Origin of the sequence: Parabacteroides massiliensis (assembly GCF_900155425.1) — a bacterium.
Classification (GTDB): Bacteria; Bacteroidota; Bacteroidia; order Bacteroidales; family Tannerellaceae; genus Parabacteroides; species Parabacteroides massiliensis.
This window is the reverse complement of sequence record NZ_LT700189.1, coordinates 403,699-865,071: the sequence shown is the minus strand read 5'-3', so window position 1 is coordinate 865,071 and position 461,373 is coordinate 403,699. Positions and strand designations below refer to the sequence as shown.

At 47.1% G+C, this 461,373-nt stretch carries 386 protein-coding genes, 5 tRNA genes, 12 pseudogenes, 1 CRISPR repeat array and 2 riboswitches (2 of these 406 cut by a window edge); of the genes and pseudogenes, 167 read left to right on the top strand and 236 right to left on the bottom strand.

Going from position 1 to position 461,373, the window contains the following annotated elements; translation table 11 throughout:
- The 4 genes and pseudogenes from BQ9893_RS03720 to BQ9893_RS03705 form a co-directional block, all read left to right on the top strand.
- Window positions 1-260: pseudogene (locus tag BQ9893_RS03720) on the top strand (DUF418 domain-containing protein); it begins 918 nt to the left of the window's first position.
- Window positions 261-350: 90 nt separating this feature from the next.
- A complete protein-coding gene (locus tag BQ9893_RS03715; RefSeq protein WP_075964792.1) occupies window positions 351-1,721 on the top strand; it encodes a sigma-54-dependent transcriptional regulator in 1,371 nt (456 codons plus the stop codon).
- Window positions 1,722-1,758: 37 nt separating this feature from the next.
- Window positions 1,759-4,197 carry a trans-4-hydroxy-L-proline dehydratase gene (gene hypD / locus BQ9893_RS03710; protein WP_075964791.1) on the top strand — a complete coding sequence of 813 codons (2,439 nt, stop codon included), beginning with the start codon at window positions 1,759-1,761 and terminating at the stop codon, window positions 4,195-4,197.
- 35 nt (window positions 4,198-4,232) lie between these two features.
- Window positions 4,233-5,138: a glycyl-radical enzyme activating protein gene (locus BQ9893_RS03705; protein ID WP_075964790.1), complete on the top strand. Its 906-nt coding sequence runs from the start codon at window positions 4,233-4,235 to the stop codon at window positions 5,136-5,138.
- Between the two features lie 2 nt (window positions 5,139-5,140).
- On the opposite strand, the gene BQ9893_RS21990 is transcribed toward BQ9893_RS03705, so the two are convergent.
- From BQ9893_RS21990 to BQ9893_RS03685, 4 genes are read right to left on the bottom strand one after another with little or no spacing between them, the layout of a single operon-like run.
- Entirely contained in the window at window positions 5,141-6,031 is an 891-nt protein-coding gene (locus BQ9893_RS21990) for a TonB-dependent receptor domain-containing protein (RefSeq protein WP_075964789.1), read from the bottom strand.
- On the bottom strand, window positions 6,032-6,775 hold the full coding sequence (locus BQ9893_RS21985; protein WP_244155048.1) for a TonB-dependent receptor plug domain-containing protein: 744 nt from the start codon (window positions 6,773-6,775) through the stop codon (window positions 6,032-6,034). It abuts the gene before it with no gap.
- 3 nt (window positions 6,776-6,778) lie between these two features.
- The gene (locus BQ9893_RS03690) at window positions 6,779-8,254 is read right to left on the bottom strand and encodes a PepSY-associated TM helix domain-containing protein (protein ID WP_075964787.1); all 1,476 of its coding nucleotides are present in this window, start codon (window positions 8,252-8,254) and stop codon (window positions 6,779-6,781) included.
- Between the two features lie 3 nt (window positions 8,255-8,257).
- Window positions 8,258-9,139: a sirohydrochlorin cobaltochelatase gene (locus tag BQ9893_RS03685; protein ID WP_244155081.1), complete on the bottom strand. Its 882-nt coding sequence runs from the start codon at window positions 9,137-9,139 to the stop codon at window positions 8,258-8,260.
- A gap of 204 nt (window positions 9,140-9,343) precedes the next feature.
- Window positions 9,344-9,543: riboswitch (cobalamin riboswitch) on the bottom strand.
- Between the two features lie 117 nt (window positions 9,544-9,660).
- Between BQ9893_RS03685 and aspT the strand changes: the two genes are divergently transcribed.
- The 5 genes from aspT (at window position 9,661) to BQ9893_RS03660 (ending at window position 17,991) form a co-directional block, all read left to right on the top strand.
- A complete protein-coding gene (gene aspT / locus BQ9893_RS03680; RefSeq protein ID WP_075964785.1) occupies window positions 9,661-11,361 on the top strand; it encodes an aspartate-alanine antiporter in 1,701 nt (566 codons plus the stop codon).
- A 61-nt stretch (window positions 11,362-11,422) separates the two neighbouring features.
- Complete coding sequence (locus BQ9893_RS03675; RefSeq protein ID WP_075964784.1) at window positions 11,423-13,072, top strand: bifunctional aspartate transaminase/aspartate 4-decarboxylase; 1,650 nt, start codon at window positions 11,423-11,425, stop codon at window positions 13,070-13,072.
- A gap of 12 nt (window positions 13,073-13,084) precedes the next feature.
- Window positions 13,085-15,325: an aconitate hydratase gene (locus BQ9893_RS03670; RefSeq protein ID WP_075964783.1), complete on the top strand. Its 2,241-nt coding sequence runs from the start codon at window positions 13,085-13,087 to the stop codon at window positions 15,323-15,325.
- A 5-nt stretch (window positions 15,326-15,330) separates the two neighbouring features.
- Window positions 15,331-16,590, top strand: coding sequence for an NADP-dependent isocitrate dehydrogenase (icd, locus tag BQ9893_RS03665; RefSeq protein ID WP_075965392.1), 1,260 nt, complete (start codon window positions 15,331-15,333; stop codon window positions 16,588-16,590).
- A gap of 57 nt (window positions 16,591-16,647) precedes the next feature.
- Window positions 16,648-17,991 (top strand): citrate/2-methylcitrate synthase, encoded by a 1,344-nt coding sequence (locus BQ9893_RS03660; protein WP_075964782.1) that lies wholly within the window; start codon window positions 16,648-16,650, stop codon window positions 17,989-17,991.
- On the opposite strand, the gene BQ9893_RS03655 is transcribed toward BQ9893_RS03660, so the two are convergent.
- The 7 genes from BQ9893_RS03655 to BQ9893_RS03625 all read right to left on the bottom strand — a co-directional run bounded on the left by BQ9893_RS03655 (window position 17,967) and on the right by BQ9893_RS03625 (window position 20,895).
- Entirely contained in the window at window positions 17,967-18,500 is a 534-nt protein-coding gene (locus BQ9893_RS03655) for a hypothetical protein (protein ID WP_244155047.1), read from the bottom strand. The genes BQ9893_RS03660 and BQ9893_RS03655 overlap by 25 nt on opposite strands.
- Window positions 18,436-18,669, bottom strand: coding sequence for a hypothetical protein (locus tag BQ9893_RS03650; protein ID WP_244155046.1), 234 nt, complete (start codon window positions 18,667-18,669; stop codon window positions 18,436-18,438). Before BQ9893_RS03650 ends, BQ9893_RS03655 begins: the two co-directional genes overlap by 65 nt.
- On the bottom strand, window positions 18,656-19,066 hold the full coding sequence (locus tag BQ9893_RS03645) for an N-acetylmuramoyl-L-alanine amidase (RefSeq protein ID WP_075964780.1): 411 nt from the start codon (window positions 19,064-19,066) through the stop codon (window positions 18,656-18,658). Before BQ9893_RS03645 ends, BQ9893_RS03650 begins: the two co-directional genes overlap by 14 nt.
- Before the next feature lie 181 nt (window positions 19,067-19,247).
- On the bottom strand, window positions 19,248-19,478 hold the full coding sequence (locus tag BQ9893_RS03640) for a DUF4248 domain-containing protein (RefSeq protein ID WP_075964779.1): 231 nt from the start codon (window positions 19,476-19,478) through the stop codon (window positions 19,248-19,250).
- On the bottom strand, window positions 19,471-20,088 hold the full coding sequence (locus tag BQ9893_RS03635) for a DUF6633 family protein (RefSeq protein WP_244155045.1): 618 nt from the start codon (window positions 20,086-20,088) through the stop codon (window positions 19,471-19,473). Before BQ9893_RS03635 ends, BQ9893_RS03640 begins: the two co-directional genes overlap by 8 nt.
- Entirely contained in the window at window positions 20,000-20,683 is a 684-nt protein-coding gene (locus tag BQ9893_RS03630) for a DUF4373 domain-containing protein (protein WP_075964777.1), read from the bottom strand. Before BQ9893_RS03630 ends, BQ9893_RS03635 begins: the two co-directional genes overlap by 89 nt.
- A 26-nt stretch (window positions 20,684-20,709) precedes the next feature.
- The gene (locus BQ9893_RS03625) at window positions 20,710-20,895 is read right to left on the bottom strand and encodes a hypothetical protein (RefSeq protein ID WP_075964776.1); all 186 of its coding nucleotides are present in this window, start codon (window positions 20,893-20,895) and stop codon (window positions 20,710-20,712) included.
- 114 nt (window positions 20,896-21,009) lie between these two features.
- On the opposite strand from BQ9893_RS03625, the pseudogene BQ9893_RS22410 reads away from it, so the two are divergent.
- From BQ9893_RS22410 to BQ9893_RS03585, 7 genes and pseudogenes are all read left to right on the top strand, one after another.
- Window positions 21,010-21,292, top strand: a pseudogene (locus BQ9893_RS22410) (ATP-binding protein); the annotation flags it as partial.
- A 149-nt stretch (window positions 21,293-21,441) separates the two neighbouring features.
- Window positions 21,442-22,014, top strand: coding sequence for a hypothetical protein (locus tag BQ9893_RS03615; RefSeq protein ID WP_167369839.1), 573 nt, complete (start codon window positions 21,442-21,444; stop codon window positions 22,012-22,014).
- A gap of 338 nt (window positions 22,015-22,352) precedes the next feature.
- Complete coding sequence (locus BQ9893_RS03605) at window positions 22,353-22,553, top strand: hypothetical protein (protein WP_244155044.1); 201 nt, start codon at window positions 22,353-22,355, stop codon at window positions 22,551-22,553.
- A gap of 677 nt (window positions 22,554-23,230) precedes the next feature.
- Window positions 23,231-23,878 (top strand): hypothetical protein, encoded by a 648-nt coding sequence (locus BQ9893_RS03600; protein WP_075964773.1) that lies wholly within the window; start codon window positions 23,231-23,233, stop codon window positions 23,876-23,878.
- Window positions 23,875-24,381 carry a hypothetical protein gene (locus BQ9893_RS03595; protein ID WP_075964772.1) on the top strand — a complete coding sequence of 169 codons (507 nt, stop codon included), beginning with the start codon at window positions 23,875-23,877 and terminating at the stop codon, window positions 24,379-24,381. The genes BQ9893_RS03600 and BQ9893_RS03595 overlap by 4 nt, the downstream gene beginning before the upstream one ends.
- 12 nt (window positions 24,382-24,393) lie before the next feature.
- Complete coding sequence (locus BQ9893_RS03590; protein ID WP_075964771.1) at window positions 24,394-25,290, top strand: hypothetical protein; 897 nt, start codon at window positions 24,394-24,396, stop codon at window positions 25,288-25,290.
- 277 nt (window positions 25,291-25,567) lie between these two features.
- Window positions 25,568-26,020, top strand: a complete 453-nt coding sequence (locus tag BQ9893_RS03585) for an HU family DNA-binding protein (RefSeq protein WP_075964770.1) — start codon at window positions 25,568-25,570, stop codon at window positions 26,018-26,020.
- Window positions 26,021-26,314: 294 nt separating this feature from the next.
- Here the strand turns inward: BQ9893_RS03585 and BQ9893_RS03580 are convergent, their stop codons facing one another.
- The 3 genes and pseudogenes from BQ9893_RS03580 to BQ9893_RS03575 form a co-directional block, all read right to left on the bottom strand.
- Complete coding sequence (locus tag BQ9893_RS03580) at window positions 26,315-26,740, bottom strand: DUF5053 domain-containing protein (RefSeq protein WP_075964769.1); 426 nt, start codon at window positions 26,738-26,740, stop codon at window positions 26,315-26,317.
- 41 nt (window positions 26,741-26,781) lie between these two features.
- On the bottom strand, window positions 26,782-26,949 hold the full coding sequence (locus BQ9893_RS21590; protein WP_167369838.1) for a hypothetical protein: 168 nt from the start codon (window positions 26,947-26,949) through the stop codon (window positions 26,782-26,784).
- 506 nt (window positions 26,950-27,455) lie between these two features.
- A pseudogene (locus BQ9893_RS03575) lies at window positions 27,456-27,866 on the bottom strand (TlpA family protein disulfide reductase); the annotation flags it as partial.
- Between the two features lie 144 nt (window positions 27,867-28,010).
- Between BQ9893_RS03575 and BQ9893_RS03570 the strand changes: the two are divergent.
- Window positions 28,011-28,388, top strand: coding sequence for a GtrA family protein (locus BQ9893_RS03570; RefSeq protein ID WP_075964768.1), 378 nt, complete (start codon window positions 28,011-28,013; stop codon window positions 28,386-28,388).
- Window positions 28,389-28,418: 30 nt separating this feature from the next.
- Here BQ9893_RS03570 and BQ9893_RS03565 read toward each other — a convergent pair whose 3' ends face one another.
- On the bottom strand, window positions 28,419-29,321 hold the full coding sequence (locus tag BQ9893_RS03565) for an AraC family transcriptional regulator (protein ID WP_075965390.1): 903 nt from the start codon (window positions 29,319-29,321) through the stop codon (window positions 28,419-28,421).
- Between the two features lie 101 nt (window positions 29,322-29,422).
- Between BQ9893_RS03565 and BQ9893_RS03560 the strand changes: the two genes are divergently transcribed.
- The 13 genes and pseudogenes from BQ9893_RS03560 (at window position 29,423) to BQ9893_RS03500 (ending at window position 48,441) form a co-directional block, all read left to right on the top strand.
- On the top strand, window positions 29,423-30,901 hold the full coding sequence (locus tag BQ9893_RS03560) for a rhamnulokinase (protein ID WP_075964767.1): 1,479 nt from the start codon (window positions 29,423-29,425) through the stop codon (window positions 30,899-30,901).
- 4 nt (window positions 30,902-30,905) lie between these two features.
- Window positions 30,906-32,162, top strand: coding sequence for an L-rhamnose isomerase (locus BQ9893_RS03555; protein WP_075964766.1), 1,257 nt, complete (start codon window positions 30,906-30,908; stop codon window positions 32,160-32,162).
- Window positions 32,162-33,187 (top strand): L-rhamnose/proton symporter RhaT, encoded by a 1,026-nt coding sequence (gene rhaT, locus BQ9893_RS03550; protein ID WP_075964765.1) that lies wholly within the window; start codon window positions 32,162-32,164, stop codon window positions 33,185-33,187. The genes BQ9893_RS03555 and rhaT overlap by 1 nt, the downstream gene beginning before the upstream one ends.
- A gap of 80 nt (window positions 33,188-33,267) precedes the next feature.
- On the top strand, window positions 33,268-34,068 hold the full coding sequence (gene rhaD, locus BQ9893_RS03545) for a rhamnulose-1-phosphate aldolase (RefSeq protein ID WP_075964764.1): 801 nt from the start codon (window positions 33,268-33,270) through the stop codon (window positions 34,066-34,068).
- A gap of 157 nt (window positions 34,069-34,225) precedes the next feature.
- Window positions 34,226-35,977, top strand: a complete 1,752-nt coding sequence (locus tag BQ9893_RS03540) for an alpha-L-rhamnosidase-related protein (RefSeq protein ID WP_075964763.1) — start codon at window positions 34,226-34,228, stop codon at window positions 35,975-35,977.
- Between the two features lie 11 nt (window positions 35,978-35,988).
- The gene (locus tag BQ9893_RS03535; protein ID WP_075964762.1) at window positions 35,989-38,568 is read left to right on the top strand and encodes a family 78 glycoside hydrolase catalytic domain; all 2,580 of its coding nucleotides are present in this window, start codon (window positions 35,989-35,991) and stop codon (window positions 38,566-38,568) included.
- Window positions 38,569-38,579: 11 nt separating this feature from the next.
- A complete protein-coding gene (locus tag BQ9893_RS03530; RefSeq protein WP_075964761.1) occupies window positions 38,580-40,784 on the top strand; it encodes an alpha-L-rhamnosidase-related protein in 2,205 nt (734 codons plus the stop codon).
- A 192-nt stretch (window positions 40,785-40,976) separates the two neighbouring features.
- Window positions 40,977-41,336, top strand: a pseudogene (locus BQ9893_RS21980) (pyridoxamine 5'-phosphate oxidase family protein); the annotation flags it as partial.
- A gap of 42 nt (window positions 41,337-41,378) precedes the next feature.
- Window positions 41,379-41,648, top strand: coding sequence for a zinc ribbon domain-containing protein (locus BQ9893_RS21975; protein ID WP_262497375.1), 270 nt, complete (start codon window positions 41,379-41,381; stop codon window positions 41,646-41,648).
- Window positions 41,649-41,909: 261 nt separating this feature from the next.
- Window positions 41,910-42,902, top strand: coding sequence for a DNA/RNA non-specific endonuclease (locus tag BQ9893_RS03515; protein ID WP_075964760.1), 993 nt, complete (start codon window positions 41,910-41,912; stop codon window positions 42,900-42,902).
- A 135-nt stretch (window positions 42,903-43,037) separates the two neighbouring features.
- Window positions 43,038-44,087 carry an efflux RND transporter periplasmic adaptor subunit gene (locus BQ9893_RS03510; RefSeq protein WP_075965388.1) on the top strand — a complete coding sequence of 350 codons (1,050 nt, stop codon included), beginning with the start codon at window positions 43,038-43,040 and terminating at the stop codon, window positions 44,085-44,087.
- An 11-nt stretch (window positions 44,088-44,098) separates the two neighbouring features.
- Window positions 44,099-47,140: an efflux RND transporter permease subunit gene (locus tag BQ9893_RS03505; protein WP_075964759.1), complete on the top strand. Its 3,042-nt coding sequence runs from the start codon at window positions 44,099-44,101 to the stop codon at window positions 47,138-47,140.
- Between the two features lie 8 nt (window positions 47,141-47,148).
- On the top strand, window positions 47,149-48,441 hold the full coding sequence (locus BQ9893_RS03500) for a TolC family protein (RefSeq protein ID WP_075964758.1): 1,293 nt from the start codon (window positions 47,149-47,151) through the stop codon (window positions 48,439-48,441).
- 124 nt (window positions 48,442-48,565) lie between these two features.
- Here the strand turns inward: BQ9893_RS03500 and BQ9893_RS03495 are convergent, their stop codons facing one another.
- Complete coding sequence (locus BQ9893_RS03495; RefSeq protein WP_075964757.1) at window positions 48,566-49,465, bottom strand: DMT family transporter; 900 nt, start codon at window positions 49,463-49,465, stop codon at window positions 48,566-48,568.
- 176 nt (window positions 49,466-49,641) lie between these two features.
- Here BQ9893_RS03495 and BQ9893_RS03490 point away from each other — a divergent pair, with 176 nt between their 5' ends.
- From BQ9893_RS03490 to BQ9893_RS03425, 14 genes are all read left to right on the top strand, one after another.
- Complete coding sequence (locus tag BQ9893_RS03490; RefSeq protein ID WP_075964756.1) at window positions 49,642-50,115, top strand: Lrp/AsnC family transcriptional regulator; 474 nt, start codon at window positions 49,642-49,644, stop codon at window positions 50,113-50,115.
- 104 nt (window positions 50,116-50,219) lie between these two features.
- Window positions 50,220-51,494, top strand: coding sequence for a hypothetical protein (locus tag BQ9893_RS03485; protein ID WP_075964755.1), 1,275 nt, complete (start codon window positions 50,220-50,222; stop codon window positions 51,492-51,494).
- A gap of 159 nt (window positions 51,495-51,653) precedes the next feature.
- A complete protein-coding gene (gene rpmB / locus BQ9893_RS03480) occupies window positions 51,654-51,893 on the top strand; it encodes a 50S ribosomal protein L28 (RefSeq protein WP_005638129.1) in 240 nt (79 codons plus the stop codon).
- Window positions 51,894-51,912: 19 nt separating this feature from the next.
- Window positions 51,913-52,101 carry a 50S ribosomal protein L33 gene (gene rpmG / locus BQ9893_RS03475; protein WP_005642977.1) on the top strand — a complete coding sequence of 63 codons (189 nt, stop codon included), beginning with the start codon at window positions 51,913-51,915 and terminating at the stop codon, window positions 52,099-52,101.
- 14 nt (window positions 52,102-52,115) lie between these two features.
- Entirely contained in the window at window positions 52,116-52,268 is a 153-nt protein-coding gene (locus BQ9893_RS03470) for a DUF4295 domain-containing protein (protein ID WP_005638125.1), read from the top strand.
- 206 nt (window positions 52,269-52,474) lie between these two features.
- Window positions 52,475-53,599, top strand: a complete 1,125-nt coding sequence (dnaN, locus tag BQ9893_RS03465) for a DNA polymerase III subunit beta (RefSeq protein ID WP_075964754.1) — start codon at window positions 52,475-52,477, stop codon at window positions 53,597-53,599.
- Between the two features lie 10 nt (window positions 53,600-53,609).
- Window positions 53,610-54,380 carry a 3'-5' exonuclease gene (locus BQ9893_RS03460; RefSeq protein ID WP_075964753.1) on the top strand — a complete coding sequence of 257 codons (771 nt, stop codon included), beginning with the start codon at window positions 53,610-53,612 and terminating at the stop codon, window positions 54,378-54,380.
- A 10-nt stretch (window positions 54,381-54,390) separates the two neighbouring features.
- The gene (locus tag BQ9893_RS03455; RefSeq protein ID WP_075964752.1) at window positions 54,391-55,542 is read left to right on the top strand and encodes an iron-containing alcohol dehydrogenase; all 1,152 of its coding nucleotides are present in this window, start codon (window positions 54,391-54,393) and stop codon (window positions 55,540-55,542) included.
- 117 nt (window positions 55,543-55,659) lie between these two features.
- Window positions 55,660-56,862: a bifunctional phosphopantothenoylcysteine decarboxylase/phosphopantothenate--cysteine ligase CoaBC gene (gene coaBC, locus BQ9893_RS03450; protein ID WP_075965387.1), complete on the top strand. Its 1,203-nt coding sequence runs from the start codon at window positions 55,660-55,662 to the stop codon at window positions 56,860-56,862.
- Entirely contained in the window at window positions 56,859-57,764 is a 906-nt protein-coding gene (porD, locus tag BQ9893_RS03445) for a type IX secretion system protein PorD (RefSeq protein WP_075964751.1), read from the top strand. The genes coaBC and porD overlap by 4 nt, the downstream gene beginning before the upstream one ends.
- Before the next feature lie 13 nt (window positions 57,765-57,777).
- Entirely contained in the window at window positions 57,778-59,445 is a 1,668-nt protein-coding gene (recN, locus tag BQ9893_RS03440) for a DNA repair protein RecN (protein WP_075964750.1), read from the top strand.
- Window positions 59,446-59,510: 65 nt separating this feature from the next.
- Entirely contained in the window at window positions 59,511-60,365 is an 855-nt protein-coding gene (locus tag BQ9893_RS03435; protein ID WP_075964749.1) for a hypothetical protein, read from the top strand.
- A gap of 87 nt (window positions 60,366-60,452) precedes the next feature.
- Window positions 60,453-61,202 (top strand): 23S rRNA (guanosine(2251)-2'-O)-methyltransferase RlmB, encoded by a 750-nt coding sequence (rlmB, locus tag BQ9893_RS03430; protein ID WP_075964748.1) that lies wholly within the window; start codon window positions 60,453-60,455, stop codon window positions 61,200-61,202.
- A gap of 21 nt (window positions 61,203-61,223) precedes the next feature.
- Window positions 61,224-61,604, top strand: a complete 381-nt coding sequence (locus BQ9893_RS03425; RefSeq protein WP_075964747.1) for a RidA family protein — start codon at window positions 61,224-61,226, stop codon at window positions 61,602-61,604.
- Between the two features lie 95 nt (window positions 61,605-61,699).
- On the opposite strand, the gene BQ9893_RS03420 is transcribed toward BQ9893_RS03425, so the two are convergent.
- From BQ9893_RS03420 to BQ9893_RS03395, 6 genes are all read right to left on the bottom strand, one after another.
- A complete protein-coding gene (locus tag BQ9893_RS03420) occupies window positions 61,700-63,514 on the bottom strand; it encodes a YgiQ family radical SAM protein (RefSeq protein ID WP_075964746.1) in 1,815 nt (604 codons plus the stop codon).
- A 27-nt stretch (window positions 63,515-63,541) separates the two neighbouring features.
- Window positions 63,542-66,034: a S9 family peptidase gene (locus BQ9893_RS03415; protein WP_075965386.1), complete on the bottom strand. Its 2,493-nt coding sequence runs from the start codon at window positions 66,032-66,034 to the stop codon at window positions 63,542-63,544.
- A 23-nt stretch (window positions 66,035-66,057) separates the two neighbouring features.
- Window positions 66,058-66,867 carry a 4-(cytidine 5'-diphospho)-2-C-methyl-D-erythritol kinase gene (ispE, locus tag BQ9893_RS03410; protein ID WP_075964745.1) on the bottom strand — a complete coding sequence of 270 codons (810 nt, stop codon included), beginning with the start codon at window positions 66,865-66,867 and terminating at the stop codon, window positions 66,058-66,060.
- 131 nt (window positions 66,868-66,998) lie between these two features.
- Window positions 66,999-68,441: an MFS transporter gene (locus tag BQ9893_RS03405; protein WP_075964744.1), complete on the bottom strand. Its 1,443-nt coding sequence runs from the start codon at window positions 68,439-68,441 to the stop codon at window positions 66,999-67,001.
- 21 nt (window positions 68,442-68,462) lie between these two features.
- On the bottom strand, window positions 68,463-69,770 hold the full coding sequence (locus BQ9893_RS03400; RefSeq protein WP_075965385.1) for a bifunctional folylpolyglutamate synthase/dihydrofolate synthase: 1,308 nt from the start codon (window positions 69,768-69,770) through the stop codon (window positions 68,463-68,465).
- A gap of 143 nt (window positions 69,771-69,913) precedes the next feature.
- The gene (locus BQ9893_RS03395) at window positions 69,914-70,159 is read right to left on the bottom strand and encodes an RNA recognition motif domain-containing protein (protein WP_075964743.1); all 246 of its coding nucleotides are present in this window, start codon (window positions 70,157-70,159) and stop codon (window positions 69,914-69,916) included.
- Between the two features lie 299 nt (window positions 70,160-70,458).
- Between BQ9893_RS03395 and BQ9893_RS03390 the strand changes: the two genes are divergently transcribed.
- Window positions 70,459-70,713, top strand: a complete 255-nt coding sequence (locus BQ9893_RS03390; protein WP_075964742.1) for a TIGR03905 family TSCPD domain-containing protein — start codon at window positions 70,459-70,461, stop codon at window positions 70,711-70,713.
- Between the two features lie 123 nt (window positions 70,714-70,836).
- Here the strand turns inward: BQ9893_RS03390 and BQ9893_RS03385 are convergent.
- The 12 genes from BQ9893_RS03385 to BQ9893_RS03335 form a co-directional block, all read right to left on the bottom strand.
- A tRNA-Arg gene (locus BQ9893_RS03385) sits at window positions 70,837-70,910 on the bottom strand.
- 33 nt (window positions 70,911-70,943) lie between these two features.
- Window positions 70,944-71,020 (bottom strand) — tRNA-Arg (locus BQ9893_RS03380).
- A gap of 33 nt (window positions 71,021-71,053) precedes the next feature.
- Window positions 71,054-71,130, bottom strand: a tRNA-Arg gene (locus tag BQ9893_RS03375).
- A 75-nt stretch (window positions 71,131-71,205) separates the two neighbouring features.
- Entirely contained in the window at window positions 71,206-73,521 is a 2,316-nt protein-coding gene (locus tag BQ9893_RS03370) for a patatin-like phospholipase family protein (RefSeq protein ID WP_075965384.1), read from the bottom strand.
- A gap of 293 nt (window positions 73,522-73,814) precedes the next feature.
- Window positions 73,815-75,866: a molecular chaperone HtpG gene (gene htpG, locus BQ9893_RS03365; RefSeq protein WP_075964741.1), complete on the bottom strand. Its 2,052-nt coding sequence runs from the start codon at window positions 75,864-75,866 to the stop codon at window positions 73,815-73,817.
- A 121-nt stretch (window positions 75,867-75,987) separates the two neighbouring features.
- The gene (locus tag BQ9893_RS03360; protein WP_075964740.1) at window positions 75,988-77,553 is read right to left on the bottom strand and encodes a sodium:solute symporter family protein; all 1,566 of its coding nucleotides are present in this window, start codon (window positions 77,551-77,553) and stop codon (window positions 75,988-75,990) included.
- A complete protein-coding gene (locus BQ9893_RS21585) occupies window positions 77,550-77,690 on the bottom strand; it encodes a symporter small accessory protein (RefSeq protein ID WP_167369837.1) in 141 nt (46 codons plus the stop codon). Before BQ9893_RS21585 ends, BQ9893_RS03360 begins: the two co-directional genes overlap by 4 nt.
- A gap of 14 nt (window positions 77,691-77,704) precedes the next feature.
- The gene (locus BQ9893_RS03355) at window positions 77,705-78,130 is read right to left on the bottom strand and encodes an acetolactate synthase (protein WP_075964739.1); all 426 of its coding nucleotides are present in this window, start codon (window positions 78,128-78,130) and stop codon (window positions 77,705-77,707) included.
- Window positions 78,131-78,164: 34 nt separating this feature from the next.
- Window positions 78,165-79,466, bottom strand: coding sequence for a phenylacetate--CoA ligase family protein (locus BQ9893_RS03350; RefSeq protein WP_075964738.1), 1,302 nt, complete (start codon window positions 79,464-79,466; stop codon window positions 78,165-78,167).
- A 99-nt stretch (window positions 79,467-79,565) separates the two neighbouring features.
- Window positions 79,566-80,561, bottom strand: coding sequence for a Fic family protein (locus BQ9893_RS03345; RefSeq protein WP_075964737.1), 996 nt, complete (start codon window positions 80,559-80,561; stop codon window positions 79,566-79,568).
- Window positions 80,562-80,884: 323 nt separating this feature from the next.
- Window positions 80,885-82,201, bottom strand: coding sequence for a Na+/H+ antiporter NhaC family protein (locus tag BQ9893_RS03340; RefSeq protein WP_075964736.1), 1,317 nt, complete (start codon window positions 82,199-82,201; stop codon window positions 80,885-80,887).
- Window positions 82,202-82,221: 20 nt separating this feature from the next.
- Entirely contained in the window at window positions 82,222-84,807 is a 2,586-nt protein-coding gene (locus BQ9893_RS03335) for a DUF5686 and carboxypeptidase-like regulatory domain-containing protein (protein WP_075964735.1), read from the bottom strand.
- Window positions 84,808-84,993: 186 nt separating this feature from the next.
- Between BQ9893_RS03335 and BQ9893_RS03330 the strand changes: the two genes are divergently transcribed.
- Complete coding sequence (locus BQ9893_RS03330; RefSeq protein WP_075964734.1) at window positions 84,994-85,905, top strand: cation diffusion facilitator family transporter; 912 nt, start codon at window positions 84,994-84,996, stop codon at window positions 85,903-85,905.
- Entirely contained in the window at window positions 85,898-87,199 is a 1,302-nt protein-coding gene (guaD, locus tag BQ9893_RS03325) for a guanine deaminase (RefSeq protein WP_075964733.1), read from the top strand. The genes BQ9893_RS03330 and guaD overlap by 8 nt, the downstream gene beginning before the upstream one ends.
- Window positions 87,200-87,204: 5 nt before the next feature.
- On the opposite strand, the gene BQ9893_RS03320 is transcribed toward guaD, so the two are convergent.
- Window positions 87,205-88,479: a type IX secretion system plug protein gene (locus BQ9893_RS03320; protein WP_075964732.1), complete on the bottom strand. Its 1,275-nt coding sequence runs from the start codon at window positions 88,477-88,479 to the stop codon at window positions 87,205-87,207.
- 126 nt (window positions 88,480-88,605) lie between these two features.
- Between BQ9893_RS03320 and BQ9893_RS03315 the strand changes: the two genes are divergently transcribed.
- The 7 genes from BQ9893_RS03315 to BQ9893_RS03285 all read left to right on the top strand — a co-directional run bounded on the left by BQ9893_RS03315 (window position 88,606) and on the right by BQ9893_RS03285 (window position 95,026).
- Entirely contained in the window at window positions 88,606-89,955 is a 1,350-nt protein-coding gene (locus BQ9893_RS03315) for a Na(+)-translocating NADH-quinone reductase subunit A (protein WP_075964731.1), read from the top strand.
- Between the two features lie 22 nt (window positions 89,956-89,977).
- On the top strand, window positions 89,978-91,180 hold the full coding sequence (locus BQ9893_RS03310) for an NADH:ubiquinone reductase (Na(+)-transporting) subunit B (protein ID WP_075964730.1): 1,203 nt from the start codon (window positions 89,978-89,980) through the stop codon (window positions 91,178-91,180).
- 13 nt (window positions 91,181-91,193) lie between these two features.
- Entirely contained in the window at window positions 91,194-92,012 is an 819-nt protein-coding gene (gene nqrC, locus BQ9893_RS03305; protein ID WP_075964729.1) for an NADH:ubiquinone reductase (Na(+)-transporting) subunit C, read from the top strand.
- A 7-nt stretch (window positions 92,013-92,019) separates the two neighbouring features.
- Entirely contained in the window at window positions 92,020-92,649 is a 630-nt protein-coding gene (locus tag BQ9893_RS03300; RefSeq protein ID WP_008149670.1) for an NADH:ubiquinone reductase (Na(+)-transporting) subunit D, read from the top strand.
- 25 nt (window positions 92,650-92,674) lie between these two features.
- Window positions 92,675-93,292, top strand: a complete 618-nt coding sequence (nqrE, locus tag BQ9893_RS03295; protein WP_075964728.1) for an NADH:ubiquinone reductase (Na(+)-transporting) subunit E — start codon at window positions 92,675-92,677, stop codon at window positions 93,290-93,292.
- Between the two features lie 27 nt (window positions 93,293-93,319).
- Complete coding sequence (gene nqrF / locus BQ9893_RS03290) at window positions 93,320-94,609, top strand: NADH:ubiquinone reductase (Na(+)-transporting) subunit F (protein ID WP_075964727.1); 1,290 nt, start codon at window positions 93,320-93,322, stop codon at window positions 94,607-94,609.
- A gap of 231 nt (window positions 94,610-94,840) precedes the next feature.
- On the top strand, window positions 94,841-95,026 hold the full coding sequence (locus tag BQ9893_RS03285) for a hypothetical protein (RefSeq protein ID WP_075964726.1): 186 nt from the start codon (window positions 94,841-94,843) through the stop codon (window positions 95,024-95,026).
- A 166-nt stretch (window positions 95,027-95,192) separates the two neighbouring features.
- Here BQ9893_RS03285 and BQ9893_RS03280 read toward each other — a convergent pair whose 3' ends face one another.
- On the bottom strand, window positions 95,193-95,642 hold the full coding sequence (locus BQ9893_RS03280; protein WP_075964725.1) for a type I restriction enzyme HsdR N-terminal domain-containing protein: 450 nt from the start codon (window positions 95,640-95,642) through the stop codon (window positions 95,193-95,195).
- 55 nt (window positions 95,643-95,697) lie between these two features.
- Between BQ9893_RS03280 and BQ9893_RS03275 the strand changes: the two genes are divergently transcribed.
- The 7 genes from BQ9893_RS03275 to BQ9893_RS03245 all read left to right on the top strand — a co-directional run bounded on the left by BQ9893_RS03275 (window position 95,698) and on the right by BQ9893_RS03245 (window position 103,676).
- Complete coding sequence (locus tag BQ9893_RS03275) at window positions 95,698-96,474, top strand: AMP nucleosidase (protein WP_075964724.1); 777 nt, start codon at window positions 95,698-95,700, stop codon at window positions 96,472-96,474.
- A 24-nt stretch (window positions 96,475-96,498) separates the two neighbouring features.
- Window positions 96,499-97,521 carry a DNA polymerase III subunit delta gene (holA, locus tag BQ9893_RS03270; RefSeq protein ID WP_075964723.1) on the top strand — a complete coding sequence of 341 codons (1,023 nt, stop codon included), beginning with the start codon at window positions 96,499-96,501 and terminating at the stop codon, window positions 97,519-97,521.
- 846 nt (window positions 97,522-98,367) lie between these two features.
- The gene (locus BQ9893_RS03265) at window positions 98,368-98,817 is read left to right on the top strand and encodes a helix-turn-helix domain-containing protein (RefSeq protein WP_075964722.1); all 450 of its coding nucleotides are present in this window, start codon (window positions 98,368-98,370) and stop codon (window positions 98,815-98,817) included.
- A 63-nt stretch (window positions 98,818-98,880) separates the two neighbouring features.
- Window positions 98,881-99,663: a dihydroorotate dehydrogenase electron transfer subunit gene (locus BQ9893_RS03260; RefSeq protein WP_075964721.1), complete on the top strand. Its 783-nt coding sequence runs from the start codon at window positions 98,881-98,883 to the stop codon at window positions 99,661-99,663.
- Window positions 99,651-100,562, top strand: coding sequence for a dihydroorotate dehydrogenase (locus tag BQ9893_RS03255; protein ID WP_075964720.1), 912 nt, complete (start codon window positions 99,651-99,653; stop codon window positions 100,560-100,562). The genes BQ9893_RS03260 and BQ9893_RS03255 overlap by 13 nt, the downstream gene beginning before the upstream one ends.
- Window positions 100,563-100,767: 205 nt before the next feature.
- The gene (locus tag BQ9893_RS03250) at window positions 100,768-102,927 is read left to right on the top strand and encodes an alpha-galactosidase (RefSeq protein ID WP_075964719.1); all 2,160 of its coding nucleotides are present in this window, start codon (window positions 100,768-100,770) and stop codon (window positions 102,925-102,927) included.
- A 44-nt stretch (window positions 102,928-102,971) separates the two neighbouring features.
- Complete coding sequence (locus BQ9893_RS03245) at window positions 102,972-103,676, top strand: MgtC/SapB family protein (protein WP_075964718.1); 705 nt, start codon at window positions 102,972-102,974, stop codon at window positions 103,674-103,676.
- A 4-nt stretch (window positions 103,677-103,680) separates the two neighbouring features.
- On the opposite strand, the gene BQ9893_RS03240 is transcribed toward BQ9893_RS03245, so the two are convergent.
- The 10 genes from BQ9893_RS03240 to BQ9893_RS03195 form a co-directional block, all read right to left on the bottom strand.
- Window positions 103,681-104,154, bottom strand: a complete 474-nt coding sequence (locus BQ9893_RS03240; RefSeq protein ID WP_075964717.1) for a C-GCAxxG-C-C family protein — start codon at window positions 104,152-104,154, stop codon at window positions 103,681-103,683.
- 16 nt (window positions 104,155-104,170) lie between these two features.
- A complete protein-coding gene (locus tag BQ9893_RS03235) occupies window positions 104,171-104,473 on the bottom strand; it encodes a Dabb family protein (protein ID WP_075964716.1) in 303 nt (100 codons plus the stop codon).
- 59 nt (window positions 104,474-104,532) lie between these two features.
- The gene (serB, locus tag BQ9893_RS03230) at window positions 104,533-105,759 is read right to left on the bottom strand and encodes a phosphoserine phosphatase SerB (protein WP_075964715.1); all 1,227 of its coding nucleotides are present in this window, start codon (window positions 105,757-105,759) and stop codon (window positions 104,533-104,535) included.
- 77 nt (window positions 105,760-105,836) lie between these two features.
- The gene (locus BQ9893_RS03225) at window positions 105,837-107,051 is read right to left on the bottom strand and encodes a sodium ion-translocating decarboxylase subunit beta (RefSeq protein WP_075964714.1); all 1,215 of its coding nucleotides are present in this window, start codon (window positions 107,049-107,051) and stop codon (window positions 105,837-105,839) included.
- Between the two features lie 18 nt (window positions 107,052-107,069).
- Entirely contained in the window at window positions 107,070-107,510 is a 441-nt protein-coding gene (locus BQ9893_RS03220; protein WP_075964713.1) for a hypothetical protein, read from the bottom strand.
- An 88-nt stretch (window positions 107,511-107,598) separates the two neighbouring features.
- Window positions 107,599-107,991: a hypothetical protein gene (locus BQ9893_RS03215; protein WP_081415357.1), complete on the bottom strand. Its 393-nt coding sequence runs from the start codon at window positions 107,989-107,991 to the stop codon at window positions 107,599-107,601.
- 152 nt (window positions 107,992-108,143) lie between these two features.
- Window positions 108,144-109,520, bottom strand: coding sequence for an aminopeptidase P family protein (locus tag BQ9893_RS03210; RefSeq protein ID WP_075964712.1), 1,377 nt, complete (start codon window positions 109,518-109,520; stop codon window positions 108,144-108,146).
- Window positions 109,521-109,702: 182 nt separating this feature from the next.
- Complete coding sequence (locus BQ9893_RS03205) at window positions 109,703-111,100, bottom strand: MltF family protein (protein ID WP_075964711.1); 1,398 nt, start codon at window positions 111,098-111,100, stop codon at window positions 109,703-109,705.
- Between the two features lie 10 nt (window positions 111,101-111,110).
- Complete coding sequence (gene rlmD / locus BQ9893_RS03200; RefSeq protein WP_075964710.1) at window positions 111,111-112,529, bottom strand: 23S rRNA (uracil(1939)-C(5))-methyltransferase RlmD; 1,419 nt, start codon at window positions 112,527-112,529, stop codon at window positions 111,111-111,113.
- 90 nt (window positions 112,530-112,619) lie between these two features.
- On the bottom strand, window positions 112,620-112,970 hold the full coding sequence (locus BQ9893_RS03195) for a winged helix-turn-helix transcriptional regulator (protein ID WP_075964709.1): 351 nt from the start codon (window positions 112,968-112,970) through the stop codon (window positions 112,620-112,622).
- A 167-nt stretch (window positions 112,971-113,137) separates the two neighbouring features.
- Between BQ9893_RS03195 and BQ9893_RS03190 the strand changes: the two genes are divergently transcribed.
- Window positions 113,138-113,665, top strand: a complete 528-nt coding sequence (locus tag BQ9893_RS03190) for a DJ-1/PfpI family protein (RefSeq protein ID WP_075964708.1) — start codon at window positions 113,138-113,140, stop codon at window positions 113,663-113,665.
- A gap of 121 nt (window positions 113,666-113,786) precedes the next feature.
- On the opposite strand, the gene BQ9893_RS03185 is transcribed toward BQ9893_RS03190, so the two are convergent.
- A complete protein-coding gene (locus BQ9893_RS03185) occupies window positions 113,787-114,419 on the bottom strand; it encodes a recombinase family protein (protein WP_075964707.1) in 633 nt (210 codons plus the stop codon).
- 222 nt (window positions 114,420-114,641) lie between these two features.
- Here BQ9893_RS03185 and BQ9893_RS03180 point away from each other — a divergent pair.
- Window positions 114,642-114,716, top strand: a tRNA-Pro gene (locus BQ9893_RS03180).
- Between the two features lie 114 nt (window positions 114,717-114,830).
- Here BQ9893_RS03180 and BQ9893_RS03175 read toward each other — a convergent pair.
- On the bottom strand, window positions 114,831-116,324 hold the full coding sequence (locus BQ9893_RS03175; protein ID WP_075964706.1) for a Fic family protein: 1,494 nt from the start codon (window positions 116,322-116,324) through the stop codon (window positions 114,831-114,833).
- 230 nt (window positions 116,325-116,554) lie between these two features.
- Here BQ9893_RS03175 and BQ9893_RS03170 point away from each other — a divergent pair, with 230 nt between their 5' ends.
- The 3 genes from BQ9893_RS03170 to BQ9893_RS03160 all read left to right on the top strand — a co-directional run bounded on the left by BQ9893_RS03170 (window position 116,555) and on the right by BQ9893_RS03160 (window position 118,916).
- Entirely contained in the window at window positions 116,555-116,977 is a 423-nt protein-coding gene (locus BQ9893_RS03170; RefSeq protein WP_075964705.1) for a GNAT family N-acetyltransferase, read from the top strand.
- A gap of 257 nt (window positions 116,978-117,234) precedes the next feature.
- Entirely contained in the window at window positions 117,235-118,011 is a 777-nt protein-coding gene (locus BQ9893_RS03165) for a class I SAM-dependent methyltransferase (RefSeq protein WP_075964704.1), read from the top strand.
- Between the two features lie 290 nt (window positions 118,012-118,301).
- Window positions 118,302-118,916 carry an HU family DNA-binding protein gene (locus tag BQ9893_RS03160; RefSeq protein ID WP_075964703.1) on the top strand — a complete coding sequence of 205 codons (615 nt, stop codon included), beginning with the start codon at window positions 118,302-118,304 and terminating at the stop codon, window positions 118,914-118,916.
- A 9-nt stretch (window positions 118,917-118,925) separates the two neighbouring features.
- Here BQ9893_RS03160 and thiC read toward each other — a convergent pair whose 3' ends face one another.
- The 4 genes from thiC to thiD are packed head-to-tail and all read right to left on the bottom strand — an operon-like array spanning window position 118,926 to window position 122,813.
- Window positions 118,926-120,626 (bottom strand): phosphomethylpyrimidine synthase ThiC, encoded by a 1,701-nt coding sequence (thiC, locus tag BQ9893_RS03155; RefSeq protein WP_075964702.1) that lies wholly within the window; start codon window positions 120,624-120,626, stop codon window positions 118,926-118,928.
- A 17-nt stretch (window positions 120,627-120,643) separates the two neighbouring features.
- A complete protein-coding gene (locus BQ9893_RS03150; RefSeq protein ID WP_075964701.1) occupies window positions 120,644-121,384 on the bottom strand; it encodes a thiamine phosphate synthase in 741 nt (246 codons plus the stop codon).
- Window positions 121,375-121,974 (bottom strand): thiamine phosphate synthase, encoded by a 600-nt coding sequence (locus BQ9893_RS03145; protein ID WP_075964700.1) that lies wholly within the window; start codon window positions 121,972-121,974, stop codon window positions 121,375-121,377. Before BQ9893_RS03145 ends, BQ9893_RS03150 begins: the two co-directional genes overlap by 10 nt.
- A complete protein-coding gene (thiD, locus tag BQ9893_RS03140; RefSeq protein WP_075964699.1) occupies window positions 121,971-122,813 on the bottom strand; it encodes a bifunctional hydroxymethylpyrimidine kinase/phosphomethylpyrimidine kinase in 843 nt (280 codons plus the stop codon). The genes BQ9893_RS03145 and thiD overlap by 4 nt, the downstream gene beginning before the upstream one ends.
- 255 nt (window positions 122,814-123,068) lie before the next feature.
- Here thiD and BQ9893_RS03135 point away from each other — a divergent pair, with 255 nt between their 5' ends.
- Window positions 123,069-125,624 carry a DUF5686 and carboxypeptidase-like regulatory domain-containing protein gene (locus tag BQ9893_RS03135; RefSeq protein ID WP_075964698.1) on the top strand — a complete coding sequence of 852 codons (2,556 nt, stop codon included), beginning with the start codon at window positions 123,069-123,071 and terminating at the stop codon, window positions 125,622-125,624.
- Between the two features lie 46 nt (window positions 125,625-125,670).
- Here BQ9893_RS03135 and BQ9893_RS03130 read toward each other — a convergent pair whose 3' ends face one another.
- Window positions 125,671-126,963 (bottom strand): BamA/TamA family outer membrane protein, encoded by a 1,293-nt coding sequence (locus BQ9893_RS03130; RefSeq protein ID WP_075964697.1) that lies wholly within the window; start codon window positions 126,961-126,963, stop codon window positions 125,671-125,673.
- Window positions 126,964-127,017: 54 nt separating this feature from the next.
- Window positions 127,018-128,133, bottom strand: a complete 1,116-nt coding sequence (locus tag BQ9893_RS03125; RefSeq protein WP_244155043.1) for a PAS domain-containing sensor histidine kinase — start codon at window positions 128,131-128,133, stop codon at window positions 127,018-127,020.
- Between the two features lie 306 nt (window positions 128,134-128,439).
- On the opposite strand from BQ9893_RS03125, the gene BQ9893_RS03120 reads away from it, so the two are divergent.
- The 15 genes from BQ9893_RS03120 (at window position 128,440) to BQ9893_RS03045 (ending at window position 145,208) form a co-directional block, all read left to right on the top strand.
- Complete coding sequence (locus BQ9893_RS03120; RefSeq protein ID WP_075964696.1) at window positions 128,440-128,973, top strand: hypothetical protein; 534 nt, start codon at window positions 128,440-128,442, stop codon at window positions 128,971-128,973.
- A 271-nt stretch (window positions 128,974-129,244) separates the two neighbouring features.
- Complete coding sequence (locus BQ9893_RS03115) at window positions 129,245-129,745, top strand: thioredoxin family protein (RefSeq protein WP_075964695.1); 501 nt, start codon at window positions 129,245-129,247, stop codon at window positions 129,743-129,745.
- A gap of 227 nt (window positions 129,746-129,972) precedes the next feature.
- Window positions 129,973-132,033, top strand: coding sequence for an acetate--CoA ligase family protein (locus BQ9893_RS03110; protein WP_075964694.1), 2,061 nt, complete (start codon window positions 129,973-129,975; stop codon window positions 132,031-132,033).
- A 280-nt stretch (window positions 132,034-132,313) separates the two neighbouring features.
- Window positions 132,314-135,034, top strand: coding sequence for a pyruvate, phosphate dikinase (gene ppdK, locus BQ9893_RS03105; RefSeq protein ID WP_075964693.1), 2,721 nt, complete (start codon window positions 132,314-132,316; stop codon window positions 135,032-135,034).
- A 404-nt stretch (window positions 135,035-135,438) separates the two neighbouring features.
- Complete coding sequence (locus tag BQ9893_RS03095) at window positions 135,439-135,831, top strand: LytTR family DNA-binding domain-containing protein (protein WP_075965382.1); 393 nt, start codon at window positions 135,439-135,441, stop codon at window positions 135,829-135,831.
- A complete protein-coding gene (locus BQ9893_RS03090; protein WP_075964691.1) occupies window positions 135,828-136,481 on the top strand; it encodes an FHA domain-containing protein in 654 nt (217 codons plus the stop codon). Before BQ9893_RS03095 ends, BQ9893_RS03090 begins: the two co-directional genes overlap by 4 nt.
- A 135-nt stretch (window positions 136,482-136,616) precedes the next feature.
- The gene (locus tag BQ9893_RS03085) at window positions 136,617-136,856 is read left to right on the top strand and encodes a hypothetical protein (protein WP_075964690.1); all 240 of its coding nucleotides are present in this window, start codon (window positions 136,617-136,619) and stop codon (window positions 136,854-136,856) included.
- Window positions 136,853-137,368: an FHA domain-containing protein gene (locus BQ9893_RS03080; protein ID WP_075964689.1), complete on the top strand. Its 516-nt coding sequence runs from the start codon at window positions 136,853-136,855 to the stop codon at window positions 137,366-137,368. Before BQ9893_RS03085 ends, BQ9893_RS03080 begins: the two co-directional genes overlap by 4 nt.
- A gap of 16 nt (window positions 137,369-137,384) precedes the next feature.
- A complete protein-coding gene (locus BQ9893_RS03075) occupies window positions 137,385-138,188 on the top strand; it encodes a PP2C family protein-serine/threonine phosphatase (RefSeq protein WP_075964688.1) in 804 nt (267 codons plus the stop codon).
- A gap of 43 nt (window positions 138,189-138,231) precedes the next feature.
- Window positions 138,232-140,064: a serine/threonine protein kinase gene (locus BQ9893_RS03070; protein ID WP_075965381.1), complete on the top strand. Its 1,833-nt coding sequence runs from the start codon at window positions 138,232-138,234 to the stop codon at window positions 140,062-140,064.
- Between the two features lie 8 nt (window positions 140,065-140,072).
- Complete coding sequence (locus tag BQ9893_RS03065; RefSeq protein WP_075964687.1) at window positions 140,073-141,023, top strand: hypothetical protein; 951 nt, start codon at window positions 140,073-140,075, stop codon at window positions 141,021-141,023.
- Window positions 141,024-141,035: 12 nt separating this feature from the next.
- Complete coding sequence (locus BQ9893_RS03060) at window positions 141,036-143,237, top strand: Kelch repeat-containing protein (protein WP_075964686.1); 2,202 nt, start codon at window positions 141,036-141,038, stop codon at window positions 143,235-143,237.
- A gap of 2 nt (window positions 143,238-143,239) precedes the next feature.
- Entirely contained in the window at window positions 143,240-144,127 is an 888-nt protein-coding gene (locus BQ9893_RS03055) for a serine O-acetyltransferase (protein WP_075964685.1), read from the top strand.
- A gap of 409 nt (window positions 144,128-144,536) precedes the next feature.
- On the top strand, window positions 144,537-144,698 hold the full coding sequence (locus tag BQ9893_RS03050; protein ID WP_244155041.1) for a DUF4160 domain-containing protein: 162 nt from the start codon (window positions 144,537-144,539) through the stop codon (window positions 144,696-144,698).
- 93 nt (window positions 144,699-144,791) lie between these two features.
- Window positions 144,792-145,208 (top strand): DUF2442 domain-containing protein, encoded by a 417-nt coding sequence (locus BQ9893_RS03045; RefSeq protein ID WP_075964684.1) that lies wholly within the window; start codon window positions 144,792-144,794, stop codon window positions 145,206-145,208.
- A 338-nt stretch (window positions 145,209-145,546) separates the two neighbouring features.
- Here the strand turns inward: BQ9893_RS03045 and BQ9893_RS03040 are convergent, their stop codons facing one another.
- Both BQ9893_RS03040 and gyrA read right to left on the bottom strand, forming a co-directional pair.
- On the bottom strand, window positions 145,547-146,773 hold the full coding sequence (locus BQ9893_RS03040) for a tetratricopeptide repeat protein (RefSeq protein ID WP_075964683.1): 1,227 nt from the start codon (window positions 146,771-146,773) through the stop codon (window positions 145,547-145,549).
- Between the two features lie 41 nt (window positions 146,774-146,814).
- The gene (gene gyrA / locus BQ9893_RS03035) at window positions 146,815-149,424 is read right to left on the bottom strand and encodes a DNA gyrase subunit A (protein WP_075964682.1); all 2,610 of its coding nucleotides are present in this window, start codon (window positions 149,422-149,424) and stop codon (window positions 146,815-146,817) included.
- 371 nt (window positions 149,425-149,795) lie between these two features.
- Here gyrA and BQ9893_RS03030 point away from each other — a divergent pair, with 371 nt between their 5' ends.
- From BQ9893_RS03030 to ybaK, 3 genes are read left to right on the top strand one after another with little or no spacing between them, the layout of a single operon-like run.
- A complete protein-coding gene (locus BQ9893_RS03030) occupies window positions 149,796-152,384 on the top strand; it encodes an ATP-dependent Clp protease ATP-binding subunit (protein ID WP_075964681.1) in 2,589 nt (862 codons plus the stop codon).
- 12 nt (window positions 152,385-152,396) lie between these two features.
- Entirely contained in the window at window positions 152,397-154,523 is a 2,127-nt protein-coding gene (locus tag BQ9893_RS03025; RefSeq protein WP_075964680.1) for a Tex family protein, read from the top strand.
- Window positions 154,524-154,545: 22 nt separating this feature from the next.
- Complete coding sequence (gene ybaK, locus BQ9893_RS03020) at window positions 154,546-155,031, top strand: Cys-tRNA(Pro) deacylase (protein WP_075964679.1); 486 nt, start codon at window positions 154,546-154,548, stop codon at window positions 155,029-155,031.
- Window positions 155,032-155,173: 142 nt separating this feature from the next.
- On the opposite strand, the gene BQ9893_RS03015 is transcribed toward ybaK, so the two are convergent.
- Complete coding sequence (locus tag BQ9893_RS03015; protein WP_075964678.1) at window positions 155,174-155,575, bottom strand: lipocalin-like domain-containing protein; 402 nt, start codon at window positions 155,573-155,575, stop codon at window positions 155,174-155,176.
- 108 nt (window positions 155,576-155,683) lie between these two features.
- Between BQ9893_RS03015 and BQ9893_RS03010 the strand changes: the two genes are divergently transcribed.
- Window positions 155,684-156,799, top strand: coding sequence for a glycoside hydrolase family 43 protein (locus BQ9893_RS03010; protein ID WP_075964677.1), 1,116 nt, complete (start codon window positions 155,684-155,686; stop codon window positions 156,797-156,799).
- Between the two features lie 68 nt (window positions 156,800-156,867).
- Here the strand turns inward: BQ9893_RS03010 and hisB are convergent, their stop codons facing one another.
- The 7 genes from hisB to BQ9893_RS02975 all read right to left on the bottom strand — a co-directional run bounded on the left by hisB (window position 156,868) and on the right by BQ9893_RS02975 (window position 167,445).
- Entirely contained in the window at window positions 156,868-157,995 is a 1,128-nt protein-coding gene (gene hisB / locus BQ9893_RS03005; RefSeq protein ID WP_075964676.1) for a bifunctional histidinol-phosphatase/imidazoleglycerol-phosphate dehydratase HisB, read from the bottom strand.
- An 88-nt stretch (window positions 157,996-158,083) separates the two neighbouring features.
- The gene (hisC, locus tag BQ9893_RS03000) at window positions 158,084-159,115 is read right to left on the bottom strand and encodes a histidinol-phosphate transaminase (protein WP_075964675.1); all 1,032 of its coding nucleotides are present in this window, start codon (window positions 159,113-159,115) and stop codon (window positions 158,084-158,086) included.
- Window positions 159,112-160,401: a histidinol dehydrogenase gene (gene hisD / locus BQ9893_RS02995; RefSeq protein ID WP_075964674.1), complete on the bottom strand. Its 1,290-nt coding sequence runs from the start codon at window positions 160,399-160,401 to the stop codon at window positions 159,112-159,114. Before hisD ends, hisC begins: the two co-directional genes overlap by 4 nt.
- 3 nt (window positions 160,402-160,404) lie before the next feature.
- On the bottom strand, window positions 160,405-161,256 hold the full coding sequence (gene hisG, locus BQ9893_RS02990) for an ATP phosphoribosyltransferase (RefSeq protein WP_075964673.1): 852 nt from the start codon (window positions 161,254-161,256) through the stop codon (window positions 160,405-160,407).
- 284 nt (window positions 161,257-161,540) lie between these two features.
- Complete coding sequence (locus BQ9893_RS02985) at window positions 161,541-164,087, bottom strand: M1 family aminopeptidase (RefSeq protein WP_075965380.1); 2,547 nt, start codon at window positions 164,085-164,087, stop codon at window positions 161,541-161,543.
- A 22-nt stretch (window positions 164,088-164,109) separates the two neighbouring features.
- A complete protein-coding gene (locus BQ9893_RS02980) occupies window positions 164,110-164,565 on the bottom strand; it encodes a DUF4268 domain-containing protein (protein WP_075964672.1) in 456 nt (151 codons plus the stop codon).
- A 15-nt stretch (window positions 164,566-164,580) separates the two neighbouring features.
- Window positions 164,581-167,445, bottom strand: a complete 2,865-nt coding sequence (locus BQ9893_RS02975) for a M16 family metallopeptidase (RefSeq protein ID WP_208610801.1) — start codon at window positions 167,443-167,445, stop codon at window positions 164,581-164,583.
- A 143-nt stretch (window positions 167,446-167,588) separates the two neighbouring features.
- Here BQ9893_RS02975 and BQ9893_RS02970 point away from each other — a divergent pair, with 143 nt between their 5' ends.
- From BQ9893_RS02970 to BQ9893_RS02930, 8 genes are all read left to right on the top strand, one after another.
- Window positions 167,589-168,755, top strand: coding sequence for a mechanosensitive ion channel family protein (locus tag BQ9893_RS02970; RefSeq protein WP_075964670.1), 1,167 nt, complete (start codon window positions 167,589-167,591; stop codon window positions 168,753-168,755).
- Window positions 168,756-169,037: 282 nt separating this feature from the next.
- A complete protein-coding gene (locus BQ9893_RS02965) occupies window positions 169,038-170,303 on the top strand; it encodes a mechanosensitive ion channel family protein (RefSeq protein WP_075964669.1) in 1,266 nt (421 codons plus the stop codon).
- Between the two features lie 83 nt (window positions 170,304-170,386).
- Window positions 170,387-172,648, top strand: coding sequence for an alpha-N-acetylglucosaminidase (locus tag BQ9893_RS02960; RefSeq protein ID WP_075964668.1), 2,262 nt, complete (start codon window positions 170,387-170,389; stop codon window positions 172,646-172,648).
- A 36-nt stretch (window positions 172,649-172,684) separates the two neighbouring features.
- Entirely contained in the window at window positions 172,685-175,369 is a 2,685-nt protein-coding gene (locus tag BQ9893_RS02955; protein WP_075964667.1) for a glycoside hydrolase domain-containing protein, read from the top strand.
- An 81-nt stretch (window positions 175,370-175,450) separates the two neighbouring features.
- Window positions 175,451-176,512: a Gfo/Idh/MocA family oxidoreductase gene (locus tag BQ9893_RS02950; RefSeq protein WP_075965379.1), complete on the top strand. Its 1,062-nt coding sequence runs from the start codon at window positions 175,451-175,453 to the stop codon at window positions 176,510-176,512.
- A 96-nt stretch (window positions 176,513-176,608) separates the two neighbouring features.
- Window positions 176,609-176,863, top strand: coding sequence for a hypothetical protein (locus tag BQ9893_RS02945; RefSeq protein WP_139322558.1), 255 nt, complete (start codon window positions 176,609-176,611; stop codon window positions 176,861-176,863).
- A 442-nt stretch (window positions 176,864-177,305) separates the two neighbouring features.
- A complete protein-coding gene (gene glyA, locus BQ9893_RS02935) occupies window positions 177,306-178,586 on the top strand; it encodes a serine hydroxymethyltransferase (RefSeq protein WP_075964664.1) in 1,281 nt (426 codons plus the stop codon).
- A gap of 117 nt (window positions 178,587-178,703) precedes the next feature.
- Window positions 178,704-181,052 (top strand): family 20 glycosylhydrolase, encoded by a 2,349-nt coding sequence (locus tag BQ9893_RS02930; RefSeq protein ID WP_075964663.1) that lies wholly within the window; start codon window positions 178,704-178,706, stop codon window positions 181,050-181,052.
- 50 nt (window positions 181,053-181,102) lie between these two features.
- On the opposite strand, the gene BQ9893_RS02925 is transcribed toward BQ9893_RS02930, so the two are convergent.
- Window positions 181,103-183,550 carry an alpha-L-arabinofuranosidase C-terminal domain-containing protein gene (locus BQ9893_RS02925; protein ID WP_075964662.1) on the bottom strand — a complete coding sequence of 816 codons (2,448 nt, stop codon included), beginning with the start codon at window positions 183,548-183,550 and terminating at the stop codon, window positions 181,103-181,105.
- Between the two features lie 200 nt (window positions 183,551-183,750).
- Here BQ9893_RS02925 and BQ9893_RS02920 point away from each other — a divergent pair, with 200 nt between their 5' ends.
- Window positions 183,751-184,863, top strand: a complete 1,113-nt coding sequence (locus tag BQ9893_RS02920) for a hybrid sensor histidine kinase/response regulator (protein WP_075964661.1) — start codon at window positions 183,751-183,753, stop codon at window positions 184,861-184,863.
- A gap of 86 nt (window positions 184,864-184,949) precedes the next feature.
- Here the strand turns inward: BQ9893_RS02920 and BQ9893_RS02915 are convergent, their stop codons facing one another.
- Window positions 184,950-185,708 carry a polyprenol monophosphomannose synthase gene (locus BQ9893_RS02915; RefSeq protein WP_075964660.1) on the bottom strand — a complete coding sequence of 253 codons (759 nt, stop codon included), beginning with the start codon at window positions 185,706-185,708 and terminating at the stop codon, window positions 184,950-184,952.
- Between the two features lie 186 nt (window positions 185,709-185,894).
- Here BQ9893_RS02915 and mfd point away from each other — a divergent pair, with 186 nt between their 5' ends.
- The gene (gene mfd / locus BQ9893_RS02910) at window positions 185,895-189,254 is read left to right on the top strand and encodes a transcription-repair coupling factor (RefSeq protein ID WP_075964659.1); all 3,360 of its coding nucleotides are present in this window, start codon (window positions 185,895-185,897) and stop codon (window positions 189,252-189,254) included.
- A 21-nt stretch (window positions 189,255-189,275) separates the two neighbouring features.
- Here the strand turns inward: mfd and BQ9893_RS21315 are convergent, their stop codons facing one another.
- From BQ9893_RS21315 to BQ9893_RS02890, 4 genes are all read right to left on the bottom strand, one after another.
- Window positions 189,276-189,716: a hypothetical protein gene (locus BQ9893_RS21315; RefSeq protein WP_139322557.1), complete on the bottom strand. Its 441-nt coding sequence runs from the start codon at window positions 189,714-189,716 to the stop codon at window positions 189,276-189,278.
- Window positions 189,717-189,795: 79 nt separating this feature from the next.
- Window positions 189,796-191,262, bottom strand: coding sequence for an MBOAT family O-acyltransferase (locus tag BQ9893_RS02900; RefSeq protein WP_394333231.1), 1,467 nt, complete (start codon window positions 191,260-191,262; stop codon window positions 189,796-189,798).
- A 113-nt stretch (window positions 191,263-191,375) separates the two neighbouring features.
- Window positions 191,376-192,716, bottom strand: a complete 1,341-nt coding sequence (locus BQ9893_RS02895) for a GDSL-type esterase/lipase family protein (protein ID WP_208610791.1) — start codon at window positions 192,714-192,716, stop codon at window positions 191,376-191,378.
- Entirely contained in the window at window positions 192,688-194,136 is a 1,449-nt protein-coding gene (locus tag BQ9893_RS02890; RefSeq protein WP_075965378.1) for an SGNH/GDSL hydrolase family protein, read from the bottom strand. The genes BQ9893_RS02895 and BQ9893_RS02890 overlap by 29 nt, the downstream gene beginning before the upstream one ends.
- A gap of 283 nt (window positions 194,137-194,419) precedes the next feature.
- Between BQ9893_RS02890 and BQ9893_RS02885 the strand changes: the two genes are divergently transcribed.
- The 5 genes from BQ9893_RS02885 (at window position 194,420) to BQ9893_RS02860 (ending at window position 200,744) form a co-directional block, all read left to right on the top strand.
- Entirely contained in the window at window positions 194,420-194,980 is a 561-nt protein-coding gene (locus BQ9893_RS02885; protein WP_075964656.1) for an NUDIX hydrolase, read from the top strand.
- Window positions 194,981-195,395: 415 nt separating this feature from the next.
- Complete coding sequence (locus tag BQ9893_RS02875; RefSeq protein ID WP_075964655.1) at window positions 195,396-196,412, top strand: N-acetylmuramoyl-L-alanine amidase family protein; 1,017 nt, start codon at window positions 195,396-195,398, stop codon at window positions 196,410-196,412.
- Window positions 196,413-196,517: 105 nt separating this feature from the next.
- On the top strand, window positions 196,518-197,747 hold the full coding sequence (locus tag BQ9893_RS02870; RefSeq protein ID WP_075964654.1) for an anaerobic sulfatase-maturation protein: 1,230 nt from the start codon (window positions 196,518-196,520) through the stop codon (window positions 197,745-197,747).
- A 47-nt stretch (window positions 197,748-197,794) separates the two neighbouring features.
- Window positions 197,795-199,327, top strand: a complete 1,533-nt coding sequence (locus tag BQ9893_RS02865; protein ID WP_081415356.1) for a TldD/PmbA family protein — start codon at window positions 197,795-197,797, stop codon at window positions 199,325-199,327.
- Between the two features lie 97 nt (window positions 199,328-199,424).
- Entirely contained in the window at window positions 199,425-200,744 is a 1,320-nt protein-coding gene (locus BQ9893_RS02860) for a TldD/PmbA family protein (protein WP_075964653.1), read from the top strand.
- 68 nt (window positions 200,745-200,812) lie between these two features.
- On the opposite strand, the gene trhA is transcribed toward BQ9893_RS02860, so the two are convergent.
- From trhA to BQ9893_RS02845, 3 genes are all read right to left on the bottom strand, one after another.
- Window positions 200,813-201,466, bottom strand: coding sequence for a PAQR family membrane homeostasis protein TrhA (trhA, locus tag BQ9893_RS02855; protein ID WP_075964652.1), 654 nt, complete (start codon window positions 201,464-201,466; stop codon window positions 200,813-200,815).
- Between the two features lie 4 nt (window positions 201,467-201,470).
- On the bottom strand, window positions 201,471-201,677 hold the full coding sequence (locus BQ9893_RS02850) for a heavy-metal-associated domain-containing protein (protein ID WP_075964651.1): 207 nt from the start codon (window positions 201,675-201,677) through the stop codon (window positions 201,471-201,473).
- Between the two features lie 131 nt (window positions 201,678-201,808).
- Window positions 201,809-204,019, bottom strand: coding sequence for a heavy metal translocating P-type ATPase (locus tag BQ9893_RS02845; RefSeq protein ID WP_075964650.1), 2,211 nt, complete (start codon window positions 204,017-204,019; stop codon window positions 201,809-201,811).
- 189 nt (window positions 204,020-204,208) lie between these two features.
- On the opposite strand from BQ9893_RS02845, the gene BQ9893_RS02840 reads away from it, so the two are divergent.
- The 11 genes from BQ9893_RS02840 (at window position 204,209) to BQ9893_RS02790 (ending at window position 216,954) form a co-directional block, all read left to right on the top strand.
- Window positions 204,209-204,661 (top strand): NanQ anomerase/TabA/YiaL family protein, encoded by a 453-nt coding sequence (locus BQ9893_RS02840; RefSeq protein ID WP_075964649.1) that lies wholly within the window; start codon window positions 204,209-204,211, stop codon window positions 204,659-204,661.
- Window positions 204,662-205,017: 356 nt separating this feature from the next.
- A complete protein-coding gene (locus tag BQ9893_RS02835; RefSeq protein WP_075964648.1) occupies window positions 205,018-205,380 on the top strand; it encodes a response regulator in 363 nt (120 codons plus the stop codon).
- Between the two features lie 5 nt (window positions 205,381-205,385).
- Entirely contained in the window at window positions 205,386-206,552 is a 1,167-nt protein-coding gene (locus BQ9893_RS02830; protein WP_075964647.1) for a sugar transferase, read from the top strand.
- 18 nt (window positions 206,553-206,570) lie between these two features.
- Entirely contained in the window at window positions 206,571-207,365 is a 795-nt protein-coding gene (locus BQ9893_RS02825) for a TolC family protein (RefSeq protein WP_075964646.1), read from the top strand.
- Window positions 207,365-209,527, top strand: a complete 2,163-nt coding sequence (locus tag BQ9893_RS02820; protein ID WP_075964645.1) for a GumC family protein — start codon at window positions 207,365-207,367, stop codon at window positions 209,525-209,527. The genes BQ9893_RS02825 and BQ9893_RS02820 overlap by 1 nt, the downstream gene beginning before the upstream one ends.
- Window positions 209,528-209,529: 2 nt before the next feature.
- A complete protein-coding gene (locus BQ9893_RS02815; RefSeq protein WP_075964644.1) occupies window positions 209,530-210,993 on the top strand; it encodes an O-antigen ligase family protein in 1,464 nt (487 codons plus the stop codon).
- 1 nt (window position 210,994) lies between these two features.
- Window positions 210,995-212,179 carry a glycosyltransferase family 2 protein gene (locus tag BQ9893_RS02810; protein WP_075964643.1) on the top strand — a complete coding sequence of 395 codons (1,185 nt, stop codon included), beginning with the start codon at window positions 210,995-210,997 and terminating at the stop codon, window positions 212,177-212,179.
- Window positions 212,180-212,196: 17 nt separating this feature from the next.
- Window positions 212,197-213,321 (top strand): glycosyltransferase family 4 protein, encoded by a 1,125-nt coding sequence (locus tag BQ9893_RS02805; RefSeq protein WP_075964642.1) that lies wholly within the window; start codon window positions 212,197-212,199, stop codon window positions 213,319-213,321.
- 7 nt (window positions 213,322-213,328) lie between these two features.
- Window positions 213,329-214,528, top strand: a complete 1,200-nt coding sequence (locus BQ9893_RS02800) for a glycosyltransferase (protein ID WP_075964641.1) — start codon at window positions 213,329-213,331, stop codon at window positions 214,526-214,528.
- Between the two features lies 1 nt (window position 214,529).
- On the top strand, window positions 214,530-215,417 hold the full coding sequence (locus tag BQ9893_RS02795) for a glycosyltransferase family 2 protein (protein ID WP_075964640.1): 888 nt from the start codon (window positions 214,530-214,532) through the stop codon (window positions 215,415-215,417).
- On the top strand, window positions 215,410-216,954 hold the full coding sequence (locus BQ9893_RS02790; protein ID WP_075964639.1) for a lipopolysaccharide biosynthesis protein: 1,545 nt from the start codon (window positions 215,410-215,412) through the stop codon (window positions 216,952-216,954). The genes BQ9893_RS02795 and BQ9893_RS02790 overlap by 8 nt, the downstream gene beginning before the upstream one ends.
- Window positions 216,955-217,369: 415 nt before the next feature.
- Here BQ9893_RS02790 and BQ9893_RS02780 read toward each other — a convergent pair whose 3' ends face one another.
- Both BQ9893_RS02780 and BQ9893_RS02775 read right to left on the bottom strand, forming a co-directional pair.
- Window positions 217,370-218,248, bottom strand: coding sequence for a glycosyltransferase family A protein (locus BQ9893_RS02780; RefSeq protein WP_075964637.1), 879 nt, complete (start codon window positions 218,246-218,248; stop codon window positions 217,370-217,372).
- A 26-nt stretch (window positions 218,249-218,274) separates the two neighbouring features.
- Window positions 218,275-219,333, bottom strand: coding sequence for a glycosyltransferase family 2 protein (locus BQ9893_RS02775; protein ID WP_139322556.1), 1,059 nt, complete (start codon window positions 219,331-219,333; stop codon window positions 218,275-218,277).
- Between BQ9893_RS02775 and BQ9893_RS02770 the strand changes: the two genes are divergently transcribed.
- A complete protein-coding gene (locus tag BQ9893_RS02770; protein ID WP_081415355.1) occupies window positions 219,262-220,731 on the top strand; it encodes a CDP-glycerol glycerophosphotransferase family protein in 1,470 nt (489 codons plus the stop codon). The genes BQ9893_RS02775 and BQ9893_RS02770 overlap by 72 nt on opposite strands.
- Here the strand turns inward: BQ9893_RS02770 and BQ9893_RS02765 are convergent.
- Together BQ9893_RS02765 and BQ9893_RS02760 are read right to left on the bottom strand one after the other, a co-directional pair.
- Window positions 220,697-221,866 (bottom strand): glycosyltransferase family 2 protein, encoded by a 1,170-nt coding sequence (locus BQ9893_RS02765; RefSeq protein WP_075964634.1) that lies wholly within the window; start codon window positions 221,864-221,866, stop codon window positions 220,697-220,699. The genes BQ9893_RS02770 and BQ9893_RS02765 overlap by 35 nt on opposite strands.
- A gap of 10 nt (window positions 221,867-221,876) precedes the next feature.
- Window positions 221,877-222,815, bottom strand: coding sequence for a UDP-glucuronic acid decarboxylase family protein (locus tag BQ9893_RS02760; RefSeq protein WP_075964633.1), 939 nt, complete (start codon window positions 222,813-222,815; stop codon window positions 221,877-221,879).
- A 190-nt stretch (window positions 222,816-223,005) separates the two neighbouring features.
- Between BQ9893_RS02760 and BQ9893_RS02755 the strand changes: the two genes are divergently transcribed.
- The gene (locus tag BQ9893_RS02755; RefSeq protein WP_075965376.1) at window positions 223,006-224,196 is read left to right on the top strand and encodes a glycosyltransferase family 2 protein; all 1,191 of its coding nucleotides are present in this window, start codon (window positions 223,006-223,008) and stop codon (window positions 224,194-224,196) included.
- Between the two features lie 17 nt (window positions 224,197-224,213).
- Here the strand turns inward: BQ9893_RS02755 and BQ9893_RS02750 are convergent, their stop codons facing one another.
- The 18 genes from BQ9893_RS02750 to BQ9893_RS02665 form a co-directional block, all read right to left on the bottom strand.
- Window positions 224,214-225,329 carry a universal stress protein gene (locus tag BQ9893_RS02750; protein WP_075964632.1) on the bottom strand — a complete coding sequence of 372 codons (1,116 nt, stop codon included), beginning with the start codon at window positions 225,327-225,329 and terminating at the stop codon, window positions 224,214-224,216.
- A gap of 112 nt (window positions 225,330-225,441) precedes the next feature.
- Window positions 225,442-225,717 carry a DNA-binding protein gene (locus BQ9893_RS02745; protein ID WP_075964631.1) on the bottom strand — a complete coding sequence of 92 codons (276 nt, stop codon included), beginning with the start codon at window positions 225,715-225,717 and terminating at the stop codon, window positions 225,442-225,444.
- A gap of 114 nt (window positions 225,718-225,831) precedes the next feature.
- Window positions 225,832-226,524 carry a phosphatase PAP2 family protein gene (locus tag BQ9893_RS02740; protein ID WP_075964630.1) on the bottom strand — a complete coding sequence of 231 codons (693 nt, stop codon included), beginning with the start codon at window positions 226,522-226,524 and terminating at the stop codon, window positions 225,832-225,834.
- An 81-nt stretch (window positions 226,525-226,605) separates the two neighbouring features.
- A complete protein-coding gene (locus tag BQ9893_RS02735; protein WP_075964629.1) occupies window positions 226,606-227,373 on the bottom strand; it encodes a tetratricopeptide repeat protein in 768 nt (255 codons plus the stop codon).
- Window positions 227,374-227,377: 4 nt separating this feature from the next.
- On the bottom strand, window positions 227,378-229,192 hold the full coding sequence (locus tag BQ9893_RS02730) for a BatD family protein (protein ID WP_075964628.1): 1,815 nt from the start codon (window positions 229,190-229,192) through the stop codon (window positions 227,378-227,380).
- A gap of 49 nt (window positions 229,193-229,241) precedes the next feature.
- Window positions 229,242-229,994 (bottom strand): tetratricopeptide repeat protein, encoded by a 753-nt coding sequence (locus BQ9893_RS02725; protein WP_208610800.1) that lies wholly within the window; start codon window positions 229,992-229,994, stop codon window positions 229,242-229,244.
- Window positions 229,995-230,007: 13 nt separating this feature from the next.
- Complete coding sequence (locus tag BQ9893_RS02720; protein ID WP_075964626.1) at window positions 230,008-231,027, bottom strand: VWA domain-containing protein; 1,020 nt, start codon at window positions 231,025-231,027, stop codon at window positions 230,008-230,010.
- A gap of 13 nt (window positions 231,028-231,040) precedes the next feature.
- Window positions 231,041-232,027 carry a vWA domain-containing protein gene (locus tag BQ9893_RS02715; RefSeq protein WP_075964625.1) on the bottom strand — a complete coding sequence of 329 codons (987 nt, stop codon included), beginning with the start codon at window positions 232,025-232,027 and terminating at the stop codon, window positions 231,041-231,043.
- 1 nt (window position 232,028) lies between these two features.
- A complete protein-coding gene (locus BQ9893_RS02710; protein WP_075964624.1) occupies window positions 232,029-233,045 on the bottom strand; it encodes a hypothetical protein in 1,017 nt (338 codons plus the stop codon).
- Window positions 233,046-233,054: 9 nt separating this feature from the next.
- The gene (locus BQ9893_RS02705) at window positions 233,055-233,924 is read right to left on the bottom strand and encodes a DUF58 domain-containing protein (protein WP_075964623.1); all 870 of its coding nucleotides are present in this window, start codon (window positions 233,922-233,924) and stop codon (window positions 233,055-233,057) included.
- A gap of 1 nt (window position 233,925) precedes the next feature.
- Window positions 233,926-234,921, bottom strand: coding sequence for an AAA family ATPase (locus tag BQ9893_RS02700; RefSeq protein ID WP_075964622.1), 996 nt, complete (start codon window positions 234,919-234,921; stop codon window positions 233,926-233,928).
- Between the two features lie 156 nt (window positions 234,922-235,077).
- Entirely contained in the window at window positions 235,078-236,166 is a 1,089-nt protein-coding gene (locus tag BQ9893_RS02695) for an HU family DNA-binding protein (RefSeq protein WP_075964621.1), read from the bottom strand.
- Window positions 236,159-236,449 carry an HU family DNA-binding protein gene (locus BQ9893_RS02690; protein WP_075965375.1) on the bottom strand — a complete coding sequence of 97 codons (291 nt, stop codon included), beginning with the start codon at window positions 236,447-236,449 and terminating at the stop codon, window positions 236,159-236,161. The genes BQ9893_RS02695 and BQ9893_RS02690 overlap by 8 nt, the downstream gene beginning before the upstream one ends.
- Before the next feature lie 83 nt (window positions 236,450-236,532).
- Window positions 236,533-237,828, bottom strand: a complete 1,296-nt coding sequence (rimO, locus tag BQ9893_RS02685; RefSeq protein ID WP_075964620.1) for a 30S ribosomal protein S12 methylthiotransferase RimO — start codon at window positions 237,826-237,828, stop codon at window positions 236,533-236,535.
- A 21-nt stretch (window positions 237,829-237,849) separates the two neighbouring features.
- Window positions 237,850-238,803, bottom strand: a complete 954-nt coding sequence (gene ftsY, locus BQ9893_RS02680) for a signal recognition particle-docking protein FtsY (protein WP_075964619.1) — start codon at window positions 238,801-238,803, stop codon at window positions 237,850-237,852.
- Between the two features lie 86 nt (window positions 238,804-238,889).
- Window positions 238,890-240,029 (bottom strand): carboxynorspermidine decarboxylase, encoded by a 1,140-nt coding sequence (gene nspC, locus BQ9893_RS02675; RefSeq protein ID WP_075964618.1) that lies wholly within the window; start codon window positions 240,027-240,029, stop codon window positions 238,890-238,892.
- Window positions 240,030-240,073: 44 nt separating this feature from the next.
- Window positions 240,074-242,398, bottom strand: a complete 2,325-nt coding sequence (locus BQ9893_RS02670) for an ATP-dependent helicase (RefSeq protein WP_075964617.1) — start codon at window positions 242,396-242,398, stop codon at window positions 240,074-240,076.
- A 45-nt stretch (window positions 242,399-242,443) separates the two neighbouring features.
- Complete coding sequence (locus BQ9893_RS02665; protein ID WP_075965374.1) at window positions 242,444-244,321, bottom strand: glycoside hydrolase family 127 protein; 1,878 nt, start codon at window positions 244,319-244,321, stop codon at window positions 242,444-242,446.
- 195 nt (window positions 244,322-244,516) lie between these two features.
- Here BQ9893_RS02665 and BQ9893_RS22325 point away from each other — a divergent pair, with 195 nt between their 5' ends.
- Complete coding sequence (locus BQ9893_RS22325; protein WP_262497368.1) at window positions 244,517-244,651, top strand: hypothetical protein; 135 nt, start codon at window positions 244,517-244,519, stop codon at window positions 244,649-244,651.
- 112 nt (window positions 244,652-244,763) lie between these two features.
- On the opposite strand, the gene dnaB is transcribed toward BQ9893_RS22325, so the two are convergent.
- From dnaB to BQ9893_RS02640, 4 genes and pseudogenes are all read right to left on the bottom strand, one after another.
- Window positions 244,764-246,287, bottom strand: a complete 1,524-nt coding sequence (dnaB, locus tag BQ9893_RS02660) for a replicative DNA helicase (protein WP_075964616.1) — start codon at window positions 246,285-246,287, stop codon at window positions 244,764-244,766.
- Window positions 246,288-246,407: 120 nt separating this feature from the next.
- Window positions 246,408-248,396, bottom strand: a complete 1,989-nt coding sequence (locus tag BQ9893_RS02655) for a T9SS type A sorting domain-containing protein (RefSeq protein WP_075964615.1) — start codon at window positions 248,394-248,396, stop codon at window positions 246,408-246,410.
- Window positions 248,397-248,407: 11 nt separating this feature from the next.
- Window positions 248,408-249,091, bottom strand: coding sequence for an outer membrane beta-barrel protein (locus tag BQ9893_RS02650; protein WP_167369835.1), 684 nt, complete (start codon window positions 249,089-249,091; stop codon window positions 248,408-248,410).
- Between the two features lie 614 nt (window positions 249,092-249,705).
- Window positions 249,706-250,479: pseudogene (locus BQ9893_RS02640) on the bottom strand (PDDEXK nuclease domain-containing protein); the annotation flags it as partial.
- A 187-nt stretch (window positions 250,480-250,666) separates the two neighbouring features.
- Between BQ9893_RS02640 and BQ9893_RS02635 the strand changes: the two are divergent.
- On the top strand, window positions 250,667-251,578 hold the full coding sequence (locus BQ9893_RS02635) for a M48 family metalloprotease (RefSeq protein WP_075964612.1): 912 nt from the start codon (window positions 250,667-250,669) through the stop codon (window positions 251,576-251,578).
- 665 nt (window positions 251,579-252,243) lie between these two features.
- On the opposite strand, the pseudogene BQ9893_RS22600 reads toward BQ9893_RS02635, so the two are convergent.
- The 5 genes and pseudogenes from BQ9893_RS22600 to BQ9893_RS02620 form a co-directional block, all read right to left on the bottom strand.
- Window positions 252,244-252,352 (bottom strand): annotated as a pseudogene (locus BQ9893_RS22600) (UvrD-helicase domain-containing protein); the annotation flags it as partial.
- An 81-nt stretch (window positions 252,353-252,433) separates the two neighbouring features.
- A pseudogene (locus BQ9893_RS21310) lies at window positions 252,434-252,538 on the bottom strand (glutamine amidotransferase); the annotation flags it as partial.
- 108 nt (window positions 252,539-252,646) lie between these two features.
- Window positions 252,647-253,585 (bottom strand): BsuBI/PstI family type II restriction endonuclease, encoded by a 939-nt coding sequence (locus BQ9893_RS02630; RefSeq protein WP_075964611.1) that lies wholly within the window; start codon window positions 253,583-253,585, stop codon window positions 252,647-252,649.
- Window position 253,586: 1 nt separating this feature from the next.
- Window positions 253,587-254,990, bottom strand: a complete 1,404-nt coding sequence (locus BQ9893_RS02625; RefSeq protein ID WP_244155038.1) for an Eco57I restriction-modification methylase domain-containing protein — start codon at window positions 254,988-254,990, stop codon at window positions 253,587-253,589.
- Between the two features lie 608 nt (window positions 254,991-255,598).
- Window positions 255,599-257,650, bottom strand: coding sequence for a HelD family protein (locus BQ9893_RS02620; protein ID WP_075964610.1), 2,052 nt, complete (start codon window positions 257,648-257,650; stop codon window positions 255,599-255,601).
- A gap of 140 nt (window positions 257,651-257,790) precedes the next feature.
- On the opposite strand from BQ9893_RS02620, the gene BQ9893_RS02615 reads away from it, so the two are divergent.
- Entirely contained in the window at window positions 257,791-258,375 is a 585-nt protein-coding gene (locus tag BQ9893_RS02615; protein ID WP_075964609.1) for a nucleotidyltransferase domain-containing protein, read from the top strand.
- Here the strand turns inward: BQ9893_RS02615 and BQ9893_RS02610 are convergent, their stop codons facing one another.
- Complete coding sequence (locus BQ9893_RS02610; protein WP_075964608.1) at window positions 258,376-259,140, bottom strand: LuxR C-terminal-related transcriptional regulator; 765 nt, start codon at window positions 259,138-259,140, stop codon at window positions 258,376-258,378. It abuts the gene before it with no gap.
- 113 nt (window positions 259,141-259,253) lie between these two features.
- Between BQ9893_RS02610 and BQ9893_RS21580 the strand changes: the two genes are divergently transcribed.
- Window positions 259,254-259,400: a hypothetical protein gene (locus tag BQ9893_RS21580; protein WP_167369834.1), complete on the top strand. Its 147-nt coding sequence runs from the start codon at window positions 259,254-259,256 to the stop codon at window positions 259,398-259,400.
- 454 nt (window positions 259,401-259,854) lie between these two features.
- Here BQ9893_RS21580 and istB read toward each other — a convergent pair.
- The 3 genes and pseudogenes from istB to BQ9893_RS22495 all read right to left on the bottom strand — a co-directional run.
- A pseudogene (gene istB, locus BQ9893_RS02605) lies at window positions 259,855-260,529 on the bottom strand (IS21-like element helper ATPase IstB).
- 11 nt (window positions 260,530-260,540) lie between these two features.
- A complete protein-coding gene (gene istA / locus BQ9893_RS02600) occupies window positions 260,541-261,779 on the bottom strand; it encodes an IS21 family transposase (protein WP_244155037.1) in 1,239 nt (412 codons plus the stop codon).
- A gap of 23 nt (window positions 261,780-261,802) precedes the next feature.
- Window positions 261,803-261,904, bottom strand: a pseudogene (locus BQ9893_RS22495) (LuxR C-terminal-related transcriptional regulator); the annotation flags it as partial.
- A 371-nt stretch (window positions 261,905-262,275) separates the two neighbouring features.
- Here BQ9893_RS22495 and BQ9893_RS22320 point away from each other — a divergent pair.
- Both BQ9893_RS22320 and BQ9893_RS02590 read left to right on the top strand, forming a co-directional pair.
- Window positions 262,276-262,407, top strand: a complete 132-nt coding sequence (locus tag BQ9893_RS22320) for a hypothetical protein (protein WP_262497367.1) — start codon at window positions 262,276-262,278, stop codon at window positions 262,405-262,407.
- Window positions 262,408-262,412: 5 nt separating this feature from the next.
- On the top strand, window positions 262,413-263,213 hold the full coding sequence (locus BQ9893_RS02590) for an ISAs1 family transposase (RefSeq protein ID WP_244155036.1): 801 nt from the start codon (window positions 262,413-262,415) through the stop codon (window positions 263,211-263,213).
- Between the two features lie 570 nt (window positions 263,214-263,783).
- Here the strand turns inward: BQ9893_RS02590 and BQ9893_RS02580 are convergent.
- The 6 genes from BQ9893_RS02580 to BQ9893_RS22490 all read right to left on the bottom strand — a co-directional run bounded on the left by BQ9893_RS02580 (window position 263,784) and on the right by BQ9893_RS22490 (window position 270,668).
- The gene (locus tag BQ9893_RS02580) at window positions 263,784-265,436 is read right to left on the bottom strand and encodes a fimbrillin family protein (RefSeq protein ID WP_081415353.1); all 1,653 of its coding nucleotides are present in this window, start codon (window positions 265,434-265,436) and stop codon (window positions 263,784-263,786) included.
- 24 nt (window positions 265,437-265,460) lie between these two features.
- Complete coding sequence (locus tag BQ9893_RS02575) at window positions 265,461-266,441, bottom strand: fimbrillin family protein (protein ID WP_167369831.1); 981 nt, start codon at window positions 266,439-266,441, stop codon at window positions 265,461-265,463.
- 20 nt (window positions 266,442-266,461) lie between these two features.
- Window positions 266,462-266,602, bottom strand: coding sequence for a hypothetical protein (locus tag BQ9893_RS21570; RefSeq protein WP_167369830.1), 141 nt, complete (start codon window positions 266,600-266,602; stop codon window positions 266,462-266,464).
- Window positions 266,575-269,112 (bottom strand): fimbrillin family protein, encoded by a 2,538-nt coding sequence (locus BQ9893_RS02570; protein WP_075964602.1) that lies wholly within the window; start codon window positions 269,110-269,112, stop codon window positions 266,575-266,577. Before BQ9893_RS02570 ends, BQ9893_RS21570 begins: the two co-directional genes overlap by 28 nt.
- A 22-nt stretch (window positions 269,113-269,134) precedes the next feature.
- Window positions 269,135-270,034 carry a fimbrillin family protein gene (locus BQ9893_RS02565; RefSeq protein ID WP_075964601.1) on the bottom strand — a complete coding sequence of 300 codons (900 nt, stop codon included), beginning with the start codon at window positions 270,032-270,034 and terminating at the stop codon, window positions 269,135-269,137.
- 256 nt (window positions 270,035-270,290) lie between these two features.
- Entirely contained in the window at window positions 270,291-270,668 is a 378-nt protein-coding gene (locus tag BQ9893_RS22490; protein ID WP_394333223.1) for a helix-turn-helix domain-containing protein, read from the bottom strand.
- A gap of 718 nt (window positions 270,669-271,386) precedes the next feature.
- Between BQ9893_RS22490 and BQ9893_RS22485 the strand changes: the two genes are divergently transcribed.
- Complete coding sequence (locus BQ9893_RS22485) at window positions 271,387-271,536, top strand: hypothetical protein (protein WP_374046554.1); 150 nt, start codon at window positions 271,387-271,389, stop codon at window positions 271,534-271,536.
- 87 nt (window positions 271,537-271,623) lie between these two features.
- Here the strand turns inward: BQ9893_RS22485 and BQ9893_RS02555 are convergent.
- Window positions 271,624-272,180, bottom strand: a pseudogene (locus tag BQ9893_RS02555) (hypothetical protein).
- 37 nt (window positions 272,181-272,217) lie between these two features.
- On the opposite strand from BQ9893_RS02555, the pseudogene BQ9893_RS02550 reads away from it, so the two are divergent.
- Window positions 272,218-272,491 (top strand): annotated as a pseudogene (locus BQ9893_RS02550) (DUF234 domain-containing protein); the annotation flags it as partial.
- A 95-nt stretch (window positions 272,492-272,586) separates the two neighbouring features.
- On the opposite strand, the gene BQ9893_RS02545 reads toward BQ9893_RS02550, so the two are convergent.
- A tRNA-Lys gene (locus tag BQ9893_RS02545) sits at window positions 272,587-272,659 on the bottom strand.
- 296 nt (window positions 272,660-272,955) lie between these two features.
- On the opposite strand from BQ9893_RS02545, the gene ettA reads away from it, so the two are divergent.
- The 7 genes from ettA (at window position 272,956) to cbiD (ending at window position 283,671) form a co-directional block, all read left to right on the top strand.
- Window positions 272,956-274,644 carry an energy-dependent translational throttle protein EttA gene (ettA, locus tag BQ9893_RS02535; RefSeq protein ID WP_075964598.1) on the top strand — a complete coding sequence of 563 codons (1,689 nt, stop codon included), beginning with the start codon at window positions 272,956-272,958 and terminating at the stop codon, window positions 274,642-274,644.
- A gap of 26 nt (window positions 274,645-274,670) precedes the next feature.
- On the top strand, window positions 274,671-275,324 hold the full coding sequence (locus BQ9893_RS02530) for a 3-keto-disaccharide hydrolase (protein WP_075964597.1): 654 nt from the start codon (window positions 274,671-274,673) through the stop codon (window positions 275,322-275,324).
- A gap of 178 nt (window positions 275,325-275,502) precedes the next feature.
- Window positions 275,503-277,167, top strand: coding sequence for an AMP-binding protein (locus BQ9893_RS02525; protein ID WP_075964596.1), 1,665 nt, complete (start codon window positions 275,503-275,505; stop codon window positions 277,165-277,167).
- Window positions 277,168-277,214: 47 nt separating this feature from the next.
- Window positions 277,215-278,627: a precorrin-3B C(17)-methyltransferase gene (gene cobJ, locus BQ9893_RS02520; protein WP_075964595.1), complete on the top strand. Its 1,413-nt coding sequence runs from the start codon at window positions 277,215-277,217 to the stop codon at window positions 278,625-278,627.
- Complete coding sequence (gene cbiE, locus BQ9893_RS02515; RefSeq protein ID WP_075964594.1) at window positions 278,624-279,883, top strand: precorrin-6y C5,15-methyltransferase (decarboxylating) subunit CbiE; 1,260 nt, start codon at window positions 278,624-278,626, stop codon at window positions 279,881-279,883. Before cobJ ends, cbiE begins: the two co-directional genes overlap by 4 nt.
- 4 nt (window positions 279,884-279,887) lie before the next feature.
- A complete protein-coding gene (gene cobM / locus BQ9893_RS02510) occupies window positions 279,888-281,813 on the top strand; it encodes a precorrin-4 C(11)-methyltransferase (protein ID WP_075965371.1) in 1,926 nt (641 codons plus the stop codon).
- A 13-nt stretch (window positions 281,814-281,826) separates the two neighbouring features.
- Window positions 281,827-283,671, top strand: coding sequence for a cobalt-precorrin-5B (C(1))-methyltransferase CbiD (cbiD, locus tag BQ9893_RS02505; RefSeq protein ID WP_075964593.1), 1,845 nt, complete (start codon window positions 281,827-281,829; stop codon window positions 283,669-283,671).
- Here cbiD and BQ9893_RS02500 read toward each other — a convergent pair whose 3' ends face one another.
- From BQ9893_RS02500 to BQ9893_RS02485, 4 genes are all read right to left on the bottom strand, one after another.
- Window positions 283,672-284,346 carry a hypothetical protein gene (locus BQ9893_RS02500; protein ID WP_075964592.1) on the bottom strand — a complete coding sequence of 225 codons (675 nt, stop codon included), beginning with the start codon at window positions 284,344-284,346 and terminating at the stop codon, window positions 283,672-283,674.
- 65 nt (window positions 284,347-284,411) lie between these two features.
- The gene (locus BQ9893_RS02495; protein WP_075965370.1) at window positions 284,412-285,419 is read right to left on the bottom strand and encodes an ABC transporter ATP-binding protein; all 1,008 of its coding nucleotides are present in this window, start codon (window positions 285,417-285,419) and stop codon (window positions 284,412-284,414) included.
- Window positions 285,419-286,456 (bottom strand): FecCD family ABC transporter permease, encoded by a 1,038-nt coding sequence (locus BQ9893_RS02490; protein WP_075964591.1) that lies wholly within the window; start codon window positions 286,454-286,456, stop codon window positions 285,419-285,421. Before BQ9893_RS02490 ends, BQ9893_RS02495 begins: the two co-directional genes overlap by 1 nt.
- Window positions 286,457-286,465: 9 nt before the next feature.
- Window positions 286,466-287,626 carry an ABC transporter substrate-binding protein gene (locus tag BQ9893_RS02485; RefSeq protein WP_075964590.1) on the bottom strand — a complete coding sequence of 387 codons (1,161 nt, stop codon included), beginning with the start codon at window positions 287,624-287,626 and terminating at the stop codon, window positions 286,466-286,468.
- A gap of 56 nt (window positions 287,627-287,682) precedes the next feature.
- Window positions 287,683-287,887, bottom strand: a riboswitch (cobalamin riboswitch).
- 85 nt (window positions 287,888-287,972) lie between these two features.
- Between BQ9893_RS02485 and BQ9893_RS02480 the strand changes: the two genes are divergently transcribed.
- Complete coding sequence (locus BQ9893_RS02480) at window positions 287,973-288,671, top strand: precorrin-2 C(20)-methyltransferase (RefSeq protein WP_075964589.1); 699 nt, start codon at window positions 287,973-287,975, stop codon at window positions 288,669-288,671.
- An 83-nt stretch (window positions 288,672-288,754) separates the two neighbouring features.
- Entirely contained in the window at window positions 288,755-290,422 is a 1,668-nt protein-coding gene (locus BQ9893_RS02475) for a formate--tetrahydrofolate ligase (RefSeq protein ID WP_075964588.1), read from the top strand.
- A gap of 111 nt (window positions 290,423-290,533) precedes the next feature.
- Here the strand turns inward: BQ9893_RS02475 and BQ9893_RS02470 are convergent, their stop codons facing one another.
- The 4 genes from BQ9893_RS02470 to BQ9893_RS02455 form a co-directional block, all read right to left on the bottom strand.
- Window positions 290,534-291,352: an alpha/beta hydrolase gene (locus BQ9893_RS02470; RefSeq protein ID WP_075964587.1), complete on the bottom strand. Its 819-nt coding sequence runs from the start codon at window positions 291,350-291,352 to the stop codon at window positions 290,534-290,536.
- Between the two features lie 21 nt (window positions 291,353-291,373).
- Window positions 291,374-291,724 (bottom strand): DUF6565 domain-containing protein, encoded by a 351-nt coding sequence (locus tag BQ9893_RS02465; protein WP_075964586.1) that lies wholly within the window; start codon window positions 291,722-291,724, stop codon window positions 291,374-291,376.
- Between the two features lie 118 nt (window positions 291,725-291,842).
- Window positions 291,843-292,019 carry a DUF4250 domain-containing protein gene (locus BQ9893_RS02460; protein WP_075964585.1) on the bottom strand — a complete coding sequence of 59 codons (177 nt, stop codon included), beginning with the start codon at window positions 292,017-292,019 and terminating at the stop codon, window positions 291,843-291,845.
- Window positions 292,020-292,109: 90 nt separating this feature from the next.
- Window positions 292,110-292,712: a flavodoxin gene (locus BQ9893_RS02455; protein ID WP_167369829.1), complete on the bottom strand. Its 603-nt coding sequence runs from the start codon at window positions 292,710-292,712 to the stop codon at window positions 292,110-292,112.
- 153 nt (window positions 292,713-292,865) lie between these two features.
- Here BQ9893_RS02455 and BQ9893_RS02450 point away from each other — a divergent pair, with 153 nt between their 5' ends.
- Window positions 292,866-293,765, top strand: coding sequence for a helix-turn-helix domain-containing protein (locus BQ9893_RS02450; RefSeq protein WP_075964584.1), 900 nt, complete (start codon window positions 292,866-292,868; stop codon window positions 293,763-293,765).
- A gap of 166 nt (window positions 293,766-293,931) precedes the next feature.
- On the opposite strand, the gene dapA is transcribed toward BQ9893_RS02450, so the two are convergent.
- The 22 genes from dapA to BQ9893_RS02330 form a co-directional block, all read right to left on the bottom strand.
- A complete protein-coding gene (gene dapA, locus BQ9893_RS02445; protein ID WP_075964583.1) occupies window positions 293,932-294,825 on the bottom strand; it encodes a 4-hydroxy-tetrahydrodipicolinate synthase in 894 nt (297 codons plus the stop codon).
- Window positions 294,826-294,951: 126 nt separating this feature from the next.
- Window positions 294,952-295,476 carry a DUF6913 domain-containing protein gene (locus BQ9893_RS02440; protein ID WP_075964582.1) on the bottom strand — a complete coding sequence of 175 codons (525 nt, stop codon included), beginning with the start codon at window positions 295,474-295,476 and terminating at the stop codon, window positions 294,952-294,954.
- Window positions 295,473-297,473 (bottom strand): NAD-dependent DNA ligase LigA, encoded by a 2,001-nt coding sequence (ligA, locus tag BQ9893_RS02435; protein ID WP_075964581.1) that lies wholly within the window; start codon window positions 297,471-297,473, stop codon window positions 295,473-295,475. Before ligA ends, BQ9893_RS02440 begins: the two co-directional genes overlap by 4 nt.
- Window positions 297,474-297,544: 71 nt before the next feature.
- The gene (locus tag BQ9893_RS02430) at window positions 297,545-298,507 is read right to left on the bottom strand and encodes a PCMD domain-containing protein (RefSeq protein ID WP_075964580.1); all 963 of its coding nucleotides are present in this window, start codon (window positions 298,505-298,507) and stop codon (window positions 297,545-297,547) included.
- A 61-nt stretch (window positions 298,508-298,568) separates the two neighbouring features.
- A complete protein-coding gene (locus BQ9893_RS02425; RefSeq protein WP_075964579.1) occupies window positions 298,569-299,672 on the bottom strand; it encodes a sulfotransferase family protein in 1,104 nt (367 codons plus the stop codon).
- Between the two features lie 74 nt (window positions 299,673-299,746).
- Window positions 299,747-301,219: a sulfate adenylyltransferase subunit CysN gene (gene cysN, locus BQ9893_RS02420; RefSeq protein WP_075964578.1), complete on the bottom strand. Its 1,473-nt coding sequence runs from the start codon at window positions 301,217-301,219 to the stop codon at window positions 299,747-299,749.
- A gap of 92 nt (window positions 301,220-301,311) precedes the next feature.
- Window positions 301,312-302,223: a sulfate adenylyltransferase subunit CysD gene (gene cysD, locus BQ9893_RS02415; protein ID WP_208610799.1), complete on the bottom strand. Its 912-nt coding sequence runs from the start codon at window positions 302,221-302,223 to the stop codon at window positions 301,312-301,314.
- Window positions 302,224-302,288: 65 nt separating this feature from the next.
- Window positions 302,289-302,921, bottom strand: a complete 633-nt coding sequence (locus BQ9893_RS02410) for a transposase (RefSeq protein ID WP_244155011.1) — start codon at window positions 302,919-302,921, stop codon at window positions 302,289-302,291.
- Window positions 302,922-303,332: 411 nt separating this feature from the next.
- On the bottom strand, window positions 303,333-303,950 hold the full coding sequence (gene cysC / locus BQ9893_RS02405) for an adenylyl-sulfate kinase (RefSeq protein ID WP_075964576.1): 618 nt from the start codon (window positions 303,948-303,950) through the stop codon (window positions 303,333-303,335).
- 50 nt (window positions 303,951-304,000) lie between these two features.
- Window positions 304,001-305,554: an SLC13 family permease gene (locus tag BQ9893_RS02400; protein ID WP_075964575.1), complete on the bottom strand. Its 1,554-nt coding sequence runs from the start codon at window positions 305,552-305,554 to the stop codon at window positions 304,001-304,003.
- 190 nt (window positions 305,555-305,744) lie between these two features.
- Window positions 305,745-306,560: a 3'(2'),5'-bisphosphate nucleotidase CysQ gene (gene cysQ, locus BQ9893_RS02395; RefSeq protein ID WP_075965368.1), complete on the bottom strand. Its 816-nt coding sequence runs from the start codon at window positions 306,558-306,560 to the stop codon at window positions 305,745-305,747.
- A 91-nt stretch (window positions 306,561-306,651) separates the two neighbouring features.
- Window positions 306,652-307,056, bottom strand: a complete 405-nt coding sequence (locus BQ9893_RS02390; protein ID WP_075964574.1) for a PIN domain-containing protein — start codon at window positions 307,054-307,056, stop codon at window positions 306,652-306,654.
- Between the two features lie 2 nt (window positions 307,057-307,058).
- Window positions 307,059-307,325, bottom strand: coding sequence for a hypothetical protein (locus BQ9893_RS02385; protein ID WP_075965367.1), 267 nt, complete (start codon window positions 307,323-307,325; stop codon window positions 307,059-307,061).
- 127 nt (window positions 307,326-307,452) lie between these two features.
- Window positions 307,453-308,319, bottom strand: coding sequence for a patatin-like phospholipase family protein (locus tag BQ9893_RS02380; protein ID WP_075964573.1), 867 nt, complete (start codon window positions 308,317-308,319; stop codon window positions 307,453-307,455).
- Window positions 308,320-308,413: 94 nt separating this feature from the next.
- Window positions 308,414-309,412: a 2-hydroxyacid dehydrogenase gene (locus BQ9893_RS02375; protein WP_075964572.1), complete on the bottom strand. Its 999-nt coding sequence runs from the start codon at window positions 309,410-309,412 to the stop codon at window positions 308,414-308,416.
- Between the two features lie 246 nt (window positions 309,413-309,658).
- A complete protein-coding gene (locus tag BQ9893_RS02370) occupies window positions 309,659-309,850 on the bottom strand; it encodes a DUF6722 family protein (protein WP_075964571.1) in 192 nt (63 codons plus the stop codon).
- A 75-nt stretch (window positions 309,851-309,925) separates the two neighbouring features.
- Window positions 309,926-311,104, bottom strand: a complete 1,179-nt coding sequence (locus tag BQ9893_RS02365) for a sensor histidine kinase (protein WP_075964570.1) — start codon at window positions 311,102-311,104, stop codon at window positions 309,926-309,928.
- Window positions 311,101-311,778, bottom strand: coding sequence for a response regulator transcription factor (locus BQ9893_RS02360; protein ID WP_075964569.1), 678 nt, complete (start codon window positions 311,776-311,778; stop codon window positions 311,101-311,103). Before BQ9893_RS02360 ends, BQ9893_RS02365 begins: the two co-directional genes overlap by 4 nt.
- A gap of 64 nt (window positions 311,779-311,842) precedes the next feature.
- On the bottom strand, window positions 311,843-314,968 hold the full coding sequence (locus tag BQ9893_RS02355; RefSeq protein WP_075964568.1) for an efflux RND transporter permease subunit: 3,126 nt from the start codon (window positions 314,966-314,968) through the stop codon (window positions 311,843-311,845).
- A gap of 8 nt (window positions 314,969-314,976) precedes the next feature.
- On the bottom strand, window positions 314,977-316,065 hold the full coding sequence (locus tag BQ9893_RS02350; RefSeq protein WP_075964567.1) for an efflux RND transporter periplasmic adaptor subunit: 1,089 nt from the start codon (window positions 316,063-316,065) through the stop codon (window positions 314,977-314,979).
- Window positions 316,066-317,451: 1,386 nt separating this feature from the next.
- Complete coding sequence (locus BQ9893_RS02335) at window positions 317,452-318,720, bottom strand: TolC family protein (RefSeq protein ID WP_075964565.1); 1,269 nt, start codon at window positions 318,718-318,720, stop codon at window positions 317,452-317,454.
- Between the two features lie 100 nt (window positions 318,721-318,820).
- Window positions 318,821-319,282 carry a septal ring lytic transglycosylase RlpA family protein gene (locus tag BQ9893_RS02330; RefSeq protein ID WP_075964564.1) on the bottom strand — a complete coding sequence of 154 codons (462 nt, stop codon included), beginning with the start codon at window positions 319,280-319,282 and terminating at the stop codon, window positions 318,821-318,823.
- Window positions 319,283-319,489: 207 nt separating this feature from the next.
- Between BQ9893_RS02330 and BQ9893_RS02325 the strand changes: the two genes are divergently transcribed.
- On the top strand, window positions 319,490-320,086 hold the full coding sequence (locus BQ9893_RS02325; RefSeq protein ID WP_075964563.1) for a LemA family protein: 597 nt from the start codon (window positions 319,490-319,492) through the stop codon (window positions 320,084-320,086).
- Between the two features lie 13 nt (window positions 320,087-320,099).
- Complete coding sequence (locus BQ9893_RS02320) at window positions 320,100-321,050, top strand: TPM domain-containing protein (RefSeq protein WP_075964562.1); 951 nt, start codon at window positions 320,100-320,102, stop codon at window positions 321,048-321,050.
- A 31-nt stretch (window positions 321,051-321,081) separates the two neighbouring features.
- On the opposite strand, the gene BQ9893_RS02315 is transcribed toward BQ9893_RS02320, so the two are convergent.
- Window positions 321,082-321,993 (bottom strand): Abi family protein, encoded by a 912-nt coding sequence (locus tag BQ9893_RS02315; protein ID WP_075965366.1) that lies wholly within the window; start codon window positions 321,991-321,993, stop codon window positions 321,082-321,084.
- Window positions 321,994-322,269: 276 nt separating this feature from the next.
- Window positions 322,270-323,436: an ATP-binding protein gene (locus tag BQ9893_RS02310; RefSeq protein WP_075965365.1), complete on the bottom strand. Its 1,167-nt coding sequence runs from the start codon at window positions 323,434-323,436 to the stop codon at window positions 322,270-322,272.
- A gap of 435 nt (window positions 323,437-323,871) precedes the next feature.
- On the opposite strand from BQ9893_RS02310, the gene BQ9893_RS02300 reads away from it, so the two are divergent.
- On the top strand, window positions 323,872-324,069 hold the full coding sequence (locus BQ9893_RS02300) for a hypothetical protein (protein ID WP_317042838.1): 198 nt from the start codon (window positions 323,872-323,874) through the stop codon (window positions 324,067-324,069).
- A gap of 386 nt (window positions 324,070-324,455) precedes the next feature.
- Here BQ9893_RS02300 and BQ9893_RS02295 read toward each other — a convergent pair whose 3' ends face one another.
- The 8 genes from BQ9893_RS02295 to BQ9893_RS02260 all read right to left on the bottom strand — a co-directional run bounded on the left by BQ9893_RS02295 (window position 324,456) and on the right by BQ9893_RS02260 (window position 334,278).
- Window positions 324,456-325,178 carry a tyrosine-protein phosphatase gene (locus BQ9893_RS02295; protein ID WP_075964561.1) on the bottom strand — a complete coding sequence of 241 codons (723 nt, stop codon included), beginning with the start codon at window positions 325,176-325,178 and terminating at the stop codon, window positions 324,456-324,458.
- A 4-nt stretch (window positions 325,179-325,182) separates the two neighbouring features.
- Window positions 325,183-327,558: a GumC family protein gene (locus BQ9893_RS02290; protein WP_075964560.1), complete on the bottom strand. Its 2,376-nt coding sequence runs from the start codon at window positions 327,556-327,558 to the stop codon at window positions 325,183-325,185.
- 19 nt (window positions 327,559-327,577) lie between these two features.
- A complete protein-coding gene (locus tag BQ9893_RS02285) occupies window positions 327,578-328,339 on the bottom strand; it encodes a polysaccharide biosynthesis/export family protein (protein ID WP_394333230.1) in 762 nt (253 codons plus the stop codon).
- Window positions 328,340-330,150: 1,811 nt separating this feature from the next.
- The gene (locus BQ9893_RS02280; protein ID WP_075964559.1) at window positions 330,151-330,396 is read right to left on the bottom strand and encodes a DUF4248 domain-containing protein; all 246 of its coding nucleotides are present in this window, start codon (window positions 330,394-330,396) and stop codon (window positions 330,151-330,153) included.
- On the bottom strand, window positions 330,393-331,610 hold the full coding sequence (locus BQ9893_RS02275; protein ID WP_075964558.1) for a DNA primase: 1,218 nt from the start codon (window positions 331,608-331,610) through the stop codon (window positions 330,393-330,395). The genes BQ9893_RS02280 and BQ9893_RS02275 overlap by 4 nt, the downstream gene beginning before the upstream one ends.
- On the bottom strand, window positions 331,607-333,001 hold the full coding sequence (locus BQ9893_RS02270; RefSeq protein ID WP_075964557.1) for a replicative DNA helicase: 1,395 nt from the start codon (window positions 332,999-333,001) through the stop codon (window positions 331,607-331,609). Before BQ9893_RS02270 ends, BQ9893_RS02275 begins: the two co-directional genes overlap by 4 nt.
- Window positions 332,998-333,510 carry a helix-turn-helix domain-containing protein gene (locus tag BQ9893_RS02265; protein ID WP_075964556.1) on the bottom strand — a complete coding sequence of 171 codons (513 nt, stop codon included), beginning with the start codon at window positions 333,508-333,510 and terminating at the stop codon, window positions 332,998-333,000. Before BQ9893_RS02265 ends, BQ9893_RS02270 begins: the two co-directional genes overlap by 4 nt.
- Window positions 333,511-333,849: 339 nt before the next feature.
- Window positions 333,850-334,278: a hypothetical protein gene (locus tag BQ9893_RS02260; RefSeq protein WP_075964555.1), complete on the bottom strand. Its 429-nt coding sequence runs from the start codon at window positions 334,276-334,278 to the stop codon at window positions 333,850-333,852.
- Window positions 334,279-334,704: 426 nt separating this feature from the next.
- On the opposite strand from BQ9893_RS02260, the gene BQ9893_RS02255 reads away from it, so the two are divergent.
- Together BQ9893_RS02255 and BQ9893_RS02250 are read left to right on the top strand one after the other, a co-directional pair.
- Window positions 334,705-335,193, top strand: a complete 489-nt coding sequence (locus tag BQ9893_RS02255) for an HU family DNA-binding protein (RefSeq protein ID WP_075964554.1) — start codon at window positions 334,705-334,707, stop codon at window positions 335,191-335,193.
- A 72-nt stretch (window positions 335,194-335,265) separates the two neighbouring features.
- The gene (locus tag BQ9893_RS02250; RefSeq protein ID WP_075964553.1) at window positions 335,266-335,715 is read left to right on the top strand and encodes a glycoside hydrolase family 73 protein; all 450 of its coding nucleotides are present in this window, start codon (window positions 335,266-335,268) and stop codon (window positions 335,713-335,715) included.
- On the opposite strand, the gene BQ9893_RS02245 is transcribed toward BQ9893_RS02250, so the two are convergent.
- Window positions 335,681-335,893: a hypothetical protein gene (locus tag BQ9893_RS02245; protein ID WP_075964552.1), complete on the bottom strand. Its 213-nt coding sequence runs from the start codon at window positions 335,891-335,893 to the stop codon at window positions 335,681-335,683. The two genes, BQ9893_RS02250 and BQ9893_RS02245, sit on opposite strands and share 35 nt — an antisense overlap.
- A 67-nt stretch (window positions 335,894-335,960) precedes the next feature.
- Here BQ9893_RS02245 and BQ9893_RS02240 point away from each other — a divergent pair, with 67 nt between their 5' ends.
- Window positions 335,961-336,251: a hypothetical protein gene (locus BQ9893_RS02240; protein WP_075964551.1), complete on the top strand. Its 291-nt coding sequence runs from the start codon at window positions 335,961-335,963 to the stop codon at window positions 336,249-336,251.
- A gap of 35 nt (window positions 336,252-336,286) precedes the next feature.
- Here BQ9893_RS02240 and BQ9893_RS02235 read toward each other — a convergent pair whose 3' ends face one another.
- The 52 genes from BQ9893_RS02235 to BQ9893_RS01975 all read right to left on the bottom strand — a co-directional run bounded on the left by BQ9893_RS02235 (window position 336,287) and on the right by BQ9893_RS01975 (window position 394,975).
- Window positions 336,287-336,931, bottom strand: a complete 645-nt coding sequence (locus tag BQ9893_RS02235; protein ID WP_075964550.1) for a DUF3226 domain-containing protein — start codon at window positions 336,929-336,931, stop codon at window positions 336,287-336,289.
- Window position 336,932: 1 nt separating this feature from the next.
- Window positions 336,933-338,054 carry an AAA family ATPase gene (locus tag BQ9893_RS02230; protein ID WP_075964549.1) on the bottom strand — a complete coding sequence of 374 codons (1,122 nt, stop codon included), beginning with the start codon at window positions 338,052-338,054 and terminating at the stop codon, window positions 336,933-336,935.
- A gap of 118 nt (window positions 338,055-338,172) precedes the next feature.
- Entirely contained in the window at window positions 338,173-339,021 is an 849-nt protein-coding gene (locus tag BQ9893_RS02225; protein WP_244155034.1) for an AAA family ATPase, read from the bottom strand.
- Between the two features lie 237 nt (window positions 339,022-339,258).
- Window positions 339,259-339,684, bottom strand: coding sequence for a WbuC family cupin fold metalloprotein (locus BQ9893_RS02220; protein ID WP_075964548.1), 426 nt, complete (start codon window positions 339,682-339,684; stop codon window positions 339,259-339,261).
- Window positions 339,685-339,755: 71 nt separating this feature from the next.
- Window positions 339,756-340,184, bottom strand: coding sequence for a hypothetical protein (locus BQ9893_RS02215; protein WP_075964547.1), 429 nt, complete (start codon window positions 340,182-340,184; stop codon window positions 339,756-339,758).
- Between the two features lie 174 nt (window positions 340,185-340,358).
- Window positions 340,359-340,514: a hypothetical protein gene (locus BQ9893_RS21565; RefSeq protein WP_167369812.1), complete on the bottom strand. Its 156-nt coding sequence runs from the start codon at window positions 340,512-340,514 to the stop codon at window positions 340,359-340,361.
- A gap of 68 nt (window positions 340,515-340,582) precedes the next feature.
- On the bottom strand, window positions 340,583-341,572 hold the full coding sequence (locus BQ9893_RS02210; RefSeq protein ID WP_075964546.1) for an MraY family glycosyltransferase: 990 nt from the start codon (window positions 341,570-341,572) through the stop codon (window positions 340,583-340,585).
- Between the two features lie 156 nt (window positions 341,573-341,728).
- On the bottom strand, window positions 341,729-342,721 hold the full coding sequence (locus BQ9893_RS02205) for an NAD-dependent epimerase/dehydratase family protein (RefSeq protein WP_075964545.1): 993 nt from the start codon (window positions 342,719-342,721) through the stop codon (window positions 341,729-341,731).
- Between the two features lie 3 nt (window positions 342,722-342,724).
- The gene (locus BQ9893_RS02200; protein ID WP_075964544.1) at window positions 342,725-343,822 is read right to left on the bottom strand and encodes a glycosyltransferase family 4 protein; all 1,098 of its coding nucleotides are present in this window, start codon (window positions 343,820-343,822) and stop codon (window positions 342,725-342,727) included.
- 7 nt (window positions 343,823-343,829) lie between these two features.
- The gene (locus BQ9893_RS02195) at window positions 343,830-344,882 is read right to left on the bottom strand and encodes a glycosyltransferase (RefSeq protein ID WP_075964543.1); all 1,053 of its coding nucleotides are present in this window, start codon (window positions 344,880-344,882) and stop codon (window positions 343,830-343,832) included.
- A gap of 9 nt (window positions 344,883-344,891) precedes the next feature.
- Window positions 344,892-345,206 carry an acyltransferase gene (locus tag BQ9893_RS02190; RefSeq protein ID WP_244155033.1) on the bottom strand — a complete coding sequence of 105 codons (315 nt, stop codon included), beginning with the start codon at window positions 345,204-345,206 and terminating at the stop codon, window positions 344,892-344,894.
- Window positions 345,207-345,359: 153 nt separating this feature from the next.
- Window positions 345,360-346,484 (bottom strand): UDP-galactopyranose mutase, encoded by a 1,125-nt coding sequence (glf, locus tag BQ9893_RS02185; protein WP_087880653.1) that lies wholly within the window; start codon window positions 346,482-346,484, stop codon window positions 345,360-345,362.
- Entirely contained in the window at window positions 346,484-346,981 is a 498-nt protein-coding gene (locus tag BQ9893_RS02180) for a serine O-acetyltransferase (protein ID WP_240142607.1), read from the bottom strand. The genes glf and BQ9893_RS02180 overlap by 1 nt, the downstream gene beginning before the upstream one ends.
- 42 nt (window positions 346,982-347,023) lie before the next feature.
- Window positions 347,024-348,097: a hypothetical protein gene (locus tag BQ9893_RS02175; RefSeq protein ID WP_139322554.1), complete on the bottom strand. Its 1,074-nt coding sequence runs from the start codon at window positions 348,095-348,097 to the stop codon at window positions 347,024-347,026.
- Window positions 348,098-348,175: 78 nt separating this feature from the next.
- Window positions 348,176-349,303 carry a glycosyltransferase gene (locus BQ9893_RS02170; RefSeq protein WP_075964539.1) on the bottom strand — a complete coding sequence of 376 codons (1,128 nt, stop codon included), beginning with the start codon at window positions 349,301-349,303 and terminating at the stop codon, window positions 348,176-348,178.
- On the bottom strand, window positions 349,304-349,705 hold the full coding sequence (locus BQ9893_RS02165; protein WP_139322553.1) for a serine acetyltransferase: 402 nt from the start codon (window positions 349,703-349,705) through the stop codon (window positions 349,304-349,306).
- A 236-nt stretch (window positions 349,706-349,941) separates the two neighbouring features.
- On the bottom strand, window positions 349,942-351,207 hold the full coding sequence (locus tag BQ9893_RS02155; RefSeq protein ID WP_075964536.1) for an O-antigen ligase family protein: 1,266 nt from the start codon (window positions 351,205-351,207) through the stop codon (window positions 349,942-349,944).
- A gap of 6 nt (window positions 351,208-351,213) precedes the next feature.
- Complete coding sequence (locus BQ9893_RS02150; RefSeq protein ID WP_075964535.1) at window positions 351,214-352,356, bottom strand: glycosyltransferase; 1,143 nt, start codon at window positions 352,354-352,356, stop codon at window positions 351,214-351,216.
- The gene (locus BQ9893_RS02145; protein ID WP_075964534.1) at window positions 352,353-353,372 is read right to left on the bottom strand and encodes a polysaccharide pyruvyl transferase family protein; all 1,020 of its coding nucleotides are present in this window, start codon (window positions 353,370-353,372) and stop codon (window positions 352,353-352,355) included. The genes BQ9893_RS02150 and BQ9893_RS02145 overlap by 4 nt, the downstream gene beginning before the upstream one ends.
- Before the next feature lies 1 nt (window position 353,373).
- Window positions 353,374-354,348: an FAD-binding protein gene (locus tag BQ9893_RS02140; protein ID WP_075964533.1), complete on the bottom strand. Its 975-nt coding sequence runs from the start codon at window positions 354,346-354,348 to the stop codon at window positions 353,374-353,376.
- Entirely contained in the window at window positions 354,326-355,750 is a 1,425-nt protein-coding gene (locus tag BQ9893_RS02135; protein WP_240142606.1) for an MATE family efflux transporter, read from the bottom strand. The genes BQ9893_RS02140 and BQ9893_RS02135 overlap by 23 nt, the downstream gene beginning before the upstream one ends.
- A 1,008-nt stretch (window positions 355,751-356,758) precedes the next feature.
- Window positions 356,759-357,949: a non-hydrolyzing UDP-N-acetylglucosamine 2-epimerase gene (gene wecB, locus BQ9893_RS02130; RefSeq protein WP_075964531.1), complete on the bottom strand. Its 1,191-nt coding sequence runs from the start codon at window positions 357,947-357,949 to the stop codon at window positions 356,759-356,761.
- Between the two features lie 12 nt (window positions 357,950-357,961).
- Window positions 357,962-359,170 (bottom strand): capsular polysaccharide biosynthesis protein CapF, encoded by a 1,209-nt coding sequence (locus tag BQ9893_RS02125; protein ID WP_075964530.1) that lies wholly within the window; start codon window positions 359,168-359,170, stop codon window positions 357,962-357,964.
- A gap of 10 nt (window positions 359,171-359,180) precedes the next feature.
- Window positions 359,181-360,230, bottom strand: a complete 1,050-nt coding sequence (locus BQ9893_RS02120) for a polysaccharide biosynthesis protein (RefSeq protein WP_075964529.1) — start codon at window positions 360,228-360,230, stop codon at window positions 359,181-359,183.
- Window positions 360,231-360,255: 25 nt separating this feature from the next.
- On the bottom strand, window positions 360,256-361,314 hold the full coding sequence (locus BQ9893_RS02115) for an NAD-dependent epimerase/dehydratase family protein (protein ID WP_075964528.1): 1,059 nt from the start codon (window positions 361,312-361,314) through the stop codon (window positions 360,256-360,258).
- A 3-nt stretch (window positions 361,315-361,317) separates the two neighbouring features.
- Window positions 361,318-362,619, bottom strand: a complete 1,302-nt coding sequence (locus BQ9893_RS02110; protein ID WP_075964527.1) for a nucleotide sugar dehydrogenase — start codon at window positions 362,617-362,619, stop codon at window positions 361,318-361,320.
- Window positions 362,620-362,634: 15 nt separating this feature from the next.
- Window positions 362,635-363,558, bottom strand: a complete 924-nt coding sequence (locus BQ9893_RS02105) for an endonuclease/exonuclease/phosphatase family protein (RefSeq protein ID WP_244155032.1) — start codon at window positions 363,556-363,558, stop codon at window positions 362,635-362,637.
- Window positions 363,559-363,594: 36 nt separating this feature from the next.
- Window positions 363,595-363,885 (bottom strand): nucleotidyltransferase domain-containing protein, encoded by a 291-nt coding sequence (locus tag BQ9893_RS02100; protein ID WP_075964525.1) that lies wholly within the window; start codon window positions 363,883-363,885, stop codon window positions 363,595-363,597.
- A gap of 31 nt (window positions 363,886-363,916) precedes the next feature.
- Entirely contained in the window at window positions 363,917-365,839 is a 1,923-nt protein-coding gene (locus tag BQ9893_RS02095) for a polysaccharide biosynthesis protein (RefSeq protein ID WP_075964524.1), read from the bottom strand.
- Window positions 365,840-366,884: 1,045 nt separating this feature from the next.
- Window positions 366,885-367,772, bottom strand: coding sequence for a beta-propeller domain-containing protein (locus tag BQ9893_RS02085; protein WP_075964522.1), 888 nt, complete (start codon window positions 367,770-367,772; stop codon window positions 366,885-366,887).
- Between the two features lie 33 nt (window positions 367,773-367,805).
- Window positions 367,806-368,678, bottom strand: a complete 873-nt coding sequence (gene lsrF, locus BQ9893_RS02080) for a 3-hydroxy-5-phosphonooxypentane-2,4-dione thiolase (protein ID WP_075964521.1) — start codon at window positions 368,676-368,678, stop codon at window positions 367,806-367,808.
- A 111-nt stretch (window positions 368,679-368,789) separates the two neighbouring features.
- Window positions 368,790-369,404 (bottom strand): DAK2 domain-containing protein, encoded by a 615-nt coding sequence (locus BQ9893_RS02075; protein ID WP_075964520.1) that lies wholly within the window; start codon window positions 369,402-369,404, stop codon window positions 368,790-368,792.
- A gap of 7 nt (window positions 369,405-369,411) precedes the next feature.
- On the bottom strand, window positions 369,412-370,428 hold the full coding sequence (locus BQ9893_RS02070; RefSeq protein WP_075964519.1) for a dihydroxyacetone kinase subunit DhaK: 1,017 nt from the start codon (window positions 370,426-370,428) through the stop codon (window positions 369,412-369,414).
- A gap of 41 nt (window positions 370,429-370,469) precedes the next feature.
- Entirely contained in the window at window positions 370,470-370,784 is a 315-nt protein-coding gene (locus BQ9893_RS02065; RefSeq protein WP_075964518.1) for a hypothetical protein, read from the bottom strand.
- Window positions 370,785-370,856: 72 nt separating this feature from the next.
- A complete protein-coding gene (gene ccsA / locus BQ9893_RS02060; protein ID WP_075964517.1) occupies window positions 370,857-373,292 on the bottom strand; it encodes a cytochrome c biogenesis protein CcsA in 2,436 nt (811 codons plus the stop codon).
- A gap of 132 nt (window positions 373,293-373,424) precedes the next feature.
- Entirely contained in the window at window positions 373,425-377,420 is a 3,996-nt protein-coding gene (locus BQ9893_RS02055) for an SUMF1/EgtB/PvdO family nonheme iron enzyme (RefSeq protein WP_075964516.1), read from the bottom strand.
- Between the two features lie 29 nt (window positions 377,421-377,449).
- Window positions 377,450-378,208 carry a cupin domain-containing protein gene (locus BQ9893_RS02050; RefSeq protein ID WP_075964515.1) on the bottom strand — a complete coding sequence of 253 codons (759 nt, stop codon included), beginning with the start codon at window positions 378,206-378,208 and terminating at the stop codon, window positions 377,450-377,452.
- Window positions 378,209-378,245: 37 nt separating this feature from the next.
- Window positions 378,246-379,340 carry a chorismate transformation FkbO/Hyg5 family protein gene (locus BQ9893_RS02045; protein WP_075964514.1) on the bottom strand — a complete coding sequence of 365 codons (1,095 nt, stop codon included), beginning with the start codon at window positions 379,338-379,340 and terminating at the stop codon, window positions 378,246-378,248.
- A complete protein-coding gene (locus tag BQ9893_RS02040) occupies window positions 379,337-381,112 on the bottom strand; it encodes a YncE family protein (RefSeq protein ID WP_075964513.1) in 1,776 nt (591 codons plus the stop codon). Before BQ9893_RS02040 ends, BQ9893_RS02045 begins: the two co-directional genes overlap by 4 nt.
- On the bottom strand, window positions 381,109-381,927 hold the full coding sequence (locus BQ9893_RS02035) for an IclR family transcriptional regulator (protein ID WP_075964512.1): 819 nt from the start codon (window positions 381,925-381,927) through the stop codon (window positions 381,109-381,111). The genes BQ9893_RS02040 and BQ9893_RS02035 overlap by 4 nt, the downstream gene beginning before the upstream one ends.
- A 164-nt stretch (window positions 381,928-382,091) precedes the next feature.
- A complete protein-coding gene (locus BQ9893_RS02030; protein ID WP_075965361.1) occupies window positions 382,092-383,186 on the bottom strand; it encodes an ABC transporter permease in 1,095 nt (364 codons plus the stop codon).
- 5 nt (window positions 383,187-383,191) lie between these two features.
- Window positions 383,192-384,283, bottom strand: coding sequence for an ABC transporter permease (locus BQ9893_RS02025; protein WP_075964511.1), 1,092 nt, complete (start codon window positions 384,281-384,283; stop codon window positions 383,192-383,194).
- A gap of 30 nt (window positions 384,284-384,313) precedes the next feature.
- Window positions 384,314-385,051, bottom strand: coding sequence for an ABC transporter ATP-binding protein (locus tag BQ9893_RS02020; protein ID WP_075964510.1), 738 nt, complete (start codon window positions 385,049-385,051; stop codon window positions 384,314-384,316).
- A gap of 2 nt (window positions 385,052-385,053) precedes the next feature.
- Window positions 385,054-385,977: an ABC transporter ATP-binding protein gene (locus tag BQ9893_RS02015; protein WP_167369828.1), complete on the bottom strand. Its 924-nt coding sequence runs from the start codon at window positions 385,975-385,977 to the stop codon at window positions 385,054-385,056.
- 16 nt (window positions 385,978-385,993) lie between these two features.
- Window positions 385,994-386,884: an HlyD family secretion protein gene (locus tag BQ9893_RS02010; protein ID WP_075964509.1), complete on the bottom strand. Its 891-nt coding sequence runs from the start codon at window positions 386,882-386,884 to the stop codon at window positions 385,994-385,996.
- A gap of 669 nt (window positions 386,885-387,553) precedes the next feature.
- Window positions 387,554-388,876 (bottom strand): TolC family protein, encoded by a 1,323-nt coding sequence (locus BQ9893_RS02005; protein WP_075965359.1) that lies wholly within the window; start codon window positions 388,874-388,876, stop codon window positions 387,554-387,556.
- Window positions 388,877-388,893: 17 nt separating this feature from the next.
- A complete protein-coding gene (locus BQ9893_RS02000) occupies window positions 388,894-389,538 on the bottom strand; it encodes a TetR/AcrR family transcriptional regulator (protein ID WP_075964508.1) in 645 nt (214 codons plus the stop codon).
- Between the two features lie 122 nt (window positions 389,539-389,660).
- Window positions 389,661-390,659, bottom strand: a complete 999-nt coding sequence (locus BQ9893_RS01995; RefSeq protein ID WP_075964507.1) for a glycoside hydrolase family 43 protein — start codon at window positions 390,657-390,659, stop codon at window positions 389,661-389,663.
- Window positions 390,660-390,765: 106 nt separating this feature from the next.
- The gene (locus tag BQ9893_RS01990) at window positions 390,766-391,971 is read right to left on the bottom strand and encodes an L-serine ammonia-lyase (protein ID WP_075964506.1); all 1,206 of its coding nucleotides are present in this window, start codon (window positions 391,969-391,971) and stop codon (window positions 390,766-390,768) included.
- 59 nt (window positions 391,972-392,030) lie between these two features.
- Window positions 392,031-393,161 (bottom strand): acyltransferase family protein, encoded by a 1,131-nt coding sequence (locus BQ9893_RS01985; protein WP_075964505.1) that lies wholly within the window; start codon window positions 393,159-393,161, stop codon window positions 392,031-392,033.
- A 33-nt stretch (window positions 393,162-393,194) separates the two neighbouring features.
- Window positions 393,195-394,307: an acyltransferase family protein gene (locus tag BQ9893_RS01980; RefSeq protein WP_075964504.1), complete on the bottom strand. Its 1,113-nt coding sequence runs from the start codon at window positions 394,305-394,307 to the stop codon at window positions 393,195-393,197.
- Window positions 394,308-394,519: 212 nt separating this feature from the next.
- Window positions 394,520-394,975: a DUF6078 family protein gene (locus BQ9893_RS01975; protein WP_075964503.1), complete on the bottom strand. Its 456-nt coding sequence runs from the start codon at window positions 394,973-394,975 to the stop codon at window positions 394,520-394,522.
- A gap of 211 nt (window positions 394,976-395,186) precedes the next feature.
- On the opposite strand from BQ9893_RS01975, the gene BQ9893_RS01970 reads away from it, so the two are divergent.
- Both BQ9893_RS01970 and BQ9893_RS01965 read left to right on the top strand, forming a co-directional pair.
- A complete protein-coding gene (locus BQ9893_RS01970; protein WP_075964502.1) occupies window positions 395,187-395,513 on the top strand; it encodes a helix-turn-helix domain-containing protein in 327 nt (108 codons plus the stop codon).
- Window positions 395,497-396,783, top strand: a complete 1,287-nt coding sequence (locus BQ9893_RS01965; RefSeq protein ID WP_075964501.1) for a type II toxin-antitoxin system HipA family toxin — start codon at window positions 395,497-395,499, stop codon at window positions 396,781-396,783. Before BQ9893_RS01970 ends, BQ9893_RS01965 begins: the two co-directional genes overlap by 17 nt.
- A gap of 94 nt (window positions 396,784-396,877) precedes the next feature.
- On the opposite strand, the gene BQ9893_RS01960 is transcribed toward BQ9893_RS01965, so the two are convergent.
- The 13 genes from BQ9893_RS01960 to cas1 form a co-directional block, all read right to left on the bottom strand.
- On the bottom strand, window positions 396,878-398,329 hold the full coding sequence (locus BQ9893_RS01960) for an ATP-dependent DNA helicase (protein WP_075965358.1): 1,452 nt from the start codon (window positions 398,327-398,329) through the stop codon (window positions 396,878-396,880).
- Window positions 398,319-398,684, bottom strand: a complete 366-nt coding sequence (locus BQ9893_RS21055) for a hypothetical protein (protein ID WP_081415348.1) — start codon at window positions 398,682-398,684, stop codon at window positions 398,319-398,321. The genes BQ9893_RS01960 and BQ9893_RS21055 overlap by 11 nt, the downstream gene beginning before the upstream one ends.
- Window positions 398,675-399,991 carry a TIGR02221 family CRISPR-associated protein gene (csx2, locus tag BQ9893_RS01955; RefSeq protein WP_081415347.1) on the bottom strand — a complete coding sequence of 439 codons (1,317 nt, stop codon included), beginning with the start codon at window positions 399,989-399,991 and terminating at the stop codon, window positions 398,675-398,677. The genes BQ9893_RS21055 and csx2 overlap by 10 nt, the downstream gene beginning before the upstream one ends.
- Window positions 399,992-399,993: 2 nt before the next feature.
- Entirely contained in the window at window positions 399,994-401,139 is a 1,146-nt protein-coding gene (locus BQ9893_RS01950) for a Card1-like endonuclease domain-containing protein (RefSeq protein ID WP_075964500.1), read from the bottom strand.
- A gap of 2 nt (window positions 401,140-401,141) precedes the next feature.
- Entirely contained in the window at window positions 401,142-402,899 is a 1,758-nt protein-coding gene (locus BQ9893_RS01945; RefSeq protein ID WP_075964499.1) for an RAMP superfamily CRISPR-associated protein, read from the bottom strand.
- A 3-nt stretch (window positions 402,900-402,902) separates the two neighbouring features.
- Window positions 402,903-403,895, bottom strand: a complete 993-nt coding sequence (gene csm4, locus BQ9893_RS01940; protein WP_075964498.1) for a type III-A CRISPR-associated RAMP protein Csm4 — start codon at window positions 403,893-403,895, stop codon at window positions 402,903-402,905.
- Window positions 403,896-403,906: 11 nt separating this feature from the next.
- A complete protein-coding gene (csm3, locus tag BQ9893_RS01935) occupies window positions 403,907-404,539 on the bottom strand; it encodes a type III-A CRISPR-associated RAMP protein Csm3 (protein ID WP_075964497.1) in 633 nt (210 codons plus the stop codon).
- A gap of 3 nt (window positions 404,540-404,542) precedes the next feature.
- The gene (gene csm2, locus BQ9893_RS01930; RefSeq protein WP_075964496.1) at window positions 404,543-404,944 is read right to left on the bottom strand and encodes a type III-A CRISPR-associated protein Csm2; all 402 of its coding nucleotides are present in this window, start codon (window positions 404,942-404,944) and stop codon (window positions 404,543-404,545) included.
- A gap of 19 nt (window positions 404,945-404,963) precedes the next feature.
- The gene (gene cas10, locus BQ9893_RS01925; protein ID WP_075964495.1) at window positions 404,964-407,480 is read right to left on the bottom strand and encodes a type III-A CRISPR-associated protein Cas10/Csm1; all 2,517 of its coding nucleotides are present in this window, start codon (window positions 407,478-407,480) and stop codon (window positions 404,964-404,966) included.
- Window positions 407,481-407,538: 58 nt separating this feature from the next.
- Window positions 407,539-408,219: a CRISPR-associated endonuclease Cas6 gene (locus BQ9893_RS01920; protein WP_075964494.1), complete on the bottom strand. Its 681-nt coding sequence runs from the start codon at window positions 408,217-408,219 to the stop codon at window positions 407,539-407,541.
- A 400-nt stretch (window positions 408,220-408,619) separates the two neighbouring features.
- Window positions 408,620-410,444: a CRISPR direct-repeat array (repeat unit 37 nt; unit sequence GTCTTAATCCTTATTATACTGGAATACTATATACGAG).
- A gap of 181 nt (window positions 410,445-410,625) precedes the next feature.
- On the bottom strand, window positions 410,626-411,108 hold the full coding sequence (gene cas2 / locus BQ9893_RS01915) for a CRISPR-associated endonuclease Cas2 (RefSeq protein WP_075964493.1): 483 nt from the start codon (window positions 411,106-411,108) through the stop codon (window positions 410,626-410,628).
- A gap of 12 nt (window positions 411,109-411,120) precedes the next feature.
- Complete coding sequence (locus tag BQ9893_RS01910; RefSeq protein WP_244155031.1) at window positions 411,121-412,155, bottom strand: CRISPR-associated primase-polymerase type B; 1,035 nt, start codon at window positions 412,153-412,155, stop codon at window positions 411,121-411,123.
- Window positions 412,137-413,117 carry a CRISPR-associated endonuclease Cas1 gene (gene cas1 / locus BQ9893_RS01905; protein WP_075964491.1) on the bottom strand — a complete coding sequence of 327 codons (981 nt, stop codon included), beginning with the start codon at window positions 413,115-413,117 and terminating at the stop codon, window positions 412,137-412,139. Before cas1 ends, BQ9893_RS01910 begins: the two co-directional genes overlap by 19 nt.
- 533 nt (window positions 413,118-413,650) lie before the next feature.
- Between cas1 and BQ9893_RS01895 the strand changes: the two genes are divergently transcribed.
- The gene (locus BQ9893_RS01895) at window positions 413,651-413,944 is read left to right on the top strand and encodes a hypothetical protein (RefSeq protein WP_075964489.1); all 294 of its coding nucleotides are present in this window, start codon (window positions 413,651-413,653) and stop codon (window positions 413,942-413,944) included.
- Between the two features lie 104 nt (window positions 413,945-414,048).
- Here BQ9893_RS01895 and BQ9893_RS01890 read toward each other — a convergent pair whose 3' ends face one another.
- A complete protein-coding gene (locus BQ9893_RS01890; RefSeq protein ID WP_075964488.1) occupies window positions 414,049-414,948 on the bottom strand; it encodes a helix-turn-helix domain-containing protein in 900 nt (299 codons plus the stop codon).
- A gap of 172 nt (window positions 414,949-415,120) precedes the next feature.
- On the opposite strand from BQ9893_RS01890, the gene BQ9893_RS01885 reads away from it, so the two are divergent.
- The 9 genes from BQ9893_RS01885 (at window position 415,121) to BQ9893_RS01845 (ending at window position 428,216) form a co-directional block, all read left to right on the top strand.
- Window positions 415,121-416,506: an MFS transporter gene (locus BQ9893_RS01885; protein ID WP_075964487.1), complete on the top strand. Its 1,386-nt coding sequence runs from the start codon at window positions 415,121-415,123 to the stop codon at window positions 416,504-416,506.
- Window positions 416,507-416,579: 73 nt separating this feature from the next.
- Complete coding sequence (locus BQ9893_RS01880) at window positions 416,580-417,557, top strand: metallophosphoesterase family protein (RefSeq protein ID WP_075964486.1); 978 nt, start codon at window positions 416,580-416,582, stop codon at window positions 417,555-417,557.
- Window positions 417,558-417,654: 97 nt separating this feature from the next.
- The gene (locus BQ9893_RS01875; protein ID WP_075964485.1) at window positions 417,655-418,212 is read left to right on the top strand and encodes a LemA family protein; all 558 of its coding nucleotides are present in this window, start codon (window positions 417,655-417,657) and stop codon (window positions 418,210-418,212) included.
- A 146-nt stretch (window positions 418,213-418,358) separates the two neighbouring features.
- Window positions 418,359-419,183, top strand: coding sequence for a M48 family metallopeptidase (locus tag BQ9893_RS01870; RefSeq protein ID WP_374046603.1), 825 nt, complete (start codon window positions 418,359-418,361; stop codon window positions 419,181-419,183).
- Window positions 419,184-419,268: 85 nt separating this feature from the next.
- Window positions 419,269-420,447, top strand: coding sequence for a M24 family metallopeptidase (locus BQ9893_RS01865; protein WP_075964483.1), 1,179 nt, complete (start codon window positions 419,269-419,271; stop codon window positions 420,445-420,447).
- Window positions 420,448-420,530: 83 nt separating this feature from the next.
- Window positions 420,531-422,225, top strand: a complete 1,695-nt coding sequence (locus BQ9893_RS01860; protein WP_075964482.1) for an alkaline phosphatase — start codon at window positions 420,531-420,533, stop codon at window positions 422,223-422,225.
- A 313-nt stretch (window positions 422,226-422,538) separates the two neighbouring features.
- Window positions 422,539-423,645 carry an efflux RND transporter periplasmic adaptor subunit gene (locus BQ9893_RS01855; protein ID WP_075964481.1) on the top strand — a complete coding sequence of 369 codons (1,107 nt, stop codon included), beginning with the start codon at window positions 422,539-422,541 and terminating at the stop codon, window positions 423,643-423,645.
- Between the two features lie 11 nt (window positions 423,646-423,656).
- Window positions 423,657-426,851, top strand: a complete 3,195-nt coding sequence (locus tag BQ9893_RS01850; RefSeq protein ID WP_075964480.1) for an efflux RND transporter permease subunit — start codon at window positions 423,657-423,659, stop codon at window positions 426,849-426,851.
- A 3-nt stretch (window positions 426,852-426,854) separates the two neighbouring features.
- Window positions 426,855-428,216 (top strand): efflux transporter outer membrane subunit, encoded by a 1,362-nt coding sequence (locus tag BQ9893_RS01845; RefSeq protein ID WP_075964479.1) that lies wholly within the window; start codon window positions 426,855-426,857, stop codon window positions 428,214-428,216.
- 732 nt (window positions 428,217-428,948) lie between these two features.
- Here the strand turns inward: BQ9893_RS01845 and BQ9893_RS01840 are convergent.
- Window positions 428,949-429,341, bottom strand: a complete 393-nt coding sequence (locus BQ9893_RS01840) for a type II toxin-antitoxin system HicB family antitoxin (RefSeq protein WP_075964478.1) — start codon at window positions 429,339-429,341, stop codon at window positions 428,949-428,951.
- A 36-nt stretch (window positions 429,342-429,377) separates the two neighbouring features.
- A complete protein-coding gene (locus BQ9893_RS01835; protein WP_075964477.1) occupies window positions 429,378-429,566 on the bottom strand; it encodes a type II toxin-antitoxin system HicA family toxin in 189 nt (62 codons plus the stop codon).
- A 334-nt stretch (window positions 429,567-429,900) separates the two neighbouring features.
- Here BQ9893_RS01835 and BQ9893_RS22405 point away from each other — a divergent pair.
- The 6 genes and pseudogenes from BQ9893_RS22405 to BQ9893_RS01805 all read left to right on the top strand — a co-directional run.
- Window positions 429,901-430,053: pseudogene (locus BQ9893_RS22405) on the top strand (transcriptional regulator); the annotation flags it as partial.
- A 173-nt stretch (window positions 430,054-430,226) separates the two neighbouring features.
- Window positions 430,227-431,147, top strand: a complete 921-nt coding sequence (gene pyrB / locus BQ9893_RS01825) for an aspartate carbamoyltransferase (RefSeq protein WP_075964476.1) — start codon at window positions 430,227-430,229, stop codon at window positions 431,145-431,147.
- A 23-nt stretch (window positions 431,148-431,170) separates the two neighbouring features.
- Window positions 431,171-431,635: an aspartate carbamoyltransferase regulatory subunit gene (pyrI, locus tag BQ9893_RS01820; RefSeq protein ID WP_075964475.1), complete on the top strand. Its 465-nt coding sequence runs from the start codon at window positions 431,171-431,173 to the stop codon at window positions 431,633-431,635.
- A gap of 75 nt (window positions 431,636-431,710) precedes the next feature.
- A complete protein-coding gene (locus BQ9893_RS01815; protein ID WP_075964474.1) occupies window positions 431,711-432,277 on the top strand; it encodes a flavin reductase family protein in 567 nt (188 codons plus the stop codon).
- Between the two features lie 2 nt (window positions 432,278-432,279).
- Window positions 432,280-433,008: a porin family protein gene (locus tag BQ9893_RS01810; protein ID WP_075964473.1), complete on the top strand. Its 729-nt coding sequence runs from the start codon at window positions 432,280-432,282 to the stop codon at window positions 433,006-433,008.
- Between the two features lie 185 nt (window positions 433,009-433,193).
- Window positions 433,194-433,733 carry a flavodoxin family protein gene (locus tag BQ9893_RS01805; RefSeq protein WP_075964472.1) on the top strand — a complete coding sequence of 180 codons (540 nt, stop codon included), beginning with the start codon at window positions 433,194-433,196 and terminating at the stop codon, window positions 433,731-433,733.
- A gap of 152 nt (window positions 433,734-433,885) precedes the next feature.
- On the opposite strand, the gene BQ9893_RS01800 is transcribed toward BQ9893_RS01805, so the two are convergent.
- The 6 genes from BQ9893_RS01800 to BQ9893_RS01775 all read right to left on the bottom strand — a co-directional run bounded on the left by BQ9893_RS01800 (window position 433,886) and on the right by BQ9893_RS01775 (window position 442,545).
- Window positions 433,886-435,565: a DUF6850 family outer membrane beta-barrel protein gene (locus BQ9893_RS01800; RefSeq protein WP_075964471.1), complete on the bottom strand. Its 1,680-nt coding sequence runs from the start codon at window positions 435,563-435,565 to the stop codon at window positions 433,886-433,888.
- A 12-nt stretch (window positions 435,566-435,577) separates the two neighbouring features.
- Entirely contained in the window at window positions 435,578-438,379 is a 2,802-nt protein-coding gene (locus BQ9893_RS01795) for a TonB-dependent receptor (protein ID WP_075964470.1), read from the bottom strand.
- Between the two features lie 85 nt (window positions 438,380-438,464).
- Window positions 438,465-439,805: a DUF4876 domain-containing protein gene (locus BQ9893_RS01790; RefSeq protein WP_075964469.1), complete on the bottom strand. Its 1,341-nt coding sequence runs from the start codon at window positions 439,803-439,805 to the stop codon at window positions 438,465-438,467.
- 84 nt (window positions 439,806-439,889) lie between these two features.
- Window positions 439,890-440,453 (bottom strand): hypothetical protein, encoded by a 564-nt coding sequence (locus tag BQ9893_RS01785; RefSeq protein WP_075964468.1) that lies wholly within the window; start codon window positions 440,451-440,453, stop codon window positions 439,890-439,892.
- A gap of 293 nt (window positions 440,454-440,746) precedes the next feature.
- Window positions 440,747-441,901, bottom strand: a complete 1,155-nt coding sequence (gene dnaJ / locus BQ9893_RS01780) for a molecular chaperone DnaJ (protein ID WP_075964467.1) — start codon at window positions 441,899-441,901, stop codon at window positions 440,747-440,749.
- A 44-nt stretch (window positions 441,902-441,945) separates the two neighbouring features.
- Window positions 441,946-442,545, bottom strand: a complete 600-nt coding sequence (locus BQ9893_RS01775; protein ID WP_075964466.1) for a nucleotide exchange factor GrpE — start codon at window positions 442,543-442,545, stop codon at window positions 441,946-441,948.
- 235 nt (window positions 442,546-442,780) lie between these two features.
- Between BQ9893_RS01775 and BQ9893_RS01770 the strand changes: the two genes are divergently transcribed.
- From BQ9893_RS01770 to corA, 3 genes are read left to right on the top strand one after another with little or no spacing between them, the layout of a single operon-like run.
- Window positions 442,781-444,202 carry a PDZ domain-containing protein gene (locus BQ9893_RS01770; RefSeq protein WP_075964465.1) on the top strand — a complete coding sequence of 474 codons (1,422 nt, stop codon included), beginning with the start codon at window positions 442,781-442,783 and terminating at the stop codon, window positions 444,200-444,202.
- A gap of 15 nt (window positions 444,203-444,217) precedes the next feature.
- Complete coding sequence (locus tag BQ9893_RS01765) at window positions 444,218-446,695, top strand: endonuclease MutS2 (RefSeq protein WP_075964464.1); 2,478 nt, start codon at window positions 444,218-444,220, stop codon at window positions 446,693-446,695.
- 12 nt (window positions 446,696-446,707) lie between these two features.
- Window positions 446,708-447,790: a magnesium/cobalt transporter CorA gene (corA, locus tag BQ9893_RS01760; protein WP_075964463.1), complete on the top strand. Its 1,083-nt coding sequence runs from the start codon at window positions 446,708-446,710 to the stop codon at window positions 447,788-447,790.
- Here the strand turns inward: corA and BQ9893_RS01755 are convergent.
- Entirely contained in the window at window positions 447,787-448,386 is a 600-nt protein-coding gene (locus BQ9893_RS01755) for a recombinase family protein (protein ID WP_075964462.1), read from the bottom strand. The genes corA and BQ9893_RS01755 overlap by 4 nt on opposite strands.
- Window positions 448,387-448,529: 143 nt before the next feature.
- A complete protein-coding gene (locus tag BQ9893_RS01750) occupies window positions 448,530-449,336 on the bottom strand; it encodes a helix-turn-helix domain-containing protein (protein ID WP_075964461.1) in 807 nt (268 codons plus the stop codon).
- A 132-nt stretch (window positions 449,337-449,468) separates the two neighbouring features.
- On the opposite strand from BQ9893_RS01750, the gene BQ9893_RS01745 reads away from it, so the two are divergent.
- The 4 genes from BQ9893_RS01745 (at window position 449,469) to BQ9893_RS01730 (ending at window position 453,913) form a co-directional block, all read left to right on the top strand.
- Complete coding sequence (locus tag BQ9893_RS01745) at window positions 449,469-450,377, top strand: DUF2156 domain-containing protein (protein WP_075964460.1); 909 nt, start codon at window positions 449,469-449,471, stop codon at window positions 450,375-450,377.
- A 9-nt stretch (window positions 450,378-450,386) separates the two neighbouring features.
- Window positions 450,387-451,331 carry a GNAT family N-acetyltransferase gene (locus BQ9893_RS01740; protein ID WP_075964459.1) on the top strand — a complete coding sequence of 315 codons (945 nt, stop codon included), beginning with the start codon at window positions 450,387-450,389 and terminating at the stop codon, window positions 451,329-451,331.
- Window positions 451,332-451,462: 131 nt separating this feature from the next.
- Window positions 451,463-452,806 carry an MATE family efflux transporter gene (locus BQ9893_RS01735; protein WP_075964458.1) on the top strand — a complete coding sequence of 448 codons (1,344 nt, stop codon included), beginning with the start codon at window positions 451,463-451,465 and terminating at the stop codon, window positions 452,804-452,806.
- Window positions 452,807-452,986: 180 nt separating this feature from the next.
- The gene (locus tag BQ9893_RS01730) at window positions 452,987-453,913 is read left to right on the top strand and encodes a magnesium transporter CorA family protein (RefSeq protein ID WP_075964457.1); all 927 of its coding nucleotides are present in this window, start codon (window positions 452,987-452,989) and stop codon (window positions 453,911-453,913) included.
- 284 nt (window positions 453,914-454,197) lie between these two features.
- Here the strand turns inward: BQ9893_RS01730 and BQ9893_RS01725 are convergent, their stop codons facing one another.
- Complete coding sequence (locus BQ9893_RS01725) at window positions 454,198-455,253, bottom strand: winged helix DNA-binding domain-containing protein (RefSeq protein ID WP_075964456.1); 1,056 nt, start codon at window positions 455,251-455,253, stop codon at window positions 454,198-454,200.
- A 13-nt stretch (window positions 455,254-455,266) separates the two neighbouring features.
- On the bottom strand, window positions 455,267-456,559 hold the full coding sequence (locus BQ9893_RS01720; protein WP_075964455.1) for an L-cysteine desulfidase family protein: 1,293 nt from the start codon (window positions 456,557-456,559) through the stop codon (window positions 455,267-455,269).
- Window positions 456,560-456,726: 167 nt separating this feature from the next.
- On the opposite strand from BQ9893_RS01720, the gene BQ9893_RS21965 reads away from it, so the two are divergent.
- Complete coding sequence (locus tag BQ9893_RS21965; protein WP_075965357.1) at window positions 456,727-457,017, top strand: hypothetical protein; 291 nt, start codon at window positions 456,727-456,729, stop codon at window positions 457,015-457,017.
- Window positions 457,018-457,021: 4 nt separating this feature from the next.
- Here BQ9893_RS21965 and BQ9893_RS01710 read toward each other — a convergent pair whose 3' ends face one another.
- The gene (locus BQ9893_RS01710) at window positions 457,022-457,684 is read right to left on the bottom strand and encodes a glycine zipper family protein (protein WP_075965356.1); all 663 of its coding nucleotides are present in this window, start codon (window positions 457,682-457,684) and stop codon (window positions 457,022-457,024) included.
- Window positions 457,685-457,819: 135 nt separating this feature from the next.
- Between BQ9893_RS01710 and BQ9893_RS01705 the strand changes: the two genes are divergently transcribed.
- The 3 genes from BQ9893_RS01705 to BQ9893_RS01695 form a co-directional block, all read left to right on the top strand.
- A complete protein-coding gene (locus BQ9893_RS01705) occupies window positions 457,820-459,739 on the top strand; it encodes an AAA domain-containing protein (RefSeq protein WP_075965355.1) in 1,920 nt (639 codons plus the stop codon).
- 299 nt (window positions 459,740-460,038) lie between these two features.
- On the top strand, window positions 460,039-461,271 hold the full coding sequence (locus BQ9893_RS01700; RefSeq protein ID WP_075964454.1) for a Cof-type HAD-IIB family hydrolase: 1,233 nt from the start codon (window positions 460,039-460,041) through the stop codon (window positions 461,269-461,271).
- Window positions 461,268-461,373 carry the 5' portion of an isochorismate synthase gene (locus tag BQ9893_RS01695; protein ID WP_075964453.1) on the top strand. Its footprint extends 1,019 nt past the window's final position, so the window shows 106 of its 1,125 coding nt (coding positions 1-106); the start codon lies at window positions 461,268-461,270; its stop codon lies beyond the right edge, outside the window. The genes BQ9893_RS01700 and BQ9893_RS01695 overlap by 4 nt, the downstream gene beginning before the upstream one ends.

The following is a 461,373-nucleotide window of genomic DNA, read 5'->3' as shown; positions in this document are numbered from 1 at the left end:
CCCATAAGGTGCTGCACGGTTTGGTTCCGTATGGAAAGATGAGTTTGACAAACTATTTGACACAGTCCATTATCGGCTCGTTCATTTATTTCGGCTACGGTTTGTCGCTTTATAATGTTTTAGGGACGACGGCCAGCTTCGGTGTCGGTGTCTTGTTGTTCGTCCTTCAGTTGGGCTTCTGCCATTGGTGGCTGAAGAAATTCAAGCAAGGCCCGTTCGAGGGGGCATGGCGCAAGGCGACGTGGGCTTTTTGCAATTGACAAATGCGACGAGCTGTATTTAATTGCCCGTTGCCAATTGTCCATTGTCAATTCTTCTTTATCTTTGCATAAGAAACAAAAAAGAACGATATGCCGTCTATTCTGATTTTAGAAGATGATATAACATTCTCTTTGATGCTGAAAACTTGGCTTGGAAAGAAAGGTTTCGAGGTCAGTTCGGTATCGTCGGTTTCGGATGCTCGAAACCGGATAGAGAATGCCTCTTTCGATTTGATCCTGTCTGATTTGCGTTTGCCGGACGGAGATGGAATCGATCTGTTGAAATGGATAAAAGAAAACAATTTTGCAATTCCCTTGATTATGATGACCAGCTATGCGGAGATACAAACCGCCGTACAGGCAATCAAATCGGGGGCGTCTGATTATATCGCCAAACCGTTGAACCCGGAAGAGCTTTTAGGTAAAATCAAGGATGTGATAAAGACGGAAACAGGCGGGGCAGCTTCTGCAACCGAGCCGGAACGCCCTGCACGTCCTGCCAAACGTCCCGAACCGTCGGGAGGAACGCCCGGCCGCTATGTGGAGGGACAGAGCCAGGCTGCCCGCCAGCTCTACGAGCATGTGCGTCTGGTCGCTCCGACAGATATGTCTGTTCTGATTACCGGTTCGAGCGGTACGGGGAAAGAGTATGTCGCCCGTCGCATTCACGAACAGAGCAACCGCAAGAAAGCTCCTTTTATTGCGGTAGACTGCGGAGCTATCCCGAAAGACTTGGCCGCATCCGAATTTTTCGGGCATGTGAAGGGGTCGTTCACCGGGGCCATCGATAATAAGGAAGGCGCTTTTGTCGCTGCCCAAGGCGGTACGATCTTTTTGGACGAGATAGGCAATTTGTCTTATGAAGTGCAGGTGCAGCTACTTCGTGCCTTGCAGGAGCGGAAGGTGAAACCGATCGGCAGCAATCAGGAGATAGCGATCAACGTCCGTCTTGTCTCCGCGACAAACGAGAACCTGCGTGCTGCGATCGACAAGGGTGATTTTCGTGAAGATTTATATCATCGTATCAACGAGTTCACGGTCCGCATCCCCGACCTGAAAGAGCGGAAAGAGGATCTTTTGCTGTTTGCCAACAACTTCCTGGACCAGGCCAATATGGAATTGCAGAAAGATATTATCGGTTTTGATAATGAAGTGATCCGGATTTTCCAGTCTTATTCCTGGCCGGGCAACTTGCGGCAGATGAAGAACGCGATCAAGTATGCCACCTTGTTGGCGACCGGTCGCTATATTACCCGCAACGAGCTTCCGGAAGAACTGACTGCCGCCCCGGTTTCCGCTCCAGTCAATATTCAACTGAAAAACGAATCGCACGAATGCGAAATGATCAGACGCGCCCTGCAAGAAGCCGGCAACAATAAGACCAGGGCAGCCCAGTTGCTGGGAATCGACCGCAAAACGCTTTACAACAAGTTGAAGGCGTATGGGATTGACCGGATTTAATGAAGAATAGAGAAATAACCTTTTATATTAATATATTATGACTACAATCACAGCTCAACGTGCACCGCACAGTGCATCCAATTTTGCCCCCGCAGTAGAGGCAAATGCCTATGGAATGAATGATCGGATCAAACGTCTTCGCCAAGAGACGTTTGATGCCGAGCCCTCCCTGTCTATCGAACGCGCTTTGATAGAAACTCGTTTCTACAAGGAAAACTACGGAAAATACCCGATCCCGATTCTCCGGGCCATGAATTTTTATGAGATATGCAAGCAGAAGACGATCTATATCGGCAAGGACGAGCTGATCGTGGGCGAACGCGGGCCGAAACCGAAATGTGTGCCGACCTTCCCGGAACTGACCTGCCATAGTGTGGAGGACCTGCATGTCCTGAACACGCGCGAATTGCAGCGTTATACGATCAGCCGGGAAGACATCGACACCTACGAACGCGAAGTGATCCCCTATTGGAAAGGACGCACGCAGCGAGAACGCATCTTCAACCATGTGCCTCAGGAGTGGAAGGAGGCCTACGAGGTGGGCATGTTCACCGAATTTATGGAACAACGCGCACCGGGACATACTGCTTTGGACGGGAAGGTCTATAAGTACGGGTTGCTGGATTTGAAGGAACGTATCCGGAAAGAGCTGGACGGGCTCGATTTCATGAACGACCCCGAAGCGACCGACAAGCAGGAGGAACTGACAGCCATGTCCATCTCGTGCGATGCCGCCATCCTGTTTGCCGAACGGCATGCGGACCTCGCCGACGAAATGTCGCTGACGGAGAAAGACCCGAAACGGGTGGCCGAGCTGCACCGTATCGCCGAAGTTTGCCGCCGGGTTCCGGCCTATGCTCCCCGCGACTATTGGGAAGCGATCCAGATGTATTGGTTCGTCCACTTAGGGACGATCACCGAGCTGAACGGTTGGGATGCGATGAATCCCGGCCATTTCGACCAGCATCTGGCTCCTTTCTACGAAAAAGGGATTGCCGACGGCACGTTGACACGTGACGAGGCAAAGGAGTTGATGTCGTGCTTCTTCATCAAGGTGAATAACCACACGGCTCCTCCCAAAGTAGGCATCACGGCTAAGGAAAGCGGCACGTACAACGACTTTACGAACCTGAATATCGGCGGTGTGAAAGCCGATGGCAGCGACGGGGTGAGCGAAGTGTCCTATATCATGCTCGAAACAATCGAAGAACTGCATATCCTGCAGCCCGGCAGTGCCATCCATATCAGTGCCCGTACGCCGGAACGTTTCCTGCGTGCTGGCTGCAAGGTGATCCGCCAGGGGCATGGCTATCCGTCTGTTTTCAATCCGGATGTGTATATCCAGGAGTTGATGCGCCAGGGAAAATCCTTGCAGGATGCGCGTGAAGGCGGTTGCAGCGGCTGCATAGAGGTCGGGGCGTTCGGCAAGGAGGCGTACGTGCTGACCGGTTACCTGAATGTGCCGAAGATTTTGGAGGTGACGCTCAACAACGGTGTCGATCCGGTTTCCGGACGTAAGGTGGGACTGGAAACGGGCGATCCGCGCAGCTTCGGCAGCTATGGCGAACTGTATGCCGCTTTCATGAAGCAACTCCGTTATTTCGTGGATATGAAGGTGCGTGTCAGCAATTATATCGACCGTATGTTTGCCAAATATGCACCGGCCACCTTCCTGTCTCTCTTCATCGACGATTGCATAGCGAAAGGACGGGATTACTATAACTGCGGCCCGCGCTATAATACGACCTATATCCAGTGTACGGGGCTCGGTACGGTTACCGACAGCCTGGCGACGCTGAAAAAACATATATTCGAAGACAAGCGCTGGTCGATGGGCGAACTGCTGAAAGCGATGGCGGATAATTTCGAGGGAGCCGAGGCGATGCGCCAGACGATCCTGAACCGCACGCCGTTCTTCGGGAACGACGACGAATATGCCGACAGTATTGCCGTGAAGATGTTCGATGATCTGTATGATACGATCGAAGGAAAACCGAACACGAAAGGCGAATGTTTCCATCTGAATATGCTGTCTACCACTTGCCATGTGTATTTCGGCAAGGTGATGGGGGCGACTCCTAACGGACGCTTGGCCGGACGTGCCATCTCGGACGGCACGTCTCCGTCTCATGGAGCCGATACGCACGGGCCGTCTGCCGTTATCAAGTCTCTCGGCAAGCTTGACCAGGTGAAGAGCGGCGGGACGTTGCTGAACCAGCGTTTCCTGCCGAGCCTGCTGAAGCGTGAGGAGGATATCTCCAAGTTGGCTTCGCTGATCCGTAGCTATTTTGCCTTGGGCGGACATCACATCCAGTTCAATATCGTCGATACGGAGACGCTTTATGCCGCCCAGAAATGCCCGGAAGATTATCGCGACCTTCTGGTCCGCGTAGCCGGTTACAGCGATTATTTCAACGATATGAATGTCGATCTGCAGGCAGACGTGATCATGCGGACGGAACAGGAAACGTTTTAAAGGATTGGCAATTGATGATTGACAATTGACAAAATATGCTGATATTTGATATAAAACGATACGCCATCAACGACGGACCGGGTATCCGGATCACGATCTTTATGAAAGGTTGCCCCCTGTCGTGCGTATGGTGCCATAATCCGGAGGGAATCTCCAGCCGGAAGCAAAAACTCTACACGAAAAAGAAATGCATCGGTTGCCGGACGTGTGTCGAGGCTTGTCCTGAGAAGGCGTTGACATTCACGCCGGAGGGGATCGTGACGGACAGGGCGCGTTGTTTCCTGTGCGGGACCTGTGGAGAGGTGTGTCCGGCTTTGGCGATGGAGATATCCGGTACGGAGTATTCGGCCGATGCCTTGATGATGGAGATTGAGAAGGAGACCGTTTTCATGGACCGTTCGGAGGGAGGCGTGACGTTTTGCGGGGGAGAGCCGTTGTTGCATCCCGAACCGCTACTGGATTTGTTGTGCCGTTGCGGGGAACGGGGAATCCACCGGGCTGTCGATACGACGCTTTTCGCCCGGCCGGAGATCGTACGCGGCGTGATGGACAATTGCGAACTTCTCCTTGTCGACTTGAAGCTGATGGATTCGGACAAGCACAAGGAATATTGCGGTGTCCCGAACGAATTGATCCTGTCCAATCTTCGGATGGTTGCAGAAACGGGACACGATTTTTATCTTCGTATCCCGCTTATCGAAGGTGTGAATGCCGATGAAGAAAATATAACACGCAGTGCCGCTTTCCTGGCCTCGTTGCCATGGAAGCACCGGACTGTAAACCTGCTTCCCTATCATGACATTGGCAAAGGCAAGCATGAAAAATTGGGCACGGCCTACAATCCGGATCACTATGCATTCGCTACCCCTTCGGACGAAACGATCGAACGTTGCCGGGAGATATTCGCCGGTTACGGGATCGAAACGGCTATCGGGGGATAGTCTCAGAGCCGATAGGAAACCGTAGCCATGAAATGGAATGGCTTGGCCAGTCGGGTCGTGTATTCGAAATATTTCTTGTTGAGCAGGTTGTATGCGTTGAAGGCCAATGTGACTTGCTGATTGACCGTGTAGAAGATACCGGCATCGATAATATAACGCGCCGGTTCATACACGTCGTTTTTGATATCGCTGTAGATACGGTCGGTGAATGTTCCGCTCAGGTGGAAAGAAAGGTTTTTCAATACGCCTTTGGGAATCGTATAGTCGGCGTATGTGTAGAACGTTGCGCGGGGAACATTGGTTGCACGGAGGTTGATCGATCCGTCTTCGTTATATGTAACCCAGTCGGCATCTTCCGGAATCCAGTCGAGGTTGCTGGCAATCGTCCGTCTGTCCGACCAGCCCAGGCCGCCTACGATCTCCAAGGTGGAAACGGGGCGGAACGTCAGGTCCAGGTCGAATCCTTTCGAAACTTCACGGCCTACTTGTGCTCGAACGCTCTTTTCTTCTACCGCCCCGTTGTTCTCGATCGTTTTGTTGCCGATGGTCTTTACGACATTGTGTTTGCGGATGTAGAACACGCTACCGTTCAGTTCCAGCATGCGGTTCAGTTCGTAACGTGCCCCGAGTTCGAGTTGGTAACCTTTCTCTGGTTTGAAAACTTCGCCGTCCGATTTATCGGGGTTGAACTCGTTTCCGTTCTTGTCGAGGTAGATGAACCCGGCATTGTAGGTCGTGTTGTTCGGCTTGAAGAAAGAAGCAGCTGACGCATAAACGGATACATCCGGTATTGGCAGGTAGAAACCATTGGTCTGATAACGGCTGATGGATGTTGCCGACACTTTGCTGTCCCACCAATCGCGTACGTAGTGCGGATTCCGGACCGGAAGCATCTATACGGTTTCGTAGTCCGCCATCGGGTTCCGTTCGCCACTGGCGGCAAAAGGCTGTCCGGTTGCCGTGGCAAACATATCGCCTGGCATGACCGGAGCGCCGCCGATGTCGGTCGTGTAGTGGTCGTCGTTGAACGAAACGTTTGCTTCGAGATACCCTTTCTTGGTGACTTCCATCCCGACGGTCGCTTCCTTCTGGTCCCAGCTACCGTAGCTGACGCTTGCATTAGCTGTAAATTCGGCTGATGCCTTTTTCCGTATGATGTTGATTACGCCTCCCATGACGGAATAGCCGCTCAGGACGGAGGCAGGCCCTTTGATTACTTCGATGGACTCGACGGACGAAAGGTCGCCGAAAGGAACGGTATTCAACAGAGTACGGTCGTCACGAATGCCGTCGAAAGCGAAGACGGCGTCTGTCGTTCCACGCACGCTGTACCGTTGGAAAGCGCCGAGCTGATTCGAACTCATGACGACGCCCGGAAGGAAACGTACGGCATCTTCCATATTCGTGATATGCTTGCGTTCCATTGTTTTGGAATCCAGGCGGGTCACTGTGATCGGCAGGAATTTCAAGGGAACGTCCATGCCTAAAAGTTCGACCGGCTTGTCTTGCAGAGCTTGTTTTTTGTTTGCGACGATCTCCACGTTGCTGACGGTAAATGTCGTATCCGTGATGCTGCGTTGCGCGGTAGCGGAAGTAACGCATCCGATACACATTAAAAGAAATGCTATTTTGTTCATTTTTTAGTTGTTGTGAAATATATGTTTTATATTTCGGATGATCCATTTAAAAGTAAGTACCACTCCGGTCAGGGACAGGAAAGTGCCTCCGATCATGAGTGTATACATGACGATGTTCCAAAGCCAGATGTGGTCTGTCAAAAACTTGAAATCCAGACAATGCAGTCCCCGGTATAGCAGATGGCGTATACGCCCGTCGTCGTCTGTTCGTTGTTGGCGGAGAGTCTGTGGGTTGAAATAATGGCGGGTATGCATGTCGTCATCCACACTCACACGGTAGACCGGCAGTGAGTTCGGTTCTCGTTTTCGGGAGAAATAATCGTTGTCAAACTCCGTGATAAGCTCCATTTCCCATCGGATACTGTCTCCGTACATCTTCTGCATTTCGCTGCGGATCCTCTCTTCGGTGAGGATAAAGAGGCGTGTAGCTGTACTGTCCGATGCATCGATATTAATCGTTTGTCCGGCCGTTGTCAGCCGATAATACGGGTGTCCGTTCCAGCTTGCCCATTCGATTTGCTTGATATCTGTAGCTGCCTGAGCCGCTTTTCGGTAATCGAGAACGTAGCTGTCCGGTAGGATCGGCTTGCTGCCACCCGACATTCGGAAAGGATGTTCCCGACGTTGTTCTTTTGGCGCTTTTTTCAACCAATCCGGGATATCCATGAGCGACATCATCCCGCTGAAAGCGAAAGTGGCGGCAAAAATCCCGAATAACAGCCCACTGACATGATGCCAACGATACCATCTTTTCCGGTACGGGACTCCCCATCTGCGGTTTCTGTTCTTCCAGGCGATACGGAGCGAGAGAACAAATCCTGCCAAGCACATGATTGTCCCGATACCGGAAGTCCATTTCACGAAATTGATCCATGCCGGCTGGTTCTGCCTGAGCACGGTGAAATAGACCCAGTGCGGGATCGCTCCCAACCAGGCCCATAAACGCTCACTCTTGTCGGTCATTTGCAGGACTTTTCCGTCTTTGGGGGAGATATACAACTCGTGTTTGTCTGCATCGGAGAAGATATATTTGTAGACAGGGAAAAAATTTTCGGGCCTGCCGAACGGAATCCACTGGTCCGGTTTATAGACAGTATCCACTCGTAGGACAGATGCCGTACACCATTGAGAGACAATCATTCCGATCTCTCTTGCATCGTATGGTTCCATCGGAACGAGCGAGTCTGCATATATCCTGTTCGGCACGTTTTTGCCTCTGAGGTTCAGTACCGGCCGACCGGCATACATCTCCAAGGTCAGGGATTGTAAACGAGCCGAATCGGACAAGGTTTCCGATAGGAGGTTCAGGTTGGGCAGCATATCGGGGAGAGGTTGCAGATTGGCTATTCTTTTCTCTTGAGATGCACGTGGAAAAGAATGATAAATCATTACGATCCCGGAGGCAAACCAAAGGAAAAACAAGATACTGAGCGGTAAGCCCAATATCTTGTGTATATTCCTTAGAAATTTTGTGAACATATTTTATTCGTATTTTTCTTTGCCCTCGGCATAATCCTTTTTCTTCTTGACAATGTCCAGGTATTTGTGGGTAGCGCTGAAGCGGGCATGTTCCACGAATATGTCCTGGACTGCCGGGTTTTGTCCGAGACCTTCCATGAACACCGTCACTTCATACCCCTGTTTTTCGAGTTCATCCTTCCAGTCGCCGGAGATATCGTTTTTGGCATGTTCACCTGCGACAAACATGAAAGGCATCAACTGTACTTTTTTGTATCCGCCTTTTTTAATTTGGATCAATGCGTCGTCAAAAGAGGGGTAACCTTCGATCGTTCCGACTATGTAGTTGTCAAACCCTTTTGCTTTCAGCATATAATCCATCATGGCGTATTGTGCCGTTGTCGGTGTGTAGGTTCCGTGTCCGACCAATAGGACGGCGCCGTCCCGGATTCCGTTAGGCGTGATTGCGGCTATGACGGCTTCATAATCCTCCGGAGTGAAAAGAAGAGGAGTACCGATACGGATTTCCTTGAAATCCTTTTCATGTGTGGCTACATCTTTTCGTAGTGACTCCATCTCGATCCCTTCGATGATGTTGGACGACTGGATCAGCACATGTGTATATCCGTCGGCTTTCAACCGGGCGAGTGCTTCTTCCGGATTCGATTTGTAGATGTCCCGTGTTTTCAGGCGGAACGCGATGATACGGGAAGTCCAGGCTTCACGGACTTCGAGGCCGGGAAAAGTTTCCGTCATTTTTTTGTTGACAGCGTCAATGGTCAGGGCACGCGTGTCGTCGTGTGTCGTTCCGAAATGTACGACCAGTAAGGCCGCCTTGTCTCCCGTTTGCATGGAACCGAACAGGTCCGATTCGACAAAGTTGCCTTCTGCCTGTATGGGTTGCATGAATATGCAGAACAGGAAAGCCAGCAAGTAAATCCATTTGTTTTTGTTCATAGGTGATAAATTTATATTAAAACAGATTATATATATATATATGTCCAGGTAAGCAACCCGTAAAGGCTGTTCGCCGACATTTCATCTTTTTCAGAGAGAGATTGTTTCGTTTTTTGTATATGTGTGTCAATAACTGTCCTGACCCCGGGAGAGTTATTTTTATCTTGCCTGGCAGGTTTCCTGACTTAGCCTGTCCGAAAGCGGCCTTCCCATCCTTCCGGATAGTGGCATAGAGATTGCTTTCTTCTTCAATATGGCTTTACAGTAGCGGGCACTGTTCCGGATTTCCACCGGATTCCCTTTTATATAACTACCGGATGGCAGTTATATCACCTAAGCGGGGCAAAGATATACATTAAATTAGACATGCCAACTATAAATTTAACTTTGCTTTCATTTGGTTTAACACAACAACTCTTTCCCTTGCCGTGTTTCATAATCGATTTTATTAACGCCAAAAAAATAGATATATGGAATGGTTTACCAATTTGCTCCGGCATTATCCGGAGCTTGCCATCTTTCTCACGTTGGCTTTCGGTTTTTGGATCGGTAAATTCAAGATTAAGAAGTTCACGTTAGGAACGGTAACCAGTGTTTTGCTGGTCGGTGTGTTAATCGGGCAATTGCATATCGATATCGGAGGCCCGCTGAAATCGGTGTTTTTTCTGATGTTTTTGTTTGCCGTAGGATATAGTGTCGGTCCGCAATTTTTCCGAGGATTGAAAAAGGAGGGGCTGCCACAGGTGTTGTTTGCCGTCGTGATGTGTCTGTTCTGTCTGCTGGCCCCCTTTGTGCTGGCGAAAATCATGGGCTATTCTGCCGGAGAAGCAGCCGGTTTGTTGGCGGGTTCGCAGACGATATCCGCTGTGCTCGGAGTGGCCGAAGATACGATTAACCAGTTGGGAATACCGGCAGCAGATAAAACGGACATGATCAACGTCATGCCGGTTGCCTATGCCGTCTCTTATATTTTCGGTACGGCCGGTTCCGCCTGGATCATGAGCGATATCGCTCCCCGTCTGTTGGGCGGAATCGAATCGGTCAAGAAAGCCTGTCGCGAGCTGGAAGCCAAAATGGGTTCGGATGACGAAAGCGAGCAACCCGGCTTCATGCCTGCCGCCCGTCCGATCACGTTCCGCGCCTACAAGATCAGCAACGACTGGTTCGGGGCGGGAAAGACCGTGAAGGAGCTGGAAGATTATTTGGAAGGACAAGGGAGACGCCTTTTCGTCGAACGGGTCCGTATCGATGGTGTGATCCGGGACGCGAAGCCCGGCCAGATGCTTCTGGAAGGAAACGAAGTCGTGCTCAGCGGCCGTCGTGAATTTGTGGTCGGAGAGGAAGACTGGATCGGCGACGAAGTCAATGATATCGAGCTGTTGGACTTCCCGGCCGAAACTTTGCCCGTATTGATCTCCCGCAGAAAATATGCAGGCATGACGATCGCCAAATTGCGCAGGTTGCCGGTTATGCACGGTGTCAGCATCAAAAGCATCAAACGTGCCGGCATCAACATCCCGGTTTTGGCTGCCACGACGATCGATCCCGGCGACATACTGGAGCTGGTCGGCACAAAATTGGAGGTGAATGCGGCAGCCAACACATTAGGCTATGCCGACCGCCCGACGAACCAGACAGATATGATTTTCGTCGGTCTCGGAATCTTCCTCGGCGGTGTAGTGGGGGCTTTGGCTATCCATTTAGGAGGTGTCCCCATCAGCCTGAGTACGAGTGGCGGCGCGTTGATCGCCGGATTAGTCTTCGGGTGGTTGCGTTCCAAGCATCCGACTTTCGGACGAATCCCGGAACCTTCCCTTTGGGTGCTGAATAACGTCGGGTTGAACATGTTCATCGCCGTAGTCGGCATTACGGCCGGACCGAGCTTTGTCACCGGGTTGAAGGAGGTCGGCGTCAGCCTTTTCTTTATCGGAGCGTTGGCTACCGCTATCCCGCTGATCGTCGGTGTGCTGTTGGGAAGATATGTCTTTAAGTTCCATCCGGCCATTACGTTGGGCTGTACATCCGGAGCGCGTACGACCACCGCAGCTTTAGGCGCAGTGGAGGACGCCGTTGAGAGCCAGACACCCGCGTTGGGCTACACGGTAACATACGCGGTTGGTAATACGCTGTTGATCATCTGGGGTGTCGTGATCGTCCTCTTGATGACCTGAAAGACCTTGGGAGAAGTTGTTTTTTGTATATACTCATTATAATCAATAAAGTTATATCTCTATGGAACACAAAATCACTCGTGAATACGAAAAGAAAATGTCGGAGATCAGTCCCTTCGAACTGAAAAATATCCTGATAGACCTTGCGGACGAGAGTGCCCGCAAGAGTACGCACATCATGTTGAACGCAGGACGTGGCAATCCGAACTGGATCAGCACCGTACCCCGCGAAGCCTTTTTCCTGCTCGGCCAGTTCGCGTTGGAAGAATGTGCCCGCACTTCCGAATATGCAGGAGAGATGATCGGGCTTGCCGGTATCCCCGAAAAGAAACGTATCGCCTCCCGTTTTACGCAATTCTTAGTGAAACACGCCGGCTCTCCCGGCATGGCGCTGCTGAAGGATACCTACGATTACCTGGTGAACGAGAAAGGAGTCGATGAGAACGACCTCGTACACGAATGGGCGGAAGGCGTCATCGGAGACCAGTATCCCGTTCCCGACCGCATCCTGAAATATACGGAAGTGCTGGTCGAAGACTACCTGAAGCAGGAATTGTGTGACAACCGTCCGCCCAAAGGAAAGTTCGACCTCTTCGCCACTGAAGGCGGAACAGCCGCGATGTGCTACATATTCGACTCCCTGCAGCAAAATTTCCTTCTTGGCAAAGGCGATAAGGTCGTCCTGTTTGCCCCGGTATTCACCCCTTATATAGAGATACCGGAACAAGCCCGCTACTTATTCGATGTAACCGAAATCCATGCCTGTAAAATGACAAAAGACGGCTACCATACCTGGCAGTACAAGGAAAAAGACCTGGACGTACTGAAAGACCCGTCAGTCAAAGCCGCCTTTATCGTCAATCCGAGCAATCCGCCTTCTTACGGCCTCACAGACGGCCTGATGAAACGTATCGTGGATATCGTGCGCAATGACAATCCGAACCTGATGATCATCACCGATGATGTCTATGCGACTTACGTCCCCCATTTCCGTTCGGTCATGGCCGAATTGCCGGAGAACACCCTCTGCGTCTATTCCTTTTCCAAATATTTCGGAGCGACGGGTTGGCGCCTGGCCGTTGTCGCGCTGCACGAAGATAATATATACGACCGGATGTTGAAGGAGCTACCGGACGGGCAGAAAGAGCAGTTGAACAAACGCTATGGCAGCATTTCGCTCCATCCGGAGGAAATCCGTTTCATCGACCGCATGGTTGCCGACAGCCGTCAGGTTGCCTTGAACCATACCGCCGGGCTTTCGCTGCCGCAACAGACGCAAATGGCGCTTTTTGCCGCTTTTGCACTGCTGGACCGCGAGAATGCCTATAAGACGAAGATGCAACAGATCATACACGACCGTCTTCATACGCTTTGGGAAAGCACCGGTTTCACCTTGTTGGACGATCCGTTGCGTGCCGGCTACTACAGCGAGATAGATATGCTGGTCTGGGCAAAGAAGTTCTACGGGGATGATTTCGTTGCCTACCTGCAGGAAAACTACGAGCCGGTCGATGTCGTGTTCCGCCTGGCACAGGAAACATCGTTAGTGTTGCTCAACGGCGGTGGTTTCGATGCTCCGGAGTGGTCCATCCGCTGTTCTTTGGCTAATCTGAAAAAAGAAGATTACGTCCGTATCGGGAAAGGGATCGCTTCCATCCTGCATAGCTATGCGGACAAGTGGAAAGAATCTGCCGGTATTGCTAACCAATAAAAAAAGATAGATATGGTGTACGACATTGACATGCTGAGAAGCTTTTATTCTAATTTCCCGAAGCGGGTGGATGCAGCCCGCGAACAGGTTGGCCGTCCGTTGACCCTGGCTGAAAAAATATTATATGCACATTTGTATGAAGAATCGAACATCTGTCCTTTCCGCCGTGGTGAAGATTATGTGAATTTCCGTCCTGACCGTGTCGCGATGCAGGATGCGACCGCGCAGATGGCGTTGCTTCAGTTCATGAATGCAGGAAAATCCAAATCGGCCGTTCCTGCCACCGTGCACTGCGATCACCTGATCCAAGCGAATATGGGAGCTAAGACGGATATCGCAACGGCTACGCAGAGCAACAGCGAGGTCTACGATTTCCTAAAATCCGTTTCCGACAAGTACGGTATCGGCTTTTGGAAACCGGGAGCCGGCATTATCCATCAGGTAGTGCTTGAGAACTACGCTTTTCCCGGCGGCATGATGGTCGGTACGGACTCGCATACGCCGAATGCGGGCGGTTTGGGAATGATCGCTATCGGCGTGGGCGGTGCCGACGCCGTGGATGTGATGGCCGGTATGGAATGGGAGTTGAAAATGCCGAAACTGATAGGTGTAAAACTGACTGGTAGCCTGAGCGGATGGACCTCCCCGAAAGACGTGATCCTGAAACTGGCAGGAATCCTCACCGTGAAGGGAGGAACGAATGCCATCATCGAATATTTCGGTCCCGGTGCCGCATCCCTGTCCGCGACAGGCAAAGCAACTATCTGTAACATGGGAGCCGAGGTTGGCGCCACGACTTCCCTTTTCCCGTTCGATCTGAACATGGCCGCTTATTTGCGTGCTACAGGACGCGACGATGTGGCCGAGTGGGCGACAGCCATCTCCGACTGTTTGGAAGCCGATATGGACGTGCGGGCACAGCCGGATTCTTTCTACGACCGTGTGATCGTAATCAATTTGTCCGAACTGGAGCCGCATATCAACGGCCCGTTCACACCGGATGCGGCAACGCCTATTTCCGAATTTGCCGCCAAAGTGAAACAGCACGGCTGGCCTCGTAAGATGGAGGTCGGGCTGATCGGTTCCTGTACGAACTCGTCCTACCAGGATCTGAGCCGTGCCGCTTCGATCGCCCGCCAGGCAGCCGAAGACAAGATACCGGTGGCAGCCTCGCTGATTGTCAATCCCGGCTCCGAGCAAATACGCTATACGGCCGAACGGGACGGTATCCTCGGAGATTTCGAGAAAATCGGCGCGACGATTATGGCCAATGCCTGCGGTCCGTGTATCGGGCAATGGAAACGGCATACCGACGACAATACGCGTAAAAACTCCATCGTCACCTCCTTTAACCGTAATTTCGCCAAACGTGCAGACGGCAACCCGAACACGTATGCCTTTGTCGCTTCCCCGGAACTGACGCTGGCGCTGACCATCGCCGGAGACCTCTGCTTCAACCCACTGACCGATACGCTGAAAACCGCCGACGGACGCGATGTGAAGCTGAAAGAACCGGAAGGCACAGACTTTCCGCCGAAAGGCTTCGACGTGAAAGACAACGGTTATATAGCCCCGACGGGTAAGGACGCCGTTGTGGCGATCGATCCCGGTTCCAACCGCTTGCAGGCCTTGAAGCCTTTCGCTGCCTGGGACGGCAAAGACCTGATCGAAATGCCGCTGTTGCTGAAGGCCGAAGGCAAATGTACGACCGACCATATCTCGATGGCCGGCCCGTGGCTCCGTTTTCGCGGCCATTTGGAGAATATTTCGGACAATATGCTGATGGGAGCCGTGAATGCTTTCAACGGTAAGACAAACTGCGTGCTGAACCAGCTGAACGGCGAGTATGAGGCTGTGTCGGCCGTCGCCAAACAGTATAAGGCAAAGGGAATTTCATCTATCGTCGTAGCGGAAGAGAATTATGGCGAGGGATCGTCCCGCGAACATGCTGCCATGGAACCCCGTTTCCTGAATGTAAAAGTGATCCTTGCCAAGAGTTTCGCCCGCATCCATGAAACGAACCTGAAAAAACAAGGTATGCTTGCCCTCACTTTTGCCGATAAGGATGACTATAAGAAAGTACGCGAAGAAGACAAGATATCGATCGTCGGCCTGAACGGGTTCGCTCCCGGAAAACCGCTGACGGCAATCCTTTACCATGCCGACGGCACGGAAGAATCGTTCGCCGTGAATCATACCTATAATGAGTTGCAGATAAAATGGTTTAAGGCGGGATCAGCATTGAAAAAATGAAGATTATGAATAAAATAACAAAAGAAAACGGGAACCTCCATGTTCCCGATAAAGTAGTGATCCCGTTTATCGAAGGTGACGGGGTCGGTGCGGAGATCACGCCGGTTTGCCGGCGCATTGTTGGTGAAGCGGTCGGCAGGGCGTATGGCGGCCAGCGAGTGATCGAATGGAAGGAAGTATTGGCGGGTGAAAAAGCCTTCAAGCAGACCGGCAGTTGGTTGCCCGACGAGACGATGGAAGCTTTCCGCGAATATATGATCGGGATCAAAGGCCCGCTGACAACGCCTATCGGCGGTGGCATCCGTTCATTGAACGTTGCTCTTAGGCAGACCCTCGACCTCTATGTCTGCCTCCGTCCGGTACGTTGGTTCCGCGGAGTTGTGACACCTATCAAAGAGCCGGAAAAAGTCGATATGTATATCTTCCGCGAGAATACAGAAGATATCTATGCCGGCATCGAATGGCAGCAAGGGACGCCTGAAGCTCGCAAATTCCTCAAATTCATGACGGAAGAGATGGGTGTGACGAAGGTGCGTTTTCCCGAAACTTCCTCCTTCGGCGTGAAACCCGTTTCGATCGAGGGGACAGAACGGCTCGTACGCGCCGCTATCGAATTTGCCCTGGCCAACCACCTGCCCAGCGTCACGTTGGTACATAAGGGAAACATCATGAAATTTACGGAAGGCGGCTTCAAACTGTGGGGATATGCGTTGGCCGAACGCGAATTCCCCGATAAGACTTTTACGTGGCCCCAGTATGAGAAGATCAAAAAGGAAAAAGGAGAGGATGCCGCCGCTACCGCTCTGTTGGATGCCGAAGCTACCGGAAAGGTCGTCATCAAAGATGTGATTGCCGACGCCTTCCTTCAGAACACCCTCCTTGTGCCGGAAGAATATTCGGTGATTGCCACGCTGAATCTCAATGGCGATTATGTCTCCGACCAGTTGGCGGCGATGGTTGGCGGTATCGGTATCGCGCCGGGAGCCAACATCAACTACGACAGCGGCTATGCGATCTTCGAGGCGACACATGGGACGGCACCCAACATTGCCGGCAAGAACATCGTGAATCCCTGCTCGCTTTTGCTTTCCTCCGTCATGATGCTCGAATATATGGGGTGGAACGAGGCCGGAAGGCTGATAACCGCTGCACTCGAACGCGCCTTCTCAGAAGGGAAAGCCACCCGTGACCTCGCCCGCTTCATGCCGGACGGGCAATCTCTCGGCACTAAAGAGTTTGGCGAATATCTCATGGCTGTTCTATAGAAACAGTTCCTATAAGTTGCGACAAGAGAAAAATTGAACCGATTGAAATTTATTACGATGAAAAAGGAATATATCATTTATAAATTGTCCGATGCATCCAAAGAAACATGCAAGATCGACAACGAACTGTTCCCGATGTACAATGTGAAGCGCGGGCTTCGTAACGAAGACGGGACGGGTGTGCTGGTAGGGCTGACGAAAGTCGGTAACGTGGTCGGCTACGAACGCCTGCCTGAAGGCGGCCTGAAAGCGATCCCCGGAAAGCTGTTTTACCGCGGCTACGATGTGGAAGACATCGCACACGGGCTGATCGAGGAAAAACGTTTCGGCTTCGAAGAGGCAGCCTACCTGCTTTTGTCCGGCAAGCTGTCCGACAAAGAAGAATTGGCAGGCTTCAAGGAGCTGATCTGCGACAATATGCCGCTCGAACAGAAGACGAAGATGAACATCCTGGACCTGGAGGGGCAAAACATCATGAACATCCTGGCCCGCAGCGTACTCGAAATGTACACGTTCGATCCGAACCCCGACGATACCTCGCGCGACAACCTGATGCGCCAGTCGATCGAACTGATCTCCCGTTTCCCGACCATCATCGCCTATGCCTACAATATTTACCGGCACAGCCAGCAAGGCCGCTCGTTGCATATCCGCCATCCGCACGAAAACCTTTCGATCGCCGAGAACTTCCTTCACATGCTGAAAAAAGATTTCACCGGCCTGGAAGCCCGTACGCTCGATCTGCTGCTTGTCTTGCAGGCCGAACACGGCGGAGGTAACAACTCCACGTTTACCGTCCGCGTGACCAGCTCGACCGGAACAGACACCTATTCTTCCATTGCCGCCGGTATCGGTTCGCTGAAAGGCCCGCTGCACGGAGGAGCCAATATCCAGGTAGTCGATATGTTCCATCATCTGAAAGAAAACATTGCCGACTGGAAAAACGTGGACGAGATTGACACCTATTTCATGCGGATGCTGAACAAAGAAGCCTATAACAAGACCGGCCTGATCTACGGCATCGGACACGCCGTCTATACGATTTCCGACCCCCGCGCCGTTGTCTTGAAAGAACTGGCACGCGACCTGGCGAAAGAAAAAGGGCGTGAAGAGGAATTTGCTTTCCTCGAATTGCTCGAAGAGCGGGCCATCGAATGTTTCGCCAAACATAAAGGAACGAAGAAACGCGTTTCCTCGAATGTCGATTTCTATTCCGGTTTCGTATATGAAATGATCGGATTGCCGCAGGAAATCTACACGCCTCTGTTCGCCATGGCACGTATCGTCGGGTGGACCGCCCACCGCATCGAAGAGTTGAACTTCGATGGCAAACGTATCATCCGCCCGGCCTATAAGAACGTTCTCGAAGCGCAACCTTACCGGCCTATCGCAGACCGCTGACAACGGCTGGTCCGGCGCAGTCCCGCAACAGCCGCGATTACGGCGACGAGTCCGGCGGCCCATTGCCAGACGAGGAGGGGAGCCTGCTGTTTTTCCGTCTTTTCGGCCGACCGGCTGTCCTCTTCTTGGCGGGCGGCTCCGGCGATGTTCCGCTGCAAGCTGTCCTCGGAGAAAGAACGGCTGCGGCTGTCGTCACGGCTGCGGACGACGGCCGACACATGTTGCCTGCCCGTGCTGTCGGGCGGAGAGAGGCGGACCATTTCCCACCGGCGGACACGCTCGCTCTCCGTCCGGCGTTTGTGGGTCGAGAAGAGGCTGTCCGTGTACAGGCGGACAGATTCCACCTGTCGCCACGTCGATTTTTCCTGTTGTTTCCGCACCGAGCAGGCCGGCAGGAGCGATATCGTCCCTGCCAGCAAGTATCCGGCTGCAAATCGAAGCCCTTTATTCTTTTTCATTCTGTTTCCCGTATTTGTATTTGTAGGTATAGTCGACTCCGAACAACGCACCGGCGAAAGTAGATATTTCGCCGAACCCGACCAACACGGAATTATGTATCTCGCCTGCCGGCGTGCACCAGAACCCCATGAACAGCAGTGTGATCCCCGCCAGCGACAGCGCGATGGCCACAGCCAGCTGGCAGGTGAACGGGTGGTGCATTTTCTTACAATCCCGCATATTCTTCCTCTGCGTTAAAACAAGGACAAGCTTTGCGCGCCCCTAAATCCCGGTGTCCGCATATCCGGCTTGTCGGAAATCTGATTTTCAGAAGTCTCAGCAAGATTTTGAGTGATTCTTTCTGTTCCTCCGTCCGGGTGTCTTCCGGATTGCCGGCAGTGTCCAACCCGCCTTCGTAGCAGATTCCGATGCTGTTGCGGTTGTGTCCCTTCACATGTGCCGGAACCTGTTCGAGGGGGCGCATGGGGGCAATCTGTCCGTTGCGGCGGACATAGTAGTTGTAGCCTGCCCGGACGAACCCGCGTGCCATGTGGTCGCGTTCCAACTGTTCGGGCGTGTAGTCTTGTGTCTCCCTCGTGGCAGAACAATGCAAGACGATCAGATTGATTTTTCTCATGATTTTCAGTTTTTAATTTTCAAGTTTCAATTCTCGGAAGCGAAAGTAGGAGGAAGGCGTGATAAGGAATCGGTATCTGTCGGCGAGTGTCATTGTTTGTCGGTATAAGTCGACGTAAACAGCCGTTCCCGGGTAGGATCCGGGAAGTCGAAGAGAAGGAAAGCTTTACCTGAGGCGGTTGTTATTTGACAATCCAGGTTTCCGGCTCGCCCAGATGGTCGACGAGGATGGTGGTTTGCAGCGGGGTGAATATTTTTTGGCCTTTGCGATAGCCAGCCAACAACAGTTCTTCCCACAATTCTTCGTCACGTCTGATCCAGCGAGCCAACTGCGTGGAAGCTGATTTTGGCTGTATGTTCTTGAAATACAGCATGGCCAATTCTGTATGGCCGTAGATTCTGTCCTTATCCATTTGATTTTTCTTTTAAACGTTTTTGTTCGAGATATTCTTCACGCGTCACGTACTTCCCCGTGTCGGCAGGAGGTGCGGCTTCCTTTTCGAAACGCGCCTGTTCCTCTTTGTAACGGATAAGCTCCGTGTGCCGCTGCTCCGTGAATTGCAGGAGCGAGGAGGTGATGAACAGCGCATCCACCATTCCGTAGAACCGCCCGTAGCGCCCGCATTTGAGACGGTGGAAGAAAAGCAGGATTTCCGAAGCCTTCAGGTTCGGATATTCCGCCAATATCAGAGCCGCCAGGTCCTTCTGTCGTGCGACCGGCATCTTCTCCCTGACCCCCGTGAAGTTGTTGAGGTTCTCGATCTGTATGCAGAGCCAGACGATGGCTGTCTGCCAGCCGTAGCCTTCGGCAATGACCTCCAGCGACGGGGCGGAGCCGAGATAAGCCCGCGCCTCGTTGCGTGCCGTGGCGATCTGCAGGTCGGGAGTGAACAGTTTCAGGAACTGGCCGGCCGGCCCGTAGCGTTTGCACATGTCAGCAACCTTTTGTTGCTTCTTGAGCCATGCGGAGGATTTCTGCCCGCCGGGCTGTTTCCCCATAATCGTTTGATGATTGATTTCCATAAAATCCACCTTTTTTTGTAGTCGTGTTTTTATTTATATTTCCATTTATATTTACAGCGGTTTTTGCGACAGAAACACTGGTTTCCGTTGCAGTAACCTTGTCGACGTCTTCATGAACGCTCGTTTTTGCAGCAGTAACGGTTGTTTCTGCAACATTAACTTCCGTATGAGGCGCAGTAGTCCCGTTCTTGTCGGCCGACAGTGTCCGGGAAGGAGTGAGCAGGTTGATATCCGTGTCGATCCGTACCGCCGTCCGCCGGCTGATCTCTTCGAAACGCTGTTGGATACCGACGGACGAAAGTATCTGCCGGTATTCCATCAATTCGCTGTCGAAGAGTCGGAGTTGCACACAGAATTCGATCACATCTTTCACAAGCGTTTCGTCCTGCCCGGTCGTGAAACCGATGTCGAAACAGAAATCGCTGTCATAGCGGGCATAATATCCGTTCCCGCCGTAGATCTCGCACAAGGTGGCGATATAGATACAGATGCCGTTGCATCCGTATCGTTGCGCAAGGCGTTGTATTTTCCTGTCGGCCATGAAATGGGTGTCCAACGGGAAATAGCCGAGTCCTTTTCTTATGGGTCTTGCCATTTTATTGTTATTGTTTATTTAAGTTATTAAAAACCCGTAGGTTCACTTTCCGGTACATGAAAAAGAGGAGAAAGAATTGATGGATTTAGTAATAGCGTAAACCAAAAATCGAACTCCGGAATTTCCATTAAAGGTTCGACTTCCTGGTTCCAAGCCGGCAAAAGTAGTTGAAAAGTCCTATATTTCAAAGGTTTTTTACCCGTTGATTTCATATACGGCTGTTTTAGAATTATAATCAAGGCACGGAATGATATTATATTCTCGAAATTATTAGTAGCTTTGTTATTGATTTAAAAATTTACCACCGTAAATTTTACGAGCGTAAAATCAAATCCGATTCCTCTTTTCTGACTGAAGGACAGGCTTTGCTGGTACAGGAGTTCGGGAAAAAATACGGCAATTATTTTTCTATCCTGTCAGCAATCGGATCTGTTTCTGCGTTTCTGGTTCCGGTATTTTATCAAGTATCAAAATTATATAGAGATACAGAATTTCGAACGTTTGGCTGATATCGTTAAAAAGGATTATCCGACTTTCTCCGGTTTGTCTTTGGAAATGTATTTCCGTCAGCAAATGATGGAAAGCAAAGAATTCGCAGATATAGGTTCTTAAAGAATATTGTATACTGTGGTTAGCACTCTTTGCAGGAAAAAAACCGCCCGTCAATTTGCAGGAATAAATATTTTTTCAGAATATTGCATAGACTTTATTAAATACTTAATTCTGATAAATAGACAACAATTAATGTAGTTACGGCTATGAAAACAAAATTCTTTATGACAGTTGCCTTTTCTGTAATGGCAATGTCTTCGTTTGCTCAGGTGCAATTACTCTATACAGATTGTAGCGGACGACATGTGATAGAACGAAACAAGAAACTCTATTGGATGGAGGCGGGAGATGAAGATCCTTGCTTTGAGATTCAGAACTACAAGAAAGTAGGAAACCAGGAGACGTTCAGCCTCAAGAGCAAAGAGCTTAACGAATATGGCAAAACGGATATATACAATGTGGTAATGCAGCTTGATGCCAAGACACAAGAACCGATAGAAATCACCCTAAGCAGCAGTACGCATGGAAAACAAAGTGGCAAGGTGAGAACTACATCGGGCAGTAAAAACGAGGATGAACGCTTGAAGGAGTATTTTAACGGGTTAGCCGGAAATCCTGCCCAACCGGAACAGGTTGTAAGCAACGCAGCACCATCTGTCTCGGAACCGGCCTCTGACGACCAGCCGGAAGCTGAGCCCCAAAGCGCTGCCGACAAAGTAAAGAATGCCGCAAAGAGCACTTTAGGAAATGTAAAAGGAGTATTTAAGAAGAAAAAATAATTTTCGCATCTCGACATCATATCACCTTCTGGCAGAGATGCCAAGAATGGTATGATGTCGTTTTTATGTATCCATCAGTCAAAAAGCTCGATTTTTTCAAAAAACTCAGCGCCGGCAGCAAACGAAAGCATTTTCTTGTGTTGTAACCGCCCTACGATTATGGCGGGATGTACATAACAAAGGCGCGTCATCTGGCTCCCGTGTTCGGTTTAAGAATGAGCAAACCGGAGAGTATATAGACATTCATAAACCCCATCCCGGAAGTATAATGAAGGAGTGGATGATGAAAACTGTTTATCAACATTTAAAGAGTAAAGGATATATTAAATAACACGATTATGGATTACTTAGAATACAAAGGATATAAAGGTTCAGTTGAATATAGCAAAGCTGACAATTGTCTTTTTGGTAAGGTGCTTGTCATGAGTAAAGATCTTATTCTTTACGAAGGAAATACCATAGACGAGCTCCGTGCAGACTTTGAAGCTGGCATAGACAGCTATATTGCCGGTTGTGAAGCCGATGCAAGATTATTGTAACCTGAAAAGAGGGACAGATACAAGAGTGCGAAACTACAGCAGAATACAATATCCCCTCTTAGAAGCCTGTATTACTGTATTATGCTGGATAATAGCTGATTATCGAAAAACATGTTTGTTAAAAAATATTACCCTATAGGGAAAATTGAAATATATGGGGTATAAAACCAAAATAAACGCGATAGAGTTTCGATTTGGACCAATGGGTATTTGGGAGAATGATACAATAAGGAAAAATTTCCCCACCGTTTTTCGCCGTCAGCAATTCCGAAACGAACGATTCCGGCGGAGGCGAAGAAGAACGCCCCGGCGAATTGTAGAGGAAACCGTCATACGGAGAGAAGAGTACAAGAAAAGGAGCGCAGGTCACAAAAGAGGCCTGCGCTCTTTGTTTAGATGGAGATTCTTGAAAAGGAGTGTGCGCAATCGACTTATAAGAAACAACTGTATTGTGTTAAATATAATAAATAATCGATAGATTGTAGATAAAAAATTTGTAAATCTATAAATATTTTTATATTTTTGATGAAAATTGATAAAACTAATTGAGGGGCGTTTTTGAATTGTGATCGATTGTAAATATCTGATCTTGTTTTTTACCTTGTATTTTAGTTGTATCCAAATCATAAAAATGAAATCAATTTGCTTGTTAACAACTAATTAATAAATATATCAAAATGAATTATTTTTATATCGTCTTATTATGCTTATTAAGTGGCTCTTGTTCCAATGATGCTATAAATGACTTTGAAACAGTATTTACAAAAGGTCTTATTGCACCTGTTGATTCAATAAGCGGAGTTACGGTCATTCCTTCTTTGGAAGAGTTTTATTTGTTTTTAAATGAAAGAGTAAATCTTGGTTCTTTAAAAAATAACTATTTACTTACATATTCTGAATTAGCTCTAAAAGCAGATATAAACACTGTATCAAAGATCGGATTTATCGATTTTGTAGCATATGAAGGATGTTCTGATTTGAAAATCAATATTTCTGATTTTCAGACAGCAGATAAATTGGGTATCACTGCCCATAAGGACTATTATGTAACTATAGGATTGGCTTATTATTTACTCCAACTTCAAAGTAATCAACGTCCCAATGTGGCTGAATCATTAGAATGCGGTTTGTTATTAGATAATCCGAGAACTGATAATTTTGTAAATGCACGAAGAGGATATGTAGGTCAATATAATACCTATAAATCTACGTTTACAATGAATACAAGCCTTGTGTTCTTTGTTGTCTCTGGTAGTGCTCCCAAAATATGGTTCCCTTGTGCTCCTGATAATCTTAAATGGAATGTTAATATATTGAATATATGATTGCTATGTATAAATATTGTTTGTTTTTGTATATTATCATGATCTTCATTTCTTGTTCGAAAGAAGATGATGAGTATGAAACGCGCAACTGTTGCATAGAAATAAAAGAGGGATCATCTTTTACTTTATGTACTAAATTCGGAAACCCCATAGAAGAATTGTTCTTTGAAGAAAACGTAATTTTGTTTGGAAAGAAAATATATTCTTTAGATAAAAATCAATACTCATATCAAATTGATAATATAAATAAATGTTTCAGAAAAAATAAAACTAAATTTGATGATCTAAATATTACTTTCGTAAATGATAGCATAGAGTGGATTAAAAACAATAGTTCTAAAACGAATTTTTGTTTTGATAATATTGATTATTTTACGATTAATGATTCTATTTGTCATTTTAGATGTTATGGTGAAAAACGGAGTCATTTCTTTCTTTATAGTATGTACGATACAATGATAAGAATAAGTGCGGATATAAATATAAAATCAATCAACAATTAAATTAAAAAAATTATGGACGAAATTATTATTGTTCCTAACGTAAGAAGTCTTTCACAAAGTATGAAAGAAAGTAAAAGCTATTTTTTATGCCCTGTAAATTGTGTTATAACAGGACGTCACCATGTTGGTGATGAAAATGGACAAACGACATATGAGTATTCAACGCTTAAAGCAGTAGATAAAGATGGTAAATCTGTATCTGGAATTATTACTGTTGAAGATGTACAATGGCATACTTCTATTAAAGAATCTTTTGGGAGATTTGAAGCACCGATAAATCGAGTTATTGTCGGGCGAAAACACGATGGTGATGAAAATGGAAAAACACAATATGCAACAGCTTTAGTTAAGTTGAATGGAGAAGGCACTACTGTATTAGACTCAGGTTCTACATTAATATCAAAAGAATCTTCTGGAGAATGGTTCAAGTCTGATGCGACAAGTGTTTTAATTGGTAGATATCATAATCGTGATGAAAATGGATATACATACTATTATACAGGTAAAATTATAATAGTACCAGGAGGTACAATTATATCGCGTACTGTAAAAGGATATACTACAATGGAAAAATTTGGAGAGACTTCTGTTGTTAGTATGTATCCTAAAAATCCCGACCAAACAGGAGGTGAATATGTACAAGGAACAAAAATAGCTAATACGTATAAAGTTACATATGAAATACCCAATATAAACTCTGATCATTTTTATCCGGATGATTCTCCTAAATGTGGATATGGTACTGATCCTGTAGTTGGAGGAGGCTTGTGGAATGTCAAAAGAAACTATTTTGCAGATTATAGTGATAACAAAATGATTTTGACTACTTTTTGTGTACAACTTGATGGTAAAACATGGTATCCTCGTAATCCTCAGGATATAGAATGGAATTTTATGATAGTTGAATAGCATTGGTAAATAAAGGAACGTTTTATTTTGAAGCGAATTTTGAAAATTGGAAACGTTGTAAAATATTTAAATAATGAGCTCGGTATCGTACTGGGCTCATTTTATTTATAATGGAGTCTGATTGTTGTTTTTTGCCTACATCCGCCCATGCATCTCCACAAATGCCGACATAGGGCGACAGATGGCGACAGGACTGTTTTTAGGGGGAGTATCTTTGTCATGTTTTCGAGAACAAAGCATTTCAGAAGTTATTCACGAATTAAAAAATTAAACAGTTATGTCAGTAAAGTATCGTTTGGTGAAGAAGAAGAACATGGGTAAGGATCAGGAAGAGGTTCCTGAAAAGATGTATGCACAGCCGGTTTATATGGAACTGGTCAGTTTCGAATCCCTTTTGGACGAAATCGTGGAGGCGGGTATTCCGACCAACCAGGTGAAAGGGGTGATCGACCGTATGAATTACCTGATTCGCAAACATTTGGCATCCGGTCGGCGCGTGCAGTTCGGGGAGTTTGGAAATTTCCGCTACGGTGTCGGTTCGACCGGGAGTGCGACGGACGAAGAGTTTGATTCGGAGATGATCAAGACTCCGCGCATCGTGTTCAGTCCGGGGTCGTTACTTCGCAAAGCGAGAGAGAATACCCAGTTCGAACGGTTCGCTTTCGTCGTCAGCAATTCCGAAACGAACGATTCCGGCGGAGGTGAAGAAGAACGTCCCGGCGAATTGTAGAGGAACCGTCATACGGAGAGAAGAGGAGAAGAAAAGGGAGGCTGTGTCGTAATTAAGTTTTACGGCATAGCCTCTGTTTTTGTGTTCTGAGAATCGGATTATTTTCAGGCAACCGATTTTTGCGGAATTTTCCAAAATATTTGATCTTCGGACGTATAATCCGAGATACTGACATGACAAAACCCACGCTTGGGAAAGCCTGGGCTTTGTTTTATGTTTGTCAACAGCTTACAAAAAAGAGGCTGCGCCTATTTTGACGCAGCCTCTTCATAATTGCTGTTAAACAATCCGAGCTCAAGCAAACTTAAGCGCAGTTTCATTTATTCGCCGGCTCAAATCAAGGAGAGCTTCTGCAAAACGTTTGCGTTCTTCTTCTGTAAACTGTGCTGGTTTCCCATTTACTTTATAGCCATTCAAACGCTGGTAAAGCCAATTTTTACTTTTACCAAAGTACGTCTTCGCAATATAACTTAAAGAAAGAGCATTTGCCACATCTCCTAATTCTAATGTCAATTTGATATCCTGCAGCTCGTCTTTGATCGCAACTAATCCTTGATGGGTAGCCTTGATAAAAGCAGCTTGTTCGTCTTCCGGCAGAGCTTCTACTTTCCGAGTTCGTTCTTCCTGGAAAGCAGCACGTTCTTCAGGTGACATGCTTTTGAATTTTTCAAAATCCGCCCGCATGTCATCGGTTGGTAAAAACTTTGATAAATCCTTCATATATATACTTTTTGTGCCTCTCCGAAGAGGGGATTTGTTAGTTACTCTTTTAGTTTTTCTTCTATTTCAGCAATCATATCCAAAATATCGTTTATGTGCTGTTCGAATTCCGGATCTCCCTTTATTACCCGATTTCCGCTGTGGAATTCAAAAAGTAACTTGAGATTTTCCTTTTGTTGAATGAGCTCCTCCCGCTCTTCTTTTGTCATAGGCTTAAATTTAAAATTATCACTCGTGTTGTTTGACACCACAAATATAATAATCTTTTGCTTATTATGTAAATAATCTTTAGATTATTTCTAATTATTTTGTTTGTATGGAAGTAATATTAGGTGATGCCTACATGCAGGTTCTGGCTGGATCCAGAAAAGGGAGGCTGTGTCGTAATTAAGTTTTACGGCATAGCCTCTGTTTTTGTGTTCTGAGAATCGGATTATTTTCAGGCGACCGATTTTTGCGGAATTTTCCAAAATATTTGATTCTGCCCGTAACGGGCGAGGAAGGAGTTGAAGAAAGGTATCAGCGTCAGCGTGTCGGTGGGATTGGGGAACAGTGCGAAGTCGGTGCTGTCTTGGTTTTCGGTCGAGATCTGCAGGTTTGTATCGCTTTTCGAGGTAAGGCCAGTCAAGAGGTTTGGGATGGCAGCCTTGATCTCTTCCGCATCCACCTTTTCCGTTTGCGTCAGGATAAGCGTGCCGTCCTTCCCGGCAAGGAATACGCGGGGGATGATGTTGTCGGCAAAGAGGGAATAGGTTTTCCGGTCCGGGTCGGCGAAAAACTCCATGTCGTATTGCTGTTCCCTGAAATAGGCCGCCACCTGCTCTTCTGTTTCGCTGCGGGCGATCAGGAGCACACGGACGGAGGGATCGTTTTTATATACATTATATAAAGCGTATATATCGGGAAAAGCTTTCCGGCAGTCGGAGCAGGTCGTACTGAAAAAAATGATCAGGGCGAATTTGTTTTCCAGGTCCTTTTTCGATACCGTCCCATACGGGTTGGAAATACTGAATTCGGGCAACGGGTTACCTTCCGCCAAAGCAAAGCCATCCGCAGACGGCACATCCTCGCGGATGCAGGCGGCGAGGGATAACAGGCTGATTGTGCAAAACAATAAGTATTTCATGAAGGCAAAGATACGCGTTGCTTGCCATACTTTTGACCTTTTGTATGGCTATTTACATAATATTCCTGTATATTTGTCCCCCGAAAATTCAAATGTCAAAGAACAAAACAGCAGGAAACGGGTTTGGTCTCACAATCTAAAAATATGGTACGCGTGATACGGTTTATGCTGATCGGCACGCTGAATGCGCTGATTACGGTCTTGATTGTCTGGCTGATGATGGACAAGCTCGGTTGTAACTACATCGCTACCAATATCATCGCCTACGTGATTGCGCAGATCAATAATTTCTTTTGGAGCAAATACTGGGTGTTTTCTTCCCGTACCGGCAAGCTCCACCGTGAGGTGCCTCTTTTCCTGATCGCATTCGGGTGTGCCTACTGCGCCCAGTTCCTCGCATTGCTCGTTATGGTGGAAATCTTCAACCTGAACGAATACCTCGCCCAGTTTCTCGGGCTCTTCATCTATGGCGCCGTCAACTATATGATGAACAAGAAAATCACTTTTTTAATTGACAATTGAGAATTGACAATTTCGGTAAGCCGTATTTTTTTAATTGTCAATAGTCAATTGTCCATTGTTCCTAAACTCTGACGGCGTCATGCCCTCTTTTTTCTTGAAGAAGGTGGAGAACTGTCCGGCATTCTCGAACTTGAGGCTGTAGGCGATTTCCGAGATGTTCATGCTGCTGCTGGTGAGCAGTTCCTTTGCCTTCAGTAGTTTCTGTTGCAATTGGTACTGGGCGGGCGACACGCCTGTATATTCTTTGAACATGCGGCGGAACCAAGAGTAGCCGAGCCCCAGGCGGGAAGCTATCTCCTCCGGTGTCAGCGGGTTTTCCACCTGCTCTTTCATCAGGATGCGTGCTTCGTTGATCTTGTCCACAACGTAGGCATTCGTAAAGGAGTTGTTCCTTCTTTTATAATAGACCGTGCCCAGTATATGGAGGACGATGCTCGAAATCATCTCCTGGTAGCCCGTTTTTTCCTGCGAGGCGAATTTCAGGATGTCCTCATACAGCCCGACGATCGTCGCGCTGAGCCCTATGTGCTGCAACGGCTCTTCGCGGGTAAAGAAGCGTTTCTCCACACGTTTGTCGATGTGGATACCGCGAAAACCGACCCAGTATTCGTCCCACCCCGTCTCGCTGTCGGGATAGTAGCTGTGCCATTCTCCCGGAAAAAGCAGGATCATCGTGCCTGCGTTTATCTTTTGCATCTTGCAGGATTGTGAAGAAAAATAGCCGCTTCCCTTTGTGATGTAGACCAGTTGGTACTCGTTCAGGATTCGTCCGGTCTGCGGCTTGAAGCTGTAATTGTCTGGATGTTTCGAAAGAGGATAGTTCCCTTTCGGGGGAATGAACTGGTAGCCGACGGTCGTGACGACGATTCCCCATTCTTCGTCTGTCGCACTTATCGTCAGGTATCTCGATTGATCGTTTAGTTGTTTCTCCATCTCCTCTGTCAGATTTGAAAGGTTTAAAATCATTTTCAAAAGCAAAGATAGTAATTTACCGTTTACTTTTGCAATTGTAAAACAAACAACTTTGTTGTACCATGAAGAAATATAACTTTTTAGCTTTTGACATAGGAGCGACCAGCGGACGTGCCGTGCTTGGCACTTTGGTCGGTGACAAATTTGAAATGCAGGAACTCCACCGCTTCCCGAATGCGATCATGGAGTTGCATGGGAAATATTACTGGAACATCTATCAATTGTATGATGCCTTGAAAGAAAGCCTCACGATTTGTGCACGCCGGAACGTGGTCCCGGACTCTGTCGGGATCGATACCTGGGGAGTCGATTTCGGATATCTGGCGAAAGACGGCACGCTGTTGGGGCTGCCGCGTGCGTATCGCGATCCTTACACGGAAGGAGCTCCGGAAGAATATTTCCGGCGGATTCCTCGTTCGGAAGTCTACCGGCTCACCGGCATACAGATCATGAACTTCAATAGTGTTTTCCAGTTGTTCAGAGCTAAGCAGGAAGGCTTCGGGCCGCTGGAGGCCGCCGAAGAGATACTCTTCATGCCCGACCTGCTTTCTTACCTGTTGACGGGCAAAAAGGTATGCGAATATACGGATGCTTCCACTTCCGGGTTGCTGAATCCGGTGACGAAGAAATTCGAGGCTTCCTTGTTGGAAGCGGCCGGTGTGGCCCCGTCCATCATGCGCCCGGTCGTAATGCCGGGGACGGTGGTAGGAGAGCTGACCGATGCGCTTGCGCGGGAAACGGGGATCGGCAAAGTGCCGGTCATCGCGGTTGCCGGCCATGATACGGCTTCGGCCGTCGCCGCCGTTCCGGCTGCAGACCGGGAATTTGCCTATCTTAGCAGCGGCACATGGAGCCTTATGGGGATCGAGACGGAAGAACCGATTATCTCGGAAGAATCTTTCAGGCATAACTTCACGAACGAGGGCGGTATAGACGGGACGACCCGTTTCCTGAAAAATATCACGGGGATGTGGCTGCTCGAACAGTGCCGGAAAGAGTGGGAGAAGGCCGGACGCGATTATTCCTATCCGGCGATAGTCAAGATGGCGGAACGGGCGACGCCTTTCCGTTGTTTCGTGAACCCCGACGATCCGCGTTTCGCCAACCCGCCGAGCATGACGGAGGCGATCAGGAACTATTGCCGCGAGACGGGGCAGCAGGAACCTGTGGAGGATGACGAATTTATCCGTTGTATCTTTGAAAGCCTGGCATTCCGCTACAGGGAGGTACTGGCGCTGTTATCCGAAATAGCTCCTTTCCAGATTCGCAAATTGCACGTGATCGGGGGAGGATCGATGAATAATCTTCTCAATCAGTTTACGGCAAATGTAATAAACATGCCGGTTGTGGCAGGACCTTCCGAGGCAACGGCAATCGGCAACTGTATGGTGCAGGCGAGGGCGGCAGGATTAGTGGCCGACCGTTGGGAGATGCGCCGTTTGATCAACTCTTTCCTATCGCCGGCTGTCTTCCTCCCGGAAGGCGGTGGCGAATGGGAAGAGGCTTTTAAGAAATATCAATCTGTAACCTCAAAAAAATAAGACCATGACAAAAGAAAACATTATCAGACAAGCGTATGAGGCAGCTGTTGAACGCTATGCAGCTGTCGGAGTGGATGTGAAGGAAGCAATGGACAAATTGCAGAAGATTTCTCTCTCCATGCATTGTTGGCAGGCGGACGACGTGAGCGGCTTCGAGAACCAGGGCGGTTCGCTGACGGGCGGGATCCAGGTGACAGGCAACTATCCGGGACGTGCCCGCACGATCGACGAAGTTCGTGCCGATGTCCTGAAGGCGGCTTCGATGATCGCCGGCAAACACCGCTTGAACCTGCATGAAATATATGGCGACTTCCAGGGCAAAAAGGTCGATCGCGACGAAGTGGAACCCGTTCACTTCGAAAGCTGGATGCAGTGGGCGAAAGAGAACGGGATGAAGCTGGATTTCAACAGCACGTCTTTCTCGCATCCGAAAAGCGGCAATCTGACGTTGGCTAATCCCGACGATGCGATCCGTAATTTCTGGATCGAACATACGAAACGTTGCCGCTGGATCAGCGAAGAGATGGGGAAATATCAGGATGATCCCTGTATCATGAACCTCTGGATTCACGACGGCAGCAAGGAAGTGCCTGCCAGCCGTCTCAAATACCGCCAGATACTGGAACAGTCGCTTGACGAGATTTTTGCAACCGAGTATAAGAATATGAAGGACTGTATCGAAGCCAAACTGTTCGGCATTGGCCTGGAAAGTTATACGGTCGGTTCCTACGATTTCTACTTGGGCTACGGTGCGAAGAAGAATAAGATCGTGACGCTCGACACGGGCCATTTCCATCTGACCGAAAGTATCGCCGACAAGGTTTCCGCCCTGCTTCTCTTTACGCCGGAGATCATGTTGCACGTGAGCCGTCCGGTTCGTTGGGACAGCGACCATGTGGTGATCCTGAACGACGACCTGCTCGACCTGGCACGCGAAATCATCCGTTGCAAGGCTTTGGATCGGGTGCATATCGGCCTGGACTATTTCGATGCGACGATCAACCGTATCGGAGCCTACGTGATCGGTTGCCGCGCCACGCAGAAAGCCTTTATGCAAGCCCTTCTCGAACCGTCTGCGACCTTGCAGCAATACGAGGCCGAAGGCAAGTTTTTCCAACGCCTGGCTTTGCAGGAGGAACTGAAGAGCCTTCCGTGGACAGCCGTCTGGGATATGTTCTGCCTGCAAAACGACGTTCCGGTAGGTGAGGATTATATTGCTGAGATAGAAAAATATGAAGCCGAAGTAACAAGCAAACGATAATGGAAATAATCATTGGATTGATCATAATTGCAATTGGCAGCTTCGGGCAGAGCAGTTCCTATGTCCCGATCAATAAAGTCAAGGGTTGGAGTTGGGAAAGCTTCTGGCTGGTGCAGGGCGTTTTTGCCTGGCTCGTCTTTCCGTTCTTGGGAGCGCAACTTGCCGTTCCCGACGGGAGCAGCCTTCCGGAGCTGTGGAGTGCCGGCGGAGCAGCAGGAGCCGTTATCTACGGAATCCTGTGGGGAATCGGCGGCCTGACCTTCGGGTTGAGCATGCGCTATCTGGGGGTTGCGCTCGGCCAGAGCATCGCGCTTGGAACGTGTGCCGGTTTCGGAACGCTTTTCCCGGCCGTATTTGGCGGAACGGACTTGTTTCATGGCGACGGACTGGTCCTGCTGATCGGCGTGTGCATCACGCTTGCCGGTATCGCCGTGATCGGGTATGCCGGAAGTCTTCGTGCCCGTAATATGACCGAAGAGGAAAAGAAAGCGGCCGTAAAGGATTTTGCGTTGACGAAAGGCTTGCTTGTCGCTCTTTTGGCGGGAGTGATGAGTGCCTGTTTCAATCTGGGACTGGAATCCGGCGCTCCGATCCTTGAGAAGGCGAAGCAGTCCGGCGCAAGCGAGTTGTTCGCGCTGAACCCGGTGATCCTGTTGGTGACGATCGGAGGCTTTATCACGAACGCCTCTTATTGCCTCTTCCAGAATGTAAAGAACGGGACGGGGAAAGATTATTTCTCCGTATCGGGCGGTACTTTGCTGAATAATGTCTTATTTTGCGCGTTGGCAGGTGTCTTGTGGTATTCGCAATTCTTCGGGTTGGGAATGGGAAAGAGCTATTTTGCCGATTCTCCGGTGATGTTGGCTTTTTCGTGGAGCATACTGATGTCGCTGAATGTGATCTTCAGCAATGTGTGGGGCATTATCCTGAAAGAGTGGAAAGGGGTGAGCCGGCAGACGATCGTTGTTTTGGTCTGCGGCATGTGTCTCCTGATATTCTCGCTTTTGCTGCCTAATCTGATTTAAGATAATGATCGGACTTGATTAAGTGAAGAACGATTTTGAGTCGGAGGGCGTGTCCCTCATAAAAAAGATATATAAGTAAAATGAAAACAATCAGAAACAATGAAAAATTGATGGCCGAAATCGGCCGTATCGCCGAAGTGGCCGGCTATCTCTGGACAAAAGGATGGGCGGAACGCAACGGCGGTAACATTTCCGTAAACCTGACCGACCTGATGGGCGACGTCGAAAAAGCACTTCCCGCACTGGGACCGGCTATTCCTTTACAGGAGGCGATGACTGCCCTTGCCGGACATATTTTCTATGTCACCGGCACCGGAAAGCGGATGCGTTATGTCGCACAAGACCCGTTTGCCAACGGTTCGCTGATCCGTATCGCCGGAGATGGCAAAAGTTATGATATCATTGCCGAACAATTGATTCTGCCTACTTCCGAGTTACCTTCGCACCTGATGATGCATAATTATCTGCGCAGCCTGGGACGTGATAATAAGGTCGTTCTGCATACGCACCCGACCGACCTGATCGGTATGACGCATTGCAAACCCTTCCTGGATTCGGACGTCATCACCCGCACGTTGTGGAGCATGATTCCCGAATGCCGTATCATTGTCCCGAAAGGTGTCGGCATCGTTCCCTATGAAATACCCGGTACGCTGGATTTGGCACGTGCCACCATTAAACAATTGGAAAAGCACGATGTCGTATTCTGGGAGAAACACGGTATTCTGGCAGTCGGCGAAGACCTGATCGAATGTTTCGACGCAATAGACACCCTGAGCAAGTCCGCCCAAATCTATTTCAGTGCACGCATGGCCGGATACGAACCCGCCGGCATGACCGACAAGCAGTTGGATGATTTGGTCCCGGCGTTTGGACTTTGAGATTTATGATTTATCGGTGCGCAATAAAATAATGGCATACCGTAGGGGCGGGGTTCTACTCCGCCCATTGAAATACGGACGATAATAATTTTGTATAGCCATGTTATCCATGTTTCACACCGATAAGTGTCATCATCCATATAAACCCCCATGTACCATGAAACAGTTTTTTATTCTCATATTTCTTTTCTTCTCTGTCCCGTTGTTTGCCCAACAGCGGGATAGTCGTGTGCGCGAATATCTGCCTCCCGCACGCATCGTATGGCAGCAGGAAAGCCAATTGATACAGGGCGCAGACCATTTGCTTCTTCCCGGAAACGGGCAGTCCGATCTGGCAAACCGTTCGATTTGCCGTTTGACAAGTACCGACCGGCAGCACCCCGCCATCCTCTTCGATTTCGGAAAAGAGCTGCAAGGCGGTCTCCAGATAGTCACCGGGATGCCGGCCTCGCACGAACCGGTGGCCATACGCGTTCGTTTCGGCGAGTCTGTCAGCGAAGCAATGTGTGACATCGACGGTGTAAACGGAGCTACCAACGATCATGCCATGCGCGATTTTACCATTCGCCTGCCTTGGCTGGGTGTCATGGAAGTTGGTAATTCCGGTTTCCGTTTCGTACGTATCGACCTCTTGGACGATTCCGCCGAATTGCATCTGAAGGAAGTCCGTGCCATCTCGACTTTCCGTGATATTCCTTATAAAGGATCTTTCCGTTGCAACGACGAACGGTTGAACAATATCTGGCAGACCGGTGCCTACACCGTACATCTGAATATGCAGGAATACCTCTGGGACGGGATCAAGCGCGACCGTCTGGTTTGGGTGGGCGACCTTCACCCGGAAGTGATGACCGTAAATACCGTTTTCGGTTATAATGAAGTCGTTCCGAAAAGCCTTGACCTGATCCGCGATATCACGCCGTTGCCCGAATGGATGAACGGGATGTGCAGCTACTCCATCTGGTGGTTGCTGATCCATCGCGACTGGTATTACTATCAGGGAGATTTGGCCTACCTGAAGGAACAAAAGAACTATCTGACCGGTTTGCTTCGTCTTCTGATCTCCAAGGTCGGTGAAGACGGCGTGGAGAAGCTCGACGGAGGAGGCCGTTTCCTCGATTGGCCGTCCAATGAAAACCCGGTTGCCATAAATGCCGGCTTGCAGGCTTTGATGTTACAGGCGATGAAAGCGGGCGGCGAACTTTGCAAAGTATTGGGCGAAGATGCGTTGGCGGCCGAATGCGAAGCCGTGAAGGACAGAATGACCAAGGCGGCTTCGAAGGTGATAAAGCCTTTCCTGAAATCCGGTGTCGCCCCGGACGCGCCGGGATCGAAGCAGGCAGCTTCTCTGTTGGCGTTGGCGGGGTTGATGAAACCGGAAGAGGCCGACCGGAAGTACCTCACGGTAAACGGAGGGCATGGATTCTCTACTTTCTATGGCTATTATATGCTGCGTGCGATGGCTGCCGCCGGCAATTATCAGGGCGCGATCGACGTGATCCGTCAATTCTGGGGCGCGATGCTCGATTTGGGTGCGACCACTTTTTGGGAAGATTTCAACTTGGACTGGTTGCCCGGCGCTTCCCGCATCGATGAACCGGTTCCGGCAGGCAAGAAAGATATTCATGGCGATTACGGAGCTTATTGCTATAAAGGTTTCCGCCATAGCCTTTGCCACGGTTGGGCTTCCGGTCCGACCTCCTGGCTGAGTGAATATGTGTTGGGCGTTCAGGTGGTGGAACCGGGTTGCCGCGTTGTCCGGATCACTCCTCATTTGGGTGATTTGGAGTGGGTGGAAGGAACGTTCCCGACTTCTTACGGCGTGATCACCGTCCGCCACGAAAAAGGTGCCGACGGGAAAGTCCGGAGCCGGATCGACGCACCGTCCGAAGTAAAAATATTACAATAATCAAATCAGATATGGGAAAGAAAAACACTCTGTTGATCTGCTCGCTTGCTTTTCTCTCGTTGTTGGGTTGTAAAGGTAAAAACGAGCTTACGGTTCCGGTTAATTTGCGGACCGAATACCTGCGCGAACCGATCGGGCTGGATACCCGAAGTCCCCGTTTCACCTGGGAGTACAAAGGTGGCGAGAAGAACTTCCTGGCTTCCCGTTCGGAAATCCGTATCGGGACTTCGCCGGATAATCTGCAACCGTACACCGGCAACATGGCATTGGAACCGCATACCCGCTACTATTGGAACGTGACGGTATGGGATCGGGACGGGAATGTTTGCAAGACTTCGGAAACGGCTACTTTCGAAACAGCCAAGTTCAACCCGTCCGACTGGTCGGGAAAATGGATAACCGACAGCCACGACAAGGAGTTTGAGCCGGCCCCCATGTTCCGCAAAGCTTTTACACTCGGAAAAGCAATCGAAGAAGCCCGCGTGTATGTGGCTGCCGCCGGCTATTACGATCTGTTTATCAACGGCAAGCGGGTAGGAGAGAACTATCTTGATCCGGGGTATACGCATTTTGACAAACGCATCCTGTATGTGACGCACGATGTGACCTCTCTTTTAAAACAGGGAGGCAACGCCATCGCTGCCGTTTTGGGCAATGGCTGGCACAACGTACAGTCCAAAGCTGTCTGGAACTTCGAGACGGCCCGTTGGCGCAATCGTCCCCGGATGCTCTGCGAACTGCGTCTGCGCTATGCCGACGGCACAACCGAGATCGTCACCACCGACGAGAGCTGGCGCACGGCGACCGGCCCCTATACCTATAATAATATCTACAGCGGCGACAAATATGACGCTACGTTGGAAGAAAACGGTTGGAACGCGGACGGATTCGACGATAGCAAGTGGGCTCCGGCACAGGTGACGGAAGCTCCGGCTCCCTTGTTGGTCGCCCAGCAGATGCCGGGAATCCGGATTACGGAAGAATTGTCGCCCGTTTCGATGAAGAAATTCAGTGACAAACTCTATGTGTTCTCTTTCGAAAAGAACTTTGCCGGCTTGTCCCGCCTGAAGGTGAAAGGTGCTCCCGGTACGCGGATCACCCTGAAGCATGGGGAGCTGCTGAAGAAGGACGGTCGTCTGGAACAGGGAAATATCGATGTCTATTATCATCCCGTGAAACCGGGCGAGGTCTTCCAGATGGACGTGTTCACGCTGAAAGGAACGGGTGAGGAGGAAGTCTTCATGCCTTCTTTTGCTTATCACGGTTTTCAGTATGTGGAGGTCGAAAGTTCGGCTCCCGTGACCCTGGCAAAAGAGAGCCTGACGGGGCTGTTTATGCATACGGCGGTAGATCCCGTCGGTTCGTTCGCCTGCTCCGATCCGTTGCTGAACAAGATATGGAAGGCGACAATGGAAGCCTACCGCAGCAACCTGCACAGCATCCCGACCGATTGCCCGCAGCGGGAGAAGAACGGATGGACGGCCGATGCGCATATCGCGATCGATCTCGGCCTGTTGGGGTTCGACGGCATCACCTTGTACGAAAAATGGATGAACGACTTCATCGACAACCAGCGCGAAGCCGGCGAAATCTCCGGCATTATCCCGTCCAGTGGTTGGGGATATGGCGAATGGCCCGGCCCGGTATGGGATGCTGCCATGTTTATCATCCCGAACGCCCTGTATAACTATTACGGTGAGACACGCAGTATCGAGAATCTCTATCCTACGATGTTGCGCTATCTGGATTACCTGAAAGCGAAAGAGAAAGACGGTGGTTACCTGACATTCGGCTTGGGAGACTGGGTGTACTGGAAGTCTACGACCGACAATACCTATACCTCTACCGCCTATTATTATCTGGATTATACCTTGATGGCCCGTTTCGCCGAACTGTTGGGCAAAGATGCCGCCCCGTACCGGCAGAAAGCCGATGAGCTGAAAGACTTGGTCAACAGCCGGTTCTTCAATCCCGAAACAGGAGTCTATGCCGAAGGAACTCAGACGGCACAGGCGATCGCGCTCTATTTAGGGATCGTGCCGGAAGGAAAGGAGCAGTTGGTCGCCGATAAACTTTGCGAGGTCGTACGTGCCAACAACCATTTTCTCGATTTCGGCCTGCTCGGAAGCAAGTCTGTTCCGGCCATGCTGACGCGCTACGGCTATGTCGAGGACGCCATGAAGATGATCACGAAGACGGAAGCTCCCTCTTGGGGCTATTGGGTAGAGACGATGGGGTATACGACGTTGCCCGAAACATGGACGTTAAGCCCTGAATTTCGCGATGCTTCCCTGAACCATGTCTTTATGGGAGATGTCTCCGCCTGGATGATGAACCAGCTTGCCGGCATCAACTATGATGCCGCTGAACCCGGATTCCGCCACATCCTGATCACGCCTCATTTTGTGGAAGGAATGGATTGGGCGAAAGGTGAGTATCGCTCCGTACGCGGAATGATTTCGAGCGAATGGAAACGGGAAGGCGGCAAGGTTACGCTCACCGTGACGATCCCGTCCGGTTGTACGGCCGAGATCCGTGTCGGCGATAAGACGGAAACGGTCGGTTCGGGTACATATGTGAATACTTATTAAACGAGAATACCATGAAGCATTATTTCCTATTGCTACTGTTGATCGGATGCTTCGCCTCCGGCCGAGCCGAATCCGGCTGGAAGGCACATTGGATCAATACGGAACGTTGCCAGAGTACGACGAATACTTGGCTGGCTTTCCGCAAAACCGTCCGTATAGACAAGGTTCCGCAAACATTAACCGCCCGCATTGCTGCCGACAGCAAATACTGGCTGTGGATAAACGGCCGTCTGGTCGTCTTCGAGGGGGGATTGAAACGAGGACCTTCTCCATACGGCACTTATTACGATCCGGTCGAGATCGCACCCTATCTGCAAAACGGCGAGAATACGATTGCCGTGCTGGTCTGGCATTTCGGCAAGAGCGGATTCAGCCACATGAACAGCGGCCTGGCTGCTTTGCTGTTTGAAGCTACGGCTCCCGGAATAGAAATCGTTTCCGACAAAAGTTGGCAATGCATCGTATATGATGCCTATCAGAGTACGGAAGCGCCCCATCCCAATTTCCGTCTGCCGGAAAGCAACATCCGGTTCGATGCCCGGATGGAAATGTCCGGATGGAACCTGCCCGGCTACACAGGCAGCATGCCGAATGCCGAGATCGTTTCGTCTGCCGAGGGGGCGCCTTTTGGCAAGTTGGTCCGACGTCCGATCCCTCTTTGGAAAGACTCTGGCCTGAAACCGTATGTCGATGTCCGCCGGTCGGCTGCAGGCGATACGCTTTACTGCCGCCTGCCGTATAACAGCCAGGTGACTCCCTACCTGAAAGTCGAAGCTCCTGCCGGCAAGGTGATCCATATCCGGACGGACAACTATGAGGGTGGTTCCCAATACAACGTCCGTGCCGAATATATCACGCGCGACGGCGTGCAGGAATATGAAAACTACGGTTGGATGAACGGCCACGAGATGCAGTATATCCTGCCGGAAGGCGTGAAGGTGTTGGATGTGAAATTCCGGGAGACCGGTTACGATACCGAATTTACAGGTTCTTTCAGTTGCAACGATCCGTTTATGAACGAACTGTGGAAACGTTCGGCCCGTACCTTATATATAACGATGCGCGACAGCTATATGGATTGTCCGGATCGCGAACGGGCGCAATGGTGGGGCGACGAGGTGAACGAATTGGGCGAGGCTTTCTATGCCCTTTCTCCCTCCAGCCATAAACTGGCGCTGAAAGGCATCCACGAGCTGATGAACTGGCAACGCGAAGACGGTGTGATTTTCGCTCCGGTCCCGGCTGGCAACTGGCGGAAAGAACTGCCGTTGCAAATGTTGGCTTCGGTGGGCTGGTACGGTTTCTACACCCAGTATTATTATAGTGGCGACAGCAGTTTCGTTGCCGATGTTTACGATCGTATGCACCGCTATCTGCACGAGGTATGGCAAGTTGACAAGAGCGGCCTGGTCATCGGGCGCGGCGGCGATTGGAGCTGGGGCGACTGGGGAGAGAACATCGATATGGATGTGTTGGCTAATTGCTGGTATTACCTGGCCTTGAAAGCTGAGAAGGCTTTTGCCCTGCAACTCGGAAAAACGGCCGATGCCGAGGAGAACAGCCGCATGATGTATAGCATCGAGAAATGTTTCGACACGAAGTTCTGGACCGGTTCCGACTATCGTTCTCCCGGCTATAAGGGAGAAACGGACGACCGTGCGCAGGCAATGGCTGTCGTTTCCGGCTTGGCTTCCGCCGATAAATACCCCATCTTGGCCAAAGTCCTGAAGAAGGAACATCATGCCAGCCCTTATATGGAGAAATACGTGCTCGAAGCCTTGTTCCAGATGAATGAGCCGACGTTGGCCTTGGAGAGAATCAAACAGCGCTATACGCGAATGATGAACTACACCGAATATACGACCCTGTTCGAAGGGTGGGGAATCGGTTCGGACGGTTTCGGCGGTGGCACGATCAACCATGCCTGGAGCGGCGGACCGCTTACGTTGCTGAGCCAGAAAGTGTGCGGAATAGAACCTACCTCGCCTGGTTTCCGTTCCTTCAAGGTCTGCCCTCAAATGGGGACATTGACCGATGCCTCCGCGACGGTCGACACTCATTTCGGCAAGATCGAGGTGTCGTTGAAACGGAAGGGTAAAAAGATACAAGTCGTCCTCTCCGTCCCCGAAGGAACAACCGCCGAAGTCCCGGTCTCGAAAAACCGGATGGAACGATTGGAATCCGGCAAGCATTCGTTTGTCATCCCGGTATTATGAGCATATCGTTCCGGTTTGGATCATGTGAAAAAGGAGGGTGTTCAGCCCTCCTTTTTGCGTATACATAATAACACTTAAATCTTCATGATAAATCCCCTGAGCAACTCCAAACTTAACTATATTGCAACAATTGAAAAAAGTAGGCGTTTGGGAAGTACCCGAAACGGAATAAAAACATAAAATTCAACAATTATGAACATCGAAGAAAAAGCGGCACAGATCGTTGCCGCAGCCGAGGTGGTTACAGTAGCATCTATCGACGAGAATGGCTATCCCCGTCCGGTGGCAATGGTGAAACTCAAAGACAAGAATGGAGGGATCTATTTTTCAACCGGGACTTCCACGGCAAAAACAGCTCACTTTAAGGCGAACTCAAAGGCCGGAATCTCTATCGTAGAGGGCGAAAACAGTGTGGTTTACACGGGTGAAATGGAGATTGTGACCGATCAACGTGTAAAAGAATCGCTCTGGGATGACTGGATGCTTCCCCATATTCCTGGCGGAGTAAATGATCCTCAGTATTGTGTGCTCAAGTTTACACCCAAATCGTCTACCTACTGGATCGACAACGTGTTTGTAAAAGATGGCAAATACCTGAATCTTTTTTGCCAGAGCTGCGGTATGCCGATGCAAAGCACAGAACTATTTGGAACCAATCAGGACGGTTCTGCCAGTCAGGATTACTGCTGCTATTGCTACAAAGATGGCGCCTTTGTTCAGGATTGTACCATGGAAGGCATGATCGAACATTGCGTTCGTTTTCTTGATGAATTTAACGGAGCCTGCGGTACCCGATATACTGAAGAAGAGGCGATTGCTGAGATGAAAAAGTATTTCCCTACACTTAAACGATGGAAAAAATGAAATCCTGATTTTCGGAACTTCCGTTGTAATTAAGAAAGAAGGCATCAAAAATGAAACTGGGCGGACAAGTAGACACACCGCCCAGTATTCATAAATGATGTCTTTTGTCAGTTTACCCGGATAGATTAGATTTGTTTATCATTTTAATCGTGGCACTCTTTTCTAACAATCCAAACCAATACATTCCCTTTGGGTGTGTTGTATAGCATCTTTATATTGTCTATTTTTGCGCTTGAATAGGAATAGGTTTTATTAAGAGAAATGGCAAAGAGAAAAAGCGCAAGGAAACCACGGAAAAAGGGACGAAAAGCATCGTCTGTCCTTTCCTCTGTGAAGCGGATGTTTATAGGGGCCTTTATCGTAGTGGCTTGTTTTATAGGATTTTTGTTTATATACGATTACTTTGCTCCGGTGGAGGGACATAAGCCGGTGGTTTCAGAGGAAAAGAAACCGGGTGTTGTTGCTTCTGAAAAGGCTGTGGCCGGTCCGGATCAGAAGGCGCAGGATAAAACGCCGGCCAAGAAAGTTCCTGCCCAATCTTCCACTAAGACATTTAAAGTCCCTGCAAATACAGAGATACCGCGTTTGAAAGAAAAACGCCGGGAGCAGGTTATCAAGCATGAGGGATATACGGTCTCTTATAATTCCGACTATTGTATTGCCAACTGGGTCGCATACGAACTGACGGCGACGGAGGCCAAAAGCAAAAAGACGGAACGTTCCAATAAGTTCGTTCCCGACCCGCAGGTGAAAGGTGCGACGGCTATGAACGAAGACTATACGCGTACAGGCTACGATCGTGGGCATTTGGCTCCGGCAGGCGATATGAAATGGTCTGCAAAAGCCATGCGCGAATCTTTTTATCTGAGCAATATCTGTCCGCAAAAACCGAAATTGAACCGGGGCATCTGGAAAGAACTGGAAGAGCAGTGCCGCTTGTGGGCGTTGGACAACGGTTCGTTGCTGATCGTCACGGGACCGGTCATCACAAGCGATATGAAACGGTTAGGGAAGAACAGGGTGGCGATACCCAAATCTTTTTATAAAGTATTATGTTATCATACGGAGAAAGGTTATAAAGGCATCGGGTTCCTTTTCGAAAACAGAGATTATGAAGGCAGTTCGCTGAAATCAATGGTGATACCTATCGACAGCGTGGAAAAGGTGACCGGCATTGACTTCTTCCCGTCTATCCCCGACGATCAGGAAAAAGAAATGGAGGCGACGATCGATTGGAGCAGTTGGTCGTTTTGATGCATATATCTGGAAATCCGAAAGAAACCAGAACAATGGATTTTAAAAGAATGTTGTATATCCACGGTGTGAAAACCTGGACATACGATTAGCAAGGATATAATAGTAATAACAAATAACTAAATGCAAGTTATCATGAATGGTAAATTGATCCCCGTTTTTGTATTGGCAGCATTGATGTCGTGTAGTCAGCCGCCGGTGAAGGAGCAAGGCCCCCGTCCGGTGAAGTTGGCGGAAGTGACCTCGTTGAATCTTGTGGAGAAGTCGTTTAGCGGCGTCGTTTCGCCGGACCAGTTCAGTGACCTGGCCTTTAAGATGTCCGGGCCGCTGATTTCGTTGAATGTGAATGAAGGACAGAAAGTCCGTACGGGACAGGTCGTGGCAGAGATCGACCCGCAGGATTTCAAATGGGAATATGAAGCGAAGAAAGCTTCTTATCAAACAGCCGAAGCACAGCTGCAACGTGCCAAGAAGCTGTTGTCCAAACAGGCTATCTCGAAGCAGGAATATGAAGCGACCGAAGCTTCCTATTCCAATGCAAAGGCTGCATTCGAATATGCGCAGAACCAGTTGGAACAGACGAAACTGCGTGCTCCGTTCGATGGATTTATCCAGAAGAAATATGTGGAGAACTATCAGAAGGTACAGGCCGGTCAGGGGATCGTTTGCCTGATCAACCCGAACAAGTTACAGATCCAGTATACGATGCCTGAAACGAACATCACCTATTTCTCGACACCTTATCAGATCTACGTGGAGTTTGACAACTACAAGGGTGTCCGCTTCAAAGCGAAGGTGAAGGAATATGTGGAAGCGTCTCCCGATGGTTCCGGAGTTCCTGTCTTCCTGTATATCGACGATCCCGAATTTAATCTGAACAAATACAAAGTGGCTGTCGGATTCTCCTGTCGCGTGGTGCTGCATATCGAGAGCGCGAGCTTTAACGAGGGAGCGATGCTGGCGCCTCTTTCCGCCATTGTGGCCAGTGAGGAGAATAATGACAAATTTGTCTTTGTTTATAACGCTCAATCGCAAAAGGTGGAACGTCGCCGGATTGAAGAAGCCGGACTGGTAGGAAAAGACAATGTCATAATAACCAGTGGACTGAATGCCGGCGACCGGGTCGTTTCGGCCGGAGCTACCCGTCTGGTTGACGGACAACAGGTAAAAGTATTAACAGATTAAGCCGATAAACAATGAATCTTCCAGTATATTCCTTAGAGAATAAGAAGATTATATATTTCTTTTTGGCAGTGATGCTGATCGGGGGTATATATTCTTTCTTTAAATTGCCGAAGAAGGAGGACTCGCCTTTCGTGATCAAGCAGGCCGTTTTGGTTACGCAATATCCGGGTGCTACTCCTCTGGAGGTGGAAAAATTGATAACGGAACCTATCGAACGGGAAATTCAGTCCATGTCGGATGTTTTTCAGATCAAGTCTGAATCTTATTTCGGCATGTCGAAGATATCCATCGAATTGCAGCCGACTTTGGCGCCGGATTATATGCCGGTCAAGTGGGACGAATTGCGCCGCAAGGTGGCTAACATACAACCCCGCCTTCCGAGCGGAGCTTCCGCCATCAATGTGAGCGACGACTTCGGGGACGTGTTCGGTATCTATTACGCCCTGACCGCCGACGAAGGTTTTACTTACGACGATATGCGCGATTGGGCGCAGAAGATAAAGACCGAGCTGACGCCTATCCGCGGTGTGCAGAAGGTCTATCTGTTTGCGGAACAGACGCAGGTCGTGAATGTGCGCATCTCTGTTCCCAAGTTGGCAAACCTGGGGATCGACCCGAATTCGATCCAGCAGGTCCTGCAAACCCAGAACTTGTTGGTCAACACGGGTGAGATCCTGACCGGGACCTACCAGCTTCGTGTACGTGCCGAAGGTACTTATAAAAGCATAGAAGATATACGCGACCAGTTGATTGTCACCAAAGGCGGCGGCGAAGTGCGCCTGGGCGATATCGCCACCATCGAACGGGGCTATATGGATCCGCCTTCCAACCTGATGCGTGTGGATGGCAAACGGGCCATCGGTATCGGGGTGGCCACGGGTGCGAAAGACGATGTCGTGGCTGTCGGCAATGCAGTAGCCGAACATCTGAAAGAGATGGAACAGCTTTTCCCGATCGGGATGGATCTGAAAACCATCTATCCGGAAAACAAGATTGCCAACGAAGCGAATAACGGGTTTATCTTGAACCTGATCGAATCGTTGCTCATCGTGATTGTGATCATCTTCCTTGTGATGGGATCGCGTGCCGGTATGCTGGTGGGCAGTTCGCTGCTTTTCTCGGTGGGCGGAACATTGCTGATCATGCTGATCTGGGGTGTCGGGCTGAACCGTACGTCTCTTGCCGCTTTCATCATTGCGATGGGTATGTTGGTGGACAACGCGATTGTGGTGACCGACAATGCGCAGGTCGGCATCAAGCGCGGCCTGTCACGCTACCAGGCGTTGATCGACGGGGCCACCAAACCGCAGTGGGCATTGTTGGGCGCGACCTTTATCGCTGTTTGTTCTTTCTTGCCGATGTATTTGGCGCCGGCTTCCGTGGCCGAAATCGTCAAGCCGTTGTTCATCGTGCTTGCCGTGTCTCTCGGACTGAGCTGGATCTTGGCATTGACGCAAACGACGACTTTCGGTAATTTCATCTTGAAAGAGGCGAAACCGGGCGAATCCAAAGATCCGTACGACACCCAACTGTATCATAAGTTTGAAAAGGTCCTGGGGCGCCTGATCAAGCGTCGTTATCTGACGCTCGCTTCGGTTGTGGCGACTTTGTTCCTGTCTCTGTTTATCATGAGCATCATGCCGCAGAGCTTTTTCCCGATCATGAACAAGCCCTATTTCCGTGCCGACCTGATCTTCCCGGAAGGGTATGGTATCGATGATGTGGAAAGGAATGTGATCAAGATAGAAGAGTATCTCAAAAATAATGATAAGATCAAGTCTTATTCGTTCACGTTGGGAGGCTCGCCGGTGCGTTATTACCTGGCAAGTTCGTCTATCGGACCGAAACCGAACTTCGCCAATGTCCTGATCGAGACCAAGGACGCGAAAGATGCGCAGAGCGAAGAAAACAAGTTCTATGAATATATGGTCGCCAACTATCCGGATATTTTGACCCGCTCGGCCCTGTTTGCTTTGTCTCCCGTGCCCGATGCCGCAATTGAAATCGGGTTTGTCGGTGATAATATAGATACGCTGGTGGCGTTGACGCAGCGTGCACAGGAAATCGCCCGCAAGAACGACATGGTGATGGAAGTGCGCAACAGCTGGGGAAACAAGGTTCCGGTATGGAAGCCGTTGTACTCGCAGGAAAAAGGTCTTCGCCTGGGTATCACCCGCCAGCAGATGGCCTATTCGCTTCGTTCGGCAACCAACGGCCTGCCTTTAGGAGAGTATCGCGAGGGAGATGTGTTTATGCCGATCCTGCTGAAAGATGCCGACCGGGATTCGATGAACCTGAACGATATCAAGACCTTGCCGGTCTACAGTGCCAAAGGCCGTTCTGTCAAAGTGGAGCAGGTGATCGACGACTTTTCGCTCGATTATGAGTACAGCGTCGTGAAGCGTTACAATCGCCAGCGTTATATGATGATGCAGTGCGAACCGAAACGTGGTGCCAATACGATGGCTGCTTTCAGCCAGTTGTGGCAGGAGGTGCAACAGGAGGTACAGGTTCCCGAAGGATATAAACTGCAATACTTCGGCGAACAGTCCGAACAGGATAAAGGGAACAAGGCGATTGCTGCCAATATCCCGTTGATGTTCGGCCTGATCTATCTCACTCTGTTGTTCCTGTTCCCGAAATACTACCGGAAGCCGGTCTTGATCATGTGTATGTTGCCTCTGATCTTCATCGGTGTGGTATTGGGTTTGCTGGTGTTCGGCAAGTCGCTCGACTTCTTTGCCATGTTGGGACTGTTGGGGCTGATCGGTATGAATATCAAGAATGCGATCGTACTGGTGGACGAAATCGGATTGCAGCTTGGCAGTGGCCTGTCGCCGGTCAATGCGGTGATCGAGGCGACCAAGACGCGTATCGTTCCGGTGACGATGGCATCGGGAACAACAATCTTGGGTATGTTGCCGTTGTTGGGCGATGCCATGTTTGCCGGTATGGCAGCGACGATTATGGGAGGTTTGTTCGTTTCGACCATCCTGACCATCTTCGTGCTTCCTGTGACCTATTGTATATTCTTTAAGATTAAATCGGTATAATATAAAATATGAGAAATAAAATAATTATCGGTTGTATGCTGTTGGGGGCTTTATCGGTGGGAGCACAGGAAAAGCCCGTCACGGCTGCGGACTACAAGCAGAAGGTGCTTGAATATAGCCGCCAGATCAAACAGAGTACGGAAGAGCGTATTGCGATGCAGCATGCTATCAAGGCGGCCAAGACCGCTTTCTTCCCGGCTCTCGATTTCTCCGGCAGCTACCAGTACCGTATCAATAAGTACGATTTGGATTTCGGTCCGGGCATGTCAGTCGAAATGGATCACAACACCTATAGCCTGGGTGCTACCGTAAGCCAGCCTCTCTATGCCGGCGGACAAATCTACAACAATTACAAGGCCGCCCAGATACAGGGACAGATCGCTTCCGAGGCGGAAGACCTGACGACGGATAACATCGTGTATGCCGCCGACCTGAGCTACTGGTCTGCGGCAGCCCGCAAAGGCATGTACGATGTCATGTGCCAGTATGTCGATATCGTGCAGGAATTGGCAAACGTGCTGACTACCCGTTTCAATGACGGGCAGATCAGTAAGACAGACCTCCTGCAGGTGCAGTCGCGTCTGAAAGAAGCGGAATTGAACAAAAGCGCTGCGTATAAAGACTATCAGATCGCCTTGCAGAACCTGAACGTGCTGATGGGCGTTCCTCCTATGACACCGGTGGAGATTGCCGATGCCATCACGAAGGAACAGCCGTTGCCGATGCACATAGGGGAAGAGGCTGCTTTGCAGAACCGCCCGGACTTCACGATCTCCCGATTGAATATCGAATACCAGAAGCGGCAGATCAATTTGTCGAAAGCCAAATACAACCCGACGCTGGCGATCGGATTCCAGGGGACATGGGGGACTCCGATGTTGAACGTGAAAGGTTCCGACCAGCTTTGGACACCAGCCGTCTTTGCCTCCCTGAAGATACCTTTGTTTCATTGGGGAGCCCGTTTCAAGGAGGTGAATTCCCAGAAAGCCATTCTGCGCAGTAAGGAATATGCGATGGATTATGCACGTGACCAGATTTCCCAGGAAGTAGCCAACTCGTGGACCAGCCTGACGGAAAACACGAAACAGATCGATGTCGCCGAAGAGGCTTGCAAGATAGCCGAAGAGAACCTCGACCTGAACACGTTCAGCTATAACGAGGGAAAACTTCCGATCCTCGATGTCCTTTCCGCCCAGCTTTCCTGGATTCAATCCTATAGCAGCCTGATCCAGACCTGGTATCAGCAGAAAGTGTCTCTCGCCCAGTATAATAAGGCGGTGGGTATTCGTCGTCTGCAGTAACCGGAAACATCTTTGTCACAATAATTTAGGCACGGATTTCATGAATTTCACGGATGAATTTATTTTCTTTCCGTGTTTTCCATGAAATCCGTGCCTGATTTATATCCGCTCAGTGAGCGGACTTTTACTTCTTCAGGAACGTAATTCCCCTTTCCGCCATATATACTCCCGACAGGATGAAGACGGAGCCGAACAAGGCTACAACCGTGATCGTTTCGTCGATGACAAGGGCGGAGGTAAGAAGGGTCACGAGCGGAACTACATAAATATAGTTTGTCGTCCGGACGACTCCCAACTCTTTCACTGCGGTATTCCACATGATATAGCAGAGCAGTGAAGCTATGATCCCTAAGAACAACAGATTACAGATAACGGACGGTTGCGTCAGCACGGCAATTTGCGGATGGATAGGAGAAATGACCAGGACAGGAATTAAAGTCACAATTCCATAGAAAAAGACCTTGCGGGTAATGAAAAGCGTCGGGTAGCGACCTCCGAGACGTCTCAGAATCAGACCGTAGAATGCCCACATGAGAGCGGCAATCAGTGTCAAGACATCTCCGAGCGGATTGATCTGCAAGATGAAACTCCCGTTGAAGACGACAAGGGCCACACCGAGCAATGCCATCAGCGAACCGTAGATCAAATGGCTTTTCAATCTTTCGCCTTTATGGAACAGGCGGGAGAGAAAGGCGGTCAGGATAGGGGCGGTACAGATTATCAGCGAAACATTGGAGGCAAGCGTGATCCCCAAAGCTGTATTCTCGGACACAAAATAGAGCGAACCGCCGCAAAGTCCGGCTCCGAGAAAAAGAAGCTCGTCTTTCCAAGAATTGGCCAATAGCTTGCGCGGGCAGAAAAAACAGATTCCGATATAAGCCAATGAAAAGCGGTAGAGAAGAATTTCGACCGGAGTCAGCCCGTTACCGATCAGAACTTTCGTGGAAACGAAGGTCGTACCCCAGATGATAACGGTCAGGATTGCCAGGAAATGATAGCGGTACATTTTGTTACTTGCAGTCATATTTTGTATTGTTTATGTTGCATGGTGAAACGGAAAAATCACTACAAATATATTCAATAAGGATAATAATTTTTATTATATTTGCAAAATAAGGAAATTGTCCTGTAGATTGACGTTTGGCAGGAATAAGTTCAAAAAAGAAAAATGTTTTACCCCTTAAAACAGGAAATAATACTATGCTACAGTTGGACAAGACGGACGTAATGATTTTAAAAGCGCTTCAAAACAATGCAAAAATAAACATGAAGGAGCTTTGTGCGGAGTTGAATATCTCGAAAACGCCCGTTTACGAACGGATCAGAAGGCTTGAGGAGGAAGGATACATAAAGAACTATGTTGCGCTGATAGACAACAAAAAGGTCGGACTTCCACTGGTCGTATTCTGTAATGTCTCCCTGAATGTTCATAATGACGAGCATATTCAGCGTTTCAAGGAAGCCATGAAAGGAATGGATGAGATTATCGAATGTTATTCGATCGGCGGGATGTATGATTTCTTTCTGAAAGTGGTTGTCAAAGATTTTGAAGCTTACGACAGGTTCGTGTTCGAGAAGCTGACGAAGGTGGAAGGGATTGTGAAAATGCAAAGCTCTTTTGTTCTGAACGAGATCAAGCATACGACGGCTCTGAATATAAAAGTGGAACCTTAAAGAAAAGAAGGGGATGCTTTGAATGGGCCGGTGGAATTAATCAGCCACGGGCGGATTAGTGGTGGAAAGGTTGTATCTTTGTATCCCTAAAAAGAGCAAAAGGAATGATTGGGAAAAAATTGCCGGCCGTTTTTAGAGTCATGTTTGGTTTATGGGTGGTCCTGCAGGTCTGTCTGGTGGTGAAATATTGGAATATGCCCAATCACGACGATGCCCTGGCTTATGTGAAACTGGCTTCGGAGTGTATTGCGCGAGGCACTTGGTATCCGGACGTGCACAACCAATATGAGGATTTTATTTTCGGCCCGGGCTATGTAAACCTTTTGATCGGGATCTATCATCTTTTCGGATCTTTCTCTTATGTCCGGTTGCTGAATTTGTTGATGAATATTGCCATGGTATTCGAAATACGGAAGTTGGCCGGAGAGATATTCTCGATTAAAACGGGCTATTACGCTGCTATATTATATATGTTGATTTTCTCAAATCTATATGCCCCGATAGCCGTATTGACTGATTTGCCTTTTACTTTCCTGTTGTTGACAGCCCTGCTGTTATGCAATATTCGCCGGTTGTTGCCTGTGGCTGTCGCCGGAGTGTTGATCGCGCTGGCCAACTGGTTCCGTCCTTTGGCAATTGTCTTTTTATTCGTGATTTTGCTCCTTTTCATCGTGCAAAAGCGGCGGTGGCAGTCTTATGCCGCATTGGCCTTGCCGCTTGTCTTGACTGTTTTCCTGATCGGGCAGAGTGTGAAGATGAGAACCGGCTATTTTGTCTATCAAGCGGTGTCAGGAGGCTATAACTTGGCAATGAGCTCTTTTGATGAAGCAAACGGTTTAGTCAATTTTAATGGCTTCGGTGATCCGGACAATTATATTTGCCTTCCTCCCGGAGATTATACCTATATGGAACGGGACAGTCTGCTGAAGCGTGCGTCGATCCGTTGGATCTCGGAACATCCGTTTAAGTATATTTCCCAACTGCCCTTCAAGTTGGTCGCTTTATATTGTGAAGATACCTGGGCAGAGCGTGTGAAACCGGATATGGGATTTAGAGTAGTACTTTCGAAAGTGCAGGGCAATAGTTTGAAATTGACTGAGTTAATTATTTGTCTTGTGTTGAAAAGCATTGTCTATTACATCGTGCTTTTGCTATTCATTTATTATGTTTGGACGAACCGGCGCGATCTGTTACGGGAGCGGAATGCCTATCTCCTGATTCCTGTTTTGGGGACGGCCGTGACGGTTTTGTTTGTGATCACTTCCCGCTATCATTATCCCTACTTGTTCGCGATAACAATCTATGCAGCAGCGGGTCTTGATATTCTTATACAGAATAAATTAAGGAAAAATAGCAGAAAGAACCGATTTATTTGCTGATTTCTTGTGTACGAATCAAAATAATTTGTACCTTTGTGCCCCGTAAAAGAAGAGAAACTCTATTAGAATCTTTGTTTTTGTTCAAGATGCAGTTCAAAAAGGGAAGACAGATAGCAGGAGTTGACTTAAATTTCGTAATATTAAAAAGAAAGATTAGCGATGTCTAAAATTTGTCAAATTACCGGAAAGAAAGCAATGGTTGGCAACAACGTTTCTCACTCTAAGAGAAGAACGAAACGTAAGTTTGATGTGAACCTGTTTACTAAAAAGTTCTACTGGGTAGAACAGGATTGTTGGGTTAGCCTGAATATTTCAGCCGCTGGCTTGCGTACTATCAATAAACTTGGTTTGGATGCAGCAATTAAGAAAGCTGCTGAAAAAGGTTATTTAAACGCTTAATTTGAGGAGGAAATAAAGAATGGCAAAGAAAGCAAAAGGTAACAGAGTTCAGGTAATCCTTGAATGCACGGAGCACAAAGAAAGTGGTATGCCGGGTACTTCTCGTTATATTACTACAAAGAACAGAAAGAATACAACTCAGAGATTGGAGCTGATGAAGTACAATCCTATCCTGAAGAAGATGACGTTACACAAAGAAATTAAGTAAGAGGAGATTAAACAATGGCAAAAAAAGCGGTTGCAACATTTAAGAAAGGTGACGGTCGTACCTATTCTAAAGTAATCAAGATGGTTAAGTCCCCGAAGACCGGTGCTTACATCTTCCAGGAAGAAATGATTCCTAACGAAGCTGTTAAAGATTATTTCGCTAAATAAGAGAGCGTAATATCAAGATACGAAGAGAGGTTCTTCTCCATAGGGGGAAGGGCCTCTTTTTTTGTTTCCATTCGGGGTGGTTATATGGAATATTTTCATAATTTTGTGTGGGCGAATCCGCGGTTGTCCGGTTGGTTGGGTGTCCGTGAGTCGAACCTACAAGATGTTGATAAATAATAAATAGAAACAAATAAATAATAAGAACCATGAGATTTGATGTATCCAGCACAGCGCTGTTATCACGTTTGCAATCTATTAGCAAAGTTATTGCTTCTAAGAATTCATTACCTATCTTGGACAATTTCCTTTTCAACCTGGAGGGTAATAAACTCTCTATAACGGCTTCGGATGCTGAAACACGTCTGGTTACATCCGTTGACGTGATGAATGCACAGGGGAGCGGACTTTTCGCGGTTTCGGCAAAAATCTTGCTCGACCCGTTGAAGGAGTTGCCCGAACAGCCGCTGACTTTCGATATTAACGACGAGAATCTGGAAATCTTTATCCATTTCCAGAATGGTAAATATAATTTTATCGGGCAAAAGGGAGACACATATCCGCAACAGAAACCGCTGAATGAGAATGCAATCTCCGTTATGATGGACGCACAGATGTTGCTGAACGGCATCAGCCGCTCGCTGTTTGCTACGGCTGACGACGAACTCCGTCCGGTGATGAACGGAATCTATTTCGATATTCATACGGACGATTTGACATTCGTCGCTTCCGACGGCCATAAGCTGGTGCGCCTGCGCAACCTTTCGGTAAAATCACCGGAAAGAGCTTCTTTCATTTTGCCGAAGAAGCCCGCAAACTTGCTGAAAGGCCTTTTATCGAAAGAAGAGGAGATGGTCAGCATCAAGTTCGATGATAACAACGCCTATGTCAACTGTTCCAATTTCGAAATGGTTTGCCGTCTGATCGAGGGCTGTTATCCGAATTACAACAGTGTGATCCCGCAGGAGAATCCTTTCAAGGTAACGATCGACCGTATCTCTTTCCTGAATGCCTTGAAGCGTGTATCCGTTTTCTCCAACCCGGCGAGCAGCCTTGTCAAGTTGCAACTGAAGGAGAGCGAGATGCTTGTCTCCGCACAGGATATCGATTTCTCCACTTCCGCCGAAGAAAAGATCGTTTGCAGCTTTGACGGAACCGAATTGAGCATCGGGTTCAAGGCAACATATCTGATTGAAATATTGAGCAACATCACCTCGGAGGAGGTGATATTCGAATTGGCCGATCCTTCACGTGCCGGTCTGATCGTCCCTTCGGAAAACGAAGAGAACGAGGACTTGCTGATGTTGCTGATGCCTATGATGTTGAATGATTAAAATATAAGAAATGCAGTTAAACCTGAAAAACCCGTTGGTTTTTTTCGACTTGGAGACGACGGGTATTAATATTGTTAAAGACCGTATCGTGGAAATCTCCTTTGTCAAGGTCTATCCGAATGGAAAAGAAGAAGCTAAAACGAGACGGATCAATCCGGAAATGCCCATTCCACCGGAGTCGACCGCTATTCACGGCATCACTGACGAAGATGTAAAAGACTGTCCTACTTTTAAAGAAATAGCCAAATCGCTGGCAACCCAGATCGAAGGATGCGATTTGGCGGGATATAACTCCAATCGCTTCGATATTCCTTTGCTGGCGGAAGAGTTTCTGCGGGCAGGTGTCGACATCGATTTGAACAAACGCAAGTTCGTAGACGTACAGACCATTTTCCATAAGATGGAACAGCGTACGCTTTCGGCCGCTTATAAGTTCTACTGTAACAAAAGCCTTGAAAACGCCCATACGGCAGAAGCCGATACGATGGCGACTTATGAGGTTCTGAAAGCGCAGTTGGACCGGTATCCGGAATTGCAGAATGACATAAATTTCCTTTCCCAATATTCGAGCTTTACGAATAATGTGGACTTTGCCGGACGTATGGTATACAACGACAAGGGGGAAGAGGTGATAAACTTCGGCAAGTATAAGGGCCGTCTGGTAGAGGAAGTGCTGAAGAACGATCCCGGATATTATTCCTGGATCATGAATGGCGACTTTCCTTTGAACACCAAGAAAATACTGACTGAAATAAAGTTGAGAGGTTTTAATTCGAAGTAATAAGAGAGGCATGAATAATTTTGAGTTTTGTAACCCTGTAAAGGTTGTTTTCGGCAAAGGTTCCATTGCCCGTTTGTCAGCTTTGATTCCGGCAGGAAGCAGAGTGCTGATGGTTTATGGCGGCGGAAGCATAAAGAAAAACGGCATCTACGACCAGGTGACAAAGGCACTGGAAGGTTTTGAAGTGGCCGAATTTCCGGGTATCGAACCAAATCCGCATTACGAAACCTGCATGAAGGCCGTGGAGGTCGTCAAAGAGAAGAAGATTGATTTTCTGCTGGCTGTAGGCGGCGGTTCGGTGATCGACGCGACAAAGTTCATTGCGGTGTCTGTCGGTTTCGAAGGCGATCCGTGGGATATCCTTTCGAAAGGCGGCGAGATAAAGAGCGCCTTGCCTTTGGGTACGGTACTTACGTTGGCTGCGACCGGTTCGGAGATGAACGAACGTTCGGTTATTTCCCGTGCATCGACTCGTGAGAAACTGAATTTCGCCAGTCCGTTGGTATTCCCGAAGTTTTCCGTGCTGGATCCGGAAGTGACCTATTCACTCCCTGCGCGTCAGGTGGCGAACGGGGTGGTCGACTCGTTTATTCATGTCGTGGAGCAGTATCTGACTTACCCGGTCAACGCGAAAGTGCAGGATGCCTTCGCGGAAGGCTTGATGCGTGTCATCCATGAAGAGGGACTGAAGGTTTTGGACAATCCGAACGACTACGATATCCGTGCCAACCTGATGTGGGCGGCGACCAATGCGCTGAATGTCTGGATCGGGCAGGGAGTTCCGCAGGACTGGTCTTCCCACCGCATGGGCTATGCGTTGACGGCGCAGTTCGGCCTGGATCATGCACAGACACTGGCTATTCTCTTGCCGGGTGTCATGACCTATATGTTTAAAGAGAAGCAGATCAAGCTGGCTCGTATGGGCGAAGTCGTTTTTGGCATTACGGATGGAACGGAAGAGGATAGGGCACGCAAGACAATTGCGGCCTGTGAGGATTTTTTTCGCCGTATGGGACTGAAAACGCGCCTCGGTGAATGTGGCATCACGGAAAAAGATTTGGATGCCCTTGCCGCTCCTGTGGACAAACAGGGTTGGAAATTGGGCGAACATCACAATATAGACAGCCGTGTGGCGCGTGAGATAATGGCACTGCGTTTGTAATAAAAATGGAACAAGGGACATCCTCTTTCAAAACATATATGTTTCGTTTTCAAAACATAGGTGTTTTAAAGTCAAAACATAGGTGTTTTGAAAAAGGGGGACCGCATATCGAATAAAATGCTGAAAGGTAAACATATCATATTGGGGATAACAGGGAGCATCGCTGCCTATAAAGCCGCCTATATCATCCGTGCCCTTGTGAAGAAAGGGGCGGAGGTGCAAGTAGTCATTACCCCTGCGGGAAAAGAATTCATTACGCCGCTCACGTTATCCACGTTGAGCAGCCATCCGGTGATCAGCGAGTTTTTCTCGAATCGCGACGGTACGTGGAACAGCCATGTCGATCTCGGCCTCTGGGCCGATGCCATGCTGGTCGCACCGGCCACTGCTTCGACGATCGGGAAGATGGCGAATGGCATTGCCGACAATATGCTGGTCACGACATACCTGTCATGCAAAGCTCCGGTTTTTATAGCACCTGCGATGGATTTGGATATGTTCGCGCATCCTTCCACCGGGCAGAACTTGGAACGGCTCCGTTCGTTCGGTAACCATATTATCGAACCTGCCGAAGGGGAACTTGCCAGTCATCTAGTGGGCAAGGGACGTATGGAAGAACCGGATAAGATCGTGGCGGTCTTGGAAGATTTCTTTGCATCCCAAACACGGCTTGAAAAAAAAAAGATTGTAATAACTGCCGGTCCGACATATGAAAAGATAGATCCCGTACGTTTTATAGGTAACTATTCTTCCGGAAAGATGGGATTTGCATTGGCCGAAGCGTGTGCAGAACAGGGAGCCGAAGTGACATTGATCGCAGGACCGGTGTCTTTGAAGGCGGTCCATCCGAATATCAAACGGGTCGATGTCGAATCGGCCGAAGAGATGTATCAGGCGGCCATGGCGGCTTTCCCGGAGGCGGATGCCGGTATCCTTTGTGCTGCCGTGGCGGATTATCGTCCGGATGAGCAGGCAAGCGAGAAGATCAAACGGGAGACGAAAGGGGAAATGACGCTCCGCCTGGTTCCGAACAAGGATATCGCAGCCTCGTTAGGAGCGATCAAGCGTGAAAAACAGGTCCTGGTAGGCTTCGCATTGGAGACAAATGACGAGACAGCTCATGCGGAAGGAAAACTGAAGCGGAAAAACCTCGATTTCATCGTCTTGAATTCCTTGAGGGATGCAGGTGCCGGTTTCCGTTGCGACACGAATAAGATCACGATCATCGACAAGGAAGGCGGGACGACTGTTTATCCGCTGAAGAGCAAACAGGGAGTGGCCGTTGATATTGTAAACAAATTGGCAACATTAGTAAAATGAGAATGATTAAGAAATTGTTATGCATATGCTTGTTGGGAGCTGCTCCTTTTATAGGTAAGGCGCAGGAGTTGAATGCCCGCATCACCATAAACAGTGATAAGGTGCAGAGTACGAATAAGCAGGTATTCAAAACCTTGCAGGATGCATTGAATGATTTCGTCAATAACAAAAAGTGGACAGATGCTACTTTCGCCGTGAACGAACGTATCGACTGCTCCATGACTCTCATCATCAACGAAATGGTATCGGACAATAGTTTTAAAGGCGAGATACAGGTGCAGGCACGCCGTCCGGTATATAACTCCAGCTACACCACTACGTTGCTGAATTATCGCGACACGGAACTTTCTTTCGACTATACGGAGTTCGAACCGTTGGAATACACCGAAAATACGTTGAGCAGCAACCTGATCGCAACGGTTGTTTTCTATATCTATACGATCCTTGGGCTGGATTTCGACAGCTTTTCCCCGAAAGGAGGCACAGCCTTCCTCGGACAGGCCATGCAGATCGTGAGCCTGGCACAGGCGCAACCGACATGGACAGGGTGGAAAGCTTTTGAAAACGACCGTAACCGCCATGCTCTGGCAACAGCTCTGACGGACAATACTTCGGAACTGTTTCGGGATATGTGGTATAACTATCATCGTAAGGGACTCGATGAAATGGCCGCAAACCCGGATCGTGGCCGTACGACCGTAATCGGTTTGCTTCCGGTTCTGGAGCAGGTCAAGAGTACCCGGCCGACATCGCCGTTGCTTCAGATGTTCGCCGACTCCAAACTGGATGAAGTCGTTTTGATCTATTCGAAAGCTACGGCGACGGAGAAGCAGGAAGGCTACAAAATGTTGTCAAACCTGTATCCTGCCCTCACGACGCGTATGGAATCACTTAAAAAGTAATCTGGAAATAGCTATGCTGAAGTCTTTATTCATACGGAACTTTGTTTTGATAGACAGCCTGGACATTAAGTTCGACAAAGGTTTTTCTGTGATAACCGGTGAGACGGGTGCAGGAAAGTCCATTATATTGGGTGCTCTTTCCCTGGTTTTGGGACAGCGTGCGGATGGAAAGAGCATTAAGAAAGGTTCTGAAAAATGTGTGATAGAAGCAGTCTTCGATGTTTCCCGCTATAAACTGGAAGAATTCTTTCTCACGAATGACCTGGAATATGATGCGGAGATTTGCATCCTTCGCCGGGAGTTGTTTGCATCGGGAAAATCTCGTGCTTTTGTAAACGATTCGCCTGTCCCGCTCTCCGTGGTGAAGGAATTGGGGAGCCGGCTGATCGATATCCATTCGCAACACCAGAATCTTTTGTTGGGGGATAACCGCTTTCAACTGAAAGTAATCGATGTAATGGCCGAAAACGATATCCTGCTGATCCTCTACCGGAAGGAGTACAGTCGTTACCAGTCTTTGAGAAGAGAACTGAAAGAACTGAGTGAAAAGGCTCTTCAGACGAAGCAGGAGGAAGACTATGTGCGTTTCCAGTTGGAGCAGCTGACCGATGCCGGTTTGGTAGCCGGTGAGCAGGAGGAACTGGAACAGGAGTTGGAAACCCTTTCCCATGCCGAAGAGATAAAAGGTTCTCTTTATAAGATCACCCAACTGCTGGACGGGGAGGAACAACAAGGAGCCGTCCAACTGATAAAAGAAGCCCTTTCCACCGCAGACAACCTGGAACGTTATTACCCGAAAGCAAAAGAAATAGCCGAACGCCTGCGTTCTGCCTATATCGATATGAACGACCTGGCTTCCGAAACGGAAGTGCTGAAGGAAGATGTCGAATTTAATCCCGAACGCTTGGACTGGGTGAACGAACGTCTCAATACGTTATACACCTTGGAACAGAAACACCGGGTTTCCAAAGTCGAAGAACTGATGGAATTGCGGGATAAATATGATGAGCAGCTGAAGGAGATCGATTCTTTCGATGAACAGATCGAATCGTTAAAGAAACAGTTGGAGGTCTCTCACCGGGAATTGCTTCAACAGGCGGCCGTATTGAGCGAGCAGCGTAAGATCGCTTCAAAAGCCATCGCCTCCCAATTGATGGAAATGGTTGTTCCGCTGGGTATGCCGAATATGCGTTTTGCGATCGACTTTGTTCCCAAACAAGAGCCGGAAAGCGATGGAATGGACGAAATCCGGTTTATGTTTTCCGCCAATAAGAGTGCGGAACTGCAACCGGTGGCTCAGACGGCATCCGGTGGCGAGATATCCCGCCTGATGTTATGTATCAAGGCGATGATTGCCGGATTTACAGCGTTGCCAGCCATTATTTTTGATGAAGTGGATACGGGGGTTTCCGGGGATATTGCCGATAAAATGGGGGATATCATGCAGGAACTGGGCACGAAGATGCAGGTTTTTGCCATTACCCATCTTCCCCAGATCGCAGCTAAAGGAAAAGATCATTATTTTGTCTATAAGGAAGATACGGATGACCGGACCGTTACCCGCATCCGGAAAATGAGTAAGGAAGAGCGCGTGAAAGAAATTGCGCGTATGCTGAGCGGCGCTTCGCTGACCAGTGCTTCGATTGCGAATGCGAAAGAATTGTTGAAAGCGAGAAATTAAACCTTTTCATCGCTGTATGGTCATAATAGCAACAAAGTGTAAGTGTTAATTAAAAATCGAATGTCATGAAGAGATTGAGTATTATATTAATGGCAGTCCTTTTTTGCAGCTTGCAGGGATATGCACAGTTTTGGATCAGTTTCGGGTGGAATGAACCTCATTGTCAGAACTGCCTTTGGATGGAACAGGCAATCCGTATGACGAACCGTCAGGCGGCCGAGTATCATAAGATCATTCACCGGTACGGAGAGAGGATCGAGCGTGAAGCATGTAAGCATTACCGTTATTGGGACCAGTCTGCCCAGAAGATATATAAGTTGCGTATGGAACGAGACCGGAAATTGCAACGTATCTTTTCACCTTCACAGTTCCGTTTGTATGTGCGGTTTGTCCGTGAGACACCGACGCGTATCCATGATTGGAGAGGATGGTACAATAATCCGCACTATCCGCACTATCGTCCGTCCAATGTCTGTCACCATTATGAGGATCATTACTGGCATTGCCAATGGGAATATACGAACAACCGGTGGTTCGACCGCTTTGATGACGGTAAATGGTATCCCGGCAAGTATGATCGTCCCGGTCACAACCACGGACAATGGAAGCCGGACAGGTATGATCGTCCTCAACCGAATCATAACGATGGCCGTCCCCACCATGACAATGGACAGTGGAAACCCGGCAAATACGACCGTTCGAACTTTCAGGGAGGTCGTCCCGGTCCCGATAATCACAAGAATAAGTACGATAATCACAAAAACAAGTACAATCAGGATAAATATGATAAAAAACGTCCGGACCGGAATGGGGATAAACGTTACGATAAGGACAAAAAAGAGGACAAGCGCTCCAGCAAGGCTCGCTCAAATAGCCGTCAACGGACGAGCAACAGGCGGAACATGGAGAAAAATATATAATAAAAGCGTAAATCTTTGTACCTTTGTCGGACTCAGAGCCGGGCTAATCGATTAGCCCGGTGATAAAAACGGAAAAGATATAGCATAATGAAAGAAAACGAAATGGTGTTCGGCATCCGTGCCGTGATAGAGGCAATCCAGGCCGATAAGGAGATTGATAAAATATTGGTGAAACGTGAATTGCAGGGAGACCTGTCCCGCGAGCTGTTTGAAGTTCTGAAAGGGCGAGACATACCTGTACAGCGTGTGCCTGCCGAACGTCTCGATCGTTTGACGCGTAAGAACCATCAAGGGGTAATAGCCTTTATCCCGGCTGTCACGTACGAACGGTTGGAAAATATTATTCCGTTTGTATATGAACAAGGAAAGAATCCGTTTATCGTCTTGTTGGATGGGGTTACGGATGTCCGTAACTTCGGTGCTATTGCCCGTACCTGCGAATGTGCCGGTGTGGATGCGATCGTGATTCCTTCAAGAGGAAGCGTGACGGTGAATGCCGATGCGATTAAGACCTCGGCAGGTGCACTCCATGTATTGCCTGTCTGCAAGGAAAAAAGCATTACGGAAGCCATCCGTTTCTTACAGGCCTCCGGCGTAAAAGTCTATGCGGCCAGTGAAAAAGCTTTTGAGAATTATACATCTATCAAGTATGACGGACCTGTGGCTATCGTAATGGGAGCGGAAGATAAGGGAGTTTCGATGGATAATCTTCGTATCTGCGACAGCATGGTGAAGATTCCGCAGTTCGGCACGATCGGTTCGCTGAACGTATCGGTCGCCTCTTCCATTCTTATCTATGAAGTGGTTCGCCAGCGGATGAATGAACAAGCACAATAACGTTATAAAAATAAAGAAACAATGAAGAAAGTTATCGCAACAAAAAATGCACCAGCCGCTATCGGCCCGTACAGCCAGGCTGTGCAAGTAGGAAATATGCTGTTTGCTTCCGGCCAGTTGGGACTTGACCCCGCAACAGGCAATTTTGCTGAAGGAGGAGTGAAAGAGCAGACCGCACAGGCATTCAAGAATATACAGGCAATCTTGAAAGAAGCCGGCCTCAGCATCAACGATGTCGTAAAGACAACCGTATTCCTGGCTGACATGGGTGATTTCGCTGCTATGAACGAAGTGTATGCTTCTCAGTTCGAAGGAACTTTCCCGGCTCGTTCTGCCGTTGCAGTCAAGACATTGCCGAAGAACGGCCTGGTAGAGATTGAAGTGATTGCCGTAAAGGAATAAGCTGTATTTAGAAAAAGGGCGGTGTGTATTCTATGTTTTACTTGCATGAAAACATAGAATACACACCGCCCTTTTGTTTTATATCGCTTGGCAACTTACTTTCCGAACAACTTTCCGATCAAATCTTTCTTTCCTATCTTTTGCAACGCTTGTGTGATCTGGCGTCGGAACTCCGGTTTATACCAGAAGAAGAACTGGCGCTGTGCCAGTTTCTGTTCTTTCGTATGGGCCGTATATACCTTTTCCAATGTATAAGGATGATAACCCGTGTAGTACATCTCCGTTGCTAACGTCATGGGAGTGGGGGTGAAATCCTGTACCTGTTCGAGTTGGAAATGCAGCTTCTTGGTTTGGATGGCCAGGTTTGCCATATCCGCCTCGGTGCAACCGGGATGGCTGGATATGAAATAAGGGATTAGTTGCTGGTTCAGTCCGTGTTGTTTGTTTACACGGTCGAATATCTTTTTGAATTGCCCGAAAAGTTCGAATGACGGTTTGCGCATCATCTTCAGGACATTGTCTTCCGTATGTTCGGGAGCGACTTTGAGGCGGCCGGAAACATGGCGGGCTATCAGTTCCTCCATATAGGTATGGGCAGCCTTGTTCAGATTGTCATCCTCATACCGGTGCAAGAGCAGGTCATAGCGGACACCGCTACCGATAAACGAACGTTTGATTCCCGGCATACTATCCACTTCTTTGTATATCTCTAACAGCGGCGTATGATCTGCATTCAGGTTCTTGCAGACGACAGGAGAGATGCATGACGGCTTCTTGCACCGGGCGCAGATATCCGGATTCTTTCCTTTCATCCGGTACATATTGGCCGAAGGACCGCCGAGATCGCTCAGATATCCTTTGAAGTCCGGCATCTGCGTAATCTTCTTCACTTCTTTCAGTATCGACTCTTTGCTTCGCGAAGCGATGAACTTCCCCTGATGTGCCGAGATGGTACAGAAAGCACAGCCTCCGAAACATCCCCGGTGGATATTTACCGAGAACTTGATCATCTCGAAAGCCGGTATCGTCTTTCCTTTGTATTTGGGATGGGGCAGGCGGGTGTAGGGCAGGTCGAACGACGCATCTATCTCTTCTTCCGTCATAGGCGGGAAAGGAGGATTGACGACTATTGTCTGTCTGCCTACCTTTTGCAGGATACGAGAAGCCTGCTGTTTGTTGGATTCTTCCTCTATGTGTCTGAAGTTCTTCGCCTGTTTCAGTTTGTCGCGCAGGCATTCTTCGTGGGAAAAAAGATTGATATCGTCCGGGAGTGGCTCTACCGTGTCAGCCAGATAGGCTGTTTGCCGTATGTCTTTGATCTCGCGGAAGGGAGTTCCCGCCTGTAGCCGGCTGACCAGTTCTTTCAGAGGAAGTTCCCCCATGCCGTATATCAGCAAATCGGCTGGGCTGTCTTTCAGGATTCCGGGGAGCAGTTTGTCCTGCCAGTAGTCGTAATGTGTGACCCGCCGCAAAGAAGCCTCTATGCCACCCAGTACGACGGGAACATCCGGGTAGATTTCTTTCAGTATCTTCGTGTAAACGATGCTGGGATAATCGGGGCGCATGCCGGCACGGCGGTCCGGTGTGTAGGCATCATCGCTGCGCAGGCGCTTGTTGGCCGTATAGTGGTTGATCATCGAATCCATCGCTCCGGCAGAGACACCGAAGAACAGGCGGGGGGCTCCCAGCTTTTTGAAATCCCGGTAATCCCCACGCCAGTCCGGTTGCGGAACGATTGCTACGCGCAGTCCCATCGCTTCGAGTGTCCGTCCGATGACGGCAGCCCCGAATGAAGGATGGTCCACATAGGCGTCTCCGCTGAAAAGTATCACATCTATATAGTCCCATCCGCGGGCTTCAACTTCTTTTTTTGTAGTAGGCAGCCATGCCTCCGGTCTGAATGTTTTCATGGCTGCAAAGATACGAATTATATTCTGTCATAGATGTCTTTCCGGATAAAGAGCATCCCACCACTGTGGTTCGTCTTTCAGGTATTTGGCGAACCAGGCAAAGATGGTATTCTGCCATTCGAGGCGTTTCTTATAATCCGCAATACCGTGGTTCTCTCCGTCTACCTGTACGAATTCGACTGTTTTTCCAAGTAGTTTCAAAGCCAGGAACATCTGGATGCTTTCACCGACGGGCACATTCGTGTCGGCATTTCCGTGAAGCAGAAGGAGAGGAGTTTTGATCTTGTCGGCATTGAACAGCGGACTATGTTTGGTATAAAACTCCGGATTATTCCACGGGTAAGTGCCTGTATTGGCAACCGAGCAATATCCGTATCCCCAATAACCTTCACCCCAATATCCGCTCAGGGCACTGATACCTGCATGACTGACGGCGGCGGCAAACAGGTTGGTTTTTGTCTGTAGATATTGTGTCATGAAGCCGCCGTAGCTGGCACCGATACAACCGATTTTCTTCGGGTTGACAAACGAATGTTCTTTGCAGAACAGTTCTGTCCCCCGGATGATTTCATCGGCAGTCTTGTCTCCCCAGGCATTTACGTGACGGGCGGCGAATTCTTGTCCGAACCCGGTCGTACCGCTTGGGTTCAACGTATAGACCACATAGCCGAGGGCGGCATACATGTGCATGGAGTATCTGAGTTCCAACGCACGGTTAGTAGGAGAGGTTCCACCGTAGTAATAGACGATCATCGGATATTTCCGGGAAGCGTCGAAGTTGGGCGGGAGATAATAGCGGCCTTGAATGACGGTTCCGTCGTCAGAAGTGAAATTCCAGTCGTGCACTTCTCCGAACTTGATGTCTTTCAGCCTGTCGGCCGACAAGTCGTAGATCAGTTGCGTCTTCCTGCTCTTGGTGTTGTAGCTGTACAGGCGGTTGGCGTTGGATACGCTCTGTCCGTAGTAGTACATGACCGGAGCGGTTTCGGCCAGTGAATAATTGTAGATGACATCTTCCGGCAGGTCGAGTCGGCTGATTTTTCCGTTGGCCGGATTGCAGGTATAGACACGCTGGTAATCCTGATCCTCTGTCAACATGTATATCTGTCCGTCGAATTTGCTCCACACTGCACTCGTGACGTTCGGGTTGAAGTCTTTGGTAAGCGCTTTCGCTTTCCGCGTTGCCGGATCGTAGAGGAAAAGCTGTCCGTCGTAGGTGTTGGATATCTGCCCCTCTTTGATGTTCAGGCCGATGTTGTCGAACGCATTGCCGGAACCGGACACCATCAACTGTTTGCCGTCCGGCGAGAAGGTCGCTCCATTGATGTATTTGGCTTTTTCCCATAAGGTGTCGACCGCCATGGTCTGCAAATCCAACTTATACATGGAATTGCTGGAGTGAGGCAGCGAAGTGTAATCCTGTTCGCTGGTGCTGAACAGCAGGTAACGGCTGTCGGCACTGACATCGTTGATGAAGGTGTTGTTATGCCCATATGTCAACTGCTCGTACAGGCCGGTCTGAAGATCGTAGCGCCAGATGAAGTAGCGGTTGCGGAACCCCGGCAGACGGTCGTTCGGTTCCAGGATGCGAAGCATATCCGGTCCGTCTTTAGGGCCTTCTTCCCGGATGGTGTAGAGCAATGTCTTTTCGTCCGGGGTGAAGCTGAAGCTGCCTTCCGGCAGGTTTTCCGCCAGGACATCTTCCTGCATGGTCGACGGATCGACGGTCACCAGTTCTTTTCCGTTCATTCCGGTGCGGGTGAAATACATCTTGTTGCTCGTCGGCATCCAGTCGGCAGTCAGGATAAACCCTTTGTCCTGCAATAAAACCCGTCCGGTCGCCGCATCCCGCAACTGGGCGTATTGTTCGTTTTTCCCACCTTCCATGCAGGTATAATATTTGACCAACACATATTTCCCGTCCGGCGAGAGGCTCGTTCCACTGAATTGCGTTCCTTTCAGGATATCGCGTGGCGTGTATCGCTTTTCAGGATCGAGGGAGGCTATGACCCGGGCTTCCTCTTCGCTCTTGAATTTGGCTGTCAGCGTGGCTGGACAGGTGTCGGTGGCGGCTGTCAGATATTTGATGACCACTTTATAGCGGTATGGTTCCAAGGCCAACTCGGAAGTGGCGCCGACCGGTTTATCGTTGACAAACACTTCGAATGTCCCCGGTCCGGAAACTTCCAGCGAACCTTTCGTGTAGCGGTCGCTGTTCAGGTAGAACGAATAGAGATGCAAGGCATATCCTTTTTCGGGTGCCGGGACGGTAATCAGTCCGGCGGTGTCTGTTTCGACCACGCTTGCGTTGCTCAAGGCACGCTCGAACGGGATAGTCGATTTGACCAGGTTTTTCGCATCGAAAGGCTTTCCATTGACATTCAGGCTGTCTGCCAGGATCGGTTTATTGACCGTTATCGGCCCGGCATGGAAGTACTGCTTCACTTTAACGTCTTCCGCCGCTTGTGTGGCAAAAACCGAAAAGAGGAGTAACGGGATAAGTTTAATTTTCTGATTCATGTATTGTGTGTATTTGGAATTGTTCATGGCAGTTGTCCTTCCCAGACAAAACAATCGGTAAACAAGCCTTTGAGGTCGGTCGCTTCTCTGAACAAGCCGAACACGGAAGAGCCTGATCCGGACATGGAAGCATATACGGCCCCCTTTTCGTACAGTGTCTCTTTGATCCCGGCAATGACCGGATGTTTCGGGAAGACGCTTCTCTCGAAATCGTTTACCATCAGTTCTTTCCATTCTTCGACAGGTCTCCGGACGATTTCTTTCAGAGAGATTGCCGGAGCAGCGGGCGTCACCATCGAATAGGCTTCAGGTGTCGAGACGGCGACATCCGGTTTGACGAGGCAGAGATGGTAACCGGCCAGCGACAATTCGACCGTTTCGAAGATATTTCCCGTGCCGGAAGCGAATACCGGCGTATTGCGGATAAAGAACGGACAATCCGCCCCGATGGAAGAGGCCAGTTTTTCCAGATCATCTTGTGGAAGATGAAGCCGGCAATAGTCGTTCAGCAGTTTCAGCATAAAGGCGGCATCGGCCGAGCCTCCGCCAAGTCCGGCCCCGAAGGGAATGGCTTTCAGCAGATGAACTTCCAGTTCCGGGATTTCATACCGCGACTTCAGCAGGTTCAGAGCTTTTACAACCAGATTCTTTTCCGCCGGAGCATCTACCGGAATCCCCGTTTGCGTGAAAGAGAATGTATCGGCCCTGACTATTTCCAGCGCATCTTTCACCGGGATCGGATAGAAAATGGTTTCGATATTATGGTAACCATCCGGACGTTTGCTTACGACATTCAGCCCCAGGTTTATTTTGGCATTGGGAAAACAGATCATATTATATAGTCTCTTTTTAATGATTGACAATTGTAAAAAATTCTTATTGATATGATTCAGGCACGGATTTCATGGAAAATTCCGTGCCTGAAAAATCCTGAAGGAAGAAGTTTTACCTCGCCTTCCGGTGCTTATCTTTGTCCTTCGCCGATCATCTCTTCAGCCAGAACAACATCTGCTTCCTTTTTGATGTTCGGGAGTTCCAGGCCGTAGCCCTTGATGCGGTCTTCACGTTTCAGCAACAAGGAGATCACAAGCGCCAGAATACCGAAGCAGGTGAAGATCAACATCGGGATCGTATAGTCGTAGGTCGGTTTGCCGTTGATTTCTCCGGTGATGCAGTATGCATCCAACACGATGCCGATCATATACGGAACCCCCATCAGCCCCCAGTTCTGTACCCAGAATATCAGAGCGTAGGCAGTCCCCAATTTGTTTTCCGGAATGATCTTCGGAACGGAAGGCCACATGGCGGAAGGAACCAGTGAGAAGGCGATGCCTAACAGCAGGATCAGCCCCAGGGCGACCAGCCAGTTGTCCAGCATCGGGATGGAGAATGTGAGGTGGATAAATATCAGCATGATGGAACCGATAATCATGATGGTGGCTCCCTTTCCCTTGCGGTCGTACAAGTTTCCGAAGAACGGGGTCAGGAGGATATTACCGAACGGCAGTAAGGCCGGAATGACACCGGACCATTCCGGATCGATACCAAACTTGTTGATCATCAGGTTCGGAGCATATTTCAGGAAGGGGAAAACGGCCGAATAGAACAGAACGCAAAGGAGCGCCATATACCAGAATCCCTTTAACGTAATGATATCCAAGATATCGCCGAAACGGAACGGCTCTTCCGCATCTTCTTCTCCGGTAGCGTTGGCGGCATCTTCGGCATCCCGTTTTTTATCCATGACAACGAATACGATGAAGGACAACAAACCGATGCAAAGCAAAATCAAACCGATGAAGATCGGCATGCTGATGGAGTTGCCGAACGCGCGGCTCAGCAAAGGCGTGACACCGATCGCCAACCCCGTGCCGATACGGGCACAAGCCATTTCCAGCCCCATTGCCAGAGCCATCTCTTTGCCTTTGAACCACTTTACGATGATTTTCGAAACGGTGATACCGGCAATCTCGACGCCGACACCGAACAAGGCGTATCCTAATGAAGCGATCACCAACGGATACCCATATTCGGAACCGAAAATGGTGACGGTTGCCCCATCGAAGTTGTGCGATATACCGAACCATTTGATAAACACACCGATAAGCATGATGCATGTTGACATCAAGCCGGTGAAGCGTACGCCCATCTTGTCCAGGATCATCCCTCCGAAGATAAGCATCAGGAAAAATACGTTGAACCAACCGTAGGCACTGGTGAATTTACCATATTCATTGGCTGTCCATCCCAGTCCGCCGCCTTCGACGGGAGTTTGCAGTAAGTCCTGCAGCGGAGCCATCATATCCGTGATGAAGTATCCGCAGAGCATAGTGAATGCGACGAGCGCCAGTACGAACCATCTCGCTGTCTTCGATTCACTCAGTTTTCTTTGAATTTGTTCTGTCATGATATTTGTTATTGAATTATGTTATTTGTTTTCTTCGGGAAACAAAGGCAGAGCATCTGCCACGACGAAAGTGCTGCCGCCGATAAAGATCATGTCGTCCTTCCCGGCTCGTGCCAATGCCTTTTCCACGGCTTCCGGTACGGAGTCGCAGATCGTGCCCGACAAACCGTGGAGGAGAGCTTTCGTCGCAAAATCTTCCGCAGGCATTGCCCGTTGCACGGATGCTTGCGTGAAAAAGTAAAAGGCGTTTTCCGGCATCAGGTCCAACACGCCGTCTATATCTTTGTCGTTCACCATGCCGACGATCATGAAGAGATGCTTATGCTGCTTCAGTTCTTCTTTAAGCTGGATGCTCAGGTATTGCCAACCTCCGACGTTGTGCCCGGTGTCGCACACGACTTTCGGGTTTTGTTGCAGGACCTGCCAGCGCCCCATCAGCCCTGTCAGTTCGACCACATGTCCGAAACCTTCCCGTATCGCTTCAACCGGAATGTTTACGCCGGCAACCTTCAACAGGTTGATAGCCCCCAATACGGTAATTGCGTTCCTGAACTGCACGACACCGCCCAGTTCGCCGAACAGCTGCCCGTATTCTGCAGAATCCAGATACCATTCGCCCGTGTCCATCAGGTACGATTCTTTCAGCAACCCTTCGTCCTGGGCGAAATAGACCAATGTGCCGGCTTTGACGGCTGCATCGGCAAAGACTTTTGCCACACTGTGGCGGTCGACTTCGCCGATCAGTGCCGGAACGTCTTTCTTGATGATGCCGGCTTTCTCAAAAGCTATCTTTTCGACCGTATCTCCCAAGAACTGGGTGTGGTCCAGGCTGATGTTCGTAATGATGCTCAGGATGGGAGTGATGATATTGGTACTGTCCAGGCGGCCGCCCATGCCGACTTCGATAACGGCATAGTCCACCTTCTCTGCACGAAAATAGTCGAAAGCCATGCTGGAAGTCAGTTCGAAGAAGGACGGTTGGAGAGGTTCGAAGAAAGAGCGGTTGCGTTCTACAAAATCCATTACATATTCTTTGGGGATCTTTTGCCCGTTTACCCGGATTCGTTCGCGGAAGTCGATCAGGTGCGGGGAGGTGTAAAGCCCGACTTTATATCCCGATTGGCGCAGGATCGCAGCCAGCAGGTGGCTGACGGAACCTTTGCCGTTCGTTCCGGCAACGTGTATTGTTTTGTATGCTTTATGCGGATTGCCTAAATGGTCGTCCAGTGCGATACTGGTTCCTAATCCGGGTTTGTAGGCTGAAGGTCCGGCATTCTGAAAAACAGGAATACTGGTATATAGATAGTGTAGCGTCTCTTCGTATGTCATGTTGTTGTTATTTATATCTTGCAAAGTTAGGCACAAATCTTTTAGGAAAAAAGAGTTTGTTTAAAATGATAGTTGGAATAAACAAGAGAAGGATACCCGAAAACGGATATCCTTCTCAAATTAGCTTTTATAATTCAGTAGAATTAATTTCTTGGGAGTGCTTCTTTTACAATCATTTGACGGCCTTCATAAGTGGCTCCGTTCAAATCTCTGATTGCTTTCTGTGCTTCGGATGTTTCCGGCATTTCGACGAATGCAAAACCTTTTGATCTTCTTGTGTCGCGATCGATGATAAGTTTTACTGAATCAACTGTTCCGAACTCTTCCATTACATCTCTTAAATCCGATTCCCTAACATTGTAGCTAAGGTTACCAATATACATGTTCATAAAATATAAAAATAAAAAAATTAATAATTCAACAATCGAATTTAAGGAAGTTATTTATCAGAGGTGAAAATGCTCAATATATAATTGAGAAGATACATGTGAAAAATCAAATCGATATAATCTCTTATTGTTTGTTGATACAAAGGAAAGCATTCTTTTCGGATAAAACATCATACTTCCCGATATATCTTGAATAATTTGTTTCTTTTGTGAAATTAGGCCAATACTTAAGGATTGGTCGTTGTCTCAAATTATTTTATCTTTGTGGCCTGTTACATTATAATTAGAAACAGAAAAGTATGAATAAACAACGTGTTGCTTATACTCCGACCGGCGGAGTGTGTTCTAAAATGATGATTATCGACTCGGAAGACAACGTAATTAAAAATGTTCAGATCATCGGCGGTTGCCAGGGAAATACGCAAGGCCTGTCCAAACTGCTGGTCGGTATGGAGGTCGGCGAAGCGATCCGCCGCCTGGAAGGCATCGATTGCCGCGGACGTGGGACATCGTGCCCGGACCAGTTGGCACAGGCTTTGAAGCAGATTTCTTGAAACAGAGGGCTGTGGGCAGGGAAACAGTTTGAGATGATAAAAATAGACCCACCGGGGGTAATTCCGTTTTTAAACAACAAAAAAGACTGTCCACGCTTAGTTGAACAGTCTTTTTTGTTGTTGTGACCGCGACAGGATTCAAACCTGTAACCGGCTGATCCGTAGTCAGCTACTCTATTCAGTTGAGCTACGCGGCCAATCTTTATATTTTTGTTTAAACTTTATCTGAATGGTGACCGCGACAGGATTCAAACCTGTAACCGGCTGATCCGTAGTCAGCTACTCTATTCAGTTGAGCTACGCGGCCAATCTTCATTTTTGTTCAAACTTCATCTTGAAATGGTGACCGCGACAGGATTCAAACCTGTAACCGGCTGATCCGTAGTCAGCTACTCTATTCAGTTGAGCTACGCGGCCATTATTTCGTGATTGCGTGTGCAAAGGTAGCACTTTCTTTTATATGTGCAAGTCTTTTCGATATCTTTTTTTTAACTAATCAAGCATCTTCGGGTTAAATATCAGATAACCAATATTCAAGCCGAAGTTAAAATTTTTAGCCGGATAGCTGTATCCGTTTGCATACAGGCTGATGCAGGCGAAAGGCAGTTGTAAAACAAGGGCTGCTTCGCCCATATACTTAAAAGAACGAAGGAATTTCCCGTAATAGGGGATTGCCGTGTATGTGTTGTTGTTCCATATTTCTTCTTTTTTTATCTCGTATAACGGGGCGAAACCGTACATGTCGAGGCGGAAGTGCAGCAATTTGCTGAATTTCCAGATCGGCGACAATCCGAATGCCGCATACTGATTGGCACGAAACGCTTCGTTGAAGACAATCTGGCTATGGGGCGTCGGCGTGAAGGCTGGCGCTTGCAAGACGGAAGCGGTGTAGTTGTTCAGCAGATTCTTGCTGGAGAGCACGAATTCACTCATGAAGCCGAGGTTGAAATGCGGGCTGATTGTTTTGTACTGTTCCCATTCGCCTTTCATTTGCAGCCAGCTATGAACTTCCCGGTCGAATGTGCCCATATCCGTAATGGGAGACGGCATGTATTTTTCTGTTCCGGTTACATATTGCGCCACCAAGAATTGTTTTCGTCCGGAGATCGGATATTGTTTGTAGTCCAGCGAGTTGCGTTCGATGCTGAGTGAACCGGCAAACAGGTCATACCAACTGTGGTCGGTGGTCGCGTTCGGGAACGTCATGTTGGAAGTCTGGAAATAGTAATCGTTCAGCCGGCCGTAAGCAAAACCGATCTCGGCTTTGGCGCGGTTCAGGAACGGGAATCCCAACTTGACTTTCGTGTACAGTTCTTTCTGGTGGATGAAAGCCGGCAGCACGTCTTCGTAGAACAAAGACTGGCTTTCGGAGTATTTCTTGTCCGAGAACACGCCTTGCCAATTCAGGTAGGTCGGTATCCTCGTCTGCAAATAGATACGGCCGTTCAGCATCACGCCGCTGAACGAGTTGCCTACTTGGAAATTGGCGTTCACGTCAGCGGCATACCGTCTCAAATACTGGTATCCCAGTCCGAGGAACAACTGGTTGGCTTGGTAGGAAGAGACGTTGCCTCCGAATCCTACCGTGATCTCTTCCTTCATCTTGACATCGAGATAGAGGTCGAACTTCTTTTCCTTCCGGTTATAAACGGCGTGGGGCAATATCTCTTTGATTTTGGAATAGGTCAGCATCTTGAAATAAGCACGTTTGAACTCTTCCATCGAGAATTCGTGGTTGATGTCGCGATGGAGCTGTGATTCAATATATTTCTTTTGCGATTCATTCACGCCTGTCACATATATATTCTGGAAAATCAGCGGCGGAAGGCTCTGTTTGTAAGCCTCGCGGTGCTTGTTGACTTCGCTTAGCTCCACGCGCCGGGGAACACGTGCTTTGATGGAGTCGATCATCTCCATCGTCCGTTTGTAGCCGATATCCATCAATTCCCGCGCCTTTTGGAAATCGAGCAGGGAGACGGTGGGAAAGCTGAATTTGATCATCATGCCTTCGTCTTCGGGAACGTCGTATTCCGTTTTCTGCATGATCATCGTTTCCAGTTGGTTATAAGGATTGGACGAAGGCTTGTTGTTGCCTCCTGCCACGGTCGAACCGAAGATGAAGTCCGGATGGAAAGCCTCCTTCATCGGGCCGACCGGGAAGTTGTCGTAGATGCCGCCGTCGAAAATAGGGACGCTGTCTTTCCAGATAGGTTGGAAGAAGAAGGGGAACGTCATCGATGCGCGGACGGCATCTCCGAGATCTCCGTTTTTGAAGATAATGGCTTTCTTGCTGTAGATATCCGAGGCCACGCAGCGGAACGGGACGAAGAGGTTGTCGAAATTCCAGCCGGCCTTTGCCGTAGCCTGCGAAAACAAGGCCATAAATGCTTGATTCATCTGGATCGGATTGATCAGACTTTGTGGGAGGAAATTGGCTTTCACCTGCAGCGAGTCGGTCATGTCGATGGAGAAATGGCCGAATTCAGGTGTCGGGTCCGGGCGTTTGAAATAATATTTGTACTCGTTTTCCACTGTTCCGGTTTGCCAGTAACTGAACTCTTCGGAGAGCATCAGTTCCACCATTTCTTCAGGCGTATATCCCATCGCATAGAGGCTGCCGACAATTGCACCGGCAGATGTCCCCGTGATGTAATCAATGGGTATCCCGTTCTCTTCCAAAGCTTTGATTACTCCTATATGGGCGGCGCCTTTTGCACCGCCGCCACTCAAAACCAGTCCCACTTTTTGGGCATATCCTGTTTGCAAGGCCACAAATAACAGGGCTGCCAGTACAGCTATTTTTTTCATACTTGTCTCTTCTCTGCTTAAAGAACTCAAATGTAGTCGTTATTTTTCAGACTACAAGAGTTTGAAATATAAAATACAACATAAAATCGGTCCGTTTTGTTGATCCGGCAGGCTAACGGGGGTTCAGGCTACCGGTCGAAATGCAATGAGAGGGGGAGGGTGGATAATTGCCGGAATAAGAAGAAAGAGACAAAAAAGGGTGTCAAAACCATCCCAACCGGTGCCAGGCACGACACCGGTTGGGAGTTTTGACACCCTTTTGTTATTATGATCTTCTATCTTCCGGTTTAGCTTTAACCGATCATCTGGACGCTGCGTTTGATGAACCGGCTCAATGCTTCACCCTTCAACATGCCGTTTGCCAACAGGGCAAGGTCGATCAACTGGCTGACCAGTTTGTTTCCGGCGGCATATTCGGACAGGATGCTGTTGCGCTGTCCTACCAGCTCGTCGATCTTTTTGTTCGTATTCGTCATGTCTTCCTTTTCTTCAGAAGTGATTTCTTCTTCTTTCTTCTTGCTCTGGGCTTCGCGCAGGTCGGACTGACGTGCTTTCCAGCCTTTCAGGTCGGAAAGGATCGGGTTCAGTTTCTCGGCACAGGCTGCTTCTTCTTCAGTCAGGATTTTCTTGACCAGTTCGTGGTCTGTGTTCAGCACCATGTTGTAGCTGTCAGGCAATTCGCCGTAGAACGACATGCCCGGCTGCATGGCAGACATTTCACGCATACGGCGCATATACTCGCTCTGGGTCAGCATGACCGGATTGGAGTTTTCGCCCAATGCCTCGAATGTGACGATGAAGTCAGTCTTTTCGATCTTCGGCAACTGGCTCTTGAACATTTCCTGCAGGGCGTTCTTTTCATCTTCATTCAGCGTGACCTTGTTGGCATCCTCCTTGCGGATCAGATTATCGATCGTGTCGCTATCCACACGTACAAAACGTGTCTTTTCGAACTTCTGTTCCATCTGGCTGATGGCGTGGACATCCAACTGGCCGTCCATGATCAACACGCTGTAAGCTTTGTCTTTTGCCGCCTGGATATAGCTGTACTGGTCATTCGCGTTCGTCGTATAAAGGTAGACGAGGTTGCCTTCCTTGTCTGTCTGGTTGGCTTCCGTCAGCGCTTTGTACTCTTCGAATGTATAATATTTGCCGTCCACATCCTTCAAGAGAGCGAATTTGGCTGCGCGGTCGTAGAATTTCTCTTCGCTCAGCATTCCGTACTGGATGAAGAGTTTCAGGCTGTCCCACTTTTCTTCGAATTGCGGACGGTCGTTCTTGAATATTTCTTCCAGACGATCTGCCACTTTTTTCATGATGTGGTTGGAGATCTTTTTCACATTCTGGTCGCTCTGCAGGTAAGAACGGGACACGTTCAGCGGGATATCCGGAGAGTCGAGCACACCGTGCAGCAGTGTCAGGAATTCAGGAACGATGCCTTCGACCGAATCGGTGACGAACACTTGGTTGCAGTATAACTGTATCTTGTTGCGATGCAGGTCGATGTTGCTCTTGATACGCGGGAAATACAGAATACCGGTCAGATGGAACGGGTAGTCCACGTTCAGGTGAATCCAGAACAGAGGTTCGTCGGACATCGGATACAGGTCCTGATAGAATTTCTTATAGTCTTCATCGGTCATGTCGGTCGGCTTGCGAACCCATGCCGGCTGGATGTCGTTGATGATGTTGTCTTCGTCTGTATCGACATATTTCCCGTCTTTCCATTCCTGCTTCTTTCCGAATGCGATGGGGACCGGCAGGTAACGGCAGTATTTGGTCAGAAGGCCGTTGATCTTGTCTTTGTTCAGGAAATCTTTGTTCTCGTCGTCGATATACAGGATGATATCTGTTCCGCGATCTTCTTTTTCCGTTTCTTCCAGAGTGTATTCGGGTGTGCCGTCGCAGCTCCATTTCATAGGAACGGCTCCTTCTTTATACGATTTGGTGACGATCTCCACTTTCTTGGAAACCATGAAGGAAGAATAGAAACCGAGTCCGAAGTGACCGATGATGGCGGCTGCGTCGTTCTTGTATTTTTCAACGAACTCTTCAGCGCCGGAGAAGGCGATCTGGTTGATATATTTGTCGATCTCTTCGGCGGTCATACCGATACCGCGGTCGGAGATTTTGATCGTATCGTTATCGAAACTGACATGTACGGCCAAATCTCCCAGTTCTCCTTTGAACTCACCGACGGAAGCCAATGTTTTCAACTTCTGCGTTGCATCAACGGCGTTAGATACCAATTCACGAAGAAAAATTTCGTGATCACTATACAAAAATTTTTTGATGATAGGGAAGATGTTCTCACTCGTAACACCTATGTTTCCTTGTTTTGCCATAATCCGATATAAAATATTTTGATGTTATACTTATTGTTTCCTGTAACTATGATCAGTTACGCAATGTTTAGTTACAAAAACAATGCCAAACAAACAAAATGACATTTTGACTGACAAGTTATCAGTCTCTTCGGATATCTTGCTTCTTATATGTTGCCAGGCTCACGAGAACCATCGCAAGGGCGGATAAAGGCAAAGCGAACAGGATCGGGTCGATGGCGAACCAGGGATAGACGTCGATCAGGACATCGCGGCCGAACAGCATTTTGCATAGGCCGACCGCTCCGGCTTCCGCCTTGTGAAGGAACAGCATGGCGAACAAGCTTGCCAGCGCACCCGTCCATAAGCTTGCCAACGCTCCTTCCTTGGTCGCTTTCTTCCAGAAAAGGGAGCAGAAGTAGGCCGGGAGGAAGGTGGCGGCGCAAATTCCCATGAACAAGGCTGTTCCGCGTGCTATGATCCCTGCGCTCAGCGTATAGCAGATTATGTAGCTGACCAGGATGGAACAAAGCACTCCGATGCGTACGCCCATCGTCGAGTTGGTGTTCTTCCGGTGTCCCAGCTTGGGGAATATGTCTGCCCCGAAAGAGGCTCCCATCGTGTGGAACTGGGCGCTGAGCGTGGACATGCTTGCCGACAGGATGCAGAGCATGAAAACGGCGCTGAACCATTCCGGCATTGCCCGGTCGATAAACAGCGGGATGATCTTGTCCATATCCTTGATGGCTTCAGACGCCACCACGCCATCCGTTTTCAGGAAAAAGAGGTTCGATAACGCGCCGACATGATAAATGGCGCCGACGGTCACGATCAGGAATACACACCCGATCAGGACGCCCCGGTTCAACTGCTTGGTGCTTTCCACCATCATGAAGCGTACGACCAGCTGTGGTTGGGCGAGGCAGCCGATGCCGACGCCCAGGATAAGCGAGGTGACGAGGGTGTACCACTGCGGAGACCCTGCCACCGGCATGGCCGTCCAGCCCTGGTGTCCGACCTCCTTGAACCGTTCAGGGACAAGCGGGGCGATTTCCGTCAGTTTCCGGTTGGCTTCGATGAAGCCCATATCCATCACCCGGTAGAACCAGAACAGCAGGAACAGCATGCAGGCGAACATGATGACGGCCTGCAAAGCGTCCGTGTATAGCACGCCTTTAATGCCTCCCGTGATGACGTAGGCTGCTACTATAAGCGTGAAAATGAGCAGTGCCAGATGCAGGTCTATGTGGAACATCTGTTCGATGAACACTGCGCCTCCTTTCATCACGACAGCCGCATACAGCGGCATGCCGATAAAGATGATGGCGGCGATGAACACCTGTATGGCACGCGAATTATAGTGCAATCCCAATAATTGCGGGAATGTGCGGGCATTGTATCTTTCGCCTAACTTACGGGTGTTTCGCCCGAATATGATGAAAGCGATGACAACGCCCATGAACATATTCAGCAAGCAAAGCCATTGGATTCCCATCCCGAACGTGGCCGCTACTCCTCCGAAACCGACAATGGCCGATGCGGAGATAAAGGTCGCCCCGTATGAAAGGGCCATGATGATGGGATTCACTTTTCGTCCCCCCAGCAAGTAATCGCTGGCATTTTTCGTCTGTTTGTATCCGATGTATCCCAGCCAGGCCAGAATGAACATATAGATGATTACTACGATACCTAAAGTCAGTGTGCTCATTTTTCCGGCTGTTGTGGGTTAGTACTATCCTCGTCGTCTTTATTCCAATGGGTTATTCCGAACCAAATGGAATAAAACAGGCAGACGAGGGCTAACAGGTAGGCCAGCCAGATGCCGGGGTCGCTTATTCCGAACATGTATTGTTGTTTTTTTATAATTTGATCAAATCACTTTCACAGATATATTCCAGGTTCTGACGGCGGATCACTTCGCGGGCGGCTTCCCGGTTGTTCGTGCGTAAGATCAGGATCGATTTCCCATTGGCTGAGAAGCAATACATATATTCGATGCTGACGCCGGCTTTCGTGAAGCAGGACAAGGTTTGGGCAAAGCTGCCTGCACAGGAGTTCGTGACGATTGCCAGCACATCGGTCAGGTTCGCGCTGACATTGTTGCCTTTCAGGATTTTATATGCCTTTTGGGGATCGCTGACGATGATGCGCAGAATACCGTATTCGGACGTGTCTGCCACTGTCGCGGCAATGATCCGTATCTTCTCTTCGGCCAGCATAGCGAGGATTTCGCTTAGCTTCCCGTATTTGTTTTCCAGAAAAATAGAAATCTGATTGACTGTCATGTTGATTTATGATTTTAGATGTATGAATGATGAATTAACAAAGCCTGCGCAAATCTTTCACCCGGACGGCTTTCCCGTCCTGTACCGGCAGAGAACCTTTGGCTACCAGTTTCAGGTGGGGAGTGAGGAGCAACTCGTCTTTCAACTGGCGGGTGATTTCCTTTGTCAGACGTTGCAAGACGCTGTAATCGTCGGTAAACAGGTCGCTCAGTTCCACTTCGATCAGCATTTCGTCGTTGTTGCCTACCGTTTCGATCGTAATCAGGTAGTTGCTGCCCAGTTCTTTAAACTGCATCAGTATCTTTTCGATCTGGATCGGGAAGAGGTTGACCCCTTTCAGGATAATCATGTCGTCGCTGCGGCCTTTGAAACGCGCCAGGCGTTTGTGTGTCCGTCCGCAAGGGCATTCTCCCGGAAGGATACAGGTCAGGTCGCGGGTACGGTAGCGGAGCAAAGGCATTGCCTCGCGGTTAATGGTCGTCAGGACCAATTCGCCGACTTCGCCTTCTTTTACCGGTTGGAGCGTGACAGGGTCGATAATCTCTACGATTACGTTATCTTCCCAGATATGGAGCCCGTTCTGTTCCGTGCATTCGAAAGCGACGCCGGGACCGTTCATTTCCGACATCCCGAAACAGTTGTATGCTTTTACGCCTAACAGCTGTTCGATCCGGCGGCGTTGTTCTTCCGAGTGGGGCTCGGCGCCGATACAAACGGTGTGCAGCTTGGTGTCGCGGCGGGGGTCGATCCCCATTTCATACATCACTTCCGCCAGGCGGGTGGCATAGCTGGGAATGATGTGGAGGCAGGTCGTCCCGAAATCCGTGATGAACTTGATCTGCCGTTTGGTATTGCCTGCTGCTGCCGGTACGGTCAGGCAGCCTAATTTTTCGGCTCCGTATTGGAACCCCAGCCCGCCGGTAAACATTCCGTAGCCGGAAGTGTTCTGGAATACGTCCGTGTCGCGGATGCCTACCATATACATACAGCGTGCCACCTGGTTAGCCCATTGGTCCAGGTCCTTGGCCGAATGCAACACGACCGTAGGGTTGCCTGTCGTGCCGCTCGACGAGTGGATGCGTACGCATTTCCGGATAGGAATAGCCGCCATGCCGAACGGATAATTGTTGCGGAGGTCGTCTTTCGTCGTGAAAGGGATCTTCTGCAAATCGTCCAATGATTGTATACTGTCGGCGGTGATGCCGTTTTCTGCCAATACTTTTTTGTAGAAAGGTGAATTCCCGGCTGCTTCAATTGTCTTTTTCAATCGCTCCAACTGTAGTTTCTCCAAGTCTTTGCGATTCATGGTCTCAATATCTTTCTGCCAATATTCCATCGTTTTTGGTATTATAATTGTGTTTGATTCATGTTATTAGAATGCAAATGTATGGTTTATTTTGGATTTTTATGGCGTTTTATTGGGAAAATCCAGTAGTCAGCCAATGATTTCCCAATAACCGGATTTGTTGGAACCGGAACGACGGATTCGTTGTTGTTGTTTCAGTGTTGCCAGAATGCGTTCACATTGGCGTTGTGTTATCCCTAAGGAGGCAGCCATTTCGCGTGCGGAAATATGAGGAGAACGGGCGATAAGGGAGAGAAGCTTCTGTTCGTTTATACCGACATTTATACCGACATTTGTTCCGACATTTATACCGACATGCGGATCTATTGCTTCTCCTTGGTGGGACTTCAATGTGTTTAATATTTCCTGAAGCATGAAATTGATAAAAGGGCAACAATCTGTGCGGCTATTGCTTTCCGTAATGGCATTGTAATATTCTTGTTGATTGGCGTAAACCATATTTTCAACAGGCAGATGGGCAAATAGCGGATGCAGTTGCCCTAATATGAGTGATTGCCACAAACGTCCGCAACGTCCATTCCCGTCGCTGAACGGGTGGATGAATTCAAATTCGTAATGGAATACACAGGAGCGAACAAGCAAATGGTCCGGTGCGTTTATCAACCAATCGAACAAATCGTGCATCAAAGAGGGCACAAGGTCGGCAGGTGGGGCAACATGCACGCAGCCTTGTTCGCCGAAAATCCCTACGCCGGTACGGCGAAAGCGTCCGGCATCGTCAATCAACGCTTTCATCATGACACTGTGGGCTTTCAGCAAATCCTTTATGCTAAAAGGATCCAGAAGTGGATAAAGTTCGTATGTATCAATTGCATTTTTTACCTCTTGTATTTCGCGAAGAGGAGCAACGATGGTTTTACCGTTGATGATATCCTTAACCTGCCCTTCGGTCAAGCTGTTGCCTTCGATGGCCAATGAGCTATGAATCGTCTTGATACGATTTGCTTTACGCAACCTGATGCCGTCTGTTTGTTCCAGCCGGATAGCGTAGCGTTCGATCTGTGCGGCTATCTCGGCAATCAGATTGATGGCTTGGGGCGATATGGTGAATGGCGGTGTGTACATCTTTTTTGTTATAGATAAAACGTAATGCAAATTTACGATATAAATTGAGATTTATATAATTAAACACAGGGACTATTTTCTCTCTTGGTCATTTGGTCATTTTGATAGCAAAAGGAGGTTTTGGCTACCACGAAGATTGTTAAAAAATATTACCCTTTAGTGTAAATTCTGATATATGGGGTACTAATTCGATTTTGGTGGGGTAGCAGTGTCATTTTGATAATTCTGAATTTGTGAAGTCTCGTGCCTTCGGAAGCTGCCTGTCGGGCAAATTCCGGTTTGCTTGGCAAGGATGTGTTTGAACTTTGGTCCGGCAAGTTGCCTTATCCTTTGTTCAGGCTGTATTTGCGAGGATAATTGAAGGCGATCGCCAGTAAGGCCCCGGCTCCCAACAGATAGGGATAATACAGATATTGCATGATCTCGATGGGAGAGACATGCCCCAGGCCGGCCGCCATCAGCAATTGTGCGCCGTATGGTATGATGCCCTGTACGAAGCAGGAAAAAATGTCTAACAGGCTGGCGCTGCGGCGCGGATCTATCTTGAAGCGATCGGCGATATCTTTGGCTATCGGGCCTGCCATGATCAGGGCGATGGTGTTGTTTGCGGTACAAAGGTTGGCGAAGCTGATCAGCGAAGCGATGCTCAATTCGGCTCCTTTGGAGGAACGGATGCGGGAAGTGAGTTTCAGGATGATCCAGTCGATGCCTCCGTTGTACCGGATCATTTCCAGCATCCCGCCGGCCAGCAGAGTCACGATGATCAGTTCGCCCATATTCGTGATACCTAACCCCATCGAAGCATTCCATCCCCAGATATCGAACCCGCCTGTCAGCAGCCCGACGATACCGGAAAGGACAATCCCGATTATCAGGACCATCATGACATTCACGCCGCAAATGGCCGTTACGAGGACAACCAGATAGGGCAGGACTTTGCCCCATTCGACCGGTCCTGTCTCATATCCGCTCCCGACTCCGTTTCCGATCAGCACATAGATGAAGCCGGTCAACAGGGCGATCGGAAGGGCGATCCGAATGTTCATCTTGAACTTGTCGTTCATATTGCAACCTTGCGTACGGGTGGCGACGATTGTGGTATCCGAGATGAAAGACAGGTTGTCTCCGAACATGGCTCCGCTCACGACAACGCCCAACATCAGGGCATCGGGCATTCCGGTTTTCCCGGCGATCCCTACGGCAACAGGGGCCAGGGCGACGATTGTCCCGACTGATGTCCCGACGGAGATGGAAATGAAACAGGCGGCAAGGAAAATTCCGGCTGCCAACAGATTGCCCGGCAGGATGGACATGGCCAAATTCACGGTCGCGTCCACCGCACCCATCGCTTTGGCGGTCTGGGCGAAAGCTCCGGCAAGGATGAAGATCAATACCATCAGCATGATATTACTGTTGGCCGCTCCCCGGCAGAATTGTTCGATCCGGTTGCTGAGTCTGCCTCCTTTGGAGATGGCGATGGCTACTACCGAGGCGATGACAAAGGCGACGGTGATTGGCATCTTGTAGAAATCGCCAGCAATGACAGACACGGCAAGGTAGGATAATAGAAAAACAACCAGAGGTGTCAGCGCCCAGGGGTTAGGGGCATGATGTAAATGTGAGCTATTCGGATCAACCATTCTTCTTTAAGTCTCGCATGTTAGAAAGTGAATCTCAACGCAATACGGATGCCTCCCTTCTTGATGTCTGGATGGTCCAGGTAGGTCAGGCGTCTGTAATAATCGATGCGCAGTATCTTGAATATGTTTTCCAAACCGACGCTGCATTCCATGTATGGAGTGTTGCCTAACGGCTGTGTCCCTTCCGGCAGCAGGAAAAGCCCCGGTGTCAAGGTCGGATTGTTTTTATCCGTCAGTCCGCCATAGATCATATTAAAGGAAAGGACTTCACGCAGACGCAGCCACTTGATGCCCGGAATGCGGTTCAGAAGCCAACCTTTCATGTAGTAGGTGGCATTGAACGATACGTATTGGTCGGTCACGAATTCCAACGCGTTCATCATGTGGAACGCTTCCGGCTGGATGGTGATGGATTGGTTCGTATTCGGCAGAATCAGCAGAGGGAAAGGAACCTTGTCCCACACTTTGCCCGCTTTAACCTGCGCATCGATATGCCCGAACGAAGAAAGCCAGATGCGTTTCTCGGCGCTGAGCTCCGTATGGTTGTAGTTGTAATCGCCGCCCAACACGCCTTTAAAGCCCAATTGGTGGGAGAGCTTGAATACGGGAGCGTCTTTGGAGAGGTTGAATATGGATTCTTTACCCGAACGTCCGTTGTAGGCGCGTTCGCCCGGAGCGAAACGCAACTGTGTCCCGATTTCGGATGTCGTGAAGTCTTTTATGTTGAATAAATTTCCGGATTCGTCTCGTCTGATGTACTGAAGCGTTCCTGCCGCCTCGTTGTTCTGGTTCATCATCCAAGACTTCCAAGTCAAGCCGTTCAGCCATTCTTTCTCGTATTGCAGTACGCTTTTACGGATATACTGCATCTTGGTCACCGGTTCGCCTACTTTCCAAGCGACGAAAATATTATCCTTGCTTGTGAAAAGGAAATCCTGCCCCGGAGTGTACACGTCATATTCCTGGATGAACGACAGGTTGTTGACCGGGTTTTCTCCTTCGTGATATTCTTTTTTGGTAAAGCTGTGCGTTAGTTTCAGGTTGTATTTGAACTTGCGGTCGTTTGTCCCGTAAGCCAGATAGCCGCTTGCAAACCAATACGGATTAAGGTTGGCGGTCGTCATTCCTCCCACACGCATGCGGAACCCTTCCAGGTGGTTCGCGCTGAAGGTCGTATTCATCGGGCCGAAGTCGAATTTGGTCACTTTCTTGTCATTGGCTGTCGGTATATAGCCCGTTATCAGGATTTCCGCGGTTTTGATGATGGCATTGAAGGCGGGGACTTTCCGCAATTGCCCCAATAAATCTTTTAGTGCGTCTTCCTTCTCTTTCAGCGGGATAGGGCGGTTGTGCACCCAGAACGTATCCGGCTGTTCCGTCGCTTCCGGCAAGACATGCATTGCCCCCAAGAGACCGAAAACGGAGTCTGCATTTTGCACGCTGAACTGATAATTGTCGTAATTCCTGAGCTGGTGCGCATAGAGTTGTTGGGTCCCCTTCACCACGTAGAAATTGACAAAGGTGTTTTCTTGGTCGAGTATCCAAGTGCTATCCGGCAGTTGCTTGAACTCCTGTTCGATACGGAGCTTGTCCACCCAGTTCAGGTTGATGTTGGCGGGGGTGTTCAACAGTACTTTCTTGACCGCATAATTGCCGTCGAGCGTTATGTAAAGCCGTCCCGTAAACCCGTAGCTTTCGCTGTTTGCCGGGACGAAAGCCAGATCCACACATTTGTCTCCTCCCACATCGAGCGTATCCATGATGTAGTAATGGTAGTAGGTGGTCGCTAATGTCGATGACAACGGGCTGACGAACCGGTTCAGTAGGATGGGAATGTTGTTGTCGAAAATATTGATGCTCTTGAATATCTCTTCCAGGTTGGACGTTATGCCGCCACCATCATCCAAAGACTTGTCGATCCCCTGCATGCGTTTGGCTCTGACGATCGTCTTTTCCGTCTTCGGATTTTTCCGGTAGTAGAAGTCCGACAGGTTTTCACGCACGGAAACGGTCAGGATCGGTTTGCCGTTAAACTCGGACGTGTCCAGGTAGTTTTTGATGAACTTGAACTTTTTCAAGAACTTGTTCTTGTCGAGGTTCGGATTGAAATTATCCAGCGACAGGCTGAGTTTTTCGTACACTTCCGTTTGATATTCCGGTTTTGCCTCGATCCGGTTGTCGTTCTTGTGGGCAATTACTTTTTTGATAAGCTCTACAGCCGGGTTGTCCTTGCGGGTATATTTTTCTCTTTTGGGTTTGACCACGACTTCCGATATCTCGAAAGCTGTCGGCTTTAACAGCAATTCCAGATTGTCGTTCGTCTTGCCGGGCTTGAGGTCGATGAATTTAGTATCGTAGCCCAATGAGGCGGCAGCCAGTTTGGTGTAGCCTTGGTTGTTCTGGAGGGTGAACGCTCCGTTGTCGTCTGTCATGGCTCCGATAGTCGACCCGTCAAAATAGACGGATACGAACGGAAGCGGTTCGCCGGTGATCGAATCTTTGACAATACCGGATGCCGAAGTGACACTTTGGGCGTATGATAGGGGAGTTCCTGCTACTGGTTGTAGCAGGGCTATTAATATTATATAACGGATAAATCTTACCATGTATTTAACGTTGTTCCTTCTCGGATGTAGACGGCAAAGGTAAGATTTTTATTGTTTACAGTCTTATGGGCGATATTAATAATATTTAATCGCACGGCGGCTTGCCGTTAGAAGAGGGGAAAAAGGATTTGTTTTTTTATAAATTTGTTGCCCATTAAAGAGAATAATGAAAGAGCATAATAGAAAATGAAAGAGCATAATAGAAAAAGAAAAATCATGGCTGTGACCTTGACCGGATCGCTCGCCAATTTTCTGCTATTGGTTTTCAAATTCATAGCAGGTGTGTTAGGGCACAGTAGCGCCATGATAGCAGATGCTGTCCATTCGTTGTCCGATTTCGTGACGGATGTAATCGTTTTGCTCTTCATCGACATATCGTCCAAACCGAAAGACAAAAGCCATGACTACGGGCACGGAAAATACGAGACCCTGGCTACCACGGTCATCGGGATCGTCTTGGTGTGTGTGGGAGCCGGCCTCTTTTGGGAAGGGACGAATAAGATTTTCGGGTTCTATTTTAGAGGCGAACAGTTGGAAAGCCCCGGTAAGATTGCGTTTATTGCCGCCATTGTCTCTATTCTGATAAAGGAAGCCCTGTTTCGACTGACGCTACATGTCGGAAAGCGGGAGAACAGCCAGGCCGTTATCGCGAATGCGTGGCATCATCGTTCGGATGCTTTTTCTTCTATCGGGACGGCGTTAGGTATCGGAGGCGCCATCCTCTTGGGCGACAACTGGCGTGTGCTGGACCCGATAGCTGCCGTGATCGTCAGCATATTGATCGTGAAGGTGGCCTTTCAACTGGTCATACCTGCAATTAATGATTTGCTGGAAAAATCGTTGCCGGGCGAGATCGAAGAAGAGATTCTCTCTATCATAAATGAGACGCCGGAGGTCAGGAACCCCCATAATTTATGTACGCGCAGGATCGGTAATGATTTCGCAATAGAAGTACATATCCGGGTCGACGGGCAAACAACCGTAGGCCGTGCGCATGAGTTGACGAAGGAGATAGAAAAGAAGTTGCGTTTGAAATACGGCCCGTCAACCCATATCGTCTTACATGTCGAACCAATAAAAGAAAAGAAAGATGAGTGAACTGACATTATACAGAGGAGAAGTTTTTGATTTTATCGATTCTCCGTCAAACAGAAAAGACGCTTATCGCTATTTCCCCGATGGGGCACTGGCCGTACGGAAAGGGGAGATAGTCGATTGCGGGCCTTTTGAGGAGATTAAAGGGCGTTATGGCGATTATGGACTGGTTGATTATTCCGGTAAACTCCTGATGCCCGGATTTATCGACTCCCATATCCATTACCCGCAAACCGAGATAACCGGCATGTATGGGAAGCAGTTGCTGGATTGGCTGGATGACTATACCTTTCCTGCGGAACAGGCGTTTGCTTCTTCGGAGCATGCGGACAGGATGGCCCGTTTCTTTATACAGGAGTTGTTCCGGAACGGAACGACGGCCTGCATGGCTTACGCGACGGTACATCCGGCATCCGTCACCGCCCTCTTCTCCGTCGCGTCGGAATATGATATGTGCATGCTGGCGGGAAAAGTGCTGATGGACCGGAATGCTCCGGCGGGGTTGACCGATACGGCGGAGCAGGGAGAATCCGAAAGCCGCTCCTTGATTGAAACCTGGCATGGCAAAGGACGGAACCGCTATGTCATCACGCCTCGTTTCGCCATATCCTGTTCGGCGGGACAACTGATTGCTGCCGGACGTTTGCACGAGCAATATCCGGACACTTATATCCAGACACATCTTTCCGAAAATAAAGACGAGATCGACAACACGCTTTCCTTGTTTCCCGATTGCCGGGATTACCTGGAAGTATACGAGCGGGCAGGATTGGTTACGGACCGCTCCGTCTTCGGGCATTGTATTCATCTGTCTGATTCCGAATGCCGACGGCTGGCCGAATCCGGTTCCGTCGTAGCGCATTGTCCTACATCCAATCTCTTTTTGGGCAGCGGCCTGTTCGATATGCAGCAAGCCAACCGCATCGGCATGCAAACGGTATTGGCGACGGATGTCGGAGCCGGGACCTCTTTCTCTTTGCTGCGCACGATGGGAGAGTCGTATAAGGTGCAGCAACTTAACGGATATCCGATGTCTGTGTTCGAGTCGTTATATAAATGTACGTTGGGAGCCGCTAAAGCACTTCATCTGGACGATGAAATCGGCTGTTTCGGGAAAGCCCGGAAGGCGGACTTCATCGTCGTGGACTATGCCGCCACGCCCTCCCAGCAAGTACGCATGGATTATCTGAAGCGCAATGGAAAGTGGACGTTGGAGAACAAACTGTTCGGCCTGCAAACCATCGGGGATGACCGGAATATCCTGGCTACCTATGTGATAGGAAAGCGGGTGAAGTGAGCGACTTAGAATACCTGCATCTCGTTTCTTACGGTCGTGACGCCGATCAGCCGGTCGTAGCGGGCGCCCATCGGACGGTAATAGACATAGATGCTGTATTCGTTTTGCGTCTGGTAGAAATTGCCTTCTATCGGGCCTGTCTGGCCGACAGTGGAGCCGGTCGGGACAAACAAATACTGGTAATTGTAACTTCCCTGTTTGAGGAGTACCGCTTTTTCGTATTGCTTTGTCTCGAAGTTATAGCCCATCTTGCTCTTTTCGTCCAATACATTATTAAATAGCTCGCCGTTCAGATAGACGCTCCCGTCGGGCAGCGGATCGCATGCAAGCGTGAAATGCACGATATAATAATCCGCTTCCGTATCCGGATCGTTACAGTCGCTGCAACGGATGAAGAAGCGGCCGTCCTGGTCCTGGTCGTATTGGTAGGTGCCTTTATCCCGTTTGTAATCGGTCATGAGTTCCACATTATAGTAGGGATTGTGGAAGGAGATGTTTTCGACGTGCATGCCGTTGTATTTGTTGCTTAGGAATTCCATGCGGCGGTACTCGTTTCCGGCCGGGAAAATCAGGTTGCGGTTATACGTATAGGAGATTTGGTTCTCCAGGATGCTCATCGGTTGCAGGTCTGTCACGGCGTTATCGCGCCGGTTATCCTGATAAACGAATATCTTCAGGTCCGTCTGCGGATAAGTGATCGGGAAATTCTTGTTGTTGATGTTGAAGCTGACCTGCTGGTGGCTCTGGTTGGTGTCGATGTCCGTGTTTCCGCTCACCGAGGCCGAAATGTTGACGACCGGTTCTGCCACGGAGAAGCAGGCCGTGAGAATGATCTGGTCCGGCGTGTCTTCATTGTAGACCTGGATGGCGTAGTTGCCGGAGACTTTGAACTGGATGTCGTCGTTCGGGAGCAACAACCGGTAGTTCGAATATTGGGTCGTGGTCCCGATGGAATTGGCGAAATCGTCGATCGTCGTTCCTTGGAAGCCGTTCATGTATTCGATCGGGCTCAGTTGCGATTGTGTCCAGTCGGCATTGCAGTACACCACATTATAAGCATACCGTGTGTATCCGCTGCCCAAACCGTCGAAATTGATTTCGATCCGTTCTTCTCCTCCCAGGGTTATGTAGGGCTCGGATATCAACTCTCCGGCGACTTTCACCTGAAGCGTTTTTATCTGCTTGCTATTGACATTGGTGAAGTACTTCACCTGTGCATCTGCCCCGATGGAAAGGGCAAAAAGCATCATAAATAGTAAACTGTACACTCTCTTTTTCATATTTCTATCTTTCTTGATGCAAAATTATGGAATTATTTCTTTAATTATTTCCCTTTCTCTGCTTTAAAGCATAAAAAATTGCTTACTTTTGCGGGAAAATTACATATAAACAATTTTAGTTGTATCATGGCAAATGTGATTAAGATTAAAAAGGGTTTAGACATTAATCTGAAGGGTAAAGCTTCGGACGTACTGTTAAACGGAGGGAAAAGCGATAGTTATGCTATCGTTCCCGATCATTATAACGGTATTGTACCCAAAGTTGTTGCCAAAGTAGGAGAAAAAGTCAAAGCCGGTTCTGTATTGATGATCGATAAGAACCGCCCGGAGATCAAGTTTGTTTCGCCCGTCAGTGGCGAAGTAACTGCCGTAAATCGAGGAGAGAAGCGTAAAGTGCTTAGCGTGGTCGTTAAGCCGGAAGCGCAAGTCGAGTACGAAGATTTCGGTAAGAAAAATGTAGCTTCCCTGAAGAGAGAAGAGGTAAAGGAGGCAATACTGCAAGCCGGTATGTGGCCGTTTATCAAACAACGTCCGTATGACATCGTCGCTTCGCCGGCTGACGAACCGCGTGACATTTTTGTTTCTGCATTCTATTCCGCACCGTTAGCTCCGAACTTCGATTTCATCGTGAAAGGACAGGAAGCTGATTTTCAGGCCGGGTTGGATGCTCTTGCCAAACTGACCGACGGCAAGGTATATGTCGGCATCCGCAAGGGTTCTTCCGTTAGTGTGAAAGGCGTTGAAACGGTAGAAGTGGAAGGTCCGCATCCGGCAGCCAATGTGGGAGTACAGATTAATCACATCAAGCCCATCAACAAGGGAGAAGTGGTTTGGACGGTGAATCCTGCCGACGTGATCATAATCGGCCGTTTGTTCAATAAGGGCGTTGCCGATTTCGGCCGTCTGGTTGTGATAACCGGTTCCGAAACGACCGAGAGAGGATACATCAAGACAATCGCCGGTTGTACGATCAGTAGCCTGGTTGACGGAAAGATCATGAACGGCAACGAAGACATCCGTATCATCAGCGGCAACGTGTTGAGCGGTACGAAAGTCATGAAAGACGATTACCTGGGAGCCTATGACAATCAGATAACGGTTATCCCGGAAGGAGACGAGACGCACGACTTCTTAGGTTGGGCAACCCCCGGCTTCGGAAAATTCAGTGTGAGCCATTCATTCCCTGCCTGGTTGATGGGCAAGAACAAGGAATATGTAATAGACGCCCGTATCAAGGGAGGTAAACGTGCCATGATCATGTCCAACGAATACGATAAAGTGTTCCCGATGGACATCATGCCGGAATATCTGTTGAAGGCTATTATCGCATTCGATATCGATAAGATGGAAAACCTGGGTATTTATGAAGTAGCGCCCGAGGATTTTGCCCTTTGCGAATTCGTCGATACGTCCAAACTCGAAATTCAGAAGATCGTTCGTCAAGGTTTGGATCTATTATACAAGGAAATGAATTAATAACATTAAAAATTAGAATACATTGAAAGCGTTAAGGAATTACCTCGACAAGATTAAGCCTAACTTCGAGGAAGGCGGAAAGCTGGCGATGTTCCGTTCTGTTTTTGAAGGTTTCGAAACATTCCTGTTTGTTCCGAACACAACTTCCAAATCAGGCGTACACATTCATGACTATATTGACTCGAAGCGTACGATGACCGTGGTCATCATTGCTTTGTTGCCCGCTTTGCTTTTTGGTATGTACAATGTCGGTTATCAGCATAACCTCGCAGTAGGGGCTGATCCGGGATTTCTCATGACTTTTATTTTTGGTTTTCTGGCTGTATTGCCTAAAATCATTGTTTCGTATGTGGTAGGTTTGGGTATCGAATTTGCTGTTGCCCAGGTAAAGAAGGAAGAAATCCAGGAAGGTTTCCTGGTTTCGGGTATCCTGATCCCGATGATCGTCCCTGTCGACACTCCGCTGTGGATGATCGCCGTAGCTACTGCATTCGCCGTTGTTTTTGCCAAGGAAGTATTTGGCGGTACAGGTTATAACGTATTTAACGTAGCGTTGGTTACGCGTGCCTTCCTGTTCTTCGCATATCCGGCAGCCATGTCTGGCGACCAGGTGTTTGTCCGTACGGCTGATACGTTCGGTATCGGTGGTGGCCAGGTGGTAGACGGTTTCTCCGGTGCGACTCCGCTGGGGCAGGTTGCTATCGCAGGCAAGGATATGATCGGTTCGTTCCAGGCTGTCGATGTTCTCGGGCATCCGATCTCCACATGGGACATGTTCTTAGGTCTGATTCCGGGTTCGATCGGTGAAACGTCCGTATTGGCGATCCTGATCGGTGCGGTTATCCTTCTGTTCACAAAGATCGCAAGCTGGAAGACAATGGTTTCCGTATTTGTGGGTGGCGCAGTCATGTCGCTTATCTTCAATATGATCGGAACGACAGTGGCCATGTGCGTATCTCCGTTGGATCAGCTGTTCCTGGGTGGTTTCGCATTCGGTGCTGTGTTTATGGCTACCGACCCTGTCACTTCTGCCCGTACGGAGACAGGCAAGTATATCTATGGTTTCCTGGTAGGAGCTATGGCTATCATCATTCGTGCATTGAATCCGGGTTATCCTGAAGGTATGATGCTCGCTATCCTGTTGATGAATGTATTCGCTCCGCTGATCGACTACTATGTAGTGGAAGCTAACATCAACCGCAGATTGAAACGTGTAATCAAATAAAGAAAGAAGGAGTATGGCTAAATATAAATGTAATGTATGTGGATATATCCACGAAGGAAATAAAGCTCCGGATGTTTGTCCTGTATGTGCAGCTCCCGCTTCCGATTTCGAAGAGGTGAAAAACGAGGCGGCTGCCGGCAAGAAAAAGGGATTGGATAGAGACAGTAACGCGTATACTGTTGTTTATGCTTCTGTTATGGTCGTATTGGTAGCTGTTGTTTTGGCATTCACGTCGCAATCGCTGAGAACCTTCCAGCAGAAGAATGAAGAGAACGACAAACGGCAACAGATTTTGCGTTCGATCAATGTGTCGGTTCCTGCCAATGAGGCCGAAGCCAAATATAACGAATTGATTAAAGAAGCATTTCTGGTAAATGAAAACGGGGAAAAGGTAGAAGGTGATGCGTTTGCAACCGATGTTGTGAAAGCGGCATCCGAACACCAGTATCCGGTTTTTGTTGCAAACGTGGACGGACAGCTCAAATATATCATGGCTTTGCATGGTGCTGGTTTGTGGGGACCGCTGTGGGGATATCTCTCTGTAGACAGCGATAAGAACACGGTTTATGGTACCGATTTCAGCCACCAGGGTGAAACTCCGGGATTGGGAGCTGAAATAGCAAAACCTGCATTCAGCAATGAATTCAAGGGTAAGAAACTGTTCATGGACGGTACATTCAAGTCTATCGCAGTCGTTAAGCCTGGCAAGAGCGTTGCCGGTCAGGATTATGTAGACGGTATTTCCGGCGGTACGATTACAAGCCAGGGAGTACAGGCGATGTTATTTAATAGTTTGAATGGTTATGTTAAGTTTTTAACCTCACAAAATTAAGTAGAAGATGGGATTATTATCTGAAAAGAATAAAGAAGTTCTGTTAGGCCCGCTTAGCGTAAACAACCCGGTCATCGTCCAGATGTTGGGTATCTGCTCTGCGCTGGCTGTAACATCAAAACTGGAGCCGGCTATCGTAATGGGGCTTTCAGTAACAGCTGTTGTGGCTTTTGCCAACGTGATTATTTCATTACTTCGTAATACGATTCCTAACCGTATCCGTATTATCGTGCAGCTGGTAGTGGTTGCTGCGTTGGTGACTATTGTGAGTGAAGTGCTGAAAGCGTTTGCCTATGACGTAAACAAACAGCTTTCCGTGTTTGTGGGTCTGATCATTACCAACTGTATCCTGATGGGACGCCTGGAAGCTTTTGCGTTGGGTAACGGCCCGTGGGAATCGTTCCTCGACGGTATCGGCAACGGTCTGGGTTATGCATTGATCCTGGTGATCGTCGGTTTCTTCCGCGAGCTGTTAGGCTCCGGTACGTTGCTGGGATTCCAGGTTATTCCGCAGGCATTCTATGACTTCGGTTATGTGAACAACGGTTTGATGATCCTGCCTCCGATGGCGTTGATCGTGATCGCCGTGATTATTTGGGTTCATCGTTCTCGTAACAAGGAACTTCAGGAAAATTAATGCTAACTATTAAAAGAATAATAGAATGGAAGAATTATTAAGCACATTTGTCCGCTCGATCTTTGTAGACAACATGATTTTCGCATACTATCTGGGTATGTGTTCTTTCCTGGCTGTTTCCAAGAACGTGAAGACTGCTTTGGGATTAGGTATGGCTGTGACGTTCATTCTGACATGTACGTTGCCGATCAACTATATGCTTGAAAATTATGTATTGAAGGAAGGCGCTCTGCAATGGCTGGGTGCTGAATTTGCTGGTGTGAACCTGAGCTTCCTTGCTTTCATTATCTTTATCGCCATCATCGCTTCGTTTACGCAGCTGGTGGAAATGGTAGTGGAAAAGTTTGCTCCGGCCCTGTATGCTTCTCTGGGTATCTTTTTGCCGCTGATCGCTGTAAACTGCGCTATCCTGGGTGGTTCTCTGTTTATGCAACAAAAGGCATTTTCTAACGTAGGTGTTGCTACTGTTTATGGCTTAGGTTCTGGTATCGGTTGGATGCTGGCTATCGTCGGTATGGCCGCCATCCGTGAAAAACTGGCATACTCGGATATCCCCAAACCGTTGAAAGGTCTTGGTATTACCTTTATCATCACAGGTTTGATGGGTATGGCATTCATGTGCTTCTCAGGTCTTAAGATATAATATTAACGCATTAAACTTATTACAGAAATGACTTTATTAATGACGACTGGCAGTCTTACGATCGCAGCAGGTGCCGTAATCTTCTTGGTGATTACGCTGATCCTGGTAGGCGCGTTGTTGGTGGCCAAAGCAAAATTGGTACCGTCAGGAAATGTAGACCTGAAGGTAAATGGAGAAAAAGATATTGAGACTCCGATAGGAAGTACTTTGCTGGCAGGCTTGCAGAGTGGTGGTATCTTCTTGTCTTCGGCTTGTGGCGGTGGTGGTAAATGTGGCCAGTGCCGTGCACAGGTGTTGGAAGGCGGCGGAGAAATCCTGCCGACAGAGAAAGGCTTTTTCTCTCGTAAACAGATTAAGGAACACTGGCGTCTGGCATGTCAGTGCAAAGTGAAGGAAGATATGGTCGTTCAGGTTCCGGACGAAGTTTTCGGCGTAAAGGAATGGGAATGCGAAGTGATCTCCAACAAGAACGTGGCTACTTTTATCAAAGAGTTTATCGTGGCGTTGCCTAAGGGCGAACACATGGACTTCGTGCCGGGTTCTTATGCACAGATCAAAATTCCGGCATACGCAATGGATTACAACAAGGATATCGACAAATCGTTGATCGGCGATGAATATTTGCCGGCATGGGAAAAGTTCGGCCTGTTCACGCTGAAATGCAAGAACGACACGCCGACCATCCGTGCATATTCTATGGCTAACTATCCTGCTGAAGGCGACCGTATCATGTTGACGGTACGTATCGCTACCCCGCCGTTCAAACCGAAACCCGAAGTGGGCTTCCAGGATGTGATGCCGGGTATCGCTTCTTCTTATATCTTTACCCTGAAACCGGGCGATAAGGTGACGATGAGCGGTCCTTACGGTGATTTCCATCCGATCTTCAACTCGAAGAGAGAGATGATGTGGATCGGCGGTGGTGCCGGTATGGCTCCGCTTCGTGCTCAGATCATGCACATGACGAAGACTCTGAAGACGACGGATCGCAAGATGTCATACTTCTACGGCGCACGTGCTCTGAACGAAGTATTCTATCTGAACGATTTCCTGGAAATCGAAAAAGAATTCCCGAACTTCACATTCCATCTGGCGCTCGACCGTCCGGATCCGGCAGCAGATGCGGCAGGAGTGAAGTACACGGCAGGTTTCGTTCATCAGGTAATCTACGATACGTACCTGAAGGATCACGAAGCTCCGGAAGATATCGAATACTACATGTGTGGTCCGGGCCCGATGTCAAAAGCAGTGGAAAATATGCTGGACAATCTGGGCGTGCCGCTTGAAATGTTGCATTTCGACAATTTCGGCGCATAACCGGTTATTCGAACATAACAAAAATAGAGTCGGGGAAGGGAATTTATTCTTTCCCCGATTTTTTTGTTTAAACTATTCTATGTATTAGCTTGTTATCTTCAGAAGTCAAGGATGAAAGACGAGCTGCAACGAAAGAAATACAAAGAAAGTGTATCTATTTTGTAATATAGTGCAGCATTTTGCGTTTTTAATACATCATACTTATATATGATATTAAAATTGTAATAGAATATGAAAGCGTTGATATTATCTTTTTTTGCAGTAATCTTAGGGTATTCACTCATCTTCAATGAGAAGAAAACGACTGACCAGCCTGTCATAAAGGATAGTAATTCCGTATATGTCAACAGGCCGGTCAATATGCCAATCTCCGATTCCGTTATGATATATAAGGATCAGACCGCATCCGTTCTGTGAATCTTAAGTAGGGTTTGTTGTTTACCTGTATGTGTCTTTTGTATTTGTGTTCATTGCAACAGACATCTCTTTTCAAAACATATATGATTTGATTTCAAAACACCTATGATTTGAATGCAAAACATAGGTGTTTTGAAAATGATACTCATCTTTGGCAAAAACAGCTTTATAGTTCGTCGTATGCAGGTATTCCTTCCAAAAAAGCGTATGTCCGGTTGTTATAGTCGATTTTGCAGCAATAATGGTTCAAGCCGTTGCTGACGATCAGGTATTCGACATGCAGCACCATATTGTAACGGGCTATCTGGTCAAAAACAGCCTTGCTGATGTTTATGTGGGGCGCTTTATACTCGACAATGACCAAAGGCTCCAGAAAACGGTTGTAAGCGACCGTGTCGCAACGTTTGGCGGTTCCGTTCAGCTTGACCAGCACTTCGTTTGCCAACAGCTCTTTCGGGTAACTCTTCCGGGTGATCAGATAATTGACAAAATGCTGGCGTACCCATTCTTCGGGAGTCAGGGCCACATATTTTTGCCGTACGGGATCGAAGATTGTACGTTTTCCATCTTTTTCTGCCACTTTAGGTGCGAAACCGGGTAAGTTTAATGCAAGCATTTAGTATATTTGTTCTTTTATTCTGTGAAAAATAGACCATCAAAGGTAGTGATTTATGAAAACAAAACAAGAAATTGTCGAAAATTGGTTGCCACGCTATACGGAACGGAAACTGGAGGACTTCGATAAATATATCCTGCTTACCAACTTTACGAAGTATGTGGAGCTGTTTGCCAACCATTTTAACGTGCCGATCTTAGGACTGAAAAACTCCATGCCTAACGCAGCTGCCAATGGCATCACGATTATCAACTTCGGGATGGGAAGTGCGAATGCGGCGACAATCATGGATTTGCTATCGGCAATAAAGCCGACGGCCGTGCTCTTTCTGGGAAAATGCGGAGGATTGAAGAAGGCAAACAACCTGGGAGACTATGTCATGCCGATTGCGGCTATCCGGGGAGAAGGGACTTCGAACGAATACCTGCCGGCAGAAGTGCCGTCGCTCCCGGCTTTCTCGATGATGCGTGCCATCTCGTCCGCCATACGTGACCGGGGAAAAGACTACTGGACCGGGACCGTCTATACGACGAACCGGCGGGTATGGGAATATGACAATGATTTCAAAAACTACCTTCGCCGTACGCATGCCACCGGTATCGATATGGAAACGGCCACCTTGTTCACGGCAGGCTTTGCAAACGAAATCCCGACAGGTGCCTTATTGATGATTTCCGACAAACCGATGGAAGAAGACGGAGTGAAAACGGAAGCCAGCGACCGGGAAGTGACCCGGAACTTTGCGGAAGAGCATGTGATGTTGGGGGTGGAAGCGCTTCGCCAGATTATTGATGGAAAAAAGACGATCCGACACATCCGTTTCAGTTGGTAATTTTAATTGAAATCACACGCAAATATGGCAAAAAAAGAATATACATACGAGGAAATATGTCGGGATATTGTCGCTAAAAAATTCGCACCTGTCTATATAATGATGGGCGACGAACCTTTTTTTATGGATCGGATAACGGACCTGCTTCTCGAAAATGTATTGGAAGAATCCGAACGAGATTTTAACCAAATTATCATGTATGGAGCAGATACGGATGCGGCATCTATAATTAATGCGGCACGTCGTTTTCCGATGATGTCAAAATATCAGTTAGTAGTTGTCCGGGAAGCTCAATTAATTCGAGATATCGAGCTTCTGTCGAACTATGTCAAGAACCCGTTAATGTCGACTGTTCTGGTCATCAATTATAAATATAAAAACCTGGATCGCCGCAAGTCGCTGGCTTCTGCGACGGATAAAATCGGAGTGCTGTTCGAGTCCAAAAAGATTCCCGACTACAAGATGCTGGCCTTTATCACTTCTTTCATGCAACTGCGTTCGATAGGAATAGACGGAAAGGCGGCACAGATGCTTTCAGATTTTCTTGGAAACGACTTGAGCCGCCTGAGTAAGGAATTGGATAAACTGGCACTGATCTTGCCTGAAAAAGGCGCAAAACGCATCACGCCGGAGCTGGTGGAGCAGAATATCGGGATCAGTAAAGAATACAATAACTTCGAGCTGATAAAGGCACTTGCCGTGAAAGATGTATTGAAGGCGAACCGCATTGCCCGCTACTTCGAGAAGAACCCGAAAAGCAATCCGATCCAGATGACCCTTCCTGTATTATTTAACTATTTCTCGAACCTCCTGATTTGCTACTATACGAAGGATCGTTCCGAAACCGGCCTGATGACGGCACTCGGACTTCGGGGAACATTTCAGGTTAAGGATTATCTTTTAGGAATGCGAAACTACTCGGCGATGAAGGTGTTCAACCTGATCAGCGATATCCGTCTGACGGATGCCCGTTCGAAGGGAGTGGAAAACACATCCGTATCCGATGCCGAGCTTTTAAAGGAATTGCTCTACAAAATCCTGCATTAAAACGATTTTCACACTTGATTAGCCCAAAGAAGAGGCTTTTTGTCTGGAACAACAGGAAAGTTGAACCGGATAAAAAGCCTCTTTTTCTTGTTTATCAGTCTTTTATCATTGATTTTACCCTCTTGAGATTTTAATATTTGTCTTTTCCCTAATATCAGTTCACAAAAATCTCCCAAATGAGAAGGATTAGAGGCCGAACGTTACAAAAATTATTCATTCCATTACGAGACGAGAATAAATAGGGACACTTTGTCAGTAAACAAAATCACTCCCTCTTAGTAATGTGTTTAATCGTGAACAATACAGTGCCATGTTATAAATGTAAACTTCGACTTTTTGCATAAAAGAGAGGTCGTGTTGGTTCGTTTTGTATACAAATAATAAAGGAGTAACATTTGTTCCTGTTTACATTACTATCTTGAACAAGTAAAAATAAAACATTTATCTCTACTTTATGTTTTCGGCATAAATAATCATAAGCCACCCTATTATGTCGAATAATTAATCTAATACATTAATTATTCTGCTACATATGTAACAAATGTGGGTAAACAGGAGTTTTTTTCAGATTGTACCTATCTATAACAAAAAGAATAACAATAAAATAAATATTATTTGTAAAGTAAAACTTTAATATGTTTATTACGCTAAAACAATCGGTTTACAATTATACCACAAACATTTGTTACTATTTGATTACAATTATAACGGTTTAAGTTTATATAATTGAATTGCACAATTGAGAATTATGGTGTATATTTGTATCATCATTGATTTGTATACATTTTGTACTATACAAACAGACATAATGTCAGTATTTCTATAAATAAATCAGGATTTACAAAAATGATAGAACGTATTACCCAAATAATGGAACGTGAAGGCTTGACTCCTTCTAAATTTGCAGAAGCAATCGGTATCCAGCGTTCAGCAATGTCGCATATTTTGAACGGAAGAAATAATGTAAGTCTGGATGTCCTTATAAAGATTCTGGGGCGATTCACTTATGTGGATTCCGACTGGCTCCTTTTCGGCAAAGGCGAAATGATTCGGGATCATGTGTTGACACAGCCCGATTTGTTCTCGAATACGGCAATAAATCCGCCCGAAGGTCAAGTTGCTCTCGAATATCGCAAGGAAATGAGGGTTGATACACCTGTAAACAGTGTCAAACAGCCTGTTGTTGAGCATATTATACAACAAGAAACAACTACCAGAAAAATAAGTAAAATAATGGTGTTTTATACCGATAATACATTTGACACTTTTATTTCTGAAAAGAACAAGAAAGAATAGCTTGCTTTGGTTTATATACCATATTCATGTATCTTTGTATAAGAATTAGACTAATCATATTATATGAAGAAGTACATGCTTGACATGAAGGTGACTGAAAACTGCAACCTTCACAAAAATTACTGCCTGCTTAAACTAACATCTGATCAGATCCTGCCGGATATGTTGCCGGGACAGTTCGTTCAGGTACGCGTGGATAACTCTCCGACCACATTTCTTCGTCGTCCGATCTCAATTAATTATGTTGACAGAACGACAAATGAACTGTGGTTGCTCGTTCAGTTAGTTGGTGACGGGACGCGCCGGATGGCCGAGTATAAGCCGGGCGATATTATTAATATCATGCTGCCTTTGGGGAACGGTTTCACGTTGCCAGCCACCGATAAAGGACAGAAACTTCTGCTGATCGGCGGCGGTGTCGGGACGGCTCCGATGTTGTACCTGGGTGCAATCCTGAAAAAAGCCGGTTATACACCTACGTTCCTTTTGGGAGCCCGTTCTAAAGAGGATGTGTTACAATTGAAACAGTTCGAACAGTTTGGAACCGTGTATGTTACAACAGAAGACGGTTCATTGGGCGAAAAGGGATATGTAACCAATCATTCCATCTTGAAAGATGTACATTTCGACCAGATTTACACTTGTGGCCCCAAACCAATGATGATGGCTGTTGCCAAATATGCTCACGCAAACTCTATTGCATGCGAAGTATCTCTTGAAAACACAATGGCTTGTGGTATAGGAGCTTGTTTATGCTGCGTGGAGAAGACTAAGGATGAACATCATGTGTGTGTATGTACTGAAGGACCTGTATTTAATATAGAAAATTTGACATGGCTGAATTAAACGTAAACATCGGTAATTTACAATTGAAGAACCCGGTTATGACGGCATCGGGTACTTTCGGATATGGCATTGAATATTCGGACTTTATGGATATCTCCCGTTTGGGCGGTATTTTTGTGAAAGGAACAACGATCCAGCCACGCGAAGGGAACCTGTATCCCCGTATGGCGGAAACCCCTTCGGGAATGTTGAATGCAGTAGGTCTGCAGAATAAAGGAGCACAATATTTTGTTGATCATATTTATCCGAAGATTAAGGATATCGATACGAACATGATTGTAAATGTAAGCGGTTCCTCTGTAGAAACGTATGTGGAATGTGCTGAAAAGATAGCGGATCTGGACAAGATACCGGCTATCGAACTGAATATTTCCTGTCCGAATGTAAAGCAGGGAGGCATGGCTTTCGGAGTGACGACAAGTGGGGCAAGCGAAGTAGTGAAGGCTGTCCGTAAGGTTTATCCGAAGACCCTTATTGTAAAACTTTCCCCTAATGTGACCGACATCACGGAGATCGCTAAGGCGGTCGAAGCCGAGGGAGCTGATTCCGTTTCATTGATTAATACCATGCTGGGAATGGCCATTGACGCGGAGAAGCGTAAACCGGTGTTATCTACAATAACCGGCGGTCTTTCCGGCCCTTGTGTAAAGCCGGTTGCCTTACGGATGGTATGGCAGACTTATAAGGCGGTGAAGATTCCTATTATCGGTCTGGGCGGTATTTCAAACTGGAAAGATGCAGTGGAGTTCATGCTGGCCGGAGCTACGGCAATCCAGATCGGAACCTACAATTTTATAGACCCTGCCGTTGGCATAAAGGTTATTGAAGGGATGGACGATTATTGTAACAGACACGGATTTTCGTCTGTCCGCGAATTGACCGGAGCTTTGAATGCATAAAGAAAAAGGATGAAATAATCCTTTTCGGAATAACATATTAAGGAAAAGCTGGTAAAACGACTTATTTTATGCGTTTTACCGGCTTTTTTATTGTGTTTTTTTATTTCTTGGAACATTATTATTCCAATAATTATAATATCTTTGTTCGTAAATAAAATAAACCTTGGAATTGTAATATCTATTTAATAAATTGTAGAAGAAAAACATGAAGATCAGACATCTTTTTTTGCTATGTCTAATAGCGATATCAGCAACGCTGAATGCAAATGGAAAAACTGTGATTCCAATTACGACCGATGACATTAGCCTTATTTATAAGGTTGATGATAAAAATGGTCGTTTGTATCAATCTTATCTGGGACAAAAACTGTCATTTGATTCGGATATTGCACAATTACCTCTCGGAAATGAAGCCTATCTGACACATGGTATGGAAGATTATTTCGAACCTGCCATCCGTGTTTTGCATAATGACGGCAACCCGTCCCTGCTCCTGAAATACGTCTCCCACGAAAGCAAACAGCTTCAGCCGGGAGTTAACGAGACGGTAATCCTTTTGAAAGATGATAAATACCCGGTCGAAGTGAAGTTGCATTTCATCGCTTATCCAAAGGAAAACATCATCAAGGAATATGCCGAGATTTCACATCAGGAGAAGAAGCCCGTAACCCTTTACAACTATGCTTCCTCTTTGTTGCATTTGAACGGCAGCAAGTATTTTCTGACCGAATTTGCAGGAGATTGGGCACATGAAGTCAATATGAAGGAAACCGAACTGACTTTCGGCAAAAAGATGTTGGACACCAAATTGGGAAGCCGTTCCAACATGTTTTGTTCTCCGTTCTTTTTGCTTGCCCTGGACAGAAAAGCGGAGGAGAACGTGGGGAATGTATTATTCGGAACTATCGGATGGACAGGTAATTACCGTTTCACGTTCGAAGTGGACAACGAGAACGGCCTGCGCATCCTTTCCGGCATCAACCCGTATGCTTCGGAATACTCGCTGAAACCGAACGAAGTGTTTCGCACGCCGGAATTTATTTTCACCTACAGCACGGAAGGGAAAGGCAAGGCCAGCCGCGATTTCCAACGTTGGGCACGCAAGCATCAGTTGAAAGACGGAGAGAAATCCCGTATGACATTGCTGAACAATTGGGAAGCGACCTATTTTGACTTTAACGAAGACAAGTTGGTGAATATTATGGATGAAGCCGTCGCTTTGGGAGTCGACATGTTCCTGCTTGACGATGGTTGGTTTGCCAATAAATATCCTCGCAGCAGTGACCATCAGGGCTTGGGAGACTGGGAAGAGACCGTGACCAAGTTGCCTAACGGTATCGGAAAGCTGGTGAAGGAAGCAACGGACAGAGGCATTAAGTTCGGTTTGTGGATCGAGCCGGAAATGGTAAGCCCGAAAAGCGAATTGTATGAGAAACATAAGGACTGGGTGATCCATTTGCCGAATCGTGACGAGTATTACTTTAGAAACCAGATGGTTTTGGATTTGACTAATCCGAAAGTCCAGGATTATGTATATGGCGTGGTAGACAATCTGATGACGAAATATCCGGGTATCGCTTATTTCAAATGGGATTGCAACAGCCCGATAACGAATATCTACTCTCCGTATCTGAAAGACCAGCAGTCCCATTTATACATCGAGTATGTACGTGGTCTGTATAATGTGCTGGAACGGATCAAACAGAAATATCCGAATCTGCCGATGATGCTGTGTTCCGGTGGTGGTGGCCGTTGCGACTATGAAGCGTTGAAGTATTTCACTGAGTTCTGGCCGAGCGATAATACGGATGCCGTAGAGCGCATCTATATCCAATGGGGGTATTCTCACTTCTTCCCGGCTAAAAGCATGGCTGCCCATGTAACGAGTTGGGGAAAACAGTCGGTCAAGTTCCGTACGGATGTAGCCAGTATGTGTAAATTAGGTTTCGATATCCGTGTCTATGAAATGAGCCAGGCGGACCAGCAATATTGCAAGGAGGCTGTGGCTAACTTCAAACGCCTGAACGATGTTATTATGGACGGAGACCAATACCGTTTGCATTCGCCTTATGAAAACCAACACGCTGCCGTTATGTATGCCAACGGCAATGCGGACAAGGCAGTCTTGTTTGCCTTCGATATCCATCCGAGATATGCAGAGCCGATGCAATCTCTTCGTTTACAGGGGTTGAAGAAGGACGCCCGTTACGAGCTGAAGGAAATCAACCTGGTTCCGGGTACGCAATCCAGATTGTCCTGCAATGGCAAAACGTTCTCCGGAGAGTTCTTGATGAATGTCGGCATTCCTGTATTTTCAAGCCGGCCGACCAATAGTCATGTGATTGAAATTACAGAGGTCAAGTAATCAAACAAATATATTTATATTTGCATGTTACTAAAGCAATAAGTATGTTAGAACAGATAAACGACATATTACAAAACACGGTTATTACCCCCTATACGGCAGCCGTAAAGTTGTTGATCAGTTTCTTCCTGGGAGCTGTCATCGGGATAGAACGCCAGTTCAGGAGACGGGAAGCGGGTATGCGAACCTTTACGTTGATCTGTATGGGTTCGACAGCAGCCATGCTGGTCTCTATTTGGATTCCTCAATGTTATCCCAATTTCTTGAATGGCGATCCGGGACGTATTGCGGCACAAGTGCTTTCGGGTATCGGTTTCCTCGGAGCGGGAGCAATTATCCAAAGCCACGGGAGTGTGCATGGACTGACTACGGCGGCTTGTATCTGGGTAATGGCGGTAATAGGTTTGGCTGTAGGAGCCGGAATGTATATTCCGGCTGCTATGGCGACTGTCATAACACTTTTCATACTGGTCAGTTTGGAACGTTTGGAGAGAAGAATGTTCCTGAATGGCGTCAATAAGATACTGACTATTACTTGCTCTACGGCAACACCCGATTTAAAGGCTGTCCGTAAAATATTGGAAAGTAAGGGCGTTTTTATCGTGAGTGTTTCTTTCGAAACATTTTATAAAGAGGACCGGTCCGTTATCACATACAAAGTGAACGTAAAAGCAATTTCCTCTTATACGAACTTATTCAACGAAATACGGAGTTTGGGTATTGTTACACAAATCAGATTGATGGCATAAGCCATCAATCCAATTCACCTTTCAGCATTTTCCCTGCAATGCGGGCCGAATCTTCAATAAATCTTCTACAGGGCCGCTTCTGATAATATTCTTGTGTACGGGCGGCGGGTGCCGGTGTTGTGGCTGCTGCGTCTTCAGGCGGCAAAAGCTGGCGACAGATGATCGTCCCGTGCTTTTCCTTAAATATATCAGCCATTTTCTGCACCATCGCATAATTTCTGGTGCGGGCTTCCTGATCGGTGATATCCAAAACCGGATATTTGAATCCCGCCAGCATAGCCATTGCACTGACTGTTCCGCAAATCTCACGCATACGGCCTACACCCCCTCCAAAAGAGACAGATATCTTCTTGGCTGTCTCCATATCCAAATCAAAGACATCCGAGTAAGCCAGAAAGACAGATTGTGCACAATTATAACCTGCTTCGAAATTTCGAGTCGCCCGGTTCGCTCGTTCCTCAATATCGATGTCTTTCATGTGGAATCCTTTGTTTTTAATATTCATAATCGACGCAAGCCCTGTCTGCCTTGACGGGACCGATGATGCCTTTGGCTACGGCTACATGTTCGGGATGGTTGGCATACGTGCTGACATCTTCAAGTGTGTCCAGCTCCGTAGTCAGGATGATATCCCATGTCTCTGCCGGGTTTACGTTAAAATCTACGCGGATCATGCGCAATACGTCAATTTTGTCGATCAATGCTTCTAATCCCGTTTTGATTTCCTGCATTTTGGCCTGTTTATCGGCCGGAGTTGCAAACTCCTTCAATTTGAACATTACGATGTGTCTGATCATTTTACTATTTATGATTTATGATTTATGCCTATATAATAATTATACATCATAAATCGATTTCACATTCTTTCATCCAGATAGGAATCTTTGTAGCCCAAGAAGTACAGGATACCGTCCAGCCCGATCGTTGAAATGGACTGTTTGGCCGTAGCCTTTACTTTCGGCTTGGCGTGGAAAGCGATTCCGAGACCGGCAATACTGATCATCGGCAAGTCGTTGGCACCGTCTCCGACAGCGACCGTCTGGCGGATATCCACGTTCTCGACTTGCGCAATGAGGCGGAGCAGTTCCGCTTTGCGTTTCCCGTCCACTATGTCGCCGACATGGCGCCCGGTCAGTTTTCCGTTCTCCACTTCAAGTTCGTTGGCATAGACATAGTCGATGTTGTATTTCTGTTTCAGATAGTTGCCGAAATAGGTAAAGCCACCGGAAAGGATTGCAATCTTGAAACCTACCTTTTTCAATATACGCATCAAGCGGTCCACCCCTTCGGTAATCGGCAGATTCTCGGCTATTTCCTGCATAACGGAAACATCCAGGCCCTTCAACAAAGCACAACGTTGGCGGAAACTTTCACAGAAGTCGATTTCTCCCCGCATGGCTGCTTCGGTAATGGCTTTCACCTGGTCGCCGACACCGGCCCGGATGGCCAGTTCATCGATCACCTCCGTTTCGATCAGTGTCGAATCCATATCGAAGCAGATCAGGCGGCGCATGCGTCGGAACATACTTTCTTCCTGAAAAGAGATATCCATCTCCTGTTCGGCGGAAAGTTTCATGAAGTCGGCCTTCATCTGTTCCTTATCCCTCGGCGTACCGCGTACGGAAAATTCCACACTGGCTTTCGGCGTACGGGCATTCTCGTCCAAAGGGATACGTCCTGTCAGGCGTTTGATGTCGTCGATGTTCATATCCTGGTCGGCAACAATGCGCGTAACGCCGGCAATCTGCCGGGCAGTCAGTTTCCGCCCCAGGATCGTTATGATATACCGGTTCTTGCCTTGCATGGAGACCCATTGGTTATAAGCCTCTTCGGTGATGGGGTTGAAACGGATGTTCACATCGAGTTCATAGCTTTTGAAGAGCAGCTCTTTCAGGATATTTCCCGAATTGCCTTCGCTACTTTGAAACAAGATGCCCAAGGAGAGATTGCTATGGATGTCTGCCTGACCGATGTCCAGAATAACCGCATTATTCTGGGCCAGTATCTCGGTTAGGGCGGCAGTCACTCCCGGACGATCCGTGCCATTTATGTTTATCAGTATTATTTCGTCTTTTTGTTCCATACTTATTGTAATTGTAAGGCGAAGAAACGAATAATTCTTTTAACTAAAAAGTGTTTTCCTAAAATAATACCGCTTTATCATAGATATGGAATAAGCGTTATATAGATACCTGTGATGATGGCAGAAGTGATAACACCGGAGATGTTGGCGCCTAAAGCGTCTCCCAAAATGAAGGAATCGGGGTTCTCCTTGCTGACCAATTTCTGCGCCACCTTGGCCGTGGTCGGTACGCAACTTACGGCTGCGATGCCGATCACCGGATTATAATTGCCTTTCTTGATGAAATACATGACATATCCACCAATGATACCACCGATGCCGGACAATAATAAAGCTGCGATACCCAAGACCAGGAGTTTCAAGATTTTCGGATCGAGCAATAGCTTGGCGTCGCAAAGGACTCCCAACAGCAGGCCCAACATGAAAGTCGAACCATACAGAAGCGGACCGCTGACGAAATCATAAATATGCTTCATGCCGGATTCGCGGATCGCAACACCCAGAAACAGGGAGAAGAACAGCGGGGAAGCAACTGGAAACAGAAAACACAGCACCGCGCATAAGATTACGGAAAAAGCCAGCTTTACTTTGGCATCATAGGTTTTGGGCGCCTTTTTTGTCGTCATCTTGATTGCACGCAGGCGTTTTGGAATCAGTAGTTTCACCAGATACGGATAGCCTCCGTAGGTAAGTCCGAGATAGAGATAGGCAACTACCGTGATCGGCACGAACAGATGCTTGGCCAGCACGAGTGAAGTGAACAATACCATCGGGCCGTCGGCTCCTCCAACCATAGCTACGGAGGCGCTTTCTTCCAAATTCAAACCGATGGCGGAGGCAATCGGGAGAGTCAGGAATGTACCCAGTTCGGCACACAGTGCCAGGAACAGGCTTGCAAACGGTTTTTGCAACAGGTAGCCGACGTCCAGCAGCGTACCGATTCCCATAAACACAAAACAGGCTATCAATCCGTTGCTGAATGTCAGCGTATAGACCGGTTGCAGGAAGTCGATCTGCATGACGTTCATCAATTCGTCCGTGTCGGAAAGCATCGGGTCTAGGAAAAGGTTGCCCAATGTACCGCCCGGCATAATCAGCGTACCGCAATTGATTGCGATCATACCTAATCCCATCGGGATCATAACCATCGGTTCGAGCACATTTTTCCAACCCAGATAGACCAGTAACCCACCTAAAAAGATCAGAAATATACGGGCCGCAGCCAATAGCCATCCACCGGCCACCATTGTCCCAAAACCTTGGAACAGTCCTAAGAAATCTATATTTTCCATATTGCCAGTTACGTTTTTTTATTCTTCAGGAGAAAGAGATTTGTTTTTATTTGAGTTTCGTTTCTTCATGATCTGTCCTTTCTTTTTCAGATGCATGAAGTGGCTGTCATGAGGGTAGTAATAGTCGATCAAGTTGAGTTGCGATATTCCGTGGCTGACACCATGATAGTAGCCTTCAGGCCTCATATTGGCCAGATCCGGATTCTCGCCTCTTGCGAAGTCTTCGCGTTCGTCGTCGAGTTGCTCTGTCCCTTCGGGAGAAACAAGGCCTAACAGTTCACCGAGCTTGACACGGAGCTTGTTTATTTTGTTGAATTGCGCCAGTTCGGCAGCATGCGAGTGATGATATTCCAGGGAGTCGGCCCAGAAAGCAATACCTTTGATGACACCGGCGACAAAAAGGCCGATGACAAAGGTAAGGCCCATCATCTCCAGCGTAGAAATGAATAGACTTAACATAAATTCTTGATTAAAATAAACGAATAACAATTCTGCTCCCGGTGCAAATGCCGGAAGTAACGTAAAATCACCAAGTTCCCGGAGAGTGCTAAATAATAATTTTTCGGAGTGTGTAGACCCAATGGCCTGCACGTATGCGGAGAGAAGAGAATTTTAAGGATTGTACGATTCGTAAAGTCTCGGAAGTTTTGTTGAGCAAGTCTTGTTCTTTTTGCAGAAACACTTCAAACTGCCTGGACACTGTTTTTGCCAGCCGTTTGTAGTTCTCCTGCAAGACCTGTGAACGGGGCGCCACGCAAAGCCCGATACATGAGAACCGGGATATTTTTCCGTAATCGAGCTGTTCCTGCTCTGTACCGGAATCCGGCAACCTGTCAAGGATTGCCACGACGGCGGAAGGTAAGGGGGATGCGCTGTTTTCTTCGGTTGCAATCTTCCCTTCCTGCACGAACAGGCAGATCAGAGATAATATGAACAACATCTTCTTTATCACGGCACAAAATAGAAACAGTTCTCGAGTATATAACTTCCGGAAAGGGATAAAAGTTGTAAAAAAATCAGATAAAAACACGAGAGAGTGTCTCGCAAATACAATGCGGGGCACTCTCTCTCTTATTGTGTTGGTTTTGTTTTTTATTTTTTTACGGCTTCTACGTCTTCTGCGTGGAGAGGGATCTTTTTACCTAACAGGCGGGCGCCGTTTTCGGTGATCAGGTAGTCCTCTTCGTTGCGTATACCGCTGAAATCCTTGTATGTGAAGAGCTTGTCGTAGTTGATGAATTCAGTGAACTTGTTCTGGCTTCTCCAGAGGTCCATCAGTTCGGGGATGAAATAAACACCCGGCTCGATGGTCAGGACAAAGCCCGGTTCCAATTTGCGTCCGAGGCGGAGAGACTTGCGTCCGAACTCTGTGCTTTTCGGCTGGCCGTCATACCCGACATACACTTCGCCGAGGTTTTCCATATCGTGGACATCCAGTCCCATCATGTGTCCCAAGCCGCAAGGCATGAACATGGCATGAGCGCCGGCTTTTACGGCTTCCATCGGGTCGCCTTTCACGAATCCTAAGTCCTTCAAGCCTTCCATGATCACTTTGCAGGACAATTCATATACGTCGACAAACGGGATACCCGGACGCAAAGCTGCGACAGCCGCTTCGTGGGCGGCAACCTGGATATCGTAGATCTCGCGTTGACGAGGCGTGAATTTGGCATCGGCAGGAATCGTGGACGACATATCGCCGGCATATCCCATCTCCGTTTCGGCGCCGGCATCGAGCAGAAGCATGTCACCGCTCTTGATCATGTTGCTATGATCGTGGTTGTGCAAAGTCTGTCCGTTGATCGTCGCGATGATCGGGAAGGAGAGTTCGTAATTGTTTGCAAAAGCCACTTCGGCAACGGCGGCAGCCACTTCGCTTTCGCGGATGCCCGGACGGACGGTACGCATGGCGGCCAGATGCATGTCGGCAGTCACGATACAGGCCTTTTCTATTTCGGCAATTTCTTCTTCGCTCTTATAGTTACGCTGGTTGACTACGCCCATGATGAAAGGAACGGAAGGTTTTTCGGCTCCCGGAACGATGCCTAACCATTGGAACAGCTTGATCTGATGTTCGGCACGGTAGGTCGGCAGGTAATGGATCGGCTGGCCTTTTTGCTGCGCGTTCTTCAGATAAGCTTCGATTTCCTTGAACGGACGGACTTCGGTGATACCGGCGGCTTCGCTCTTTTCCTTCAGCGTCGGTTGTGTTCCCATCCAGACGATCGCGTCGATCGTCAATTCGTCGCCGAAGATGATCTCCCGGTCGTTGTCGATGTCGATGATGGCAGACAATCCGGCGTAGGGAAGTCCGAAGAAATACAGGAAAGTGGAATCCTGGCGGAAATGGTATGTGTTATCGGCATAGTTCATGCCGGACTCATCGTTGCCTAAAAATAACAGCAGGCCGGAACCTATCGTCTGTTTTAATTTAGCCCTGCGGGCGATATAAGTTTCTTTAGCGAACATGATATTATAAATTTAGTTTAATGCTACCAAAGATAGGAATAAATTGTAATCCGTATATATATTCGGAGGCATTATTTTTTTAGTATCCCTATGCAAAGTAGGGCTTGGCGTTCTTTTTCCGATCCGGGATGGCGGGCAGGCCGGCGAGGGTGTGCCCTTCAGTCTGCATTGAATATCAGGTCCTAACCTTTTTTGCCAGTCTTTGTCAGGTAGTAGTTGTAACGTTCCATCACTTCGCGCACATAGTTGAAGGTTTCCGAACCACGCAGGTAGCCGTGTTTGCAGACCGGATCGTTGTAGTATTCCGGATCGTTTTTCAGCCGGATATATTCGGCCACATTGTCATCCCATACATACGGATTCTTGCCGTATTTCTCGGCCAAACGTTGCGCGTCGTAAACATGCCCGATTCCGGCATTGTAGGCTGCCAGCGTGAACTTGATCTTTTCGACCGGATCGGTCACCTTTCCGAATCCCTGGCGAAAACGGCGCAGGCAATCCACGCCTGTGCGGATGCCCGTATCGGGGTCTTTCAGTTCGTGAGGTGTCACACCTAAAGCCTTGGCTGTATTCGGCATGATCCCCATCAGTCCTTCCGCGCCGGCCCATGAGACGACGTCCGGATTGAAGCGGGATTCTTGGTAGCTGATCGAGGCAAGCAACTGCCAGTTCCATCCGATGTTTTTGGCATGTTTGCGAAAGAGTTCGTCGTAAGGCGAGACATGGCCGTTCTTGACTTCCGGCAGTTCAGCTGTGACGGGTTGTTTGCCCAGTTCGAAATAACGTTTCGTCAAAGCTTTGTAGACATGCGTTGCCGCCTTGTCGGTTGCCCAGGTGTCGATGGCTTTGGCCAGTTCGGGACTGCTTTTGCGTACGACCCATGAGGAACGTTGCATGAAGCTGATCTTCAGCGAAACGTTCAGGTTCCAGAAATAAGTTTTATTCAGGCGGGCTATGTTCTCATTGCTTACGGTGTAAGGAATTTCTCCCTGCGAAACCATGCCGATCAGATCCTCCGTCGTCACCGTGTCGGCATCCACTTCGTGAATCCGTATGCCGCCGCCCAGTTCGACATCGAGGTTTTTCAGCCGTTCGAAGTATTTGGTTCCCGGCTTTGCATAGACATCTTTTCCGAGCAGTTCCGTCACGTCGGTGATCACCTTGTCGCCTTTGTTGGCACGTTGGACCAGCACTTGGCAGTCTTGCTCTTCCCGTCCGCAGTAGATCAGCTTTTCTTTCATGCGGTTGCTGATCTGGACCGGGTAGGCGACTACATCCGCCTCGCCTGCTTCCAGCATCTCGATCAACTTCGTAGGGCTTTCTGCAACCTTGATGTTCAATTTCAATCCTTCCGAACGGGCAAAATCCTTGATCAGCTCATATTCGTAACCCATCGGCTGCATCTTATACTGGAAATAGGAAGTCGAGCTGTATAGCGTGACGGCGGTTATTTCGCCCTGCGCTTTCAGTTGCGGCAGGTCGATCGTCACGTTGTCATCCTCCTGTCCTTGTTCCTGCCTCGCACGATTGCAGCCGGACAACAACAGCGTCACAAAAAACAAGAGGATGACCTTTTTCATTTCTTAATTCTTATTTTTCCAATTTCTCCAAGAGGACTACGTTCTCCACATGATGCGTATGCGGGAACATATCGACCGGTTGTACCTTCTTGACGGCATATTTCACGGAGAGCAAGCTCAGGTCGCGTGCCTGTGTCGCCGGGTTGCAGCTCACATAAACGATACGTTCCGGCTCGGCAAAGAGGATCGTGTTGATCACGTCGTCATGCATGCCGGCACGGGGCGGGTCTGTGATGATAACATCCGGACGGCCGTGTTGGTTGATGAAATCCTGTGTCAGGATGTCTTTCATGTCTCCGGCATAGAACAGTGTATTTTCGATCTTGTTCAGTGCGGAGTTGACTTTGGCGTCTTCGATTGCTTCGGGCACATATTCGATGCCGATCACTTTCTTTGCCTGGCGGGAGACGAAGTTGGCGATCGTGCCGGTTCCGGTGTACAAGTCGTAAACCATTTCGTTTCCGGTCAGCCCGGCAAACTCGCGGGCAACCTTGTACAGCTCGTAAGCCTGTTCGCTGTTGGTCTGGTAGAATGATTTCGGACCGACTTTGAATCGGAGCCCTTCCATCTCTTCGATGATATGATCTTTTCCGCGGAACACGAGAACGTCCTGGTCTGTAATCGTATCGTTGCATTTTCCATTAATGACATACATCAGTGACGTTATCTCCGGGAACTGCTCGGCAACATAGGAGAGAAGCGCTTCGCGACGTTCCACATCTTCGTGGAAGAACACCAACACCACCATCAGGTCGCCTGTCGAAGCGGTGCGGATCATCAATGTACGCACAAACCCTTCCTGATTACGAAGGTCGAAGAACGGATAACCTTCGTGTGTCAGACAATATTCCTTGACCGCCAGACGGATACGGTTCGATATGTCGTTCTGCAACCAGCATTTGTGAATGTCGAGCACCTTGTCGAACATTCCCGGAATATGGAAACCTACCGCATTCATGCAATCGAATTTGGCTCCGGTTTTCACCTCCTCTTCCGTCAGCCATTTCTTGTTTGAGAACGTAAATTCGAGCTTGTTACGATAGAAAGTCGTGTGTTTGGAACCTTTGATCGGTAGGATTTCTTCCATCTCGATCTTGCCGATGCGCGTCAGGTTGTCGATAACCTGTTTGTGTTTGTAGCGAATCTGTTCCTCGTAGGGAAGATGCTGCCATTTACAGCCGCCGCATACGCCGAAATGTTCGCAGAACGGTACGGCACGCAGGGGCGAATATTCATGAAAATGTACTGCTTTTCCCTCCGCATAACTATGTTTCTTACGTGTCAACTGTATGTCGATGACATCTCCGGGGGCGACAAAAGGTACGAATACCACCATGTCGTTCACTCGTGCGATAGCCTTTCCCTCTGCGGCTACATCTGTTATTGTTACCTTTTCCAATAAAGGCAACTGCTTCTTATTTCTTGCCAAGATGATTAATTTTTAATTTTTGCGCAAAGATAGAGATAAAATACATCGTAAAATACTTTGCGCAAAAGATTTTGACTATCCATTATGAGGCTACCCTGCCTTTTCCCGGCTTTCGAAAATAACCGCCATATGCTCCAATGCCCAACCGACAAGGCTTTCGATGTGTGGCATCAGCGTTTGGCCGGTTTCCGTAAGTTGGTATTCGACCCTGGGCGGGACTTCGGCGTAGACCGTTCTCGAAACAAGCCCGTCGGTTTCCAACGTCCGGAGCGTGACGGTCAGCATACGTTGGGAAATGTCGGAAATCGTTTTTTGGATGTCGCTGAAACGCATCGTGCCGTTTGCGTTCAGAGTGACCATGACAAGCATCGACCATTTGTCGCCGAGCCTGCACAAGATGTCCCGGATGGGACAATTTCCTGTCGGATGAAAATTTTTCATTTTTTTTGTTTTTACTAGCGCCTTGTGTTTCAATAATAGTTACATTCGTGTAAGTAGCTTATTCAGAGGTGCGTTCTTGTTTTACCGAATCAGACTGCTTATCTTTGCTGCACAAAGGTAATAAACTTACCAAAAAGAACTAATGTGTCACTAAAATTATTATTATCATGGCAAAGAAAGTAGCAGTTTTGGCAGTGAATCCGGTTAACGGATGTGGATTGTTCCAGTATCTGGAAGCATTTTTTGAAAATGGCATTTCTTATAAAGTGTTTGCCGTCAGCAATTCGAAGGAGATTCGTACAAACTCCGGTATCGCTTTGACCGTAGACGATGTCATCGCAAACCTGAAAGGGCATGAAGATGACTTTGATGCGCTGGTATTTTCATGTGGAGACGCTATACCGCAGTTTGCCCAACATGCAGGAGAACCATACAACCAGGACCTGATGGCTGTCCTTGCAGCGTTTGGGCAAAAGGGGAAAATCATGATCGGCCATTGTGCCGGAGCAATGCTGTTCGACATGGCAGGTGCTATCGATGGAAAGACGGTTGCTGTCCATCCGCTTGCAAAGCCGGCTATACAAAAAGGAAAGGCAACAGACAACAAGTCTGAAGTCGATGGTAATATTTACACGGCTCAAGATGAAAATAGCATCTGGACAATGATGCCCCAGGTGCTCGCAGCCTTGAAATAAGAAACAGATTGTTTGCTCCGGATTTCCAACCGGTTTGGCGGTGCTAAACTGTCAAATAGCATAAAGTAAAAGGCGGTGTGTCAAATTTATTTTTTTTGACACACCGCCTCTCTTTTTGTATTTATTCGACATCGTCTTTCTTTTTCTTTTTTGAAGGAAGGTCCGGTATGTTTTTCCGGACGAAACGCTTGAAACTGCTTAGAGAGACCTTGTAATAATCGGCTAATTCGCTATACTTCGCATTTTCTTCTTTCAGTTCTCTTTCGATCTGTTTCTTCTGGGAAAGGAGAAAATCGGTTTTGAGGCTTCCTAAAGGACGTCCCAATTTCGTCCCTTTATTCTTGCTGGCCATTAGTGCTTCTTTCGTACGGGTGGAAATAAGCTTGCTTTCTATTTCGGAAACAAGCCCGAATGCGAATGCCTGTGTTTTGCCGTTGTCTTCGTTATCTTCAAACAAATAGCCTTCCTTGATGCTGTAAAGCGTCACTTTCTTTTCGAGGCACAACAAAATGAGATGCATGATCTCCATCAATTTCCGGCTGATCCGGGTAACATCGGCTACGATAACAGTATCGCCTTCCTGCAAAGTCTTTATCACGTATTCGAGCCGGTTTTCCCCTTGGAAAGAGTCTTTAGCACATTTCAACCATTTATCAATCTCAATTTTCTTTGCTTTTGCAAATTGCTCGATTGCATTTTTCTGGTTCTCCGCTTGTTGTTTATTTGAATATGTACGTATATAAGCGATTGTCATAAATTCTTAATTATTTAAATTTTGTTTCATTATTTGATATATAACAGATTGGTATGCAATATGTTTATCCAGAAAGTCAATAAAGGGGAGGGATACACATTGTTGTAATGATCTCCTAAATTGATGCGAATGTACGCAAATAAAAAAAGCAATGAAATATTTGGTAGTTAAAAATAAATATATACCTTTGCACCGCAATCAAAAATAAAGGAATTGCAAAAACGGGGTGTAGCGCAGTCCGGTTAGCGCACCTGCTTTGGGAGCAGGGGGTCCCAGGTTCGAATCCTGGTACCCCGACGTTGAGAAAAAGGAGTTACTTAATCAAGTAGCTCCTTTTTTTGTATCAAATACTTCCATTGTGTTTTTGTATGCTCTCCGATCTGTATTGGCAAAAGACTTTCCACTGTTGAATTAAATACTCGACAAAAATTTTGCAAAAGAAACTATATCTCCCTCAACACTTGCTCTTTCGAGGGTTGCCATGTATTCATCCCGCCTTTCCACGGGGATAATCAGCCAATCGTAACCGCCCGATGCCAACATGGTATTCATTAAGAACCGTCCGATACGACCGTTTCCATCCATAAAGGGATGAATATAAGTAAACAGGAAATGTCCTAAAACGGCTCTTACGCAGGCTTCCGGTTCTTCTTTAAGCAATTCGAACAAAGTGACCATGGCATCACGAAGTGCACTTGGATTCAGAGGCGTGTGCATTGAGTTACGAATATAGACTTGATGGGAACGATAACCGACAATATCGGAAGGTTTGACAATACCCGCCGTTACGCAGGGCTTGAACATTTCGCTGTGCCATACGGCTAAGTCCCGTTCCGCTACCTCTGCACTATTATTACCTTTGAAAATATCGGATACACTCTTTTTGACTTCTTGAAAAGCTTGCCAATAACCACGTGCAGCAAGCGCATTTTTTGAATCCATATCTTCTCCATCCGGTTTCCATGCGCCGCTTTTTACTTTATTTATTAATTCGTCAGTAACCCGATACCCCTCGATAGACAGGGAGTGATAAGCATCCAACTTATATCGGGTTTCCATTCGCTCTAAAAATTCTTTGACGGAAAGATTACTTTTAAGCCGAGTGAAATTGGCTACAACATCCTCTCTCATATTCTGCCACATTAAACGTAAACGGGTGGTGTATGGAGATTGTGAAACTTGAATTTCCATCACCTTTTCAAACGGGTCTTCTTCATAAACGGTATAGCCCATACGCTTCATTGTTCCAGCAATTTCATTGGCAATGTCCGTCCGCCCGATATTACGGAATGCGCCAATCACCCTGCCTGCTCGGACTGTTTGCCCGGTATCTACCAATATCTTCAAAATATCTGAACTATCATGAACCATTGCAAGGGCAGTCCGCATCGTTAGTGCATCATTGCGATACATGGTAGGCGTAGCTACAATAATAGCTTCCGCCAATGTATAAAGATTGAGATTATACAGATTGTTCGTATCAATCTTCGAGGGTAATTCCGCCTCTAAATTGAAAATGGAAGTCGGAGGAATTAACGAAACCATATAATCATTGCCTTTAGGTGCTCTTATAAGAACTTGGTTAGGTATGGTGGTAGCACCTGTATATATCGACAACGATTGTTCGGCAGATAGACACCACTCATTGCCATAGCGTTCATTTGCATAACGGGTAATAAAGTTCCAAAACGAAGCAAACCACGCCGTACTGTCGCCCGGCATCGCTCTTGGGTCGGTAACCACATACCAGCCCTTTATGATGGGTTTGAGAAAATGATTATCAACCAATCTTTTTATGTGTGTCCGGGATAAGTCGCTATTTTTAATTATCATAAAATCCTCACCCCGTTGTACTTGTTTCAGTGCATCCAAAGAAGATGCTAATAGCTCTGCTATTGTTGCCATTGTCTTGATTCTTTTATGTATTACACGGATATTGTGTTTTTGTATTACACGAGTATTATGTTTTTGTATTACACGAATATTGTGCAAATGTAGTCAAATATACTTGAAAAACAAAGAAATATAGGATATCTCCAATATCAAAGATGCGTTTTTAACGTGTTATAGATTAATAAATTGTATATTTGCGATGCCGAAAAATGTAGGCTTTTAGAATCGGCAAATACAACATTATGATCAGAAAAATTAGAGTTACGGATTATCCGCGTTTGATGGAGATTTGGGAAAGTGCAGTATTGAGTACGCATGATTTTCTTAAAGAAGAAGATTTTCTATACTATAAAGAACAACTTCCGGTATATTTTCAACATGTCGCTCTATTCGGTTTTGAGCAAGAGGGTATCTTAATCGGATTTATGGGAATTGCAGAAGGGAATCTTGAAATGCTGTTTATTGACAACAATTATCGAGGTACCGGAATAGGGAAAAAACTAATCACTTATGCCATCGATAATTTGCAAGTGACCAAGGTGGACGTGAATGAGCAAAATGGCCAAGCCGTCGGTTTTTATAAGCATATGGGCTTTAGCGTATACAAAAGATCGGCTTTAGACGGAGAAGGCAAAGAATATCCTATTTTACACTTACAGTTGTAGAATTTTTATTCGCGACGAATTTGTTGAAAAACAAAAGTTTGTATATTTTTGCGGCATGACAAAAACATGTAAATCGGATTTGGTTTAGTAAACAATCTGTTCTTCCGGAACAGATTGTCTTTTCGTTTGCTCTCGGATAGTCCTTTCCGAGGGTGGTTCTTTATATATTTATATTTCTTATTTTAATAATCGGCATACAATATGGTGTTGGGCATCATTATGTCTTTCACGTGTATGCTTTCTAACACATTACGATAATGAGTAACGAATGTAAAACTATCCACGAATTCGATTTTAATTTAATCTGTGAATACTTTTCGAATGTAGAACGTCAGGGACCGGGTAGCCCCGAAGTCACGATAAAGGCGTTGGGGTTTATTGACAATCTGACCACGGAATCCCGTATTGCCGACCTTGGTTGTGGTACAGGCGGGCAGACCATGACACTGGCACAAAACACTCCGGGACAGATTACGGGACTTGATCTCTTTCCCGACTTTATCAATATCTTCAACAGGAATGCCCGCACTCTTGGTTTGTCCGGCCGGGTAAAGGGAATCGTCGGTTCGATGCAGGAAACGCTGCCTTTCGAGAAAGAATCCGTAGACCTGATTTGGTCCGAAGGAGCGATCTATAATATTGGTTTCGAACGAGGTTTAAATGAATGGAGGCAATATCTAAAGAAGGATGGATATATTGCCGTCTCGGAGGCTTCGTGGTTTACCGCCGAACGGCCGGCAGAAATTTATGACTACTGGATGGCACACTACACGGAAATAGATACGATCCCGAATAAAGTCGCTCAAATGCAGAATGCAGGCTATATTCCTGTCGCAACTTTCATCCTGCCTGAAAATTGCTGGACGGAGCATTATTTTGCTCCATGTTGTAAAATGCAACAGGCTTTCCGGGAGAAACATCGAGGAAATAAGGCTGCTGAAGAACTGATTCTCAGTGAACGCCACGAAATGGAGTTGTACCACAGGTATAAAGAATTCTACGGATATGTATTCTATATCGGGAAGAAACTTTAGGCGGTTTTCCCACAAGAGTACCGAAATACAGTCGAAATACTGAGAAGAAATAGATTGTTTATCATTATATTTCGTACATTTGATGCAAGTGTAATCTGTTTATGACATTGTCATGTATATGTACGGCATTGCGGGGAAGCTTTTCGTCGTTGTCGTATATGTACACGGCATTGTCGAAAACAAATTACACTTGCATCTGATCTCGGATACATTGCCTGGCAACCGTGATGATATCGGATGGCGACAAGCGAGAGGTGGGATTTTGTTATCAATCAAATTGAAAAGAAGAGATGAAACGGGTACAATTCGGTATTTACCAAATGCCGGCAAAAAACGAACAGGGAACAAGTGAAAAGCGTGCGTATGCCCGGCTGATCAGTAAAGAGACGAAGAAGCTGGATGAGATCTGCTCGTTCATCAATGAGTGCTGTTCGGTCAACTCGGCCGACATCAAAGGGGTTTTGGATGCTTTGTCCAAGTATGTCGGGAGGGAACTGTCGTACGGTTCCTGTGTGGAACTGGACGGACTGGGGTTCTTTTCGCCTTCCTTGAAGACCGTTAAGGACGGCGTGAACGAGAAAGGCGAGGAGCTGTATAAAGTGAAGGTGGACGGCGTGAATTTCCGTTGCGCGAAGAAACTGAAAAAGAAGGTGTGCGAAAGCCAGCCTTTGAAGGTGAAGCGGACGAACGTGTCGAAGTTCAATTATGAGGGACGTAAGGCCAAGTTGATGGCTTATTTGGAAATGCACAACTTTATAAACCTGACCGATTACCAGAGGTTTGTGGGGTGCACGTATTATATGGCGAAAAACGATTTCAAAAAGTATGAGGAAGAAAAACTTGTACAGCGGCAAGGATATAAGACACATCGTGTATATATCCTTGCCACGGTACAAGAGGAATGATCCTTATGATCAGCAATTCTCCTTATGCAAATCCTTGCTTAACCGCATGGCGCAGAAGTTAGGGCCGCACATCGTGCAGTATTCGCCATCCGTCACGGCGCTGTCTTTGTAATATTGCAGGGCACGTTCCGGATCGAGAGACAGGTTGAACTGGTCTTTCCAGCGGAATTCGAAGCGGGCTTTGCTCAAGGCATTGTCGCGGACCTGTGCTCCGGGATGTCCCTTTGCCAGGTCGGCGGCGTGGGCGGCAATCTTGTAGGCGACGACTCCTGTGCGGACATCTTCCTTATCCGGCAAACCGAGATGTTCTTTCGGGGTGACGTAGCAGATCATCGCCGTGCCGTGCCAGGCAATCTGGGCGGCTCCGATGGCCGATGTGATATGGTCGTAGCCGGGAGCGATATCCGTGGTCAGCGGGCCTAACGTGTAGAACGGGGCATTGTGGCAGGCATACTGCTGCTCCTTCATGTTTTCCTGAATCTTATTCATCGGGACATGGCCCGGACCTTCGATGATGACCTGCACGAACTGGTCCCAGGCGATCTGTGTCAGTTCGCCCATCGTATGCAGCTCGGCAAACTGGGCGGCATCGTTCGCATCGTAGATGGAGCCCGGACGAAGCCCGTCGCCGATCGAAACGGCAATGTCATACATTTTCAATATCTCGCATATCTCGGCGAAATGCGTATACAGGAAATTCTCTTCATTGTGGATTTGCATCCATTTGGCCATGATTGAGCCGCCGCGTGAGACGATGCCGGTCAGGCGCGTCTGTGTCAGTTCGATATGTTTCTTGAGCAAACCGGCATGGATGGTGAAATAGTCGACTCCCTGTTCTGCCTGTTCGATCAGTGTGTCGCGGTAGATTTCCCAACTCAGGTCTTCTATCTTCCCGTTCACTTTTTCCAGTGCCTGGTAGATGGGGACTGTCCCCATCGGGACCGGACAGTTGCGGATGATCCATTCGCGGGTTTCATGAATATTGTCGCCAGTCGAAAGGTCCATCAAAGTGTCGCCTCCCCATTTGCAACTCCATACGGCTTTTTCGATCTCTTCGTCGATGCCGGACGAGAGGGCAGAATTGCCGATGTTGGTGTTGATCTTCACCAGGAATTTCCGGCCGATGATCATCGGTTCGGCTTCGGGGTGGTTGATGTTTGCCGGGATGATGGCGCGTCCGGCAGCAATTTCTTTGCGGACAAATTCGGGAGTGATATATGATTTCAATCCTAACGCCTCGATCTGTTGGTTTTCGCGGATGGCGACATATTCCATTTCCGGAGTGATGATGCGCCGTTTCGCATAATACAATTGGGTGATGTTTTTACCTGCTTTGGCACGGTAGGGCAGGTGTTGTTTCGGGAAACGGATGTGATCCAGCGAGGAATCGGCCAGACGTTGCCGTCCGTAATCGGAAGTCAGTTCTTCCAGGCGCATCAGGTCTTTGCGGCCTGCATACCAGGACTCGCGGATGCGGGGAATGCCGTTTTGCGTATTGACGGGGATTTTCGGGTCCGAATAGGGGCCGCTGGTGTCATAGACGATGACGGGATTGTTTTTTTTGTGAACCAGTTGCCCGTTCTCATCGCGTATGACGGTATCCAGTATTTTAATCTTTCTCATACCCACCTTTATGTTGTGGATATTGCCGGGTATGTAGATTTTTTCCGATGAAGGATACGTGATGCGTATTCTGTTTTTATTTGCCATAGTGTTATATATATTATTTATATTTTTGAATCGTCTCTGCGAGGGGCCGGTTTATGTTTGTTGATCTCCCGGATGAAACGCCGTGTTTCTTCGACCGGATCTTCGGCGTTGATGATCGCTCCGGAAACGGCGATGCCTTCTATTCCTGTTTCCATCAGCGGGGCAATGTCTTCAAATTCGATCCCTCCGATGGCAAAGATAGGAATTTCGAGGCCAGCTTCTCTACATTGCCCTATGATTTTTCGATACCCTTCCAACCCCAATATAGGGCTCAGGTTCTTTTTGGTCTCGGTGTAGCGATAAGGACCCAGACCGATGTAGGACGCTCCTTCCCGGTCTGCTTTCAGGATATCTTCGAACGTGTTGGCCGTTGCTCCCACAAGGAAGAGTTCCTCTTGTCCTTTTTCGATGATGCGGTGCCAGGCTTCGGAGACCGGCATGTCGTTTTTCCCTAAATGGACACAATGGATGCCGGCTTTGAAAGCCATCTCCAGATCATCGTCCAGGCAGCAGGTGCAAGCTGTCTGGCAATCGAACTGTGTAAAACGGGAGACAGCCTTGGCTACTTCCAAGTCCGGATTCTCCTTCATGCGGAGCTGGACCCAGGAACAACCGCCTTCGGTCACCATCTTGATTTCGTCCAGTTCGGTGTGTTTGTCCGTACGATGGGTGATGAACATCAACCGGTTTGTGCCGCTAAAACAGGCATATCTTCTTCTGCCGGCGGCACTTGTATATAAAAAATCATCTAATTCCATGCTTGTAGCTTTTTATATTGTGTGAGAATAGAGTGCTCTTGATCCGCCGAAGGATGATTTCCCCAGAGAGCCCCCAATACGGCAGCTCCCCCGAAACGGAAGGGACGCAGAAGCGGAAGCGTCGTCAGGTCTATGCCTCCTAAGGCTATGACTTTATCGTTGATGATCCCGGCCTCGGAAGCCTGCCTGAGTGTTTCCGTCTCAAAACCGTTTCCGTAACCTTCTTTGGATATGCTTTGATAGATAGGGCTTAGAAACAGATAGTCGAGTTTACGGAACTGTTCGAGCTCTTCGATCGAATGGCACGAACGGCTGATTGTGCCGGCAAAACCGTCCGGTGTCCGGCTGTTGCGTCTGTTCAGGTGCACGCCGCCCAAACCGTATTCCATTGCCAGGTCGAAACAGTCGTGGAGCACGATTTTCGGATAGCAGGCATCCGGAAGCCGATCCAGCAACTTGCGCAATTCATTAGCGTCGCTATCCGGTTTTCGCAGGTGCAGGCACTGCATTCCTTCGTCAAACAGATGTGAAAGAATGACCTCTTCTCCCCGGAAAAAGCGTGGCGAAGTAATGACAATCAGCTTTTTCATATTTTCATTTTTATGAGGGGAACGGGAGCGAAGAAGTGATCGAGGGGCCCGTGTCCGTGTCCGGTCTTCACATCGGCCCCGGCACGAAGGGCTGCCGTTATGTAATCTTTTGCCGCACGTACGGCCTCCGGCAACTCTTTGCCCAAAGCCATGTAGGCGGCAATGGCCGACGAGAGCGTACAGCCGGTTCCATGCGTGTTTTGAGTATGAATGGCCGGCACTGCCAGACGGAGCGGAGCTTCCTCGTCGCGTGTGAACAGGATATCGGCCATTTCTTTGCCTTCCAAGTGGCCGCCTTTCATCAATACGGCACGGCATCCCAAAGAGAGCAACTTCTGGGCGGCAATACCCATTTCTTCCTCGTCGCGTATCGGCATGCCGGAAAGGAAAGCGGCTTCGTCGATATTGGGGGTGACCAGCGTGACGCGGTGAAAAAGTTCTCTCACGATGATTTCGATGGTTTCATCTTCTATCAGCTTGCTGCCGCTTGTGGAGATCATAACCGGATCGAGAATGATTTTTGACGGGGAGAAACGGTCGATCGAACGGGCTACAATCCGGGCCGCTTCCCGGTTATGCAGCATCCCGATCTTGACGGCATCGACGGTCAAGTCTTCGAATACGGCATGAATCTGCCCTTCGACTATCTCCGGGGAAATAGCTTGTATTCCTCTTACTCCTTGTGTGTTTTGAGCCGTTATCGATGTGATGGCAGAGGCTCCGAAGACTCCTAAAGCCGAAAATGTTTTCAGGTCCGCCTGTATTCCGGCCCCACCGCCGCTGTCTGAACCGGCAATAGTAAGCGCTACCGGATAGCGAAACGTCGCGTTTGTATTCATTTCTACATATAAAAAGGAGGGAAAAAGCCTTGTCTGTCCTTTCCTACGGCGGCATTACCCGCATCAGGTTCGCGAGGGTATGATCTCAGCCCGTTAACAGTATGGCACCCCTTTCGGGAGGCAAAGGTAGGAAGATTTTTTGTAAATGGAATATAATGTGTGCGTTTTGGAACACTCTATATGAAGAATCTGTTATATTTTTGCACCGGTTTTTATTTAGGGAAAAAGTAAAGATAATAAGGAAAAGAAGTTGTGATGGGGAAAAAGATTGTTTTTTTGCTGGCATCCTTGTTTACGGTATGGATTGCGAACGGACAGAACACGATTATAAAGGGAATTGTAACCGATTCGATTACGGGTGAGGGTTTACCTTACGTGTCTCTTATATTTAAAGGAACAACGATAGGAACAGCGACGGACGGAGATGGAAATTTCTCATTCTCGGCGTCGACCGATGTCAGAAACCTGGAAGTGTCTTATTTGGGATACGATACGAAAGAAATAAAAATCGTTCCGGGAAAGACGAATAATCTGGATATAAAGTTGGCTCCGAACGGGATTACGTTGAATGAAGTCGTCGTAAAACCCAAGAAGGAAAAATACAGCAAGAAAGAAAATCCGGCTGTCAAGTTTGTAAAGCAGGTGATCGCCTCACGCGAAAGCAATGACCCGCGCAACCACGATTATTTCCAATACGACCAATATGAGAAGATGGTCTTTGCGATGAATGACTATCAGCCCAAGCCCAAAAAGAACGGAAAGCCGGGCAAGTTCGATTTCCTGATTGATTTTGTCGATACGCTTGATGTCGGTACGACCATTCTTCCGGTGTCGGAAAAGGAAAAAGTGGAATCGGTCTACTACCGCAAAGAGCCGAAGTCCGAGAGACGTGTTGTAAAAGGAAACAAATCGTCCGGTGTGGATGAAATATTCTCGCGTGACGGTATCCAGCAGTTTTTGAACGAAGTTTTCCGGGAAGTCGATATCTTCAAGAATGATATTCCTTTGTTTCTACAACGTTTTGTCAGTCCGTTGTCTACCATCGGGCCGAATTATTACAAATATTATTTGCTCGATACCGTGAATGTGAACGGACAGAAATGTGTGGATTTGGGATTTGTCCCTTTCAACTCGGAGACATTCGGTTTCACCGGCCATCTGTTTGTCACGCTCGACTCCACGTTCTTTGTGCAGAAGGCCGTCTTGAATGTCCCTAAAGACATCAACCTGAACTTCGTTTCCGGAATGACGATCGAGCAAACGTTCGAACGTACGCCCGACAGTACCCGTATCATTACGAAGGACGACATCAATGTAAACTTCAAATTGAGCGAGAAATCGAAAGGCATGTATGCACGGCGGCTGAATATCTACAGCAACCATTCTTTTGACGAACCCGATGCCGAACGGGCGCTTGTGTTTAAGGAAAGTTCGCCTGTCATAACGCTGAAGGATGCCTATCAGCAATCGGAAGATTTCTGGACAAGCAATCGTCCGGAAGAAGCGATAAAGAAGAATCCGAACTCGGTCGAAAAACTGATGGCCAAATTCCGTTCCGTCCCGATTTTCTATATAACGGAAAAAGTTGTTTCGGTCCTTGTCTCCGGCTATATCCCGACGAATAAGGACCCGCTGAAGAGCAAGTTCGAGTTCGGTCCCATGAACACGGCAATCAGTGGTAATGCGATCGAAGGAGCCCGTTTCCGCGTGGGAGGGACAACGACGACGGCATTTAGCAAGAACCTGTTCTTTGACGGATATATGGCGTATGGGACAAAAGACGAAAAGCTGAAATATGATGCTCTTGTCGAGTATTCGTTCAATGACCGTAAAGAATATCGCAAGGAGTTCCCGCTGAACTCGATCCGCTTGGAGTATATGTACGATATCAACCAGTTGGGACAGCAATATATGTATGCCAGCAAGGATAATATGTTCCTGGCCTGGAAACGCCAGAAAGATACGCGGGCCACTTATTTGCGGCAAGCCGAACTGACCTACTACCATGAACATTATAACGGCCTGGCCTATGGGGCTGTCGTCCGTAACCGTCGCGAATATGCAACCGAATATGCCGTGTTTGACCGGATCGGGCCGGATGGGACCATCAGCCCCGTCAAGAGCTATGACATGACGGAACTGGAATTGAAGTTCCGCTATGCGAAGGATGAAAAGTTCTACCAGACACGTAACATCCGTTATCCGATCACTTTCGATGCGCTGATCTTCAACTTCAGCCATGTAATGGCAAAGAAGAATCTGCTGGGCTCGTCATACGATTATCATCGTACGGATATCGGCATTCAGAAGCGTTTCTGGTTCTCGGCTTTCGGCTATATCGACCTTATCACGAAAGCAGGGAAAGTATGGAACAAGGTTCCGTATCCTTTGTTGATCCTGCCGAACGCCAACCTTTCGTATACGATCCAGCCGGAGTCTTATACGAACATGAACGCGATGGAGTTCATCAGCGATGAATATGCTTCTTGGGATTTGACATACTATATGAACGGAAACTTGCTGAACCGCCTGCCGCTTGTCAAGAAGTTGAAATGGAGAGAGGTCTTTTGTTTCCGTGGCATGTGGGGACATCTGACGGAGAAAAACAATCCGATGAACGGGGGAGACGGCCTGTATCTTTTCCCTGACGGTTCCTACACGTTTGGTAAAGCTCCTTATATGGAAGCCAGTGTCGGCATTGAAAACATCTTTAAGTTCCTTCGTCTTGATTATGTTTGGCGTTTGAACTATCGCGACCATCTGGGTATCCAGACGAGAGGCGTTCGGTTTATGATGCGAATGTCATTCTGATCATTCTGACATATTACGGGGGCTTTCAGGCACGGATTTTGTATGCTTAGAAAGCCTCTGTCATATTCATATAGACCTGCATGCCCGGTTGTCCGGGTTCTTTCCCGATATCCAGCCTGAAGTTCTTTCCCGGCTGCATCTGGAAGCGGAGGCCGGCTCCGAAATTGAGTTTCCATTTATGCCAGTCAAAAGGAGTTTCCCCGATCGTCCCGGTCCCGGCCCATGCGACAAAGCCGCATTTTGCCCAGAAGTTCCCGCTCTTGTATTTGGCCGGGGAGCCGAACATATGACGGTATTCAACGATCCCGTAGGCCATTGATTTGTCGCGGTATTTGCCCATATAATAACCACGAAGGTCGAATGGAGAACCGAAAGTCGGGAGTTCCGTAAAAGGGACGTCGCCTAAACCGACCTGGCTCTTGGCAATCCAGGCAAGTGTGCTGCGCGGACGGAACACGTTTTTGAAGTGCCGGTATTCAAGCTCGATGATCTCGTAGTTATAGGCGCCTCCCAAATATTTGCCGAACAGTTTGAAATTGGCTCCTAACAGCATGCCGCGTGTCGGTGTGGCCACATCGTCGCGAGTGTCATATTGGATGAGCCCGCCAATACCGACGTTGAAGTATTTGCTGCCATCCGAGTCTTTGCTTTTGAATTTTTGGTAATAGGGATCGTTTTTCATTACCGGATTGACATCCGAAACCTTTGTGTAGTTCAGGTCAAACAAGCCGCCTAAATAGAAATGCGGACGGACTTCCCATACAAATCGAGGATACAATTGAAAATAGCTTCGATGGAACCGGGTCGTGGAGTCGCCTCTTTCGAGATTCTCCGCCTTTTCAAATCCTTTCCCGTAATAGTGTGAAGGCTCGTTCCGGTAACCATAATTCATGTAGATGCGAAAACGGTTCTCATTGAAGAAAAACGTTCCGGCGCCTGCGGCAACGATAGTCCCGTTTATGGAAAGGTTCAAGCCGGCAGGCAGGAAAGAACGTTGGGAAATCGTGTCCTGTTTATTCATCCGGAAGCTGGCGAGGACAGCACCGCCGACGCCCAACGAAGCTTCCGGTGTGTATGAAGGACCGCCCAGTATGGACCACCAGATGTTTTTACGGGCTCGGATGGAATCCTTACGTAATTGGCGGTAGTAGCGTTTCTGCTGCTTTTCGTTCAGTGCCACTCCGTCTACGGTGACAACTTCCTTCCGTGACGCAGTATCTGAAGGAGTCGTTATTTCTTCGGAGGAGATCGCTATAATGTCGCGTTGCTCCTGAGCCTTTGCCGGCAAAAAGACTGCAAACAAAGAGGCTCCTGCAAATACTACAAAATGTTTAAACATTGACTATTCTTATTAATGTAGATAAACCTATTTTTAAAGAAACCGGATTTTATTTCAGAGAGGCAAACGAAACCAAAAGGTCGACCCTTCGCCTTGTTGTGAATCTACGCCGATTATTCCACCGAATTTGTTGACAATCATGGCACAGATAGGCAGGCCGAGTCCTGTTCCTTGTGCGAAAACGTTCAATTTGACAAAGCGGTCGAATATCAGGTCTTTCTTGTCTGGCGGAATACCGATTCCTGTATCTTTAACAAAAAAGTAGATGTCTTGTTCAGATTTTTCATAACCGAAGGATATGCTGCCTCGTTCGGTAAATTTTATGGCATTGGTCATGAAATTAATCATGATTTGCATGATGCGGTTACTATCCGTATTGATAATGCATTCGGGTTGCTTTTGTACGAATTCGATTCTGACGGAATCCGACCTTTTGTTTTTTATTTTCATTTGCTGGCAAATATCTTCCATCAGCTGGTTGATATCGGTCTCGGAATAGGTAAAATCGAGGGTCCCGGATTCTATTTTTGACATATCGATGATATCGTTGATCAGTTGCAGCAACAGCTCGTTGTTGGAGGTGATGATATGGACAAACTCCTTTTTCTCTTTCGGATCGTCTGTCTCGACCAATAGGTTGGAGAAACCGATGATGGCATTCAATGGAGTACGGATTTCATGGCTCATATTTGCCAGAAAGGCAGATTTCAAGCGGTTGGCTTCATCAGCTTTCTTTACTTCGTATTGCAGGCGTTCGATACGCTTTTTATCCGAGATATCTTCAATCTTCATCAGGCCGCCTTGTATCTCTCCGGTTTTTGTATAGACCGGAATGGCGCTGATTTCGATAACCGTATTTTTTTCGACCAGCTCATGGCATACCGGTTTTCCTGTTTCTATCGCTTCGTTTAAAGCACATTGCAGACAAGGTGTTTGGCGGTTCATTGCGGTTTGGTAACAAATTTTTCCGGCGCAATAATGTCTTCCTTTGGCAATTCCGTGCAGGTTGGCTGTCGATTCCCATTGGACGACATAGTTTTTATCGACAAACACGAGCCCGAAATTGATGCTGCTCAGTACCAGGTTTTGGGTCCGTTTTCTGTTACTTCTGATCAAAAGCAATAGAAGAATGATACAGACTATCGTTTCTATGATTAGTATTAGTCCCATAAGCTAACGTTTTACTTTTACCCCATATTATGCTAAAAATGCATGATTATTATTGTATATCGCAAATATACGACAAAGAAACGAAAGTGAGAGTAAAATGGGAAAAGAATGTTGTCTGTTAGCGATTTAACAGTGTTTGTAAAGATGTGCAGGCTATCCGACAAAAGACACATCATGGTCGGTGTTTTCAAAAAAGTAATGATTTTGTGAACAAATCATGTACTTCTATTGTTATTGATTTAGAGACACTATATTAATAACAGAACCTGGCAACCTTAAGAAGTCCTGACTGGCAGGCACACGAAGATGAAGATTCAGTTTGAAATTAAGGAAAGACTGCCTGAAATTATTGCAGAAATAATGCATTCAGACAAATGGCAAACGCAAATCCTGGAAAAGATGCATGGGCTGGAACGGGTAACGATCAAGGACCCGAACTTCGAGTCGGAAGCTTGTATTGAAATTTGGCAACATGAAATCCATATCCGGACAGCATGGTCCAATTATACTTATCGTATTTTTATGCGCGGTAATGCCGTCTGGTGTGAATACATCGGGGCTTATCGCGGATTGCTCGAACAGAAACTTTTACCGTCCCTCACGCCAAAAATGAATATTTTGGATTCGGAAGTAGTGGAAAGTTCTTTGACCGGCAACAAAAGGCAGACCTTGCGTACCTACAGTTCGGAAAACCTGAAGCTGAAAAATTTCCGTCGCGATAACTTCAGAGAAGAGTATAACGTCGCGTCTTTACAGGACCATCCGACTGTTGTATATGATGAATATATAAAGGAAGGCATGCCGATGCCTTCGCCTTATGATGGCGACCGGAAAGAATAAGGTATAATAAAAAAAGTTAACAATATGCTGCAAAACATATTGTTTTTCGTCCTATTGATGCAATAAAACATATAAAAAATCTTGCTTTTGGATAGAAAAGTGTTATAACATTTGGTTGAATGAGGCTTTTGCCTGTATATTTGCAACCGTTAAAAACAAGAAAGCGATTCCTTAGCGAAGGTGAAGCCCTTGTTTGCATCCTGAAAATCAGGAGTCGGAGGAAAAGGCAATCAAACGCTGCTCCGATTAAGTTTAACATAAAAATGATGATATGAAAGTAAGAGCTTATGTTCTCTTTGTTGCGGTTGCGCTGCTTGCAGTGTCTGCCGGAACTAAAAACGCAAAGCCGACAGTCGGTACTAACCCTGGCGACCTTGCTCCGAGAATAGAGTCTTTAGGAAACGGAAGCAATTTTAGTTTCCAAAATCATTCAGGACGTTACACATTGCTGAATTTCTGGGCAGCTTACGATGCTGAATCGCGGGCCCGTAACGTTCGATTATGGAATGAAGTTAACAAGTTGAGTTCAGACAAGATTGCGATGTATTCGATCTCTTTGGATGAGAAAGAATCCATTTTTGCCGAAACGGTAAAGGCCGACAAATTGGATGGGGCAAAGCAATTTCATGATGAGCTTGGCAGAAAGTCAGATTTGTTTGGGAAGTATAACCTGCAAAAGGGATTCCGTAACTTCCTGATCGACGACAAAGGGGTTATTATCGCCGCCAATGTAACCCCGGAAGATCTGATAAAGGTTTTGAAGAAAAGTTAATCAGTAGATTATTAGCAAAAAAGAGCTGTTCCTGTCAAAGGGGGCAGCTCTTTTTTTATGGCTCCGTGCCCGTGTAGAAGGCTATATATATAATGTATAGAGGTGGATGCTTGGCGCAATGGCTCAAGAATGTACAAAATGTAAATAATTTACGCTGAATTTGATGAATAAATGGAGAAATAAACTATATTTGTTCCCAGTCATTGAACCAAATTAATCAAAATGTCATGATTAACCGAGAATTAATCAATCCTCAGAGCATCGTAGTGGTGGGAGGATCCAATAATGTGCATAAACCGGGTGGCCGCTTGGTCCGTAATCTGCTGGACGGAAAGTATAAAGGTGAACTGTATGTCGTAAATGCCAAAGAGGATGATGTGCAGGGTTTGAAATCTTATCATTCGGTGTATGATATTCCGGAGACGGAACTGGCTGTCATCTCCATTCCCGGTCCGGCCTGTCCGGAGGTGGTGGATGTGCTTGCCAAACAGAAAAACGTAAAGGCGTTCATTGTCATTTCGGCTGGCTTCGGAGAAGAGACGCATGAAGGGGCGATCCTGGAAGAGCAGATGCTGAAAAGCATTAATGAGGCCGGAGCTTCATTGATCGGACCGAACTGCATCGGTTTGATGAATATGCACTATCATGGTGTTTTCACCCAGCCGATTCCCGAGTTTCATGCAGACGGAGTCGATTTTGTTTCCAGTTCAGGCGGTACGGCGCTTTTCATTATCGAATCGGCATTGACAAAAGGACTTCGTTTTTCTTCGGTCTGGTCTGTCGGCAACTCCAAGCAGATCGGTGTGGAAGAAGTGATCGAATATATGGACCGCAACTTCGACCCGGTCCTTGACTCCAAAATAAAGATGCTCTATGTCGAGCAGATCAAGAATCCGGATAAGCTCTTGTATCATGCCTCTTCTCTGATTCGCAAGGGTTGCCATATCGCAGCCATCAAAGCGGGCAGTACGGATGTCGGCAAGCGTGCCGCGTCTTCCCATACAGGGGCGATCGCCAGTTCCGACTCGGCAGTGGAAGCCCTGTTCCGCAAAGCGGGTATCGTGCGTTGTTTCAGCCGTGAAGAATTGACGACCGTTGCCAGTATCTTCACCTTGAAAGAAGTGAAAGGCAAGAACTGTGCGATTATCACGCATGCCGGAGGTCCGGCCGTAATGCTGGCGGATGCGCTGGAAAAGGGACGGCTGAACGTTCCCAAACTGGATGGCCCGATCGCTGCAGAGTTGAAATCCAAACTATATCCGGGTGCTGCCGTCGGCAATCCGATAGATATCATCGGTACGGGTACTCCCGAACATCTGGCTACCGCCATCGATTTCTGTGAAAACCGTTTTGAAGATATCGACCTGATGATGGTCATCTTCGGCAGTCCGGGATTGGTCAAACTATATGATGCCTACGAAGTGCTCCATAAGAAAATGGAGGAGTGCAAAAAACCGATTTTCCCGGTGTTGCCGTCCATCGTCACGGCTGGCCCGGAAGTGCAAAGTTTCGTGAAGAAAGGCCATGTGAACTTTTCGGATGAAGTGACGTTGGGGACAGCCCTCTCGCGTGTGCTCAATACGCCGAAACCTATGAGTACGGATATTCAGTTGTATGGCGTCGATGTACCTGAAGTCCGCCGTATTATCGACCGGTTGCCGGGTAGCGGCTATTTGAATCCCGGAGAAATCCGTACTCTGTTGAAAGCAGCCCAGATACCGTTGGTAGAAGAGTTCACGTCGACCGACCGCGACGAATTGGTCGCTTTTGCCAAGAAGGTGAAGTTCCCGGTTGTTGCCAAGGTGGTCGGTCCTATACATAAGAGCGATATAGGGGGTGTCGCGCTGAATATCCGCAGCGAAGAACATCTGATTTTCGAATATGAACGGATGATGCGTCTGCCTGATGTGACGGCCGTCATGGTACAGCCGATGTTGAAAGGGCAGGAGTTGTTCTTAGGCGCCAAGTATGAAGACCGTTTCGGTCATGTCGTGCTTTGCGGCCTGGGTGGCATTTTTGTCGAAGTGCTGAAAGACGTGTCGTACGGTCTGTCGCCTTTGTCGTATGACGAGACCTATTCCATGATCCGCTCCTTGCGCGGTTATCCGATTATAAAAGGAACACGAGGACAGCGGGGAGTGGATGAACAGCAATACGCGGATATCATAGTCCGCCTGTCCACGCTGCTCCGTTTTGCTTCCGAAATCAAGGAGATGGATATCAATCCGCTTGTCGCAACCGAACGTGGATTGTTTGCCGTAGATGCACGTATACGAATCGAAAAGTGATCGATACGCGAGGTAACGTACTGATACCAAACAGCCTGCATTCCAAAAATCTCATGAAAAGACTTTTGGAATACAGGCTGTTTCTTTAGGCTTTAAAAATTTCCGCACGCTAATGTAGTTATTTACCGGATATGGATAATAAAAAATAGTTGTAAAACATCTAAATTTATTTAACCATAGGTGCGAATGCGACTTTTAAATAGCATATATTTGCAACATTGCAATCTGGAGATGGCAAACCTGAAATCTAAATTTAAATATTGTTTAAATACTGTCGAATATGGAAAGAAAAAGAGTTTACACATTCGGAAATGGAAAAGCCGAAGGGAAAGCGGATATGAGAAATCTGCTGGGAGGCAAGGGTGCGAACCTTGCCGAAATGAATCTGATTGGCGTTCCGGTTCCTCCGGGATTTACGATTACCACAGAGGTATGTTCCGAATATTATGATTTGGGAAAAGACAAAGTGGTTGAATTGTTGAAATCAGACGTTGAAAAGGCGATTGCCAATATTGAGACGTTGATGAATTCAAAGTTTGGAGACGTAGCCAATCCGTTGTTGGTGTCAGTTCGTTCCGGAGCCCGCGCGTCTATGCCGGGTATGATGGATACGATCCTGAACTTAGGGCTGAACGATGAAGTAGTGGAAGGCCTGAGCCGTAAAACGAATAATCCCCGTTTTGCATGGGATTCATATCGCCGTTTCGTACAGATGTACGGAGACGTTGTGTTGGGTATGAAACCGACAAACAAGGATGATATCGATCCGTTTGAAGCAATCATTGAAGAAGTCAAGGAAGCAAAAGGCGTCAAGTTAGACAATGAACTGGATGTGGAAGACCTGAAGACACTGGTCGCTAAATTCAAAGCGGCAGTCAAGGCTCAGACAGGTAAGGATTTTCCGACTTCCGCCTACGAACAGCTTTGGGGCGCCATCTGTGCCGTGTTTGACAGTTGGATGAACGAACGTGCCATCCTCTATCGCAAGATGGAAGGAATTCCTGCCGAATGGGGTACGGCTGTCAGCGTGCAGGCTATGGTGTTCGGTAATATGGGCGATACTTCCGCCACCGGCGTATGTTTCTCTCGCGATGCCGGAAACGGAGAAGACCTCTTCAACGGTGAATACTTGATCAACGCGCAAGGCGAAGACGTTGTTGCCGGTATCCGCACACCGCAACAGATCACCAAGATCGGTTCGCAACGTTGGGCGGAACGCGCCGGTATTTCAGAAGAAGAACGCGCAGCCAAATATCCTTCGATGGAAGAGGCCATGCCGGAAATCTATAAACAACTGGACGAGCTGCAAACAAAACTGGAAAACCATTATCGTGATATGCAGGATATGGAATTCACCGTACAGGAAGGAAAACTGTGGTTCCTGCAAACCCGTAACGGGAAGCGTACCGGTGCAGCAATGGTTAAAATCGCAATCGATTTGTTACATCAAGGTATGATTGACGAAAAAACAGCATTGAAACGTATCGAACCGAATAAACTGGACGAATTGCTTCACCCTGTATTCGACAAGGTGGCCGAGAAACAGGCAAAAGTTTGGGTGAAAGGTTTACCTGCATCTCCGGGGGCGGCTACGGGACAGATCGTGTTCTTTGCCGATGATGCCGCAAAATGGTATGCAGACGGCAAGAAAGTCGTAATGGTCCGTATCGAAACATCTCCTGAAGATTTGGCCGGTATGGCTGTCGCCGAAGGTATCCTGACTGCTCGTGGCGGTATGACTTCGCATGCAGCCGTTGTCGCACGCGGTATGGGCAAATGTTGTGTTTCCGGTGCCGGTGCTTTGGAAATCGATTATAAGAATAAGACAGTCGAAGTAGATGGCGTTAAGCTCAAAGAAGGCGACTATATTTCTATCAACGGTACGACCGGCACGGTTTATGTCGGAAAAGTAGAAACGAAGGCTGCCGAACTGTCTGGCGACTTTGCCGAATTGATGACACTGGCAGATAAATATACGAAATTGCAGGTCCGCACGAATGCCGACACACCGCACGATGCGACGATCGCACGTAATTTCGGAGCCGTAGGCATTGGTTTGTGCCGTACGGAACATATGTTCTTCGAAGGTGAAAAAATCAAAGCCATGCGTGAAATGATCCTGGCGGAAGATGCGGAAGGACGTAAGAAAGCTCTGGCAAAGATATTGCCTTACCAGAAGGAAGACTTCAAAGGTATTTTCAAGGCAATGGCTGGCTGTCCGGTAACCGTACGTTTGCTCGATCCTCCTTTGCACGAATTCGTGCCTCATGATCTGAAAGGCCAGGCAGAAATGGCGGAAGCAATGGGCGTATCGGTCAAAGAAATCCAAAAACGCGTGGAATCGCTATGTGAACACAATCCGATGTTGGGACACCGTGGTTGCCGTTTGGGGAATACATATCCTGAAATCACGGAAATGCAAACACGCGCCATTTTGGGAGCCGCTCTTGAATTGAAGAAAGAAGGTATCGAAGCAAAACCTGAAATCATGGTTCCGCTGACGGGTATCTTGTATGAATTCAAGGAACAAGAAAAAGTGATCCGTGAAACTGCCGCACAACTGTTCGAGGAAATGGGAGACAGTATCGACTTCAAGGTCGGAACGATGATCGAAATTCCGCGTGCCGCATTGACAGCAGACCGTATTGCTTCTTCTGCCGAGTTCTTCTCATTCGGAACAAACGACCTGACGCAGATGACATTCGGCTACTCACGCGACGATATCGCTTCCTTCCTGCCGGTTTATCTGGAAAAGAAGATTCTGAAAGTCGATCCGTTCCAGGTCCTCGATCAGAAAGGGGTGGGGCAATTGGTTCGTATGGCCACCGAAAAAGGCCGTGCTATCCGTCCGGACCTGAAATGCGGTATCTGCGGCGAACATGGCGGTGAACCTTCTTCTGTGAAGTTCTGCCACAAAGTAGGATTGAACTATGTGTCCTGCTCACCGTTCCGCGTCCCGATCGCACGTATCGCAGCGGCGCAGGCAGCTATAGAGGACTGATCTCCGACATAATTGGTCGCAGAATATATGCCAAGCGAACGTATCTGTTTACACACTATCAGAGTAAAGAAAAGGTTATGTTATAGTGATGGATTTTGATTTGTTTGGTAGTAATAAATCCCTGTTAACTTCTCGGTTAGCAGGGATTTATCATTTAAAAAGATATCGGATAACACTCCGGATGAATTATGCTGTCGATCTCAAGATCTACATCAATTGCATCCCAACGCAACGATTCTTCATCCGGCATGGTTACATCCAAGACATCCGATAGAAGACCGTTTCTTATTTTATTATGGTTTCTGATGGTTTTCTGAAAATAATTTGTGGAAAAAAGTGTCGAAGAAATCACAAAATAATGTATATTTGTTTTTTGATGATGAATGAATAAACAATATCTACGTATGGAGCGATATTTAATAATTAAGACGAGAGATGAATTGTTGCGCATCAAAATAGGGCAAATCCTCTATTTTGAAGCCGATAGAAATTACACTAAACTACTTTTATCCAACGGAATTCAATTTACATTTGCAATTAACATAGGAAAAATTGAAGAAATATTGGAGAAGCAGGTGGCAGGTTGTAACGCAATCTTGATGCGCGTTGGCAAAAGCCATATCATCAATAAAAATCATATCTTACAGATAAACTTGCCCAAGCAGAAACTGTTATTGCTGACACAAGATGGAAAACCGAGAGAACTGGTGATATCCAAAGATCCTTTGAAGGTGCTGAAAGACACACTCGAAAAGGAAATGGGAAAAACAGAGGAACCAAAAGAAATTACGGAATGATCATTAAGATTGGAAAAGCAAACGATAATGATTTTGTAGTGAACGATCCTCATGTAAGCCGCCACCACGCAAAGCTGGTTCGTGAAGAGGGAGGATGTTGGCTGCTTGAAGATTTGGGGTCGACAAACGGAACATTTGTCAATGGCTCCCAAATCGTTAAGAAACATGTAACTCCAAGCGACACAATCAAACTGGGAGACAATTATGTGTTAAACATGTCTGAAGCCCTGAAGTCCAGCAATGATTACAGCGAGGAATTTGCAGCACTGAAGCAGGTGTATGACAATTACATTCAAGCAAAGGTTAAGATACAATCGTCCAACCAATTTAAAACCAGATTGTTTCAGTCTCTTCCGTTTGCCATCCCCGGTGTAGTGGGGGTCGTGATTGGCTTTTTGGGGAAAGGAAGTCCGGAATTGTTCGGGCTAAGTTTGTTTATTACGGTCTGCGCTCCGACAGTCGGTATCTACCTGGGTGCGAAACAGTCGGCCAAGATCCCGCAATTGTTGCAAGATTTGACCAATCAATTCAAAATCGACTATGTATGCCCCAAGTGTGGAACGTTCTTAGGTGAAATACCCTGGGAATCATTACGCAACAGAAAACAATGCCCGATGCCTTCCTGTAAGGCTAAATGGGTGAGCGAGTAGGATTCCCGTTTCATATACTAAAAGTAATACTTTCGTACAGTAAACCCAAACATTTGATTATAAGGAACTATTTTGTGTTTGGATGTCAGTCCGTTTCCTTACTTTTGTTTCCAGAAAATTTAATTATAACATTTTATGCAAGAAGAGGATTACACATTCGTGACATTAGACAGCGACGACGTTATATCGACTGACGCTGTTATCGTGGATGTGGACGGGGAAAACGATTTGTCGGATGTTGTGATGATTGATGAAAGCATTGATGCTTCTGATTTTATTACACTATCTGATGACACTGTTATGTTGTCCGATGCAGACATGCTGGATACATATTCAACAGATATTGACGGATCTGATATATCGTTTATCCTATGATTTCCGTTAAATGTCCACATTGCCATGTTGGGTTAAAGGTAGACGAGGGGAAAATTCCCCTCGATATCACCTCTTTCAAATGTCCGAAGTGCAAACAACCGATTCCTGTTTCTTTGTTGTCAATGGAGAAAGGAAGTGCCACATCTGAATCGGAAACGGTTCTGATACAGCCTCTTTGTATGACAACCGGACGTCTCTCTGTAATAGCAAATGCTGATACGCCTGGGCAAACTTTTCCACTTCAGGAAGGAGTCCATATTATCGGACGAAAATCCAATACGTCCAATGCTACGATCGGTATTGTGACGGCTGATAAATCAATGAGCCGGGAACATATTCGGATCGAGGTGAAAAAAGATGCCAAAGGCGGCTATAAACATTATCTTTCTGACAATAATAGCAAAAATCATACGTTATATAATAGCAATTACTTAGAGAATGGAGAGATTGTCGTACTCAATAATAATGATGAAATTATTATAGGTCACACAGTTCTCCGGTTTAATGAATAAAAATGGTCTATGCTATATGAATATAACGATCGGCAAACCTTGGGCTGTCAGCGAAAAAGGAGGCAGATTGAATAATGAAGATTCCATCTTTCCTCTACCGGAAACAGTAAACTCCAATCAAAACTTGTTTCTGGTCTGTGATGGTGTCGGAGGCGCAGAAAAAGGGGAAATTGCAAGTTCGTTGGCTTGCGAGTCTTTTCAGGCTTTTTTTTCAACTTTTCGTGAAGGTGAACCGAACGCCGGTTTCATAAATAAAGCAATTCGTTATACCGAAGCACGTTTTGATGACTATGTAGCAATTCATCCGGAAGCCAAAGGAATGGCTACCACTCTGACCATGACCTTTGTAGGGACAACCGGCATAACTCTGGCACATGTGGGAGACAGCCGGATTTACCATTTCCGTAAGGGAGAAATCTTGTTCCGGACCGAAGATCACTCACTGGTCAATTCGTTGGTGAAATTGGGAAAAATCACCCGTGAAGAGGCCGCACACCACCCGCAGCGGAACGTAATCATACGGGCAATCCAAGGAACGAACCGTCCGACAGAAGCCGATGTCGTGCTTTTGAACGATATCAAAGCCGGAGATTATCTGTTTATGTGTTCGGACGGTGTGCTCGAACGCCTTAGCAATGAGGAACTTTCTGATATATTCGAGCATTCCGGCAGCCCGGAAGAGATTAAAAATGCAATTATGTCTGCTTGCAGCGGGAAAACACGCGATAACTTTTCTTTTTATATCATCCCCATACAAAATGTATTAGATTTCACAGGAATTAAACAAAATATACTTTCTTTCCTTTATTCTTTTATATAAATAACGTAATTTTGGCAGATTAATAGAATTGCGCATAGATGTTATGAATTTGCCAAACGGACATGTTCTTCAGAATGGAAAATATCGGATCACTCATGTAATTGGTCAGGGGGGCTTTGGTATAACTTACAAAGGCGTCTGGTATACGGAGGTGAAGGGTTCGTTAGGAACTGTGCAAACAGAGGTGCCTATTTGTATAAAAGAATACTTCTTTAAAGATTATTGTTACAGAGAAGCTGAATCTTTTGCTGTCAAGGTACACTCCGAGACAGGAAGAGCTCTTTTCGATAAATTCAAGGAAAAACTTATCAAGGAAGCCAAGATACTTTCTGAAGTCCACCATCCCCATATAGTGAATGTACTAGAGGTTTTCGAAGAAAACGACACGGCTTATATAGCCATGGAATACATTTCCGGCTGTTCCCTCAAGTATATGATGGAGCGGGAAGGCGTATTGCCGGAAACGAAAGTACTCAGATATGTTCGCCAAATAGGAGAAGCACTCCGGTTTGTACACGAAAAGAACATCCTTCATTTGGATATCAAACCCAGCAATATCCTGATCGACTCGTCAGGGAAAGCGCGTCTGATCGATTTCGGCGTAAGCAAACGATACGATATCGAGCAACAGGAAACCAGTACGACCATGCTTACCTTGTCAAAAGGATTTGCTTCGATCGAACAATATGACAACGAAGGGACACAGAGCTTTTCACCTTGTCCGGATATCTATTCGTTGGGTGCTACCATGTACAACCTTTTGACGGGGAAAATACCGACCGAATCTATTTTGCGGGCGACACATCCTTTACTGAAACCGTCGGAACTGAATAAGGATATATCGCCTAAGACGGAAGCTGCCATAATCAAGGCAATGCAAATCATTCCGGCCGATCGTTTCCAGACGATAGCCGAAATGATGGCAGCATTAGATCTTCCTGCGGAAGAAGAAGAAACTCCCGCAAATAAATTGCAAAATACAGACGGACAAGAAGAGGATGATGAGACAACAGTCATTCATCAAAGTGAACAATCGACTTATAATGAGAACGATGAAGACCGAACGGTTGTAAACAGCGACGAAATCGTTTATCAGTCACCCCGTAAGAAAAGAAGGAAGTGGATACTGGTTTCCGTGGTTATTGCTATATTTGCCTGCGTAGGATCTGCTGTCGCTTTCCTGGTTCAGGGAAACAAAGCCTCTACGAAACCGAACGTAACGGAGTTGGTCAGTCCGGTCGAAGAAAAAAAAGATTCGGAGCAACAGCTTCCGGAAACGACTGTTCCGGAGGTGAAAGAAGAACCTATGCTTGACAAGGAAGATAAGAAAACGGAAACGACAATGGTGCGACAGCCGGAAAAAGCTATACCCGTTGTTGTTGATGAACCTCGGAAACAACCCGAAACAAAGCGGATTCCGGTAGAAGAGAATAAAATAACAATACAGCCACTACAGCCTACCGTCGAAGAAATTGATGCGGAATATGCCGCTCTGATAGCTTCCGGCAAGGAGAAGATGGGGAAAGCTGATTTTACGAATGCAAAGAAAGATTTCACGAAAGCGAAAGAAACCAAATTGACGGAAGAGGTCGTACGTCTTCTGATTTCTTGCGACGAGAAGGAAGCAGCCAAACTCTTGGCCGACAGGAAAGCTCAATATGAGATGAAGAAGACTTTCGGGAATTTTACGATTGTACGAAAGAAATCGACCATGTTATACGGAGCAATCGATTCGGATGCGAACGAACGTATTCCATGTAAATACCGCAATGTCGGGATCGCCGAAAATGGCCGTGCTTTCGAACGTAAAGATGGTTTGTTCGATATCTATAATGCTGATGGCGTATTGATAAATGAAGGATCAACGTATTATTAAACGTGTTTATGAAAAGACTTTGGATGATTTTGATTCTTTTTGTTGTATTGCCGGTGTGCTTGCTGGCCCAACAAAAAACAGAATATAACAGAAAAGGAGACGAGGCGATGAAACGTCTGGACTATAGTGATGCAAGGATGTGGTATGAAGAAGGTGTCGTGCAATGTGACCCTTACAGTATCGGGCAGCTCACTTCGATATGGTTAGCCAACCAGCGGATGCGTCCTTCAATGCATAGTTTGATGAACAAATGTCGGGCTTGCCTGGAACTGATGGCCAACAATGAGGATACGACCGCTATTTCGCGGTTGATAGTCTATTATACCGAGGGAATAGGAACTTCCAAAAATGAAACTTTGGCAAAATCCTGGCAAGACCGCTTGGAAACACTCCGCAAACCGACGGAACCTGCCTTTTATTCACCTGGCAATCAAATAAAGACGGACAAACCCAAAGAACCGATGAAGTTCTTTTTGGGTTATGCCTACTCCATAGAAGCTCCTTATGGCCTGACTGTGGGAGGCGTGAAATCCCGTTTCGGGTGGTTTATTCGTTTTAAAACCAATCTGGGCTTTGACGATTATGACGGGGAATGCAGAGGTACGGATGAACTGGTTGGTTCAACATCCGATAACGCCTATCATTTCACGAACAAGAAAAAGGTGAATAGTTATGCCGGAACGGCGGGGGTGGTTTTCAAATGTACATCTTGGTTATATACGTCTGTCGGTCTGGGATATGGCAGTCGGGAATTATTATGTGAATATGCCACAATCGACAACTCGGATCACAGGATAGAAAAATCCTATTGGGCGAAGAATTTGGATTATTCCTATAGTGGATTGGCGGCCGATCTGGATGTAATGATCAAAGTCGGTCCTGTGTTTGTAAGTGCGGGATGCAATACATTGAATTTTAAATATGTTGATTTGAATGCCGGTATCGGCCTGTTTTTCTAATAAGAATAATTTATGAAATACATATACTCAATCTTTTTAGCAGCAGTTTCATTTTTATGGATACTGTCCGGATGTGTGGAAGATCCGGATATGGATACACGCTTGCAGAATGCAAAGGCACCGGAGGTTTCCGAGACTTCAATGGAAGGGGAAGCATATGCCTCTTCGATCACGTTAAGGGCTCAAGTAGTGAAAGAAAACGGTCTGCCGATAAAAGAATGTGGGGTTTGCTGGAGTACACAAAAGGGAACGGAACCGCATGAAAACATGCGTGACAAACGATTTGAAAAAGCAGATAAAATCGAAAACCATGATTTTACGGTAACGATGTCCAACTTGGAAGATAGTACGAAATATTATGTATATGCCTATGCCATTAATGATGTAGATACAGCTTTTTCAAAAACAGAAGGAGTCTATACGACAATAAACGGTATTGGTGAAGTCGCGACTTTGGATGTGGATAGCGCCACCGTAAAAGCTATTTCCGTCTGGGTGAAAGGGAAGGTGAAAAGCAGGGGAGTCGGCATTGAAAAGTTAGGCTTCTACTACAAAAAGAAAGAACAAGCCGGAAATATCGAACCTTCGGATCAAGATTCAATCATCACATACGAAGAGAGTGATTTGGCTCTTGTCGATACTTTCTCTTGCCACATAACGAACCTCGAGCCGGAGACCTGGTATTATGTACGTGCTTTTGCCAAAAATCAGTTTGGCGAATTTGCTTTCAATGTGGATTCTTTCAGGACTACAGATGGCAAACCTTTGGTAGGCAAGCTGAATTTGATAAAAGACAGTACGACTTTCACCACTGCCGATCTCTCGGCTTTCCTGATCAATGAAGGAGATGCGCCTGTCAGTGCCTATGGTTTTTGTTGGAGTGTTGAAGAAGAACCGACGATAGAGGCCGATACGGTCATGTGCACAAACATGACAGATGACGGTCTGTTTACCGGGAGAATACGAAATTTGGAATCGGCCAAGAAGTATTATGCACGTGCTTATGCCGTGAATGAGTTCGGAACGGTATATAGTGAAGAAGAAATTACGATTTCGACAAAAAGCGAGAAGCCGAATATTATCACATTTGCTATCACTCCGGACTCGATCAAAAGCGACGGAACGGTTCATATTGGCGGTGAATTGCAGAATGGAGGTAACAGTGCCGCCGTCGAGTGGGGGATTTGCTGGTCTTCAAGCAATCGGGAGCCGAGTGTCAAGGATAATCATGTTGCCGTAGACGATACGCTTTTCATGTATGCATTGCCGTCGTTAAAGGGTAATACAGTCTATTATGTAAGAACTTATGCCACTAATGAAAGCGGTTTGACCGGTTATGGCGAAATCAAATCTTTCACCACCCCGAATATTTTTGAGAATAAAAATATTTATCCCGGAGTTAACAGGCAATTTTCTGCCGGGTTCATACTTGATGATCGTATCTATGTCGTAGGGGGAGACTTAGGAGGTGAACGCAGTAAAGAAATGTTTGGATATAATGTAGAGGCAGATGAATGGATTTCCATGGCCGATTGCCCTAAAGCCTACTCTCAGATGAGTACCGCTGTTTATGGGAGCCAGGCATATCTCCTTGGCGGTATAGACAAACAAACGATAGGGGCTGATTGCCAGATATACAATTTGGACAACAACTGGTCGGAACCAGCGCGATATTCATTGCCTGAAGGCCGTTTCGGTTCTGTCAGCTTCGTCTATCGCGATTCTTTGTATGTCTTGGGCGGATCGGATGGAAGCAATAATATGAATAAGATATTGCGCTACGACCTGTCTTCTCCGGACGCGGATTGGGAAATGGTCGCTGAATTTCCGGCCCGTCAGCGCGGCGGCATTGTTCAGGTCGTAGGAGATAAGGTCTATGCCGGATTGGGAGAAGGCGGAAGCGGCATAAGAAACGGCTTCTGGGAATCTTCGGACAGTTTGAAGATATGGAATCAGATATCTATTCCTGAAAAAATAGGAAGTGTTTCATCAGGCGTTTATGATGAACGGCGAAACAGCTTCTTTATGATTGACAATAACGGGAAGATATGGGAATATAATTTGTCAAGCAGTGAATGGACTGCTCGTTCTTTATTGGGTTATCGCATGAACAATTATCACATGTTTATGTTGAATGGTATAATCTATATTTTGGGACAGGATCTTTATTATGTCAACAAATTTATCATGTATAATCCGATATGGGATAATTGATCATGAACAGAACAAAGATATTAGAAGAGATTCAAAAAAACGTAGAACTCTTGTCAGCTACAGGTTCAGCGGAGTATAAATACATTCCGCTACACCAAAAAACATCACCGTCGGTGACAGCGCTCAGGGAGATCATGAGCCTGCTTCGCAAGATTATTTTCCCCGGTTTCTTTGGGACGGAACAGGAGGCACAGACCGACACCATACAATATTATACGGGCGTATATCTGGAACAGGCCTACGATCTGTTGCATGAACAAATCTATAACGGCCTGTGCTTTGAGGTCGAACGTTGTTGTGACTCAAAGGATCGCGCATCAGAAATAGCCATCGCTTTCATTAATAAGATTCCGCATATCAAGTATCTGTTATCGACAGATGTGAAAGCGATCTTAGATGGCGATCCGGCAGCCCAAAGTCCAAGTGAAATTATTTTTTGTTATCCGGCAATCCATGCCATTCTTTATCAGCGAGTGGCACATGAGCTATTGAAACTCGGTGTGCCCGTGATTCCGCGTATCATAACGGAAATGGCCCATTCAGACACGGGAATAGACATTCATCCGGGAGCGCAGATAGGAGAATATTTCAGTATAGATCATGGAACAGGCGTTGTGATCGGGCAGACGGCTGTGATCGGAAATCATGTCCGTCTCTATCAAGGCGTGACGTTGGGGGCAAAGAGTTTTACTCTGGATGAAGAAGGCTTGCCTATGGACGTGCCACGCCATCCGATTATAGAAGATTATGTTACGATCTATTCCAATGCTTCTATTTTGGGCCGGATCACAATCGGCCGCGGTTCCGTAATCGGTGGCAATATCTGGCTGACCCATAGCGTACCGCCTGATTCCAAAGTCTTGCAGACACGTGCTGTCGAAGGTAAATGATTTTTTTTCTGTTTTTTCTGAACCAAACAGGTCTGTATACTGTTATAAGATAAAATGAGTTCGGAATTTGCATCCAAAGAAATTCCAATCATATATTATAAAGTTAGTAGTATTTGTTTTTTCATATAAGTAGAGTTTGTTATTTGTTTGATCCGCATGTAGCTGTGAAGCTGGATGCGGATTTTTTATGTTTAGCATAAATAAAGGGCTTTGATCGCATTTAACTTGTAATACGTAACAGATAATTGACATGTTGGCAGAAAAATTGCGGGGTTTATAATTTTGTAATAAGAAAAATAGAACAGTTAGTAGTGATTCTTTGAAGTTGCCGCTATTTTTTCGGCTGTTTATTTGCAGGGATAAATATTTATCCCTTTATTTGTATCATAAAATTAAACATCATGTAGTTATGCCAACTTTATTTGAACTTTTTGGTATTCGATTTTATTTCTATTCAGAAGAACATTTGCCTATTCATGTTCATATAGAAAATGGTGATGGTAAGGCAAAAGTTAATGTTTATTCCAAAATAGAACTTGTATCGAATAATGGTATAAAGCCAAAGGATTAAAAAAAAGCATTGGTGATTATTGAAACATATCAAGATGATATAATTGACGCTTGGAGAAGATATCACGGAGAATAATCAATAAAACTAAAAGTTATGGATATAATAAAAGACATTTGGTTTGACGCAAATCGCATTTATATGAAAACGGACACAGGAAAAACTTTCAGTCGTCCGTTAGAAGCATTTCCTTTACTGAAAGAAGCAAGTGATAAAGATCGTCTTAATTTCAAGATAGGAAAGTTTGGTGATGATGTCCGTTGGGAATCATTAGATGAAGATATTCATATTTCCAGTTTCTTCGAGACTGTGGAGCCTGATTATGAAAATGAAATAGCTGCCATATTTAAACGCTTCCCTCAACTGAACGTGTCAGAAGTAGCACGGAGTATGGGAATTAATAAAAGTCTTCTTTCTAAATATATTTACGGCATTAAAAAACCAAGCATTCAGAGGAAAATGCAAATAAAAGAAGCATTACATGTATTGGGAGAAGAATTAATAGCAGTCTAACAACTTTTTAGGCGTGGCAATGGTCACGCCTTTTTTATGTCATTTTATATGTAGCTGTGAAGCTGGATGCGGATTTTTATTTATATGCTATCTGCTTCTGTTTCAGGCTTTTAATTAAAATAATTACGATTATGTTTAATAGGATTGTGGAACTTCAGGATGAGAACGGCACAAGATCCTCCTAACGCACTCATAGCAACCGGTTCTGCACCCAACATTGAAAAAGATTCCTCTACATCGCGGAAAAGATTTATTGATAACGGGAAAAAGAGTTTTTACATAAAAAAAGGAGCTCTCAATTCAGAGAACTCCTTTATCAATAAATTTTCTGAGCTATTTTATTTATTCATTTCTGCTTCGATAGCTTCCAGTTCCGGACCCATGTTCAGATTGTAATAGATACCTCTCAAAGCAATCATGTTATCCATCTTTCCGGGGTCTGCTTCATGAGCTTTCTTATAATATGGAAGAGCTTTTTTGAACAATTCTTTTGCCAAGCCTAATTCTTCCTGATATTTCTTGCTATCATTGATCATATTGGCTTCACTCAGTTTGTTCACACCCTGATTGTAATAGATACGGCCGATGTTAGAAAGTGCATCTGTCAGATTCGGATCTTTTTCCAATGCTGTTTTGAAGTATTTTTCTGCATTGTCATTATCTTTCAGTCCTGTTTCATAGACACGTCCCATTACATTGTAAAGGTTTGCATCGTTCGGGTTTTTCTGGATTGCAACATTCAGCATTTCCACTGCTTTTTCATTTCTATTGGAATAGATGTAGGTGTTGATCAAGTTATTCAAAAAGAAAGCTGAATCCGGGAAAATCTGCATACCTTCTTCAAATGTTTTTTCCAGCATAAGAGAGTCCTGAGCTGTTTTTGCTTCTCCATATTCGTAGCAAAGATACTGATAAACATCATATTGACGATAGGGAGTTTTCTTTGCACGTTCCAGGGCGGCAATAGCTAATTTGGAATCTTTTGTTAAAGAAGCGGCTGCTGCTGCGTAGAACTGAACTGTCATGAATGTCGAGTCTTTTTCTGCTGTCTGAGTTCCTGCAAACATTGGCAGTTCGGATATTTCCACATACTGGTTGAAGAAATCGTATGCTTTCTTGTACTCTTGTTTATCGAAGTAATATGCTCCACCGTTGAACAGATATACATGGTTTGCACTCAGGATACTTTGGATATCTTTTGTGAATTTAGGTTTTACTTTACCTTTTTCGTTTGGCAACTGATCCAGTTCGTAGGCTTTCTGGAAATAAGGTAAAATACCATACAGAGCTTCGTACATAACCGGTTCGTTGGGTTGCTGTCCCAAGATTTGTTTAGCTCTTTCAGCATTGAACTGCTGATCTTCAATAAAACCTGCTACATACCAAGTTTTAGCGTCATTTTTAGTTTCCGGATTTTCCAATGCACCTTTGATCAAGGTTCTGGCTTCTCCGAAATCTGCATTACTGCCTTTTGCGATACTCTGTGCCTCGCTTACGACTTTTTTCTGTGCGAAAGAGGCAGATGCTGCAACACATAGTGCAACTGTTAATAATACTCGTTTCATTTGTGATAGTGATTTGAGATTAATATTCTATTTTGTTTAAATTATTCCTCCGTTGTTTCTTCTGTATCGTTTGCATTTTCATTGCTTTCGACATCATCAGAGACATCTTCGAAACCGGTATTCTCTATCGGATGTTCATGACTTGCCGCATTTTCTGAAGCTTCGCGTTGTGCTTTTTCTTCGGCGATTTCTTCTTCAGTCTGTGACAGTACTTTACATACAGAGGCGATTTCGTCATTACGTTTCCCTAAATTGATCAGGCGTACTCCTTGTGTCGCACGTCCGATGACATTCAGATCGGATACCTTCATACGGATTGCGATACCGGATTTATTAATGATCATAATATCGTTTTCTTCCGTAACATTCTTGATGGCAACAAGTTTACCGGTCTTTTCCGTAATGTTGATGGTTTTGACACCTTTACCTCCACGGTTCGTAATACGATAATCTTCGATATTGGAACGTTTGCCGTAACCTTGTTCGGACACTACCAGTACGGTTTCCTTTTCTTTGTCCTTGACGCAAACCATTCCTACGACTTCGTCGTTCGGATCGTCATCAAGTGTCATGCCTCTCACTCCGGATGCGGTACGGCCCATAACGCGTACTGCGTTTTCGTGGAAACGGATGGCACGTCCGTTGCGGTTTGCAATCAGGACTTCATTGTTGCCGTTTGTCATACAAACTTCGATCAGGCCGTCGTCTTCACGCAATGTGATGGCATTCACGCCATTCTGGCGGGGACGGGAATATGCTTCCAGCAGTGTCTTCTTGATCACGCCTTTCTTTGTGCAGAACAACAGGTAATGAGAATTGATAAACTCTGTATCTGTCGTCAGTTTCTTTACGCGGATGAAGGCATTGACTTTGTCGTCTTGTTCGATGTTCAACAAGTTCTGGATCGCTCTTCCTTTCGAGTTCTTTGCTCCTTCCGGGATTTCGAATACTTTCAGCCAATAGCATTTTCCTTTTGCTGTAAAAATCAGCAAGGTGGCGTGCATGGAAGCCGGGTAGATGTATTCCACGAAATCTTCATCACGTGTTTCAGAACCTTTGGCCCCTACTCCGCCGCGTCCCTGAGCACGGAATTCACTGAGCGGCGTACGCTTGATGTATCCCATGTGGGAGATGGTGATGATCATCTCGTCATCCGCATAGAAGTCTTCAGGATTAAGCTCTTCTGAGGCATAGACGATGTCTGTCTTGCGCTCGTCTCCGTACTTGTCCTTGATTTCCTGCAACTCGTCTTTGATGACTTTCATACAAAGATCGTCATTTTCCAGAATTTCCTTCAAATATGCGATTAATTTTTCGATTTCTTCATATTCTGCACGAAGTTTGTCTTGTTCCAGGCCTGTCAACTGGCGAAGTCTCATTTCCACGATGGCGCGAGCCTGTACGTCCGACAGGGAGAAACGTTCTTTCAGCCGTTCGACGGCTTCAACCGGGCTTTTAGACGATTTGATGATCGCGATGACTTCGTCGATATTGTCGGAAGCTATGATGAGACCTTCCAGGATATGGGCGCGTTCTTCGGCTTTCTTCAAGTCGTATTTCGTACGGCGGATCACGACTTCATGTCTATGGTCGACAAACGCTTTGATCAAATCTTTCAGATTGAGCAATTTGGGGCGTCCGTTCACCAGGGCGATATTGTTGACGCTGAAAGAGGACTGCAATGCCGTCATCTTGTACAGCTTGTTGAGCACGACGCTCGAATTTGCATCTCTTTTCACGTCTACGACGATTCTCATGCCTTGGCGGTCCGACTCGTCGTTTACATTCGATATGCCGTCTATGCGCTTTTCGTTCACTAAATCGGCAATGTATTTGATCAGTTCGGCTTTATTTACACCGTAGGGTATTTCCGAAATGATAATCTTCTCGTGGTTGTTTTCCGTCTCGATTTCTGCTTTGCCTCGCAGGACAATGCGCCCTTTACCTGTTTCGAAGGCATCTTTTACGCCGGCATATCCATAGATGGTTGCGCCGGTCGGGAAATCCGGTGCTTTGATATATTGCATCAAATCAGCCACTTCCATTTCTCCGTGGGCATCGATGTATGCCATACAGCCATCCAGCACCTCGCTAAGGTTGTGTGTCGGCATGTTTGTTGCCATACCGACGGCAATACCGGAAGCACCGTTTACCAGCAGGTTCGGAATGCGAGTCGGCAATACGGTCGGTTCTTTCAGCGTATCGTCGAAGTTAAGCTGGAAATCAACCGTGTCTTTGTCTATATCGCGAAGCATTTCTTCGGCAAGCTTGCTTAACCTTGCTTCCGTGTAACGCATGGCGGCAGGGCTGTCGCCGTCCACCGAACCGAAGTTTCCTTGTCCATCCACCAGTGTATAGCGCATAGACCATGTCTGTGCCATACGAACCATTGCGAAATAGACGGACGAGTCGCCGTGTGGATGGTATTTACCTAAAACTTCACCAACAATTCTCGCAGATTTTTTATAAGGTTTGTCGGATGTGTTACCTAATTCATTCATCCCGAATAAAATACGACGATGAACCGGTTTAAAACCATCCCTAACATCCGGAAGGGCACGCGAAACTATGACAGACATTGAATAGTCAATGTATGCCGATTTCATTTCCTCCTCGATGTTAATCTTAATAATTCTGTCTTGATCAACCATTTAGTTTTATATTAATTACACTCAATATCTCACCTTTCAAAAAGTGCACTAAGGTAAGGCTTTTCCGTGTATCACGAAAGTTTTTGGCTCGAAATTTTAGAATTTACTTGTCCGGGGAGATCCGGATCCAAACTATCAAAATGAAACTACCACCCCATGAAAATGGGATTAGTAGGGCATGTTTTTAGAATTACACTATAGGGTAATATTTTTTAACGTTTCTTTATGGTGGAATAAGCTTGTTATTTATGATAATATGACAAATTTGCTTTCGTCTGCTTTATTTTCTTTTAAGGAATAATGGCACGGATTTTGTTAGATATATAGCGAGAGTTTATTACATTTGCATGATCACAGTACATTATTATAATATGAAAAATAACTATTCAAAGAGATTAATGGACGTTATTGAATATAGCCGCGAAGAAGCAGCAAGGCTTCAGAACAGTTATATCGGACCGGAACACTTAATGCTTGGAATTATTCGCGACGGCGAAGGGAAAGCCGTGCAGGCCCTGCGTGAACTGAATGTCGACGAGTGGGCTATTAAAGGAAAGATCGAACAAGAAATCAAGAATACAATCGATGCCGAAGAAGCTGTCCAGCATGACATCGCCATCAGTAAAACAACCGAGCGTGTCTTGCGTATGAGCATGCTTGAATCGCGCTTGTTCAAGAAAGAAGAAACCGGAACGGAACATCTGCTTCTGGCCATTCTGAAAGAAGAGTTTAACGTTGCGGCAAAAGTGCTGAACGAAGCGGGCATAACGTATCGCAGCATATATAATTACCTGGTGAGCGGTACGGGTTTGAAGCGCATGGAGGATTTTGCCGGTGAAGACGTTGCCGAACATTTTGAGGAAATCAGCGATGGTTACACAGACGATGATGAAGACGAAGACGATGATTTCTCTTCCCGTCGGGAGTCTCCCCGCTCCTCTTCCGGAGCCGGATCGGCACAGCCCAAATCGCCGAACGACACGCCTGTGTTGGATAACTTCGGTACGGATATGACACGCGCGGCAGCGGAAAACCGCCTCGACCCGATTGTCGGACGCGAGAAAGAAATCGAACGCCTGGCGCAGATATTGAGCCGTCGCAAGAAAAACAATCCTGTTCTGATCGGCGAACCGGGTGTCGGCAAATCGGCGATCGTGGAAGGCTTGGCCCTGCGTATCATCCAGCGTAAAGTTTCCCGCGTATTGTTCGACAAGCGCGTGATCAGCCTGGATATGGCCTCTATCGTGGCAGGGACCAAATACCGCGGCCAGTTTGAAGAGCGTATCAAAGCGATCCTGAACGAACTGTCGAAGAACCCGAACATCATTCTGTTTATCGATGAGATACATACGATCGTCGGTGCGGGTTCGGCTTCCGGTTCAATGGATGCCGCCAATATGCTGAAGCCGGCTTTGGCCCGTGGCGAAATACAATGTATCGGCGCTACGACGCTCGATGAATACCGTAAGAATATCGAGAAAGACGGAGCGTTGGAACGTCGTTTCCAGAAAGTGATCGTCGATCCGACAACAGCGGAAGAGACGTTGCAAATCCTGCAAAACATCAAGGCCCGCTACGAAGAACACCACAACGTGATCTATACGCCCGAAGCCCTGCAGGCTTGTGTGAAGCTGACGGAACGTTACATCAGCGACCGCAACTTCCCCGATAAGGCGATCGATGCGTTGGATGAAGCCGGTTCTCGCGTACATATATCTAATATCACGGTTCCGAAGAGCATCGAAGAACTGGAAGCCAAGATCGAAGCGACCAAGACGGAGAAGCTCGCGGCCGTTAAGTCGCAGAACTTCGAGCTGGCAGCCAGCTTCCGCGACAAGGAGCGCCAGTATCTCCTGCAGCTGGAAGCGGCCAAAGCGAAATGGGAACAGGAATTGCAGGAACACCGCGAAACGGTGGATGAAGATAAGGTGGCAGAAGTTGTAGCCATGATGTCAGGAGTTCCCGTTCAGCGTATCGCAAAAGCTGAAAACCTGAAGCTGCTCGAAATGGCCGAGAACCTGAAGAAGAAAGTGGTCGGCCAGGATGATGCCGTCCAGAAGATAGTAAAAGCGATCCAGCGTAACCGCGTCGGGCTGAAGGATCCGAACAAACCGATCGGGACGTTCATGTTCTTAGGACCGACAGGTGTCGGCAAGACTCATCTGGCCAAGAAATTGGCTGAATATCTGTTTGATTCGGCAGACGCTTTGGTCCGTATCGACATGAGCGAATACCTTGAAAAGTTTGCGGTGTCCCGTCTGATCGGTGCGCCTCCGGGATATGTAGGTTATGAAGAAGGCGGCCAGTTGACCGAGAAGGTCCGCCGTAAACCCTACTCTGTCGTCCTTCTGGATGAAATCGAAAAAGCGCATCCGGACGTGTTCAACCTGCTGCTGCAAGTCTTGGACGAAGGCCGTCTGACTGACAGCCTTGGCAGACGGATAGACTTTAAGAATACGATTCTGATCATGACATCCAATATCGGTACACGCCAGTTGAAAGACTTCGGCCGTGGTGTCGGTTTCAGTTCGCAGGCAGCCGGTGAACCGGATAAGGACTTTTCGCGCAGTGTCATCCAGAAAGCGTTGAACAAGGCGTTCGCTCCGGAGTTCCTGAACCGTGTGGACGACATCATCATGTTCGACCAACTGGATAAGGAAGCGATCCATAAGATCATCGATATCGAGTTGCAAGGCCTTTACAAACGTGTGGCCGGCCTGGGATATTCATTGGAACTGACAGATGCCGCCAAAGATTTTATCGCCACCAAAGGCTATGACATCCAGTTCGGGGCACGTCCGCTGAAACGCGCCATCCAGAAATACCTGGAAGACGAAATGGCTGAAATGATTATCCGTGCGTCTGTCGGCGAAGGAGATACGATCGTTGTCGACTTCGATAAGGACAAACAGGAAATCGTCACGAACGTAAAGAAGAGCGAACAGGCATCCGAATCCTGATTTTTAGAATATATGGTAACATCATTTCATACGCTGATCTCCCGCAGCCTGAACATTCCGGCCGGACAGGTGGAACGGACCATCGGGTTGCTGGGAGAAGGAGCGACAATTCCCTTCATCAGCCGGTACCGCAAAGAGGTGACCGGAGGACTGGATGAAGTCCAGATCGGCAATATCAAAGACCAGTTGGACAAGTTGACCGAACTGAAGAAGAGAAAAGAAAGTATCTTGTCTTCTATAGAAGAACAAGGCAAACTGACTCCCGAACTGAAAAAACGGATCGAGGATTCGTGGGACAGCACCGAAATAGAAGACCTGTATCTGCCCTACAAACCCAAACGAGTCACCAAAGCGGAGATCGCCCGCAGGAAAGGGCTCGAACCTCTTGCCAAAGTTGTGATGATGCAGAACGAACGGGATTTGTCCGCCCGCGCGGCGACCTTTGTCAAAGGAGATGTGAAGAGCGAAGAAGATGCGTTGCAAGGAGCACGCGACATCATTGCCGAATGGGTGAACGAGAACGAAGAGGCACGTAACGCCGTCCGGAATTCATTCTCGCACACAGCGGTTATCACCTCCAAAGTCGTCAAAGGAAAAGAGGAAGAGGGCGCCAAGTACCGCGATTATTTCGAATTCAGCGAACCGCTGAACCGAACGAGTTCACACCGCCTGCTGGCCCTGCGCCGAGGCGAAGCGGAAGGCATTCTGCGTGTAAGCATTTCACCAGACACGGAGGGCTGCCTGGATCGTCTGAAACGCCGTTTCGTGAAAGGACGGGGCGAAGCGTCCGACCAGGTATCGGCAGCCGTAGACGACTCTTTCAAGCGCTTGTTGAAACCTTCCATCGAAACCGAATTTGCCAACCTGAGCAAGGCGAAAGCCGACGAAGAGGCGATACGCGTGTTTGCCGAGAACCTGCGCCAACTGTTGTTGGCGCCGCCATTGGGACAGAAGCGCGTGTTGGGTGTCGATCCCGGCTACCGTACCGGTTGCAAACTGGTTTGCCTCGATGCGCAAGGGACATTGTTGCATAACGAAGCGATCTATCCCCATCCGCCCCAGAACGAAAAAAGCAAAGCGGCTGCCAAAGTGGCACAATTGGTCGCCACATACGCCATCGACGCCATCGCTATCGGGAACGGGACGGCAAGCCGCGAGACGGAACAGTTCATCACCAATATCCGCTACGACCGCAAGGTGCAGGTATTCGTGGTCAGCGAGAACGGAGCGTCCATCTATTCCGCCTCCAAGATCGCCCGCGACGAGTTTCCCGAATATGACGTGACGGTCCGTGGCGCCGTCAGCATCGGCCGTCGCCTGATGGACCCGCTTGCCGAGTTGGTCAAGATCGATCCGAAAAGCATCGGTGTCGGGCAATACCAGCATGACGTCGAGCAGGGCGCCCTGAAAAAGAGTCTCGACCAGACGGTGGAAAGTTGCGTGAACCTGGTTGGCGTGAATGTCAACACGGCAAGCAAACATCTGCTGACCTATATCTCCGGACTCGGTCCGGCACTGGCACAGAACATTGTCGACTACCGTACCGAACACGGGCCTTTCCGGTCCCGCCGCGAACTGCTGAAAGTGCCCCGCATGGGAGAAAAGGCATTCGAACAAAGCGCCGGTTTCCTTCGTATTCAGGGAGGCAAGAACCCGTTGGACAACTCGGCTGTCCATCCTGAAAGTTATCCGATCGTCGAACAGATGGCCAAAGACTTGAAATGTACTGTCGCCGAGCTGATCAGCAATAAGGAATTGAAGAAAAAGCTCGACTTGAAGAAATATGTAACGGACAAAGTCGGGATGCCGACCCTGCTGGATATCATGGAAGAACTGGACAAGCCGGGACGCGATCCGCGCCAGACCATCCAGGTATTTTCTTTCGATCCGACAGTCAAAACGATCGAAGACCTGAAAGAAGGGCAAGTGCTGCCGGGCATCGTCACCAACATAACGAATTTCGGCTGTTTTGTCGATGTCGGCATCAAGGAGAACGGACTGGTTCATATATCCGAGCTTGCAGATCGCTTTGTCAGCGATCCGACGCAAGTCGTCTCGATCCATCAACATGTGAAAGTGAAAGTGTTAAGTGTCGACCTCGTGCGCAAACGGGTCGGGCTTTCTATGAAAGGAATATAAAAAACAGCTTTTTATAGTAGCGATGAAAATCAACAAAACAAACGTAGCACGCCTTCTGGACAAAGCCAAAGTCGCTTATCAGTTGGTTCCTTATGAAGTAGATGAAAACGATCTGAGCGCGACACACGTTGCCGGCCAGTTAGGCGAGAATGTCGCGCAAGTATTCAAGACGCTTGTCCTGCACGGTGACAAAAGCGGGTATTTTGTCTGTGTCATTCCCGGTGCCGACGAAGTCGATCTGAAAAAGGCTGCCAAGGTCTCCGGCAACAAAAGCTGTGAAATGATCCCGGTCAAGGAACTCCTGCCCCTCACCGGCTATATCCGTGGCGGCTGTTCCCCCATCGGCATGAAAAAGCATTTCCCGACCTACATCCATCACACAGCCGGACAGTTCGACCACATTTATGTCAGTGCCGGACAACGGGGTTTGCAAATACGGATCGCACCGGAAGATCTGATCCGGGAAGCACGGGCGGAAGTGGCGGATATCATAAAGAAAGACGAGTAGTATGTATCATTTTTAAAACATATATGATTTGAATGCAAAACATAGGTGTTTTGAAATCAAATCATATATGTTTTGAAAAGGGATGTTTGCCGCTTTTCAAGGAGAGGATTTGCGGTTGCCGGAATATGCCCGGCCTTTATCTTTAGAACTTCCGGAACGTATACGTTTTTCCCTCGCAGCTTAGGATCAGTTGCTTGGTGTTCAGTTTATCGATTGTATAAGTTTGTTTAGCTGAATTCCAATCGGTATAAGGCAGGAATTTACTGACCGGACCCGGATCGTTCTCCAACTCCAACAACAATGTTTTTTCTCCTTCCAACGCGTTGTAACCATATTGATGGCGGAAAGAATTGGTTTTTGCGACATACACCTGGTACATAAACAAAGAATGTTCAAAATTGAAATAAACCGTATCGACATTCTGCACGTCGCCGCTTGTTTCCACCTTCTGTAATTGCCATTTACCGAACAGTTTGGATTCTGTGCCTTTACTGCATGAGGCGAACAGGATCACACAAAGCGCTATCAATGTATTTCTAATCATACTATATACTCTTTTTCTGCTTAAATCGGGAGTCAAAGGAAAGGAAATAATTTCAAATTCGTATATTTGTCGCTATTTATTATGTGTTTTTAATTTTACAGACATTTTATGAGACAAATGAAACAATTTGTAATATTGCTTTTAGCAGTATTCACTTTTTCTTCCTGCACACACAAAGTGCAGAAGGAACAACAGGAAGAAGAAGGTATCGTGCATACCAATCCCCTTCCCGTGCAGTTTGGTGATCCGTATGTATTGCTGGCTTCGGACGGCATATACTATATGTATGGAACAGGCGGAGGCGCCGTCGACGGCTTCAGTGTGTATTCCTCTCCCGACTTGGTGAACTGGAAAGCCGAAGGACAGGTGTTCCGGGGTAACGTTCCGGGATCATGGGGAGTCGCCAACTTCTGGGCTCCGGAGGTGTACGAACGGAACGGGAAGTTCTATATGTTGTACAGTGCCGACTGGAAAGAAAACCCGACTAACGAACTGGAAAACTTCCGTATCGGAGTGGCCGTTGCAGACAAACCGACAGGCCCCTTCAAGGAGTTATCCGACAAACCTTTGTTTGATCCGGGCTATCCGGCTATCGACGGGAACCTGATCGACGACGAGAATGGACGGACCTATCTGTATTATTCCCGTTGTTGCTACAAACATCCGGTGGAAAGCGAAATTGCCGAACAGGCTAAAAAAGAAGGAAAGTTCGACGAGATAGAGGAAAGCTGGATATACGGCATCGAGGTAAAGCCGGATTTGACAGAGGTGATCGGCGAACCGGTCCTGCTGCTCCGTCCGCCTGTAAAACTGGACGACACGCAATCCGAATGGGAAAGCCGCTCCGTTACTTCGGGCGAGATCAACCGCCGTTGGACGGAAGGACCTTACACGCTGAAAAAGGGAGATACTTACTATATGATGTATTCGGCCAATTATTATAAAGGCAAGAATTATGCTGTTGGCTATGCAACGGCAAAAAGTCCGCTCGGCCCGTTTGTCAAATCGAACGACAATCCTGTACTTCAAAAAAATGTGGAGCAAGGTGGCATCGTTACCGGTACGGGACACAACAGCGTGACCTGGTCAAAAGACGGCAAGCAGATGTATTGTGTTTATCATGGTTACACCCAGAAAACGGGAAACCAGCGGGTCGTCTTTATCGACAAGATGGGAATCGATGAGAACGGCAGGCTTTATGTGGAAGGACCGACGGCGGAGTAATTATAATTTATGATTTTAGATTTATGATTTATGTGTCGACAATAAATCATAAATCTAAAATCATAAATCTACAAAGTTCCTTTCGTGCTCGGCAGTTCAAACCTGTAGATATCGCGTCGGATGGCCATCTTGATGGAACGGGCCAAAGCCTTGAAGATACCTTCGATCTTGTGGTGTTCGTTCGTGCCTTCCGCTTTGATGTTCAGGTTCATGCGGGCTGTATCGCTCAGGCTCTTAAAGAAATGCAGGAACATTTCGGTCGGCATATCCCCTACTTTCTCACGGTGGAACTCCGCATCCCAAACCAACCAAGGACGTCCGCCGAAATCAAGCGCCACACTGCACAGGCAATCGTCCATCGGCAGACAGTAACCGTAGCGTTCGATCCCTCTCTTATCGCCCAAAGCCTTTAACAAAGCTTCTCCAAGCGCAATAGCCGTATCCTCTATCGTATGATGTTCGTCTACTTCCAGATCCCCTTTCACCCGTACCGTCAAGTCGATACCCGAATGTTTCCCAATCTGGTCGAGCATATGGTCGAAGAAACCGAGACCGGTGGAAATCTCCGTCCGCCCATGTCCGTCCAAGTTCACATCCACAAAAATGTCTGTCTCCCTTGTCGTTCGTCTAACAGTGGCCCGGCGTTCTCCGGCAAAAAGATATTCCGTGATCCGGTCCCAGTCGTCCGTAATCAGGACGGGAGAAATAGCCGTATTCTCCGTGAGTAACTGTCGGGCCTCGTCGTCATCCGGACGAAGCCATATCCCTTTTGCCCCCAAATTGACAGCCAGCTGCATATCTGTCAGCCGGTCACCTATCACATAGCTGTTTGCCAGGTCGTATTCGCCGGACAGGTAGTTACCCAACATGCCCGTGCGAGGTTTCCGGTTCGGAGAGTTTTCTTCCGGAAAAGAACGGTCGATCAGGATATCGTCGAAACGGATCCCCTCGCCTTCCAATGTCTTCAACATCTTGTTGTGTGCCGGCCAGAACGTCTCTTCCGGAAAAGAATCCGTACCCAACCCGTCCTGGTTCGTCACCATCACAAACTCGAAATCCAACTGCTTACGGATAAAGTACAGGTTGCGGAATACCTTCGGATAGAATTCCAGCTTCTCCAGGCTGTCCAGTTGATAGTCTACCGGCGGCTCTATCACAAGCGTCCCGTCCCTATCTATAAATAAAGCTCTTTTCATTGATGATTTATGATTTATGATTTATGATTTGAGATTTATAATTTATGACGTGTCATTTCATAAATTATAAATCTCAAATCATAAATCCCTACATTCTTTTAAGCGCATTAATCAAAGCATCGTTTTCACCCGGTTTGCCAACCGTAATTCGAAGGCAGCCGTTACACATGGTCACGTTAGTCCGGTTGCGGACAATGATTCCCTGTCTGACCAGATTCTTATAGACCGTATCGGCGTTTGTCACATCGACCAGGATAAAGTTTGCATCCGTAGGATAAATCTTGCGCACGCAGTTCAACTCCGGTAATTCGGTCTGCAAACGAATCCGTTCGGAGAGGATCGAACGAAGTTGGCTTTCCATCTGTTCCTTGTTTTCGAGCATATACAAGGCACGTTCCTGAGTCAGCAGATTTACATTGTACGGATATTTGATCTTATTGAGGATCGCGATGATTTCGGGAGAAGCAAAAGCCATTCCCAACCGGATTCCGGCAGCTCCCCATGCTTTCGACATAGTCTGCAGGACAATCAGGTTCGGAAATTTGTCCAGCTCACCCAAGAAAGAAGGTTCGATGGAGAAATCGACATAAGCCTCGTCGATCACAACGATTCCCTGGAAAGTATTCAATACTTTATAAAGGCGATCACGGCTCAGGTTATTTCCCGTCGGGTTGTTGGGAGAACACAGGAATATCACCTTCACCCAATCATCTGCCGCTTCCAGAAGGCTGTCCGTATCCAGGTCGAACTTTTCGTCCAGCTTGATCTTCCGGAACTCTACGTTATTGACATTGGCCGCCACTTCATACATACCGTAGGAAGGATCGATGCTCACGACGCTGTCGATAGACGGTTCGCAAAACGCACGGATAATCAGATCGATCGGTTCGTCACTCCCGTTCCCCAGGAAGATAGACTCGCGTTTCACCCCTTTGATCTCCGCAATCTTTTTCTTCAGTTCCCATTGCAAGGGATCGGGATATCGGTTGTACGGTCTGTTAAACGGATTTTCGTTCGCATCCAGGAAAACAGAGGCATTGCCTTGAAACTCGTCTCTGGCAGACGAGTACGGCTTCATGTTCCAGACATTGGGTCTGACCAAATTTTTTAAGTCTTTCATAATGTTTTCAATCTGATTGTTACTGCATTCTTGTGTGCATCCAACTGCTCGTTGGCTGCCATTGTCCGGATCGTTTCGCCCAACCGCTTGATACCGTCGGCCGTGATCTCCTGGAACGTGATCTTTTTGATAAAGCTGTCCAAGTTCACACCACTGTAGGCTTTTGCATATCCGTTGGTCGGTAATGTATGGTTCGTCCCGGAAGCGTAGTCACCGGCGCTTTCCGGCGTATAGGGTCCCATAAAGACACTGCCTGCATTCTCTATCTGTCCGGCAATATCAGCATAGTCGGCCGTCTGGATAATCAGATGTTCCGGTGCGTACAGGTTGGTGAAGTCGATCACTTCCTGTTTATCCTTCAGCACGATAAGACGGCTGTGGCTCAACGATTTTTCCGTGATCTCCTTACGAGGCAGCCGGTCCAGTTGTTCCCGGATCGCTTGCATGACCGGTTCGACGACGCTTTCGGATGCCGTCACCAGCATGGCTTGGCTGTCCACGCCATGTTCCGCCTGGGAAAGGAAATCGGCGGCGATAAAAGCCGGATTGGCCGATTCATCCGCTATCACTTCCACTTCGGAAGGACCGGCAGGCATGTCGATAGCCACCTCTTTCAGGCTGACCAACTGTTTGGCCGCTGTCACATACTGGTTACCGGGACCGAATATCTTATAGACCTTCGGAACCGATTCTGTTCCGTAAGCCATCGCCGCTATGGCCTGGATTCCCCCGGCCTTGAATATTTTGCTGACACCTGCCGTTTCCGCTGCAAAGAGGATGGCAGGGTGTACCTTCCCTTCCCTGTTCGGAGGCGTACAAAGCACGATTTCCTTACAGCCGGCAATATGTGCCGGGACAGCCAACATCAGGACGGTAGAGAAAAGAGGAGCCGTTCCGCCGGGAATATACAAACCGACCTTTTCTATCGCGACCGCTTTCTGCCAGCAGGTGACACCCGGTGTCGTCTCCACCTTCTTCCCCGTAAAACGTTGTGAGGCGTGAAATAGTTCTATATTGTTCTTTGCCTGGCGGATAGCCTGTTTCAGGTCTTCAGGCACGAGCTCTTTCGCTTCTGCCAATTCCTGTTCTGAAACCTGCAACCCTTTGAAAGTGGCAGGATCTATTTTGTCGAACTTTTCCTCATACCTGATAACGGCAGCATCTCCTCCCTCCCGGACTTCATCCAGCACCGTACGAACAGTGTCGAACAGTGTCGTGACATCCAGTGCCGGACGCTGGGCTAATGAAGCCCATTCTTCTCTTGACGGATATTTGATTACTTCCATAATTTATAAGATCATTTTCTCGATCGGTAACACCAATATACCTTCCGCTCCCAACGATTTCAATTTACCGATGATTTCCCAGAAATGTTTCTCCGCAATAACGGACTGGACAGACACCCAGTTCTCATCGGCAAGCGGCGTGATGGTCGGGCTCTTCATGCCCGGCAGCACTTCTATGATCTCGTCCATCTTGTCTTTCGGAGCGTTCAGCAATACATACTTCTTGCCTTCCGCTACCTGGATCGCTTCGAAACGGAACAACAGTTCGTCCAGGATAGCTTGTTTTTCATCCGACAGGTTGTTGTTGGCAATCAACAAAGCTTCGCTCTCCATGATGACTTCCACCTCTTTAAGCTGATTGCTCACCAGTGTACTGCCTGAGCTGACGATATCGAAAATCGCATCCGCAAGGCCGATGCCCGGAGCGATTTCCACAGAGCCGCTGATTACGTGAAGGTCTGCTTTCACGCCCTTTTCAGCCAGGTAAGTCTTCAGTATTTCCGGATAGGAAGTTGCGATCGTTTTTCCTGAGAACCATTCCACCCCTTGGTAGTCTTCATCTTTCGGAATGGCGAGTGAAAGACGGCATTTACTGAATCCCAGACGTTTGATCAGCTTGGCCTCCTGCCCTTTCTCTACATATTCGTTTTCGCCTACGATACCGACATCGGCAACGCCATTGGCTACTGATTGTGGAATATCGTCATCGCGCAAGAACAAGACTTCCACCGGAAAACCTTTTGCCGACAACAGCAAAATACGTTTTCCTTTGTTCAGTTTAATACCGGCTTCTTCCAAGAGAAGCATTGTTTCATCGTAAAGACGACCTTTTGATTGTACTGCGATTCGTAACATTGTTTATTTCGTTTATATATATTATTCCAGAAACAAAAAAAGGCTCACCGTAAACGGCAAGCCTTATTCCTTTATATCATATGTTTCTACATACCACACAGCCCACCGAACTATTGCCCGTTGTAATGATGATGGTGGAGATGCAGAACTAAACTTTTCATTTGTTATTATTTTTATGCTGCAAAGTTACAAAAATAATTGAATTGACAAATAAAACTTACAAAAGATTAGCTTAGCGGGGCTATTTTTTTATTATGAGACCTGTTTAGCCCCGCTAATCCCGGTTATCTGTACAAATGGTCCGCCTGCTGACGGATTTTATTCGAAAGCAGGACCGGATAGTCCGGATAGGCGGCAAAGAAGTCGTCCACCTCTTTCCTGGCTTCCGGCGAAGTATGTCCGCCCAGCAAAGCCCGTACCCAGCTGCGCGGGAAAAAGATATCTCCCGTACGTTGCACATCCTGCAAGATTTCCAGAGCCGGACGGATATAACCGACCGCTTCTTTCTGGCGCAACTGGCAGTTCAGGTTCGACAAGGCAGCCGAAGCCCACGGTTCGACACGACGGTTCTCGGCTACGAGCAGAGAAGCAAACACACTGTCGCGCACTTCCTTTCGGGGAGAAACGGAGGGCGAGATGAACGCATATTGCCGTTTGCGGTCCGGGTTGGTGATCCGTGCTTGCTGGGTTGCAACAATTTCATCGGCTTTGTCAGGCATTTGGATTGCCAGGCCGTAGGACAGGCTGATATAATCGTTTTCGCTCAGCGAACATCCGGCAGGCGCTTTTTGGTCTTTCCAGAGCGCGTATAGTTTTCCGACCGCTTCCGGCGAACGGGCAACGGAACGATATTGGCGGAACGCCTGCAGACGTTGCTGGGGTTGTTCTGCCGTTGTCACGATTTGCCAGAGCACCTGTTCCAGTCTCTCCGGATCAGCGAGATAGAGACGCTGGCAATTGCCGGTATATCCGAGGGCGGCCGAGAACAACAGAGAATTGTTTTCCGTAGGCAGATAATCCAACATCGCTTCCATATAAAGCTCTGCAGGGATCGTCCGGTTCAATAAATTCTCGTACAACGTAATCAACAAGGAACCTCTCAACACCTCGTCCTTGCAAGCGGGAAGGTTGGCCAAACAAGCCTTCGCATCTTTCTCAAGCAGGCGGAAGAAACCATATCCTTTGCCATCGGCGTTGGGCATGACGAAACAGCCTTCGCCCGCCTGCCTTTTCAACACCTTGAGGCATGACGCCTGTTCTTTTCCAAAGGAAACTTGCACGTCCTCCGTCCCTCCGTCGGGATAGACAACCAGAAAAGACAAATCTTGTTCCCACAGCAGCCCACGTCCTAACGGATCTTTCTGCGAGACCTGCAACGATTTGCCATCTTCGGATATCACTCCACATATCTCCGGCATGCCCTTTTCATTCACCCAAACCCGGCTCCAGGCTGCCAGATCGTCGTCCGTATATTTGTCCAGGATACCGATCAAGCCTTCCCAAGTCGCATTTCCGTATGCATACGTCTTCAGATATTCCCGGATCCCATTCCTGAAAGGCTCCTTCCCCATTTTCTTGATCAGCATTTCCAGGATAACCGGAGACTTGTCATAGATGATATTACCGTACATCAGTCCGGCATCCCGCATGTTCTCCAGTTGCTGCTTGACCGGATTGGCTCCGGCAGTACGGTCTTCGGAATAGGCCGCGGGGATATAGTCGAGCATGAAATTCAGGGAATGGTTCACCTCCGGAAACAGAGGCTCGATCATCTGGGAGGCATAATAATTGGCAAAGACCTCTTTTGTCCATACATCATTGAACCACTCCATCGTCACGAAGTCGCCGAACCACATGTGCGACGTCTCGTGCGCAATCAGGGAACTGCGTGACAGACGCTCGTTCAGTGTCGGGTTTTCGTTCAGGAACATCCGCCCGTCCGTATATAAAGTCGCTCCCGTATGTTCCATTCCGCCGAACTGGAATCCCGGTAAAATGATCAGGTCGTATTTGGCGAAAGGATACGGTATCCGGGTATATTCCTCCTGCCATTCGAGCGCGTCGAACACTTCGGATGCGATGTCGGGACACTGTGCCACTTTCTTCGGGTCGGTCTCGCGATGGTAGATCGAAATATTCCGTCCGTTGCGCGAATATGTTTCTCGTGTCAGCTTACCGGCGACAAAAGAGAAAAGATAGGTGCTGAGCGGTTCCGTCTCCCGGAAAGAAACCCGCCTGCGTCCGGCGACGGAAGTCGAATCCTCCTGCTCGATTGCCCCGTTGGCGACAGCCTGCCAGGAAGACGGAACCTCCAACGAGAGGGTGAAAATCGATTTCATGTCCGGCTGGTCGAAACAAGGGAAGAGCGTACGCGCCCGGTCGGGAACCAGCAACGTATAAAGAAACTCGTCCCGGCGGTTCAGCGACTGGTCGTTAGCCGTAAATTCGATGCTCACGCGATTCTCTCCTTCTGCCACCTCTTTGGCGTCGACCACGATATGTTCGTCCTTCACTGTATAAGGAACTTTCCGGCCGTTCAACAAAACCGAGGCGACCTGTTCCGGTTCTCCCCGGAAGTCTATGATAACAGGCTGTTTTTCACGAATGGCAAGCGTTATTTCCGCTTTGCCTGTGACGGCCTCCTTGCGGGATTCGGGGATGGAGAAAAAGAGGTTGTAACGTACTCCCTCGAAATGTTCTTTCCTGAACTGAGCCAATTCCCGGCTGACTCCCGGTTGCAACAGCGCCGTATCCGGCGCAGGACTACCGCAAGCACTTAAGAATGCGATAGAAGCTATACCAATAAATTGTTTAAACATGACACAAACCATCATTCAAAAATCATAAATATCCCTATTCCCTTAAATACTCTGCTATGGACATGAAGTTCCGTTCCAACAGATACATCTGGCTTGCCATAAAGGAGAAAAACTCTCCCCAGTCCTGACGGCGGTGAAAATCGATTCCGGATTTGGATGTATAAATACGGGCTACCTGCTTTCCCGTGTCACGCACGAAGCAAATGTCCCAGGTCAATCCCTCCGGGAAATCCTTTTCCAGCGTCTCCTTATACCACGTCAGGCGTTCGAACATTTCCAGACGGGCTTCTTCGCCCTTATGGTTCACTTCGAGGATGACAAACGCCCCATCTCTTGTCGCATCGAATTTAAGTTCAACTCCTTTCACTTTCGTATCATACAAAGTCCATATCTTCTTGCGTCTTCTCAGATACGGCTGTACTTCACAAAATGCGGCGAAACTTTCCCAAAATTCAAGTTTCAGGTTCTTGAGTTCGTCTTTACTATACACGCTTTTTAAAAATTGTCAATTGTTATAGATTTCTTTCTTTTTCACTTTGACTATCGTGCCGTATCCGGCCAGCTTCTTCATATCGATGTGTTTCCGGTTCCCGGCAATCACGTAAACGACCGGGCGGCCATGAATCTGCTCCTGGTAGAAACGGGAAATATCCTGCATATCCATCGTAGCGATATCCTGCAGGAATTCTTCAGCCGGATCACGGTCGAAACCTTCCATCCGCGCACTCGCCACTTTTTCGGAAAGGCTGCGGAAAGGCGGATAATCGTTGTTGATATGGTTGGTCAACGTCTGTTTGACCGCCTCCACCCTTTCCGGTTTCAACGGCATTTCCCGGATCAGCGAATCCAGTACGCCCAACGCATCCAGCGTCTTGTCGCTCTGAGTGGACAACATCGCCGTAAAAGATCCGGCAGCTCCCTTATGCACATGGTTCGGCAACTGATACCGCCCGCTTGTCCGGTATGCAAAAGAACGGAACTCCCTTATCTCCTGGAACATCAGCGACGACATATCGCCCCCGAAGTAGATGGAGAACAGTTGGGAAGCATGGCGGGAAGCATTGTCGTCGACAGGATCGCCTTTGACATAGCCGTAAACGATGCTCTGTGCCATATCCGGCATATCGATAAAAAAGACGGTCGGCCGGTCGTATTGCTTCAACTCGCGGTAATAGGGAGAATGAGTGGCCACGGTCGTCCGCTCCAACGGGATATGCCGGCGAATCGTCCCGATCACCTTCTCTGCGGGCAATGTGCCGCAGTAATGAAGGTCGCACTGCATGCTCCGTACCTTATCGTAGGCCGCCAGCAGGTCTTTGCCCTTCAACTTCCTGACCTGCGAGAGTGAAAGCTTGCGCAGGTAACGGGATTGGCCACCATATTTCACCTGTTCAAGCAAGGCCGACGCCACATTGTCGCCCGACTTGAAAAAAGCTTTGTTCGAGACTTTGGCCTCGTCCACAACCTGGCGGAGCTTCTTGTCGTCTGCCTTCGCATGGCGGATAAAGTCGCCCACGAGTTCCATCGTCTCGTCGATACGGTTATCGAAACCGGTCACCTTCATGACAAAAGCATCGGGCGTCACGTCGAAAGCAAGCGTGCTCCCGATCGATTGCAAGCGGCCGCGGAACTGTTCGAAAGACAAAGAATCGGTCCCTAACAGTTGCAGGTAGTTGGCGAGCTGCATCAACACCGGTTGTTCCAACGCGCCTATCCCATAGGATATATTGAAGGTGAAAATATCGTTCAGCGGATTGGGCGTCGTGTACAACGTCACCAAAGGAGCCAGCTTCGACGTCTTCACATCCTTCTCGAAATCGATGATACGCGGCGCCACGTGCTGTTCCGGTATCTTTTCCAGCTCTTCGGCATAAGAAGACGAAGCGTCTGCATGCCGGGGAACGACCGGGGCAAAAGCCGGTTTCGGCAGATTGTCCTTCGGGTATTTTCCCGTGCTCTTGGTTACGCACAGATAGTTATTACTGAAATATTTTTGGGCGACACGCACGACATCCTCTTTCGTAATGGACTCGATCCGTGCTACCTCGTTCAGATAATCGTCCCAACTCTTTCCTTGCGAGAACAGATTCATCATGACCGTCGCACGCGAGTCGATATTCTCCAATGCGGAAGCATACTGACGTTTCTGTTCCAGCTTCAGGCTGCTGAACACATCGTCGCTGAAGTCTCCGTTCTTCACCCGGTTGATCTCGTTCCAGACCATCTTTTCGGCCGAACCGTACGACTGGACCAGCAACTTCGGCATAATGGCGATCGCAAGGATCCCCGCCTCGTTCAAGCTATTGTGGATGGCAACGGCTCCCATCAGCTTATGTTCCACCATCAGTTTGTCCAGATAGCCCGTGCCGTTGGTGTTGTTCAGCAGGTTGACCGCTATATTCAGGGCAACCTGGTCCTCGTGGTTGGCCGGAACGCCCCGGAAACCAAACGCCATCGCCTTGATAAAGGGGATCGGGAACTTCACCTTCATTCTCTCCCGCCCGTTGAACGGCGGGAGCATCACCTTCTCCTGCTTCGGCACATTGCCCGGACGGATGCGTGAAAAGTCCTTTTCCAGTATAGGCATAACCTGCTGCGTATCGAAATCGCCGCTAAGGACCAGCGCCATATTGGAGGCCACGTAATAGTCCTCGAAGAACTTGCGCATTTCCGTCAGCCGCGGATTCTTGAGGCTCTTCGTGCTGCCGAGAATCGGGTAAGCATACGGGTGCGGGCCGAAATAGCGTGCCATCAACGTGTCCATCACCTGGCCGCCGATGAAGTCTCCGTACATGTTCTTCTCCTCATAAACCGTTTCCAGTTCGCTTTGGAAAAGGCGGAAGACGGGGTTGATCAGGCGTTCGCTGTTGATCTCCGCCCATTGGACCATATATTGCGGGGAAAACGTATTGAAATAGAATGTGGCGTCGTACGAGGTCGCCGCGTTCAGCCCGGAACCGCCGAACCTGCTGATGAGCCGGTTGAACTCGTTGGGAATGACATATTCGGAAGAGCGGATGCTCAGCTCGTTGATCTCCTTCTGCAGGCGGGCGCGTGTTTCGGCATCTTCCGTCATGGCCAGTTCGTCGTATTTCATGGCGATGGAATCCAGCAAGACTTTCTCCGACTCGTAGTCGAGCGTCCCGATGCGTTCCGTCCCCTTAAACATCATATGCTCGAAATAGTGGGCGATCCCTGTGCCCGGACAGTCCTTCGCTCCTGCTTTCACGACGATGGCACCGAAAACCTTCGGCTGGCTGTGATCTTCGTTCAGCCAAACGGTCAGTCCGTTTTCCAGTTTATATTCTTTAACTTTGAGAGCGTTCAAGTCCTCTGCTTGCGATTGATAAGAACAACATGCAAATGCCATCATCACTAATTTTAAGTTCACGATCTTTTACAGATTTGTAATATTAGCGTCAAAGGTAAAAAAATTAATCAGATATTTGCAATTGATTATAGTAAACCAAACGAATATTGAGTTGTTATCCAAAATAAAAAAGCAAATACGATATGGTGAACTTAGGCAGTTGGATGAACGGCATCCTGATCGGCTGGGGCGTAGACCCTAAGATTGCCGATACTTTCGACGAGATGATTATCGCTGCATTGCTGGTCATACTGGCGATCGGGCTGGATTACCTGTGTCAGGCGATCTTTGTCGGCAGCATGAAAAAACTGGCGCAGCATACGCGTTACCAGTGGGATTCGTTGCTTCTCAAACGCAAGGTAGCCCATCACCTGGTCCACACGATACCCGCCCTCCTGGTCTACGCCCTGTTGCCTCTGGCGTTTATACGGGGAAAAGGATTGTTGCTTTTGTCCCAGAAAATATGCGCCGTGTATATCGTGTCCGCTTTGCTGCTGGCGATAAACGGTTTTATTCTGGTGTTTCTGGATATGTACAATATGCGGCAAGCAAGTAAGGACCACCCGATCAAAGGGTTCATGCAGGTGCTTCAGGTCTTGCTGTTCTTTATCGGCGGGATCGTCATCATCGCCATCCTGATCGGCAAGTCGCCGGCAAGCCTGTTTGCCGGATTGGGCGCTTCGGCGGCGATCCTGATGTTGGTATTCAAAGATACGATCTTAGGATTCGTGGCGGGCATACAGCTTTCCGCCAACGACATGCTGCGACCGGGCGACTGGATCACGGTTCCGGGATCGAACGCGAACGGGATCGTGCAGGAGATCACGCTGAACACGGTCAAGATACGGAACTTCGACAATACCATCTCCACCATCCCGCCTTACACGTTGGTAAACGTTTCGTTCCAGAACTGGCGTGGAATGGTCGAATCGGGCGGTCGCCGTGTGATGAAATCCATCTTTCTCGACCTCAATACCATCAAGTTCTGCACGCCGGACATGCTCGACACGTTCCGCAAGGAGATCCCGCTGCTTGCCGACTACAAGCCTGACGAAGGCGTCGTGCCTACCAATTCGCAGATATTCCGTGTCTATGTGGAGAGATACCTGACAAGTCTTCCGGTCGTCAATACCGACCTCGATCTGATCATCAGCCAGTTGCAATCGACCGAATATGGCGTGCCGATCCAGATATATTTCTTCTCCCGCAATAAAGTATGGAAAGAATACGAACGTATCCAGTCGGACATTTTCGACCATTTCTTCGCAATGATTCCCAAATTCGAACTGAAAGTTTACCAGTATTCATAAATAAGGCGACAAGGGAAAGACTGGCCTTATTGTCGAATTTGCAAAAACACCCATTGGTCCAAATCGAAACACACAAGCATGAAAATCGATTTTCATACCCATAAAAATAAAATTTCCCGCAGGGGTAATATTTTTTAAGAAACTGGTGTTTTAGCTAATCGGCTATATATTAGGATAATGGCCTTTTTGTCGCTTTTTATGGGGTATATTGTATTTTTTTAGTTAGCTTTGTATGGAAATTCCAGGTTATCGCAAGTACACTTGACCAATCATTTAAAGAATATGCACGCAATACAAGAATGGATTAACAATCGTCTGATCGAATGGGGTATTATCAGTAGTTCGGCAAATGAACTGGACAATGCGATCGTCCTGTTTCTGATCATAGTCGTGACGGTCGGCATCGACTACGCCTGTCGTTATATCTTCCTGAATATGTTCAAACGGCTTGCGAAGAGAACCCGCAACCAGTGGGACGATCTGATCGTCGAGCGCAAGATTATCAACAAGCTGATGCACATGATCCCCGCCATCCTGGTGTATGTGTTGTTGCCGTTGGCTTTTCCGGCCGACGAGGCGCCGAAGATATTGGGAATCCTGCAAATGATATGCCAGATTTATATCATTGCCATTTCGCTTCGCTTCATCAACGCTTCCCTGAATGTCGTCCATGAAATATACAACCGGAAAGAATCGTTCAGGAACAAACCGCTGAAAGGCTTCATCCAACTGCTGCAGGTCGCCGTTTCCTTTATCGGCTTCATACTGATCATCAGTATTCTGATCGGAAAATCCCCGGCGACGCTGTTCGCCGGACTGGGTGCTTCCGCCGCTATCCTGATGTTGGTGTTCAAAGATACGATCTTGGGATTTGTGGCAGGCATACAACTTTCGATCAACGACATGCTGCGTCCGGGCGACTGGATCACGATGGAGAAATACGGGGCGAACGGGACGGTTACCGAAGTCACGCTGAACGCAGTCAAAGTCAAGAACTTCGACAATACGATCACGACGATCCCCCCTTACGCCCTGGTGAGCGATGCTTTCCAGAACTGGCGTGGCATGTCGGAATCTCCCGGACGACGGATCAAGCGTTCCATCAATATCGACATGAACAGCGTGAGCTTCTGCACACCGGAGATGTTGGCCAAATTCCGTAAAATTTCTTTGCTGGCAGACTATATCGACAAGAAAGAAAAAGAACTGGACGCCTATAACGAAGAGCACCGGATCGACGGCTCCATCCGTGTGAACGGCCGGCGGCAAACGAATATCGGCGTGTTTCGCGCCTACCTGGTCAATTATCTGAAAAGCCTTCCGGAGGTCAGCAAGGAACTGACCTGCATGGTCCGCCAGTTGCAGCCGACGGAAACCGGCATACCGATCGAACTCTATTTCTTCTCCTCCGTGAAAGACTGGGTCCCTTACGAAAGCATTCAATCCGACGTGTTCGACCATGTACTGGCCGTAATTCCGGAATTTGGGCTCAGCGTCTTCCAGAATGTCTCCGGCAACGATTTGAGAGGATTGAAAATAGTACAATAACAAAAAAAGCGTCGCCCGCCATAGGGAAACGCTTTTTTTGTTCGTCTTATGATTGTAATATCTAATTTCAACAAACAAAAAAAATGAAACTCAAATTACTACTGCTTAGCTTCATCCTCGTGTGCACTACAGGATGTAAGAAAGATCCTCGGATACAGGCGGCCTACGACTTGATCGAACGCGTGACTCCCGGATACGGAAATCAATTCAAACTGGAATTAATGGAACCTGTCGATGGGATGGACGCCTATGAGATCACGTCCGACAACGGCAAAGTCGTACTGCGCGGAAACAACACGGTCTCACTGGCGACGGCGTTCAACCAGTATCTGAAATATACCTGCGACGCACACGTTTCCTGGTTCGGCAATCAACTGGACCTGCCGGAACAATTGCCGATGCCCGTCCCTGTTAAAAACACGATCAACGGCAAATACCGCGTCTACATGAACTATTGTACGGTCAGCTACTCGGCAGCCTGGTGGGATTGGGAACGCTGGCAACGGGAACTCGACTTTATGGCAATGAACTCGATTAACATGCCCTTGTCCGTTGTCGGACTGGAAGCAGTCTGGTACAATACCCTCCTCAAACACAAGTTTACGGACGAGGAAGCCCGCCGGTTCCTGGCCGGTCCCGGACATTTCGCATGGCAATGGATGCAGAACCTGCAAAGTTATGGCGGCCCGCTTCCCAAATCTTGGATCGACAAGCATATCGTTCTGGGAAAACAGATTATCGACCGGGAGCTGGAACTGGGCATGCAACCCATTCAACAAGGATTTTCCGGTTATGTCCCGCGTGAGCTGAAAGAAAAATACCCGGATGCCAAGATACAGTTGCAACCATCCTGGTGCGGTTTCACCGGGGCGGCGCAGTTGGACCCGACCGATTCGTTGTTCACCGTGATCGGGCGCGACTTCCTGGAAGAAGAGAAAAAACTCTACGGGGCGCATGGCGTTTATGCGGCCGATCCGTTCCACGAAAGCCAACCGCCTGTCGACACGCCGGAATATTTGAGTGCCGTCGGCAACGCCATCCACCAACTCTTCGACGATTTTGACCCGAACTCGATTTGGGCCATGCAGGCATGGAGCCTTCGCGAACCGATCGTGAAAGCTGTTCCGAAAGAGAATCTGCTGATCCTGGACCTGAACGGGGCCAGAAGCCAGCAGGAAAATGCTTGCTGGGGGTATCCGCTCGTTGCCGGAAACCTGCATAACTTCGGAGGACGTATCAACCTGCACGGAGATTTGCGCCTGCTTGCCTCCAACCAATACGCGAATGCGGTAAGAAAGAACCCGAATGTTTGCGGCTCCGGTCTCTTTATGGAGTCTATCGAGCAAAATCCGGTCTATTATGATCTGGCTTTCGAAATGCCGCTGCATAAGGAAGAGGTCGATATCGAAAAATGGCTCGACCGTTACGCAGACCGTCGCTACGGCAAACCGTCCGAAAGCGCCCGTCAGGCTTGGCGGCATCTGTTGGAAGGACCCTATCGTCCGGGAACAAACGGGACGGAACGCAGTTCCATCATCGCTGCCCGCCCCGCTGTGGATGTGAAGAAATCCGGTCCTAACGCCGGCCTGGGGATACCCTACTCCCCTCTGTCGGTAGTCCAGGCCGAAAGCTTGTTGCTGAAAGACGCCGACCGGCTGAAGGGGTCCGATCCTTATCGTTTCGATATAGTCGATGTCCAGCGCCAGTTGATGTCCAACCTCGGACAGGCCATCCATAAACAGGCGGCAGAGGCGTTCCGCAAAAAAGACAAGGAAGCGTTCGCCCTGCATAGCGGCCGTTTTCTCGAAATGCTGCGCGATGCCGACGAGCTGTTGCGAACGCGTCCGGAATTCAACTTTGACAAATGGTTGACCCAGGCTCGTAGTTGGGGAGATAACAAGGAAGAAAAAGACCTCTTTGAAAAAGACGCGACCGCGCTTGTCACAGTGTGGGGGGCCGATGGCGATCCGCTTATCTTCGACTACTCTTGGCGGGAATGGACGGGTTTGATAGACGGATATTATCTGAAACGCTGGGAAAAGTTCTACGCCATGCTTCAGGAGCATCTCGACGCCGGGACAAGCTACAGCGAAGAAGGATTGCCGCAAACACACGGCCGTGAAGCTTTCCGTGCCAACGATTTCTACAGCATGTTGGGTGACTGGGAACTTCAGTTCGTTTCCACGCCCGGCAAAGTCCGCACCCCTATCACGCAAGGCGACGAAGTGGAAACCGCTACCCGCCTGTATAAAAAGTATGTCCGCCTCGCCGCCGAATATTATAAAGATGAAATCAAGGCAGATGAAATCCATGAAGGCAACATCTTTGAAAACCTGGGTGAATAGCACCTCGATATGACAATACTAATGTAAACGAACAAGATGAAGAAAACAATCCTGACAGCCGTTGCGTTGCTCCTGACCTGGGGCAACGCCGGACTGAAAGCCCAAGAAACGGTCACGAATGCTTTCGATGACCTGAAACGCTCCGGAACTGTTAACGAACAAGATTCGGAAATGCGACAGGCTGCCTCGAATGCCGCCATGCAAGAATTGTTGGCACGGAAACCGGCGGCAGGCTATTTTTGCTTTGCCGAAGACCGGATGCATGATATCCGTCTCGACCAGACCATCCCAGCCCGTTGGACGGAACGTGCCTACGAGACCTGGCTGCAATTGGAAGGCGACTGCCGGCCCGGAGAGTTCTACACGTGGCAAATCGGTGTGTTCACTCCTTTCGAGGAGCTGAAAGACGTCTCCGTTTCATTCTCCGATTTGACCAATGGAGATGGGAATAAGATCAAATCCTCCTCATTTCAGTGTTTCAACCAAGGAGGAACCGACACCGACGGGCAAACATTCCGGAAAACCGTCAGTGTCCCCAAAGGACATGTGCAAGCTCTCTGGATCGGGATGGACATTCCGGCTTCTGCCGAAGGACGGTATAAAGGAAAGGCTTTCGTGAAGGAAGGCAACGGCAAACCGGTCGAGATAGCAATCGAACTGAGCGTGTCGGGTTCGCCGATCGCCAATCATGGCGATGACGAAGGATGGCGGAAAACCCGTCTGCGCTGGCTCAACTCCACATTAGGGAAAGCCGATGAACCGACTGCGCCTTACACTCCGGTGGCCGTCCGAAAGAAAACTCTCTCCTGGTTGGGCGGTGAAATCGAACTTTCTTCGAGCGGGCTGCCGTGCAGGATAAACACTTGTTACGATGCCAACAACCGGCTCAGTGATTCAATCTCGAATGCCGTCCTGGCAAAAGGAATGGCGTTTGTCATCGAGACTCCCGACGGACAGGAGGCCTTGACCCCCGGAAGTCTCCGTGTCACGAGCCGCAATGACGCTTCCGTCAGTTGGGAAACGAAGCAAAAGAGCCGTAACTTCGATGTCGTGTGCCAGGGTACTTTCGGGTTCGACGGTATCGGCAGTATTCATCTTCAGGTCAAACCGAAAAAAGATGTCGAGATCAAGGATATACGTTTGGAAATTCCTTACACGGCTTATGCCTCCAAGTATATGATGGGATTGGGGCACAAAGGCGGATTTCGTCCGGACACGCTGATATCATGGAAATGGGACACCGGCAAGCATCAGGACAAAATCTGGATGGGTAACGTCAACGCCGGCCTTAACCTTCATTTCATGGATGAGAATTTTGTGCGTCCGTTGGTCAATATCTATTATGCACTCGGCAAATTGAACCTGCCCCTTTCCTGGGGAAACAACAACAGAGGCGGTATCCGTATCCGCCCAGAAAAAGAGGGCGAAACACGAATGATCGTCTACAGTGGCGAACGCAGTTTACGCAAAGACGAAGTCCTGCATTACAACTTCGACATGCAAATCACGCCTGTTAAACCGATCGACCTGGAATTGCAGGCAACGGAGCGTTTCTATCATTCGAACAGCGACGTCAGCGCCGGCTATATCCCGGCTGCCCAGAAAGCTGGAGCGAACTTGATCAATGTCCATCATAAGAAAGATATTTATCCTTTCATCAACTATCCGTATTATGACGAGTCGGTTGCCGACCTGAAACGTTTCATCTCCGAAGCACACAGCAAAAACCTCGGAGTCCGGTTATATTACACAACGCGCGAACTGACCGTGAAAATCCCCGAACTCTGGGCCTTGCGAAGCCTGGGCGGAGAAGTGATCCATGACGGTCCCGGAAAAGACACACGTACGTTGATCCATCGTAACGGGCCGAACGAGTGGCTGAACAAGAATCTCGCCACGCACTTCATTCCTGCCTGGTACAACGCTTTCAAAGAGGGAAAATATGCGGGTGATATGGACATTTCCGTTATTACGACTCCCGATTCCCGTTGGAACAACTATTATCTGGCCGGGCTGGATTGGATGGTGAAAAACTTAGGAGTCGACGGCATTTATATCGACGACAGCGCCCTTGACCGCAAAACACTGCAGCGTGCCCGGCGCATCCTCGACGCCGACGGTAAACGGCGGCTGATCGACATCCACTCCTGGAACCACATGAACCAGTGGGCCGGCTATGCCAACTCCCTGCACCTCTATACGGAACTTCTTCCCTACGTCGATCGTACCTGGATTGGCGAAGGTTTCAATGCTGACAATACGGCCGACTTCTGGTTAGTGGAAATGTCAGGTATTCCGTTTGGCCTGTTAAGCGAGACACTGGACGCGCGTAATCCTTTCCGGGGTATGATATTCGGTATGCTTCCTCGCCTGCCTTGGAGCGGCAACCCTGTCCCGCTTTGGCAATTGTGGGATTCGTTCGGGATGGATAAAGCATCCATGCATGGCTACTGGGACGAAAACAGCCCTGTCAAGACGGATAATGCGAATCTTCCGGCAACGGTCTATACGAACGGGGACAAAGCCCTTCTCGTGATAGCCAACTGGACGGACCTGCCGCAAAAGGCAAAAATATCCATCGACGAGAAAGCTTTAGGCTTCCATCCGGCTACGATTTCATTGCCGGAAATAAGAAACATCCAGTGGGGTAGCCGGGTGAACAATCTGGAGCGATGCGAGATTATGGGACGGAGCGGCATGATCATCCTGCTTGAAAAGTAAATACTCCGTTCACATTGTTTGCAAATTTCTGATATTTTGATGGAGAAATTCATATCTTCGCAAAAACAAACTTTCATAAAGATGGAGAAGATCAAAACTGGATTGGCCGCCTTCGGCATGTCTGGGCAAATATTTCATGCCCCCTTTATCAGTACGAACCCGGCTTTTTGCCTGACGGCAATCACGGAGCGCAGCAAGGAACTGTCGAAAGAACGTTATCCTTCAGCCCGTATTGTGCGCAGTTTCGATGAACTCGTTGCGTTGGATGAGTTAGAACTGGTTGTCATCAATACGCCCGACAGTACGCATTACGACTACGCCCGGAAAGCACTGGAGGCCGGAAAGAATGTGATTGTCGAGAAACCTTTCACGACAACCGTAGAACAAGGGCAAGAACTGGTCGACCTCGCCCGCTCCAAAGGACTGGCTATAAGCGTGTATCAGAACAGACGCTGGGATTCGGATTTCCTGACGGTTCGGGAAATACTGGATAAAGGACTGCTGGGACGTCTTGTAGAGTTCGAATCGACTTATCCCCGCTACCGTAACTTTATAAAACCGGGGACATGGAAGGAAACCGGAGAGTTGGGCGGCGGCCTGACCTATAACCTGGGGGCTCATGTGATCGATCAGGCGGTTCAGTTGTTCGGCATGCCGGAAGCCGTTTTTGCCGATATCGACATCATTCGTACGGGCGGCAAGGTTGACGATTATTTTGTGATCCATCTGCTCCGCCCTTCCAAGGCGCCACATGTCAAAGTCACCTTGAAATCCAGCTACCTGATGTGCGAACCCGAACCCCGCTTCGTCTTGCACGGCACGGAAGGATCTTTCGTCAAATACGGCTTGGACCGTCAGGAAGCAGACCTGAACGAAGGGCTGATGCCCGGCTCTCCCGGCTGGGGTGTTGAAGACGAAAGCATATGGGGACTCCTTCACACAGAGAAAGACGGCAACGTCGTCCGACGCAAATATCCCAGCCATGCCGGAAATTACGGCGGATTTTACGACAATATTTACCGACATCTCCGCCACGGCGAACCACTCCTGACGGATGCCGCCGGCGTGTTGCCTGTCATCCGTCTGATCGAGGCAGCCTACGATAGCAGTAAGATGGGGAAAGTTGTGAAAATCAGAAAATAAAACAGTCAAAAGAAAAAGCCCGCATAAAACCGGGCTTTTTCTTTTGATATACCTATATTTGCAACTGCATCGACACACAGATAAATACTTTATATTATGACAACAATGGAATTGAATGCACAAAAACAGCTTCTGATTGAAGAAATATTGGAAACAGACAATCCGAGACTGATCGATTACCTGAGAAAAGCCTTGGATAAATTCAAGGACATGAATGTTATCCCGATGAAACGTCCTTGCGTTTACACGCATGAAGAGCAGATGGAGATACTTCGTCAGTCATTAGCTGATATTGATGAAGGGAGATATCTTTCCACTGAAGAATTAGAGGAAGAAATGAAAACCTGGTAAAACAATAAAGACATAATGGATAACCTAAAGCCTTATTGGACTGATCAAGCAATCAGACAAATGAAAGAAATTTACGACTTCTACAAAGCCTTTGGCAAGAAAACGATTCAAAAACGGATCTCCCCCATTAAGAAGCAGGTAGATCGTTTAACCCGTTTCCCCTATTGTAGGAAAAGTAGAATCCTACTATCAAGGAACAGAATCTTTTCGTTCCCTGATCGAAGGAGATTATAAAATCATCTATCTTATCAGAAGAGAAGAACGAATCTATATTGTGGCCATTTTCGATTGTCGCCAAGATCCATCCAACCTATATACAATGTTGAAGTTATAAGGATATTTCGATATGATTTTATCTCCGTATATGATTTTTTATCGTAAATTTGCCAACGATCCCCTAAAAAGAGAGGGGGACTCATTGCAATAACCAATTTTACATGTAATGAAAAGAGACAATATCATTTTCGACATCATTGAGAAGGAACATCAGCGCCAGCTGAAAGGCATTGAACTGATTGCTTCCGAAAACTTTGTAAGCGACCAGGTGATGCAAGCCATGGGTAGCTGTCTGACCAACAAATACGCTGAAGGATATCCCGGCAAGCGCTATTATGGAGGTTGCGAAGTAGTAGACCAGAGCGAAACCATCGCTATCGAACGGTTGAAACAGATTTTCAATGCAGAATGGGCCAACGTACAGCCACACTCCGGAGCACAGGCTAATGCTGCCGTATTTCTGGCAGTCCTGAATCCCGGTGATACATTCCTTGGCCTGAACCTGGCACACGGCGGGCACCTTTCCCACGGTTCTCCAGTAAACAGTTCGGGTATCTTATACCATGCTACGGAATATAATGTTAAAGAAGACACCGGCCGTGTTGATTACGACCAGATGGAAGAAGTCGCTTTACGTGAAAAACCGAAATTGATCGTAGGTGGCGGTTCCGCTTATTCCCGTGAATGGGACTACAAACGGATGCGTGAGATTGCTGACAAGGTTGGTGCCCTTTTGATGATCGATATGGCTCACCCTGCCGGTCTGATCGCTGCCGGATTGCTGAATAACCCGTTGGAATATGCTCATATCGTAACTTCCACGACCCACAAGACTTTGCGTGGTCCGCGTGGCGGTATCATCCTCCTGGGTAAAGATTTCGAAAATCCTTGGGGTAAGAAGACTCCGAAGGGAGAGATCAAAAAAATGTCTCAATTGTTGGATTCCGCCGTATTCCCCGGCATCCAGGGAGGTCCGCTGGAACATGTGATCGCTGCCAAAGCCGTAGCTTTCGGCGAAGCACTGGAACCGGAATATAAGACCTATCAGGCTCAGGTAAAGGCAAATGCGGCTGCTATGGCAAAAGCATTCATGGACAAAGGTTACAAGATCATTTCAGATGGTACGGACAATCATAGCATGTTGATCGACCTGCGCAAGAAATTCCCCGAACTGACCGGTAAGGTTGCAGAAAAAGCTCTTGTTGCTGCCGATATCACCGTAAACAAGAATATGGTTCCGTTCGACAGCCGTTCGGCATTCCAGACTTCAGGTATCCGTGTCGGAACACCGGCAATCACCACCCGTGGCGCCAAAGAACCGCTGATGGCCGAGATCGTCGAATTGATCGATACCGTGCTGACTGCACCTGAATGCGACAAGACTATCACTGCTGTTCGCGAAAAAGTAAACAGCATCATGAAGGAATATCCAATCTTCGCGTGGTAATGTATAGATTTATGATTTATAATTTATGATTTATGCGTCACAAAAATAAATCATAAATTATAAATCATAAATCTCTTTCTTTCTTTTTCTAAATCAATCAAATTACATAAATAATTTATGAAAACACTTTTATCGATGTGTGCAGGCGCAGCACTTTGTATCCTTGCGTCATGCAGCGAAGGACCGACAAAACAGATGCCTTACAATCAAGGTATCAATGTGATCCCGATGCCGGTAAGCCTCGTCCAGAACGAGGGCAGTTTTAAACTAAGCAAAAACACAGCTTTCTCCGCTTCCACTCCGGAAGCTAAAACAGTAGCTGAATATTTTGCCGCCCAAATGAATCTTGCCACCGGCTATCAGATAACAGTCAGTGACAAGGCTGCCTCCAACGGCATTACGCTGGCAATCGACGGGGCACTGGATGTAAACAACGAGGGCTACACGTTGGATGTCACTCCGCAAGGCGTGACGGTCAAGGCTAAAACCCCGCAAGGCCTGTTCTACGGTATGCAAACATTCATGCAATTGCTTCCGGCCGAAATTGAAAGTCCGGCAGTCGTGAACGGTATTGCCTGGACTGCTCCCAGCGTAACGGTGAAAGACGAACCGCGTTTCGAATATCGTGGTATCATGTTGGATCCTTGCCGTCATTTCATCCCGGTAGAGAACGTTAAGAAACACCTCGATGTACTGGCCTTGTTCAAGATCAACCGCATGCACTGGCATCTGACGGACGATCAGGGTTGGCGTATCGAAATCAAAAAATATCCGAAACTGACAGAGATCGGTTCCAAGCGTATCGATGGCGAAGGAACGGAATATGGCGGTTTCTATACGCAGGAACAGATCAAAGATGTGGTAAAATATGCAGCAGACCGTTTTATTACGATCGTTCCCGAAATCGAACTTCCGGGACATGAGTTGGCCGCAATCTCCGCATATCCTGAATTGTCTTGTAAGGGCGAACCGACTACCCCGCGTATCATCTGGGGTGTGGAAGACATCGTATTGTGTGCCGGAAAGGAAAAACCTTTCGAGTTCCTGCAGGATGTTTTTGACGAAGTCGCACCTCTTTTCCCCGGTGAGTATATTCACATCGGTGGTGACGAATGTCCGAAATCAAGTTGGAAAGAATGCCCGCTCTGCCAGAAACGTATCCGTGAGGAAGGCTTGAAAGCCGACAAGAATAACTCTGCCGAAGAAAAGTTACAGAGCTATTTCGTTCAGCGCATGGAGAAATACCTGTCCGACAAGCATGGTAAAAAGATCATCGGATGGGATGAAATCCTCGAAGGCGGCCTCGCTCCTTCCGCAACCGTTATGTCCTGGCGTGGTGAAGAAGGCGGTATCGCTGCTGCAAACATGGGACATGAAGCGATCATGACTCCAGGAAGCGGCGGCATGTACATTGACCAGTTCCAAGGAGATCCGAAGATCGAACCGGTTTCTATCGGCGGCTACGATCCGTTGTCGAGAGTGTATGCATACAATCCGACGCCCGATACTTTGGTCGCTACCGGAAAGGCAAACTTGATCAAGGGTGTACAAACAAACCTTTGGTCTGAATATATGTACAACACGGACCTGGTGGAATATCGTGCTTATCCACGTGTGTTGGCATTAGCCGAAATCGGCTGGACTACACTGGCACGCAAAGATTATAAAGATTTCGAACGTCGCTTGGATAATGCTTTGGTTCGTTTGGACGAACTGAACATCAACTACCATATTCCGCAGCCGGAACAGCCGAACGGTTCATGTAATTTCGTTGCATTCACCGACAAAGCTTCTCTGGAATTCAAGACAACCCGTCCGGTCAAGATGGTTTATACAATCGACGGAACCGAACCGGCTCAGGAATCTGCCGTCTATTCCGCCCCGATCGAATTTACGGAATCCGGTGTTCTGAAGATTCGCTCCGTATTGCCTTCCGGCAAAATGAGTAAGACTCGTACGATCACAGTTGAAAAGCAAGCCTTAGCTCCTGCCAAGGAAGTTGCCAAGACTACTCCGGGATTGGAAATGCAAGTGACCGACGGCATGTTCTTGAATTCATCCAAACTGGGAGACGTAAAAGAATGGAAGAAATCGGTCATCAAAGATCTGCGTGAAATCACCAGCGTAGTGAAAACAAGCGAATCTATGCGCGGTGTCAAGCAATATGCTGCCATAGCAACCGGTTACGTCAATATTCCTGAAGACGGCGTTTACTATATTTCTTCCGACAACGAAGAAGTATGGATCGATGGTAAATTGTTAGTGAATAACGGAGGTGAAGTGAAACGTTTCTCCCGTCACGACAGTTCGGCTGCTTTGTCTAAAGGCTTGCACGAGATCAAGGTGGTATTCTTGGGACATATCATTGGCGGATGGCCTTCAAACTGGAACGACGGAAGCGTGAAACTCCGCAAAGCCGATACTGATAAGTTTGTCAAGATCACTCCTGAGATGTTAGTTCATTAAGAAAACATTTTAGGCACGGATTTCCCCGTGTAATCCGTGCCTAAATGTTATCAATCGATTTTTAATTTCATTATCGTAATCGAGTTCGGAGGAAAACTGTATACCTTGGGACCACTCAACGAGAAGGATATTTCTTTTGTCTCCGGTATGATCTCGTCGGGTTTGCCGTATGTGTTACGCGCTTCGGGATCGCCTGTGAGTTGAATAATCTCCGCCGTATTTTTAACACTGATACCTTGCAGGTTCAACTCCGTCTTCTCTTCGTGCTGGGTCGTGTTGATCACCTTCAGTATAATCATATTCGTCTCCTTATCCAGTGCAGCGGTAGAAACCAAAGAAGGTATGCCGGGTAGTATTGCTTCATGAACCAGTGTGTCATTCACGAAACAACCGATTTGTTCCCCTTTACAAGCGATCTTCACGTTATACCAGCGATTACTCTGGAACGGATAAAGGACAGGCGTACGCAACGTATCCCTCACTCCTCCTGCCTGGCGGTAGAACTCGACAAGACCGGTGCCGATCGTCAGTCCGATATAGTCATTCCGTTCTCCGGGCAGCCCGTTATCACGCACACGGAATTGGATTTGTCCGCTTCCCTTCGTCCTCCTGATATCTGCCGAAAAGATATAATCATAGGCAGACGGATCGCCTAAAAGGATGTAGTTCCATCTGTTTGCAACCGGTGTCAGTCTTCCCCGGTCGACTGTCCACCCTCCGGTCATGACAGTTCCTTCCGTAACAGGCGAATTATCTATTTTCACCTCTTTAAATTCATAGCTGTTATCGAACATCTCGATACCGGCACGTCCGAAGGTAACCTGAGGTTTCTGATAGGTATGGACTTCGGTCTTCAGCACTTCGTCTCCCCTGTTGTTGCCGAACATTCGCAACAGATGGTAAGAGGGCGAAAGAGCGATCTGTTCACCGTCAAAAGAAATGGCCGGATAGCGTTCTATCTTGTATTTCGTATTCCCTAAAACCGGGGCATAAGCCAAACGTTTCACGATGTCTTGCCCGTTCTCTGCTCCGACAAGGAAACAAGCCTCCCCGATGGCAGCCCGCAAACTTCCGGGAGCAGCTCCGCCGGATAAACCGAATTCTCCGATAAAGGCAGGTGGCATCCGGCGCGTACGTCCGGCAACAAAACGGTTGTGATTGGAGATCAAAAACGATTCGCTTGAATAAAAATGAGTATCCGACCATTCATTCCTGTTTTTCTTTCTGACCTCGGAACTGCTTATCACCGTAACGTCCGGATAGGTTTCTTGGATCGCTTTCTTAAACAGTTCGAAGCGTCTGGAATATTCCAGACCGTAATTTTCGCTACCGATCTCCACATACTTCAACCCGAAAGGTTCCGGATGTCCATGACCGGCCCGTAAAGCTCCCATAACGGAATCGGTCGGCTCGTTGGCATAAGCGATGGCGTCCAAGGCGTCTTGTACCAGTTTTCCCATCGCCGTTATGTCTTCGTAACGCGGACGGCGGCTTTGGTTGGTCACACCGCTATTGATGACATAGACCGGTTCGGCTTCCAAGTCTTCACACATTTGGAGATACTCATGATAGCCAATGCCGTTGGTCGTGCCATATGCCCATACATTCCAGAAGTGTTTGCGTTCGGCGATGTCTCCTACCGTTTCACGCCAGACCGGGTAGGTTCCGGCCGTATATCCTTCAACAAAACTTCCGCCGGGAAAACGAATGAACGCCGGCTTCAATGCCGCAATCAATTCCATCAGTTCCGGACGTAATCCGTTCGGACGATCTTTCCATGTTTTTTGAGGAAACAAGGATACGACATCCAGCCAGAAAACGGCCGAACTGTCAGTCGTTATTGTCAACACGGCTTTATTTGTATTCGAGTTCGCGGTAAAAGTATGCTTGTACTTCCTCCATTCATAGGTCGGTGCTACACGGAAAACTTCGCTGAAAGCCGTTTCTCCGGTAGAATCAGCCAAAGTCAGACTTACTGTCTTCGGAACCATAGAGGCTCCTTTTATATAGAAAGACAAATCATATTTCTCGCCTTCGTGAAGAGGTATTCCTCCATACCCTTCAGCAACGACACCTCCTTTTCCCGATTCGGCAGAAGCAGACACCGAGACCAACAGGGAACGCCGGTTCTTGTCGTTAATCAGCTCCTTTGTGTCGGGATAGATATAAGATGTCGCAGAAAAGCGATGCCATCCCGGCACCGAATCAGAACGTAAGAAAGGAATACTCCATCCATTCGGAGTAGTCAGGACTCGGCGGACAGGGTCGTACGGGCAGTTCAAGGGAGGCACTCCATCTTCAAAACTCCGGTTTTGTATCAATTCCGCATAAATACCGCCATCCACCGCATGGTTGATTTCCTCAATGGTCAAACCATACAGATCCTTGTTTACAGGAATTGTCAAGCCGTCCCCATCCACCAGAATAGAGGATGTCACAGGCATTTCCGGCTGACAACCGGCTAATATGAGCACTAAAAAAACTAAATTCGATTTCATGGTGCAAACTTAAAGAATAATTTCAATAAAAAACTCCATTTCAACCTATATCAAGCGTTTTAGCTGTACACGCTAAATATGCAAAAGAGATATTTTTCCGAAATAGAATTTATTTTTCAGGAAAAGACGATTATGTCGACAGAATTCAATACTTTTGTATCATTGATAGTATTTGAATATCAAGAAAAATACGAAATCAAATGGAAAATTTAGCATCACAATATACAGTATTAGTGGTAGACGATGTGCCAACTAACGTTATGCTTGTGCAGGCGATACTGAAAAAAGAAGGTTATACGCTACTGACGACAGACTGTGGAACCAAAGCGTTACGTATCGCCCAGGAAAAGCATCCCAATCTTATCTTGCTCGATATTATGATGCCGGAGATGGATGGATACGAAGTGTTGCAGCATTTGAAAAGCAATCCGGAAACCAACAATATCCCTGTCATTATCATGTCGGCCTTAAGTGATATGCAAAGTATCGTAAAAGGTTACCAGTTGGGAGCGACGGAATATGTAACAAAACCTTTTCAACGGGAAGAATTGGTAAAACGTGTCGCCCATCGCTATGAACTGTTCAGTATTAAACGTATCAAGCAGGAACTTGAAAACACGATCGAATCTCGCGATACGCTCTATTCTGTTATTGCACACGATTTGCGCTCTCCGCTTGGTTCATTGAAGATGATGAATAACGCTATCCTGATGATGGTCGATAAGAATCAGGTCAGCGACGAGGTATACGAAATGCTTCAAATGATGAACAAGACATCGGAAGAAATATTCCAACTTCTCGACAACCTCCTGAAATGGGCGAAGAATCGTTTGAACAAACAGAATATTTACAGACAGCAGGTCGACATCAACAGTATAGTCAACAGTACTGCCGAGATATTTATTCCGATGGCAACCCAGAAAGGCATATCCATCACGCTCGAAGGTCTGGATAAAGAACTGATGGGGGCGACAGACATCGATATGGTAAAGACAATCGTCCGTAATCTGGTTTCCAATGCTGTCAAGTTCAGCTACGAAAAAGGCGTGATTACGGTATCGACCAAAAAAGACGGGGATTTCGTCATTGTCAGTGTGAAAGACTCAGGTAAAGGAATCAAGATGGAAGACCAGGGTAAGTTGCTGAAGCAAAACACTCATTTTACTTCTTACGGAACGAATAATGAAAAAGGATCCGGCCTGGGCTTAATGCTGTGCAAAGATTTTGTCGAGCAACTCGGTGGTAAAATGTGGTTCGATTCCGAAGAAGGGAAAGGCACTTCCTTCCATTTCTCCTTGAAAGCATTGAATTGAGAATAACAAACAATAGCATATAAAAGCAATAAAAAAGCTGCATCTTTCAAAGGTGCAGCTTTTTTATTGCTTTTATAATAATGGTACTATTCGGCAATCGCTTTCCGGTTTCCTTTTTGGGGGTATTTACGAAACAGACTCCACCATTTCAATTTCAATACACCAAACAGTGCTTCCCCGAAGATAGAGGAGTTCATCTTGGAAGTACCTAATACACGATTGATAAAGATAATGGGAACTTCCACAATTTTATAGCCACACTTATATGCCGTAAACTTCATTTCTATCTGGAACGCATATCCTTTGAAATGGATACGATCCAAATCAATCGTCTCAAGTACCTCGCGGCGGTAGCATTTGAAACCGGCTGTCGTATCCTGTACTTTCATTCCGGTAACAAAACGGACATATACAGAAGCATAATAAGACATCAGCACACGCCCTAACGGCCAGTTCACAACATTCACACCATTGCAGTAGCGGGAACCGACCGCGACATCAGCCCCCTGTTCCGTGCAGGCCGCATATAATTTGGGAAGATCATTCGGATTATGACTGAAGTCCGCATCCATTTCGAATATAAAATCATACTTATGCTCTATAGCCCACTTGAATCCGCAGATATAAGCCGTACCCAATCCTAACTTACCTTTACGTTCCACCATAAAAAGACGTTCGGGAAACTCTTTTTGCAATCGTTTTACAATATCTGCCGTACCATCGGGCGATCCATCATCTATAATCAAAATATGAAATTCTTTCTCCAACCCAAATACAACCCGAATAATACTTTCTATATTCTCCTTCTCGTTATACGTAGGTATAATAACAATACTGTCTGACATAATCCTCTGTTTAATTGAAATTTGAAAATTGAAAATTGAAAATGAGAAGAATCTACTTATTTCAATTGACAACTTAGGTGCGAAGGTAGATATTTTCGTTGGTTTTAGGAAGATCATTGTAACATTTTCCGTAATTTTGCACATATACAATTTTCATTTATCAATTATCAATTTGCAATTCATCCGTTGGAGATACAAGATTTACTAAAACAATATGCCGCTCATCCACAAGTGACGGCGTTAAATACCCTGTTAAAAAGCAAAACATCCCGCAATATATTTCTGAAAGGGCTGAACGGTTCAGGGGCCGCAATGACAATAGCTTCTCTTTTTTTTAAAAGAAGGGGAAACTATGTGTGTGTATTGAATGATCTGGAGGAAGCCGGCTACTTTTATCATGATCTGGTGCAACTCACCGGAGGTGACGGCATCTATTTCTTTCCCTCTGCCTATCGGCGTGCTATCAAGTACGGACATGTGGACCCTGCCAACGAAATCCTGCGGACAGAAGTTCTCAGTACGTTGCAGGATCCGACTGCACCTTTCGTCATTGTCACCTATCCGGAGGCATTGGCGGAGAAAGTGATTTCACGGGAGGTCCTGAAAGAAAATACGCTGAAGATCAGTGTTGGTGAGAAGTTGGACAATATGTTTGTTTCCGACGTGTTGGACGAATACGGTTTCGAACAGGTTGATTACGTTTACGAACCGGGGCAGTATGCGATGCGTGGCAGTATCTTAGACGTATTCTCGTTCTCATATGAATTTCCTTATCGTATCGACTTTTTTGGAAACGAGGTAGAGACGATCCGTTCGTTCGATGTAGAAACACAGCTATCCAAAGAAAAACTGGACAGTATCTATATCGTCCCTGAAATGACAAAAGGGAACCGGACCAACTCGTCCCTGTTGGACTCATTGCCGTCCGAGACGTTGCTCGCCTGCAAAGACTTGGCATGGGTAAAAGAGCGTATCAGCAGTATCTGGAATGAAGAACCGATCATAGGCGATGAAGAATCGTTTGCCGACATCGAACAACTGCGGGCCAAATTGATTACCGGAGAGGACTTTCTACATGCGGCGCTCGGTTTCTGCCGTCTCCATTTCGGTACGCGGGTGGCGGGAGTAGTCGATGCAACCTTGGCTTTCTCTATGGAAGCACAACCAATCTATCATAAAAACTTTGATTTGGTAAGTGAATCTTTCCACAAATATTTGGAAGACGGCTATACATTATATATACTGAGTGATGTAGAAAAGCAAGCTGCCCGTATCCGGGCCATCTTTGAGGACCGGGGAGACGATATACCTTTTACCTCTGTCAACAAGACTATACATGAAGGTTTTGCCGACGAAACTTTGCGTGTCTGCCTTTTCACGGATCACCAGTTATTCGACCGATTCCATAAATTCAACCTGAAAAGCGACAAGGCACGAAGTGGAAAACTCTCTCTGTCGCTAAAGGAGTTGAACCAATTCACGACCGGCGACTACATCGTGCATATCGATCATGGTGTCGGACAGTTTGGAGGGTTGGTTCGTACGGAAGTGAACGGTAAAATGCAAGAAGCCATCAAGCTGATCTACCAGAACAACGACATTATATTCGTCAGCATCCACTCCCTCCATAAATTGTCCAAGTATAAAGGCAAAGAGAGCGGGGAACCACCCAAACTGAGCAAACTCGGAACGGGGGCTTGGGAAAAGATGAAGGAACGCACCAAGTCGAAAGTGAAAGATATCGCCCGCGACCTGATTCTCCTCTACTCCAAACGAAAACAAGAAAAAGGTTTCGCATACAGCCCGGACAGCTTCATGCAGCACGAACTGGAAGCCAGTTTTATTTATGAAGACACTCCTGACCAGATGAAAGCGACAGCCGATGTCAAGGCCGACATGGAAAGCGACCGTCCGATGGACCGTCTGATCTGTGGAGACGTGGGCTTCGGGAAAACGGAAGTAGCCATCCGTGCTGCTTTCAAAGCCGTTTCGGATAACAAGCAAGTTGCCGTGCTGGTCCCGACTACGGTGTTAGCATTCCAGCATTACCAGACATTCTCCGAACGGTTGAAAGACTTTCCCTGCCGGATCGAATATATCAGCCGGGCGCGTACGGCGAAAGAGATCAGAGAGACATTGAAAGACTTGAAGGAGGGGAATATTAACATCATCATCGGGACTCATCGTATCGTCGGAAAAGATGTCACATTCAAAGACCTTGGCCTGCTGATTATCGACGAGGAACAGAAGTTCGGTGTATCTGTCAAAGAGAAGTTGCGCCAGTTGAAAGCAAACGTAGACACGCTCACCATGACCGCAACGCCGATCCCCCGTACCCTGCAATTCTCGCTGATGGGAGCCCGTGACCTGTCGAGCATCACGACTCCCCCACCCAACCGCTACCCGGTGCAAACAGAGGTAGAACGGTTTAACCCGGACATTATCCGTGAAGCCATCAACTTCGAGATGAGTCGTAACGGGCAGGTTTTCTTCATCAACAACCGTATCCAGAATATTTATGAAATGGAGGCGCTCGTCAAACGCGAAGTACCGGATGCCCGTATTGCTGTCGGACACGGACAGATGGAGCCGGATAAACTGGAAAAGATCATTCTGGATTTCGTCAATTACGAATACGACGTGCTGATCGCCACAAGCATTGTGGAAAGCGGAATCGACGTGCCGAATGCAAATACGATCATTATCAACAACGCACAGCAGTTCGGATTGTCCGACCTGCATCAATTACGCGGCCGTGTCGGACGAAGTAACCGGAAAGCCTTCTGCTACCTCCTCTCTCCACCCCTGTCAAGCCTTACGCAGGAAGCACGCCGCCGTTTGCAGGCGATCGAGAATTTCTCGGAGCTGGGAAGCGGTATCCATATTGCCATGCAGGATCTCGACATCCGGGGAGCCGGAAATATGTTGGGAGCCGAACAAAGCGGTTTCATCGCCGACTTAGGCTACGAAACATACCAGAAGATATTGGAAGAAGCCGTTGACGAACTGAAAGCGGAAGAATTTGCCGACCTGTATTCCGATGCGACCGAAAAGCGCCCCGACACCGGTAGTGAATATGTCCGCGAAACTTATATCGAAAGCGATCTGGAACTGATGTTCCCGCCGACTTACATTCCGAACGATTCCGAGCGTGTCTCCCTCTATCGCGAGTTGGATAAGATGGAGGAAGAACGCGATATCCTTGCTTTCACCGAGCGTCTGAAAGACCGTTTCGGGAAAGTCCCGAAAGAAGGAAAAGAGCTGATCCGTGTCGTTCGTCTTCGTCGCATGGCAAAGATGCTGGGCATGGAAAAAGTCATTCTGAAAAAAGGGCAGATGAGCATCTTTCTTGTCACTAATCCCAACAGTCCCTATTACGAGAGTGAAGCTTTCGACAAACTACTCAGCTTCATTCAGAAGCATCCACGTGAATGCATGCTTCGCGAACAAAACGGGAAACGCAGTATCGTGATCAAGAACGTACCGACGGTAGAGGTGGCTTGCGGTTATTTGGATGAGATCGGAAAAGAACAAATACAAAAATAAATCATATTTTTGTTTCATTTGTCAGAAAGTCATACACAATGAGACTCCCGGACGGAAAGAGACAGAGCCGTCCGGAAGCGGAGAAGAAAGGTTCTGGCCTTGCAAAGAGATTGAACGGGCTTTCCGTTTGTTGGAATATCCCAAGCAGAACATGGGGATACTGGCCAATATCAGACAGCCTCCTCCTATCAAAAGTGCTGCAGATCCTACGTTCCGCGACTTGGAATATGGGGCTTCAAGTCCGGATAGCGCCAAACAATATGCTCCTCCGACCGAAGCAACCCCGACCATGGAAAAAGTCCATCCCAAGGCTTTGAAAGTCTTATGCTTCTTCCAATAATGCGCTTGCCAATCCGATGTTTGTTGAATAGAAGCGACTTCATCCACCGGTTGCCTTTTTTGCCCGTAAACAGATATGGACAAAAATAAAACCCAAAAGAACAATGATAACTTCCGTTTCATACCCACTCAATGTATTTAAGGTTATAATATTTGACAAAATCTCATTATTTCATTCGCTATCGCAATCAGACCGAGCCTTTCAGAACTGAAAGTATATAAACGGCTGTACGCCGGCACTCTTGAATTGCACGACAACAAAAATCGCGATTGCCAACATCACCGCCTGCACAAGCAAAGGAGAGCGGGTGACTACCGCCTGCAAGCCGTTTTCGGCCGATTTCGGCATGAAATGCAGAATGTAACCCACCACCATCAAGATAAATACCCCTTTATAGCCCGTCACAAACTGTGTGAAGACCTCCGGGTGGAAATTCGTGAAAATCTGCGTCAGCATCTCTCCTACCGCCTGCATCGAATCGGCACGGAACAAGATCCAGCCGAAGCACACCAGATGGAAAGTAAGCAAGATGCCTAACACTCTTCTCCAAGGTTTCATTTCCGACCCTAAGGGCTTGAAACTGCTGAAATGGCTCATCATGAACTTATGCACGGCCAGCGCAACCCCATGCAGGGCGCCCCAGAGGATAAAACTCACGGAAGCCCCGTGCCACAGACCACCCAGCAACATCGTTATCAGCAGGTTGATGTATGTCCGTATTTTCCCTTTCCGGTTGCCTCCGAGCGAAATATACAAATAGTCTTTCAACCATGAAGAAAGCGAGATATGCCAGCGTCGCCAGAACTCCGTGATGGTCGCCGACTGGTAAGGCGAATCGAAGTTCACGTTAAAGCGGAATCCTAACAGCAACGCAATCCCGATCGCCATATCCGAATAGCCGGAGAAATCGCAATAAATCTGCAAGGCATAGCCATACACGCCCAACAGGTTTTCCACTCCCGTGTAAAGCAAAGGAGCATCGAATATGCGGTCGACGAAGTTCAGGCTGATATAGTCGGATATGACGGTTTTCTTGAAGAGTCCGCACAAGACGAGGAAAAGCCCTTCCCCGAATTCGGCCCGCGTGACGGCCGGCGTCTTATAAATCTGCGGGATGAAATCGCGTGCCCGGACGATCGGGCCGGCCACCAACTGCGGAAAGAAAGAGACGTAGAAAACATAGTCGATCCAACGCCGGAGGGGGTCTATCCTGCCCCGGTACACATCGATCACGTAGCTGATGGTCTGGAACGTAAAGAAAGAGATGCCGACCGGCAGAAAGATATCCAACGGCTGATAGGTTATGTTCTGCAACGAAGCGTTCCCCAACTGGTATCCCAATTCATGGGCGACGGAAGCCGCGATCTCACGCAGGAAATTGAAGTATTTGAAATATCCCAACAGCCCTAAGTCGATACACAGGCTCAGGACAACCCAAGCCTTACGTCCCCACCGGGAAACTGTCCTGGCCATGCACTGCGCGATGCAAAAATCGGATGTCGCGACAAACAGCAAGAGAAGAAAAAACATCCCGCTGCTCTTATAATAGAAATAGAGGGAAAACAACGTGACGTAAATAATACGTGTCAGCAGATGCTTCCTGAGCGACATATAGATAATCAGGAAACCGATAAAAAGGAAGAAAAACAACCCGCTGCTGAAAAGCATCGGCTCGCTTCGCTGGTAAACCAACAAATCGCCCAGCTTATCAATGGACAATTGACTATTGATAATTGACAATTGAGGGATTGTATTCGCTAATTGAGATATAATAAAATTCGTCATAATCTTTCCTCCGCTTTCTCCAATTCTTCCGTTTCCCCGGCTTTCTCGTTTTTTGTCCATTGGTAAGAACGCAGAAGTGCTCTTACCAAAAGCGTCCCTTGTTCGCGATAACCTTCCTTTGTGAAATGGATACGGTCGCGCCCCATCAACTTCTCCTTGTGCCATTTGACGCAAGAACCCTTCCCGCCCGTGGCGGCAAACAAGTCCCAACAAGCTACCCCCTCTTCATGAGCTGCTTTTACAATTGCCTTTGCGGCGAGCTGAGTATTCGCGTTGCGGACATACGTCCGTTTTTTATTGACATACGTCCGCTTATAGCATTCCGGTGGAGTGGTGAGCATGATAGCCGTCTCCGGCATATATTTCTTGACAAGAGAAACGAACGCACGAACCTGCCCGCCGAATTCTTCCGTACGGAAACGACGGCCGAAAGTTTCGTTCGTCCCCAGCGAAACAATCAACAAAGACGGTTTCAGCAAGGCCAACTGGCGGACGTAGGTTTCGTCCGTGTAATTGACATACATCGCCCCGTTCACACCGACCGAATGGTAGAGGATACCCGGATTGCCGTTTGTCAGGTTGAAACCGTAATAAACATTTTTGAAAGTGGAGGCCGGCAACAACTTGTCCGTGCCTTGCTTTCGCCGGGTGCTGTGCAGTTGCAACGTATCCACCGGATAAGAGATGCGGAACGTATCGGCCAGGACACCTGCGACAGCCGGAACTGTTGCCAAGGAAGTCTGTACGGAATCTTTGAGCGGGCCGGTCGGTAACATCGGCATGGATTTCTCCCCCCGGTAGAGGATTGCCCGGTTGAAAGAATAGCCTGCCCCGTTGTTAGGGGCTATCCGGACATCCAGATTGATGGAGGGTGAGACGGATTGGATACCGATCCCGCCGATTCCGACCGGACATTTCTTGTTGGCTTGTATGCAACGTCCCGCCACCCATTCGCGGACGGCAGAGGAGATGAAATAGTCGTCCGGCTCATTTGTCCGGCTCAACTTGAAAGGGGCGATCCATCCGCGTCCGGCATTCCCGAACTGCTCCTGCAAGAGACGCATCACCTTGCCCGAATAATAGCCGGCCTGTATGTGGGAATCGCCTAAATGGACGATCGTCAATACGGTATCCTTCCCAGCCCTGAGCGAATCCAGCCCGGCAAAGAAAGCCTGCAACGACGAGGGCGACAGGATCGAATCGACCTCCTGCCCGATCGAATAAGTGCGGGAAGGGAGCGCGGGAAGGGGCAGCTTCCCTTTTGCACCGGCGGCACTGACTGCCATCCAAACCAAGCAAGTCGATAGACTAACGAGCCACTTTGTCTGCTTCATCATAAAACTCCTTTTCTAATAATATTGCATTCAACAAGGCAGAAGCGATCTCTTTTCCTCCTCTGAAACTCAAATGTGTATAATCTTTGCTGGCCCAGTTGTTTTCGACGAACCGGACCATACTGTTTTCTCCTCCCATCGCCCCGAAAACATTCCAGAAAGCGACACCCGAACGGCGGGCTGCCTGCCGCTGCGCGTGCAACAAGGCCAATACGGCGGGCATCGTTTCGAATGATCCGTCTACTTGCCGGCTTCTGTCCGAAACGCCCAACATCAGGATGTCGGCATCCGGAAAACAGACGCGCACGTGGCGTACGGCTTCTTCCATCCGTTTGGCGTACCAACCATACTGGAGAACGCTGTCGCTGACGATATTCAACCCGTACTGCAAAACGACCAGATCATAGGGGCGTATCTCGTTCAACTCCCGGCAACGGGCGCTGTCCAACCTTGAAAGGATCATACCGGAATTGCCACGCAACGAATAATTGTCCACGATCACCCCTGAATTATCTTCGAGTGCAACCCCGAGAGCACGGAAACCTGCCGTATCGGCAAAGCTGAAAGAGGCCTCCGTAAAGGTCCCCGTCTGTTCGTATTGCGTGATGACGGAGGTCGGTTCCAAGGTTTCGCGGATCGTATCGGACGTGCCGTTGCAAACCAATTCCATCCGTGTGCGGGTATTCGTTTCATACAAGAATTTGAGGGAAGAAACCGTTTTCAATTCAGGATAACGGTCTGTCGTCTTCACCGAGATGGACGGCTTCTCTTCTTTCGGTTCGAACGTCATTCCGGAAAGCGTATACCGGTGATGGTGGTCCGTCAGCATGGACCAGGTGGTCCAACCTTCCGCCTTCTGCTCGATCGTCGGGCGGAACTGGGCGGCGACCGACGTAATCGGGACGAACCCGACTCCGTGCCCTCCGAACTGCTCCTGCATTCCCGAACGGAAATCGGCCACCACGATATCACCTTCGATAAACGAATCACCCAAAAAGGCGACACGCACCGGTCGGTCCGCCTCTCTGCTATTTCCCAGAGCGGCAAAGAACCGTTTCAGACCTATGTGCCCGACGGAGTAATCCTCGATACGCGTTCCCAGCGAATCGGCTCCCTGGTCTGCATACATAACCTTGTAGAGCGAGTCGCGCAGTGCAAGCGCGACAGAATCGATGCCCGTTGTTTTCAGGATCGAATCGCGCACGGCGGCCGAATCTATCCGGACCGTATCCGGTTGTTCCAATTGCATACGTAAGGAATCCATAGCTAAGGATTCAGGCTTTATCCTGAGATCGGAAAGCAAATCAACTTTTTTTATTTTCATCCCGAACAACTGGTCCGGTAAGTAATAAAATCCCAAGCAGATACCTAACGTAATAAGTAGCAGGAGCAAAAGCCTGCCGAAATTATTATCTTTATTCATCTGAGTACTCTCTTTCGAAACCACAAAGATACGAAACATACGCAATTTATTACAAAATCTTCCGTTTCATATTTATATTGATGATATGGATGGCATTGTCATACAATATAATTGTCGCTCGTAGGGGCAGGGCTCTGCTCTGCCCATTGGATCCGCCCATTGAATCCGGATATTGGGATCCATTCATTGGCCCCGGACAAAACGGATGTCATTTGCATTGGGCGGAGTAGAATCCCGCCCCTACGGGACATCATTATTTATTACATACCAACAAACAACAAATATGGAAACACCGAAAAACAGAAACTGGAAAGTATTGAAAAGTGAATATCTGTCCCGCCAGCCTTGGTTTACCGTGCGCAAGGAGGAAGTGGAATTGCCGAACGGGAACAGGATTCCTGAATATTATATATTCGAATATCCGGAATGGATCAATGTGATCGCAATCACCAAAGAACAGAAATTCGTATTTGTCAGCCAGTATCGCCATGGCCTGGGTATCACGGCTTACGAACTTTGTGCCGGTGTCTGCGAAAAGGAAGACGCTTCCCCACTCGTCTCCGCCCGGCGGGAATTGCTTGAAGAGACCGGTTACGGCAACGGGAATTGGAGCGAACTGATGGTCATAGGTGTCAATCCGAGTACCCACACCAACCTCACCTATTGCTATCTTGCCACGGATGTCGAACCGGTCACAGCCCAACATCTTGAAGCGACTGAAGACCTGAGCGTCCACCTCCTGACTCTCGACGAAGTAAAAGAATTACTACTGAACGACCGGATCAAACAAGCGCTCCATGCAGCCCCTCTTTGGAAATACATGGCAATGAATCATTTGATTTGAGAATACCGAATCGGCAACCATTCATTGAAGTAAGTTACTTTTTTTTACCGAACAACTCAGAATGACTGCCGATTCTAAGTAAATCAATTATATTTCCTCAATCAAACTTCCTACATTGTCAAATGTTTTTTTATTCTTGGTTGTGCGTGCTTATTGTTTATTTTTTCCAAAATACCCATTCGTTTAAATCGAAACACATAAGCATGAAAATCCATTTTCATACCCATAAAAATAGATTTTCCCGCAAGGGTAATATTTTTTAATAATCTTATACATGCTATAACGCTGGTTTTCAGCGGGCGTCTAAAACATGCTTTTAGAGGGGGATATTGTCACATTTTCGGAATCTGCATAACGATGTATTGCACAATCCCGAAAAAGCTGTATTTTTGTTCGCATTAGCAACATATCACCGATGAAGTTCAAACTTAGTATCATATTCGCATTATTTTTTACCATACTTTGCACCAACCGGCTACAGGCTCAGGAAAAAGCCTTTCCCAAGAAAGGAGAAGGCGTCACCCTGTTCCTCAAACGCCATAACCGCACAGGCGCCGCATACCAGAAGCAGTTCATCGAGCTGAACAGAACCAAGTTAGGCAAAGGAAACGTCCTTCGGATGGGAGTCAAATACACGCTTCCCCCCTTACAGGGAAAAGAAGCTGTCGCAGCGGCCGCTGCCAAACGGGCGAACTACGAACCGCTGTTCGGTAAGGACCTGGCCTCCTACAAAGTGACATCGTCCGAATTGAAAGGCGCCTGCTTCTACCTGGTCAGCGGACATGGAGGTCCCGATCCGGGGGCAATCGGGCGGATTGGCAAAGTCGAGTTGCACGAAGACGAATATGCCTACGACATCGTGCTCCGCCTGGCACGCAACCTGATGATGAAAGGAGCCAAAGTCCACATCATCATCCAGGATGCCAAAGACGGAATACGCAACGACAAATACCTGAACAACAGCAAACGGGAGACCTGCATGGGCAGCCCGATCCCTTTCAACCAGGTTCGCCGCCTGAAACAACGGAGCGACAAAATAAACACCTTGTTCAAGCAAGATAAATACGCCTACAAACGGGCTATCTTCGTGCATGTGGACAGCCGTAACAAAGGCCACCAGACCGATGTTTTTTTCTACCACCAGGACAAGAACTCCGAAAGCAAACATCTGGCGAAAACCATGCGGACGACTTTCTCCCATAAATACAAGAAGCATCAACCGGGACGCGGGTTTACCGGGACAGTGGACGGGCGGAATCTCTACGTGTTGAGACACACGACACCGGCCTCCGTTTTCGTCGAGTTGGGCAATATCCAGAACAGTTTCGACCAGCAACGAATCATCTTGAGCGACAACCGCCAGGCCCTTGCAAACTGGCTCTGCGAAGGATTTGTCACCGATTACAACCGCTATAAGAAAAAAACACGGTAAAAAATGACATTCATCCGTTAAAAGAACTACCTTTGTAATTAAAATTTGACAAAAGATAATTACCCGGTAATTGTCGATTGTCAATTATCAATTGTCAATTATAATATGAGCAATCCATATATATCTCCGTTCGCGAAACCCGTATATGTCATGTTGAAACCCGTCGGTTCGGTTTGTAACCTGGCGTGCGAATATTGCTACTACCTGGAGAAGGGGAAACTTTACCCGGAGGTGAAAAACCATGTCATGAGCGAACAGTTGCTGGAAAAATTCATCAAGGAATATCTGGAATGCCAGACGATGCCGCAGGTTCTCTTTACCTGGCATGGCGGAGAAACGCTGATGCGCCCGATCAGTTTCTACCGGAAGGCGTTGGAGCTGCAACGCAAGTACGGCCGTGGCCGCCAGATCGACAACTGCATACAGACAAACGGGACGTTGCTGAACGATGACTGGTGTCGTTTCTTCAAGGAGAACAACTTCCTTGTGGGAGTTTCGATAGACGGTCCCCAGGAGTTTCATGACGAATATCGCCGCAACAGGCAAGGGCTTCCCTCCTTCTATAAAGTGATGAAAGGAATCGAGCTGATGAAAAAGCACGGCGTGGAATACAATGCGATGGCTGTCGTCAATGACTACAATGTGGATTATCCGCTGGAATTCTATCGCTTTTTCAAAGAAATAGATTGCCACTACATCCAGTTCGCTCCGATCGTTGAACGTCTCGGATTCCATCAGGACGGGACGTTGCTCACCTCGCCCGAACAACAGGATGCCAACATCAAACTGGCGCCTTTTACGGTCGACGCCGGAAAATGGGGCGATTTCCTTTGCGCCGTCTTCGACGAATGGCTGAAAGAAGATGTCGGGAATTATTATATCCAGCTTTTCGACTCCACACTGGCAAACTGGGTGGGCGAACAACCGGGGGTCTGTACGTTAGCGCGTACTTGCGGACATGCCGGAGTGATGGAGTTCAACGGCGATGTATATGCTTGCGACCACTTTGTATTCCCGGAATACAAGTTGGGCAACATCCACACCCGGACACTCACCGAAATGATGTACAGCCAACGCCAACTGAAGTTCGGGGCAGACAAATATGAAAAACTCCCCACCCAGTGCAAGGAGTGCGAGTTCCTCTTTGCCTGCAACGGCGAATGTCCCAAAAACCGTTTCCTCCATACGGCAAACGGCGAACCCGGATTGAACTACCTATGTAAAGGTTACAAGAAGTTTTTCAAACACGTGGCTCCTTACATGGATTTCATGAAAAAAGAACTCTTGGCCGAACGCCCGCCTGCCAATGTGATGCAATGGGCGAAGCACAATTGACACAATGAAAAATCATAAATCATAAATTACAAATCAACAAATATAACGTGAAAATCAACAGACGTGATTTTATCAAAACAGGAGGTATGGTTATGCTTGGATCATTAGCGGCTCCCTCATTCTTAGGAAGTTGTACCGGAAACGGAACAGATCAGGCCACCGGTATCTCATTCGCTCAAAACCATTTCGGTGTCAGCGAAAGCGACATGAAGAAAGTGCTGACGGCAGCACTCGAAAAAGGCGGCGACTATGCCGATCTTTTCTTTGAACATTCCTACCGGAATAACATCGGATTGCAGGACGGAGCCGTAAACCGCGCTTCCTCCAATATCGATTTCGGTATGGGTGTGCGTGTATTGGCCGGCGACCAGACCGGTTATGCGTATGTGGAAAACGTGACTCTCGACGAGATGCTGAAAGCAGCCCGTACGGCAGCCCGTATCGCAACCGGTTCGGCCGGGAAAGCTCCGGTAGGCCTGACGGAAGAACCGATCCTGAACAATTATTACGGCGTACAGACTCCGTGGGACGAACTCGCCGTAAATGCAAAGACTCCGTATCTCCAGAAACTGAACGACCAGATTTTTGCGCTCGATAAACGGGTACACAAGGTGATGGCTTCGTTGGGAGACATGACTTCCCATATCTTGTTCTGCAATTCCGAAGGACAGATGTACTACGACTATCGCCCGATGGTGACGTTAGGTGCGGTCTGCATCATGGAGGAAAACGGGAAGATCGAAAACTCGTATGCATCCCGCGCTTTCCGTATGGGAGCGGAATTCCTGACAGACGATATCATTGCCGAAGTGGCCAAGGAGGCGGTGGAGAAAACCTCCATCCTGTTCCAGGCCATCAAGCCTAAAGGAGGCGAAATGCCGGTCGTAATGGGCGCCGGAGGTTCCGGAATCTTGCTGCACGAAGCAATCGGCCATGCTTTCGAAGCCGACTTCAATCGCAAGAACACGTCTATCTTCTCCGACCAGCTGAACAAGAAAGTTTGTAACGAACATATCAACGTGGTGGACGACGGTACGATTCCTTTCAACCGCGGTTCCGTCAATATCGACGACGAAGGCATTGCCGGGCAGAAGACCTACATCGTGAAAGAAGGCGTCCTGACCAGCTACCTGCACGACCGTATCAGTGCCAAATATTACGGTATCCCGTCGACGGGCAACGGCCGCCGCGAATCATTCCGCCAGATGCCGATCCCGCGTATGCGTGCCACTTATATGGAAGCCGGAAACGTGACGGAAGAAGAAATGATCTCGACCGTGAAGAAAGGCATCTATGCCTCCAGCTTTACCAACGGACAGGTACAGATCGGTGCGGGCGACTTCACCTTCTTCGTGAAAGACGGTTACCTGATCGAGAACGGCAAACTGACACAGCCGATCAAGGACATCAACATCATCGGGAATGGTCCGCGTGCGTTGGCCGATATCACGATGGTCGGGAACAATTACCAAATGGACAACGGCACCTGGACATGCGGCAAGGACGGGCAATCCTGTCCGGTAACCTGCGGTATGCCGTCAGCCTTGGTTAGTAAACTTACAGTAGGAGGAGAAAATTGATTTGATTTATGATTTCAGATTTATGATTTATCCGCTGACACATAAATCTATAATCCGAAATCATAATTCATAAATCATCAATCATAAATTAGTAGACATGATAACAAACGAAAATAAAAAGCTGGCTCAGTGGGCCATGGAGTTTGCCCTGAAAAACGGTTGCCAGGCCTCACGTGTAAGCATCTATAACGGGTCGAGCAGTTCTTTCGAAATACGCGACATGAAAATGGACCGTTTGCAACAGGCCTCGGAAAACAGCCTGGTGATCCATCTGTATGTAGACGGGCGCTTCGGTTCCTTCTCGACAAACCGCCTGGACAAAAAGGAACTGGAAGGTTTCATCCGCAACGGTATCGCTTCCACTCGCTTTCTGGCGGAAGACAAGGCGCGTACGCTACCCGACGCATCTCTCTATTATAAAGGCGGCGGCGCCGACCTGCAACTGATCGATCCGAAGTTCGACTCGATCCAGCCGGACGACAAAGTGGCACTGGCGATGAACGTATGCAACGAGATGATGGGGAAAGACGACCGTATCATCTCAGCCAATTCATCCTACAGCGACGAAAAGGATTTCAAATATATGGTTGCCAGCAACGGCTTCGAAGGAGAAGCATCCGGCTCTTCTTTCAGCTTGGTTGCTAGTGTAAGCATCAAAGGCGAAGGAGACGCCCGTCCCGAATCTTACTGGTTCGATTCTTCTCTTTACTACGATTCGCTGGTTAAGGAAGGTCTGGGCACAAAAGCCCTGGAACGCGTAATGCGCAAATTAGGGCAGAAAAAGGTGGCTTCCGGCAAGTATCAGATGGTTGTGGACAACATGAATTCCTCCCGTCTGCTCTCTCCGGTAATCGATGCGCTGTACGGTTCTTCCATCCAGCAAAAAAACTCTTTCCTGTTGGACAAAATCGACCGGAAAGTATTGGGTGACCGCCTGACGATCATCGACGAACCGCACATGGTAGGCGCATCCGGCGCACGCTATTTCGATGGCGAAGGCGTTGCGACCAAACGTTTGCCGGTGTTTGAAAACGGTGTCCTGAAAACCTATTTCATCGATACCTATTCGGCCAACAAGATGAATATGAAACAAACGATCGCCTCCCCTTCTATCCTGACCATGCAGATGGGCAATAAAGACACGGATGGCCTGATCGCGTCTGTCGACAAAGGTATTCTGGTAACGGGTTTCAACGGTGGCAACAGCAACAGTACGACCGGTGACTTTTCCTACGGTGTGGAAGGTTTCCTGATTGAAAAAGGCAAACTGACACAGCCCATCTCCGAAATGAACGCAACAGGCAACATGATCTCCTTATGGAACAATTTGGCCGAAGTCGGCAACGACCCGCGCAAATACTCCAGTTGGCGTGTGCCTTCGTTGATATTCGACGGAGTGGATTTTAGTGGGCTATAGAAGAGAGCATCCGGAAGAATGTAATGAATAAAAAAAGGAGAAAGTGGCAATCGCTTTCTCCTTTTTCTTTATACCAACAGGTATATCGAGATAAAATGGCAGATGCTGCCTCCCAGCACGAAGATATGCCACACGGAATGCATATACCTGTATTTGTCTAAAAAGAAAAACAAGCATCCCACCGTGTAAAACAGCCCTCCTCCGATCAGCCAGTACAGGACATCCATCGAACCGGTCTCACGAAAGACCTGAAGCAAAGGCTTAAAAGCAATTACGACCACCCAACCCATCGCCAGGTAGCAAACTGTTTTCAGATGATCTTTCTTTTTCATCTTTCGGAAACTTAGCCAGACACCTGCCACTGCCGCGAGCCATACGATAGCGAACAGCGACCAGCCCCAATACCCTTCCTGCCGGAGGGCCACCAGCGTAAAAGGCGTATAAGTTCCCGCAATATGCAGGTAAATCGCACTGTGGTCGAAACGGCGCAAAAGCCTTTTCTGCCGTGCGCGGGTCGAAGCATGGTAAAATGTAGAAGTCACATACGAGAGTGTCATGCAAACGGCATAAACGGCAAAACTGCCGACCGCCCAAGGATTACCGCTTCGGATTGCCGCCATCATCAAGATGACGATGGCGGTTATCCCAAAGAGCATCCCGGCGCCATGTGTCAAGACATTGGCCACCTCTTCACCGTATGTTTGTCGTTGCCGGGCAATCATCAGCTTACAATTGTTCGGCCTTGAACCCGGCCTCTTTTACGGCTGCAATCACAGTTGCAGGGGCAATATCGACTTTCACTTCCAATATCTTGTTCGGATCGGCCAGATCGATCGACCAGTCATCCGAAGCCATTAACGTATTGAGCTTTGCACCGATTGCCGCTACACATCCACCACACTTTGCATTTGTTTTAAATTTTGTTGTTGCCATAGTTGTTATGATTTATGATTTATGATTTATGATTTATGATTTATGATTTATGATTTATGATTTATGATTTATGAGTACAAAAAAATAGTGATATTACTACGAAATTGCAATTCATAAATCATATTTTTTTGTTATTTCATGAATTTTAATCGTAAGCTGTTCAATACCACCGATACGGAACTGAAAGCCATTGCGGCACTCGCTAACATCGGGTTCAACAGCAGTCCGTTTATCGGGTACAGAACGCCCGCAGCCAACGGAATGCCGATCACATTATATATGAAGGCCCAGAACAGGTTCTGATAAATCAGGCGGACTGTCTGTTTGGACAAACGGATCGCATCGGGAAGCAGCAACAAATCGGACGTGATAAGCGTGACCATAGCCACATCCATTGCAATATCGGTTCCTTTTCCCATCGCAATGCTGACATCGGCCCGTGCAAGCGCCTGCGAGTCGTTAATGCCGTCGCCTACCATTGCCACTTTCTTCCCTTTCCGTTGCAAAGATACGATATATTCCTCTTTATCGTTCGGCATCACTCCCGCCTTATAATGATCGATCCCCAATGTCGCGGCGACCTGTTCGGCCGTCCGGATACCGTCGCCCGTCAGAAGGTGTACTTCTATTCCCTGTTTTTTCAGTTCCTTAACGGCATCTGCCGAAGTCGGCTTGATGCGGTCCGAAATCGCCAGGACCGCCAACAGGCGGTTTTCCAGGCCATAGAAGACAACACTTTGCCCCTCTTCCTGCCACCGTCCGATTTCTTTACGCGCCTTTTCCGGAATATCGGCCCGGAATATTTCGAGTAATCCCTGGCTTCCCACCCAGTAGGTGGCTCCTTCGACCTGGATGCGGACGCCACGTCCTGTCAGGCTCTCGAAGTTTTCTGTCTCACACACCTTTGCTCCGGAATCTTCCAACCAACGGATGATTGCGGAGGCCAACGGATGTTCGGACTTCTGTTCCGCCGTGTACAGGATATCCAAATAGAGGGCGTTATCGTCCGAAATCCAGTATGAATCCGTGACAACCGGGACTCCTTCCGTCAATGTCCCGGTCTTGTCCAATACAACCGTATCGACCTTGCATAGATTTTCCAGGGCAAAAGCATCCTTGATCAGGATATGCCGTTCGGCCCCTTTCCCCATTCCGACCATCAAAGCTGTCGGCGTAGCCAATCCCAACGCACACGGGCAAGCAATGACCAACACCGAAACGGCCGACAACAAAGCATACGAAAAATAGCCCTCTCCCCCTATCACCAACCAGCAAACGAAGGTAACCAACGAAAGCGACACGACAACAGGAACAAAGATTCCGCTTATTTTGTCTACTATCCGCTGAACGGGAGCCTTGCTTCCCTGTGCCGACTGTACCATCTGCACGATCTGGGCCAAGACGGTCGTCTCCCCGACACTTGTCGCCTCCATCGTGAAGGCTCCCTTCTGGTTGATCGTTCCGGCCAACACCCGGTCACCGGCATTTTTCTCCACCGGAATCGGTTCTCCGCTCAGCATGCTTTCGTCCACCGAAGAGCTTCCTTGCAAAAGCGTTCCGTCCACCGGAATCTTTTCACCCGGCCGCACACTGACTGTATTTCCGACCTGAAGAGCCGAAATAGGAACTTCCTCTTCTCGCCCGTCCGTAACCAAACGAGCTGTTTTGGGCTGCAATCCCATCAGTCCTTTTATAGCAGATGACGTGCTGTTCTTCGCCCGCTCTTCCATCAGTTTACCCAGCAAGACGAATGCAATGATCACACCTGAAGCCTCATAATAGACATGCGGCTCCAACCCCTTTTCCAGCCAAAATCCGGGACATAGGGTATTGAATAGGCTGAACAGGAAGGCTATCGAAGTGCTGAGTGCGACCAATGTGTCCATATTGGCCTTTCCCTTGAGAGCATGCCGCACGCCGTTCACATAGAACGAACGCCCGAAAAACACCATAATGCCCAATGCCAGCATCATCATGACCCAGTTCCCATACGGCACATGCATGAACACCATCCCCAAAAGAGCCAACGGAACGGACAGCGTCCAAGCACCTATGGTATTCCTCCTCAATGTCCTGTAATGTTTTCCGGCCATCTCTTCCTGCATGGCTACAGGATCTTTCGCTTCTACTATCAGGTCATATCCGGCAGCCTGCACGGCTGCTTGCATAGCCCCCAAAGTGATGACAGACGGCCTATAAGTGACCGTCAACGTTCCCGCCGCAAAATTCACGGCCGCCTTCTCCACACCGGGCAATGCCTGTACCGTACTCTCCACATTGGCCGCACAAACGGCACAACTCATTTCAAGAACAGGCAATACCTTTGTTTCTGTTTCTCTCATATCGCGTTAAAATGTCAAATTTGTCTCATTAGTATAACAAAGATACAGCTTATTCGGTTATATTGTAACCAAATAAATATTCTTTGATTTTAATAGAATTATTTGCAGAAAGGGGCTATTATTTAACATTCGAATATGCGACCTTTGTCCAGTAATCAAACGAATAAACGAATTAAAAAAATAAAACGTATGATACTTGATTCATTGAACAACACAGAAAGAATCGAATGCCTGCATCCTCTATTCAAAAAAGCATTCGACTATTTGAAATCTACGGACTTCTCTAAAGTGGAAGATGGTAAGTATGAACTGGAAGGCTCTCGCTTGTATGTAAACGTTGTCAGTATCTTTGGAAAGGAAAAGAAAGATGCCGCTATCGAAACACACACAAAATATATCGATATCCAGATGCCTTTGTTGGGTGTGGAAAAAATCGGTTGGAAGCCGGGATGTGAACTACAGGAAGAGTCGACTCCTTATAACGAACAAAAAGACATCGCTTTCTATATCGACCGTCCGACTGCCTACACCAAGATATATCCGGGGCAGTTCGCCATTTATTTTCCCGAAGACGGCCATGCTCCCGGTATCGGCCAGGGTAATATCCGCAAAGTGATTGTAAAGGTGCAAGTTGAAGGATAAAAAGAAAGCATGCCCAAAAACAAACAAGACGCAGACGAGCGCAGGTTTATACAGACTTATGCTCGTCTGCGTAATCTGTACCCCTCGAACCATACCTTGACAACAGGAACAACGAATCGGAAAACTTCTGACAAATCATCATTACCGCAAAAATAATTTACAATATACTTTAATCTTCAAAAGTTTTCTCTATTTTTGCATCGACGTCTTCACAAAGACCATATTATTTCAATGAATTTATAAAATCTAAACTCTACCCGAAGTCCGAAAGGGGGGCAGGATAAAGTGAAAAGTGAAGAAGTCTAACGAGTTTTTTTAGAGTTAAATAATTGTAGGGTAACACAAAATTGCCAAGAATGAAGTCTATTCTAATTGTTGATGACAAGCCGGAGATAGCAAAGATCATCATGATCTATTTGTCCAGTTCCTATAAAGTGGTGTATATGGAAAATCCAATAAAAGCCATTTCATGGATGAACGAGGGAAATATTCCGGACGGTATAATTTCAGATTTGAACATGCCGGAAATGGGTGGTGAAGAATTCGTATGTTATTTGAAAAGGAATGATCTTTTCAATCACATCCCGATTTTAGTATTATCAAGTGAAGAAAGCAGTTCTACACGAATACGCCTGCTGGAAGAAGGAGCTGAAGATTTTATAATAAAACCATTCAATCCCGAAGAGTTAAGGATCAGGATTAAAAGACTTGTAAAATAACGGATATGGAATATATCTTCTTCGGAAATCACTCTTCATTGCCCGGCAGGTTGGAAAGAGCCTTGGACCAACACGTCGTAGAATGCCCGACGCTTACACAGTTTTGCCAGGCCATGGTCCATGTGAATCCTGTCAATTTTTGCGTCTTTTTGGAAAACAACGACATCAAGGATGATTTGGATGTAATTCTAAAACTACGGAAACTCTATTCAAACGCCTATATCATCTTATTTGCAAGCTCCCTGGATAAAGAAGAAAAAATCGCATACATAAGAACGGGGGTCAATTGTGTTATCACGGAAAGCATAACAAAAGAAGAATTGCTTCGTTTACTTGCGATCGCCGAAGACTTCCTAAGCAAAAAAGCGATCTGTGAAAAGAATGACAAAGAGGCGGACAGATTGTACTCTTTCCGGCTACCTTTTTGGAAACGGACTTTTGATATTGCAGCCTCCTTAGGGGCTATATTATGTTTGTCTCCTGTTTTGGCAATCACTGTTATTGCTATAGAGTTGGAAAGCAAAGGCCCTATCGTCTATAAATCCAAGCGGGTCGGCACTAACTATAAAATATTCGACTTTTACAAATTCAGATCCATGTATCCCGATGCGGATAAAAGGTTGGCTGAATATAAAACTCAAAACCAGTATAACATAGAAGTAGAAGGGGTTGCCCCTTCTGCCTCTGCTGTACAGCAGAAACCATTGGCAAATGATCCTCAATCGGCAGGCTCTCTTTTATATTCCGATGACTTTAGCATGAGAGAGCATGACTATTTAAAAAGCAAATCGATAGAACGCGCCAATACCTTCTTTAAAATAGAGAACGACCCGCGTGTCACTCGTGTAGGGCGGATTTTGCGGAAATACAGCATCGACGAACTTCCGCAGTTGTTCAATATCCTAAAAGGAGACATGTCTGTCGTCGGCAATCGCCCTCTGCCCATTTACGAGGCGGAACAATTGACCTCCGACAATTACATCGAACGTTTCATGGCCCCTTCCGGGTTGACCGGCCTTTGGCAGGTTGAAAAACGAGGCAACGGAGGCAGCCTATCCCCGGAAGAACGTAAACAATTGGATATAAAATATGCACGGACTTTTTCTTTCAGCATGGATATGAAAATCATCTTCCGCACTTTTACGGCTTTCATTCAAAAAGAAAATGTCTAAATCCGGAGGAAGAACAACATGAAAACAGCACTTATCTTCTTATTGATATTCAGTTCTGTATACTGTATGCCGCAAAAACGTAAAAGCTATACGGACAAAGCTACGATCGTAGAAGTCGGTGCCAAGTCAGACCCCGACTCCATACAGGCCATGTTGGATGATTACGAACGCGTCCAACTACCTCCCCTCTCCGTGTTTCTCCAATCCGTCTATGAGCATCCTTCCGTCAAAATATACGAAGCAAAACGGGACGAGGCAAGGGCGGATAGGGAAATCACCCAACGGGAGTGGCTTAGCTATCTGAGGCTGCAAGGAACATATCAATACGGGCGAAATAACCTCTATTCCACTTCTTCTACAGACGGAGAACCCATAATCAGCAATGTGGGAAACAACCAGAATCTATACAATGCAGGAGCCTCCATCAGTATCCCGATCGGCGATTTGGTGAGCAGAAAACAAAAAAACAATGTGAAGAAGGCACGGTATGCTCAACTGCAATCTCAATATGAAATGTCGGTAGAGGAACGAAAATTGATGATTTTGCAAGCCTATAACAACGTGCTCCAGCAATTGGCGACACTAAAGGCCAAGTCAGACGCTGCGGCACTCTACAATGCCCAAATGAAAATATCCGAGCAGGATTTTATTAACGGGAAAATAAATATTACCACTCTTTCTCTTGAGAGGGGACGTCGTTCAAGTGCCGTAATCTCCTATCAAGAAGGCCGCGCCGCTTTGCATAACGCTGTCACCCTGTTGGAAATGCTCACGAATGTAAAGATTATCAACAGAGGTAGCCAGGAAGAATAATGAATGTCACATTATACATAATACGTTTTCTTTACCGGATTCGATTTCAACTGATATTCGGCACTGCCATTGTTACAGGGTTAGTGATCTATTTCTCCCGTTTCATTCCTAAAACGTATACCGTAAAAGCGACGATTTATACCGGTATTGTCTCCGATACCGGGCTAAACAGCGACCAGCAACCGGCAAACTGGAAATCTGTAGAGAATATGTTCGACAACCTTGTCAAATTGACTAAAGAAAAAGGCATACAGAAAAACATCGCTATCAAATTGCTCGCTATCAATCTCGTCCACGGTGATCCCGATCAGGACAACGTTTATATAAGAACCAAGAATTACCAAAGCCTGATCAAAATTATACCGGAAGACTTATTACAACTGGTCGACAAAACCTCCGAAGAAAAAACGATTGACAATTTCATGAAATACATGAAAAACGATCCTGAGAATTTTTTGTATGGCTTATTGAATGGCGACGGAGCGTTCTACAGCTATAACAAACTATCGTCTCTCGGGGCAAAAAGGTTGGGCAACAGTGATCTTATAGAGATTTTTTACCAAACGACAGACCCCGGCATCACCCTGAATACGATCAAACTCATATATGACGAATTGCGTGCCGCCTACGAAGACATACGCTATAAAACGACCAATGATATCGTAGCCTATTACGAAAAAGAACTCATAAGGCAACAGACAAAACTATCAAGCCTGGAGGACAAATTGGTTAATTACAGTATAGAAAACAGTATAATCAACTACTCGGAACAAACAAAAGCTATCGCCAATTCATATTCTGATTTTGAAAACCGATATGAAGCGACCCGGAGGGCTTACGAAAGTGCGGACAAAGTCGTGCTGGAAATGGAACAATACATGGATATACGGACTAAATTGGTAAAAACCAATGACGATTTTATCCAGGCTCTGAATGAGATTTCAACCATCAACGGCAAAATAACCGAAATCGAAACATTCAGTTCGGAAGAAATGCAGGTTAAAAATACGGAACTTCAAGAACATAAGGAACAGCTAAAGAACGCCGAACAAAAGATTGCCTCTTTGACAACCATGATAAACAGCTACAAAGAGAGCAAAGAAGGAATTGCGATCAACGGGCTTGTGGACGAATGGCTCAGGCAAACGATCGTGAAGACAAAAGCGAAAGCAGAATTGGACGTGTTGGATCAGAGAAGAGAAGTCTACAATGAGCAATATAAGATTTATTCGCCTATCGGAACGCAGATAGACAGGCAACAACGCGAAATCAAAGTACTGGAACAATCCTATTTGCAAATGTTGCATGCTCTGAACATGGCTAAAATGAAGCAGAAAGACATACAACTCACCTCTGCGACATTAAGATTGATTTCCGAACCGACGTATCCGATCCTCAGTGATAAAAGCAAGCGGTTGTTGCTGGTTATAGCCTCCTTTTTTGGCAGTATATTCTTCATTATCGGATTCAATCTGCTGATAGAATTACTGGACCGTACCCTACGGGATGCCGACCGAGCCAAACGGCTCACCGGCCTTCCGGTCCTGGCTGCATTTACAGGACACATCAATTTGAGATACCGGGGGTTTACGAAAGCCTCAAACAGGATTGTCGCAGCCTATTGCTGCAATCAACTAAATGTCTTTCTACAACCGAGACGTACTTCAATCATCAATTTGATCAGTTTCGAAGAGCAGGAAGGGAAAAACTTCATAGCTTCTTATTTGCAGGAATATTGGGAAGATTTGGGGTTCGGTGTCAAATTCATATCTTACGACAAAGACTACAACTCACAATCTATGGTATACGCTCAAGCCAACAGTATTCATAGTATCTACGAGCCTCCACGCGGACAAGAAAGTCCTGATATCCTGATAGTCAAATATCCTCCTTTGAGAGACTATCCTATTCCCTCTGCGTTGTTGCAGGAAGCACAAGTCAATTTGTTAGTCGCAGATGCATGCCGGGTATGGACAACCAGCGATACACAGCTTTTGGAACATTTCAAGAAACAAATAAAAGACAAGCCTCTTTATTTGCTGTTGAATCGTACGGAACGAGAATTTGTAGAAGACTTTACCGGTCAACTACCTCCCTATTCAGGACTGAAAAATTTGATATTCCGGCTTAATCAATTCGGGATCACGGCCAATAAAACATAAAAATGGAAGGGATAAAAAGAAATACGAATTCCTCTTTCAGCCCCTATCCTCTATTGGTAATAGGACTTATACTGTTGGCTTATGTATTGCTGAAACAAGCATGGCTGATGGCGGCGGTTGTCGTAATTATGCCTTTTCTCGCTTTCTATGTTGTTGTCGTGCTGAACAAGCCTTATTGGGGATTCATAACCTTATTTGCGCTGAACTACTTTTTTATCGGGATACTGCGTTATGTGGATGTTCAAAACAGTAGTGTAATAATGGATATCATCATTGTCTTTCTATTGGCCAGTATATTTCTTTATGCTTTATGCGGCGGTAAAATACCCTGGAACAGAGCCAACAATAAACTGCTATACATATCGCTTGCCTGGATGATTTATGTCTTTTTTGAGTTGTTCAACCCCTCTGCAGTGACAGAAGCCTGGATATTCACCCGTGGTTCTTTTTACAATTTCACACTGTTAGTGTTACTGACCTCCCTTCTATTGAATAAAACCAGGGATATCAAAAGAATATTATTCCTGCTGTCTGTCTTCACCCTGATAGCTGTCGGCAAAGCATTGATGCAACGCTACATTGGATTTGATTCGGGAGAAACCGACTGGCTGATAAAAAGCACGAGTTACAGGACTCATCTTCTGCGCACCGGGACCCGCTACTTTTCCATATTCTCGGATGCCGGGAATTTCGGTTCGAATATGGGAATGGCTGCTGTCATTTATATGATTCTATCTTTTTATGTCTCGAATAAAAAACTCCGGTATTACTACAGGTTCGTCTCTTTATTGGCCGCTTATGCATTGATGATGTCCGGTACGCGTGGTGCTATAATTGTGCCTCTCGGAGGATTAGCCATGTTTATTCTTCTCAATAAAGATATCCGCCATATAGCAGGAGGAGTTATTTGTTTGCTGTTTATCTATATTTTTTTCGCCCATACGAGCCTTTTGGATTCAAATCGGCAAATACGACGCATGCGTACGGCTTTTCATCCGGAGAAAGATGCCTCCTACATGGTCAGAAAAGAAAATCAAAAACGACTTGCCGAATATATGGTTCATAAACCATTCGGTGAAGGCGTCGGCCTGGCGGGAGGAGAAGGCAGGCGCTTTTCCCGTCGTTTTACAACCGAGATACCGACCGACTCGCACTATGTCAGTATTTGGGTACAGTTTGGCATAGTCGGATTATGCCTGCATATCGCCATTCTATTGTTTGTCATTGCATACAGTGCCTATTTGATCATGTTCCGGATACGAAACAGAGAGTTGAAAGGCATGCTGATAGCCATGAATTGCGGGCTATGGGGCATTATGCTCAGCGCATACGGCAATAACTTTTTCTGGCAGTATCCGACAGGATATATCGTGTATATATTTCAGACATTTCTTGTTTTAGGAAAATCGTATGACAATGAATTAACAGGACAAACCAAGTTAGAACCCAATATAAATACATTATAATATGGATTTTGAATATGAAATAAACAAATGGTGGATCTCCAACGGAGAAAAACTGATAGAATATGCAGATGCAATCATATTTCTTTTGTTTCTGATAGCAGTATTGTATATCTTCATCTTTTCATTGGCTTCATTAAAAAAAACAAGAAACAAATATCCTCCCGCGCGGAAGAAATACCGCTTTGCCGTCCTCTTTCCTGTCTACCAAGGAGAAACGGTTATCGTTAACTCTGTCTGTTCTTTTTTGGAACAGGATTATCCGCTTTATATGTATGAAGTTATCGTGATAACCGACAGTATGCAGGAAAAAACCGTTCAGACATTGAAAACATTGCCATCCATTACGGTGTTGGAAGCCGGATATGCTCAAAGTACCAAAACAAACGCACTCCGTCTTGCCATGGATTATCTGAGTACGAAAACTGAAAAATACGACATGGTCGTAATCATGGATGCGGACAATATCGTAAACACCTCTTTTCTGAACAAACTGAACGATGCCTATTACTCCGGATGCCTTGCCATCCAAACGCACCGGGTTGCCAAAAACAGGAATACCAGTACAGCTGTCTTGGATGCGGTCAGCGAAGAAATAAATAATTCCATTTTCCGTTCCGGACATACCCATCTGGGCTTTTCTTCCGCATTGATAGGTTCAGGTATGGCTTTTGACTATGATTGGTTTAAACAGTATATTTATAAAGCCGCTCATGTCGGAGTGGACAAACAACTTGAAAGCATGTTGCTTTCACAGAATATCTATATCGAATTCCTGGAAGATGTTTATACTTACGATGAAAAAATCGAAAAGAAAGGACAGTTTTACGAACAACGGCGCAGATGGATCGCCATGCAATTCATGAATTTATTTTCCGGCTTATGGAAACTCCCTAAGGCTTTCTTTTCGGGCAACTGGGATTATTGTGACAAACTTTTACAATGGATGATGCCTCCGCGGATAATCTTACTCGGTTTTCTGGTGATTTTGTCAATCGTGGCAACTTGGTTCGATTGGGCTTTATCTTTTAAATGGTGGGGAATCACATTTATGCTGATCGTTTCATTTTTCATAGCTATACCGGATTATCTGGTAGACAATCGTTTCCGCAAAGCTATCATCAGCCTGCCGATCCTGTTCATTTTAATGTTCCTCAATCTTTTCCGTTTGAGAGGGGCAAATAAATAAATATAGAGTCCGACAAAATGAAAATCGCAATAGAAGCACAACGCATTTTCCGCCCGAACAAACACGGAATGGATTTCGTAGCCCTCGAAACTATCCGGGAGCTACAGAAAATAGATAAAGAGAATGAATATTTCATTTTTGTAAGTCCTGGAACAGACCGCTGCCTGGAAGAGACAGGCAATGTACATATCATCGAAGTGAAATGCCCGACTTATCCACTCTGGGAACAATGGGCGTTGCCACGTGCGATAAAGAAATGCAAACCGGATTTGCTTCATTGCACAAGCAATACTGCACCTTTGCATATTCAGGTTCCTCTGATCCTGACTCTTCATGATATTATCTTTTTGGAGGACAGACAGGACAGCAGTAAATCTCTTTATCAAAATATGGGATGGTACTACAGGCGTCTTGTTGTGCCTCGCATTTTGCCTAAATGCAGGAAAATAGTCACCGTGTCTCATTTCGAACGCGACCGGATACGGGAAACGCTTCATTTGCCGGAGGACAGGATTTTGGCTGTCCATAACGGTTTCAGTAGTTATTTTCATCCGTTGGACAACATAAAAGCTGTCACACAAAAATACATACCGGCAACCGGCTATTTGTTTTTCTTAGGGAACACGGACCCCAAGAAAAATACGCCCCGTACATTGAAAGCATATCATTTGTACCTGCAACAATCCAAAGAAAAACGCCCCCTTTTAATCGCAGACCTGAAACCTGAATATGTAGATGAAATTCTAAAAGAAACAGGTTTGGAGGATATCCGCCCTTACCTGCATCTGCCGGGTTATATAGCCAACACTGATTTGCCTTTTATATATAATGGGGCTTTTGCTTTTCTTTATACATCTTTACGGGAAAGCTTCGGCATTCCTTTGCTGGAAGCAATGGCTTGCGGCATCCCGGTAATAACGTCCAACACTTCATCCATGCCGGAGATCGGAGGCGAAGGCGCTATTCTGACAGATCCGGCTGACGAACAATCAATAGCGGTTCAACTTCTTTTATTGGAACAGGATAAAGAATATTATCTAAAACAATCCGCTTATGGGCTCGGACGTGCCAAATGTTTTTCATGGGAACAGACTGCCCGTAAACTGTTAAAACTATATCAATCAACTGTCAAATCAAAATAATACCATCATGAAAAATCGCGACTTTGTCATTACCAGCCTGCAGCCCTGGGACATCGAAATAGGCAGTACCATCAAAAACATGGCTTTGGAAATTTCCAAGACGAATCGTGTCTTATATATAAATACCCCGATGGACTATTCCACACGCCTTCGAGGGAACAAGGATGCTGCATGGAAACACAGGATGGAGGTAGTCAAAAAACGGGTATCTCCCATCCGCCGGATCAATGAAAGGATGTGGGTGGCAGATTGTCCTTTCTGTATCTTTCCGGTAGGCGGACTGCCTACGGCCCGGCTGTTCGATACCGTAAACAGGATAAACAACAAAATGATCGCAGATTATATTTGTGAGGTAGCGGTCCAATTCGGATTCACGGACTACGTACACCTGATCGACACCGACATCTATCGGAGCCAATATCTAAAAGAATACATCAAACCGGCTCTTTCTATTTATTATTGCAGGGATTTCATCATCGGGCAACCGTACTGGATAAAAAACGGAGCACGGCTCGAAGCCATGCTGGCGGCAAAGTCGGACCTTGTTTTGACCAACTCTACACAGTTTGCCATACGTTTCAAGAGATATAACCTGAATACTTTTCCGGTCGAGACCGGTGTCAACTTAGAGTTGTATGATGCCGGGAAAAATTGGGATGTTCCCGAAGACCTGAAACAGATACCTTCTCCGATTATCGGGTATGTGGGCAGTGTGATCGCCCTGCGTTTGGATTGCGACTTGCTGATGGAGGTGGCACAAGGCCGACCTCAATACAATTTCGTGTTCATTGGACCGGAAGATGAAACGTTCGGCAACCATCCTCTCCACCGGTTACCCAATGTGTATTTCTTAGGAAAAAAACGAGTGGAAACATTACCGGCCTATATTTCCGGCTGCGACGTTTGCATCAACCCGCAAATCGTCAATGACATTACAGACGGGAACTATCCGCTGAAGATAGATGAGTATTTGGCCATGGGTAAAACCATCGTGGCAACCAGCACCCATACGATGAGAGATATCTTTGCCGGATATGCCTACCTGCCGGCGAATACCGAAGAGTATCTTCATGCCTTGGATGCCGCACTGAAAGAATGCGGTGATAAAAACAAAGAAGAACAACGCATTCGTTTCGCCCGGACGCACAGTTGGCAACATTGCGTCCGGAAAATATATGATATTATCGAACAGTTTCAAACCTTCTGATATGGTATCGATCATTACTATCAATTACAACGGATATAAAGACACATGCGAACTGATCGACAGCATCCGGAAGCATGAAACTTATCCGTATGAAATCATTGTCGTCGATAACTCTCCGGCAAAAGACGAGGCCTTGCAGTTGAAAAGCGATTATCCCGATGCGACTATTATCTGGCCGGGACAAAATTCAGGATTCGCCGGCGGCAACAATATTGGATACGGTCATTCCGCTGGAGAATACATTTTGTTCGTCAACAATGATGTAGTCATAAACGGGCCTTTTCTCGAAACATTGGTTAACCGCATGCAATCTTCATCTGCAATCGGGGCTGTTTCTCCGAAAATCAAATACGAGGATCACCGGGACATAATCCAGTATGCCGGTTATACACCGATGAACCCTATCCGGATAAGTAACCGGAAGATCGGTACGAATCAAATTGATCATGGGCAATACGACCAGGCGGTTCCTACTGCTTTTATTCATGGAGCCTGTATGTTCACATCCCGCAAAGTATTGGAACGTGCCGGACTGATGACCGAAATATATTTTCTCTTTTATGAAGAATTAGATTGGAGCTTGCAACTTCAAAGAGCCGGATACCAAACCTGGTTTGAACCGGCTGTATCCGTATTCCATAAAGAAAGCATGACGATCAAACGCGGTACTCCGCTTCGCTTATACTATCTGACACGTAGTAGAATCTTGTTCACAAGACGCAATTATAAAACATTCTTTAAGGCGTTGGCTTTATCTTATCTATTGTTTATCGTCATCCCTAAAAATATTCTTTTGTATGGCATACGTAACGAAAAGGAAATGCTGGCCGCTTTCATGAAAGGCTCTTTCCACGGATTAAAAGATAACATAAAAGAGACTCATGTCTGAATCCCGCCTGCATAAGAGTTTTCTGAACGCGAAGGTGAATGTCCTTTTCTATGTCATCACCCTATTCATCTCTTTTTTCTCCCGGAAAATATTCTTGGAGCAACTGGGAGCCGACTTCATTGGGCTGACGGGGACATTGCAGAACCTCTTGGGGTTCTTAAATCTGGCAAACTTGGGAATCGGCGCTTCCATGGGATATATTCTTTACAAGCCTCTATTCGAAAAAGACCGGGAAAAGCTACGGGAAATCATCTCCGTGTTAGGTTACCTGTATCGCTACGTCGGTTTGTCCATTTTGGTATCAGGCGGAATACTGCCTCTTTTCTTCCCGCTTATATTCAAAAATACGGAGTTCGAACCGGGCGTTATCTATTTCGCCTATTTTTCTTTCTTGGCCTCTTCCCTGATCGGCTACTTCGTCAATTACCGACAAGTCCTTTTAGGGGCGGACCAACGGAACTATGTGGTTACGGCCTACTCGCAGACAGCAAATCTGGTGAAGACTTTATTGCAGATGGCATTGGTCTGTTATACAGGCAGCTATTATTTGTGGATAGCGATCGAACTGATTTTCGGCCTCCTGTATTCACTTGTCTTGAACCGGAAGATCGACCAAGTCTATCCCTGGCTGAAATGCAGTGTTGCCGTCGGGAAAGAAAAATATGAGGAGCATAAGATCATCATACGAAAATCCCGCCAACTATTTGTACACGTCTTGGCAGGTACAGGCCGTTCACAATTGCTCCCGTTTCTGGTTTATGCCTTTACGTCTCTGAAGTTAGTCGCTTATTATGGCAACTACATGTTGTTGATTACAAAGCTGAACTTACTGGTGAATAATCTGTTGGGAAGTACAGGAGCCGGAGTCGGCCATCTGATAGCAGAAGGTGACCAAAAGAGAATTCAACAGGTGTTTTGGGAACTCAATTCCTTGCGTTTTGTGATAGCCGGTTTTTTCACTTTCGCCCTCTATCACCTGATAGATCCGTTTATCACCATTTGGTTAGGAGCAGATTATGTCTTGCCCCATTCTGTTTTGATCATAATCCTGGCTAACTTTTTTGTCAGCCAGTACAGAGGTACGGTCGATCAATTCATCAACGGCTATGGTTTGTATCATGACACCTGGGCTCCGATCGTGACATTGATCATTACGGTTGTCGTTGCTTTGGCGGGTGGCAGCCTATGGGGGCTTCCGGGCGTTTTATTGGGCGATATAGCCAGTTCGCTGACTATCGTTTGCGTTTGGAAAGTTTATTTTCTATATAAACATGGTTTCAAAAGGCCTGTTTCCCTCTATTGGAAGAACATCGTGAAATATGCGGCATTGCTTTTGTTATCCTGGTCGGCGGCCGATGGTATATTATTTGTTTTTCCATTGCTTGACCCGACAAACGGATACGGGAGCTGGATTCTTTACGCTTTCTACTCGTCTACTTTATTTTTACTGATCTTCATCTCTTTGTTCTATATCTTTTCAGACGGAATGAGGCTTTTATCGAGACGGATTTGGAGGAAAGTTTTTCGGGACACATAAGTTTTTCCCCGGAACACGCTACTTTTTTCGCAAAAGACGTTATATCTCTTCCTCGAGATGCCCGTATCAGGGCCATTTACACCCCCATCTGAAGGGTATTGAGACCCGGGTCTGCTGGTGTCCGACACCTGGGTCTCGATAAAGATATATAACTATATTGCTGAAAATAAGCTATATGACTCGTAAGAAAAAGCAATTACATCCATGATGGTATGATAGTTGAAAAAAACATCCATCATGGTTACTATCATCTCACGCAAGCATCAATATTCATGACTTATAAAGCAAAACATGATAGTATGACAGTTGTTTTCGCAATCAATGATATGTTTGCTGAAGGTTTCATCAATTATTTAGTACCTTATTATACACCGGTCAAAGATACAGAATCTACCTAATTATGTGGCAAATTTTGCTAACGTCCGAACTTGGCTTTCAGTAAATCGGAAAATGTTTTACCGATGTTCTCACGGCACTCATGGCTAAGCCATACGGACAAAGCTTTAAGATAACCTTTACGGCCAAAACATTTGCGACATTGTACCACACGAGAATAACTATATATATACTTATCCTTACGCCCTATCCGACGCAGAAAACGATTGAGACGGCATGCGACAGTCACGCGTGCCAAAAGATTTTTTAGCACAGGAGCATATTGCAAAGAATCAGGTCTGACCGTAGCACAATAAATAGAAGCGGAACAAGCAGCCGCCTTACAGGCATAATAGTCTACATAAGCCGAAAACATCACATCATTAGCTGCCGGCGTTTCGTCAAAACGGATAGAATGTTCCTGTACCAACTTTGCGGAAATCATCTTCGCCCACGGTACGTCGTTACGGTATTTCAAATAATCCACATCCACATCTTCTGTAATTTTTTCATACACTCCATAGTATCCTTGACGTGACGGAACAGGCTTCAATGTATCGCAATCGGCACTTTCGGCACGGAAAGTTACCAAATCATAGTCTGTATCACCATAAACATCCAGTGTTTTCAAAAAATCCGGCAAAAAGAAATCGTCGGTATCCGCAAACAATAACCATTTCCCCTTTGCCCGTTTCAATCCTTCATTGCGGGCATAGCCTGCTCCCCGGCCCTCTCGGGTAAAAACGATTTCAACATCATCCCGCTCTCTTCCGGGAAAATGCGCAAAATCCACTATTTCGGGAGAACTGTTGTCATCAATCACTATAATCTGTATATCCTCTCGCCGGGGGATAGAATCCAGACATCGTTGTAACAACTGCGGAATATTCTTATGGGGGATAATGATCGAATATAACATTTTACCAAGTTTTTGAATCTTTTGTTTTACGGACGTGGTGCATGCAAGAAAGATGTTATATTCATTTTTATCAAAAAGATCATATAACAATCATATAAACCGTAGAGGTGGAACTTCAAGAAAATTTTCCCTATTTTATCAAGTTTATAAACCGGATGGTAATAATCACACATCATCCTATAATTATCGCTTATAAGCAAACATAAATGGGAAATCCGTTTTTTACGGGAAATATTATGCTTTTGCCAGTAATCAGTCTTCAACGACCAATCAAACCCTAACATCAAAGAAGCATACAACCCCTTTCGCTTTTCTTCTTGCGGGAATTCCCATTTAGCAGTCAACCTGTCCACCAATTCCTGATAGAAGCGAAATCCTGTATAAACCGAATCGAAAGGATGAAGAGTCCGGCAACCGGAGGTGGGATATCTGACATAGCTATAGTTCGACGTATTGCTCAATACCAAATAATCGCAATACAACATATATTGGTACATGAAAAAAAGATCTTCCAACACTTTGATCCTTTCATCAAAGCAAAGTTCATATTTCCGGATCAGCTTTACATCGTACAATTTAGATGCAATATATCCTTGTTCATACAACCGATAATCACAAATAGCCATACCGAAGTCCACAGACCCGACAAATGCATTTCCCGCCCTTTTCTTAGAAAGCTCTTCTCCTTCAGGAGTTACCTGTACAAGGCTCTGAATGATAAGGCCGCTTCCCTTATCCAAACGTAAACCGGCATATAAATCGGCTAAATAGTAAGGAGAGACATAGTCATCTGCATCCACAAATGCAAGATACTTACCACGCATTTCCTTCAGCCCCAGATTCCTCGCAGCGCTTACTCCCGTATTATTTTGATGAAAAACGCGTATCCTATTGTCCCCTGATGCATAATTATCGCATATGGAAGCACTGTCGTCAGAGCTTCCGTCATTTATCAGCAACAATTCAAAATCAACGAACGACTGACATAAAATACTCTTTATGCATCTGTCCAAATGCTGACCGGCATTATATACCGGGACTATAACGGATATTTGAGCATGAACTTCCATAAATGTAATTTTCACAAAAATAGGTATTTAAATCCTCGTTTTAAGTATTTTCCATATACATTTTTACCTGAATTGCATTCTGAATCAATTTTTTATGTAGTTTTGTCTAAAAACCTCATGAACATACTAAATCTAACAAAAAAAGTAAGAAAACGCATTTGGTTCAAATATAGAATTGCCTGTATCAAGGCTTTCATGCGACTGAGTGTCGGATACATAATCTTGCACCTCTTCAAAAGAAAACTAATCAAGAAAAGGATATGGTTGGTAATGGAACGGGCAACGGAAGCTCGTGATAACGGTTTTTCCTTTTTCCTTTACATGAGAGAAAGACATCCTGATATTAACACTTACTATGTCATCATCAAAGACTCGCCTGATGAAAAAAAATTAGACCGGTTCAAAGCCAACGTAATCCATTACAATACTTATAAGCATATTTTCTATTATTTAGCTGCCGAATGCAGTATAAGCACTCACGAACGAGGCGTCACATCCCCTTATTGTTTCCATGGTTACACCGGATATAGTTGTATCGAATCATTGGGTTGGTTTGTTCCGGCTAAACAAACCATCGTTTTCCTTCAACACGGTATCATTCAAAAATATCTCAACCTGATTGATAAGGAGAAACAACCCAAACACCTTAGACCGCATCTATTTATCACAACAGCACCACGTGAACGAGATTTTATAGAAACCATGGGGCATTGGCCTGAAAACACGGTCGTCAGTACAGGCTTAAGCCGTTTCGATTCTTTATTCGACAATATGGGAAAATGCAAAAAACAGATATTGGTTATGCCCACGTGGCGAAAATGGTTGGCAGCGAACAATACTGCGGCTGAAGCTACTGACATAGAGCAAAACAGATTTATGCTCAGTTCTTATTATAAAACATTCCAACACCTGCTGAATAGTGAAGAAGTTGCCAATCTTTTGGATATTCATAATTATCAATTAATCTTTTATCTGCATTATGAATTTCAAAGTTATATTAATGTCTTTTCTTGCAACAATCCCCGAATCATGATTGCCGGCCGAAATAATTTTGACGTACAATCCTTACTTATAGAAAGTTCTATTTTGATAACGGACTACTCAAGCGTCGCCTTTGACTTTGCATACATGAGAAAACCGCTTATCTACTATCAATTCGATCAAAGAGAATACACAGAACATTATCAAGAAGGGTATTTCAAATATGATTCCGATGGGTTCGGCCCCGTTGTGATTCAAGAAAAAGATTTGATTCTACAGATAAAAGACATTCTGGAAAAGAACGGCAATGTCAAAGAAACATATTTAAAAAGAATAAACGAATTCCTGCCACCACTCGACAACAGGAATTCAGAACGGATTTATGACGCTATCTTACTTACGATGTCTTCCCGTGGTGTTCCGTGTGGATAAACTGCTTATTTGCTCCCCGCAAACGGAATAGATTCAGAAACATATAAAAAAATATTTCAGGTAACCGCACAAAGGCTACCAGCATTCGTACGGTATACAAACTCCGGGGGACGGCAATTAACAAAGCCACCACCAAAGCTCCGAACAATATCCACCATTTTAAAGCTGCATACCAAGATATGCAAGAGGTAAACAAAGCTGTAATGAACGTTCCACCCAGTAGAAGCAAGCGGGGAATACTCATTTGCTGAAACAGTTTATCGCAATAGTCCCAATTCTTATCCAACAACGCTCCGGGCATATCGCCAATAAACTGTTGCAGGTAATGGGTTTGAGCAGACAGCCAACGCCTGCGCTGACGGATAAAATCTCTATGATTCTGTATCTTTTCGTCAAGGACATAAACATCCGGCAGATACCCTATACGTTTGCCGGCCTTAAACAAAGTCAGTTCCAATGCACGGTCAAAACCGCCTACCGCATCGATTCCGGACAGTTCCTTCTTGATCAGTTCAAAATCGAAAACCATTCCCGAACCGATCAAGGCTGCCGAGAATCCCATGTTCACATGTCCTTGCCGTAAAATACTGTTATTGATTTCCTCGCTTACGGCATCGAGGCAAGCAAGGCTCGTGTTTTTATTTTTAGCCGTCCGGTGTGTCTGGTAACCGACTATATTTTCTGTGAAAGGAGCAGCATTGATTTGGTTGAGATAATCGGGAGCGATGATGTTATCCGCATCCAGAATCAAGGCTAAATCGTAGCCCGACAGATGGCTCATCGCCAAATTCAACGCCTTTGCTTTCGTGCTGTTCCCGAAGTGCACAACCTCCAGAATAAGGGGCAAAGCCGACAACTTCTCGTTTGTTTCCGGTTCCATCCGATCGGAAATAACTATCACATCATACCGGTCGCGCGGATAATTCTGGTGCAAGCAAGACTCCACACACTCCATGATCACCCGGTCTTCCTTGTAGGCCGGTACCAATATGGCGATACGGCGATAAGAAACGGCCTTTTCTTCTCTCTTCTCTCGTTTTCCAAACACGGAAGCAATGCTAAAAACAAGCAAATACAATATGTTTACGGAAAAACATATAAACAAGATGATCTCCAGTATTTCTATCAATAACATATCTTTGTCTTTATAAATTTTGAAAATAATGGATTGTCCTTCTTAATCCTTCATCCAAAGAGACAGAGGGTGTCCAGTTGTGGAGTTTCTCCCGGGCAAGCGAAATATCCGGTTTTCGCAATTTGGGATCGTCGGACGGCAAAGGCCGGAAAACAATCTCCGAACTGGATTCCGTGAGGCGGATGACATGCTGCGCCAGTTCAAGCATCGTAAACTCATCGGGATTACCCAAGTTGACCGGACCTGTAAAACTGTCTTCGGTTGACATCATACGGATCATTCCCTCCACCAAATCATCCACATACTGGAAGCTGCGAGTCTGGTGTCCACAGCCATAGACTGTGATGTTTTCTCCTTTAAGAGCCTGAATAATAAAGTTGGAAACCACACGACCGTCATTGATGGCCATATTAGGTCCGTAGGTATTAAAAATGCGAATAATTTTTGTTTTCAGTTTCCTCTCCCGATAGTAGTCCATGAAAAGCGTTTCGGAAGCCCGTTTACCCTCGTCATAACAACTGCGAAGCCCGACCGTGTTCACATTTCCCCAATACGATTCAGGCTGCGGATGGACAAGCGGATCGCCATACACTTCACTGGTCGAAGCCTGCAAAATACGGGCTCCCTGTTCTTGGGCCAAATCCAACATATTGATAGCTCCTAAGATGGAAGTCTTGATCGTTTTAATCGGATCATACTGATAGTGGATCGGCGAAGCCGGACATGCCAAGTTGTAGATTTCATCAATCGTTGAAGTCGCTTTATAGGGAATAGTCACATCGTGTTCGACCAATTGAAACCCGGAATGCTTAAGCAGGGCATGCACAAAACCCTTCGAGCCGGTAAAATAATTATCCAGACAGATCACCCTGTTTCCTTCTCTTATTAATCGCTTGCATAAATGCGACCCTATAAACCCGGCTCCCCCGGTCACCAATATAGATTTCATGTATTTTACCCCTTAGATTCGTTTATTTTTTTGTCGTCTACAAATGTAATGATTTGTTTTTACTAAAAAAGCAAAATATATTGATTGTTATATATTATCGGAAAATTTAATCCTTCAATACGTGAAAGACAGAAGATAATTTAAGTACATTTGCTGCACTCGGAATAATATGATTTATACAAAAAACTATATGGAACAGACATATCCCCTCTTCGTTTTCTTATTTTGGTTCGGACTGTTTATCGTCTTTTATACCTATATCGGTTATGGAATCCTGCTATACCTCATAGTTCATATCAAAGAAACAGTTAAAAAGAAAGCGATCCACCCCCTCCCGGCCTCTCTGCCTGACGTGACACTCTTCATTGCCGCCTACAACGAAGAAGACATCGTCCGGCAAAAGATGGAAAACTGCCGGGATCTCTCCTATCCTTCCGATAAACTCCGTATCGTATGGGTGACCGACGGGTCAGACGACCACACGAACGAACGGCTGGCTGCCTATGAAGATGTCTCCGTCTTCTTCACTCCCGAACGGAAAGGCAAAACTGAGGCTTTGAACCGGGGAATGCAATACGTCTCGACACCCTATGTCGTTTTTACGGATGCCAACACGATGCTGAATACGGAAGCCATAAAAGAAATTGTCCGCTGTTTTTCAAACCCTAAAGTCGGATGTGTGGCTGGTGAAAAAAGAGTCGATACCCAATCCGCCCAAGGAGCAACCGCCGGAGAAGGCTTCTATTGGAAATACGAGTCGGCCTTGAAAGATTTGGACGATCGTCTTTATTCGGCAGTTGGTGCGGCTGGGGAACTTTTCGCCATACAAACCCGTCTGTTCGAACAGATGCCGTCAGACACCTTGTTGGACGATTTCATCCTCTCACTTCGCATTGCCGCCAAAGGTTACAAAATTGCCTATTGCAAGGAAGCCTATGCTACAGAAACAGCTTCTTTGAATATGAAAGAAGAAGAGAAACGAAAGATACGGATAGCTGCCGGCGGCCTGCAATCGGTCTGGCGTCTTAGGGGCCTGTTCAATATTTTCCGCTACGGTATGTTGAGTTTCCAATATATCAGCCACCGCGTGCTACGTTGGACGCTCACCCCGTTGATGCTTTTCTTGCTATTGCCCGTAAATCTGATCCTCGCCCTGTCGGGAAATCCTTTCTATATAGGAACACTCACCCTGCAACTGCTGTTTTACGTTGCCGCCTATGCCGGTTACAGGATGGAACAACGAAACCTGCGCAATAAGCTGCTGTTCATCCCCTATTATTTCATCTTTATGAATGTAAATGTGATTCGGGGTTTCTTCTACCTGAACAAAAACAAAGGAAATGGAACTTGGAGCAAAGCAAAAAGAAAAGGCACGGACTAAATCCGTGCCTAAATGCCCTACGCGTGCATCACCAGCAACGGTGTATCGGTATGGAACAGCATCTTACGGGCGATAGAAGGATTGAACATACGCGCCAGAATATTCCGGCGATAAGTACTGAGTGCTATCACGTCGATATGTTCGTCCCGCACAAACTTTTCAATAGCTAACAGCAGATCGCCATCAGCCAAAACCGTATGGGTGATATGGGCTTCCGGATATTGCCTTTTAAAATATTCGTTAACTCCGGTCAAACGTATTTCATTCCATTCGTCTTTGCTCGTCGAGATATTGAACAGATGGATATGGACATTATACGGTTTGATGATTTCCATAAACTCATCGAACGCCACCAGGTCGCGTTGGTTAAAGGATGTGGCAAAGGCTATATTCTCGACTTCGCTCAAATCCTCAAAAGGTACATTTTCAGGAATGGCCAGGACAGGGACCTTATTCACCTCGATCACTTCGCCCGTGACGCTCCCGATCAGATCCATATCTTTCTGGCTCTTTCCACGAGTTCCCATCACGATCAAAGACGGATGGCACTCCTTGCAGTAAGCGATAATCTCTTCTTCCGGCAAACCTTCGCGGAGTACATAATTATATTTCACTTTAGGCAGTTCGCCGGATTGTATCTTACGATTGATCAACGTACAGATATTTTCCATGTCAATCTGGACACGCTTCAAGATATTCTGTGCCGTCTCTTCTTCGTTCACCTGGTAGGCCAGCGTGTCGCCCATCGGAATGGCAGACGGAAAATAAGGACTGAAGTAAGCGTGCATGATCATCACTTCGGCTCCGACTTTATGGGCATAGTTGATTCCCAATTCACACGCTTTGATAGAGTAGTCGGAAAAGTCTATCGGTATCAATATTTTCTTTTCCTGCGGACCGGCTTTTTCCTCCTGTTCGGCATCTTCGTTGAACCATTTGCTGTCTTCGATGATACGCAAGGCATGAGGCAGATCACTTTCTTTAATTCGCACACGTACACCAGCCGAAACCACTGGTTGGATTTGGTTTACATTGTGTATGTAGACTTCAATCCCCTCTGTTTCAAGTATCGTTTTGAGAATCTGAGCTTTCTCGAACGTGTGAATCGCTAACGTTACTAATTTATCTTCCATACTCGTGTGTTTTTAGAAATTAAACAATCGGAAATCACTAAATGTTGAGTAAAAAAAATCCCACAGCATCTTTTATAATCAGCTATGGGATTCTTAAAGAGAATGAATTTCTTTACGCTTCCTGTGCTTCCGACACTTCCTCGTTTTCGGCAAGTATCTGCAAAGCACGTTCGAATATTGTGGTATCGTCCAATACAACCAAACCTCCGTCAGGTCCCGGTTCAATATGTATTCCACAACTTTTACCATCTTTAAAATTATGCCCACCGAAGTAGTTGCGAACTGTTTCAACAGAGATTCCCAATTCATCAGCAATACGGTGAGTACTTCCATCAGGCAAACTGTCTTTCAGTTTGCGAAGTTCATTAAATGTAATAGTTTTTGTCATGGCTTTCTTATTTTGAAGGTTAATACTTCGTTTATTTTCATGCCACTAACTTAGTCATTATAAATTACAACAACAAAATTATTCTAAGAAAATAAACATGCTTTACGACATGTATCACTTTTGCAAGCAAGCCGCCAACGGCACATTAAAAACAATAATAACCAGTATCGTCACATATATAGCATAGACAATGAGGCGAATACGTTTTTTCGAATACAAAGGTTCTTGGAAATTCATTTCTGCAGGCAACAGCTTAGAACGCCCCAAAACATAGAGTTTGTAGGTTATATAGCCGAAGAACACGCCCACGATAGCCCCCGGTACGATATCCGAGATAAAATGGACTCCGAGATAAACTCGCGTATAAGCCGTAAGAGCCGCCCATAAAAAGATTGTCCAGCCGAACAACTTGTCTCGCAAGATGAGAGCCATAAGGGTCGCAAAACCAAATGCATTCGCGGCATGGCTGGAGATAAAGCCGTAAAGACCTCCCCGGTATCCGAAAACCGTTTTCACCTGATCCATGAAATCAGGATGATGAGTCGGGCGAAAACGGGTGAAGATAGGTTTACAGACGTGAGAAGCAAACTGGTCGCACAGCGTAACGACCAATACGATCGCCAACAGAATCAATAAGGACTCACGCCAGTTCTTTTTATAGATCAGCACCAACAGGATCAGAAAGGCTAACGGCAGCCAAACTGCCTTTCCTGTGAAGATCCACATGAAACGATCCAGAAAAGCAGAGTCGCTGCCGTTAAGCGCAAAGAACGCATCGCGTTCGTAAATCAGTATTTTTTCAACCATAAGAAAGATGATTTGTGATTTAAGATTTATAATTTATGATTTATGCACCGATGATAAATCATAAATTATAAATCTTAAATCTTAAATGATTTCCATGTCTTTACTCGGCATCCAGCCCACATTTCCATCTTCCATTTCTATTTCATTCCAATCTCCCAACTTGCTTTTGACGGAAACTTTTGTTCCTTCATGCAGAATGAACAGATCGGTCCCGCTTGCATCAGGAGAACTTTTCACCGTAACAGTCGGGGCAAATACGATCCCGCTTTTCCGGTTTACCAACTCGCTCTTCTGATTGGCGGCAAATATATTGGAGAATATGACCAATACAAGGAATACCAGTCCCAGGTAAAAACCGATCTTCTTCAAATGAATCCATTTGGAAAAGAAAAACAGGATCAGGCATCCGATAAAGAGGATAAAGCAAACAATACCGGTCTGTGCCCATGAATCGGCAGCTCCTAAATTCTGAATCTTGTCGAACCAACGGTGCAGGAAGAAATCGCCTACCGGTTCAAGTTTGTCCACCGATTTCTGACGAGCCAACTGCAAGTTGAAACGAATGTCCCCGTCTCCCGGGTCCAACAACAAGGCACGTTCATAATTCAGGATGGCCGGAGCAATCTTGTTTTCCTTATAATAGGCGTTTCCCAAATTATAGTAGATATCGGCCGATTCGCCATAAGTTTTCAAAAGCCCTTCATAGAGTTCGATAGCCTTGCCATAGTCTTCTTTCGTATAGGCAGCTTCTGCTTCTTTGATCGCCGCCTCTTGAGCAAATGCCCCTAAGGCAACAAACTGGACCAAGAGGAAGAATACGATCTTTTTCATATTTATATTCATCTTCATCGCGTTACTTTTTAATTGTATTTTCCATTTTACCAATGGCATCCACAGTCTGTTCATATAACTTATCCATCGCATCCGATGCCTGTGCCGGAGCATAGCGGGCAAACTCGCAAGTGTTCAGGATGTCCATAAATTCTTTGATCAAAGCATCGTCCACACCGTATTTTGCCAGTTCCGTTTCGACATTGTCTTTTGTCAGGTTGGCCTGCGGGATGCTCAACTTGTCGCTCAGGTAACCCCACAAGGCACGAAGCACTTCGTCATAGAATTCTTCTTTCTTGTTTTCCTTCATCAGCTTGCCGGCATTTTTCAGACGTCTTACTGCCATCTTATTGGCTTTCTTCGTACGGACCAATGCCAAGTTGGAATTTTCTTTCACCTGCTTGCGGTAGATGAAGAAGAAGACAATGAAGAGGATTGCCGGGATCAGGTAGCACATATAGTACATGAATGAACCGAAGAAAAGTTCATTATTCGGAACGAAATGAATGTCGTTCACCTTCAGGTAACGGATATCCTTACCCAAGTATTTAACGCTCTCCTTGTTGCTGAAGTTAGAAACGACAGGAGAAGGTGTTCCACCTCCCTTACCTTGCTCTACATGCAGCTTGTACGGTTCGGAAGTAATCGTCTTATATGAATCGGTCTTCGTATCGAAATAAGAGAATGCGATAGCCGGAATTTCGAAATCGCCTGCATAACGAGGGATGGCCATATATTCGATCGTCTTCGTACCGGAAGTTCCTGCCGTGGTGGTCTTGAGGTCTACGTCTACCTTCGGATCATAAACGTCGAAATCGTTCGGGAAAGCGACTTCCGGATTCTTTACCAGCTTGATGTTTCCATTACCGGAAATCTTAACCTTTACGGTAACGGCATCATCTGTCTTTACATTATTGGAACTGATGCTGGATGTCATTGTGAAATTGCCCACCGCACCGGAGAATGAAGCCGGTTTACCTGATGGCAACGGTTTGACATCGATCGTTACAGGGGGAGTTGTCAATTCTTTCTTCACATCAATATAAGACGATGAACCGAAGAAATCGTCGAATACGCTACTTCTTTGTTTGGCCGGTCCGGGCACACGCAAAACAATATCCAGTTTGCCGGAAGGAATCGTAATCTTTCCTGAGCGCTGAGGATACAATACCGTTTGTTTTATAATGGCAGTCCCGTAGTTCTTTCCCTTATAGTTTTCCATTACCAGTTGCTTATTTTGAGGCAGTTCTACCTCTTGGGCAAGGAATCCTGTAAATTCGGGGAACTTAGGCTGGTCGATACCTCCGATATCTTTTCTTACATACAATTTAAACGTAACCAAAATACCTTCCTGTTCATACACATTCCGTTTAGAAACATCGATTGTCAGAAAAGCATCGTCCTTACTGATACCGGTACCGGTCGAACCGCCCTTGGTTGCCTCTTCCGCCTTATCGGGAGGAAGCACTTTTATCACCAATGCGTTAGAGGTATAGTTGGCACCTTTGACCTTGATTGTTGCCGGTGCGATGTTGAAAGTACCCTCTTTCTTCGGTTGGAGGATATAGGTAAACGTCAATGACGTTTCGGTTGTCATTTTACCGTTAATGATCTGGGTACTCATATTTGTGGAAGTAGACGGACCTATCAATACCTCGAAGTCCGGTATTTCCGGTACACGTATATCCTTACCTTCCGCATTCACCGTGTACGACAATCTGAAAGTTTCTCCCATAACGACAGCTTCCGGAGCAGAAGCCTTGAACGTCACATCCGCCGCCCTGGCCACCACTCCGAAAGTTGCAAAGAGAATAAATAAGAAAACTAATTTCCTCATTCCTCAATCCTTATTTTTTAATTCTTACTTTTTAATTTTCAATTTCCGTTTACCACTCTTTATCCGTGCGACGGCGCTGTTGCTGTTGAGCCTGCGCTTTCTTCACCTTCTCCTGAGTGTCTTTTTCATCCTGCAGGAAAGCATCCAACATCTGCTGAGCGTTATCCTTGCTCATCTGCTCTTGTTGTTGCTGCTGTTGTTCCTGTGTCTTATCCTGCTTCTTGTCATCCTGCTGTTGTTGCTGATCCTGATTCTGCTGCTGTTGATCTTGTTTATCCTGATCTTCCTTCTTGTCTTCGTTCTGATCCTGATTTTGATCTTCATTCTGCTGATTCTGCTGGTCCTGCAACAACTTTTGTGCCAAAGCCAGATTATAGCGTGTCTCATCATCTTTCGGATTCAGGCGCAAAGATTGTTTGTAAGCTTCGACACTTTTGGCATACTCCTTATTCTGCATGCCAATATTTCCGACATTATGATAAATTTCCGCCAAGCGGGCTTTGCCTTCGGGCGTTTCGATCATCTTTTCTCCCTGTCCGGCTATCAGCTGGTACTGCTCGGCTGCTTCAGGGAATTTCTTCTGCTTATACAGGGCGTTCCCCAGGTTGTAGGTCCCTTCGGACGAACGCGGGTTCACTTCCAAGCTTTTCCGGTAAGCGATTTCCGCCTCGGTAAACTTTTCCGTCTCATACAGTTTATTTCCCTCCCGTACATTCTTACGTTCCGCTTTCTGAGCCAACACAGTTCCACAGCAGAACATGAATGCCGCCATCCATATAATCGATTTTCGCATACGTTTCATCTTGTCCATAGCATTAAGAGAATAGTTTTACTTTTCTGAATATACGGTTCTTGCGGTCCAACGTCATGAAATCCACCAGAAGCAGAATCAAGGCGATCCAGGCGAATGTCTGGAAACGTTCGTCATATTCCGAATAGACTTTGCTGTCCAGTTCCGATTTATTCATTTTATCGATCTCTTTTTGAAGTGTACGAAGCGCAGAGTTCGTGTTGTCGGCACGGACATACGTCCCATGGCCGGCAGCCGCAATCTCCTGGCACATCTCTTCATTCAACTTCGTGATCACCACATTTCCCTCCTTATCCTTCATGTAGTTGTTGCTGCCGTCTACCGGGATCGGAGAACCTTTCGGATCACCCATACCGACAATGTTCACATGAATGCCTTTTTCTGCTGCCGCGGCAGCTGCTTTCACAGCATCGTCTTCGTGGTTCTCGCCATCGGTGATCAGGATAATCGCCTTGTCCGATGTCTCGCTCGGCGTAAAGGAACGCATCGCCAGGTTGATGGCAGCCCCGATAGCCGTACCTTGTGTCGACACCATCGACGGGTTGATGGATGAAAGGAACATCTTGGCCGAGACATAATCGGAAGTGATGGGGAGCTGCGTGAAAGCATCTCCTGCGAAAACGATCAGTCCGACCTTATCATTCGAAAAGCCGTCAGTCAGCTTGGACAACATCTGTTTGGCCTTGGACAGACGATCGGGCGAAACATCTTCCGCCAACATCGAGTTGGATACGTCCAGACAAACCATGATCTCCACTCCCTGACGCTTCACTGTCTCCAGTTTGGAACCGAACTGCGGTCCGGCCATGACTATGATAACCATCGTAATGGCTCCGAACAACAGCCAAAACTTCAGATGCTGACGCTTGGGAGAAACCTCCGGCATCAACTCTGCCAACAATTCGGGATTACCATATTTCTTGATTGCCTTCTTCTTCAAGACGATTGCATACACATAGAATGCAACCAACACGGGAAGCAGGAAGAGCAAGTATAAAAAGTCCGGATGTGCAAAACGAAACATAAGCCTTTTATATTTACGGTATATTTCTTAACAATGTATTTCTCAATAATATCTCGACCAGCAACAGCGAGAACAGCAGGATCGCCCAATTCTTGTACTCTTCCTGTTTTTTACTGTATTCCTGCACGCTGATCTTCGTCTTCTCCATCTTGTCGATTTCCGAATAGATTTCCTTCAGGCTGGCATTATCCGTCGCACGGAAATACTGTCCGCCGGTCGTAGCGGCAATCTGCTTCAGAGTCGGCTCGTCGATCTCCACGTCGACATCCATATACTGGACACCGAAGGCTGTCTGGAACGGATACGGAGCCTTGCCCTGCGTTCCGACACCGATCGTATAGACACGGACCCCGAACGTCTTGGCTATCTCGGCAGCCGTCACCGGAGCGATCTCGCCCTGGTTGTTCACACCGTCCGTCAACAGGATAATCACCTTCGACTTGGCCTGGCTGTCTTTGATTCGGCTGACTGCATTCGCCAACCCCAGGCCGATCGCCGTCCCATCCTGGATTATACCCGGCTGGACATCCTTGAAGAGGTTCAGCAGGACCGTATGGTCGGTTGTCAACGGGCATTGCGTGAAACTCTCCGCCGCAAACACGACCAAACCGATATTATCGTTCGGACGGCCGTTGATAAAAGCAGACGCCACATCTTTGGATGCTTCCAGACGGTTCGGCTTCAAGTCCTGCGCCATCATACTGGTCGAGATATCCATTGCCAGCACGATGTCGATACCTTCCGTCGAAGAGTTCTGCCAACTGTTGGTCGACTGCGGCCGCGCCAATATCACGATCAGGACAGCCACTGCCGCCATACGCAAAATGAAAGGGACATGCCTGAGCCAGACTTTCCAGGAGCTTGCTCCCGGAGCATCGAAACCTTCTGTAGACGATACCTGCAAACTTGCCTGATTCTTGCTCAGTTTGTAGACGTACCATCCGATCATCGGGATCAGCAACAATAACAAATACAGATATGTAGGATTTGCAAATACCATCTTATTCTTTCCTTATATTTGAATCATTCTTTTCTACAGCCTTTACTTCATCTTCAGCCTTTTCACCTTCTCCGGGAACAGGAATCTCTTCCACTTTCGTCTGGTTAACGAACAGATAAGCGTTCATCATGCTCAAGTCGTTCTCGTCGGGCAGCGGATTCATCTTCGCGAACTTCACGAAATCGGCCAGTTGCATGATCTGTTTCAGGCTTTCATAGACCGAAGTCGCCTCCTGCTGCTTACGGATGAGATCGAGTATCTCGCCGGAAGTCATTTCCATCGCATTGATACCGAAACGCTCCACGATATAACGGCGCAACGTCTCCGTAATCAACGTATAATACTCCTTGCTGCGACCCTGTTGCCAGAGTTTCTGCTGCTTGATCTCGTCGAGTTCCTTGATCGCCTGTTCGTGAGGCGGAAGTTTCGGTTCCGGTTTTTTGAACGGCAGGATGGATTGGCGGTTACGCATACGTTTGATCACGTAGGCAACCACACAGACCAGGAACAGAGCCAGCAATACGCCGAATATCCAGGGATAGTAATCGGCCAATACAAAAGGCGGCTTCCAGACGCTTTTGATATCGTAAAACTCCTCCGGTTTGTCGGCATTGACAGGAACTGTCGACACCTTCAAGGCTACTTGGTTGGAGTAAACGGTATCCGGCCCGTCGATCACCATGAACGGGGGCAACAAATAAAGGGAAGAGTCGAAAGAGGTCACCAGCAAGTCCTGCTTGATCAGCAGGCGGTCGTTTTCGATCAAGGTGGAGTCCGCTTTCGGGATTTCCAGCACCTCCACTCCCGCCATCAACGTGTCGCGCGGAATGACGAGCCGGACGTCTTTATCTTTGTCTGTCGTTACCGTCAAATGTAAAACAGTCTGTTCTCCGATCAGTATAGCGGCAGAATCGACACGGACGTCAACGAGTGCCTGCTGCGCATACGCTTTCCCGCCGGACAGGAACGTTCCGCCGGCAAGTGCAAGTAACAGAATGCTTTTCTTTATTAATTTCATTTGTTTGCTTTAATTACGTTTGTCAAAAAGAGCAATCAATGCTTTCACATAATCATCTTCCGTACGGACGGAAACCGAATCGACACGACATTTCTTAAACGAATCGCTCATGGCTGCCTGCCGGCGATCCCACCACTCTTTGTAGGCGGCCCGTACACGGGCAGACGAACTGTCTATCCAACGCTCCTGTCCGGTCTCCGCATCCTTGATCTTCATCAGTCCCACAGCCGGTAGTTCCGTCTCGCGGCGGTCATATACCTGTATGGCCACCACGTCATGCTTGCGGTTGGCGATGGTCAAGGCATCCTTGAAACCGTCCTTGTCGATAAAGTCGGAGATCAGGAAAGCCGTACAACGCTTCTTGATCGCATTGGTCAGATATTTCAGTGCCTGTGCAATATTGGTCTGTTTTTTATCCGGTTGGAAGTCGATCAGTTCGCGAATGACATACAAGATATGTTTCTTCCCTTTCTGGGGAGGAATGAATTTCTCTATCTTGTCGGAGAAGAACACCACGCCGATCTTGTCGTTGTTCTGGATAGCCGAAAAGGCCAGTGTCGCCGCGATCTCCGTAATGACTTCTTTCTTCATTACATTCACGGAACCAAAGTCCCTACTTCCCGACACGTCGATCAGCAACATCACCGTCAGCTCCCGTTCTTCTTCGAACACCTTCACATAAGGGCGGACATAGCGGGCGGTCACGTTCCAGTCTATATCGCGGATATCGTCTCCGTATTGATACTCGCGCACTTCGCTAAACGCCATACCGCGCCCTTTGAACGCCGAATGGTATTGCCCGGCAAATATATTGCGGGACAGGCCGCGAGTCTTTATCTCAATCCGTCGAACCTTCTTTAATAGTTCACTTGTTTCCATATTAAGGGACTTCGACTTTGTTCAGAATTTCGCTGATCACCTCTTCGGATGTCAGGTTATTGGCTTCCGCTTCGTAGCTCAAACCAATACGGTGGCGCATCACGTCGTGGCATACGGCACGGATATCTTCGGGGATCACATACCCTCTGCGTTTGATAAAGGCGTACGCACGTGCTGCCAATGCCAAATTGATGGATGCACGCGGAGAGGCACCGAAGGAGATCATGTTAGCTAAGTTTGCCAAGCCATGTTCCTGCGGGAAACGGGTAGCGAACACGATGTCTACGATATAGCGCTCGATCTTTTCGTCCAGATAAACCTCACGGACGACTTTACGTGCCTCCAGGATTTCGTCTTTGCTCAAGATCGGTTTGATGTCCGGTTTCACTCCGGAGATATTCTGACGGATAATCAGCTTTTCTTCTTCTTTCTTCGGATAGTTGATGATGACCTTCAGCATGAAACGGTCTACCTGTGCTTCAGGCAGCGGATAGGTTCCTTCCTGCTCGATCGGGTTCTGGGTCGCCATAACCAAGAAAGGAGACGGCAATTTGTATGTGTTTTCGCTGATTGTCACCTGGCGTTCCTGCATTGCTTCCAGAAGGGCGCTCTGCACCTTTGCCGGAGCACGGTTGATTTCATCCGCCAATACAAAATTAGCGAAGACTGGTCCTTGTTTAACTTGGAATTCTTCGCTTTTCTGACTATAAATCATCGTACCGATCACATCGGCCGGCAACAAGTCCGGCGTGAACTGGATACGGCTGTATTTCGCATCGATCAATGATGCCAGCGTCTTAATGGCCAATGTCTTTGCCAATCCCGGCACACCTTCCAGCAGGATATGGCCATCCGAAAGCAGACCGATCAATAATGATTCAACCAAATGTTTCTGTCCAACAATTACCTGGTCCATACCCATCGTAATCATGTTCACAAACGAACTCTTACTTTCAATTCGCTCGTTCAACTCACGAATGTCTACTGTCTGACTCATAGATTCTCTTCAATTATTTTGTTACTATTTTTATTCGCTTTTTTAAGATGCACAAAATTAGAAATGTTAAATTCGTATTCTGCACTTTTGCAGTTAAATAATACTAACCCGCACAGAACTATTTTGTTTTATTTTACTTAAAAGAGAGGGTTTTCGTTACTGTTTGCCACTCAGTATCTCAGTCTGGCGGGCAGCGGCTTTTTCGATGGAAGAACGGTCACGGCAGTCGATGCCGTACATTTCCGGTGCAGGCACCTCGATCACAGTGCCGATAGGCACGTTATTCGGATCCTTTATGACGTTTTTGTTATACTCATACAGATATACCCAGAACAATTTGCTTCCATAATATTTCAGCGAGATCAGCGTCAGGCGGCTTCCCGGCTCGATCTTGACACGGGCAATGACTTCAGGCGAAGCGGCTTCAGATTTAACAGCCGGCTTTTCCTCCGTTGTTTCGCTCACAATCCTGGCGGAATCTTCTTTGGCAAAAACGGTTGCCGTATCCGCAACGACTTCGGTCGCAACTGTTTCTCCTTTGGGAAAGACCGTATCAACCTTCAAGGTCTCTTTTTCCTTTTCGAAAAAGCACGCTCGATTCAGGTAAAGCCCGATATTGAATAGCAAAAGGAGGAATACAAACACAGAAACAACGACAATCCGCTTCGTGCGGGGTTTCTTTCGTCCCGCATCCGGGCCGGTTTCTGCCTCTTCGCTCGGACTGTCAGGTTCGGAATCCTCAGGGCGTCCGTCCACAACCGGTTCAAGGGTATCCATCCCTTCATCTTCGGGCTGCCCGGCAGGTTCTTCTTCTGAAGATACAACCGGGTCTTCTTCCGGCATCACCTCCTCGACCGATTCGTCTTCCGCCTCTTTTATTTCCGGTTCGTCCGGCACGACATCCATATCGCTAAAATCGACATTTTCCCCCAGTTCGGTCGTTTCAAAAAAAGAGAACGGCTTGTTGACAAGCTCCCGAAGCTCCTTGTCCGGCAGGAAGGAAAACTTATAGTGTCCCGGGATTACGAAACGTTCACCCGTGTTCACATGGATGCTCTCACGTTTCTCCACCGGAATGATTTTAAAAGTGCCGAGACCTTTGACCTTTACCAGCTTGTCCGTATAGACACCTTCTGATACGACCGCTATGAATTCCCTCAAAAAGCGTTCGGAACTATTCTTGTCTTTACCTGTATATTCGGCCAACAGACCGGCCAAATCCTGTATCGTCAGCCGGTTATTCATGTTCGCCTAATTCTTTAAGTTTATTCTTGACCGTCGTTCCGGATTTAAACACCGGGACGAGTTTGGGAGGAACCAAATACCGTTTGCCATTCGAAGGATTGACCGAGATCCGTTCCGCTTTCTTTTTCACTTCGAACTGGCCGAAGCCCTGCAAATATATGGTGTCGTTATCTACCAGGCGCGAACTGACGACGGAACTCAAGACAGAAAGCGTTTCAGCGACTTCCTGCGCAGTCCAACCCATACGGGAAGCAAGTTCAGTAACCAGTTCCTTATTTTTCATATCCGCATCCATTAATAGATTATGCAGCTATATTAGTTATTTTTTCGTAAACCGACAAACATCTTTGCAGTTTTTATATCAAATTAAAGTACGCTTCCATACAGGTCGAAAGCCTGTGCATCGTCAATCCGTACGTTGTAGAATATTCCGGGAATCAACGGTTTATCTTTAGATATAAGAATTTCAGGATCGACCTCCGGCGAATCGAATTCCGTACGCCCGACATAGAAATCTTCCTCTTCCCGGTCGACCATCACCTTAAATTCCTTTCCGATCTTGGAGCCGTTCACTTCGGCCGAAATTCCTTCCTGTATACGCATCAGATAGTCCAAACGGTCTTGCTTGACCTCCGGGGCGATGTCATCGGTATAATGTTTAAACGAATAAGTGCCTTCCTCATGGCTGTAAGCAAAGGCCCCCATACGTTCGAAACGGGCTTTCTTTACGAACTCGACCAGCTCTTCGAAATCCTGCTCGGTTTCCCCCGGGTGGCCGACCATCAGGGTCGTACGCAGATGAATGCCGGGGACTTCTTCCCGCATCCGGCGTATCAAGGCATACGTTTCTTCTTTCGTGATGTTGCGGCGCATTTTCTTCAACATCGGGTCGCTGATATGCTGAAGGGCGATATCCATATATTTGCAGACATTATCGCGTTCGCGCATCACCCTGAGCAGGTCATAAGGGAAATGGGACGGATAGCCATAATGCAAGCGGATCCATTCCACTCCCGGAATATCGGATATGCGTTCCACCAGCTCCGGCAAGGCCTGGCGCTTATACAAATCCAACCCGTAGTAAGTCAAATCCTGAGCGATCACCTGAAATTCTTTCACCCCCTGCTTCACCAGCAGACGGACTTCATTCTCGATCTCTTCCATCGGTACGGACTGGTAATGCCCCGTGCTGATCGGGATGGCGCAATACGAACAGGTGCGGTCGCACCCTTCGGCGATCTTCAGGTAGGCGTAGTGCCGGGGAGTCGTCAAGACGCGGTCGGCAGCCAATTCTCTGTGGTAGGATTTGCCCAAATCGTTCAGCAGCTCTTTCCAGTTGAACTTTCCATAGAAACGGTCGACTTCCGGCAACTCGTTTTCCAAGTCTTTCAGAAACCGTTCGGAAAGGCATCCCATGACAAACAGTTTGCCGATCTTCCCTTTCTTCTTGGCCTCTCCCAGATCGAGTATCATATTGATCGATTCTTCCTGGGCATCCCCGATAAAACCGCAGGTATTCACAACAACGATTTCACCGTTAATCTTATGGGGATCATGTTCGACGGTATACCCGTTCGCCACGAACTGGCGCATAAGCTGCTCCGAGTCCACCAGGTTCTTCGAACACCCCAACGTTATAATGTCTACTTTATTTTTCCTCATATTTAATGGTACAAACTTCCTTTATTCTCCGAAAAGGGAGTTTACAAATTCTTTCCGATTGAATACCTGGAGGTCCTCTATTCCTTCTCCCAAACCAATATACTTGACAGGAATACGGAAATGATCTGAAATACCGATCACAACGCCACCTTTGGCCGTACCGTCCAATTTGGTAACCGCCAACGCATTCACCTCGGTCGCGGCTGTAAACTGCTTGGCTTGTTCAAATGCGTTTTGTCCGGTAGACCCGTCCAATACCAGCAAGACTTCGTGCGGTGCGTCGGGGACCACTTTCTTCATTACGTTCTTGATCTTGGTCAGCTCGTTCATCAGGTTGATCTTGTTATGCAGGCGGCCGGCGGTGTCGATGATAACCACATCCGCCCCGTTCGCCTTTGCCGAGCTCAACGTGTCGAATGCCACCGAAGCAGGGTCGGAACCCATTTTCTGCTTCACGATAGGCACTCCCACCCGTTCGCTCCAAATCACCAATTGCTCCACGGCTGCGGCGCGGAACGTATCGGCAGCTCCCAAATATACATTCTTGCCGGCCTTCTTGAACTGATAAGCCAGTTTGCCGATCGTGGTCGTCTTGCCTACCCCGTTCACGCCTACGACCATGATGACATACGGCTTCTTGTCTTCCGGAACCGTAAACGACTCCAGATCTTCCGTATGATTTTCCGTAAGCAGGGAGGCGATCTCTTCACGCAGGATCGCTGTCAGTTCACCGGTCGTCACGTATTTGTCTCTGGCTACGCGGTCTTCGATACGGGATATGATTTTCAGCGTAGTATCTACTCCGACATCGGATGTGATCAGTACCTCTTCCAGATTATCCAGGACTTCGTCATCCACCTTGCTCTTGCCGGCAATGGCTCTGGTAATCTTAGAAAATACATTTTCTTTTGTCTTAGATAACCCCTTGTCCAGAGTCTCCTTTTTTTCCTTACTGAAAAAGCTAAAAATACCCATACCTTTATTTATTTTTGTTCTTCTTTTGAATAAGTGCGCTAAATTACTAAATAATTGACAATTGACAATTATCAATTGACAATTATTTAGTCCATTCTCGCCTTGTAGTCTTCGTAGCCGAACTCCCTGTACATCACAAGCCGGTCCTCCTTGCTCCACAAAGCCAAGGATGGATGCGGGATTCCGTTAAACATGGTTGTTTTGACAACGGTATAATGGATCATATCTTCAAAAATCAATTTATCCCCCACTTTCAAGGGTTGTTCGAAAGACCAATCGCCCATGTAATCACCACTCAGGCAACTGTTTCCTCCGATACGATAGGTCGGTTTTCCTTCCTCCGGCTCTATAGCCCCGCGAATCACCGGTTTATAGGGCATCTCCAGACAGTCCGGCATGTGGCAGGTGAAAGAGGCGTCTATAATCGCGGTCTTAATGCCATGATTCTCCACGATATCCACCACCGTCGTCAGCAGGAATCCGGTTTGCCACGCAAATGCGCTTCCCGGCTCCATGATGATTTCGAGATTCGGGTATTTGGCCTTGAACGCCTGCAACAGCCCGATCAGATGTTCCGTGTCATAGCCTTTTCGTGTCATCAGATGTCCGCCTCCCATATTCAACCATTTGATATGCGGCAGGAAACGGCCGAAACGTTTTTCCACTTCTCCCAACGTCTTTTCCAGATCATACGAACTCGATTCGCAAAGCGTATGAAAATGCAAGCCTTCGACACCATCGGGCAACCGGTCGCCCAAAAGGTCGCTGATCACTCCCATCCGGGAACCCGGCGCACAAGGATTATACAAATCCGTTTCGACATCCGAATATTCAGGATTGATGCGCAGACCGCACGAAACCCGGTTTCCGTCTGCCTGTACCATCGGGTAGAAACGCTCGAACTGCGTGAGCGAATTGAACGTCACATGGCTGCTGTATCTTAAAATATCCGGGAAATCGCCTTCCGTATAGGCCGGCGAATAGGTATGCGCCCGGCTGCCCATCTCTTCGAAAGCCAACCTGGCCTCAAACTTTGAACTTGCTGTCGAATACGGGATATATTCACGCACGATCGGAAATGCTTTCCACATGGCAAACGCCTTAAAAGCCAAGATTATATTCACCCCCGCCCTTTCCTTCACACTCTTGATCAGTGACAAATTACGGCGGAGCAACTCTTCTTCCATCACATAACAGGGAGATGGTATCATATTGAAGTCTATCATCCGGTTAGTATTTTTCTTTTTATTCTGTCGGACAAAGATATGATTTATTCGGCAACTGTCAAGCGTGCAAATTTCAGTAGCAGCTGTTTTTGGCCGAAATGAGCAAACGAAACGGTTGCTTTTGCGTTGCCGCCTTCCCCTTCAATGGCGATCACTTCACCTTCCCCGAAGCGATCGTGCCGGACTTTAGCCCCGACATGCAAGCCTGACAGATCGGATGCCGAGGCAGAAGACGGGACTGGAGATGAAGAAGCCGTTTCCATCCGTGTCAGACGTGCCTGCCGTCCGACTGCCTGAGCGACCGGAGAGACATAGGCCTCTTCTTCCATTGCTTTCGGTTGTTGGAAAGGAGAGGAAAAAGCCGGGGAACGACGAGTGGCGGCAAATGAACCACCGGCAACAGAATCTGCCGACATAGAAAGATATCGGGTATCAATATCTTTCAAGAAACGGCTGGGCGAACACATCGCGCTCTGGCCATTACGATAGCGGCTCTTGGCGTATGTCAGCACACAGTTTTCTTCCGCACGGGTGATGGCGACGTAAAAGAGGCGGCGTTCTTCTTCCACCGCTCTCGGATTGTCTTTCGACATGGCAGAGGGGAACAGGTCCTCTTCCAGCCCGACAACGAAAACATTCCGGAATTCCAGACCTTTGGCGGCATGTACCGTCATCATCGTCACCTTGTTTGCCTGTTCTTCCTTATCGTTATCCTGGTCTGTCAACAACGAAACCTCGGAGAGGAAGTCGGCGAGCGAGACATGTTCCGCCCCTTCCTCGCGGCGTATCTCGCAAAACTCGGCAATACCCTTCAACAACTCCTGCAAGTTTTCCTGCTTGCTGATTCCTTCCACCGAACGATCCTGAAACAAGACGCTGACAATACCGCTTTCCTTCACCACCGCAGAGGCGATTTCTTCGGCAGAGAGCTTGACATTCCGTTCGATAAAACCGGCGATAAGCTCCCGGAAATCACTCAGCTTCTTCGCCGTCCCACTATTGACGGGCAGTGCATATCCGATCGGGTCGTTCAGCACGGTCCACAAACTGACATTATGTTCCGTGGCGGCGGCTGTCAATTTATTCAAAGTCGTATCGCCTATCCCGCGAGCCGGATAGTTTATCACACGTTTGAGAGCCTCCTCGTCATGCGGGTTGATAATCAGGCGAAGATACGAAATGACATCCTTCACCTCTTTACGTTGGTAGAAAGACAAGCCTCCGTATATCTTATATGGGATTCCTCTTTTACGCAAAGCCTCTTCCAGAATGCGGGATTGCGCGTTTGTCCGGTACAGGATGGCAAAATCGGCATAATCATAATTCCGCATCCTCATCTCGTTAATCTTGCCCGCAACGGCATATCCCTCTTCATAATCGGAATAGGACGAACAGACGGACAACTTGCTGCCCTCTTCCTTTTCCGAATAGACGGTTTTCCTGATCTGCTTCATATTCTTGTCGATCAGGCTGTTCGCCGCATTTACGATATTTTGCGTCGAACGGTAGTTCCGTTCCAGTTTGAAAATATGGCAACCCGGATACTGGTTCTTGAATTGCAGGATATTATCGATATTGGCTCCTCGGAAAGAATAGATGCTTTGCGCATCATCTCCAACCACACAGATATGCCGGTGCACTTCGCACAAGCGTTGTACGATCAGATGCTGGGCAAAGTTCGTATCCTGGTACTCGTCCACCAGCACAAACTGAAAAAAGCTTCTGTATTTCTCCAGCACATCCGGATGATCGCGGAAGAGGATGTTCGTTTGCAGCAGCAAATCGTCGAAATCCATCGCCCCCGCTTGCAGACAACGGTTCTGGTACCGTTTATATATCTCACGCAGCAAAGGGACTTTCGAATCTATATCATGTTGCACCAACTCCTTGTTCTGCTCGTACGCCTTATAAGAGATAAGCGCATTTTTCGCATTCGAGATACGGCTCTGCACCATTCCCGGACGATACACCTTGTCGTCGAGCTGCATCTCCTTCATGATGGAACGGAGCAGGCTTTTGGAATCTGCCGCATCGTAGATGGTGAAATTGGACGGATAACCGATACGTTCCGCCTCGGAACGGAGAATACGGGAAAAGATGGAATGGAACGTCCCCATCCACAACCGCCGTGCCGTCCGTTCATCCGTCAGAGAGGCAATACGCTCTTTCATCTCGCGTGCCGCTTTATTGGTAAAAGTGAGTGCCAGAATACTTTGCGGTGGCAATCCCTGCCTTAAGAGATAAGCTATCTTGTAGGTCAGCACGCGTGTCTTTCCGGATCCGGCCCCTGCTACCACAAGCGAAGGGCCGTCGGTATAGACAACCGCTGCGCGCTGACTTTCATTCAATTGTTTCAGATATTCTTCCACGTATCTTGTATTTTTAGGGATACAAAGGTACGAATTTTTATTTATCTATTGGTTGTACGGCTTATAAGGCGAATGCATCACATTCAATGTCTTCGGCAACCACACCCGGTAACGCTGCGTTTTGTCCCACGTATTTCCTGCAGAAGCAAAATCGCATAAATGGATCTGTTTCGGGGCCCGGTTGCTTTCCAGGTCCGTCCCCAGCACCATCGGGGCGGTGAAGGCCATCCACGCAAAACCGGGGGCTTCCACAGGTGTCAACTCCACATATCCGTCTTTGCTCACGACAACAGCCGTTTCATCGACAAAACCATCCCCGAAGCGGCTGTCGCGAGCCAAGACAAGCGGACCGCGCACGATGGCCTGTGCCTGGTTGCATTCCACCAGACGGGCACGCAAATCGAGCTTGACCGTGATCCGGTCGCCCTTCTTCCACTTACGGTTCACCGACAGGTAAGCGCCCGGCAGGACACCGTCCTCCGGCTTCCCATTCACGGAGACCGTCGCGATCCGGCTCCATGCCGGGATACGCAAGGCGATGGTGAAAGCTGTCTCTTTTGCCGGATCGACCTCTATCTCGATCTGATCCGTCTGCGGATAGTCGGTCGTTTGCTTCAACCGGACCGTTTTCTTGCCCGGCAATACCAATTCCGCTTCCGAGGGAGCATAGAAATTTACCCGGACGCAATCATCCTGCACCTGATAAGCGAACCCGGGGATCATGGCAAAAGCACGCGGGCCGTTCGCATTACAACAGTTGATGTGCATGCCGCACTGCTCCTCCCCTTCGTGGCGCCACCCTTCCAGCGGACTGTATTTGGCTATCTGCGAAGCATCCGCTTTCAAAGAGGCCATCAATGCATTATAGATAGCCGTCTCCATGTAATCGGCATACAGGGAATTGCCCGTTATCTGCAACAGGCGGTTGCAAAGCTGCATCCAGGTAAAGGTCACGCACGTTTCCATCGTGTGGTAAGTCGGTTGTGTCTGCCGTTCCTTCCCGCCATACCAGCATTCGAACGCGCTGCCCGATCCGGCCACGTTGATCTCTTCGCGTACGATATGCCCGACCGTCTTTTCCACGACAGAGAGATAAAGCGGGTTGCCTGTTACCTTGTAGAGTTCGAGCAACCCCTCGTAGCAAGACATCATTTCATACGCTTTCTGTCCGTTCTCCCTCGAAAACCAGGTTTTCGGATGCGGGAAACGGTTGGCCACGGGCACATCGGCAATGGCTTTGCTGATCAACTGCGGACCGCCGGGGGTCTCCCACTGTCCGACGATATATTGGGCAAAATCAAGATAACGTTTCTCTTTCGTCCGGTTATAGAGATACATGACAGGTTCGAGGACGGACGAACTCGGCATGCCGATATAATTGCCGGTCGAGACGATATCCACCTTTCCGGGCCCGACCTGCGTCATCAGATGGTCGACCACTTTGCAAGCCGCCTCCAATGCTTTCTTATCCTCCGACAGATCATACCAGGCGATCAACCCCAATGATGTATACTTGCGTCCCCAGACATCCCACTGTTGCAACTGGTATTCCGGTGCATAATTCCCGATATAGCCGTCCGGTTGTTGTGTTGCCATAAGCGATTCGGCAGCCTTCTTTATGATCCGGTACAGTTCCGGGTCCCGGTTATAACGATAGGAAGCGATCGCTCCTTGTATCCATTTTCCCCAGAATTCGCTTTGCCAGCGCGACTGCTCGTTCTGGTGGCGGAACGGTTCGACCAGATGGTCCACATCCTGCGCTTTCACACGATGTTCGATACAATCTGCGATCCGAGTCCCTACATAACCGGATATCTTCACATGTCTGACAGGAGAGTCATTGACAACTTGCGCCATCGCTGCCGTCGAGCAGGCACAAGCCAACAGGAATGAGAAGGTCTTCACCTTAAATGGAATTATCATAAATACAAAGAATTTAAGAATTACAAAAAACAAAAATAAGGAGATAACCACAAGATTGTGTTACAAAATTGATAAAATATCTGTCATTTATGATAGGTATCCGCCTCTCCACGACACTTCGCCAATATATTTTCCCGAAAAAACAAGAATACGGTCATATTATCCGTATATTTACGAAAATTATACTTGGAAAACATGGAAGAATACATCGGTACAGTCATCAGAGTCGGAGGAATCGCAATCGGATGCGTCATGGTCCTGTTCGTGATTTGGTATACAGTCAAGGACATATTGGACATCAGCGGAAAAGATTCGTCCGATGGCAAATGAACCAATATATAAAGGAAAAGACATCCGAATTCAAAACATAGGTGTTTTGCAAACAAAGCATATATGTTTTAAGATCGAAACACCTATATTTTGAAAAGGGGATAGATAATAATTAAAACGGCACCTCATTATTCCCTGGCGCCAAGAAATCGGCTCCGGCTGGCGGTATGGGCGGCATGGCTTCCATCGGACCCGAACCGTTCATATTGGAGGAGAACTCGCGGACCGGAACGTCTTCGTCCACATTCATGAACTTGGCGAACTCGCTCTTGAAACGAAGGCGCACATCTCCGACCGCACCATTACGGTGCTTGGCGATAATGATCTCGGCCAGGCCGATCAGCGAATTGCCGCGTTCGTCTTCCGTTATCTTATAATACTCCGGACGGTGGATGAAACAAACCATATCGGCGTCTTGCTCGATCGCACCGGATTCACGCAAGTCGGCCAGCTGCGGGCGTTTCCCTTCCGCTCCCTGACGCGCCTCGACGCCACGGTTCAACTGCGACAGGGCAATGATCGGGATGTTCAGTTCTTTCGCCAGCCCTTTCAAGGATCGTGAAATGGTACTTACTTCCTGTTCACGGCTGCCGAAACTCATGCCGCTCGCATTCATCAGCTGAAGGTAGTCGATGATGATGATCTTGATCCCATGCTCACGCACCAGGCGACGGGCTTTCGTACGCAGTTCGAACACCGAAAGACTCGGCGTATCGTCTACATAAATCGGCGCATCGTACAACTCTTTTATTTTGAAGTCCAACTGTTCCCATTCATAGTTTTCCAGACGTCCGCTCTTGATCTTCTCGCCCGGAATCTCGCATACGTTCACGATCAGACGGTTCACCAACTGGACGTTACTCATTTCAAGGGAGAACAGGGCGACCGGCGTGTTAAAGTTCACCGCCATATTCTTGGCCATAGAGAGGACGAATGCCGTCTTACCCATCGCAGGACGGGCGGCAATGATGATCAGGTCGGAATTCTGCCATCCCGAAGTCATCTTGTCCAATCCTTCGAAACCGGTACGCAGACCGCTCAACCCCTCTTTTTGATTGGCCGCTTTCTCAAGCAGCACCATCGCTTCCTTGATTACGGGGTTGATCTGGGTCACGTCTTTCTTCACGTTGCGTTGGGAAATCTCAAAGAGTTTTCCTTCGGCTTCCTGCATCAGGTCTTCCACGTCGATCGTCTCGTCAAAAGCCTTGCTTTGTATCATGGCAGTGAAAGAGATCAGCTCACGCGCCAGATATTTCTGGGCGATGATACGGGCATGGTATTCGATATGGGCGCTACTGGCCACCTTTCCGGTCAGTTGGGATATATAGAACGGGCCGCCTACCTCATCCAACTCGCCGCGTTTCTTCAGTTGCTCGGTGACAGTAAGCATATCCACCGGACGCTGGCTGATCGCCAAGTCCACGATGGCGGCATAGATTTTCTCATGCGCCTTCTCATAGAAACACTCCGGTTTCAAAATCTCACTGACAATGGAATATGCATCCTTTTCAAGCATCAGAGCGCCCAGCACCGCCTCTTCCAACTCACGTGCTTGCGGTTGCAAACGCCCCATATCCGGCACTATAACCGGTTTCTGCTTCCCTTTGCCTCCTGTATTTTTTCCTTTTTCTGCCATTGTTCAAATTATTATCGGGCTTCAAAAGTAATACTTTTTATCCGGTTCTCCGAACCTTGTAAAAGAGAATCCGCGAAGTAAAAGCTGTTTTGACATCACCATTAATAACATCTCCAAAGATTAATGGGCTATCACAACCTTATGCACCTCAGGTTCCTTTCCTTCTTCCAATATAATATGAAGAAAATAATTACCTTCCGGTAAGCTTGACACATCGATTGATATTGCATTTTCCTGTACACGCAAGTTACGAACAAGCATTCCTTTAAAGTTAAATAAACGAAGTTCATACGATTTACCCAACCGATTTTGTCCGAAAGACGCAGTAGAAATTGCATTCTCGGCTAACGGCATATCTGATATATTGACATATAAAGTATGATCTACCGGATTTGGATAAGTACTCGAACGATAACCACCAATTGTCGCGGATGTCACCATTCGGGCACATTGTGTAACAACGATACATTCCACTTTGTAACTTCCTTTTGGAAGCGTCCAATAATACCCTCCAGGTCCCATATGTGAACTTTGGGAAGATCCGCCACTACCTGTCGCAACAGCATCCCATATAAATTCACGGATACCATAAATATTCGGCGTATGACAAGTCAGATTGATATAACGATCATCGGAAGTATAAGAAATGTAGGGACTGCCTGTACTGGAGGCAACTTCAATATTTTTCGAAAGTTCTAACGTTTCTCCGCTAACTTTTATTGTTGCTTGAACTTGTGCATTACCAGCGGCCTTTCCTTTAAAACTACAACTCGAACCTATATTACTACCTGCAATTTCGATTCCTCCACTGCACGACCATACAACTGTCGCTTGATTGGGCAAATCGGAAATACTATAGGTATTCAACGGATCGGACGAACAAGTTATATCCGAGCCATTGATGCTTAACTGAATCTTCGAGACCTCCACTTGTTTTTTAAATGTAAAGGGAGTATCACAGCCTTTCAATGACACCGACACATTTATTTCTTGGCTGCCTGCTTTATTAAAACGGCAAACCAACTTGTTCGAACCTTGTCCACCAACAATCTCAACACCATTACCCGAAATAGAAAACGATTGAACCCGATCATTCGGTATGTCAATGGATATATCAACATCTCGGAATTGTTCAATATTCGGAATAGTCATATCCGGTGGAAGGATCGTCGCCTTGGGAGCAGTATACCAACCGGACTGCTGAGATCCGGCTTTCAATCGAACTTTGATATCTGTACTCGTTGCACAAGGATTTTTTGCAATTGTTGCAGAATAAGTATTTCCTCCCGTTACAATCGTCCAACCGGCAGGAACATTCCATTCATAGGAGACTCCGGAAATTAAAGGGACGGTATACCTGTAAGTACTCGATTCTCCATATTTAACAGAAGAAGGATATTCTTCAAAACTAAACTGTCGCTTAATCTTTATTTCCGAATAGTTAGTCTTATCTTCTGGATAAAACGAGCTGATTCCTCGGACTTTTATCGTGCCTTCGCTGAAATAGTCGGTAGTAATCTTTATGCTTGGCTCACCACTCTCTATAATACTGCTTCCAGAACTCCATTCAGAAGGCAAACTCCATTCCAGTTTTTGAACAGAAACATTTTTCCCACCATCCTTATAGGGAAGATAAAATGCCTTTGAAAAATATATTTCAAAAGATTGTATCCCAAATGGGATCGTCGTTCCACCATCTTTGGTTAGACTGGGAGGTGTTACCCCATTATAACTCTTAATTCCTTGGTAAATTGTCATCGTTTTTTCCACTTTCGTATTACCAGCTTGCGTATAAGTTATCTCTGCATAAACGGAACCTTTTGGGGCTGTTGTACCTGTTACTTTCGGATTTTTCCAATAAACACAAACACTTCTCAAATTATTTCCCTGAATAGAACTCACATCCGAAGTTGGCGAAAAAGAACCATTCGTAACATGCCAAGTTATGAAATTGATTGTTCCATTGGTCGGCTCCATAGCAATGTAACACGTTTGTTCCGTAGGCCAAGCCAATTCCTTATGTTGTCCGTCTTCTGCGATTGTTTGTGCATGGACGGCAGATAATATTGCACAAAATCCTAATAAAATTCCTAATATTTTCGTTTTCATGATTCCAATATTTAAAAGTAATAAAACAATCCTATCGACAAACCATGCAATGATTCAAAATAATGATCGAATCGATACCGTTCATATCCTTCAATTACATGTCCATCGGATTCTATCCACTGCATATCACTCTTCATCCGGTACAAACTGTATTTATATTTCAATTCACATCCTACATGCTGAAACCGATAAGCAATACCTACTTGAGGTGATAAACCATAGCCATTATACTTTCTCCTTATCATAAAATAGTCAGTCCATTTATTTCCATCCCACTCTGTAAGATTTTTGGTGTCTCTGCTCGAATGTAAATAACCTAAGCCTATACCTCCGAATGCACTGATATTCATCCAATCAAACACGGTATAATTATATCCGAGTTCCGTTCCCCAGATACGATGCAAACAGGGAATGGCATTGTCTGAATTATAATTTTTTCGTAATTTCTTACTATTCTCCACATAAAGAGGAACCATCAGGTAAAACGAATGCCTGTCTGTAAGCCGATACTTCACCGACAATTCAAACGTCCGTTTGTCAAATGGATCTTCCGGGTCATCCGAATTATTCAGAAAGTTATAGCCACCCCCTACTCCCCATTTGCTCCAAAAACTGTTTTTATCTGCCGTCTGTCCGAAAGTTAAAGGGATGGACAGGAAAAAAATGAACAATAGCTGTAAAATCGTTTTTTTCATACTCTGCAATTTATCCATGATTAATAAAATTTCATCTATTGCCTACAAGAGAAGATTCATAGATTTCCATCAGAAAATCCTAAGGTACAAAGTAAAAACATCAACACGCTCTTCTTTCTTCCGACAAGTTGAGACTTATAATAAAAAACAAATGCTATGATGCAAATATAGGAATATTCCCTTACTACAAATCAAATAATATGAAGAAAATAAAAAAAACGGAAGAATCCCAACAAGAATTCCCTGCGAATCTTCTTTTATCAAATATCAAAAAGATAGCACTACCCCACAAAAATCGGATTAGTAAGGCTTCTATTTGAAATTACCCGCAAGGCTAATATTTTTTAACATTCAGTTTAATAGCGAAACCCCTCTTTCTCCTATCTAAATGTCAAAAGGGCAAGACACATCGTAGAGGGGTAACCGAGATCATAGATTGGATTGACGAGCGAAATTATAGCGAAATTATGGTGGGCACTTGATCTGTATACCAATCGCTGAGATTGTCGTTTTTTTAACTTCAAGCAGTCTCTGCGATTAATTTGAAATGATTTATTCAGCGAACCCTAATTAGAGGGAATAATTTGTCTTGAAAATATTACTATTTTTGTTTATCACCTGTCAGATTCTAATTCTTTCTCAATTTTTTCAATAGTAGGCAAACTACCTCGGAAATCTTTCGGTAGAGCTTGCCCTAATTCATAATCGGAAATTCCGATAGGCTTCTGAATATCACGCAAGGCATATTCTGCCTTGATGCGGTCTTTACTCTTGCAAAGCAACAGTCCGATAGTCCGGCTGTCCTCCTCTCGACAAAGAACATCATCTACGGCAGAGCAGTAGAAATTCAGTTTGCCGATATACTCCGGTATAAATTCCGTATCTTTCAATTCAATCACCAAATAGCGGTGCAGAAAGGTATTATACATCAATATGTCAATATAATAATCATCACCTGACACCTCTATGTGATACTGCCGTCCCATGAAAGCAAAGCCAGCACCCATTTCTACAAGGAATTTCTCCACATGCTTCACCAAACCGATTTCCACGTCACGCTCATTGTATTGCTCAGTGAAAGTCAGCATATCAAATATATATGGGTCTTTGAGCATTGATTTCACATCATTTGCTTCCGGTACAGGCAGGGTTTCAGTGAAATTGTTAGCCAACGCTCCATGCTTGCCATAATCATCAAGTTTGATGGCTTCTTGCAGATAGCGTGTCGTCCAGTGATTGGTAATGCTCTGGACCATATACCAATAGCGTGCACGAATATCTTTAACCTGCTTTATCAATACAAGATTGTGCGTCCAATCCAGATGCTTAATAGGGAGGGTGAAATTATATTCATCCAATTGCGAAATCAGTGATTTCGCAATTGGAGAGATTGTACATCAAATTCATACAATATTATTAGTTAATCCCTTATGAGCTATCTTCTCATCGAAAATCCTCTTTTCTGCTGTTGATCATAATTTGCTTAATAAAAACAAATGAATAAGTAATTATTCCGGATTGTACAAAATTTGTTTCTATATTTAGCCGGAAGTCAAATAATTCAATCATATACGCATGAAAACAACACTCAGAATATTCCGTATCCTTTGCAAGTTGTTGCTGTTGGCCTATGTCACAATAGTGAATTTTGTCTTTATTACGGTGTTTTACGCATTACTACTTTCAATCTTGCGTCATATATGGCCGGCATACATACCGGGGGTGTTTGACAAGGGAGTGATTCCACATTTAGTCATGACGTTGCCGTACTATCTTTTGCTGTTATTCATCCTTTATTCCATTTCTCCGGTTAACGTATGGATGCTACGTAGAAAAGAGGGATATCGTCCTCTGAACAATTCCGATCGCATGAGGCTGGAACGGTTGCTTTCGGAAATGGGGATGAATCGGAAACTGAAACTTTATCGAAACAATGACACACGGATAAATGCTACCGCATTCGGTTTCAACACGATAGGATTGACGGGCGGAATACTTGCCTTTGCTTCGGATGAGGAACTGAAGGGTGTCATCTGTCATGAAGTGGGACATATCTCCCATTACGACTTCGTCTATCGGGTACTTTTATTCTCAATGGAATCGTTCGGTTACCGCTGCCTTTATGGTATATTTCTTCTTCCAGCCTTAATATTCAGTATAATTGGCAGTATGGTGTTTGCATTAGTTCCGGCTTTGAGCTTTGTGGGTGAACTTATAGCGAAATTATGGTGGATTGTTTATAAACTGCTTCATCGGATTATCTACGGTATCAGCCGGATAGCAGACGTGAATATCAATAAATATACCGAATACCGTTGTGATACCTATGCTGTGGAATATGGCTGCGGCGAAGGATTGCTTTCTTTCCTCCGCCGGTTGAAAAGGATGGAAGAAGTTTACGGTGAACGTCCGACTTTTACCGAATACATAATGAGTACGCATCCGTCAACCGAAAAACGAATTGCACGGTTGGAGAAACAACTGTAACCTGAGCAAATCAAGCGTATGACAAGCAATTGACGCAGGTAGCCCCCCCTTATTGTAAAAAACACCTTGAAAACGGCCTTAATTCCCTCCGCGAACGGATCCTCAAACAATTTTTGCGGATCCCAAATAAGGTCTTGGGAAGGCTCTTTCCCGTGAGGTGCGCGGTTTTTTCTCCTGACGACCGTCTTCATTGCCATGACGACCGTTTTCATATAAGGTGAACCCGGCAGCTCACGGCAACGAAGACGGTCGTCATGGCAGTGAAGACGGTCGTTACGGAAACGGAATGCCGGAATCCTTGAAAATACCCTCAAATACTTTCCCATATTCCCCTACTCTCCTCCTTGTTTCTCCGAATATCCGATTCTACAGAAGTTAGGCTTTGCAGAAATGTCAGAAACTCCGGTAAAAAGATTGACAAACGGCAGGCTGTTTTCATAACCCAGGCAGACTGTTTGTATGTATGTCACGAAAAGTACCGTTCCGGCATATAAAAGTCAATCTGAAAGCATCCGTTTTTTCATTCGGAATAGAAACGAGAGGGGATATTGTAGAAAATGATATACATTACTTTGGACATGAAGTCCTGACTTCGTCACTCAAAGAATATCAATATTATAGAAGAAATACCCCTCATAACTTGCAAGTCATTGTTTCCGACAAACATTCGCTTGCTCGAAAAAACTAAGGTATTTGTATTTGTAATTCAGCACTTCGGAAAATATCTGCTCTATGCAGGTTTCGGGGTACGGTTTCTTCGCCCAGTTCAGGGATGTGAACATACTCGAAATGGGCGCCCGCAATCGTAAAGCACGGTTATTCTTCGATGTTCAGAGTTGTTGAATTTAATGTTTTTTATTCCGTTTCGGGTGCTTCCCAAACGCCTGTTTTATTCATTCGATAGCTTTTCTCTATCATTTTCGGAGAGTAAGCTTCCAAAGCATAGAGTATTTCACGGCAGATATATTTGTTCTTCTGCGTAGTTACGAAGAGCGGCAATAAAATCACGATTAAGATCGTTTTCAGCTATGTGTAAAAAAAATATTCCATATATTCAGTTTCTATTTTTTATCTCGGCCCTATAAATCTATCTCCATTAAAATGAATCATATGATCTGGATTTTCCGCTATCCAAACTTCGGTTTCCCATGCAATATCAGCCACATGTTTCTTGAACTCGGCTCTCTCAGGAAAAGCGGTAACATATACTTTCCCTGCTTTGCATTCTTTCGTGAAATCTTCCAGCTCGATTACACGTTTGGGAGATACCGGCCCATGCGAAGTAACCACTTCTATTAAGAATAGCCACTCTTTATTACTGTCATAAATGACAATATCCGGCAGTTTACTGTGTTCTGTGATTGGAATGCCAATTTCTTTTAAAAGCTCCTTGTTACAATAAAGGTCTTTATTGGCTGTATCACCAATATAAAGGACTTTTGCGCCTGCCGCAAAACGGGGTGCAAATTCATTAATGACTGCCGCTTGTACTTCATTATGCTTGCCCAGAGACAGTTTAAACTCCATACCTTCAATAGTAACCGGTATCATTTCCTTCTCACGGCCTTTCTCATACTCTTCAATCAATCGTCCTACTGCATCATTAAAGTTTTGGGCTCTTATTTCCCATTCTTGGGTATTGTATGATTTTATTGTTTCATAGGCTTCTTCTGTCAGTTTGTAATGGGCGTTTGGACTGTTCACCGGTAAAGCCGGATTATCCGGGTTATAATCTACAATACGTGCCTGCAAGAACTGATGAAGCACCTGCCGTCTGAAAGTTTCCCGTGTATTTGGGGCATACGGCTGCTCTTTTTTATAGTTTTCATTGACAAATGCCATAATATCCTTGCTTATTTTTAAGCTCTTGCGAGTGGCATCCGCCCAGCTGTCTTTCTCTTTTAATCCGCATAATGCAAGTAAAGTCAAAGCGGATATTTCATTCTGCTGTGCCGGAGGCAAGCCCAACACAGACAATATATCTTGTGCATCACTTATTTTACTCATATCACATAAAATATTTGTTTACAATCTTATTTACGTTTGCCATAGAATAATCATTCATGGCAATCAGGTCTTTTCCGATACGCTCAATGACTTCAAGGGGAGGCATGGGCATCTCCCTCAGTTCCGTAGCACTAACATTTACATTTCCATTGAATGTTCTGAAATAATTATCGAACAAATCGCTATTCAATAAGGCGGCTATCCCCATTACCTCCATACGGTTCAAGTGTCCTTTTGGACGATAGATATAGTTCAGTTTGTTTTCGATTCCTACATATGCGCAGGAAGTCATGTTCCCAAAATAAGGTGCGGCAATTAACCGGCTATTATCGTCTTTGGAACTGAAACGCCGTAGCAGGACATAGTTCTTGTTGGGTAACAAGGTGGATACAGACATTTCATTTATACGGATGAATTGGGGTTTTCCTTCCTTTACGACAGGATGATCAGCCAGCATCTTTACTACGTTATGCAACCAATATAGTGCAGCGGTCCCTTCTCCGGAGGTTTCGCATAACTGTTCCTTTGAGCGAAAAGCCACAACCGGGCCGGTGGAAATCTGGATATGATATTTGTTCAGGTTGCCATCCCATGATTTGAACAGCCTGATAATTTTCTCGTCTTCAAGGCTGACCGGCAAATGCAATATCAATTCTTTTGAGGTAATGTCAATGATTTCTTTCCGCTGTACTTCTTTGATTGCAGGGGTAGCCAAGTCGGAAAGCCCCTCACTGTATGATAAAACGACATTATAATCTGCTTTTTTTTTAGGGGAACATTTCATTATAATTGTTTCCTGAAGCACATTATCTTTGGAAAACGTATCTTTCCGGGTATTGAAAAGGTGGACAAAATTTATCTGTACATGCTTAAACAGGAAATTTCGGAACAAACGGAAATATCTTCCCGAAGTAAAACTTCTTGGGGTTATATAAATCATCTGACCTTGTTCCGCAAGCAATAAAGCTGATATAGCCATAAATATAGAGTATATATTGGGCTGTCCGTCTATAATGCATTGGGCAGCTTTCACCCGTTTGTCTTCTTTGGAAAGCTTGAAATAGGGAGGATTGGATATGATCAAATCATATTTCTGCAAATTCTCAGCCCTTTCATAAATTGTATCAGAATATAATACTGAATAATTGGATAAAATAAAGTCCTCACAATATGAACGGCAATCAATCCGGACATTATGGCGCATCCCCCATATTGTTATATATTCCAGAACTTTTTGTAATCCCGGTATAAGGTTCTCATCGGTTTCGTATGTAACCAATTCTATCCGTTTTACCTTTGATTGCAAAACCAGATTCTCAATCACGGCACATGATAATATGGCAGTTCCACATCCCGGATCTAATACGGAGACAGAATCCTTATCCGTATTTATTTGTTTACCCATAAAATAGGCGATAGATACCGGTGTGAAAAACTGACCGTTACTTTTCTTAAAGGTAGCAGTGACTGTATCAGTATATAATCTGCCTATTCTATCTGCATAGTTAGTAGGCAGCTCATTTTCATAAGGCTTTATTTCAAACCAACTTATATTCATGATTGCAAAATTAGGAAAAACCTTTGGATTCTTCTTATGAATGTATTTTTCTTTTTCTGCGGAGTCGTAATAGATTGCTTGGGATAACAAGAAAAGGATTCTTCTTGCAAAGACTACGGAATTCCATAAATAATTCCACTTCGGCAATTCTAACAGGTAATTGGCGGAGTGGGATTACTTAGGTATGCTCGGCATGAGCTTATTCTAATAGATGTAAGTTCCTAACGAGCCCTAATAGCGGGAATCGTTTAGCCAATAGCAAGGGTGTCCGTTGTGAGGTGGAATCTGAAAAAAGCTGGCGGCAAACATCTGACCTAACGTACAGAAACCCCATATAAGGCATTTGACTATGGATGAGATTGCCAACAAATCAAAATTCTATAGTTATTCGGAATGATTGGAGTAAATGAAGTGGGTATAAGATGTAAAGTCCGAGGAGGTCTCACAAACATGGATTAGATGAATGGCGTGTGTTTTGTTCCGTTATAGGTCAGTGTTAAACGGTGCATTGCCCTCGTGACCGCCACATATAGCATACTCCGGTCGATTTCCGAATGATAATTTCTATCGTCTGCCTGTGGGATAATCACTTCATCAAATTCCAAACCTTTTGCCATGTGGGCAGAGGTGATAACAATACCCTGAACAAAAGCTGAACTTTGGTTCGATAGGAAATGAATATCAGGAATTTGCAATTTATCTGCCATCTCACGGGCTTGCAATTCGGTTTTGCAGACAATCCCCAGTGATTTATAGGCGGATGCCTGATAGGTGGCAATTAATTCTTTGATGGAAGATAGTTCTTCTTTCTCATTCGTAAATTGTAGTACTCGTGGTTTCTCTCCGTGTCGTGCGACCGGTTCAAGCTCGATGTTTGTCCGTATTTTCTGTGCAAAATCTGTGATCTCGCAAGTAGAGCGGTAACTTTTGCATAGCTTCATCACTTCGCCTGCGGCAAGAGCTTTCTGAATCATATCCGCAGTAGACGAACCGTAAGGATTGACCGACTGGCTGACATCGCCCAATACCGTTTTCCGGCAAGGGAATAGCTTTTGCATTACCTTATATTGGATGGGAGAATAATCTTGCATCTCATCTACCAGCAAATGTTTGACACTGTTCTTTGTACCACCTTCCAAAGCGATATGCAGATACGCCAACGGTGCTAAGTCGGCATATTCAAGCGTGCGGTTCTTCCGCATTTTAAACAGTTCCGGTTTACCCGTCCATGCGAAGAAATCTTTATAGACCTGCAAGTCATTGTTTCCGGCAAACATTCTCTTGATTTCTTTTTTCAGGAAATTCCGTTCGGCAGTCGTCACAGTGAAAGCGTACTGTACTTTCATCATATCGAGAATATAATCCGTCATAGCCTCGAACCGCTGGCGCATGGGGTAGCGGTTGAAACGGTGGAATTGCTCTTTGATAAATTCAGCCGGGACGATGATATGCTTGGTTAGCTTCACATCTTCTGCCCTAAAGTAGTGATTTTCGATATGTAGAATGAAGCGATCCAGACTGGCGATGAAGTCAAAAGAGGATTTATATTCGATTCGCTCGATAAAATTCGGTGTTGGTTTTGTCAGCAATTCATCCACTTGCTCGAAAAAGCCAAGGTATTTGTATTTGTGATTCAGTACTTCGGAAAGTATCTGTTCCATGCTGGATTCCGGTACGGTTTCTTCGCCCAGTTCGGGCAGGACGTTAGAAATGTAATCGGCAAACACCTTGTTCGGAGAAACGATCAATATATCTTTTGAAGAGATGCTGCCCTGAAAAGCATACAACAAGTAGGCGATACGGTGCAGGGCAATAGAAGTTTTGCCCGAACCCGCCACACCCTGAATGATGAGCGTTCGGGCTTCCTCATTACGGATAATTCGGTTTTGTTCTCGCTGGATGGTGGCAACAATATTCTTCATCTTATCATCCGCATTAGCACTAAGCTCCTTTTGCAGAATATCATCGTGAACGGTCAGCGCACTTTCGATCATGAATTCCATCTTTCCAGCCCGGATTCGGTATTGGCGTTTCAGGGAAATATTCCCTTTTATCTCTCCCGATGGGGATTGATAAGATGCTTCGCCCAGTTCATGGTCGTAGAACATACTCGAAATAGGCGCCCGCCAATCGTAAAGCACGGTTGTCCGGCTTTCGGTGTCGTAAAAGGTGTGGATGCCGATATAAACAGGGATTATCGGATGGCTCCCGTTCTTCTCTTGAAAGTCGATTCGTCCGAAGTAAGGAATATCCACTATTTTAGTAAGCCGTCGGCGTTTGTCGATTACACTTTCGCCTATGGCAAAATGATTCAGTATGCTTTCACGCATGGAGCGTATCTCATGCGGATCAATATCTTTATTATTCCAAAGGTAGTCTTTATACTCCGCCAATGTATCTACATGATCTTTCACGGACACATCGGTATGGCCAATTATCTGTTTCAGACGATTGATTATTTGCTGCAAATAGCTTCTTTCCTGCTTCTCTGTTTGATTGAATACCATCGTGATTTATTGCTAAAGGATGAAAATAGAGCCAAAACAAAACGATGCGCAAAATTACTGTAATCGAGCAAGATAGTAAATGGCTATTTATAGCTACATATCCATAAGTTTTATATCTTTGTACGCTCAAAATGAACGACATGGATATTCTTGAACTTGCCCTACATAATCAGCAAACCGCTTGGAAAATACTGGAACATACCGGTATTATCCCGGCATGGGAACGTATAGGAGCAACCGTCTATCCGGTAGGCTCACTCAAAACCGGACTGTTGGCAAAGAATAGGGATATAGACCTGCATATTTATACCGATACACTGGATATTGCAGCCAGCTTTTCTGTAATGCAGGAACTTGCCGAACGGCTCTCTTTAAAGGAAATCCACTATAAGAATCTGATTCAGACGGAAGAAGAATGCATTGAATGGCACGTTCTCTACGAAGACGAGGACAGGAATACATGGAAGTTCGACATGATTCACATCCGCAGAGGCTCAAAATATGACGGTGTGGTAGAGAAAGTAACCGCAGCTATCGCAAACCACCTTACTCCAGAAATCAAGCAAACCATCCTTCAAATTAAATTCGATGTGCCGGACGGTGTGCAGATTCCCGGCATAGAAATCTATCATGCTGTCTTCGAGGGTGGAGTCTGCAGTTACGAAGAACTGGAACAATGGAGAAAAACCAATCCACTGACAAACAGCTTGGATTGGTTGCCGTAATCAATAGAGAATACCGAAACTTTCTGCCCAGTTGATGGCTTCGATCACATTATCGACATTCAGTTTTGCCAATATATTCTTGCGGTGATTGTTCACCGTGTAAATACTAAGGTTCAGTTTATATGCAATTTCCTTGCTCAAAAAGCCCTGTCGGATTAATAAGAGTATTTCCTTTTCCCGTTTGGTTAATTGCTGGTCTGCCGGAACAACTGCCGATGCAAGTATTTCACCCGTCTTACGATTAATAACCATCCGCTTGATTCGCTCCATAGGAGTTTGGTCAGGCGCAATATCCATCACTCCCATAATCATCCATGCCTTCCCACTCTTGTCCTTTTGAACCACTTGGTGACGACTGGTTACATTCACATATTCCTGCCGGGCATTCAGCATACGAATTTGGAATATCTGCTGATAATCATTTCTTTGTTCCTGTGGAAGTGAATAGATGAACTGCCCGTGTTCAATCTGGTACTCGATGAGTTGTACCCGGTCGTCCGGATGAATCCGTTCCTCCAATAAATCTCCCTGCTTCCGAATCGTCTTTATCCATGTAGGGTTATATCCGAAGATAGTCGCAAAATTATCGGATGCAAAATCGTACCGTTCTTTGAAAACATCTACCATAAAGATGCAACTCTGGCTCATTTGTGAGAATGTCTGTATGGATGCCCTGCGCTCATTCCACAAATCATAGTCCACATCCAGCGGGCTGATCTGCTGTCTTGCCCATAATTCTTCGGGGGTTATTTTATTGGTAGTCATGCGACAAAGATAAGTGATAAATCATTCCGTATCTCAATTTTCATTTGACTTTCTAAGTAAATTCACTCAAAAAAAGAATATCCTATGAGTATATTCCAAATGAAATCTTGTCAGTGAGTGTTAAAGAACTATTAGAGAAAGACGAACCGGAATTGGAACGAATCTTTAACGGTGGCGCCCTGCCCTATACGGAGAAGTGCTTTGACGATTTCTCCAAGCGGTTACCCTATCTGGAAAAGGGACTTGGACGTAACATGTGACCCGGATGCAGCTTTGGAAAGAATATATTGCCGAATATCCTGCCGGCTATGGCTTCACCCAGTTTTGCTTTCACCTGAACCAACACAGAATCGCCCAGCTATAGGGCTTTGGCTTGTTCAGTAACCTTACCCACGGTCAAATGCCTTATATGAAGTTTCTGTCCGTCAGACCAGATGTTTGCCGCCGGCTTCTTTCAGATTCCGACTCACGATGGACACCCTTCCATTGACTATGTGATTCCCGCTATTAGGGCTCACTCAAGACTTGCACCCGTTAGATAATACCCATACCGAGCATACTGAAAAAGTCCGATAAGCTAAAGCAAAGCTATCGGACTTTTTTATAGTTTGATTTTATCGTATGTAAAAATTGCATATTTCGGTGATACCCACCCAGGCATTTCGGTCATATCCACCCAGTTTGTTTCCTATAAAATGGCATTGGGTTACAAATTTATAATTTCTTTCTTAAACTCTCACCTTTTAAGTCAAAACGATGCGAAGAGTGTACAATTCTGTCCAGGATCGCATCAGCAATGACTTCATTTCCGATGACATCATACCACTTGCTGACGGGTAATTGACTGGCAATGATAGTGGCCTTTCTTCCATGCCTGTCCTCTATGATCTCCATGAAGTCATTCTGTTGCTGTCCCTACAGCGCCTTCGTGCCAAAATCATCGATGATAAGCAAGTCCACCTTGGATATTTTGGTAATCAGCTTGATAATGGTTCCATCCACCCGTGCCAACCTGAGCTTGCCCAAAAGTTTCTGCATATTGAAATAGTTGACCTTGTATCCCTGATTACAGGCTTTGTTTCCCAACGCTGTAGCCAGATAGCTTTTGCCTACTCCTGCGGCACCGGTGATCAGGACGGATTCGCCTTTGTCCACATAGCTTCCCGTGCCTAACAGAGCCAGCATGTTAGGGTCTATTCCCCGATGGCTGCCGGCTTCGAGTTGTTCCAGAGTAGCACCGTAGCGGAAGTCCGCCTCTTTTATAAGGCGGGCGTTCCGATTGGTGGTACGGGTGTCTTTCTCCGCTTGTAAAAGCAACATTAATCCATCAACAAGCGTGAGTTTGTCCAGGCGTTTGGTTTCACCGAGTGAAGCCCATAAACGCGCCATTCCTGATAACTTCAGCGAGTTATCCTTTGCAGGCGCAACAGGCCGTCACAGCGTTTATAAAAGAACTCCGGCGGCACGTTTTGTGAAGCGAACATCAACTCGAAGAACTCTTTCAGCACTGCGGACTTCTCACCCGCTTTTTGATTGTAGTATGCCATGGAACGCTTTGTGTATGCATTCGAGTGTGAAGCCAGGTGTTCCTCCTTCATGCTGTAGCCAAAACTCTCTATACGCGGGTGGGTAGCTATGCGCTCGCCTTTAAGGTACACCTTGACCAACGTGCGGGTATAGATTACCTTTACCTTCTGCCCGATATGTTGATAAGGGACAGAGTAGTAATGTTTGTCCCTGCCCAGGTAGATACAGCAGTTGGCACTGACAGTCAGTTCTGTGTCATACTGCACTTCGAAAGGGGTACCGGGTAAGGGTTTGAGCGTCTTCTTCTCATCACTGATGAAGTGTTCCTCCCGGCTGTATGGACGCTGCTGCATCCGTTTGCGGTTGTGTAGCCTGACTTGTTCCAGGACGGCCTTGTTCAGTTCCTCTAAAGAGAAGAAAACCCGCTTACGCAAAGGAACGTATACCCGTTGGTATATCAGCCTGACCTGATTCTCAACCAGGGATTTATCTTTTGGTTTGCCCGGCCTTGTCGGCAGGGTTACAAAACCGTAGTGATTGCCCAGGTGTTCCATCAAACGGTTTATTTCAGGCTCGTAGCGGTCGCTTTTAACTACGGCGGACTTCAGGTTATCCGGTACAACTATTTTAGTGACACCCTCGAAAAAGGTAAACATACGGGTGATGGCATAAATAAAGTCCTCGCTTTTCTGTGAAGGGACACAGATGGCAAACGCATAGTCCGTATAGGGAAGGCAGCCTACAAAGGTCTGTACCTTGATGACTTCTCCGGTATCCATATCAACGTACTGCATCGTATCGTCGGCAAAATCGACATAGCACTTTTCACCGGCAACATAACTGTTCACTAACACCGTAGAAGGCTGTTGGGCGATTCTGTGTTGGTTCAGGTGGAAGCAAAACTGGGTGAAACCATAGCCGGCAGGATATTCGGCAATATATTCTTCCCAAAGCTGTATCCGGGTCACATGTTTACGTCCAAGTTCCTTTTCCAGATAGGGTAAGCGCTTGGAAAAATCATCGAAGCGCTTGTCCGTATAGGCCGGGGCGCCACCGTTAAAGATTCGTTCCAATTCCGGTTCGTCTTTCTCCAATAGCTCTTTAACACCCACTGACAAGGTTTTAAATTGCGTATATACTTGTTGACCGTTTCTTTGTAGATTCCCAGTTGTGAAGCGATTGAACGGTTAGAAACTCCACTTTCATGTAATTGAAGAATTTGCTTAAGTTTACTCATTTCTGTTATTTTACCAGCCATCGTTTTGTGCATTAATTTGTTACCTGTTAAATTTAGGGCACAAAGGTATAGGGAAGTAGTGTTTGACTGGGTGGCAATGCTCCGAAATGCAATCAGGGGTACCAGGTGGGTGGCAATGCTCCGAAATAGGGTCGAAACACTCATCCGGATGGGTGTATATGCTCCGAAATAACTGATTTTTGAAACTGTTTTCTTTCATTTTTACCCAAATTTACTCCTAAATTGGGTGAATATGGTGCAATTTGGCGATTTTGAATGCTATGAGTTACAATTCAAAAGATGCTAATTGAGGAGGAAATACTGGGTGGGGATACTCCGAATTATGCATTAAGAAATTCCGCCAATTGGGCATGCTGAAGAACGGTGTGCCGTCCGAGGCGACCCTCTGCCGCGTGGAACACGGTATCGATGAACTGGCACTTGCAGACAGGATGCAGGAGTTTGCGGAGTTGTTCCACCGAAGGAAGGAGATAAGGAAATAATCTGCGTGGATGGCAAAGCCGAGCGTGGCACCGTGTTGGACAACGGGCGCAATCCCGATATCGTGTCGGCGTATTCATACAATACCAGCATCACATTGGCAACCGAAGCCTGCCGGGAGAAAAGCAATGAGATTAAAGCCATACCGCGGCTTATCGACAAAATCAACATATCAGGAAAAATAGTCACAGCCGATGCCATGTCCATGCAAAAGTGCATCATTGACAGAATCAGAGAGAACGGGGGTGATTTCCTTATAGAGCTAAAAGCGAACCAGCCATCCCTGCGTTATGGCGTGGAAGACAGACTCAAAGGACAGGCTCCTGTGTATTCCTACACGGAGGGACCGGTACTCGGCCACGGCAGAATCGAAACCAGAACCTATCGTATCTTTGACGGTCTTGACATCATAGCCGACAAGGAAAAATGGGGAGGAAACATGACGGTTATAGAATATGAATCCGACACGGTAAAGAAGTCGTCTGGCGCACAGACCGCTGAAAAGAGACTGTATGTGAGCAGTCTGCCAACAGATACTCCGGCGTTGGGTTCGTTGGTGCGCAATCACTGGTCGATAGAAAGCATGCACTGGACACTGGATTGCAATCTGCTGCAAGACAGGATAAAACGCAAGTCGGCAAGAGCCACCAGAAACCTTGATACCATACAAAGAATTGTACACTCGCTGTTCTTTATATGGAAAGGACTCCGTAAAAAGAGGGATGACAAGAGAAAGGGGATGGCGGAACTCATGAGGAAGGTATCAATGGGCTTTACCAGACTTTTACGTTTTCTTCGCCAAAAATGACAAAAAAATAGATTTTGATAAAAGTATAACTATCTGACATACGAAAAATAAAAGAAATACCCGATTCGCAATGAATCGGGTAAGGGGCAATATATCGTTACTTCTACTTTAAATGAAAGAGCCGTGTCTGCGGAGTCGTAATAGATTGCTTGGGATAACAAGAAAAGGATTCTTCTTGCAAAGACAACGGAATCCTATAAATAATTCCACTTCGGCAAATCTAACAGGTAATTGGCGGAGTAGGATTACTTAGGTATGCTCGGCATGAGCTTATTCTAATAGATGTAAGTTCCTAACGAGCCCTAATAGCGGGAATCGTTTAGCCAATAGCAAGGGTGTCCATTGTGAGGTGGAATCTGGAAAAAGCTGGCGACAAACATCTGACCTAACGTACAGAACCCCCATATAAGGCATTTGACTATGGATGAGATTGCCTAACAAATCCACCTGTTCCTTTCCGCCTTCCAACTCAGTCAGCCCTTCAGGGGTGGGATAGGTAACCGTTTGACCACCCACGGTGATTTCTATATGAAAGGGTATATTGGATTTTGTCTGTTCCTGACTATGATGCTAAAAGTCTCTTATCCAGCGGATATTGACATCTATGTTTTTCTCATCCATACTATACTGCCCATCTTCAAGATTAAAACTGTAAGATCTTGTTGATACTACTTCCGATGAAGACAAATAGTACCAATTGGCAGAATTGCCGCTACTGCCAAAAGCCATTCCGCCTTTTGCTGTAAGACTGGAATTGAATGCGGCACGAGCCATTTTGCAGTTTTCCGAATCATAACCCGGCATTTTACTTGTTATCCAATCAGTAATCTCCTCGTACACCTTGCCGCTATATCCGGCATAAAGCATTTTCAACTCATCACGGGCAGGCAAATACCAAACTCCGTTTTCGTTACCACTGTTCATCGTATTATAAATGTAGTGAAAGGCGGGGTAATCTGCCGAGAATGTGCCACTGCTCTTGTATTTAGCAATCATACTCTTGGTAGCTGTCGCTCCGTCCGTAACGCTGCGGATACCAGCTACTCCCGCTGCTTGTTCATCATTATCTACACCCCATTTAGTGACATAAGTCTCTCCCAGTCCCACTACTTTACCCTGAGTACCCAAACTACCCGGCTTCACCCAGAATACGATACCTACGGGACTGGTATTATCGGGCCAATAATCGCCAACAGCATAGGAGGTACCAGTTATTGCATTAAGATCACCCGATTCCACTTTCAATTGGAAATAATAACTCTTGCCCTGTTCTATTCCGTTTGAAAGGAACTGGAGGGAAGTCCCGATTGGGTACGTTTTAGTAACAAGATAGTTATTGTTTCCTTCAGAGAAAGATAGTTCAAACATTAAATCATCAGAATCTTCAAACGCATCTGTAGCGGTGGGCAACACAACCATATAGCCTTCGCACCGTTTTTTCCCATCTTGGGTCGAGAAATTCCGGGCATCGCCGGTCAGCCGTAAGGTCAAAACCGGCACATTCATATAGTCGGAAACCGACAACGAAGTAGCATCGACATCAGTCAATTTAGCTTTGGTTGCGAACACCGCTTTGCCGGAACTCAGTTTTACAATTATATTTTCCAGTCTCAAATTATTGTTGCCCGAATTATTCCAAACGACAAAGCGCACTACCGAAGCAAGATGGTTGTAGGTGAGCTTTATAGGAGTACTGCCGTCTACTGTTACATCGCTTTGGGCTTTCATCAGCATATAGGCTCCCAAGTGTGTAGAATTCGCCTGTGTCTGTGTTTGATAGGTGGGGATATTTGTTTCAAGGAAAGAGTAGTAGTCGGCTCTGACTTCCCAAGCCGAGGTCGGATAAAGACCGTATGCCGTGTATGTGCCATTATCGAGGCTTTCCGGCTGAGTGGCCTGAAATGTACAGTTATTGCTTTGTACACCTCCTGCAACGCTTGCCACATATTCTGCTTTTTTGTACTGGGTTGCTTCCGTCATACTTGGATTTCGGAAAAGAACGGTGGTAGCATCTCCGTTGCTCCAATAGAATTTTTCACCGTCTGCATAGTTGCCGTTGTTCTCTATTACGCCCGACCGGGTGACCGGAAGCTGTTCCACAGTCGCTGCCAGTTGCGGCGCACCGCTTTTCCCTTCGGGTTGTCCGGTGATCGTTTCATCTTTGCTGCATGACCCAAGCGACATGACAACCCCTGCTAATAGTAATATATTTATTTTTCTCATATCTATGGAATGCTTTATTTATTTTCAATAGTCGATGCCTCCTCCGGGGGAGTAGTTATCACCGCTACCGCTGTCGGCACTTACACCTCCCCCGCTATTAGTCAGCGTAAGGGTGATGAGGTATTCATTACCGCTGGCAAGATGTTTCAATTCCATCGTTTTATAGCTTACCACCTTGCCGGAAACGGTGATTTCAATTTCCAATCCATTTCCCACCGAATGCGGGGGAACAAGGGCATAGAACGTGTTTGTACCGGAGCTGTCCGATTTTCTCGGGATAATATCATCGCGTAACGTTACGTCTGTCTCTGTATCCCCGGAATACTGTTTTGCACAACGGACAGGCATGGATTTAAGGATGATTGTGGCCCGGTTTACCTCATCCGCAGATACCCCGTTTCCTCCCACGAGCTTCACCGTGATTCTTGCCATCGCGTGATAAAAAGAGAGATTTACGGTGCCGTCCTGCGGCTTTTCCGAGTATCTTGATTGGGCTTCCAGCAAGTCGGAGGCTTCATAGGCTTCGATGGTGCTTTGATCAGTTGCAACGCTGAACTTAAACTCATTATCGGAACTGCCCCATGCCTGTTGGGGATAATGGGCGAAGAAAAAACGCCGCCGTTCGGCTGTCGCCTCTCCCAACTCGTCCCAAGTTGGGGTGAAACCATCCCACGTGTTGCCATTATTGGTCAGGGTGTACTTTTCGCTCATATCACTGATAATGAAGTCGGGAAAGTCGACCATGTAAGTCCAAAGCCTTATTTGGTCGCCACCGGTGAAATTGCCCGTTCCGTCCGGATTGATGATGGCACGTGTTTCGGGGTCATTGGCGGCATCGCTGTTCGTGAAGTCGATGATGGTGGAGGTAAAGCGGATGATATTGCCATCTTTCGTGCCATCGTCCGGAGTTTGCACATCGTCCTGCGAGCAACCTGCCAACAGGAGAAGGCACGCTAATCCGATAGTGGAAACGAACACCGGAATGTTTGATATCTTATTCTTCATATTCATATTTTTTATTATTTTTATTCTAACGGATTCTCATTCTCGCCACCCTCGCTACTATCTCCGGTAAGTTCATCATCCACCGTATCGGAAGAGTTCTTCTCCCGATCGGAGGCGAAAGTCGGCACATGGACTACTGCCGAAAAGTAATGCTTTTCCATTTCATGAAATGCGCATCGGCCCCAATCGTCCATTCACCGTTGGCTGTGGCTTTGGGGAGAGCCGCGCCGGTATCGGGATGTTTGTCCACATTCAGCACAAGGTCACACTTAGCGGGATTGAATGCGTTCTCTCCGGAATGAACGGGGGTTCTATTGTGAAAAACAGCGTAATGCTCTATATCTCTATCATCTTCTTCTATGTGGACGATATTTCCGACTGCAGTAACCTCTATCCGAGTAAGGCTGCTGCAACCAGTTACGATATAATTGGCGAATTTCGTGCACTTCGGCAGTTCAAGTGTCTGTAGAGACGTGCATCCAAAGAAAGCCTCCAAGCCTATCGCAGCCACATTATCCAGTGTGAGCGCCTCCAGTGAAGTGCAACCCCGAAATGCTCCTTGTTCAATCCGGGTAACCTGCAAAAGATTCACCGCAGTCAGCGAAGCACAGCCGTAAAAGGCATTCACTCCGATTACCTGCACGTCATTGGGAAGCAGCACTCCCTGCAAGGCGGTGCAATTCAGGAAAGTGCGCTCGGGCAAAGTTGCCGGTGTCCCCCAACCCGTCACTCCGCTGAGGTCGCATTTCGTGATTCGGGGGTTATTGGCAAATGTACCCCAATTACCGCCCATTCCTATCTTGGAAAGTTCGCCCGTCAACTTGAGTTCGGTGAACTCCGCATCAAGAGCATTCTCAATGGCAGCCTTTGCCTCCTCGGCAGTCATGCCGGTCATATTGATATTACCGGAGATACCGGGTGGAAGATTTTTTCTGCGCAACTTGATTTGACTATCCTTCGAAGCGAGATAAAGTTCAAACTTATCACCATATTTCCTCGTTTGTTCTCCATAAAGGCTGACCACCGACTCCGGATTCACTTTCAGCCAATCGCAGTCCGTCTGCGTCAGTTGGTAACCACCGATTCCTTGGGCGATGGGGGTTACACCGGGCAGACCGAGATAGAGGTGCACATCACCCGTAAGGGCTTTCGGAACGGAGATAAGGGGATAGGAAACGAGCGAGGCAAGATTACAGGTTAGCTCTATGTAAGCTCCGGCGGCGGTCGTTCCTCCGTTCAGCACGAGGGTGGCGCCATTCACGATGGATGCACAGAGCGAACTACCTGTCGCATAAGACAATTCGCAGCCGTCACCTAATTCCAATACCGACTCCTTGCCATAAACCATAATCATACCACCCCCGTTCAATGTCACATTCCCACTCAGCGTAATCTTACCATTATACATACATATCACGGCACCCATGTACATATCTTGCTGAACCAAATTGATATTGGCTAATTCGATATAAACGGCATTGGCTGTGGCATTGGCATTGCCGAAAAAATAGTAACTGCCTTGCTCCCAAGTCAGGGTGTGTCCGCCACCGTCTATTTTGAAATAGCCGTTGTCGGTCATGGAAGGAGTGTTGTAGTCGCCGCCTGCGGGTATCGTAATATCACTGCCCAGCGTGACAAGCGTCGGAGCGTCTGCCGAAGCGCCACCCGTCTTCAGGGCAGCGAGCAGGGCTTCGTAGGTAGTGACACCGGAAGCGGCACCGCCTATCGCCACTTCATCCGTAATCGTTCCACCATCGCCCCAACCGGAGATTTCGGAAGCGGTCAGTTCCACCTCGGTCTTTCCCGTTTGCTGATCCTTTTTCAGCGTAAGGTTAAGGGTGAGCCGCTTGCCGCTTTCGAGACGAGTTTGGTTACCGGGTTCGGCAGTATTCAGGTCGGCAGGTACATTATAGTACCACGTATCATCGCCAACCTTTATCCTAAGCCATTCCGCACCTGCGGTCAAGTCTTGAGGTGCCACTTTCCAGTCGGCATAGCCACTGCCCTCGTTAGAAAACGCGACAGCGCCCGTTGCGCTACTATAGTTCACCGCACCGGTCAGCAAATTAACCTCCACGCCGGAAAACATCGTAGGCGCATTATCCTTTGTTGCGGAGTTTATCAGGGCAGAAGACAAATCTGCACCGATCATGCCCTCTCCGGCAATCAGTTTGACAACAAGCCGATGCATCAGATGTTTGAATGTCAGTGCCACCGTCTCACCCTTACTTGCTGTGGCAGTGGCGTGGAGCAGGTCGTCCGCATTGTTCAATATTTGAGGCATATACATGTATGCCGCAGGATCGACAATGGTTTCCGTGATACGCGGGTAGTAGGCGGAGAAAGTCACCGCTTCCGTTTCACTGAGATCTTTCCAATAAAGTGGATTGCTGTTGTCGGCCTTGTAAGTAATGTTTTTGTTACTGTATGCCGGAGATGTGGCATCTCCCGTAAAAGTGTACATGCCCCATTCGTCGGTAGGCTCGAACGAGCCTTCGCCATCTGCATCGAGCTGCGGCGCGCGTGTCTGTACTCCCTCTATGTCGGCAGTGATGTGTACTGCGCCTTCGGGCAGGGTATTGAAGCCTGGTTTTTCATCATCGTTGTGGCAAGCCGTCAGTGTCAGTGCAGCCAGCACGAAAGCGATAAATAGATGTTTCGTTACTTTCATAAGCTTTTGTTTCTTGTTAAAATTATATTTCCAAATCGCCCGACACTATGCCTTGCGTGCCCCACGGCTGGACGGTAGCATTTACCACTACGTGCGTACCGACAGGTGTACGTTTCAGCGTAATGTTGAAAACCGTATTCTTGCCCTGTTCAAAGATTCGGTCGGCTTCTATCGGCCATGTCAATACAGTATTATCCATCAAGGTTATCTCCATCATCCTCCCGCTTGTACCCTCTTGCGGCAGGATGATGGCGGAAGAAATCTTGCCATCGGCGGCTGTGTTCAACGTAAGGGTGGCAAGATCCTGTCCGACGGACAGCGTGTTCTGCAACACGTTGAAGTCTGCCTTCATCGGTTGTTTGCTCAGAGTGAGACTCATGCCTGCCAGTTCCGCATCATCCACGCCTTCACCGGCAGTAAACTCCACTTCCACGCGGCTCAGGCGGTGGTAGAACTTCAAATCGACCGTTGTGGCGTTATTATCCTTCCCCTCGGCGTTGTCGCTCCATAACAGGTCGATGCCGGCAGGGTTCTTTTGGTCGCTCACGTCTACCTTATATATATCGCCTGTCAGACCGGTTTGCGGGTAGTAAGCGACGAAGTCCACTTTTTCATCCGCGCTCAACGGAAAGTAAATGGTCTGTTCTACCCCGGCAGGCGTAAACTTCCCATCTCCGGCGGTGGTCACATACTTGCGGTTGGCGGCACCGTCTGCCACAGTCTTTGTCCCGTGTTCCAGCATATAGATGCCGATGTCGTCGTTTGCCTCCCACGCATCGGTCGTGGCGCGGGTCAGCGTGATTCCACCGGCAAAGGAAACGGCTATACGTCCGTTATTCACTTGCGGTTCATTCTCATCGTTGCTGCATGCGCCCATCATCAGGACTGCCATGCCGATAAACAGATAATTTGTCTTCATCATGATATTTGCTATTTAAAAATTATCATTTGATTGGTTATATCCACCACTTCCTGCACCTGCCAGCCAGTGAGCTTTACAACCTTCTTTCGGTTCCTTACAAAAGTATAAATAGCAAAAACTGAGGGCAAATAAAATCAATTGTCTTTGGTTCAAATGAACGAAAAACAATTTTTATATGCTCAAAAAGGAGAAAACGGATGAAAAACAACCGATAATTAACGGAAGACAATTTTCAACTAACGAAAGACAGTTCTTCTTAAACAGATTTATTGGAGTAGCACTTGGGCGTCATTCCCGTCATCTTTTTGAAATCACGGTTGAAATTGCCGCTGTCATTGTAGCCTACCATTTCGCAGACCTTGTCAATACTGTATTCAGGGTGTTCGGCAAACAGACGGACTGCTTCACGCAAACGAAGTTCTTTGCGCCACGGGCGGAAATCCATTTTGTAATGGTCTTTCATGTATTGCCGGAAGAATGACTGGTTTATCCCGAAAGATTCTATTACGATGCTGGAAGGAACATCTTTTTGACAATATTCTTTTTCATCTATGTATCTTTGCAGCCTCTCTTTTAGCAGTTGCGTCGTTTCAATACAATTGGGTTTATCCGGTTTTTCGGTTCTTCTTTCCATAGGTTCATCCGTCTCAGGTTGCATATCTTCCGAAACGATGGCTTCTTTTCTTGTATCCGGTGCTATTGTTGCATGGCCTATTTCCTCTAATACAGTTTCCGGAACAATTGGCAAGACAGTGCAGACGCAACAAGTTGCGTCTGCACTGTCTTGCGGTACCGCAAGAACGGGAAATGCAAATTTCATTCTATGATAGTAATTGATAAACCACATGACCATGAAACCATAAAAAGCCACATATAGCGGGACGAACAGCATGTACAAGCCGGGACGGAACATGATGATGATAGCCACGATGCCGATAGCCAATGCGGAATAGAAACCGGTTTTTATCCACGCCAGACGACTTTCCTCATCATCGTCATAGTAATCCTCCACCTCTTGGACCGTCTTCCGATAAGCCTGCATAAACTTCCTGGTATAAAAAAGCAATTGGGCAACATAAAGCGCAAGGCCTACATAAAAGAAGCAGAAAAAATAATCTGTAAACATCATAACGCCAGACAAGATCATCCCCACCACGGTGATACCTGCCGCCTGCTTGCCTACCGTTTTCCACCGGACCTCAGCCGGACGTATGAAAACCATCATGGACATCGTGAAAAGCAACGCTTGATAGGAAGCAACCAAAAGTGTGCTGGCCGACTCGATGCGGGAGTCATATCCCGTAAAGCAGCACAACGCACTAAGAAGCGCCAAGACAAAATAAGAAGGAACAATGATATTCCGTGCTTTCCGTAGCTTCTCCAACCCTTCTTCCTGCTGTATCGTCGTAGCCGCCAGCATGCCTCCCAGCATCGCCACCATGAAAGCCGAAGCCCCCATCAAGATTTTATATGTCGTTTCATCCATGTATCCAAATCGTTAGGATACAAAAGTAATCTTTTTTTACATTTCATGCTAAACAATTGGTTTTATCTGATGGAATTAGCTTCACAGAAATCATTCAATCCGATCATTGATGAATTGTATCATTATATAAACTTCCGTCAAACTCTTTATATCGAGCGTTTTTGTATATTCTAACCCGTTTTTTGCTATAATTCTGAATCATCGAATTGGATTTTTGGGATAGGTTGGTCGCTAAAATTCCGCTTCCCAATATGCCCGGATTACAAACTATTGTATCTTTCTTTATGGAGTTCATAATCAGTTCTGAACACGCATAGTCCTTAATGCCTGCCTTTTTTCTAAATCAAAGAATAGACACCCCTTAGCGTCATTATTCAATACTTTCATGGCTAATGCAGGAGAACCTAAATAGTTTCCGTTTGCCATGCTTTCATTCTCCAATTGATAATAAAGAGAGTTTTGCAATGTAGCATCCGTGTTCGCTTCGTTCAAGAAATGATAAATACCATATTCTTGTTCGGGGGTATGTGTCATTGTATAGATGGCACACGCTGAATTTGTTTCTACATATATCTGCGGTTTCTCAATTTGAAGAACATCGCAGAGAACAAGATGTTTGAGAACATCAGGTTGTTTGCCGAAGTGAGTGTAAGTTACCATAATAATTCTGTTTATCATTATGGTGGCAATATTAAGCAGTAGAAAGCAGTTGGAAAGGTATTTCAAACAGCAATTTGCAGAAAGTTCTCAATATCGCGCTATTGGCTCATGGTGGGAGCCTAAAGGCAATCAAAATGAAATTGATATTGTTGCCCTGAAATTGGAGAAAAACCAAGCAGTGGCAGCCGAAGTAAAACGGCAAAAGGAAAATTTTAAGCCTGAACTACTGGCAACAAAGGTGGAACATCTTAAAAAAGTTGTTACCGAAGTATCAAGTTGAAATGGTTTGTTTATCGTTAGAAGATATGTGATTTAGTTAACCATTAAATATTTTCTGCTACCTGCCAGAAAAAGAAATCCTTGATAATATTTAATTATCAAGGATTTCTTTTTCTTAAACTTTCAGTGATCCGCCTGGGGTTCGAACCCAGGACCCCATCCTTAAAAGGGATGTGCTCTACCTGCTGAGCTAGCGAATCATCCTGTGCGTTACTTTTGTAATGCGTGTGCAAAGATATGCGATTATTTTTTATCGTACAAGTATTGGGCGTATTTTTTATTTGTTTTTCATTCAGAAAAAACATCGGCTAAGGCTTGCTTTGGCTGAGAAACAGACGGCCGTGGATCCTTATGGTTGCTACAGCGATCAAAAATTAAGGGAGGTGAGAAGGGTAAAAATGTTGCTATTTTCTTCCGACATATATGAACTATGAAGATATTTATGTAAGTTTGTCCACGAAGAAAAAAGATCATATAAACACACATAATTTGAAACATGGCAGACGACAAGAAAATTATTTTCTCGATGGTAGGCGTGAGTAAAGTCTTTCCGCCTCAAAAACAAGTATTGAAAAATATTTACCTGTCCTTTTTCTATGGAGCGAAGATCGGGATCATCGGTTTGAACGGTTCCGGTAAATCTACATTGCTGAAAATTATTGCCGGTGTCGAAAAAGAATACCAGGGCGAGGTGGTTTTCTCTCCCGGATATTCCGTCGGATATTTGGAACAGGACCCGAAACTGGAACCGGGCAAGACGGTAAAGGAAATTGTGCAGGAAGGTGTACAGGAGATCGTGGACACCCTCAAGGAATATGAAGAAGTAAACGAAAAATTCGGCGATCCCGAAGTGCTCGAAGATCCGGACAAGATGGACGCACTGATCAACCGGCAGGCCGAATTGCAAGATAAGATAGATGCAACCGATGCTTGGAACCTTGACAGCCGCTTGGAAAGAGCGATGGACGCCCTGCGCTGCCCGCCTGAAGACCAGGTGGTCGACACGCTGTCGGGAGGCGAACGCCGCCGTGTGGCTCTCTGCCGTTTGTTGTTGCAGCAGCCGGACGTCCTGTTGCTGGACGAACCGACCAACCACTTGGACGCCGAGTCGATCGACTGGCTGGAGCAGCATTTGCAGCAATACGCAGGTACGGTTATCTGCATCACGCACGACCGTTACTTCCTCGACCATGTGGCCGGATGGATTCTGGAACTGGATCGCGGAGAAGGTATTCCTTGGAAAGGAAACTACTCATCCTGGCTGGACCAAAAGACCAAACGCATGGCACAGGAAGAAAAGCAGGCAAGCAAACGCCGCAAGACATTGGAACGCGAGTTGGAATGGATCAATATGGCCCCGAAAGCCCGCCAGGCAAAAGGAAAAGCCCGTCTGAATTCGTACGAAGCCCTTTTGAACGAAGACCAGAAAGAACGGGAAGCCAAGCTGGAAATCTTTATCCCGAACGGTCCACGCTTGGGCAACAAGGTGATCGAGGCACAGCATGTGGCAAAAGCATTCGGCGACAAACTGCTGTTTGACGACCTGAACTTCATGTTGCCTCCGAACGGAATCGTCGGTGTGATCGGTCCGAACGGTGCAGGTAAGACCACGCTGTTCAAGATGATCATGGGCATGGAAAGCATCGATAAAGGGACTTTTGAAGTGGGCGAAACAGTAAAGGTCGGTTATGCAGACCAGACGCATAAAGACATCGATCCGAAGAAGACCGTTTATCAAGTCGTTTCCGGCGGACAGGAATTCATCCGTGTCGGCGGCAAGGAAATCAACTCCCGCGCTTATCTCTCCAAATTTAATTTTGCGGGAGCCGACCAAGAAAAACTTTGCGGCGTGCTTTCCGGAGGCGAACGAAACCGCCTGCATCTGGCCCTCACGCTGAAAGCGGAAGCGAACGTGTTGTTGCTCGACGAACCGACCAACGATATCGACGTGAACACGCTTCGGGCACTCGAAGAAGGATTGGAGAACTTTGCCGGTTGTGCGGTTGTCGTTTCTCACGACCGTTGGTTCCTCGACCGTATCTGTACGCATATCCTTTCGTTCGAAGGGGATTCGAATGTCGTCTTCTACGAAGGTTCCTACTCGGAGTATGAAGAATACAAGCGCAAACAGCTGGGCGACGTGGAGCCGAAACGCGTACGTTATCGTAAACTTATTGTCGATTAATCATCTATAAATAATTTTATAAGACCATGAAAAAAAGAATGTTATCGATGGCAGTAGTGGCTGCCGCCTTTTTGTGTTTCGGCAGTGACACGAATGCACAGAAAACGACCAAGCTGTTCAACGGAAAAGACCTTTCCGGCTGGAACTTCGTTGTAGACAAGAATTCCGTTCCTGCCGAACAGGTATATTCAGTAAAAGACGGAGTCATCAACATCACGGGACAACCTTTCGGATATATGTATACGAAAGAAAAATACGGGAATTACAAACTGCACGTGGAATACCGTTGGCCGAACGGCAAAGAAAAGGCAAACAGCGGTATCTTCCTGCTGATCGAAGAGCCGAAAAACCCGTTCCCGAACGGTATCGAATGTAACCTGATGTTTGACAATGCAGGTGATTTCGTCCTGCTTGGCGGTTCGGATCTGGCCGAATACCAGAACAAGCCAGGGCAACCCCGCCCCGCTTTCCCGAAAATCCAAAAAGCGAACCAAGACAGCGAAAAGCCTGCCGGTGAATGGAACGAAGCCAACGTTTTCGTAAAAGACGGTGTCATCACGGTTTACATCAACGGCGTTTACCAGAACACCGGAACGAACAAAGTGAAGGAAGGTTACATCGGACTGCAAAGCGAAGGCAAGGAAGTGCAATTCCGCAACGTGACGATCACTCCGTGGTAAGCAACTACCCTCCTATCTTAAAACACCTATGTTTTGCATTCAAAGCATAGGTGTTTTGCATTCAAAACATATATGTTTTGGAAAGAGGCTTCTTGGGTTTCCGTATAAACATATCGTTTCTTTGTTATCTTTGCAACATTCTCACGGATATTCCGGTTCTTTTTAAAATTACATCACTATGGATAATCGTTTCTTGGGCCTTATAGAGAGAAGCATGAAGGAGCATTGGGACCTCCCCGCTTTCTCCGATTACAATGGGCATACCTTTCATTTCAAAGACGTCGCACGGCGGATAGAGAAGTTCCACATCCTGCTGGAACATGCCGGTATCAAGAAAGGCGACAAAGTGGCCATCGTCGGGCGCAACTCCTCCAACTGGGCGATCTGCTTCTTCGGCATACTGGCTTACGGGGCTGTTGCCGTACCGATCCTGCATGAGTTCAAACCCGACAATATCCATCATATCGTCAACCATTCGGGCGCGAAAGCCGTATTGGCCGGTTCCAACAACTGGGAGAACATGAACGAGGATATGATGCCGGATGTCAAACTGTTCATGATGTTGGACAACTTCTCCATCATCGACTGCAAGAATAAGGAGGTACGCACCGTACGCGACCGCATCAACGAATATTTCGGTAAGAAATACCCTCGCTCCTTCACCGCCAACGACGTGAAATATCATGTCGAAGATCCGGAAGAACTGGCAATCCTGAACTATACGTCCGGCACGACCAGTTTCTCGAAAGGAGTCATGATCCCCTATCGCAGCCTGTGGAGCAACACGCAGTTCGCCTACGACCACCTGCCGTTCATCCATCCGGGAGACAACATCGTCTGCATGTTGCCGATGGCCCACATGTACGGATTGGCGTTCGAAGTGCTGAACTCTGTCAACAAAGGCTGCCACGTTCATTTCCTGACACGTACGCCAAGTCCGAAAATCATTGCGGAGGCATTTGCGACGGTCCGTCCGGCGCTGATCCTCGCCGTTCCTCTCATCATCGAGAAGATCATCAAGAACAAGGTTTTCCCCGAACTGGACAAGCCGTTGATCAAGCTTCTGCTCAAAGTACCGTATGTCGACCAGAAGGTACGCGAGAAGATCGCCCGAAAGCTGGAAGCCTCCTTCGGCGGGAACTTCGGTGAGATCGTGATCGGCGGTGCCGCCATCAACAAAGAGGTAGAGACGTTCCTCAAATCCATCGACTTCCGCTATACGGTGGGCTACGGGATGACGGAATGCGGTCCGCTGGTTTCCTACGAACAGTGGGATACGTTCAAGCAAGGTTCGGTAGGCCGCGTTGTCGACCGCATGGAAATCCGGATCGACTCGGACGATCCGGAGAACGAAGTAGGCGAAATCCTGGTCCGCGGCATGAACGTGATGTTAGGCTACTACAAAAATCCGGAAGCGACAAAGGCGGTGATGCTGCCCAACGGCTGGCTGCGGACAGGCGACTTGGGGACGCTCGACAAAGACGGCTTCCTCTACATCCGCGGACGAAGCAAGAGCATGATCCTGAGTTCCAACGGACAGAACATCTATCCCGAAGAGATCGAAGACCGCCTGAACAATATGTTGTACGTGGCCGAGTCGTTGATCATTTCGCAAGGAGGCAAACTGGTCGCCTTGATCTATCCGGACTGGGAGCAGGTGGACAAAGCCGGTATCCAACACTCCGAAATCGAGGGGCTGATGCAGCAGAACATCGACCTGCTGAACACCGAAATGCCTGCCTACAGCAAAGTGGCCTGTTTCAAACTTTATCAGGAAGAATTCGAAAAGACACCGAAACGGAGCATCAAACGGTATTTATACCAACCTGCTGAGGAAAATTAAATAAAGAAAATCGTACCTTTGTTTCTGTTAATTTACAAACAGCTCATATGGACAAAGGGAAAATTATTGTTGCCGGCATTGGTCCGGGAAGTCGCGAAGACATAACGCCGGCAGCGTTATCTGCCATCAGCCGGTCGGATGTGATTATCGGATATAATTATTATTTCCAGTTTATACAAGATATAATCCGTCCGGATGCCCAATGCATCGATACCGGGATGAAGCGTGAGAAAGCACGTGCCGAAGAGGCCTACAAATATGCTTCGGAAGGAAAAACAGTGACAGTGATCAGTTCCGGTGATGCCGGAATCTACGGAATGGCCCCGTTGATCTATGAAATGCAAGTAAAAAAAGAGGCGCCGCAAGTGGAGATCGAGGTCGTACCCGGTATCAGCGCGTTCCAAAAAGCAGCTTCGCTTTTGGGAGCGCCTATCGGACATGACCTCTGTATCATCTCCCTCTCCGACCTGATGACCCCCTGGCTGCGGATTGAAAAACGCATACGGGCCGCTGCCACCGGCGACTTCGTGACAGCCGTCTACAATCCGAAAAGCGAAGGGCGCTACTGGCAGCTATATCGCCTCAAGGAGCTGTTTCTCGAAGAACGCGCACCCGAAACACCGGTCGGCTACGTCCGCCAGGCCGGACGCGAAGAGCAGGTTGTCAACCTGACCACGCTGGCAGCGTTCGACCCTGAGCAGGTCGACATGTTCACCGTCATCCTGATCGGAAACTCCCAGTCGTACGAGGCCGGCGGTAAATTCATAACACCGCGCGGCTATTACGGGGAGATCAAGATGAAAACGGATGTCGGGATCGGTCAGGACATCATGATCCGCAGTTTCCGTACCATCGAGAAAGAACTCAAGAACAAAGAAATACCGCTCGACAAGAAATGGGCCTTGCTCCATGCCATCCACACGACAGCCGATTTCGATATGGAGAACATCCTACGGATCGACGATCACGCGGTGGCTTCCCTCTACGAAAAATTCAGCCGGGGCGAGGTGCGCACCATCATCACAGACGTCACAATGGCCGCTTCAGGCATCCGCAAAGGCGCCTTGCAACGTATGGGGATCGAGGTGAAATGTTATTTGCAGGACGAGCGGACCGCACAACTTGCAACAGAAAAAGGAATCACCCGTACACAGGCCGGCATTAGGCTTGCCGTACAGGAACATCCCGATGCATTATATGTTTTCGGCAATGCGCCGACCGCATTAATGGAACTGTGTGAGCTGGTAAGGAAAGGGAAAGCCACTCCCGCCGGCATCATTGCCGCTCCTGTCGGTTTCGTGCACGTGCAGGAATCCAAACACATGGTAAAGCCGTTTACCTCCATTCCTAAACTCATCATCGAAGGACGGAAAGGCGGCAGCAACCTCGCCGCGACTCTGGTAAACGCGATCTTATGTTACAATGATGCTGAACAATTAAAACCCGGTAGAGACGTATGAAGCCTGAAGAAACAGTAGAAAATTACGGTAAAACACACATCTACATGGTCGGGATGGATGATAATCCGCAACCCGGACATATAGAGGGCATTATCAAAAGTATCAAACACGACAACATCTTTTCCGGAGGAAAGCGGCATTACGAGATCGTGAGGCCGTTCCTGCCCGCCGATGCGGTATGGATCGAGATCAAGGCTCCGATAGACGCCGTCCTTGCCGAATACAGCCGGTTGATCCAGGAAGACAAAGTGATCGTCTCCTTTGTTTCGGGAGACCCGTTCTTCTTCGGTTTCGCTTCCACCGTCCGGAAAAAGCTATTGGAGGTAAGCATGAAAGTATTCCCCTACTTCAACTCATTGCAGATGTTCGCACACCACGAACAAATCGCATATGAGAACATGCACGCCGTATCCGTCACCGGCCGGCCGTGGCACGAACTCGACCGGGCGTTACTGGAATACCGGCCGTTGATCGGTGTACTGACCGACCGGGTCCATACGCCCGACGCCATAGCCAAGAGGATGATGGAATATCATCTGGACAAGGATTACACCATGCGGGTAGCCGAACACCTGGGTAACCCGGAGAAGGAGAAAATCTATAAAACCTACCCGATCGAGGAAATCAGCGAGATGAGTTTCTCCAATCCGAACTGCGTCCTGCTGATGAAGGATCCGAACAGCACGCAGCAACGACCGGCTTTAGGCATACCCGACACCAAGTTCGTCTTGCTGAACAACCGGACAAAGATGATCACCAAAGCACCGATACGGGTGATAGACCTGAGCCTGCTGGAGTTGCATGACAGCCGCTCCTTCTGGGATATCGGTGCCTGTACCGGATCGGTCTCGATCGAAGCGCGACGCCAGTATCCTCACCTGGATATCCGGGCTTTCGAAGTGCGGGAAGAATGCGAGAGCATCATCCGGGCAAATGCACGCCAGCACAGCGCTCCCGGCATAAACCTGCATATCGGCAACTTTCTGGACCTGCCGATCGAAGAGAATACGGCTGTCGATGCCGTATTCATCGGCGGTCATGGCGGCAAGCTGAAAGAGATCATCCGTAAGGTCGTTTCTCACCTGGACAACCGGAACGGCAAGATCGTCTTCAACTCCGTTTCGGAAGAAAGCTGCAATCTGTTTCGGGAAGCGGTCAAAGAAAACGGCCTGAAACTGCATTCGGAAATGAACATTACGGTCGATTCCAATAATCCAATTACAATCTTTTGTGCAACAAGTAAAGATCATGTCTAAAAATATGCTGAATATTCTTGTGGTTTCGGCAAGCAGTCTGCCGTTAGCACGCAAAATCCGGAACGAATATCCGGGTAAAACCGTTATCTATTGCAGAGAAGCAGATAACGATGTCGAACTATTCACCTCTTTCGAAGAGTTGGCCGGCGACCTTTTCGATAAATCGGAAGCGATAGTGTTTATCGGGGCGATGGGCATTTGCGTACGGAGTATCGCTCCGTACATCAAGAGCAAGTACACGGACCCGGCAGTTGTCTGCCTCGACAGTTCCGGCAAGTATGTCGTGTCGGTACTGTCCGGCCATATCGGCGGGGCGAACGAACTGACACACGAATTGGCCCGCATACTGGGCGCCGAGGCGGTTGTCACAACCCAGAGCGACAACCAGGGACTCTGGGCATTGGACACGTTGGCGCGGCAATACGGCTGGGAACAGGAGGCCTACAACCAGCAAGAGGGCCTACACTGTTCCCGGCACACGGGCTTAGAGGAAACGGACGACAAGACTTTCGACGTTTCGAGGAAACGGGCGATGAACGAATGCATCACCCGCTTCGTCAACCGCCGGCCGACCGCCCTCCTGCTCCATGTCCGCACGGAGGGGACGGATTATATGAAAAAGACCTGCCCCCCACACGTGGATATCTTCTACAAGTATAAAGATATCGACTTGGGAAAATATGACCTGCTGATCACGGTCAGCCCCTATTACTATCCCCAATCTCCCATCCCCTGCCTGTCATTCTTCCCGAAGGTGCTTCACTTAGGCGTCGGATGCAAAAAGGGATTGGCGGACATGAGATCCGTCCTCACGGATTTGTCTCTCTGCTCCAACTTGTCCGGACTCAACTTGAAGAGCATAGCCGATGTCTCTTCCATCGATCTGAAGAAAGACGAACCGATATTGAAGGAATTGGCGGACACCTACCTGCACCGCCCGTTCAAGACCTATCCGGCAGAGGAACTGGACAAGATTCCCGTACCCCATCCCTCTTCCACAGTAAAGCAAGTCACCGGATCGGGCAGCGTCTCGGAGGCGGCAGCCATCCTGAGTGCGGAAGGCGGCCCGTTATTAGTGGAAAAACAAAAAGGGCAGACGAAAGACTTCACCTATGCGATAGCCATCAACAAATCGGCAGTACGGGACGAAGAAGGCAGCGGGCAAAAAGAAAAACCGGGACACGGACACATCGAGATCGTCGGAGCCGGACCGGGCGACCCGGAACTGATCTCCATCCGGGGCAGACGAATGCTGGAAAACGCGGACCTGATCCTCTATGCCGGAAGCCTCGTTCCCAAAGAGCTCACCCTGTGCGCCAAGAAAGGGGCGACGGTTCGCAGCTCTGCCGACATGAACCTGGAAGAACAATTCGCCCTCATGAAAGAGTTCTATGACAAAGGGCTGTTCGTCGTACGTTTGCATACGGGCGATCCCTGCATCTACGGGGCTATACAGGAACAGATGGCCTTCTTCGACCGCTACGGCATGAGCTACCATATCACACCGGGAATCTCCTCGTTCCAGGCAGCCGCGGCAGCTCTCCGCTCCCAGTTCACCATTCCCGAAAAGGTGCAGACCATCATCCTGACGCGTGGCGAAGGACGTACGCCCATGCCGGAGAAAGAGCAGCTGCATAAATTGGCCGCCAGCCAAAGCACAATGTGCATCTTCCTGAGCGCCGGCATTGCCGGGAAGGTCCAGAAAGAGCTTTTGGAACATTACCCGCCGACGACACCGGTAGCCGCCTGCTACAAGCTGACTTGGAAAGACGAACGCATCTACCGGGGCGAGTTGAAAGACCTGGAACGGATCGTAAAAGAAAACAACCTGACGCTGACAACCTTGTTAGTCGTCGGCGATGCCATAGACAACAGGGAGGGACTTTCCCGCCTTTATGCAGACGAGTTCAAACATCTTTTCCGCCATTAGCGAGACACACGTCATGATACTGATCTTAGGAGGAACAACCGAAGGCCGCAAGGCCGTACAAGTCGTCGAGAGTGCGGGCAAGCCCTACTACTACTCGACGGTCGGAAGCGAACAGACGATCGATGCCGTCCACGCCATCCGGCTCACCGGAGGTATGGAGGAAGAAGAGATGGAACAGTTCTGCCGTGAGAAAGAAATCTCGTTGTTGGTCGATGCCGCCCACCCTTTCGCCATCCGGTTGCACCGGACACTTGCAAAGGTTTCCTCCCGGCTCCAGATTCCGGTCGTCCGGTTGGAAAGGCAATATCCCGCACGGGACAAGCGGTTGGTATGGTGTACGGATTATGCCGCCGCCATCGACCGCATGCGTGCAGACGGGATCTGTAACTTGCTGGCCCTGACAGGTGTCAAGACCATTGCGAAACTGCGCCCTTACTGGGAACAGACGCCCTGTTGGTTCCGTATCCTGGACCGGGAAGAGTCGCTTTCGCTTGCCGAGTCCGAGGGGTTTCCGAGAGAACGGCTCGTTTTCTTTCATGAAGGGGAAGATGAAAAGGGACTGCTGGAACGGCTTCATCCGGATGCCATACTGACTAAAGAAAGCGGAGAAAGCGGATATTTCAGGGAAAAGGTCGAAGCAGCCGAGGCCTTCGGCATTCCCGTTTATGTCATACAGCGTCCTCTCCTGCCCGACAGTTTCACCTTCGTGCAAGGTGTGGAAGGGCTTCGCAAAGCCATCGAACGCCTGGCTCCCGGTTTCTTCCCGCTCCGGAGTGGTTTCACGACCGGCGCATGTGCTACGGCAGCTGCCAAAGCCGCCTTGGTCGCCCTTCTGAGCCGGACGGAACAAACGGTAAGTTGCATCACGCTTCCTTCCGGAGAAAAGATCACACTCCCCGTCGCTGCCACCGAATGGGCGGACAACACCGCCATGTGCACGGTTATAAAGGACTCCGGCGACGATCCAGACGTGACAAACGGCTGTTCCGTCATTGCCCGCATCGAGTTGCAGGCAGGACAATCTCCCGCCCCCGTTATCCTGTTCCGGGGCGGTGAAGGGGTCGGCACGGTGACACTTCCCGGCCTCGGCCTCGAAATAGGCGGACCAGCCATCAATGCCACTCCCCGCCGCCTGATGACCGGAGAGCTGACAGCGGTATTGGAAGAAAACGGCCTGTCAGGCAAGATAAAGGAGGTGGTCGTCACGATCTCCGTTCCGGGCGGTAAAGAGTTGGCCGCCCGGACATTCAATCCGAAGTTGGGGATCGTCGGCGGGATTTCGATCATCGGGACATCCGGGATCGTACGTCCTTTTTCGAACGACGCCTTTATCGCCTCCATCCGGAAAGAAGCCGAAGTGGCGAAAGCAATAGGATGTTCCCGCCTCATCATCAACTCTGGGGCAAAAAGCGAACGTTTCCTGAAGGCTTACCTGGCGGAGCGGTTTTCGGAAGAACTTCCTCCGCAGATGTTCGTACACTACGGGAACTTTATCGGGGAGACGCTGAAAATAGCCGCCGAACTGCAATTCGACGAAGTCATCATGGGAATCATGATCGGTAAAGCCGTCAAACTGGCGGAAGGAGCACTGGACACGCATAGCAAGAAAGTCGTCATGAACAAAGCCTTTCTGAAAGGACTGGCCGGAGAGGCTGGCTGCCAACCGGAATCCGTACAAAAAATAGATTCCCTGACGCTTGCCAGGGAACTATGGGAACTGTTCAGCGAGGCCGAACAGCAACGTTTCTTCCCGCTCTTGTTGCAGAAATGCTGGGAACATTGCGCTCCTCTGCTCCCCGACGGGAAGCTCTCCGTCCTGCTGATTTCGGAAAGCGGGGAAATAGCCTTTCAATCATGATTATTCAAACGTAACATCCTTGTTCCGCACGTAGGAGACATCGATCTTTCCTCCTGCAGCACCATTGCTCTCCTGTAAGGGGAGTTTTTTGATGCGGCTCAGGAACAGGGTTCCCTTGGCGGCAGAGGCCGGGTTCGTAAAGTTCAGCGTGACGAAGGTCGCGCCTTCCTGCGTATTGTTGACATCATAGACTCCGCCGTCGTAGGTCAGGTGCGCCTGGACATATTCGTCCTTCCCGATCGGTTTTCCGATCCAGGTGATGACGGTTGCGCCATTGCTTTTGATAGACGTCAGGGATTCGGGAAGCGCGATCGGATCGACATCGTCGATAGATGCCTTGTTTGTATAAACCTGCCCTTTCCAGCGGGTAAAGGTGAACGTGACCGGAGCCAACCCTGATTCCGACAACATATACATATAGGTTCCCATCCCCAGGAAGTCCGGTTCTTTCCCGTTAAAAAGAATGCCTTTGGCGGGTAGGCGCAGATTGGCCCCTTCGCTGTTATACTTATTGAAATTGGCTCCTATATGGGTATGGTTCTGCGTAACATTATATTCGACACCCAAATTCTGGTAGAAAGGAATCGACGGATCGATCCCGTCCGCATCTTCGTTATCACAAGCGGTAAACATTCCCGCGAACAACAGGCTGGCATAAAGGAAATACTTTCTCATATCATTTGTTTTTTGATAGAAATAACAAACGAAACGGAAAAAGTTTTTCCTTTTAGGCTTTTTTGTCAGACGGCAAGTTGCTGCAAAAGGGATTCTATGGTATCGGCAGCTTGCGTATGCCCGTCGGGATAGTGAATCTGGAACGCAGAAGCGGCAGACAGATCGCCCGTCTCGATCCACACAGGCGATTCCACATTCCGGCCGGCACGTATGCCGTTCCGTTGGAGTGCCTTGCGGACCATTGCATACTTCTGTCCGTGACCGGTCAGGCGTATTTCTCTCGAATACTGGTTATCGATGCGGAACAGACCGGTCTCCGTATCGAACACGATTCCCTTGCGGGCGAAGAAACCGCTCAGATGACCGCTCAGGGCAAGGTCTTCGGGCGTCCCGGTCGCAATCCCGTTCGACCGGTCCATCAGCCAAATCCTGTCGGCGATCTGGAGCGCCAGTTCGAGGTCGTGCGTGGAGAGGAAAATCGTCTTATTCATGCTCCGTGTCAGATGATGGAGCAATTGCATGATCTCCACCTTACTCGGAAAATCAAGGAAAGCAGTCGGTTCGTCCAGGAAGATCACGGGCGTTTCCTGGGCCAGTGCCTTAGCGATCATGACCTTCTGCCGTTCCCCGTCAGACAGGGTGTGAACCATGCGGGAGGCCAGGTTCTCGATCCGTACCAGGGCGATCGATTCTTCCACGACCTGCTTGTCCTCTTTGCCCAACCGCCCCCAGAAACCGGTGTAGGGGCTGCGCCCCATCTCGACCAATTCCCGCACGGACATATTCCGGATGTCACATTTCTCCGTCAAGACAACCCCGATCGTCGTGCTCAGCTCCTTGTCCGAATAGCTGTCCACATCACGTCCCAAGATGGCAATCTCGCCTTCCAATTTCGGTTGGAAGGCCGACAGCGTACGCAAGAGTGTCGACTTCCCGACTCCGTTCGCTCCTAACAGGCAGGTCAATTCTCCACTATAAATCCGGGCCTGTATGTGGCTCGCCACCAACTTGGTGTCGTTCTTTGTCCGGTAACCGATGGAGAGGTCGTTTATATGAATCGTATCTTGTTTCATCATTCGTTCAGTTCGTTCTTACGTTTGCGGAATAGCACGGAGGCCACTACCGGAGCACCGACCAGAGCCGTCACCGAGTTGACCGGCAAAGCCCCTTCGAAGCCGGGCATCCGGGCAATCAGGTTACAGGCGAGTGCCAACGCGGCACCGGCAAATAGGACGGCAGGCATCAGGACCCGATGGTCGGACGTTTGGAATATGGCCCGGCACAGATGCGGAACGGCCAAGCCAAGAAAGATGATCGGTCCGCAATAGGCCGTCACGATCGCCGTCAGTACTCCCGCCGAGGTGATAACCAGAAGACGTGCCCGCTTGATGTTCAGCCCCAAGTTACGGGCATAGCCGTCACCGAGCAGCATCAGGTTCAGCGTCTTGATCAGCAAGAAGGACAAAGGGATCAGAATCGCCATGATCGCGACAAACAGCATCATCTGGTTACCGGAGACACGGGAGAAACTGCCCAATCCCCAGATCACGTAGGCGCGGATGTCCTCTTCCACGCTGAAGAACTTCAGCACGCCGATCACCGCATTCGCCACGTAGCCGATCATCACGCCGATGATCAGCAGCGTCACGTTCCCCTTCACCTTCTGCGACACATATACGATCAACGCCATCACCGACAGCGAACCAACCACAGCCGCAATCGAAAGCGCAATTTCTCCCATAAATCCCAACTTGCTGAGCGCAACCCCTCCGAGGCTACCGCTCAACAGCACCACAAAGGCCACGCCCATACTCGCACCGGAACTGATCCCCAGCACGGAAGGCCCTGCCAGCGGATTCCGGAAAACAGTCTGCATCTGCAAACCGCTTATCGCCAGGCCCGCTCCCGCCACCAAAGCTGTCAATGCTTGCGGAAGACGCGATTTCCAGACGATATTCTGCCAGGTCACCGGCTCGTCTCCTAGCCCGCAAATAATGTTCCAGACAGACTTCAACGGGATGGACACAGATCCTAACACCAGGTTCAGGAACATCAGGACCAGGATAGACGCTACGATGAGCAACATCAGAAATGTAGTGGAATGTCTCATTCGTACAGCTTATTTGAGTCGGGCATAATAAACAGGTGTATGATCAGGCAACAGGTCCGGGTGGAAGATATGCAGCAGGTCGGCCAGCACGACTTCCGGCTCGGTCGGCATGCTTTCGTAGAAAGGCGTATCTTTCATGTTGCAATAGATGATCCCTTTCTCCTTGAAAGCACGGAAATCGGCATAACGCGGATCTTGCTCCTTCAACGCCTCATAGCTGAACTTGCCCGGATAGCTGTTCACGATACGCCAGAAATCGGCTTCGTCACCCTGGTTGTAGACGCTTTCGAAATCGAGCGTCACGCCTCCCGAACGTTTGTCGTCTTTCAGGAAATAGTCGGCTCCGGCATCCTTGAAGAGTTGGGCGAGGAAGCTCTCCCCTCCCACGGCATACCAGTTACCGCCCCGCATCTCGCCGCTCAGCACGACCGGGCGTTTCTTCACTTTTCCTTCCGCCGTCAGCTCTTTCAATTCATTATAACGGGCCGCGATGGCATCGAACGTCTCGTTCGCCTTTTGCTCCTGTCCCAACAACAGACCGACGAATTTCACCCATTCCGCCTGCCCCAACGGCGTCATCTCCTTATAGCCTAAATGCGGGATCAACGGGATGCCGACATCCTTCAAGGTCTCGTATCCGCCTCGTTTGAAGGGCGAGACAAGGATCAGGTCGGGGTTCATGCTCATGATCACCTCGTTGTCGAAATTCCCTTCTATGCCGATCTTGGCGGTCTTTCCGCTCCTGAGGCGTTCGTTCATCTCTTTGTTGAACAGATGCCGGGTACTGGTCACCCCTACGACCTTGTCCAGTTCGCCCAACTTGATGAAATTGGACAACTGCAAAGAGGTCATGCAAATAACACTTCTGATCGGCGTTTCGATCACGGTATGCGATTCGGGGATGCCGGCGGGTTTCGTCCCTCTTCTGACAAGCGCATAATGGAAAGTCGTGCTTTCCTCATTCTGCGGGTCCCGGATATCCAGCAAGACATATCCGTCCCGATAGGACAATTCGAAACCACGGGCATACTCCGGCACAATACGGACATCGGACAACGCACTCTCTTCCGTCGTCTCCGTCTTGTCGGTCTGTTGATTGTTCCGGGTCGTACACGAGGATACGACACACAACGACATAAGCAGGCAACACCCTGCCAGGCATTTTTTCATATTCAATAATTATTTTATTAAACCGGACAAGCCTTGTCCACCCCACGAGGACGAAACTCTTCCAAACCGAAACGGCAGGTCTTCTGACTTACTTCCATCCCGGACACCTTCCCGATCCCCCGATCAGTGGCATAGAGTATATTGCCGGCATGTTCCCGAAGTTTCACAGCAGCGTGGTCTGTCCGGGATTTCCACCCGGTTCCCTTTTAATCCCTGTCCTGTGTAAGAAGGACAGGGAAACCTGTTTCAAAAGACAAAGATATCAAATATTTGACAATTGTAGAATGCGAATTTGGAAAGTTCCTCGATTTTCCTCACTTTTGCGCACCAAATAAATCAAACGCACATGTCGCACCCCATCTGCTTCGTATCGCTCGGTCCGGGAGACCCCGAACTGATCACCCTGAAAGGCTTGAAAAAACTCCGACAGGCCGATATCATCTATTGCCCCGCCACCATGAACAAGAACGGGCAACCCCTCTCCCGTGCAGCCCGTATCATCGAAGAACTGGAAATCGGGAAACCTGTGGTCCGGCTCTTCACGCTCCCGATGAGCAAAGACCGTACCGAGGCCTGGAAAGTCTACGATGCCTTGTATGAAAAGGCAGCATCTGCCTGGAACGAAGGGAAAAAGGTGGTCATTGTGGCAGAAGGCGATGCCGGGTTCTATTCTTCCATACAATACATATACGACAAATTCAGGGAGAACCGCATCGAAGTGGAACGGACCGCCGGAATCCCCGCTTTCATTGCGGCAGGCGCTTTGGCCGGCCTGCATATCGTCAAGCAGGAAGAACAGATCATCGTCATTCCCGGGACACTGACAGCGGAAGAATTGTCGGAAAAGATCAAGGCCGGCTACGTGATCGTCATCATGAAACTCTCCCAATGCGTGGAGGCCGTCCATGCCTGCATCCGGTTGCATCCGGAAGCGAACTTCCACTATTTCGAGAATGTCGGGACCGGGAAGGAATTCCATACTTCCGACAGAAAACAAATTCTGGAAAAAACATTTCCATACTTTTCCTTGATGATCATCCAATAATATCTAAACTACCCGGCCATTCGTTTTGTTAGTATATAAAAATATATTTACTTTTGTTTACTCCTAAAAAACTTACATAAGACATGAAATCGGACATAGAAATTGCAAGAGAGGCCTCTCTGCGCAAAATAAAGGAAATTGCTGCCGGATTAGGTATTCCGCGCGAAGAAGTTTTGAATTACGGCAGATACATCGCCAAGATACCCCTCCATCTGATTGACGAAGAGAAGATCAAACAGCACAACCTTATCCTGGTTACAGCCATCACTCCTACAAAAGCGGGAATCGGAAAGACGACCGTTTCGATCGGGCTGGCTTTGGGATTGAACAAGATCGGTAAAAAGGCAGTCGTCGCCTTGCGCGAACCATCACTGGGCCCGTGTTTCGGCATGAAGGGCGGAGCTGCCGGAGGCGGATACTCGCAGGTGTTGCCGATGGAAAACATCAACCTTCATTTTACGGGCGACTTCCATGCGGTCACTTCCGCCCACAATATGATCACGGCGTTGCTCGACAACTACATCTACCAGACGCGTGGTACCTGCGAAGGTCTGAAAGAGATCAAATGGAAACGCGTGCTGGACGTGAACGACCGCAGCTTGCGCAACATCGTCTCCGGCCTGGGCGGATCGGCCAACGGCGTACCGACGGAGACGGGCTTCGACATCACGCCTGCTTCGGAAATCATGGCAATACTTTGTCTGGCAACGGACATCGAAGACTTGAAACGCCGTGTCGGTAACATTCTGTTGGGATATACGAACGAGGGCAAACCTTTCACCGTAAACGATCTGGGAGTGGCCGGAGCGATCACGGTATTGCTGAAAGACGCCCTCCTGCCCAACCTGGTGCAGACAACCGAGAACACCGCCGCATTCGTGCACGGAGGTCCGTTTGCCAACATCGCACATGGTTGCAACTCCGTCCTGGCGACCAAGATGGCGTTGACGTATGGCGACTATGTCATTACGGAGGCCGGCTTCGGCGCCGACTTGGGTGCTGAAAAGTTTTTCGACATCAAATGCCGCAAAGCCGGACTGGCACCGAAACTGACGGTTATCGTGGCAACAGCCCAGAGCTTGAAGCTGCACGGAGGCGTACCGGAAGACAAGATCAAGGAACAGAACATCGAAGGGCTGAAAAACGGGTTCGAAAACCTGGACAAACATGTCGAGAACATGAAACGCTTCGGCCAGGAAGTGATCGTGACCTTCAACAGATATGCATCCGATACGGACGAGGAAATCGCACTGGTGGCTGAACACTGCCGCGAGATAGGCGTAGGTTTCTGCATGAACAACGTATTCGCCGCCGGTGGCGAAGGAGGCGTAGACCTGGCGAAACTGGTGGTCGACACGATCGAAAAGAAACCTTCCGCTCCGCTTACATACATCTACGAGGACGACGAACCGATCCGCAGCAAGATAAAAAAGGTGTCCGAACAGATCTACGGGGCAGCCTCTGTCACCTACACGACATTGGCAGACAAGAAAATCAAACAGATCGAGAGCCTCGGAATCTCCCACTACCCTATCTGCATCGCCAAGACGCAGTATTCGTTCTCTTCCGATCCGAAAGCCTACGGGGTTGCCAAAAACTTCGAGTTGAAAGTGCGCGACATCATAATCAACAACGGTGCGGAAATGATCGTTGTCATCATGGGCGAAATCATGCGTATGCCGGGACTGCCGAAAGACCCGCAGGCAAAACGCATCGACATCAAAAACGGCGTGATCGAGGGGTTAAGCTAAAAAGACAAACCACCATATCCTTTATATATGGCAAAACACCGGTGTTTCGGAAACGAATCACCGGTGTTTTGATTTCGAAACATAGGTGTTTTGCAACCAGGCCACACCTGTCTAATTCTTTCCTTTGTTTTTATCGAAGAACTTTTTAAAGAACAGTATCTGGTAATCGATCGAGTTCTTCCAGTATTCGCCGTTATGCGCTCCGGGACGAACCAGGAAATCATGGTCGATCTTATATTTCAGCAGCTTTTCATGGAAGTCGTTATTCACTTCGAAAAAGAAATCGCTGTAGCCGCAATCGAAGATAATAGCCAACTCGCCGTTCTTGATACGGTCGATCTGCGTGATTGCCGTATGGCGGTTCCAAACGTCCTGATTGTCGCTCTCGTTTCCGAGCTGCTTGCTCATCTCCCAGTTGTTGGGGAACGGGCGGATATCGACTCCGCCACTCGTACTGCCGGCAGCGCCAAACACATCCTTATGACGGAAAGAGAGCCACATGGCCCCGTGTCCGCCCATGCTCAGCCCGGTAATGGCACGACCGGAACGGTCTCTCACCGTCGGATACTTGGAATCGATATAGTTGATCAGTTCGGAAGAGACGAATGTCTCATAACGGTAGGACGGATCTTTCGGGCTGTCCCAATACCAACTGTTCTTACCGTCGGGACAGACAAAAATCAGGCCGTCGCGGTCTGCAATTTCTTTCAGCTCCGGCTTCATGGAAATCCAGGTTTTCGCATTTCCTCCATATCCGTGCAACAGGTAGACAACCGGTTTCGGCATACGGTTACCTTCAGGCGAAACGACAACGACCTGAACATTCTTTTTCATAGCCTCGCTGTAAACGGACAGCGTATCGACAACTGCCCCTCTCGCCGAAAAGACGGCCAGGGCGAAAAGAACTAAAAAAGATAACTTAAGTTTCATGACATCAAAACCCTGCTAATGTTATTTCTTGTTCTTTCCCATTTTGAGCATATCGCTGTCGAGGAGTTTGTCTACTCCGTTCTTCAAGGTCGAAAGTCCTCTACGGGTCGCATAGGCCGCTTTCAGTTTGGTGATCTCCACCTGCTCGTCGATTGTCAGTTCGGAGCTGAACTTCTCGTAGCGGTCACCTGCAAAGACTTCGAATTTCTCATCGGCTTTCTTCCAGTCTTCTTCCGTATAATCGCTACCGGCGGCTTCCACCTTCTCGATAAACTTCTTGAAATCTTTCACATACGACTCTTTGGAATCGCTGCAACCACTTAAAATGAACAAGGCGATAACCGCCACGAACATCATCAATCTTGTTTTCATATCTCTTTCACTTTTTATTAAATGACAGCAAATATATACAAAAAAACAATATGAATCAATCCATTTGATATCCGTCGGTCGAGGTATGCATGAAAACGACAATAGCGATTTCCGTTGATTACCAGAACTTGTTATTCTCCGGGCTATATTCAAACCCAGCGTTCTTCAGTTTTTGAACAAGTTCCTCTTTCCGGATATGCATATCGTCACACAATTCGTCAAGAGAAGAATAATTATCACGTAATTTCATATTGATGACACTGAAAAGCATCATCGGGTCTTCCGGGAGTGTCATAATTCATCATTTTTCTAAACCGGATGCAAAGGTAATGACTTATTCCAAAATCCTGCCTTTCCGGTTTAGAAAAACATACTTTACCGGTCATCACGACCGGGAGGTCTTACACCAGGCTGCGATCTTCTCGTCCGATTTATTGACGCTGCCGCCTTTGATAGCCAATCCGGACAGGACTTTGGCTTTGGGACAGAGTTTCTTTATGTCTCCTTCGCTGCGCCCCATCGCGCTTCCTTCGTGAGTACAGAAAGGGATGATCGTTTTCCCGGCAAAATCGTACGATTCGAGGAAAGTATGCACGGCCATCGGCATGGTTCCCCACCAGTTCGGATACCCCAGGTAGATCACATCGTAATCATCCATGCCGTCGACAGTACGGGTCAACTCCGGACGGGCATTCTCGTTCTGTTCTTTCTTGGCGACGGTTGTCGTTTCATTATAATCTTCCGGATAGGACTTCACGGTTTCGATCTGAAACAAATCGCTGCCCGTCAGTTCGCGGATTTTCTTTGCGACCACTTCCGTATTCCCGACCTGCAGAAAGACGATCTCGCCATTCAGATAGTTATATCCCCTACGGGAAAAATAGGCCACCAGACTTTTCTTTTTTGCTGGCGAGGCCTGCGCTTTCAACAGTTCCGGACCGGCAACCAACATACTTGCCATTGTCAATAAAAATGTTCTCTTTTTCATCTTCTTCTTTTTTCTTGCAAAGGTATTCCGGAACAATGACTCAGACTGTATATAAATTACAGTTATGCTTACCATTATTACGGAAGTACTGAAACGTATGGACGATAAGAAGAAAAAAATATTATCTTTGTCATGCAACAAATAAAAAAGGTTATGGGAGAAATTATTAAACTGGATAATATTCGCCAGTACAATGAAATGGTAGGCCAGGAAACGCTGCATCCGCTGGTTAGTGTTCTCGATCTGTCGAAATCGTCCCGGATGATGAAACACGCACGCATGAGCTTCGGCTTCTATGCCGTCTTTTTGAAAGAGGTCAAATGCGGAGATTTGCGATACGGACGCAACTATTACGATTATCAGGAAGGCACGCTGGTTTTTCTGGCTCCCGGACAGGTGATCGGCTTCGATGACAACGGCGAGTATTTCCAACCGAAAGGCCACGCCCTGTTATTCCATCCCGACCTGATCCGCGGCACATCCCTCGGACGCAATATGAAGGATTATACATTTTTCTCGTATGAGGTGAACGAAGCTCTTCATATCTCCGAACAGGAACGCAGTGTCATCATCGATTGCCTGAATAACATCAGCGAAGAATTGAACCGGGGAGTCGACAAACACAGCAAAATGCTGATTGTCTCCAATATCGAGCTTTTACTCAACTACAGCATCCGTTTTTACGACCGTCAGTTCATCACTCGCGAAAACGTGAACAAAGACATCCTTTCCAAGTTCGAGAATGTCGTGAACAGCTACTTCCAGAGCGACAAACCGCAAACGATCGGTTTGCCATCCGTACGTTACTGTGCCGACCAACTGCATCTTTCCGCCAACTACTTAGGCGACCTGATAAAAAAGGAAACAGGCAAGTCCGCACAAGAACATATCCAACTACGGCTGATCGACATCGCCAAAGAAAAGATCCTGGATACGAGCAAAACCGTCAGCGAAATCGCTTACGAACTGGGATTCAAATACCCCCAACACTTCACACGCGTATTCAAGAAAAACGTCGGATATACGCCTAACGAATATAGAGGCGCAAATTAAATACGGGAGATTATACGGGGTTGTGTATCGGGCGGAGTAGAACAACCCTGCCTTTACGATTGGTATGACATTGGGCGGAGGAGAACCCCTTGATGCGATATCGGGCGGAGTAGAACCCCTTGGTGGATATTGGGCGGAGTAGAACCCCGCCCCTACATGGAATATCTTAACACTTGATGCTTAACTGACGTAGCACGTCACGGATCTTTTCGAACGTCGTGATACGGGTCGGGACCAAGGGCAGGCGCAATTTGTTTTCGATAAAGCCCATTGCGTTCAGCATGCTCTTCGCTCCTGCCGGATTGCCGTCGATAAAGAGCAAACTGAACAGTTCCGTAAAGCTGTGGTGGATCGTGCGGGCGCTATCGTAGTCGCCCGCCAATGCCAGACGCACCATGCGGCTGAACTCACGCGGGAAAGCATTGCCGATTACAGAGATCACACCGACTGCTCCCAGCGTAATAAGCGGGAACGTGATTCCGTCGTCTCCTGAAATCACATTGAAGTTCGCCGGTTTGTTCTTGATGATATCGTCCATCTGGGTGATATTGCCGGAAGCCTCCTTGACGGCGATCACGTTCTTGAACTCACGGGCGATACGCAGCGTAGTCTCGGCCGTCATGTTCACGCCGGTACGTCCCGGAACGTTATACAGGACTATCGGTAACGAGGTCGCCTCCGCAATCGCTTTATAATGTTGGTAGATTCCTTCTTGAGACGGTTTATTGTAGTAAGGTACGACAGACAGGATTGCATCTATACCGTCGAAGTTATCGTTTTTCAACTTTTCGACGACCGTGCGCGTACAGTTTCCGCCAACTCCCAGGACGATGGGGATACGTCCGTTTACCTTCGTTACGACCAAATCGATAATATTCTTCTTTTCTTCTTCTGTAAGCGTAGGGGTTTCCGCAGTGGTTCCCAACACAACCAGATAATCGGTTCCATTCTGCAACTGGTAGTCTACAAGCCGGGCCAACGCCTCATAGTCCACACTCTCATCTTCTTTAAAGGGAGTGATCAACGCCACGCCCATTCCTTTTAAATTTATGTCTGCCATGATTATAATTGACAATTGATAATTGACAATTGACAATTAATAATGGATAAAGGGACAATTGTGACTTTACTCGTCCATAGTTCCATTGTCAATTGTCAACGGTGATGCAAAAATAAGGAATTTATATCATTTTGAGCGTATCGCCTGCAAATAAAATAATATATGTTCGAATAAATGCTTGATATCTTCACGCTCTGTTACTGAGATGGACAGATCGTACAAGTCGAAATCGGCATGTTTCACTCCGACCTTAAACTTGCAAGGATGCTGTAGCATAAGGTATTGCATCGGGTAGCAGTCGGGGCGCGTAAGATCGATCAGGATATCCGCCTCGATTGTCTTGAACCGCTTCAGGACAGCATCGGAAGGGACCTGCCAGATGTTCACGTCCTTTCCGGCATGGACCGGGATGCACGAGGCATCCGTTTCCGAAACCGGAGCTCCTCCGGATACATAGACACAAACCTGCACCTTCTTGTTCTTCTTTCGCAAAGCGTCCAAGCAAGGTTCGATCATCTCGCGGTCGTCTGCCTGATAAAGAACCAGGACATGACCTGCTTCTTCCAGCGTACAGGACTCATGCTTGCGGCCGGCAGCCCCGGCAGCTAAAGACTGCACTTTCTTTTTAATCAAATAATTCGTCAGCCTCATTCCGCTATCATATTTAAAAATTCGTCTTCGTTTATAATCTTCACCCCTAACTTGGCGGCCTTTTCGAGTTTGGCGGGTCCCATATTATCTCCTGCCAGGATATAATCGGTCTTGCCGGACACCGAGCCGCTGTTCTTTCCGCCATGCTGCTCGATCATGGCTTTGTATTCGTCGCGGGAGTGCTTGGCGAACGTCCCGCTGATAACGATGCTCAAGCCTTTCAGTTTTTCGGAACGGTTGGCCAGCTTTTCTTCGGCCACGGACATCTGCAGCCCGTATTCTTTCAGACGGTTCACCAACGTCCTGTTACGATCGTCGGCAAAGTAAGCGATGATGCTTTGGGCAATCCGTTCGCCGATCTCATCCACGGCTGTCAATTCTTCAAAAGAAGCATGCTCCAGCTGATCCATCGAGTGGAAAGCGGAGACCAGGCGTTTTGCCACCGTCTCGCCCACAAAACGAATCCCCAGCCCGTAGAGGACCCTTTCGAAGGGAACCTGTTTGGATTCTTCGAGGCTCGCCAGCAGGTTGCGGGCGCTCTTGTCAGCCCAGCGTTCCAAGCGCAGCAGATCGGAAATCTTCAACGTATAGAGATCCGCCGAGTCTTTGACATAGCCGGCTTCATACAAATCTTCGACAGTCTCCGGGCCCATATTGATGTTCATGGCCCTACGGGTAACGAAATGTTCGATCTTCCCCTTGATCTGGGGAGGACAGCCGGCTTCGTTCGGGCAGTAGTGGGCCGCTTCTCCTTCAAGACGCACCAACGGTGTGCCGCATTCGGGGCAGGAACGGATAAAACAGACCTTGTCGCCGACCAGCAACCCGCGGGCTTCGACATCGACACCGACAATCTTCGGAATGATCTCGCCGCCTTTCTCCACAAACACCATGTCGCCCAAATGCAGGTCGAGCCCTTCGATGATATCCGCATTGTGGAGGGAGGCACGCTTCACTGTCGTCCCGGCCAGCAAGACCGGTTCCAGATTGGCGACCGGAGTAACGGCGCCTGTCCGTCCGACCTGGAAAGAGACGGAGTTAAGACGTGTCACGGCACGTTCGGCCTGGAACTTGTAGGCTATCGCCCAACGCGGGCTCTTGGCCGTAAAGCCCAAATTGCGTTGTTGGCGTAATGAGTTTACCTTCAGAACGATCCCGTCTGTCGCAACCGGCAGGTTCTTACGTTCGGTGTCCCAATAGGCGATATAATCGTATATATCTTCCAAGCTGTTGCATACGCGGATCACGTTCGGGATCTTGAATCCCCATGAACGGGCCGCTTCCAGGTTATCGAAATGCGTCTCCGCCGGTAGCTCCTCTCCCAACAGATAATAGAAATAGGCATCCAGCTTGCGGGCTGCCACGATAGCCGGGTTCTGTTGCTTCAGCGTTCCCGAAGCGGCATTGCGCGGATTGGCGAAAAGAGGTTCCTCCTGCTCTTCGCGTTCCTTGTTCAGACGGTCGAACTCGGCCCAGGGGAGCAGTATCTCCCCCCTTATCTCAAATGCTGCCGGGTATTGGCCGCCCATCAGCTTCAAAGGAACCGAACGGATAGTCTTCACGTTGGCCGTCACGTCGTCGCCACGCGTTCCGTCGCCACGCGTCACGGCACGGACCAGACGTCCGTCCTCGTATGTCAGGGAGATGGAGGTCCCGTCATATTTCAACTCGGCGACGATCTCGAAAGGTTCGTTCAAGTCACGGGCTATGCGCTCGTAGAAATCCTTCACTTCCTCTTCCGAATAGGTATTGCCCAACGAAAGCATCGGATATTTATGCACCACCTGTTCAAACTCTTTGGAAAGGTCGCTCCCCACCCGTTGCGTCGGCGAGTGAGGGTCGGCATATTCGGGATACGCCTCTTCAAGGGTCTGCAACTCTTTCATCATCTCGTCGAACTCACGGTCCGATATCGTCGGCGCCGAAAGCACATAATAGTTGTAATTATGCTGTTCCAACGCTTCGCGAAGTGCTGTTATTCTATCTTTTGCTTTCATTTTTTCCAGTTGAAAGATGGAAGGTGAAAGTTAAAAGGGAAAATTTATCACTTTCGACTTTCAACTTTCACCTAATATATAAGTTTTACATTATCGATCCACATCGTATTGCCCGGCGAACCGATGTAGGCGCCGCCGTGGCTCGAGGTGAACTGCAAGACCATGTGGGTCGGCGATTCGTCTTCCTCGGCCCATCCCACTTCCCGGATAGGGACACTTTCTCCCCGGCTGTTCATGGCATAGCGTTCTTCCACCTGAATCCGCATATAGGGCTTATACTCCGGTTGCTTCGAAATATCGCCATAGAGGATCGGGTAGGTCGCGTCGTTCACCCAGCCTTCGCTGGATTCCGTATAGCGTTGCACCATCGTCCCGACACGTTTGGCATATATGTTCCCGTTCTTATCTTCCCAACGTTTCTGTAGGAAAAGAATGGCAGCGATCGAGTCTTGTCCGGCAACAGTCGACTTACGGCTGAAGCCTGTACTGCGGATGCGGTTCTTTTCCGGAGCCAACTTCACCTTATAGTCAAAGCGCAACGCTTTGGGTTTCTTGGTAAACTCCACTCCGCTGTTCAGCATGGCCTGCGGGTTCTTGGTTCCCTTGATCGGTTCGTGTACGGTTCCGAGAAAAACGGAACCGGCAGCCACCACTTCTATATCGACCAGGCCGAGAACCTTCACGCTTTCCATCCGTGTCTCCAGACGCGCACACCAACCGTCGTCCCGCCTTTCCGGGAAAACAGAGGTATTGGTCTTCACCACGCCAGCCACCTTGGCCATCACGTTGGAGTTTGCCCACGGCGAACCTCCCCGGTTCGTATAGGCCGTGTTGCCGATGATCGTATCGGTCGGTCCCAGCTCATACAAATATTTCGTGTTTCCTCCGATGATGCCTGATTCATGTATCTCACGAACCACCCAATGGTCCATATCTCCAAAGCTGAACGGCACCACATGCTCTTGGCTATTGACAACTGACAACTGGCAATTGACAATTCCCAAGAGAAAGAGGAGTTTTGCTTTCTGTTTCATTTCAATTTCTGTTTTTTCTAAAATCCCTAAGCCGGCAAAACCGACAACTGACAATTGTCAATTATAAAGAATACCCCCACTCCTTGAGAGCCATCCCCCAGTTTTCTTCCACAAGCCGCACCGTGCGGTCGTCATACTTGTACTGGTTCTTTTTATAGCCCTTCTTTTTTCCGAGGTATTTCTCGATTTCTGCTTTAGACTCTTCAAAGCCGGGGAGGTTTAATTTCTTGTATATATCCTCTGTCATGGCAAAAGTATCCTGTTCGAAATCCTCGAACTTCACCTCGACCAGGTTTCCTTCGGGTATCAGGTGCTTTTGTTCTTCATATTTATAGAACAAACGGCGATACACTTCGATAAAGTTGCTTTCGATCTGCTCGTTGGAGATGTCCTGCAGGCGGAGCGGCTGGATCGTATTGGTGAAGAAGCTGCGCGTGCTCTCGAACACGGTGTACGGATTTCGCTTCAGGTAGATGAATTTGGCATTCGGGAACATTTCCACCAGTGTCTTCACACGTCCCGTATGAGGCGGATTCTTACTCAGGAACTGGGTTCCCTTCGTATTCCAGAGGGAAATCTTGATCAGTTTGAGAAACGTTTTCTTAAACACTTCCCGCTCGTGTTCGCTGATGTTGTCGAATAGCAGATAGCGATCGCAATATTCAAGCATATGCTTCGGGAAGAACCAGAAGTTGTAATACGTGTAAGGCATCATATTCGCCAGTGCAAATTCCTCTTCCTGGGGAAGATCCACCTTCAACTCCATATTGTCGGTCGGACGCTTGTCGGGCATCAGGAACGCCATGTTCTTCTTGAAGAAAGGCTGTCCCCAGAGCATCAGGTTCGGGAATACGGTCTGATAGGTCGTATTGTAGCCGAAATGCTTGTCGCACGAAAAGACATTGTGCATGAAAGTCGTCCCGCTGCGCCAATGTCCGAGAATGAACACAGGGTCCATCTCCAACGGCTTGTCCGCAATCTTGCGGTAGCGCATATCCTCGAACGGTTGCAACAGGCTGAGCAGGCGGCAAACGGATTTTGTCAGGAAATATTTATTGCGAAATCCCTTATCGATCGTTTTATTGGCTGTCACAGCCTTGAATGTTTTCCAGTCGGCCCCCACTAAAGTATTGATCGGGAGTTTGTCAAATTCCAGTAATCCCATTTTGATAATTGACAATGGACAATTGGCAATTGACGACTTAAAAGAGCAATTGACGATTGTCCGGGTTTATATTTCTATTTTGTTAATTCTACTTTGACTCCTTGTTTTTCGAGGGCCTTACATGCCTTTTCAATCGCTTCGTAATGCTCTTCGCCGATACCTAAAGCGGACAAATTCAATTGGCAATTGACAATTGGCAATTGACAATTATCTGCTGCCTCTTCTTCTTCCATTGACAATTTATCCAGTATCATGCCAACGGCAGACGTGTTGTTCGTGATCGGGTCGATCAGGATAAAAGCTCCGGTCTGCTTGTTTTTCCGGTACGGATCGAAGAACAGTTCCTTTCCGGTCGTGAAGGTCACACAAGCGATCTCGTTCAGCTTCATCGGCAGGCTGTCCGCCGTCAATTGTCCGTTTTCAATTGACAACTGTTCCATCGTATTGACATTCACTTTATAGCGGATGCTGTCCACATGTGCACGCGTCAGGTTGGTCGTATGCTTGATATAGAATTGCTTGCTTACGTCCATCGGCTCTTCGTCCATCCATACCAGCATGGCTTCGAAGTTACGGTCCGCCATCGGCAGGTTGTCCGGATGGACGAGCATTTCACCGCGCGAAACATCGATCTCGTCTTCCAGCGTGATGGTGATGCATTGGGGAGGGAACGCATAGTCCAGCTCTCCGTCGTAGGTCACGATGCTCTTCACTTTGGATGTTTTGCCGGAAGGCAGAGCCATCACCGTATCGCCTTTGCGAACGATGCCGCTGGCCACTTTCCCGCAGAAGCCGCGGAAGTCCAGGTTCGGACGCAGGACATATTGCACCGGATAGCGAAAATCCTCGAAGTTGCGGTCCTGGTCGATAGGAACCGTTTCGAGGAAATCCAGCAACGCCGGCCCTTCGTACCAAGGCGTACGGTCACTCTTCTCCACCACATTGTCGCCATCCAAAGCGGACAGCGGTATGCAGGTGATATCCGGGATGTTCAGTGGAGCGACAAACTCCTTATAATCGGAAACGATCTTGTCGAAAACATTCTTGTCGAAATCGACCAGGTCCATCTTGTTGACCGCCAGCACCACATGCTTGATACCTAAAAGCGAAACCAGGTAGGTGTGGCGGCGTGTCTGCGTAATCACCCCCGTACGGGCATCCACCAGGATGATGGCGAGGTTGGCGGTCGAACCGCCGGTGATCATGTTGCGGGTGTACTGTTCGTGTCCCGGAGTGTCGGCAATGATGAACTTGCGGTTGTTCGTACTGAAATAGCGATAAGCCACATCGATGGTGATCCCCTGTTCGCGTTCGGCTTTCAGGCCGTCCAGCAACAGGGCGTAGTCGATATGGTCGCCGGCGTTCCCCATGCGCTTGCTGTCGCGTTCGAGAGCATCCAACTGGTCTTCATACAATTTCTTGCTGTCGAACAACAGACGACCGATCAGCGTCGATTTGCCATCATCCACCGAACCGGCAGTCAAGAAGCGAAGCAAATCCTTTTGTTCATCTCTGTCGAGGTATTCTTTTATATTTAATGTTGCCATATATTTTAAGTTGAAAGGTGAAAGGTGAAAGTTGAAAGTTGAAAATGAAAATAGTGACGCGAAGCCACTTTCAACTCTCCACTTTCAACTAATTAAAAATATCCTTCTCTTTTTTTCTGTTCCATACTTGCATCCTGGTCGAAGTCGATCACGCGGGTCGTACGTTCGCTCTTGGTTGTCGTCATCATCTCTTCGACGATCTTTTCAATCGTGTCGGCATTGCTTTCCACAGCGCCTGTCAGCGGCCAGCAACCCAAGGTACGGAAACGGACCATGCGCATCCTGACCTGGTCGCGATACTGTTCCGGCAAACGGTCGTCGTCCGCCATGATCAGATTGCCGTCGATCTCTACGCAGGGGCGTTCTTTGGCAAAATACAACGGTACGATCGGAATATTCTCCAGGCGGATATATTGCCAGATATCCAGCTCCGTCCAGTTGGACAACGGGAACACACGGATGCTCTCCCCCTTGTGGACACGGGCGTTGTAGATGTCCCACAACTCCGGACGCTGGTTCTTCGGGTCCCACTGGTGGAACTTGTCGCGAAACGAATAGATGCGTTCTTTCGCACGGCTCTTCTCTTCATCGCGCCGTGCTCCGCCGAAAGCAGCATCAAACTTATACTTGTCGAGTGCGTGCAACAACGCCTGCGTCTTCATCAGATCTGTATGCACCTTGCTGCCATGCGTGAAAGGGCCTACGCCTGCACGAAAGGCTTCCATATTGGATTCGACGATCAGGTTCCATCCGAATTTCTTCGCATAGTCGTCGCGGAACTGGATCATCTCCTTAAATTTCCACTTGGAATCGATGTGCATCAAAGGAAAAGGAACTTTTCCCGGATAAAAAGCCTTTTCTGCCAGGCGAACCATGACGGAAGAGTCTTTTCCGATAGAATAAAGCATAACAGGATTCTCGAACTCGGCAGCTACCTCCCGGATGATATGGATAGACTCGGCTTCCAGTTCCTGTAAATGGCTTAATTTATAATCTGACATAATTATAGGATTGTATTATTTTGATTACTTATTTATGCGAATCAGCAGTTGGCTTTCTGATTCAAAAATTAAAAATTAACAAATGTAAGTAGAGCAATAGCCAACTTTCCAAAGGTATGTACCAACAGCCCTTTGGTAGCTCTTACTTTAGATGCTCTTTGAATTTCTGTTTTTTCATTCAGCCAGTTGAAAAAGGATTCGATAGGTTGTCTGACTTTAGAAACGGCTTGCGAGAAAAGGTCTCTTGCAGCTTTCTCCCTCTGTTTGAGAACTTCCGGTTCCCCTTTAATCTCTTTATGCGGAGTAAGCACTTTAACCGGATTGTTCTCATTAAAGAAAGAGAAATCGCTGTAAATCTTGTCTGCAAGCACCGTCTTTCCGGATAGGTATGGCACGCATTCGCTTTTGAATACGGTCAGGTCGTTGTCCGAAGCCGGTGTCAGAGTTATCATTTCCGGAAAAGGTAAGGTTCCCTCCCTACGCTGTCCTACCATATGCAGTTTCATGCCATAGTAGTACATGTTCTTAGTGGAGCAATACCCTTTTGATGTTATCTCCGTAGCTACTTTCCCCTCTCGGTTTTTCCCTTTACAGGTCACTATCGGCATAGAATCGACAATGGATATAATGGAGTCGCAATCCTTGGGCTTGAATGATTGTATCATGGTTTCCACCAGCACCTTAAATGTTTCTGAAAGCATATTTAGGCGTACGCAAAACGTTTGATAAGACGGCAATTTTGGAAACCATGATGACAGATACTCCTTAGCGAAGGTATGTATCTCCTTGATGTTGAAGTATCTCTGGCAGTACCCGCAGAACAGATAGATGGTAAGAACCTCCTCATCCGTAAACTCAGGATTGGAATTGTTACTGAATCTCTGGCAGTGGAAACGCAGAGAAGACTTATGGACATCACAGATATACATATACAAACCTATTAGTATTAACTTTTTCTCCTTGGGAATCATAATTAGAAAAATGAGTGGTTTTATTCTTCTAATTTACTGATTTTCAAGGAGATTACAAAATAAAATAATGAGATAATTAACTGAATTACAAACTTTTAAATCAAGAATCTGAAGATGTTTTCAACTGCTGATTCGCATTATTTATGATTGTCTTGCAACGATTACTTTCGGTATGATCAGGTCCATCAGCTTCTGAACGGATTCCTCCAGGCTCAACACGGAAGTGTCTAACGTCAGGTCCGGATGTTCGGGTGCTTCGAACGGTGCGGAAACTCCCGTGAAATCCTTGATCTCGCCCCGGCGTGCTTTCGCATACAAACCTTTGACATCGCGTCGTTCGCACTCTTCGATCGGAGTGCTGACATATATCTCCAGGAAGTTTTCTCTCCCGATAATGGAAGCCGCCATTTCCCTCAAATCGTTATTCGGGCTGATAAAAGCCGCTATCGTGATAATGCCTGTATCGATAAAGAGTTTGCTTACTTCGGCGATACGGCGGATATTCTCTACCCGGTCTTCGGCCGAGAAGCCGAGATTGTTGTTGATCCCGCTACGGATATTGTCGCCGTCCAGGATGCGGCACAGCAAACCGCACTTGTGCAGTTCGCGCTCAAGCGCTATCGCCACCGTGCTCTTCCCGGAACCGCTCAGCCCGGTAAACCACACCATCACACTGCGTTGCTTCAACAAACGCTCCTTATCTTCCCTTGTCATCATCCTATCGAAAATAGGATAGATGTTATTTTGTTTATCTTCCATTGTCAGTAATCTTATTAATTGTCAATTGCCAATCATCGATTGTCAACTGTTTAGAATTTCCAGATCATCGGTATCACGAACACCGAGATCAAAAAAGTGATTAAGTTAAGCGGCAGGCCGATTTTTACGAAGTCCGTGAACTTATAACCGCCGATACCTTGCACGATCAGATTGGTCTGATAGCCGATCGGCGTACTGAAACTTGCGGATGCCGCCATGCAGATCACCACAAAGAACGGTGTCGGGTCCACGCCGAGCTGCGTAGCGACCGACAAGGCGATCGGGAAGCTGAGCGCCGCAGCCGCATTGTTCGTGATCAGCTCCGTAAAGATATTGGTGATAAGAAAGACGATCGCCAACAGAGCATACGGCCCCATGCTGCTGGACATGCCGATAATATGACGGGCTATCAGAGCTGCGAAACCGGAATTCTCCATCGCCTTGCTGATGGCAAAGGCACAGGCTATCGTAATCAGAATATCCCAGGATATATATTTGGTATATTTTTTAGGAGGGAAAATCTTGGTCCACGCCATGATGATGGTCGTGATGCAGACAAAGAAAAACATATCCAGCCGGATTTCGGGAAACGCCTCTTTCACCACAGGCAGCTCTCCTACCGTGGCGCCGACGATCATAAAGATCAGCAAGCCCAATGCCAGCCAGCGCTTCTTGCGGGAAACCGGTTCCGTTCCGTCCTTGCCGTTGGCGAGCAAAAGGAAGACACTGGATTCGCCCCACGTCGGCACGAACGTATCGTCCGCCCAGAGGACCAGCGTATCGCCTTCGTGCAACGTCACCTTGTCGAGATCGCGTGTGAACCGTTGTCCGCCGCTCTTCACTTCCTTCACGATCGCACCGTAATGACGGGTAAAGTTGAACTCGCCCAACGTCTTGTTGATACCCGGAAAACGGGAACCCAACACGGCTTCCACCGGATGCAGGTTACCGGGATTGCCGTCTTCCTCTTCCTCCTCGTAGCGGTCGGTACGGGAATCGGGCAACAGTTTGTTGGAGAACGCGAACAGGTAAATAATGCCGGCCAGCGCGATGAAAACCCCGACCCTTCCAAGCTCGAACATCGTAAACCCTTCATATCCGGCTTCGAGGATCATACCGTGCACAACGAGGTTGGTCGATGTCCCGATCAGGGTACAGATACCGCCTAAAATGGTCACAAACGAAAGTGGAATCAGGAATTTCGTCGCCGGCAGCTTGACCGACTCCGCCCAGCGCTTGATGATAGGAGCAAAGATAACGACAACAGGCGTGTTGTTCAGAAAAGCGGAGATAAAAGCAATCGGCGGGAGCATACGCAATTGCGCCTTGAAGACAGTTGTTTTTCCTTCCGGCAACAATTTCTTTATAAGCTGTCCCAACGCTCCGCTTTGACGAATGCCTTCGCTTACCAGAAAAAGCATCCCGACGGTTATCATCCCTTTGTTGCTGAAGCCTTCGAGCATTTCCTTCGGTGTCAATATCCCTGCACAAAGAAATAGCACTACAACCGTAAGCAACACGATTCCGGGCCTCAGCCCATCCCATATCAACGCCGCGATCATGCCGGCTAACGCCAGCAACACAAATATTATTTCAAAGTTCATCCTTTCAATTAACAATTGACAATTGACAATTAAGAACAGAGACTATTAATTGTCCATTGTCAATTGTCAATTATTCCGTTACGTTTGCAAATGTAATAAGAATATTAAATCTATTCTCATTACGATAACCTATTTTAGGGATTATCTTGCTTACAAACCAAAAGTTTCAGCAAACGGAACAAACCGTCCGTCAGAGTGGCTTGACAATGAACCAAGGGTTATGGAGGTCTTCCTTATTATACTTTAAAGGTGTTTTGCCATCGATATGATAGACATCGCATCCGGCAGCCCGCGCGATCGCATGTCCGGCGGCGGTATCCCACTCCATCGTCGGTGCGAAACGGGGATACACATCGGCCGTTCCTTCCGCAACCAGGCAGATTTTCAAGCTGCTGCCGCTGCTGATCAGTGTAACCGGCTGTCCCTGCTTACGCAGATTCTCGATAAAGGCTGTCGTTTCTTCCGTCTGGTGCGAACGCGAAGCGACCACCACGACTCCCTGGTGTCCCATCGACATGGGCAGGCGTACGGCTTTTGCTTTTATCTCGTCCATCGAAGGCTGGTATCCGTTGTCTATCTCCGCCAGCTTGAATGCTCCGACCGAGTCTGCTGCGAAATACAACTCTTTCCGTACCGGCACGTAGATCACGCCCAATACCGGAACCCCCTCCTTCACAAGGGCGATATTAACCGTGAATTCGCCGTTTTTCTTGATAAACTCCTTCGTCCCGTCCAGCGGGTCCACGATCCAGAGCATATCCCAACCGGAGCGTTCGGCAAAAGGGATTTCCTTCCCTTCCTCGCTCAACACCGGGAAAGGCGTCACGGACAGGGCCATCGAGATAATCGCATGGGCTTTCTTGTCGGCTTTTGTCAAAGGGGAATTATCGGCTTTACGTTCGATGCCGAAATCGGATTCCGGATCGGTATAAATATCCATGATAGCCTTGCCTGCTTCGATAGCAGCGCGAATGGCTATATACAGGTAGTTTGCATAATTATTCATCATCACTCGCATCTTTTTAGTGTGTTAATATACAAATGTAAGGCTTTTCCTCGAATAATCCGAATTTTAACGGCTCCATTTATTAGAATCGTTATCGATTCACCCAATTCAGCAGGTTTATGTTTTCCAGGCGGGATAAATGTTTGATATTTTCTGTAACTAACGTATACCCCATCGCTACAGCAGAAGCGCCAATATACAAATCTGTATCTTCAATTAACGCGCCCGATTTACGCAACCGGAATTTCTGTCGGCAAAATTCATTAATACAGACACTAAACGGCAGGATATCGATATCATCTAAAAATGAGAATACTTCCGCCCTATTCTTCCGTGGGTTTTGGCTGCACTCAGCTCCATAATACAACTCTACAACAGTCAACTCCGTAATATGGCAGTTGCGCCATCCGACTTCAGCTATTGCACGTACAACTTCTTTACGATTACGCAACAGATGTATACAAATATTACTATCAAGGATGTATTGCTGAGCCATAATCAGAATATCAAAGGTTCACGAGTCGAGGAATTCTCACGAATCTTATTCATCAAATCATCCGTAGATTCTTCGCCATTCCATGATCCGGCGTGTTTCTTCAACATCCGTTCTGTATAATTTTTATCATCGGTTGCATCCTTTTCTGATTTCAACATACTATCCGTCAACAATTTGATCACATATAATTTCATCCTATCGCTCATTGACAGCAATAAACGGACAAAATCACTTGGAAGATTCGATGGAAATTTGATTGTTGTATCCATATCCTTATCTTTTGAGCTTTCTACAAAGATACGCATTATTATTCTGATTGACAAATATAAAGCGGCACATGTAGATGGCAAATGCGAAACATATATGTTTTGGATCCAAATCACCGGTGTTTCGATTTCAAATCACCGGTGTTTCGAAATCGAAGCGGTTGTTTTCGACGATGGATTGGCCGATGGCATAGCCTTCGTCATACAGGGCGGAGAGTTTCTTGCGGTCGTTGGTGGTGCGGCCGACTTCCATTTTCTTTTGCGGGCGGATGACGATCGCGTCTCCTTTCGCTTCCAACTCGTCGATATAGTCCAGCACTTCGTTATACTTGCGGTAGCGCAGCTTCAACTGCTTCCGGATGGCGGGATACCGGCGGTAGATGAAGCCGGGCAGCCAGAAGTCTTTTTCTTCCTTCCGGTAGCCTTTGTTGCGTGTCAGGATGATCACGTTCTTGCGGAAACCGTCGTCGATGGCATGCTGGATCGGGATGGCATCGCAGACACCGCCGTCGACCATCGGAATACCGTCGACATACGTCACCGGACAAAGCACCGGAAGCGTGCAGGAGGCACAGCAGATATCGACCAGGCGGTCCGCATCCTGTTTCTCCTCGAAATATTCGGCCTCGCCCGTCAGGCAATTGCTGGTGACCATGACGAAGCGGTTCGGCGACTTGAAGTAAGTCTCGTAGTCGAGCGGATAATACTTCTCCGGATAAATATAAAAAAGGTATTTCATGTCGATATATCCCCGTCCCCGCAGGAAATGCCTGAGACCGATATAATCATATTTTTCCAGCAGGTCGATATTGCTGAACCGGGAACGCCCGCGCTGCCGGGAGGCATACGAAATGCCGTTGCTCGCTCCGGCGGACACGCCGATCGTATAGGGAAACCAAATCTCATGATCCATAAAGCAGTCCAGCACTCCGACGGTGAAGATGGCACGCATCCCTCCTCCTTCAAGCACCAGACCTGTACGACTGTCTATTTCCATATCTGTTTATATCTAAAAATAATAGCCATTGCCTGGCTCACACCGGACAATGGCTACAAAAATATAACAAATCAGCGATATAAACATAGTCTTTTTACAGAATAACTTCGTTCACCAACGGACGGTGATGGCGGAAGTCGTCGATATTCCGAAGGGTTGTCTCGGCGATGTTATGCAGAGCCTCCTTCGTAAAAAAAGCTTGATGTGAAGTAACTATCACATTATTAAAAGAAAGCAGACGGGCCAACACATCATCGTCGATGATTTTGTCCGATTTGTCTTCATAGAAGTATTCGCCCTCCTCCTCATACACGTCCAGGCCGGCAGCCATGATCTTCTTTTCCTTCAGGCCTTCGATCAGGTCGTTGGTGTTGATCAGTTGGCCGCGGCCTGTATTGATGATCATCACGCCTTCCTTCATCTTGTCGATGGAGTTTTTGTCGATCATGTATTTTGTCTGGTCGGTCAGCGGGCAGTGCAGGGAGATGATGTCCGACTCGCGATACAGCTCGTCCAACGAGACATAAGAAAAACTTTCCTCTTCGGCGAACTTCATGTCGGGATAAAGGTCATAGGCCAGAATACGCATCCCGAACCCTTTCAGCATACGGATCAGGATCTTGGCTATCTTTCCCGTGCCGATAATACCGATCGTCTTGCCGTGCATATCGAATCCCATCAGGCCGTTCAGCGAGAAGTTTCCGTCTCGCGTACGCCAGTAGGCACGGTGTATCTTCCGGTTGAGCGACAGCATCAGGGCAAGCGAATATTCGGCTACGGCATAAGGCGAATAGGCCGGTACGCGGACAACCGGCAACTTTCCTTTGGCCGCTTTCAGGTCCACATTATTGAAACCGGCACAGCGGAGGGCCAGCAGTTTGACGCCGTTGTTCACCATCGTATCGATCACGGCGGCATCGGCGGTGTCGTTGACAAAGATACAGACCGCATCCGCATCTTGCGTCAAGACCAGATTATTCGGATTCAGGTGTCCTTTGTAGTAACGAATGTCGTAATTGTACTTTTCATTTACTTTGTCGAATGAAGCTATATCGTACGGTTTAGCTCCAAAGAATGCAATTTTGTATGCCATGGTTATTTGTTTTTATATATCTAACAATCGAAACGGCCTAAATGTTGAAAGGAAAGATCCGGCTAAGAAGTACTCGACCGGCCCCATATATAGTTCTTATAATGAAGTTTATCTTCAACCTTTCTTTGAAGACTGTCCTTCCTTATTTGCGGCTGCATTACGCTTATTATCCCGATGAACGAAATAGAGCGGTATCAATATTGCCGCTATCGACATTGCACAAAAAGATATAATAAAAGCCATTGTTCAATCCTCCTTTTTTACTTGACTACATAATACAAAACCTATCACAATAATTAATACAAATGCAAAAAGCCCCAATAAATACAACACCCATCTATTGATTTCTTCGGTCATTATGCCTCCGATAATAATACCGGCAAAGATCAATTTTGCAATGTCCAGCAAGAAATTTCCTGTTTTTTCTTTTATATTCATAGCTAATACTTTTAGTCAAACAATATCACAAAGATAACCATTCTTTCCATCCATCCAAGCATAACAGCCTAAAACTTACGGAAATTCGATCTCTACCGTTGTGCCTTTTCCGACTTCGGACGTAATTGTGATTCGGGCCCCGTAGCTTCTCAGGATACGCATGGAAAGACTGAGCCCGATGCCATGTCCGGCAAACTCGCGCGTGTTGGAAGCACGGTAGAAGGGTTGGTATACGCGGGCGATTTCTTCCTCCGGGATGCCGATTCCCGTGTCCGTTATGGTCAGGACAGCGCCTCTCAGCCGCATTTCGACGGGTGCCTCTCCCGAATATTTGCAAGCGTTGTTCAGGATGTTGCCGATAGCGATCTTCAGCAGATACGGATTCGCTTCGATGGCAAAAGCGAAGTGGTCGGTCGTAAAACGAACGCGGTTGCCGACGAACTGCATCAGGAAGTCGGCCAGCAAAACCGTCTCACGTGCATTCTTCAGAATCTCCTTATCTCCATGAGAGAGAAAGAGCAGGTTCTTCATCAGCAGGATGATGCGTTTCGTCTCGGAGGCGATACGCCCCAAAGCAGCCTGGTATTCCGCCGGCGTACGTTCCTTCAACAAGCTGATCTCGCATTCTCCCTGGATGGCCGTAAGCGGGTTGTTCAGTTCATGGGACGCATTGCTGATAAAAGACTTCTCACTCCGGTAAGCCGCATCAATGCGGTCGACCATGCGCGTCGCATACAAACGGCCGACGAAATAGACCAGGACGGAACTGACCACCAGCATCCCCAACAGCAGCCAGCCGATCCGTTGCTGGATATCTCCGCCGTACTGGTTGCTCGACACCACCAGCACGATGAAATTACCCTCGTTGTCCGGATAGTAGACAGCCGCTCCCAATTCTTTCCCTTCCTGGAAACGGACTACATTGCCGGCATACAAGGAAGTGATCTTCTCGTCGGTCAGGTAGCGGGACAAGGTTGCACGCGTCTCCGCGATGCTGTCGGCATTCAGCAATATTTCCGCTGCGACAGGCAACGTCTCCTCATAATGCTGCTGGATACGGGCGTAATCCTCTTCGTTCAGCTCATCCTTTTCCCAGTGCTTCTGTGCCGTCGCGTATGCTTTTTCCGTCAGATAGGAATAGTAGAGGCGGTTGATATAGTCGGTCGCCACAAAATAGAAAACGACTGTCACCATCGAAATAATGCCGATCGTGATAGCCGTATAGAAAAGCGCTATCTTGTCTCCCGTCTTCATGCTTCCATCATATAGCCCACTCCCACTACGGTGCGGATCAGCTTACGGTCGAAATCCTTGTCGATCTTACTACGCAGGTAATTGACATAGACATCCACCACATTCGTGTTCGTATCGAAATTCTTGTCCCAGACGTTTTTCAGCAACTCCAGACGGCTCAACGCCGTTCCCTGGTTCCGAATCAGATATTCGAGCAGGCGGTATTCCTTCACGGTCAGGTCGATGACCATCTTGCCACGGATCGCCCGGTGGCCGGACGGATCGAGCGTCAGGTCGCCACAACTCAGAAGCGGCATGGCCGGTTCCGCTCCCGTACGCCGCAAAAGGGCTTTGATGCGGGCTTCCAATTCCTGGAAACTGAAAGGTTTCACCAGGTAGTCGTCGGCTCCGGCATCCAGCCCGTTCACGATGTCGTCCGTCGTCCCCAAGGCGGTCAGCATGATGACGGGCGACTGGTAGCCATACGCCTGCCGATATTGCTTACAGAGTTGCAGGCCGTTCATCTTCGGCATGATGATGTCGAGTATCAACAGTTGGAAATCCTCCTGGCGGACCAGCTCCCAGCCGGCTTGCCCGTCATTGGCCACGCGGACTTCATGGCCGAACTCCTGCAAGCCTCGTTCGATGAAGGAGGCGATGTTTATTTCATCTTCTACTAATAATATCTTTGCCATCGTATGTTTGTTGTGCGTATCGGACTACAAATATAGGACATATCCTTTTACATCCCCAATCTCTTTACAGTTTGCGTTGCAACAATTTTCCATTCTTGTCGTACAACATCCGGCGATAAAAGGTTTCGACCATCAGGGGGAAGACGAAGAGCGTGAAGAAGGTCGCTCCGATCAGTCCGCCGATGATGACGATCGCCAACGGCCGCTGGCTCTCCGAACCGATGCCGTGGCTGAGCGCCGCCGGCATCAGGCCGATGGCTGCCATCGAAGCCGTCATCAGGACGGAGCGGACACGCGAACGGACACTCTGCTTGACGGCCTGCTCCAACGGGCTGCGTGCCTTCAGGTTGCTCTTGATGTCCGATATCATGATCACTCCGTTCTGTATGCAGATACCGAAGAGGGCGATAAACCCGATACCTGCCGATATCGAGAAGTTGAAACGGGTAAGCAGCAAAGCCAAAATCCCTCCGACCGCGGCATACGGCACATTCAGCAAGACCAGTCCTGCATCGCGGGCATTCCCGAAGAGGACGAAAAGGATGATAAAGATAATCGCGATACTGACCGGCACGACCTGCGCCAACCGCTTCGTGGCCCGTTGCTGGTTCTCGAAATCTCCTGTCCATTTCAGGGTGTAGCCTTCAGGCAGGCGGACCTGCTTCTTCACCTTCTGCTGCGCTTCGGCGACAGCCGTCCCCATATCCCGTCCGCGGACGGAGAACTTGACGGCGCAGAAGCGGGCATGGTTGTCGCGGTAGATAATCAGCGGTCCCGTAATCGTACGGATATCCGCCAGTTCCTTGACCGGTATCATCGCCCCGTCGCGTGCAGGGACCAGAATCTTGCCGATCTCGTCCTCGCCGCGGCGGAAAGAGGATTCATAGCGTACCATGATGTTGAATTTCCGTTCGTCCTCGTAAAGCAGCGAGGCGCTCTTTCCTCCGATCGCCATCTCGATGATCGACTGCACGTCCTCCTTCGCCACGCCGTAACGCGCCAGGCGTGATTCGTTCAGCTCGATCCTCAGTTCGGGCTGTCCGATATTGCGGATCACTCCCAGATCTTCGATCCCTTCGACCGTCTGCAGGACCTTATACACCTCGACCGCCTTCTGTTCCGACTCGTACAGGTCCTTGCCGAACACCTTCACTGCGATAGAGCCTTTCACACCGCTTGCCGCCTCCTCCACGTTGTCGCTGATCGGTTGCGAGAAGTTGAAATCCACTCCCGGATAGACACCCAGCCGTTCCTGCATCTTCTCGATCAGTTCCGCTTTCGTCAGCTTGCTCTCCCATTGCTTCTCCGGATAGATGTCCACATGAAACTCGATGTTGTAGAAACCTGTCGCATCCGTCCCGTCGTTCGGCCGTCCCGTCTGCGACAGGACCTGGCGGACTTCGGGATAAGAAGCCAACGTGCGCCTCATCCGGTTTGCCAGTTCCACGGACTCGTCCAGCGAGATGCTCTGCGGAAGCGTCGCCCGGATATAGATGGAACCTTCGTTCAGTTGCGGCAGGAACTCCGTGCCTAACAAGGTGAAGCACCAGAGCCCGACTGCCGCCACCAGTGTCGTAACGGTTATCGTCATCCGTTTATGGGCATGGCAACGGTCGAACAGTCCCGTCGCCATCCGGTTCACCCAGGCCAGGAACGGGTTATGCTTCTCCCTCACATTCTTCTTCAACAGCATCGACGAAAGGACCGGCACAAGTGTCAGCGTAAAGATCAAGGCTCCCAACAAGGCAAACCCTAACGTATAGGCCAACGGGCTGAACATCTTCCCTTCGACTTTCTGGAAAGAGAAGATCGGGACCAACGCCGTGATGATGATCAGCTTGGAAAAGAACACGGCCTTCGCCCGGTCTTTCGCCGTATGCCGGATAATCCCCATCTTGCTCATCACGTTGAAGGCGGGCATCCCCACTTCGCGGGCTTTCCTGTCGAGCGCGACAAACAGCCCTTCCACCATCACGACCGCCCCGTCAATGATGATACCGAAGTCTATCGCCCCCATCGAGAGCAGGTTCGCGCTCATCCCCATCACCCGGAGGCAGATGAAGGCAAAGAGCAGTGCCAACGGGATGATGATCGACACGACGATGGTCGTACGCCAGTCCGCCATAAATATCAGCACGATGAAAGTCACCAACAGGATTCCCTCTATCAGGTTGTGGGTCACCGTATGCACCGCCAGGTCCACCAAGTTTTCCCGGTCATAAAAGGGGACGATCCGCACATCCTCCGGCAACGAATTTTGCTGTATATCGGCTATCTTGTCTTTCAGCGCAGCGATCACCTCGCCGGGGTTCTCCCCTTTCCGCATCACGATGATCCCCTGCACCACGTCGTCCTCTTCCATCCGTCCGACCTGTCCGAGACGGGGCAAGGAAGACTCGTGCACGTCCGCCAGGTTCTTCACCAGGATGGGCGTGCCGTTGATGTTCTTCACCACGATGTTCTCGATCTCCTTCACGTCGTTGATCAAGCCGATCCCCCGGACGACATACGCCTGCGAGCTCCGTGTGATCACGTCACCTCCTACGTTGATATTGCTCTTGGCTATGGCGTCATAGAGTTCAAGCGTCGTCACCCCGTAGTTGATCAGCCGGTTCGGATTCACGCTCACCTCGAAGGTTTTCACCTCTCCTCCGAAGCTGACGATATCCGCCACTCCGGGAACTGCTCTCAGTTTCCGCTCGATCACCCAATCCTGGAAAGTCTTCAACTCCCTAACCGTCCGCTTGTCGCTGCGCAGCGTGTACCGGAAAATCTCTCCCGTAGGCCCGTACAACGGTTGCACCTCCGGTGTCACTCCTTCCGGCAGGTCCGCATCGTTCAAGAGGTTATAGACTTGCTGGCGGGCATAGAAATCGTCCACGTCGTCGTCAAACATCACTTGGATGACCGACAGCCCGAACAGTGTCGTACTCCGGATATCCGTCTTCTTCTGTACCGGGTTCATGGCTATCTCGACCGGGATCGTGATGAACTTCTCGATCTCCTCCGCGCTCCGTCCCGGCCATTGGGTAATGATCGTCACCTTCGTGTTCGTCACATCGGGAAAAGCGTCGACAGGCGTATGAAGGAAACTGACCGCCCCGGCGATAACGGCTATCACGGTCAGGAAAAAGATGAAGAACTTGTTCCTGAGCGAAAAGGTGATGATTCTATCTATAAAGGTATGCATCTCGTTTCTTATTTTAAAGCATTATAGACCAACAGGGCATTCTTGTTCACGACCACGTCTCCTTCTTCCAATCCGGCTTCCAGGTAGCAGTATTCGTCCGTCTGCTTGCTGACGGCGACTTCCTGCATCCGCAGGCTGCCATCCGTACCGACACACACGACATACTGCTTGCCTCCCTCGAATATCAGGGCATGTGACGGTATGCGGGGCATGAGCCGTCCTTCTACCCTGCATTGTACATACACGTTCGTAAACATTCCCGGTTTAAGCATATAATCCTTGTTGTCCAATTTGATACGGACCTTCATCGTCTTGCTCTCGCTATCGAGCAGGTTATATACTTTGTCGATCGCCCCGGCAAACTCCCGGTCCTTCCCGTAGGCGAGTGTCGTGATGCGGACACCGGCTCCTTCCCGTATCTTACGGATATCGCTTTCGTACACATCCGCCATCACCCAGACATCGTCCAGACCGGAGACGGTGAACAGCTCTTCTTCCCGGTCGGAGCGGATCTGCATATCCCGGCTGATGTTCTTCCCGACCACAAAACCGGAGACGGGAGAGGTTATGTCGTAAGTCGAGTTGGAACCGATCCGGTAGATGTCATACACCTCACGGAGCCTTTTCACCTCCGCCTTCGCATTGGCGGCTTCCTGCTCGGCTTGCAAGAGATCACGCTCGGAGGCTGTTCCGCTTTCGAGCATGTCCCGAACCGCATCGAGGTTACGGTCGGCCAAAGCGAGCTGATGGGCGGCATCTTTCTGCTGTTTCTCGAAATCGGCCACTTCGCTGCTCCTAATAACGGCAAGGAGCTCGCCTTTCTTCACATAATCGCCGGCTTCAACCTCCACCTGCGTAACGGTCCCTCCGAAGATGGGATACACATGGGCCACCTGCCCTGCATCGAAAGTGACACGGCCGTTCAACAGCAGCTCGTCGCTCAAAGGTGTTTTCCGTACGGTATCGACCGAGACTACCTGCCGGAGACTGTCCGTCAACATCAACCCTGTATTGGTTTCTTCGGGCATGACGGCGTGGTTGCCGCATGACAAAAACAGGGGAAAAAGAATGAGTAGAAAAAGATTTTTCTTATTCATATTGATAATATTTAATTTTTTGTTATTCCTTATTTGTTGGGTTGCATCCAACTGTTGTCTTTTTTCGTTGGATTACATCCAACTGTTGTTCTGTTACTTTTGGCTTGATCCAAAAGTAACCAAAAGATCAAGGCTCAACCGGACGGGCTACTCCGGGTGAAGGCTACGCTGTCGCCTGCGAAACTCGCTTCGCTCAAACAGCGCAGGCTCCGGACGCTACGCCTTCACCCTCCGCTTTACGCCCGTCCGCTTAGGCCTTTCCTAAAAAGCTCCGCTTTCTCTTATGATTGCCGATACCGCCTGTTTTTCTTTTCTTTTTCGTTGGGTTGCATCCAACAGGTTGTTTTTTTCTTTTTCGTTGGGTTGCATCCAACTATTTCTTTTTTTCGTTGGGTTACATCCAACTGTTGTTCTGTTACTTTTGGCTTGATCCAAAAGTAACCAAAAGATCAAGGCCTAAGCGGACGGGCTACTCCGGGTGAAGGCTACGCTGTCGCCTGCGAAACTCGCTTCGCTCAAACAGCGCAGGCTCCGGACGCTACGCCTTCACCCTCCGCTTTACGCCCGTCCGCTTAGGCCTTTCCCAGAAAGCTCCGCTTTCTCTTATGATTGCCGATACCGCCTGTTTCTTTTTTCTTTTTCTTTTCCTTCCCCTTTTGCATTTCCCTTTTTGTTTCCTTGTTTCTCCCTTTTATTTCTTTGTACCTCCCTTTTACATTCCCCAACCCCGTAGGGGCAGGGCTCTGCTCTGCCCTCCCGCAAAAATCACCAACACCATTCCGCCCTTCCACATAAAATCATCAACCTCACCCACCTCTTTATGTATAATACATCAACACCACCTCTTCCTTTGTTCCTTTATATCTTCTATCTCCCTTTTGCATCCCCAACCCCGTAGGGGCAGGGCTCTGCTCTGCCCTCCCGCAAAAGATCACACCCCTATTGCTTTATATATACTGTTTTATATATATCGCATATTATATATCACATCATATATATCGCATCATATATATCGCATCATATATATCGCATCATATATATCGCATCATATAAATAATATAAACCACCGTTATCGGCAATCCCCAAAGAGCCGTTCCGGCTCTGCTCCCGGCCTAAGCTGGCGAGCGTTAAGCGCAGTGACCGTAGTGAGCGCCCGGAGCGTCTGCTGTTTGAGCGAAGCGAGTTTCAGACGCGACAGCGAACGAAGGGAACGAAGTAGCTCGTCAGCTTAAGCCTTGACTTTTTGGTTACTTTTGGGTCAAGCCAAAAGTAACAGAACAAGTTGGGTAAAACCCAACAAAAAAGAATCTTGTATTTGAGCGAAGCAAGCCTCAGACGCGACAGCGAACGAAGTAGCAAACCAAGTTCGACCTTGATCTTTTCCGGTCACTTTTGGATCAATCCAAAAGCATCCCCCACTATAGTATTCAACCCCTCCGCCGCCATCACCACATCCCTCTTCATCCCGTATAGCTGCAAACATGTTTCCTTATATGCCTCGTAATAATCGATAAACTCCAACAGGCTGATGTTGCGCTTCCGGAAACCGGCGTTCACACCTTCGATGATACGGTCGAAGTCTCGTTCCAGTTCATAATCCGAAGAGCGATAAAGTTCCAGTGCCTTTGCCAGCTTCGTGTAACAAGCGAAAAGCTCGTTATCCGCCTGCCTGCGTGCCTGCTCTGCCAGTGTGTTGTTGCGAAGGACGGAGAGACGTGCCGATTTGATGTTTCCCTGATTGCGGTTGAAGATGGGGACAGAAACGCTCAACCCTATTGCGAAGTAATTGTTGCAGAAGTTCCCCGCCCTGTCATAAGCCCCTTTCAGGCTCACTTCGGGAAAAGCGAGCGACCGCTGCAGGCGCACATCCGCCTCCGAAGCCCGTATGCCTGCCTCCGCCTGTTTCAGGTCGGGACGTCCGGCCATGCGTGCACTCAATTCGGCAAGCGGCAGCTTCTCCAGCTCGATGCGGTCCAAGGCCGATTCGTCGAAAAGCGGTTCCGGAACCTCCTCCCTCTTCAGCCCCAAAAGCAAACGCAGATCCCCTTCCAAGGCGACCGCCTCGTTCGATATGCCGTTCCTCTCCTGTTTCAGCGAAAGCAACAAAGCCTGTATGCGCGACTTCTCCAAGAGGGAGACATTCCCTTTCGCATTCTGTTCCTTATAAACATCCAGGACGGTCGACAGATATCCGATCTCCCGGTCATAGACCGACAATGATTTGCGGGTGTAGTAAAGATCGACAAACTTCTCCTTCAGCTCTCCCCGAAGCGTGCGGATCACCTCTTCAAACTGATACACCGCCATCTCCTTATTGAGCTTTTCCAAGCGTACCCGCTTGTTGCGCTGGCCGGCGATATAGATCAGCTGTTCGATCTCCACCACGGCCTCTCCCTCCTTCCCCAGGTCGAAATACTTGCCGTTATTGCGATTGTAGACATTCTGTTCGAACGAAATGACCGGGTTCTCGAACAACTTTGCCTGCGTCACTTGCGCCTCTGCCATATCGACATGATAGCGTTCGGCGATCAAAGACAGATTGCAGGCGGCAAAACGTTCGAGGGCATCGTCCAACGACAGGCGGACAACTCCTTCCTGTGCCGCCCCCGTCCACACACGGATCATCAACAGGATCAATAAAACAGGTCTGTACATTTGCTTTTCCTTTTTTTGCGGCAAATGTACGGACCTGCGTACGAATCCCCCCCGGATATCCGATTAGAATCCTCTTAAATGAAATTAGAAAATCATTAGATTATCTGCCCCTATCGACCCTGTAAGGCGGTTTCACCCGAAGGTGGTCCACTTCAAGGAAAGGGATTTGCGGATAGAGAAGGTCGAGAAGGCTAAGATCTATCTTTCCCGGAACGACCTCGACGCGTACACGGGCAAGGCCTTTTTTCTTAAAGTCCAAAAGTTCGGCCGCACCGGCAGAGACATCGATGATACGGCCTTTGCGGAAAGGGCCGCGATCGGTGACACAGACGATCACCCGTTTCATATTGGCCAGATTGGTGACACGCAGAAAAGTGCCGAAAGGATGTTTCCGGTGAGCCGCCACCAGTTCGTCTCCGTCATGAACCCGTCCGCTGGCTGCCTTACGCCCGTGGAAACGGTCATGATAATAAGAAGCAAGCCCCTCCTCCTGCCCCCATGCGGCATCGGAGGCTGCGAAAGCGACCAGCAAAAAGATGATATGTATCAGACGAAAGGACATACATGCTATCGTTTTTACTCTACAATAACGTAAAATCCCCGGTTTTATTGCAAACATCCTCCATTATATTTTCCCAACAGGTATGACAACAGGCCGAATTAACAAGAGGCATATGGAGAATTGTCAGTTCTTTTTACTAATTTTGCATTGTTTTTCATAGCATTGGCCCGATTTGGCAACAACACAACCTATAAATGAATTAAAAAGATGAAACACAAAGCTCTATGGATCACCCTTGCGGTGGTTGCAATCCTCGGTATCTCCCTCTTTTCATGGGTAAAAGGAACGTATAACACGATGGTGGCTCAAGACGAAAACGTCAAGACAGCCTGGAGCCAAGTCGAGAACCAGTACCAGCGCCGTATGGACCTGATCCCGAACCTGGTCAACACCGTGAAAGGCTATGCCGCTCACGAGAAAGAGACGCTCGAAGGTGTCGTCAGCGCCCGTGCACAGGCGACACAGACCACCATCGACCCCTCGAACCTGAACGAAGAGTCGATGAAGAAATTCCAAGCCGCACAAGGTGAACTGAGCAGCGCCCTCTCGCGCCTGATGGTCGTGCTCGAACGCTATCCGGACCTGAAAGCCAACCAGAACTTCTCCGAACTGCAGGCCCAACTGGAAGGAACGGAAAACCGGATATCCGTCGAACGTAAACGCTTCAACGAAGTCGCACAAACCTACAACACCTATATCCGTAGCTTCCCTTCCAACATACTCGCCGGCATGTTCGGCTTCCAACCGAAAGCCTATTTCACTGCCGAAACGGGTGCGGAAAAAGCGCCTAAGGTAGAATTCTAAATTACCGGGCAAGATGGAAAGAATGCGCTTGACAGGTGTCTGCCGCCTCGCCCTGCTCCTGCTGTTCCCGCTGTGGCTGTCTGCCGCCGCCTCGCCTTCCTATACGATCGAGACAATCCCGAACGTACGCCTTGCGGACCGCAACAACTACGTCAGCAACCCCGACGGGATCATCCGCCCCGACGATGCGGCACGCATCAACAGCCTGCTCCGGACGGTGGAAGACAGCCTCGGCATCGAGATTGCCGTTGTCGCGGTAAAAAGCATCGGCGACAACGATGCCCGCATGTTCGCCACCGACCTCTTCCAATACTGGAAACCGGGTAAAAAGGGAAAGGACAACGGCCTGCTGATCCAGCTCGTGACAGACCCTCCGCAGCGTTCCGTCGTCTTCGAGACAGGCTACGGGCTCGAAGGCGTCCTCCCCGATGCCATCTGCTACCGCATGCAACAGCGCTACATGCTCCCCGACTTCAAAGCCGGCGACTACAGCGCGGGAATGCTGAAAGGCGTCGAGGCCGTCAAAAACTACCTGATGGCAAGCGACTACGAACGGGCCTCCATCATCGGTGACGAGCAGGAGATGGACGACGAGGAGTTTTTCGAAATAATCGGGATCTTCCTTATCATTTTCATCCTCTCCGCCCTCATAGCCTGCCTCATACGGTCGTCCTACATGCACCGCCCGCGTGTCTGTCCCCGTTGCGGACAAAAAACGCTCGTCTATGCCGGCCGGCAAGTCCTGCGGCGTGCAACCTACGACAGCGAAGGACTGGTCGAAGAACTCTGGCGCTGCAAGAACTGCGGCTACACAGAAAAGAAAAACCGTACCACCGACCGTCTCCAACGCAACGACACCCCCATCATCTTCGGCAACACCACCCCCGGAAGCAGTTGGGGCGGCAGTGGAGGCAGCTGGGGCGGAGGCGCTTCAGGCGGCGGCGGTTCAATCAGCCGTTGGTGATAAATATGGAAAAGATTTGCGACAAGATTAACTATATTGTTTGTGTCCATAGCGGCTCTCTTTCCCATCCTTTTGGAAATCCGAGAGCCGCCAGATTAATCTCCGGAAAATTGGAAAATAGAATATTCATCTTATCAAGCATATCATTGTTCGGTGATATGATGTCAAGAAAATACTTGATGATGCAGATTGTGAAATAAACTCTTTGAGGGTTTGTCGGGAGGTTAATCCAAGGATGAGCAATTCTTCTTGGAGAAACAGGCATAATTGAACTTACCTTGTTCCAGACTCTCGAATGGTGGCAACAGGCATTTCTCAACAATGTCAAAGATGTTATCCAAGATTCCAAAACGATTGGCTGCAAGCCGAAGTAATGTGAGATACGCTTACGTATCTTGTCTGCTTTCAGATTACGGTAAACCATATTCACGTTGCCCATTGTCAGTAACTCGCCTAAAATCCATGCTGGAGGATATGGATTACAATAGCTGTTCTTAAAGTGCTTGATGAACTCTTCTGTTGATTTCGTATATTCTCTGTCGATGGTGTTCTTGGTGTCTTGAAAAGTCCTTTGATTGGCAATGTGAACAGAATTTGTCAGCCAATAAATATCCCCTGTCATCTGCACTGGAATATTCATAATGGCACGACGAACAGCTACCTCTACTTTCTCAATCTCATTGAGAAGAAGCATGCGCAACTTTTTGTCGAAGCGATACAGGTTCAGCACTTGTTGGAAAGTTGTACCTTCTTTATACTGATGAGATTCCTTTGGAACTTTCAATAATGGGTACATATAAGCGGAAAGGCGATAGTACCCTATGCTCTCCAAATAACGCACCGTCTTGGTCTCATCAGAAATGATAAGTCCACGACCTTCTAACAGAGCCACTAAATCTGTCTCTGACATATAATGTTTCATGAAGTGTGGCAATCTTTCCATTAGCGTATTTTGAGAGTAAACGTATATATACAAAAAAGCCCCACGCATTTGAGCATCGTTGAGAGGCTTGGTGGGGACTGACGCTGTAAAGCTACGAATAATCATTGATAATTCAAACATTTTATCAAGAAAAATCACGCAAAAGTGGATTTCTTTGACATATTTATATTCAATAATATTAAATTAAGACTTAAAATAGCAAGGCCTTCCGTCCGCCTGTAGAGCGGCCACGCACTCCTTGAGACGGCAATAGCGACCGCGCTCCTTGGCAACCCACTACAACACATCGTCCAGATGGGCATAATTCAGCAGGCTGATTTCTCCGGCGGTATTTTCGAGCGTGCCCGCATAGATCACAGCCTTTCCCTCTACGGGACCTTTGATCCAGTCGTCCATCTGTTTCAAGGCCTTTTCAAAGTCCGTATGGTAAGTCATTGCCGACTTGATTTCGATACCGTAAAATCCTGAACTTTTTTTCAGTAACAGATCAATCTCATTCTGGTTCGAGTCTCGATAGAAATAGAGATTGCTCTCCTTGCCTTGGTTATACCGCCGTTTCAATGCTTCCATCACGATGAAATTCTCGAACAACGCCCCCCGCATTCTATCCCGAGCGAGCTGTTCCGGAGATTCGATACCGAGCAGATAACAGGCAAGCCCCGTGTCCGTAAAGTAGAGCTTGGGGGTTTTAGTCAGACGTTTGCGTGTATTCTCAAAATATGGGGGCAGCAAGGCCACGATATAAGATGCCTGCAAGACGGAGAGCCACGCCGTGACTGTATGCGAGCTGACACCGATTTCGTTCGCCAGTTCAGAGGCTTTGAACAGTGAGCCGATACGCCCGGCACAAAGACGGATAAACGTGTGGAACTGCATCATGTCTTTGATTTGCAGCAAATCACGCACATCCTTGTCCAGATAGGTTTTCATGTAGGCCGGATAAAGGAATTTGGGCACGTTGCGTCCTGAATAAATCGCAGGATAGAACCCGTTCAGCAGCAGATGGTCAAGCGGTGTATCGGCGGCTATTTCCCGTATCTCGGAATAGGACATAGGCAGCAGCTCGAATACAGCGGTACGTCCCGCCAAGGATTGCGTAACCTTTTTCAGCATGGCGAACTGTGAACTGCCTGAAAGGATAAACCGCCGGTCTGCATCATCGTCCACAATGCCTTGTATATACGATAAAAGATTCGGGGCATTATGCACTTCATCGAGGATCATGCCCTCTGCATGCTGGTTCAGAAAAGCAACCGGATCGTTTTCGGCAAAGTTCCGCACGTCGAGGTTCTCCAAAGAGTAGTACGGCAGGTGCGGGAACTGATTACGGATCAGCGTTGTCTTGCCGGATTGACGGGGACCGGTAACGGTTATGACCGGGAAATAGCGGTACGCCTCTTCTATTACGGCGGATAATTCCCTGCGGATATATTTCGTTTCCATATTCATTTATGCAATTTTGAAGTACAACTGCAAATTTACATAAACCCTGTTACGGTACAAATTTCCCAGGGGATATTTTCTCCCGTCTGTCAACCACTTGTGGTAAAACATAAGTATATGTGCCAAGTTCAAATGTATGAGAGAAGAGTGTTAAAATTCAGATAGGCACAGAGGAAAAACATAAAATCGTATCGTTGCTTGGAAACAGAATATTATCTTTGTCTGAAAGATGAAATTGATACCGGCAGATGACATGAAAGATAAACTTTGGGGTAAAAAAGGGACTCCAGAGCGTGAAGCCATGGAAACCCGACTCCCATACGCAAGGCTCGATTGGCACAAAAACTTACACAAGAAGAACCTGGTGAGCGTATCGGGGTACAACGCACTCAAATCTCGAAGTTAGAGAAAAGAATATTTCAAAAACAAATAATTATGGCACAGATGAATCTTACCCCATTGGACGATGTGCTTGACAAGCACTTTGGGAAAGTTGGCACTCCGAAACGTGACGCTTTTGAGAGTGACGTGGATGAAGCGTTGCATGCTTACCGTTTGGGAGAAGCCATCAAGAAGGCTCGCATAGAACAGAACTTGACACAAGAACAACTTGGTGGTAACTGCAACCATTGACTTGGGGATTGCTGGAAAAGTGGCATTGTGGTAATTCATTTGATAGTAGATGAGTGTTTTCTCATTCCTGATGGTATCGGTATCATTGTGACTGCGGTATTGTATAGCTCTTTCAGCAAGTGGGGATTTTTCAAGCATAGATGGATTGTCGTTAAATAGATATTGACGGCGTTGCTTGCGGTAAAAGCACAATCTTCATAAACACAGAAAACGCAGAATAACACAGATCATTTATTCATAAAATTAAATCTGCATTACTCTGCGTTTTCTGCGTCTGCCAAGTGGTGCATCCGACAAGCCAGCCGTTTCTTCCGCGTCAGCCAAGTGGTGCCGCGTCAGCCTAAACTGTCAATCGCCAAAATTGCCAACTGCCAACCGTCAATTCCTCAAAGCCACCGATTATTCTCCAACACTCCTCTCAGCCTGTCGAGCATTTTGGAAGGGAGTTTCACGTGGGCGAGGTTCCGGCGGTAGTCGTCGGGGTGGTGCAGGTCGGAACCGACATAGTCGTAGAAACCCTCTTTCATCAGGTAGGCGGCATATTTGGCAGGACGGCTCCCGTACACGCCGGCAAAGGAGAAGAGGTTCAACTGGAACTTGTAGCCCTTGTCGCGCAGCCGGAAATAATCATCCTCCGTCATATACATATACCGCTCCGGATGAGCCAAGACAGGCGTATAGCCCTCCAGCCTCAGTTCGTAGAGCAAGCTCAGATAGTCGGGGGGCGGCGAAAGATAAGAAGTCTCGACCAGTACCTGCCTGTCCGCATACGTCAGCAGCCCGTCTGCCATCTGCGCACGGAAACCGCTGTCCAGCATATACTCCGCCGCCAACCGCAGCTCGATCCCTTCGGGAGCAAGCTCTTTCATCTTGGCAAAATGCTCCTGCAGAAAACCACGCCGGTTGCCGGGCATGTCCGACATCACATGGGGAGTCATGAAAACCCGCTTGACACCGACCGACTGCATCGCTTTCAAGGCAGCACACATATCTTCGACGCTTTGCACGCCATCATCCACACCGGGCAGCAGATGCGAATGCACATCTGCCGTCCCTTTCAACAAATCGGTGTGAATCAATTTTTTCTTTGGAAAAAGTAAGGAAAACATTTTTTTATTTCTTTTTATTATGTCCGTCGCCATACCCGTAGCCGTAACCATAGCCATAGCCGTATCCATATCCGTAATGATAACCATACGTGCCATGCTTGTACATCGTCCCGTTCAGGATCAGGCTCATGTTACGCAGCTTGCCTTCCTTGTAGAGTTTCTCCACTTCGGGAAGGGCGCGGCGGTCCATTCTGCCTACACGGACAACATAGATCGTCAAGTCGGCCACCCGGTTGACGATCACCGCATCGGCGACCACACCCGCCGGTACGTTGTCCAGGATGATATAGTCATACCGCTTGCGCAGTTCGGCTACCAACGTTTCCAACCTGTCGCTCAACAAAAGCTCAGCCGGGTTGGGCGGAACAGGACCGGCATGGATGATATCCAGCTTGTCGTACAGTTCTCCTTTCCGGATGATCTCATCGACGTTGTCGACACGACCGGATAAATAGTTGGTGACTCCCATGTCAGAGACTTTGACATGGGAGCTAAGGGTACCCTTACGAATATCGAGGTCGACCAAGACGACCTTCTTGTGCGTCAGGGCAAAGCTCATTGCCAAGTTGATGGACACGAACGTCTTGCCGGCTCCCGGATTGAACGAGGTGAACATCACCACCTGCATGTTCTTATCCTTCACCCGCATGAAATCCATGTTGGTACGCACAATGCGGAACGCCTCCGAAACCGAGTCGCGCCCATTCTCATGCACCACCACTTCGTTCTTGTCTTTCTTGTCGCGCATCGGGATTTCACCCAAGAACGGAACGGAAAGGACTCCCTCCACATCCTTGCGCGAGCGTACCTTCGTGTCGCTGATCACCAGCATCCACAGGACGCCTGCCGGGATCGCACATCCCAACACGATGGAAGCCAGGAAGATCATCATCGATTTCGGAGCCACCGGCACATTGCTTCCCGACGCCGGGTCGATGATGCGCGCGTTGCTTTCCGTCATCCGCTGCGTCAGCTCGTTCTCCTCGCGTTTGTTCAGCAGGTAGAGATACAGCTCTTCCTTGATCTTCTGGCGGCGTTCCACCGAAAGTATCTCCTTCTGCTGGGTCGGCACGGCCGAGATGCGGCGGTTCGTCTGTTCTTCCTGTGCCTGTATATTCTTTATCTTGATGTTCAGGCCGACGATCAGGTTGTCCACCGAGCGGATGATGGTCTGCTTCATCGCGATCAGCGAGTTGTTCAGGTCCTGCACCACCGGGTTCTTGTTGCTACTGTTGCTGATCAGCTTGTCGCGTTTGAGCAACATCTCGTTGTATTCCCCGATCTGCGACTCGATGTTCACGTCCGAGATGCCCGTGTTCGCCGGGATCAGTTCCGAGCTCTTGCCGGGATCAGTCAGATAGTTTTTGATATATTTCGCCAGGCTCAACTGGTTCTCCAAGCTCAACCCCTCCTGCTGGTTGCGGCTGGAGGTCTGCAGGTACATGCCTGTCTCGGACGAGATGTCCGTCAGCTGGTGTTCACGCTTGTAGGACTCGATGTCCGAATCCACGCTGCCCAGCTCCTTCTCGATCACGATCAGACGGTCGTTGATGAAGTTGGAGGTGTTCATCACGATCTGGTTCTTGTCGTTGATCGCGTCTGTGTTGTAGACGGAGATCAGCGTGTTGATCACATCTTCCGCACGGGGGATGGAGACGTCCTGGAGCGTCAGGTTGATGATCGTGGCCGTCTTGCTCGCCAACGTGGCCTGCAAGTTTGCTTGGAAACCGATCGCCACGTTCTGCAACGGCGACTTCGTCACCTGCACGGTCGTGTTGAAATACTTGTCGCCGTAGTAAAGCGACGGGACCACCACTACTCGTCCGACGGGTGTCGTGACGGTGTCGTTCAGCGCCACTGTCATCGGTTCGCCGGCCGACTCGTCGTCAATCACGAAGTCGGACAATACCACCTCTTCCGCCGAGATCGGTTTTGCCCGCAACGAGAAGGCTTGCGCCTCTTCCGCATCGGGGAATGAGAGCAGGACGGGCGACTGGGTGTAGAGTTCCACCGTACGCAATCCTTCCTTCACCGTGTAGCTCACGTCCAGATGCAGGTTACGCGCCACTTCGGTCATCAATCGCCTGGACTTGAATACCAGCACTTCGTTATCCACATTCCGCTTCGTGCCGAAAATTCCTAAATCCTCGAATGCGGCCGATTCGCTCAGCGCACCGCCTTTCGCGTCGTCTTTTATCAGTACCGAAGCTGTCCGGGTGTATACCTTGGGCGCCCATTTCAGATAGAGGAACGCTGCCCCGGCGCATATCACGACAGACAGGACGAACCAATGCCAGTTGGCCAATACTACCTGTAGGATATCCTCCAGGTTCAGTTCGTTCTCCTCCACTCGAGTGTTCGTTTCTTGTTCAGTGTTCATAGTATCTTTTCTTTTACTTTTACTTTGTTAATGTCACGATCAGAGACACGATGGAAACCAGGATCGAGCCGGCAGACAACCACACGCCCACCGATTTGTTCTGGTTGATCTCGCTCTGTCCCGCTTTCGAATTGTTTGGTTCGACATACACGATGTCGTTCTGTTGCAGGTAATAGCAGGGAGAGTTGAAGACGTCGGACGACCGGAGGTCATGGTACAGGATCGTCCGTTGCCCGTCATTTTCGCGGATCACGGCCACCCGGTCCCGTCGTCCGTAGATCGTCAGGTCGCCGGCCATACTCAAGGCTTCGAGCAGGGTGATACGGTCGCCCGAAATGTTGAACGATCCCGGACGGTTCACTTCGCCCATCACCGACACTTTGTAGTTCAGGAACTGCACCGTCACGACGGGATCCTTGATCAGGTCCTCTTCTGTCAGACGTTGCTTGATCAGTTCCGTCAACTGCAGGCGGGTCAGTCCTGCCACGTGCATCTTGCCTAAGATCGGGAAGTCGATCTCCCCGTTCGTGTCGACCAGATAGCCCAACACGCGCTGCTGCGGTAAGCTTTGGCTGCCGATCTGGTAGGATATCATCGGCATGTTGAACGGCAACGCCAGTTCCGGGTTCTTACTGTTCACCATGATCGCCAGCAAATCGTCGTTGTGGATATACACTTCGTACTTCTGCTCGATCACCTGCTGTTTCAGCGGTTCGACATCCTGCAAATAAACTACTTTCTTGTAAGATGCGCAGGAGGTACAGAGTACTGCCATGCACATCAATATATAATTCCTGATTCTCACTCTTCTGTTCCCGGTCATGATTCCGGCTGCCTGGCCATCGTCATCTTCCCCCCTGGTAAACCCTACACTCGTTGTCGCAATCAAGTTCATCGCTAACATTGCGCTCCACAATTTTTTCTTTTTCATTTTGTTAAAATATTATGTGATTATAATTTTGCTTCCGATTTATGATTTCTGAATACTATTCATGATTTCTGCATACGATTTATAAATCAAATTACAAAGATACTAAACATTGTCTTAAATCGGATCGCACTTTTTTTTTCTTTCTTTTTTGTTGGATAACATCCTATTGTTGTCTTTTTTTCGTTGGATTACATCCAACTGTTTTGTCTGTTACTTTTGGCTTGATCCAAAAGTAACCAAAAGATCAAGGCTCAACCGACCGGGCTACTCCGGGCGAAGGCTACGCTGTCGCCTGCGAAACTCGCTTCGCTCAAACAGCGCAGGCTCCGGACGCTACGCCTTCACCCTCCGCTTTACGCCCGTCCGCTTAGGCCTTTCCCAGAAAGCGGAGCTTTCTCTTATGATTGCCGATACTGCCTGTTTTTCCTTTCTTTTTCGTTGGGTTGCATCCAACAGGTTGTTTTTTCTCTTTCGTTGGGTTACACTCAACTGTTATCTTTTTTCGTTGGATTACATCCAACTGTTTTGTCTGTTACTTTTGGCTTGATCCAAAAGTAACCAAAAGATCAAGGCTCAACCGACCGGGCTACTCCGGGCGAAGGCTACGCTGTCGCCTGCGAAACTCGCTTCGCTCAAACAGCGCAGGCTCCGGACGCTACGCCTTCACCCTCCGCTTTACGCCCGTCCGCTTAGGCCTTTCCCAGAAAGCGAAGCTTTCTCTTATGATTGCCGATACCGCCTGTTTTTCTTTTCTTTTCCCTTTTCCTTTTGCATCCCCCTTTTTGTTTCTTTATATCTCCCTGTTGTTTCCTTGTATCTCCCTTTTTATTTCCTTGTATCTCCCTTTTGCATCCCCACCCCGTAGGGGCAGGGCTCTGCTCTGCCCTCCCGCAAAATCACCAACACCATTCCGCCCTTCCACATAAAATCATCAACCTCACCCACCTCTTTGTGTATAATATCATCAACACCACCTCTTCCTTTGTTTTTTATATCCTCTATCTCTGTATCTCCCTTTTATTTCCTTGTATCTCCCTTTTGCATCCCCCCGTAGGAATATGCCAAAACTATCTTGTCCCCGCGCTTGACGCGGGATCGCATGAAAACTGACCGTATAAATATCCAATTGATAAGGCCTGTTCTTTTGCGCACCCCACCCCGTAGGGGCAGGGCTCTGCTCTGCCCTCCCGCATAAGATCACCAACACCCCCTACTGCATTATATAAATATTGCTGACTACAAATTGCATCAATCGCATCATATCAATCGCATCATATCAATCGCATCATATAAATAACACAAAACCACCGTTATCGGCAATCCCCAAAGAGCCGTTCCGGCTCTACTCCCGGCCTAAGCTGGCGAGCGTTAAGCGCAGTGACCGTAGTGAGCGCCCGGAGCGTCTGCTGTCTGAGCGAAGCGAGTTTCAGACGCGACAGCGAACGAAGGAAACGAAGTAGCGAACCAGGTTCGGCCTTGACTTTTTGGTTACTTTTGGGTCAAGCCAAAAGTAACAGAACAAGTTGGGTGCAACCCAACAAAAAAGCCCTGAGGGTGCCAACCCTAAAAAACCAATATAAACCAAATATCAAAAAAGCATTTTTAGGTGCCAACCAAAGCCTTGAATGTCGCTTTAGGGAGGAAACACCCAAAAGCAACATTCAAGGCTCCCCAAGGATTCTTACAATCTGCTCCACCTGTTTCGGAGTCAACACCCGTTGTGAAGGCGTCCATCCGTTCTCCTGCAAGAGGCCGGACAGGATGGGGTTGCCTACGATCCACTGTTTCAAACGCCTCGAAGCTACTTCAGGAGCGACATCGGGGCTATATTGTCGTCCCAGCCACCGGAGGGTGGCGGAACGGTTTTTCCATTTTCTTTCTTCTATATCATCTGCCGTACCGGTCATGCCCACCTCCAGTCCATTGTCGCCGGACGAGATGCTTCGGCGGAAAGCCCTTTCAACTGTTCCAGGTAATCGTCCAACGTCAGCAGCAGGCGTTCTCTTCTCTCCGTCTCCGAGACATCGGACAGAAGCCCGATCCCTTTGCGGATACGTCCGAGCAACAGCTGTTCGTCCGAAGGCAGTGTCCGTCGTACCGCCTCGCGGACATAGGCGGCAAACGCCTCCTTCCCCAGGCGGCGAAAGAGCGAATCCGGATCGTCTCCTTCGGGCAAACCGATCCGTACGGCCTCCATCCCTTCGCCCATAAAGGCCGGGATGGCATCATCCGTCCCCTTGCGCCCTGCCTTGTCGGCATCCAGCATCACGCGGACAGATGTCGCATATCGTTTCAGCAAAGCAATGTGCTCCTTGCTCAGTATCGTCCCGCACAACCCTACCGTATGCTTGAACCCTGCCGCATGCATCGCCAGCACATCCTTATACCCTTCGACCAAAAAAACACACCCTTCCCGGCGAATCGCCTCGCGTCCTTCGTACAACCCGTACAACAGCTCGCTCTTCCGATACAACTCGCTCGTCCTCGAATTGACGTATTTCTTCTTCTCTTCCTCGCCCGACAACCACCGGCCGGCAAACCCGACCAGCCGTCCCTCCTCGTCACGCACGGGAAAAACCAACCGGTTCCGCATCGACCACCAATATTTAGGAACCATAAAAGGCGACTGTCCCACCCCGAAATCCAACCAGGTAGGGGACAACTCCGAACAACCGCTACCTACCGGCATTAAGGAGGCCAAGAAAATCTCGTTTTCTTTTTGTATCTTTTCAATCGGCAATCGCTTCGCGTCGATATTGTCGTCCGTCAACCGCTTCGCGTCGACATTACCCCCTTTCCCCTTTTCCTTTTTCTTAATTGGCAATTGTCCGTTGTCCACAGTCAATCGATTCACATTGTCCACTGTCAATTTCTTCACCGCCTCAATAAAACCGACGTTCTCAACCTTGCTGACAAAGGCGAACACATCGCCCCTCTCCCCGCAAGCATAGCAAACAAAGCTGCCCTTCTCTTCGTTGACGGAGAGGGAGGGATGTCGGTCGCCGTGGAAAGGGCAGAGTCCCATCCAGCGGCGACCGACACGGTTCAGTGTCATATAGCGCCCGATCACCTCCCTGATCGACAGGGAGGCTTTCAGTTCTTGTATTTCTTGCTTCGTCATGACAGAGCTAAAGTAGATTGCGTTCCGGGTTGGATATAATCCGTGATACGGGTGAACGAAGGGTTGTAACGGAAACGGGCGATGCCGATCGAGCCGTTGCGGTTCTTCGCTATATAGATTTTGCCGACCCCCACCAGGCTGTGGCCCGTCTTCTCGTCGCGGGTGAAACCATAGCGTTCGGGACGGTAGATGAATGCCACGCAATCCGCCACCTGTTCGATCGTTCCCGAATCGCGCAAGTCGCTCATCACCGGCAGATACGCCTTGTCGCTACGCAACTCGCAGGCACGGTTCATCTGCGAGACCGTCAGCACCGGGCGGTTGCAGTCCAGCGCCAGTTGTTTCAGTGCGCGTATATTGCGGCCGACCATCTGTTCCTGCGTCTCGCCTCTCTTGCGTTCGCCGCCCAAGAGGTGCAAGTAGTCCACGACCACCAGGTCGCATTTCCCCAGACGGCATTGCAACATGGCTTTCGCACGTATCTGTTCGACGGTAGCCCCGGCCGTATAGTCGAGATAGAAAGGCAGGTCCTTCAAGCGGTCGGCAGCCTCTTCCAAGACACCCAACTCGCGTTCGGTCGGTTTGTTGACACGCAGGTGGTCCGGGTTCACGTCCGTCATCCCCGCCAACACGCGGTTCAGCATCTGCAGGCTCGACATTTCCAGGCTGAAGAAACAGACCGATTTCCCGGCACGCGCCGCGTTCAGCGCCATCTGCAACGTGACAGCCGTTTTCCCGTCGCTCGGACGTCCGGCGATGATCGTCAGCTCCGTGTTGTGGAAACCACCCGTCACGTAGTCGAACTCCGTCAGCCCGCTCTTCACCTGTTCCGTCTCCAACCCGCCGCCGAAACGACGGTGATGCCATGCCATTGCTTCGACGGCAAGTTCGCCGATCGTGCGCACCGGTGCGCCTTCTGACGTGTACTGGCGGAATTCCATCAACTGGCGTTCGGCCTCGTCTACCAGCTCCTCCGGAACGGAAGAGACCTCGCCGGACTTGAACGCCATCGTGCTGAACAGCGTAGCGAGGCATCTCAGTTTATATTGTTTCTTGATTCCATCCACATAGGCCGCCACATTCCCGTCGTGGCGCACATTCAGCATATAGGGCAACAGGAACGACAGGCCGCCCAGCTTGGAAGCCTTCTTTTCGTCCGCTTCGCGCATTCCGCGTTCCACCAACACCATGTCCGGACGGACTCCCGTTGCATGAATTTTCATGATCACTTCGTAGACAAACCCCAACGAGCCGTCGGCAAACATATCCGAGGTCAGCCCTCCATATTCGGCACGCACCGGCGCTTCCATCGAGGTCATCAGAAGGCAGATCAACGCCTTTTCCATATCGTCCAAAGAGACTCCTCCGTTCGTTTCTTCACCGTTCATCATGCCATGCCTCCTTCCTCGTTTGCGGCAGCACAACAATCGAACTGCATGCTGCGTCCGCCCATAAGACGTTCCGCATCTTCCAAAGCCTGGAAAGCTGCTCGCCCCTCCACGGCTTTTACTGCATCCTTCTTCTGACGGAAACCCATGATAAAGTCATATCCGCATACACGGATGAAAATCCCATCTTCGAGACGATTTATATCAATAAGGCCTTCTTTTTCCAGCCATTTAAGGCTTCGGCGTAAAGTCGTGCCGCTCATTCCGCAACATGCGGCAAGTTCATTGCATCGCCCGACATACTCACCACGTTTGCACGTATAGGTGCGTTTTCTCAGACATACGCTTCCGTCAGCGAAATACACTTCCGAAATCAAAATCAGATACGCCATACCGATCGATTTCTCACGGCCTTTCCCGTGAAATAGCATGGTAAACACTTTGCGCGGTATTCGGACAAACGATTGTCCCAAGAATCCGGCCACCTTGTCTCTGCTCAAATTTGCATCCATAAAAATGGTTGGAATTAAGTTTATAAAATTGGTTACTCGGTTTGGCGTTTGGTTGACCGGTCTGAGCAAACTATGAAACAGCTACTTACAACATGGCGTGGCGCGCACACGACCACTCTCAATGGCGATCTATCTTAATATATAAGAAAGATTCTTCTTAAAAAGATATATAAATAGCAATTTTTCAAATTTTTTCAGAATATCAAATTCGGTCCCTACCGAGATCACAAAATTACAACCCGGACCTCAAATTATGAAAACCATTTCACCCAGATTTTATTTTAGAGCAAAGAATGCCATACAGTGCTTAAAATCAGATTATTATTTACTTTTAAAAAACTACTTAAATGCCTTAAAATCTGCATTCATCACATTCGTGATCGTTTCAGCCTCCGGATTTTGCTCCTTCAGCTTGTTCAAAAGAGTGATTTCCATGTTCCCGGTGTCGAAAACCAGGTATATGTAACTGGCCAGACGGACAAACGAGCAATCCCCGATAATCCCGGTTCGCATCATCGCCCCCATATAGCTTATGAACTGTTCGGGGCGGGCCACCCATATTCTGGCATTCCCCGTACCTTCCTTCCAATAACCGCTATAGCGGTAGAGTTCGTCACTGTAAGTCGCGAAAAAACGATCCGCCAAACGGATCCACGCCTTCACACTCTTGGTTTGCATCACTTTGAACAGGAATGCGAGCAAAAACAGTGTCACCTCGCGTTCGTCGTCCAACTTCTCGATATATTCCTGCAGGAGCGGAAACGACATGTTCCTTCCGACTATCTCTCCTACTTTTTTTTCAGAAACTTCACGAACTCGTCCATGAAGCCGTCACTCATACCTTTTTGTTTGTTCATTTTTGTCTTTGTTTTTAGTTAGATTTTTAGCATTATATGGCATTCTTCCTTTATTCCCTATACCCCCGAAACACCTATGTTTCGCAACCAAAACACCTATGTTTTGACTTTAAAACACCTATGTTTCGAAATTCTCTCTCCGCCGGCAAATCTACGAAAATTAATCGACTCTATTCGACTCTAATCGACGCTAATCGACTCTAATCGACTCCGAAGTTTTTCCCTGTCGTATCTTTGTATAGTCAATAAGGGCAAACCCGATCAATCAGATATCCACACGGCCGTTTTCCATGCGATATTAGTTTTATCAATTATTCACCTTTAAATTCCTAATTTTATGCCATTAGTTTACACTCTCGTCAAACGCAAAGACATGAGCAAAGGCGCAGCCGAAGGTTCGACCCTTTACCATGCACAGACCAGCATCACGAAACAATTGACGCTGAACAAGATCTGTACCCGTATCGAAAACCTCTGTACCGCCAGCCGCGGAGAGATCATCCTGGTCCTCGACGGCCTGATCAAAGTCATGAACGAAGCCCTTTCCGACGGCGAGTCCATCCACTTGGGCGAGTTCGGCAGCTTCCGCATGGTTGCCGGCAGTAAAGGATCGCCCACCGTCGACGGCTTCAGCACCGCCCTCTTCAACCGTGCCCACATCGTCTTCTACCCCGGCACGATGCTGAAGAACATCGTCAACACCGTCTCCTTCGAACGCTACGTCCCCAAAAAAGACGCCTCGTCCGAATCGTCCGGCGGCGGCAACACCGGCGGCACCGGCGGCACCGGCGGCGATGGAGGCGACGAACGCCCCGGCGAACTGTAGCCCCCTCTCTCTCTTAATTCTTTAACTCTCTAATTTTCGAAGAAAACAACTCTTTAATCTTCAAAGGAAAAAATGAAGCAAAGCGAATTTTTACACCCTCTCCTTCCCCTGGCCCAAAAGGCGGGGGAAGCCTTCCGGATCAATCCGGTAGTCATCCTCGCACAAGCGGCGATCGAGTCCGGTTGGGGACAGAGCACACTTGCCGTCGAGCACCACAACTATTTCGGCATCACCGCCTACGGCCGTCCCAACGTCTGGTGGAAAGGCGAAGGCATCGAGCTCGGCGCCCACTCCCTCCGTTTCCGCGTCTACGACAGCCCCGCAGACTCCTTCATGGACTATGCCCGCCTGGTCCGCTCCGCCTATCCCTTTGCCGCCGATGCCAGCAACGACGCAAAAGCCTTTGCCCGGAAAATCTCCCAAAGCAAATACATCAGCGAAGTCAACGGCGACAACCGCGCCGCCTACCAAGCATTATTGGTCAAAATCAGCAAAAAAATCGAAAAACAACTTCAATCATGATCCTTTTCAAGATCCGTTGTTTGGATTCTTCCAGCGTCATGCCGTTCTTCAAGGCCTCCTCCATAGACATGACAGGATATGCCTCGACAACAGGATTTTCAAGCAAATAAGAAACGCCCGGTTCCTGTACGGAAGAACTGTCCTTTTCGGATATGGTATAAGTTTTCAATTTTTTCATACACTCAATTTTTTATTTCCCAATATCCAGTCTCAAATCATAAATCATAAATCATAAATCATAATTCATGAACATCCTTGAAACCATCCTCAATTTCATCACCACCCTCGCCCGGGTCATCTTTCCCCGGCGTAAACAACCGGTTGCCGGTGACAACCTTTGTCCTTGTCCTCTGCCTGAGCCTCCTATCCCTACTCTCCCTGTGGAGGGGGGATACGGAAATGACTCTCGCCGCTCTGGGAGCGATACTCTCGCTCCTCTCTCCCGGCCCCTCGAAGCCGACTGGCTCGGCCTCTCCGGCTACACCTTGATGCTCTCCGGCGGAATCGCCAGCCTCTACAAAGCCTTCCTCACATAAAGGCCCCTTCTGCATCTACTGCCCTCCGCATCTGATTAGCAATCAAACATGCGCTTAAGCCATCCGACGAATATCCTGCACAGATCATTATCTGTTGACAGAACCTGTTTCGTTATGGCAGTTCCCATCGGAAGTCCGGGTTCGTCATGCCAAGACAACCAAGTATGAATCCGGGCTTTCGAATGGTGAGCGATCTTATAGAGGTTCCATTTATTATCTTCAAGTTCTTGTAAAACAGCATCCGCTTTCTTCAATAACCGGTCATTATCAGTGTCAGGGATCATTTGTATGATGAAATCTTCAACCATCCCTTTCAAATGATTGTCAGGCATTATCCAAACACCGAAAACTAATTGTTCCGGATCAATCGGCTGACAGACCAGCCCGTCTTCCGGCAAACATTCGGGAACTTCATAGAATCCGCTTTTGAGCAAAATATTCCGGATAGCCTGCCAATGACCGTCTATATTCACATCCGCATCGACTATAACGCCTAAACGCTCCAACGTATTCGTACTTTTCAGTTCCGTCGGCAAGACAGAGATAATCTCTGAATACGAACCTTTTGCAACCACTTCGAAAGTCTTCTTCAATCCGAGACGCTGCGCTAAATTCCAAATTACATGCTGATCGTTTTTCCCTTCGACCAACAGCCGGTATCTTATTTGGTTCTTTTCCATATCAGCGGACTTCGATGTCATTATTTGCAGCAATTGAAACTTCTTCTGCTGTATAATCGACAGCTTTCAATCCCTTTTCCCTTTTTTCCAAACGGATCAATTTTGCAGTTATACCAGTAACGGATTCAGCGAAACTTTTCACGCAATCATTGCTATGTGTCGTTGCAAACAATTGTATATGCAGTTTCCCGACAAGATGTGATATGATCTTCCATAAAGCCGATTGACGACGGTAATAAACACCGTTTTCAATCTCGTCGATGAAACAAACGCCATCCTTGCAATTTACCAGTCCCAAAATAAGAGACAATATACGATTCATGCCGTCCCCCATCACACTCAAAGGGAAACGCCCTTCTTTGCCACAATAAGTAATATAAGCAGCTCTCCGACGACCGGACAACGAACTTGATCTCACCGGTTCTTCCAAAAAAGCAATACCCTTGATATCCGGTTCTATGATCCTCAAAGCATTTATAACCTCTGCTTCCAAGTCTGTCAATGCGATATTGTCCCATAAACGAGCATTCACCTCTTCCGAATAAGACGAAGTACGGATAAACTGTATGTTCTTTATATCGCTTTGCCTTCTCCGCAATTTCATTCTGGCACGATTGAACGGAACCAATTGCTCCTCGCCTTCATATTTGACTATGATGGCTTCATATTTTTCGATGTCAGATAAATCATTCAGTTCCTGTTCCGTACGAATCAGCTGCCGGCGGAAATAGGTATCTCCTCCCTCATTTTGTACCTCGACCTCATAATAATTCGCAAACTCGATCTGCAACGATTTATTTGTTCCGGACGTTATCAGAATATTATTCCCGTATGCAAGTTTCCAATCCGTAAAAAAAGAGGCAAAGATTTTTTTTGTATATTCGTCATCTTCTTCCAAACGAGACTCGAAACAATTCATCCTTTCGCCCGCAATCCGAAACAGGACATCGCTATTCCCCTCCGCAACATAGACAAACAATGCTTCCAGCAAAGTCGATTTACCGACATTATTGTCTCCCGTCAGCAAATTAATAGAGCCAAACGAATCTATTTTCAAATGCTTCAGCGATTTGAAACCGCTAATCTCGATAGAAGGAATATATAAAGCCAAGTCTGCCGCCATAGAAATCCAAACTTATTTGTTTATACAAAGAAACAATTTATTTACCACATAAACAAGGATACCCCTCTGTAGCTTCCGTTTTGGACATACACGCTATTTTCAGTATGCCTATCATATCCTATATATTTATGGATTCGCGGATGATAGGATTCTCCGGCATGCCATCCAACAAATCACTTTGTTCTGCCTTCCCGTCTACAAACGACAAGGTAGGAATACGCATTTTGTTTCGATGGGCAAGAATGTAAAGGTTTTTTATGACAAAATAAGAATGGGTGGAGATAAATATCTGCAGGCCGGCCTTTGCCAATAAGACAAGGATCTCCATAAAACGACGGATCATCTCCGGATGCAGATTAGCCTCTGCTTCATCTATAATGACGATAGACTTACGAGTCAGATAATGGTTGCCCAAAAGCAGATCCAGAATAGCCAACCGCTTGATACCCTCCGATGTTATGTTGATTTCAAATATCCGCCGGTCTTTGTCCCTGAATATCCATGCCTTTTTATCATCGTCATACTCAATTCGTCCCCCAATCGCGTCGTCAAGACATTCCCTTGCATCGGAAAAATCTTTATAGTTACGCCCCATCATTGTCCTGTTCAGAGCCCGCGACAAATCGACATACGACTTATCAAAGCCAAAAGACTTATCTACATCAAAAGAACGAAGTATCACATCCTGAATCGAAACAATCTCTTTCGCCGGAATAAACACATTGTTCACCTCAGTGGATGCAAACGTATCCGTAACATTCTGTACAAGCTTCGTGGTCGCGATGCCAAATGTATAGCAGAACTCTTCTCCGCTGTCCGAAGACATGGAAAACTCCAAGCTTTGTTCATTCTTCCTGACCAACGAACCCAAGGAATTGACCTGAAAAGTCCAATACAACGAATCGGACAATATCTCCTTGAACGACCGAGGCTCCTTTCCCCGTTGATATTGTTCAATGGTTTTCAAAGCAGCATAAACCCCTTTAAGGAAAAATGTCTTTCCCGACCCATTGTGACCAATGAGCAAATTAATACTGCCAAGATCCTCACATTTTACATCAGCAATAGGTCCAAATGATTTTATTGATATATCTTTAATCATAATCGACTTAATAAGATTACAAAGATAACCCAAAAAACAATATCAAACCGGAAATCCCCTCTTTTGTTGCCAGAAACACCTCCCGCGCAAATTCCGCGACTTTTATTTGCTCGGCGACAAAGCGCTCACATAAGCGCCGTCTTTGGCTTCGAAGATGGTGCTTGGCTCTTTGACGTCCACGCTATGCCATACGCCCAAGGGAATCTGCACGCCGTATTTGCCTTCGCGCGGGCAAAGGGTCACGCGCGAGACCTCCATGAATTTCCGTTCCCCTTCGGCCCCATCCGTAGCGGGCACCTCGTCATAGAGGACAACATCCAGCCACCCCTCTATGCAGACCGTCGTTTCCGCCGTCTCCGCATGCCGGTGAACCGGAACGACCGTCCCCGGCTCCAACGCATTAAGCATCCTCTGGCTCTGATCCCGTCCCGAAGTACGCAAATCAAAATTCATCCGCCTCCGCTCACTCGCCACCGCCTCCCGATGAAGCCCCGCAAGCAACTCCTTATCAATCCTTTGTATCTCCATACTATTCAACTATTCAATTTTTCAAGGGACACCCCCTGTTTCCTATCAATATTTTCTCCAGACCATCTTGTTCACTTCCAACCCATTCTTCTATTTATATATTCATCAACCTCATCTGTTGTGTAGTACGATCCCTCATTTTCTATGTTTTTCATGGTATATTCGGCCACTTTTTGCAACAAATCATCAGGCATCACATATTCTTTATCTTTCGTTTCACGAATATCAACCAAAGACTTAACGAACCTATGCCCTTCCCGAAGTTTATCACCTTGCAGCCCCATAACTTCCTCAGTAGACCGGAAATCACCCCGTTCATAAGCTTTAACTGCGTAATCAGCAGATTTATCCAATATATCTTGCAACAACTGCACTTCAGAAGCCTCTTTTGAAGCCAGTTTTTTAACAAACTTATAAACCTCAGACAACTTTTCCTTATCCAACTTCATAAGTTCCTTAAAAATATCAGCACGTAAAGCATCTATGCCCAGAATATTCATATCATCTTACATTTTCCAATTTATCACCAACCCAACCTCCAATCGACAAAGTCACAAACATCAGAAGTCACCGTCCCCACAATCATCATTGTTAAGGAAGCAAATATAAGGATTATTTCCTTCCGGCACCCCCCTCCTTCTACAATTCTTGCCCCTCTTCTCCAATAATACCCATCACAAGAACAACTCCGTACGAAGATGCATCCCCCTCACCTCATCCAACCTCTCCTGATCCAACACCCCCGACTCCCAAAGCTCATCCAAACGCTCCTCCAACACCTGCGAAAGACGCCCGGTCAATTCCTCTTTTCCTTCCGGCAACTCCAACATCACTCATCTATTTATTATTCGTACTCACATATACTCGCCCATTAATCTCAAAATCATGCTCGGTTCAATCATCTCTTCAATGATTCAAGATATTTCTCGTGCAGATGATAATATTTCTTCATAAACACAAGATAAGCTACAGCCAGCAAGACGATCACGATTCCCAAATAAACCCAATGAACAACCGCCTGATCCGGTAACACATATACCATAATCAAAGAAACAGCCAACTGCAACACCATATAAATAAGGCTGACCACAGGATGAGACATATTCAATTCGTTCGCCATCAACTGGTATGCATGTTTTCGGTGTGCTTCACCTAAGTTTTCATGAAGCATTATCCGATGACAGATCGTAAGGCAACCGTCCACACCATACACCACAAGAAAAGACAGCCAAGTTATATCTCCGGTCTGCATCACCAATTTCCCGATAGAGAACAATAAGATAAAAGCGATCCCGATACTTCCCACATCCCCGGCAAAACACTTCGCCCGATTTTTAGGACGGAAATTGAACAAACAAAATACCAGTACAGACAGGATCATGACAATCAAAAAAGAACTCTCCATAAAATGTATCTTTTTGTTCATCAACAACAAAGGAACAAGCACCGCCAAAGAATATCCTCCCGTAATACCATTCACTCCATCCATAAAATTGATAATATTCGTCGCTCCCACGCACACGATCAATGCAAGAATCACGATCCACCACATATCCAAATGCAAAATATCCAACTGATGGAACATCAACCCCATAGCTACAAACTGCGCTACAAGACGCACTGAGTCTGGCAAACTATGAATATCATCCACAAACGATATCCCAGCAGCCAAAGTCACCGCCGCCAACATCCACGGATACTGAAAACCATAAAATCCGCTCCATACCCATGCACCAACCAAAAAAATAATACCACCACCACGTAAGATAATCATCGAATGAGATGAACGCTCATTGGGTTTATCGATGATGTTACACTTATCTGCAATACGGAAATAAATAAGTTCTGCCAATAAGAGTATGAAAAAAATTAAAATATACATTTTCATTTCGTTTTGTTATTACTTACTATCAATACTATATTCGTATATCTATATTGGTGAAATCTTTTAATCGTGTGTATACCTAAAATAGATAGTTTTTGATTCTATATCGTTTTGCTTGCAATAATCACGCATCATACTTGAACTCTTTTCAACAAGCGTTTACTTTCCGAAGCTCCGGATTGTATCAATCAGACCATCCTTGGCACGAATCGGCATCGCATCAATACCCAATGCAGATTTGATCTTCTTGTTGCTCACCACATAGTTTTCCGTGAGTTTCTGCATACGGAGAGGATTCAACGGCAGGTGTAACCAACCGCCCACCTTTGCCACACCATTCATCAGCCCTTTCGGAATGCGCCAGATGTGTGCTTTCTTACCTATTGCCTCACAAATCACCTCAATAAGTTCGTTGGTTGAGAGAGCTTCGTCATCACCCATGTGGTATATACCCGAAGGAACAGACTTTGTCAACAACCCTTCTATCACAACACAAAGATTACCAATAGAAGTAAACGAGCGACGATTCTCAAACGCTCCCAATGGCCAAGGAATGCCTTTCTTCACCACACCATACAACATATTCAAATTACCCTTATTACCAGGACCATGAATCATGCAAGGGCGTATGATGTAAACTTGTTTATCCGATACAATACTATCGCTATCATCAAAATTGTGGAACGGACGTTTAAGAGCCTTCGGCGCAAACTTTTTGATGATATAGTCCTCCGCCTTAATCTTGCTCTCTCCATAAGGACCCACAGGTGTAGGCACACATTCTTCGGTCAGGAATTCACCCTTCACACGGTCGGCAGCACTCTTCACCGTAGAGAAAAATACAAACTTCTTGGCAGTTGGTGAAGCCATATACCAATCGAAGATTTTCTGCGTCAGTCCTGTATTCACCTTAAAGTAAACATCAGCAGCACTCTTATTGCGAGTGTCATGTGCCATTCCTGCCAAATGAATAATGGCATCAATTTCAGGTAGTCCATTTTCAACGTCTAATGCATCCCAACTGAAAGTACACATCACACCATCCTTCTGAGGTTGTACAATGTCCAACCCATATATTGTATTCTCCTTGGCGAGATATTTTACCAAGTTTGAGCCTACAAAACCGTGGACTCCAGTAATCAATATGTTCATATCTTAAAATTCTTTTACCAAATTCAAATATTGGTCACATATCTGCGGCCATGTATAATTCTTTTCTACTATTTTACGAGCTTTCTCACCTTGTTCTTTCAAATTCTCATAGTCATTCTCCACAGTCTGCATATTAGCAGCCAACTGTCCTACATTCTTCACCTCACTCCAAAGACCAATTTTGTATTTTTCCAGAACCTCCATGATGGAAGGAATGCGAGTCACTACAGGAATCTTCCCATACGACATACCCTCAAGAAGAGCAATAGGTAATCCTTCCGAAGAAGATACTAAACAATAAGCCATACAGTTTTTTAACAATGCGCTTTTAGTATCCCCACATACAATCCCTGGAAATATGATGTTCTTGCAACCTGCTGCACGTTCCACGACTGTTTTTCCGTAAGCATTGTTAACATCGCCACCTATCACCAGTTGATACTCACCATAATCATGCTGCTTAAAAGCGTCAATCAGTACTTCATAGTTCTTGATAGGATCTATACGTCCTATCGTCAAGAAAAACTTACCTACATTGATGCCATTCTTCTCCAGAACATTAGTATTCAATTCTTTTACTTCAGGCATAAACACACCACAAGGTAACACCCTACATTTCTTTCCGTATCGCTCATACACTTCCTGCGCCTTAGTATGGCTGACGGTAATCACATTGCGCGTAAATGCAAGGGCAATCTTCATTGTGGTTACCATAATTTTCTTCTTCTTTGCACTATGCTTTGGACTATCCTCTGGCAGACTATGAATTATTGCACAAGTCTTCATTCCAAACAGTCGAGCGATAAACGCAGGTATCACAGAATACGTCACTGTCTGATACGATACCATATCTATCTCTTTACGGTGTTTAATCAGATAAGGTATTGACTTGAAATATAAAGTAGGAAGACTCGTGATTGTACCACCATGAGTCTTGTATTGTTTTATGGTGACACCTTTATAGTCTGTTATTTTGTTACACGAACCAAACGCCATCACCAATGATTCGAAGCCACATTTTTTTAGGGCAAGTGCAAGGTTAAAGGTATAAGAGTTGATCCCATTCGGATCCTCATGCGCACCTATGAATACTGTTCTCATAAACTATTTAACGTCCTTCTATTAAATCCATGTATCTCCTTTCGAATAACTCCAATGAATAACTTTCTCTGAGAATCTGATTGCTTTTCTGTCCCATTTTGTTGCGTAAGTCAGAAGAATCCAACAGACGACAGAGTGACGCAGCTATTCCATTCACGTCACCTATAGGATGCAGAAACCCATTCTCTCCATCTATTACTAAATGATCATTGTCACCCACATTGGTTGCCACTACTGGCAAACTCCAGTTTAAAGCTTCCATGATACTATTGCTCGTACCTTCAAAAAGACTGGTAGAGAGATAAATATCAGCATTCTGTTCTAATTCAAATACGTTATTTGGCTTAATGTATATGTCGCTCTTCTTTTCTATGCCATATTCCTTCACCCAATTTCTAATCTGTCCTTCAAGTGAGCCATATCCTACGATGCTAAGACGGAAGTCGTTCCGCTCCAATAGGGCAACACCTGCTATAAGCGTCTCATAATCCTTCTGCGGGTCAAAACGACCGACTGTAATGATGTTTTTCACCTTATGTTCTTGGCGAGCTATAGGTTCGGCTATATTGGGAAAACAGTTCGGTATTACGATGTTCTTGCTCTTATGAAAGCCAAGATTTCCGAAATAATCCGCACCCGAATAGCAGTTGTAAATAGTGCCAGTAGCCCACAGATTATGCGCCAACTTCTCCATTAACATCTTACCTTTGGGTAGGCGAGAATTACGTATGCCATTATATACCCTTATACCACACATACGGCCTACGAACGAACCTACAAAATCAGGCATTGTAAGGTAGTTCAGTAGCACATCTGTTTTTGTCTCTTTCAAAATATTCCTAATATGCCCCATCTTCGAAAGCATATTGCCAAAGAGCTTATGAACTTTCACATTACTTTCAGCAAGTAAATCCACATTGTATTTATATTCCGGATAATCACCATACAACACAATCAAATTCACATCTGTCCGTTTTGATAGATGGGTAGCAAGTAATACCGCTTGTTTTTCCGCCCCTCCTGAATCTATTGTCGATACAAGAATTGAAATTCTCTTCATATATTCCTATTAGTGTTCTCTTTCTTTTATGAATTTTGCAGGATTACCTGCCCATACCTGGTATGGTGGAATATCTTTTGTAACAATACTACCGGCTCCTATAATAGCCCCTTGTCCTATAGTAACCGAATTGCAAATTACTACATTCACTCCGATGAATACATCGTCCTCTATACGGACCTCTCCGATCCGAAATCTTCTGCCTTTTGATGTTGGATCAAGATAATGGGTCAATATCTTTGTACCTGCTGTAATTGCTACATTATTACCAATAAAAATTTTGTCTGGAGCAACTGTATCAATTAACGTTCCACCATAAACCAAAGCTCGTCCTTTAATATTTACCCCCCCCCATTTTCAGGAACTTAGCTCGATATTGAGGAAGCATAGGAAGTCCAGCAAGACCTAACCAAATCTTTCTCCACATGCGCTTGGGAGAATAAACTTCAAAAAAGTGTTTAACTGACATAATAATTATTAGATAATAATATTCAAAACCTGTTCAATCGTTGGAGCCATATCAAAATATTTATACTGACCGAGACGACCTCCAAAGATGACGTTTTCTTCCTGTTCAGTCAATTGACGATATTTCTCAGCAAGGGCATTATTACAATCATCATTTACTGGATAGTATGGTTCCATGCCTTCCTTATACTCTGTTGAGTATTCCTCCGAAACAACAGTCTTTAAACAATCATAAACCTCCTGACCAAACATCTCGAAATGTTTGTGTTCAATCACACGAGTATAAAGTTCATTGTGACTAGTGTAGTTCACCACAGCATTTCCTTGATAGTTAGGAGTATTCTCTACACGAGTTTTAAAACTAACAGTACGCCAGTCGAGCCTACCTAATTTGTAGTCAAAATACTCATCCACTGCGCCTGTATAAACGAGTTTGTCGGCATACTTCTGCCAATCTTTGTATTCAGAATGGAAGAAATCGACACCAATTTCACATTCAACTCCTTCAAGCAATCCATCAATCAGTTTGTTGTAACCTCCAATAGGAATTCCTTGATATCTGTCATTGAAGTAATTGTTATCGAAGATCATGCGCACCGGCAGACGCTTGATAATGAAAGCTGGAAGATCCTTGCAGTCACGTCCCCATTGTTTCTCCGTGTACTCCTTTATGAGCTTGTAGAAAATATCCTTACCCACAAGACAAAGTGCTTGTTCCTCCAAGTTCTGTGGTTCACGACCATCAAGAGCAGCTACAGCTTCTGCTTTCTGCTCGTCAATCTTTACTTGAGCCTCGGCTGGTGTATGTACCTCCGGCCACATACGATTGAAAGTATTCATATTAAAAGGCAAATTGTAGAGCTCACCTTTGTAGTTTGCCATAGGACAGTTTGTGTAGCGGTTAAACTCTACAATAGAGTTCACGAAATTCCATACCTCTTTGTTGTTGGTATGGAAAATGTGCGCACCATATTTATGCACGTTAATGCCCTCAATGTTCTCGCAATACACATTACCACCAAGATGTGGACGTTTATCAATAACAAGCACTTTTTTACCTGCATGTTTAGCTTTATAAGCAAACGTAGCTCCAAAAAGACCAGAACCAACAATCAAATAATCGTATTTCATAATTAATATCCTTTTCCTGCAATTAAACCATTTTGTGACACAATTCTCCCTGGGTTACCAGCAACACAAGCATTATCAGGGACATCTTTCACGACTACACTTCCTGCCCCGATCACAACATTATTTCCCACATGTATAGGTCCAACCAAAACAGCATTTGCCCCAATCATGACATTATCACCAATAGAAGGAACGCCTTTATGAGTCTTTCCTATTGTAACATTATGGAGTATTGTGCAATTCTTTCCTATTATAGCTTTCCGATGAATTACAACTGTTCCATAGTGAATCAATCTAAAACCTCCCCCAATTCGTGTTCCCAAAGGTATTTGTCTTCCTGTTCTACGCATTTTTCTTCGATAGAACAAAGTGAATATAAAACGTAAAAACCCATGATTACTATATTCTAACCAACTACCGATTCGAAACCAAAAAGTAAAAGAAAAAGATTCATTGAATAGAAGGTTCTTTATTTTCCCCCCCCCCATTGTTAATAGCATTTAAATCGCTATTATTCAACAATTTACACTCGATATATTTCATCATCTTTCCAATTCTGACACAATATGTTTAGCAAAATCCATACGCCCTTCAGGAGTAAAGAAATGCTTGTAGTACTCTTGTGCTTTTTTAGCAAGTTCCTTATATTCTGGAGAAGTTGCCTTAGATAGTTTTTCTTTGAAATCGGAGAAATCCCATTTAAGTGGAACGTATGTTACTCCTGGCTGATATGCATTAGGATAAGTAACGCAATGACTCATGTCCTGTTTGATCATACAACCGCCATACACGAATGCCTCAAAGTCTCGACCACAAATCTCTCCCCAACCAAAAGGTGAAAGAATGCACTTGGAACTCTGTCCTTCCTTGATAAATTCTTCTTTGGGTATACGCTTAGTAATGTCCGAAATTTTGATGATAGACTCCCCCATCATCTCCATCATCAGTTCTCTACTACGAGAACGTGGATAGCCTGCAATAGGAGAATAACCACTGCCACGATACTGCACATCCAACGGACGCTCACTATCAGGACTCAAGAATTTTGGTTTCGTTACACTAAATGGATGCATGATAAGTTGAATAGGTTTAACGGCATATAAATCACCTATACCTACATTCCAAGCCACACGAAGTTTACTCAGATACTGCTTCTCTGTATGTGGATAGTATCGTTGAGTAATGACATCATCCTCAATCTTCAGCATGTCATGATAATATTCGCAAAATGTACGTGTACCATATACATCACGACAATAATCTTCAGTATTCTTAAGTACCTGTTTCTTGAAATAGAGATCAACGTATGGCATTACGTCGAACATACAAGTTCCTGTACTATCCGCTGTATCTAACCAAACGAGAGTATTACAATGAGCCTTGATTTTCTTCAGTACTTCAGCACGCTTTTCAGCTGTTAGTTTCATGCAAAAATCCGATGTGGAGTGATGGAAAGCCATCATCACAATATCAAATTTTCCCTGACATGCAGACTTTATAGAAGCATGTTCCAATTTCTTCTGAAGACTTCCACGGAAAATAGGAAAGTAATCTACAATACTTTGATACTCTACTTTATATCCTAATTTCTTAAATTCCTTGCGAGCAGCAAGCATAGGTTTTAGCCATCGATAAAGATAATGATGGCGTTCATAAATGAGGGTTATAGTACGCATGTATAATAAGGGCATTATTTAGTTGAACATTATTGACAGTAATTTTGCTGTTTCCGTGGTACTATTGAACTCCTTCATAGCCACCTCTTTACCTGTAGCAGCAATAATATCAGCCCGATCTGAGTATTCTGAAACTTCCATCATCTTATCAGAGATACTGGTAACATTACCAGGTTGAGCAATGAAAGCACTTTGTCCATCAGCAAGGAAATCCAAGATGTTTCCAACATCAGTCAGGACTACAGGCCTACAGGAAAGAAGATACTCACCAAGTTTTGTCGGAAAGCCATACTTCGCTTGAATGTTATCAGGACGTGCAAGAACTAACATCTCTGCATTCACGAAATACTGAGGTATTGCAGTAGGAGAAATGGAGTCTGTAAAAACTACGCTATCAAGAACGTTCGATGACCTCAAAAATTCTTCATACTCCTGCTTCTGTTCTTGCGACACGATAGGACCAATAATATAGAGTTTTCTGTCTTTATACTTCTTATGATATCTAACAAATGAAGCTATCAGGTCTCCAACACCATCCTTGCTATCCTTGTTGACATTACCACAGTAAGCAATATACTTTTCAACATTAGGGTCTCGCTTTATTCCTTCAAAACGAGATGAATCCACTATCATATTGATAATATGAATTTTCTTAGAATCCACGCCATAATCTACAAAATACTTCTTCAGATTACTCGAAATGACGAAGATACCATTCAAACGTTTCCAAAGTCTTTTATAGTAACACCATGGATAATTTTTTGGCTTAAACAAATCTGGACACTCTGTCAATTCAAAGTAAGTCTGTCTCCGCCTAAACCACACAAGGAAAGGCAGATATTCTGCAGATCCATACAGTAGCAATCTATCCTCTTTCTTTACTTCAGTAAGCAAAAACCAAATGGTGGTGAAAAAGGATAATAATTTAGAGAATATTTTATTTTGAACTCTACAAGGTTTTAGCCCTCTGATTGTGACTCCTTCCCTCGGATGGCAATTCTTCAACTCCATCCTTAGAAATACCACAATATCAACTTTATATCCTTGTTCAGCCGCACTATTAGCGTACGCTAATAATCTGTTGCTACTGGCAGAACCATAGCTGAACACCCAATTTAGAATGTAGAACTTTCCTTTTTTACTCATTTATTCAATTCCCATTTTTATTTTAAGACACTCTATTGCATCTGCCCTTCTTTTCATCTCACCACTCAGCGACGAATACCAATCTGACAATTCTTTTTTTTTCACCGCAGGCATTCCTGTGAGCAAAGCATTACCTTCAGGGAAGGATTTGGTGACTACGGAATTAGCAGCCACAACAATATGATCACCCAACATATCACCCCCTGTAATCTTTGCACCAGTAGATAAACTCAAACCTTTGCCTATTATTCTCCCTGTATCAGTAATACAAGTGGAGGTATGTAAAACGGCGTATGGACCTATCTTATTAGTGTTTCCCACAACGATGGTTCCATAGTGAGGAATGACCAATCCGTAATCGCAAGCATTATATCCGATACTGAATCCAAGTTTACGAGACAATCTAAAAAACAATAACTTATTGATTATAAGCAAAATACCCCCCCCGAAAATTTACATTGAGAGTAATATTGTACCTTTCTCATTATTTTAAGAAACTCCATGATGTAATCTGGAGCAACAAGATGCAATAACTTCATCTTGAGAGGTTCTTTGAAGTACCCTCTATTCATCATCATGTCCGCCTGAAGATAGAAGTGGAGGTGGTTGCGAGATCGTATATACATAATTTATCAATGTTAATTAGTTTGTTGACTGCTCCAACGAGCAAACAGAACTATAAGCATATAGAAATACCAATATGCCAATCGCCCAGCAGTCAGTGGCTCTAATGTAGAACAACAAGTCGCTAAAAAGAGTATCAATGATAAAACAATTGGTCTTTGTGATTGTCGATTCCATACTAGCTTTAAAGGATATATTAATAAGGATATAAAGAACAATAAGCCAGCAATGCCATAGTCAACCAACCACGCAATATAATCGCAGTGAAAGCCAAAACCTCCTGGAATTGCAAGTTCGAAGCCCCTCCTATATCCTATTCCAAATACTTTTTCAAGTAAAGACAGTTGTGAGTACGCATCTAACTTTGCTGCCCAAATAATTGTTCGAGCATTTCCAGTACCGTCATCACTCATAACTCTCTCTTCAAGTACCTTGAATAATCCCATACTATACATTATAACAACACTCAAAAAAACAGCTATAACTATTCCAAATTTTGAACTCGTTTTGATTCTTGCGAATAACGTAATAATCGTAATTGCAACAGCCATTGAAAGAAATGCTCCTCGTGAGGCATTAAGAGCAATCATTATCACTCCAATAATAACGGTAAGCAAACAGAGATATTTAAATTTTTTGTTCGTATAAAGGTTATTTATAAGTACGTTGTAGGCAAGAACAATACCCATACCACATACATTGCCAAGATAATTAGAATCCTTCCATGCCGTTCGACCATCTTCAGAAACTTCTACAGCTCCACTCTGGCCATAAGTGAAGAAATATAGACATATAATCAGAGATACCATAATGAAGCTTAAAATATAAGAGCTTTCCTCATGTCCTTTTTTACTCACAAAAAAGAAAGATATTAATACAACCAACATGCTATAATCAATATTCTCTAACCTTTCTCCTCCCAGCAGATCAATACATAAAACATATAAACAGAAGCAGGTAAACAATATTGATGGACGTTGTGTTTTCAAATTTCTTTGCAAACCAAAGCCCAATAAAAGAAACATAATTATTAAATAATAATATAACTCTGTTGGCATATACGAGCATGAGAATCCATATGCCGCTATACCTGTGAAACATATCAATACTGGTACTATAAGATTGGGAGCATACAAATATGCAGGTATAATTAGAGCTGCCAAATACACCAATCGAATAGGCATAGGAGGAGCAACGATTGTACTGAACCATGTGCACAATATTACCAACAAAAAGAGATAATATTTATAGTATCTTTTATAGTATCTTGTTTCATTCATGTTTTTTTAAATCAAAAGTTTGTCAATTTGTGATAATATATACTGCTCATCAAAATCAATCGAAATATGTGGATTAAATCTTCTTTGTGTATGAATGATATTATCGATTACATCAGCCATTACCGTTAATGAACATATTTGCCCATCTTGTCCCTCTACAATAAATTCATGCGCTGAACCAAAATTATTCGTCACAACAGGAAGGTTTAATATCTTAGCTTCATTAAAAATCATAGGACATGCTTCTGAGCTGGATGTTGAAACTAACAAATCCGCCACCTTGAAGTATGGATATGGATTAGTTTTATTACCTAAACAAATGACCTCATTTTCTACGGAATAATCTGAAATAGCCTGCATCAATTTCCGATATGGCTCTATTTCATGCTTTCCTCCAAGTATATACCATTTAAAAGCAAGACCTCTTGTCTTTAGATTTGATGCTATTGAAGGAATAAGATTAAATTGTTTAACAGCAGATATTCTGCCGACGGAAATTATTGTAAATTCTTCTATACTAAAACGATCATCATCTATTGGTTCTTTCGATTTCTGGATAATCGCACTTGAGTCCATTATATTGTAAATAACTACCACTCTTGATTCAAGAGATGGAAGTAATTTACAAAATGAAACTCTTGTATACTCTGAAACTGTTACAATTTTGCAATATTTTGAAAACACTGCATATTCATCCATTTTATTTGTAAATATTCTCGAATAATCACAATGTATCCATGTGATTTTATTGGGATTGGAAAACTTAGCAACAAAAGGTAGTGACGCACTCTCCTGAAATGAGATAACACAATCATAGTTATCCTTTTCTATACTCCTTATGGTTGATGTTTCTATACAATTAGAGAAAAATTTCCCCAAAAAAGGTATTTTCAATATTAGTTTGAATAATATCAATATCAACTTCCGAATACCAGAACTATTTACGACATTGGCATTAAGCAAAGATGTACCAAGATTCTTTCCAATAGAGAATTGGGCAAGTTCTGATTGTAGGTGTTCACCATAGGTGTTCATCACGAAAAGATGGATATCGTATCTCTCAACAAATGTCGAATTAAGTAATGCAATTAATGAAGACAACACTCCACCAGTTCGACACCCCGGTACTACTATTAGTATTTTTTTCATATTGAATTCTGAATAAAGGAACGATAACGCTCTTGTTCACTTTTTAAGACTATGTTTACATGAACGTAATCAATTGGACAAAGAAGTTCCTCTTTTCTTCTTTCAAAATCTTCAACGCTTTCTACATACCTATATTCCAGCGAAAATAACTGTAATAGTGAACGCAGTCGAGTAAACTTTTTTTCTGATGCACAGAACACAAAGAACTGTTTGTTGAAGATGAGACTAAGAGCCAATCCATGAAATGAATCTGTAATAACGTATTCAGAGTTTCTGATTCGTGTAAGCCAGTGTCTTGGACCATTTAGAATCCTAGAAGAAAAAGAAGAGTGTACAAACAAGGGCAAACCAAGGGTGTTTGCAATATGATTCGCCTTCTCCTTCGCCTTACTATCATTCAAGAGAAGAAAAGGAAACACTTGATGCAGAGGTTTGTGATTTAGAACCAGATCCTCAAACTTTCCATATCCGAGTGTAGGGTCAGGAAGATTGATTGCTTCAAGTTTCATTATGCTATTGAGTATCTTGACCCCAGAAGATTCACGAACAGAAATAGCACAGAATTGCGAAAGCAAAGCTTTCGCGGCCGCTGTATACTTTTTGTCCTCGTCCCATACCTCTTTTCCAAAGCTTGATGACATAGCAACTTTTCGTTGGCCATTTACAAAATCAAGAAAAAAAGAATATCCAAAGCAACCTGTAATGTCACGATTCCATACTTGATCACTTCCTACAACAGTAACATCCGATTTAGGTAGATTGATCTCCTCAATAGAATATGCTTTATTTGTAAGTTTCGAAAAATACTTTTTCTTGAAAAACCAAAACTGAAATTCTCGGATACAATCCATCCAGTAGTGAATACTCTTCCAATTCCCTTTTTGAGAAGGATTGATCAGATTGATTACCCTAACAGTATGACCTGCTTGCTCGAGCATTCTGCAAGTAGCGAATGTCTGCATAACGGCACCATAGCATTTACCATAATGTATAGTCAAAAGATTTACTTTTGTCATATTATCGTATTATTTCAATTTCTGTTTTATCTGTCTTGTACACCTTTCTCATAAACTCAAGATAAAGAGGGAATGCGATATCGGCACCTTCATCAATCCAACTAAAAATAATTGGATTCTTTTGGCTTACATAGGGGGCTATAGATTTATATCCAGTGAGAGTACAAATCAAATTTTTTCTTTGATTACTTCTTCCATCTTCCGTTTTTATGAATAGTCTTGCGAATAATCCATTTACAAATAAAACTATTTTTAACCACAAGGCCATCCTCCCATTAATAAAGCATCGGTTTACAGTACAGCCGAGATTTTTGGAATATCCTTCCAATCGCTTAGCCCTATCTTGATCGTTTTCTTCTGCCATTTGTTGCATCTTGGCAGCATCACCAAAAGTCACCTTGAGAACAGTAGAAATGATCGTGCCTTCAACTTCATGTTTCTTGAACACTGAGTTTCTAAATTCATATTTGAAATCTTCAGGATGAAAAATCTTAATGGTGCCATCCTTCAGTACAACTCTTGCGCTCACAAGTAATTCAGAAATACTATTTTCTCTACATGAACTATTATTCACAAGTGCTGCTCCAACAGTACCTGGAAGTCCTGTTAAATATTCAAAGCCTTTAATACCTTGCTTTATCATTTGCTTGGAGAGGTTTATTACTCCCACACCGGCTTCACAGAAGAGTTCCCCATTTTCTACATGGAAATACTTGCACTTTGCAGTAGAGACCACAACAGGGATATTACATTCGTTCAAAATGTAAAGGTTGGAAGTGTGCCCTATTAATAGAAATGAAATCTCCTCCGAATAAAGGAAAGATACAATCGTCTCCAGTTCATCTGCACTTACAGGCGAGATAAATATACCTGCTATACCACCTCTATGAATCCAAGTTCTTTTTTTAAGATCAACATGAGTCTCATATTGAATCTTTTTGGTATCTAAGTATTTAGTCAATAATTTGTTTATCATTCTTTCGTTTAATAAAGTTCAAGAACATAGTCCTTTCAGACTTGTCAAGGACTAAAATATATGAAACTGTAATAGATATCAAAACACTCATAGCACCAGTCAGGAGCAAACGTAAGAAGGAAATAGGGAATATCATTGTAATAGCAAATGGAAGCAAAGGAACAAGGATCACAAAGGCCACACACGGGATAATTACTTTTCTACAATATTCCTTCAAACTATACGGATACACCTTTTTCAGAAGCAGATTACATACAAGTTGATTTACGATAGTAATAATAAGACTTACCCAGTAAACTACAACAGGATCAAAACCTAATTTCAAAAATACCCACGAAACTGGTAGGATAGCGCAAACCATCAAACAGGTTCCTATCTGATAGTTCTTCATCTTTCCTGTTGCATGAACGACCTGAGAGACAGGAGTATTTAAACTACTGATAATCATATTTACAAGTACTAATATTGTAAAGGGAATAGTATAGTCAGGAATGGTATCACCTAGCCACAAATGAAGAATATATTCTATCTCTATAATAACTGGTATTGAAAGCATAGCCAAAAGAATAAAAGACACCTTTGACAAACTATAAAATAGTTTTAATACTCTCTCGTTGTCTCCTGTTGCATAAGATTGTATCAATTGTGGACGGAAAGCAATTACAATATTTGATTGGAATCCCTGAATAGCACTCATCACCATATTCGAAACCCCACGAGCTGCATTAACTATAGGTCCAAAAAATACATTTAGGAGCATATTTAAACCTTGACTCTTTATCATGTAAGCAAACGAGCCCAATCCATTCCATCCTGAAAAAAACAACATCGGTTTAAAAAGTTGCTTTCTGATAATAAAATCAAACTTTAAATCTTGAAAGTGACATTTGGCATAACCATAATACAAGAAGAAGCAGATTAACGATACAAGCATATTAAAAGCTCCATAGAGAATCAGTTTATCAAATGTTGTATACTTAATTACATAAGCGACGCCTAACTTTGCCAACACCTCAAAAATACTGAGGTATGCATAATAGTCCATCTTTTCATACGCCATAATAGCAGCACTATATGGTATCTGAAGAACAAGAAGTATCAGTGATAGCACAGAAAACTGGAATACCCACTGAGCAGCAGCGAATCGGTCTATTGGAATAACCATCTGAGTATGAATATACCACATTCCAAATGTTTCAAGAAGAACCAATAAGATTACAACTAAAATACCTTGTATCTGGAGAGCTGTATTATATACATCTTTAATACTGTATCCATTCTTTCTTCCAAGAGAAAAATTATAAAACCTCTGTACACCATTAGACATTGAGGTATTCAAAAACGCAAACATTGTCACGAAACCACTGACAACATTATTAATTCCATAATCTTCAATGTCCAAAGCCTGTAGTACCACCCTAGTACTAAAGAGCGACACTATTAGCACCAATCCCATTCTCAAGTAGAGAAAGAGAGTATTCTTTGCTATTCTTTTATTATGTAATGACCTGTCTGACATTAGATACTATCTGTTGTTTTTGGCCAACAATTATATACACAAATAAATCCTTAACTTTATAAATTTAAACGAATGCCCATTGAAACCACTCACCTTAATAATATATAGTGGATTCCTTCGTTTATTTCACCATCTACAGCGAAGTCGGCAACTTTGCTCCTAAAAACTCATATAGTGAATATGGACATACTAATAGTGAATCATTAGCCCTAATTTTATAAAAGGTTATTTCCAACCAAATACAAAAAACATTGATTGCAAAAATTCAGTATCATTTGTATACTCGCCAAAACTACTTATGAGATATAATGTAAACAACACTATCCTCAACAAACTTCTCTTGAGCATCCGTGTTATTCTTTATCTTTAAACCTTTTCCCAAACAAGCACTAGAAGAAATATAAAAGTAACAAAGTATATATTCCCTAATAGGTATAATGATGATAAATCATTCGTAAATTGTCATATTCTATCCGTTATTTATACGATCCGAATAGTTATACAATACCAATTCATGTAACCTAATTTCTTCATTGGTGAATTTTTTCTTAATTACCTTAGCAGATATACCTCCGATAATTCTATATGGGGACAACTTTTTGTTACTACTGAACCTGCAGCCACAATTGTTCCTCTACCACTGATAACACCCTTGAGTATTGTCACATTAACGTCACGCCATATATCTTCCTCTATTACCACATCCTAATCATTTTCAGGAATCTTATCAACATTCCTTATTGAATCAAGAAATTTTCCAACCTTAAAATGATGAATACTTATAAAGATTACATCTGCACAATTCCAACCTTGAAATTCAAGCGTATTCCACTTTACTCCATATTCACTTTGGAGTTCCATGATCATATTTTCATGAGGTAAAAAAACTTATTAAAATTTCCTCCACACCATCTTATTAACAATCCCCACATAAGACTGTACAATCTTCACAACCTTTGTACTGACGTTCTCATCGACATAATCGGGAACCGGAATTCCGTGTTGACCGTCACGGCAAAGTTCAACGGCGGTATCAACTGCCTGAAGAAGACTTTTCTCGTCAATGCCAGCGATGATGAAGTCGCCTTTGTCTATTGCTTCGGGGCGTTCTGTTGATGTACGGATGCAGATGGCAGGGAAAGGATGACCGACACTGGTGAAGAAAGAGGATTCTTCGGGAAGAGTGCCTGAGTCACTGACTACTGCAAAAGCATTCATCTGAAGGCAATTGTAGTCGTGGAAGCCGAGAGGTTCGTGTTGGATGACACGTTTATCGAGTTGGAAGCCGGAGGCTGCAAGGCGGTTACGGCTGCGTGGGTGGCAGCTATAGAGTATCGGCATGTCGTATTTTTCTGCCATTTTGTTAATTGCAGAGAACAGGGATATGAAGTTCTTCTCTGTGTCGATATTCTCTTCACGATGGGCAGAGAGGAGGATATACTTTCCTTTTTCCAAACCAAGACGTTGATGAATATCACTTGCTTCAATCTCTACGAGGTTATTATGCAAAACCTCTGCCATAGGAGAACCGGTGACGTAAGTGCGCTCTTTAGGTAAACCGCAGTCGGCAAGGTAACGACGGGCATGCTCGCTATATGCCATGTTTACATCGCTGATGATGTCGACGATACGGCGATTGGTTTCTTCCGGCAGACATTCGTCTTTACAACGGTTACCCGCTTCCATGTGGAAGATGGGGATATGCAGACGCTTTGCTCCGATAACGCTCAGACATGAATTGGTATCTCCTAACACCAATACGGCATCTGGCTTTGCTTGTACAAAAAGTTTGTATGAGCAGTTGATGATATTGCCACAAGTGGCACCAAGATCATCACCTACGGCATCCATATAGACCTCCGGCTCTGCTAACTTCAAATCTTTGAAGAAGATGCCGTTAAGGGTATAATCGTAGTTCTGGCCTGTATGGGCAAGAATGACATCGAAATACTGACGGCATTTGTTGATAACAGCTGCAAGGCGAATAATTTCAGGACGAGTGCCGACTACTATTATCAACTTCAGTTTACCGTTATCTTTGAATTTTATATCTGAATAATCAAATTTGGGTTGCTTCTCCATATTATTCTAACTTTATTTCTGTTCTACTTTATCGAAATAAGTATCCGGCTTATTCGGGTCAAATATCTCATTGCAATACATAACAGTCACCAAATCTTCTGTTTCTGAAAGGTTGATGATGTTGTGGGTATAACCGGGGAGCATGATGACTGATTGAATCTTATCACCGCTCACCTCGTAGTTAAGTATTTCGTCTGTTCCTTCCTTACGGAGCTGAATAAGTCCATGACCGCTTACTACGATGAATTGTTCCCACTTGGTGTTGTGCCAATGTTCGCCTTTCGTGATACCCGGCTTTGAGATGTTGATGCTGACCTGTCCGCAATTCAACGTGTGGACAAGTTCTGTAAATGAACCTCGACTGTCAACATTCATTTTCAAATCAAAGATAGCCTTTTCCTTCGGTAAATATGAAAGGAATGTACTGTAAAGACGTTTGGCAAAAGAATCTGCGGGGATTTCGGGTATCATCAGTGTCTTGGGCATATCCGCAAACTGATGGAGCAGGTCTACAATCTCACCGAGTGTCGCCTTGTGCGTGACAGGACAGTAACAATAGCGACCTTCGGCTGAAGGGATCACTTCCAAGCCGTCAAACTCACAATGATGTTCTTCACCCTTTAACGCATGAATCATTTCGTCAACAAGGTCGTCGATATAGAGAAGTTCGAGTTCCACACTTGGGTCGTTGACTGTAATAGGCAAGTCATTGGCGATGTTGTTGCAGAATGTGGCAACGGCCGAATTGTAATTGGGCCTGCACCACTTGCCGTAGAGGTTAGGAAAACGATATACCAATACCTTAGCTCCGGTTTCCTTACCATATTCAAGGAAGAGGTCTTCGCCTGCTTTCTTACTTCTGCCGTATTCGCTGTTGCCGAAACGACCGGTCAAGGATGCTTGCTGAGAGCTGGAGAGCATGACCGGACAATTATTGCCGTGCTTCTTCAATGTGTCGAGCAATGTGGAAGCAAAGCCGAAGTTGCCTTTCATGAACTCGTCGTTATCTTTGGGACGGTTGACACCTGCCAAATTAAAAACGAAGTCACACTCCTTACACCATGCGTCAAGCTGTTCGGGCATAGAGTCAAGATCGTACTCAAAAACCTCGTCGATCTTCAAGTCGCCATAACAGCGTGTTTTACCGTCCTTGATATTATTAAGTTGGGCACAAAGGTTCTTACCGACAAAACCTTTGGCCCCTGTAACTAAAATCTTCATACTTCGATTATTACTGAATGAAGTTGCCTTCGCCACTTAATTCTTTCTTGATATAGTCTAACGATGCAATCTTTTCTTTCGTTTCCTCAAGACTAAGAAGATAGGCATTATTGGAATTAAACTCATCAACTTCGGAACGTTTCGTATCACCTTCCTTAAAATACTTGTCGTAGTTCAAACCGCGGTTGTCAGCCGGGACACGGTAGAAGTTACCCATATCTTCTGCTTTGGCACATTCTTCTTTTGTGAGCAATGTTTCGTACATCTTCTCGCCATGACGGATGCCAATGACCTTGATATCCTCTTTCTTGCCCCCGAACAACTCGCACACAGCTTCTGCCTGAATTTGGATGGTACAAGCAGGAGCCTTTTGTACAAGGATGTCTCCGTTCTGACCATGTTCAAAGGCGAATAGCACGAGGTCTACGGCTTCTTCCAGAGACATGATGAAACGAGTCATTTTCGGTTCGGTAAGGGTTATAGGATTACCGTTGCGAATCTGGTCTATCCAAAGAGGGATGACAGAACCACGGGAACACATGACATTGCCATAGCGGGTGCAGCATATTTTTGTCTTACCGGAGTAACGGCTCTTAGCTACTGCTACCTTTTCTTCAATAGCCTTGGAGATACCCATGGCATTGATGGGATAGGCTGCCTTGTCTGTCGAAAGACAGATTACGGCTCCAACGCCTGCTTCGATGGCTGCGGTCAAAATATTGTCTGTACCGATTACATTCGTTTTTACTGCTTCCATCGGGAAGAATTCGCAACTCGGAACTTGTTTCAATGCGGCTGCATGGAATATATAGTCAACACCCGGCATTGCGTTACGGCATGATTGAATATCGCGTACATCGCCAATAAAGAACTTTATCTTGTTTGCAACATCCGGATACTTGGACTGATATTCATGACGCATATCGTCTTGTTTCTTTTCATCACGTGAGAAAATACGGATTTCACCGATATCCGTACGAAGAAAACGATTTAATACTGCATTACCAAAAGAACCTGTTCCACCGGTAATCATAAGGGTTTTGCCTGCAAAAATGCTCATTGTTTTATATTTCAATTGTTTAACTTCATTTTTTATAATACCGCACATACCACTCGGTAAAATGCCTCAAACCTTCCCTCAGACTTGTGTTTGGTTTAAAACCAAAGTCTTGCTCCAAAGGTGTTGTATCTGCATAAGTTACAGGTACATCGCCCGGCTGCATTGGTACAAGTTCTTTATGTGCTTCAAAATCGTAGTTTTCGGGAAGTACTCCTGCACGGACAAGCTCTTCTTGGAGGATGGTTACAAACTCAAGAAGGTTTTCAGGGTGGCTGTTGCCGATGTTATACACTTTGTACGGGGGTATTGGCAATCCATCTTCACCATTCTGCTTTTCAGGAGCGTGCTGCATTATGCGGACAACGCCTTCTACGATATCATCCACATAGGTGAAGTCGCGTTTGCAATTGCCGTAGTTGAAGATCTTGATGGTTCCACCTTTTACGAGTTTATCGGTGAAGCTGAAGTAGGCCATATCGGGACGGCCGGCAGGACCGTAAACGGTAAAGAAACGCAGACCTGTTGATGGTATGTTGTATAGCTTAGAGTAGGCATGAGCCATTAGTTCATTGCTTTTCTTGGTGGCAGCATAAAGAGAGACCGGGTTATCGACCTTATCGTCTGTTGAATAGGGCACTTTCTTATTGCTGCCATACACAGATGAAGAAGAGGCATAGACGAGATGTTCCACTTCGTGGTGACGACAGGCTTCGAGTATGTTGTAGAAGCCTATGAGATTGCTTTGGATATAGGCATCGGGATTAGTGATGCTATAACGGACTCCTGCTTGGGCTGCAAGATTCACAACAACTGCAATATCATTTTCCGTGAATATCTTTTCCACTACGTCTTTATCGGCTATAGATGCATGCACAAATGTCCAATCACAATTCAAAGACTCGATTTCTTTCAGGCGTTCATATTTGATGTTGACATCATAGTAGTCGGTGATAGAATCTATACCGATAACTTTGATGTGCTGAACATCCTGGAAAAGACGCTTGACAAGGTTGCTACCGATAAAACCGGCGGCACCTGTCACAAGGACTGTCTTGCCTTCAAGATTTACATTATACTCTACCATATCTTAATCTCTTCTGAAAATATCTCGCGTATAGACTTTACTTTCCACATCTTTCAGGCAGTCGTCAAAACGATTGGCAATGATGGCCTTGCTCTGTAGCTTGAATTCATCAAGGTTGTTAACGATTTTACTGCCAAAGAATGTGGTGCCGTCTTCAAGGGTCGGCTCATAAATGATCACTTCCGCACCTTTTGCTTTGATGCGCTTCATGATACCTTGAATGGCTGACTGACGGAAGTTGTCCGAATTGGATTTCATCGTCAAACGGTATACACCGATGACACAATTCTGTTCCTTGCTTGCATCCCACTGACCGTTTTCAGCATAATATCCCGCCTTACGCAGCACTGCATCTGCTATGTAGTCCTTACGGGTCTTGTTGGATTCCACTATGGCTGACATCATGTTTTGGGGGACGTCTTGATAGTTGGCGAGCAATTGTTTCGTGTCTTTGGGTAAGCAGTAGCCGCCGTAACCGAAAGATGGATTGTTGTAGTGCGTTCCGATACGGGGGTCAAGGCCTACGCCTTCGATGATTGCTTTTGAATCCAAACCTTTCATTTCGGCGTATGTATCCAATTCATTAAAATAGCTTACGCGAAGGGCAAGGTAGGTGTTGGCAAAGAGTTTGACGGCTTCGGCTTCTTTCATTCCCATAAAAAGCGTGGGGATGTCTTCTTTGATAGCGCCTTCCTGCAAAAGAGAGGCAAATATATGGGCGGCCTTTTCCAGTGCCGGGATATCGGCTACGGCTTTGATCGCTTCGTTCTCTTCTCCAAACTGATCGTTGCTGATTATCTTGGGTGTGCCTACAATTATGCGGCTTGGGTAAAGATTATCATAGAGTGCTTTGCTTTCGCGGAGAAACTCCGGTGAGAACAGCAGATTGAACTTCTTTATGCCCTTGCTTGCATACTTGACATACAGGCTACGGCAATAGCCTACCGGAATGGTGGATTTAATCACCATGACGGCATCGGGATTGACACTTAACACCAGATCGATCACCTCTTCGATATGGTGGGTATCAAAATGGTTCTTGACAGGATCGTAATTGGTAGGTGCCGCTATCACGACAAAGTCTGCATCGCGATAGGCTTTTGCTCCATCGAGCGTGGCTGTCAAATTCAATGGTTTTTCAGCCAAATACTTTTCAATATACTCATCTTGAATCGGTGATTGCTTATGATTGAGCATATCCACTTTCTCAGGTATAACATCCACGGCCGTCACTTGATGGTGTTGAGCCAAAAGGGTCGCTATACTAAGACCTACATAACCTGTTCCTGCTATTGCAATTTTCATACAAAATAGATTTAATTAATTCATTATTCCTTTCCAAACAACCATATCATGGTCGCTATAAGATTTTTCCGGGGAGTAGCATTCATGGCCTTTTAACGGTTTCGAATAGAAAACGTAGTCGATGCGCCAGAGTTTGTATAACTGCCGGAATGTGTATTGGTAACCGCTTCCGCAATCACGGAAACCGTCTGTCAGGCCTTTTCGGATCTGACGGTAGGTGTAGGAAGCGGGGGTGTCGTTGAAGTCGCCACAGACAAGGACCGGATATGGGGAGCGTTCGATCTCGGCGTGGATCGAATCGGCTTGATCGGCTCGTTTCCGGTAGTTGTCTTTCATTTTATGAATCAAATCTTTGGCGGCTTTGACACGGACTTTCAGGGTCTTGCCGGGGGCGGTGATGGCTGTCTTTACCTGATGGATCGGATAGCGGCTATAGATCGCTACGGGCGAATGGTCCGTGCGCCGGCTGATAGACCGGTAGGGTGCATAGGCAAAGGCTTGCCGGATGCTGTCCGGGTGGTAATAGCCGTTATCGGGGGCTTCCTGGAAACAGATGATATCGGGTTGCTGCTTCTTGATATAAGCGGCGGCTTCGTTCATGGTGTACTTTTTGTTCCAATAGAAATGGCTGGCGTTGTAGGTGACTACGGTCAGCGGGGTTCCTTCTTGTGGGACGGCAGCCGGTCTACTCCAATATGGGGGTTGATAAACGGCTGACAGGTATTCTGCGTGAAGCAGGACCGCCAACAGTGGGACTATGCTTTTCCATTTCTTCTTGGTGAATAATTGTATCGGCAGCAACAACAGGTTGCCTGCCAATATCGGCCAAATCGACAATGTCAGAAAGGATAGCCAGATACATACGCCATCGGCATAACAGCCTCCGAGAAAACAGAGGATGGACAATACCGCAAAAAATGTAAGCAGAAAGTTATTCAACTTTTTCCAATCAAGGCTATCGGGCTGAATTCATTGTCATAACAAACGTATTCCTGTTGTTTGGGCTTCTACGGTGACGGCGGAGTTTTCGTAATCGCCGATTATGTCGATTTTCTGATCGCCTAATGTTTGCTTCAGACGGGCTTTCATCCGAATACGGTCCAATATTCCTTTTTTAGGGGATTCTGTCCGGATCAAGAGATCGATATCGCCTCCTCGTTTCGTATCGTCGGTACGGGAGCCGAACAGGTAGACGGATACATCCTCGCCATAGATTTCTTTGGCAATCCGGACTATGGACTGTATTTCTTTCGAATTTAAACGCATTCAGAACTCTTTTGTGACAAAGATAAGGATTTTATTCTTTGTCGAGAGCTTCGTAGACTGAATTCTTGCTTTTGAACTCGGGGACGATTCCTTTCATCATTCGGACGGTGCCCATCTTGTCGACTCGGACTGCAAGATCGATCAGGGGGGTGATGACCGTGCAGATGTCTTCGTAGTCGTATTCGCGGACTTGGGCACGGAAGATCTTTTCGTTTTCAGTAGGCAGGGTGTTTTCTTTGGTTGCCAAGAGTTCTTCGTAGAGCTTTTCGCCCGGACGGAGGCCGGTGTATTTGATCTCGATGTCTTTACCGGGGACAAGGCCGGCAAGCTCGATCATGCGGCGTGCCAGGTCGGCTATCTTCACGGGAGTCCCCATGTCGAACACGAAGATTTCATTGCCTTTGCCCATAAAGGCGGCTTCCAGGACCAGACGGCAGGCTTCGGGGATCGTCATGAAGTAGCGGATGATGTCGGGATGGGTGACGGTCAGGGGACCGCCCTTTGCCAACTGCTCGCGGAAACGGGGTATGACGGATCCGTTGCTTCCCAAGACGTTACCGAAACGGGTGGTGATGAAGCGGGTCTTACCGGGGTAGCGGCCTTTGCTGATGGCGACGCTCAAGCTTTGCACGTACATCTCTGCCAGGCGTTTGGAGGCACCCATGACGTTGGTCGGGTTGACGGCTTTGTCGGTCGAGACCATGACGAACTTCTCCACTCCGTATTTGACTGCCATATCGGCCACGTTGCGCGTGCCGTAGACATTCGTATGGACGGCTTCGCAGGGGTTCTCTTCCATCAGGGGCACATGCTTGTAGGCGGCTGCATGGAAGACGATCTGGGGATGGAAACGCTGGTAGACGTTCTCGACACGGTGGATCATGCGGACATCTCCCATGACGGGGACGAACTCGACATCGGGAAATTTTTCTTCCAGTTCCAACCGGATGTTGTGCATCGGGGTTTCGGCACTGTCGAACAGAACCAATTGCTTCAGGCCGAACCGGCAGAGCTGACGACAGAGCTCGCTGCCGATGGAACCGGCGGCTCCGGTGACCAAAACGACTTTGCCTTTCAACGAATTGGCGATCTCGGTCATGTTGATGCGGATCTCTTCGCGTCCTAACAGGTCTTCGACACGGACTTCGGGAAGGGAGTGCAACTGTATCTTGCCTCCACGGAGCTCGTCGACGGAGGGCAGGAGCAACATGCGGATCTTCTTCTTCTCGCAGAAACGGACCAGACGTTCGCTTTCTTCTTTGACGACCTTATAGTCGGTGAAGAGGATGGCCTTGATGTTATAGCGGTTCATCAAGCGGTTGAACTCGGCCTGGTCGGAGATGAAATAGACTTTATAGTTGCCTATACGCATGGAGATCCGAGTTCCGAAACGGAGAAAGCCTTCAACCTGGTAGGATGAGTTTTCGCGTAAGAACGCTTCGTTCAAGAGTGACGGATAGGATTTATCATAGCCGAAAATAAAGATTTTGTCTTTGCTGCGGGATGTCATGCTGCTCACTACGAAGGTGTAGGCGGTAATGAGGAAGACACGGAAAATCGTCAGGATAAAGAAGGTGAGAAAGAAATCGATGATGCTTCCCAACAGGAAACCTCGGAAGGTGAAAACATCGGTTATCAAAAAGAGGGTCGGCAGGATGGTCGCTCCTTTCAGGGAAGAGGCCATGGCGATACGCCCGGTCTCGGTGAAAGCAGAGTGACGGATGATTCCTTTATAGGTCTGGCATATGAAAAAACTGACAAGGCTGCAACAGACCGATGCCAGGAATACGCTGAATACTGTCTGATTTGAATAATCGCAATCTAAAATGTAACTGATCAGAGCCAAGGATGTGACGGTCGAAAAAACAGAAAGGAACAGGTCTATCAAAAGAATTACCCATCGGTTAATGTACTTTTCCCGCGTCAGCCTCGATAATAAATAGTTGATTTTCATATGATTAAAGTATTAATAGTTCCACACGAAAGCTCGTCAGTCCCATTAATGGGTAACGTACTTGACTTACTTTGGCACCAATCTACCGAGATAAATGTCATTAAATCGTTTAGGAATTGTGATATTTTGTGCATCCCGCACAAAATATCATAGGCGGAAGAACGCCTATTTCGGACGACAAATAACATTTTTATTTCAGTAAGACAAAGATATTTAAAATCTTCGATATTCATTTTTTTATAATCTTAACTGCCTAATTGATAGGCAGTACCAGTATATTTCAAAAACATATGATAATCACGTGATAATCCAAATTTAAACTTATATTCACAAGAATATTTTTCTTTTTATCACAAGCGGATACATACCGTTTTTCACCGATCATATACCGATTGATTATCTTTCTATATTGAAAAAGTTTTATTTCAATTTTTATTTAGATCATTTCTAAATAAAATTATTCCGCTTGCTCTTTATTCTGCCGTTTGAAAAGGAAAGATGATCGTTTTTGCTTTTTTCTTTGTTAACCGTTTTCGGTAAAACGCTGATTTTAAACTAATTAACATTCAATCTGCCCCATACAAAAGTCCGTCAGTCCCATAAGAAATGAAGACATAACGTTCTGACTACATGAAGATTAAGCATCTTCAAAATGACTAATGAAAACGTACGTTTTTTTTAGTCATTTTATTTATAAAAGATTGTTAACCGTTGGTTTTCAAGAAACGACGTCTTGCCGAATCGATCTGATTGATAAACAGAAAAATAAAAGACAAACAAAGTTTTCTGATTTCAAATATTTTAAGTATATTTGCTCCGTCAAAATGACTACCGAAAACGTACGTTTTCGGTAGTCATTTTTTTATGGGAATTCCGGAGGGGGAAGCGGTTTCGTTTTTCTTTTCGGGGAAGCGGGAAGAGAAAGGGATCATGTGCAGATACGAATTAGGGCGGTATCGTCAAAACGTACTTGTCTCCCACGCTGACGCGGGAACAAGGCTGTTTTGACAACACCGCCCTGAAAAAGCAAAAGAGAAGGTCTTCTTTATTCTATCGTGCTAATCGTAGAAATCATACCGAACTTTCCGTTGTCGTTCAGACTCCAGATAACTTCTCCTTTATCGTTGATCTCGAATACCTGGGGGCTCTTGGCCTCTACGGCATTCTTGTCGTGTCCTTGCCAGTTGCAGACGTACAGGCCGCCATCCTTTGCCGGAAGCAGTCCGGCAACGAAGAACAGGCGGACACCATCGATATCGTTTTCACCGAAGCGACGGGCCACTTCGCCGTTGTCGAGGTTCACTTCCATCAAGGAATGACCATCGCCACAGGCTACCCAATAGTTACCGCCGTCCAACTCCAATGTGGTGAAAGGCGTTCCTTCGAGGCGGGTGATCTTCACCACTTCGCCTTCAGGAGAGAGCTCGCGCACGTCGGAGGTGGCAAAGAGGGGCATCAGGTAGTTGCCGCGGGCATTCTTGTTCAGCTGGCGGAACTGGGCGTGCGGATGGTCGATGCCTGTCTCGTATTCGGTACGCGACAGGATATCGCCTGCCGGGCTCACTTCCATGATAACGGCCGGATGGCCTACCCAACCCAAGAGGTAGTTGCCGTCGGGCAACACGCGGGCGGTCTGCATCTCGCAGGTATCGGGGGCGGCAATGTTCCATATCTCCCGGTGATTGCGGTCGATCAGTTTCGCTCCTCTGGCATAGGCGAAGAGGATGTTTCCGTCGGGGGTGGCGACTGCCGAGTTGCATTCCCAGCCTTTTTCAAGGGGATGCTCCCACTCTATCTGCTTGGTGTCCTTGTCGATGATCACGATCTTGTTCCAGCCGGAACCGCCCAACAGCAATTTTTCTGTCTTCTTCTCGCAAGAGGTAGCGGTCACCAACAACAGTGCGGAACAGAGGTATGTAAATAGCTTATGCATACTTAATAATTTATCAATGAGTCGATCGGCTCATCATTTCTGTAAATCCTTGAACATTTCGAAACCCTGTTCAGGTGTCAGGCCTTCGTGAACGACAGCGTGGACGGCTTGGATCATCGCGGCCGGGTTTTCACTCTGGAAGACGTTGCGTCCCATATCGACACCGGCTGCACCGTCGTTGACAGCGTTGTAGCAGAGTTCGAGTGCTTCCTTTTCGGGCAGTTTCTTTCCGCCGGCGATCACAACGGGAACCGGACAGGAGGCGGCTACTTTCTCGAAGCCTTCGCAGTAGTAGGTCTTCACGATGGAGGCTCCGTTTTCGGCACATACGCGTGAAGCGAGTGCGAAGTAGCGGGAGTCGCGTGCCATCTGTTTGCCGACAGCCGTCACACCCATGACGGGGATACCGTAGCGGTTGCCCAGGTCGACTGCTTCGACAAGGTTGGCTGCCGTGAGGGCTTCCTGTTCGCCGTCGCCGGCAGAGAACATGACGGCCATGGCGGAGGCGTTGTAGCGGATCGCATCTTCGATATCGATCAGGACGTTGCGGTTCAGCTCGGTCAGGATCGTCGAACCGGCATCCGAACGGAGGCAAACGGGTTTGTTGATGTTAGCGGGAATGGAAGTCTGCAGGATACCGCGCGTACACATGATACAGTCGGCATACTGCACAAGGGGAACGATGTTCAGGTCGATACGTTCCAAACCTGAAGTCGGACCCATGATGAACCCGTGGTCGAATGCCAACATGACGGCACGGCCCGTTTTCGGGTTGAAGATACGAGAGAGGCGGTCTTTCATACCCCAAGGGAGGTTGGAAGCGCCTTTTACATGAAAATTGTCAAATTGGGTAGTTTGTCCGAAGCCGAAGTTATTCGCTTCTCTGAACCCATCCATATCTGCCATAGAATTTATGATTTATGATTTATAATTTATGATTTATGATTTGGGAATTTACGATTTATGATTTATGATTTATGCGTCGGTGATAAATCATAAATCATAAATCATAAATCTTTACAGTGCTTGCGCGAACGATTCGAACATGCAGCTCCAGGAGGTGGCACCGCTATCGGCATAGCCGATGGAGCGTTCGCCGTAGTTGCGGGCACGACCGAAGTTGGCTTTCATCTCCACGGTCGAAGCTGCACCGGCAAGGGCGGCTTTCGCACCGGCTTCGAGGATCTCCTTGATGTCGTCCGAAGGACAGGCCTGGATCGCTTCGACGGCAGGAATCAGGGCGTCCATCATGGTCTTGTCGCCTTTCTGGGCTTTCGTCTGTTTCTGCACGTTGGCAAGGCCGCCGGCAAACATGGCTTTCACTCCGGCTGCATCCAGCTCCGTTCCGGAAGCATGGTCGCTCATGCCGAGGAAGAAGGCGCCTAAGAGCGTACTGGTGGAACCGCTTACCTGCAACATGACGTCAAAGCCCATGTCGTTCAGCATGGCTTTGAATTCCGTCCCTTTCTTGGCCGTAGCCACGATGGCGGACATGGCGGTCACGATTGCCTGGCCGTGGTCACCGTCGCCGATGACAGCGTCCAGTTTAGAAAATTCGTCTTCGCGCTCCTTGATATTCTTCAAGGCGGTGTCGAGCATCGCCTTGAAGTTTTCGATTGTCAGTTGTTTCATATTTTGTTTATTTACCGATTGTTGTCCAGTAAGGTGCATCAGCACGTTTGTTTTTCAGATAGTCGATATGGTCTTCGTCGAGGATGGCCATGATCATCTGGAAACCGGCCTGTTCCTGTACGGTCAGGATTTCCTGGATACGGCTCACGACAACCTGAAGGCCGCGGGCTTCCAGTTCTTTGTAGGCTTTGCGGAAGATGATGTTCAGTTCCATGTGGGTAGTCGCTCCCACGCCGTTGATGATAAGCATCATCTTGTCGCCGGCTTTCGGTTTGAGCTGTTGGCAGAGCAGGTCTACCATTTCGGCTGCCGTAGCGTCGGCCGATACGAGCGGTTTCTGTCCGCCACCGCCTTCGCCGTGCTGTCCCATACCGATCTCCATGATGCCCTGGGGCAGGTCGGTGATCGTTCCGCCGTTCTGCGGATGCGTGCAAGAGCGCATGGCTACGGCCAAGGTAGCGACGTTCTTGTTATAGCGTTCGGCAATTTCGACCAGTTCGTCCAGAGTCTTGCCTTCTTCGGATGCAGCGCCCAGGATCTTATACAAAGGAACGCATCCGGCCAGGCCACGACGGTCGTTGACATCGGCGTCGATACCGGCACTGATATCGTCGTGGGTCAATACTTGTTTCACTTTGATGCCGACACGTTCTGCCAACTGGCAAGCCATGTTCGCACTCATCACGTCGCCGGAGTGGTTCAGGACAACCAGCAGGATGCCGGCTTCGCGTTTCATCAGTTGCAGAGCCTGGAACAGGCGTTGTGCGCCGGGAGCGGCAAAGATATCGCCCACAACGGAGCAGTCCAGCATGCCTTCGCCTACGAAGCCGCTCAAGGCAGGTTCGTGGCCGGATCCGCCCAACGTTACGATAGCCACTTTGTCTTCGCTCTTCGGATTGGCACGTACGACGATGTTCTCGCCTCCCAACTTAACCTGGTCCGGATAGGCCAATACATACCCTTCCAACAATTCGGGGGTTATCTGTTCGGGATCATTTATAAATTTTGTCTTGATGTCTGACATGGTATTTTCCTCCTTTATTTAATGTTATTAATATGTCTCTCTTATTTGATCTCCATGATTTCGATGGCGATGCCTTCTTCTTCGATGAATGCGATCGTCAGGTGTTCGTCGCATACAGCCGGGGCGAAGATCACTTTCTTGCCTTTCAGTTCTTCTTCCAAAGAAGGAACGACATAGGCGATGTGTCCTTGTTTCTGTACCAGTTCGGGCAGGCAGCTTCCTTCTTCGAATTTCAGGAATTCGATGCGGTTCGGGCTTTTGTTGTAGTCTGTCAACCAAACTTTCAAACCTTCGTTATACACTGCTCCTTCTACTTTTTCTGTCGTTACGATACCGACGTGATTAAATGTTCTCATGACTAATTAATTTTAAGTGTTTGTATTATATTTGTTTGTTATCAGTTCTCTCAAATCCAAAACCTCTATGTTTTACATCTTTGTTTTCCATTTCCTGTAGGAAAGGACAGCCAGGATGACGACTATTCCCAAGGCGATATAAAGATAGGTGAATATCCCGTTCACGTTATCATTTTGACCGTATGAATGCATTCCGCTCAGGAAATAGTTGACCCCGAAGAAAGTCATCAGCACGGAGGCGAACGCAACCACGGACGCCAGGTTGAAGAGCCACAGGCTGTACAGGCGTTTCACCAGGTGGAGATGGGTCACCACGGCATAGACGACCATCGTGATCAACGCCCAGGTCTCCTTCGGGTCCCACCCCCAGTAACGGCCCCAGGACTCGTTTGCCCAGACGGCTCCGAGGAAAGTGCCGACGGTCATCAGGGCAAGCCCTATCCAGAGCGCCATCTCGCTCACGATGCTCAGTTCGGTGATACGGGCTTTCAATATCTCTTTGTTCTTCTTCCCGGTAATGGACATCATCACCATATCGGTCAGCCCGATCAGGCAGCTGATGCCGAAGAAACCGTAAGCGGCGACAATGACTGCCACATGGAACATCAGCCACGGCGATTTCAGGACCGGGACGAGCGGGTTGATCTCCGGGTCCATCCAGTTCAGGCCGGACACGAAGAGGATGATACCGCCGAAGAGGGTGGCCAGTGCGAGGGTGATCGTGCTGCGACGCACGAACAAGAGGCCGGCGAGGACGGTCGCCCACCCCACGTAGACCATCGTCTCGTAGGAGTTGCTCCAGGGGGCATAGCCTCCGATATACCAGCGCATCCCCATACCGAACATGTGGTAGTGGAAGACGACCAGCACACCGATCCCTGTCAGCCAGGCGGCAACCTTCATCCAACGGCTACGGCGGAACAGCATCGCGAAGGACAGGACCAGCAGGAGCCCGCCCAGGACCAGGTAGCCGATCTTGCAATAGCGGAAGACATCCATCCTGTTATACTTCAACTCGGTCTGCATACGCTTCGGACTGATATCGAGTGTCTTGTTCTTGGCTTGCTGGTAGGTGTCGATCATGCCGACCACTTCGTCGGCTTTCGCCCAGTCGCCGCTTTTCAGGGCTTCCTGCACTTCGCCCAAATACCACTCGAAGATGCGGGAGACGAACATGGAGTCTTTGCCGCTGAAGGCGGAAAGGTCGTCGCCGGGTGCGTACCATTTATGGTTCGGATCGTCTTCTTTGGGGAAGAGGTTCAGCATCTGGTAGTTGATCAGCTGGTGGAAGATGTTCAGTTGTTCGTCCAGTTTCATCAGGTCCTTGTCGAAGCGCGTGCGCTGGGCAGGCATCTTGTTGTAGGCTTCTTCGAGCTTCTCCTGCAGCTTGTAGTTGCCGTTGTCGTCGAAGACCTGGATATAGGCGCACTCGCCGTCCGTCAGGCCATAGCGGGCTGCCAGTTCGGGATTGGAGAGGGCGATAAAGGGAATGCGCATCCACATATCCGGCATCGCCAGGAGGCTCAGGAGGAACTGGTCGGAGTTGAGCTTGCCGATCTTGTCCGACTTATGGAGCTTACGGAGAATCTCGGAAGAGAACGTGTTGACCGGCATCATACGGCCGTTGCCCGACTGGACCGGGAGGGCGCCGAAGCGGGCGGCATGTTCCGGGCTGACCGCATATTTCTGCACGGCATCGAGCATCGGGGATGTTTTTTCTTTTGCTCCCGCTTGCATCGAAACGGCAAGGAGGGCAAGCAGCACGACCGTCACGCCGGTCGCTTTGCGCAATTCTTTCAGGCGGCGGCTCTGGCGCATGAAGCGGGAGTCCTTGCCGACCAGACAAAGGATCAGACCGATGAGCAGCAGCAGATAGCCTGTATAGGTGATGTTCCGTCCTGCCACGTCGCGGTTGACGGAAAGGATGGTCCCGTGTTCGTCCTGGTCGTAAGAGGCCTGGAAGAAGCGATAGCCTTTTACATCCAGCACGTTATTCATAAAGATGCGTTCTTCGCGGTCCTTCCCGTCCACATGGACGATCACTTCGCTCTCGTAGGAAGAGGGACTGGCGGAACCGGGATAGCGGGTTAAGGTGAATTTCTTCAGTTCAACGGAAAAAGGCAGGGTATGGAATGTCGTGTTATCGGAAGTGCGGACAGCGATCCGGTCGCTTGTCTCTCCTTCACGCAGATGCAGGATTCCTTCTTCGCCGAAAAGGAAAGAGGTCAGGGCGCCGAGAAGGATGACGATAAAGGCGAAATGAGTCAGCATCAGTCCCCATTTGCCACGTTTCAGGTATTGGTGTTTGAGGGTGGCCGCGATGAAGTTGACGACCAAAAGGAATTGGAGCAGGAAAAACAGGGGGGAATAATAAACCATTGCTTTGGCAGCTGCTGTACCGTGATACTTTTCGATGAAAGTGGCAACGGCCAGGCCAAAGGCATAGATCAGTAACAGGACGATCGTCGTTACGAAGGAGGAGAAAAATCTTTCAAGATTTGTTTTCATTTACTTTTTTATTAGAGTTCACAGATGCGGCAAATGTACGCAGATTTATCGTTTGACGGAATAATCTGTGGCAATCTGCCACATCTGTGTTCTCCTTGGGTTGATAGATATTATCTATACATCATTTATTTATCAATCTTCAATGATCATACGGAAACCGACATTGAACACACGCTGGTACGGGTAGTAAGCCTTACGCGTGTGGGAAGCGGCATATTTCGGACGGTCGATATAAGAACCGCCGCGGGCCACCTTGTATTCGGATGTCTCTTTCGTCTTCTCATTATACGGATACGATACATAGTCGGAACGGGTCCATTCGGCTACGTTGCCGTGCATGCTGTACAGCCCGAACGGGTTGGCTTCGTATGCCTTGCCGCCCACCTGGACCAGGTTGCCGTCGTCTACGCTCTCTTCTTTCGGAAGGAAGGTATAGTATTTGTACCACGGGTTGGTCTTCGACATCGGCTGCGGGTCTACACCGTAAACGGCGAACAGCAGCGTTGTCTTGTCGGCCAGGTTGTCCTTCTTGCCGAAGTCCGTGTGCATGTCGCCATACCAGAAGTCCTGGTCGCTACCTGCACGGCAAGCCCATTCCCACTGTGCTTCGGTCGGAAGCGTGATCTTGAGGCCTGTCTTCTCGCTTACTTTCTGGCAGAATTCCATAGCATCGTTGTAGCTGACACGGATCACAGGCTGTTCGGGTTTGTTGGCCGGATAACCTTGGTTCACGTGGTCTTTCCACTGCTGGTCCACGAAACGGCTATCGTGATCCGGGAAGACGGTCTGGAACTGTTCGTTGGTCGTCTCCAGTTCAGCCATCCAGAAGCCTTTGCTGATCTTCACTTTGGCTGTCGGATAGGCATCGGGTTCGCCATGATAGCTACCCATCACGAATTCGCCGGCAGGAATACGGACGAAGTTCACCTTCACGCCCGGAGCGATCTCGACCACCTTACGGGTTTCAGGTTCCTTAGCCAGCATTTCTTTGATCCGGTCAGGACCGAACGGCCAACCTTTTACCTTCACGGTCTTTTCCTTCACCGGAGCGGCCTTTTCAGGCATTTCCGGAGTGATCGGGCCTTGCTTCTTCAGATAGTCGGCATAGTCGGCGATCTCTTTCTTCCAGTCTACACCGGCTCCGTTGGCATACTTGTCGGTCAATTCCTTACGACGTTTGATCTGGTCGAATCCTTTATAAGGAAGCTCGGTCAGGACGTTTGCATTGAAGTAACCTTTGTCGGGAGCGTTGTAGTCGATCCAGTTGTAGAGCGTCTTCCATTCCTTGTCGGTCAGTTTCACGTTGTGGTGGCCTTTCTTCAGCAGGCGTACCAATTCGCTCGTGTTGGGATGGTATTCGTAGGGCTGCAAAACAACCATATCGCCTTCACCACCCTGACGATGCACGTACGGGTGCAGATTCAGATAAGATGTGCCATAGCCCAACTTGTCTTTCTTTCCGCCACGCAGGTCGAACGCTTTTCCTTCACCGTTATGGCAGGCGATACATGCGCGATCCAGGATCGGCTGCATTTCCAGGTCGAACGTGAAAGAACGGGTTCCGCCTTCGGGCAGAGTCAGGGTTGACGGGGCTTTCTGCGAAGCGGTCACACGCTTCGGCATCGCGATCGAGTTCTGGTCTTCGTGGCAACCGATACAGGAGACCACTTCGCCCGGCTGGCCTGTCACCCAGCTTCGCATCCACTGGATGGCGACACCATCCTTATCCAACGGCTGGATAGAGATCGGCGTATTGGCAGGAGCTTTGAAGATCACCGAACCGTCTTCTTCGACAGGAACCGTTCCCAAGATACGTTTGATATCCCATCCGGACTGGATCCCGTGCCAGTTATGGTCGGACTTCGTCTTCACATAAGCATATTCGTAGGCATGCAGGCGCAGGGACTTGACAGTTCCGCGAGGAATTCCTTTCAGGCCTTCGCCTTCGTAAATATCCTGGATAAAGAAGGTGGCTTCTTTTTCGTTCAGCTTCACACGGTCGGGAATGGACGGAGGTGTCTTCGTCTTCTGTACCAGGATCGGGCTGATATAGCCTTCGCCTTCAGCCTGCATCAGACAGGTCACGTTGTCGTAGACATCGACCAGATAAAGTCCCCACAAGGCATGCGGATCCAACTTGGCTGCCACCAGGAAGTATTTGTCGTTCAGCGGAGTCGGTTTGACGAACTGCGGCCATACGTCATCCACCAGCCGGTCTTTGATCTCTTCCTTGACCGGACGGTTGCGGTAAGGGATTTCCTGTACCATGCCGGCAGTGCTCTTACGTCCCTTGGTCGGGTCGAAGACGATCAGACGGCCGGAACGTGCCACACCGTGGTGGCCGGAGATGATGCCGACGAAAGCCGAACCGTGGCCGGGCAACGGCTGCACGTCGAACGTACTGTTCGGGAACATCGCACCGCTGCCGTAGAGAGCTTTGTTTTCCGTTCCGTCAGGGTTCATGTGCATCACGATACGGGAATAATAGTGGGTCAGGTCGGTGTACTCCCAACGGGTGTACATCACGCGGCCGTTATTCATGATGACCGGGTTCCAGTTGGCATCCTGGTCGAATGTCAGACGGCGCATGCTCTTGTCCTTCGGGTTGTAGAGCACCATGTTACCGACCGCATCGCTACCGTTCACACAGGGAACGCCCTGGTATCCGATATTGGAGATGGCGATCACACGGCCGTCGGGCAGGTAAGTTCCATCGTAGAACTCCAGATCCGGCTCGTCGTTTTCCACAAGCGGCTTGAAGCCTGTTCCATCCAGATTCACTTCATAGATGTTCCAACGCCTGTCGTCCTGTGTCTGTGTGAACATCACGCGGTCTCCGTTCCAATGCAGTTTGAGGTCGGCGATGGACGAACCGTTCTTCGGTTTGTAGACCTGGCGCATCTGTATATCGCCACGCAGGTTGGAGAGTTCGACGATCTCGGCATCGAAACCGGAACGGCCGGCAGACTCCTGGTTACTCCAGTTGTTGGCCTGCGTACCCAAGGAAGGTGTCATGATCTGGTGGGCTTTCGAACCTACTTTGAAGCGGGCAGCCACGATCTTGTCGGCATCCAGCAACGGGTTGGCGAGCAAGATGGCACGTTTGCATTCCAACGCTTTCTTGGCATCGGCTGTGGCCTGTTCGTCTCCGTTATAGATACCGTTGAAACCTTTCTTCTCGAGACGGACCAGCTCGTTCAGCATCGGTTCATATTTGGCGGCATCATAGCCTTTCTGCTTTTTCATATCGGCAAAAGCCAATTTGACGGCTTCCACGTTCAGCCATTCCAAATCGCACTGAAGCGTATACACGTCCTGTACTTTCTCTACCAGTTCGAGATATTTATGTATCTGCGTGTCGAGATCTTTTTCGTTATCGATCTGCTTGGCTATATTCGAATAGTACGCTCCGTCCTTCAACCGGGAGATCGCATTATCCGCAGCCTGTTTTTCAACAGAAGCATCCGGGGTGATCAACCAGGTGTCCAGGCCGTCCAGCACGGCACCCAGCATCCCGATCTCTTCCGGATATTTAGCATTCAGTTCTTCTGCCACAAAAGTCGGAACCGTATTCAATGCCTGGAAGAATACGCTTCCGCCGCTCGACGTGTCGTCGATACCGACTTCGGCTTCAAAACGGACATACTGGCCACCCACCGGATACACTAACGTACCGTTTGCATGGCAGAACACACCGTGTTTGTATTCCTTTCCGGCAATCACGATCTCATGATCGTATGCGTTCGTGTTCATCTTGGGTTTCGCCCAACCTGCAACACCATATTCGTAAGGAACTTCGTCCAACCATACGGCTGTACCATCGGCTTTAATCAAACGGGCATTCGCCCATACCGCCTGGTCGTAGTCCGTACCGTCGGGACCTCCGGCTGTCACAAGCACCAGTTTATCCACCCCTTTCAGGTCTACCACGAAGGGCTCGGCTTTCGCCTTGTGCTTCATCCAAGTAGAGATGACGGGCATTCCGGATTTCTTCAGTTTTGCCTGCAATTCCGTTTTAGCTTTGACTGAGGCATCAATCCACGTTTCCGCCTTCTTCTGTTTGGGTCCGGCAGACACCATGACAGAAGAGGACAGAAGGAGTGATACTAATAAATAGTATTTATTCATGTAATAAATTATAAGGTGTTATTACTTAATTATAACGCAGCTTTTGTGTTGGTGAAACGCAAGCCATCATTATCATGGTAGCATGCCCATTCATCAACAATAGCACCTTCAGGACCAGCCATCATAAAGTGGAATGATTCCAATTTTTTCAAGCGAAGAACATCACCTACATGCTGTACGACGAAGTTTTTGCTCTTGATCGCACCGTGAGTAGCAGGAATGGCAGGAGCATTAGGAGTCTCGTCGCCAATTTCAGAGAAGTTGTATACCCATCCCTTTTCAACCATCCAGGATTCATGTTTAGCCGGGAATTTAGTCTTTACATGTGCATGTTCGGGGATCATCTGTCCCGGAAGCAGGTAGATGGCGTGAGCGAAGTAGCCATATTCAGGATCGTTGATCCAGAAGATACCACCCATACCTACGTTTTCAAAATCGCCCAGACCGAAATCTGTCACCCACATGTCCTTAGCCATCAGTTCGGTGAAAGGAACATCGTAAAACGCGAACATGTCTTTCATTGCTTCAATAGCAACATCCTGTTGGAACTTGCCGTCTTTGTAGAAGTCGGCATTCGTGTACTTCTTTGAATACTTCATTTCTTTATTATTTTTACAGTTAGCATTGTTGTTACAACCCTTATTGTTGCCACCGCACTGTTCGGTGCATTCTCCTTCGCCTGCAGACGAGCAGCAGGAAGATTCGCCGGTAGATGTCTTACCGCAACATGCAGCCATAGAAAGCAAAAGCGCTCCCATAGCGACTGATTTCATCAAATTCTTTTTCATTTTTTTCTCTTGTTTATTTAGTTAGTAATATTTGTTCTTATTCGATGGCGATTCCTTCTATTTCGATCAACAGCTCATCCCGGCACACATCCGCCCACATATAAGATATGGGAATGTCCAGGTTATATCCTTCGAGCAACTGCCGCGCCTCTTCGTAGAAGGATTTCTCTTTCAGATAGACACGCAGCATTTTCAGTTTCGCCTTGCCGATCAGCTGGCCGATGTTTTCCATCGTGATATGGAGCTGGCGTCCGAGGCCTACGCCTACTAGGCTTTCTTCTCCGCGGATAGCGGCCGTACCGGATATGTAGACGATCCGCCGGTCGTCGAAGGTCATGCTCTTGGCCCGTTCGAACTTCGGTGTCGCTTTCTTCTGTTGGGCGGCTTCGAGGACCTGGTCCGAATAGGCATGGGCGGCTATCTGCAACTTGTTGTCGATCGGGGTGGCATAGCATCCGGGACGGGCAAACACAGCCGCATCCAAGTCGACCAGTATGCCTCCCAGGTTAGCCCCGATACCGGTAGCGGCAGGATAGCCATTGTTCCAGTTTGTCCTTCCGTAGAAATCGGCACGGGCGTTGTTGAACATCTGGTAATGCTGGTCAGGCCCGTCGAAGCGGGTGATCTGCTCGATGTAGTTCCACTGGCGGATGATGCTGTTGACGGGGAAACCTTCCCGGCGCATCACCTCTCCTATCATGCCAAAGACTTCGTTCGACTGTTGCTGGATACCGAAGTTGATCACATCGCCGTGGAAACCGCCGGCAAAGAGAAAACGGCCGTCGGCATTCTCCAGCACGACATACGGGAAACCTTCGTGGCGGCGGAAGGTGATATGATCGCCTTCATCCGCTTTGTAGCTATGGACCTCCAGGATCAACCCTGCATTCAGAGGCGGTTGGGAAACGTAGCTCAGCACCGGCTCGTGATTCCCGTAGAACTTACGGATCTTCTCGCGCAGTATGATGCGGCGGGCGACATACTGTTCGTTGTCGTTCGGCATGCCGAAGAAGGCCAAACGGAGAATCTGCTCGTCTTGGGGCAACTGCGCCAGCAGGGCGTCTACCATCTTGTCGAAGGCTGCCAGTCCGGTCGTATAGATATTGTAATGTATTTTATCGCAATAATTCATAAAGAGTTCACATATTCGGTTAATGCTTCGATATCTTTCTCTGAAACTTTCTTTTCGATGCCGTGTTTATGGACGCTGAACACTTCTTTCATGGTGGCTGCACGCCCGTCGAACAGATAAGGAGCCGTACGCCATACTTCGCGCAAAGTCGGGGTGTCCCAGCCTTTTTCGAACTCGATATCTTCGCCTATACGGTGGTATTTCATGTCCGTATAGTAAACACCGCTATGGCATTCCCCGCATTTCAGCTTTTCAAAAACCTTCTGCCCTTCCTTTGCCAAATCGGACAGCTCGCCGTTCACCAGATAAGGACTGGGCACGGGGCGAAGCGATTTCAAATAGGCATCCACACAAACGGCGTCTTCTTCGGAGACGTCATAGAACTGGATGAAGTTAAAGCCGGCCCGCACAGCCCGTTCCGCATGTTCACGGATACCGGAAATCATGTTGGGAGGAGTCACATGGCTAAAGAGCAGGCTCTTGCAGTTCTTGGAATTGCCGACACCGTCGTTCATCAAGTCCCAGTTCATGCCGTCCGTACGGGCATCTCCGGGGTGGCAGCCGTTACAACTCTGCCAGTTCTGGAAGCAGTGCGAAGCATCGTTAAAGTAGCGTTCGCCTTTGTTTTCGGCTGTCTCCTCGCGTCCGGGATTCAGCTCGACCGCTGTCACTCCGTTCGTGTTGATATCCATTATGTTCAGGACATCGGCAAAGTAGGTCGGGATTATCAGCTTGTCACCGTCCAGGATCATGCTGCGAGGGCCGTTTCCTTCCAAGGGGACACGTTCGCGAAGGCCGTAGAGAAAAGTCAAGTCGTAATCCAGCATCGCCTTATTGGGATAGTTCAGGAATTTCTCCAACATCGCCTTATGGTCGATCACGCTGACTTCGTGTGTTCCCGAATGGGAGATGAAAACGGACTCGTCATTGCAGGCAATGCTCCAGATACCAGCTGCACCACGTTCGGGTTCATCCACGACGATGGCTCCCAGGAAGTCCTGCTTCTCGACATCGATCACGCTGAATGCGCTCGTGTTCATCCATCCCTGCTGCAACTGCGATGTAGGAACGGTGAAACGTCCTAAGTTGTGCGATACATATATATACTTGCCGTCGGGAGTGATACAAATTCCACGGAGGGCATTGCTGCCGTTTGCCAGCCGGATGTCTTTCACCTTCGTGAAGCCATCCATCTCGATCACGGATACGCAGGCAGCCACATAATCGAGGTCTGCCCGTTGGGCCGGCAGGAAGTTCGTTACGAACATGTATTTGCCATCTTTGCTGAACACGGCAGACTTCGGTTCGCGCAAGACCTTTACCGTACGCACCACCTTCCGCGCAACCGGATCGACTTCGGAAATGGTGGTCTGGAACTGATTGCATACATATATATGTTTCTTGTCCGGACCGAACATCGGATGGCATGCTCCCGAACCGGTCGGAATGGAAGCCTCCACCCTGCCCGATTCGAGCGACAGGATCTGTAAGTGGCCTGTCGTTCCGAATGTCGTCACATACGCCTTGTCGCCATCCACGAGGATACCCGTGGGCGCTTCGTCCATCGGGAAAGAACGCAACAACGCTTTGCCGTCAGGCGAAAAAACGTCAACACGCTTAACGCCTTTATCTGTCATCAACAACTCACCTTTCGCATTCGTCGCGACATCAGTCGGGAAGAACGGTGGGTTGCCTGCTGAAGCAAAGGAGATGCAACAGCAGGCAAAACAAGCCACCAGAGAGTTTTTAAACATGTATTTTCGTGTTTTCATGGTATATTATATTTTTTTTGCTTTATATATCCTAACTCAAGAGATATCGTCTGAGCCACTTTCTTTATGCAATCGGCCGAAGTCCGTACGACCTCTTTCGACAGCCGGTCCTTCGGGCCGGAAATCCAGATTGCCCCACAAGGATAGCCCGTATAATTAAAGATAGGCGTCCCAATGCAAATCACACCGTTCAACTCTTCCTCATTATCCAAGGCATAGCCCAATTTCCGGACTCTCTCAAGTTCCTCCAGATAAGCATCACGTGTAGTAATAGTCCGGGCGTTGTAGCGTGTAAACTCCATATAAGACAAATACCGGTCCCGGACTGTATTCGGCAGATAAGCCATGATAGCCTTTCCCGGGGCCGAACAATGCAAATCGAAAGATTTCCCCGGCGAGAGGACAAAACGGAACGTATGATGTCCCTGGGCCTGCTCGATAAAGATACCTTTCCGGTCTCCCAACACGCCGAAACAAGCTGTCTCTTTCACCTGATCGCGCAAATCACGCAAACGAGGCAGAACCGTTTCCAGCAAATTGTGCTCATTCAACGATCTGAACCCCAAAGTTAGTAATTTGCGGGACAACTTGTATCGTTTTGTATCTTCATTATAAATCAAATAGTCCAAACGCACCAACGTATTCAAAATACGATAGGCCGTAGTTTGGGATATATCAAGATCCGACTTGATTTCCTGAAGCGTCTCACCCTGGGTGCGAAGCGACAAGTACTCAAGTACGGCAATCCCTTTTTCGAGATTCGGGACCTTGTAGTTCTCTTCTGCTTTTTCCATATTTGGAACAACGCTTTTCATATTTGAAATATTGTTTCAGATTTGGATCAAATATAAAAGAGTATGAAGAAAGAATGGCAGAATGTTTGTAAAAATTGGTTAAGTATGTCGTAAAACACATTATAGTTGAAAGGTGAAAGTTGAAAGTTGCTTCGCGTTGCTATTTGCATTTTCACTTTCACCTTTCAACTCTTCTTATAGCTGACGATAGCCAATATGTTAAAGAACAGGGCGAACAGGCAAACAGCTATGAAGTGGCCGGTGAGGTCTGACAAAGTGCTGCCTTTCAGATAAACCATCCGCATCACTTCGACCAGATAGCGGAGCGGATTGAAACGCGTCAGTTCCTGTGCCCAGACCGGCATACTGCTGACGGGGGTAAACATTCCGCTCAGGAGGACAAATATAATCATAAAAAAGAAAGCCGTAAACATGGCCTGCTGCTGGGTGGACGAGACGGACGAGATAGCCAGGCCGAAACCGGTGAACGCCATCAGGTAGACAGCCGCAAACAGATAGATGATCCCCATATTGCCTACCGGCAGCAATCCGTAGACCAACCAGGCGATACAGGTGCCTATCGTGAGCAGGATCAGCCCGATAATCCAGAACGGGATCAGCTTGGAGAGCAGGAACAGGGCTTTCGGGACAGGCGTCACGTTGATCTGTTCGATCGTCCCTTTCTCCTTTTCGCTCACGATGTTCAGGGCGGAAAGGAAACCGCCGATAAGCGTCAGCAGGAATGCCATGATACCGGGAACCATGTAGTTCTTATAATTCAGATGCGGATTGAACAGGTTCGTGACACGGATTCCGTCTCCTCCACCGGCCGATACGGGCAAAAGGTTTTTCTCCTGATTGAAATCCTGGATGATGGACGCGAGGTAGGAACTGCCTATCCCTCCTTTCGTCCCGTTCACAGCATTGGCGGCTATCAGAAGCTCGGCCGTTCCCTCCCGCCCCAACCGTTCTTCGAAACGGGACGGTATCTCAAGGATGATATCGGCGGCATTGCTTTCGATGGAAACCAAAGCCTCGTCGTAGCGGGGCGAGACATCCGCCAGGCGGAAGTAGCCGGAAGACAGGACCTTGTCCGTCAGCCTGCGGGAAAGGACGGAATGGTCGTTGTCGACGATGCTCAGATTGATATTCCGCATCTCGAAATTAGCGGCAAAAGGAAGAACCATCAACTGTATGACCGGCAAAAGGAAGATGATACGGGGCAGGAACCGGTCCCGCTTGATCTGTTTGAACTCCTTCTCCAATAAGTATTTCAGCATCCTCATCATAATCGTATTTTAAAACGTTTCACACTCAAGCCTATCAGCACGACAACCATCAGGGACAGTATGCCTATTTCCTGCAGGACGGAACCGAGGCCCAGGCCTTTAATCATGATATCTTTCACGGCGATGATATACCATTTGGCCGGTACGATATTGGATATGACTTGCAGTATCTCCGGCATATTCTCGATCGGGAACACCATCCCGCTAAGCAATATGACGGGCAGCATCAGGACAACGGCACTGATCAGCATGGCGGCCTGCTGGGTGTCGGCTATCGTCGAGATCAACAACCCCAGGCACAACGCCACCAAGGCGTAGAGGACGGAAACGCCCACTAACAGCAACAGGCTGCCGTTGATCGGCACATCCAGAAGGAAGTACGACAAAGCCAGTATGGTGGCTATATTCACTAAGCTCAACAACAGATAGGGAGTCGCTTTGGCCAGAATGATATAGACCGGCTTCAGCGGAGAAACGAGAAGCACTTCCATCGTCCCTATCTCTTTCTCCTTCACGATCCCGACGGAGGTCATCATGGCACAGATCAGAATCAGGATCAGCCCCATGACACCGGGCACGAAGTTGTACGCCCCACGAAGCTGGGGGTTGTAGAGCAAAGAAATTACCGGCACAATTCCTTTGCCAGTTGAAAGGTGAAAGGTGAAAGGTGAAAGTTGCTCAACTGCTATCTGCGTAGCATACGCAGATAGCTGCGTCGCTTCGTTCGGATCGGTCGCGTCGACCAATAGCTGGATTTCGCTTTCACCTTTCACCTTTCCCCTTTCAACTATTAAAACCATCCGGACTTTACCCTGACGGAAAAGGGCCCGGCCCTCTTCTACGTTATCGATCATCTTATAGAGCTCGAAATACTCGCTGGCGACAAAATGGGAAATCATCTTCTGCGTCACCTCGTCCCGGCTCTGGTCCAGGATTGCGATAGGCACACACTTGATCTCCGTCGTAATGGCATAGCCGAAGAGGATGATCAGGACGACAGGCATCAACAACAGGATCATCATCGTCCGCTTGTCACGGAAGATGTGGATAAATTCCTTTCTAACAAAAGCGACCAAAGGACTTTTCATGCTTATTCTTTAATTTTCAATTCTCAATTATCAATTTTCCGTTCTCTTCGCTCTCCGTGCCAACGCATGGAAGACTTCGTTCATATTACCGGCCTTGAAAGACGATTTGAGGGCGGAAGGGCTGTCCAAGGCTTCGATCTTACCGTCTACCATGATGGAGACACGGTTGCAATACTCCGCCTCGTCCATATAGTGGGTGGTGACAAAGACCGTAATGCCTCGTTCGGCAGCCTGGTAGATCAGCTCCCAGAACTGGCGGCGGGTGACGGGATCGACACCTCCGGTCGGTTCGTCCAGGAAAACGATCCGGGGTTCGTGGATGATGGCGACGGAGAAAGCCAGCTTTTGCTTCCAGCCCAACGGCAGGGCATCGACCAAGGTGTTCCGTTCGTTCTCCAGGTCAAGAACCCGGAGCAGCTCGTCCGTCTTCGCTTTCAGTTGCTTCTCGGACAAGCCGTAGATACCGCCATACAAGCGGATGTTCTCCCAGACCTTCAGGTCTCCGTAGAGGGAAAACTTCTGGCTCATGTAGCCGATATGCCGTTTGATCTGTTCCGTTTCCTTATAGATATCGAAACCGGCGACCTTTCCCGTCCCGGAGGTCGGTGTCGAAAGGCCGCACAACATACGCATGGCAGTCGTCTTGCCGGCTCCGTTCGCTCCCAAGAAACCGAAAATCTCCCCCTCGCCTACCGCGAAGCTGATATGGTCGACGGCGGTAAAGGAACCGAAGCATTTCGTCAGTTTATCTGTTTCTATTACATTCATAATCATAAAGCCATAAAACAATCTTCTATACCTGGTTTTATCGGTTCGATGCCGATATCCGCATGTCCTTTTGCCGTCAGGAATGCTTGCAGATCCTTGCGGAAGACGGCTTCTCCTTCTTTATCCACCACCTCCTTGCGAATGGAGAAATGATGCGCGTCTCCGAAAGAGAAACAGGAGTCCGCATCCGGATATGTTCTGAGGTCGAGCAACAGTTTGTACATCGAAGCCGACCGGACGGCATACAAATATTTGTCGAACGTAGCGCGGATGCCTTCCGGCGTATCGACCGACAGGCAACGTCCGCCACGCATCAGCGCGATACGGTCGCAACGGGAAGCCTCGTCCATATAGGGCGTCGAAACCAGAATCGTGATCCCTTGCCTCTTCAACCGGTCCAGCATATCCCAAAACTCCACACGCGAAACAGGATCGACACCCGTCGTCGGCTCGTCCAAGAAAAGGACATCGGGCCGATGGATCAGCGCACAGCTCAAGGCCAACTTCTGCTTCATCCCGCCGGAGAGCTTCCCGGCTTTCCGTTTCTTGAAAGGCTCTATCTGGACATAAATATCCCGGATCAGGTCGTAGTTCTCCCGGACAGTCGTATTGAACACGGTAGCAAAGAAGTTCAGGTTCTCTTCCACCGTCAAGTCTTGATAAAGGGAGAAACGCCCCGGCATATACCCTACCCGCCAACGGATCTCCTTATAATCGCGTACGACATCCAGTCCGCAGACCGAAGCCGTACCGCTGTCTGCCAGCAGCAGGGTGGTCAGTATCCTGAACAGCGATGTCTTGCCCGCCCCGTCCGGCCCGATCAGCCCGAAGAGCTCCCCTTCGCCGATGTGCAACGAGATGTCCTGCAAAGCCCGAACCTCCCCATAAGCCTTATTTATATGTCGAATATCAATCTCTCTCATCATTGTCAATTCTCAATTGTCACTTAAAAAGGACTTCCCCATATTGTCCGATCTTCAAATAGCCATCGTTCCTGACAGCTATCTTGACGGCATAGACCAGATTGGCCCGTTCGTTCTTGGTCTGGATTCCTTTCGGGGTAAATTCCGACTTTTCGGAAATCCAGGTGATCGTGCCGGGATATTCCTTTTGTCCCTTTTCTCCGAAATCGGCAAAGACACGCACCCGCTGCCCGAGTTTCAACTGCGTAAGCTGTTCGGCGGTAGGGTAAGCGCGAAGATACAGCAGATCGGTGTCGGCTATCTTATAAAGAGGCTTGCCGGCAGCCGTGACTTCGCCCGGTTCGGCATATTTAACGAGGACAGTGCCGGACTGCGGGTTGACGATGCGGCTTTTCTGCAACTGGTCGTCCAGCTGCATGATCTGGTAGACGATGCTTTCCGCTTCGGCATCCGCCCCGCTCGTCGTTTTATGCAAGGTCGAATATTGGGCATCCAATTGCTTTTGCAGCACCTTAATGTTGTTGACGATGTCATCGACCTGTTTCTGGTTGCCGGCTTTCGCCTTTACCAGGTTCTCCATACGCTGCTGTTCGCTCCGGGCGACGGCGATCTGCTGTTCGAGGGAAGCGATCTGTTTGCGGATATCCGGTTTGCGGATGTCCACGCTACGGAGGCCCGCTTCGAGTTGCTTCTTCCGGAGGTAAAGCTGCATACTGTCCACATAACCCAACACGGCGCCCGCTTCAAGCCGGTCGCCTTCCTGCAGGTTCAGTTCCATGATCTTCCCGTTCGCCTCCGAAGAAACGATTATTTCGGTGGATTCGAATGCTCCTGTGGCATCGAAGTCGTTCTTGTTGCCACTGCAAGCCGACAGAGCTAACGCTAAACTGAATAAAAGAATCGGTTTCATATTGATTGATGTTTAATTTCAATTATTTATTTGTTTGTCTGTTACTTTTGGCTTGATCCCAAAGTAACCAAAAGATCAAGGCTCAACCGGACGGGCTACTCCGGGCGAAGGCTACGCTGTCGCCTGTGGAGCGGGCTTTGCCCGATACCCTAGATTTTTTTTCGTTGGGTCGCATCCAACTTTCTTTTTTCGTTGGATTACATCCAACTGTTGTTCTGTTACTTTTGGCTTGATCCAAAAGTAACCAAAAGATCAAGGCTCAACCGGACGGGCTACTCCGGGTGAAGGCTACGCTGTCGCCTGCGAAACTCGCTTCGCTCAAACAGCGCAGGCTCCGGACGCTACGCCTTCACCCTCCGCTTTACGCCCGTCCGCTTAGGCCTTTCCTAAAAAGCTCCGCTTTCTCCTATGATTGCCGATACCGCCTGTTATATAGGTGTCGGTATCGGCAATCCCCAAAGAGCCGTTCCGGCTCTGCTCCCGGCCTAAGCTGGCGAGCGTTAAGCGCAGTGACCGCAGTGAGCGCCCGGAGCGTCTGCTGTTTGAGCGAAGCGAGTTTCAGACGCGACAGCGAACGAAGGGAACGAAGTAGCTCGTCAGCTTAAGCCTTGACTTTTTGGTTACTTTTGGATCAAGCCAAAAGTAACAGACAAACCTTGATCTTTTTGGTTACTTTTGGGTCAAGCCAAAAGTAACATTATGATTATAGATTGATTGCAACTGTTGTATCCGGTGCGTGGCAGCCGCCTGGCGGGCCAGGTCTTCGGAGTTGATCTCGTGGATGAGGTCGGTGACGGAGATCACGCCGTTCGCCAGCTTGGCTTCGGCCGCCTTCTTGATACTGGAGCGGAGGCGGATGATCTCATCGTCGGCTTTCATCAGTTCGGTCATCTTCCTGATCTCCGTGTTCTGCTGTGTCAATTGGAGACGGGTATTGAAGAGGAATGTCTCCCGCTCAACTTCCACCGCCCGGCGGTCCGTGGCAATCTTCCGGCGATCGTTCTTCAAGGTATATAATTTACCCATGTTCCAACTCAGACGGACACCGGCGATGTAGAACGGATTGAAACTGTCTTCCAGCATATTCAACCCCGGACGGCCGTAACCGCCCTGGAAGAAAGCACCGATACGAGGCATCAGCCCGGCGGTCAACTGTTTGTTCTGCAATTCGAGCAACTCGCTTTGGGCATCCAACGCACGAAGCTCCGGCCGGCTGATCACAGGCGACAACGAAGGAGCCTCCGGCAGCGAAGGGACTTCCAGCACGAACGCCCCGCTATCCGGACGGCCGATCAAGGCCGCCAGCATCTTGCCGTAGGCCGAACGGGCGGCTTTCAACTCTATCGCCTTCTGGCGGGCGTTCAACAACTCGACTTCCATGCTTTCGCGGTCGGACAGGTTGGCAACGCCATTCTCCATCATGGCCGAGATACGGTCGATATTGAGCTGCAACTCTTTCTGGAGCAAACCGTTCTGACGGATCAGTTCGTCTTGCAGGAGACAGCCGAAATAAAGCTGGTTCACCCGGTCGTTCAAGGCATAGAGGTTGCTGTTCAGTTGTTCCCGGTCGGCCGTTGCCTGTGCTTCCGTCAACCGGCGGGCGGAACGGATCACGCCACCGTCCCAGATCGTCTGGTTCACTTCGGCCACGACCTGATACTGGTCCTTGCTGAGTGTCGGTATCTCGATTCCGGGAATGATTGCCGACAGCTTGTCGGCATCGAACGGCAACTTTGTCACGTCGCTCTGATACGTCGCTTTCGCATTGACCGAGAGCTGTGGCAGCCAGCCTTTGGCGGCATTGGACAGGTTATACTGTTCGGTCTGTTCGATCAGCCCGTACCGGTGTATCTGCGGATAGTTGGCATGCGCCCATTCGTAGCACTCGCCCAACGTTATACGCTCCTGTGCCCCCGCTCCTTCCGCCACAAGGGGAAAGACGAGCAACACAAAGGCTAACCGTTTCCATCCATTCAAGTTCATTCGTTTCATATATGTATATTCTCCTCTCATTCGTCCTCCACCTTCGGCCGGTCCGGAGTAAGCAACCGGATCAACACTTCTTTGATAAATGTACCGCGTTCCTGTAAAAAGACTTCAAACTTCCGGGGATCGCCTTCAAAGAAGACATTCGTCAACGGGTTTCTCGCCAACACAGGAAACACGACCAGGCTCATTAGCGTAGAAACCAAATAAACCAAAGGTATCTTTCTCAATATTCCTTTTTCCATTTCCTCCAACATTTGTTCCCGTAACCGCAGGAACAGTCCAAGGCGTTCCGGCTCTTTCAGAATGACTCTGTATAGATGATCCGGGTCCCGGTTGAACTCATTCACCACAAAAATCGGGAAAGAGGGATTGGCATGGACGATCATCAGGTATTGGTCTACAATCCTGGGAATTTTCTCCAAGCAGGACACAGGCTCGTTCACGATCATCTCTATATTAGGCAACAATACTCCCATCAACCGGCCGAAGATAGCGTCGAAAAGCATCTCCTTCGTCCGGAAATAATAATGCAAGGCCGTACGGCCGAGGCCGACTTCAAGAGCGATATCGCTCATCTTGGTCGCCTCATATCCTTTTCGGACAAACACCCGCTTCGCTGCTTCGATTATCCGGCTTTCCATGTCCTGAAGTTCTTCTGTACTCATCGCTGTAATGTTATTAAATATTTTATCACTCGTGTCTGACACATGTGTCAAAAGTAGTACAAAAAAACAGGAGTGCAACAGCTACACTCCTGTTTTAATATCTTTTAGCGATTAAATCGTCCTTACTTACCTATTGTACGGGCAGGAACACCTTCGAAAGTCATTTTAACAGGATTTATGAATCCGTTCTCATCGAAAGTCATCCGGTCGATACAAGTCACACGGTGGTCGCGGGTATTGTCGTTCAGCGGACGACGATGGTAGACGATGTAATAATCTTCGGAATTCGGGACATGCATAACCGAATGATGTCCGGCACCTCGCGCTATCGTCGAATCTTGCTGGAGAATCGTGGCGACACGGTCGAACGGCCCGAATGGCGAATCGGCAATCGCATAAGCGACACAATAGTCGGGACCGGTCCACCCTCCTTCGCTCCACATGAAATAGTATTTGCCGTTCTTCTTGAACATGAACGGACCTTCCACATATTTGTCAGGTGTCACCTCCTTATAGACCGTTCCGTCTTCAAAAGGAACCAGCCCGGTGAAGTCGTCGTTCAGAAGGACGACATTGCAATGTCCCCAACCTCCGTAATACATATAGTAGCGACCGTCGTCGTCATGAAAAACGAACTGGTCGATCGGCTGCGCCCCGTTCACGATCTCGTTGATAAGCGGTTTGCCTAACAGGTCCTTATACGGGCCTTCCGGGCGGTCGCTGACGGCAACCCCGATTCCTCCCACTTCGCCTTCATGCACGTCGTTGGCTCCGAAGAAGAAATAATATTTGCCGTCCTTATGGATGATAGACGGTGCCCACATGGCTCTCTTCGCCCATTTCACGGCAGAGGTGTCGAGCACAGACGAATGCTTCGTCCAGTTCACGAGGTCTTTGGATGAAAAGCAGTCGAAATGGGTCTGTTTCTCATACGCATCACTCCAAGTCGGGAAAACCCAATAGGTATCGTCGTAAATGATTCCTTCGGGATCGGCATACCAGCCCTCGAATATCGGATTACCACTGGTCACGACATCGGCAGCGGCCTCCTGTTGTTGTTTCGGCTGCCCGCACGAAACCAATGCGGCAGCACACAATAGCAGATATAAACTTCTTTTCATTTATGAGTTAGAATTTTCATTTATGATTTATGATTTATGATTTATGATTTATGATTTATGATATGTTTTTCTTTAATAAATCATAAATCATAAATCATAAATCTTCTCATTTCCGTTCCATATTCTTAGCCAGCCCGCCCTCGGATGTTTCCTTATAGAGGCTCGGCAGGTCGTTTCCGGTCTGGCGCATCACTTCGACTACTTGGTCGAAACTTACCCGGTGCTTGCCATCGGAGAAGTTGGAGAAAGTATTCGCATCCAACGCACGGGCTGCCGCAAAGGCATTACGTTCGATGCAGGGTATCTGGACCAGTCCGCAAACAGGATCGCACGTCAGCCCCAAGTGGTGCTCCAGCCCCATCTCGGCCGCATACTCGATCTGGGCAGGCGTCCCGCCGAACAACTGGCTGGCCGCCGCTGCCGCCATCGCACAAGCCACACCAACCTCTCCCTGGCATCCTACCTCGGCCCCGGAAACGGATGCATTCGTACGCACCACATTGCCGAACAACCCGGCAGTCGCCAACGCACGCAAGATACGGGAATCACGGAAATCGCGAGACTCTTTCAGGTGATAGAGCACGGCAGGCATCACACCGCACGAACCGCAGGTCGGAGCAGTCACGATCTGGCCTCCGCAAGCGTTCTCTTCGGAAACAGCCAATGCATACGCATAGACCATCCCGCGGTTTTTGATGCTGCTGCCATAACCTTTGGCACGGATCATATAGTCGGACGCCTTACGACGGATTCCCAGGCCACCGGGCAAAATGCCTTCGGTTTCGAGCCCGTTATGGACCGCCTGTTGCATCACATCCCATACTTCGGCCAGATAATCCCATATCTGCGGACCTTCGCACTGTTCGACATATTCCCAGTAGGAATAGCCGGTTTTCTCACACCAGGCTTGTATATCCTTGATGGTATGCATTTCGTAGACCTGCCCTTGTGTCAACTCGTTGTAGGTTTCGTTTGCCAGCGTTCCGCCGCCGATACTGTAAATCGTCCAGTTTTCCAACTCCTTGCCGCTTTCGTCAAACGAACGGAACTGGAGACCGTTCGGGTGGAAAGGCAGGAACACCTTCGGTTCCCAGATGATGTTGGTTTTGGCTACCGGACTGAGCACTTCGAGAATGGCTGCATCCGTCATGTGTCCCTTGCCTGTGGCTGCCAGGCTGCCATAGAGAGTGACATCAAACCGCGCTGCGCCCTGATTACGTTCCAAGAACATCCGGGCAGCTCGCATCGGCCCCATCGTATGGCTACTGGACGGTCCGTGGCCGATCCGGTATATTTGCTTGATTGATTCCATCGGTTTATGATTTATGATTTATGATTTATGATTTATATTTTGACACACCTTCATTCCTCTCACACTTTCAAAAATATATTACGTTTATAAAGCAGCCACAAAATTACATAAATTATCAACGCGTTCGACGTTGCAATCAAAGCCGGATAATAATTTCCTATATATTGTTCGAGACCATGGAAGAGGGATGTTCCTATACTTCTGAAACTAATCACGTTAGCCAACATGTAAGCCACGATCGAATTCATGCCGTAGACTTTCAGCCAGGTCAGATTCTTCCCGTGTCCCTTATAATCGATCCAATAATAGAACACACCCATCAGCAGGAAGCAGTAGCCGCTGCTGACCAGCACCATCGAACTTGTCCATATCTTCTTGATCACCGGAAGCTGCAATCCCCACAGCCAGCCCAAGGCAACCATCGCCACACCGATGCCTAACAGCCATTGCCATTTACGTTTCCGGTCCATCGCGCTTTTCAGGATATGTCCGGCAAAGAGTCCGGTCAGCACCGTCACTCCGAAGTTCAGGCTGCTTAATATCCACGTATAACGATAGGATTCGGCAAACACGACTTGCCCGTTCTCGACCACGGCTGCATCCCGGAACCGCCCCAACACGGTGCGGTCCACCCATTCGGCCAGGTTTCCGTCGGGCGTGTAGTTACCGCCTCCGTAGCCATCGACCGTAATGAACTGCATCGCCCCCCAATAGACCAACAAGAGGACGACCGCCGCCCCGATCTGCACGGAGAGCCGCACATGCAGGAACAGCATGGCCGCGATCAGGTAGCCCATCGCAATCGCCTGCAAGGTGTTCGAATAAAGATAAATCCGGTCAGGGTCCAATCCCAACAGGTTCCCCTGACACATCATTCCGAAGATCCAAAGCAATATCACGCGTTTGACGATACGGCGGTAGACCGCCCCTTTATCCGGCATCGCCTTATAGCGGGAAAGGGCAAAGGGCATCGACACGCCCGCCATGAACATGAAGAGCGGCATCACCAAGTCCCACGAAGAGAAACCCTCCCATTGCACATGAGAGAAGCACCACAGAAAGTCGTCATACCACGCCGCATCTATCGCACGTCCGAGAGGATGCAGAATGCCTTCCAAAGCCACCAGGCAAAACAAATCGAAGCCACGCAACACGTCGAGCGACTCCAGGCGTTTATAAGCAGGTTTCATTATGATTTACAATTTATGATTTATGAAATCTTCTCACACTTTCAAGAAAATACGCTGACGATACAGGAAGTAGAGGAATCCCCAACAAACAGCGATGTAGCCGATCGAACCGATCAACGGCCGGACGGCCTCCGGCATCAGCCCGGCAAGCCCCCCGAACAGGGCGTCGGAGGTGAAAGAGAAGTTGATGAACTCCTGGGCCAGATAGATCGTGATGGAATTCACGCCGATCACCTTGAAGAAGAACGTCCATTTACGCCACTCCAACACGTCGACAATGTAATAAAACAGGGCGAACATCCAAACCGAATAAGCTCCGACGACACAGACGAACGAACTGCTCCACAGCTTTTTGTTGATCGGGAACACCAAGCTCCACAACAACCCTGCCACCAGCAACAACGCACCGGCCAGCACCAAGCCTGCCACCTTCCGCTTATCCGTCAGTCCTTCTTTATGCAACTTGATGAACTCGCCCGTAAACATTCCCAACATAGCCGTCACAATTCCCGGTAACGTGGACAACAACCCTTCCGGGTCAAAAAATCCTTGATGTAAACGCCCCGGCAACAACAAACGGTCCACATAGCCGACCCAGTTACCTTCCAACGTGAACGGCCCGGCTTCTGCTCCCGGCACAGGGATAAAAGCCATCCAAACCCAATAGCCGACCAAGATTGCCCCGGCTATCCACGCCCGGACAGAAGTGCGGAAATGTACGAACAACAAGGCGGCAAACATCCATCCCAACCCGATACGCGCCAAGACACTGGCATAGCGAAGATTCGTAAAGTCAAACTGCAACAATCCGTTATAGACACATCCCAGCAACACCAACGTCAGACCGCGGCGGATGATCTTCTTATAGATATCCGACTCGCTCTTCCCCTGCTCCCGCTGCTTCTCCAAAGAGAAAGGGAACGAGATGCCGGCGATAAACAGAAACAGCGGAAAGATCGTGTCGTGCTGTGTCAGCCCGTTCCACTTCACATGATGCATCTGATCGGCTATCGCCTGAAAAAAAGGATTCGGAAACAACGTTGCCAACGCAACGAAAAGGGAAGCCCCTCCCATAATAAAGAACATATCAAACCCTCGCAGGGCATCCAGCGACAGCAACCGCCGGGACTGTTTTTGTTTTTCCATATACACAATGTCTTTTTGAGTTAACTATATCGATTGACGGATACAAATATAGGGCTTTTTCCAACACAAGCAACTCCCGTAAGAGACCGAATCTTTTCAGAAACCTCAAAATGTTTCACCCCTCTCCAAACAGTGAAAATAAATTTTCCACCGCATGAAAATTTATTTTCTACCTATGGAAAATTTATTTTCATGCAATGGAAACCTTTTTTTCATGCCGTAGTATCAGGATTGCATTCCCAACCGAAATTTTCTTCATACCGGTCAAACACCGGCTCTCCTTCGACACCGTACCGGCGGAGCAGGTCGTGCACATATTGCTGGCCTTCGGGAGTGAAACAACGCTCCTTGCGTTTCAGCCGGTAAAAATGAGTAGTCCCGAAATACTCCCTCATCTCCCTCCGTATCTCCTTAGCCTCGCGATAAGGAATATTGTCCAGCAGATGATCCATGCCGTATGCGTTTCTCAGCGGACTGTCATCCATGAACCCGCAACAATCGCCATCGGGAACAACACGCTCCGGATTGACCACCCTCACCGCCCAGGACTCTTTCGGAATATAGCGCGACGCCTGATAACGCAGACAGGTAGAAGCACGCCGGCATTTCCCGTCAAAACAAAACGCAAAATCATAAGGAACCAAAGAATAATCCAATTTGTCTAACATAATATAATGTATTGGTATCATACAAAGGTACTCACAGATCCGCCGGAAAGCAAACATTTATCCAGCAAAAAGATTTGCCTGCCCAAATCATGTCATACGAAAAAATCAAATGAATGATTTCTTACATAATCAGAAGAAACCCCACACATAGTAGTAATATATGGATATTATTTTGTATTTTTGCAATTAAATAGTAATATTCTACCACGTTATGAGTGATGCAGATTATGTAACCAACCAAGATATTATGCTACTTTTGGCAAAGCGCATAAAGGAGTACAGGCTTGCTGCCCGGATGAGCCAAAAGGAAATGGCGGAGAAATCCGGTGTGAGCCTTGCCACAATAAGCCATTTTGAACAGGGAGTCAATCAAAACATGACCCTAAACAATTTCATATCCTTGTTGCGGATAATCGGCATGGAGAAACGCGTCTGTGATTTGCTGCCTAAATTACCCATGCCGCCACTGGCACTGAAACAGCTAAACAAATTAATCCCTAAAAGAGTAAGGAGAAACGAGAATGATACAAAATCTTGATGTCTTTTTGTGGAATCGGAAAGTTGGCACACTGGTAGCCTATAAGGAAAAATATACTGAAAAGGTATGTTTTTATTTCGACGGCGACTTTATAAAGGGTGGTTATGACATCGCTCCATTGCAAGCCCCAATAAATGGTGTAACCGTCCAGCGCGGATTGCCTGTTTATGCGGAGGACGACAAGAGCTTCTGCGGCCTGCCCTCTTTCATAGCCGATTCACTGCCTGACCATTGGGGAAATAGGATATTTAATGAATGGGCAAAAGTGCATCATATAAAATCCCGTGACCTGTCATCGCTCGACCGTTTGGCCTACATCGGCAGGCGAGGAATGGGAGCGTTGGAGTTCATACCTCCTGCCGCAGAAGAAATGGAAAAACCGTTTAAAGTGGAAATTGCCGACCTGTATAGGCTTGCCCGTGCTGCCTTGAACGAAGCTAAGGACTTCAAAGCGAAAATGCAGCCAGACTTGATGATCGAGAGCCTGTTCAAGGTGGGAACATCAGCCGGTGGCCGTAGAGCGAAAGCGATCATTCATATGAATAAGGAGACCTATGAGTGCTATTCGGGACAGGTAAATGCTCCCACATCCGGTTTCACCCCAATGATAATCAAATTTGATGAGCATCTTGACCTGCCGACAACACGTATTGAATATAGCTATTACTTGATGGCGCAGGACGCAGGGATGGAAATGATGCCATCGATGCTTATTGAAGGAGAAAAGGATGTACATTTCCTGACAGAACGGTTTGACCGCAAAGGAAATGAGAAAATTCATATCCAGACTTTAGCAGCAATGAATCCGGTAGCAGACAGTTATGAGTCTCTGTTTGAAACCGCTTGTCGTATTGGTATCATGCCGATGGAAATGCAACAACTGTTCCTGTCCATGACCATGAATGTGCTTGGAGGAAATGTGGATGACCACAATAAGAATTTCAGTTTCATGATGGGACAAGACGGGGTGTGGCATATTACCCCTACCTATGATTTCACATTCTTGGTCGATCCGTCGGCTCCGGGATACGTAAATCGTCACTGCTTGAGCATAAACAACAAAAACTCAGCCTTTAAACGTGGAGACTTACTCGAGATAGCCAAAAAATACAATATAAAAGGAGCCGACTCTCTCATAGAAAAGGCAATCGGTGTTGTCAGCGACTACCAGCGATATGCGGATATAGCGGGGGTTGATGCCTATTGGAGCCATCAAATAAAAGAAGAGATGAACGACCGTATTGAGATGTTATCAGATTTCGGGGAATAAAATTACAGGGAATGATATACTGAAAATGTACAAATGAATACAGGGTACCCACCAAGACTGCTCTTGTTTCCCATATTAATTATATATCTAAATACTATTGAACATAAAAATCATCCACTATATGCAATGTGTTTCGTGCACGAGTCATAGCCGTATACAACCACTGGTATGTAGCCGCTTTCGGTTCTCTGGCAATCCGCCTCGGAATATCTAAATAAACTTCTTCCCACTCCCCACCTTGTGCCTTATGGCAAGTTAGGACATAACCGAACACAACTCTAAGGGCATTCAGATATGGATCCGTCATCATTGCCTTATTGAAAGCTTCGCTCTTTTGCCTAATTCCTTTATCTCTCATGCGGATAAAGAAATCAATAAACAGTTCTTTCTGTTGCGTTTGCGTCAAATTGGTCACCGAATCATACACGATGTTTTCTATCATTAACTGAGAATAGACAGTCTTGGTAAACAATTCTTCCACCTTGACATAAACAAAAGTCAAACCAGCTCTATCCCGCCTTGTACCGATCTCTATTATCTTTACCATGTCTCCATTCATCAGTCCGGAAATATAGTTGTTCTGTGTGACAAGCAACAAATCGCCAACTTGTATCTGTTCAGTATGAAATCCCAAAGAAGGTCTGATGATACGTGTCAATTCCATACACGCTTTATTCGACTGCGTAAGCATCGTAACCGCATTGTACCCTTTCAGTTTGATATCTTCGATATAGGCGCTCAACAAGTTAAATTGAGAGGGATACAAACGAATATGCTCATACCCGCGTAAAGGGAACCGGCCCCACGTGCAGACCGGAGGGTGCACATACAAAGCACGCATTTTCTGAGCAGACAGTATCAAATCATTTCCACTATCTTGGCGTACAATCGCGGTCAGTTCCATCTTTTCAACTGGTATATCGTAAGTCTTCCCTATATATTCGGATGATAATGCAGGCGAATTTTCCTGCAATATCGGTGGCAACTGACAAATATCTCCGACAAAAACGAATTTTCCTTTCGGATCAAAAGCCAACAGGTCCGCTAATAAACGTCCACTCCCGAAACAGGCCTGTGTCGCATTCTTGTCAACAACATCCGAAATCATGGAGGATTCATCTACGATGTAATATTTCGACTCTCCGGAATACTCCCCAACCGGAACCAGCGAAAAATTCAACAATAATTGCACGGATTTATCCATACCGTTCTTTTCTCGCTGCGCCACCAATTTGTCCATATTCTGATTCAAATCATCAAACTTATAAATCAAACTATGTACCGTAGAGGCGGAATGTTTCGTTGCATTCGACAATATCTTGGCAGCCCTTCCCGTTGATGCCAACAAGGAAAAAGGTAGATTACGCCGTTCCAACTCCCCAATAAACACTTTCATCATTGTCGTCTTCCCTGTACCAGCATATCCGCAAAGAATAAAAATTCTTGCTTTTTTGTCTCGAATAAACTCTACTAACGCCTCCAAAACACATTGCTGATTGGCTGTCAATACCAAATTATCTTTCTCTGTCTTTTTCTTAGATTCCATATTGCCTGAACCGAACAAAATTAAAGAATACCTCCTTATGCCCCGGCTCCTCTTCTTGCACAATCCTTTCCGAAGTCGAAGCCACACACACAAATCCAGCCTGTTGTAACAACCGGACCAATGCAAACGAAAAACACATCTCTCCCATCACATGAAACACATCCCGCTTTGGATCATAACGCGAAACAATATCACCAACATATTCCTTCGCCAAACAAGCAACAATCTCTTCATTCGCCATCGCCGATACTGAAGGAAAAGGTATATCGACAATATCACCACCATAATGCCGAGCAGCTCCCAATTGCTCAGCAGACCAAGTATGAGAGGGATGGTTGGATAGGTTTATGAACATATTTCCTTATTCTCAATCATAGAAAGAATAATATCCAAACGTTCTCTCAAATTATTTATCAACCCTGTTCGTTTTGTCGGACAAGAACGCATACCTGCATGGTTGTAATCATTTCTCAAATTAGTTGTAACCATGAATGTTGAAGCCAAAACTTTTATACAACTATTATGCAACATTTTTTCTATTAATTGCGCTTGCTTCTCATCACAATCCCACTTTTCTTTTTCTACACCATTAATAAAAATATAGAAACTCTTATTGACTGCCTCTCTCTCTCTTTCATCAGTAATACACAAACCTTCACTCTCACAAATATGAGAAATGATTGTTTCATGCAAGATCGTAAGAGACTGTTGATACAATTGATTTTCAAAACACCATTTAGCAGCAAAATAACCATTTTTTATATTCATTGAAGGCATGAAGTTGGCAAATGAGCTTTTCAAGCAATCAACAATTGGTTTCATGGGTTCAATGATTACAGCCGATAACCGGTTAGAACATTCTAATAAATTTTTTATGTTATCGCCTTTCAAAATACTTACTCCACGACAAATATTCATGTCATCGACCACTTTTTCTAAGGCATTCATATACTGACTTAACGTTTTCGCATTCAAATCGGAACCTTTAGTTTCTTTCAATATTGGATCCAAATTTTGTTTACATAAATATTTTAACATCGACAAATTTCCATTTCTAAGAAAACTAGCTGAAGCCGAAGTCCAATCTTGTAAGTTAGATAACGACAACAAGTCAATCAAAGGAGCTTCATTGGTCTCTTTATTACGCGCCTCATAATTACCATACGTGATACTTTTCACAACTACATTCTTCAGTAATTTAGAATAATTACCAAGAACAAGTATCAACATTGGCAAATAACGAAATCCATGTGTCAAATCAAAATAAATTTCATCACCTTCTTGAATCAACGAAAACACACGTTCGAATATCGTCCATATTTCTTTCTCATCATTACCGTCAGGAATATCCTTGACCGGAATTATAGAAAAAGGGAAATGCCTTGTTTCCAATACAGATGCTAATCCCGGTTGTTGTATGGATACATTTGTTCCATATTCACAATGTCCATTATCAATCCAATTCTTTTGTTCAGCCCCTTTTGTCAAAAGAATATAAGCACAATCATCTGTAGTCCATTCCGATATAGACATCAGATATTGCAACGTTGCTTCCTGAACATAACGGACCTCATCCGATTTGAAATTATCACTCAAGCGTGTATAAAAACATTTACCATAATTACTATACCCTAAAACAGAGATAAAAACTTTCCGAGCCATATTTATTTTGCATTAATGTTAAACAATTCATTATCCAGAAGTAAAGCCAAGGCTTTTTCTGGTTGCAAATTCCAGTTTTCAGCATCTTTAAAAGAAAAAGACAATATCGCATTTTCTATACATTTTGCTCTCGCTACATCTGACAATTTTTCTTTCGTAACAAACAATCCCTTGCTACCTGTTCCGCCATACGTTTTAACTACACTTCTGAACTTATCAATATCAGTCGTTTTTGCAATTTGAGTTTTACATTCCACAAACAACAATTTAGTTCCTGTATTGACAATTATATCGATCTCATTTTTATCTAAATCCCGTTTAAACGGAAAACGACAATTCAAACATACCTCTTTTGCCTTCTCCCATGACGACAATAATTTAGCCACTTTATATTCAAACCATCCTGAATTGAATACCAAACTAATCGCATTTGGTGAAACAATATCCCAACTTTTTTTACCTTTTCTTTCATGAAACAAGGATAATATAACCTTGTCATTCTCTTTAACGGAATTTTTTCGAATCCACTCTACATAGTTTTCTTTATCCTTAAAACTACCTATCGAACAAGTCTTCAATTGATTTTGCTTTTTCGAATCCAACAATGCGACCAAAGAATTAAACGATTTCGTATTGAACAGACGTATCTCTTCTATCTTTTCTACTGCTCTATCATCTTCTTCCGTATAATCCGAAAGTTTCTTATAATTATTCTCCAATGAATTTCCATACAGACGGAACAACGTACGCATATCAAACTCAAAATCTGATAACGGTTGCATGGTTCGATAATTCCATAAGATATTATTTTGGTCCATATATACAACGGCTGCATTGGGCTGCTTATCAAAAGTAACGCCGAACAGATGCGACCACGATTTCAATCCGCTGGAAATATTCACCGTTACCTCATCATTCTCATATTTCTTTACCAACGTTTCTGCCCTACGCAAAATCTCTACCGGATTTGTCGGATCCAATGGTTGTTGCTCTTCAACCGGAATATCTATTTCCCTTTTTAAAGCTTCCACTACCTCCCGGCTTTCATCCGAATAGACAAACACAATCCTATCCGGTTTTGTCGCAACAATTCCATGATAGACAGGAGCTGGCTGCCCTCCAACCAATGTTATATGTATTTTAGCCATATCTATCCTATTACTTTCTCAAAAATAATCTGAATCCTCTCCTCTGATACAATCTTGGATATCGACTTCCAATTACCTTCCGATACTTTTTCCCATCTTTTCAAATCACGTTTCTTTTCAGTTCTATAAAGGCGAATCAGTGTTTGTATCAATATACTCTCCTGATCCACCGGAACATATTTACATCCAGATTTTTTCAGCCAACTTTCAGTCCTGCTGACAGCCATCTTTAAATCCTTAACAACAAACTTTCCTTCTCTTTCTTCGGTCAAAAAAGATAAACCACCATCCACGAACTCTTGTTGCTTTTGCAATCTCTCACGTTCAGCTTCTTTGTTTTCCTTTTCCAACTCTTCCTTTTCCAACTGCCGTTGCAAAAACGATTCTATTTCATGTATTGCCGTATCATGCAAACCGCCGTCAGGATAGGTTATTGCTGCCATTTTATATTTAGATAAAGCTGCAACCTTGTCACCTCCTTCCATACATTCTTCGGCTTCTCGAATAAACAACTCATATCTACCTTTCTTTTCTTGCAGTTCGAATGTTTCCCTTTTCTTTTTTTCTTCCTGTTTTTTTAATTGTTCGATTTTCTCAAAACGTATCTTTTGTATCTGTTCCTTTACCTTAATTTCATCTTCCGATAACAATCGCAACAGGACAAAACCCATTAAAGAAAAAGACTCTTGGGTAATAGCAATCTTCCGAGACTTTGCCGACGGTTTAAAATTAAAATAACCTCGATTTCTCTTCTGTGAGCAAATATCATCAATCAAGAAATCATCAAATTGCCAATCTCCCGTTATTGAATGGAAACCAGAGCCGACAGCCATCTTCAAAATACATGAAGATGAAGGCAGGGAATTCAATCTTGACCTTATTTCACGCAGATTATCTAAAATAGAATCCACACGATCCGCCTGATATGTCTCGAAGAAATCTATTTCCTTATCCAAATAAACCTTCGTATGGTTATTAATACATTGGAACAGGTTTGAAACATTCAATAAACGTCGTTTATCTTCCACCTTAAAATATGATACATCTTTAGGATTATCACTATCATAAAATGAATCAAACATTTTATCAGACAATAAAATAACCCCATCCGCCTTTTGTCCAGGCATTAAAACTTCGTATATCGTATTAAACCCAAATGGTTTAAATATAGAAGAAGTTTCTTTTCCACCATGTTTCCAACCTCCTTCCAATGTACGAGGTCTTTCTCCGCTTCTTAAATTGAATATTTTGGTATTAACCAAACCTGTTTGATCAAATTCCACATCCGAAAACTTGACAAAACGCATAAATTCATTTCCTCTATTCGATTCTCCAAAAACATATTTTTCTTGTTTTTGATCAGGATCCTTCAATTCTTTAAACAAAACAGATCGCACCGCCCCTTTCAAGGAACTCCCGGGTATAATCGGTTTCCCTGACAGTTCATTTTTGATAAATGCTTTTATGTCATTCGTAGATGAAAAAGTCATATCAAACACTGTATCCGAAACAATATCCAACTTATTTCCTAACAACCTCAGTACTCCCTGTTTATCTTTCCTCTCAAATAAGGGAAGCAACCGTTCTACATCCACACCCGAATCAGGATGAAGCAGACGGCGAAGATTCAATTTGTAGATCTTCCTTTCTGATTCCACAAAATCAAGACCATTAATCCAATCCTTGTCTGCACCGCCACCAATGCAGACCGGCGTAACAATCTCTATCTCTATTGGATATTTCTTATTCAGTTCTTCCATAAACTAAAATCTTATCGGTATAAAAATAGCTTTTCCATTCCGCCATATCGGATGATCTATCATCTCCAAGCCATTCACGCGAGGATTCAAATTGACTATTTTCCCTTTACAGAAAGGAGAAGTCACATCTTCACCATGAAAAACAGATGCTGGTGTAAATGCATATATTACATTCTTACGCAGAGTCAGATTGGGTGGAGTGGTAATCCATCCACCACGACGAACAAAATCATAAGCGACATTCTCTCCCTGAACCATCTGGGTCAACTCCTCTTTCTTATCCGGTATAAACATGGATAGGGTAACTACGTTTTCCGATGTCTCAGGACAATTCAAATCCAATGTATCTGTTTCATAAAAGAAATAACCGTTTCCAACATTCCGATCCGTTCCTAATCCTTGATGTTGCAACAACTCCAATCCTTTGTTCAATAAAGAGGTATCGCCTTGTGCCAAGAAAAACAAACCAGAATAATCTTTATAATAAACACGATCCATATAAAAAGGAACGGCATCCTCTTCCCCTGTCCGCGAAACCGTCACTCGTGATAAAACTTCCGACACTATGAACTTATCCGGAATGGGTTGGCAAGTCAGAAACTCATTCCGTAAATCGTCTATGATGGATTTATCCCCAAACAATGTCTTACCTTGTATCATCCGCTCAAAATAGTTTTTATCCAACCATCCCACCTTTTTTACTTTTTTGGCATATTGAATATTATCTATAAGCAACATATTCTTCAATGGTTTCGGGAAAAAATAAACAGGAAGAGACTGTTTATTCTTTTGATAAAAAGGAAATAAGGAACTTATCGTACATCCTAAATCGCCATCTTCCGGTATCACTTCCCCCAACATGGCCAAACAAGATGTAACCGCTGCATATAAAGTATCAGATTGGATCATTTTCATGCTGATACTATAATCCAATCGATTATCTCCAATATGCAACGGTGATGTAAAATGCAATTTATAAACCGTGAAAGAAGCCATACGATCAATTTTTAATTTGATTTCGATTTCAGGAAAACTGGTTCTATTTTTCTGGGACTAAACTTCACTTGTCCATACCCACGACTACCATTACCTCCCAAATAATCATTCTCCAATGCTTTAATACCTTCATCCAACAAACCGAGCAAGTCCTCTTCCTTATCATCATCCCATACATTTACTATAAATTCAACATGAAACCATACACCGGCTGGTACTCGTTCTATTTGTCGAGGATGCTCAGCTGTTCCCTTTACCCGATCAATGGTGTTTTCCCATTTACTCTCCGTGTAAGGCATATCCAAACTATCGCAATTTTCCAATTCCTTTACAGAAGATTCCAACATATAGGCATCTCGAACTATTAACTTGGAAGGTTTATTTTCAAGTGAATAGCCAAACAAATTATTAATCTTGTCACAACCGCCCACTTTAGAAGAACCATTCATTTGTTCCAACAAACAACGCATCTTTCCTTTCAACGAACTTCCAGGAATATAGGGCTGACCTCGATACAAAGGAGATTTAATAACCGGTGAATCTATACCTCCAATTTCCACATTATCACTATTTTCTCCAATGTGTAATCCAGTGAGCAGTTCCAATTCTGCTGTTACTTTTATTTTAGATATCAGTCTTTTCATATTTTACTCTCCTCCATAAAATTTATGATACGCTACAATTGCCTCAAATATCTTCAGGAAATTCTTGAAGTCATTCTTCGCATGAACCTCATCTTCTAAACGGATAGCGTCTATACCCTTAGACATTTCTTCTCCGAATTCTTTGGTTTTTGTCTTCTTCTTATCTCTACCGACTGCATAAGCCAACATAGGCTTCAGCATAATAATGTCGTTTTTTTTATGAGAAAAGTCAGAATCGATACGCCGCAATTCCCCAAAAAACTTTCTAAGTTGCGAAGTACTTAAAACATCCTTTACGTCCTTCTTTGTTAAATACTCTCCAAAAGATTTAGCCCATTCCACTGCTTCATTGGATATCCCATTCTGAATCCAATCCTTTTTCATTTTATCATTTGGATATGCCATACTATTATGTTTTTAGTTCTTACTTTTCAAATCTTAATTCCAATTCTGCCCACCGAGCAGAAATAGCAATCAGTTCATATGTCCTTTTATCACACAAAATACACATTAGTTCTCTGCAAAAATTAACAATTCGATCACTTTTTCCCTCAGAGAACCGTGTCAGAAAATAGGCCGTATGCCAAATATAACCATACTCGCCACGTTTCATTTCACCACAAAAACTCATCAATTTATGCAAGATGGAAACCGGCATCGCTTCCTTATTGCACAAATCGACAAACCATTCTTTATAACCTTCTACGAAATTGAACTCATCTTCCCAAGAAATATTCTCTCCGAAAAGATTCAAAGCATCCTTCTTCTCTCCCTTGAACTTTTTGGCAGCATCTTCCGCATCCCCTGCAAGTTCGGCAGCCTTGGCTATCGGAAATTTACGATCCACAATAACGATTCCTCCTGAAATCGTCACATCCCTACGCCCAACAAACCTGGTGAACTCTGTCCTGACATCACGTGCGAACAAAAGCAACTGTTTCCAACGCCCAATAGCAAAGACATCATCGCCACCGGCATACAGAATATTGACATCCGCTTTATATCGCTCACGAATCACATTCAGATAACCACTGAAGAAATAATCTAACATAAAAGACAATGTTGAATAGGCAGCAAAACTCTTATCTTGTTCAGGAAGTCCTTCTATAAATATTCGTCCCAAATTATCGACATCCATCCTCAAAATTCCCAAATAAGAACCATCGGCCAATTCTTCGAATGTTTTAAGGTTTGCACCTGATTTAGCCTGTTCATTTCCTCCATAAAACTGAAAGCCATAGCTAACCTGCCGCCCCTTCAACTGAGCAGCCAAAAAGTTTGTATTATTGATCCGCTTCACACGGTTCACATCAGCAGATGTGATCTTACGGAAATGTGCATAATCGTCAGTCAATTCTTTCTGGTCAAAGAAGTAGCTGTGCACACCAACTACCGAGATATCAAATTTCGAACGGTTCGCCAGATAATCCACTCCTCCAGCTGATTTATGGGTCAGTATATAATCGGCATCTTTCAATACATTTCCTAAATCAATCTGTTCTTTAACCGATGGCAAAACATAAATCGAATTTTCCTGTTTTGAACCAACCATTACACAGTCTGCTGATTCTATCCCTGTCACGGCACAAATTCTACATTCAGGATCTACTGTTTGAGGAACAAAAATATTGTCATAATCAGCTAACAGAACCGAACTAAATTTACGATTTTTCCGCTCTACTAATTTATCCGAAAGACGTTTCCACAAAGCCCCCAAGGACTGCCTATTCCCTTCGAAATACAATTGTCCAGACCCTGTTTCATACGCAAAAGCGACAGAATCCCAATTGAATAATAAAGTTCCCTTGTGTTGTTTCCACAAAAAAAGTTCAAACTCCTTTCCCAATTCATTTAAAACACCTTTCACTTTTTCCGTATTGGGCAAAAGCATAAAGAATTTACCTCCAGAAGAATAAACGACATGACCGATTGTCACCTTTAAACGGTTGATGATCCGCTGAACAATGGAATCTATCAATAATTGCAAATAAAAAGAACGTCCCTTCAAACTGACAGCAGCCTTTTGCGAGGATACATTATATATAAATTTCTGTATACCAGAAATTTCTCCTCCAATCAACAGAACTGGACAAACACCCTGTTTCAAATCCAATCGGTAACAAGAAGGATTCCATGAAAAGTCATCCGGATTTTCTTGTTTGTAAAGCCATAAACAATCAGCAAATGCAGCCGTAGTCTTCAAGTGTTCAAACAAACTCACATTAGCCATATCCATCGTGTTAGATGGTATGCACCAAGTATATTTCTTCAACAAATAAATCAGACTTTCCGAAAAAGCGCTGAACGTGTCAGTCGGAAGCAATTCAAACTCTTCGACAAATTTTTTCCACAAAAACGCATAACAGGCTTGACCTGTACCATCTTCTTTCTGTTTGACCTCATGAGGAAATAAACTTTCTTCCAATACAAGTGGTAACAAAGGAAATGCATATCGAGAATCACCTCCAAACAATTGATTGAATATGGAATACAAAGGAATTTGCTTATACCGGTTCTTTCCCCACTTGATAGGCTCGACATCATCACTATTCTCTTTTTCTTTCGGATCACGTCGATCTATGCCCGCACTCCACCAATCAGCTAATGAAACTAAAGCCTGTTGTTCAGTTCGCGGAACATGATGATTACACGCCAAATTGGCCAATGAATCATCCACCTCATCATAAAACAGATTTTGTTTCATACCCGGAATCTCCGTCAACTTACGGCTGAACCGTTCGAACAATTCGTTTGTCCAAACAACATGCTGATACCCAAATTTTCCATATTCATTTACAGGACATATCAACTCTGCCATTCGCTTTGAAGAATCCGACAACGTATTATACCGGTCTGAAAAAGCCTGATCCGCCCGTTGATAAAACTTTCCTATATCATGTAGCAAAGCAGCCAAATAAATGCGTTCTCTACAATTTTCCATAACTTATTAGACTAAGAACTATATCCGTTCCAAATATAATAAATAAAAAAAATAAAAGTCAATTTTTCAGGGGAAAATGTGTACGTAAAAGGCCATTTCCAAGGCTTACACCTTTACCCAAGCCAATATTATCTGGAAGGGAAAGGTTTGACTTGAAACAGATATTGAATGCCATCATACGCACACCTTTGTATATAACCCAGTAAGGTTCTTCGATTTCAAGAATTTTACACGTAATCCGGTCTTTAAAATAGATGCCCATTCCTTTCGCGAATGAGAGAATATTACCAACTAACATCTTTTCAAGGAAAATATAACGATCTGCAAGACCTTCCATAGCTTGATAGACACGATAGTTTTCTTCGTTGAACGGTAACCAGCGAGTTAGACGATAGACAAACGAGGTGTCCCATAATTGCACCAACATCTGGTATGGCTTTATTGAACTAATCTTCATCTCTACCACTCGGGTTCCAATCCGGAAACAGAAATCACCCACAGAAAACAGCTCCCCAATCACTTCCGTCCCCTCTTCTAAACAGACTATAGCCGCTTTCTTATCCAAACATTTATACTGAATTAAGGGATAAGAATAACGATAACCATTGCCCAAGTGGTTATGAAACAAAATAGAAGTCGACTGTTGTAGTTTACTTAACACGGCTCCACGGAACATCTCGATTTCGTCAGGCCGTAACTCATTTTGGAAGCGAACACACAAAATCTTTATCTTTTTCATCTCTCTATTATTATTTTTTATTTATTGCAACCACTCAGCCAGGATTCTCATTTGTACACGATTAAAAACCTCCGTCATACCCATAAACATATTTTATCAAATTACAAGTCTTGAATAATTCACACTCTCCATCAAAATGAATGAAGACGGATTAACAATATTTACTATATGCCACTTTTCCGACACATAATCAATAACCTGATAACACAAACACCTATCAGCCTGACAATAATTACTCTTATAACATAACACGAAATGAAATGGAATTTGAACAGATTCGATTTTCCCAAACATAGATTTTTTTTAGATTTCCACAAAAATAAAGTTTCCCAATCGGAAAACAAACTTTTTAATGCAAATCAATCATAAAAGTGACAGAAAAGCCATTTCTTCCATTCTCCTACTAATCCTTATTACACTGGAATACTATATACGAGTTTGGTCTGATGGTAATATAGGTGGAATTTGACGCAGTCTTAATCCTTATTATACTGGAATACTATATACGAGAATTTGAGTGACTACACCCATTGCATCATTGTTGGTGATGTCTTAATCCTTATTATACTGGAATACTATATACGAGCGGAAAGCTCTATGTCCTTATTTTTGAACGGGAAAATGTCTTAATCCTTATTATACTGGAATACTATATACGAGCACACGGGAAAAATTAGTGATTTTGAATTTGAGGTGAAGTCTTAATTCTTATTATACTGGAATACTATATACGAGGGTATCAGGTGTTGCCAAAGATAAAAAACAATTGGTAGCGTCTTAATCCTTATTATACTGGAATACTATATACGAGGTACAAAAATGGCTGTCACGACTCTTAGCCGTAATTGTCTTAATCCTTATTATACTGGAATACTATATACGAGAGAAATATATTTTTGACACTCGAAGCAAGCTCGGACCAGTCTTAATCCTTATTATACTGGAATACTATATACGAGGATATATACTGCTCTTCGGATGAACGATATCATGCTGTGTCTTAATCCTTATTATACTGGAATACTATATACGAGGTTGCAAAGTGAAGCCATAAAGGCTAATGCTTCTAGTCTTAATCCTTATTATACTGGAATACTATATACGAGACCTTGTCCTGCTCGTTCCAAATAAGGATCACCCTTTTGTCTTAATCCTTATTATACTGGAATACTATATACGAGGGCTATTTCGTTTAATTAAACTTTTTCTGAATGAAAAGTCTTAATCCTTATTATACTGGAATACTATATACGAGCGATCAAGACGTGTCTGAAAGCGAAGGAAGCGAAGTCTTAATCCTTATTATACTGGAATACTATATACGAGGCCTTAAAGAGGTTACCGTTTGGGCTGATGGCTACTGGGTCTTAATCCTTATTATACTGGAATACTATATACGAGTAATATTTTAAGAAGAATCTATAAACTTATTTAAAGAGTCTTAATCCTTATTATACTGGAATACTATATACGAGGATAATCTAATAACAATATAGCGCGCGCCACCTCGTAGTCTTAATCCTTATTATACTGGAATACTATATACGAGTATAGTTTCTATAGTATTAATGATAAAAAGGAAAGGATGTCTTAATCCTTATTATACTGGAATACTATATACGAGAAATTATGAAATGTGACATTCTTTTTCATGAGTTTTTAGTCTTAATCCTTATTATACTGGAATACTATATACGAGTATTGAACAAAGCAGACAGACCGTTGTCGAATGTCGGCGGTCTTAATCCTTATTATACTGGAATACTATATACGAGTTTTTACACGCAAAACGGTTGGGCAGGTTCGAATTATGAGTCTTAATCCTTATTATACTGGAATACTATATACGAGTATTCAAAGACTTACAGGTTATCATTAGAACATTGCCTGGTCTTAATCCTTATTATACTGGAATACTATATACGAGAAAAAAGACTTAGACCAATTACGCCAGACATTACCGACGGTCTTAATCCTTATTATACTGGAATACTATATACGAGTATTCTAAGGTATATAAGGATAGCAAAGCAGACGCCGTCTTAATCCTTATTATACTGGAATACTATATACGAGCGCAAAACCGCCGTGAGGCGTATAGTAATGTTCGATAGTGTCTTAATCCTTATTATACTGGAATACTATATACGAGTTGCTTTAAAAGATTACGGATGTGTGATACAGAGAAGTCTTAATCCTTATTATACTGGAATACTATATACGAGAGCAAAATTACCAACGCACTATCATTCATTCACTTCTCACTCTAAAACCTAAGATTTTTTTATATTTTCACAAAAAATAGCTCTAAATTTTGAGAGTGCAAAGATAATCATAAATTCAATATGTCAAAGAACTTTCATTACATTTTGTATTGAAAAACAATGCATGCCATAAACGGCTCTTTCAAAAAAACAAAGTATTTTTATTGTGCATGATTATATCTAATTCTATTTTTTGGCCAATTATCTTCATTGAACGTAAATAATCCGACGATATCGGAACAATCAATATGCTATCATTATTTTCATAAGCCGCCTGCACCTCCGCCAAGTCTTTCCGTATGCAATCATATTCCGACATCGCCAAATCTGCCAAAAAAATTGACCGCTGGACACGCATGCATCCTTTCCGTTGCAAGTATTTGACAACCTGATGACGAACCTTATTACTTTCTATATCATACATAACAAAAAACAACATATTAGAAGACGGCCTGTTTATTCGATTTACAATACCTAAAACTCTTTCTATACGTTCATCCAATGAAGACAAATCCTCCACTCCATTTCCCAATCGGTTAGGAACTGCCGATCCGGATATGCCAGCATGAATAAACTTCTGCATTTTATCTACAAAGGTCAAAACCTTACGAGATTTCTTAACCATCTTGATCACCGATTATTGTTCTTTTATAAATCCAGTTATCAAGTCTGCCATCAGTTGATTCAAATCAGCATTCGTCCCCGTACGAGGAGATTGTACAATCGAAAAACCTTTCTTTCCAAAAAACAGGTTTACTTCGGCTTGCTTCATTCCCATCTTAAAGCGAATTTTCTTACCATATTGAATATTGATCACTTCGGTTATACCAACACCAGTCTGTTCGACATAAGGCTTAAGAATAGCCATCATCTCATCTAATTCATGAGGAGCAAACACAATGTCTCGTTCTTTTTTCACCTTTGGATTAAGCAATTGTTTAATCCGTTCAATCACCTCTTTGTCTGGATCAGAAGTATTCGGTTCTTTCGAACTTGAAGAGGAAGCATTCGCTTTCATGATTTTTTCCTGTTGCCGTTTCTGTTCAAACAAAGCAAACGGATTATCAGAATTGATAAAAGCATTCATATCGACCGATGTGGCATTCGGATTATAATAAGCATCAGGATCCACGCTGATAAAGCAAGCGCGTGTCACATCACTCGTGCGTGTATCAACAACCTGTTGCAAAGCATATTGCTTACTGAATTCCAATGAAAAAGCTTTATAAAACACTGAATACAAACCTGAGTCATAACAACGTTCTTTCAATTTGAAAAAAACTTTTAATCCATCTTCGCTGGGAGAGAGAAACGACAAAACCACCCGTTCATCTTTTTCAATTGATTTGCGCAATTCAGTAATAGAAAATCCTTTATCAGAAAGGTGATCTATGTCTATAATGAAATACTCGACATAAGCAAAATTTTCTGTTTTACGATACGGAGGATTGAACATTCCACAAACCAAATAAGGCAAACGACGTTTTAGTAAATTATATTGCTTGCCATCTATCTCCCGGGCTATTCGGAGCTGACGAATAGAAGATAATATCTCCGGACGAGGATTACGCAACGAATCATAAAAATACTTTACCGTCACCTTACGCAACGGATCCGCTCCGCTTGTTATATTGACTCCCGCTGAAATCATACCTAAATATATTTTTTCCATTGTTGTGCAAGTTCCTGAGCATACAAAGATAATTGTGTCAAGCGACTTCTCGAAAGTCCCTTCATCGTTACAACCTCATCCAAATAATCATTCAACGACTGAATAAGTACTCGACGTCCCAAAGCTTCAAGCCAACAGGAGCCATCTTCTCGAACAGAATAGTATTCATCAGTTACCACTTCCTGCATCAACAAAGAACATACGACATAATCTACCCAAACACGATATAATTCAATAACATCATACACCAAAACCGGACGGTTATAGTCATCTCTGTGCATAACTCCGATGTACGGGTCAATACCGGTTTTTATCAAAGCTCCCTCAATTTTCCCGTACAACAAACCATATCCATAATTAAACAATGCATTCGCCACATCCAAAGCTGGATGTTGGCTTCTTGCTTCAAAACGATATCTTTCGGGAAGAAACAAATTTAAAGTCTTAAAATATATTTTAGAAGAGAGTCCTTCCCATCCTCGCAAAGTTGGAGCCACATCTGAAACGATCTCTCCATCGATTCCTCTCACTTTCGTTCGGTAGTCCTCCAGTCGGTTGATTGATTTGTTCACCTCCCTTTCTATTTCATCAGCCCGAGGGATCATCATCAATAATAAAGCCTGCTGATTTTCGATCTTTCTGGAAATAATATCTTTGATCCAAAACACAGCGTCTTTGGTAAAAGTAAAGCTCAATTGCCCCTTCCTGATCAATGAAACAGAGCCATATTTCGGACTCCAAATCCTTCCAAGCGGTTGCCCACTCTTATCCATAAACAGCACTTCGATTTCCCGCTCGATCGCAAGTAACACTGCATCACTTGTAATTTGCGCTCCACGACCAATCTGAATAGAAGAAATACCTTCAGATGGAATACGTTGTTTTCCATCTTTCGAAAGAATAACAAATCCTTCATTATCACGACTTAACGAAGTTCCAAATGTATTCAGCACCAACTCCATAATTGTTTCTTCAATATTAAAATAAGGTAATCGTTTACAAACATAAGAATATTTCTTGCAAAACTTGAATAAGCGCCTATGATTTTGTGGGAAAAACATTCTTTCATCATGTCTTTTTTTGATTTCTGCATTTTTTCACCAAAATCATTTACGATACAATAAATCTCTGTATTTTTATCCATCGAGAACATAGCAATAATTGTTAATGTCTTATTATATCAACAATTATTATAAATACATCTTTGATATTCAAACAAATAACTTAATTTTTACACCAAACTCATTGTACATATGAAGTATAGACAGATTAGGTATTATTCTATCAGTAATAACGTTAACACCTACTTGTTCTTTGATAATAGAAGTGATTTTTCATCAGATGAAGGACATGATTGGAGAGTTTTTTATTTAATTGCTCCTCTGGAAGTGTTTTTAATGGTAATACTGCTATGAATCAGAAGAAGAAAAATTGAAGAAACAATATAAAAGAGATAGAGAACCTTCTTTTATCAGTAAATGATTAAATCAAAAATATGATAGAACTAATACAAGACATCATTTGTTTTCTCCTATGGGGAATTGCTGGTTTTGCCATAGTCGGATTGGGACTAATGTTTCTTATACTCATCATAGCCTCTTATCTATTAAGTTTTGAGATAATAATAACAAATGAGGACCTTATAAGAACTTTAGTTATAAAATTAATCGCTTGGGGATGGACATTTTTGGATTGGCTTTGGATTTTATTAAAAGTAATCACAGGTTCCAGGGTATTATTAACTATTGCATTCTTGGGATATGTTATGTATGTTATTGTTTTTGGCTAATAGCTTGTGTAATCTGATTTGCATCAAAGCTTCAAATCCCCTTTCGGGGGTATACCGAAAAACAATATTCGCCAGACACCGATTATGCAAACATACGAAACATATTAAGTCATTATTTTATTCCTATAAGCATTCGGTGTGCACTGTTCGATTTTTTTGAACCAATTGTTGAAATTCTGCGGTTGGCGGAATCCGAGTTCTTCGGCTATTTCGTTGATCCGCCCTGATGTCGTAAGCAGCAGTTCTTTGGCTTTCTCCAAGGTCTTTTGTCGGATGTGCTTCTGTGGCGAGAGTCCTGTGGTCTTGCGTATCAAGTCGCTGAAATAGTTGACGGAGAGACAAAGTTTTTCGGCACAATACTGTACGGTGAGCAATCCGTTGGTCACCGGAAGTTTACGTTCGAAATAGTCATTACATATTTCTTCAAAACGTGCCAATATGTCGTTGTTCGCTACCGGCAAGGCATCGAACTGACGGTCGTAAGCATGCAAGCAATAGTCAAGCACGAGCTTTATGTAGTCTGTGATGATAAGCATGTCGGGGGTGCCGGTATGTAGTTCGTCGTCGATTTTCCCGAAAACATCCACAAGCAAATTCTTTTCACGTTCGGTCGGGAACAGGGCTTCGTTGGTGTTATAGGAGAAATAAGAATAGCGCGACATGGCTCCCTGCAACGGAGTTCCAGCAAGCAGCTCGGGAGCAAACATCAATACATGCCCTTGCACCTGATGCCGTTGCCCGTCAGCCTCCGAACCGGCGATCTGTCCCGGAGCGAAAAACACCAATGCGCCTTCGCTATAATCATACAGGCTGTCGCCATAGTGCAACTCCGTGTATTTCTTTCCTTTCAGATAAACGGCGTAGTATCCGAACATCCGCTGCGGACTGTCGAACAGGATGGGAGGCAACTTGCCGAAGTCGATTACCCCAACAAGCGGATGCAGCGTTTCTGCTCCCACCATTTCATTATAACTGCTTATGTCACAAATCTTGATGTTTGCCATGAATTCCTATTGCTTTTGTTCCTGAACGACTATAAAAACGAAAAAAACAGCTTTTATTGTAATATAAAAAGTCGAAAAATGTGATTTATATATTTTTATCAGAGATTTCGCTACCAGAAACAATCCGGAATCATCGAAACTTTGCACCGCAAAAGAAAGGAGCATAAACGATATGGATATAACACGAGACACGACAGAGGAAGAGAAACGCAAACGTGTGGTGCTCGCACTTGTTCTGTCAAGCTATCTGGTGGTCGGCATAGACGGTTCGCTCGTCATAACGGCAATCGCAGAAATTGCATCCGACCTGCATCTGGGCGACATGGCTATGTCGTGGGTACAAAACGCCTATGTACTGGCATTCGGAGGTTTCATGTTGGCCGGAGGACGGCTTGGTGACATTTATGGACGCAAACGGCTGTTCTGTATTTCCATTGTCTTATTCTGCATCGGGTCTTTGGGGGCCGGATTGTCGCAGACAGCCATGCTGATGATTGTCTCACGCTTTGCACAAGGCGTCGGCTCTGCCGCGATGGCACCTGCGGCACTCGGGCTCATCATGGATTACTTCCAAGGGAAAGAAAGGGTGAAAGTCGTGGCATGGTATGGCAGCATATCGGGACTGGGACTTTGCGTAGGGTTGGTGCTTGGCGGCGCCATCACGAGTTACGGATCATGGCGATGGGGCTTTTTGGTCAACATTCCCCTAACATTGGGAATGTTTGCATACGCAGCCAAATGGCTGCATAGAGAGAATACGGTAAAAGCCCGCTTGGATATACGCGGCACGATATTATCGGCAGTGGCTGTCTTTACGTTTGTCTACGCCATTGACGGAGCCAAGAGTCTTTGGATGTGGCTAATCGTGTCAAGCATCTGTCTTTTGATTTTTGGAAAAGTTGAAAGGGAAGCTGTTTTTCCCATCGTTCCGGGATGTCTTTTCTTTTCCAAGAACCGGTGTAACGGCTATGTGGCACGTCTGCTTATGATAGGAGCATTGATGGGCTACAACTTCGCCATATCGATATTCCTTCAAAACGGTTTCGGATTTACATCGCTTCAAACAGGTTGTTCTTTTCTGCCGATGACCCTCACTACCTTTTGCGGTGCTTTGGCTGTTCCACGGTTAGTCGGAAAACATGGCAACATACCGGTCTTGCTATCCGGGCTTATGATGCTTGTCATCGGATTTGTCTGGCTTGCACAAGCAAGGTGTGACGGCCCTTATCTGTTTGCTATATGCCTGCCAATGATTCTTATCGGTTTCGGGCAGGGGCTTGCCATGAGTCCGCTTACGAATCTCGGCATAGAGGGAGTGGACAGCAAAAACACTGGGGCCGCTTCCGGCTTTGTCAATGTAACCCATCAGATAGGCGGAGCCATAGGACTGTCCCTCATGGTGTCAACATCAGAAGGCATTTCCGATTGCGACATGCGTTTTCACCATTGCATGGTCATAGCAGCGATACTTATTTCATTGGCTCTGGCAATAACCATATTCATTCAAAGTCTCAACGTGACAATCGCAAAAGAAAAAAAAGACAGAATATCCCATTAAAGATCAAGCCATTTTTGAACATCTACAATTTAATTTGTAAGTTTGTCAACGAATAAAAACTTACAGACGAACCATGAGTAACAACATTGACAGAAGAAATTTCTTTAAAAGAATCACAGGAGCCGGAGCTATTTTAGCTGTTTCGCAATTACCGGCAATGGCAGAAGATAATCCTTCAGTATTTCCGAAGCGTGGCCAATATGAAAGATTAGCCTTGGCTTTTGCAACTATTGAAATCGGATTGAAAAAACCGTTTACGGTACTCCACATTTCCGACACTCATTTGACAGCAGCCTACCCGCATGAAAACGAGATCAAACAAAGATTGAAAGAAAGCCGGACCCAATGCTTCGGAGGAAGGCAGGAAGAGGCTTTAAGAGACTCTTTGACTTGGGCCAAAGAACATGCGGATTACATAGTCCACACGGGCGATTTGATTGACTGGCAAAGCGAAGCCAACTTCGATCTGGTACGCAGATATTTTGGCAAAGATATCTGTGGATGCATCGGGAACCATGAATTTTCCATAGATATGGGTATTAGTAAAAATCCCAAACAAGAAAATACAGAAACATACAAAGACTATACAAGGGATTTGCTCCAAAAAGTCTACCCTTTTGACATTTCATTCCAATCTCAGGTAATAAACGGCGTCAACTTCATCACTTTGGATGATGTGTATGGAACGGTGACACCTCACCAGGTGGCTCTTTTCAAAGAAGAAGTGAAGAAGAACATCCCCATCGTGCTTTGCATGCATGTGCCATTCACCACTGATCAAATCTGGAGGGCTTCCCAAAGATTTTGGGAAAACAAGTTCGCTTCAGACATAAATGACGAAAACTATACACCTACGGGTGATTACAAAGCACAAAAAACGGATGCCACCACACGGGATTTTATCGCTTATCTAAAGAAAGAACCTTTACTGAAAGCCATTCTTTCCGGCCATTTGCATGTCACCGTGGAAGAGCAGTTCTCGCCTACTGCCAGGCAATATGTCGTAGGAAGCAATTTCCTGTTCCATGGTCGAGAAGTCCTGTTTGTGTGAAACAAGAAAAAACACATTATCATCTGTGATTTTCCATATTCCACTTTTTATTCTTAACTTTGTGGTAGTAACTCATACTTAAAAACAGTAAAAGACTATGACGACAATCATTTTAATAGCAGTGATCGCGATCCTGGCAATCTGGATCGTTTCTTTGTATAACTCGTTAGTGAAATTGCGCAACAACCGCGAGAACGCATTTGCCGACATCGACGTGCAGCTCAAGCAACGCCACGACCTTATCCCACAGTTGGTCGAAACGGTCAAAGGCTATGCCTCACACGAGAAAGAGACATTGGAACGCGTCATCAACGCCCGTAACGGGGCGATCAGTGCCAAAACGATCGACGATAAGATCGTGGCCGAAAATGCCCTGACTTCCGCATTGGCCGGATTGAAGATCACGCTCGAAGCCTATCCGGACCTGAAAGCCAACCAGAATTTCTTGCAGTTGCAGGAAGAAATTTCCGACCTTGAGAACAAACTGGCTGCCGTACGCCGTTATTTCAATTCGGCAACGAAAGAGTTGAACAACGCAGTCGAGACATTCCCGTCCAACCTGATCGCCGGCATGTTCGGTTTCAAGAAGGAAATGATGTTTGACCTGGGCGAGCAACGCGCCACACTCGAAGAAGCACCTAAAATCAAGTTCTAAGGATGCAATACGTCGGCATACAAACCCAAAAGAGCAGGAACAATTTCAGGTCCCTGCTCCTGCTCTGCCTCTTTCCCTGCCTGGTGATGGGATTGCTTTTTGCGTTCTGTTACCTGCTCCACCTGTTGGCAATGAACGACGACGGCATGACGAAAGCCGAGCTGCTCAAATATTCCACCGGGATGTTCGTCCATCTGGCGCCATACGTGCTGGGCGGCGTACTCATCTGGTTCATCATCGCCTATTTCGCCAACACAAGCATCATCAACTCGGCAACCGGTTCCGAACCCTTGTCGAGAATGGAAAACAAAAGGGTCTATAACCTGGTGGAAAACCTGTGCATGAGCCAGGGTATGAAAATGCCCAAAATCAATGTCATCAACGACGATTCGCTGAACGCTTTTGCAAGCGGCATCAACGACAAAACATACACCGTCAGCCTCTCGCGCGGAATCATCGACAAGCTGGACGACCAAGAACTGGAAGCGGTCATTGCGCACGAACTGTCGCATATCCGCAACAATGACGTACGCCTGATGATCGTTTCGATTGTCTTTGTCGGCATCTTCGCCATGCTCGCACAGATGGCCATGCGCTCCGTCTACTACTCGTCGATGGGGAACAGGAGAGACGAGAAAAACAACACCGCAATCATCATCGTCTTAGTCATGATCGTTGCAGCCATCGGTTATTTCTTCTCCATGCTGATGCGTTTCGCCATCTCGCGCAAACGGGAATACCTGGCCGATGCCGGAGCAGCCGAGATGACCAAGAACCCGCTCGCCCTCGCCAGCGCACTGCGGAAAATATCCGCCGATCCCGACATCGAAGCCGTCAAACGGGAAGACGTAGCCCAGCTTTTCATCCAACATCCAGGCAAACAGGCCAAAAGCGCATTGAGCGGTTTAAGCGGACTTTTCGCCACTCATCCGCCCATTGAAAAACGGATACAAGTGCTCGAACAATTCTAAATTTAATCAAGATTTAATACTTAAAATCATTCCAATCCCGACATTAATTTAATATCTTTGGGGTCGGATAAAATAAGAGTTGGAAATGATACAAAAAGAATTGATTGGCGACCTCAAGCTGAAATGGGACCGCATGCAGCAGGCGATGCAGAAGATAAACGCTGACGGATGCCTGCTCAGCGTGGATGTGAATCTGTATTATACAACCGGACATATCTATAACGGCTATTTCTATCTTCCAGCGGAAGGAGTTCCCCGGTTCTTCGTGAAACGCCCGAACGGTTTGACCGGCGACCACGTGGAATACATCCGCAAACCGGAACAGATGCCCGAACTGTTCGCTTCCCACGGACTGAAAATGCCGGAGAAACTCTTGCTCGAAGCCGACGAACTGACATACAACGACTACATTCGTCTGCAAAAAATCTTCAATCCGAAAGAGACGGGAAACGCGACTGCCATGATGCGTGAACTGCGCCGGATAAAGACGCCGCACGAGATCGAGATGTTTCGTATCTCGGCCGAACGCCATGCCAAGACATATGCCGAAGTTCCCGAATGTTTCCACCCCGGAATGACAGACCTCGAATTCCAGTATGAAATAGAAAAACGGATGCGCAAGAACGGTTCCATCGGACTGTTCCGTGCTTTCGGAGCCAATATGGATATCTTTATGGGAAGTATCCTGGCAGGGGAAAACGCCGAAGCCCCCTCACCTTTCGACTTTGCCCTGGGCGGTGGCGGCATCGATGCTTCCTGCCCGTTAGGAGCGAACGGGACGGTCCTGAAAGAAGGCACGGCCGTCATGGTGGACATGGCGGGAAACTATACGGCTTATATGACGGACATGACGCGCGTGTTCGCTGTCGGCCGCCTGCCCGAACTCGCTTACCGGGCACATCAGACCGCTCTCCTTATCGAAAGCGAGATCGAGAATATCGTCCGACCGGGAACACCCTGTGCCGAGCTGTATGAAATCGCCGCCAAAATAACCGAAAGCCAAGGACTCGGCGCTTATTTCATGGGGACCAGGCAGCAAGCCAAATTCGTAGGGCACGGCATCGGCCTCCAGATAAACGAGCTTCCGGTACTTACGCCCCGCTCGAAAGACAAGTTGGAGCCGAACATGGTATTCGCACTCGAACCGAAATACGTGATACCGGGGGTCGGCGCCGTCGGCATCGAAAACAGTTTCCTTGTTACGGAAACCGGACTGGAGAAGCTCACGCACTTCACAGAAGATATCATACAATTAGACAAATAAATCATAAATCATAAATCATAAATCATAAATCATAAATCATAAATCATAAATCATAAATCATAAATCATAAATCATAAATCATAATGAAAAAAACAATCTCACTTCTCTTATTACTGGCTGTCATCTTCATGCCGGTAAAAGCCCAGGATGTAGAAAACGTAAAACCGGTGAAGAACGTCATTCTTCTGATCCCGGACGGAACATCGCTGGCTACAGTATCCACAGCACGTTGGCTGCAATGGTACACCAACCCCGACAAGCCGAAATTGAACATCGACCCGTATCTCTGCGGTACGATCCGGACACATTCTTCAAATGCCCCGATCGGCGACTCGGCACCCACGACCTCTTGCTACATGACAGGACAGCCCAGCCGTACGGGCTACGTTTCCACTTATCCGGAGAACGACGGCGACAACGACATCTACCCGACCGATCCGGCACGCGCTTTCCAACCGTTGACAACCGTCTTGGAAGCCGCCAAAATGAAACAGGGCAAAGCAACGGGACTGGTCTTTACCTGCGAATTCCCGCATGCAACTCCGGCCGACTGTTCCGCCCACAGCTACAACCGCGGCAAATATGAATGGATCGCTCCGCAGATGGCTCACAACGACCTGAACGTAGTGATCGGCGGTGGTGCCAGCCTGCTTCCCGAAGAAAGCGAAGCCTATCTGAAAGGTAACGGATACGGAGTCTTCAAGAATGACATCGACGGTATGCGCAATTATAAAGGTAACAATATGTGGGCCCTGTTCGGAGACAGAGAAATGGCTTACGACATCGACCGCGACCCGGCCAAACAGCCTTCTTTGGAAGAAATGACACGCAAGGCAATCGAAAAGTTATCCCAGAACCCGAACGGCTTCTTCCTGATGGTGGAAGGCAGCAAGGTCGACTGGGCAGCCCATGCGAACGACCCGGTCGGCATGGCAACCGATTTTCTGGCCTATGACCGTGCTTGCGGTGCGGCTCTCGAATTTGCCCGTCAGAACGGCGAAACTGCTGTCATCATGGTTCCCGACCACGGCAACAGCGGTATCAGCATCGGCCGCCGCGACTGCGCAGGCTACGACAAACTGAGCAAAGATCAGCTGTTCCACCAGTTCTCTTTGTACAAACTGACAGCCGAAGGTTTCGCCAAGAAGGTAAACAGTGTTCCGGCTTCCGAAGTACAGAACGTATTCCGCACATACGCAGGTTTCGAACTGACACCCGAAGAACTGGATGCCTTGAACCATTGCAAAGACTATAAAAACAGTCCGATACCGGAAAACGAACGTTCGATAAAAGGCAAAGGTTCTTTGTATAGCGGTTCACTGACCTCTTTCATGTCCCAATTGCTGACATCCCGCACTTGCTTCGGTTTCACAACCGGCGGTCACACGGGCGAAGAAGTGTTCATCGCAGCATATCATCCGGACCGTGCAAGCCTGCCGATCGGTATGCACACGAACATCGAGCTGAACCATTACCTCTGCTCCCTGTTCGGAATGACTCACGATACGTTGGAAGAACTGACAGCCGGCAACTTCGCTCCTCACACGGAAGTATTCAAAGACTTCAAATGTGAAATCGTTCCGGCAAAAGACGAAAAAGGTTCTCCTTCTTTGGTCGTGAAGAACAAAAAGAAACAAATCAACATCACGCCGTTCAGCAACATCGTGACGATCGGAAAGAAAGGCCAGGAAGAAATCCGCCTGAATTCGGTAATCGTGTATGTTGACAAAAACAACACATTCTATCTGCCGACCAAACTGGTAGAATTCCTGCAATAAGAGAATAAAGACGACAGCAGAAGTGGTGTGCTGAAATGTATTTGTCCTCGCGTCAAGCGCGGAAACAAATACATTTCGGTACGCCACTTTCTCTTTTGTGAAACCTTATAGTCCACCCATTAACCGATCACCTCTTCTAAACGCCCGATTTACAAACCACATCGCAATAAGTTATAGTTATTTATTTTTTTCAAGTATTCTTTTCTTAAAATATCTATACTGTATCAATCTGGAAGATTTATATAGATATTCAGACAAATAACGCAGCTCTTTTTCAAGGTACATTTGCGGCACTTCTAAAATAATGAACAATATGACAAGAGCAAATGCAAAATGGATACGGCTGATGGCAGTTATCGGCTGTACGACAATGTGGATGACATCCTGTAAACATGCACCGGATGCACAGATGAAAGCATCTTATGCGACAATGAAAGTTTCTACGGCAGACAAAGAGTTGACAACATCCTATTCGGCCACGATCCGAGGACGTCAGGACATAGATATTTATCCGCAAGTATCAGGAACCATCGAACGGCTTTGTGTAACGGAAGGACAGGTTGTAAAGAAAGGACAATTACTTTTTGTCATCGACCAAGTCCCTTACAAGGCAGCCCTGAAGACAGCCCTGGCAAACGTCGAAGTGGCAAAAGCAGCTTTGGCTACCGCCGAACTGAACTACAACAGTACTAAAGAATTGTTTGCAAAGAAAGTTGTTTCTGCTTTCAACCTGAAAACAAGCGAGAACAATTACCTGACCGCCAAAGCACAGTTGGCACAGGCTGAAGCTCAGGAGCTGAACGCCCGCAACAACTTGTCTTACACAGAAGTCAAAAGCCCGGCCGACGGAGTTGTCGGCATGTTGCCTTACCGTGCCGGAGCCTTGGTCAGCGCCAGTATTCCCCAACCGCTGACAACGGTTTCAGACAATTCGAACATGTATGTCTACTTCTCCATGACAGAAAACCAATTGCTGGCTATGAGCCGTCAATATAAAAGCATGGACGAAGCGTTGGCAAACATGCCGGAAGTGTCGTTGAAACTGAACGACCAGTCTGTTTATGAGCAGAAAGGGAAAATCGAATCTATCAGCGGAGTGATCGACCGGAAGACCGGGACAGTCGGCGTACGTGCCGTATTCCCCAACGAATCCCGCCTGCTTCATAGCGGAGCCTCCGGCAACGTGCTCATACCGCAGGCCTACAAGGACTGCATCGTGATTCCTCAAGGCGCGACTGTCCGTATGCAGGACAAGACGATTGTCTATAAAGTGGCAGACGGCAAGGCAGTTTCCACATTGATTACCGTGGCTGAAATCAACGATGGCCGCGAATACATCGTACTCGACGGATTGAAGGTTGGCGAAGAGATCGTCTCCGAAGGAGCCGGATTGGTACATGAAGGAACGCAAGTTAAATAAAGGATCGAAGTATGAAAGGAAATATATTTATCAAACGGCCCGTGATGGCCATCTCCATCTCCATTCTTATTTTGGCGATCGGATTGATTTCGCTCTTTACTTTGCCGGTCGAGCAATATCCCGATATTGCACCGCCTACCGTCCATGTATCGGCTACTTATACCGGAGCGGATGCCGATGCGGTGATGAACAGTGTCATCATGCCGCTGGAAGAAAGCATCAACGGTGTGGAAAACATGATGTACATGACCTCTACGGCGACCAATGCCGGTTCGGCTACGATCGAGGTATACTTCAACCAAGGGACAAACCCCGATATGGCGGCCGTCAACGTACAGAACCGCGTGACGAAAGCACAAGGTCTGTTGCCTGCCGAAGTGACCCGTATCGGTGTCAGTACCCAAAAACGGCAGACCAGCTTCTTGCAGATCGATGCACTTGTCAGTTCCGATGGACGGTATGACAAGACATTTCTCGGAAACTACCTCGACATCAACGTTATCCCGCGTATCAAACGTATCGAAGGCGTAGGCGACGTAATGGAGTTGGGCGACACCTACAGTATGCGTATCTGGTTGAATCCCGAACGAATGGCACAATACGGATTGGTTCCTTCGGACGTGACATCCGTATTAGGCGAACAGAACATCGAGGCTCCTACCGGTTCGTTAGGAGAAAATTCCAAAAACGTGTTTCAGTACACCATGAAATACCGCGGACGTCTGAAAAGCGTGGAAGAATTCCAGGATATCGTTGTCCGTGCCCAAGAAGATGGGTCCGTCTTACGCCTGAAAGACGTGGCCAAAGTCGAGTTGGGAACCTTAAGTTACGGTTTCGACAGCCAGATGGACGGCAAGCCGGCCGTAACATTCCTGATCTACCAGGTAGCCGGCTCCAATGCAACGGAAGTAAACAAGCGTATTGCCGCCGAACTGGAAAAGATAAAAGAAGAATTGCCTACAGGGACAGAATTCATCACGATGATGAGTTCCAACGACTTCCTTTTCGCCTCTATATATAATGTGGTGGAAACGCTGATCGTGGCGATCATCCTCGTAATCCTTGTGGTGTATTTCTTCCTGCAGGATTTCAAGAGTACGCTGATCCCGTCTATTTCGATCATCGTTTCTCTGATCGGTACATTCGCCTGTTTGACTGCCGCCGGTTTTACGATCAACATCTTGACTCTTTTCGCATTGGTGCTTGCCATCGGTACGGTGGTGGATGACGCGATCGTGGTGGTGGAAGCCGTACAGGCTAAATTCGATTCGGGCTACACCTCGTCCTACCAGGCGACAAAAGATGCGATGGGCGACGTAACGATGGCCGTCATTTCCTGTACCTGCGTGTTCATGGCCGTGTTCGTACCGGTAACTTTCATGGGCGGTACTTCCGGTATCTTCTACACGCAATTCGGTGTGACGATGGCGACTTCCGTTGGTCTTTCCATGATTTGCGCCTTGACGCTCTGTCCCGCCCTGTGCGCGATGATGATGCGTCCGAGCGATGGAAACAAGAGTGCCAAAAGCATTAACGGACGTGTACGTGCAGCCTACAATGCCTCCTTCAATGCCGTGTTGGGCAAATACAAGAAAGGCGTCATGTTCTTCATCCATCACCGTTGGATGGTATGGGCCGGGCTGATTGCATCCGTCATCCTGCTGGGTTGGCTGATCAACAATACCAAAACAGGGCTTGTCCCGCAAGAAGATCAAGGTGTCATTATGGCGAACATAGCCATCGCACCGGGTAGCACACTGGAAGAGACAGGCAAGGTGCTTGACAAGGTTGAGAACATCTTACAGAACACTCCGGAGATTGAACACTACTCCCGCGTGGCCGGTTACGGCTTCCTGGCCGGACAGGGCACATCCTACGGTATGGCGATCATCCGTCTGAAAAACTGGGATGAAAGAAAAGGGGCCGAACATATTTCCGATGCAGTGATAGCCCGCCTGAACGCACAATTCGCCCAAATCAAAGAGGCGCAGATATTCAGTTTCCAGCCGGGTATGATTCCGGGTTACGGCCTGGGTAACGCTATCGAGTTGAACTTGCAGGACCGTACAGGCGGAGATATGAACACGTTCTATGGCAATGCCATGCAGTATATCGGAGCTTTGAACCAACGTCCCGAAGTGGCGATGGCTTATACCTCCTATGCCATGAACTTCCCGCAGATATCGGTCGATGTAGATGCAGCCAAATGTAAACGGGCCGGGATTTCACCTTCGACAGTACTCGAAGTATTGGGCAGTTATTGCGGTGGCGCATACATTTCCAACTACAACCAGTTCGGAAAAGTATACCGCGTGATGTCGCAAGCCTCGCCTGAATATCGTCTTGACGAGCAAGCCTTGAACAATATGTTCGTCCGCAACGGGACGGAAATGGCTCCGATCAGCCAGTTCGTAACCTTGAAACGGATACTCGGACCTGAAGTGGCCAACCGCTTCAACCTTTTTAGTAGTATCACGGTCAATGTAAACCCGGCACCGGGCTATTCTACCGGTGAAGTGCAGCAGGTCATCGAAGAGGTGGCTGCCCAGATGTTGCCGACAGGATACGGATACGAATATGGCGGTATGGCACGTGAAGAGGCCAACTCCGGAGGTTCGCAGACACTCTTTATCTATGCCGTCTGTATCTTGCTTATCTACCTGATCTTAGCTTGTCTGTACGAAAGCTTCCTTGTACCTTGGGCCGTTATCCTGTCCGTTCCGTTCGGGTTGATGGGTTCGTTCCTGTTTGCCAAACTGTTCGGATTGGAAAATAACATTTACTTGCAGACCGGTGTCATCATGTTGATCGGACTTTTGGCCAAGACAGCGATTCTGATCACCGAGTTCGCCATCGAACGTCGCCGTAAAGGAATGGGGATCGTCGAATCTGCTTATTCGGCTGCACAAGCCCGTTTGCGTCCGATTTTGATGACCGTGCTTACGATGATCTTCGGTATGCTTCCGCTTATGTTCGCATCCGGAGCCGGAGCCAACGGTAACAGTTCATTGGGAACAGGGGTTGTCGGCGGTATGGCTGTCGGGACATTGGCTTTGCTGTTTGTCGTGCCGGTATTCTACATCACCTTCGAATATCTGCAAGAGAAAATCCGTCCGCCGATGGAAGAGGAAACCGATATACAAGTTGCGTTGGAAAAGCAAAAAAGCCAAATCGAACGTAACGGTTTAAACAATGAAAATAAATAAGGTATGAAGAAAATAATCGTATTGACAACCGCAACCGCTCTGTTGAGCAGTTGCGGCATATACACCAAATATCAACCGGCCGAGACAACTCCGGACAACCTGTACGGAGAAGAGGTGGCTGTCGATGATACGACCAACTTCGGCAATGTGAACTGGCGGGAACTCTTTACGGATCCGCAATTGCAGGCTCTCATCGAACAAGGGTTACAAAACAACACCGACCTCCGGTCCGCCCAATTGCAGATCGAGGAGGCTGAAGCGGCGTTAATGTCGGCAAAGCTCGCTTTTCTACCTTCGTTCGCACTTTCCCCGCAAGGAACAATCAGCAGTTTCGACGGCGGGAAAGCGACCAAGACATACACGCTGCCTGTCACTGCCAGTTGGGAACTGGACATTTTCGGACGTCTGCGCAATGCCAAGCAACAGAGCAAGGCGCTGTATGCCCAAAGCAAGGACTACCAGCAAGCCGTGCGTACCCAGTTGATAGCCGGGATTGCCAACGTATACTATACATTGTTGATGCTGGATGAGCAGTTGGCCATTTCGCAACAGACAGAAGAATCCTGGAAAGAGACGGTGGCTTCTACCCGCGCCTTGATGGATGCCGGATTAACCAACGAGGCGGCCACATCCCAGATGGAAGCGGCTTACTACAGCGTGCAGACTTCCATTCTCGACCTGAAAGAGCAGATCAACCAGGTCGAAAACAGTCTCGCCCTGTTGCTCGCAGAGACCCCACGCCGCTACGAACGCGGGAAATTGGCAGACCAGCAACTCCCGGAAGACGTGGCCGTCGGCGTACCGATGCAGATGTTGTCGAACCGCCCCGACGTGCGTGTTGCCGAACGTTCGCTGGAACAGGCCTTTTACGTGACCAACCAAGCCCGCGCCGCTTTCTATCCTTCCATCGTATTGAGCGGAAGCGCCGGATGGACCAACTCGGCAGGGGGCATGATCGTCAATCCGGGCAAATTCCTGGCTTCGGCAGTCAGCTCGCTCACACAGCCATTGTTCAACAAAGGACAGATCATGGCCCAATATCGCATTGCCAAAGCCCAGCAGGAAGAAGCAAGCCTGGCATTCCAGCAAACATTGCTGAAAGCCGGCAGCGAAGTCAACGATGCGTTGGTCGCCTGCCAGACAAGCAAGGCAAAAACAGTCTTGTTCGAAAAACAAATCCAGTCTCTGGAAAAGGCCTTGGAGAGCACCTCTCTACTGATGGAACACGGTACGACCACCTACCTGGAAGTGCTGACCGCCCGCCAGTCTTTGTTAAGTGCACAGTTGTCGCAAACGGCTAACCGGTTCACCGAAATACAAAGCGTGATCAATCTGTATCAGGCTTTGGGTGGCGGCAGAGAATAAGAAAATATTTTTTCCATAAAAACCAAATGCCTTATTAAAACCAAACCTTTTACCTATTCCTCAAGGACCTGTTTCCGTAAAGTATCCAAACTTCAACGAAACAGGTCCTTTTTTGTAATACATTCCGAACAATAACCCCTATTTCCCGCTTTTTCTCTTTCGATCAAAATATCAGAGTATTTTAGTTTGATATTTTGATACTGTTTTTTCTGTTTTGCTGATAAACGGATATATGAGACCGGCAGGGAATGAAAATATATTGTTTCGAGAGAGATCGAAAAGGGATAAACACTTGCATTTTGGAAAAGCTCAACCTCCTGAGATTTGTCTGTAGCAAAAAAGATTGGTGGCGGCTTGGGATATTTGAAAAGGGATTCAGGCCCTTATGCCCATGAAGACGGTCGTCGTTGAAATGAAGACGGTCGTCGTTGCCGTGAGATGCCGAGATCACCATGTATGAAGACGGTCGTCAAAGTAATGAAGACCGTCTTCGTGGGAAAAAACAATGCACCTCACGGCAAGAAGGCCTTTTTTCAAGGAGAAAAGCCAGGATTTAATACAATTGACAAAAGATACGCATCTTTGTTAAAGAAACAATATTATACAATAAGTGTTCGGTGACACAGTTCAATTTACACTACTCTATATTCTATTTTTGTTATCTTATATGGAGTTTTACTATTTTGTAAATAGACATAATTACCAATTTTTTATACTCCAACATCCACCATACTATAACAAGTTTATTGCTGCTAACTCCTTTGTCAATGATTGAATACCCCTCTGAATTTTCTCTAACTGTTGTCTGCGAGGCTTATGCACGCCGGCAGCATAATGCCACAACTGACGTTCATTGATTCCTGTAATACGGCTCAATGCAGCCTTAGTAAAGATATTACTGTAATAGTTGATAAATGTAGCAGCATCAATCTTAAACTTCAATTCAAATTCCCCAGACAACACTTCGCAGGGACTATCGTTATCTTCCAAATATAACTCGATCGCCTCCTTCATATTATCCTCCAACTCCTTCATGTCATTACCGACTGTAATAACAGGAGCTCCTTCGATATAAGCACTCAAGTTCTTTCCTGCATGTTCTACAATTACTTCTACCGTTTTCATAATTACCTCCGTTTTTTAATTGAGAGAACAAGGGGGCTACTTTAGCCCCGCTTGTCTCAAAATGCTGTAATAAGTGCCTTTCTCAACTCCTTTGCTGTGATGATTCGGTATGATAACAACTTTACCGTCTTTTTCAAACTTCATGTGGCTACCTTTCTGACTCTTTAGAACAAAACCGTTTTCTTGCAACATAGTTACAACGTCTTTTACTGATTTGTAACTCATAACGCTTTGGACTTAATTACCATGCAAATATAGTGATAATACGAATACTACCAAAGCATTTATTCATTATTCTACTATGAATATATTAATAGCGGCAACCCTATAGATGAAGTGGTTGGAATAACTATCTTCTCAGCACTGCCCTCATCCAGTACAAAAGAGACTTCTATAAAACCAGCACGATAGAGGAACTAAAGAGAATTGTGGCGATAATCGAAGAAAAGCCTTAACAAAGTTTTATATATGTAAACTTTTACTATGTTTGCATTATGAAAAAAGAAAGAGAAATACTATATTATGAGAATTACTTTATAGACTTCTTTAAATGAATATTATGCAAGCAAATCCTAAAATTGGAAGTATGGATGTCGTATTAGACAAACTATATGGCAAAGTTGGTTCACCTGAGAGGGAGGAGTTTCGCAAAGAAGCATACGCTTACTGTGTGGGGCAAATGATTAGTGACGCACGGAAACAAGAAAAAATAAATCTCAACACATTTCTTTAATCACTGATTACAATATCGTATAGAAAAACTTATCTTTGCCAAACGAGAAACGTTATATCTCTGAATCAACAGCCGACTTTTTTACAAATATTTTACGCCGGCTATTGAATAAAGAGATAAAAAGCAGATAATAAACACATTACAACATATAAATGAAAAGTAAAAGTTTAGTTTCTATCGATCAATGTTCCAAAGAGGACATTCTTCGTATTCTGGATAACGCCAGGAAGTTTGAAGCAAATCCGAACCGTAAGCTGCTGGAAGGGAAAGTGGCGGCGACCTTGTTCTTCGAACCCTCCACTCGCACACGCTTGAGTTTCGAGACTGCAGTGAACCGCTTGGGCGGCCGTGTGATCGGTTTCTCCGATGCTTCCACGACCAGTTCCTCCAAAGGCGAAACTCTGAAAGATACCATCCTGATGGTAAGCAACTATGTCGATCTTATCATTATGCGTCATCATCTGGAAGGTGCTGCCCGCTATGCGTCGGAAGTCACGGACGTACCAATCATCAATGCCGGAGACGGGGCAAACCAGCATCCCTCCCAAACCATGCTGGACCTCTATTCCATCCAAAAGACACAAGGCAGACTGACGGATCTCAACATCACGATGGTCGGCGACCTGAAATACGGACGTACCGTACACTCGCTGATAGTGGGAATGTCTCATTTCAACCCGACATTCAACTTCATCGCGCCGAACGAGCTCCGCATGCCGGACGAACAGAAAAACTTCTGTGACAAGCATGGCATCAAATACAATGAATATACGGAATTTACGGAAGATATCATCAACCAGACGGACATTCTGTATATGACGCGTGTACAACGTGAACGCTTCACCGACCTCGAAGAGTATGAACGTGTGAAGAATGTGTATATCCTGAAGAACGACATGCTGAAAAACAGCCGTGAGAACCTGCGTATCCTGCATCCGCTGCCTCGCGTGAACGAAATCGCTTATGATGTGGACGATAATCCGAAAGCCTACTATATCCAACAGGCCCGTAACGGACTGTTCGCCCGTCAGGCCATCATCTGTGAAGTATTAAATATTCAAATTGACGATTGACAATTATCAATTAACAAAAAGTTATGTCAGCAGAAAAGAAAAAAGAATTGCAGGTCGCCGCTTTAGAGAACGGCACTGCCATCGATCATATTCCCCCCAGCCAGTTGTTTAAAGTAGCCAAATTACTGGGACTGGAAAACATGGACAACACGATCACGATCGGTAACAATTTCCACAGCAATAAAATGGGTTGCAAAGGCATGATCAAGATATCCGACAAATTCTTCTGTGACGAGGAGATCAACCGGATTGCCCTGATCGCCCCGAACGTGATCCTGAACATTATCCGCGATTACGAAGTGGTGGAGAAAAAGACCGTTACCTTACCGAACGAACTGGTGGGACTCGTAAAATGCAACAATCCGAAATGTATCACCAACAATGAACCGATGCCGACCCGTTTCGATGTAATCGACAAAGAGAAGGGGACGATCAGATGCCATTATTGCGAACGCAAGATCAATAAAGAAGATATCATCATTAAATAATTAACAATTGACAATGGACAATTATTTGTCGCAGTCCCTGAATTGTCCATTGTCAATTATCAATTGTCAATTGTTATGAAGCACGACTGGAAGCCCGGCACGATGATCTACCCGCTACCTGCGGTAATGGTCAGTTGTGGATCCGAGCCTTCGGAATACAATATTATAACTGTCGCATGGGTGGGGACGATATGCACCAATCCGCCGATGTGTTATATCTCCGTCCGCCCGGAGCGTCACTCCTATCCGATCCTGAAAAAAAACATGGAATTCGTGATTAACCTGACAACCCGCGAGTTGGCGTATGCAACCGACTGGTGTGGCGTCAATTCAGGAAAAGACCATGCCAAGTTCGAGGAAATGAAGTTGACACCGGGAAAAGCCTCGGTCGTAAGCGCCCCGACCATAGAAGAATGTCCGCTCTGTATCGAATGCCGGGTAAAAGAAGTCCTGGCATTAGGCAGCCATGACATGTTTATCGCCGACGTGGTGAACGTGCAAGCCGACGACAAATATCTGGATCCGGAAACGGGCGCCTTCGATATGCAACGTGCCGACCTGCTGGCTTATTCGCATGGCAAATATTATGGACTGGGCGACTTTGTCGGTAAATTCGGCTGGTCGGTCAAAAAGAAAAAATAGTCATGAAGAAAATTTACCTTACATTGTTGATACTCTCTTTCTGTTTCCAGGCGGGAGCCCAAAAGTTTATCAAGATCGAAGACAAGATATTCAATTGGGGAGGAAAAGTCGGAGTCAGCGCCGCGCTCCCGATTGTCAAATCGTTGACGATAAACGATCAGGAGATGGAAGACATACGCCTGCAATATAAGGTAGGTTATCAGGCAGCCGCGTTTGCACGGGTCAATATCGATCGTTTCTATATTCAACCCAGCTTGGCATGGCAATATACGGAAGGTGACATACGTTTCAACATTCCCCAAACGGAAAGCAGCCTGCCGAACGGGGCAAACACCCAAATGCCTATCGGCAAGAACCGGATCACCTATAAGTCCGCCACACTCGAAGTCCCGGTGATGGTCGGCTATTATCTGGTAAAAGAAGGTCCGTACGCATTAAGCATGATGTTCGGCCCCAATATCAAATACAACTACAAGACACGCTACAGCACGGATATGACGGACAGTGCCCGCGAGTTTGAAGACGACAACACGCCTTTCGGGATCAGTATCGCCGCCGGACTGGGAGTCAGCATCTGGCGTCTGTTTCTTGACTTCAGCTACGAGTTCGGTTTGAGCGAGGTCGCTTCCGATTTTCGTGAGATAGGTAAGACCGATGCCGACCAGAAAGGGACTCTCAATATTGAAAAACGAACAAACATAATGAGTTTCTCGCTCGGTTTCCTGTTCTGATTCAGGCCTTCATTGTCAAACAGGCCATACGCCTGTCCGCTGACCAAGAATCAGGATGTATGCCTCTCCTGTAAAAATGGTACTTATCCCCGTAATTCATATACAATCCCAACCGGCCCTTTACAGTAACTTTGTATCTGTTCCTTCGGGACATTTTTAATAGCGATTTAAACTAATATAAAAGTATGGCAAAAAAAGTATTGATCTTATCATCCAGCCCCCGGCGTGGCGGCAACTCCGACACACTCTGTGATGAATTTATGCGTGGTGCGATAGAGAGCAACCATGAAGTGGAAAAGATTTTCCTGAGAGACAAAACAATCCACTACTGCACGGGCTGCAACACATGCAGCCAATACCAGAAACCGTGTCCTCAAAAAGACGATGCGGCCGAGATCATCGAAAAAATGGTGAATGCCGACGTAATCGTAATGGCTACTCCTGTCTATTTCTACACGATGAGCGCTCAGATGAAAACACTGATAGACCGTTGTTGCGGAAGATATACGGAGATGAACGGCAAGGAATTTTATTTCATCGTAACGGCAGCCGAAGACGACCGTAAGAAAATGCTCCGTACGATCGACACGTTCCAAGGATTCCTGGACTGCTTGGAAGCTCCCGTAATAAAAGGAACCGTGTTCGGATTAGGCGTTTGGCTCAAAGGAGAGATCAACGGGAACCCCGCCATGGAAGAAGCCTATCAAATGGGAAAGCAGGTTTAAAACAACCCGTCGACGGTCCTTTTCAAAGCATATATGTTTTGCTTTGAAAACATATATGCTTTGCTTCCAAAACACCGGTGTTTTGGAAGCAAAGTCTTTTTACTATCAAATAGTACGAGTGCAATACTTTTTTTACGGCCGGTTCCGTTCCATCAGAATACGAAAAACAGAGAACTGCTCCCCCACCATTCGTCATGCCTGGCAGGTGAAGAGGCGATCATCGGTGCGGAGGAAGCGAATCCGACCTGCCCGGCATAGACCGCTTCCTTGTCCCGCTCCCCGGAGGTGTACATCAATTTGAGGTTGACGCCGATACCAAACCGTTTGAAACGGCAGACATATGTGGCGGCGATCAGGAGAGAGGAATAGTCGCAGTCATAATAGGCATACGGGGCGAATGTATGCTGGAAATCCAAATGTGGTATGGATTGGTTCTGCATGACGACCTGATAGGTATTGCCCGTTCCGATCCTTTTCCCGTACTGGACGTTCCATTCCCATTCCGATCGTTTCTTTTCCAACAGGTAACCGATTCGGGCCTGCGGGAGAATCGCGGAGTTTTTCACCCGGTAGTCCGTCCCTCTGTATTCTTCTTTGCGCAAGAAATAGGAAGCGCCGGTTTGCAGGCTCAGGGTCTGTCCGGGAAGCGGCCGGTAGCGTAGCCGAAGTTGCGCCATACTCTCCGAATAGCTGTACAGGTATTTTTGTTGCGTGTCGATCAGCCGGAAATCGTAGATGTTGTTGGCTTCATCTATCAGGTACTCTTCAAATATGTTTTCATATCCTTTCCGCCTATCCAGCCGGCTTTCCAACAGGAAGGAGACGTCCCATGCACCTCCCGGTTGCCAGTCGAGCCGCAAGGTCGGGGAAAATGTGTTGGTCCGTGAGAAATACAAATCTTGGACATTCGACTCTTCCGCTTTCATGCGGTCATATTCGTAGCCTATGCTTGCATATACGACGAACGGATGTTGACGAGAGGGGGATTGATAGGTCAACCGTGCGCTCCCTTCCTTAATATAATACATACGGGAGTATCCGAAGCGGATCGAGCTGGCCCGATGGTCATAAAGGCCGAAGCCGTAGCAAATGAAAAAGCGTTGTTGTTCGCCCGGTCTCCAGAAACGCAACGACATGTGTTGCTTGTTTCGTCCGAAACTTCCGTTCAGCATCAGCAAATGACCGCCGAACGACCGTGCCGCGCCTATGCCTACATTCAGCCAAGTCGTGTTGTTCAAAGCTCTCGGGTCTGTTTTCCGGTAGGCTTGTTCACCCCGGAAAAAGCCGGTCGCTCCCAAATGCCAGTTGCCGAGAGAGAAGGCGTATCCACCTTCGACATGATAGTCTTCGAAATGAAAATCACCACCGATCGAATCGGTCGCGATATATGGCAGATAGAGTTCCGGATGCCGCATCGCGTTCCAGCCGATATTCTTATGCCGTCCGCGTGCGTACTGCACTTTTCCGAAAAGCGTGCCGGCTGACGGGATCGAATATTGCCCGAAACCGGTCAGACGGAAATCAGTGAAAGCGTTTCCTTCATAAGGCAAGAAATCTCCCTCGACACGGCCGTTCGAGTAAGAAGCCGATATCATCGACCGATAGCGGCCGGTCTGGAAAGAACTGTCGGATCGCGCGATGTCGTAAAACGCGGGATTCGCATACGTTTGCCGGAGTTTCCGGGTTTCCATATCCATCGACTGCGTGTCGTAACGCTTTTCGGAAGGTGAAAACGTATCTCTCAGCCGGTCACCCAACAAAGAGGTTTGCGCCTGGAGGTGGATGGTGGTCAACCATCCTGCCAAGATCATATATGTAATAGAGCGTCTCATCTATGCAATTGTTTATAAGCTGAAATTCAAGAATAATTCTACTCCGAAATAGGGATCGGTCCAGTCTCTTTCGGTTGTTTTGCCTCCCGAAAGGTATTTGGGATGGATGTCGAGTATCCCGTTGACGAAAAATGAGAGTTTGGCATACTTGTTGAATTCTTTAGTCGCTTTGATATTCCAAAGAAGCGAAACCGGCTTGGAATTTCTGGCATACCCGATCGGCAAGATGGTTTTCTTCAGTTGCCGGAAGATGATATCGTCAGAATTGATTTTTTCTATTTCGGATGTGCCGACAGGATGTGCCGTACCACTGAAATCAATATAAGCGTACGGATATTTCGTTCTCGAATCTTTGTACTGTTCCGATGCGATCCAAACCAATTGGATAAAGTTGGTAAAAATCAGTTTACACTTAGGAATGTGTGTGTTGAACCATATATTCGTGTTCAGCCGCCGGTATTCGTTTTGCGGATCCGTGTCGTAAATGCCGACATACGGGTAGGGTTTGTTTGCGACACGTTTGTCCGGATAATAATATTCAGGCAAAGAAGAACCATAGTTTGTCTTGTAGAAAGCGCCGTTCAGTTCGATAGTCGTGTACAAAGGTGCTATCCGAGGGAAGATAATCCTATATTCAACGCCTTTCTTGATGACCTTGCTGCTGTTCATCACACGCGAAGAGGAGGTGAACAGACTGTATTGTTCCGGCAGGTAGTCCTCCTTTTGGGGAATACGGTTGCTGATGTCGGCACCCGGCTTGACGGTGCTGTACAGCGTGTAAGTCAGAGGATTGTAGACGGTAAAATATTCAAATCCGGATTTCGTTTTTTCATAAAAGGCCGTAACAGAGATGTCCAGTCCCTTATACTCCAAATCCCATCCTGCCTCTATCTTTCGATTTTTATTCTCACGGATATCCGTGTTGGCCATGTCAAAGATATTCGTGTAAGTGATCAACCGCCTGTATTCCTCTTTGTTGGTAAACGCGTTGAGCATGTAGAAGTCCTTATAGAGCTTCTCCGGATAGAGATAATCTAAAGTCGGAAGTTTGTTTTCCACTCCATATCCGATTCGAAACGTGTTTTTCAATCCCTGCCCGAATGTGTAGGAGGCATTGACGCGCGGTTCGGTCAAAACGAGTTTCGACAAGGCGTAATTGTCAGGAAGATTGAACATGTGGGTGGCTCGTCCTCCCAAGGATATTTTAAATAGGTTATAATCGTCTATTCCATATAGCAGGTCGGCCTGCAAGTAAGCCGCTCCGATCGAGAGAGCCGGTATCTGCCAGTTGGGACGCGGCCGCATGTATGAATTGTCTTGCGGAAACGGCGGATGTGTCTCGTCTTTGATAACGGCCCCGTCACCTCTGTTCTTGGATCGTCTGTATTCCAATCCGTATTGGAAATGGAGGCTTAACGGGCCGGAAAGTTGGAAACGCGAAGCCGTATGCAACTGGGTGAAGAGGTTGACAGGAATATTATCGATATAAAAATCACTGTAATACATACTTGGCAGAAACATTCCTTCGTGTTCTCCTTCCTCTTTTGCGAGCGGCATATTGAGAGCTCCGCCACCGGATGTGATCACAAACTTATGCCGACTGATTTTGTCGAAGACAAGATCCGAAGAGAGCATGAATTCGATCTCGTCGATCCACGTGCGGTTCAGCGTCAGGCTGCTCTTCAACAACAGGTTGGTCCTGGAATAGTCAGCTTTGTACGACTCGTCGTACTGATATGTCATTTCGTCTTTCTTCATTTTATTGACCGTGATGGTCTGATTCAGTTTGGCATCCAGATGGAGTTGGTAATCTGCTGTTTTTATCTGATTGTTATAATAGACCTGCGCCGTTATGCGTGAAAATTTATCCATCTCTTCCCGTATGTCGTCTATGGAGTGAAGGAAATCACTCCCGACATGGAGTGTTCCGGCTTTTTCCGACAACCGGAATCCTTTCCCGACATAAGCCAGTTTGTTTTTCAGGTCTGCTTTCACACGTACACGGAGGGGCGTAACGCCATATTTGGAGTTGACCTGGATCATTCCGCTGGAGAGATTTCCATAGCGGGCAGAAGAGATGCCCCGTGTGAATTCGACGCTTTGGATATGGTCGGTCGAGATGTAGCGCATGTCGACGCCTTGGTTCATTCCGGTACGGCTTCGGATTTCGGAATCGCCACTGTAAGAAGTCGAGTTGTCGGTTATGCCGACCAATTGCGTGCGCATCCCATCGTTGACAATCGGTGCTCCATCCGTCATGACGGCAATGCCTAAAGATGTATTGGCGTCACTTCCGACCTGCCTCGATGAGATTTGCCCGAAACTGCTCATATCGTTTTCTTTATAGACATTCCCCGGAAGCAACAGAAGGACATCGGCCAACGATGTCGGCTGGATATATTCGAGAGCTGCCTCGTTGACGACTATCTTGTCATGCTTCGTCCGTTTGGCCATGACTTCAAATTCAGGCAAGGCAACGCTGGTGACCGATAGTTTTATGATAAGTTCCGTATCTTTCTCTACGTTGACAGACTGTTCTTTCGGGCTGTACCCCAAGCAACTCACCTGTATCTGCCGCATGCCGGCCGGAACTTTTGCAAAGAGGAAGTGCCCATCAATGTCACAGATTGTCTTCAGATCGAATTCACCGATCGATACCATCGCGAAACTGGCCGGTTCTCCGTCGGAGGCCGAAAGCACAGTCCCTTTCACCTGATAGGTACTTTTCGTATCGTTTGTGGCAGACAGACAGGGAACAGATAAAAGAAAGAAGAGACAGATTGAAAAGAAAATGATGGATGTATTGTGAGGCATATATCAGGTATAATGATTAAAAAAGCGAACCGGAAAGTTTTTTCATGGAGGGAAATCCCTTTCCGGTTCATTCGGTCAATATTTATTATTTGTCGCGCCAACCTTTGGGATATGCATTTTGGCCTTTTTGCATCACAAAGTCCTTGGATGAGTCGTTCGTGTCTTGATAGAAAATTTTCTCTCCGACTTTCACCTCTTTGCGGATGGCCAATTCCTGGCTATGGCAGGCAGATACCAAAAACTTGCCTCTGTCTACGGCTTCAGGAATCGTACGGGTTTTGATATCCTGCGGGACGTCGCTGGTCTGGATGCCATCGATAATCATCTCCGTGGGCACGGCAAATATCTTCACGTCGATCGTGTCGGCAGGTGTCGTTGCCGTCTCCGGGATCACATGGTAGAACGGTTTGGAGTTGTCGGCTACAAACTTGTCGATCGTGGCTGTTTCGCCATTCTCCAATTTAAACATGAACGGAGCAAAATAACCTCTTGGTTGCAAAGAGAAGCTTGCAGCAAATCGTTTCCCTTGGCTCGGATTCGTAAAGTAGGCATCTCCATTTTCCGTAAGCAGCATGTTCGGCACTTCCGGATTATCGACATCGCCGGACTCCGGTCCGTAATAGACTTCGAAATCCGCTCCGGAAAGATCGACGGCATGGTCGTATCCGATGACTTTTTCGACACCTCCGACAACAAGGGTCTCCACCAATTTGGAATGGTCGATAGCCGTGAATGCGATCACGAATTTCTCTCCCGGCGCTACCGGATGTTCCGTGCCGTTACCCGGAACCGTGATAAAACCGGGCATCGGGACGCTGTTCGGATAGAACGAATCGTACCAAAGCTCTTTCGGCGCCCATGTCAACTGGTTGGCAACGCCAATCGAGACACCGTCGGCATAAAGTGTTTCATTCGTGGGGTTGAACACAACGATATATTGGTCCGGATGCATCATGATACCGGTATTGCGTTCTCCATTGAAAAACACTTCACTGAAAATAAAATTGTTGCCGGATGCATTTACCGGAAATACATTCAACTTGCCGGAAATCTCCTGCCCGGTTTGGTTGACCGATATGTTCTCCATGCGTACAGACAAAACGATCGAATCCGTTTGGGCAGCCGCCGTGTTGCGCACCTTGCTTTCGATTGCGATGTTATAGGTTCCTTTATACAAATTGACCAATCCTTCTCCGTTTTGATCCAAAATGCAATGGGTCGTGTCTTGATTGCGGATTTCCGTGAAGACAGCATTCAAGCCATCCAGCATCTTTGCATCCACCGCTCCTTCAATTGCCGGAGCCGCCACGAATTTGACTAACACTTTTTGTTCCTCTATTGTCCCCGGACCCTCATTCTCGCTACAAGAGCTCAAGAAACCCATCAAAAACGATCCGGCCAATAATACAAACACTCTCTTATTCATTACACACAATAATTTAACTGATACCTCATTCTTTTTCTATTCGATAAAAACACAAACACTCTCTCTTAGAAACAACACGGCCGTTTACCGAACCACGTCATAGTGCTGGCCATCTACGTAATAGACCGGATAATAGTCTTTCTCGTTATCGGCCATCCACTGCTTCATCTGCTTGACGTTGCTCATGACCGACTTGCAACGCTCCATTTCGGTACATCCCTCTTGGGACATTTCTTCCGTGACAGATTTTTCCTGCTTTTCGATCGCTTCTTTTTGGATGCGATGTTCTTTTACAATCCCTTTTACCCGGATCTCTTGCCCGATCTGCTTTTTGTCAAAAGCCTTGATGTCGCCACCGGCCATGACCTGGATTCTCATACCAGGCTTGTCGCCTGCCAAAAAACACTTCCGGCCTCCGTGTGAACAGACATGGGCAATGGTTCCTTGCAGTTCGACTTCGAGGTCTACCAGTGATGCGCCGTTCGTGAGCAATGCTTCTGGCGTGAACGTTTTAACTTCCGTTTGGGCGGCTGCGGAGGCACAACAACTTTTCTTTTCGCCTTCTTCCGAAGTTGATTGTTGCTTATTTTGGCAAGCAGAAAAGGAAAACGCCAGTAACAGCGCAGCTAATGTTAACAATTTGTACATAGTTCTAAAACTTTTGTTTATTAATTAAAAATTCGATGCAAACATACAATGATTCTCTACTTCCCAAAATCCCTTTTTTTAGGTATTTACCGGAATGGAATACCCATACACAGGTATTATCACCAACATAACACACTGTTAAACAAGTATTAAACAATCCAAACCCAAACCATCATCTTTTGTTAGTGTTTTTTACCTGCTACCCGTAGGGTAGAATTCGATTAGGTTAAAAAAAGAAAAGGGCGAAGTATCAAAACTTCGCCCTTTTTATATCAGCAAACTCTACGAAAAGGTTAATCGAACATATGTCTGAACTTATCGAAAATCTTCTCCTTGACAGATTTCTTCGGTTGGAAATTAGGAGAGTTCTCCAAACCGTTCATGATCTCCTTTTCTGACGCAGACAACGTTTCCGGAATATAAACGCTTACGTTTACAAGCAGGTCTCCCGTTCCATAACTGTTAACAGAGGGAAGCCCTTTGTTTCGCAAACGGAGCACTTTTCCCGGTTGGGTCCCCGGCTCGATCTTTACTTTTGCCTTGCCATCGATAGTCGGAACTTCAACCGTTCCTCCCAAAGCAGCCTGAGGCACACTCAACAACAGATTATACAAGATGTCGTTCTCGTCGCGTATCAGTTCCGGATGCGGTTCTTCTTCGATCAGAATCAGCAAATCTCCGTTTATACCACCATGACGGGCCGCATTACCCTTTCCACTCATGGAAAGCTGCATGCCTTCTGCCACACCGGCCGGAATATTGATCGTGATCACCTCGTCGTCGCGCACGATTCCTTCACCGTTACACTCGCTACATTTCTTGGTGATGATTTTTCCTTCACCCCCACAGGTCGGACAAGTTGTCTGTGTCTGCATCTGTCCTAAGATAGTATTGGCAACACGGGTGACAACACCGCTGCCATGGCAGGTTTCACAAGTCTTGGAACTGTGATCGTCCTCCGCCCCGCTACCGTGACATTTGGAACAGGTCACATATTTCTTAACCTTGATCTTCTTCTCGACTCCGGTAGCGATCTCTTTCAGGTTCAACTTTACTTTCACACGCAAATCCGAACCCCGATTCACCCGGCGGCCGCCACGCGAACCGCCACCAAAGCCACTGAACCCGCCAAAGCCGCCGAAATGCCCGCCAAAGATGTCTCCAAACTGGGAGAAAATATCATCCATAGACATTCCGCCAAAGCCGCCACCTTGTGAAGCGCCTCCCACTCCGGCATGACCGAACTGATCATAACGCTGGCGTTTCTGAGGATCGCTCAAAACGTCATACGCTTCAGCTGCCTCCTTAAAGTTTTCTTCGGCCTGCTTGTCACCCGGATTCTTGTCAGGGTGGAACTGGATCGCCTTTTTACGGTAAGCTTTCTTTATTTCTTCTGCCGAGGCTGTCTTCTCGACGCCCAGCACTTCGTAATAATCTCTTTTAGCCATCTTCGTATCTGTCTGTTGTTATTTGCTCATTATCCTGTCGTATATTATTCGCCTACCACCACTTTAGCATGGCGAATCACCTTTTCGTTCAAAGTATAACCGGTCTGTACACAATCCAGAACCTTGCCTTTCATGTCGGGTTCCGGCGCAGGAATCATGGCAATAGCTTCAGACGTTTCAGCATCAAACGGTTTGCCGACTGTTTCAATCGGTTTTACATTCTGATGGGACAGATAAGAAATGAATTTCGAATAGATAAGTTCCACTCCCTCTGTGACGGCCTTTATATCTTCTGCCGAACGGATGTTCTGCAAAGCACGTTCGAAATCATCGATAACGGGAAGCAGGTGAGTCAAAGCACTTTCGCCACCATTCTTGATCAGTTCGGATTTTTCGCGCAATGTACGTTTACGGTAGTTGTCGAACTCTGCCATCAGGCGCAGGTGGGAATCGTTCAGTTCGTCATACTTCTTCTTAAGCTCTTTCTGGCCCTGCTCCTCTTCTTCATCCGTCACATTGTCAGATACGGTATTTTCTTCTGCCGCATTTACCTGTTCGTTCTGTAATTTTGTCGCATCATCAACTCTCTGGCGTTCTTTTTTGTCAGCAGTTTCTTTCTTACCATTAAAATTCGTCTTGTTCATAATTTATTTTATATTTTTATTATCATCTAATAATCAATAAGATATAATACCTATAGCAATCATATGATCTATCTGTCGGCACTATTCTTGTCGATATCAATCACCAATATAACATCAAATATATTGCCAACTGTTCTTATAGAACAAAAATATCTTTACCTTTGTGTAGTAAAAAGATGATTTATCGTCATAGTACAAAGTATTTTAAGATTAATAAAACAAGAAGAATTTAATTATGAAGAGAGCGATTTTGTCAGTTTTACTGTTATTATTTGCATTTCTTACCGGTTTTGCCCAGAACCGGAATATCTGTCGATTAGGAATTACATACGATATCAGCCAAAGCGACCACTGGGGGAAAAGCAAACCGGTTATCACCGGTGTCATCCCTTACTCGCCGGCAGAGCTTGCAGGTATCAAGACCAACGATATAATCCTCACGATCGACGGTGTGCAAACAACCGATATTTCGCAGGAAGAGATAGGTGAAATGTTGAATTCCGCCGGGAAAAACGAAGTACTGTTGACGATCGGCAATCTGGCAAACCCGTCCAAGCAGGTGCTTGTCAAGAAAGAATGCAAAAAAGGAAATGCGATTACCGAAGAACAACTGGCCACCGCTTTTTCGATGTACAGCCTCGAAACGACCAGCGAACGGGAATTTATTTGTCCGTTCAAGACAACCGTGACCGCCGACCCTGTCGATTTCGGAGAGTTCAAGACTTTCGCCTTCTCTGCCATAGACGAGAATAACAACAAGCTGGAAACAGCCATCAACGAAAGTATCGAAAAGGTGTTGACCAAGAAAGGGATGACAGTCGACACAGACCGTCCCGACATCATCATACAGACTTTCTATTTCTTCGATAAGAATCCGAACTATAAAGGAGTGAACAAGATTCTGGTCGAAAAAGAGCCGACCTATCGTTACAACTTCAATCACAGCAAGATGGAGGCATTCCCGTTCCTGAACCCGATGTCTGCAGAAACGGAAGCGGAATATTTGCTCCAGTTCGGTTTCCGCCTGATCGACCAACGCGACGTACCGGGCCGTATCCTGTGGGAATGCGAAGCAAACGAACTGCTGGAAGACTCGTATCACTTGGATGAATATGCCCGTATCCACGCGCCGTTGATGTGCATGCAATATCCGTATGTCAAATATCAGCGCAACGTGCCGTTCAAAGTCAATCAGAAAACCTACAATTATACGGGGCTGAGTTACGACATCGACCGCATGGAACAGATCATCGACGTCGACAAGAACTCGCCTGCCTATGCCGCCGGATTACGTCCTCGCGATATTGTAGAGAAAATCAACGAACAGAAAACGAGCTATACGGCAGAAGAGTTTTCCGCCGCATACAAAGGATTCATTACCAACACGATGAAATTCCGCGATCCGAAGACTCAATTTACGGATGCCAACGGTTTCAAACGTTGTATGTTTTGGGAGACATCCAAATACCCGCAGGTAGCCGATGCGATCCAGAAACCCGGCAATAAGGCCGCCTACTCATATTTATATTATTACGCCCCGTATATCAACCCGTCCGGCAACAATGCCTGTACGTTCGATATCAAAAGGGGAAAGAACAAAATGGAAATCATCGTCCGTCCGACCATTCGCCGGTCCGTGACGGTCGAAGTAAAATAAAGCATTTACAAGAACGTGATATACCCGCAAAATTTCGAACAAAAAACGGGCTTCGATAAAGTACGCCGTTTGATTTCAGAAAAATGTTTAAGCCCGCTCGGAGAAGAGCGGGTAGCAGAGATGGGTTTCTCTGCCGATTATCAAACCGTAACCCAACGTCTGGAACAGACCGACGAGTTTGTCCGTATCCTGCATGGAGAAGACGAGTTTCCTGCCAGTTATTTTTTCGATGTGCGTTATTCATTGAAACGCATACGCCCCGAAGGGACTTGGCTGGATGAAAAAGAACTTTTCGACCTGAAACGTTCGCTCCAGACGATCAACGACATCATCCGTTTCTTCCGCCCTTCCTTGGAAGAGGGAGAAGAGATCAAGTATCCGGCCTTGACCGCCCTTGCCGGCGATATCTTAGTATTCCCGCAACTTATCGGGAAGATCGATGCGATCCTCGATAAGTTCGGACGGGTGAAAGACAATGCCTCTCCTTCACTGGCGCAGATACGAAAAGAGATCACGGCTACCATGAGCGGTATCTCCCGCAGCTTGCAGTCGATATTACGCGCCGCCCAATCGGAAGGCGTGGTAGATAAAGATATCACCCCCACCATGCGCGACGGGCGACTGATGATTCCGGTTGCTCCGGCTTTCAAACGGAAGATCAAAGGGATCGTACACGATGAATCGGCCAGTGGCAAAACCGTCTTCATCGAGCCGGAAGCCGTAGTGGAGGCAAACAACCGCATCCGCGAACTGGAAGGAGACGAACGTCGGGAGATCATGAAGATACTGACGGAATTTACAAACTTCGTCCGTCCGTTAGTGCCCGACATCCTGCAGTCCTACGAGTTCCTGGCCGAGATCGACTTCATCCGCGCCAAAGCGCTGTTTGCCGAGCAGGTGAACGGAATCAAGCCGGTCCTGGAGGACAAACAGCAGATCGACTGGATACGCGCCGCACATCCCCTGCTCTTCCTCTCGTTGCAGAGACAAAACAAGCAGATCGTCCCGCTGGATATTCTCCTGGAAGAGAAAAAGCGTCTGCTGATAATTTCCGGACCGAACGCGGGAGGTAAATCCGTTTGCCTGAAAACGGTCGGTTTGTTGCAATATATGTTGCAATGCGGTCTGCTGATTCCGGTATATGAAAGCTCGAAAACGGGATTGTTCGAAAACCTGTTTATCGACATCGGAGATGAACAAAGCATCGAGAACGACTTAAGTACCTACAGTTCACACCTGACGAACATGAAATTTTTCGTCAAGAACTGCAACAGCAAGACTTTAATCCTGATCGACGAATTCGGCAGCGGAACGGAACCACAGATCGGCGGTGCGATTGCCGAAGCCCTGCTGGACCGTTTCAACCGGAACCACAGCTACGGCGTTATCACAACCCACTATCAGAACCTGAAGCATTTTGCAGAAGACACGGAAGGGATCGTCAACGGCGCCATGCTCTATGACCGCCACCTGATGCAACCGCTCTTTAAGCTGTCGATCGGCAACCCGGGAAGCTCCTTCGCCGTTGAGATAGCCCGGAAGATAGGCCTGCCGGAAGATGTCATTGCCGATGCGGCAACCAAAGTAGGTTCCGACTATATCAATATGGATAAGTACCTTCAGGATATCGTTCGCGACAAACGCTATTGGGAAAGCAAGCGGCAGAATATCCGCCAGCAAGAAAAGAAACTGGAAGATATTACCGCCCGCTACGAGCAGGACCTGGAAGCCGTAAACAAACAACGGAAAGAGATCATGCGCAACGCCAAGGAAGAGGCACAACGTATCCTTTCCGAAGCCAACGCAAAGATCGAAAACACGATCCGCGAAATCAAAGAAGCACAGGCGGAAAAGGAACAGACCAAGCTCGCCCGCAAAGCGTTGGAAGAATTCAAGGCCTCTGTGATAGCAACCGAAGAAGAGGACGACAAGATCGCCCGCAAAATGGCGAAGTTGCAGGAACGTAAAGAACGTAAAAAGCAAAAACAAAACGCGCCGGCCTCCAAACAGGTCTTCAACCGCGATGTCATAGAAGTTGGCGACAACGTCCGCCTCAAAGGACAGGTCTCTGCCGGAACCGTTATGGAAGTTCTGGGAAAGCAGGCGGTCGTGGCTTTCGGCATGATCAAGAGTACGGTCAAACTGGAACAACTGGAAAAAGTCAGCAAAGGACAGATCAAGAAAGAGATCCAGAAAAGCACATTCGTCAGCACCCAGACAGCAGACGATATGCATGAAAAGAAACTGAACTTCAAACAAGAGATAGATGTCAGGGGGATGAGAGGAGACGAAGCCTTACAGGCCGTCACCTATTTTGTGGATGATGCCATACAGGTCGGCGCTGCCCGTATCCGCATCCTGCACGGGACCGGGACAGGCATACTCCGCCAGCTGATACGCGATTACCTGCATACTGTTCCGGGCGTCCGCCAGTATCACGACGAACATGTCCAGTTCGGTGGCGCCGGCATTACGGTCGTGGAACTCGAATAAAAGCAAACAGATATGAGGCGAAGAGAATATGTACATCCACACAAGCGCAAGCATATTTCGAACCGGCATCTTGCCGACCGATATTTCTATGCCGGCGAGCATGAGACCGTTACGCGGATCAACCTCACACAATACAACGCCGACAACTTGCACACGCGGGAGCTCAAGACAAGCGAAACGTCATTCAAAAAGTTTGTCGACGAAAAGAGCATCAACTGGTTCCAGGTTAGCGGCCTGACCGACTCGGAGGCGATCACACGTATCGTCAACGAATTCGGGATGCACAACCTGGATGCCAAAGACATCCTGACACCCCAACACGTAGTCAAGATAGAAGAGTACGACAGGCATATGCTTATCGTGCTCAACTCTTCCTACTATGACACCAATATGGAGATCAACTCCGAACATATCAGTATACTGATCACGGGGAATGTGGTCATCAGCTTTACGGAAAGCAACAATCCGGTATTCGAAAACGCCTACAAAGCACTCGAATCCGACATGCTGAACATCCGTAGGAAAAACAGCGGATTGCTCTTGGCATTTCTTTTGAATACGATTATCGCCAATTTAGTGGAAGCGGCTTCCAAAGTGGAGGAAATGCTTGAAGACATAGAAGAAACCTTGCTCGATATCAAAAACGACCAAGGTAATATGGGGCAGCTTATCCAGCAACGCCGGAAAGAATATATGGTTATCCGCAAGAACAGCCAACCGCTGAAGGAACAATTCGTCAAACTGCTGCGCACCGAGAACGGGATCATAAGCGCCGATATCCTTCCCATCTATAACGACTTATCCGACCAGTTGCAGTTCATCATCCAGACAACCGAGAGTTGTCGGGAAATCATCTCCTCCCTGGTCGATCTCTATATATCCAATAACGACCTGCGCATGAATGCGATCATGAAACGTCTGACAATCGTATCCACGATCTTCATCCCGCTTACGTTCCTGGCTGGTATATGGGGAATGAACTTCAAAACGATGCCGGAATTGGACTGGCAATACGGATATGGCATAGCTTGGTCACTCATGCTGCTCACAGCATTCTCGACCTGGTTGTATATGCGGAAAAAAGACTGGTTTTAGAGCCCGTAATTCCGTTTGAACATATAATAGGTATTTCTGGAGACATTAAAACGTTTACAAATTTCGATAACGGTATCTCCGCGTTCAAGCATACTGATCACCTCTTCTTTGTTCATATCCAGGAAAGACTGTTTAGCGGCCGATCCCTTCGGACGTCCCAACGCCCCTCCCGTCTTCTTCCTATGGTCCAAGGCCTCTTTGGTACGGGTAGACATCAAATTGTGTTCGATCTCCGCCACTAGCTTGAACACGTCCCCCATAACCGGCAGATCCAAGGTATTGTCCAAGATATACCGGTCCTTTATACTATATATCTGAATGCCTTTTTCCATACAGCGGCTCATAGCTTCCATGACTTCCGACAAAGTACGTCCCAAGCGGGAGATATCAAACAAGACCAGGCTATCTCCTTTTTGCATACGATCCAACACCATAGCAAGATTACGTTCATCTTCCTTTCCTTTGCCGACAATGACATCCGTAACCCACTTGTCGACATTCATATCATGATCCGAAGCATAGCGTTTGATCTCTTCTTTCTGTTCTTCCAGAAGTTCTTTGTTTGACGTTCCTACTCTTAAATAAGCTATTACCATATTCCCGCAACTTTATAATTAAAAAAACGTAGACTTAAATTTTATTTTCGGTGAAGATACGAAAAGTAATTATAGCACAATAGCTAAACTTTCCATTTTATTCAAAGAAAATGTTAGCCACCTTCGATACACTGAGATTCCATTCATCTCCAATTACCCGGCAACTCTCCCGTATGTCGTCTGAACCAACGCGCAAAGGTATCGTAATTAGAAAAATTAAGCATCACGGCAATACGGAAAGGCCTCAGGCGAGTCTTGATCAGTAAGTCTTTTGCCTCAAGCAGTACATACTGGCTGATCCATTCCGCAGCCGAAATACCGGAATGCAATTTACATTTATTATTCAATTCCGCCGAAGTCAGTCCCAACTTCTCGGCAAAAAAATAGACCGGATTATGATGGTAACGGCTAATCAGCAACGCGAAATCGTGGAAAAAAGGCGGGACTTCGCGATCCCGGTCATCCACTAAATGTCCTCCCTGTTGGAGAAAGAAGACAAGGGCACGCAAAAGCGACTCCACCACTTTGACACGGACATCGCTCATTCGTTCGATTTGCGACTGTATCAGCCGGATATAAAGAGCGGACTCTTCCAACTCGTCTGGCGTGATCGTCCGGGACATCAGACGTTGCCGGTTAATCAGCAGTTCGCTACCGGCATAGATCACAATCCCTTCAAAACCCGTCTCCGAAAAACGGGACACACCGCTCACCTCTTCCGCTGACGCCAGAAGCACCTGCCCGCCAACTATGGAGATTTCCTTTTCAAGCACTTTACACTCGAACTTTCCTGCCCGGCAGACCACCGCAAGAGTACCCGGTTCCAAAGGCAGCCATTCATGATCCTGCCCGATTTCGACGTGAACGATCTTTAAAGCTCTTTCCAACGTCAGATTAGCGGTCGACACAGTATGATAGAGGTCGATCGGTAATATTTTACCTGTATTCATATCCTTCTCTCTTTTAAATAAAAACCATTACACTTCGAACATTTAAAGATAGTTATTAGTTTAACACATACAAGTCTTTTTAGATTAACTGATATTTATTAGTTTTATATTTGCACATCAAAAAAGAAAAAGATGAAGATACCGTTTAAACCGATCGGAATCGAAGACAAAGATATTATTACGTCATTCACGATACCGAGCAATTACAAAAATTGCGACTATTCATTTGCCAATATCTGCAGTTGGCGATTCCTCTACGATAGCGAGTTTGCCATCGTCAACGGCTGTTTGCTGATCCGCTTCTGGATCGAAAACAAAACAAGAGTCGCTTATATGACGCCAACAGGACAAGGACACTTGAAACAGGCAATCGAACTGTTGGAAGCCGACTCGCTCGAACAGGGCCATCCGCTTTGCATGTTAGGCGTAACGCCCGAGGCCAAAGAGGAACTCGAAAAAGCGATCCCCGGCGGATTTTTCTACATCCCCGAACGGGATTATTTCGATTACATCTACTTGCGTGAAGACCTGGCAACCCTGAAGGGGAAGAAATACCAAGCAAAGCGCAATCATATCAACAATTTCAAGAAGAAATTCGATTACCGGTATATTCCAATCACACCGGAACTGGTCCCCGAATGCCTCCAGCTCGAATGCAAATGGTACAAGGCCAACCAGGGGGATAACGACGAGGAAGATCTGAACGACGAACGCCGTTCCATCATCTATGCCTTGAACCATTACGATGAATTGGGACTTATGGGGGGAGCAATTTGCGTGGACCATCAGATTGTAGCTTTCACTTTCGGCGCCCCGATCAACCACAATACATTCGGAGTCCATGTCGAAAAGGCGAATGTGAACTATGAGGGAGCTTATGCTGTTATCAACAATGAATTCGCCTCCCATCTTCCGGAGAAATATATATATGTGAACCGAGAGGAGGATTTGGGTATTCCGGGGTTGCGCCAGGCTAAACTTTCGTATAACCCGGTCATCTTACTGGAAAAGTCAGCAGCAATAAAGAAACCTGTAAAATAATATGGGACAATGGATAACAACAAATCTCAATTAATCGACCTGTGGCGTACGTCTTTCAACGACAGCGAAGAATTTATCAAACTGTTCTTCGACCGGGTTTACAAGAAGGAAAACGCCCTGTTTATAAAGAAAGACGGGAAGATCGTTTCCGCCCTTCAAATGCTTCCGTATGTCATGACTTACTACGGGACGGAAATATCCGTGAACTATATATACGGAGCCTGCACCCATCCTTCCGAACGCGGCCAGGGGCTCATGCGCCAACTGATACAGGAAGCCTTCGAGGTGATGGAAAGCCGAAAGGTGGCCTTGACCGTCATTATCCCGGCTGATCCGTGGCTGTTCGATTATTACCGTGATTTAGGCTATACGGAGGCTTTCGACTATTCGGAAGAAACGTATGTCCGCCCTAAAGAAACAACTTGGGAACAGGGCATCCTGGTAGTTCCGCCCGAAGTACCCTCGATGGAGTCTCTCTACCATTTTTTCAATAAGAAACAGCGGGAACGTACCTGCTATGTGTTGCATGATTATGACGATTTCGTCACTATCCTGCGCGATTTGCAGATGTCCGGCGGACAGATGTTGACCGCTCTGAACATCCAGGACGAACCGATAGGCATGATCTTTTTCTATCCTGCCGGCGACCATCTCTATGTCAAAGAGTTGATGTACGACAACGAGCACGTCAAGAACCTGCTCTTGCAAGAGGCAACAACCCAGAACAAGGTGGAAAAAGCCATCTACCGCACTCCTTTCACCGGGCCGGGCACTTTTCCCTTAGGTATGGCACGTGTCCTGGACCGCGACCGCCTCATCCATCACTGGGCCTTCACCCATGAAAACTCCGTTCTCAACATCGGCGAACTGAAAGAAATGGACACCCAATCGCTCACCCGCCTGTTGCTCGACTACCAGAGCCGGGAGGCTTATATGAGTTTGATGCTCGATTAGCGTTCATTCTACCCCAAAACAAAAGCTCGGCGCCATTCCGGCCGGTTACAGAAATCCCGAAAGAATGATTATCTGATTAAATTCGTATTTTTGCAAACTCATACAAGACTTACGGATAAAAAGAGCTGACAATGTTACGGAAAGGAGACCTTACACAAGGAGGTATAACCACCACCCTGCTGCAATTCACATTGCCGATGCTGGCAGGATCGCTTTTACAACAATGCTACAACATAGCCGATACGTTGATCGTGGGACAATGTATCGGCGCAAATGCGTTGGCAGCAGTCGGTTCCGCCTATACCTTGATGGTTTTCCTGATCTCTATCCTGCTTGGGTTGTCGATGGGAAGCGGTACGGTTTTCTCTCTGCAATACGGAGCCGGCGACCTGTCCGCCTTGCGACGTAGCATCTATGTTTCTTTCCTGCTGATCGGCACGGTGACTGTTTTGCTGAATGTAGCCGTATTCCTTTGCCTCGATCCGATTTTGCGATGGTTACAAGTTCCCTATGATATTTATCCGTTGATGCGTAACTATCTGTGGATCATTTTCTGGGGAATAGCTTTTACTTTCCTGTATAATTTTTATGCGGCGTTGCTTCGGGCCGTAGGCGATTCGGTAACACCTTTATGGTTTTTAGCTGTATCGGTCGTTTTGAATATCGGGCTTGATTTGTTTCTTATTCTTGTCCTGGATCAAGGCCTCGAAGGAGCAGCGGCCGCAACGGTTATCGCACAAGGAACGGCGGCCTCCGGTATCTTGCTGTATACCTATAAAACCCGTCCCGAACTGCGATTACACCGGGAAGATATGCGCTTCGACCGTTCCAGCCTGAGAGAAATCACTTCTTTCTCCACACTGACTTGCGTCCAACAATCCGTGATGAACTTCGGAATATTGATGGTGCAAGGGTTGGTAAACAGTTTTGGTACGGCCGTCATGGCCGCATTCGCCGCAGCAGTCAAGATCGACTCCTTCGCCTATATGCCCGTCCAGGAATTCGGGAATGCTTTTTCCACCTTTGTCGCCCAAAATTTCGGAGCGCAGAAAGGGGATCGCATCCGCCGGGGAGTACGCAGCGCATTTCTTATAACGGTCGTCTTTTCCCTTGTCATCTCGCTGTTGGTTTTCTTTTTTGCCAAGCCTTTGATGCTTATTTTCGTCCGCCCGGACGAGACAGAAATACTTCGTATCGGAACAGAATATCTGCACATCGAAGGAACTTTCTATTTAGGTATCGGTATCTTGTTCCTCCTTTACGGCTACTACCGGGCCATCCGTATGCCGGGAATGTCCGTCGTGCTTACCATTCTGTCTTTAGGTACACGTGTCGTCCTTTCTTATCGGCTGGCATCCATTCCCTCCATTGGGGCCACCGGTATTTGGTGGTCTATACCTATCGGTTGGTTCCTGGCTGATTTGGCAGGTATCGCCTATTACCGTTATCGCAGATATGCAATCTCACGGACTTGACAAAAATCCGCTTCCGGAACACATTTATCGGCGGATTTTTCTACCTTTGCAGCCGTAAAAAGTAATGATAAATTATGGACGACAGTATTCCGCGAGAAACAGAAACAGAAAGTAACAAGTAACGCACAGGGGTACAACAGCAAGGCCTCTGTACGTTGACAAAAACGAAAGGAGGCAATAATGAGAACTTTTCTTTATTGTGAAGCCGGCTTTGTGGAAAAAGACCAATGGCTTCCAAACAGCTGGATCAATGTAGAATGCCCTACGGCAGAGGATATCCATTACCTGACAAACCAATTCAATGTTCCCGAATCTTTTTTAAGCGATATTGCCGATACGGACGAACGCCCGCGTATCGAATATGAGGGAAATTGGTTATTGACCATCATTCGGATTCCGGTGCAGAGCCAGGAACAGGGTATTCCTTTCACGACCATTCCCCTGGGAATTATGACAAACAATGAAATCATCATATCCGTTTGCTACTACAAGACGGAACTGATACCGGACTTTATCCGGTATACCCGCCGCAAAGAAGTCGTCGTACGTCATAAATACGACCTGATCCTGCGGCTGATCCATTCGTCTGCCGTATGGTTCCTGAAATATCTGAAACAAATCAACAACGAGGTGGCGCACGCCGAAAAAGCACTGGAAAAGAGTATCCGCAACGAAGACCTGCTTCGCCTGATGAAGTTAGAGAAGAGCATGGTTTACTTCAACACCTCCATCCGTGGCAACGAAGTGATGCTCAGCAAACTGCAAAGCATTTTCCAGGAACCGGCCTATATGGACAACGAACTGGTGGAAGATGTGGAAACGGAGTTGAAACAGGCGCACCTCACGGTCAATATCTATAGCGACATCCTGACCGGTACGATGGATGCGTTCGCCTCCATCATCTCCAACAACGTGAACACCATCATGAAGCGCATGACCTCCATCTCCATCATCCTGATGGTCCCCACCCTCATCGCCAGCTTCTACGGCATGAACGTCCCGATCTACGGAGAGAACATGCCGCACGGTTTCGCCATCATCGTCATGGTCTCCATCACGCTATCGGCCTTATCGTTCTTCATTTTCAGGAAGATCAAATGGTTCTAAACTGAAAAATCCGCTTTACCTTCACAGGCGAAGCGGATTTAATATCGATAAGCTTTTTCTAATCAAATATCCAATCAGAAAACAATATCTCGGGAAGGATAATATCTAATTCTGGTAAAGAAACAGCAAAGGACGTGCCGGAAACGGGGAAGAAGACACATTAAAAAAACAAACAACTGATATACAAGCCTATAAAAGCGGCACACTTCATACAGAAGAAATCGGAGAAGTGTGGAACGGATTGGGGAAAGTGTGTAAAAAATCCACAGCCGAGTGTGGAATCCCTACTTTTGGGTGTGGAAAGAGCAATAATAATCGACTGCCTTTTTCAGCAAATCTTCCGGAAGATCGAAAGATTCATCGAACAAAGACGTTTCGACAGCAAGTGCTTTCTTTTTCGAATCTTTTTTCCAATTGCCGACGATCCGGCCATTATACAGGATTACGGGGTAAAAGATACCGAAAGTATTGAATGCTTTAGGATGATGTTCGCGCAGCATAACGGTCGTCCGGTCTTTATAACTGATCAGATATTCATCATACGAGGGCAACAGATGCAACACTTTCCGGCAACGGGCCTTCAAGTCGCAAGTTGCATGCAGGTAAAAAGTTTCCGAATCAAACTTTTCGGCAAGCAGATCGCCTTCGATCAACGCAACCGCATGCCGTGCCTCGGTCGCCGTCAAGCCGGACCACCAGACAAAATCAGGCAATGTGGCCGGGGAATGGCTTTGAAAATATAAGGTAGCCAGCCGGGCGAGCGCCTCTTCGCGGTTGAGTTCTTTCACAGGAGGCACACGTTCTTCCAGCAAAGCATAGGTCGGCTTCTTGTTTTTATCTACCCCGCTGCACACAAAACCATCCGTTTCGGCACGGACCAGAAAATAATGTATCAAGTGATTGTCCGCCTCGATCCCTGCCCGACCGAACTCATCCGCCAATTCCTGCTTTGTCAGGCTCTTGTTTCCACCCAACAATCGTTCCAGCAAGCTGCAACCTTTTGCATAGAAGCTTCCGGTTATCTCCATCTTCCGGCTTTTTGCATAGGAATCGAAGGCTGTCCGTATACGGTCTCCCGACAATTGCAGCATCCAGCGGATATCCTCTGCTGCTATGAAATGCCAAGTCGGCCGCAATATATGGGTACGCAGGATTTCCCCCTTTGCAAGCGCATCGTCCACCGCCTGCAACGAAGAAGACTTCAAACGAGTCCCGACCGCCCATTTCGCCATCGTATATTCTTGTGCCTGGATAGCTCCCATCCAGGCAACCAAGTCTTTCGGGTTCTTGAACCAGGGTTTTGCCAATTGATGACTCAACAGACGGATATCGGTCAGCATATTCTCAATTTCGTTAGCAGGATTTTCCGGTCATAATATCCAGCACCAGTTTATCGGTAGCTTCCATACCTTTGGAACCGATGGAAGTCAGGTTGATGATCGACTTGTCGACATCCTCATCGATAATGCCCTCGACCGGAGTTACCACCTTGTTTTCCATTGCCATCAGCGCGGATAGCATCGCAGTCGAAACGCCACTGGAAACTTTCATGGCGCAACTGGGTTTTGCCCCGTCGCAAATCATACCGGTGATATTGCCGATCATGTTCTTGATCGCATAGGAAATCTGCACCTTATTACCCCCCATCAGATAGGTAATGCCGCAACTGGCTCCCGTGGCAGCCACCACGCAACCGCAAAGAGCGGACAGACGTCCCAGGCTTTGTTTGATATAGATGACCATCAGATGGCTCAACATCAGGGCGCGAATCAACTGCTCTTCCGAACATCCGATATCTTCGGCAAAAGAAAGGACGGGAAGTGTCGCTGCAATTCCTTGGTTGCCACTGCCGGAGTTGCTCATCACCGGGATCATGGCACCATCCATGCGGGCGTCGCAGGCGGCGGCCGTCATTGCTAACATGTGGGTATAGGCTGACTCGCCCATATATTTACGCCCGTATGCGCCGGAAACGGTTTTGCTGACCGTATGGCCGAAATTACCTTTCATGGAGGCCTCGGCCGCTTTCCGGTTCAGATCGGCAGTCTCCAGGATAAAACGTATCTCATCGAGCGGCATTTCCATCGCAAACTCATACACGGTAGAGAAAGAGAGCCTCAATTCGTCTTCACCGCCCGAAGTGTCGCAGGCAACATCCTCTTTCCTCCGGTCTGCCAAGACCACGCCATTCTTCTCCACATACACGATATTCGTATGTTCATGGCAGATAATCACCCGCGCCGTTTCATCTCCAGCTGAACAAATCACTTCGATATAGAGTTTGTCGACATTCTCCTTCAAAGCGATATGAATCCGTTTCTCCTCGATCATCTGCTTTCCATCGGCAAGCGCTTCAGGCGTGAGGTCACGCAAGACTTCGAGGCCATAAGCAGACTTCCCGATCAACGTGCCTAAAGCGATCGCTATCGGCAACCCGACCATTCCGGTTCCGGGTATTCCAACGCCCATCGCATTCTTCAGGATGTTGGCACTCAGAAATACTTCCGTCTTCTCCGGCCTGCAGCCTAATGTCTCGGCAGCCTTAGCGGCAGCCAATGCGACCGCAACCGGTTCCGTACAGCCGATAGCGGGAATCACTTCCTGATGTATAAGTTGAATGATTTGTGTTTGAGTTGTTTTATCCATGATATAGATATTCTTTGACTTTAATCGGTACAAAGATAAGATATCCTTTTTAAAACATAGATATTTCGATTGCAGAACATAGATAATTTGAACTATTTCTTTAATTTAAAGAAAATACCCGACAGAAAAACGTATATTTGTTTCATCTAATAAATAATCAATACATTATGGGAACTTTAGGCTGCATAAATGATATGTTACAACGGGACAAAGAGAACCGCGAGCTCCGGAAATTAAGCAGAGAACGCCTAAAGGAAACCCGAAACAGGCTCATGGGAATCGGGAACAGTACTCAACTGCCCAATACATCCGTTGAAGAAATGAAAGAAATTCGAAAAAGGACTATAGAGAAAGAAAAAGCAGATGCCAACCATCTATCCAAAATAAAATTACTTTTAGCCATATTTGTTTTATTCGTCCTCCTTTCTGTATGGATGTTTTATTCTCTCATCGGATAAGATATCACTTGTCGCCACCGGCAGTTTTGACCGTAAAGGTTTCCTCTTCCGTGCCGTTGCCACGCCCTTCTTCCAGGCGGACACTGAACACAGCTTCACCCGTACGCAACTTCGGGGAGGCCTGCACCGTGACGTTATAGGTGATACGGTCATCGCGGGTGATTTTTGCAATCTTGACCGGCTCGGACAGTCTCAGGTATTTGCCCTTCTTGACTTTCACTATCGGTTCTACGTCCAAAGCATCCTGAAAACTGTTGTTCACGATCACGAGGGAGATACGGCAGGTTTCGCCTGCATTGATCTTGTTGTCGCGAGTAAGGCTATCCTCTTCCAATAGGATGTCTTCGATCTGCAAATCGGGAAGGAGAACATGAGAGGACGGCGTATAATTTCCCGGATTCCTTTTCTCCACTCTGACATTGTCGCCTGTATTTGCTGCAATCTGCGCACCGGCGATTCCTCCTACCGCCGTCCCGACAAACGCCCCTATGTCGCCGCCGATATCATCGTCTATGGCATTTCCGACCGCTCCGCCGAAAAGCCATCCGACAAAAGCACCTATCTGGGCTCCTACGCCTGCCCGGTCTTCCCGGCTCATATTCTTCATCGAACCGCATCCTGTCAGAACCGACAAAGATATGATCGCATACAGAACTCTGTTTTTCATACTCTTCAATTTTAATCCTTCCAAATTAATGAACAAAGATAGCCATCTGTTCGATTTAATGACATCGGAAAGGCGAAAAACCCCTATCCGATTGCGTTTTTTTATGTAAGTTTGCGCCCGATTAAACAAAGAATGATGACGACTCAATTCAAGACTCCGACAGCAGACCTGCAACATCAGTACGAGCTTCTGCAGAAAGAATTCGAATATGAAAAAGAGATGTATCGCCAGCAAACCGAGCAAGCCGGCATACACCGCCGCATCCAGCAAGGACTGTGCTGGTATCCTGTCGTACCGGGAAAGAACTACTATAATTCCCTGAACCAGCTTGTCGTCGAAATCGAACGGCTGGAAGACAAAGAGATCGAACACAATTTCGAATATGGCCGTCCGGTCTGCTTCTTCACGACAAAAGGAGGCGGAAAACCGGAATACCTGAACTTCACGACCGTCATCAGTTATGTGGAAGACGACCGGATGGTCGTAGTTTTGCCCTCTCCTAACGCACTTATGGAGATACAGAAGGCAGGCGAAATCGGCGTTCAGCTTTATTTCGACGAGACCAGCTACAAGATGATGTTCAACGCCTTGTCTGCCGTTATCCAAGCGAAAGGAAACCGGCTGGCCTACTTGCGTGATGTTTTGTTAGGCCAAACTCCCGTCGGCCGGCGTACGCTTTTCCCCATGCGCTTTCCCTGGCTGAACCTATCGCAGGAAGAGGCGGTCAACCACGTATTGGCGGCAAAAGACGTATCGATCGTACACGGCCCTCCCGGAACCGGCAAAACGACCACTTTGGTGGAAGCCATCTATGAGACTTTGCACCGGGAAAACCAGGTAATGGTCTGTGCTCAAAGCAATACGGCCGTGGACTGGATATCCGAAAAACTGGTGGATCGCGGCATCCATGTCCTGCGTATCGGCAATCCGACACGTGTAAACGACAAGATGCTTTCTTTCACCTATGAACGGCGTTTCGAATCGCATCCCGACTATGCCGAATTGTGGGGAATCCGCAAGGCGATCCGCGAAATACAATCCAACCTCCGCAAAAAGAGCCACAGTGAGAAAGAAACGGCCCGTAACCGTCTCTCGCGTCTCCGTTTCCGGGCGACAGAACTGGAAGTGAAGATCGACACGGAACTGTTCGACGAGGCGCGTGTCGTAGCCTGCACGCTGGTCGGATCGGCAAACTGGGTGTTGACCAACCGCAACTTCACGACTCTTTTTATCGACGAAGCTGCCCAGGCTCTCGAAGCCGCCTGCTGGATCGCGATCGGCAAAGCGGACCGGGTCATTCTGGCAGGCGACCATCACCAGCTCCCTCCTACCATCAAATGTATGGAAGCGGCACGCGGCGGATTGGATCACACCTTGATGCAAAAAATAACTGACCGGAAGCCCGAAACTGTCTCGCTTCTGAAAACGCAGTACCGGATGAACGAGGACATCATGCGTTTCCCTTCCCGTTGGTTCTACCATGACGAGTTGCAATCCGCACCGGAAGTCAAGCATCGCGGCATCTTGGAGTTCGATACGCCTGTCGTCTGGCTCGACACGGCAGACTGCCATTTCGAAGAAGACCAGCTCGCCGACAGCATGAGCCGTATTAACAGAGACGAAGCGGCACTGCTTGTCTCGACCTTGCAAAAATATATCGAAAAGGTCGGCAAGGAACGAGTCTTGGACGAAAGCATCGACTTCGGACTGATTTCGCCTTACAAATCGCAGGTTCAATATATCCGCGGACTGATCAAGCGCAACGCTTTCTTCAAACCTTTCCGCCGCCTGATAACCGTCCACACCGTAGACGGCTTCCAGGGCCAGGAGCGCGATGTGATCATGATCAGCCTCGTACGCGACAACGACAAAGGACAGATCGGTTTCCTCGGCGACCTGCGCCGCATGAACGTCGCCATCACCCGCGCCCGCATGAAACTGATGATCTTGGGAGACGCACCGACACTGACACGACACGCCTTCTACAAGGGGCTATACGAATATATCCGGGAGAACGGGCAGGTGATCACCGTTCAATCTCCTCTCCCGGCGTAACCCCTTATTGTCATATTCATAAAAAAGCCATTGGTCCAAATCGAAACTACTACCGCATCTATTTCGATTTTGTACCCCATATAACGCAATTTAGTAGCAAGGGTAATATTTTTTAACAAACTACCTTTTCCCACAGGCTACAGAAAATCAAGCTAATATACAATATCTCCTTTTTTAGGGGGATATTGTATTTTGTGCAAAATCATTATCGTGGACTAAAACTTTCACACTCACGATTAAGCGGATGGTAGCAAAAATTCACTATATTTGTTGGACATAACAAAAAATACAGAGAGCCCATGAAGTACAAATTATTAGTTCTCGACGTAGACGGGACGCTGCTCAACAACAAAAAAGAGATCAGCCCCCGTACCCTGGCTGCCCTTCTGAAGGTACAGCAAATGGGAGTACACATTGTATTGGCATCAGGAAGACCAACTAACGGAGTCATGCCCATCGCTGAAAAGCTGGAACTGAATCATTATGGAGGTTACATTCTTTCTTACAACGGCGGTCAGATCATCAACGTGCAGACCGGCGAACTTTTATTTGAGAAACGTATCGATCCGGAATGGATCCCCTATTTCGTACAGAAAGCAAAGAAAAACGACTTTGCCATCTTCACTTATCACAAAGATTTCATCCTGACAGACAAACCGGACAACAAGTTCGTCATCCAGGAGGCCAACCTGAACAACATGCAGGTAGTCGGTGTCGACAACTTTGTCGAAGCCGTCGATTTTTCGCCCTGCAAATGTATGCTGGCGAGTGATGACGAAGAGGCGCTCGTCGGTTTGGAGAATCATTGGAAGAAACGCCTCGACGGTGTGCTGGATGCATTCCGGTCGGAACCTTACTTCTTAGAAGTCGTTCCGCAGTTTATCGACAAAGGAAACACTTTGGGCGTATTGATGACCAAACTGTCCGTACTGCCGGAAGAGGTGATCGCGATCGGCGACGGTGTTTGCGACGTGACCATGTTGCAGCTTGCCGGTGTCGGGATCGCAATGGGAAATGCAGCAGATTCGGTTAAGGCTTGTGTGGACAAAACGACGCTCACCAACGAAGAAGAAGGCGTGGCCGTAGCCGTCGAACGGGCAATTCTGGCCGACATACGCCCGACGGAAGTACCGCTCGACCAACTGAACAAGCGTGCCCGGCACGCCCTGATGGGAAACCTCGGCATCCAATACACCTATGCATCCGAAGACCGCGTGGAAGCGACCATGCCGGTAGACGAACGTACCCGCCAGCCATTCGGAATCCTGCACGGCGGGGCGACACTCGCACTGGCCGAAACAGTTGCCGGGCTGGGATCGATGATCCTGGCCAAGCCGGACGAAATCGTGGTCGGCATGCAGGTCAGCGGCAACCATATGTCATCCGCCCATGAAGGAGATACCGTTCGCGCCGTCGGAACCATCATCCACAAAGGACGCTCTTCGCACGTTTGGAACGTCGATGTATTCACATCTACGGATAAATTGGTTTCTTCCATCCGTGTAGTCAACAGTATATTAAAAAAGAAATGACACCAGACGAATTAAGAGTTTGTAACGCAATCGACACATTAATCAGAAAGAACCGGAGTTTTGCACTCTGGCGGATACCGGGAGAAGCACCCCGTTTCGCCA

Bases quoted from the DNA above. Each gene is read 5' to 3' on its own strand.
- BQ9893_RS02300 (WP_317042838.1), top strand. From the start codon at position 323,872: ATGGCACAGATGAATCTTACCCCATTGGACGATGTGCTTGACAAGCAC.
- BQ9893_RS03435 (WP_075964749.1), top strand. From the start codon at position 59,511: ATGAAGAGATTGAGTATTATATTAATGGCAGTCCTTTTTTGCAGCTTG.
- BQ9893_RS01710 (WP_075965356.1), bottom strand. From the start codon at position 457,684: ATGAAAAACAGAGTTCTGTATGCGATCATATCTTTGTCGGTTCTGACA.
- dnaB (WP_075964616.1), bottom strand. From the start codon at position 246,287: ATGGCAGAAAAAGGAAAAAATACAGGAGGCAAAGGGAAGCAGAAACCG.
- BQ9893_RS03420 (WP_075964746.1), bottom strand. From the start codon at position 63,514: ATGAAAACATTCAGACCGGAGGCATGGCTGCCTACTACAAAAAAAGAA.
- BQ9893_RS02835 (WP_075964648.1), top strand. From the start codon at position 205,018: ATGAAGTCTATTCTAATTGTTGATGACAAGCCGGAGATAGCAAAGATC.
- BQ9893_RS02970 (WP_075964670.1), top strand. From the start codon at position 167,589: ATGGTGAACTTAGGCAGTTGGATGAACGGCATCCTGATCGGCTGGGGC.
- BQ9893_RS02025 (WP_075964511.1), bottom strand. From the start codon at position 384,283: ATGAAAAGTCCTTTGGTCGCTTTTGTTAGAAAGGAATTTATCCACATC.
- BQ9893_RS02870 (WP_075964654.1), top strand. From the start codon at position 196,518: ATGAGCAATCCATATATATCTCCGTTCGCGAAACCCGTATATGTCATG.
- thiD (WP_075964699.1), bottom strand. From the start codon at position 122,813: ATGAATACAAACGCGACGTTTCGCTATCCGGTAGCGCTTACTATTGCC.
- BQ9893_RS02490 (WP_075964591.1), bottom strand. From the start codon at position 286,456: ATGAGACATTCCACTACATTTCTGATGTTGCTCATCGTAGCGTCTATC.
- BQ9893_RS02310 (WP_075965365.1), bottom strand. From the start codon at position 323,436: ATGGAAACGAAATATATCCGCAGGGAATTATCCGCCGTAATAGAAGAG.
- cobJ (WP_075964595.1), top strand. From the start codon at position 277,215: ATGGACAAAGGGAAAATTATTGTTGCCGGCATTGGTCCGGGAAGTCGC.
- BQ9893_RS02365 (WP_075964570.1), bottom strand. From the start codon at position 311,104: ATGAAGACGGGAGACAAGATAGCGCTTTTCTATACGGCTATCACGATC.
- BQ9893_RS03085 (WP_075964690.1), top strand. From the start codon at position 136,617: ATGCAAGAAGAGGATTACACATTCGTGACATTAGACAGCGACGACGTT.
- BQ9893_RS01945 (WP_075964499.1), bottom strand. From the start codon at position 402,899: ATGGAAGAACTGAATAAGAAATATCCAATAGAGATAGAGATTGTTACG.
- BQ9893_RS03010 (WP_075964677.1), top strand. From the start codon at position 155,684: ATGAGACAAATGAAACAATTTGTAATATTGCTTTTAGCAGTATTCACT.
- BQ9893_RS21570 (WP_167369830.1), bottom strand. From the start codon at position 266,602: ATGGAAAAGCATTACTTTTCGGCAGTAGTCCATGTGCCGACTTTCGCC.
- BQ9893_RS03590 (WP_075964771.1), top strand. From the start codon at position 24,394: ATGGACGAAATTATTATTGTTCCTAACGTAAGAAGTCTTTCACAAAGT.
- BQ9893_RS01845 (WP_075964479.1), top strand. From the start codon at position 426,855: ATGAAGAAAATAATCGTATTGACAACCGCAACCGCTCTGTTGAGCAGT.
- BQ9893_RS02780 (WP_075964637.1), bottom strand. From the start codon at position 218,248: ATGTTATATTCGATCATTATCCCCCATAAGAATATTCCGCAGTTGTTA.
- BQ9893_RS02945 (WP_139322558.1), top strand. From the start codon at position 176,609: ATGACAACAATGGAATTGAATGCACAAAAACAGCTTCTGATTGAAGAA.
- BQ9893_RS03210 (WP_075964712.1), bottom strand. From the start codon at position 109,520: ATGTTCGCTAAAGAAACTTATATCGCCCGCAGGGCTAAATTAAAACAG.
- BQ9893_RS02810 (WP_075964643.1), top strand. From the start codon at position 210,995: ATGGATTTTGAATATGAAATAAACAAATGGTGGATCTCCAACGGAGAA.
- BQ9893_RS03635 (WP_244155045.1), bottom strand. From the start codon at position 20,088: ATGGAAATCAATCATCAAACGATTATGGGGAAACAGCCCGGCGGGCAG.
- BQ9893_RS03185 (WP_075964707.1), bottom strand. From the start codon at position 114,419: ATGACAATCGCTTATATACGTACATATTCAAATAAACAACAAGCGGAG.
- BQ9893_RS02450 (WP_075964584.1), top strand. From the start codon at position 292,866: ATGGGAGAAATTATTAAACTGGATAATATTCGCCAGTACAATGAAATG.
- BQ9893_RS03535 (WP_075964762.1), top strand. From the start codon at position 35,989: ATGGGAAAGAAAAACACTCTGTTGATCTGCTCGCTTGCTTTTCTCTCG.
- rpmG (WP_005642977.1), top strand. From the start codon at position 51,913: ATGGCAAAGAAAGCAAAAGGTAACAGAGTTCAGGTAATCCTTGAATGC.
- BQ9893_RS03505 (WP_075964759.1), top strand. From the start codon at position 44,099: ATGAATCTTCCAGTATATTCCTTAGAGAATAAGAAGATTATATATTTC.
- BQ9893_RS03060 (WP_075964686.1), top strand. From the start codon at position 141,036: ATGAAATACATATACTCAATCTTTTTAGCAGCAGTTTCATTTTTATGG.
- BQ9893_RS03640 (WP_075964779.1), bottom strand. From the start codon at position 19,478: ATGGATAAGGACAGAATCTACGGCCATACAGAATTGGCCATGCTGTAT.
- BQ9893_RS03095 (WP_075965382.1), top strand. From the start codon at position 135,439: ATGGAGCGATATTTAATAATTAAGACGAGAGATGAATTGTTGCGCATC.
- BQ9893_RS02430 (WP_075964580.1), bottom strand. From the start codon at position 298,507: ATGAAACAGAAAGCAAAACTCCTCTTTCTCTTGGGAATTGTCAATTGC.
- BQ9893_RS21585 (WP_167369837.1), bottom strand. From the start codon at position 77,690: ATGTTCGGAATAAGCGACCCCGGCATCTGGCTGGCCTACCTGTTAGCC.
- BQ9893_RS02335 (WP_075964565.1), bottom strand. From the start codon at position 318,720: ATGTACAGACCTGTTTTATTGATCCTGTTGATGATCCGTGTGTGGACG.
- BQ9893_RS02710 (WP_075964624.1), bottom strand. From the start codon at position 233,045: ATGAAATTAATAAAGAAAAGCATTCTGTTACTTGCACTTGCCGGCGGA.
- BQ9893_RS02170 (WP_075964539.1), bottom strand. From the start codon at position 349,303: ATGAGTAAAAAAGGAAAGTTCTACATTCTAAATTGGGTGTTCAGCTAT.
- BQ9893_RS03570 (WP_075964768.1), top strand. From the start codon at position 28,011: ATGGTACGCGTGATACGGTTTATGCTGATCGGCACGCTGAATGCGCTG.
- BQ9893_RS03615 (WP_167369839.1), top strand. From the start codon at position 21,442: ATGAAAACAAAATTCTTTATGACAGTTGCCTTTTCTGTAATGGCAATG.
- BQ9893_RS03255 (WP_075964720.1), top strand. From the start codon at position 99,651: ATGGCTGAATTAAACGTAAACATCGGTAATTTACAATTGAAGAACCCG.
- BQ9893_RS02650 (WP_167369835.1), bottom strand. From the start codon at position 249,091: ATGAAAAAAACGATTTTACAGCTATTGTTCATTTTTTTCCTGTCCATC.
- BQ9893_RS03470 (WP_005638125.1), top strand. From the start codon at position 52,116: ATGGCAAAAAAAGCGGTTGCAACATTTAAGAAAGGTGACGGTCGTACC.
- BQ9893_RS03050 (WP_244155041.1), top strand. From the start codon at position 144,537: ATGCCAACTTTATTTGAACTTTTTGGTATTCGATTTTATTTCTATTCA.
- dapA (WP_075964583.1), bottom strand. From the start codon at position 294,825: ATGGCAGACATAAATTTAAAAGGAATGGGCGTGGCGTTGATCACTCCC.
- BQ9893_RS02120 (WP_075964529.1), bottom strand. From the start codon at position 360,230: ATGAGCATTTTTGCAGGCAAAACCCTTATGATTACCGGTGGAACAGGT.
- BQ9893_RS02800 (WP_075964641.1), top strand. From the start codon at position 213,329: ATGAAAAATCGCGACTTTGTCATTACCAGCCTGCAGCCCTGGGACATC.
- BQ9893_RS02655 (WP_075964615.1), bottom strand. From the start codon at position 248,396: ATGAAAACGAAAATATTAGGAATTTTATTAGGATTTTGTGCAATATTA.
- BQ9893_RS01850 (WP_075964480.1), top strand. From the start codon at position 423,657: ATGAAAGGAAATATATTTATCAAACGGCCCGTGATGGCCATCTCCATC.
- BQ9893_RS01775 (WP_075964466.1), bottom strand. From the start codon at position 442,545: ATGAACAAGACGAATTTTAATGGTAAGAAAGAAACTGCTGACAAAAAA.
- BQ9893_RS03685 (WP_244155081.1), bottom strand. From the start codon at position 9,139: ATGCAACCCATACAGGCAGAAGGCAACTTTGTCGAATCGGACCTGTTC.
- cbiE (WP_075964594.1), top strand. From the start codon at position 278,624: ATGAAGCCTGAAGAAACAGTAGAAAATTACGGTAAAACACACATCTAC.
- BQ9893_RS02850 (WP_075964651.1), bottom strand. From the start codon at position 201,677: ATGGCAACAACAAAATTTAAAACAAATGCAAAGTGTGGTGGATGTGTA.
- BQ9893_RS02485 (WP_075964590.1), bottom strand. From the start codon at position 287,626: ATGAAAAAATGCCTGGCAGGGTGTTGCCTGCTTATGTCGTTGTGTGTC.
- ybaK (WP_075964679.1), top strand. From the start codon at position 154,546: ATGAAAATCAACAAAACAAACGTAGCACGCCTTCTGGACAAAGCCAAA.
- BQ9893_RS02035 (WP_075964512.1), bottom strand. From the start codon at position 381,927: ATGAAAAGCGTTGTTCCAAATATGGAAAAAGCAGAAGAGAACTACAAG.
- BQ9893_RS21055 (WP_081415348.1), bottom strand. From the start codon at position 398,684: ATGTTCATAAACCTATCCAACCATCCCTCTCATACTTGGTCTGCTGAG.
- BQ9893_RS03055 (WP_075964685.1), top strand. From the start codon at position 143,240: ATGAACAGAACAAAGATATTAGAAGAGATTCAAAAAAACGTAGAACTC.
- BQ9893_RS03455 (WP_075964752.1), top strand. From the start codon at position 54,391: ATGAATAATTTTGAGTTTTGTAACCCTGTAAAGGTTGTTTTCGGCAAA.
- BQ9893_RS03030 (WP_075964681.1), top strand. From the start codon at position 149,796: ATGAAAAATAACTATTCAAAGAGATTAATGGACGTTATTGAATATAGC.
- BQ9893_RS03650 (WP_244155046.1), bottom strand. From the start codon at position 18,669: ATGCGGGATTGTAAGAAAATGCACCACCCGTTCACCTGCCAGCTGGCT.
- BQ9893_RS01705 (WP_075965355.1), top strand. From the start codon at position 457,820: ATGACGACTCAATTCAAGACTCCGACAGCAGACCTGCAACATCAGTAC.
- BQ9893_RS02960 (WP_075964668.1), top strand. From the start codon at position 170,387: ATGAAACTCAAATTACTACTGCTTAGCTTCATCCTCGTGTGCACTACA.
- cas2 (WP_075964493.1), bottom strand. From the start codon at position 411,108: ATGGTTAAGAAATCTCGTAAGGTTTTGACCTTTGTAGATAAAATGCAG.
- BQ9893_RS02915 (WP_075964660.1), bottom strand. From the start codon at position 185,708: ATGTCAGACAGTATTGTTATTATACCTACGTATAACGAGAAGGAGAAT.
- BQ9893_RS02440 (WP_075964582.1), bottom strand. From the start codon at position 295,476: ATGAGGCTGACGAATTATTTGATTAAAAAGAAAGTGCAGTCTTTAGCT.
- BQ9893_RS03645 (WP_075964780.1), bottom strand. From the start codon at position 19,066: ATGAGAAAAATCAATCTGATCGTCTTGCATTGTTCTGCCACGAGGGAG.
- BQ9893_RS02315 (WP_075965366.1), bottom strand. From the start codon at position 321,993: ATGGAAAGATTGCCACACTTCATGAAACATTATATGTCAGAGACAGAT.
- BQ9893_RS02470 (WP_075964587.1), bottom strand. From the start codon at position 291,352: ATGAAACTTAAGTTATCTTTTTTAGTTCTTTTCGCCCTGGCCGTCTTT.
- BQ9893_RS03515 (WP_075964760.1), top strand. From the start codon at position 41,910: ATGGCAAAGAGAAAAAGCGCAAGGAAACCACGGAAAAAGGGACGAAAA.
- BQ9893_RS02140 (WP_075964533.1), bottom strand. From the start codon at position 354,348: ATGATAAACAAATTATTGACTAAATACTTAGATACCAAAAAGATTCAA.
- BQ9893_RS02410 (WP_244155011.1), bottom strand. From the start codon at position 302,921: ATGCTTTCAGAAACATTTAAGGTGCTGGTGGAAACCATGATACAATCA.
- BQ9893_RS03485 (WP_075964755.1), top strand. From the start codon at position 50,220: ATGATTGGGAAAAAATTGCCGGCCGTTTTTAGAGTCATGTTTGGTTTA.
- BQ9893_RS02055 (WP_075964516.1), bottom strand. From the start codon at position 377,420: ATGAATAAATACTATTTATTAGTATCACTCCTTCTGTCCTCTTCTGTC.
- BQ9893_RS03350 (WP_075964738.1), bottom strand. From the start codon at position 79,466: ATGGAATATTGGCAGAAAGATATTGAGACCATGAATCGCAAAGACTTG.
- BQ9893_RS02255 (WP_075964554.1), top strand. From the start codon at position 334,705: ATGCCATTAGTTTACACTCTCGTCAAACGCAAAGACATGAGCAAAGGC.
- BQ9893_RS02765 (WP_075964634.1), bottom strand. From the start codon at position 221,866: ATGTTATTGATAGAAATACTGGAGATCATCTTGTTTATATGTTTTTCC.
- BQ9893_RS01885 (WP_075964487.1), top strand. From the start codon at position 415,121: ATGGATATAACACGAGACACGACAGAGGAAGAGAAACGCAAACGTGTG.
- BQ9893_RS22490 (WP_394333223.1), bottom strand. From the start codon at position 270,668: ATGGAAAGAAGAACCGAAAAACCGGATAAACCCAATTGTATTGAAACG.
- BQ9893_RS02215 (WP_075964547.1), bottom strand. From the start codon at position 340,184: ATGAATATTCTGGGCATAGATGCTTTACGTGCTGATATTTTTAAGGAA.
- BQ9893_RS03540 (WP_075964763.1), top strand. From the start codon at position 34,226: ATGAAACAGTTTTTTATTCTCATATTTCTTTTCTTCTCTGTCCCGTTG.
- BQ9893_RS02840 (WP_075964649.1), top strand. From the start codon at position 204,209: ATGATACTTGATTCATTGAACAACACAGAAAGAATCGAATGCCTGCAT.
- BQ9893_RS01980 (WP_075964504.1), bottom strand. From the start codon at position 394,307: ATGGAAAAACAAAAACAGTCCCGGCGGTTGCTGTCGCTGGATGCCCTG.
- BQ9893_RS02330 (WP_075964564.1), bottom strand. From the start codon at position 319,282: ATGTCCTTTCGTCTGATACATATCATCTTTTTGCTGGTCGCTTTCGCA.
- BQ9893_RS03500 (WP_075964758.1), top strand. From the start codon at position 47,149: ATGAGAAATAAAATAATTATCGGTTGTATGCTGTTGGGGGCTTTATCG.
- BQ9893_RS01860 (WP_075964482.1), top strand. From the start codon at position 420,531: ATGAAAAAAACAATCTCACTTCTCTTATTACTGGCTGTCATCTTCATG.
- rhaD (WP_075964764.1), top strand. From the start codon at position 33,268: ATGAAAACAATCAGAAACAATGAAAAATTGATGGCCGAAATCGGCCGT.
- BQ9893_RS02375 (WP_075964572.1), bottom strand. From the start codon at position 309,412: ATGGCATACAAAATTGCATTCTTTGGAGCTAAACCGTACGATATAGCT.
- BQ9893_RS21590 (WP_167369838.1), bottom strand. From the start codon at position 26,949: ATGACAAAAGAAGAGCGGGAGGAGCTCATTCAACAAAAGGAAAATCTC.
- BQ9893_RS21965 (WP_075965357.1), top strand. From the start codon at position 456,727: ATGGGAACTTTAGGCTGCATAAATGATATGTTACAACGGGACAAAGAG.
- BQ9893_RS02700 (WP_075964622.1), bottom strand. From the start codon at position 234,921: ATGAGTCAGACAGTAGACATTCGTGAGTTGAACGAGCGAATTGAAAGT.
- BQ9893_RS03320 (WP_075964732.1), bottom strand. From the start codon at position 88,479: ATGAAAAAGAGAGTGTACAGTTTACTATTTATGATGCTTTTTGCCCTT.
- BQ9893_RS03015 (WP_075964678.1), bottom strand. From the start codon at position 155,575: ATGATTAGAAATACATTGATAGCGCTTTGTGTGATCCTGTTCGCCTCA.
- BQ9893_RS02705 (WP_075964623.1), bottom strand. From the start codon at position 233,924: ATGGAAACAAGTGAACTATTAAAGAAGGTTCGACGGATTGAGATAAAG.
- BQ9893_RS02320 (WP_075964562.1), top strand. From the start codon at position 320,100: ATGGAAAGAATGCGCTTGACAGGTGTCTGCCGCCTCGCCCTGCTCCTG.
- BQ9893_RS01995 (WP_075964507.1), bottom strand. From the start codon at position 390,659: ATGAAAAGAAGTTTATATCTGCTATTGTGTGCTGCCGCATTGGTTTCG.
- BQ9893_RS03300 (WP_008149670.1), top strand. From the start codon at position 92,020: ATGGGATTATTATCTGAAAAGAATAAAGAAGTTCTGTTAGGCCCGCTT.
- ppdK (WP_075964693.1), top strand. From the start codon at position 132,314: ATGGAAAGAAAAAGAGTTTACACATTCGGAAATGGAAAAGCCGAAGGG.
- BQ9893_RS02495 (WP_075965370.1), bottom strand. From the start codon at position 285,419: ATGAAACAAGATACGATTCATATAAACGACCTCTCCATCGGTTACCGG.
- BQ9893_RS02845 (WP_075964650.1), bottom strand. From the start codon at position 204,019: ATGAGAGAAACAGAAACAAAGGTATTGCCTGTTCTTGAAATGAGTTGT.
- BQ9893_RS01855 (WP_075964481.1), top strand. From the start codon at position 422,539: ATGACAAGAGCAAATGCAAAATGGATACGGCTGATGGCAGTTATCGGC.
- BQ9893_RS03530 (WP_075964761.1), top strand. From the start codon at position 38,580: ATGAAGCATTATTTCCTATTGCTACTGTTGATCGGATGCTTCGCCTCC.
- BQ9893_RS03585 (WP_075964770.1), top strand. From the start codon at position 25,568: ATGTCAGTAAAGTATCGTTTGGTGAAGAAGAAGAACATGGGTAAGGAT.
- BQ9893_RS02400 (WP_075964575.1), bottom strand. From the start codon at position 305,554: ATGAACTTTGAAATAATATTTGTGTTGCTGGCGTTAGCCGGCATGATC.
- BQ9893_RS01950 (WP_075964500.1), bottom strand. From the start codon at position 401,139: ATGGCTAAAATACATATAACATTGGTTGGAGGGCAGCCAGCTCCTGTC.
- BQ9893_RS02250 (WP_075964553.1), top strand. From the start codon at position 335,266: ATGAAGCAAAGCGAATTTTTACACCCTCTCCTTCCCCTGGCCCAAAAG.
- aspT (WP_075964785.1), top strand. From the start codon at position 9,661: ATGGAATGGTTTACCAATTTGCTCCGGCATTATCCGGAGCTTGCCATC.
- BQ9893_RS03145 (WP_075964700.1), bottom strand. From the start codon at position 121,974: ATGAAAAAGCTGATTGTCATTACTTCGCCACGCTTTTTCCGGGGAGAA.
- BQ9893_RS02965 (WP_075964669.1), top strand. From the start codon at position 169,038: ATGCACGCAATACAAGAATGGATTAACAATCGTCTGATCGAATGGGGT.
- BQ9893_RS02895 (WP_208610791.1), bottom strand. From the start codon at position 192,716: ATGATGAAGCAGACAAAGTGGCTCGTTAGTCTATCGACTTGCTTGGTT.
- BQ9893_RS01975 (WP_075964503.1), bottom strand. From the start codon at position 394,975: ATGTTAGACAAATTGGATTATTCTTTGGTTCCTTATGATTTTGCGTTT.
- BQ9893_RS01810 (WP_075964473.1), top strand. From the start codon at position 432,280: ATGAAGAAAATTTACCTTACATTGTTGATACTCTCTTTCTGTTTCCAG.
- BQ9893_RS03040 (WP_075964683.1), bottom strand. From the start codon at position 146,773: ATGAAACGAGTATTATTAACAGTTGCACTATGTGTTGCAGCATCTGCC.
- BQ9893_RS03660 (WP_075964782.1), top strand. From the start codon at position 16,648: ATGAAAAAGGAATATATCATTTATAAATTGTCCGATGCATCCAAAGAA.
- BQ9893_RS02425 (WP_075964579.1), bottom strand. From the start codon at position 299,672: ATGGGATTACTGGAATTTGACAAACTCCCGATCAATACTTTAGTGGGG.
- BQ9893_RS02480 (WP_075964589.1), top strand. From the start codon at position 287,973: ATGTCGCACCCCATCTGCTTCGTATCGCTCGGTCCGGGAGACCCCGAA.
- BQ9893_RS02150 (WP_075964535.1), bottom strand. From the start codon at position 352,356: ATGAAAAAAATACTAATAGTAGTACCGGGGTGTCGAACTGGTGGAGTG.
- BQ9893_RS22485 (WP_374046554.1), top strand. From the start codon at position 271,387: ATGATATTCCGTGCTTTCCGTAGCTTCTCCAACCCTTCTTCCTGCTGT.
- hisD (WP_075964674.1), bottom strand. From the start codon at position 160,401: ATGGAAGTAATCAAATATCCGTCAAGAGAAGAATGGGCTTCATTAGCC.
- BQ9893_RS02390 (WP_075964574.1), bottom strand. From the start codon at position 307,056: ATGGCTCAGCAATACATCCTTGATAGTAATATTTGTATACATCTGTTG.
- BQ9893_RS02890 (WP_075965378.1), bottom strand. From the start codon at position 194,136: ATGAATAAAGATAATAATTTCGGCAGGCTTTTGCTCCTGCTACTTATT.
- BQ9893_RS02350 (WP_075964567.1), bottom strand. From the start codon at position 316,065: ATGAATAAGAAAAATCTTTTTCTACTCATTCTTTTTCCCCTGTTTTTG.
- BQ9893_RS01795 (WP_075964470.1), bottom strand. From the start codon at position 438,379: ATGCCTCACAATACATCCATCATTTTCTTTTCAATCTGTCTCTTCTTT.
- BQ9893_RS03600 (WP_075964773.1), top strand. From the start codon at position 23,231: ATGAATTATTTTTATATCGTCTTATTATGCTTATTAAGTGGCTCTTGT.
- cysC (WP_075964576.1), bottom strand. From the start codon at position 303,950: ATGGAAGATAAACAAAATAACATCTATCCTATTTTCGATAGGATGATG.
- BQ9893_RS02805 (WP_075964642.1), top strand. From the start codon at position 212,197: ATGAAAATCGCAATAGAAGCACAACGCATTTTCCGCCCGAACAAACAC.
- BQ9893_RS03490 (WP_075964756.1), top strand. From the start codon at position 49,642: ATGCTACAGTTGGACAAGACGGACGTAATGATTTTAAAAGCGCTTCAA.
- rpmB (WP_005638129.1), top strand. From the start codon at position 51,654: ATGTCTAAAATTTGTCAAATTACCGGAAAGAAAGCAATGGTTGGCAAC.
- BQ9893_RS02985 (WP_075965380.1), bottom strand. From the start codon at position 164,087: ATGGTTTGTGTCATGTTTAAACAATTTATTGGTATAGCTTCTATCGCA.
- BQ9893_RS02155 (WP_075964536.1), bottom strand. From the start codon at position 351,207: ATGAATGAAACAAGATACTATAAAAGATACTATAAATATTATCTCTTT.
- BQ9893_RS02665 (WP_075965374.1), bottom strand. From the start codon at position 244,321: ATGATAATTCCATTTAAGGTGAAGACCTTCTCATTCCTGTTGGCTTGT.
- BQ9893_RS02530 (WP_075964597.1), top strand. From the start codon at position 274,671: ATGAAAAAAAGAATGTTATCGATGGCAGTAGTGGCTGCCGCCTTTTTG.
- nqrC (WP_075964729.1), top strand. From the start codon at position 91,194: ATGGCTAAATATAAATGTAATGTATGTGGATATATCCACGAAGGAAAT.
- BQ9893_RS02610 (WP_075964608.1), bottom strand. From the start codon at position 259,140: ATGACTACCAATAAAATAACCCCCGAAGAATTATGGGCAAGACAGCAG.
- BQ9893_RS01785 (WP_075964468.1), bottom strand. From the start codon at position 440,453: ATGTACAAATTGTTAACATTAGCTGCGCTGTTACTGGCGTTTTCCTTT.
- BQ9893_RS02265 (WP_075964556.1), bottom strand. From the start codon at position 333,510: ATGGATGCAAATTTGAGCAGAGACAAGGTGGCCGGATTCTTGGGACAA.
- BQ9893_RS02885 (WP_075964656.1), top strand. From the start codon at position 194,420: ATGGAAACACCGAAAAACAGAAACTGGAAAGTATTGAAAAGTGAATAT.
- BQ9893_RS02900 (WP_394333231.1), bottom strand. From the start codon at position 191,262: ATGCTTTTCAGCAGCGGGTTGTTTTTCTTCCTTTTTATCGGTTTCCTG.
- BQ9893_RS02820 (WP_075964645.1), top strand. From the start codon at position 207,365: ATGAATGTCACATTATACATAATACGTTTTCTTTACCGGATTCGATTT.
- BQ9893_RS02455 (WP_167369829.1), bottom strand. From the start codon at position 292,712: ATGAAAAAGAGAACATTTTTATTGACAATGGCAAGTATGTTGGTTGCC.
- csm3 (WP_075964497.1), bottom strand. From the start codon at position 404,539: ATGAAAAGACTGATATCTAAAATAAAAGTAACAGCAGAATTGGAACTG.
- BQ9893_RS02725 (WP_208610800.1), bottom strand. From the start codon at position 229,994: ATGAAACGTATGCGAAAATCGATTATATGGATGGCGGCATTCATGTTC.
- BQ9893_RS01720 (WP_075964455.1), bottom strand. From the start codon at position 456,559: ATGGATAAAACAACTCAAACACAAATCATTCAACTTATACATCAGGAA.
- BQ9893_RS01920 (WP_075964494.1), bottom strand. From the start codon at position 408,219: ATGAAAAAGATAAAGATTTTGTGTGTTCGCTTCCAAAATGAGTTACGG.
- porD (WP_075964751.1), top strand. From the start codon at position 56,859: ATGAGAATGATTAAGAAATTGTTATGCATATGCTTGTTGGGAGCTGCT.
- BQ9893_RS02580 (WP_081415353.1), bottom strand. From the start codon at position 265,436: ATGAGAAAAATAAATATATTACTATTAGCAGGGGTTGTCATGTCGCTT.
- glyA (WP_075964664.1), top strand. From the start codon at position 177,306: ATGAAAAGAGACAATATCATTTTCGACATCATTGAGAAGGAACATCAG.
- BQ9893_RS03215 (WP_081415357.1), bottom strand. From the start codon at position 107,991: ATGTTGTTCATATTATCTCTGATCTGCCTGTTCGTGCAGGAAGGGAAG.
- BQ9893_RS02005 (WP_075965359.1), bottom strand. From the start codon at position 388,876: ATGAAACGAATGAACTTGAATGGATGGAAACGGTTAGCCTTTGTGTTG.
- BQ9893_RS21315 (WP_139322557.1), bottom strand. From the start codon at position 189,716: ATGAAACGGAAGTTATCATTGTTCTTTTGGGTTTTATTTTTGTCCATA.
- BQ9893_RS01770 (WP_075964465.1), top strand. From the start codon at position 442,781: ATGAAGAGAGCGATTTTGTCAGTTTTACTGTTATTATTTGCATTTCTT.
- BQ9893_RS03370 (WP_075965384.1), bottom strand. From the start codon at position 73,521: ATGAAAAAAATAGCTGTACTGGCAGCCCTGTTATTTGTGGCCTTGCAA.
- BQ9893_RS02385 (WP_075965367.1), bottom strand. From the start codon at position 307,325: ATGGATACAACAATCAAATTTCCATCGAATCTTCCAAGTGATTTTGTC.
- BQ9893_RS01735 (WP_075964458.1), top strand. From the start codon at position 451,463: ATGTTACGGAAAGGAGACCTTACACAAGGAGGTATAACCACCACCCTG.
- BQ9893_RS02240 (WP_075964551.1), top strand. From the start codon at position 335,961: ATGAACATCCTTGAAACCATCCTCAATTTCATCACCACCCTCGCCCGG.
- cas10 (WP_075964495.1), bottom strand. From the start codon at position 407,480: ATGGAAAATTGTAGAGAACGCATTTATTTGGCTGCTTTGCTACATGAT.
- BQ9893_RS02125 (WP_075964530.1), bottom strand. From the start codon at position 359,170: ATGAAGATTTTAGTTACAGGGGCCAAAGGTTTTGTCGGTAAGAACCTT.
- BQ9893_RS02875 (WP_075964655.1), top strand. From the start codon at position 195,396: ATGAAGTTCAAACTTAGTATCATATTCGCATTATTTTTTACCATACTT.
- BQ9893_RS02570 (WP_075964602.1), bottom strand. From the start codon at position 269,112: ATGAAAGTAACGAAACATCTATTTATCGCTTTCGTGCTGGCTGCACTG.
- BQ9893_RS01800 (WP_075964471.1), bottom strand. From the start codon at position 435,565: ATGAGACGCTCTATTACATATATGATCTTGGCAGGATGGTTGACCACC.
- BQ9893_RS02195 (WP_075964543.1), bottom strand. From the start codon at position 344,882: ATGAAGAGAATTTCAATTCTTGTATCGACAATAGATTCAGGAGGGGCG.
- wecB (WP_075964531.1), bottom strand. From the start codon at position 357,949: ATGGAGAAGCAACCCAAATTTGATTATTCAGATATAAAATTCAAAGAT.
- BQ9893_RS21985 (WP_244155048.1), bottom strand. From the start codon at position 6,775: ATGAACAAAATAGCATTTCTTTTAATGTGTATCGGATGCGTTACTTCC.
- BQ9893_RS02565 (WP_075964601.1), bottom strand. From the start codon at position 270,034: ATGATGAAGACAAATTATCTGTTTATCGGCATGGCAGTCCTGATGATG.
- BQ9893_RS02245 (WP_075964552.1), bottom strand. From the start codon at position 335,893: ATGAAAAAATTGAAAACTTATACCATATCCGAAAAGGACAGTTCTTCC.
- BQ9893_RS02370 (WP_075964571.1), bottom strand. From the start codon at position 309,850: ATGAATATAAAAGAAAAAACAGGAAATTTCTTGCTGGACATTGCAAAA.
- BQ9893_RS01965 (WP_075964501.1), top strand. From the start codon at position 395,497: ATGATACAAAATCTTGATGTCTTTTTGTGGAATCGGAAAGTTGGCACA.
- ftsY (WP_075964619.1), bottom strand. From the start codon at position 238,803: ATGGGTATTTTTAGCTTTTTCAGTAAGGAAAAAAAGGAGACTCTGGAC.
- BQ9893_RS01840 (WP_075964478.1), bottom strand. From the start codon at position 429,341: ATGAAAACGGTAGAAGTAATTGTAGAACATGCAGGAAAGAACTTGAGT.
- coaBC (WP_075965387.1), top strand. From the start codon at position 55,660: ATGCTGAAAGGTAAACATATCATATTGGGGATAACAGGGAGCATCGCT.
- BQ9893_RS03395 (WP_075964743.1), bottom strand. From the start codon at position 70,159: ATGAACATGTATATTGGTAACCTTAGCTACAATGTTAGGGAATCGGAT.
- BQ9893_RS02020 (WP_075964510.1), bottom strand. From the start codon at position 385,051: ATGAATGTAATAGAAACAGATAAACTGACGAAATGCTTCGGTTCCTTT.
- BQ9893_RS03150 (WP_075964701.1), bottom strand. From the start codon at position 121,384: ATGGAATTAGATGATTTTTTATATACAAGTGCCGCCGGCAGAAGAAGA.
- BQ9893_RS02770 (WP_081415355.1), top strand. From the start codon at position 219,262: ATGCTGACCGGCATTATATACCGGGACTATAACGGATATTTGAGCATG.
- gyrA (WP_075964682.1), bottom strand. From the start codon at position 149,424: ATGGTTGATCAAGACAGAATTATTAAGATTAACATCGAGGAGGAAATG.
- BQ9893_RS01910 (WP_244155031.1), bottom strand. From the start codon at position 412,155: ATGGAAAAAATATATTTAGGTATGATTTCAGCGGGAGTCAATATAACA.
- BQ9893_RS02635 (WP_075964612.1), top strand. From the start codon at position 250,667: ATGAAAACAACACTCAGAATATTCCGTATCCTTTGCAAGTTGTTGCTG.
- BQ9893_RS03090 (WP_075964691.1), top strand. From the start codon at position 135,828: ATGATCATTAAGATTGGAAAAGCAAACGATAATGATTTTGTAGTGAAC.
- BQ9893_RS01870 (WP_374046603.1), top strand. From the start codon at position 418,359: ATGACGAAAGCCGAGCTGCTCAAATATTCCACCGGGATGTTCGTCCAT.
- recN (WP_075964750.1), top strand. From the start codon at position 57,778: ATGCTGAAGTCTTTATTCATACGGAACTTTGTTTTGATAGACAGCCTG.
- BQ9893_RS02115 (WP_075964528.1), bottom strand. From the start codon at position 361,314: ATGGTAGAGTATAATGTAAATCTTGAAGGCAAGACAGTCCTTGTGACA.
- BQ9893_RS02750 (WP_075964632.1), bottom strand. From the start codon at position 225,329: ATGGAAGATAAATTAGTAACGTTAGCGATTCACACGTTCGAGAAAGCT.
- BQ9893_RS03065 (WP_075964687.1), top strand. From the start codon at position 140,073: ATGAAAAGACTTTGGATGATTTTGATTCTTTTTGTTGTATTGCCGGTG.
- BQ9893_RS02085 (WP_075964522.1), bottom strand. From the start codon at position 367,772: ATGCATAAGCTATTTACATACCTCTGTTCCGCACTGTTGTTGGTGACC.
- BQ9893_RS01880 (WP_075964486.1), top strand. From the start codon at position 416,580: ATGAGTAACAACATTGACAGAAGAAATTTCTTTAAAAGAATCACAGGA.
- BQ9893_RS01730 (WP_075964457.1), top strand. From the start codon at position 452,987: ATGAGAACTTTTCTTTATTGTGAAGCCGGCTTTGTGGAAAAAGACCAA.
- htpG (WP_075964741.1), bottom strand. From the start codon at position 75,866: ATGGCAAAACAAGGAAACATAGGTGTTACGAGTGAGAACATCTTCCCT.
- BQ9893_RS02760 (WP_075964633.1), bottom strand. From the start codon at position 222,815: ATGAAATCTATATTGGTGACCGGGGGAGCCGGGTTTATAGGGTCGCAT.
- BQ9893_RS01890 (WP_075964488.1), bottom strand. From the start codon at position 414,948: ATGGCAAACATCAAGATTTGTGACATAAGCAGTTATAATGAAATGGTG.
- BQ9893_RS01985 (WP_075964505.1), bottom strand. From the start codon at position 393,161: ATGAAACCTGCTTATAAACGCCTGGAGTCGCTCGACGTGTTGCGTGGC.
- BQ9893_RS03675 (WP_075964784.1), top strand. From the start codon at position 11,423: ATGGAACACAAAATCACTCGTGAATACGAAAAGAAAATGTCGGAGATC.
- corA (WP_075964463.1), top strand. From the start codon at position 446,708: ATGAGGCGAAGAGAATATGTACATCCACACAAGCGCAAGCATATTTCG.
- cbiD (WP_075964593.1), top strand. From the start codon at position 281,827: ATGATACTGATCTTAGGAGGAACAACCGAAGGCCGCAAGGCCGTACAA.
- BQ9893_RS02715 (WP_075964625.1), bottom strand. From the start codon at position 232,027: ATGGTATTTGCAAATCCTACATATCTGTATTTGTTATTGTTGCTGATC.
- BQ9893_RS02280 (WP_075964559.1), bottom strand. From the start codon at position 330,396: ATGACCGGTACGGCAGATGATATAGAAGAAAGAAAATGGAAAAACCGT.
- BQ9893_RS02860 (WP_075964653.1), top strand. From the start codon at position 199,425: ATGATAACAAACGAAAATAAAAAGCTGGCTCAGTGGGCCATGGAGTTT.
- ispE (WP_075964745.1), bottom strand. From the start codon at position 66,867: ATGATCTGTTTTCCCAATGCCAAAATAAACCTGGGGCTGAATGTCGTA.
- BQ9893_RS02695 (WP_075964621.1), bottom strand. From the start codon at position 236,166: ATGAATAACCGGCTGACGATACAGGATTTGGCCGGTCTGTTGGCCGAA.
- rhaT (WP_075964765.1), top strand. From the start codon at position 32,162: ATGGAAATAATCATTGGATTGATCATAATTGCAATTGGCAGCTTCGGG.
- BQ9893_RS22325 (WP_262497368.1), top strand. From the start codon at position 244,517: ATGGAAGAATACATCGGTACAGTCATCAGAGTCGGAGGAATCGCAATC.
- BQ9893_RS02920 (WP_075964661.1), top strand. From the start codon at position 183,751: ATGGAAAATTTAGCATCACAATATACAGTATTAGTGGTAGACGATGTG.
- BQ9893_RS03235 (WP_075964716.1), bottom strand. From the start codon at position 104,473: ATGATCAGACACATCGTAATGTTCAAATTGAAGGAGTTTGCAACTCCG.
- BQ9893_RS02630 (WP_075964611.1), bottom strand. From the start codon at position 253,585: ATGAGTAAAATAAGTGATGCACAAGATATATTGTCTGTGTTGGGCTTG.
- BQ9893_RS02825 (WP_075964646.1), top strand. From the start codon at position 206,571: ATGAAAACAGCACTTATCTTCTTATTGATATTCAGTTCTGTATACTGT.
- BQ9893_RS02070 (WP_075964519.1), bottom strand. From the start codon at position 370,428: ATGTCAGACATCAAGACAAAATTTATAAATGATCCCGAACAGATAACC.
- BQ9893_RS02110 (WP_075964527.1), bottom strand. From the start codon at position 362,619: ATGAAAATTGCAATAGCAGGAACAGGTTATGTAGGTCTTAGTATAGCG.
- hisB (WP_075964676.1), bottom strand. From the start codon at position 157,995: ATGAAAAGAGCTTTATTTATAGATAGGGACGGGACGCTTGTGATAGAG.
- BQ9893_RS02145 (WP_075964534.1), bottom strand. From the start codon at position 353,372: ATGACAAAAGTAAATCTTTTGACTATACATTATGGTAAATGCTATGGT.
- BQ9893_RS02220 (WP_075964548.1), bottom strand. From the start codon at position 339,684: ATGGAGATACAAAGGATTGATAAGGAGTTGCTTGCGGGGCTTCATCGG.
- hisC (WP_075964675.1), bottom strand. From the start codon at position 159,115: ATGAAAGACTTAAAAAATTTGGTCAGACCCAATGTCTGGAACATGAAG.
- BQ9893_RS02175 (WP_139322554.1), bottom strand. From the start codon at position 348,097: ATGCTTGCTGCTCGCAAGGAATTTAAGAAATTAGGATATAAAGTAGAG.
- BQ9893_RS01990 (WP_075964506.1), bottom strand. From the start codon at position 391,971: ATGGAATCAATCAAGCAAATATACCGGATCGGCCACGGACCGTCCAGT.
- BQ9893_RS03175 (WP_075964706.1), bottom strand. From the start codon at position 116,324: ATGGCAACAATAGCAGAGCTATTAGCATCTTCTTTGGATGCACTGAAA.
- BQ9893_RS02525 (WP_075964596.1), top strand. From the start codon at position 275,503: ATGGATAATCGTTTCTTGGGCCTTATAGAGAGAAGCATGAAGGAGCAT.
- BQ9893_RS02575 (WP_167369831.1), bottom strand. From the start codon at position 266,441: ATGAAGAATAAGATATCAAACATTCCGGTGTTCGTTTCCACTATCGGA.
- BQ9893_RS03415 (WP_075965386.1), bottom strand. From the start codon at position 66,034: ATGAATCAGAAAATTAAACTTATCCCGTTACTCCTCTTTTCGGTTTTT.
- BQ9893_RS02360 (WP_075964569.1), bottom strand. From the start codon at position 311,778: ATGGCAAAGATATTATTAGTAGAAGATGAAATAAACATCGCCTCCTTC.
- BQ9893_RS01970 (WP_075964502.1), top strand. From the start codon at position 395,187: ATGAGTGATGCAGATTATGTAACCAACCAAGATATTATGCTACTTTTG.
- BQ9893_RS03250 (WP_075964719.1), top strand. From the start codon at position 100,768: ATGAAGATCAGACATCTTTTTTTGCTATGTCTAATAGCGATATCAGCA.
- BQ9893_RS21990 (WP_075964789.1), bottom strand. From the start codon at position 6,031: ATGCTTCCGGTCCGGAATCCGCACTACGTACGCGATTGGTGGGACAGC.
- nspC (WP_075964618.1), bottom strand. From the start codon at position 240,029: ATGATAGACTTCAATATGATACCATCTCCCTGTTATGTGATGGAAGAA.
- BQ9893_RS02795 (WP_075964640.1), top strand. From the start codon at position 214,530: ATGGTATCGATCATTACTATCAATTACAACGGATATAAAGACACATGC.
- BQ9893_RS03580 (WP_075964769.1), bottom strand. From the start codon at position 26,740: ATGAAGGATTTATCAAAGTTTTTACCAACCGATGACATGCGGGCGGAT.
- BQ9893_RS01725 (WP_075964456.1), bottom strand. From the start codon at position 455,253: ATGCTGACCGATATCCGTCTGTTGAGTCATCAATTGGCAAAACCCTGG.
- BQ9893_RS03075 (WP_075964688.1), top strand. From the start codon at position 137,385: ATGAATATAACGATCGGCAAACCTTGGGCTGTCAGCGAAAAAGGAGGC.
- BQ9893_RS02955 (WP_075964667.1), top strand. From the start codon at position 172,685: ATGAAGAAAACAATCCTGACAGCCGTTGCGTTGCTCCTGACCTGGGGC.
- BQ9893_RS02475 (WP_075964588.1), top strand. From the start codon at position 288,755: ATGAAATCGGACATAGAAATTGCAAGAGAGGCCTCTCTGCGCAAAATA.
- BQ9893_RS03345 (WP_075964737.1), bottom strand. From the start codon at position 80,561: ATGTACACACCGCCATTCACCATATCGCCCCAAGCCATCAATCTGATT.
- BQ9893_RS02095 (WP_075964524.1), bottom strand. From the start codon at position 365,839: ATGAAAATCAACTATTTATTATCGAGGCTGACGCGGGAAAAGTACATT.
- BQ9893_RS03670 (WP_075964783.1), top strand. From the start codon at position 13,085: ATGGTGTACGACATTGACATGCTGAGAAGCTTTTATTCTAATTTCCCG.
- BQ9893_RS02075 (WP_075964520.1), bottom strand. From the start codon at position 369,404: ATGAAACAACTGACAATCGAAAACTTCAAGGCGATGCTCGACACCGCC.
- BQ9893_RS02050 (WP_075964515.1), bottom strand. From the start codon at position 378,208: ATGAAAAAGAATTTGATGAAATCAGTCGCTATGGGAGCGCTTTTGCTT.
- BQ9893_RS03630 (WP_075964777.1), bottom strand. From the start codon at position 20,683: ATGGCAAGACCCATAAGAAAAGGACTCGGCTATTTCCCGTTGGACACC.
- dnaJ (WP_075964467.1), bottom strand. From the start codon at position 441,901: ATGGCTAAAAGAGATTATTACGAAGTGCTGGGCGTCGAGAAGACAGCC.
- rimO (WP_075964620.1), bottom strand. From the start codon at position 237,828: ATGAGGAAAAATAAAGTAGACATTATAACGTTGGGGTGTTCGAAGAAC.
- BQ9893_RS03555 (WP_075964766.1), top strand. From the start codon at position 30,906: ATGACAAAAGAAAACATTATCAGACAAGCGTATGAGGCAGCTGTTGAA.
- guaD (WP_075964733.1), top strand. From the start codon at position 85,898: ATGAGTGAACTGACATTATACAGAGGAGAAGTTTTTGATTTTATCGAT.
- BQ9893_RS02755 (WP_075965376.1), top strand. From the start codon at position 223,006: ATGGAACAGACATATCCCCTCTTCGTTTTCTTATTTTGGTTCGGACTG.
- BQ9893_RS02790 (WP_075964639.1), top strand. From the start codon at position 215,410: ATGTCTGAATCCCGCCTGCATAAGAGTTTTCTGAACGCGAAGGTGAAT.
- BQ9893_RS01815 (WP_075964474.1), top strand. From the start codon at position 431,711: ATGAAGCACGACTGGAAGCCCGGCACGATGATCTACCCGCTACCTGCG.
- BQ9893_RS02030 (WP_075965361.1), bottom strand. From the start codon at position 383,186: ATGCTGAAATACTTATTGGAGAAGGAGTTCAAACAGATCAAGCGGGAC.
- BQ9893_RS02180 (WP_240142607.1), bottom strand. From the start codon at position 346,981: ATGCTATTAACAATGGGGGGGGGGAAAATAAAGAACCTTCTATTCAAT.
- BQ9893_RS03560 (WP_075964767.1), top strand. From the start codon at position 29,423: ATGAAGAAATATAACTTTTTAGCTTTTGACATAGGAGCGACCAGCGGA.
- BQ9893_RS02325 (WP_075964563.1), top strand. From the start codon at position 319,490: ATGAAACACAAAGCTCTATGGATCACCCTTGCGGTGGTTGCAATCCTC.
- BQ9893_RS01805 (WP_075964472.1), top strand. From the start codon at position 433,194: ATGGCAAAAAAAGTATTGATCTTATCATCCAGCCCCCGGCGTGGCGGC.
- BQ9893_RS22320 (WP_262497367.1), top strand. From the start codon at position 262,276: ATGCTGAAGAACGGTGTGCCGTCCGAGGCGACCCTCTGCCGCGTGGAA.
- hisG (WP_075964673.1), bottom strand. From the start codon at position 161,256: ATGTTACGAATCGCAGTACAATCAAAAGGTCGTCTTTACGATGAAACA.
- BQ9893_RS02690 (WP_075965375.1), bottom strand. From the start codon at position 236,449: ATGAAAAATAAGGAACTGGTTACTGAACTTGCTTCCCGTATGGGTTGG.
- BQ9893_RS02210 (WP_075964546.1), bottom strand. From the start codon at position 341,572: ATGAAAATGTATATTTTAATTTTTTTCATACTCTTATTGGCAGAACTT.
- BQ9893_RS02000 (WP_075964508.1), bottom strand. From the start codon at position 389,538: ATGAGTACAGAAGAACTTCAGGACATGGAAAGCCGGATAATCGAAGCA.
- BQ9893_RS03355 (WP_075964739.1), bottom strand. From the start codon at position 78,130: ATGACAGTCAATCAGATTTCTATTTTTCTGGAAAACAAATACGGGAAG.
- BQ9893_RS01700 (WP_075964454.1), top strand. From the start codon at position 460,039: ATGAAGTACAAATTATTAGTTCTCGACGTAGACGGGACGCTGCTCAAC.
- serB (WP_075964715.1), bottom strand. From the start codon at position 105,759: ATGGAACAAAAAGACGAAATAATACTGATAAACATAAATGGCACGGAT.
- BQ9893_RS02830 (WP_075964647.1), top strand. From the start codon at position 205,386: ATGGAATATATCTTCTTCGGAAATCACTCTTCATTGCCCGGCAGGTTG.
- BQ9893_RS02465 (WP_075964586.1), bottom strand. From the start codon at position 291,724: ATGAAAACAAGATTGATGATGTTCGTGGCGGTTATCGCCTTGTTCATT.
- BQ9893_RS02625 (WP_244155038.1), bottom strand. From the start codon at position 254,990: ATGGGTAAACAAATAAATACGGATAAGGATTCTGTCTCCGTATTAGAT.
- dnaN (WP_075964754.1), top strand. From the start codon at position 52,475: ATGAGATTTGATGTATCCAGCACAGCGCTGTTATCACGTTTGCAATCT.
- BQ9893_RS03405 (WP_075964744.1), bottom strand. From the start codon at position 68,441: ATGACAGAACAAATTCAAAGAAAACTGAGTGAATCGAAGACAGCGAGA.
- BQ9893_RS03165 (WP_075964704.1), top strand. From the start codon at position 117,235: ATGAGTAACGAATGTAAAACTATCCACGAATTCGATTTTAATTTAATC.
- pyrB (WP_075964476.1), top strand. From the start codon at position 430,227: ATGAAAAGTAAAAGTTTAGTTTCTATCGATCAATGTTCCAAAGAGGAC.
- BQ9893_RS03275 (WP_075964724.1), top strand. From the start codon at position 95,698: ATGAAAACAAAACAAGAAATTGTCGAAAATTGGTTGCCACGCTATACG.
- BQ9893_RS02745 (WP_075964631.1), bottom strand. From the start codon at position 225,717: ATGACAAAAACTATTACATTTAATGAACTTCGCAAACTGAAAGACAGT.
- BQ9893_RS03280 (WP_075964725.1), bottom strand. From the start codon at position 95,642: ATGCTTGCATTAAACTTACCCGGTTTCGCACCTAAAGTGGCAGAAAAA.
- BQ9893_RS03260 (WP_075964721.1), top strand. From the start codon at position 98,881: ATGAAGAAGTACATGCTTGACATGAAGGTGACTGAAAACTGCAACCTT.
- BQ9893_RS03605 (WP_244155044.1), top strand. From the start codon at position 22,353: ATGGATTACTTAGAATACAAAGGATATAAAGGTTCAGTTGAATATAGC.
- BQ9893_RS02100 (WP_075964525.1), bottom strand. From the start codon at position 363,885: ATGCGTTTAAATTCGAAAGAAATACAGTCCATAGTCCGGATTGCCAAA.
- lsrF (WP_075964521.1), bottom strand. From the start codon at position 368,678: ATGGCAGATATGGATGGGTTCAGAGAAGCGAATAACTTCGGCTTCGGA.
- BQ9893_RS02285 (WP_394333230.1), bottom strand. From the start codon at position 328,339: ATGTGCATGGCAGTACTCTGTACCTCCTGCGCATCTTACAAGAAAGTA.
- BQ9893_RS03110 (WP_075964694.1), top strand. From the start codon at position 129,973: ATGATTAACCGAGAATTAATCAATCCTCAGAGCATCGTAGTGGTGGGA.
- BQ9893_RS03715 (WP_075964792.1), top strand. From the start codon at position 351: ATGCCGTCTATTCTGATTTTAGAAGATGATATAACATTCTCTTTGATG.
- BQ9893_RS03510 (WP_075965388.1), top strand. From the start codon at position 43,038: ATGAATGGTAAATTGATCCCCGTTTTTGTATTGGCAGCATTGATGTCG.
- csm2 (WP_075964496.1), bottom strand. From the start codon at position 404,944: ATGGCATATCCAAATGATAAAATGAAAAAGGATTGGATTCAGAATGGG.
- ligA (WP_075964581.1), bottom strand. From the start codon at position 297,473: ATGAAAGCAAAAGATAGAATAACAGCACTTCGCGAAGCGTTGGAACAG.
- pyrI (WP_075964475.1), top strand. From the start codon at position 431,171: ATGTCAGCAGAAAAGAAAAAAGAATTGCAGGTCGCCGCTTTAGAGAAC.
- BQ9893_RS03220 (WP_075964713.1), bottom strand. From the start codon at position 107,510: ATGTTAAGTCTATTCATTTCTACGCTGGAGATGATGGGCCTTACCTTT.
- BQ9893_RS03425 (WP_075964747.1), top strand. From the start codon at position 61,224: ATGAAGAAAGTTATCGCAACAAAAAATGCACCAGCCGCTATCGGCCCG.
- BQ9893_RS02235 (WP_075964550.1), bottom strand. From the start codon at position 336,931: ATGGAAAAGAACCAAATAAGATACCGGCTGTTGGTCGAAGGGAAAAAC.
- ccsA (WP_075964517.1), bottom strand. From the start codon at position 373,292: ATGAAAACAAATCTTGAAAGATTTTTCTCCTCCTTCGTAACGACGATC.
- BQ9893_RS03595 (WP_075964772.1), top strand. From the start codon at position 23,875: ATGATTGCTATGTATAAATATTGTTTGTTTTTGTATATTATCATGATC.
- cobM (WP_075965371.1), top strand. From the start codon at position 279,888: ATGCTGAATATTCTTGTGGTTTCGGCAAGCAGTCTGCCGTTAGCACGC.
- BQ9893_RS01835 (WP_075964477.1), bottom strand. From the start codon at position 429,566: ATGAGTTACAAATCAGTAAAAGACGTTGTAACTATGTTGCAAGAAAAC.
- BQ9893_RS03315 (WP_075964731.1), top strand. From the start codon at position 88,606: ATGGCAAATGTGATTAAGATTAAAAAGGGTTTAGACATTAATCTGAAG.
- BQ9893_RS02620 (WP_075964610.1), bottom strand. From the start codon at position 257,650: ATGGTATTCAATCAAACAGAGAAGCAGGAAAGAAGCTATTTGCAGCAA.
- BQ9893_RS03285 (WP_075964726.1), top strand. From the start codon at position 94,841: ATGAAAGCGTTGATATTATCTTTTTTTGCAGTAATCTTAGGGTATTCA.
- BQ9893_RS02045 (WP_075964514.1), bottom strand. From the start codon at position 379,340: ATGAATTATTGCGATAAAATACATTACAATATCTATACGACCGGACTG.
- icd (WP_075965392.1), top strand. From the start codon at position 15,331: ATGAATAAAATAACAAAAGAAAACGGGAACCTCCATGTTCCCGATAAA.
- BQ9893_RS02260 (WP_075964555.1), bottom strand. From the start codon at position 334,278: ATGTCGTTTCCGCTCCTGCAGGAATATATCGAGAAGTTGGACGACGAA.
- BQ9893_RS03265 (WP_075964722.1), top strand. From the start codon at position 98,368: ATGATAGAACGTATTACCCAAATAATGGAACGTGAAGGCTTGACTCCT.
- BQ9893_RS02205 (WP_075964545.1), bottom strand. From the start codon at position 342,721: ATGAACATATTGATTACTGGAGTCCACGGTTTTGTAGGCTCAAACTTG.
- BQ9893_RS03125 (WP_244155043.1), bottom strand. From the start codon at position 128,133: ATGGGACTAATACTAATCATAGAAACGATAGTCTGTATCATTCTTCTA.
- rlmB (WP_075964748.1), top strand. From the start codon at position 60,453: ATGAAAGAAAACGAAATGGTGTTCGGCATCCGTGCCGTGATAGAGGCA.
- BQ9893_RS03160 (WP_075964703.1), top strand. From the start codon at position 118,302: ATGAAACGGGTACAATTCGGTATTTACCAAATGCCGGCAAAAAACGAA.
- BQ9893_RS01740 (WP_075964459.1), top strand. From the start codon at position 450,387: ATGGATAACAACAAATCTCAATTAATCGACCTGTGGCGTACGTCTTTC.
- BQ9893_RS03390 (WP_075964742.1), top strand. From the start codon at position 70,459: ATGAATAAACAACGTGTTGCTTATACTCCGACCGGCGGAGTGTGTTCT.
- BQ9893_RS03045 (WP_075964684.1), top strand. From the start codon at position 144,792: ATGGATATAATAAAAGACATTTGGTTTGACGCAAATCGCATTTATATG.
- BQ9893_RS03070 (WP_075965381.1), top strand. From the start codon at position 138,232: ATGAATTTGCCAAACGGACATGTTCTTCAGAATGGAAAATATCGGATC.
- BQ9893_RS03130 (WP_075964697.1), bottom strand. From the start codon at position 126,963: ATGTTTAAACATTTTGTAGTATTTGCAGGAGCCTCTTTGTTTGCAGTC.
- BQ9893_RS02040 (WP_075964513.1), bottom strand. From the start codon at position 381,112: ATGAAAACACGAAAATACATGTTTAAAAACTCTCTGGTGGCTTGTTTT.
- csm4 (WP_075964498.1), bottom strand. From the start codon at position 403,895: ATGGCTTCTTTCACGGTTTATAAATTGCATTTTACATCACCGTTGCAT.
- BQ9893_RS02730 (WP_075964628.1), bottom strand. From the start codon at position 229,192: ATGAGGAAATTAGTTTTCTTATTTATTCTCTTTGCAACTTTCGGAGTG.
- BQ9893_RS03335 (WP_075964735.1), bottom strand. From the start codon at position 84,807: ATGGTAAGATTTATCCGTTATATAATATTAATAGCCCTGCTACAACCA.
- BQ9893_RS02950 (WP_075965379.1), top strand. From the start codon at position 175,451: ATGGAGAAGATCAAAACTGGATTGGCCGCCTTCGGCATGTCTGGGCAA.
- BQ9893_RS02295 (WP_075964561.1), bottom strand. From the start codon at position 325,178: ATGTTTTCCTTACTTTTTCCAAAGAAAAAATTGATTCACACCGATTTG.
- BQ9893_RS03360 (WP_075964740.1), bottom strand. From the start codon at position 77,553: ATGAGCACACTGACTTTAGGTATCGTAGTAATCATCTATATGTTCATT.
- BQ9893_RS01755 (WP_075964462.1), bottom strand. From the start codon at position 448,386: ATGGTAATAGCTTATTTAAGAGTAGGAACGTCAAACAAAGAACTTCTG.
- trhA (WP_075964652.1), bottom strand. From the start codon at position 201,466: ATGATTGCCCGGCAACGACAAACATACGGTGAAGAGGTGGCCAATGTC.
- BQ9893_RS21565 (WP_167369812.1), bottom strand. From the start codon at position 340,514: ATGTTGGAGTTGCCGGAAGGAAAAGAGGAATTGACCGGGCGTCTTTCG.
- BQ9893_RS02380 (WP_075964573.1), bottom strand. From the start codon at position 308,319: ATGGAAATAGACAGTCGTACAGGTCTGGTGCTTGAAGGAGGAGGGATG.
- BQ9893_RS03460 (WP_075964753.1), top strand. From the start codon at position 53,610: ATGCAGTTAAACCTGAAAAACCCGTTGGTTTTTTTCGACTTGGAGACG.
- nqrF (WP_075964727.1), top strand. From the start codon at position 93,320: ATGACTTTATTAATGACGACTGGCAGTCTTACGATCGCAGCAGGTGCC.
- BQ9893_RS02010 (WP_075964509.1), bottom strand. From the start codon at position 386,884: ATGAAACCGATTCTTTTATTCAGTTTAGCGTTAGCTCTGTCGGCTTGC.
- BQ9893_RS01750 (WP_075964461.1), bottom strand. From the start codon at position 449,336: ATGAATACAGGTAAAATATTACCGATCGACCTCTATCATACTGTGTCG.
- BQ9893_RS03565 (WP_075965390.1), bottom strand. From the start codon at position 29,321: ATGGAGAAACAACTAAACGATCAATCGAGATACCTGACGATAAGTGCG.
- thiC (WP_075964702.1), bottom strand. From the start codon at position 120,626: ATGGCAAATAAAAACAGAATACGCATCACGTATCCTTCATCGGAAAAA.
- BQ9893_RS02355 (WP_075964568.1), bottom strand. From the start codon at position 314,968: ATGCATACCTTTATAGATAGAATCATCACCTTTTCGCTCAGGAACAAG.
- BQ9893_RS02065 (WP_075964518.1), bottom strand. From the start codon at position 370,784: ATGAGAACATTTAATCACGTCGGTATCGTAACGACAGAAAAAGTAGAA.
- BQ9893_RS02720 (WP_075964626.1), bottom strand. From the start codon at position 231,027: ATGTTTCGTTTTGCACATCCGGACTTTTTATACTTGCTCTTCCTGCTT.
- BQ9893_RS03195 (WP_075964709.1), bottom strand. From the start codon at position 112,970: ATGAAAAATTTTCATCCGACAGGAAATTGTCCCATCCGGGACATCTTG.
- BQ9893_RS02230 (WP_075964549.1), bottom strand. From the start codon at position 338,054: ATGGCGGCAGACTTGGCTTTATATATTCCTTCTATCGAGATTAGCGGT.
- BQ9893_RS02925 (WP_075964662.1), bottom strand. From the start codon at position 183,550: ATGAAATCGAATTTAGTTTTTTTAGTGCTCATATTAGCCGGTTGTCAG.
- BQ9893_RS03340 (WP_075964736.1), bottom strand. From the start codon at position 82,201: ATGGTTGATCCGAATAGCTCACATTTACATCATGCCCCTAACCCCTGG.
- BQ9893_RS02200 (WP_075964544.1), bottom strand. From the start codon at position 343,822: ATGAGAACAGTATTCATAGGTGCGCATGAGGATCCGAATGGGATCAAC.
- cysQ (WP_075965368.1), bottom strand. From the start codon at position 306,560: ATGAATAATTATGCAAACTACCTGTATATAGCCATTCGCGCTGCTATC.
- BQ9893_RS03240 (WP_075964717.1), bottom strand. From the start codon at position 104,154: ATGAAAGACATCGATATTGAGGAACGAGCGAACCGGGCGACTCGAAAT.
- BQ9893_RS03115 (WP_075964695.1), top strand. From the start codon at position 129,245: ATGAAAGTAAGAGCTTATGTTCTCTTTGTTGCGGTTGCGCTGCTTGCA.
- BQ9893_RS02740 (WP_075964630.1), bottom strand. From the start codon at position 226,524: ATGGTTGAAAAAATACTGATTTACGAACGCGATGCGTTCTTTGCGCTT.
- BQ9893_RS02975 (WP_208610801.1), bottom strand. From the start codon at position 167,445: ATGGCATTTGCATGTTGTTCTTATCAATCGCAAGCAGAGGACTTGAAC.
- cysN (WP_075964578.1), bottom strand. From the start codon at position 301,219: ATGGCAACATTAAATATAAAAGAATACCTCGACAGAGATGAACAAAAG.
- BQ9893_RS01745 (WP_075964460.1), top strand. From the start codon at position 449,469: ATGAAGATACCGTTTAAACCGATCGGAATCGAAGACAAAGATATTATT.
- hypD (WP_075964791.1), top strand. From the start codon at position 1,759: ATGACTACAATCACAGCTCAACGTGCACCGCACAGTGCATCCAATTTT.
- BQ9893_RS03225 (WP_075964714.1), bottom strand. From the start codon at position 107,051: ATGGAAAATATAGATTTCTTAGGACTGTTCCAAGGTTTTGGGACAATG.
- BQ9893_RS01865 (WP_075964483.1), top strand. From the start codon at position 419,269: ATGATACAAAAAGAATTGATTGGCGACCTCAAGCTGAAATGGGACCGC.
- BQ9893_RS03330 (WP_075964734.1), top strand. From the start codon at position 84,994: ATGAAAGAGCATAATAGAAAAAGAAAAATCATGGCTGTGACCTTGACC.
- BQ9893_RS02015 (WP_167369828.1), bottom strand. From the start codon at position 385,977: ATGATGAGAGAGATTGATATTCGACATATAAATAAGGCTTATGGGGAG.
- BQ9893_RS02270 (WP_075964557.1), bottom strand. From the start codon at position 333,001: ATGATGAACGGTGAAGAAACGAACGGAGGAGTCTCTTTGGACGATATG.
- BQ9893_RS02460 (WP_075964585.1), bottom strand. From the start codon at position 292,019: ATGACACTCCCGGAAGACCCGATGATGCTTTTCAGTGTCATCAATATG.
- csx2 (WP_081415347.1), bottom strand. From the start codon at position 399,991: ATGGCTCGGAAAGTTTTTATCTCTGTTTTAGGGTATAGTAATTATGGT.
- BQ9893_RS03625 (WP_075964776.1), bottom strand. From the start codon at position 20,895: ATGAAATCAACGGGTAAAAAACCTTTGAAATATAGGACTTTTCAACTA.
- BQ9893_RS02735 (WP_075964629.1), bottom strand. From the start codon at position 227,373: ATGAAGATGAATATAAATATGAAAAAGATCGTATTCTTCCTCTTGGTC.
- BQ9893_RS02275 (WP_075964558.1), bottom strand. From the start codon at position 331,610: ATGACGAAGCAAGAAATACAAGAACTGAAAGCCTCCCTGTCGATCAGG.
- BQ9893_RS03170 (WP_075964705.1), top strand. From the start codon at position 116,555: ATGATCAGAAAAATTAGAGTTACGGATTATCCGCGTTTGATGGAGATT.
- BQ9893_RS01960 (WP_075965358.1), bottom strand. From the start codon at position 398,329: ATGGAATCTAAGAAAAAGACAGAGAAAGATAATTTGGTATTGACAGCC.
- BQ9893_RS02615 (WP_075964609.1), top strand. From the start codon at position 257,791: ATGGATATTCTTGAACTTGCCCTACATAATCAGCAAACCGCTTGGAAA.
- BQ9893_RS03245 (WP_075964718.1), top strand. From the start codon at position 102,972: ATGTTAGAACAGATAAACGACATATTACAAAACACGGTTATTACCCCC.
- ettA (WP_075964598.1), top strand. From the start codon at position 272,956: ATGGCAGACGACAAGAAAATTATTTTCTCGATGGTAGGCGTGAGTAAA.
- BQ9893_RS03495 (WP_075964757.1), bottom strand. From the start codon at position 49,465: ATGACTGCAAGTAACAAAATGTACCGCTATCATTTCCTGGCAATCCTG.
- BQ9893_RS03705 (WP_075964790.1), top strand. From the start codon at position 4,233: ATGCTGATATTTGATATAAAACGATACGCCATCAACGACGGACCGGGT.
- BQ9893_RS03400 (WP_075965385.1), bottom strand. From the start codon at position 69,770: ATGACATACGAAGAGACGCTACACTATCTATATACCAGTATTCCTGTT.
- BQ9893_RS02815 (WP_075964644.1), top strand. From the start codon at position 209,530: ATGGAAGGGATAAAAAGAAATACGAATTCCTCTTTCAGCCCCTATCCT.
- nqrE (WP_075964728.1), top strand. From the start codon at position 92,675: ATGGAAGAATTATTAAGCACATTTGTCCGCTCGATCTTTGTAGACAAC.
- BQ9893_RS03205 (WP_075964711.1), bottom strand. From the start codon at position 111,100: ATGAAAAAGGTCATCCTCTTGTTTTTTGTGACGCTGTTGTTGTCCGGC.
- BQ9893_RS01790 (WP_075964469.1), bottom strand. From the start codon at position 439,805: ATGAATAAGAGAGTGTTTGTATTATTGGCCGGATCGTTTTTGATGGGT.
- BQ9893_RS01875 (WP_075964485.1), top strand. From the start codon at position 417,655: ATGACGACAATCATTTTAATAGCAGTGATCGCGATCCTGGCAATCTGG.
- BQ9893_RS03080 (WP_075964689.1), top strand. From the start codon at position 136,853: ATGATTTCCGTTAAATGTCCACATTGCCATGTTGGGTTAAAGGTAGAC.
- BQ9893_RS03025 (WP_075964680.1), top strand. From the start codon at position 152,397: ATGGTAACATCATTTCATACGCTGATCTCCCGCAGCCTGAACATTCCG.
- BQ9893_RS03120 (WP_075964696.1), top strand. From the start codon at position 128,440: ATGAAGATTCAGTTTGAAATTAAGGAAAGACTGCCTGAAATTATTGCA.
- BQ9893_RS03190 (WP_075964708.1), top strand. From the start codon at position 113,138: ATGGCAAAGAAAGTAGCAGTTTTGGCAGTGAATCCGGTTAACGGATGT.
- BQ9893_RS01895 (WP_075964489.1), top strand. From the start codon at position 413,651: ATGATAGAACTAATACAAGACATCATTTGTTTTCTCCTATGGGGAATT.
- BQ9893_RS03690 (WP_075964787.1), bottom strand. From the start codon at position 8,254: ATGTTCACAAAATTTCTAAGGAATATACACAAGATATTGGGCTTACCG.
- BQ9893_RS02500 (WP_075964592.1), bottom strand. From the start codon at position 284,346: ATGAGAAAGTATTTCCTTTATGCCAGCCTGTTGTTCGCGGGAATGTTT.
- cas1 (WP_075964491.1), bottom strand. From the start codon at position 413,117: ATGGAGTTGGTGCTGAATACATTTGGAACTTCGTTAAGTCGTGATAAT.
- BQ9893_RS02930 (WP_075964663.1), top strand. From the start codon at position 178,704: ATGAAAACACTTTTATCGATGTGTGCAGGCGCAGCACTTTGTATCCTT.
- BQ9893_RS02290 (WP_075964560.1), bottom strand. From the start codon at position 327,558: ATGAACACTGAACAAGAAACGAACACTCGAGTGGAGGAGAACGAACTG.
- BQ9893_RS03135 (WP_075964698.1), top strand. From the start codon at position 123,069: ATGGGGAAAAAGATTGTTTTTTTGCTGGCATCCTTGTTTACGGTATGG.
- holA (WP_075964723.1), top strand. From the start codon at position 96,499: ATGGCAAAAAAAGAATATACATACGAGGAAATATGTCGGGATATTGTC.